Annotated in this window: 399 protein-coding genes, 3 tRNA genes, 2 pseudogenes and 2 riboswitches (1 of these 406 cut by a window edge); of the genes and pseudogenes, 162 read left to right on the top strand and 242 right to left on the bottom strand. The window is 45.1% G+C overall.

The features are described 5' to 3' along the window. On the top strand, positions 1-327 hold the 3' portion of the coding sequence (locus H3S83_RS05845; RefSeq protein ID WP_198239167.1) for a hypothetical protein. 66 nt of this gene lie to the left of the window's left edge; only the last 327 of its 393 coding nucleotides appear in the window; its start codon lies off the left edge, out of view; its stop codon occupies positions 325-327. Positions 328-934: 607 nt separating this feature from the next. On the opposite strand, the gene H3S83_RS05840 is transcribed toward H3S83_RS05845, so the two are convergent. Then, positions 935-1,894, bottom strand: a complete 960-nt coding sequence (locus H3S83_RS05840) for a restriction endonuclease (protein ID WP_198239166.1) — start codon at positions 1,892-1,894, stop codon at positions 935-937. Between the two features lie 1,409 nt (positions 1,895-3,303). Between H3S83_RS05840 and rirA the strand changes: the two genes are divergently transcribed. The 3 genes from rirA to H3S83_RS05825 are packed head-to-tail and all read left to right on the top strand — an operon-like array spanning position 3,304 to position 5,569. After that, positions 3,304-3,771 carry an iron-responsive transcriptional regulator RirA gene (gene rirA, locus H3S83_RS05835; RefSeq protein ID WP_077971124.1) on the top strand — a complete coding sequence of 156 codons (468 nt, stop codon included), beginning with the start codon at positions 3,304-3,306 and terminating at the stop codon, positions 3,769-3,771. Between the two features lie 50 nt (positions 3,772-3,821). After that, a complete protein-coding gene (locus H3S83_RS05830) occupies positions 3,822-5,078 on the top strand; it encodes a bifunctional 2-C-methyl-D-erythritol 4-phosphate cytidylyltransferase/2-C-methyl-D-erythritol 2,4-cyclodiphosphate synthase (RefSeq protein ID WP_370541363.1) in 1,257 nt (418 codons plus the stop codon). Then, a complete protein-coding gene (locus H3S83_RS05825) occupies positions 5,075-5,569 on the top strand; it encodes a CinA family protein (protein WP_198239165.1) in 495 nt (164 codons plus the stop codon). The genes H3S83_RS05830 and H3S83_RS05825 overlap by 4 nt, the downstream gene beginning before the upstream one ends. A 428-nt stretch (positions 5,570-5,997) precedes the next feature. Here H3S83_RS05825 and H3S83_RS05820 read toward each other — a convergent pair whose 3' ends face one another. The 16 genes from H3S83_RS05820 to tpiA all read right to left on the bottom strand — a co-directional run bounded on the left by H3S83_RS05820 (position 5,998) and on the right by tpiA (position 23,560). Continuing rightward, complete coding sequence (locus H3S83_RS05820) at positions 5,998-7,350, bottom strand: ferric reductase-like transmembrane domain-containing protein (RefSeq protein ID WP_198232931.1); 1,353 nt, start codon at positions 7,348-7,350, stop codon at positions 5,998-6,000. Between the two features lie 190 nt (positions 7,351-7,540). Then, positions 7,541-8,002, bottom strand: a complete 462-nt coding sequence (locus tag H3S83_RS05815) for a type II toxin-antitoxin system RatA family toxin (RefSeq protein ID WP_077971118.1) — start codon at positions 8,000-8,002, stop codon at positions 7,541-7,543. Between the two features lie 3 nt (positions 8,003-8,005). Beyond that, positions 8,006-8,974, bottom strand: a complete 969-nt coding sequence (lipA, locus tag H3S83_RS05810; protein ID WP_075869990.1) for a lipoyl synthase — start codon at positions 8,972-8,974, stop codon at positions 8,006-8,008. 73 nt (positions 8,975-9,047) lie between these two features. Then, positions 9,048-10,508 (bottom strand): dihydrolipoyl dehydrogenase, encoded by a 1,461-nt coding sequence (lpdA, locus tag H3S83_RS05805; protein ID WP_198239164.1) that lies wholly within the window; start codon positions 10,506-10,508, stop codon positions 9,048-9,050. Positions 10,509-10,534: 26 nt separating this feature from the next. Then, a complete protein-coding gene (locus H3S83_RS05800) occupies positions 10,535-11,176 on the bottom strand; it encodes an SGNH/GDSL hydrolase family protein (RefSeq protein ID WP_198239163.1) in 642 nt (213 codons plus the stop codon). Positions 11,177-11,178: 2 nt separating this feature from the next. Then, entirely contained in the window at positions 11,179-12,564 is a 1,386-nt protein-coding gene (locus H3S83_RS05795; protein ID WP_198239162.1) for a pyruvate dehydrogenase complex dihydrolipoamide acetyltransferase, read from the bottom strand. 13 nt (positions 12,565-12,577) lie between these two features. Further along, positions 12,578-13,969 (bottom strand): pyruvate dehydrogenase complex E1 component subunit beta, encoded by a 1,392-nt coding sequence (locus H3S83_RS05790; protein WP_198239161.1) that lies wholly within the window; start codon positions 13,967-13,969, stop codon positions 12,578-12,580. Positions 13,970-13,986: 17 nt separating this feature from the next. Next, positions 13,987-15,027: a pyruvate dehydrogenase (acetyl-transferring) E1 component subunit alpha gene (gene pdhA / locus H3S83_RS05785; RefSeq protein ID WP_077971101.1), complete on the bottom strand. Its 1,041-nt coding sequence runs from the start codon at positions 15,025-15,027 to the stop codon at positions 13,987-13,989. A 129-nt stretch (positions 15,028-15,156) separates the two neighbouring features. After that, entirely contained in the window at positions 15,157-15,486 is a 330-nt protein-coding gene (locus H3S83_RS05780; RefSeq protein WP_077991813.1) for a septum formation initiator family protein, read from the bottom strand. Between the two features lie 296 nt (positions 15,487-15,782). Further along, complete coding sequence (locus H3S83_RS05775) at positions 15,783-16,193, bottom strand: TM2 domain-containing protein (RefSeq protein WP_198239160.1); 411 nt, start codon at positions 16,191-16,193, stop codon at positions 15,783-15,785. Positions 16,194-16,415: 222 nt separating this feature from the next. Continuing rightward, positions 16,416-17,690: a phosphopyruvate hydratase gene (eno, locus tag H3S83_RS05770; RefSeq protein ID WP_198239159.1), complete on the bottom strand. Its 1,275-nt coding sequence runs from the start codon at positions 17,688-17,690 to the stop codon at positions 16,416-16,418. Between the two features lie 92 nt (positions 17,691-17,782). Next, positions 17,783-18,616: a 3-deoxy-8-phosphooctulonate synthase gene (gene kdsA, locus H3S83_RS05765; protein ID WP_198239158.1), complete on the bottom strand. Its 834-nt coding sequence runs from the start codon at positions 18,614-18,616 to the stop codon at positions 17,783-17,785. 481 nt (positions 18,617-19,097) lie between these two features. Beyond that, positions 19,098-20,726 (bottom strand): CTP synthase, encoded by a 1,629-nt coding sequence (locus H3S83_RS05760; RefSeq protein WP_077973499.1) that lies wholly within the window; start codon positions 20,724-20,726, stop codon positions 19,098-19,100. Positions 20,727-20,978: 252 nt separating this feature from the next. After that, positions 20,979-21,611: a L,D-transpeptidase gene (locus H3S83_RS05755; RefSeq protein ID WP_198224872.1), complete on the bottom strand. Its 633-nt coding sequence runs from the start codon at positions 21,609-21,611 to the stop codon at positions 20,979-20,981. Positions 21,612-22,204: 593 nt separating this feature from the next. Further along, positions 22,205-22,714, bottom strand: coding sequence for a preprotein translocase subunit SecG (gene secG, locus H3S83_RS05750; protein ID WP_198224874.1), 510 nt, complete (start codon positions 22,712-22,714; stop codon positions 22,205-22,207). A gap of 81 nt (positions 22,715-22,795) precedes the next feature. Continuing rightward, positions 22,796-23,560, bottom strand: coding sequence for a triose-phosphate isomerase (gene tpiA, locus H3S83_RS05745; RefSeq protein WP_077971085.1), 765 nt, complete (start codon positions 23,558-23,560; stop codon positions 22,796-22,798). A 160-nt stretch (positions 23,561-23,720) separates the two neighbouring features. Here tpiA and H3S83_RS05740 point away from each other — a divergent pair, with 160 nt between their 5' ends. From H3S83_RS05740 to glp, 5 genes are read left to right on the top strand one after another with little or no spacing between them, the layout of a single operon-like run. Next, entirely contained in the window at positions 23,721-25,610 is a 1,890-nt protein-coding gene (locus H3S83_RS05740) for a peptidyl-prolyl cis-trans isomerase (RefSeq protein WP_198239157.1), read from the top strand. A gap of 7 nt (positions 25,611-25,617) precedes the next feature. Further along, positions 25,618-26,646 (top strand): anthranilate phosphoribosyltransferase, encoded by a 1,029-nt coding sequence (trpD, locus tag H3S83_RS05735; protein ID WP_198239156.1) that lies wholly within the window; start codon positions 25,618-25,620, stop codon positions 26,644-26,646. After that, entirely contained in the window at positions 26,636-27,430 is a 795-nt protein-coding gene (gene trpC, locus H3S83_RS05730) for an indole-3-glycerol phosphate synthase TrpC (RefSeq protein WP_198239670.1), read from the top strand. Before trpD ends, trpC begins: the two co-directional genes overlap by 11 nt. A gap of 1 nt (position 27,431) precedes the next feature. After that, positions 27,432-27,935 carry a cyclic pyranopterin monophosphate synthase MoaC gene (gene moaC, locus H3S83_RS05725; protein ID WP_198232324.1) on the top strand — a complete coding sequence of 168 codons (504 nt, stop codon included), beginning with the start codon at positions 27,432-27,434 and terminating at the stop codon, positions 27,933-27,935. Beyond that, positions 27,916-29,142, top strand: coding sequence for a gephyrin-like molybdotransferase Glp (glp, locus tag H3S83_RS05720; RefSeq protein ID WP_198239155.1), 1,227 nt, complete (start codon positions 27,916-27,918; stop codon positions 29,140-29,142). Before moaC ends, glp begins: the two co-directional genes overlap by 20 nt. 107 nt (positions 29,143-29,249) lie before the next feature. Here glp and H3S83_RS05715 read toward each other — a convergent pair whose 3' ends face one another. From H3S83_RS05715 to yajC, 4 genes are all read right to left on the bottom strand, one after another. Next, positions 29,250-30,101, bottom strand: a complete 852-nt coding sequence (locus tag H3S83_RS05715) for a phytoene/squalene synthase family protein (protein WP_198239154.1) — start codon at positions 30,099-30,101, stop codon at positions 29,250-29,252. Continuing rightward, the gene (locus tag H3S83_RS05710) at positions 30,098-30,484 is read right to left on the bottom strand and encodes an Mth938-like domain-containing protein (protein WP_078040365.1); all 387 of its coding nucleotides are present in this window, start codon (positions 30,482-30,484) and stop codon (positions 30,098-30,100) included. The genes H3S83_RS05715 and H3S83_RS05710 overlap by 4 nt, the downstream gene beginning before the upstream one ends. Then, positions 30,484-32,730, bottom strand: coding sequence for a protein translocase subunit SecD (secD, locus tag H3S83_RS05705; protein WP_198239153.1), 2,247 nt, complete (start codon positions 32,728-32,730; stop codon positions 30,484-30,486). Before secD ends, H3S83_RS05710 begins: the two co-directional genes overlap by 1 nt. Before the next feature lie 247 nt (positions 32,731-32,977). Continuing rightward, positions 32,978-33,514, bottom strand: a complete 537-nt coding sequence (yajC, locus tag H3S83_RS05700; RefSeq protein ID WP_078039365.1) for a preprotein translocase subunit YajC — start codon at positions 33,512-33,514, stop codon at positions 32,978-32,980. A 244-nt stretch (positions 33,515-33,758) separates the two neighbouring features. Between yajC and H3S83_RS05695 the strand changes: the two genes are divergently transcribed. Next, positions 33,759-34,622: an ATP-binding protein gene (locus tag H3S83_RS05695; RefSeq protein WP_198239152.1), complete on the top strand. Its 864-nt coding sequence runs from the start codon at positions 33,759-33,761 to the stop codon at positions 34,620-34,622. 74 nt (positions 34,623-34,696) lie between these two features. Here H3S83_RS05695 and H3S83_RS05690 read toward each other — a convergent pair whose 3' ends face one another. From H3S83_RS05690 to H3S83_RS05635, 12 genes are all read right to left on the bottom strand, one after another. Then, on the bottom strand, positions 34,697-35,881 hold the full coding sequence (locus H3S83_RS05690) for a peptidoglycan DD-metalloendopeptidase family protein (protein ID WP_198239151.1): 1,185 nt from the start codon (positions 35,879-35,881) through the stop codon (positions 34,697-34,699). A gap of 262 nt (positions 35,882-36,143) precedes the next feature. Further along, positions 36,144-36,803, bottom strand: a complete 660-nt coding sequence (locus H3S83_RS05685; RefSeq protein ID WP_077971062.1) for a protein-L-isoaspartate(D-aspartate) O-methyltransferase — start codon at positions 36,801-36,803, stop codon at positions 36,144-36,146. Between the two features lie 4 nt (positions 36,804-36,807). After that, positions 36,808-37,572 carry a 5'/3'-nucleotidase SurE gene (surE, locus tag H3S83_RS05680; protein WP_198239150.1) on the bottom strand — a complete coding sequence of 255 codons (765 nt, stop codon included), beginning with the start codon at positions 37,570-37,572 and terminating at the stop codon, positions 36,808-36,810. A 20-nt stretch (positions 37,573-37,592) separates the two neighbouring features. After that, on the bottom strand, positions 37,593-38,870 hold the full coding sequence (gene serS, locus H3S83_RS05675) for a serine--tRNA ligase (protein WP_077971057.1): 1,278 nt from the start codon (positions 38,868-38,870) through the stop codon (positions 37,593-37,595). A gap of 61 nt (positions 38,871-38,931) precedes the next feature. Next, positions 38,932-39,729 carry a twin-arginine translocase subunit TatC gene (gene tatC / locus H3S83_RS05670; protein WP_198213045.1) on the bottom strand — a complete coding sequence of 266 codons (798 nt, stop codon included), beginning with the start codon at positions 39,727-39,729 and terminating at the stop codon, positions 38,932-38,934. 21 nt (positions 39,730-39,750) lie between these two features. Then, a complete protein-coding gene (tatB, locus tag H3S83_RS05665; protein WP_198239149.1) occupies positions 39,751-40,521 on the bottom strand; it encodes a Sec-independent protein translocase protein TatB in 771 nt (256 codons plus the stop codon). A gap of 62 nt (positions 40,522-40,583) precedes the next feature. Beyond that, a complete protein-coding gene (tatA, locus tag H3S83_RS05660) occupies positions 40,584-40,913 on the bottom strand; it encodes a twin-arginine translocase TatA/TatE family subunit (RefSeq protein WP_198224898.1) in 330 nt (109 codons plus the stop codon). A 114-nt stretch (positions 40,914-41,027) separates the two neighbouring features. After that, positions 41,028-41,732: an SMC-Scp complex subunit ScpB gene (gene scpB, locus H3S83_RS05655; RefSeq protein WP_198239148.1), complete on the bottom strand. Its 705-nt coding sequence runs from the start codon at positions 41,730-41,732 to the stop codon at positions 41,028-41,030. Next, positions 41,725-42,558 carry a ScpA family protein gene (locus H3S83_RS05650; RefSeq protein ID WP_198239669.1) on the bottom strand — a complete coding sequence of 278 codons (834 nt, stop codon included), beginning with the start codon at positions 42,556-42,558 and terminating at the stop codon, positions 41,725-41,727. The genes scpB and H3S83_RS05650 overlap by 8 nt, the downstream gene beginning before the upstream one ends. A gap of 81 nt (positions 42,559-42,639) precedes the next feature. Further along, positions 42,640-43,656, bottom strand: a complete 1,017-nt coding sequence (nagZ, locus tag H3S83_RS05645) for a beta-N-acetylhexosaminidase (protein ID WP_198239147.1) — start codon at positions 43,654-43,656, stop codon at positions 42,640-42,642. 90 nt (positions 43,657-43,746) lie between these two features. Continuing rightward, a complete protein-coding gene (locus H3S83_RS05640; protein ID WP_198239146.1) occupies positions 43,747-45,867 on the bottom strand; it encodes a molybdopterin oxidoreductase family protein in 2,121 nt (706 codons plus the stop codon). A 53-nt stretch (positions 45,868-45,920) separates the two neighbouring features. Continuing rightward, a complete protein-coding gene (locus H3S83_RS05635) occupies positions 45,921-46,772 on the bottom strand; it encodes a DMT family transporter (RefSeq protein ID WP_198239145.1) in 852 nt (283 codons plus the stop codon). Between the two features lie 286 nt (positions 46,773-47,058). On the opposite strand from H3S83_RS05635, the gene H3S83_RS05630 reads away from it, so the two are divergent. The 9 genes from H3S83_RS05630 to H3S83_RS05590 all read left to right on the top strand — a co-directional run bounded on the left by H3S83_RS05630 (position 47,059) and on the right by H3S83_RS05590 (position 55,330). Further along, positions 47,059-47,823, top strand: coding sequence for a L,D-transpeptidase (locus tag H3S83_RS05630; RefSeq protein ID WP_246741716.1), 765 nt, complete (start codon positions 47,059-47,061; stop codon positions 47,821-47,823). Between the two features lie 25 nt (positions 47,824-47,848). Then, complete coding sequence (locus H3S83_RS05625; RefSeq protein WP_198239144.1) at positions 47,849-48,709, top strand: 23S rRNA (adenine(2030)-N(6))-methyltransferase RlmJ; 861 nt, start codon at positions 47,849-47,851, stop codon at positions 48,707-48,709. A 61-nt stretch (positions 48,710-48,770) separates the two neighbouring features. Beyond that, the gene (locus tag H3S83_RS05620) at positions 48,771-49,256 is read left to right on the top strand and encodes a hypothetical protein (RefSeq protein ID WP_077973497.1); all 486 of its coding nucleotides are present in this window, start codon (positions 48,771-48,773) and stop codon (positions 49,254-49,256) included. A 708-nt stretch (positions 49,257-49,964) separates the two neighbouring features. Then, positions 49,965-50,729 carry an SDR family oxidoreductase gene (locus H3S83_RS05615; RefSeq protein ID WP_198239143.1) on the top strand — a complete coding sequence of 255 codons (765 nt, stop codon included), beginning with the start codon at positions 49,965-49,967 and terminating at the stop codon, positions 50,727-50,729. A gap of 2 nt (positions 50,730-50,731) precedes the next feature. Next, positions 50,732-52,744: an excinuclease ABC subunit UvrC gene (gene uvrC / locus H3S83_RS05610; protein WP_198239142.1), complete on the top strand. Its 2,013-nt coding sequence runs from the start codon at positions 50,732-50,734 to the stop codon at positions 52,742-52,744. 173 nt (positions 52,745-52,917) lie between these two features. Beyond that, positions 52,918-53,499 (top strand): CDP-diacylglycerol--glycerol-3-phosphate 3-phosphatidyltransferase, encoded by a 582-nt coding sequence (gene pgsA / locus H3S83_RS05605; protein WP_077971038.1) that lies wholly within the window; start codon positions 52,918-52,920, stop codon positions 53,497-53,499. A 9-nt stretch (positions 53,500-53,508) separates the two neighbouring features. Next, entirely contained in the window at positions 53,509-53,760 is a 252-nt protein-coding gene (gene moaD, locus H3S83_RS05600) for a molybdopterin converting factor subunit 1 (RefSeq protein WP_198239141.1), read from the top strand. Between the two features lie 3 nt (positions 53,761-53,763). Beyond that, positions 53,764-54,237, top strand: coding sequence for a molybdenum cofactor biosynthesis protein MoaE (locus H3S83_RS05595; RefSeq protein ID WP_198232307.1), 474 nt, complete (start codon positions 53,764-53,766; stop codon positions 54,235-54,237). Positions 54,238-54,478: 241 nt separating this feature from the next. Next, on the top strand, positions 54,479-55,330 hold the full coding sequence (locus H3S83_RS05590; protein WP_198232306.1) for a YbaY family lipoprotein: 852 nt from the start codon (positions 54,479-54,481) through the stop codon (positions 55,328-55,330). 141 nt (positions 55,331-55,471) lie between these two features. Here the strand turns inward: H3S83_RS05590 and ndk are convergent, their stop codons facing one another. Continuing rightward, a complete protein-coding gene (gene ndk / locus H3S83_RS05585) occupies positions 55,472-55,894 on the bottom strand; it encodes a nucleoside-diphosphate kinase (RefSeq protein WP_078039347.1) in 423 nt (140 codons plus the stop codon). A 233-nt stretch (positions 55,895-56,127) separates the two neighbouring features. Between ndk and H3S83_RS05580 the strand changes: the two genes are divergently transcribed. Together H3S83_RS05580 and H3S83_RS05575 are read left to right on the top strand one after the other, a co-directional pair. Then, positions 56,128-58,014, top strand: a complete 1,887-nt coding sequence (locus H3S83_RS05580) for an ABC-F family ATP-binding cassette domain-containing protein (RefSeq protein WP_198239140.1) — start codon at positions 56,128-56,130, stop codon at positions 58,012-58,014. Between the two features lie 647 nt (positions 58,015-58,661). Further along, positions 58,662-59,951, top strand: a complete 1,290-nt coding sequence (locus H3S83_RS05575) for an MFS transporter (RefSeq protein WP_198239139.1) — start codon at positions 58,662-58,664, stop codon at positions 59,949-59,951. 13 nt (positions 59,952-59,964) lie between these two features. On the opposite strand, the gene H3S83_RS05570 is transcribed toward H3S83_RS05575, so the two are convergent. Genes H3S83_RS05570 through H3S83_RS05555 form a run of 4 tightly spaced genes read right to left on the bottom strand, consistent with a single transcriptional unit; the run spans position 59,965 to position 62,327 of the window. Then, complete coding sequence (locus H3S83_RS05570) at positions 59,965-60,225, bottom strand: hypothetical protein (RefSeq protein WP_198224923.1); 261 nt, start codon at positions 60,223-60,225, stop codon at positions 59,965-59,967. Continuing rightward, positions 60,222-60,389: a hypothetical protein gene (locus tag H3S83_RS05565; protein WP_188317772.1), complete on the bottom strand. Its 168-nt coding sequence runs from the start codon at positions 60,387-60,389 to the stop codon at positions 60,222-60,224. Before H3S83_RS05565 ends, H3S83_RS05570 begins: the two co-directional genes overlap by 4 nt. After that, positions 60,389-60,838 carry a DNA polymerase III subunit chi gene (locus H3S83_RS05560; protein WP_198239138.1) on the bottom strand — a complete coding sequence of 150 codons (450 nt, stop codon included), beginning with the start codon at positions 60,836-60,838 and terminating at the stop codon, positions 60,389-60,391. The genes H3S83_RS05565 and H3S83_RS05560 overlap by 1 nt, the downstream gene beginning before the upstream one ends. 1 nt (position 60,839) lies before the next feature. Next, the gene (locus H3S83_RS05555; protein WP_198224927.1) at positions 60,840-62,327 is read right to left on the bottom strand and encodes a leucyl aminopeptidase; all 1,488 of its coding nucleotides are present in this window, start codon (positions 62,325-62,327) and stop codon (positions 60,840-60,842) included. Between the two features lie 339 nt (positions 62,328-62,666). On the opposite strand from H3S83_RS05555, the gene lptF reads away from it, so the two are divergent. The 6 genes from lptF (at position 62,667) to rsmA (ending at position 70,233) form a co-directional block, all read left to right on the top strand. After that, positions 62,667-63,857: an LPS export ABC transporter permease LptF gene (lptF, locus tag H3S83_RS05550; RefSeq protein WP_077971028.1), complete on the top strand. Its 1,191-nt coding sequence runs from the start codon at positions 62,667-62,669 to the stop codon at positions 63,855-63,857. Further along, positions 63,854-64,945, top strand: a complete 1,092-nt coding sequence (lptG, locus tag H3S83_RS05545; RefSeq protein WP_198224929.1) for an LPS export ABC transporter permease LptG — start codon at positions 63,854-63,856, stop codon at positions 64,943-64,945. Before lptF ends, lptG begins: the two co-directional genes overlap by 4 nt. Further along, the gene (locus tag H3S83_RS05540; RefSeq protein WP_370541338.1) at positions 64,946-67,309 is read left to right on the top strand and encodes an LPS-assembly protein LptD; all 2,364 of its coding nucleotides are present in this window, start codon (positions 64,946-64,948) and stop codon (positions 67,307-67,309) included. A gap of 107 nt (positions 67,310-67,416) precedes the next feature. Beyond that, positions 67,417-68,388 carry a peptidylprolyl isomerase gene (locus H3S83_RS05535; RefSeq protein ID WP_077971023.1) on the top strand — a complete coding sequence of 324 codons (972 nt, stop codon included), beginning with the start codon at positions 67,417-67,419 and terminating at the stop codon, positions 68,386-68,388. A gap of 2 nt (positions 68,389-68,390) precedes the next feature. Further along, complete coding sequence (gene pdxA, locus H3S83_RS05530) at positions 68,391-69,413, top strand: 4-hydroxythreonine-4-phosphate dehydrogenase PdxA (protein WP_198239668.1); 1,023 nt, start codon at positions 68,391-68,393, stop codon at positions 69,411-69,413. Next, on the top strand, positions 69,403-70,233 hold the full coding sequence (rsmA, locus tag H3S83_RS05525; protein WP_198239137.1) for a 16S rRNA (adenine(1518)-N(6)/adenine(1519)-N(6))-dimethyltransferase RsmA: 831 nt from the start codon (positions 69,403-69,405) through the stop codon (positions 70,231-70,233). The genes pdxA and rsmA overlap by 11 nt, the downstream gene beginning before the upstream one ends. 1,130 nt (positions 70,234-71,363) lie before the next feature. On the opposite strand, the gene gmk is transcribed toward rsmA, so the two are convergent. The 11 genes from gmk to H3S83_RS05470 form a co-directional block, all read right to left on the bottom strand. Further along, positions 71,364-72,032, bottom strand: a complete 669-nt coding sequence (gene gmk / locus H3S83_RS05520; protein ID WP_198239136.1) for a guanylate kinase — start codon at positions 72,030-72,032, stop codon at positions 71,364-71,366. 57 nt (positions 72,033-72,089) lie between these two features. Beyond that, positions 72,090-72,977 carry a YicC/YloC family endoribonuclease gene (locus H3S83_RS05515; protein WP_198239135.1) on the bottom strand — a complete coding sequence of 296 codons (888 nt, stop codon included), beginning with the start codon at positions 72,975-72,977 and terminating at the stop codon, positions 72,090-72,092. Between the two features lie 10 nt (positions 72,978-72,987). Then, positions 72,988-73,782 carry an IclR family transcriptional regulator gene (locus H3S83_RS05510; protein ID WP_198239134.1) on the bottom strand — a complete coding sequence of 265 codons (795 nt, stop codon included), beginning with the start codon at positions 73,780-73,782 and terminating at the stop codon, positions 72,988-72,990. A gap of 166 nt (positions 73,783-73,948) precedes the next feature. Next, on the bottom strand, positions 73,949-75,241 hold the full coding sequence (locus H3S83_RS05505) for an MFS family transporter (protein WP_078039332.1): 1,293 nt from the start codon (positions 75,239-75,241) through the stop codon (positions 73,949-73,951). Between the two features lie 84 nt (positions 75,242-75,325). Continuing rightward, the gene (locus tag H3S83_RS05500; RefSeq protein ID WP_188317771.1) at positions 75,326-77,071 is read right to left on the bottom strand and encodes a thiamine pyrophosphate-binding protein; all 1,746 of its coding nucleotides are present in this window, start codon (positions 77,069-77,071) and stop codon (positions 75,326-75,328) included. A gap of 1,419 nt (positions 77,072-78,490) precedes the next feature. After that, positions 78,491-79,471: an endolytic transglycosylase MltG gene (gene mltG, locus H3S83_RS05495; RefSeq protein WP_370541362.1), complete on the bottom strand. Its 981-nt coding sequence runs from the start codon at positions 79,469-79,471 to the stop codon at positions 78,491-78,493. Positions 79,472-80,030: 559 nt separating this feature from the next. Beyond that, positions 80,031-81,293 carry a beta-ketoacyl-ACP synthase II gene (gene fabF / locus H3S83_RS05490; RefSeq protein WP_078039331.1) on the bottom strand — a complete coding sequence of 421 codons (1,263 nt, stop codon included), beginning with the start codon at positions 81,291-81,293 and terminating at the stop codon, positions 80,031-80,033. Between the two features lie 105 nt (positions 81,294-81,398). Further along, positions 81,399-81,635, bottom strand: coding sequence for an acyl carrier protein (locus H3S83_RS05485; protein ID WP_075870044.1), 237 nt, complete (start codon positions 81,633-81,635; stop codon positions 81,399-81,401). A 366-nt stretch (positions 81,636-82,001) separates the two neighbouring features. Further along, complete coding sequence (gene fabG / locus H3S83_RS05480; RefSeq protein ID WP_077971010.1) at positions 82,002-82,739, bottom strand: 3-oxoacyl-[acyl-carrier-protein] reductase; 738 nt, start codon at positions 82,737-82,739, stop codon at positions 82,002-82,004. Positions 82,740-82,754: 15 nt separating this feature from the next. Further along, the gene (gene fabD / locus H3S83_RS05475; RefSeq protein ID WP_077971008.1) at positions 82,755-83,699 is read right to left on the bottom strand and encodes an ACP S-malonyltransferase; all 945 of its coding nucleotides are present in this window, start codon (positions 83,697-83,699) and stop codon (positions 82,755-82,757) included. Between the two features lie 86 nt (positions 83,700-83,785). Continuing rightward, complete coding sequence (locus H3S83_RS05470; protein WP_077970991.1) at positions 83,786-84,370, bottom strand: undecaprenyl-diphosphatase; 585 nt, start codon at positions 84,368-84,370, stop codon at positions 83,786-83,788. Between the two features lie 337 nt (positions 84,371-84,707). On the opposite strand from H3S83_RS05470, the gene rpsF reads away from it, so the two are divergent. The 10 genes from rpsF to H3S83_RS05420 all read left to right on the top strand — a co-directional run bounded on the left by rpsF (position 84,708) and on the right by H3S83_RS05420 (position 94,959). Continuing rightward, positions 84,708-85,118 (top strand): 30S ribosomal protein S6, encoded by a 411-nt coding sequence (rpsF, locus tag H3S83_RS05465; protein ID WP_077970990.1) that lies wholly within the window; start codon positions 84,708-84,710, stop codon positions 85,116-85,118. Further along, on the top strand, positions 85,118-85,366 hold the full coding sequence (gene rpsR / locus H3S83_RS05460; RefSeq protein WP_075870048.1) for a 30S ribosomal protein S18: 249 nt from the start codon (positions 85,118-85,120) through the stop codon (positions 85,364-85,366). The genes rpsF and rpsR overlap by 1 nt, the downstream gene beginning before the upstream one ends. Before the next feature lie 119 nt (positions 85,367-85,485). Beyond that, positions 85,486-86,466 carry a hypothetical protein gene (locus tag H3S83_RS05455; protein WP_198239133.1) on the top strand — a complete coding sequence of 327 codons (981 nt, stop codon included), beginning with the start codon at positions 85,486-85,488 and terminating at the stop codon, positions 86,464-86,466. A gap of 22 nt (positions 86,467-86,488) precedes the next feature. After that, on the top strand, positions 86,489-87,085 hold the full coding sequence (gene rplI / locus H3S83_RS05450; protein ID WP_198239132.1) for a 50S ribosomal protein L9: 597 nt from the start codon (positions 86,489-86,491) through the stop codon (positions 87,083-87,085). 245 nt (positions 87,086-87,330) lie between these two features. After that, a complete protein-coding gene (locus H3S83_RS05445) occupies positions 87,331-88,689 on the top strand; it encodes a cyclopropane-fatty-acyl-phospholipid synthase family protein (protein WP_198239131.1) in 1,359 nt (452 codons plus the stop codon). A 308-nt stretch (positions 88,690-88,997) separates the two neighbouring features. Then, a complete protein-coding gene (locus H3S83_RS05440) occupies positions 88,998-90,500 on the top strand; it encodes a replicative DNA helicase (RefSeq protein WP_198239130.1) in 1,503 nt (500 codons plus the stop codon). Positions 90,501-90,505: 5 nt separating this feature from the next. Continuing rightward, positions 90,506-91,906, top strand: coding sequence for a DNA repair protein RadA (gene radA, locus H3S83_RS05435; protein WP_198224943.1), 1,401 nt, complete (start codon positions 90,506-90,508; stop codon positions 91,904-91,906). Positions 91,907-92,045: 139 nt separating this feature from the next. After that, the gene (locus H3S83_RS05430) at positions 92,046-92,624 is read left to right on the top strand and encodes a CvpA family protein (protein ID WP_198232293.1); all 579 of its coding nucleotides are present in this window, start codon (positions 92,046-92,048) and stop codon (positions 92,622-92,624) included. Positions 92,625-92,716: 92 nt separating this feature from the next. Beyond that, positions 92,717-94,207 (top strand): amidophosphoribosyltransferase, encoded by a 1,491-nt coding sequence (gene purF / locus H3S83_RS05425; RefSeq protein ID WP_370541228.1) that lies wholly within the window; start codon positions 92,717-92,719, stop codon positions 94,205-94,207. Then, positions 94,207-94,959: an SDR family NAD(P)-dependent oxidoreductase gene (locus tag H3S83_RS05420; RefSeq protein ID WP_198239129.1), complete on the top strand. Its 753-nt coding sequence runs from the start codon at positions 94,207-94,209 to the stop codon at positions 94,957-94,959. Before purF ends, H3S83_RS05420 begins: the two co-directional genes overlap by 1 nt. Positions 94,960-95,421: 462 nt before the next feature. Here the strand turns inward: H3S83_RS05420 and pssA are convergent, their stop codons facing one another. From pssA to H3S83_RS05400, 4 genes are all read right to left on the bottom strand, one after another. Continuing rightward, on the bottom strand, positions 95,422-96,279 hold the full coding sequence (gene pssA / locus H3S83_RS05415; protein ID WP_198239128.1) for a CDP-diacylglycerol--serine O-phosphatidyltransferase: 858 nt from the start codon (positions 96,277-96,279) through the stop codon (positions 95,422-95,424). A gap of 6 nt (positions 96,280-96,285) precedes the next feature. Beyond that, complete coding sequence (locus H3S83_RS05410) at positions 96,286-96,984, bottom strand: phosphatidylserine decarboxylase (protein ID WP_198225764.1); 699 nt, start codon at positions 96,982-96,984, stop codon at positions 96,286-96,288. 120 nt (positions 96,985-97,104) lie between these two features. Next, entirely contained in the window at positions 97,105-98,985 is a 1,881-nt protein-coding gene (locus tag H3S83_RS05405) for an ABC transporter ATP-binding protein/permease (protein ID WP_198239127.1), read from the bottom strand. Then, a complete protein-coding gene (locus H3S83_RS05400) occupies positions 98,982-99,989 on the bottom strand; it encodes a LysM peptidoglycan-binding domain-containing protein (RefSeq protein WP_198239126.1) in 1,008 nt (335 codons plus the stop codon). The genes H3S83_RS05405 and H3S83_RS05400 overlap by 4 nt, the downstream gene beginning before the upstream one ends. Positions 99,990-100,158: 169 nt before the next feature. Between H3S83_RS05400 and H3S83_RS05395 the strand changes: the two genes are divergently transcribed. Next, on the top strand, positions 100,159-100,734 hold the full coding sequence (locus tag H3S83_RS05395) for a TIGR00730 family Rossman fold protein (protein WP_198239125.1): 576 nt from the start codon (positions 100,159-100,161) through the stop codon (positions 100,732-100,734). A 94-nt stretch (positions 100,735-100,828) separates the two neighbouring features. Here H3S83_RS05395 and rarD read toward each other — a convergent pair whose 3' ends face one another. From rarD to H3S83_RS05375, 4 genes are all read right to left on the bottom strand, one after another. Then, positions 100,829-101,791, bottom strand: coding sequence for an EamA family transporter RarD (rarD, locus tag H3S83_RS05390; RefSeq protein ID WP_370541337.1), 963 nt, complete (start codon positions 101,789-101,791; stop codon positions 100,829-100,831). A gap of 38 nt (positions 101,792-101,829) precedes the next feature. After that, positions 101,830-102,498: a DUF421 domain-containing protein gene (locus H3S83_RS05385; RefSeq protein WP_198232290.1), complete on the bottom strand. Its 669-nt coding sequence runs from the start codon at positions 102,496-102,498 to the stop codon at positions 101,830-101,832. A gap of 45 nt (positions 102,499-102,543) precedes the next feature. After that, complete coding sequence (gene cysS, locus H3S83_RS05380; protein WP_198239124.1) at positions 102,544-104,049, bottom strand: cysteine--tRNA ligase; 1,506 nt, start codon at positions 104,047-104,049, stop codon at positions 102,544-102,546. A gap of 102 nt (positions 104,050-104,151) precedes the next feature. Further along, positions 104,152-104,943: an SOS response-associated peptidase gene (locus H3S83_RS05375; protein WP_198239123.1), complete on the bottom strand. Its 792-nt coding sequence runs from the start codon at positions 104,941-104,943 to the stop codon at positions 104,152-104,154. Between the two features lie 351 nt (positions 104,944-105,294). Between H3S83_RS05375 and H3S83_RS05370 the strand changes: the two genes are divergently transcribed. The 3 genes from H3S83_RS05370 to H3S83_RS05360 all read left to right on the top strand — a co-directional run bounded on the left by H3S83_RS05370 (position 105,295) and on the right by H3S83_RS05360 (position 106,690). Beyond that, positions 105,295-105,666 (top strand): TIGR02301 family protein, encoded by a 372-nt coding sequence (locus tag H3S83_RS05370; protein WP_077970952.1) that lies wholly within the window; start codon positions 105,295-105,297, stop codon positions 105,664-105,666. Between the two features lie 83 nt (positions 105,667-105,749). Continuing rightward, positions 105,750-106,007: a hypothetical protein gene (locus tag H3S83_RS05365; protein WP_077970950.1), complete on the top strand. Its 258-nt coding sequence runs from the start codon at positions 105,750-105,752 to the stop codon at positions 106,005-106,007. Positions 106,008-106,021: 14 nt separating this feature from the next. Continuing rightward, on the top strand, positions 106,022-106,690 hold the full coding sequence (locus H3S83_RS05360; RefSeq protein WP_198239122.1) for a hypothetical protein: 669 nt from the start codon (positions 106,022-106,024) through the stop codon (positions 106,688-106,690). Positions 106,691-106,781: 91 nt separating this feature from the next. Here H3S83_RS05360 and H3S83_RS05355 read toward each other — a convergent pair whose 3' ends face one another. Beyond that, on the bottom strand, positions 106,782-107,486 hold the full coding sequence (locus tag H3S83_RS05355; protein ID WP_198239121.1) for an HAD family hydrolase: 705 nt from the start codon (positions 107,484-107,486) through the stop codon (positions 106,782-106,784). A gap of 9 nt (positions 107,487-107,495) precedes the next feature. Continuing rightward, positions 107,496-108,833 carry a dihydroorotase gene (locus tag H3S83_RS05350; protein WP_198239120.1) on the bottom strand — a complete coding sequence of 446 codons (1,338 nt, stop codon included), beginning with the start codon at positions 108,831-108,833 and terminating at the stop codon, positions 107,496-107,498. Positions 108,834-108,898: 65 nt separating this feature from the next. On the opposite strand from H3S83_RS05350, the gene H3S83_RS05345 reads away from it, so the two are divergent. Genes H3S83_RS05345 through H3S83_RS05335 form a run of 3 tightly spaced genes read left to right on the top strand, consistent with a single transcriptional unit; the run spans position 108,899 to position 110,910 of the window. Continuing rightward, positions 108,899-109,774: a folate-binding protein YgfZ gene (locus tag H3S83_RS05345; RefSeq protein WP_198239119.1), complete on the top strand. Its 876-nt coding sequence runs from the start codon at positions 108,899-108,901 to the stop codon at positions 109,772-109,774. After that, complete coding sequence (locus tag H3S83_RS05340) at positions 109,775-110,395, top strand: YfbR-like 5'-deoxynucleotidase (RefSeq protein WP_198239118.1); 621 nt, start codon at positions 109,775-109,777, stop codon at positions 110,393-110,395. Next, a complete protein-coding gene (locus tag H3S83_RS05335; RefSeq protein WP_198239117.1) occupies positions 110,395-110,910 on the top strand; it encodes a tyrosine phosphatase family protein in 516 nt (171 codons plus the stop codon). Before H3S83_RS05340 ends, H3S83_RS05335 begins: the two co-directional genes overlap by 1 nt. A gap of 72 nt (positions 110,911-110,982) precedes the next feature. Here H3S83_RS05335 and panB read toward each other — a convergent pair whose 3' ends face one another. From panB to H3S83_RS05290, 9 genes are all read right to left on the bottom strand, one after another. After that, complete coding sequence (panB, locus tag H3S83_RS05330) at positions 110,983-111,804, bottom strand: 3-methyl-2-oxobutanoate hydroxymethyltransferase (protein WP_370541336.1); 822 nt, start codon at positions 111,802-111,804, stop codon at positions 110,983-110,985. A 16-nt stretch (positions 111,805-111,820) separates the two neighbouring features. After that, positions 111,821-112,663 carry a pantoate--beta-alanine ligase gene (gene panC / locus H3S83_RS05325; protein ID WP_198239115.1) on the bottom strand — a complete coding sequence of 281 codons (843 nt, stop codon included), beginning with the start codon at positions 112,661-112,663 and terminating at the stop codon, positions 111,821-111,823. Between the two features lie 97 nt (positions 112,664-112,760). After that, entirely contained in the window at positions 112,761-113,249 is a 489-nt protein-coding gene (locus H3S83_RS05320) for a heme-binding protein (RefSeq protein ID WP_077970936.1), read from the bottom strand. Between the two features lie 680 nt (positions 113,250-113,929). After that, positions 113,930-114,661 (bottom strand): DNA repair protein RecO, encoded by a 732-nt coding sequence (gene recO / locus H3S83_RS05315; protein WP_077970934.1) that lies wholly within the window; start codon positions 114,659-114,661, stop codon positions 113,930-113,932. A gap of 2 nt (positions 114,662-114,663) precedes the next feature. Then, positions 114,664-115,569, bottom strand: a complete 906-nt coding sequence (era, locus tag H3S83_RS05310) for a GTPase Era (protein ID WP_198239114.1) — start codon at positions 115,567-115,569, stop codon at positions 114,664-114,666. Then, positions 115,562-116,269 carry a ribonuclease III gene (gene rnc, locus H3S83_RS05305; RefSeq protein ID WP_198232280.1) on the bottom strand — a complete coding sequence of 236 codons (708 nt, stop codon included), beginning with the start codon at positions 116,267-116,269 and terminating at the stop codon, positions 115,562-115,564. The genes era and rnc overlap by 8 nt, the downstream gene beginning before the upstream one ends. Positions 116,270-116,277: 8 nt before the next feature. Further along, positions 116,278-117,057, bottom strand: coding sequence for a signal peptidase I (gene lepB / locus H3S83_RS05300; protein WP_370541275.1), 780 nt, complete (start codon positions 117,055-117,057; stop codon positions 116,278-116,280). 71 nt (positions 117,058-117,128) lie between these two features. Next, complete coding sequence (gene acpS / locus H3S83_RS05295; protein ID WP_077970926.1) at positions 117,129-117,539, bottom strand: holo-ACP synthase; 411 nt, start codon at positions 117,537-117,539, stop codon at positions 117,129-117,131. Continuing rightward, positions 117,536-118,147: a DUF2062 domain-containing protein gene (locus H3S83_RS05290; RefSeq protein WP_198224987.1), complete on the bottom strand. Its 612-nt coding sequence runs from the start codon at positions 118,145-118,147 to the stop codon at positions 117,536-117,538. The genes acpS and H3S83_RS05290 overlap by 4 nt, the downstream gene beginning before the upstream one ends. A 175-nt stretch (positions 118,148-118,322) precedes the next feature. Here H3S83_RS05290 and H3S83_RS05285 point away from each other — a divergent pair, with 175 nt between their 5' ends. Beyond that, on the top strand, positions 118,323-119,519 hold the full coding sequence (locus H3S83_RS05285) for an MFS transporter (protein WP_198239113.1): 1,197 nt from the start codon (positions 118,323-118,325) through the stop codon (positions 119,517-119,519). 101 nt (positions 119,520-119,620) lie between these two features. Here the strand turns inward: H3S83_RS05285 and hemN are convergent, their stop codons facing one another. From hemN to rpoZ, 5 genes are all read right to left on the bottom strand, one after another. Next, positions 119,621-120,955: an oxygen-independent coproporphyrinogen III oxidase gene (gene hemN, locus H3S83_RS05280; protein ID WP_198239112.1), complete on the bottom strand. Its 1,335-nt coding sequence runs from the start codon at positions 120,953-120,955 to the stop codon at positions 119,621-119,623. Positions 120,956-121,028: 73 nt separating this feature from the next. Next, a complete protein-coding gene (locus H3S83_RS05275) occupies positions 121,029-121,781 on the bottom strand; it encodes a helix-turn-helix domain-containing protein (protein WP_188317769.1) in 753 nt (250 codons plus the stop codon). Positions 121,782-121,868: 87 nt separating this feature from the next. After that, entirely contained in the window at positions 121,869-122,447 is a 579-nt protein-coding gene (gene pyrE, locus H3S83_RS05270) for an orotate phosphoribosyltransferase (protein WP_077970919.1), read from the bottom strand. 123 nt (positions 122,448-122,570) lie between these two features. Continuing rightward, positions 122,571-124,799: a bifunctional (p)ppGpp synthetase/guanosine-3',5'-bis(diphosphate) 3'-pyrophosphohydrolase gene (locus H3S83_RS05265; RefSeq protein WP_077970918.1), complete on the bottom strand. Its 2,229-nt coding sequence runs from the start codon at positions 124,797-124,799 to the stop codon at positions 122,571-122,573. Positions 124,800-124,932: 133 nt separating this feature from the next. After that, on the bottom strand, positions 124,933-125,337 hold the full coding sequence (rpoZ, locus tag H3S83_RS05260) for a DNA-directed RNA polymerase subunit omega (RefSeq protein WP_077970917.1): 405 nt from the start codon (positions 125,335-125,337) through the stop codon (positions 124,933-124,935). A gap of 196 nt (positions 125,338-125,533) precedes the next feature. Between rpoZ and H3S83_RS05255 the strand changes: the two genes are divergently transcribed. Both H3S83_RS05255 and H3S83_RS05250 read left to right on the top strand, forming a co-directional pair. Then, positions 125,534-126,127 carry an NYN domain-containing protein gene (locus H3S83_RS05255; protein ID WP_077970916.1) on the top strand — a complete coding sequence of 198 codons (594 nt, stop codon included), beginning with the start codon at positions 125,534-125,536 and terminating at the stop codon, positions 126,125-126,127. Further along, positions 126,127-126,825, top strand: a complete 699-nt coding sequence (locus H3S83_RS05250) for a uracil-DNA glycosylase (protein WP_198239111.1) — start codon at positions 126,127-126,129, stop codon at positions 126,823-126,825. Before H3S83_RS05255 ends, H3S83_RS05250 begins: the two co-directional genes overlap by 1 nt. Positions 126,826-126,982: 157 nt before the next feature. On the opposite strand, the gene H3S83_RS11565 is transcribed toward H3S83_RS05250, so the two are convergent. The 3 genes from H3S83_RS11565 to dapA form a co-directional block, all read right to left on the bottom strand. Further along, complete coding sequence (locus H3S83_RS11565) at positions 126,983-127,111, bottom strand: hypothetical protein (protein ID WP_255520568.1); 129 nt, start codon at positions 127,109-127,111, stop codon at positions 126,983-126,985. 140 nt (positions 127,112-127,251) lie between these two features. Then, on the bottom strand, positions 127,252-127,728 hold the full coding sequence (gene smpB / locus H3S83_RS05245) for an SsrA-binding protein SmpB (RefSeq protein ID WP_198224995.1): 477 nt from the start codon (positions 127,726-127,728) through the stop codon (positions 127,252-127,254). Positions 127,729-127,749: 21 nt separating this feature from the next. Beyond that, positions 127,750-128,634: a 4-hydroxy-tetrahydrodipicolinate synthase gene (gene dapA / locus H3S83_RS05240; protein WP_077970913.1), complete on the bottom strand. Its 885-nt coding sequence runs from the start codon at positions 128,632-128,634 to the stop codon at positions 127,750-127,752. Between the two features lie 320 nt (positions 128,635-128,954). Here dapA and H3S83_RS05235 point away from each other — a divergent pair, with 320 nt between their 5' ends. Then, complete coding sequence (locus H3S83_RS05235) at positions 128,955-131,024, top strand: transglycosylase SLT domain-containing protein (RefSeq protein WP_198224999.1); 2,070 nt, start codon at positions 128,955-128,957, stop codon at positions 131,022-131,024. A gap of 597 nt (positions 131,025-131,621) precedes the next feature. Here the strand turns inward: H3S83_RS05235 and H3S83_RS05230 are convergent. Then, positions 131,622-132,296, bottom strand: coding sequence for a hypothetical protein (locus H3S83_RS05230; protein ID WP_198239110.1), 675 nt, complete (start codon positions 132,294-132,296; stop codon positions 131,622-131,624). Positions 132,297-132,780: 484 nt separating this feature from the next. Here H3S83_RS05230 and H3S83_RS05225 point away from each other — a divergent pair, with 484 nt between their 5' ends. The 6 genes from H3S83_RS05225 to H3S83_RS05200 all read left to right on the top strand — a co-directional run bounded on the left by H3S83_RS05225 (position 132,781) and on the right by H3S83_RS05200 (position 139,382). Further along, entirely contained in the window at positions 132,781-134,976 is a 2,196-nt protein-coding gene (locus H3S83_RS05225; protein ID WP_198239109.1) for a TonB-dependent hemoglobin/transferrin/lactoferrin family receptor, read from the top strand. A gap of 234 nt (positions 134,977-135,210) precedes the next feature. Then, positions 135,211-135,381 carry a hemin uptake protein HemP gene (gene hemP, locus H3S83_RS05220; RefSeq protein ID WP_198237851.1) on the top strand — a complete coding sequence of 57 codons (171 nt, stop codon included), beginning with the start codon at positions 135,211-135,213 and terminating at the stop codon, positions 135,379-135,381. A 14-nt stretch (positions 135,382-135,395) separates the two neighbouring features. Further along, positions 135,396-136,439, top strand: a complete 1,044-nt coding sequence (locus H3S83_RS05215; protein WP_198239108.1) for a hemin-degrading factor — start codon at positions 135,396-135,398, stop codon at positions 136,437-136,439. A gap of 102 nt (positions 136,440-136,541) precedes the next feature. Beyond that, on the top strand, positions 136,542-137,390 hold the full coding sequence (locus tag H3S83_RS05210; protein WP_246741715.1) for a hemin ABC transporter substrate-binding protein: 849 nt from the start codon (positions 136,542-136,544) through the stop codon (positions 137,388-137,390). A gap of 130 nt (positions 137,391-137,520) precedes the next feature. After that, a complete protein-coding gene (locus H3S83_RS05205; RefSeq protein ID WP_198239106.1) occupies positions 137,521-138,600 on the top strand; it encodes an iron ABC transporter permease in 1,080 nt (359 codons plus the stop codon). After that, positions 138,597-139,382: a heme ABC transporter ATP-binding protein gene (locus tag H3S83_RS05200; RefSeq protein WP_198239105.1), complete on the top strand. Its 786-nt coding sequence runs from the start codon at positions 138,597-138,599 to the stop codon at positions 139,380-139,382. Before H3S83_RS05205 ends, H3S83_RS05200 begins: the two co-directional genes overlap by 4 nt. A 47-nt stretch (positions 139,383-139,429) precedes the next feature. Here the strand turns inward: H3S83_RS05200 and H3S83_RS05195 are convergent, their stop codons facing one another. From H3S83_RS05195 to H3S83_RS05185, 3 genes are all read right to left on the bottom strand, one after another. After that, positions 139,430-140,032, bottom strand: a complete 603-nt coding sequence (locus H3S83_RS05195; RefSeq protein ID WP_198239104.1) for an alkylhydroperoxidase domain protein — start codon at positions 140,030-140,032, stop codon at positions 139,430-139,432. A gap of 61 nt (positions 140,033-140,093) precedes the next feature. Further along, positions 140,094-140,678, bottom strand: coding sequence for a CMD domain protein (locus tag H3S83_RS05190; RefSeq protein ID WP_198239103.1), 585 nt, complete (start codon positions 140,676-140,678; stop codon positions 140,094-140,096). Positions 140,679-140,720: 42 nt separating this feature from the next. Next, entirely contained in the window at positions 140,721-141,731 is a 1,011-nt protein-coding gene (locus H3S83_RS05185; protein ID WP_198239102.1) for a putative FMN-dependent luciferase-like monooxygenase, read from the bottom strand. Positions 141,732-142,691: 960 nt separating this feature from the next. On the opposite strand from H3S83_RS05185, the gene H3S83_RS05180 reads away from it, so the two are divergent. Both H3S83_RS05180 and H3S83_RS05175 read left to right on the top strand, forming a co-directional pair. Continuing rightward, the gene (locus tag H3S83_RS05180) at positions 142,692-143,306 is read left to right on the top strand and encodes an MFS transporter (RefSeq protein WP_198239101.1); all 615 of its coding nucleotides are present in this window, start codon (positions 142,692-142,694) and stop codon (positions 143,304-143,306) included. Beyond that, positions 143,228-143,854 (top strand): MFS transporter, encoded by a 627-nt coding sequence (locus H3S83_RS05175; protein ID WP_198239100.1) that lies wholly within the window; start codon positions 143,228-143,230, stop codon positions 143,852-143,854. Before H3S83_RS05180 ends, H3S83_RS05175 begins: the two co-directional genes overlap by 79 nt. Positions 143,855-144,662: 808 nt before the next feature. On the opposite strand, the gene H3S83_RS05170 is transcribed toward H3S83_RS05175, so the two are convergent. From H3S83_RS05170 to H3S83_RS05160, 3 genes are all read right to left on the bottom strand, one after another. Next, positions 144,663-147,407: a DUF262 domain-containing protein gene (locus H3S83_RS05170; RefSeq protein WP_198239099.1), complete on the bottom strand. Its 2,745-nt coding sequence runs from the start codon at positions 147,405-147,407 to the stop codon at positions 144,663-144,665. A gap of 5 nt (positions 147,408-147,412) precedes the next feature. Then, positions 147,413-149,491 carry a DUF262 domain-containing protein gene (locus H3S83_RS05165; protein ID WP_198239098.1) on the bottom strand — a complete coding sequence of 693 codons (2,079 nt, stop codon included), beginning with the start codon at positions 149,489-149,491 and terminating at the stop codon, positions 147,413-147,415. A 1,550-nt stretch (positions 149,492-151,041) separates the two neighbouring features. After that, positions 151,042-151,132, bottom strand: a tRNA-Ser gene (locus tag H3S83_RS05160). Between the two features lie 592 nt (positions 151,133-151,724). Between H3S83_RS05160 and H3S83_RS05155 the strand changes: the two genes are divergently transcribed. The 12 genes from H3S83_RS05155 (at position 151,725) to H3S83_RS05100 (ending at position 163,863) form a co-directional block, all read left to right on the top strand. Further along, positions 151,725-152,996, top strand: coding sequence for a porin (locus tag H3S83_RS05155; protein WP_198239097.1), 1,272 nt, complete (start codon positions 151,725-151,727; stop codon positions 152,994-152,996). Between the two features lie 996 nt (positions 152,997-153,992). After that, positions 153,993-155,114 (top strand): pyridoxal phosphate-dependent aminotransferase, encoded by a 1,122-nt coding sequence (locus H3S83_RS05150; protein WP_198239096.1) that lies wholly within the window; start codon positions 153,993-153,995, stop codon positions 155,112-155,114. Positions 155,115-155,119: 5 nt separating this feature from the next. Then, the gene (locus tag H3S83_RS05145; protein ID WP_198232259.1) at positions 155,120-155,485 is read left to right on the top strand and encodes a DUF423 domain-containing protein; all 366 of its coding nucleotides are present in this window, start codon (positions 155,120-155,122) and stop codon (positions 155,483-155,485) included. 156 nt (positions 155,486-155,641) lie between these two features. Next, positions 155,642-155,768: riboswitch (TPP riboswitch) on the top strand. Between the two features lie 159 nt (positions 155,769-155,927). Next, positions 155,928-156,890: an FAD-dependent oxidoreductase gene (locus H3S83_RS05140; RefSeq protein ID WP_198239095.1), complete on the top strand. Its 963-nt coding sequence runs from the start codon at positions 155,928-155,930 to the stop codon at positions 156,888-156,890. Between the two features lie 5 nt (positions 156,891-156,895). After that, positions 156,896-157,093 carry a sulfur carrier protein ThiS gene (gene thiS / locus H3S83_RS05135; RefSeq protein ID WP_077970890.1) on the top strand — a complete coding sequence of 66 codons (198 nt, stop codon included), beginning with the start codon at positions 156,896-156,898 and terminating at the stop codon, positions 157,091-157,093. 5 nt (positions 157,094-157,098) lie between these two features. After that, positions 157,099-157,869: a thiazole synthase gene (locus H3S83_RS05130; protein WP_078040351.1), complete on the top strand. Its 771-nt coding sequence runs from the start codon at positions 157,099-157,101 to the stop codon at positions 157,867-157,869. Then, positions 157,869-158,474, top strand: a complete 606-nt coding sequence (locus tag H3S83_RS05125; protein WP_198239665.1) for a thiamine phosphate synthase — start codon at positions 157,869-157,871, stop codon at positions 158,472-158,474. The genes H3S83_RS05130 and H3S83_RS05125 overlap by 1 nt, the downstream gene beginning before the upstream one ends. Beyond that, positions 158,465-159,229: a hydroxymethylpyrimidine/phosphomethylpyrimidine kinase gene (locus H3S83_RS05120; RefSeq protein ID WP_198239094.1), complete on the top strand. Its 765-nt coding sequence runs from the start codon at positions 158,465-158,467 to the stop codon at positions 159,227-159,229. The genes H3S83_RS05125 and H3S83_RS05120 overlap by 10 nt, the downstream gene beginning before the upstream one ends. 137 nt (positions 159,230-159,366) lie before the next feature. Then, positions 159,367-159,888, top strand: coding sequence for an O-acetyl-ADP-ribose deacetylase (locus H3S83_RS05115; protein WP_198232255.1), 522 nt, complete (start codon positions 159,367-159,369; stop codon positions 159,886-159,888). A 501-nt stretch (positions 159,889-160,389) separates the two neighbouring features. Further along, on the top strand, positions 160,390-161,406 hold the full coding sequence (locus H3S83_RS05110; RefSeq protein WP_198239093.1) for an endonuclease/exonuclease/phosphatase family protein: 1,017 nt from the start codon (positions 160,390-160,392) through the stop codon (positions 161,404-161,406). Positions 161,407-161,581: 175 nt separating this feature from the next. Next, positions 161,582-162,691 carry an acyl-CoA dehydrogenase gene (locus H3S83_RS05105; RefSeq protein WP_198239092.1) on the top strand — a complete coding sequence of 370 codons (1,110 nt, stop codon included), beginning with the start codon at positions 161,582-161,584 and terminating at the stop codon, positions 162,689-162,691. Positions 162,692-163,029: 338 nt separating this feature from the next. Next, the gene (locus H3S83_RS05100; RefSeq protein WP_198239091.1) at positions 163,030-163,863 is read left to right on the top strand and encodes a uracil-DNA glycosylase family protein; all 834 of its coding nucleotides are present in this window, start codon (positions 163,030-163,032) and stop codon (positions 163,861-163,863) included. Between the two features lie 17 nt (positions 163,864-163,880). On the opposite strand, the gene H3S83_RS05095 is transcribed toward H3S83_RS05100, so the two are convergent. Then, positions 163,881-164,795 (bottom strand): DMT family transporter, encoded by a 915-nt coding sequence (locus H3S83_RS05095; RefSeq protein WP_198239664.1) that lies wholly within the window; start codon positions 164,793-164,795, stop codon positions 163,881-163,883. A 302-nt stretch (positions 164,796-165,097) separates the two neighbouring features. Between H3S83_RS05095 and pepN the strand changes: the two genes are divergently transcribed. Continuing rightward, positions 165,098-167,725 (top strand): aminopeptidase N, encoded by a 2,628-nt coding sequence (pepN, locus tag H3S83_RS05090; RefSeq protein WP_198239090.1) that lies wholly within the window; start codon positions 165,098-165,100, stop codon positions 167,723-167,725. A gap of 288 nt (positions 167,726-168,013) precedes the next feature. Beyond that, positions 168,014-170,338 (top strand): PAS domain-containing sensor histidine kinase, encoded by a 2,325-nt coding sequence (locus H3S83_RS05085; protein WP_198225043.1) that lies wholly within the window; start codon positions 168,014-168,016, stop codon positions 170,336-170,338. 415 nt (positions 170,339-170,753) lie between these two features. On the opposite strand, the gene H3S83_RS05080 is transcribed toward H3S83_RS05085, so the two are convergent. From H3S83_RS05080 to H3S83_RS05040, 9 genes are all read right to left on the bottom strand, one after another. Further along, on the bottom strand, positions 170,754-173,675 hold the full coding sequence (locus H3S83_RS05080) for a bifunctional [glutamine synthetase] adenylyltransferase/[glutamine synthetase]-adenylyl-L-tyrosine phosphorylase (protein ID WP_198239089.1): 2,922 nt from the start codon (positions 173,673-173,675) through the stop codon (positions 170,754-170,756). Between the two features lie 182 nt (positions 173,676-173,857). Next, positions 173,858-175,279, bottom strand: a complete 1,422-nt coding sequence (locus tag H3S83_RS05075; protein WP_198239088.1) for a HAMP domain-containing sensor histidine kinase — start codon at positions 175,277-175,279, stop codon at positions 173,858-173,860. Next, on the bottom strand, positions 175,276-175,962 hold the full coding sequence (locus H3S83_RS05070) for a response regulator transcription factor (RefSeq protein WP_198225048.1): 687 nt from the start codon (positions 175,960-175,962) through the stop codon (positions 175,276-175,278). The genes H3S83_RS05075 and H3S83_RS05070 overlap by 4 nt, the downstream gene beginning before the upstream one ends. A 76-nt stretch (positions 175,963-176,038) precedes the next feature. Further along, complete coding sequence (locus H3S83_RS05065; RefSeq protein WP_198239087.1) at positions 176,039-177,541, bottom strand: Do family serine endopeptidase; 1,503 nt, start codon at positions 177,539-177,541, stop codon at positions 176,039-176,041. A gap of 155 nt (positions 177,542-177,696) precedes the next feature. Continuing rightward, positions 177,697-178,167 (bottom strand): cytochrome c-type biogenesis protein, encoded by a 471-nt coding sequence (locus tag H3S83_RS05060; RefSeq protein WP_198239086.1) that lies wholly within the window; start codon positions 178,165-178,167, stop codon positions 177,697-177,699. Then, positions 178,167-180,149: a heme lyase CcmF/NrfE family subunit gene (locus tag H3S83_RS05055; RefSeq protein WP_198239085.1), complete on the bottom strand. Its 1,983-nt coding sequence runs from the start codon at positions 180,147-180,149 to the stop codon at positions 178,167-178,169. Before H3S83_RS05055 ends, H3S83_RS05060 begins: the two co-directional genes overlap by 1 nt. Continuing rightward, the gene (gene ccmE, locus H3S83_RS05050; RefSeq protein WP_198239084.1) at positions 180,139-180,633 is read right to left on the bottom strand and encodes a cytochrome c maturation protein CcmE; all 495 of its coding nucleotides are present in this window, start codon (positions 180,631-180,633) and stop codon (positions 180,139-180,141) included. Before ccmE ends, H3S83_RS05055 begins: the two co-directional genes overlap by 11 nt. A gap of 19 nt (positions 180,634-180,652) precedes the next feature. Continuing rightward, positions 180,653-181,807 carry a c-type cytochrome biogenesis protein CcmI gene (gene ccmI, locus H3S83_RS05045; RefSeq protein ID WP_198239083.1) on the bottom strand — a complete coding sequence of 385 codons (1,155 nt, stop codon included), beginning with the start codon at positions 181,805-181,807 and terminating at the stop codon, positions 180,653-180,655. A gap of 99 nt (positions 181,808-181,906) precedes the next feature. After that, positions 181,907-182,314 (bottom strand): RT0821/Lpp0805 family surface protein, encoded by a 408-nt coding sequence (locus H3S83_RS05040; RefSeq protein ID WP_077970860.1) that lies wholly within the window; start codon positions 182,312-182,314, stop codon positions 181,907-181,909. 237 nt (positions 182,315-182,551) lie between these two features. Between H3S83_RS05040 and H3S83_RS05035 the strand changes: the two genes are divergently transcribed. Then, the gene (locus tag H3S83_RS05035) at positions 182,552-183,919 is read left to right on the top strand and encodes an LLM class flavin-dependent oxidoreductase (protein ID WP_077970859.1); all 1,368 of its coding nucleotides are present in this window, start codon (positions 182,552-182,554) and stop codon (positions 183,917-183,919) included. 117 nt (positions 183,920-184,036) lie between these two features. On the opposite strand, the gene H3S83_RS05030 is transcribed toward H3S83_RS05035, so the two are convergent. Genes H3S83_RS05030 through H3S83_RS05020 form a run of 3 tightly spaced genes read right to left on the bottom strand, consistent with a single transcriptional unit; the run spans position 184,037 to position 186,422 of the window. Continuing rightward, a complete protein-coding gene (locus tag H3S83_RS05030; protein ID WP_198239082.1) occupies positions 184,037-185,491 on the bottom strand; it encodes an ATP-binding protein in 1,455 nt (484 codons plus the stop codon). A 13-nt stretch (positions 185,492-185,504) separates the two neighbouring features. Next, positions 185,505-186,170: a response regulator transcription factor gene (locus H3S83_RS05025; RefSeq protein ID WP_077970857.1), complete on the bottom strand. Its 666-nt coding sequence runs from the start codon at positions 186,168-186,170 to the stop codon at positions 185,505-185,507. A gap of 21 nt (positions 186,171-186,191) precedes the next feature. Continuing rightward, positions 186,192-186,422 carry a hypothetical protein gene (locus H3S83_RS05020; protein ID WP_198225064.1) on the bottom strand — a complete coding sequence of 77 codons (231 nt, stop codon included), beginning with the start codon at positions 186,420-186,422 and terminating at the stop codon, positions 186,192-186,194. A gap of 337 nt (positions 186,423-186,759) precedes the next feature. Here H3S83_RS05020 and H3S83_RS05015 point away from each other — a divergent pair, with 337 nt between their 5' ends. From H3S83_RS05015 to H3S83_RS05005, 3 genes are read left to right on the top strand one after another with little or no spacing between them, the layout of a single operon-like run. Continuing rightward, positions 186,760-188,925, top strand: coding sequence for a transglycosylase domain-containing protein (locus H3S83_RS05015; protein ID WP_198239081.1), 2,166 nt, complete (start codon positions 186,760-186,762; stop codon positions 188,923-188,925). A 32-nt stretch (positions 188,926-188,957) separates the two neighbouring features. Then, entirely contained in the window at positions 188,958-189,554 is a 597-nt protein-coding gene (locus H3S83_RS05010; RefSeq protein ID WP_198239080.1) for a DUF1214 domain-containing protein, read from the top strand. Continuing rightward, positions 189,547-190,080: a hypothetical protein gene (locus H3S83_RS05005; protein ID WP_198239079.1), complete on the top strand. Its 534-nt coding sequence runs from the start codon at positions 189,547-189,549 to the stop codon at positions 190,078-190,080. Before H3S83_RS05010 ends, H3S83_RS05005 begins: the two co-directional genes overlap by 8 nt. A gap of 5 nt (positions 190,081-190,085) precedes the next feature. Here the strand turns inward: H3S83_RS05005 and H3S83_RS05000 are convergent, their stop codons facing one another. The 3 genes from H3S83_RS05000 to H3S83_RS04990 form a co-directional block, all read right to left on the bottom strand. Continuing rightward, positions 190,086-190,433, bottom strand: a complete 348-nt coding sequence (locus tag H3S83_RS05000; RefSeq protein WP_198225067.1) for a DUF1491 family protein — start codon at positions 190,431-190,433, stop codon at positions 190,086-190,088. A gap of 238 nt (positions 190,434-190,671) precedes the next feature. After that, entirely contained in the window at positions 190,672-191,541 is an 870-nt protein-coding gene (locus H3S83_RS04995; RefSeq protein WP_198239078.1) for a peptidoglycan-binding domain-containing protein, read from the bottom strand. 34 nt (positions 191,542-191,575) lie between these two features. After that, entirely contained in the window at positions 191,576-192,724 is a 1,149-nt protein-coding gene (locus tag H3S83_RS04990; RefSeq protein ID WP_198239077.1) for a HAMP domain-containing sensor histidine kinase, read from the bottom strand. 309 nt (positions 192,725-193,033) lie between these two features. Here H3S83_RS04990 and H3S83_RS04985 point away from each other — a divergent pair, with 309 nt between their 5' ends. Further along, positions 193,034-193,531: a DUF5330 domain-containing protein gene (locus H3S83_RS04985; protein WP_188317766.1), complete on the top strand. Its 498-nt coding sequence runs from the start codon at positions 193,034-193,036 to the stop codon at positions 193,529-193,531. A 149-nt stretch (positions 193,532-193,680) separates the two neighbouring features. Further along, positions 193,681-194,106 carry a SufE family protein gene (locus H3S83_RS04980; protein WP_078039263.1) on the top strand — a complete coding sequence of 142 codons (426 nt, stop codon included), beginning with the start codon at positions 193,681-193,683 and terminating at the stop codon, positions 194,104-194,106. Between the two features lie 134 nt (positions 194,107-194,240). On the opposite strand, the gene H3S83_RS04975 is transcribed toward H3S83_RS04980, so the two are convergent. Beyond that, the gene (locus H3S83_RS04975; RefSeq protein WP_078039262.1) at positions 194,241-194,678 is read right to left on the bottom strand and encodes a MucR family transcriptional regulator; all 438 of its coding nucleotides are present in this window, start codon (positions 194,676-194,678) and stop codon (positions 194,241-194,243) included. Positions 194,679-195,091: 413 nt separating this feature from the next. Between H3S83_RS04975 and msrB the strand changes: the two genes are divergently transcribed. The 4 genes from msrB (at position 195,092) to H3S83_RS04955 (ending at position 198,717) form a co-directional block, all read left to right on the top strand. Then, positions 195,092-195,511, top strand: coding sequence for a peptide-methionine (R)-S-oxide reductase MsrB (gene msrB, locus H3S83_RS04970; RefSeq protein WP_077970834.1), 420 nt, complete (start codon positions 195,092-195,094; stop codon positions 195,509-195,511). Positions 195,512-195,542: 31 nt separating this feature from the next. Next, the gene (locus tag H3S83_RS04965; protein ID WP_198239076.1) at positions 195,543-197,630 is read left to right on the top strand and encodes a S9 family peptidase; all 2,088 of its coding nucleotides are present in this window, start codon (positions 195,543-195,545) and stop codon (positions 197,628-197,630) included. 433 nt (positions 197,631-198,063) lie between these two features. Next, positions 198,064-198,345 (top strand): hypothetical protein, encoded by a 282-nt coding sequence (locus tag H3S83_RS04960; RefSeq protein ID WP_225867992.1) that lies wholly within the window; start codon positions 198,064-198,066, stop codon positions 198,343-198,345. Between the two features lie 33 nt (positions 198,346-198,378). Beyond that, complete coding sequence (locus H3S83_RS04955) at positions 198,379-198,717, top strand: hypothetical protein (RefSeq protein ID WP_198239075.1); 339 nt, start codon at positions 198,379-198,381, stop codon at positions 198,715-198,717. Between the two features lie 119 nt (positions 198,718-198,836). Here H3S83_RS04955 and H3S83_RS04950 read toward each other — a convergent pair whose 3' ends face one another. Beyond that, entirely contained in the window at positions 198,837-199,433 is a 597-nt protein-coding gene (locus H3S83_RS04950) for a superoxide dismutase (RefSeq protein WP_078039260.1), read from the bottom strand. Positions 199,434-199,793: 360 nt separating this feature from the next. Here H3S83_RS04950 and H3S83_RS04945 point away from each other — a divergent pair, with 360 nt between their 5' ends. Continuing rightward, positions 199,794-200,492, top strand: a complete 699-nt coding sequence (locus H3S83_RS04945) for a L,D-transpeptidase (RefSeq protein ID WP_198237812.1) — start codon at positions 199,794-199,796, stop codon at positions 200,490-200,492. A 402-nt stretch (positions 200,493-200,894) separates the two neighbouring features. Here H3S83_RS04945 and H3S83_RS04940 read toward each other — a convergent pair whose 3' ends face one another. Beyond that, a complete protein-coding gene (locus H3S83_RS04940) occupies positions 200,895-202,415 on the bottom strand; it encodes a helicase HerA-like domain-containing protein (RefSeq protein ID WP_198239074.1) in 1,521 nt (506 codons plus the stop codon). 521 nt (positions 202,416-202,936) lie between these two features. Here H3S83_RS04940 and H3S83_RS04935 point away from each other — a divergent pair. The 3 genes from H3S83_RS04935 to H3S83_RS04925 all read left to right on the top strand — a co-directional run bounded on the left by H3S83_RS04935 (position 202,937) and on the right by H3S83_RS04925 (position 205,612). After that, on the top strand, positions 202,937-204,250 hold the full coding sequence (locus H3S83_RS04935) for a methylmalonyl-CoA mutase family protein (RefSeq protein WP_198237810.1): 1,314 nt from the start codon (positions 202,937-202,939) through the stop codon (positions 204,248-204,250). 3 nt (positions 204,251-204,253) lie between these two features. Beyond that, positions 204,254-205,282, top strand: a complete 1,029-nt coding sequence (locus tag H3S83_RS04930; protein ID WP_198239073.1) for a magnesium transporter CorA family protein — start codon at positions 204,254-204,256, stop codon at positions 205,280-205,282. A gap of 96 nt (positions 205,283-205,378) precedes the next feature. Beyond that, entirely contained in the window at positions 205,379-205,612 is a 234-nt protein-coding gene (locus tag H3S83_RS04925) for a hypothetical protein (RefSeq protein ID WP_077970824.1), read from the top strand. A gap of 188 nt (positions 205,613-205,800) precedes the next feature. Here H3S83_RS04925 and H3S83_RS04920 read toward each other — a convergent pair. Then, positions 205,801-205,875, bottom strand: a tRNA-Gln gene (locus H3S83_RS04920). 641 nt (positions 205,876-206,516) lie between these two features. Between H3S83_RS04920 and H3S83_RS04915 the strand changes: the two genes are divergently transcribed. Then, positions 206,517-207,422, top strand: coding sequence for an MBL fold metallo-hydrolase (locus tag H3S83_RS04915; RefSeq protein ID WP_198239072.1), 906 nt, complete (start codon positions 206,517-206,519; stop codon positions 207,420-207,422). Here H3S83_RS04915 and H3S83_RS04910 read toward each other — a convergent pair. The 8 genes from H3S83_RS04910 to H3S83_RS04875 all read right to left on the bottom strand — a co-directional run bounded on the left by H3S83_RS04910 (position 207,407) and on the right by H3S83_RS04875 (position 218,430). After that, entirely contained in the window at positions 207,407-208,192 is a 786-nt protein-coding gene (locus H3S83_RS04910; RefSeq protein WP_198239071.1) for a DUF1499 domain-containing protein, read from the bottom strand. The two genes, H3S83_RS04915 and H3S83_RS04910, sit on opposite strands and share 16 nt — an antisense overlap. Further along, positions 208,189-208,986 (bottom strand): polysaccharide deacetylase family protein, encoded by a 798-nt coding sequence (locus H3S83_RS04905; RefSeq protein ID WP_198234497.1) that lies wholly within the window; start codon positions 208,984-208,986, stop codon positions 208,189-208,191. Before H3S83_RS04905 ends, H3S83_RS04910 begins: the two co-directional genes overlap by 4 nt. Positions 208,987-208,993: 7 nt before the next feature. Next, positions 208,994-211,660, bottom strand: coding sequence for a pyruvate, phosphate dikinase (gene ppdK, locus H3S83_RS04900; RefSeq protein WP_198239070.1), 2,667 nt, complete (start codon positions 211,658-211,660; stop codon positions 208,994-208,996). Positions 211,661-211,850: 190 nt separating this feature from the next. Continuing rightward, positions 211,851-215,309 (bottom strand): chromosome segregation protein SMC, encoded by a 3,459-nt coding sequence (smc, locus tag H3S83_RS04895; RefSeq protein WP_198239069.1) that lies wholly within the window; start codon positions 215,307-215,309, stop codon positions 211,851-211,853. A gap of 68 nt (positions 215,310-215,377) precedes the next feature. Continuing rightward, on the bottom strand, positions 215,378-216,070 hold the full coding sequence (locus H3S83_RS04890) for a DsbA family protein (protein WP_198239068.1): 693 nt from the start codon (positions 216,068-216,070) through the stop codon (positions 215,378-215,380). 100 nt (positions 216,071-216,170) lie between these two features. Continuing rightward, positions 216,171-216,692, bottom strand: a complete 522-nt coding sequence (locus H3S83_RS04885) for a DUF721 domain-containing protein (protein ID WP_198239067.1) — start codon at positions 216,690-216,692, stop codon at positions 216,171-216,173. Continuing rightward, complete coding sequence (locus H3S83_RS04880) at positions 216,692-217,666, bottom strand: SDR family NAD(P)-dependent oxidoreductase (RefSeq protein WP_198239066.1); 975 nt, start codon at positions 217,664-217,666, stop codon at positions 216,692-216,694. Before H3S83_RS04880 ends, H3S83_RS04885 begins: the two co-directional genes overlap by 1 nt. After that, the gene (locus H3S83_RS04875) at positions 217,663-218,430 is read right to left on the bottom strand and encodes a glycosyltransferase family 25 protein (protein ID WP_198239065.1); all 768 of its coding nucleotides are present in this window, start codon (positions 218,428-218,430) and stop codon (positions 217,663-217,665) included. The genes H3S83_RS04880 and H3S83_RS04875 overlap by 4 nt, the downstream gene beginning before the upstream one ends. A 638-nt stretch (positions 218,431-219,068) precedes the next feature. Here H3S83_RS04875 and mutY point away from each other — a divergent pair. Then, positions 219,069-220,175, top strand: a complete 1,107-nt coding sequence (mutY, locus tag H3S83_RS04870; RefSeq protein ID WP_198239064.1) for an A/G-specific adenine glycosylase — start codon at positions 219,069-219,071, stop codon at positions 220,173-220,175. Positions 220,176-220,276: 101 nt separating this feature from the next. Here mutY and H3S83_RS04865 read toward each other — a convergent pair whose 3' ends face one another. After that, the gene (locus H3S83_RS04865; RefSeq protein WP_078040344.1) at positions 220,277-221,410 is read right to left on the bottom strand and encodes a site-specific DNA-methyltransferase; all 1,134 of its coding nucleotides are present in this window, start codon (positions 221,408-221,410) and stop codon (positions 220,277-220,279) included. A gap of 365 nt (positions 221,411-221,775) precedes the next feature. Here H3S83_RS04865 and H3S83_RS04860 point away from each other — a divergent pair, with 365 nt between their 5' ends. Then, positions 221,776-222,468: an HAD family phosphatase gene (locus H3S83_RS04860; protein WP_077970809.1), complete on the top strand. Its 693-nt coding sequence runs from the start codon at positions 221,776-221,778 to the stop codon at positions 222,466-222,468. Between the two features lie 305 nt (positions 222,469-222,773). Here the strand turns inward: H3S83_RS04860 and H3S83_RS04855 are convergent, their stop codons facing one another. Next, a complete protein-coding gene (locus H3S83_RS04855) occupies positions 222,774-223,319 on the bottom strand; it encodes a hypothetical protein (protein ID WP_198239063.1) in 546 nt (181 codons plus the stop codon). A gap of 189 nt (positions 223,320-223,508) precedes the next feature. Between H3S83_RS04855 and thrC the strand changes: the two genes are divergently transcribed. From thrC to H3S83_RS04835, 4 genes are all read left to right on the top strand, one after another. Next, a complete protein-coding gene (thrC, locus tag H3S83_RS04850; RefSeq protein WP_198225093.1) occupies positions 223,509-224,906 on the top strand; it encodes a threonine synthase in 1,398 nt (465 codons plus the stop codon). An 80-nt stretch (positions 224,907-224,986) separates the two neighbouring features. Next, positions 224,987-226,273 (top strand): pitrilysin family protein, encoded by a 1,287-nt coding sequence (locus H3S83_RS04845; RefSeq protein WP_198239062.1) that lies wholly within the window; start codon positions 224,987-224,989, stop codon positions 226,271-226,273. A 23-nt stretch (positions 226,274-226,296) separates the two neighbouring features. Further along, positions 226,297-226,911 carry a GNAT family N-acetyltransferase gene (locus tag H3S83_RS04840; RefSeq protein WP_078039242.1) on the top strand — a complete coding sequence of 205 codons (615 nt, stop codon included), beginning with the start codon at positions 226,297-226,299 and terminating at the stop codon, positions 226,909-226,911. Positions 226,912-226,923: 12 nt separating this feature from the next. Further along, positions 226,924-229,806 (top strand): EAL domain-containing protein, encoded by a 2,883-nt coding sequence (locus H3S83_RS04835; protein WP_370541335.1) that lies wholly within the window; start codon positions 226,924-226,926, stop codon positions 229,804-229,806. A 251-nt stretch (positions 229,807-230,057) separates the two neighbouring features. Here the strand turns inward: H3S83_RS04835 and H3S83_RS04830 are convergent, their stop codons facing one another. Further along, positions 230,058-230,642 carry a YqgE/AlgH family protein gene (locus H3S83_RS04830; RefSeq protein ID WP_077970800.1) on the bottom strand — a complete coding sequence of 195 codons (585 nt, stop codon included), beginning with the start codon at positions 230,640-230,642 and terminating at the stop codon, positions 230,058-230,060. Between the two features lie 117 nt (positions 230,643-230,759). On the opposite strand from H3S83_RS04830, the gene H3S83_RS04825 reads away from it, so the two are divergent. Continuing rightward, positions 230,760-231,569: a protein-disulfide reductase DsbD domain-containing protein gene (locus H3S83_RS04825; RefSeq protein WP_198239061.1), complete on the top strand. Its 810-nt coding sequence runs from the start codon at positions 230,760-230,762 to the stop codon at positions 231,567-231,569. A 7-nt stretch (positions 231,570-231,576) separates the two neighbouring features. Here the strand turns inward: H3S83_RS04825 and rnhA are convergent, their stop codons facing one another. From rnhA to H3S83_RS04795, 6 genes are all read right to left on the bottom strand, one after another. After that, the gene (rnhA, locus tag H3S83_RS04820; protein WP_198237797.1) at positions 231,577-232,011 is read right to left on the bottom strand and encodes a ribonuclease HI; all 435 of its coding nucleotides are present in this window, start codon (positions 232,009-232,011) and stop codon (positions 231,577-231,579) included. Positions 232,012-232,026: 15 nt separating this feature from the next. Next, positions 232,027-232,986, bottom strand: coding sequence for a homoserine kinase (thrB, locus tag H3S83_RS04815; protein WP_198225099.1), 960 nt, complete (start codon positions 232,984-232,986; stop codon positions 232,027-232,029). A gap of 33 nt (positions 232,987-233,019) precedes the next feature. After that, positions 233,020-234,039, bottom strand: coding sequence for a 4-hydroxy-3-methylbut-2-enyl diphosphate reductase (gene ispH, locus H3S83_RS04810; RefSeq protein WP_077970792.1), 1,020 nt, complete (start codon positions 234,037-234,039; stop codon positions 233,020-233,022). Positions 234,040-234,082: 43 nt separating this feature from the next. Next, positions 234,083-234,229, bottom strand: a complete 147-nt coding sequence (locus H3S83_RS04805; RefSeq protein WP_188317764.1) for a hypothetical protein — start codon at positions 234,227-234,229, stop codon at positions 234,083-234,085. Between the two features lie 2 nt (positions 234,230-234,231). Beyond that, the gene (locus H3S83_RS04800; protein ID WP_077970790.1) at positions 234,232-235,176 is read right to left on the bottom strand and encodes a heme o synthase; all 945 of its coding nucleotides are present in this window, start codon (positions 235,174-235,176) and stop codon (positions 234,232-234,234) included. Between the two features lie 543 nt (positions 235,177-235,719). Continuing rightward, positions 235,720-237,198 carry a cbb3-type cytochrome c oxidase subunit I gene (locus tag H3S83_RS04795; protein ID WP_198239060.1) on the bottom strand — a complete coding sequence of 493 codons (1,479 nt, stop codon included), beginning with the start codon at positions 237,196-237,198 and terminating at the stop codon, positions 235,720-235,722. Between the two features lie 336 nt (positions 237,199-237,534). On the opposite strand from H3S83_RS04795, the gene H3S83_RS04790 reads away from it, so the two are divergent. From H3S83_RS04790 to H3S83_RS04780, 3 genes are all read left to right on the top strand, one after another. Next, entirely contained in the window at positions 237,535-238,026 is a 492-nt protein-coding gene (locus H3S83_RS04790; protein ID WP_246741776.1) for an invasion associated locus B family protein, read from the top strand. Between the two features lie 123 nt (positions 238,027-238,149). After that, positions 238,150-239,562 carry a metalloprotease TldD gene (tldD, locus tag H3S83_RS04785; protein WP_198239059.1) on the top strand — a complete coding sequence of 471 codons (1,413 nt, stop codon included), beginning with the start codon at positions 238,150-238,152 and terminating at the stop codon, positions 239,560-239,562. A 519-nt stretch (positions 239,563-240,081) separates the two neighbouring features. Then, positions 240,082-241,305 (top strand): YeeE/YedE family protein, encoded by a 1,224-nt coding sequence (locus H3S83_RS04780; RefSeq protein WP_198239058.1) that lies wholly within the window; start codon positions 240,082-240,084, stop codon positions 241,303-241,305. Positions 241,306-241,327: 22 nt separating this feature from the next. Here the strand turns inward: H3S83_RS04780 and H3S83_RS04775 are convergent, their stop codons facing one another. The 3 genes from H3S83_RS04775 to dxs are packed head-to-tail and all read right to left on the bottom strand — an operon-like array spanning position 241,328 to position 245,247. Continuing rightward, entirely contained in the window at positions 241,328-242,581 is a 1,254-nt protein-coding gene (locus tag H3S83_RS04775) for a class I SAM-dependent RNA methyltransferase (protein ID WP_198225108.1), read from the bottom strand. Further along, positions 242,574-243,323 (bottom strand): TlyA family RNA methyltransferase, encoded by a 750-nt coding sequence (locus H3S83_RS04770; protein ID WP_198225109.1) that lies wholly within the window; start codon positions 243,321-243,323, stop codon positions 242,574-242,576. Before H3S83_RS04770 ends, H3S83_RS04775 begins: the two co-directional genes overlap by 8 nt. Before the next feature lies 1 nt (position 243,324). Further along, positions 243,325-245,247 carry a 1-deoxy-D-xylulose-5-phosphate synthase gene (dxs, locus tag H3S83_RS04765; RefSeq protein WP_198239057.1) on the bottom strand — a complete coding sequence of 641 codons (1,923 nt, stop codon included), beginning with the start codon at positions 245,245-245,247 and terminating at the stop codon, positions 243,325-243,327. Between the two features lie 289 nt (positions 245,248-245,536). On the opposite strand from dxs, the gene H3S83_RS04760 reads away from it, so the two are divergent. Next, positions 245,537-246,028 carry a DedA family protein gene (locus tag H3S83_RS04760; RefSeq protein ID WP_198237788.1) on the top strand — a complete coding sequence of 164 codons (492 nt, stop codon included), beginning with the start codon at positions 245,537-245,539 and terminating at the stop codon, positions 246,026-246,028. A gap of 7 nt (positions 246,029-246,035) precedes the next feature. Here H3S83_RS04760 and H3S83_RS04755 read toward each other — a convergent pair whose 3' ends face one another. From H3S83_RS04755 to aroC, 3 genes are read right to left on the bottom strand one after another with little or no spacing between them, the layout of a single operon-like run. Further along, entirely contained in the window at positions 246,036-246,293 is a 258-nt protein-coding gene (locus H3S83_RS04755; RefSeq protein WP_077970774.1) for an exodeoxyribonuclease VII small subunit, read from the bottom strand. A 7-nt stretch (positions 246,294-246,300) separates the two neighbouring features. Beyond that, positions 246,301-247,413, bottom strand: a complete 1,113-nt coding sequence (gene ribB / locus H3S83_RS04750) for a 3,4-dihydroxy-2-butanone-4-phosphate synthase (protein ID WP_198239056.1) — start codon at positions 247,411-247,413, stop codon at positions 246,301-246,303. 10 nt (positions 247,414-247,423) lie between these two features. Further along, entirely contained in the window at positions 247,424-248,518 is a 1,095-nt protein-coding gene (aroC, locus tag H3S83_RS04745; RefSeq protein WP_198239055.1) for a chorismate synthase, read from the bottom strand. Positions 248,519-248,867: 349 nt separating this feature from the next. Here aroC and H3S83_RS04740 point away from each other — a divergent pair, with 349 nt between their 5' ends. Next, positions 248,868-249,122, top strand: coding sequence for a DUF1344 domain-containing protein (locus tag H3S83_RS04740; protein WP_077970769.1), 255 nt, complete (start codon positions 248,868-248,870; stop codon positions 249,120-249,122). A 162-nt stretch (positions 249,123-249,284) separates the two neighbouring features. Here the strand turns inward: H3S83_RS04740 and H3S83_RS04735 are convergent, their stop codons facing one another. The 5 genes from H3S83_RS04735 to H3S83_RS04715 form a co-directional block, all read right to left on the bottom strand. After that, a complete protein-coding gene (locus tag H3S83_RS04735; RefSeq protein WP_077970767.1) occupies positions 249,285-249,878 on the bottom strand; it encodes a histidine phosphatase family protein in 594 nt (197 codons plus the stop codon). A 4-nt stretch (positions 249,879-249,882) separates the two neighbouring features. Then, a complete protein-coding gene (fabI, locus tag H3S83_RS04730; RefSeq protein WP_077970766.1) occupies positions 249,883-250,701 on the bottom strand; it encodes an enoyl-ACP reductase FabI in 819 nt (272 codons plus the stop codon). 552 nt (positions 250,702-251,253) lie between these two features. Beyond that, positions 251,254-251,718, bottom strand: a complete 465-nt coding sequence (locus H3S83_RS04725; protein WP_077970762.1) for a copper chaperone PCu(A)C — start codon at positions 251,716-251,718, stop codon at positions 251,254-251,256. Between the two features lie 60 nt (positions 251,719-251,778). Then, on the bottom strand, positions 251,779-252,747 hold the full coding sequence (locus tag H3S83_RS04720; RefSeq protein ID WP_198239054.1) for a DnaJ C-terminal domain-containing protein: 969 nt from the start codon (positions 252,745-252,747) through the stop codon (positions 251,779-251,781). A gap of 174 nt (positions 252,748-252,921) precedes the next feature. Beyond that, positions 252,922-253,389 (bottom strand): RT0821/Lpp0805 family surface protein, encoded by a 468-nt coding sequence (locus H3S83_RS04715; RefSeq protein ID WP_078039222.1) that lies wholly within the window; start codon positions 253,387-253,389, stop codon positions 252,922-252,924. 76 nt (positions 253,390-253,465) lie between these two features. Between H3S83_RS04715 and pdxH the strand changes: the two genes are divergently transcribed. Continuing rightward, positions 253,466-254,089 (top strand): pyridoxamine 5'-phosphate oxidase, encoded by a 624-nt coding sequence (gene pdxH, locus H3S83_RS04710; protein ID WP_078039221.1) that lies wholly within the window; start codon positions 253,466-253,468, stop codon positions 254,087-254,089. A 95-nt stretch (positions 254,090-254,184) separates the two neighbouring features. Here pdxH and ubiA read toward each other — a convergent pair whose 3' ends face one another. After that, on the bottom strand, positions 254,185-255,201 hold the full coding sequence (gene ubiA, locus H3S83_RS04705; RefSeq protein ID WP_198239053.1) for a 4-hydroxybenzoate octaprenyltransferase: 1,017 nt from the start codon (positions 255,199-255,201) through the stop codon (positions 254,185-254,187). A gap of 92 nt (positions 255,202-255,293) precedes the next feature. Here ubiA and purD point away from each other — a divergent pair, with 92 nt between their 5' ends. Next, positions 255,294-256,580 carry a phosphoribosylamine--glycine ligase gene (gene purD / locus H3S83_RS04700; RefSeq protein WP_198239052.1) on the top strand — a complete coding sequence of 429 codons (1,287 nt, stop codon included), beginning with the start codon at positions 255,294-255,296 and terminating at the stop codon, positions 256,578-256,580. A gap of 436 nt (positions 256,581-257,016) precedes the next feature. On the opposite strand, the gene H3S83_RS04695 is transcribed toward purD, so the two are convergent. The 6 genes from H3S83_RS04695 to H3S83_RS04670 all read right to left on the bottom strand — a co-directional run bounded on the left by H3S83_RS04695 (position 257,017) and on the right by H3S83_RS04670 (position 262,911). Beyond that, entirely contained in the window at positions 257,017-257,559 is a 543-nt protein-coding gene (locus H3S83_RS04695; RefSeq protein WP_198239051.1) for a YcxB family protein, read from the bottom strand. Positions 257,560-257,906: 347 nt separating this feature from the next. Beyond that, positions 257,907-258,443, bottom strand: a complete 537-nt coding sequence (locus tag H3S83_RS04690) for a DUF6101 family protein (protein WP_198239050.1) — start codon at positions 258,441-258,443, stop codon at positions 257,907-257,909. Between the two features lie 153 nt (positions 258,444-258,596). Beyond that, a complete protein-coding gene (locus H3S83_RS04685; RefSeq protein WP_198239663.1) occupies positions 258,597-260,006 on the bottom strand; it encodes an FAD-binding oxidoreductase in 1,410 nt (469 codons plus the stop codon). Between the two features lie 5 nt (positions 260,007-260,011). Continuing rightward, positions 260,012-260,971, bottom strand: a complete 960-nt coding sequence (locus H3S83_RS04680) for an L-threonylcarbamoyladenylate synthase (protein WP_370541361.1) — start codon at positions 260,969-260,971, stop codon at positions 260,012-260,014. 12 nt (positions 260,972-260,983) lie between these two features. Then, positions 260,984-261,640 carry a ribonuclease HII gene (locus H3S83_RS04675; protein ID WP_198239048.1) on the bottom strand — a complete coding sequence of 219 codons (657 nt, stop codon included), beginning with the start codon at positions 261,638-261,640 and terminating at the stop codon, positions 260,984-260,986. Between the two features lie 71 nt (positions 261,641-261,711). Next, the gene (locus H3S83_RS04670; RefSeq protein ID WP_198239047.1) at positions 261,712-262,911 is read right to left on the bottom strand and encodes a PA0069 family radical SAM protein; all 1,200 of its coding nucleotides are present in this window, start codon (positions 262,909-262,911) and stop codon (positions 261,712-261,714) included. An 85-nt stretch (positions 262,912-262,996) separates the two neighbouring features. Between H3S83_RS04670 and H3S83_RS04665 the strand changes: the two genes are divergently transcribed. Next, entirely contained in the window at positions 262,997-263,506 is a 510-nt protein-coding gene (locus H3S83_RS04665) for a hypothetical protein (protein ID WP_198239046.1), read from the top strand. A 67-nt stretch (positions 263,507-263,573) separates the two neighbouring features. Here H3S83_RS04665 and moaB read toward each other — a convergent pair whose 3' ends face one another. From moaB to H3S83_RS04635, 6 genes are all read right to left on the bottom strand, one after another. Further along, the gene (gene moaB, locus H3S83_RS04660; protein ID WP_198239045.1) at positions 263,574-264,104 is read right to left on the bottom strand and encodes a molybdenum cofactor biosynthesis protein B; all 531 of its coding nucleotides are present in this window, start codon (positions 264,102-264,104) and stop codon (positions 263,574-263,576) included. Positions 264,105-264,119: 15 nt separating this feature from the next. Further along, the gene (locus tag H3S83_RS04655; protein ID WP_198239044.1) at positions 264,120-265,019 is read right to left on the bottom strand and encodes a 4-(cytidine 5'-diphospho)-2-C-methyl-D-erythritol kinase; all 900 of its coding nucleotides are present in this window, start codon (positions 265,017-265,019) and stop codon (positions 264,120-264,122) included. Between the two features lie 2 nt (positions 265,020-265,021). Then, positions 265,022-265,207 (bottom strand): hypothetical protein, encoded by a 186-nt coding sequence (locus H3S83_RS04650; RefSeq protein ID WP_077970738.1) that lies wholly within the window; start codon positions 265,205-265,207, stop codon positions 265,022-265,024. A 98-nt stretch (positions 265,208-265,305) separates the two neighbouring features. Further along, positions 265,306-266,154 carry a S49 family peptidase gene (locus H3S83_RS04645; protein WP_198239043.1) on the bottom strand — a complete coding sequence of 283 codons (849 nt, stop codon included), beginning with the start codon at positions 266,152-266,154 and terminating at the stop codon, positions 265,306-265,308. Positions 266,155-266,256: 102 nt separating this feature from the next. After that, complete coding sequence (locus tag H3S83_RS04640; RefSeq protein ID WP_198239042.1) at positions 266,257-267,063, bottom strand: tRNA1(Val) (adenine(37)-N6)-methyltransferase; 807 nt, start codon at positions 267,061-267,063, stop codon at positions 266,257-266,259. Then, a complete protein-coding gene (locus tag H3S83_RS04635; protein ID WP_198237772.1) occupies positions 267,041-267,268 on the bottom strand; it encodes a DUF2007 domain-containing protein in 228 nt (75 codons plus the stop codon). Before H3S83_RS04635 ends, H3S83_RS04640 begins: the two co-directional genes overlap by 23 nt. Before the next feature lie 173 nt (positions 267,269-267,441). Here H3S83_RS04635 and H3S83_RS04630 point away from each other — a divergent pair, with 173 nt between their 5' ends. The 5 genes from H3S83_RS04630 (at position 267,442) to H3S83_RS04610 (ending at position 274,794) form a co-directional block, all read left to right on the top strand. Beyond that, the gene (locus tag H3S83_RS04630; protein ID WP_246741714.1) at positions 267,442-268,458 is read left to right on the top strand and encodes a polyprenyl synthetase family protein; all 1,017 of its coding nucleotides are present in this window, start codon (positions 267,442-267,444) and stop codon (positions 268,456-268,458) included. A gap of 133 nt (positions 268,459-268,591) precedes the next feature. Beyond that, positions 268,592-270,340 (top strand): tetratricopeptide repeat protein, encoded by a 1,749-nt coding sequence (locus H3S83_RS04625; RefSeq protein ID WP_198239041.1) that lies wholly within the window; start codon positions 268,592-268,594, stop codon positions 270,338-270,340. Positions 270,341-270,476: 136 nt separating this feature from the next. Next, complete coding sequence (locus tag H3S83_RS04620) at positions 270,477-271,421, top strand: glycine--tRNA ligase subunit alpha (RefSeq protein ID WP_198239040.1); 945 nt, start codon at positions 270,477-270,479, stop codon at positions 271,419-271,421. Continuing rightward, positions 271,421-273,715, top strand: a complete 2,295-nt coding sequence (glyS, locus tag H3S83_RS04615) for a glycine--tRNA ligase subunit beta (protein WP_198239039.1) — start codon at positions 271,421-271,423, stop codon at positions 273,713-273,715. The genes H3S83_RS04620 and glyS overlap by 1 nt, the downstream gene beginning before the upstream one ends. 167 nt (positions 273,716-273,882) lie before the next feature. Continuing rightward, positions 273,883-274,794 (top strand): bestrophin family protein, encoded by a 912-nt coding sequence (locus H3S83_RS04610; protein ID WP_198239038.1) that lies wholly within the window; start codon positions 273,883-273,885, stop codon positions 274,792-274,794. Positions 274,795-275,047: 253 nt separating this feature from the next. Here H3S83_RS04610 and H3S83_RS04605 read toward each other — a convergent pair whose 3' ends face one another. The 12 genes from H3S83_RS04605 to H3S83_RS04550 form a co-directional block, all read right to left on the bottom strand. Further along, a complete protein-coding gene (locus tag H3S83_RS04605) occupies positions 275,048-275,314 on the bottom strand; it encodes a YodC family protein (protein WP_078039207.1) in 267 nt (88 codons plus the stop codon). A 992-nt stretch (positions 275,315-276,306) separates the two neighbouring features. Continuing rightward, positions 276,307-276,786, bottom strand: coding sequence for a F0F1 ATP synthase subunit B (locus H3S83_RS04600; protein WP_077973457.1), 480 nt, complete (start codon positions 276,784-276,786; stop codon positions 276,307-276,309). A gap of 9 nt (positions 276,787-276,795) precedes the next feature. Further along, the gene (locus H3S83_RS04595) at positions 276,796-277,368 is read right to left on the bottom strand and encodes a F0F1 ATP synthase subunit B (protein WP_077970720.1); all 573 of its coding nucleotides are present in this window, start codon (positions 277,366-277,368) and stop codon (positions 276,796-276,798) included. A gap of 161 nt (positions 277,369-277,529) precedes the next feature. Further along, a complete protein-coding gene (locus H3S83_RS04590; RefSeq protein ID WP_075870187.1) occupies positions 277,530-277,760 on the bottom strand; it encodes a F0F1 ATP synthase subunit C in 231 nt (76 codons plus the stop codon). A 57-nt stretch (positions 277,761-277,817) separates the two neighbouring features. Then, positions 277,818-278,576 (bottom strand): F0F1 ATP synthase subunit A, encoded by a 759-nt coding sequence (locus tag H3S83_RS04585; protein WP_077970718.1) that lies wholly within the window; start codon positions 278,574-278,576, stop codon positions 277,818-277,820. An 11-nt stretch (positions 278,577-278,587) separates the two neighbouring features. After that, the gene (locus H3S83_RS04580; RefSeq protein ID WP_077970716.1) at positions 278,588-279,007 is read right to left on the bottom strand and encodes an AtpZ/AtpI family protein; all 420 of its coding nucleotides are present in this window, start codon (positions 279,005-279,007) and stop codon (positions 278,588-278,590) included. 235 nt (positions 279,008-279,242) lie between these two features. After that, positions 279,243-280,550, bottom strand: a complete 1,308-nt coding sequence (locus H3S83_RS11680; protein ID WP_370541334.1) for a cell wall hydrolase — start codon at positions 280,548-280,550, stop codon at positions 279,243-279,245. 260 nt (positions 280,551-280,810) lie between these two features. Continuing rightward, entirely contained in the window at positions 280,811-282,238 is a 1,428-nt protein-coding gene (gene der / locus H3S83_RS04570; protein WP_198239037.1) for a ribosome biogenesis GTPase Der, read from the bottom strand. Between the two features lie 3 nt (positions 282,239-282,241). Further along, the gene (locus tag H3S83_RS04565; protein ID WP_198239036.1) at positions 282,242-282,913 is read right to left on the bottom strand and encodes a tetratricopeptide repeat protein; all 672 of its coding nucleotides are present in this window, start codon (positions 282,911-282,913) and stop codon (positions 282,242-282,244) included. Positions 282,914-283,021: 108 nt separating this feature from the next. Further along, positions 283,022-284,164 carry an aromatic acid exporter family protein gene (locus H3S83_RS04560; protein WP_149867411.1) on the bottom strand — a complete coding sequence of 381 codons (1,143 nt, stop codon included), beginning with the start codon at positions 284,162-284,164 and terminating at the stop codon, positions 283,022-283,024. Further along, the gene (locus H3S83_RS04555) at positions 284,161-285,933 is read right to left on the bottom strand and encodes an SLC13 family permease (protein WP_198239035.1); all 1,773 of its coding nucleotides are present in this window, start codon (positions 285,931-285,933) and stop codon (positions 284,161-284,163) included. The genes H3S83_RS04560 and H3S83_RS04555 overlap by 4 nt, the downstream gene beginning before the upstream one ends. A gap of 78 nt (positions 285,934-286,011) precedes the next feature. Further along, positions 286,012-287,406, bottom strand: coding sequence for an MFS transporter (locus H3S83_RS04550; protein ID WP_198239034.1), 1,395 nt, complete (start codon positions 287,404-287,406; stop codon positions 286,012-286,014). A gap of 216 nt (positions 287,407-287,622) precedes the next feature. Here H3S83_RS04550 and H3S83_RS04545 point away from each other — a divergent pair, with 216 nt between their 5' ends. From H3S83_RS04545 to H3S83_RS04510, 8 genes are all read left to right on the top strand, one after another. Continuing rightward, on the top strand, positions 287,623-289,338 hold the full coding sequence (locus H3S83_RS04545; RefSeq protein ID WP_198239033.1) for a SulP family inorganic anion transporter: 1,716 nt from the start codon (positions 287,623-287,625) through the stop codon (positions 289,336-289,338). Positions 289,339-290,585: 1,247 nt separating this feature from the next. Next, complete coding sequence (locus H3S83_RS04540; RefSeq protein WP_198239032.1) at positions 290,586-292,274, top strand: hypothetical protein; 1,689 nt, start codon at positions 290,586-290,588, stop codon at positions 292,272-292,274. Between the two features lie 15 nt (positions 292,275-292,289). Next, the gene (locus tag H3S83_RS04535) at positions 292,290-293,987 is read left to right on the top strand and encodes a hypothetical protein (RefSeq protein ID WP_198239031.1); all 1,698 of its coding nucleotides are present in this window, start codon (positions 292,290-292,292) and stop codon (positions 293,985-293,987) included. Between the two features lie 300 nt (positions 293,988-294,287). Continuing rightward, positions 294,288-295,664 (top strand): Na+/H+ antiporter NhaA, encoded by a 1,377-nt coding sequence (nhaA, locus tag H3S83_RS04530; protein WP_198239030.1) that lies wholly within the window; start codon positions 294,288-294,290, stop codon positions 295,662-295,664. Positions 295,665-295,978: 314 nt separating this feature from the next. After that, the gene (locus H3S83_RS04525; protein ID WP_198239029.1) at positions 295,979-297,214 is read left to right on the top strand and encodes a putative DNA modification/repair radical SAM protein; all 1,236 of its coding nucleotides are present in this window, start codon (positions 295,979-295,981) and stop codon (positions 297,212-297,214) included. Next, positions 297,211-298,686 carry a UdgX family uracil-DNA binding protein gene (locus tag H3S83_RS04520; protein WP_198239028.1) on the top strand — a complete coding sequence of 492 codons (1,476 nt, stop codon included), beginning with the start codon at positions 297,211-297,213 and terminating at the stop codon, positions 298,684-298,686. The genes H3S83_RS04525 and H3S83_RS04520 overlap by 4 nt, the downstream gene beginning before the upstream one ends. Before the next feature lie 285 nt (positions 298,687-298,971). After that, positions 298,972-299,277, top strand: a complete 306-nt coding sequence (locus tag H3S83_RS04515; protein WP_198225141.1) for a hypothetical protein — start codon at positions 298,972-298,974, stop codon at positions 299,275-299,277. A 561-nt stretch (positions 299,278-299,838) separates the two neighbouring features. Continuing rightward, positions 299,839-300,753, top strand: a complete 915-nt coding sequence (locus H3S83_RS04510; RefSeq protein ID WP_077970699.1) for a hypothetical protein — start codon at positions 299,839-299,841, stop codon at positions 300,751-300,753. Positions 300,754-301,151: 398 nt separating this feature from the next. Here the strand turns inward: H3S83_RS04510 and nrdF are convergent, their stop codons facing one another. From nrdF to nrdH, 4 genes are read right to left on the bottom strand one after another with little or no spacing between them, the layout of a single operon-like run. Then, a complete protein-coding gene (nrdF, locus tag H3S83_RS04505) occupies positions 301,152-302,120 on the bottom strand; it encodes a class 1b ribonucleoside-diphosphate reductase subunit beta (protein ID WP_198239027.1) in 969 nt (322 codons plus the stop codon). Positions 302,121-302,133: 13 nt separating this feature from the next. Beyond that, positions 302,134-304,284 carry a class 1b ribonucleoside-diphosphate reductase subunit alpha gene (gene nrdE / locus H3S83_RS04500; protein ID WP_198239026.1) on the bottom strand — a complete coding sequence of 717 codons (2,151 nt, stop codon included), beginning with the start codon at positions 304,282-304,284 and terminating at the stop codon, positions 302,134-302,136. Then, on the bottom strand, positions 304,248-304,664 hold the full coding sequence (nrdI, locus tag H3S83_RS04495) for a class Ib ribonucleoside-diphosphate reductase assembly flavoprotein NrdI (RefSeq protein ID WP_198225145.1): 417 nt from the start codon (positions 304,662-304,664) through the stop codon (positions 304,248-304,250). Before nrdI ends, nrdE begins: the two co-directional genes overlap by 37 nt. Further along, positions 304,664-304,885, bottom strand: a complete 222-nt coding sequence (nrdH, locus tag H3S83_RS04490; RefSeq protein WP_198225146.1) for a glutaredoxin-like protein NrdH — start codon at positions 304,883-304,885, stop codon at positions 304,664-304,666. Before nrdH ends, nrdI begins: the two co-directional genes overlap by 1 nt. Before the next feature lie 229 nt (positions 304,886-305,114). Then, positions 305,115-305,319: riboswitch (cobalamin riboswitch) on the bottom strand. 229 nt (positions 305,320-305,548) lie between these two features. On the opposite strand from nrdH, the gene H3S83_RS04485 reads away from it, so the two are divergent. Continuing rightward, positions 305,549-306,763 (top strand): MFS transporter, encoded by a 1,215-nt coding sequence (locus tag H3S83_RS04485; protein ID WP_198225147.1) that lies wholly within the window; start codon positions 305,549-305,551, stop codon positions 306,761-306,763. Between the two features lie 55 nt (positions 306,764-306,818). Here the strand turns inward: H3S83_RS04485 and prmC are convergent, their stop codons facing one another. From prmC to secA, 4 genes are all read right to left on the bottom strand, one after another. Continuing rightward, on the bottom strand, positions 306,819-307,670 hold the full coding sequence (prmC, locus tag H3S83_RS04480; protein ID WP_370541333.1) for a peptide chain release factor N(5)-glutamine methyltransferase: 852 nt from the start codon (positions 307,668-307,670) through the stop codon (positions 306,819-306,821). Positions 307,671-307,672: 2 nt separating this feature from the next. Then, positions 307,673-308,752 carry a peptide chain release factor 1 gene (gene prfA / locus H3S83_RS04475; protein WP_198225148.1) on the bottom strand — a complete coding sequence of 360 codons (1,080 nt, stop codon included), beginning with the start codon at positions 308,750-308,752 and terminating at the stop codon, positions 307,673-307,675. Positions 308,753-308,945: 193 nt separating this feature from the next. Next, positions 308,946-309,365, bottom strand: a complete 420-nt coding sequence (locus H3S83_RS04470; RefSeq protein ID WP_077970686.1) for a Fur family transcriptional regulator — start codon at positions 309,363-309,365, stop codon at positions 308,946-308,948. A gap of 302 nt (positions 309,366-309,667) precedes the next feature. Next, complete coding sequence (gene secA / locus H3S83_RS04465; protein ID WP_077970685.1) at positions 309,668-312,382, bottom strand: preprotein translocase subunit SecA; 2,715 nt, start codon at positions 312,380-312,382, stop codon at positions 309,668-309,670. Positions 312,383-312,806: 424 nt separating this feature from the next. Here secA and H3S83_RS04460 point away from each other — a divergent pair, with 424 nt between their 5' ends. The 6 genes from H3S83_RS04460 to H3S83_RS04435 all read left to right on the top strand — a co-directional run bounded on the left by H3S83_RS04460 (position 312,807) and on the right by H3S83_RS04435 (position 318,249). Further along, complete coding sequence (locus H3S83_RS04460; protein ID WP_198225149.1) at positions 312,807-313,823, top strand: peptidylprolyl isomerase; 1,017 nt, start codon at positions 312,807-312,809, stop codon at positions 313,821-313,823. Positions 313,824-313,922: 99 nt separating this feature from the next. After that, complete coding sequence (argJ, locus tag H3S83_RS04455; protein WP_198239025.1) at positions 313,923-315,161, top strand: bifunctional glutamate N-acetyltransferase/amino-acid acetyltransferase ArgJ; 1,239 nt, start codon at positions 313,923-313,925, stop codon at positions 315,159-315,161. Continuing rightward, entirely contained in the window at positions 315,130-315,933 is an 804-nt protein-coding gene (locus H3S83_RS04450) for a GNAT family N-acetyltransferase (protein ID WP_198239024.1), read from the top strand. Before argJ ends, H3S83_RS04450 begins: the two co-directional genes overlap by 32 nt. Then, positions 315,930-316,343, top strand: a complete 414-nt coding sequence (mutT, locus tag H3S83_RS04445) for an 8-oxo-dGTP diphosphatase MutT (RefSeq protein WP_077970681.1) — start codon at positions 315,930-315,932, stop codon at positions 316,341-316,343. Before H3S83_RS04450 ends, mutT begins: the two co-directional genes overlap by 4 nt. A 107-nt stretch (positions 316,344-316,450) precedes the next feature. Then, positions 316,451-316,708, top strand: coding sequence for a hypothetical protein (locus H3S83_RS04440; RefSeq protein WP_077970680.1), 258 nt, complete (start codon positions 316,451-316,453; stop codon positions 316,706-316,708). Between the two features lie 149 nt (positions 316,709-316,857). Further along, positions 316,858-318,249 carry an L-cystine transporter gene (locus H3S83_RS04435; protein ID WP_198239023.1) on the top strand — a complete coding sequence of 464 codons (1,392 nt, stop codon included), beginning with the start codon at positions 316,858-316,860 and terminating at the stop codon, positions 318,247-318,249. Positions 318,250-318,367: 118 nt separating this feature from the next. Here H3S83_RS04435 and H3S83_RS04430 read toward each other — a convergent pair whose 3' ends face one another. Continuing rightward, entirely contained in the window at positions 318,368-319,249 is an 882-nt protein-coding gene (locus tag H3S83_RS04430) for a methyltransferase domain-containing protein (protein ID WP_198239022.1), read from the bottom strand. 216 nt (positions 319,250-319,465) lie between these two features. Between H3S83_RS04430 and H3S83_RS04425 the strand changes: the two genes are divergently transcribed. From H3S83_RS04425 to H3S83_RS04415, 3 genes are read left to right on the top strand one after another with little or no spacing between them, the layout of a single operon-like run. Further along, a complete protein-coding gene (locus tag H3S83_RS04425) occupies positions 319,466-320,185 on the top strand; it encodes a ComF family protein (protein ID WP_198239660.1) in 720 nt (239 codons plus the stop codon). A 43-nt stretch (positions 320,186-320,228) separates the two neighbouring features. After that, positions 320,229-320,486 carry a glutaredoxin 3 gene (gene grxC, locus H3S83_RS04420; RefSeq protein WP_198239659.1) on the top strand — a complete coding sequence of 86 codons (258 nt, stop codon included), beginning with the start codon at positions 320,229-320,231 and terminating at the stop codon, positions 320,484-320,486. Continuing rightward, positions 320,486-320,911, top strand: coding sequence for a DUF1178 family protein (locus H3S83_RS04415; RefSeq protein ID WP_198239021.1), 426 nt, complete (start codon positions 320,486-320,488; stop codon positions 320,909-320,911). The genes grxC and H3S83_RS04415 overlap by 1 nt, the downstream gene beginning before the upstream one ends. Positions 320,912-320,949: 38 nt before the next feature. Here H3S83_RS04415 and ubiG read toward each other — a convergent pair whose 3' ends face one another. Beyond that, entirely contained in the window at positions 320,950-321,696 is a 747-nt protein-coding gene (ubiG, locus tag H3S83_RS04410; RefSeq protein ID WP_077970668.1) for a bifunctional 2-polyprenyl-6-hydroxyphenol methylase/3-demethylubiquinol 3-O-methyltransferase UbiG, read from the bottom strand. Positions 321,697-321,879: 183 nt separating this feature from the next. On the opposite strand from ubiG, the gene H3S83_RS04405 reads away from it, so the two are divergent. After that, a complete protein-coding gene (locus tag H3S83_RS04405) occupies positions 321,880-323,133 on the top strand; it encodes an aspartate kinase (RefSeq protein ID WP_077970667.1) in 1,254 nt (417 codons plus the stop codon). Positions 323,134-323,234: 101 nt separating this feature from the next. Next, the gene (gene ptsP / locus H3S83_RS04400) at positions 323,235-325,502 is read left to right on the top strand and encodes a phosphoenolpyruvate--protein phosphotransferase (protein WP_198239020.1); all 2,268 of its coding nucleotides are present in this window, start codon (positions 323,235-323,237) and stop codon (positions 325,500-325,502) included. A gap of 404 nt (positions 325,503-325,906) precedes the next feature. Here ptsP and H3S83_RS04395 read toward each other — a convergent pair whose 3' ends face one another. Beyond that, the gene (locus H3S83_RS04395; RefSeq protein WP_198239019.1) at positions 325,907-327,286 is read right to left on the bottom strand and encodes an amino acid permease; all 1,380 of its coding nucleotides are present in this window, start codon (positions 327,284-327,286) and stop codon (positions 325,907-325,909) included. A gap of 448 nt (positions 327,287-327,734) precedes the next feature. Between H3S83_RS04395 and H3S83_RS04390 the strand changes: the two genes are divergently transcribed. The 7 genes from H3S83_RS04390 (at position 327,735) to yegQ (ending at position 340,766) form a co-directional block, all read left to right on the top strand. After that, a complete protein-coding gene (locus H3S83_RS04390) occupies positions 327,735-328,541 on the top strand; it encodes a phosphatase PAP2 family protein (RefSeq protein ID WP_078039179.1) in 807 nt (268 codons plus the stop codon). A gap of 3 nt (positions 328,542-328,544) precedes the next feature. Beyond that, positions 328,545-330,191 (top strand): phosphoethanolamine transferase, encoded by a 1,647-nt coding sequence (locus H3S83_RS04385; protein ID WP_198225158.1) that lies wholly within the window; start codon positions 328,545-328,547, stop codon positions 330,189-330,191. A 3-nt stretch (positions 330,192-330,194) separates the two neighbouring features. Continuing rightward, positions 330,195-330,848, top strand: a complete 654-nt coding sequence (locus H3S83_RS04380; RefSeq protein WP_077970662.1) for a response regulator transcription factor — start codon at positions 330,195-330,197, stop codon at positions 330,846-330,848. Next, a complete protein-coding gene (locus H3S83_RS04375) occupies positions 330,842-332,173 on the top strand; it encodes an ATP-binding protein (protein WP_078039177.1) in 1,332 nt (443 codons plus the stop codon). The genes H3S83_RS04380 and H3S83_RS04375 overlap by 7 nt, the downstream gene beginning before the upstream one ends. Positions 332,174-332,671: 498 nt before the next feature. Further along, positions 332,672-338,350, top strand: coding sequence for an autotransporter outer membrane beta-barrel domain-containing protein (locus tag H3S83_RS04370; RefSeq protein WP_198239018.1), 5,679 nt, complete (start codon positions 332,672-332,674; stop codon positions 338,348-338,350). 191 nt (positions 338,351-338,541) lie between these two features. Next, entirely contained in the window at positions 338,542-339,042 is a 501-nt protein-coding gene (locus H3S83_RS04365; protein WP_198239017.1) for a hypothetical protein, read from the top strand. Positions 339,043-339,428: 386 nt separating this feature from the next. After that, positions 339,429-340,766, top strand: coding sequence for a tRNA 5-hydroxyuridine modification protein YegQ (gene yegQ, locus H3S83_RS04360; protein ID WP_198239016.1), 1,338 nt, complete (start codon positions 339,429-339,431; stop codon positions 340,764-340,766). Between the two features lie 150 nt (positions 340,767-340,916). On the opposite strand, the gene guaA is transcribed toward yegQ, so the two are convergent. The 7 genes and pseudogenes from guaA to omp10 form a co-directional block, all read right to left on the bottom strand. Further along, entirely contained in the window at positions 340,917-342,476 is a 1,560-nt protein-coding gene (gene guaA, locus H3S83_RS04355) for a glutamine-hydrolyzing GMP synthase (RefSeq protein ID WP_198239015.1), read from the bottom strand. 109 nt (positions 342,477-342,585) lie between these two features. Next, entirely contained in the window at positions 342,586-343,200 is a 615-nt protein-coding gene (locus H3S83_RS04350; RefSeq protein WP_370541332.1) for a 5'-methylthioadenosine/S-adenosylhomocysteine nucleosidase, read from the bottom strand. A gap of 20 nt (positions 343,201-343,220) precedes the next feature. After that, positions 343,221-344,504, bottom strand: coding sequence for an RsmB/NOP family class I SAM-dependent RNA methyltransferase (locus H3S83_RS04345; RefSeq protein WP_198239013.1), 1,284 nt, complete (start codon positions 344,502-344,504; stop codon positions 343,221-343,223). Between the two features lie 256 nt (positions 344,505-344,760). Next, positions 344,761-345,216, bottom strand: coding sequence for an NfeD family protein (locus H3S83_RS04340; RefSeq protein WP_198239012.1), 456 nt, complete (start codon positions 345,214-345,216; stop codon positions 344,761-344,763). 217 nt (positions 345,217-345,433) lie between these two features. After that, positions 345,434-346,354 (bottom strand): annotated as a pseudogene (locus H3S83_RS04335) (SPFH domain-containing protein); the annotation flags it as partial. A gap of 142 nt (positions 346,355-346,496) precedes the next feature. After that, positions 346,497-347,492: a ferrochelatase gene (gene hemH / locus H3S83_RS04330; RefSeq protein ID WP_198239011.1), complete on the bottom strand. Its 996-nt coding sequence runs from the start codon at positions 347,490-347,492 to the stop codon at positions 346,497-346,499. 30 nt (positions 347,493-347,522) lie between these two features. Then, on the bottom strand, positions 347,523-347,897 hold the full coding sequence (gene omp10, locus H3S83_RS04325) for an outer membrane lipoprotein Omp10 (protein ID WP_198234591.1): 375 nt from the start codon (positions 347,895-347,897) through the stop codon (positions 347,523-347,525). A 263-nt stretch (positions 347,898-348,160) separates the two neighbouring features. On the opposite strand from omp10, the gene H3S83_RS04320 reads away from it, so the two are divergent. The 5 genes from H3S83_RS04320 (at position 348,161) to H3S83_RS04300 (ending at position 358,557) form a co-directional block, all read left to right on the top strand. Continuing rightward, positions 348,161-349,564 carry a sigma-54 dependent transcriptional regulator gene (locus H3S83_RS04320; RefSeq protein WP_198225170.1) on the top strand — a complete coding sequence of 468 codons (1,404 nt, stop codon included), beginning with the start codon at positions 348,161-348,163 and terminating at the stop codon, positions 349,562-349,564. A 1,076-nt stretch (positions 349,565-350,640) separates the two neighbouring features. Further along, complete coding sequence (locus tag H3S83_RS04315; RefSeq protein ID WP_246741775.1) at positions 350,641-352,140, top strand: DUF882 domain-containing protein; 1,500 nt, start codon at positions 350,641-350,643, stop codon at positions 352,138-352,140. Between the two features lie 135 nt (positions 352,141-352,275). Further along, complete coding sequence (locus H3S83_RS04310) at positions 352,276-354,762, top strand: heavy metal translocating P-type ATPase (protein WP_198239010.1); 2,487 nt, start codon at positions 352,276-352,278, stop codon at positions 354,760-354,762. A 423-nt stretch (positions 354,763-355,185) separates the two neighbouring features. Beyond that, positions 355,186-356,583, top strand: coding sequence for an FAD-binding oxidoreductase (locus tag H3S83_RS04305; RefSeq protein ID WP_198239009.1), 1,398 nt, complete (start codon positions 355,186-355,188; stop codon positions 356,581-356,583). A gap of 579 nt (positions 356,584-357,162) precedes the next feature. Further along, on the top strand, positions 357,163-358,557 hold the full coding sequence (locus tag H3S83_RS04300; RefSeq protein ID WP_078039164.1) for an FAD-binding oxidoreductase: 1,395 nt from the start codon (positions 357,163-357,165) through the stop codon (positions 358,555-358,557). On the opposite strand, the gene H3S83_RS04295 is transcribed toward H3S83_RS04300, so the two are convergent. After that, positions 358,523-358,885, bottom strand: a complete 363-nt coding sequence (locus H3S83_RS04295) for a DUF488 domain-containing protein (protein ID WP_077970630.1) — start codon at positions 358,883-358,885, stop codon at positions 358,523-358,525. The two genes, H3S83_RS04300 and H3S83_RS04295, sit on opposite strands and share 35 nt — an antisense overlap. Positions 358,886-359,599: 714 nt before the next feature. On the opposite strand from H3S83_RS04295, the gene H3S83_RS04290 reads away from it, so the two are divergent. Both H3S83_RS04290 and H3S83_RS04285 read left to right on the top strand, forming a co-directional pair. Continuing rightward, positions 359,600-359,908, top strand: coding sequence for a DUF485 domain-containing protein (locus tag H3S83_RS04290; RefSeq protein WP_077970629.1), 309 nt, complete (start codon positions 359,600-359,602; stop codon positions 359,906-359,908). Further along, positions 359,905-361,650 carry a cation acetate symporter gene (locus H3S83_RS04285; protein WP_198239008.1) on the top strand — a complete coding sequence of 582 codons (1,746 nt, stop codon included), beginning with the start codon at positions 359,905-359,907 and terminating at the stop codon, positions 361,648-361,650. The genes H3S83_RS04290 and H3S83_RS04285 overlap by 4 nt, the downstream gene beginning before the upstream one ends. A gap of 179 nt (positions 361,651-361,829) precedes the next feature. On the opposite strand, the gene H3S83_RS04280 is transcribed toward H3S83_RS04285, so the two are convergent. After that, a complete protein-coding gene (locus H3S83_RS04280) occupies positions 361,830-363,044 on the bottom strand; it encodes an MFS transporter (protein WP_246741713.1) in 1,215 nt (404 codons plus the stop codon). Positions 363,045-363,565: 521 nt separating this feature from the next. Here H3S83_RS04280 and H3S83_RS04275 point away from each other — a divergent pair. Next, the gene (locus H3S83_RS04275; RefSeq protein WP_198239006.1) at positions 363,566-365,137 is read left to right on the top strand and encodes a phospholipase D family protein; all 1,572 of its coding nucleotides are present in this window, start codon (positions 363,566-363,568) and stop codon (positions 365,135-365,137) included. A gap of 173 nt (positions 365,138-365,310) precedes the next feature. Here the strand turns inward: H3S83_RS04275 and H3S83_RS11440 are convergent, their stop codons facing one another. Next, a complete protein-coding gene (locus H3S83_RS11440; protein WP_210327913.1) occupies positions 365,311-365,487 on the bottom strand; it encodes a hypothetical protein in 177 nt (58 codons plus the stop codon). Between the two features lie 292 nt (positions 365,488-365,779). On the opposite strand from H3S83_RS11440, the gene guaB reads away from it, so the two are divergent. Further along, positions 365,780-367,276, top strand: coding sequence for an IMP dehydrogenase (guaB, locus tag H3S83_RS04270; RefSeq protein WP_077970625.1), 1,497 nt, complete (start codon positions 365,780-365,782; stop codon positions 367,274-367,276). A 571-nt stretch (positions 367,277-367,847) separates the two neighbouring features. On the opposite strand, the gene H3S83_RS04265 is transcribed toward guaB, so the two are convergent. After that, positions 367,848-368,762 carry a hydrogen peroxide-inducible genes activator gene (locus H3S83_RS04265; RefSeq protein ID WP_198239005.1) on the bottom strand — a complete coding sequence of 305 codons (915 nt, stop codon included), beginning with the start codon at positions 368,760-368,762 and terminating at the stop codon, positions 367,848-367,850. Positions 368,763-369,166: 404 nt separating this feature from the next. After that, the gene (locus H3S83_RS04260) at positions 369,167-370,036 is read right to left on the bottom strand and encodes a universal stress protein (protein WP_198239004.1); all 870 of its coding nucleotides are present in this window, start codon (positions 370,034-370,036) and stop codon (positions 369,167-369,169) included. 577 nt (positions 370,037-370,613) lie between these two features. Here H3S83_RS04260 and H3S83_RS04255 point away from each other — a divergent pair. After that, positions 370,614-372,071, top strand: coding sequence for a catalase (locus tag H3S83_RS04255; RefSeq protein WP_078039155.1), 1,458 nt, complete (start codon positions 370,614-370,616; stop codon positions 372,069-372,071). A gap of 61 nt (positions 372,072-372,132) precedes the next feature. Here H3S83_RS04255 and H3S83_RS04250 read toward each other — a convergent pair whose 3' ends face one another. The 11 genes and pseudogenes from H3S83_RS04250 to galU all read right to left on the bottom strand — a co-directional run bounded on the left by H3S83_RS04250 (position 372,133) and on the right by galU (position 385,684). Then, the gene (locus H3S83_RS04250) at positions 372,133-373,212 is read right to left on the bottom strand and encodes an NAD(P)-dependent alcohol dehydrogenase (RefSeq protein WP_198225178.1); all 1,080 of its coding nucleotides are present in this window, start codon (positions 373,210-373,212) and stop codon (positions 372,133-372,135) included. Positions 373,213-373,481: 269 nt separating this feature from the next. Next, positions 373,482-374,332: pseudogene (locus H3S83_RS04245) on the bottom strand (dipeptide ABC transporter ATP-binding protein). Further along, positions 374,329-375,171, bottom strand: coding sequence for an ABC transporter ATP-binding protein (locus H3S83_RS04240; protein ID WP_078039152.1), 843 nt, complete (start codon positions 375,169-375,171; stop codon positions 374,329-374,331). Before H3S83_RS04240 ends, H3S83_RS04245 begins: the two are co-directional and overlap by 4 nt. Positions 375,172-375,173: 2 nt before the next feature. Then, a complete protein-coding gene (locus tag H3S83_RS04235) occupies positions 375,174-376,076 on the bottom strand; it encodes an ABC transporter permease subunit (RefSeq protein WP_198239003.1) in 903 nt (300 codons plus the stop codon). Continuing rightward, on the bottom strand, positions 376,076-377,095 hold the full coding sequence (locus H3S83_RS04230) for an ABC transporter permease subunit (RefSeq protein WP_198237729.1): 1,020 nt from the start codon (positions 377,093-377,095) through the stop codon (positions 376,076-376,078). Before H3S83_RS04230 ends, H3S83_RS04235 begins: the two co-directional genes overlap by 1 nt. 62 nt (positions 377,096-377,157) lie before the next feature. After that, positions 377,158-378,762 (bottom strand): ABC transporter substrate-binding protein, encoded by a 1,605-nt coding sequence (locus tag H3S83_RS04225; protein WP_198239002.1) that lies wholly within the window; start codon positions 378,760-378,762, stop codon positions 377,158-377,160. A 148-nt stretch (positions 378,763-378,910) separates the two neighbouring features. After that, positions 378,911-380,515, bottom strand: a complete 1,605-nt coding sequence (locus H3S83_RS04220; protein WP_198239001.1) for an ABC transporter substrate-binding protein — start codon at positions 380,513-380,515, stop codon at positions 378,911-378,913. A 56-nt stretch (positions 380,516-380,571) separates the two neighbouring features. Beyond that, positions 380,572-381,696, bottom strand: a complete 1,125-nt coding sequence (locus H3S83_RS04215) for a Xaa-Pro peptidase family protein (RefSeq protein ID WP_246741712.1) — start codon at positions 381,694-381,696, stop codon at positions 380,572-380,574. Between the two features lie 372 nt (positions 381,697-382,068). Further along, positions 382,069-383,502 (bottom strand): aldehyde dehydrogenase, encoded by a 1,434-nt coding sequence (gene aldA, locus H3S83_RS04210; RefSeq protein ID WP_198239000.1) that lies wholly within the window; start codon positions 383,500-383,502, stop codon positions 382,069-382,071. A gap of 260 nt (positions 383,503-383,762) precedes the next feature. Next, positions 383,763-384,755 (bottom strand): SIS domain-containing protein, encoded by a 993-nt coding sequence (locus tag H3S83_RS04205; protein ID WP_077970600.1) that lies wholly within the window; start codon positions 384,753-384,755, stop codon positions 383,763-383,765. 47 nt (positions 384,756-384,802) lie between these two features. Then, entirely contained in the window at positions 384,803-385,684 is an 882-nt protein-coding gene (galU, locus tag H3S83_RS04200) for a UTP--glucose-1-phosphate uridylyltransferase GalU (protein WP_198238999.1), read from the bottom strand. Between the two features lie 295 nt (positions 385,685-385,979). Here galU and H3S83_RS04195 point away from each other — a divergent pair, with 295 nt between their 5' ends. Together H3S83_RS04195 and H3S83_RS04190 are read left to right on the top strand one after the other, a co-directional pair. Further along, positions 385,980-387,236, top strand: coding sequence for a lytic murein transglycosylase (locus H3S83_RS04195; protein WP_078039149.1), 1,257 nt, complete (start codon positions 385,980-385,982; stop codon positions 387,234-387,236). A gap of 16 nt (positions 387,237-387,252) precedes the next feature. After that, entirely contained in the window at positions 387,253-388,317 is a 1,065-nt protein-coding gene (locus tag H3S83_RS04190; RefSeq protein WP_198238998.1) for an SGNH family hydrolase, read from the top strand. A gap of 306 nt (positions 388,318-388,623) precedes the next feature. Here the strand turns inward: H3S83_RS04190 and H3S83_RS04185 are convergent, their stop codons facing one another. The 4 genes from H3S83_RS04185 to H3S83_RS04170 form a co-directional block, all read right to left on the bottom strand. Next, entirely contained in the window at positions 388,624-389,046 is a 423-nt protein-coding gene (locus tag H3S83_RS04185) for a metallopeptidase family protein (RefSeq protein ID WP_198238997.1), read from the bottom strand. Positions 389,047-389,148: 102 nt separating this feature from the next. Next, entirely contained in the window at positions 389,149-389,754 is a 606-nt protein-coding gene (gene leuD, locus H3S83_RS04180; RefSeq protein ID WP_078039146.1) for a 3-isopropylmalate dehydratase small subunit, read from the bottom strand. A gap of 290 nt (positions 389,755-390,044) precedes the next feature. Then, complete coding sequence (locus H3S83_RS04175; protein ID WP_198238996.1) at positions 390,045-392,069, bottom strand: M3 family metallopeptidase; 2,025 nt, start codon at positions 392,067-392,069, stop codon at positions 390,045-390,047. A gap of 480 nt (positions 392,070-392,549) precedes the next feature. After that, positions 392,550-394,064 (bottom strand): ABC transporter substrate-binding protein, encoded by a 1,515-nt coding sequence (locus H3S83_RS04170; RefSeq protein WP_246741711.1) that lies wholly within the window; start codon positions 394,062-394,064, stop codon positions 392,550-392,552. Between the two features lie 769 nt (positions 394,065-394,833). Between H3S83_RS04170 and mgtE the strand changes: the two genes are divergently transcribed. The 4 genes from mgtE (at position 394,834) to H3S83_RS04150 (ending at position 400,959) form a co-directional block, all read left to right on the top strand. Beyond that, positions 394,834-396,213: a magnesium transporter gene (mgtE, locus tag H3S83_RS04165; RefSeq protein WP_078039144.1), complete on the top strand. Its 1,380-nt coding sequence runs from the start codon at positions 394,834-394,836 to the stop codon at positions 396,211-396,213. A 472-nt stretch (positions 396,214-396,685) separates the two neighbouring features. Beyond that, positions 396,686-398,515 carry a translational GTPase TypA gene (gene typA / locus H3S83_RS04160; protein WP_077970584.1) on the top strand — a complete coding sequence of 610 codons (1,830 nt, stop codon included), beginning with the start codon at positions 396,686-396,688 and terminating at the stop codon, positions 398,513-398,515. A gap of 68 nt (positions 398,516-398,583) precedes the next feature. Beyond that, positions 398,584-399,111, top strand: a complete 528-nt coding sequence (ppa, locus tag H3S83_RS04155) for an inorganic diphosphatase (RefSeq protein ID WP_077970583.1) — start codon at positions 398,584-398,586, stop codon at positions 399,109-399,111. 564 nt (positions 399,112-399,675) lie between these two features. Beyond that, positions 399,676-400,959, top strand: a complete 1,284-nt coding sequence (locus tag H3S83_RS04150) for an MFS transporter (protein WP_198238995.1) — start codon at positions 399,676-399,678, stop codon at positions 400,957-400,959. Positions 400,960-401,054: 95 nt separating this feature from the next. Here the strand turns inward: H3S83_RS04150 and H3S83_RS04145 are convergent, their stop codons facing one another. Then, entirely contained in the window at positions 401,055-401,348 is a 294-nt protein-coding gene (locus H3S83_RS04145) for a YggT family protein (RefSeq protein WP_198225188.1), read from the bottom strand. Positions 401,349-401,498: 150 nt separating this feature from the next. Further along, positions 401,499-402,836: an MFS transporter gene (locus H3S83_RS04140; RefSeq protein WP_198238994.1), complete on the bottom strand. Its 1,338-nt coding sequence runs from the start codon at positions 402,834-402,836 to the stop codon at positions 401,499-401,501. 115 nt (positions 402,837-402,951) lie between these two features. On the opposite strand from H3S83_RS04140, the gene H3S83_RS04135 reads away from it, so the two are divergent. Next, entirely contained in the window at positions 402,952-403,164 is a 213-nt protein-coding gene (locus H3S83_RS04135) for a heavy-metal-associated domain-containing protein (RefSeq protein WP_075870258.1), read from the top strand. Positions 403,165-403,192: 28 nt separating this feature from the next. Here H3S83_RS04135 and H3S83_RS04130 read toward each other — a convergent pair whose 3' ends face one another. Next, positions 403,193-403,612, bottom strand: a complete 420-nt coding sequence (locus tag H3S83_RS04130) for a helix-turn-helix domain-containing protein (RefSeq protein ID WP_198238993.1) — start codon at positions 403,610-403,612, stop codon at positions 403,193-403,195. A 200-nt stretch (positions 403,613-403,812) separates the two neighbouring features. Here H3S83_RS04130 and H3S83_RS04125 point away from each other — a divergent pair, with 200 nt between their 5' ends. After that, complete coding sequence (locus tag H3S83_RS04125; RefSeq protein WP_198238992.1) at positions 403,813-406,251, top strand: heavy metal translocating P-type ATPase; 2,439 nt, start codon at positions 403,813-403,815, stop codon at positions 406,249-406,251. A gap of 61 nt (positions 406,252-406,312) precedes the next feature. Here H3S83_RS04125 and H3S83_RS04120 read toward each other — a convergent pair whose 3' ends face one another. The 12 genes from H3S83_RS04120 to H3S83_RS04065 all read right to left on the bottom strand — a co-directional run bounded on the left by H3S83_RS04120 (position 406,313) and on the right by H3S83_RS04065 (position 418,187). After that, complete coding sequence (locus tag H3S83_RS04120) at positions 406,313-406,864, bottom strand: invasion associated locus B family protein (RefSeq protein ID WP_198232533.1); 552 nt, start codon at positions 406,862-406,864, stop codon at positions 406,313-406,315. 106 nt (positions 406,865-406,970) lie between these two features. Continuing rightward, a complete protein-coding gene (locus H3S83_RS04115) occupies positions 406,971-407,486 on the bottom strand; it encodes an RNA pyrophosphohydrolase (RefSeq protein ID WP_198239657.1) in 516 nt (171 codons plus the stop codon). A gap of 204 nt (positions 407,487-407,690) precedes the next feature. Continuing rightward, positions 407,691-409,001, bottom strand: coding sequence for a S41 family peptidase (locus H3S83_RS04110; protein WP_077970564.1), 1,311 nt, complete (start codon positions 408,999-409,001; stop codon positions 407,691-407,693). Next, on the bottom strand, positions 408,991-410,256 hold the full coding sequence (locus H3S83_RS04105; protein WP_246741709.1) for a murein hydrolase activator EnvC: 1,266 nt from the start codon (positions 410,254-410,256) through the stop codon (positions 408,991-408,993). Before H3S83_RS04105 ends, H3S83_RS04110 begins: the two co-directional genes overlap by 11 nt. Before the next feature lie 102 nt (positions 410,257-410,358). Continuing rightward, positions 410,359-410,841: a 23S rRNA (pseudouridine(1915)-N(3))-methyltransferase RlmH gene (gene rlmH, locus H3S83_RS04100; RefSeq protein WP_198238991.1), complete on the bottom strand. Its 483-nt coding sequence runs from the start codon at positions 410,839-410,841 to the stop codon at positions 410,359-410,361. A gap of 1 nt (position 410,842) precedes the next feature. Then, positions 410,843-411,301: a ribosome silencing factor gene (rsfS, locus tag H3S83_RS04095; RefSeq protein WP_370541216.1), complete on the bottom strand. Its 459-nt coding sequence runs from the start codon at positions 411,299-411,301 to the stop codon at positions 410,843-410,845. Between the two features lie 127 nt (positions 411,302-411,428). Continuing rightward, a complete protein-coding gene (locus H3S83_RS04090; RefSeq protein WP_198238990.1) occupies positions 411,429-412,016 on the bottom strand; it encodes a nicotinate-nucleotide adenylyltransferase in 588 nt (195 codons plus the stop codon). Between the two features lie 26 nt (positions 412,017-412,042). Further along, a complete protein-coding gene (locus H3S83_RS04085; protein ID WP_198238989.1) occupies positions 412,043-413,302 on the bottom strand; it encodes a glutamate-5-semialdehyde dehydrogenase in 1,260 nt (419 codons plus the stop codon). Between the two features lie 151 nt (positions 413,303-413,453). After that, entirely contained in the window at positions 413,454-414,578 is a 1,125-nt protein-coding gene (proB, locus tag H3S83_RS04080) for a glutamate 5-kinase (RefSeq protein ID WP_198238988.1), read from the bottom strand. 6 nt (positions 414,579-414,584) lie between these two features. Then, on the bottom strand, positions 414,585-415,607 hold the full coding sequence (gene obgE / locus H3S83_RS04075) for a GTPase ObgE (RefSeq protein ID WP_198238987.1): 1,023 nt from the start codon (positions 415,605-415,607) through the stop codon (positions 414,585-414,587). A gap of 448 nt (positions 415,608-416,055) precedes the next feature. Then, positions 416,056-416,772, bottom strand: a complete 717-nt coding sequence (locus H3S83_RS04070; protein ID WP_198239655.1) for an RlmE family RNA methyltransferase — start codon at positions 416,770-416,772, stop codon at positions 416,056-416,058. A gap of 2 nt (positions 416,773-416,774) precedes the next feature. Next, complete coding sequence (locus H3S83_RS04065; protein ID WP_198239654.1) at positions 416,775-418,187, bottom strand: Ppx/GppA phosphatase family protein; 1,413 nt, start codon at positions 418,185-418,187, stop codon at positions 416,775-416,777. Between the two features lie 324 nt (positions 418,188-418,511). Here H3S83_RS04065 and H3S83_RS04060 point away from each other — a divergent pair. Further along, a tRNA-Gln gene (locus H3S83_RS04060) sits at positions 418,512-418,585 on the top strand. A 670-nt stretch (positions 418,586-419,255) separates the two neighbouring features. Then, positions 419,256-419,510, top strand: coding sequence for a hypothetical protein (locus tag H3S83_RS04055; protein WP_149867549.1), 255 nt, complete (start codon positions 419,256-419,258; stop codon positions 419,508-419,510). Positions 419,511-419,923: 413 nt separating this feature from the next. On the opposite strand, the gene H3S83_RS04050 is transcribed toward H3S83_RS04055, so the two are convergent. After that, on the bottom strand, positions 419,924-420,580 hold the full coding sequence (locus tag H3S83_RS04050) for a phosphonate metabolism protein/1,5-bisphosphokinase (PRPP-forming) PhnN (RefSeq protein WP_198238986.1): 657 nt from the start codon (positions 420,578-420,580) through the stop codon (positions 419,924-419,926). Between the two features lie 278 nt (positions 420,581-420,858). Here H3S83_RS04050 and purU point away from each other — a divergent pair, with 278 nt between their 5' ends. Next, positions 420,859-421,743 carry a formyltetrahydrofolate deformylase gene (purU, locus tag H3S83_RS04045; RefSeq protein ID WP_198239653.1) on the top strand — a complete coding sequence of 295 codons (885 nt, stop codon included), beginning with the start codon at positions 420,859-420,861 and terminating at the stop codon, positions 421,741-421,743. 415 nt (positions 421,744-422,158) lie between these two features. After that, on the top strand, positions 422,159-422,884 hold the full coding sequence (locus tag H3S83_RS04040; RefSeq protein WP_198238985.1) for a hypothetical protein: 726 nt from the start codon (positions 422,159-422,161) through the stop codon (positions 422,882-422,884). Between the two features lie 1,218 nt (positions 422,885-424,102). Here H3S83_RS04040 and fliQ read toward each other — a convergent pair. The 14 genes from fliQ to fliF form a co-directional block, all read right to left on the bottom strand. Next, positions 424,103-424,369, bottom strand: a complete 267-nt coding sequence (gene fliQ / locus H3S83_RS04035; RefSeq protein ID WP_077970540.1) for a flagellar biosynthesis protein FliQ — start codon at positions 424,367-424,369, stop codon at positions 424,103-424,105. A gap of 22 nt (positions 424,370-424,391) precedes the next feature. Then, positions 424,392-425,048 (bottom strand): flagellar hook assembly protein FlgD, encoded by a 657-nt coding sequence (gene flgD / locus H3S83_RS04030; RefSeq protein WP_370541331.1) that lies wholly within the window; start codon positions 425,046-425,048, stop codon positions 424,392-424,394. Between the two features lie 14 nt (positions 425,049-425,062). Next, complete coding sequence (flbT, locus tag H3S83_RS04025; RefSeq protein ID WP_370541214.1) at positions 425,063-425,497, bottom strand: flagellar biosynthesis repressor FlbT; 435 nt, start codon at positions 425,495-425,497, stop codon at positions 425,063-425,065. Further along, the gene (flaF, locus tag H3S83_RS04020; RefSeq protein ID WP_077970539.1) at positions 425,484-425,858 is read right to left on the bottom strand and encodes a flagellar biosynthesis regulator FlaF; all 375 of its coding nucleotides are present in this window, start codon (positions 425,856-425,858) and stop codon (positions 425,484-425,486) included. The genes flbT and flaF overlap by 14 nt, the downstream gene beginning before the upstream one ends. A 50-nt stretch (positions 425,859-425,908) precedes the next feature. Beyond that, complete coding sequence (locus tag H3S83_RS04015; RefSeq protein ID WP_198238984.1) at positions 425,909-427,000, bottom strand: flagellar hook-associated family protein; 1,092 nt, start codon at positions 426,998-427,000, stop codon at positions 425,909-425,911. A gap of 7 nt (positions 427,001-427,007) precedes the next feature. Then, the gene (flgK, locus tag H3S83_RS04010; protein ID WP_198238983.1) at positions 427,008-428,363 is read right to left on the bottom strand and encodes a flagellar hook-associated protein FlgK; all 1,356 of its coding nucleotides are present in this window, start codon (positions 428,361-428,363) and stop codon (positions 427,008-427,010) included. Positions 428,364-428,422: 59 nt separating this feature from the next. Then, on the bottom strand, positions 428,423-429,784 hold the full coding sequence (locus H3S83_RS04005; protein WP_198225204.1) for a flagellar hook protein FlgE: 1,362 nt from the start codon (positions 429,782-429,784) through the stop codon (positions 428,423-428,425). A gap of 384 nt (positions 429,785-430,168) precedes the next feature. After that, the gene (locus tag H3S83_RS04000; protein WP_077970533.1) at positions 430,169-430,852 is read right to left on the bottom strand and encodes a response regulator transcription factor; all 684 of its coding nucleotides are present in this window, start codon (positions 430,850-430,852) and stop codon (positions 430,169-430,171) included. 277 nt (positions 430,853-431,129) lie between these two features. Next, positions 431,130-431,699 (bottom strand): transglycosylase SLT domain-containing protein, encoded by a 570-nt coding sequence (locus H3S83_RS03995; RefSeq protein ID WP_370541330.1) that lies wholly within the window; start codon positions 431,697-431,699, stop codon positions 431,130-431,132. After that, a complete protein-coding gene (locus H3S83_RS03990) occupies positions 431,656-433,398 on the bottom strand; it encodes a flagellar hook-length control protein FliK (protein ID WP_198238982.1) in 1,743 nt (580 codons plus the stop codon). Before H3S83_RS03990 ends, H3S83_RS03995 begins: the two co-directional genes overlap by 44 nt. Before the next feature lie 113 nt (positions 433,399-433,511). Further along, the gene (locus tag H3S83_RS03985; protein ID WP_198238981.1) at positions 433,512-434,804 is read right to left on the bottom strand and encodes a chemotaxis protein; all 1,293 of its coding nucleotides are present in this window, start codon (positions 434,802-434,804) and stop codon (positions 433,512-433,514) included. Beyond that, complete coding sequence (locus H3S83_RS03980; protein WP_198238980.1) at positions 434,801-436,234, bottom strand: MotB family protein; 1,434 nt, start codon at positions 436,232-436,234, stop codon at positions 434,801-434,803. Before H3S83_RS03980 ends, H3S83_RS03985 begins: the two co-directional genes overlap by 4 nt. Beyond that, on the bottom strand, positions 436,231-436,986 hold the full coding sequence (locus H3S83_RS03975; RefSeq protein ID WP_198238979.1) for a hypothetical protein: 756 nt from the start codon (positions 436,984-436,986) through the stop codon (positions 436,231-436,233). Before H3S83_RS03975 ends, H3S83_RS03980 begins: the two co-directional genes overlap by 4 nt. A gap of 26 nt (positions 436,987-437,012) precedes the next feature. Continuing rightward, on the bottom strand, positions 437,013-438,689 hold the full coding sequence (fliF, locus tag H3S83_RS03970; RefSeq protein ID WP_077970524.1) for a flagellar basal-body MS-ring/collar protein FliF: 1,677 nt from the start codon (positions 438,687-438,689) through the stop codon (positions 437,013-437,015). 328 nt (positions 438,690-439,017) lie between these two features. Here fliF and H3S83_RS03965 point away from each other — a divergent pair, with 328 nt between their 5' ends. Further along, positions 439,018-439,383: a hypothetical protein gene (locus H3S83_RS03965; RefSeq protein WP_077970523.1), complete on the top strand. Its 366-nt coding sequence runs from the start codon at positions 439,018-439,020 to the stop codon at positions 439,381-439,383. 273 nt (positions 439,384-439,656) lie between these two features. Here the strand turns inward: H3S83_RS03965 and H3S83_RS03960 are convergent, their stop codons facing one another. The 18 genes from H3S83_RS03960 to H3S83_RS03875 form a co-directional block, all read right to left on the bottom strand. Next, the gene (locus tag H3S83_RS03960; RefSeq protein ID WP_198237702.1) at positions 439,657-440,742 is read right to left on the bottom strand and encodes a flagellin; all 1,086 of its coding nucleotides are present in this window, start codon (positions 440,740-440,742) and stop codon (positions 439,657-439,659) included. Between the two features lie 391 nt (positions 440,743-441,133). Beyond that, positions 441,134-442,201 (bottom strand): flagellin, encoded by a 1,068-nt coding sequence (locus H3S83_RS03955; RefSeq protein WP_198237701.1) that lies wholly within the window; start codon positions 442,199-442,201, stop codon positions 441,134-441,136. Positions 442,202-442,590: 389 nt separating this feature from the next. Continuing rightward, complete coding sequence (locus tag H3S83_RS03950; protein WP_198238978.1) at positions 442,591-443,658, bottom strand: flagellin; 1,068 nt, start codon at positions 443,656-443,658, stop codon at positions 442,591-442,593. A gap of 207 nt (positions 443,659-443,865) precedes the next feature. After that, complete coding sequence (gene fliP, locus H3S83_RS03945) at positions 443,866-444,636, bottom strand: flagellar type III secretion system pore protein FliP (protein ID WP_198237699.1); 771 nt, start codon at positions 444,634-444,636, stop codon at positions 443,866-443,868. Next, positions 444,633-445,127 (bottom strand): flagellar basal body-associated protein FliL, encoded by a 495-nt coding sequence (gene fliL / locus H3S83_RS03940; RefSeq protein WP_077970517.1) that lies wholly within the window; start codon positions 445,125-445,127, stop codon positions 444,633-444,635. Before fliL ends, fliP begins: the two co-directional genes overlap by 4 nt. Positions 445,128-445,307: 180 nt before the next feature. Next, positions 445,308-446,030 (bottom strand): flagellar basal body L-ring protein FlgH, encoded by a 723-nt coding sequence (gene flgH, locus H3S83_RS03935; protein WP_198238977.1) that lies wholly within the window; start codon positions 446,028-446,030, stop codon positions 445,308-445,310. A gap of 14 nt (positions 446,031-446,044) precedes the next feature. After that, complete coding sequence (locus tag H3S83_RS03930) at positions 446,045-446,644, bottom strand: MotE family protein (RefSeq protein ID WP_198238976.1); 600 nt, start codon at positions 446,642-446,644, stop codon at positions 446,045-446,047. Then, positions 446,641-447,903 carry a flagellar basal body P-ring protein FlgI gene (locus H3S83_RS03925; RefSeq protein ID WP_198232551.1) on the bottom strand — a complete coding sequence of 421 codons (1,263 nt, stop codon included), beginning with the start codon at positions 447,901-447,903 and terminating at the stop codon, positions 446,641-446,643. Before H3S83_RS03925 ends, H3S83_RS03930 begins: the two co-directional genes overlap by 4 nt. Continuing rightward, positions 447,900-448,361, bottom strand: coding sequence for a flagellar basal body P-ring formation chaperone FlgA (gene flgA / locus H3S83_RS03920; RefSeq protein WP_077970511.1), 462 nt, complete (start codon positions 448,359-448,361; stop codon positions 447,900-447,902). Before flgA ends, H3S83_RS03925 begins: the two co-directional genes overlap by 4 nt. 6 nt (positions 448,362-448,367) lie before the next feature. Then, positions 448,368-449,165, bottom strand: coding sequence for a flagellar basal-body rod protein FlgG (flgG, locus tag H3S83_RS03915; RefSeq protein WP_077973434.1), 798 nt, complete (start codon positions 449,163-449,165; stop codon positions 448,368-448,370). 60 nt (positions 449,166-449,225) lie between these two features. Continuing rightward, positions 449,226-449,576 carry a flagellar hook-basal body complex protein FliE gene (locus H3S83_RS03910; RefSeq protein ID WP_077973433.1) on the bottom strand — a complete coding sequence of 117 codons (351 nt, stop codon included), beginning with the start codon at positions 449,574-449,576 and terminating at the stop codon, positions 449,226-449,228. Between the two features lie 2 nt (positions 449,577-449,578). Continuing rightward, positions 449,579-449,767: a hypothetical protein gene (locus H3S83_RS03905; protein ID WP_077970510.1), complete on the bottom strand. Its 189-nt coding sequence runs from the start codon at positions 449,765-449,767 to the stop codon at positions 449,579-449,581. Between the two features lie 4 nt (positions 449,768-449,771). Next, entirely contained in the window at positions 449,772-450,191 is a 420-nt protein-coding gene (gene flgC, locus H3S83_RS03900; RefSeq protein WP_188317780.1) for a flagellar basal body rod protein FlgC, read from the bottom strand. Beyond that, complete coding sequence (gene flgB, locus H3S83_RS03895; protein WP_077970508.1) at positions 450,191-450,577, bottom strand: flagellar basal body rod protein FlgB; 387 nt, start codon at positions 450,575-450,577, stop codon at positions 450,191-450,193. Before flgB ends, flgC begins: the two co-directional genes overlap by 1 nt. A 443-nt stretch (positions 450,578-451,020) precedes the next feature. After that, positions 451,021-451,935 (bottom strand): hypothetical protein, encoded by a 915-nt coding sequence (locus H3S83_RS03890; RefSeq protein WP_077970507.1) that lies wholly within the window; start codon positions 451,933-451,935, stop codon positions 451,021-451,023. A gap of 24 nt (positions 451,936-451,959) precedes the next feature. Then, positions 451,960-453,339 (bottom strand): flagellar protein export ATPase FliI, encoded by a 1,380-nt coding sequence (gene fliI / locus H3S83_RS03885; protein WP_198225214.1) that lies wholly within the window; start codon positions 453,337-453,339, stop codon positions 451,960-451,962. A gap of 59 nt (positions 453,340-453,398) precedes the next feature. After that, positions 453,399-454,139, bottom strand: coding sequence for a flagellar basal-body rod protein FlgF (gene flgF / locus H3S83_RS03880; RefSeq protein WP_188317760.1), 741 nt, complete (start codon positions 454,137-454,139; stop codon positions 453,399-453,401). Positions 454,140-454,223: 84 nt separating this feature from the next. Beyond that, positions 454,224-455,024 carry a DUF1217 domain-containing protein gene (locus H3S83_RS03875; protein WP_198225215.1) on the bottom strand — a complete coding sequence of 267 codons (801 nt, stop codon included), beginning with the start codon at positions 455,022-455,024 and terminating at the stop codon, positions 454,224-454,226. Positions 455,025-455,312: 288 nt separating this feature from the next. Here H3S83_RS03875 and motA point away from each other — a divergent pair, with 288 nt between their 5' ends. The 7 genes from motA to H3S83_RS03840 all read left to right on the top strand — a co-directional run bounded on the left by motA (position 455,313) and on the right by H3S83_RS03840 (position 460,969). Then, the gene (gene motA / locus H3S83_RS03870; protein ID WP_077970501.1) at positions 455,313-456,188 is read left to right on the top strand and encodes a flagellar motor stator protein MotA; all 876 of its coding nucleotides are present in this window, start codon (positions 455,313-455,315) and stop codon (positions 456,186-456,188) included. Positions 456,189-456,190: 2 nt separating this feature from the next. After that, positions 456,191-457,213 (top strand): FliM/FliN family flagellar motor switch protein, encoded by a 1,023-nt coding sequence (locus H3S83_RS03865; protein WP_198238975.1) that lies wholly within the window; start codon positions 456,191-456,193, stop codon positions 457,211-457,213. Continuing rightward, complete coding sequence (locus tag H3S83_RS03860) at positions 457,191-457,664, top strand: BAB2_0123 family type IV secretion system effector (RefSeq protein ID WP_225867953.1); 474 nt, start codon at positions 457,191-457,193, stop codon at positions 457,662-457,664. Before H3S83_RS03865 ends, H3S83_RS03860 begins: the two co-directional genes overlap by 23 nt. 128 nt (positions 457,665-457,792) lie before the next feature. Further along, positions 457,793-458,233, top strand: a complete 441-nt coding sequence (gene fliN, locus H3S83_RS11675; protein ID WP_370541273.1) for a flagellar motor switch protein FliN — start codon at positions 457,793-457,795, stop codon at positions 458,231-458,233. A gap of 27 nt (positions 458,234-458,260) precedes the next feature. Continuing rightward, the gene (locus tag H3S83_RS03850) at positions 458,261-459,421 is read left to right on the top strand and encodes a flagellar motor switch protein FliG (RefSeq protein ID WP_198238974.1); all 1,161 of its coding nucleotides are present in this window, start codon (positions 458,261-458,263) and stop codon (positions 459,419-459,421) included. A 6-nt stretch (positions 459,422-459,427) separates the two neighbouring features. After that, positions 459,428-460,498 (top strand): flagellar biosynthesis protein FlhB, encoded by a 1,071-nt coding sequence (gene flhB, locus H3S83_RS03845; RefSeq protein WP_077970493.1) that lies wholly within the window; start codon positions 459,428-459,430, stop codon positions 460,496-460,498. Positions 460,499-460,543: 45 nt separating this feature from the next. Next, positions 460,544-460,969, top strand: coding sequence for a hypothetical protein (locus H3S83_RS03840; RefSeq protein WP_077970491.1), 426 nt, complete (start codon positions 460,544-460,546; stop codon positions 460,967-460,969). Positions 460,970-461,373 lie beyond the last annotated feature (404 nt).

The raw sequence follows: 461,373 nt of genomic DNA, 5'->3' as shown, positions 1-461,373 counted from the left end.
ATGGCATCTATAATTCATATTATAGAGAAGGCTGATGAAGACCATTTTGTAAATGTTTTTGCTGATGGCGTTAAAGCAGCGTTTGACTTAGCAAAGACCGGATACCGTTTATTTCAGACCATTCTTCAAGAGTATCAATCCTCAAAGATGACAGGAGGTTACAGCGATATGGTCGCCCTCTTTTTCTTGCGTGATGGCTTGAATGGTGCTCCTGTTGATATGTCTGAAAACTCTTTTCAATCTGACCTAAAAAGAACTCATTGGAAAAGCGTTTTTATATCCCGAAGCTCCAAATCAATATCAGGTAAATCCTGCTCTATTTTTTAAGGGAGATCGAATTGCCTTTACGTGTGAATATCGCAAAACACCTAAAGGACAAACAAATAACACTTAATTACCGCTAAGAGCATGAGGCAAAACACTGCATCCATACAAAATCTGGCGCCAAGTAGATTTATCAAGGATTAAATGGCTGTACCTGTACTGCTCGCTGAGCGCCCATCGGGCGCGCAGTGAACATGCTTTTGGCCTATCGCCCAAGCAACGCTCATCCCTGCGCACCCTATTCATGCGACACACATGTATTTAGCTGTTTTAGAGGCTGAACTTGAAGCTGCTGCCAGCATAATTGATGATTTTAAAAAATCGTTATGCCTGGTGAGAGCAAACACAAAATGTATCACGGCCTCAGTGGGAAAAAATAGCACTATGATGGACTAATTTCTTCGATTTCTATTGAGATATAATACTATATAATATGATATTATATCTTTTAGGCTGTTAACGAACCAAAAACCTCCGATCCTGGTCATTTTCAAAAAGCGCTCATACTAATTAGATATAGAAGCGACAAGCATACCCTTTGTTATTATTTGTTTTATTTGAGATAAATTTAAACAACGTGCTGGTATTTTGTATTCTACATAAATGTCCTTTAGAGCGTTTTAAGATCTTCACTGATTTTATCCGCTGTTGTTAAAACATATGCAGCTATAACTTGTCCTTGAGTTGACCTCGAATCAATTGCTTGTTTCAATTGCTCTGCTACTTCAACACCTATTTCACCAATGTAGTTTTTTACTTGAATAACGATTATCCATGGGGCTAGTTCATCAAACGGATTTGGGATGTTAATTACAATATCAGCTCCACATTCCGATGGTCCACCTGTATGCTCAATCTGAATATTTCTCATTAATGGATCCAAAGCATAGCACAAAACAGGTTCCCACTCTGCTCCTTGTAAAACACTACGTAATTTTTTGACAATCGTCTCTGATAAATTATCTACACTTGTTATAATATCCGCGGCCACGGTCCGCTTAGCGCGGTCCACATGATCAGCCCCTTCACGCAGAACGGATTCCTTTCCTTTTTCTACCAATGAAATAATCTTATCAACACAGTCTTTGTATGGATTAATATTCCACAATCTCCCCCTACATCTTAAAGACTGTCGCAATGCTGCATCAACATTTTCATTAGAATAGGCAACTCCACCTCTGGTGATAACTTCAACAGGAAGCATATGCCTCAAATCGTGAACGTCTGTATCCTTACTATAAGAATAATCACCAGTGACACGGCATAAAGTAAAGAAGCCATCATTAGACATATTAGGAACGAGGATGATATCACCTACTTGAATAGGCTTCCAAGAAGCTGGAAGATATTTTCCAAGCATCTTTGCGTTCCTCCATGCATCTAGTTCATGAGATGAATATTCTTTCCAATCAAAATTAGGAGCTTTTTGTTTAGCATATATTTTTCTTAAATCTTGTTCGTCACAGTAGCCCCACCCCTGCCGAAGTATGCCTTTATTTTCCAATTCATTTCTTACAAAATTAATATGTTTTTCTGAATTTCGCGAAGTACGCATTGCCCAAATATTCATCAAGTTTTTCTTCCCTTAATTTAGAGCCTATACTTGGCTCCAAGTTTGTCTAAACGGTTCAACGTTAAGTTTCAATATGGCAAGTTTACCCAAATATGTAGATTAACTTAAACCAAATCATAGTTCACTATTTTTAAACCTCTAAAAACTTGTAAATCACAAATACGCACAGCGTTTTCACACGTGAAATGCAATGGTACAAGCAACAAAAATGAAGATTGTTAAAGGTCAAAAATTTTCGAACAACAAAGAACCCTTTCACTAAGCCTTTTAGGTCTTTTTTTTTCAAATTTTTTCAAATATTTTTTTGAGCGGGTTTGTTCTCTTACCTGTTCGTGTTGTTTTACGATTGATTTAATTTATTCAATTGCCCGATTTGTACTTGATAATTTTCCAACCGCTGAATTAATGGTTTGAACACTTCGGCTAATGTTTTCTCAATATTCGTTAGCCGCGTTTCAACTGTTTTCAGCCTTCTTCCTCCAGAACCTTGATATTTCAGCCTATTTAACACCAGAGAGTCTTCCACGAGCGTTTCTATTTATTTGCCGATCAATTTTTCCCTATCTCGCGTCCTCAGGGCGTTCTCTGTGACTTTCTTTATGGTTCCGGCATGTTCAGGTGAATACGGGTTAGCCCACTGATTTTCTGAATTCAGCACATTTTGCAGAGGATAGAAAAACTTTTGCCAATTTGGTGGCGTAATATTTTTACGGTTTGCCAGTTGTTAGTTCCGTCCGCGTCGTCACAAAATGCAATTTTATGCGGCCGCCTTCGGTATGTTGATGCCGAACTTATAAATAACGTATTGGTCTGGCTTCAAACCAGCAAAAGCGGCCTTTTCAAACTCGTCCATGACCTGTTCTTGCTGTTCTGGTGTCAGTACACTATCGGATGTCCTGCCTCCCCTCTCCTTTCATTAAGGAACTTTTTCACCCGAATTGGCTTTCTAGTATTATATGGTTTTAATGGAATCAAAAACGTCTATCCGCTTGCACATAATTTCATGGGCAGAGATTTTCATTCCACTTTGTAAAATCGACTTAATGGTGCAGTGAAGTACCACTCGTACCTTTTACATGCACAATGTGCCAAAATCGGCCTTGATCCATTGTTGAATTATTGTCCAGACTGATTTTCGGTTGTTCGCGCTCACTGAACGATCAAGGGGCTATAAAACAAAAATTTGCTTCGCTATATAGACTGAACAATCAGGTGCCGAAAAAGGGCAGAAATTGCGTGCCTTGAACTAAAAAACCGTCTTTATTAAAATCCTCCCTAAGTGGGGTGGAATAGTCATTTCAGCTAAGTTTTAGTAAAACCTTCTAAAAAAAGTAAAGAAAACATCTTCACATTTTTAAGAATCGTTCTAAATTATAGAGAGATGTCTCTAACAGAAAGGAATGGAAATGCGGCTCACAAAACAGACGAATTATGCCATCCGGATGTTGATGTATTGCGCTGCTAACGAAGGAGAGTTGAGCCGCGTACCGGAAATTGCCAAAGCCTATTCGGTTTCCGAACTGTTTTTGTTCAAAATTCTTCATCCACTGGTCGAAGCCGGATTAATGCAAACCGTGCGTGGACGTAATGGCGGCGTTAAGCTTGCCAAGCCGGCTGACGAGATTTTTGTTTCCGACGTTGTGAAAGTTACAGAAGAAAATTTTGCAATGGCGGAGTGCTTTGAAAGTGGTGCCATTGAATGCCCATTGGTGAATTCGTGCGGCCTCAATGCAACATTGAGTAAGGCTTTAAAAGCTTTTTTCGACGTGTTGAAGGCAACTTCCATTGCCGATTTGCAACGGCCAACTTTCAGGGAACGTCTCGGTATCCATGAACATGACGAGCATGATGAAAACGCGAAAGTTTTGAACTAATATCCCAGTCGGAATTCACGTTATAATCTATTGTTTTGTTGTTATAATCAATTTTGAAGGGGCGCATCATATCCAACGCAGCCATCATATTAGCCGCTGGCAGGGGTGAACGCATTGGTTCGCCTGAAAATGGCCCCAAACAATATCGACCGCTCGGCGGTCATGCAGTCATTTTTCACACGCTCAAGCGTTTTCTGGATAGCGGGCTGTTTTCAACCATCATATTGGTCATCCATCGCGATGACGAAATGCTTTGTCAAAAAGCAATTGGTGACTTGGCAGACCATGTCACGATTGTTCACGGTGGAAACACACGACAGATATCGACCCTTTGCGGTCTCCGCGCATTGAATAGTCTGAGTGTAGCCAACAAACCTCAATATGTATTTATTCATGATGGTGCACGGCCTTTTGTTTCCGGTTTACTTCTGGAACGGATTGATAATGCGCTGTCTCAAGATTTCGGAATCTTACCTGCTGTAGCCGTTTCCGATACACTAAAACGTGCCGATGATAACGGCATAGTTGTCGAGACGGTGCCGCGCGATCATCTCTTCGGGGCGCAAACGCCGCAGGCATTTCCTTTTTCTAAAATTTTAAAATTGCATGAAAAAGCCGCTAACCTCGGATTAACCGGTTTTACCGACGATTGTGCCTTGGCGGAATGGGCGGGGTTCGGTATAAAACTTGTGGCCGGCAGCAGTGAAAATATGAAAATTACCTGGCCTGTAGATCTTGCTATTGCCGAATTGCGTATGAAAAAGGAAGCCATGACAAATCAGGAAAACCAGACCCCCGCTTCTTTCCAATTTCCGGATGTTCGCACCGGTAATGGATATGATGTCCATCCATTCGAACCGGGCGACGGAGTGACCCTTTGCGGCGTAAAAATCGCTTATGAAAAGAAATTGAGCGGCCATTCCGATGCCGATGTCGCTCTTCACGCTTTGACGGATGCATTGCTTGCTACACGGGGTGTTGGAGATATCGGTACACATTTTCCCCCTTCCGACCCGCAATGGAAGGATGTCTCGTCCGATATTTTTGTGCGTCATGCGGTCTCCATCATAAAAGAATCCAAAGGGCGCATCGCCAATGTGGATATTACGCTGATTGCAGAAGCGCCGAAGGTTGGTCCTCACCGCAAGGAAATGACCGAAAAACTCATGGATATGCTCGGCATATCTGCCGACCGTATTTCGGTCAAAGCCACAACCAACGAAAAATTGGGATTTGTCGGGCGCAAAGAAGGAATTGCTGCAATTGCAACTGCGACAGTTATCTATCCGGGGAGTGTTCCAGAATGACTCTTATTGCTGAAGCCAAGGCAAAAAAAGTTCTTGAAGCCTGCCGTTTACACAATTTGAAACTGGCAACTGTGGAATCCTGCACAGGTGGCTTGATCATCGGCAGCCTGACCGACATTGCAGGGTCGTCCGACGTTGTGGAATGTGGCTTCATTACCTATTCCAACGAGGCAAAAAATAGGCTCGTCGGTGTGCCTTCCGATATGATCAAAACATTTGGTGCTGTGTCGAAAGAAGTCGCTATTGCAATGGCCGAAGGCGGTATAAAACACTCAGGTGCCGACATTGCTGTTTCGGTTACAGGGGTTGCGGGCCCGGGTGGCGGCAGTGCCGAAAAGCCGGTCGGACTTGTCCACATGGCTGTTGCTTTGACAAATAAGCCGACACTACATTTTGAAGCCCGATTTGGCGATCTTGGTCGCGAAAACGTTCGTCATGCGACTGTTGAACGGGCGTTGAGCCTCGTTTTAGAGGCGATCGACAAAGCTTAGCCTTATGATGATTGCTGCGCGTTACCCCCCACTAAGCGGCCAGTGCGGTTTCAGTCTGGTACGGAAGTCAATACCTTCCTTAGCTTTAATCGCAGTTTGCGATGGAGATTGACTTCAGACCACCGGTTACGGTCAAAGCTCCTCGGGGAATTTAAACCGGACCGGAAGAAATCAAATAACGGTTCTTAATCAAGCTTGGCGAAATCTATATTTGTCGCCAATTTTTTCACCCGCAACATTATGCTATTAGGCACCCTCCCCTCTGACATAAGTTAAAGTTTTTCAGATTTAATACAGGCAATCTTGATAGTGCCTTAAAATCGGTATGAAGAGCGCGGCCTTGAACTATCCGATTTAAAGGCGTTCATGAGCAAGTTTGCTCCCCGTTCCGACGATAAAATCGTACAACCTTTTGGAGCTATGTGAACCTATCGCAGTTGAAATAATTCCCGATGAAAATGCCGACGGGCAAAGCCACTTTTAACCATGTCATCTTCCAGCGTCTCACCGAATTTTATAGGCCCGCAAAACCATATTGACGATTGTTTCCAGTTCACAAATAGGTGCCTTAACAAGGATCCATTGAACCTTCCCTCTTCAGGCGTTAGCCAAATTTTCAATCTGATACCAGCCGATTGCGCCAATTCGACAAGCTTTTGTTTCTCGCTTCCACTAATCGTTTGGGCAACATAAACAAAGTCTATTTGTGCTTTATTGTTTTTCTTTGATGAAGCCAACTCGTCAAGTCTTGCAAGAAATGGCGTAATTCCTATGCCTGCGCCAATCCATATTTGTTCGGGTAATTTGTCGTCGCTAAAACAAAACTTTCCGTAAGGCCCGTCAACGCGCGCTTTCCTGCCGGTTAGATTCTGTTTTACGAGTTTATCGGTATAGTCTCCCAAACCTTTAACAAAAAACGTCAAAAAGGGTTTTTGCGGATTCCAATGGGACGCTATTGTGAAAGGATGTGCGCCTTCTCCTTTATCCAGTGTGACGAATGCGAATTGTCCGCTTTTATGACCGGCCCAATTATTGGAAACTTTTAAAGTCAAGCGTACTGCATCATTGGCTTTATCAATCGCATAGTCCGTCACTATCGCCGCGATATGACGGCCGAAGCCGAACCGTTTGAGCAAAACTGTAATTGCAGCAATGACCCCAAAAATTGATGAAACACCTACCAACAAACCGAATGGCTCGCCCCAATAGGCAAATTTTGTCAACACAACCGCATGAAACACTAAAACAAGATATACCGCTGCAAAAATTGTATGGACATGAGCAAAAAACCGGTAAGGAATAAGCTTTATCAACGCAACAAGACACAAAACAACCGCTATATAAAAAGCCCATTCCCCAAAAAACTCGGCATTCTTTCTGGAAATCGAGAACACATATTCAAGCCCGACTTTTTGAGGCAAATTGGCTATATCAATATGTTGACGAACAGGCTTTACGAGCCATCCCCAGCCGACGGCCCATTTTGTTCCTTTGGCAAGGAGAAAATGGATAACAGCGGTAACAAGTGCGGTAATGCCAAGCCATTTATGAAGCCGATAGGCTTTATCAAGCCCACCCAATGCATCATCTATCACTCTAAGACGACAGGCAATTACCACGTCCATACTCATTGCCACAAAAGCGAGAAGACCTGTGAGCTGGATGGCTTCCCGCCTGAAAGCAAAATAACCATCTTTGATGCCGTAAAATTCGCCGGTTGCCAACCAGACCGCGATACAAATGAAAATGAACACAAAATACGTAATCTTCAAGTTTCTCATCAAGAGCCATAACCTGTCTTCTGTTTTTCATCAGAAAATAGAATGGAATTGATAAAATTAAAACTTAAACTTATTTAATATATTGATTTCATTAAACTTTATAATTTTTATCCAGTTTAAAACCACATTTTGAAAACTGCTTTCAAAATGTTTTTTAAATCAGATAGCAAACTTCGTGATTAAACCGTCTTCAGGCCTCTGCCGCCCCGTAAATCTTGTCTGCCCGCATCTCGAAAGCTTCGGTAAAACGCTTGAATGCTATATCGAACATAGCGCCCATAAGCATGCCAAGCATCCGGCTTTTAAACTCGTAATCAATATAGAATTCGACTTCGCATGATTTGCCATCTTCAAGGGGCTTGAATATCCAGCGGTTTTCAAGGTAGCGGAATGGCCCGTCAATATAACGAACATCAATACGCCGCTCTTCTTTATCCAAAAGAACCTGCGTCGTGAAAGTTTCCCTGATCATTTTATAGCCAACTGTCATATCGGCAGTAAGCAGGGTTTTATTTCCCCTCTCTTCGCTCGAGCGAACGTTGAGGGATTCACACATGGGCAAAAATTCGGGATATCGTTCAACATCCGAAACAAGATTGAACATCTCAAGATCGGTATGCTGAACTTTCCGCTGGGTATTAAATTTTGGCATTCTTTATCCGCGTTGATGAGCCAGCTTTTCTGCGCGAGCTTTTCTCAGTGCTTCAAAATCTTCGCCCGCATGGTGTGACGAACGGGTTAGCGGACTTGAAGACATATGAAGGAACCCCTTGGTTTTGCCAATAATGGCGTAGGATTTGAACTCTTCCGGCGTAACAAAGCGGATAACAGGATGATGTTTACGCGTTGGCTGCAAATATTGGCCAATGGTCATGAAATCAACATCGGCCGAACGCAAATCATCCATCAATTGAAGAACTTCATTCCGTTCTTCACCAAGTCCGACCATAATACCGGACTTTGTAAAGATGGATGGATCAAGCTCCTTGACCCGCTGCAATAGTCTGATCGAGTGGAAATAACGCGCACCCGGACGCACCGTCAGGTATTTTGACGGCACAGTTTCAAGATTATGGTTAAATACATCCGGCTTGGCCGCAACCACAGTTTCGAGAGCACCTTCCTTATGACGAAAATCAGGTGTGAGGATTTCAATGGTGGTACCAGGTGACTTTCTTCTGATTGCATGAATGACATCGGCATAATGCTGGGCACCACCATCGGGAAGATCATCACGATCAACAGAAGTGATTACCACATGTTTAAGCGCCATTTGTTTGACTGCATCGGCAACGCGTTCCGGTTCATCCTTATCGACAGGAAGAGGTATACCGGTTGCAACATTACAAAAGGCACATGCACGGGTGCATATTGCCCCCAAAATCATGAAACTTGCGTGCCTTTGAGTCCAGCATTCACCAACATTCGGGCATCCGGCTTCTTCGCAAACTGTCACCAGATTGTTGTCACGCACAATATGACGGGTTTCCGCATATTGCCCACGCAATGACGGCGCTTTCACCCTGATCCAATCAGGCTTTTTCAAAACCTCTGAATCCGGTCGATTGGCTTTTTCCGGATGCCGGACCCGTTTCTGCGATAAAGTGTCAACAACGGTAACCATTTAGTACCTCACGCTCTTTCTCCCCTCATATGGAGTATAAGCAATAAGAATGCAATTCACTTCTTGATGTTCGTCAGGCGTTCAAAACCTGCCCATAAGCATCAAGGACACTTTCCTTCATCATTTCCGAAAGCGTCGGATGAGGAAAGACTGTATGCATCAGCTCTTCTTCTGTGGTTTCAAGATTCATCGCAACCACAAAGCCTTCAATCAGTTCAGTTACTTCTGCTCCAACCATATGTGCACCAAGCAACTGGCCTGTTTTTCTGTCAAATATGGTTTTGACGATACCCTGATCCTCTCCCATGGCAATTGCCTTGCCGTTTGCAGAAAACGAAAAATGCCCGACCCTTATGTCATAGCCCGCCGCCTTGGCTTTGGCTTCAGTCAATCCGACGGAAGCAACTTGCGGTGTGCAATAGGTGCAACCGGGAATCTTTCTCTTGTCCAAAGGTTCGGCTGTTTCAAGACCGGCAATATGCTCGACACAGATCACGCCCTCTTCTTCGGCCTTGTGGGCCAGCATAGGAGCACCCGCAACATCACCAATGGCATAAATGCCTGGTACATTGGTGCGTCCCCATTCGTCAATTACCACACAACCGCGTTCGGTTTTGACACCTAACGCTTCAAGCCCGATATTTTCTATATTTCCTTGTACGCCTACCGCAGAAATCAGACGCTCTGCAGTAACGGTCTCGGTTTTGCCATTAATATCAATGTGAGCTGTCACAGAATTGGACGTCTTCTCTATTTTCGAGACTTTCGCTTCGGTAAGGATTCGGATACCTTTTTTCTCCAATTGCTTACGTGCGAATGCAGCAATCTCCGCATCTTCAACAGGCATAATTTGCGGCATCATTTCCACAACTGTGACTTCCGCACCCATATCACGATAAAAGGATGCGAATTCAATTCCGATAGCGCCCGACCCCATGACGACAATGGACTTTGGCATAGTTTCAGGAACCATCGCTTCAAAATAGGTCCAAACCAGTTTCCCGTCCGGTTCGATACCCGGCAATGTACGCGGACGCGCGCCGGTTGCCACAATAATATGCTTGGCCTGATATGTCCCCTCGCCCAAAGTACCCTTCGGAATCGGGTTTTGTGGCTGCATAATTTTTTTGGTGATTTTGCCAACGACAATTTCACCAAGACCAGCGCCGGAAGCTGCCTTGGTGAGCTTTGCCTCGCCCCAAATAACGTCGATCTTGTTTTTTTTCATCAAATAGCCGACACCGCCGTTAAGACGGGCAGAAACAGTACGTGAGCGTTGCACGACATCCTTGATGTCTGCTTCAATCGAACCATTGAGTTTCAGGCCGTAATCTTTTGCATGTTCGCTAAAATGTTTGATTTCTGCTGTTCTAAGCAGCGCTTTTGTCGGAATACATCCCCAATTCAAACAAATACCACCAAGGTGTTCGCGTTCGACAATAGCGGTCTTGAAGCCCAATTGAGCAGAACGGATTGCTGTAACATATCCGCCAGGGCCAGAGCCTATAACAATAACATCATATGAATTTGCCAATTTTTCCTCCATGGGGAAAGATAGAACTAAAGGCCGAGAACGACATGCACCAATGGTTGAAGCCCTTTGCCAATTGCTTTTGTGTTGTTTTCGTCAAGATGAACGCCATCTAGCGGTGACGCGACTGCGACAGATGCAGCATCGAAGAAGGCACATTCCATCTCGTCAGCAAGATCCGAATAAAAAATCGACAGCTTTTTGGATTCTTCAATAGCACCACTGAAACACTCGCCACTTAAAGGATGGACGGTCTCCGCCAGATGAGGCGGAGAAACAATAATAATTTCCGGCGGTTCGGTCTGCGACATATAAGGATAGGAACGGACAATATTGATAAGCCGTTTCATACCCAAACTTGCTGCAATAGCAGAACCCGCAACAAATTTTTTCAAGTCATTGGTGCCCAGCATCATGATCACCAGATCAAGAGGCTGTCTCGAGCCCAGTACTGTCGGAAGGATTGCTGCACCATTCCGGTCGTCGATTGAAGTTTTATCATCAAAACAGGTTGTGCGGCCGCACAATGCCTCCTCGACAACTTCAATCGCGCCGTTAAATTGCTGTTCCAGCACAGGCGGCCAACGAATTTCGTTGGTGTAACGCGTTTGGTTTATCGGATTTAATCCCCATGTCAGGGAATCTCCATAAGCCAGAACAGTTTTTTTCATTATTACACCAACATGCTCATCGGGTTTTCAATGAACTTTTTGAAGGCTTGTGCAAGCTCGGCTGCCAATGCTCCGTCTACTGCACGATGGTCGGTCGACAATGTGACCGACATAACCGTTGCGATAGCCAAGGCACCATTTTTAACAACAGCGCGTTGTTCACCTGCACCGATCGCAAAGATCGTTGCATGTGGCGGGTTGATAATGGCGCAGAAATCCTTGACACCATACATCCCCATATTGGAAACCGCAGTTGTTCCGCCCTGATATTCCTCGGGTTTCAACTTGCGTTCCCGCGCCCGTTTTGCCAAATCTTTCATTGCATTGGAAATTGTCGAAAGCGATTTTTCTTCAGCATGTTTGATGATCGGAGTAATCAAGCCATTCGGAATGGAAACAGCGACCCCCACGTCCACAAATTTGTGGCGCATCATGCCGCTATCAAGCCAGGAAACATTGGCATCCGGAACGGCTTTAAGTGCCAATGCAGTCGCTTTGATAACCATATCATTGACTGAAAGCTTATAGGCTGGTTTTTCCCCAACATCGTTTCTAACCATTGGCGCAGCCGCGTTAAGTTCGGCTCGCAATTTCAGCAACGCATCGATCTCGCAATCAATTGTTACATAAAAATGCGGAACTGTATGTTTGGATTCAACGAGACGCTTGGCAATAGTCTTTCTCATACCGTCGTGAGGCACGATTTCATATTCATCGGTATTGAAAAGCTTCATTGTCAATTCGTCTGAAGACGAGCTTTCGAGCGAGACAGAAGACTGTACAGACTGCTCCACATTACGAGTGGCCTTGCCGGTACCGTTGGCAAGAGCACTATCGATATCACGTTTGATGATACGACCATGCGGCCCGGTGCCTGAAATAAGCGACAATTGAAGCCCGTTTTGTTTGGCAAGCCGCCGTGCCAATGGCGAGGCAAATATACGGCCACCTTTTTCTGCAACCGGTGCTCCAAAAGAAGTGGTTGTAGCTTGTTTGGAAGCCGAAGACGGCTCAGCGGGTTGAACGGGAGCAGTGTCTACTTTCGGGGTTGCAGCGGGTGCTGTTGGCTGTGCCGGTGCAGGAGAAGACGGAGCCTGTTTCTTTTCTTCCTCTTCAATCGCTTTTATAGCATCCTCGGCACTTTCGCCGTCTTCTGCGAGAATACCGATCAAGGCATTCACTTTTACGCCTTGTGTTCCAGCCGGAACAACGATTTTTGCAAGTGTCCCTTCATCAGCAGCATCAACTTCCATTGTCGCCTTGTCGGTTTCAATTTCAGCAACAGTATCGCCGGGCGAGACTTTGTCACCTACTTTGATATCCCACTTTGACAAAGTGCCTTCTTCCATTGTCGGGGAAAGCGCCGGCATCGTGATTTTTATAGCCATATTGCGTTCTCCTTCAGGCTTTGTAGGTGACAGATTTTACGGCGTCGACAACCTCGGCAACACTTGGCAAAGCAAGCTTTTCAAGGTTGGCTGCATAAGGCATAGGAACATCTTTGCCCGCAATCGTAGCAATCGGCGCATCAAGATAATCAAACGCCTGCTGCATTACACGTGTTGCAATTTCTGTTCCGACAGATGATTGCGGAAAGCCTTCTTCGATCGTGACCAAACGACCGGTTTTCTTGACCGATTCAATAATTGTCGGCAAGTCCATCGGACGAACAGTTCTCAGATCTATCAACTCGACATCAATTCCGAGTTTCTCGAATTCCGGCAGTGCTTCAACCGCGTAATTCATCCCCATGCCCATGCCGACGATTGTTACATCATTACCGGCTTTATGGATGCGGGCTTTGCCGATTGGCAAAACAAAATCATCAAGCTTTGGCACGTCGAACTGATGGCCGTAAAGCAATTCATTTTCAAGGAAAATGACAGGATTGTCATCGCGGATTGCAGCTTTGAGAAGCCCTTTGGCATCGGCAGCCGTATAGGGCATGATAACCTTCAAGCCAGGCACATGACTGTACCATGATGCATAGCATTGCGAATGCTGGGCACCGACACGAGCAGCCGCACCATTCGGACCGCGGAAAACCATAGGGGCATGCATCTGTCCGCCGGACATATAATGTGTCTTGGCGGCGGAATTCACAATCTGGTCGATTGCCTGCATGGCAAAGTTGAATGTCATGAATTCAACAACCGGACGCAAGCCACCGAACGCTGCCCCGACACCAAGGCCGGCAAACCCCTGTTCGGTAATCGGCGTATCAATGACACGGCGTGCGCCAAATTCATCAAGCAGTCCCTGACTGACCTTATAAGCGCCTTGATATTGTGCAACTTCTTCACCAATCAAGAACACCTTGTCATCGCGACGCATTTCTTCCGCGAGCGCCTGATTCAAGGCTTCGCGCACGGTCATTTTGACCATTTCGGTTCCTGCCGGAATATCGGGGTCGGATTGAACGACCGGCTCTGCAGGCTTTGGTGCTGCCGGGCTTGAGGGAGCCTGAGCGGCAGGTGCAGCTGGTTGCGGTGCTTTTGGTGCTGCCTCTTTTGCCGGATTAACGGCATTTTTAATATCCGCCGCTGTTTCACCATCTTCAAGCAGAACCGCAATAGGCGTGTTGACCTTTACACCTGCTGTTCCTTCAGGAACAAGAATCTTGCCGATTGTTCCTTCATCGGCTGCATCGACTTCCATAGTGGCTTTATCGGTTTCGATTTCTGCAATCACATCACCGGCCTCGACCTTATCGCCTTCCTTTTTAAGCCATTTTGAAATTTTGCCTTCTTCCATTGTGGGCGAAAGCGCCGGCATCAAGATATCAATAGACATAGTCGCTTTCCTCGCTATTAAAGAAGAACATCGGTATAGAGCTCGGATACATCCGGCTCGGGATCATTTTCAGCAAAATCTGCCGCATCTGCAACGATAGCACGAACCTTTTTGTCAATGTCTTTCAATTCGTCTTCTGTTGCCCAACCCTTTTTGATACAGCGGTTCTTCACCTGATTGATCGGATCATGTTCGGTCTTGACCTTTTCCACCTCTTCTTTGGTGCGATATTTGGCCGGATCCGACATAGAGTGACCACGATAACGATAAGTCTGCATGTCGAGAATAATCGGGCCTTTGCCTGAACGTGCCCATGCAACAGCCTCATCGGCTGCCGATTTTACAGCACAAACATCCATACCATCGACAACATAACCGGGAATTTCAAAAGACAAACCACGACGTGAAAAATCAGTCTCGGCAGAAGCACGGGAAACTGCCGTTCCCATGGCATATTGGTTGTTTTCGATAACGTAAACGACAGGAAGTTTCCAAAGCGAAGCCATATTGAAGCTTTCATAGACCTGGCCCTGATTGGCTGCGCCGTCACCGAAATAGACAAGCGTTACATTATCGCGTCCCAAATATTTATTGGAAAAAGCCAATCCTGTTCCGATCGGAACCTGCGCACCGACGATACCATGTCCGCCAAAAAAGTTCTTTTCCTTGGAAAACATATGCATCGAACCGCCCTTCCCCTTGGAAAAGCCATCTTTGCGACCGGCGAGTTCAGCCATAACACCGCGAGGGTTCATACCTGTTGCCAACATATGTCCATGATCACGATAGGAAGTGATCACCTGATCGCCTTGTTTTATTGCTTTGACAGTTCCGGTGACTACCGCTTCTTGTCCGATATAAAGGTGACAAAAGCCGCCAATAACGCCCATGCCATAAAGCTGACCGGCTTTTTCTTCAAACCGTCGGATTAAAAGCATATCGTGATAAAACTGAAGTTCTTCTTCTTTGGTGAATTCCGCCGGCTCAGGTGATCTGGCGGTATTGGTTAATACGGTCTGCGTTTTTTTCGCAGAAGTTTTTTTAGCCCGTGCTGCCATATTAAACTCCCTTAATTGGTGTTTTAAAAAATACGCTTTCCCCGCCAAAGTTACAAGCACTATAAATGTTTGTAAAAATTCGTGTAAGGTATTGATATATTTATTTTTTAGGAAATAAACAGAATTTTGCTATTTTGACAAATCGCCTTGACCCGTCAGAATAACAAATTCATTCGGCTTCGAAAGATTAAGATTTTTGCGAGCATATTCATCAAGCATATCGCGTTCTATATGACCGTCTTTTAAAAGCGAAACCTTTTTTTCTATTCCTTTGCGCTGCTCTTCAAGCGATTTCAACTCGTTGTTGAGGCTGTCGATATGTTGTTCTACTTTAACACGAGAATATAAACCATATTCACCGTGATAAATGTGGTAGCCGAAATAGCTCAGCACACCAATCGTCATAAGCGGCAATATAAAGCGCCCCTTGATTGATCTGCGTTTCTGTTTTGTCCACATCATTTCAGCATTTCTGTCCCTATCGAACTTAAATCATTGATGCATGATTTTTATTAAAGATAGATTACCGGAAGACCAAATTCCTGAAAACAAAATGAAGAAAAGCTATTGCCGGTTGGATTTTTGGCATTTTAAAAAATAAACGTTATAGACATTTCAATCAATGCTATCTCGACCACTTGTCTCGTACAGACACATCAAAAGACAAACTTCACGAAGTTCATTGCCTGACAGATAATCCCAAAAATATTCACTTCTGTTTTCCGGTGTTGACCTTTCCAGTGATTATTTCCAAGTCAAAGATATTCGCTTGTGATCGGATTTCCGTCTTTATCTTTGAATTTCCCCATAAGGATCAGAATAAAATCGATAATTGACCAAATAAACGAAATGACCGAACCGATAACTGTGACCGTGAGCAGAAGCATCAACACGCCAGTACCGATTTTTCCGACCATAAAACGATGAACTCCGAAAATCCCGAAGAACCAGCATACGATTGCCATAACGACTTTCGAATGCTTGCTATCAATGCTTAAGGGAAAGATATTTTTGGCGATCGCCCCTTGTGTTACAAAATCAACCTTGATTCCGGCCGACGGTTCACCTTGTCCGCTCCAGTCAAGCCGCGTAAATTCGTAACGGTTGTTATCGGCTCCAGAGATAAGACCTTTGTTCATTGTGTAGCTTATAATCGAACCGCGCATAAAAACTCCTGATCTTTTTTAAAAAGCAAAGTGCCTCGGTTGAGTGAGCATTCAACTTTGCTTTTTGATAAACATTGCTATTTTGTGGGGTCAGACCACTGGTTTAAATATGTTGCGTGTTTCAAAAAGCTAGTCCGTTATAAAAATTAATGCAAAAATCAACAAAGAGCGGACTCTGAAGTCCGCTCTTCAAAAAAGAGTTTTGATATTGCTAATCTTCAATCAGATACGAAAAGCGGAAATACCGGCATAGCGAGCCTGACCGCCCAGTTCTTCCTCGATTCGCATCAACTGGTTATATTTGGCAAGCCGGTCTGAACGGGCAAGAGACCCGGTCTTGATCTGCCCACAATTGGTGGCAACAGCCAAATCGGCAATGGTCGAATCTTCGGTTTCACCGGAGCGGTGCGACATAATTGCTGTATAACCGGCTTTATGAGCTGTTTCGACAGCATCAAGTGTTTCACTTAAAGTACCAATCTGGTTGACTTTGACCAGCAGCGAATTGGCGACGCCCATTTTGATACCGTCGCGTAAACGTGCAGAATTGGTAACGAAAAGATCATCTCCAACGAGTTGGCATTTTTTACCGATCCGGTCAGTCAGAATTTTCCAACCATCCCAATCGTCTTCTGCCATACCATCTTCGATTGTGATAATCGGGAAATCGCTAATGAGTTTTTCGAGATAATCTGCCTGTTGTTCAGCACTGCGCGTTTTGCCTTCGCCAGTGTAAACATAGGAACCGTTTTTATAAAATTCCGATGATGCACAATCAAGGCCGAGCGCGACCTGTTCGCCCGGCTTGTAACCGGCTGCCTTGATGGATTCGACAATGAATTCGAGCGCGGCTTCGGCACTCTTGAGATTGGGGGCAAAACCGCCCTCGTCACCGACATTGGTGTTAAGACCGGCATCTTTCAAGCGCTTTTTCAATGTATGAAAAATCTCGGCTCCGTAACGAACAGCATCCTTGATTGTAGGCGCACCGACCGGCAAAATCATGAATTCCTGAAAATCGATCGGATTGTCAGCGTGAACACCGCCATTTATAATATTCATCATCGGTGTCGGCATCAAATGGGCTTGTGTGCCGCCAACATAGCGATAAAGAGGAAGACCGGCAGAGTTTGCGGCAGCTTTTGCAGTTGCCAGAGAAACTCCCAAAATTGCATTCGCACCAAGGCGCGACTTGTTTGCTGTACCATCCAGCGCAATCATCGCCTCATCAATCGCTATTTGATCTTCCGCATCAAGACCACCAATTTCCTGAAGAATTTCCCCGTTGACTGCATTCACCGCTTTTTCAACGCCTTTACCCTGATAACGTGTACCGCCATCGCGCAGTTCGACAGCTTCATGAGCACCTGTTGAAGCCCCGGAAGGCACCGCTGCCCGTCCAAATGCACCATCTTCCAAAACTACATCAACTTCGACAGTCGGATTGCCACGACTATCCAGAATTTCACGGCCAACAATATCTACAATTGCAGTCATCTCGCGTTTCCTTCCCGATCAGGGTTCGTTAGTTCTTTAATGATTAGACAAACTCTCTTTGCGAGGGAATACCTAACATCTCATAAAATCGATTAAAGCTTTTTTGCCAACCGGTCAAACGCCATCAATGTTTCCAACAGATTCGGCAAATTTTCGAGCTTGACCATATTCGGCCCATCAGAGGGAGCATGATCTGGATCCTGATGTGTTTCCAGAAAAACACCGGCAACACCGACTGCCACAGCCGCGCGGGCAAGCGTTTCAACAAATTCGCGTTGTCCTCCCGAGGATGTGCCCTGCCCGCCGGGTTGCTGGACAGAATGGGTGGCATCAAAAATGACCGGCGAGCCGAATTGTGCCATAATCGGCAGTGCCCGCATATCCGAAATCAACGTATTATAACCAAACGAAACACCCCGTTCACAAGCCATAACATTCGGATTTCCGCTCTCGGTAATTTTGGCCAGAACATTTTTCATATCCCACGGGGCGAGAAACTGACCTTTTTTTACATTGATAACGCGGCCGGTTTTTGCTGCCGCCACAAGAAGATCGGTTTGACGACACAAAAATGCGGGAATTTGTAAAACATCAACATGAGGAGCAACAAGCGCACATTGTTCTTCTGTATGAATATCCGTCAGTACAGGAATATTGAATTCCCGTTTCAAATCATCGAAAACGTCCATAGCCTTTTCAAGGCCGATGCCACGTTTGCTGTTCAAAGACGTACGATTGGCCTTGTCAAAACTCGACTTATAAACAACACCAATACCCAGTTTTTCTGCAATCTCTTTTATCTTACCCGCCATATCAAATGCATGTTCACGGCTTTCCATTTGACATGGCCCCGCAATAATTGAAAGCGGCGCACTATTGGAAAATACAACATTTCCTACAGAGACAGTGCTATTCGGTTTCGTCATCTAGTCCTCTAATCTAATCATTTTCATATGATTTTTGCTGATTGTCAGACCTTACCTTAAAAAACACAGTCTATTCAATATGATTGTTTTCAAATACCGCTCAAAAGCAACAATCATCTACTGTAAGTAATTTAGTATAAAAGAACGCATCAATCCGGAATGTTTTTAAAACCGTGACCGAGAATGAAATGCTCAATATCAAGATATCCGGTTCCGGTTTTTTGAGCCGAAAAGAAAAAATCCAAAAGCCGGTAATTAATCCAAAATCACGGACCTGATGAAAGCGTTATAGTGGAAAAACAATCACTATATCCCTGCAATCATTATATCCCTGAATAAATTTAACTGATCAAACAACTCGCAAAATTATTCAAACAAGTCGCAAAATCATTTATCTACCAAAAAAATTGCAAAGCCCCTGTTGGAACTTTGCAAAATTCAAATATCAAAAACGAATACGATATTAAACCGATCGCCCTTGTTAAACCAATCTGCCTTGTACCATCGCTGCTTTTATAAAAGAGGCAAAAAGCGGATGAGGCTCGAAAGGACGGGATTTCAGCTCGGGATGATATTGAACCCCGATAAACCATGGATGATCCTTATATTCAATTGTCTCAGGCAAAACACCGTCAGGTGACATGCCGGAGAAAATCAAACCACAATTTTCAAGCCGCTCTTTATAGTCGATATTGACCTCGTAACGATGGCGATGGCGTTCGAAAATATCGGTTTTTCCGTAGATTTTTGCAATGGCACTATCTTCTTTCAGGATTGCTTCATAAGCGCCAAGGCGCATTGTGCCACCGAGATTGCCCTTTTCAGCACGTTTTTCCAAAGCATTCCCTTTAAGCCATTCTGTCATCAAACCAACGACCGGCTCGTCCGTGGGACCAAATTCGGTCGACGAAGCATTTTTGATGCCACCGAGATTACGGGCAGCCTCTATACAGGCCATCTGCATACCAAAGCATATACCGAAAAACGGAACTTTACGCTCGCGAGCAAAACGAATGGCCATGATCTTGCCTTCGGCACCACGTTCACCGAAAGCGCCGGGAACAAGAATGCCATGCACTTTTTCGAGATAAGGCGTTGGGTCTTCTTTTTCGAAAATTTCCGATTCTATCCACTCGAGATTGACTTTGACCTTATTGGCAAGACCGCCATGGGTTAAAGCCTCGTTAAGAGATTTATAGGCATCTTTTAAGCCGGTATATTTACCGACCACAGCAATGGTGACTTCGCCTTCCGGATTGTGAAGACGACGATTAATTTCGATCCAGCGATCCATTTTCGGTTCCGGAGCCGGATCAATTCCGAAAGCAGCCAGAACTTCCGAATCCAGCCCCTCACGATGGTAGGCGATCGGAACGTCATAAATCGTATCGACATCAAGCGCCTGAATCACGGCTGACGGACGGACGTTACAAAAGAGCGAAAGTTTGCGCCGTTCCGATTCCGGAATAGCGCGATCGGCACGCACAAGTAATATGTCCGGAGCAATACCCACAGACTGTAATTCACGGACCGAATGTTGTGTCGGCTTGGTTTTCAATTCTCCGGCAGCGGGAATATAGGGCATCAATGTCAGATGCATATAGACCGTTGTATGAGGTGGTAATTCATTATGAAGCTGCCTTATTGCTTCCAAAAACGGCATTGCTTCGATATCGCCGACCGTGCCACCAATCTCGCATAAAACGAAATCGTAATTCTCATTCCCTTCCATAATGAAATTTTTGATTTCATCGGTAACATGGGGAATGACTTGCACAGTCGCGCCTAGATAATCGCCACGCCGCTCACGCTCGATGATATTTCGATAAATGCGGCCGGTCGTGATATTGTCCTGCTTGTTTGCCGAACGACCGGTAAAACGCTCGTAATGCCCAAGATCAAGATCGGTCTCGGCGCCGTCATCGGTCACGAAGACTTCTCCGTGCTGATAAGGCGACATTGTGCCGGGATCAACGTTAAGATAAGGATCCAGCTTGCGGATCCTTACACGGTACCCGCGAGCCTGTAACAATGCAGCTAAAGCTGCTGCGGCAATGCCTTTTCCAAGGGAAGAAACCACGCCACCAGTAATAAAAACATATCGTGCCATGGGCTTATGGAGATAACCGTTCATTGATGATTCTTCCAGAAAAAAATTAGGTTTTTCGCAATTTTTTCTTTTTAATTACGATTCCCGAAGGGCTATCCAAAAGACCCTATTTTTATGCTCTCTGCCGATTTTCAGCTTAAAAAGCCTGACAAGACTTGAAAAACTGATTCGTTTTTCAGCATTAAGTCGTTGTTTTTATTAACAAAAAGCCCCGTATTAAACGGGGCTATTAAGAATGGATTTTTTACAGTTTCAAAGCACAACAACTTCTGTACCGACATCGACCCGATCATAAAGATCAAGAACGTCATCATTGATCATACGGAAGCAACCATTGGAAGCAGAAGAACCGATTGTCCAAGGCTGGACTGTCCCATGAATACGAATATAGGTGTCTTTGTTACCCTGCCAGAGATAAAGTGCACGTGCTCCGAGCGGATTTCCCGGGCCCCCATCCATACCATTGGCAAATTTTGCATAATGCTCTGGACTACGCTTGACCATATCTTTTGTCGGAATCCAACGTGGCCATTCCCGTTTAAAACGAATATTGGCTGTTCCTTTGAACTGAAGCCCGATTTTACCAACAGCAATTCCGTAACGCCTTGCTGTTGTCGGTGTCTCGATCAGATAAAGGAAATAATTCTTGGGATCGATAACAATCGTCCCCGGTTTATAGCCGGAAAAGGATACGGTCTGAGGACGATATTTTTCCGGTACGTTATAACTTTTGACAGTTGGTATCTGAATATGTCCAACGGGCGCAACCGATGCGACTTGCGCATTATCGGCATCATCGCTATCAGCAATTTCTTCTGAAAAGGCAGCATGACCTGACAAAAAAAACAAGCCGGACAAACCGGCAATCAATAAACGGTGGATCATTTCAACTTCAATTCCGCGATGAAAGTTCGAGAGTTTTTACAACAAATTCGGTTTTAGCAACACAACTGCTGTTCATACGACCAAATTTGTTTGTCCTCAATCTTTTTCAAGTAGCGCCATAAAAGTTGATTGACCGCTATGGCAGTCATGCAACACTTTGTTAAGGTTTGGAATTTTTTTCCATTTGTTTAGGTCGAAGCAAATCTGTCAAAGTAATATTTCGCTCTGCCAACTGCCAAAGCAAACAACATTAAAATCCACATTCAAAATGCCACACAGAAAATTTTGTATAGAAATTCTGTTTGTTTTCCTGCCGTTCTGCCCGCTCTTTTTCAAATAACACTCCCCTTGCTTCGGTTAGCCTGACAGAACAGCTTAAAACCGATTTCCCGATGGGATGAAGAATTTATCCGGCAATAAAAGATATTTAATTGATCGAACGAACTATTTTAAAATTATTCTATAAAATTTTTTGGTCCTGAAAATTCAACAGAAGACAACTGAGCGGTTTTAAAAAACAAAAGGGCGAAAACCGCCCTTTATTTTCTGTAACCAATTGATCGGAATATCAAACTCCTACACCAAACCCTCGTTTAGTTGTTTGGAACCGGATTTTCCTGTTGCTGCGGCACCGGATTTTCCATAACCGGAGCTGATTTATTGCCATCTGTGGAAGATTTCTGGGCATCCGGCGTTGTCGTGCTTTGACCACTCTTCTGATCTTTACCACCAGACTGGTCAGAACCTGCCGGCTGATTTGCATTATTTGCCGGTGCTTGACCTTCACCTGTCGGTATCTGTCCCGATGTTGTCGACGGTGTATTTTGAGTCGGAGCTTTTGTATCCTTTGCAGGAATACGATTGATAATATCGGCAGCAGGATTGGAAACACTATCCAAAACTACAAGAGCAATCGATGTTGCAAAAAAGCAGAGTGCAAGAATTGCCGTCAGCCGTGTCAGCGCGTTTTTTGTGCCGCGTGCTGTCATAAAGCCGGAACCACCGCCAATGCCCAAGCCGCCGCCTTCGGAACGCTGTATCAATACAACGCCGACAAGTGCGATGACAATTAAAAGATGAATGACAATCAATACTGTCTGCATAAGCTCTGCTCTATTATTACCGTTCGCGGCTGTTTACACGTAATTTTTACATAATCCAAGAGGCAAGACAAAAATCTTCAACTATAATTTCCGATAAGCGCCGCAAATTGCCAGAAAATCATTGGCTTTCAAGCTCGCTCCGCCGACCAGCGCACCGTCGACATTATGAACGCCCAATAATTCGACAGCATTATCAGGCTTGACGGAACCACCATAAAGCAAACGGAAGAGTTTTCCCGATTGTCCAAAACGGGCAACCAGCTTGTTGCGCATAAATTCGTGGACTTCACCAACGTCTTTAGCTGTCGGTGTTTTACCGGTACCAATTGCCCAAACCGGTTCGTAGGCAATCACGGTATTTTGCGGTGTTGCATGATCGGGTACAGAACCAGCCAATTGTTTTTCAATGACATCAAGCGTCTTTCCGCTTTCGCGTTCTTCAAGTTTTTCACCAACACAAATTATCGAAACCAGACCGGCTCGCCACGCCGCTTCGGCTTTTTGCCGAACAAGATCGTTGCTTTCATGATGGTCATTCCGTCTTTCCGAATGGCCGACAATGACGTAACTCGCTCCGGCCTCTTTGAGCATGGGAGCGGAAATATCTCCGGTATGGGCACCAAAATCGGCTGTGTGGCAATCCTCCCCGCCGAGAAGAAGTTTTTCGCCATCAAGACTGTCGGCGGCTCTGGAGAGCAAAGTAGCCGGTACACAAATTAATGCTTCGAATAAACGTCCAAGATCCGAATTAACACCAGCGGAAATTGCCCGCAACTCGGCAAGAGATTCGCCAGTGCCATTCATTTTCCAATTTCCTGCGACGAGCGGTCTAACATTCGGTGTCATGATTTTTCCTCAATAACAGTCTTAAAACAGCGCATTAATAGCCTTAACTAACAAATTACACCACTAAAGCAAGTGTTAAACCTTGCATATTGTGCGCCTTTGTTGCACATCCTATCAGAGCTTTTTGCTTAAATGAAGCCAATTAAAACGGAATTTGCCGATGCTTGATACAATACGAAGTGCTGTCAATTCTTGGATTGCCAAGGTTTTCCTCGGTCTGCTTGTTCTATGCTTTGTCCTTTTATGGGGAGTGCCGGAATTAAGAAGAACCAGTGGACATGACTTGTTCACATCGGGAAAATCCACAATCAAAACCAATACTTACAGATTAGCTTTGCAAGATCAGATCAAGCTTTTTGCGAGCACCAATCAGCTACCACGTTTGCTTTCCGAAGCCGAAGCCAAGCAATATGGTCTTCCGCAAATGGCGATTAGCCAGCTTCAGCAGGATGTATTGCTCGACGAGCAAGTTCGGTTGATGAAAATCGGCGTTTCAAAAGATGGAATTGCCCGTGCCATAGGCGCCGACCGGTTTTTTCAACAGCAAGGGCAATTCGATCGCACTATTTTTCTGAGCTACCTCAAACAAGAGGGGCTTCCCGAGGCTGATTTTATTGATTACCTGGCCGGTAAAGAGAAACGTAACCAGCTTGTCTATTCCGCAGTCAACGACATGGCTGCGCCCGACGTATTTTACTCGGCATTGCTGAATTACCGCAACGAAACACGCTCTGTCGATTATCTTCTCGTGACGAAAAAAGAAATTGGCGAAATTAAAGACCCCACTTCCGAACAATTGCAAAAATCGTTTGACGCCCATAAGGCCGAATTTCACGCACCGGAATATCGTCAGGTCACTTTAATGGAAATGACACCGGAAAGCTTGCTTAAACCTGCCGATATTTCCGAGGATGAAATCAAGGATTATTATACCCGCAATGCTTCGCGTTTCATGTCACCCGAGGAACGTACGGTTCAAATATTGCGCTTCAAAACAAGACAAGAAGCAGACAACGCTTCCGCCAAACTCCGTAATGGAACGACTTTCGAGGATCTGGTCAGCAGTGAACATAAAACACTGGAAGACATTACCAAAGGTCCCGCAGCAAAAACCGGTTTCTCGTCGACCATTGCAAGAGACATTTTCGAACTGGAATTAAACAAGGTCAGTGATGTCATCAACGATCTTGAAGGACCGGTCATCATGCGTGTTGTAAAAATTACACCGCAAGGTCCTACTCCATTGGAAAAAGCCGAACCGGATATCCGCAATAGATTAGCCAAGGAAAACGCCGCAAATGCTATGCGCGATAATCATGATGCCATTGAAAATGCCCGTTTCGAAGGGGCGTCGCTTGATGAGCTCGCAAAACAATATAAACTCGATTTGCGGAAGGTTACGATTGATTCAAAGGCCCAAGCGCCTGATGGAAAAGCAGTAGCTGATTTACCACAACAATCTATGCTCGTTGATAATATCTTTCAGGCTACAGAAGGAGCCGATCTTGATCCCATTGCGATCAAGGGCGGCGGTTACTTATGGTATCGCGTTGACAAAATTGTCGATTCCCGTGACCAAACTCTGGATGAGGTTAAAGATAAAGTCGTCGCTTTATGGAAAGCCGGGGAAACACAAAGACTACTCGACGAGAAAGCGTCAAAACTGGAACAGGAATTGAAAGATCACAAAACACTCGATGATTTGGCTCGAGAGCTTGGTGTGACGAAAAAGACAGTTCGCGGTCTTAAACGTGGTGGTTCGGATGAAGTTCTGGGAGCTGATGGTATCAATGCGGCTTTCTCCGGTCCCAAGGGGCATAGCGGTGTGTCCAAGGCCGCTGATAAGGACCAGCGGATTGTTTATCTTGTAACAGAATCGGTTCAACCTTTGAACACCGACCCCAAATCGCTCGAACCTCAGCTAAAGGCCAATATCGATGCTATGGTGGGAGCAGATCTCGGTCTTGCAATTTTGGAACTTGCCAATGCGAAAGCACCTGTCAAATACAATGTCGAGAATCTTAAAGCTATAACCAACAACCTTCAGTGAGGATATCATGAGTGACCTGAAGCCTTTTATCAACAAGGTTGCAACGGGTGCTTCACTCACAAAAGATGAAGCAGAAGCGGCCTTTACAATCATGATGTCCGGTCAGGCGACACCTGCCCAGATTGGTGGTTTTTTAATGTCGCTTAGAGTTCGCGGCGAAACCATTGATGAAATCACCGGTGCAGTTGCATCCATGCGTAAGAAAATGTTGCGGGTAGATGCTGTTGAAGGTGCTGTCGATATTGTGGGCACCGGTGGAGACCAATCCGGTTCTTACAATGTTTCGACCGCAACCGCTTTTGTCGTTGCCGGGGCTGGAATTCCTGTGGGTAAACACGGAAACCGTGCATTATCGTCAAAATCAGGTGCTGCCGACGCCTTGGCAGCACTTGGTGTGAATATTGATGCTACCCCCGAAATGATCGGCCGCTGCATCCGTGAAGTGGGACTAGGCTTTATGTTTGCGCCAACCCATCACTCGGCAATGCGTCATGTGGGGCCTGCGCGTGTCGAGCTTGGTACACGGACAATCTTCAACATACTCGGACCTCTTTCCAATCCCGCCGGTGTTACGAACCAGTTGATCGGTGTCTTTTCGCCCCAATGGGTTGTTCCTATAGCCAAAGTTCTTCAAGGACTTGGCTCGAAATCACTCTGGGTCGTTCATGGCAGCGGCATGGATGAACTGACAACCGCAGGCGAAACAGAAGTTGCTGCGCTTAAAGACGGCGTTCTCACCACTTTTACAGTGACCCCAGAGGATGCCGGTTTGAAACGTGTTACAATGGCAGACCTCAAAGGTGGCGACCCGCAATATAATGCACAGGCATTACGAGCCGTTCTTGAAGGCCAACACGGAGCTTATCGTGATATTGTGCTTTTGAATGCTGCCGCCGCTTTCATCATCGCCGGAAAAGCCGACTCATTGAAACAAGGTGTCGAAATTGCCAAGCAAAGTATCGATCAAGGTAAGGCTAAAGAAAAGCTGGAACAATTGATAAAGGTTTCGAACGACCTTGGTGACAATAATGAGTGATATTTTAAAGAAAATTGAATCCTATAAACGTCAGGAAATAGCCAAAGCTAAAGAAGCTTTGCCTCTCGAAAACTTAAAAAAATTGGCTACAAAGGCTGAAAAACCACGCGGTTTTTATAAAGCACTGAAAACCAAGGAAGATAAAGGTCTTTTCGGTTTGATTGCCGAAATTAAGAAAGCGAGCCCTTCAAAGGGGCTTATCAGAGAAGTTTTCGACCCGCCGGCACTTGCTAAAGCATATGAGGAAGGCGGGGCAGCCTGTCTTTCGGTTCTAACCGATACCCCCTCTTTTCAGGGATCACCGGAATTTTTGCAATTAGCACACAAAGCTTGTAATCTTCCTGCCTTAAGGAAAGATTTTCTCTTCGATACCTATCAGGTTTATGAAGCCCGCGCATGGGGAGCCGATTGCATTCTCATCATTCTTGCGGCGGTTGATGACAATTTGGCCAAAGCACTGGAAGAAACCGCATTCGAACTTGGTATGGATGTTCTCATAGAAACCCATAATGAAGCTGAAGTTGAACGGGCATTAAAACTTAAATCGCCACTTATCGGGGTTAATAACCGCAATTTGCGCAATTTTGAAGTTGATCTTGCGAATTCCGAGAGACTTTCCCATATGGTTCCCGATGATCGCCTGTTGGTGGGTGAAAGTGGCATTTTTACCCATGATGATCTGAAAAGATTGGAAAAAAGCAACATTCGTTCATTTCTTATCGGAGAAAGTCTGATGCGGCAGAACGATGTAGCAAAGGCGACAAGAACCTTATTAGGACTATAAAATGAGCGATAAACTAACCCATGTGAATGCCAAAGGTGAAGCACACATGGTCGATGTCGGGGGAAAACGCGAAACCGACCGGATAGCTATTGCCCATGGTTCTATAAAGATGGCAAGGGAAACACTCGAAGCAATCGAAAATGGCAACGCCCCGAAAGGCGACGTTTTGGCAACAGCCCGAATAGCAGGCATTATGGGGGCAAAAAAAACATCGGAGCTTATTCCGTTATGCCATCCCCTCATGCTCACAAAAATTGCTATCGACATTACCGCCGATCATGATTTGCCCGGTTATCAGATTACTGCAACCGTCAGTCTTAACGGCAAGACCGGTGTCGAAATGGAAGCTTTGACGGCTGTATCCATTACGTGTTTGACGATTTACGATATGGCAAAAGCTCTCGATAAAAACATGATCATCAGCAATATTTGTCTATTGGAAAAGCGGGGAGGAAAATCTGGCACATGGAAGCGAGAAGAAAAAAATGCCTCTCATCAATGTTGAAGAATCTCTAAACCGTTTACTCGCAGCAACTGAAACGCTTGAAAGCGTGCTTACTCCATTGACCAAGGTTGGACAGGCGCAAGTACTGGCTCAGGATGTTATAGCCGAATTGACCGAACCTCCCTTCCGTTCCTCTGCTATGGATGGTTTTGCCATACGCTATCAGGATTACCGGAAAGACGCAAAATTCCAAGTTGTCGGAGAGGCCGCAGCAGGCAAAGGCTATGACGGAAAAATCGGCAAAGCCGAAACTGTCCGGATTTTTACCGGTGCTCCCGTTCCTGACGACGCCGATACCGTTATAATTCAGGAAAACGCCGTGATAGAAGGCAATAGCGTCTCTTTTACAAAAGCGCCCGAACCGAATGCCAATATTCGTCCCAGAGGCGGAAATTTCGAAAAAGGTGACAGTGTTCTTAAAAAAGGGCGTGTCATGACACCTTCTGCCTTGGCACTTTGCGCGTCAACCGGCCATGGAGCGGTAAAAGTTGTCAGGCGTCCGAAAATTGCTGTTTTGGCAACAGGAAATGAGCTTGTAGAAGCTGGCGAGATCCCCGGAAAAGACCAGATCGTATGCTCGAATTCCTATGGTCTTACCTATCTGATACGAGCCCATCATTGCGACGTTGTCGATCTCGGGATAGCCCGCGACAATGAAGAATCAATCCGCGAAAAGATTAACCGGGCAAGAGACGAAAAAGTTGATCTTCTTGTCACCAGCGGTGGCGTTTCTGTCGGTAAATATGACCTTGTGCAAACTGTTTTGAAGTCGGAAGGTATGAAACTCGACTTCTGGAAAGTTGCAATGCGTCCGGGTAAACCCCTCATGTTCGGGGTTTTGCCCCATGACAATAAAATGCTGGTTTTAGGGCTTCCCGGAAACCCTGTATCAAGCATGGTTTGCGGCCATATTTTTCTGGTTCCGATATTGGAAAAACTTTCAGGAAGAACTTATCGCCCTCATATCGAAGACGCACTTCTTGCCGTACCACTTCCGGAAAACGGCCCGAGACGGCATTTTGTCCGTGCCAACCTCTCCGTTAATGCAAAAGGTGAAAGATGGGTCACGCCGGTGCGTAGTCAGGATTCATCCTTGATACGGCTCATGGCCAATGCTGATTGTCTCATCATCCGCGAGGAAAACGGCACCCCGCTTCAAGTGGGCGAGCCATGCCGCATTTTCATTCCCGATGGTGCGGGTCTATAATATTTTCGGCGTGGTCCAGCTAATGCCGCGCTGAAAGACGATAATGACGCGGCCTATCATTTAAAATCGGGAACTATGCATGCATTTTCAAACCCGATGGTGCGGGTCTACAATATTTTTGGCATGCGTCCGGTTATAGCTGCTTTTGTAATAGCAAGATAATGGCGAAGCGGAGAAGGTGTGACACATTCTTTGAACGCCAATGTGCCTTTCTTTTCAATCTTCTTTAACGCCTTCGGTATGATGGCCAGAGGTAGAAAAACCGGACGCACACTGACCGGCAAGTTTTTATAATGTTGATAGAATTTCTGGTAATGTTTTTTATCGAATTCGATTGCGGCGTTTAAAAGTTTTTTCTGCTGTTCTGATTCTTTATGAGGGGCAGAAACAATAAAATCCTCTGCCGTTGCCTCAACAATATTCTTCGGAAAATATTGGCGCCCGTTTGCTTTTAACAAGGGGAGCGAACGTAAGAGCCGACACATAAAATCTGCAACACCGCCGTGTCCTGACGCTTCCGCCGTCAATGACGAAGCATTTTTTTCGAGAATCTGACATGAAAGTTCCAAAAGCGCACTTGTTGTTTCACCGCAATAGCCTTCAAGACTTGTGAGATCAGGCATTTGATCATCATAAAAGTCGAACACACGTGCATCGCAATAGCGTAGCAGCGCGGCTTTCGGTAAATCATATTGCCGGATAGTTGAAAGCAATGCACTTAAGACCGGATTGCCCTCGCCCGTTTTACCGGCTTCGATTGCATCACGCCACCAACGCAAGCGAATTTCACCAATCATCGGCTCATGCACCGTTTCCGAAATTCGATTGATTTCGACATTAAAAGCAAAAAGGCTCGCAAGTCCCTCACGATATTGTAGCGGTGCGAATAAAATCGAGAGATAGCGATCTCTATCGCTCTCTTTTAACAGTTTTAAACAATAGGACGCGTCTTTATTCATTCAACTGCATAAAGGAGTGCGGCGACTGCGCGATCTTCTGCCAAGAGGACATTAAAAGTACGAACCGCAGCGCCGGTACTCATCGTGTCTGTAGAAATATGTTTTTTGCGCAGAACCATTCGCAAGTTTTCAGGCAACCTTAACAAATTTTCTCCTGTACCAACGAGAAAAACCTCGATTTTATCAGCTTCATCAAGAACATGCTTTATGTCCTCCATGGTCGGCACAGGCGTTTTCATTTCCAGACCATATATGCCGGACGGAACGCAAATGATCGAGCCGCGATTCGACATATCGGCAAAACGGAAACCACCATTTCCATAAGCATCAATAGGCGCACGTCCGGGGAAATGTGCCTCCCTCATCTTGATTGCATCAGACATCATGAACCCTTACCGTCGGTCTGGTTCGGCTTGACTCTCAAGAGCACCAGCAATGGACCGGCTATAAATATAGAAGAATATGTGCCTATGATTATACCAATGAGGAGAACCGATGCAAAATCTTTCATATCGGCACCGCCAAAGTAATAAAGAGGGACATGTGCCAGCAAAGTTGCAAGAGAGGTCAAAATTGTGCGCGACAAGGTACGGTTGATGGCAATATCAACGAGACTACGCATATCAATATTGCCGCGTTTTTTAAGGAGCGAACGAACCCGATCGTAAACAACAATCGTATCGTTCAAAGAATAGCCGATAATAGCAAGGAGTGCCGCGATGCTCCAAAGGTTGAACTGCCATTGGAACAGCAGGAAAATGCCGACAAGAATGATAATATCATGAACCGTTGTCAAAACGGCTCCGATTGCAAATTGCCAGCGGAAACGCCATAGAACATAAACAAATATTGCCAGCAATGACACGAAAATAGCAAGTGCGCTGACACGGCTCAATTCTGCCGAAACTGTCGGACCGACAATATCAAGGCGCTGCAAAGTGTAATCACTGCCGAACTCGCCCCGAAGTTTTACAGCAACAGTTTGTTCGGCATCTTCGCCATTTTCCTGACTTGCAATTGTCAATTCGGCTTCCGAAGGCCTTTTGGTTGGCGAAACATTGACACCCCCGATATTGAGATCGTTAACCCGAGAGGCAATGTCGTAAATATCCGCCTTACCGTTTTTAGCTTCGAGAACCGCTAAAGATCCACCGGCAAAATCGATTCCGTAATTTACCCCCGCTGTCACATAGAGGCCGCCAGTCAAAATAATCAGCACCGTCGACAAGGCCAGAGTTATTTTGCCAAGTTTCATAAAGCGGATACTGGTATTGGGCGGAATAATCCGAATGATGCGCTGTGGTATTTCACGAGGATGAAATGTCCGGATCCACCAGCTGATCATCATCCGCGTGAATGTGAAGGTCGTAAAGAGCGAGGTCAAAATGCCGATCGTAACTGTGAGCGCAAAGCCATGAATGGGACCGGTGCCCAACATGAACAAAACCAGTGCGGCAATGAAAGTTGTGACGTTCGCGTCAACAATCGTGCTCATGGCACCGGAAAATCCGGCTTCGACGGCTTGTGTCACCGAATAATTGTTGCGTCTTGCCTCGCGCACGCGCTCGTAGATCAAAATATTGGCATCAACCGATACTCCGATAATCAGAACAAGACCTGCAAATCCGGCAAGCGTTAGCGGCGTGCCGACAAGACTTAACACTGCTACCAACATCATCAAATTGGCAGCCAGTGCCACATCGGCAGTCAGCCCCAAAAGGCCGTATGACAAAACCATGAAAACGGCAACAATAACAAGAGCACCAAAAGCAGCGTGCAAACCGGCCTTTGCATAGGCTGTACCAAGGTCTCCCCCCACTGTTCTCTCTTCAATAAAAGTAAGATCAGTCGGAAGTGGTCCGGTTGTCAGAACAGTTTCGAGATTATGGGCGACATCATCCGGCAATGGCCCTACCCGAATATAGCCGTCATCAATCGGTACCGGAAATCTCATTGCTGCCAGAACTTCATTGTCAAACACAATGATGAGCCGCTTGTCGGAATTTTTTCGGGTAAATTCGGAAAGTTTTTGTTGTCCTTCGCTATCCAATGCGACAGTTAATAACGAGCCGGTTGTATCAGCGTTTTTTTCTGCATAGGCGCTCGCAATATTGTCATTGGTCAAAAACGGACGATCTTTCAGCAAATAGCTTACCGGCGGGTCATCCATTGAATAGGTAACAATTGTACCTTCGGGACGCGCAACTTTGCCCATAATCACATCGTTTACGGGAACGGATGTATCTTCTTCATAAAGTGAAAAACGCGCTGTTACGCTTACGATATCTTTAAGTAACTGGACATCGAAAAGTCCTGGTACTTCAATGCGGATTTTATCGCGGCTTTGCTTGGCAATAGAATAGTCTTTAAACCCCGCAGCTCCGATATCGAGACGTCTTTTCATGACGTCTATTGTCGCATCGCGTTCAGCAATTTCATTTTTTGGCAACTGGACCACAAGGCGCGAACCACCTTGTAAATCAACGCCCATTGGCAAATGAAGCGTCGAATAGAATTGCGGTAAATGGGTAAGCAAAGCCTGAGGTAGAATATTAGGCAAGGCGACTATCACGCCAACAAGAACTACAAACCAGATCAGAAGCCGTTTCCAGCGAGGAAAATAAAGCATGAGAAGGCTCCCGATTTTACCTCAAAATTTTACGTTCCCAAAATTACAATCAATAGAGTGTGCCAATGACATTCGCGCCAAAGCAAGCATTTCAAACAGGAAAGACCCTGTTATTCAGAAACTTTCAATGACAATTCCGATAGGAACTCGTGGAAATTGCCATTTTGCAAGAATCAATGATTCCCGTTTAACGGGAATCATCTTTAACAAAGTTAAAAAAAACGTCAAATATCCGTTTTCTGTTCGTTCAAGCTCCGGTCTTTTCCTGACTTGCTGCACTATCGGACTTGTTTTCGTCTTTCTCGATTTTTGCGGTATCATTTCCGCTATTATTGTCCTCGGCCGAAGCTGCTTGTTCAGTCTGATCAGTGTTTGACTCTTGCCTATTATCCGACTGTTTTTTCTTATTTTTGCCTTTAGCAGCTTTTAGTGCAGGCTTGGACTTTTGTTCACTAACCGGCTCTCCCTTGACCTCGACAGTCAGAATTTTCGCCCGCATCACGCGAACGCGGGTATTTTCTGCAATTTCAATTTCTACTTCACCGTTAGCATCACCAACAACTTTCGTAACGCGACCGATAAGGCCGCCTTCAGTAATCACAGTATCGCCCCGACGAATGGCATTCAGCATTTCCTGACGCTTTTTCATCTGGTTGCGTTGTGGCCGGATAATGAGAAAATACATGATGACGAAAATCAGAATAAAAGGTGCAAACGTCATCAAAGTTGACACTTCCCCCGTCGAACCACCAGCGGCCTGTGCATAAGCGTTGGTAATAAACATTAACTATCTCCTAGCTTTGATAGCGGGCATTACCCGTTTTGGATTGATCCCTGTAATTGACAAGTCAAACGCGACATCAACGAGCTTGAAGCTCATTCAACCGCTTCAAGCGATTTTTATTCAATCCTAGGCATTAAAGCTTTGCCTGCAAGAACGCAACCGGCAATGTTTTCATGAAGAAAAATTTTGGTTTTAATATTACACATGATAAAGATACGCTTCTACTTAATTGGCGGAAATTAAAATGATTGATGAAAATCTAAACCACAAACTGGATCAACTGATTGCTATATTGTCGCGCATGGCCCCTGCTGAAGCCAAGCCCCTCGATATGGACAACTGTGATTGTTTTGTATGGAATCCTGATAAACTTGCCCTGATGCCTGTCAAACACGTAAATAGAATTGATATTGACCTCATCAAGGGGGTCGATCAGGCGCGTGATGCGCTCATTGAAAATACGCGCCAATTTGCTAACGGCTTGCCGGCTAATAACGTGCTCCTTTGGGGAGCGCGAGGCATGGGCAAATCTTCATTGGTAAAATCAGTACAAGCGAAAATTAACGAGGAAAAAGCCGATAAACTTCCATTGAAACTTATTGAAATCCACCGTGAAGACATCGGAACATTACCAATATTGCTAACGGAACTCAGAAAAACGCCATACCGGTCAATTATTTTTTGCGATGATTTGTCTTTCGATCAGGATGACACGTCTTATAAATCATTGAAAGCCGCCCTTGATGGTGGTGTCGAAGGGCGTCCGGAAAATGTGGTTTTTTATGCAACCTCCAACCGCCGTCATTTAATGCCCCGCGAGATGATTGATAATGAATCGTCGACCGCCGTGAACCCCTCCGAAGCAATCGAAGAAAAAGTCTCGTTGTCGGATCGCTTCGGTTTATGGCTCGGTTTTCATAAATGCGCACAAGATGAATATCTCGATATGATTGACGGATATGTTCGCCATTACGGACTTGATGAACCGCTTGATAAAATCCATCATGATGCGCTCGAATGGGCAACAACGCGTGGAAACCGTTCCGGACGCGTGGCATGGCAGTTTATTATGGGACTAGCCGGACGGTTGGGCAAGAAACTCGATTAAGCGACTTCCGATAAAATAACAAAAAGCCGGTCAAAAACCGGCTTTCTCATAAAATTCAAACTTTCAAAGAATTATCAGTTTTCCAGATATTTGATCGGGTTAACAGGGCTCGAATTCTTGCGCACTTCAAAGTGGACACGCGGCGTCGATGCATTTCCCGACATACCGGATTTTGCGATTTCATCACCACGGCGGACTTTCTGTCCGCGTTGGACGAGAATTTTGCTGTTATGTCCGTAGACGGTAACAATATTGTTTTCGTGGCGGATAAGCACGGTGTTTCCGAATTCTTTCAAACCATCACCGGCATAGATAACAACGCCGTTTTCTGCTGCTTTAACGGACGAGCCTTCCGGAGCCATAATATCGATACCGTCATTCGTGCTTGAACCTTCTTTCTGACCGAAGCTTGAAAGAATACGTCCCTGTGCAGGCCAACGCATTTTGGAAATGCCTGTTGCCTGAGGTGCTACAACGGCTACATTTTCAGCCTGATTCATCGTCGTATCGCTGCTTTTTGCAACAGCAGGCTCGGCGGCAGGTTTTGCCGGTTCATTCTGTGCGGTCTTAACCGGTTCGGCGGCTGGTTGAGAAGATGCAGGCTGGCTTGCAGCAGCGGTCTTTGTCGGCGCTACCTGCTTTGTTTCAGGAGAAGCTGCCGGTGTTTGTGTTTTTGTTTGAGCAGCTGTTGAAGCCACTTCCGTATTATGACCGCCCGGAATAATTAATGATTGCCCGACACGGATTGCACCATTGCTCAAACCGTTAGCACTTTTAAGCGATTCGACGCTTACGCCGGTTTTACGCGAAACGCTATAAAGTGTGTCGCCACTTTGGACGATATAGCTGCCATTTTTCTTTGATGCCGATTGTGAGGGCATTGACGAAGACGATGATGACATCTGCCCAAGATTATGAGGTGGTGTCCCCAGAACCTGACCAGCAGATGCTACCTGCGTTGGCTGGGAAGCAGAAGAACCATAAGTCGGTTGGGATTGTGACTGGGCTGCCTGATAGGAAGGTTGACCGGCTACGGGCGGCAACTCGCTGCTCTGGATCGAGCCTGTGGTTTGCGGCATTTGTTGGTAACCGGCTTGTTTGTTGATCGCCTGTTGCTGATTGGCGGTGGCACCGGTATAAAAACTGTCGGTAAACCGTTGAGTACCTGAACTACATCCTGTGGCAAAACCAGCTAGGATGAACAATGCCGCTGTTCGAAGATAGCGGTGCGAAGCTTTACTCATAACTTTCAAACGCATGTTTTTTGTCCATATACCCGATACTCAACTGTAGCCATTAAAACGTGTTAATGTTACTCGACGGTTAAAATTTCGATTAAGGTTAAAAAAAATTATTGCCCGTCGAAATAGACCCCCTGCCTCGTAAACTGATCACATGCACATTTTATTATATATAATTTACGAGGAGTTTAAAAAAAGCCTATCAGAGGGATTAAGCCTTTTATCGTCTGACGATTTTCAATGAGGTTATTGATTTCAGGAAGCGATATTCCTGAGGAAATTACAGAATAGCTGCAACGCCTTCGATGAAGGGTTGGTAGCGCACTCTGAACATATCTGTCCTCTCGAACCTGCTTCCAGTCTTGCGATAGCGTACAACCATCTGTTCGCCTTCGTCCGGTCCGATAGCTTCTATAAGCACACCATTGGCTGCCAATAATTCGAGAAATTCCTGTGGATCACGATTACGTGATGGCCACACCAATATCCGGTCATAAGGGCCTGACCCGGACAAAGCGCGGCTGCCGTCCATTTGTCGCAAAACAATATTATCTATTTCCAATGCGTGAAATCGTTGACGGGCAATGTCGCATAAAGTTTTATATCTTTCGACCGTCGTCACACGGCCCGCAAGTCTTGCAATCAAAGCAGCGGTAAAGCCCGAGCCTGTTCCGATCTCGAGCACACGATGTTTTTTTTCGAGAGACAATGCAGAAATAATATATAACTGTTCTTCAAGCCTCTCGATATATTCGCCGCACTCTATCGGGATAACCTTATTCTCATAAGCACTATCGGTAAAAGGTGCCGAAACAAAGTCCCGACGCGATGTGCGTTCCAATGCAGAAAATAAGGCCATATCATCAAGCCCCCTGCCCCGCATTTTCAGGACAAGGCTTATCAATTCTTCTCGTTCTGACATAGGGGGCATCGCTTCCATCCCTCTATTTTCCCAAGAGCGCTTTTTCTAATACATCCAAAAATCTACGTGCCGTCAGATCAAGCTCTATTGGAGTAACAGAAATAGCCTTCTCCTGAAGCACATCAATATCTGTTTTTTCCTTGTTCTTGCCTTTTCCTCTACTGAAATACATCCAGTAATAAGGTAGGCCACGACCATCAGCGCGTTTATCGATAAGTATCTGGTGTCCGCGGTTACCAAGCGGAGCAACAGACAATCCTGTCACCTCGTCAGCTTCGCAAGCCGGGAAATTTACATTGAGCAAAACACCTTCGGGAAGCGGAATTTTTACGAGCTTTTTCAAAATATCCGGAGCGAGAGATAAAACCGTATTCCAAGGTATATTGTCGCGCTTCGTTTCGTGCAAAAATTCTTGTGAAAGAGCAATCGAGCGGATCCCCTGTAACATCCCCTCTACCGCACCTGAAACCGTTCCCGAATAGCTCACATCGTCAGCCAAATTACCTCCGGCATTAACACCCGAAAGAACAAGATCGGGCGCTTCCGGCATAATATGCTTGACCGCCATAATGACACAATCGGTAGGAGTGCCTTTCAAAGCAAAATGTTTTTCATCAATTTGACGCAAACGTAAAGGCTCTGAAATGGTCAAAGAATGTGAAACACCGCTTTGATCTTCTTCCGGAGCGACAACCCAGACATCATCAGAGAGTTGACGGGCGATCTGTTCAAGAATTTTCAGCCCTTCCGCATGAATGCCGTCATCATTGGTTAGCAAAATACGCATATTGAAGTTCCCTGAAATTTTTACGCTTCAATCCGTTCCAATCCACCCATATAAGGGCGCAGAACGTCCGGAATAACCACGGAACCATCTTTTTGCTGATAATTTTCCATAACTGCAATGAGACAGCGCCCGACAGCAACTCCAGAGCCATTCAGAGTGTGAACGAAGCGCGTCGATTTTTCGCCTTCTTTCCGGTAACGCGCATTCATACGCCGCGCCTGAAAGTCACCGCATACCGAGCAGCTCGAGATTTCGCGATAGGTATTTTGCCCCGGTAACCATACTTCTAAATCATATGTTTTGCGGGAGCTAAATCCCATATCACCGGTACATAACGTAATTGTCCGGAAGGGAAGCCCCAGACGTTTTAAAATATCTTCAGCGCACCCTGTCATGCGTTCCAATTCATCCAGAGAACTGTCTTCATCGGTAATAGATACCATTTCGACTTTCCAGAACTGGTGTTGGCGCAACATACCGCGCGTATCACGACCGGCAGCACCGGCTTCCGAACGGAAGCACGGGGTCAAGGCAGTGACGCGAATCGGGAGCTTTTTGGCATCCAGAATATCGCCTGCAACGAGATTCGTCAGTGGTACTTCTGCCGTTGGAATAAGCCAACGCCCGTCTGTTGTCTCGAACAAGTCTTCGGCAAATTTGGGCAGTTGGGCAGTGCCGAAAAGTGCGCTGTCACGAACGAGAACCGGAACTGAAACTTCACGATAACCGTGTTCCAGAGTGTGGACATCAATCATGAATTGGCCAAGTGCCCTTTCGAGACGGGCAAGCTGTCCCGACAAGACTGTGAAACGTGCGCCGGAAAGTTTCACCGCACGATCAAAATCCATTTGGCCAAGTTTTTCACCAATTTCGAAATGTTGTTTGGGTTCGAACGGGAAAGACGGTGGTGTTCCCACCTTATAACGTTCAACATTGTCATTTTCGTCGCGTCCTACCGGCACGTCGTCAAGCGGAATATTAGGAATACGGGACAGTGCCTCATCAAGAGCGGCGGTCAGCTCTTTTCCTTTTGTCTCTGCTGTTGAAAGGAATGTTTTGAGTTCTGCCACTTCCGACTTCAAGGCTTCGGCCCGTTTAGTATCACCGGATGCCATAGCCTGTGCAATTTCTTTCGAAGCGGCATTGCGTCTTTCCTGCGCAACCTGAACGTGAGAAACGTGGTTACGACGCTCAAGATCAAGCGCTATCAGTTTCTCTGCCTGTGGTTCGGCACTACGTTTTGCCAAAGCTTCGTCGAGTTTCTGCGGATTTTCCCGAATCCATTTGATATCAAGCATCAAGATATTCCTGTACAAATTTTTTTAATTCTATTTCTGTTCTTAAACCACAATGGCCTAATCAGGAAGCCTTGTTATTTTGTTTTGCCTGTTTCTTTTCAATCCAGCGTGAAACAATAATAGAAACTTCATAGAGCAGAATTGTCGGAAGCGCGACGCCGAACATCGTAAAGAAATCGGAAGGTGTCACCATTGCCGCAACAACAACAGCGATTAGAATTGCCCATTTCCGTTTGGAAACCAGCATTTTCGACGTAATAAGACCTGCTTTTGTCAACAGGCTGGTCACAAGAGGAAGCTGGAAAATAAGTCCGAATATGAGAATAAAAGATTGCATGAAGCTCAGATAATCGGAAATACGTGCAATAAATTCAACTTTCAAATGAGAATCAGGCAATAATTGCTGTGACAGTGAAAACCACAACATCATCGGTGCAAGCACACAATAAACAAATGCTCCACCTAAGAGAAACAATACCGGCGCACTGATGAGAAATGGCAAAAAAGCGCGCCTCTCGTTGCGATAGAGGCCCGGCGCGATAAAGCTGTATAACTGGAACGCAAGATAGGGAAATGACAAAATGACGCCGCCAAACGCTGCAAGCTTCATTTTGGTCAGAAATGTTTCCCAAACCTGCGTTGATTGCAAACGGATGCTGTCAGGATTTCCGCCGGAAATTTTCATTGCCCATTGATAGGGCCACAAGAGGAAATTCAGGATGTAATCCTTGACGAAAAAGCAGATAATAAAGGCAATAGCAAATGCAATCAAAGATACGATAATCCGGTGGCGTAACTCGATCAAATGATCCAGTAGCGGCGCCGAGCTTGCTTCGACTTCGTCTTCATCCTCATGCACGATGGTCTTTTCCTATTTTATTCAAACGTCGGCAGTGGTTGCCTTTTTAGGCCGTGAAGCAGCCTGTTTTGCGGTTTTCTGTTTTTGTGCAGGAGCTTTCACAGCTCCGGTACTAGCGGGCTTTTCAGGCGATGACGACTTTGTTGTTGCTGACACCTTACGCTTTGTCGCCGTTTTCAGCTTCAACGCTGCGGTTTGTTTTGCCGTCATCTTGCCTTTGGCCGGTGTTTCAACTGTCGGCTTTGTTCTTGTCACTTCGGAGGATGTTGGTGTTGCCGGATGTTCCTCCGCTGCCACACTGTCACCTCCTGCAGAGGCTGTTGGAACTGTTGCTGACTGGAATTTTTCATCATCAACTATTCTGACAGCACTGGCCGTCGCACCAGCAGATAATGAATGACTTTGCGAATTTTCGTTATCTTTACCACCGGAAGACTTATCAGCCACGTCTTCTAAAGCAGAATCTTGCGACTTCGATTGCTTGTCGTCCTCCTGACTAACCTCAATACTCGCTTTGACATCTTTCGCGACATCCCGAATAGGATCGAATATTTCGGTCAGCTTTTTGCGAGGATCAAGGTCCTTTACATCGGTAAGAGTTTTTTGCAAATCATCAAGCTCGGCTTCATGCATGGCTTCGTCGAATTGGCGACGGAACTCGTTTGCTGTCGTGCGCATACGAGCCGTTGCCTTGCCGATTGCTTTCAACATTTTTGGCAAGTCTTTCGGGCCGACTACAACAATCAGCACGATAAGGATAACAATAAATTCCGGTCCATCAATTCCGAACATTATTCAAAGCCCCTTTCCGACAAGAAAGGCTTTCGCAAGAAAAGCTCTAACGCCAAGAAAACTTATGATTTTGTTGTTTTACGTTGCGTCGTTTTGGCTTTCGGCTTGGATGCACGTGGTGCAGCCTTTTTTGCGGTTGATTTCCGAGTATTTGCAACCCGCTTCACCGGTTCAATTGTTTCTTCCGGCTTAACATCAATGGTTTTGATTTCAGGCCGCTCGGCGGGTTGTTGAGCTTCAACCTCGTCATCGTCCTCTTTCAGACCTTTTTTGAAACTCTTGATACCCTTGGCAAAATCTCCCATGAATTCTGAAATTTTACCACGACCGAATAGGACAAGAATGATGAGTAGGATCACTATGAGGTGAACAGGTGAAAGGAAATTTCCCATTATGTACTCTCTTCAATGCTGGAACTGTCTTAATGTGTACTTTTAGACACTTTTTTCAAGTCTTTTAAACACAACCACGTGTATTTACATTTTTTATTCCCAAACAAGGTGATTTTAAGATTTTTCTTCCCGATCAAGTGGACTTAAAAGTCCTAATTGTTCCAAATTGATATCTTCAAGCGGTTCTTCTTCATCGGTTAGAATATCCGGATCGGCGGTTGGTGATGGCATACGGAAACTTGATGGTAATCTTGACGATAGAAGACCTGCACCTTTCAGCTCTTCCATCCCCGGTAAATCCGAAATTTCCGGCAGGCTGAATTCATCCAGAAAAGCAAGGGTCGTTCCGTAAGTGACTGGTCGTCCCGGAACGCGCCTCCTTCCACGAATTTTCACCCAACCTGCTTCCATCAACACATCCAACGTGCCTTTCGATGTTTCAACGCCTCTGACGTCTTCTAGTTCCGCACGCGTTATCGGTTGATGATAGGCAATAATTGCCAGCACTTCCAAAGCAGCACGGGAAAGTTTCCTTGGCCGCTCTTCTTGCCTGTTCAAAAGAAAGGAAAGATCGGGCGCTGTCCGGAACGCATAAGCATTTCCCACTTTTACGAGATTGACCCCGCGTTTTTGATAATCCTGTTTCAAAACATCCATAATCGCCGAAATATTTGCGCCTTTGGGAAGCCGCTCTTCCAAAGCGCGATCAGTCACAGGTTCGCTCGACGCAAAAACAATTGCTTCGGCCATGCGAACAAGTTCGGGCGTTATGTTGAGCTCGCCATTTTTATTTTTTTCTGCGTTTTTTGGTTCAGTCATCTTGCTTACTTTCGGGCTTTGCCCCGCCCCCGATATTTATGGTTTTCGGCCCTTCAGCCTTTTTGTGCGCACGAAGATAAATCGGAGCAAAAGGTGCAGCCTGACGGATATCAAGCTGCTTTTCTCTCACCATTTCAAGACTTGCCGCGAAAGTGCTGGCCAATGCTGTGCGACGTTCATAAGCTGTCGGAATAAAAGCAAATAGAAACTTGTCCAATGCCTGCCAATCTTTTGCTTCGCCCATCAACCGCACCAATATTGCGCGCGCGGCTTTTAGCGACCAGACCTCTCTCTTTCCTACTTCGACGCGTTTCACAGCCTGTCTTTGCCTTAAACCGGCATAAGCCATCAACAAGTCATAGAGTGATACGTCATAGAGGTGCTTTTTTTCAACCACTACCATTTCCGGATTGGCGCGCTTGAAAACATCACGCCCCAAACGATTGCGGTTCACAAGCTGCCCTGCCGCCTCGCGCATGGCCTCAAGCCTCTGCAAACGGAATTGTAACAATCCCGCCAGTTCTTCGCCACTTTCCCCTTCATCATCCGACCGCTGCGGCACAAGCAAACGGGATTTGAGATAAGCAAGCCAGGCCGCCATCACCAGATAATCGGCTGCAAGATCGAGTCTTAATTCATGTGCGGTTTTAACGAAATCGAGATATTGTTGCACAAGTTCGACAATGGATATATGTGCCAGATCGACTTTCTGGTTACGTGCGAGTTGCAACAGAAGATCAAGCGGGCCTTCGAACCCTTGAACATCAATAACCAATGTCGGTTCACTGACTCCGTGTTCCTCATCCTGTTCCCAAATGGGTTCCATTGCTTTTTGAGCACGGTGTCCGTTCGCGTTTTTTAATTTCGGATTAGATTTATTGTCGTTTTGTGCCAAATCCGATTCCTCTTAGCTTAACGCAAGGAGATTTTGAAATTCCTCCCGCAATGCCTTCTCGTCAGTTTGATCGGGTTTGCCAACCCAATTGGTTGCATTTTGCGCGCGCTCGAGCGATTTACCTTCAAGCCAAGGCGTTGCTGCAGCGATTTTTTGCATTTCTTCTTTTTCGCCATTGCAATGTAAAACGAGATCGCATCCGGCTTCGAAAGCCTCTTTTGCTAAATCGCCCAGATCGCCTGAAAGCGCCTTCATCGATAAATCATCCGTCATCAACAAGCCATCAAAGTCAATCTCTTTGCGAATAATTTGACCCACGACCTTTTTTGACAAGGTTGCCGGTTTTTCGGCATCAACGCTTTCATAAACAACATGCGCCGTCATTGCCACCGGAAGATCGGATAATGCCTCGAATGGAGCAAAATCATTAAGCCGTAAAGTCTCCAATGGTGCATCAACACGGGCAAGGCTTTTATGAGTGTCGCATAATGCACGACCGTGCCCGGGAATATGTTTCATGACCGGCAGGACACCGCCTGCCTTCAAACCTTCTGCGGCTGCTCGCCCCAAGGCTATGACTGTTTCATAGTCATTGCCATAAGCACGCGTACCAATGACATTATCTGCTCCTTCAATCGGCACATCAAGAAGCGGCAGGCAGTCGGCATTTATTCCCAACCGGCGCAGATCAAATGCGTGAAGACGTGACATGATAAAGGTTGCGCGCAATCCTTTTGCTTTATCCTTTTTATAGAGTTCACCCAATGTTGCCGCTGGTGGATAATCAGGCGCTAGCGGCGCACGCAACCTTTGGACACGTCCACCTTCCTGATCAATGAAAATAAAAACATCGTCGCGGCCAGTTGCAGAGACGAGCGATGAGGTTAATTGTTTAACCTCGTCTGCCGAACCGATATTTCTTGCAAAAAGAATGAAAGCCCAGGGGTGGTTTTCTGCTATAAAATCTTTTTCGGCTGCCGTTAGGCTAAGGCCTGATACACCAACAATCATAGCTTTCATATTTTGCATAGTCCTTAACTGTTTCGCCGTCTCAAGGCGCCTTTCCGAAATCAATTATAACGACTCTATAGCATTTTTCGAGTATTCGCCGTGACTTTATTAACGTTGTGCCCTAACGGAATTATCAAGCTTTTTCACCCAGACTTTTATATCATGAACGGCTATGCCGCCATTAGGAGCCGGTGAATCTGCTCCGGTCAAAACATTTATCCCCTCTCCCCGAACAAAACTTGAATTGGCAAACAATCCTTGTGAGACCACAACATGTCTTTTCAAGCCTTTAAACAATTTTGCATGAAGCGCCACACAGCCGCGTTGATTGCCTATCTCGACAAGGTCACCATCCGCGATACCATAATTTGCTGCATCATCGGGATGGATCATGAGCGTTGGGCGCACTTCTTTCAATAAAGATGTCGGCGATTCCGAAAATGTCGAATTCAGAAAATTATGTGCGGGCGATGTTACAAGTTTGAACGGATGTTCTTCATCCGCTTTTTCAATAACATCCCACTGATCTGGAAAATCGGGCATTTCTTGATACGGCCCTTGATATCCCATCGTATCAGGGGGAGTGTCGGGAGCTTTATAACCGGTCCATTGTGCCTTGAAACGGAATTTCCTGTCTGGCCAGGCAAAACCGTTCAGAAAATGGGCGCGTTCAAAAGACGGCTGAACGTCAAGCCAGCGTTTTTCCTTAAGTTCTTCATAAGTCCCGCGGTGTGACGCTCTTAACATATTATCGATAAGTTCAACGGCTGTTTTATCGAACCCCGCCATGTGACCAAATCCGAGCCGTTTTGCCAATTCGTTTATAACATAAAGATTTGGCTTTGGTCCAAGCGGAGGTTCAATCAATTTCGGTCCTAATAGAATATGTTGTTGGCCACCTGCCCGATAAATATCATCATGTTCGAGGAACATTGTTGCAGGTAGCACGACATCGGCCATTTTAGCCGTATCGGTCATAAATTGCTCATGAACCACTGTAAAAAGGTCTTCGCGAGCCAAACCTTTGCGGATTAACCGTTGTTCAGGCGCAACATTTGCCGGATTGGTGTTCTGGATAAACAACACAGTTACAGGCGGGCCACCATAAAGTGTTTCTTTATCGCCAAGCAAAATTCTGCCGATTTTCGATTGATCAAGAGAACGAATTTTCGGATCAGAGAAAGCCGTTCCTTCAACTTCGTTCTTGTTAAGAGCAAATATCGAAGCGTTAGAATAGAATGCGCCGCCACCTTCATATTGCCATGCTCCCGTAACTGCGGGCACAGAAAGCGCTGCATGCATTGCAACTGCGCCGTTACGTTGTCTGGTAAAACCGTATCCTAGCCGGAAGAAAGTGCGTTTGGTTGTTCCCACCCAATGGGCAAAAGTTTCTATTTCTTCAACAGATAGACCGGTAATTCCGGCTGCCCATTGCGGCGTTTTTGTTTTCAAGTGGTGTTCGAGCCCGTGTGGGTCATCGCTATAGCGTTCCAGATAATTCCAATCAGCAAAACCATCCCGAAACAATATATGCATAACGGCACAGGCCAAGGCTGCGTCGGTTCCCGGTCTTAAAATCAAGCCAAGATCGGCCTGACGCACCGTTGCACTCTCGAAAACATCAATAGCGACAATGCGGGCATGGTGGTCTTTGCGTGCTTTGGTGACATGGGTCATAACATTGACCTGCGTACTTGCCGCATTGGTCCCCCAGATCACCACAAGATCGGATTTTTCCATTTCGCGCGGGTCGACACCCGCAATTCTGCCCGTGCCGGCAAAATAACCGGTTGCTGCAGTATTGGTACAAAATGTTGAAAATTGCCGCGAATATTTTCCGGCGTGCCGCAAACGATTGATTGAATCGCGCTGCACCAATCCCATGGTTCCGGCAAAGAAATAAGGCCATATCGTGGTTGAATCGTATTTTTTCTCTGCCTTTTGAAAATTTTCGGCTATGAGGTCGAGTGCATCAGACCATGAGACTTCCTGCCAATTACCCTCGCCTTTTGGACCTTTTCTGACAAGCGGTTTCAACAATCTTGCTGGATTGTGTACGCGCTCGCTGTAACGGGCGACTTTTGCACAGATAACGCCCGCCGTGTAAGTGTTGTCTTTTGCTCCCCTGATCCGGCCTATTTTTGTCGGAGACAATAATTCCACATCAAGGGCACAGGTTGAAGGACAATCATGGGGACAGGCTGTATGACCAATTACTACGTTGTTCATGGTAATTCCGACTCAATCAATGAAAACGGATGTATTTAACAATTTTACTATTTTCAGGCTAGTCTTACAGCAATAACGCCAAGAACAATGATGATCGAGGCAATAAAGCGCGCGAGGCTCACATGTTCACGCAAGACGAAATAGGATAAAATAACGGCAAAGACTATTGCGCTTTCGCGCAAAGCCGCAACCAGCGCCACCGGTAACTTTGTCATTGTCCAAAGGGCAAGGCCGTAAGACCCGAGCGACAAAAATCCGCCAACAAGACCGATAAACCAATAGCGTTGAAAGTGGGTCAAAAATGGTTGGCGCGTTTTATGATTGAAAAGTTCAAAAACAACTTTCACCAAACCAATCAGAAAAAATATCCATAAAATATAAGAAACAGGCGCCCCCGATAGTCTGACACCCACCCCGTCAAGGAGAGTATAAAAGGCTATAAAAGCGGCCGCTAGCAAAGAAAGCGGGATAATAGAGGGGGCTATTCTATTGCTGCGTCTTAATGCTTCAAGTGCCAAGGTCAGCACCCCGAAACATATAAGAATAACACCGCACCATGCCACCAAAGACAGTCGTTCGCCGAGAACCGGTTCGCTCAAGAGCGCAACAAAAAGCGGTGCTACGCCCCGCATCACCGGATAAGACTGGCTTACATCACCTTTTTGATAAACGATTCCGACAAGCATCATATAGACGACCTGCACAAAGACAGAAATGAGCAAAATCGGCAGGCTCGCAAGTGATGGCAAGGATTGAAAAGGAATACCTGCAAGTGCCAGAATAGAAGAACCCGCCATAAAAACCGTTATATTAGCCTTTGCCTCACCGGTTAACTTCAAAGCCACGCTCCATAGCGCGTGCATCAATGCGGCCAAAAGCACAAGTGACACCATCAAGCCCGACATCTGCCATACTTTCCGGTTACCAAGCCGATAAAAGGGAGGTTTATAAGTGGAAGTTCAAGTTAATCCAAAAAAATTAGAAAATCAGATTCAAAGACCTCTATCAAGTCAGGTTAATTTTGTGTTAAAAGCTTCCCACATAAAAATTGATTTGCAGAAAAGAGTCGATGTCCATTTTCTTTTATCTGCTCATCAAACCTTATTGAAGGATATTTGCTTTTTCCAATTATGACGGACCAGAACTTGCTTTATAATTTTATGGTCTGTCCGGGCTATCGAGATCTTTAAAATGAACAGACGCTTTTTCCTTCTCTCGGCACCGCTTTTCCTTGCCGGTTGTACTTTTCGCCACCCTTTACCCAAAATGGTTCCGATTGATACCGGCGAGCCGGTTACGACAACGACCTATGTTATAAGGCGGCACAAGGCGAAGCCGAAGGTTACGCCAAAAAAGAAGAAGGTAAGTTACGGAGAATATCCGTTAAATGAAAAATACGCATCCATGTATGCGGCTACGACCGATAACGGTTTTCCAGTGAGTGCTGTTGATACAAGGCGTATCAATCCGGAATATCTGCGTCAGGAAGTTGCATTCCATATGCCTTATAAGCCTGGAACTATTGTTGTCGATCCAACCAACTTCTTCTGTTATTTTGTGCTTTCGGAAGGACGAGCCATGCGCTACGGCGTCGGTGTTGCGCGGTCGGCCGCTGCAGATTTTCAAGGAGAAGCAACAATCGGTCGTAAAGCGGTATGGCCGACATGGCACCCGACGGCAAGCATGATGCAAAAGCAGCCGCAAAGATACGGCCATCTGTCGGATGGCATGAAAGGTGGTCCCGGTAATCCGCTCGGCGCTCGTGCACTTTATCTTTATCGGGGTGGAACAGACACACTTTTCCGTTTGCATGGAACGGTCGAACCCTGGTCAATCGGCAAGCGTGTATCCTCGGGATGTATCCGTTTCCTCAATCAGGATATTATTGATCTTTATAGCCGTGTGCCGGTGGGAACCCGTGCTGTTGTTCTGCCCCATAAAATCGGCCTCGGCTGATATCAGAAACAGTTAGAACAAAATAATGAATTATCGTCATATCTATCATGCAGGCAATTTTGCCGATGTGTTCAAACACATTATTATCGCCCGCATCATCGAATACTTAAAAAAGAAAGACCATGCTTTCCGTGTGATTGATACACATGCAGGTATCGGCGTTTATGACCTTGCTTCGGAAGAGGCACAAAAAACCGGTGAATGGATTGACGGTATCGGCCGTATCCTTCATCAACCTATCGCACCCGACATCGAATTGCTCATCAAGCCGTGGCTTGATGTTGTAAACGACCTTAATGGCGGAAATAGCAGCAAATTGACCCGTTATCCGGGCTCCCCTTATCTCGAGCGGAAGCTCCTAAGGAAACAGGACCGCTTAACGGCAATAGAGCTTCATGAAGCCGATTATAAAAAATTGGCGAATAATTTTGCCGGTGATTATCAGGCGCGTATCATCCATCTCGACGGATATCTTGCGCTTGGTGCCCACGTGCCGCCAAAAGAAAAGCGTGGACTTATTGTTGTTGATCCCCCATTTGAAAAAACCGATGAATTCGAGCAGCTTATCGAAGGTCTCGAGAAAGCATACAAGCGTTTTTCCGGTGGAATTTATGCCCTTTGGTACCCTGTCAAACATTATAATGAACTCAATTGGTTCATGAACGAGTTGAAAAGCACTTCAATACCGAAAATCTTGCGGCTGGAGCTTAGAATCAAACAACGCTCCGAAATGCCGGGACTTGATGGCTGTGGCATGATTATTGTCAATCCACCTTATGTGTTGCCCCAGGAAATGAGCAAGCTCAAAGCATTTTTACTTGATCGCCTTGGAGCAGACAAACATGCACAATTAATTAATGAATGGATAAATGGTGAAACTGTTTGACCTTGACGGATTTGAGACAATGAAACATATTGAGCCCAGAAATGGTCAACGTGGAATAATCATGCAAAAGTCATCGTTCTTTAACGCAAGTTTTCGCAAAGTTTTGTCTTTCTCGGTTTTCGGGCTTGGCTTCTATGCCTGCGTGAATTCTGCAACAGCAGCCGATTTGGCGGCATCATCAGCCCCTCAAACGCAAGCTTCTGCAGTGAACGATGCAGGCGTGTGTGGTTATAAACGCATCCTCTGGGAAGTCGGCTACAAGTTCCGCCATGAAGTGCATAATGTCCCCGGTTTGCCGGTTGTTCATATCGATCAGGTGAGAGATATTGAAATGACACGGGGCGAAAATCCGGCAACAAAGCTTAATATTCCCCGTCAATTTTGCCGCGCGACAGCCATTATGAATGACGGGTCGAGCTATCCGCTTTATTATATGGTGGAATATGGCCAAGGCTTTACCGGTGTCAGTGGCTATAATGTCGAATTTTGTGTTGAAGGTTTCGACAAATGGCGAATTCAGGACGGTAACTGTCGCGCAGTCAAATAATCAAAAAGCCCGTCGCTGATCTGCCACTCTTCGTCTAAAGCAAAGTCTGCTGAAAAATCTCTTTTCTGCTGCGCTGTCGCAAGACAATGCAACTTCTAAAAAACGTTTTGACGGGCTAACTTTAAGATAATCGATTTTAGAAAATTCGTGGGATTAGCTTTCCCGACCGAATGCCCCTGCTATCAGCGCTCATGCAATAGTTTCCGGTTAGAAGCAGTTTCTAAGTTAACCCGATATGATTGCTACCTACAAGCACAGTAATTTCGCCGAATTCTGTCATAGTACTACACAACATCACTTTTTTCCTCCTCGAAAGGTAAAAGTGGAATGAAGTGCGATAAAGTATAAAAGAAGATGGCCGTGCCTGACTTTCAGGCGCTTGGTTACAAACAACCAACCGCTTCAGGAAAGAGAAGAGCTTTTTTTCGAGCCTTTCGCACCGGTTTTCTGGAGCTCATTTTCCAAGTCTCTTAAACTTTCACAATCATCTTTCGGTTTAAACAGCGATCCATTTATAGCAATGCGCTATGAGCGTGTTACATCTGCATAAACTTGGAAATTCTTTTCTCTCAGCAAATGATTGATTTGTTTTGTGATTTTACAAGCCTTGATTTCAGCGGAAAATATCGCCATTTTGAACTGTAAGGTTTTAAACTTGGCGAGAGTTCGAGCGTTACAAAAAACTGTCAACGGAAACTGTTTGATCAAATGGAAAAGAAGCGTCCTGTCGTTCTGATTACAGGCGGTGCCAAACGTTTAGGTGCCGCAATGGCGCTTGATTTGGCTCAACATGGTTTCGATCTCGCGATTCATTATAATGAAGGGAAACAGGAAGCCGCCGAGCTCGTGCACAAACTGGAAGCTTTCGGAGCCAAAGCATTGTCTTTCCAATCCGATCTTCTGGAAACGCATGGCAAGGGCCTTTTGGAAACGGTAACAGAGAAAATGGGACGGCCTGTTGAAATCCTTGTCAACAACGCCTCTCTGTTTCTTGATGACCACATCGGCGCACTTGATATGGATGTCTGGGATAAACATTTTGCAATCCACCTGAAAACCCCTACCCTTTTGGCTGACCGCATGTTTTTTCTATTGCCGGACAATTTGAAAGGGTTAATCGTCAACATTATCGACCAGCGCGTTTTAAAACTTAATCCCAATTTTCTGTCATATACCCTATCCAAATCATCACTCTGGACATTGACCAAAACACTCGCTCAGGCACTTGCCCCCCGTATCCGCGTTAACGCCATCGGTCCGGGACCAACACTTAAAAGTCCAAGGCAGGACGAAGAAGATTTTTTAAGACAGGCGCGTTCTGTTTTGCTTGAACATGGACCGGAATTGTCCGAATTTGGCGCAACGATACGTTATTTTTGGTGGCAAACGTCAATAACCGGACAAATGATTGCTTTAGATGGCGGCCAGCATCTTATGTGGCAAACGCCCGATATTGCAGGACGAATTGAATAATTATGAAATCCCTGAACGAACCAAACACTGAGGCCGCTAAAAATCAGGAAGCGAAATCGGATGAAGATCGTCATTCGGCTTCTCTGACACCCGATATTATCTGGGATAAAGGTGGCTTCAAAAATGATGATCTGAAGCTCACCGGTGCACCGCTCATTCAGGAGTTTGTTAAAAATTTGCCGAATAAACCGGGCGTTTACCGGATGTTCGACAAGGATGGTAACGTGCTTTATGTCGGCAAAGCGCGGAATTTGAAAAAACGCGTGTCGAATTACGCACGTGGGCATGGACACAATAACCGCATCGCGCGCATGATACGGGCCACCCATTATATGGAATTTGTGGTTACCAGCACAGAAACCGAGGCTCTTCTTTTAGAAGCCAATCTTATCAAGCGGTTGCGCCCGCGTTTTAATGTTCTGCTGCGCGATGATAAAAGCTTTCCATATATTATCATTACGCGCGACACACGCGCTCCTGCTATCTATAAGCATCGGGGTGCACGGTCTCGCAAAGGTGATTATTTCGGCCCCTTTGCATCTGCCGGTGCGGTCACAAGAACAATCAACGCCATGCAAAGGGCGTTTTTACTCAGAACATGCACAGATTCTGTCATGGAATCGCGTACTAGACCCTGCTTGCTCTATCAGATCAAAAGATGTTCAGCGCCTTGCACACATGAAATCAGTGACGCCGATTACATGAAACTTGTCGACGAGGCGAAAGCATTTCTTTCAGGAAAAAGTCAGGCTATTCAAGACAATATGGCAAAAATCATGCGGGAGGCAGCCGATAAACTCGACTTTGAAAGGGCTGCTGTCTATCGCGACCGTTTGTCGGCCTTGTCCCATATTCAGGGTCATCAGGAAATCAACCCGCAAACAGTTGACGAAGCGGACGTTTTTGCGATTGCCCAACAGGGCGGCATGACATGCATTCAGGTGTTCTTCTTCAGAACAGGACAGAATTGGGGAAATCGTTCCTATTTTCCGAAAGCTGACCCTTCGATTTCTGCTCCCGAAGTGCTCGGAGCTTTTCTTGCCCAGTTTTATGATGACAAACCGGTACCGAAACTTATTCTGCTTTCCGACCATGTTGAAGAGGAAGAACTGCTTGCCACAGCCCTTACCGAAAAAGCAGAACGCAAAGTCACAATTTCCGTGCCACAACGGGGTGAAAGAAAGTCACTCGTTGAACATGCCCTGACCAATGCACGCGAGGCACTGGGACGTAGGCTTGCTGAAACGTCGACACAGGAGAAACTGTTGCAAGGGGTTGCCGAGACATTCGGCCTTGAAAAAGTACCCCGCCGTATCGAGGTCTATGATAACTCGCATATCATGGGAACCAATGCGGTAGGCGGTATGATCGTTGCCGGACGCGACGGTTTTATCAAGAACCAATATAGAAAATTCAATATCCGCTCGACCGATATTACACCGGGTGACGACTTCGGTATGATGAAGGAAGTTATCGACCGGCGGTTCAAAAGGCTCATCAAAGAGCATGGCATACCGGTACCTCAAGCCGATGATAATGCTGGCAATGACGACAGTTTTCCGGCCTGGCCCGATATTATTCTGATTGACGGCGGCGAAGGCCAGATGACAGTTGTGCACGAGATGCTGAGAGAACTCGGCATTGACGATGTTGTGACTGCTATCGGCGTTGCAAAAGGTGTCGATCGCGAGGCAGGACGGGAACGGTTTTTTGTCTCCGGTCGTCCACCTTTCATGTTACCACCGCGTGACCCCGTGCTTTATTTTCTCGAGCGGCTACGTGATGAGGCTCACAGATTTGCCATCGGTACCCATCGCATAAAACGTAAAAAAGAAATGATGAAGAACCCGCTCGACGAAGTGGAAGGTATCGGACCGGCCAGGAAACGCGCTTTGCTTGGCCATTTCGGCACTGCAAAAGCCGTTGCCGGCGCAGCCGTAGAAGATTTGATGAAAGTCGAAGGAATATCAGCAGCAACAGCTCAACAAATTCACGATCATTTTAATGAAAGATAATGCTTGTTTCTGTCAATTCTATCGCTAATTTATATATGTATCTCGATTCAATCGATGGCCTTTTTGTTAAAGAGGTATATTCGATTAATTTTTATAAAATGCAATCAATTGGCCGCTTGCTATGTTTCGCCCTAAAGCAGTCATAAGACATTAAAAGGATTGATTACGGCAGAATGAAAAATCATACTTTATCGTTGCCAAACATCCTTACATATGCACGCATTGTTGCTGTACCGCTTGTCGTCTTGTGCTTTTTCGTAGAAGGCCGTCTACAATCGACCGATACGGCACGCTGGTGGGCGGTTGTCATATTTGTGGTTGCCTCTATTACAGATTTTTTCGACGGTTATCTTGCCCGCGTCTGGAAACAGACCTCGAATATCGGTCGTATGCTTGACCCGATTGCTGATAAACTTCTTGTCTCGGCGTGTCTTTTATTGCTTGCCGCCGATGGTACAATTGCAGGATGGGCTCTCTGGGCTGCAATCATCATTCTTTGCCGTGAAATTCTAGTTTCGGGATTGCGTGAATATCTGGCGTCTCTCAAAGTAAGTGTGCCGGTTTCAAGGCTCGCAAAATGGAAGACGACAGTACAAATGTTTTCCATTGTTTTTCTGCTTGCCGGCCCTGCTGGTGACAAAGTTATTCCTTATGCAACCGAATTCGGACTTGTCATGTTGTGGGTCGCCGCTATTCTTACTCTATGGACGGGTTGGGATTATTTCCGTGCCGGTCTTAAACACGTGATTGATTGAAGGATACGCATGAAATTACAATATTTTGCCTGGGTTCGCGAACGTATCGGTCGCGGAGAAGAAATTCTTGAATTGCCTGAAAACGTCAAAACGGTAGACGATCTTCTCTCCTATCTCAAAACTCTCGGGGAAAATTATGCTTATGCGCTGGAGAAGCCCGAACTTATCCGCGTGGCTATTGACGAAGAACATGTCGATCACGATAGTCTGATTGGAAAGCCGCATGAAATCGCGCTTTTCCCGCCGATGACAGGTGGTTGAGCCATGGCATTCAAAATTGTTGTGCAGTCGGAAGATTTCGATATGGGAAGCGAGGTTGAAAAAATCCGCACCCTTTCGCCTTCCATTGGCGGCATTGTGTCCTTTTGTGGTTTGTGCCGAAGCGAAGGCGGGCGTCTTTCTGCTCTTGAAATAGAGCATTATCCCGGAATGGCCGAGAAACGCATCAAACAGATTGTAAATGACGCAGCATCTCGATGGTCATTAAACGGGGTTACCGTCATTCACCGTTACGGAACGATCAAGGTAGGCGAACAGATTGTTCTGGTTGTCACCGCCTCCCCTCACCGCAGAGAAGCTTTTGATGCAGCAAATTTCATTATGGATTTTCTGAAGACCGAAGCTCCGTTCTGGAAAAAAGAACATCTTGTTGATGGTACGCCGCAAAACTGGGTTGAAGCAAAAGACGCAGATCTTCATACACAGGAGAAATGGCAAAAAATCCGACCTCAAAAATAGAAGATAAAAATCGATCCAAATAATATTGGATGCAAACTCTTGTTCGTCACGTTATACGGAATTTTGGAAACTATCGCCTGTTAAATATAATTGTGGTGGAAGAATCACCGTTGTGCCTTATTTTTTCCCGAAAAAAAGGGTTAAATTCTATCGGTCACTGAACGAAGCTCATCAATAGCTCTCCATAAAAAGCATCGTTGGCAGTCAATGGATCGTTCATCAACAAAGGTTATATCACTTTATGAAACGGAATATCTTTGCGGCTCTTACATTTGGTGCAACTGCATTGGCCGGAGTTTCACTCCTTACAATCCCCTCTTTCATTATGAATACAATTGTTCCAGCCTATAGCTCTTCTCTGTCCCCTTCTATTCATGGCGATGTTACTTATCTGCAGCGCATTACCCTGCCCCGGCATGCTTATCTTGTTGTTCAGCTTGTCGATGTGACCAATGAGGGCGGACCTTTCCCTGTTGTGGCAGAAATTTCCCAACAACCCGATGGTTCTGTTCCTATTGAATTCGATTTGCCATTGAACGAGGCCAATATCGTTCCACAGCATAAATATGCACTTCAAGCCCGCATTGCGGTCGGAGATATTTTATGGTTTGTGAGCGACGAAAGAAAACCGATCAATCCGGAAGATAAAGATGCCCGTTATGAACTGGTACTTGGCATGGTCAACCAGTCCACAACCACTCCAAAACCGGTTTCAACAACAATCTCCGGCAGAGAGTGGAAAGTGGAGGATATGTTCAGTGCGGGTATCATCGACAACTCGAATCTGACCGTTTCTGTGAACAACAAAGCGGAAGATAAAACAACTGACAGTTTACCCAAATATCGTGTCAGCGGTAGCGGTGGTTGTAACCGTTATACCAGCTCGGTTTCAATCGATAATGATCGTGGCATCATCGCTTTTGACCCGCCTGCCATGACTTTTATGGCCTGTGCAGAGGCAATTTCGCAGCAGGAAAACCGTTTCATTGAAATGCTTGCCAAAGCAAAAACATTTATGTTCGACGATCTCGGTCGTCTTATTTTGAAAGACGAGAACGGAAATTATGTAGCCCGCCTCGTGCCGGAACTCTAAAACTTCTGCTCTAACCAACCAGTTGGCCCTGCTTACCTATCGCCTCTTCTGACATAATCCGAAGACTTGTAAACAGAATTAAGAAAGCCCGGCGCTCATGCCGGGCTTAATCTGTTTTTATAATTGTTGTTGGTCTAACAATTAGCCAACAATTTCAGTGCCGGAGAACCAGTATGCAATTTCTTCCTTGGCTGTTGTTGGTGAATCCGAGCCGTGAACAGAATTCTCGCCGATCGACAAAGCAAATGTCTTGCGAATTGTCCCCTCAGCAGCATCTTTCGGATTTGTGGCTCCCATGATCTCACGGTTTTTGGCAATGGCATTTTCACCTTCAAGTACCTGAACAACAGTCGGACCTGATGACATAAATTCAGTCAATTCGCCAAAAAACGGGCGGTCTTTATGAACAGCGTAAAAGCCTTCTGCTTCACGCAAACTCATCCATACACGCTTGGATGCGACAACGCGTAGACCCGCTTCTTCAAGCATTTTTGTAATGGCCCCCGTCAGATTACGACGTGTTGCATCCGGTTTAATCATAGAGAAAGTACGTTCTATAGCCATTTTGCCACCTTTAAAAATAAATCTCAGTTGCGTCTCTATAGACGTATAAGCGGTTTTTGCCAAGTAAAACACTTCTCTCTTGTCAAACCCTTTTCCATTAAAGGAACATTTTGACATAGAGCTTCCAATTTTTATGCATAAATAATCCGGCTTTCGGTTGACGCAATTATTAACTCGGGATCCAAACGATTTTTCTTGCGTTCATAACAAAACCCATGCAAAAGCCTGTGATTATGTTGATTTTGAACGATATTACGGTCCGTGTCGCTGGACGTCTTCTGATTGATCACTCCAGTGCAACACTTCCTACGGGGTCGAAAACCGGATTTGTCGGCCATAACGGGGCTGGCAAGTCAACGCTTTTTCGCGTCATAATGGGCGAACTCGCCCCTGAAACCGGCGATGTGACCATCCCTAAAGATACACGCATCGGACAAGTTGCCCAGGAAGCTCCCGGCACCGAGGATTCGCTCATTTCAATAGTTCTCGCAGCAGACAAAGAACGGGCTCAATTGTTAAAGGAAGCGGAAACAGCAACCGACCCGATGAGAATTGCTGCAATTCACACCCGTCTTAGCGATATCGGTGCCCATTCTGCCGAAGCGCGTGCTGGAAGCATTCTGTCAGGATTGGGATTTGACGCAGAAGCACAACAGCGCCCTGCTTCATCCTTTTCCGGCGGGTGGCGCATGCGCGTTGCACTTGCTGCAGTTCTGTTTTCCGAACCTGACCTTCTCTTGCTTGACGAGCCGACAAACTATCTCGATCTCGAGGGTACGTTATGGCTTATTGAATATGTGCGTCGTTACCCTTACTCGGTCATTATCATCAGTCATGATAGGGAACTTCTTAACAGCGCAACGACCTCGATTCTCCATCTTGAAAACAAGAAACTCACACTCTGGCGCGGAAATTATGACCAATTCGAACGCCAACATGAGCAAACAAAAGAACTCCAATTGAAGCAGGCAGCCAAACAGGAAGCCCATCGCAAACATATGGAAGATTTTGTCCGGCGTTTTCGTGCCAAAGCAACCAAGGCAAGACAAGCGCAATCGCGCTTGAAAGCATTGGAAAAATTGAAACCTATCAGCGTTTGGCAGGATGAACATGTGCAACCTTTTTCATTCCCCTCGGCGGAAAAGACCGCTGCATCGCCAATTATCGCGCTGTCAAAAGTCGATGTCGGATATGAACCGGGAAAACCGGTATTGAAAGGTCTTGACCTCAGAATCGACAATGATGACAGAATTGCCTTGCTAGGTTCGAACGGTAACGGAAAATCCACTCTGGCTAAATTGCTCGCAGGTCGCCTTAAAGCCGAGGCTGGCACAATGACAGTGTCGCCCAATCTGAAAGTGGCGTTTTTTGCCCAGCATCAACTTGATGATTTGCGGCCGGAAGAAAATCCTATCGAACATGTGCGCCGTCTCATGCCAAATCAACCAGAGGCAAAAATCCGCGCTGCGGTTGCGCGTATGGGGCTTTCGACCGAAAAGATGATGACCAAAGCCAAAGAGCTTTCGGGTGGTGAAAAAGCCCGCTTGCTCATGGGGCTTGCTACTTTTGAAGGGCCGAATCTTCTTATTCTTGATGAACCGACCAACCACCTTGATATTGATAGTCGCGAAGCTCTTGTCATGGCTCTCAACGATTTCGAAGGTGCCGTTATTCTCATTGCACATGATCGCCATCTGATTGAGGCGACAGCCGACCGGCTTTGGCTGGTACGTAATGGCACAGTCCATCCCTATGAAGGTGATATGGACGATTATCGCAATGAAATATTGGGTCTGCCAAAATCCAGACACGTTGAAAAACAAGAGAAAGCGGCTTTGGCTCCTAAATCGAAGAATGAACAGCGTAAAGCAAATGCTGAAAAGCGTGCCGGATTAGCGCCACTCAAGAAACAAATCACTGATACAGAAGCGCTGATGGAGCGGCTGCAAAAACTGATTGCACGTCTGGACGCAGAACTTGCAGCACCGGATCTTTATGCAAAATCGCCCGAAAAAGGCGCGGAGCTTGCAAAAGAACGCGCAGATGCGGTAAGCAGGCTTGAAGATGCGGAAAATCGCTGGCTTAAAATGAGTGGCGATTACGAGGCCGCCATTCAATAACCAAGATCCAATATCCATTAAATGGAATTAAAGTCGCATAAAATTTTGTGACCGGTCTTACAAAATTAATTGCTTGACGGCGTCGTCTTTCTTTTCTCGCTTAGTGCTGCTCACGACTCTAACAGTTTATGTTGTGCTAATTGGACATAATAGATTTATAGTTATCAAATGTCAGAGCCAAGAAACGGTAGACAATCGTTTATATTCATCGGCTTGTCGGTCATGCAACGAATAATCCATCTTTCTGACGCCAAAACCGACTTGATCAAAGTCCGACACAATCACATTTTTCTATTAGAAATTGAGGCCGCGCGCGCCCCGTGCCGTTTTTTTTACAAGTCGATTAAAATCTCGCCGTTGTGATTTTCAGGCTCAATAAATCAATTTGTTTTTTCTTTCCGAAACTTGAACCGGAAGCTTCCGCTATTTTTCACCTGGCAGGAGAACCGCGCTGCCTGCATGAAAGCCAGTCAATCAAAAAACGTGCCATAGGCTTTTTAATTCTTTCAGTAACAGAAACGGATGAGTTCTTTTGCTCACAACAATTTTTATCCGAACCGGACTCGACAGTTCAACGAAATTTTTATAACTATTGCAGACTGTTTTTATAATTTCATTACGTTTATTTGGGTGGAGACTTTCTAATCATGTCAACAGCTACCATCGAAGAAAATGCACAACCTCATAATTCGGTTGCGCAGATTTTGCTTGCCAGTATGATCGGTACGACGATCGAGTTTTTCGATTTTTATGTCTTTGCAACGGCAGCAGCGCTTCTATTTCCCGTGTTATTTTTTCCGAAAGGTGATCCGACTGTTGCACTTCTAAGTTCTTTCGCCATTTTTTCGGCGGCGTTCTTTGCCCGTCCTTTAGGATCAATCATCTTCGGTCATTATGGTGACAAATTAGGTCGCAAAGTGACACTCGTGGCTGCATTGCTCACAATGGGTATCTCGACTGTTCTTATCGGTTTTCTACCGACATATGCATCCATCGGCTGGTATGCCCCGTTATTGCTGACGCTCTGCCGTTTCGGTCAGGGACTTGGTCTGGGAGGTGAATGGGGCGGCGCTGTCTTGCTGGCAACAGAAAATGCACCGAAGGAAAAACGCGGCTGGTATGCGATGTTCCCGCAACTCGGTGCGCCAATCGGACTTATCCTTTCTGCTGGTACATTCTGGTTCATGTGGAATTTTTTAAGCGAAGGCCAACGTTTTGAATGGGGATGGCGGATACCTTTTATCGCTTCGATTATCCTGATTATAATCGGCCTTTGGGTACGGCTTTCCATCAGTGAAACGCCCGAATTCAAAAAAGCAATAGAGCGTGCCGAACGCGTTAAAGTGCCATTGATCGACGTCTTTGTTAAATATCCGCGAGCGCTTTTCCTCGGTAGTTTCGCCGGTATGACCACCTTTGTCTTGTTCTACCTGTGCAGTGCATATTTGTTATCCTATTCAACCCACCACCTTAGCCTCACTTTCGGCCAAGCGCTTGAAATACAGATGGTTGGTGCCGTATTCTTCGGTCTCCTCATTCCTTTTTCAGGAAAGATATCCGACCGTATCGGACGCCGTACTCTGATGATCTGGGTTACAATTTTTATCGGGCTTTTTTCTTTTTCCATGCCCTATCTTTTGGATGGAGGTGTGTTCGGCAGCTTCATACTTTCAGCCGTTGGCCTCGGCCTGATGGGGCTTACCTATGGTCCGATCGGCGCAGCACTTGCCTCCCCTTTTCCGACATCAATCAGATATACCGGTGCATCAATGACATTCAACCTTGCGGGAATTTTTGGTGCATCATTCGCGCCTTATATTGCCGAGACACTCGTCCAGAATTTCGGCACCGCTTATATCGGTTATTATCTGTTATTTTGCTCGTTTATCTCTCTGACATGTTTTGTCGGATTTACAGACAAAGAGATTTCACACTGATAAATTGAAAATATCAAACTATCAAAAAGAATAAAAATAGCAGTGGCAGAAGAAATGTTACCACTGCTATTTTTTTCGACATAGATTTCGGTATGATTAAATTGAGTACCAAGGCTGATAAAATCGTTGCCGTAATGAATATGACATTTGCCGCAATATCGATACGTTCAATATGAAAAGTGCTGGACAGAAGATGTGTCGAGCCAATCCATGACGTTATGACAAAGCCGAAAAAAACAGCCCAAACGAGAAGTGCCAAGCGCGTAAAATTCATCGGCTGCTATTTCGTCTGGCAGATCGCAAAATCGTCCAAACGCCCAATGCGATAATAATGACAAAAACCCAACGTCCTCCGCCCGAACCATCCTCTAAAAATTTTTCCGGATAGATAAGGCCGGCAAGACCGATAAAAATTAGAATAACGGGAGTAATACGCATCAGGCTTTTTTCTCCCATCGGCGGTCTTCGGTTTGCTGCCAGTAAGTCAATTTATGATTTTTAGCCTTATAACTTTTCCATTGTTGGCGCGTTTGAGCCAATAGATCCTCGTCATGACCGTCAAACATGACGACTAACCGTTCGTAACTGTCGGGATCCGAACAATTTGATCCTTCAAGCATGAAACGAACTTGTGAACCATTCGGATTTTCTTCCCCCACGGTCAAGTAAATCGGTTGGAGATTCGGGTATTTATCCCTTTCAGTGCCGTGACCGATAAAGGAATCATCCGAATAGACCCAAAGGTAGGAATCCATTGCATCGCGCCGTTCATCACTCATAAACTGGATAGTCACTTTCCAGTCGCGAGCCAGTGATCGCTCGAGAAGTCCAGGTAAGGCGTCTTCGAGCGTAGACTGTGTCAGGTGGTAGAACAGTATTTCTGCCACTTCAACCCTCGTAGCTATCCTGAATAAGACGATCAAGCAGACGAACACCAAACCCCGAGGCCCAGGACTGATTATATTCGTTTAAAGGGGATTCAATTGCTGTACCGGCGATATCAAGATGTGCCCAGGCTGTATCTCCGACAAAACGCTTTAAAAATTGGGCGGCAGTAATGGAACCGGCGTGACGCCCACAGCTATTTCTCATATCCGCCACTTTCGAATCGACCAATTTGTCATAAGTTTCATTCAATGGCATCCGCCAGAGTTTTTCGCCGGTTTCAAGCCCTGCCTTGATGAGATTATGAGCCAAATCGTCCTGATTGCTGAATAGTCCGGCATGATCACTACCAAGTGCAACCATAATTGCACCGGTTAGCGTTGCAAGGTCGACCATAATCTTCGGATTGAAACGTTCTTTGGTGTACCACAACGCATCCGACAGAACCAAGCGACCCTCTGCATCGGTATTAATAACCTCGATTGTCTGGCCTGACATCGACGTAACAATATCGCCCGGACGTTGGGCATTGGCATCAGGCATATTTTCTACAAGTCCGATAACACCGACAATATTGGCTTTGGCTTTTCGGGAAGCTGCAGCCTTTAGGAGACCGGTAACGGCGGCGGCTCCCCCCATATCGCCTTTCATTCCTTCCATTCCGCCACTGGATTTCAAAGAAATTCCGCCTGAATCGAAAACTACCCCTTTGCCGACGAAAGCCAATGGACGATCTTTTGTTTTTCCGCCCTGCCACTGCATAACCGCCAGATAAGGTGGACGTTTCGAACCACGAGAGACGCCAAGAAGAGCGCCCATGCCCAGTTTTTTCATATCTTTTTCGTCGAGAATTTCGACATTGACGCCAAGTTTTTCAAGTTTTTCAACTTCTTTTACAAATTCTTTGGTTCCGAGAATATTGGCCGGCTGGTTGATCAGATCACGCGCAAAAAGTACCGCGTCTGCAAGTGAATTTGCCCGTTCCAGAAGTATTTTTCCCGCTTTTTCATCTTCCAGTTGAAGAGTTATCTTGCAGGATTTCGCCTTCTTTTCTTTATTTTTCAAAACAGTTTTATAGTCGTCGAACGCATAGCCACGCAGCCGAATTCCGAGAATAAAATCGAGAATGCTTTGTTCTTTCAATTTTTCTCCCGCTACAGTCAGATATATATCTGCTTCTTCGCTATCTTTCAGAGCGGCAAATGTGGCGCCCCCGAGCTTTACCCAGTCATCTCCCTGAAGCCGAGCTACGTTTCCTACCCCGAGCAGCACCAACCGATCAAAACCCTTTTTCCCATCGCATACTTCGTCGACGAGCTCCAACTTGTCGCCCTTGAAATGACGCACTTTCATAATTCTGTCGACAAGTGCTTTTCCAACCATTTTTTCTACTTCAAAAGCACTTTTACCGTCTTCGTTAACAAGAACGACAACAACGTTTTTTTTCGGTGCAGAAATTGTACTGCTTTCAATGACGATATTTTTTTGCATTCATAACTCCTGCCATCTGGTTACTGCAAAATATGGATTTGAAAAAATCCATAATGATCAAGTTTTCTTTTATACCTTTTAACGGCAAAGTGTGACTAGTTGGCACTGAATGTATTTTTTTATCCCGTTTACCGCAAGATAGCCCTTGCTATCTTGCAACTTATCCGTCACTTGTGGCAAAAGAAATCATTAAGAAACGGTTAACTATTTTTTTTTGCCTCTTGTTAGACTCGTCATGCTATCAAGGGAAAAAAGAAATAGAGCGGTTCAAACATGGAACTCGGTTCCATAGACTCGTGGTTATTATGAACATCAGTGATGAGGATGTATTATCCATCAATGCGCATTATTGAATTATACATCCTACGACGTGTTTTCGTTCTGTTTATGGCAGTTCTCCTTGCTGCTGTAGGAATCAGCTGGACTGTTCAGGTTCTGTCCAGAATCAATTTTTTAACCACCAGTGGTCAGACTCTTTTTACTATTCTGCAATTCTCGTCCCTATTTATCCCCTCGGTCATTCCGCTCGTTATTCCGTTCGCTCTCGTTATCGCCATTGCCCAGACATTATCGACAATGAATCAGGATTCAGAGCTCGTGGTGATAAATGCGTCGGGAGCACCTCGCAGCACTGTCTGGAAACCGATTTTGCTCCTCGCTGTTCTTGCTGCAATATTTTCCTTTGTCATCACAAACTTTATAAGCCCGCAAGCACGTATCACAATGCGGGAAATGATGGCAACAACACATTCGGACCTGATCAATGTGTTCATACAAGAAGGGAATTTTCGTGAGCTGACAGACAATCTCTATATGGAAATCGGGGAACGCCATGACGATGGTACCATCGGGAGGCTTTTTATAGCCGACCAGCGTGATCCGACGACCGACCTCTATTATTACGCCGTCAATGGTTCGGTTATCAGCAATAATACTGGAGATTTTCTTGTTCTCAATAATGGCGAAGTGCAAAGGCGTGACAATAAAGCCGGAACCATGTCGATTATCAAATTCGGCTCCTATACATTCAACCTGAGCGATTTCACAGCAAGTGACGGAACCCCAACGATATTTCCGAAAGATCGTCCGCTGGTTTATCTTTTTCACCCCGATGCCAATGATTCCTATTATCAGAGACGGCCTTTGCAATACACTGCCGAATTGCATCGCCGCTTTACCGACTGGCTTTACCCTATTGTTTTTGCTTTGATTGCCTTGGCAGTTGCCGGTGACGCACGCTCACAACGTCAGGCGCGCATCTCTGCATCATTTTCGGCGATTTCCCTTTCACTTATTGTCTATGCTATCGGTTATTTTTTTGGCGACCGTTCCGATAATGATCTCGCTTACATACCGCTTCTCTACATTTTGCCGATCGGCGTTTGCTGCTTTATTCTATTTCTGTTCCTGACAAATCGTAAAATGACATTGCCCGATCAATTCGGTTACAAAATATGGAATGGCCTAAAACATTTGAAAGATAGAATTTTTCGCCATAAACAATCTGATGTAAATGGGGGCGCATCATGATTGGATGGACATTAGGACGGTATTTCTTCTCGCGATATGTAAAGACAACTGTCTATTTTTTGCTGGGAATTTTTGTTCTTTCTCTTTTGATCGATTTTACGATCAATGCCGGAAGACTTGCAGGTTTACCCGGTTATTCGCCTTTCGGAGCGCTCGCAATATCGGCATTGCGCATTCCGTTCAACATGCAACAATTATTTCCGTTTGTAGCGTTGTTTTCCGCAATGGCAACGCTGATCTCTCTCAATAGAAAAATGGAACTCGTTGTAACCCGTTCTATAGGCGTATCGGCATGGCAATTTCTTACGCCTTTATGTTTTGGTGCTTTTTTATTTGGTCTTTTCGGCGTTGTAGTGGTCAACCCTGTTGCAGCATGGGGAACAGCACAATCGGAAAAAATTCTTTCCCAGTGGAAAGGCAAGAATATAGAAACGCCTGTGGATAAAGAACGTGTGCCATGGTTAACGCAACGTACCGACTTCGGGCTTACAACCATAGGTACAAAATCTGTTGCGGATGGCGGGCTGACACTGATTGATGCGACTTTCGTCGAATATAACGATGATCAAACGATCAAAGATTGGTTGAATACATCACGTGCCCACCTTGTTCAGGGGTATTGGGTGCTTGAAAATGGCGGCCGTTATAGAGCTGGTCATGAGCCTGAATTGTTTACAGAATTAAAGATTCCGAGCAATTTGCGGCCGGAATTTGTCGAAGAAAAATTGGCGGATCCGGCAACGATCCCGTATTATGATTTGCCCCGCAAAATAGAGGTCGCCCGTTCATTCGGATATTCGGCCAATTCTTTCGATATGCAACTACAATCATTGGTTGCACTTCCTGCGCTTCTTATAGCGATGACATTGATCGCGGCAACTGTTACATTGAAATTTGTGAGATTCGGACAATCTCGTACGATGATTTTGGGTGGAATCATTGCCGGGTTCGTGCTTTATGTGGTTACGGTTCTTGTGCAGGCATTCGGTAAGGCGGCTTATGTGCCTCCGGTAATTGCTGCTTGGGTGCCGGTTGTTATTGCGTTATTTTTTGGTATATCCTTTTTGTTGCATAAAGAGGATGGCTAGGTGAGACAATTGACAAGTGGAATGAAAATTTCGAACAGCCTAAGGGCTCTGGCACTCGGCACCGCGTTAGGGTGTTCTCTGGGAGTGGGCGCAATTTATGTTGCCTCTGCACAAGATTTTAGTGCCATGACAGCCACTCATAAAACCGATCCGGATGCACGCATGTTACTTTCGGCGGACGAGCTCGTTTACGATCGTGACGCCAATACAGTCACTGCCCAGGGAAATGTGCAGATTGAATATGACGGAAACCGAATCGTTGCACGCAAGGTCGTTTACAACCAGAAGACAAATCGTGTCCTAGCCGAAGGCGATGTGGAAATTGTCCAACCGGATGGCAGCAAATATTATTCGCAACAAATTGATATGACCGAAGATCTGGGGGAAGGTTTTGTCAATTCGCTGCGAGCTGAAACGCCTGACAATACCCGATTTGCCGCAGTGAGCGCAGAACGTAGTGGCGGCCAAATGACGGTATTCAACCGCGGTGCCTATACGGCCTGCGAGCCCTGTTATTATAAGCCCGATAAGGATGTCCTCTGGCAGATTAAAGCGAAAAAGATCATATGGAATGGTGCCACAAAAACCATGCGTTTTGAAAACAGCCATTTCGAGTTTTTCGGCATGCCTGTTGCCTGGTTCCCGGTTTTCGAGATGCCGGATCCGACGGTAAAGCGTAAAACCGGTCTTTTGACACCTAATTTTGTTTTTACGAATGATCTCGGTTTCGGAGTTCGCAATTCTTATTTCTGGAATTTGGCTCCGAATTATGATTTCACGCTGTCGGCAACCGGATATACAAATCAGGGTCTATTAACCGAAGGCGAATGGCGCCACCGTCTGGAGACAGGCACATATAATATTCGTTTTGCCCATATCTATCAGGTTAATCCGGATGATTTCGACCATGATACGATTGATAGCAATAACGATAATCGTTATATGGTGGCAACAAAAGGTGATTTCCGGATCAATTCAAGCTGGACATATGGATGGGATATTCTTGCACAGTCTGACAGGAATTTTAGTCGCACCTATGATCTTGAAGGTTACAAGAACGATGTTTTCCGTTCGCAAATCTATTTGACCGGGCTTGCTGGCCGCAACTATTTCGATATGCGCTTTTATCATTTTGAAGTGCAAGATTCGATGCTCAAAGATAATCCGAGCGAACGTTACACCCGCCAGCCATGGGTTCTTCCGCGTATAGATTATTCTTTCACTCCGGACGAATCGGTCTATGGCGGTGAATTTACTTTCCATACAAATTTACAATCCATCTATCGTGATAAGGCAGATTTTGCCTTTGCCGATTGGCAAGGTCGTCCTCTTAACACCGCGCGACTTGCAGGCATGTCCGGGACAGACTTCCGATTGACAACAGATGTTGAATGGAAAAGAAGCCTGATCAGTCAGGGTGGTCTGGTCTTCACGCCAATTCTGGCATTGCGCGGCGATGGTATAGGCACCGATGCCCATGGCAACTATGGTGGTTACATGCCGGACGGTAGCTATAGCAAAATGGATATAGAATCAGGCGCGTTCCGCGGCATTGCAACTGCCGGGCTGGACTTGCGTTATCCCCTGCTCTTTACAGCAGGTAATTCCACCCATGTCATCGAGCCTATCGCGCAAATTTTCATTAGAAATAATGAACAATATACCGGCCGCCTTCCCAATGAAGATGCTCAAAGCTTTGTTTTTGATGCCACGACATTGTTTGAACGTGACAAGTTTTCCGGTTATGACCGTGCAGAAGGCGGAACGCGCTCGAATGTCGGTTTGAGATATTCCGGTAACTTTAACAATGGTTGGTCACTTTATGGTTTGGCCGGCCAATCCTTCCAGCTTTTTGGTAAAAATTCTTTCAATGCAAAAGACTTTGTCAGCGTCGGTGCCGATTCAGGACTTGAAACTGCCCGTTCCGACTATGTTGCGATGATCGGTGCAAGCAATGAAAATGGTTTTGCCATTGCTTCGCGCGGCCGTTTTGATGATGAGACCGGTTCAATCCGTCGTGGTGAGGTCGAAGCTTCACAAAACTGGAAGCGGGTATCGCTTTCATCGCAATATGCGTATATCCAAAGCCAGCCGGATTATGGTTATGCACAGGATCGTCAAGAAGTTAGTCTTTACGGCAATTATAAATTTACTGACCATTGGTCGGTTCATGCCAATTCAAGTTACGACCTCGTTTCCGATACATTTGTGAGATTGGGCACAGGTTTGAATTATCTTGATGAATGTTTTGGCTTCAATCTCGGCTATTCCCAGACACGTAACCCTTGGGAAAACGAGCCTAAGCACACATTCGGCTTTCTATTGTCCTTCCGCACTGTGGCAGATATTGGCAAAGCCATGTAACAATATTGCAAGTTACAGGCAGATTTTTTGGTAAAATACTGTTTTTGTGATATTCAAATTTGTAAACTGTTTGGAAAACAATCGGCAAAAAGTGGAAGCTGGAAACAATGAAAAAGATGAAAACACGCTCCTTGGCATTAATCATTGCGTCGATGCTTGGCGCAACTTTCTTGTCGGCTGACGCTTTTTGCGCTCCAAAAGCCTCCCAAACAGAAAGTTCCGGATTAACTGCAGTTGCTGTTATCGTCAACGGTAATGCTATAACCAATTACGACATACAAAGACGAGCGGCATTTCTTAGACTGCAGAGAAAAACCGGCAATCTTGCAGCTCAGGCTAAAGACGAGCTCATTGAAGACATGCTCAAACGCGTCGAGATGAAAAAGCGCAATATGGACGTCAGCGATGATGAAGTCGACAAAGCATTTGCCGGTTTTGCCGAACGAAACCATATGACTGTGGCTCAGTTGACAGACATGTTAGGCAAAGCCGGCGTCACTGCCGAACATTTCAAAAATTATATTCGTGTCCAAATGGGATGGGGACGCCTTGTCAGTGCCCGCTTTCGCGCAGAAGGCGGTATGGTTAGCGAGCAGGAAGCAGTCCAGCGTATGCTGAAAAATGGCGGAGTAAAACCCACCGCCAATGAATATGAGTTGCAGCAAGTGATCTTTGTTGTTCCCAACAACCGGCGTAGTGCTATATTGGGAAAACGCAAACAAGATGCTGAAATGTTCCGTTCGAAATTTTCCGGATGCTCAAATCTTAAGCAGCAAGCGACCGGTATGATTGATGTCACAATCCGCAATCTTGGTCGTGTCCTTGAACCACAATTACCTGAAGAGTGGGAAAAGGCGGTCAAAGCAACACCTGCCGGTCGTATGACACCACCGCAAGAAACACCAAGAGGTGTTGAAGCTCTTGCTGTCTGCAATATTAAAAAAGTTTCCGATGATAAGGTGGCCCAACTGGTCTTCACTGTTCAGGACAATGAAAAATCCGGAGACAAAAAAGCTGAAGATCTCAGTGCAAAATACCTCAAGGAACTGCGGGAAAAAGCCCGCATCGAGAACCCCTGATGATGCCACCACTTGCGGTTAGTAGCGGCGATCCCGCCGGCATTGGACTGGAAATCGCTCTGAAAGCATGGTTGTTGCGCCAATCTCGCGATATACCACCATTTTTCGTCCTTGCTGATCCGGATATGACAAATGAGACCATATCTGCGTTAAAGTTTAATGTTCCTTTGAAAATCGTTGAACCCGACGCCCTGACAGGTGTCGTGTCGCTGTTTCATGATAATTTTCCGGTCCTCAAGCTCGATAACCGCCAATCCGGTAAACCCGGTCATCCGTCTTCAAAAAACGCCGCCGGAATTGTCGAGGCAATCGAACGGGGTGCCCACCTTGTTAATGCCCATAAAGCCTCTGCACTTGTTACCTGCCCGATAGCAAAAAATGTGCTTTATGATGCCGGTTTTCATTTCCCCGGCCATACGGAATTTTTGGCTGATCTCTCGAAACAGATGAATAGGAAGACATATCAACCGGTCATGATGCTTTGGGGGCCAGAGTTAAAAACAATACCTGTAACAGTCCATATTGCACTTCAAAAGGTTCCCGGTTCTCTCTCGGAAGACCTTCTGGTTAGTACCGGTCTCATCGTCGCCCATGATCTGCGTGAACGATTTGGCATAAATAATCCGAGACTTGCTATAGCCGGTCTAAACCCCCATGCAGGTGAACGCGGAGCAATGGGAAAAGAAGAAAGTACTATCATTGAGCCGGCAATAGAAATATTGCGTTCTCATGGCATTGATGTTACCGGCCCTTTCCCCTCAGATACGATGTTCAACGTCAGAGCAAGAAAAAATTATGATGTTGCACTATGTATGTATCATGATCAGGCACTCATACCGGTTAAGACAATCGGCTTTGATGATACGGTGAATGTTACTTTAGGATTACCCTTTATTCGTACTTCACCGGATCATGGAACAGCCTTTGACATAGCTGGTAAAGGAATAGCTTCACCGGACAGTTTTATTGCTGCATTAAAACTTGCTCAAACGCTTGCAACAAATGCCCGCCATCATGACAATTGACTCACTTCCACCGCTGCGGGAAATTATCACGGAATTCGGTTTACAGGCTAAAAAATCGCTTGGCCAAAATTTCCTTTTCGATCTTAATTTGACATCCAAAATTGCCCGGCAAGCCGGTGATCTTTCTGGCAAACCGGTTCTGGAAATCGGTCCGGGCCCAGGTGGTTTAACACGCGCTTTATTGGCTCAAGGGGCGATTGTTACTGTTATAGAGCGCGATACACGATGTGTTGGTGCTCTTAAAGAAATCTCCGAGATTTATCCGGATAAACTTCGCATCATAGAGGGAGATGCTTTAAAACAGGATTTTAATGCCCTTTTCAACACAAACGAAAAGCCTGCAATTGTTGCCAATCTGCCGTATAATATCGGTACCGAACTTCTGACACGCTGGCTATCAGCCGAACCTTGGCCGCCTTTTTATAAATCCATGACATTGATGTTTCAAAAAGAAGTGGCTGAACGTATTGTCGCTCTTCCTGACACACCTCATTATGGGCGGCTCAGCGTTCTTACCGGATGGCGGTCTCTTGCACGAATAGCATTCGACGTTCCAAGACAGGCATTCACACCACCACCCAAAGTTACATCTTCTGTTGTTCACATCGTTCCTTATCAAAATCCGCTCTCCTGTTCATCGCGCAATCTGGAAAAAGTCACCAGAGCGGCATTCGGACAAAGGCGCAAAATGCTTCGCCAAAGTCTGAAATCTCTTGGCGGAGAGTTGTTATTGGAAAAAACCGCAATTGACGGAACAAGGCGTGCTGAAACACTTGAAATAAAAGAATTCGTCGCCCTTGCCAAAGCGCTAGATACTTGAAAATAAATCAATTTTCAAGACCGCGAGCAAAAATCACCCTCTTATGTATCATCGTTCAGAGCTGGTAAATCAGAACTCGACAGAAAATGACGTTGAAAGTTTTCATTTATTTCTATTTTTGCCTGCCAAGACAAGTAGGAAAACGTGAACAAGGTGAATAAGCGTAACCGGAACAATTTTGAAACCAAATTATAATAACAGCAACACAAAGCTTTATTGAATTTCAAGGCCAAAAATATTTTCGTTGCGCAATCTGGATGGTTATCGCCTATATCTTTGCTACCATAGAATATCCGGCCTAAGATTGACCAGAACAGTCACTCGATAGACAGTCCTATCCCACCTTGAACATGAGTGTTGATGCATTTTTGAAGTTATATTGTTACTTCCCTTCACCAGTTCTCTTCTCTTCCTGACCAACAAGGTTTCAAACGGGCAGCCATTTCCGTTGCGGTTTCAATCATTCCTCAGCCATTCGCTGTATCGCCATCCCGTCCTTTAAAGAAGGCTCGGAAAATAGAGGCAAGGCTTGAGACGTTCATGCAAACGCCTCCGAAACCAATAGAGTCCTTCTGATCGACAACATTTTTCATTGCTCTTCCGCACAAATGCAGGAATTAACGCAGCGCCCGCCTCCAATGTCATTTCCGGAAAAGAATATTCATTTCTCTTAATATTACCATGTGCCAAGTGTCGTTTCGCAATTTGTCGGCTGGAAAACACATCATAGCATCGATTGCTTGAGATAGATTTGTCAGGGATATGAACGTCATGAAAAATATACCTATTCGCCGGAGATGGAAGATGCTGAAGCGAGCCTTTGCTCGAACAAACGATTGTTATCATTTGGCAAAACCCTGAATATCGCATGCATATTACTGCAATCAGAAAGACGCCACTGCAATAAAGATTAAGCCGGAAAATTTTCAAATGGACAGACAAAAAAGCTAGAAATCTTTGATTTTTTTCTTCCCCTTTTGAAGAGGAAAATCGCGTTTTTACATCATCGCGTGCGAATGAAATATCTTGATGCCATCGCGAAAACTCGGGACAAAGAAAGTTATAAGCGCCTCACCGAAATTCCGTCTTCGGGGTTAAGATTTCTAAGTAAAGATTATCTCTTCAAGAATTCATTCGATCTTTTCTTCCAGCAAGCTCTTTACGAACGAATCGATATAGAGACAGCGCCGGCGTTTTATAGCCTCGGCAAGATGAATTGCTTTTATCAATGCAAATGATTGTTCCAAATCCTGATTGATAATGACATAATCATAAGATCTGAAGTGCTCGATTTCACCGCGCGCATTATGGAGCCGTAAATTAATTACATCTTGTGAGTCTTCGGCTCGACGATTTAATCGTGATTTCAACTCCTTCATTGAAGGGGGCAGAATAAAAACCGAAACAACATCATCCGGCATTTTTTCCTGTAATTGTCTCGCCCCTTGATAGTCGATATCAAAGAGCATATCCCGCCCGCTTGCGAGAGCGGTTTCAACGGTTTCCCGCAATGTGCCATAATAATGTCCGTGAACTTCCGCCCACTCTATAAGCTCGTCATTATCGCGTTTTTGTTCAAACTCTTTTCGGGTTATGAAGTGATAATGAACGCCATTGACTTCGCTCGGTCGACGTTCGCGCGTGGTAACGCTGACAGACAATCCAAGATGCCCGTCTTCCAGCAATAAACGAGATAAAGTGGACTTTCCGGCTCCCGAAGGCGAAGACAAAACCAATAATACACCGCGCCGTTTGCCGGTATTTTTCAGGTTGAGCGCGCGTTCAGTTGTATTTTCCATTCTATAATGTCCTCATCAATTATCTCGAAACAGTCGCATATCCCTCTTCTGTCCGCCCTATTCAACATTTTGCAGTTGTTCGCGAAACTGGTCAATAACGGTTTTCAAGGACAATCCTGCGGCAGAAAGGGAAGCTGTATGGGCTTTCGAACACAGAGTGTTGGCTTCCCGATTGAATTCTTGCGCCAAAAAATCCAGTCGTCGGCCCACAGGTTCATCCAGAGCCAATAGATATCGCGCTGCCTTTACATGTTCGCCGAGTCGGTCAAGCTCTTCCTGAATGTCGACTTTGGTGGCAATAAGAACAGCTTCCGTCTCCAACCTTTGTGGATCGAGTTTGTCACTTGTAACAATGAGCGATTCAACAAGTGTCTTTAACCGCTCCTTGATAGCTTCTTGCGAGCGACAAGGGTCATTCCTTGCTCTGCTAACGAGATTTTCAATTTTATCTACTTGACCCGATAATATATTTTTGAGGCTATTTCCTTCGTGTTCACGGGCAGACCGGAGCTCTTGAAGGGCATTTTCGTAAGTTTCGATGATCGCTGTCTTTAAAACGTCGTTTTCCAACGTTTCATCCCTCGGCGTTCCATATTCCAGCACACCCTTTAACCCTAATAGACCATCTATCGTCGGCTTCTGGATCCCATGAACTTTTTCAAGCCCGGCAGACAATTTCAGTACCCAATCAAGATAATCCTGATTGATAACCGGATGATTATCACCCGTTTCAAATGTCACATTCAGAGAACAGGTTATATTTCCACGCGAAAAAACTTCGCCAGCTTTTTTTCTCAACTCGTATTCCACTGTATCGATTGCAATGGTCGAGCGGAATCTCAAGTCAAGATTCCGTCCATTAACCGAGCGCGTTTCCCAAACAATGTTGGCATTTCCGGCCGATTTAGTTGTTCTGGCAAATCCCGTCATACTCTGCAATGTCACTAAACTCCTGTTAAATAGAGAATTTTTCGTCGTTTTCGATGTCGTTTATAAGACCAATGATTTTATTAGCTTTGATATTCATATAGCTGACAAGCATTGAGCACCGCTCTACATCCATACGGCTGTCGACAGCAGCGATGCTTAACGAACCCAATAGTTTGCCTGAGTAACTTGATAAGGAAATACCTACTGCGCGCATACCGGAAATATATAAACCCGGATTGTAGGCAAATCTTTTCTCGCGAGCTTCAGCGACAAATCTTTGAATGTCTTGCGATGTTATCTGAGGATAATTGGATAACCGTTTGGTATTACGCTTCATAACGTGCTCACATTCTTGTGGCGGTAATGCAGCAAGAAGTGCAAGACTACCTGCCCCGATGCCTAATGGCCTTCGATCGCCAACCGAGAGTGTCAACGTTTTAATCGGGTAATTTCCTTCACAGCGATTAACACATACAGCATCATCGCCAGACCTTATTTGCAGGTAAACAGTATCACCGGTCTCCTGAGCCAAGTCTTTCATGCTGCTTTCAGCAATTTGCGACAGGCAAAACCGCCGCGACGCTTTTCTTCCGAGGTCATAAAGAACGAAGCTCGGAAAATAACGCAATGTTTCAGGGTCTTGTTCAATTAATCCTTCTTGCACCATACCTGATAATAAACGATGTGTTGTTGAAGGAGATAGTTGGGTTTGATCGGCGACGTCTGCAAGTCGCACACCGTCAGTGGGATGATTGGCTACGGTCTTGAGTAAGGCGACTGTACGCTCTATTCCTTGATATTGATTTGGTGAAACAGCCATAGCATTCAAACGTGGTATTAATGACCTCACGTTTGTATATGATCCAGGCAAAACACGCAATCATCTTAGCCATTACGACATTGAATCTTTAGCATGTTCGCTGGATCTTTTTAGCAATTTTGAATGGGGATAGTAACTCAATAAATGCATTCAAACAGGTTTTATATCAATAGATACCTTTACGCTGTAGGTAACCGTTTTTGCGTGAGTCTGGCATAGCCACGACCGCGATGAAGGTTATCACCATCATAAAAGTAACATACCAAAAAAATCCTCCTTCCATACCCGCAGATTTAAACCATAACGCCACATATTCAGCACTTCCTCCGAACAATGCATTTGCAATTGCATAAGGCAGCCCCACTCCGATTGCCCGCAAATGTGGTGGAAACAATTCAGCCTTAACAATGCCGCTAATGGAACTATACATACTTATCGCCACCAACCCAATCATAATGAGCAGGAACGCCGCAGAAACTGACTGGACGTGACCGATTAACGAGAGTAGTGGAACGGTAATAAATATTGAAATAGCGCTCCAAATCAACAGCGTTGTTTTGCGTCCAATTATATCAGAAATAAAACCAAATACAGGTTGAATTATCATACAACAGAGCAAAGCCCATGTCATAATGGTCGAAGCATCCATCTTGGAAAAATTCGCCGAGTTAACCAAGTATTTTTGCATATACGTCGTGAAAGTATAGAAAAACAGTGATCCGCCTGCCGAAATCCCCATTACACAAAGTATCGCTTTTTTATGCCCGCTCCAAAGCTTTATAATACTCCCTGCTTCATCCATTGTTCTTGTTTCTTGTGTTGATGTTTCATCGAGATTACGTCTCAATATAAGTGCAACAACTGCAAGCAAAGCCCCTATAATAAAAGGTATTCGCCAACCCCATTCATGTAACTGGTGTTCATTCAGCACCGTTTGTAACAAGACGATGGTTAATACAGCCGTGAGTTGTCCGCCAATAAGTGTGGTATGAAGAAAAGAGCTTAACAATCCTCTGCGACCCGAAATCGCTACTTCGCTCATATATGTCGCTGTCGTTCCGTATTCGCCTCCTACGGAAAGCCCTTGCATCAAGCGTGTTAGCAATAACAATATAGGTGCAAAAATACCAATTGATGCGTAAGTTGGCAAAATTGCAATGATGAACGAACCTGCGCACATCATTGTCACTGAAATCAACATCGATGTTTTTCGTCCAAACCGATCAGCTATTTTTCCGAAGAGTAAACCGCCTATCGGTCTCATCAAAAAACCCGCAGCGAAAATTGCTGCTGCGTTCAAGAGTTGAGTAGTTGTATCCCCATCGGGAAAAAATGAAGATGCAAAATATAAAGCAGAAAACGAATAGACGTAAAAGTCATACCATTCCACCAAATTTCCGGATGCACTCGATATTATAGCAACAATACTTTGCCGAGTTTCTTTAACATTCCTCGTCATTTACCCCTCCCCTGAGACGTATGGAAAAGCTTCCTCCTGCTTTTCCAAAACGTTCACTAAATCTATACCTCCAACAAACCCATGTCAGGCAATGCGATCGCCCTTTTTAATTGTGGCTGCACGATTATCGACACCGGGAAGCATTTTTGATGGATCTCTTGTTACAACGACATCAATTACAACAGGCCCTTTTGTGGACATTGCGGTTTTCAGCGCATTATGGATTTCGTTTGGATCTTCAACGCGTATGCCTTTACAGCCAAATGAATTTGCAACTGATGCAAAATCGACTTCATGTAAATCGGATGAATGATAATGTCCTGCTCCGTAAACGAGGTGTTGCAACGCTTTTACATATCCAGATGCAGCGTTATTGACGACAATAATTGTTATATCCAGGTCAAGTCTCTTAGCTGTTTCCAAATCTCCGATGACCATGCAAAAACCACTATCACCGGTTAAAGCCATTACTCTCTTCCCGGGCGCAGCCAATGCCGCACCTATTGCGCCCGGAAGACCATAGCCTATGGAAGCAAAACCGCGATCTGGCAAGAAACCGCGCCCGGCACGTTTTGTATCGTACAAAAGTCCGCTCCAATGTGCGGCGAAGCCGCCATCAGCGACAAGAATCGCGTCTTCCGGCAAAACGTTATTCAACTCGGTCATTAATCGAGCCATATTGATAGGACGTTCATTTGAATGAAGACGTTCTGATACTTCATTGCGCCAATTGGACATCCGTTCTATAACTTCATCACTATAAAGCTGCAATCGTTGATGTAAAGCGGAAGCCCCACTACCGATAGCCTCCAATAAATCTTCTAAACCGCAACGCGCATCCCCCCACAACTTCACATCGACATCTGTGGTGCGTTCAAATTCTTCAGCGACAAGATCAAGATGAATGATAGTTTTATCTTTTGGTAACAATGTGTAGCGTTTCGTCGCTATTTCCCCAAGCTTGCAACCAATTACAAACAGAACATCGGCCTCCTCAATCAGTTTATTTGCTATACGGTCATAACGACCGAATAACCCCGCGTTAAGTCGGTTTGTACAAGCAATCGAGCCTTTACCGGTTAAAGTATGGGCTACCGGAATATTTGTGGCTGATACAAATTTTGTCAGTTGTTCATTCGCACCCGAAAGGTGCACTCCCCCACCAGCGAGAATAAGGGGACGTTTGGCTTGCATAAGCAAAGCTGCGGCCTTTTCGATAGCTTTTTTGTCTGGCCGACAACGTAACGCCGGAATTGATTCATTTGCTATATCTACTTCAAAATCGGAGGGTGAAAACGTATAGTAGTCATGCATTATTTCTTCAGGAATATCGACCACAACGGGTCCTGGTCGTCCGGATGTTGCTATTGAAAATGCCCTACGTATGAGTTCGGGAATGCGCTCAATCATTTCAACACGAATAAGTTCTTTGCAAACTGGACGTAAAATATCGTTTTGCCGCACTTCTTGAGTCATGTTTTTCCATGAATGCAGGCGGTGCGTGTCTCCAATAATACACACCATAGGTGTTCCCGCATTCAATGCTTCACCAAGCCCTGTAACAAGATTCGTCGCGCCAGGTCCCAATGCAGCATCGGCCAATCCAACCCGTCCAGAAACTTTCGCATAAGCATCTGCGGCGAAAGCGGCGACACGTTCGTCATTTATTAAAAAATGTTGCAAATTCATTTTTCGGGCAGCTTCGTACATTGGTAAAAGCTGAAACCCACCCATTCCGAACATCGGTCCGCAATGAAAAGCTCTAAGCATTCTCGCAACAGCTTCCCCGCCCTGAATTTTTAAACCTTGTTTAATATTTTCTGTACTCATTCAAATGCGCCCTCCCAGACATTATTTTCATTTAATGAAAAATTTTTTCCGTTTAATAGAATATTATGAATAGATTTAAAACGTCAAGTTATTTTAATCCGGATAGCTGCATTCAACCGTCACTTGTCTTATGCCGTTTCCAGACGAACGAATTTTTCATGAATTTTCCAAAAATCCCAACCTATTTCAGTATGACAGCAATATTTCCGGGCAATTAATATCATGCATTTATTGCCGGGGAAGGATTGCTTCTAAACCATGTCATACAAGACTTATTTTCGCTTTAAGAAAGAATGAAGATCATAATTCACCCGTTTCCGGTTGCTCTTCGTCATTATATTTCCAGCTCATTTCACTCTATTTTTTGACAATCAGGAAAAAGGAAAATGAATTAGACCTTTCCATGCGACCATTCTGTTCATAAACACCGCATGAAAGCACCATCTCCAAAACCAACTGAGACTCTGGCTTTTAAATAAGACATGTTTGACTGCGTTGTTTGTGGACGCTTAATCCAATGTTTAAGCATTCAATCAAATTCGCCGGAGGGTTAGACGACGAATAAAAGCAGGTAATGAAAATGGATCATGCTAAATTGTCTTGAAATAGGTGTGAAGCAACACCGAACACATCTCGACAAAAAGATCTAACCTATAAAAATATCCAATTTGTCACGACTAACAAACCGAAGAACTCGAGCGAGAACCTCATATGACAGCATGTGCCTTGGCCTATGGTATAAATTGCCGCTACCCGATTCAAGCAAATCAGATCACATCACTCATTGCTGATGTTTCGGAAAATTCTAAAGGTGAACCAGATTTACGGAAATGCTGCCTTCAATCACCAATTTTCTGTATAAGGAAGAACCGGAAATGTTGAAAATATGGGGTATCGACAATCAATTCCAAACATACAAAATGGCAGGAATTCGACCTTATTGATTTGCTAAATTGGGTGCTCCTGGTTACATTTATTACAAGCAACCTTTAGACGGATGCGATCAATGCTTGTCACATAATAATCATATCGTATTTACGCAATAATTAATTAGTTAAGTTCAAAATGTATTTTTAACAAATATTCTAAAATTAAAACAATCGACCGTACCTATACATTAGATACCTTGGACAATACAGTTTCAGGACGTAAATTTAATGTTTCAACGAATTTCAAAATATTATTCGAATTTCATGAAAAAATATTTTTAAAATTAAAAATAATTCTCAAATATTATTTATATTCAAAATGAATAAATTAATATCTATTTTTAACTAAATAAAATTTGTATTATCTTTTTCTACAAAAATATTAAATACATATGATTTTAAAAAAGTTATAATTTTATTGATGTTTTAACAAAATATAATTATAGATAATATATCTCAATATATTATTTGTCTAACTCTTATCTTTATCTTATTCGTTCTTTTGCAATGCACGCCATTTGCGTACATTTGCATTGTGTTCGTCCAGCGTCTTCGAAAACACATGCCCGCCCGTACCGTCTGCAACAAAATAAAGCGCGTCGGTTTTTGGTGGATTCGCGACTGCTTCCAGAGCATCACGCCCGGGATTGGCAATCGGTGTGGGGGGAAGACCGTTAATCTTGTACGTATTATATGGCGTTTCTTTATCGAGATCGGACTGGTAAATCGGTCGATCGGATGGTTTTCCTTTTCCGCCAAACAGCCCATAAATAACCGTCGGATCGGATTGCAATCGCATATTTTTTGCAAGTCTGTTAAAAAACACCGCAGCGACTTGCGGTCGTTCAGATGCAATGCCGGTTTCTTTCTCGACAATCGAGGCAAGTGTCACAAATTCATTGATGTTCTTGAGCGGTAAATCGGGTGCACGTTTTGCCCATATATCGGCGATGAGCTTTTGTTGGCCGTCCCGTAACCGCTTTATTATTTGTTCACGAGTCGTACCACGGGTAAAATTGACGGTATCGGCCATTAGACTACCCTCGGGAGGGAAAGTTTTTGGCAACTCGCCTACCAGAATATCATTGGCTGCGAGGCGGTCAAAAACCTGCGCAACAGTCAACCCTTCAGGAACGGTGAATGAATGCTCGATTGATTTTCCGTTGACCAATATATCCATGATCGTCTTCATAGAAGCATGGGCAGGAATAGCATATTCACCCGCTTTCAGGAGCCGCGCTTTACCTTGATAATTTACTCCGTAAACAAAAATGTCGGCTGACCTTATCAGACCTTGTTTTTCAAGTATCGAAGCAATTTCTCTGATTCCCGCGCCTTGATTAATAAGAACCACATGGTCTTCGGTTAGCGGACCAGCCGCTGTAAACATATTTTTCCCGACATAAACCGGTATCGTGACCGCCAGAATAATGACAATAACCAGCATCAGAAAGAAATTACCAAGGATAATGAGCGGATTACGCGCAACTTTGGAACGGCTTGGTTTGGCCTTTACTTTTTTTTCGTCATTTTGCCTAGAATCATTGTCACCGCTACTTATTCCCTCTCCATTGTTGCCACTTGGCGTAGATAAAGCTGCCCCGTTATTATTTTCGTGGACAGCGTCAAGTGGGCAAGATTGATCTTTTTCAGGAAGAGGTGATTGGCTCCCCGATATTTGCTCGGATGATTGTGGGCTTTCTGTCGCTTCTGTTTTTGATTGCGCGGGCGAGTTTTCGGGTTTCGATTGATCCAGCGGAGATTGGCCCGAATTGGTCTCGTCTTGTGGCGAATCCTCTACGATCAAGGAATGATCTTTCGCCAAAGGTGTTTTTGCCTCTTCAGACTGCGATGGTTGTTGTTCTGACCCGGATGACGAAATTTTACTAGAATCGGATGTCATCTTCTTTTCTTCGTCAGACATAAACGCACATCCTGTTTGCTATAAAAGGCTTGTCATTTCCACTTATCTCAAGATTGCGGCGAAATTTCAAGGCGTGCCAAATCGTGTAGATTTACATCAACATTTATTATTTTGAAAACCGGCGCATGATCAATGACGCATTGGTTCCGCCAAACCCGAACGAATTCGATAGAATAGTATCTATCTTGCGTTCCCGCGGTTTGTGCGGCACGAGATCGATTTTGGTCTCGACAGATGGATGATCGAGATTGATCGTAGCAGGTGCTATGTTATCGCGAATAGCTAGAACACTGAAAATAGCTTCCGCAGCACCAGCTGCACCCAAAAGATGGCCTATTGACGACTTGGTCGAGGACATCGAAACTTCGGATGCATGTGCTCCCATGACACGTTCAACAGCAGCGAGTTCGATTGTGTCGGCCATTGTAGACGTACCATGCGCATTGATATAGTCAATTTCGGAAGGGTCAATGCCGGCACGTTTTATAGCTGCCCGCATACAACGTTCAGCCCCTTCACCGCTTTCGGATGGCGCAGTAATATGATGGGCATCGCCAGACAAACCATAGCCGATTACTTCCGCGTAGATTTTTGCCCCACGTTTTTTCGCGTGTTCGAGTTCTTCCAGAACGACGATGGCAGAACCTTCTCCCATTACAAATCCGTCACGATCAATATCGTAAGGGCGTGACGCATGTTCGGGATCGTTATTGCGGCCTGTCGAAAGCGCCTTACACGCTGCAAAACCCGCGAGCGAAATACGATTGACGGGCGATTCTGTTCCGCCGGCGAGCATAACATCGGCATCATCAAGAGCAATCAGCCGTGAGGCATCACCAATAGCATGAGAACCGGTAGAACAGGCTGTTACCACAGCGTGGTTCGGACCACGCAACTGATGCTTTATCGAAACATAACCGGATGCCAGATTGATAAGACGGCCTGGAATAAAAAATGGCGAGATGCGCCTTGGCCCTTTATCACGCAGCGTATATCCGGCCTCGACAATGCCTTCGACACCGCCAATACCGGAACCGATCATAACGCCGGTACGAATCTGATCTTCATCACTTGTTGGATGCCAACCTGCATCATCAAGTGCCTCGTCGGCTGCACCCATTGCATAGAGGATAAACGGATCAACTTTACGTTGTTCCTTGGGTTCCATGTGAAGATCGGCATTGAACGTGCCATCCGAGCCGTCACCCAACGGGATACGGCCGGCAATTTGACACGGAAGATCATCGACATCAAATTCGGTAACACGGCGAACGCCGCTCTTACCTTCGAGAAGCCGCTTCCAGCTATGCTCGACGTCGCCGGCCAGTGGAGAAACCAATCCCATACCGGTAATGACGACACGTCTCATACTTCCAATTCCCAATCTTCTACAAACAAACCGGATTACCCGTTCTCTACGAGTAAAAAAGCAATGGAGACAAAAACTTTATATCGTTTCTGTCTCCCAAAGAAATCAGGCCGAAGCCTTGTCAATAAACTTGACTGCATCGCCAACGGTCAAAATGGTTTCGGCAGCGTCGTCCGGAATTTCTACACCGAATTCTTCTTCAAAAGCCATGACCAATTCTACGGTGTCAAGACTATCGGCACCAAGATCGTCAATGAAACTTGCGTTTTCGGTTACTTTATTTGCATCAACACCAAGATGTTCGATGACGATTTTCTTGACGCGTTCTGCTGTATCACTCATGTCGGATCCTCGACTTTTGTTGTTTCCCTGCCTTGGTTAGCGGCACGGGCTCATCTAATCAAGCAATAGATGCATTTACACCTATGATTTTTAGGTTTTCAAATGCATCCTGTGGATATCCCTCTCAAGGGATTAACCGGTTTTATGAACCGGCCTTAAAGGCGCCAATTACCATGCTCGGCGCCAAGACGCAAAGATATTTTAACGAATTTCGCGTCTTTATTTTAATTTTATGCCAAAATCCTGTGTTTCTCCTCGAGCAAAATTAAAAAAATCACAGACTTGGTATAAAATAATGCGTTTCCGCTTTGACAATGTTCGCCCGCTTTCTTCGAATATGCATGCGAGTCTCGTTGCAAAGCTCTATTAGATCATAGCCATACCACCGTTTACGTGTAATGTCTGGCCGGTAACAAATGCAGCTTCATCGCTTGCAAGATAAATTGCCGCCGCCGCCACATCTTTACTTGTCCCCATTCTTCTCATCGGAATAGCCGACATAATTGTCTCTTTCTGTTTATCGTTGAGCTTATCGGTCATGGCCGACTCAATGAAGCCTGGAGCAATACAGTTGACAGTTACATTACGACTTGCAATTTCCTGCGCCAAGGATTTCGAGAATCCGATAACTCCGGCTTTTGTTGCACAATAGTTTGTTTGCCCAGGATTGCCGATAACGCCGACAATTGAAGAAATATTAATAATACGACCATAGCGCCGGCGCATCATCGGATGCGTTAGGGCGCGTGTGAGAAGAAATACGGCGGTCAGATTAACCGCCAGTACATCATCCCAATCCTTGTCACTCATTCGCACAAAAAGCCCGTCACGGGTAATCCCGGCATTATTGACCAGAATATCGATCCCTTCCATTTCGCTTTCGGCTTTTTCAGCCAATTTGGCAATCTCTTCACGTTCCGACAGATTGGCGGGAAAAACAAAACAATTGTCACCCAGATCTTCAGCAAGACTTTTAAGCTTTTCTTCACGCGTACCATGAAGTCCCACAATAGCGCCACGTTCATGGAGTTGACGAGCAATTGCTTCTCCAATGCCGCCGGTTGCTCCGGTTACAAGCGCTTTGCGCCCTTTAAAATCAAACATTGTCAAATTCCCTGATTATACCCCTAGCGCTTTCAGCGCATTTTCTATTTCTTCCGCAGTGCCGACCGTCATACCATTCAGATTACGGTCTATTCTTCTTGCAAGCCCGGTCAGCACTTTACCGGAACCAATTTCAAAAAGCGTATCGACATGATGTGCAGCAAACCATTCGATGGTTTCACGCCACCTGACACGGCCTGTTACCTGACGAACCAACAACTCGATTATTTTTTCAGGATCTGTTTCCGGTTCTACAGAAACGTTTGGAATAACAGGAACGACCGGCGCCAATTTATTGACGTCAAGAAGTGCATCATGCATCGCATCTGCAGCCGGTTGCATCAAGCTTGAATGGAACGGCGCAGAAACCGAAAGAAGAATTGCTCTTTTTGCTCCTTTTTCGGTTGCAAGCTTTACCGCTGCATTAACGGCTTTTGTAGCTCCCGAAATAACCAGTTGACCACCACCATTGTCATTGGCAATTTCGCAAATCCCCTCGCCCAGAACCGAACTACAAATTTCCGAAACGACTTCTTCTTCAAGACCGATAATTGCTGCCATTGCGCCCTCGCCTACAGCGACAGCTGCCTGCATAGCATTTCCACGAATTCTCAAGAGACGCGCAGTATCGGCAAGACTGAACGTTCCGGCAGCGCAGAGCGCCGAATATTCCCCTAAAGAATGCCCCGCCACGAACGATACTTTGGATTTCAAATCGAGGCCGTTTTTTTCCAGCACCTTGATAACAGCCATGGAAACCGCCATTAGTGCCGGTTGTGCATTGGCTGTCAAAGTCAGCACATCTTCAGGTCCTTCGAACATGACAGACGACAGCTTCTCGCCCAATGCATCGTCTACCTCTTCAAATACAGCCCGTGCTTCGGCAAACTGCTCCGCTAGCGCTTTCCCCATACCAACGGACTGACTCCCCTGACCGGGGAAAGTAAATGCATAAACCACTAGAGTGCACTCCTTGGTTCAAAAAAAACAAATATTATCCGGTCTTGGCCTATAAAAGCAACAAAAGTCAAGCCGGACATGGTTGACTAGACATCCAAATCCGTTCCTCTTCCTTTTGGTGAATAAGGTAACTGATAAACAAATTTGGGAACAAATGGCATAACAATATGAATGACAAACATTGCGATAACAAGTCCAAGAACTACACCGCCCAGAATATCCGACGGATAATGCACAGCTGTAAAAATGCGTGCCCAACACGTCAATAATCCGATTACAAGCCCAAATCGCGCGACGTGCTTATAGCGATAGAAATAAAGAGAGGTTACGTAAATTGTGAAAATTAGCGCGTGATTACTGGGAAACGAGGCATTTTCTTTATGTTCTATCAGAGCTTTCGCGATTCCGGCCACAAATGGGCGGGGTCGATAGCACAAATGTCCTATAACGAAACTAAAAAATAAACCGATCACGACGGCGAAGAAAATTGCAAGCGCAGTCTGGCGTTCTCCGCGCCCTCCCAGAAACCACAATATTATCAAATGAAAGGGGATGAAATAAATCAGGAATTTTGCGCAAATTATCCCGAAATATGCCATAATTGTCGGGGTTTGAGGCGTTGCAGCGAGAAAGTTGAAAATGAGAATATCGATATTTTCCAGAAATGCCATTTTGGCCTAACTCCGAATTTTGGCAGTTTGCAATTTCGCCACTCATATATCGACATCATCATTCTTCCAAATAAAAAACAGTTTTCAACCGCTTCCTTCTTGCTATTTTTACAAAATGACTGTAGAAACCGCCAGTTCATTGTCGGCATTTGGCCGGGGGTTGAACGGAGGGTCGCGTTTTCAAGCGACAGGAAACATTAATGTTTCAAGCCTCCCGTGTCTCCGCTCTCGAATGTCTCGAAACACGCGTCCTTTCTTCTTCGGGTTTACCGAAAAGGCAAGTCGCAGAGGCTCTGCGCTAGAAGTCGACAAAGATTAACCGAAGAAAGGCAAAACAATGGCTCTTTATGAACATGTGTTCCTTGCCCGACAGGATATTGCACCGCAACAGGTTGACCAGCTTGTAGAACTTTACAAGGGCGTTATCGAGGCCAATGGCGGTAAAGTCGGGCGTATTGAAAATTGGGGATTACGCACCCTCACCTATCGTATTCGCAAGAATCGCAAAGCCTATTACACTTTGATGAATATTGACGCTCCCGCTGCAGCCATTGCAGAAGTTGAACGTCAGATGCGCATCAATGAAGACATTCTCCGTTATATGACCATTCGCGTTCACGAGCTTGAGGAAGGCCAGTCAGCTATGCTATCCCGCCGTGACCGTGATGATCGTTATGGTAAAGATGACGAGCGTCCCCGTCGTTCGCGTCGCTCACGCGATGATGACAATAATGAAGGAGATGAATAATGGTTGATATTAGTCAGATTCCAACCCGTCGTCCTTTCCATCGCCGTCGCAAGACCTGCCCGTTTTCAGGTCCGAACGCACCAAAGATCGACTATAAGGATGTGAAACTTCTTCAGCGCTATATTTCCGAGCGCGGCAAGATCGTTCCTTCACGCATTACTGCAGTGAGCCAGAAAAAACAGCGTGAATTGGCAAAAGCCATCAAGCGCGCCCGTTTCCTTGGCCTTCTGCCTTATGTTGTGAAATAAGTAATTTTGGCAGCCGGCTTGACCGGCTGCTTTTCCCCTGCTTTCGGTGCAGGTTCAAATAAAACCGGAGTTGGAGCAGTCATCTTAGCCCCTAACTGCAAAGGCAGGACAGCGAATCAATGTTGCAAAAAAAATCCTATACATTTCCGGCAGGTATTTTGGGCGGGCTGTTTGCTGCTGTCCTTGCAACGGCTATTATGAGCTTTTTTACGGTTTTCCCGCCACTTGCATTGTTACTCGGTTGCTTTATGTCGCTACCGATTTTCATCGTGGCCTTTGGTTGGGGCACGGCTGCCAGCATCATTTCTCTTGTTACAGCAGCAATCGTTCTGATATTTGCGCAAAATTTCTATATCGGGCTTGGCTTTACATTGCTGTTTTTCCTTCCAGCCGTCTATGCATCCTGGCTATTAGGGCTTGCCGAAATGGACGAGGATGGTCATGCCATCAAATGGTATCCGCTTTCGTCAGTCATATTTTTGTTGACCGGCTTTATCTCTATTATATGTGTTTTCATTGGCACAATATTATACAATAACCCGACCACGCCGATCATTGCCGGTGAAATTGCAAGTTTCGTCACAAATTCCTTGCGTGAAACCAATTCTGCAAGCGAGGCCGACATCGTCACCTTCCACGACTTTCTGGTAAACAATATCGTTCCATTGTTATCGAGTAGTCTGGCCACTTACGGAGTGCTCTTTCTAACCGGAAATTTGTATTTTGCGCTTGTCGGTGCACAACGCATGAAACGGCTCGCCCGCCCGCGCGATGACTGGCCTAAAAAATTTCGTCTGCCATTGCCTGCACTGATCATTTTTATTGTCGCCTTTGGCGCCACGTTTTTCCAATTGGGGACATTTCTCAATCTGTGTGCATTGGTCTTCAACACGACTTTTACATTGGCAATTTCGATGACCGGACTTGCCTATTTACACAATCTGACACGCGGCATTAGTGGACGCATTTTTATATTGGGATTCGTCTATATTGCCCTTTGCACTTTCATATTCGCTGTTCCGGTATCGCTCATTCTTCTTCTGATGGGAATCTGGACAACCATTCAAGTGAGCCGTCAACACGGCCAACCCAAACAATAAATGCAGCTGAAAGGAATTCAAAATGGATGTTATACTACTCGAACGCATTGCCCGTCTCGGCCAAATGGGTGATACTGTCTCTGTGAAAGACGGCTTTGCCCGCAATTTCCTTTTCCCGCAGGGAAAAGCCTTGCGTGCCAACGAGGCCAACAAAAAGAAATTCGAAAGTGAGAGAGCACAGCTCGAAGCCCGCAATCTTGAACGCAAGAGCGAAGCCCAACAGGTTGCCGACAAGCTTGACGGCAAGACATTCGTTGTTATCCGCTCTGCCGGTGAAACCGGACAGCTTTATGGTTCTGTTTCGACCCGTGACATTGCCGATATTATCACTTCGGAAGGTTTCACAATTATTCGCACGCAGGTAGAACTTAATCACCCGATCAAAACAATCGGCCTTCATAATGTTGCGGTTAATCTTCACCCTGAAGTACAGGTTAATGTCACCGTCAATATTGCCCGCTCTGCCGAAGAAGCCGAACGTCAGGCTGCCGGAGAAGATTTGACTTCGATTGAAGCAATCTATGGCATTGAGGAAAAACCGCTCTCGGAAGAAATTTTCGATGAGGAAGGTGCCGAACACGAAGCCGAGAAAAAGGCTGAGGAAAAAGAAGCCGAATAAGCATTTACCAGCTTATCGGGACACAATTGTTATAAGTGCGACGGACTGCCCCAGTAATTTGGAACAGTTGTTCCTTGACATGTCAAAAAAAAATGAACACACCCGATCTTCTGGTCGGGTGTTTTTTTTACAAATTGGCACTATAAACGCCACGTTGGACGGAATAGATTTTCGTGAACTTTGTTAGACGCTTGTTTGTGCATAAAAGTCGGCCAAATTATTGATTGAAAGATGGGACTCGATAGATGTTTGCTTTATTGAAGACGGCTGCCAGCCACATTATTACGAAAGGTAATTTGACAATTACCGATTCACGTGGGGTCACATACCAGTTCGGTGACCAGACGGGCAAGCCAATTCAAATACGCTTTACATCAGCAAAATGGGAACGCGAAGTTGCTCTCGACCCTGCTTTGAAACTGGGCGAAGCCTATATGAATGACGGGTTCGAGTTTATTAAAGGCGATATTTATTCGTTGCTGGAGACAATCTTCGAAAGCACGGGTCCGATCGCAGAAAACCAATTGTGGATGAAAGCATTTTCCTTCATTCGCACGGCGACAAAACGATTCGTACAGATGAATACGTTACGTCGTTCGGCAAAAAACGTCGAACACCATTATGATCTGTCCGGCAAACTTTACGAGATGTTTCTTGATCCCGATCGTCAGTATTCCTGCGGCTACTTTGAAAATCCGAATGTCAGCCTTGGCGAAGCACAACTTGCAAAAAAACGCCATCTGGCAGCAAAGCTTCAGGTAAAAGAAAACGAGAAGCTTCTTGATATCGGTTGCGGCTGGGGCGGATTGGGGCTTTATTTCGCACGGGTTCTTGGTGCAAATGTCACAGGTGTCACGCTTTCTCATGAACAGCATGGCATCGCCAATCAGCGCGCCAAAGATATGGGACTACAAGATAAAGCCAAATTTTTTCTGCTCGACTATCGCAAGCTTGATGATGCTTTTGATAAAATCGTCTCGGTGGGTATGTTCGAACATGTCGGTATCGGCCATTACAAAGAATATTTCGACCACGTCAAAAGATTGTTGAAGCCGGATGGACGTTTTGTTCTCCACTCGATTGGCCGCTCCGGTGAACCGGGTGCTACCAATCCGTGGATTGCCAAATATATTTTCCCCGGTGGCTATATTCCTGCATTATCGGAAGTCATTCCCGTTATTGAAAAAAGCGGTCTGATTATCACCGATATAGAAATATTGCGTTTGCATTATGCCGAGACATTGAAAGCTTGGCGCGAAGCTTTCCTTGCCCACTGGGACGAGGCCAAAGCACTTTATGACGAACGTTTTTGCCGTATGTGGGAATTTTATCTTGCGGCTTCAGAAAGTGCTTTCCGCTGGCAAGGTATGATGGTTTTCCAGATCCAGCTAGCCCACAAGCAGGATGCGGTTCCCTTGACGCGCGATTACATTACCGAGGAAGAAGCTAGGCTCAAGAAGATCGATGCCGACCCCAATCTTGAAAAAACCGAACGCAATGTAAAATCCGCGACAAAAACTGTTGAAAAAAAAGATGCTGGCGCCACTCCCCAAACGTCAAAGTCGCGAAGCAAGGCAGCGACCTCTCAAAAAGAAAAGAAATAACCTGTGCAAAGTCGGTTTCCCCTGTTTTGCTCAATATTGGGCAATCCGATATTGGACAATCCGGTCTGATCTATCGGAAAATGCTATATATCCGGATATATCAAGCGTTTTCGGCGTTCGAAATGCGCTTTCCGGATTACGCTACATAGGATAATCCTAACTACACTAGAGAAAAGCCATCGTAAAAATCAATCCGAGCGGATAAAACAACATTTATCTGGAAAAAAAAGTGGCAGTCCCTACCCTGAATGGGTTAAAGTGGTGGGGTTTTCCAATTCAATAAAATTCAGGCGAGCAGCAATAGACTAATGTCAGAAGCAAAAGTTCTCAATATCGGGCAGACCAATGGTGACGAGGCACTCCCGTTCAGGCAGATTCCGCATAATATCGAGGCGGAACAAGCTCTTCTCGGTGCAATTCTCATCAATAATGATGCGCTTGACCGCGTATCCGATTTTTTGAAGCCTGAACATTTTTTCGAGCCATTGCATCAAACGATTTTTGCTGTTTTGAGCGAGATGATCAAAAATGGCAAGCTTGCCAATCCGGTCACAATCAAACCGTTTATTCCGGCCAATGAAAAAATCGGTGACATGACCGTTTATACCTATGTTGTTCGGATGGCGACGGAAGCTGTCACCATCATCAATGCAGAAGATTATGGCCGTGCCATTTATGACCTTTATACACGACGCTCTTTGATTGATCTTGGTAACGAGATTGTCAATACCGCATATGATGCACCGATTGATCTTACCCCTTCGAAACAAATCGAAAATGTCGAACAAAAACTGTTCACACTTGCCGAAACCGGCAAATATGGCGGTGGCTTTGAAAGTTTCGATGATGCGGTAAAAAAAGCCATCGATATGGCGGGAGCGGCAAAAAAACGTACCTCTCGGCTTTCGGGTATTCCGACACAGCTCAAGAAACTCGACGAGCAAATGGGCGGCTTGCAACGTTCCGACCTTATCATCCTTGCCGGTCGTCCGGGCATGGGTAAAACGTCGCTTGCAACCAATATCGCTTTCAATATTGCCAATGCCTTTATCAAAGCGAAGGAAAACAACCTTCCGGCAGAAGAAAATGAAGGTGGAATCGTCGGTTTCTTCTCGCTTGAAATGTCGTCGGAACAATTGGCAACACGTATTATTTCCGAGCAAGCTGAAGTATCTTCGTCAAAAATCCGTCGTGGTGATATTACCGAAGACCAGTTCGCCAAGCTGCTCCATTCAATGACGAGATTACAAAAAGCGCCGCTTTATATCGACCAGACCGGTGGCATTTCGATTGCGCAGCTTTCAGCCCGTGCACGTCGCCTTAAACGCCAGCATGGCCTTGATGTTCTGGTGATTGACTATGTTCAATTGATGACTGGCGTGTCGAAACGCGCTTCGGAAAACCGTGTGCAGGAAATAACCGAAATTACGACTGGTTTGAAGTCGCTTGCCAAAGAGCTCAATATACCAATCATTGCCTTGTCGCAGCTTTCCCGTCAGGTTGAAGCGCGCGATGACAAACGCCCGCAACTTTCCGATCTTCGTGAATCCGGTTCTATCGAACAGGATGCCGATGTTGTGCTGTTTGTTTATCGCGATGAATATTATATCAAAAACAAAGAGCCGAAGCTTGGCAGTGAAGAACATTTGAAATGGCAAGCGGAGATGGAAGAAGTCTTTGGCAAGGCCGAGGTAATTGTGGCCAAACAACGTCATGGACCGACAGGAACAGTCAGATTGGCGTTCCAGGCTGAATACACCCGCTTCTCAGACCTTGCTGAAAGTGACAAGTTACCGGATCAATTCGGCTGATCGTAATGGCAAAAACACGCACCCAGTTTGTCTGTCAAAATTGTGGCACAGTCTATTCCCAATGGGCTGGAAAATGCGATGCATGCGGCGAATGGAACACCATTGTCGAAGAAGGAACGAGCGGCGGCATTGGCGGGGGGCCAGCAAAAAGCAGCCGTAAAGGGCGCGTTGTTGCACTCACATCGCTTTCGGGCGCTATTGAAGACGCACCAAGGATAAAATCGGGAATTGCCGAGCTTGATCGTGTTACAGGTGGTGGCTTTGTGAGGGGCTCGGCACTTCTTGTAGGCGGTGATCCGGGCATTGGAAAATCGACACTTTTGACACAAGCCGCGGCAGCGCTTGCCCGTCAAGGCTATCACGTTATCTATGTTTCCGGTGAAGAAGCGGTGGCGCAAATCCGCTTGCGTGCACAACGTTTGGGTGCGGCCAACACAACTGTTGAGCTTGCTGCCGAAACCAATGTTGAAGATATTCTCGCAACGCTCACTAATGCCAAAAAGCCTGATTTGGTCATTATCGATTCCATACAAACACTTTGGTCCGAAACGGTTGATTCGTCTCCGGGAACAGTGACACAGGTGAGAACCGGTGCACAGGCGATGATACGCTTTGCCAAGAAAACGGGGTCTGCTGTTGTGCTTGTTGGTCATGTCACAAAAGATGGGCAGATTGCCGGCCCTCGCGTTGTCGAACATATGGTCGACGCGGTGCTTTATTTTGAAGGCGAAGGCGGACACCAATACAGAATTTTGAGAACCGTGAAAAACCGCTTTGGTCCGACAGATGAAATCGGTGTTTTTGAAATGTCGGATCATGGCTTGCGGGAGGTTAACAATCCTTCCGAATTGTTTCTTGGAGAGCGCAACAGCAATGCGCCCGGTGCCGCAGTTTTTGCGGGCATGGAGGGGACAAGGCCTATCCTTGTTGAAATTCAGGCACTCGTTGCGCCAACTTCGCTGGGGACACCAAGACGGGCAGTTGTCGGATGGGATAGCAACCGGCTTTCCATGATTCTTGCAGTCCTCGAAGCCCATTGCGGCGTACGTTTCGGGCAGCACGATGTTTATCTCAATGTTGCCGGCGGATACCGCATTTCAGAGCCCGCAGCAGATCTTGCGGTCGCAGCGGCGCTGGTTTCTTCTCTTGCAGGAATTGTGCTGCCTCAAAATTACGTATTTTTCGGTGAAGTCAGTTTGTCGGGGGCTCTGCGCGCAGTCTCGCATTCAGGTCAAAGACTGAAAGAAGCCGACAAGCTCGGTTTTAAAGGGGCAATTCAACCGTCTGGCACAACCGAGACCATCAAATCGCCGTCTTTCAGGCAAAGGAGTTTCTCTGACCTGCCCGAACTTGTGGCTGCAATTGCTTCCGGAAAAAAGCGCAGCACGCCTCCAACACAGAATTGAGTTTGTGGACAAATGGCTGGCTTGGCACTTTTAAAATACAGGAAATATTGATATTGGTTTTCCAAACTGGCAATGAAGATGTAATTGACGCCACTTTTATTGTCTTTTGCCGATTGAAGCGAACTTAAGGACAAGCCTGATGTTCATGACAGCCCTCGATGGCCTGGTTATTGTAGTGATCCTCTTTTCCGCCTTTTTGGCGATGGTGCGTGGTTTTTCGCGTGAAGTTTTATCCTTGGCATCATGGGTCATTGCTGCTATCGCGGCTGTGCTTCTATACAAAAACCTCCTGCCCTTTGTAGAAGCTTATCTTTCCAATAAAACCATTGCACTCATTGCAAGTCTGGCAATTATTTTCGTTATTGTTTTCATTATTGTGTCAATCATAACAATGAAAATTGCCGATGTTATTATAGATAGCCGAATCGGTGCGCTCGACCGCACGGTAGGATTTATTTTCGGCGTTGTTCGTGGACTTTTCATTATGGTGATCGCCATGTTGCTTGTTAACCAGCTCATCAAGCCGGAAGATCAGGCGCCTTGGCTCAAGGACGCAAAAACCAAACCCATGCTTGATTCTATGAGTAATAAAATTTGGGATTTATTGCCAAAGGATCCTGACTGGATTTTCGACAAAGCTTCCAGTGTTCTGAAAAAAGATGAGCCGTCCAATACTGACAATAGCATCGGTGATAATCCGGCTCAATCGGGTGACTGAATTTAAATGGGTGGCCTTAAATGCCACCCATTTTACCTATATTATATGTTCTAACAAAGAATATTCTTAGATATCTCTACGGGATGGTCAAAATGGCAAAAGAGGTCTTTTGTGAACCGGATTTTTCTCTCGACGACGATAGTTTGCACGAAGAATGCGGCGTTTTCGGAATTCTGGGGCATGATGATGCGGCAACTCTAACGGCACTCGGCCTCCACGCCTTGCAGCATCGTGGACAGGAAGCAGCCGGTATTGTTTCTTATGATGGACATGTATTCCATCAGGAAAAGCATATGGGGCTTGTTGGCGACCATTATACCAACCCGCAAACCTTGGCCAATCTCCCCGGTAACCGGGCGATCGGTCACACACGTTATTCGACCACGGGAGAGACGGCACTGCGCAATGTTCAGCCGCTCTTTGCCGAACTCGAAGTGGGAGGCATTGCTATTGCCCATAATGGCAACCTTACCAACGGGCTCACAATACGCCGCCAGCTCATTGCTTCGGGTGCAATTTGCCAATCAACCTCCGATTCGGAAGTTGTTCTTCATCTCATCGCCCGCTCGCGTCACGCAAAATCTTCCGAACGTTTTGTTGACGCTATCCGCCAGATCGAAGGCGGTTTTGCAATGATCGCGATGACCCGTTCAAAGCTCATTGCCGCTCGCGACCCCACCGGCATCCGGCCACTGGTCATGGGTGAACTTGATGGCAAACCGATTTTTTGTTCCGAAACCTGCGCCCTTGATATTATCGGCGCAAAATATATCCGCGACGTTGAAAATGGTGAAGTCATCATCTGTCAATTACAAAAAGACGGTGACGTCACAATCAAGACGATCAAGCCGAAAGATAAAAAACCGGAAAAACTTTGTCTTTTTGAATATGTCTATTTTGCCCGCCCTGATTCGATTATTGGTGGACGCAGTGTCTATAATGCGCGCAAAAATATGGGTATTTATCTTGCCAAAGAAGCTCCTTGTGATGGTGATGTGGTTGTCCCTGTTCCCGATGGCGGCACACCGGCAGCACTCGGTTACGCACAGCAAAGCGGCATTCCATTCGAACTCGGTATTATCCGTAACCATTATGTAGGCCGGACATTTATTGAGCCGACACAACAAATCCGTGCCTTTGGTGTCAAACTCAAACACTCAGCCAACCGCCCTGTTATTGAAGGAAAACGCGTTGTGCTGGTTGATGATTCAATTGTTCGGGGCACGACGTCCATCAAAATCGTACAAATGCTGCGTGACGCAGGAGCCAAGGAAGTCCATATACGCGTTGCAAGTCCAATGATATTTTATCCCGATTTTTACGGCATCGATACCCCTGAAGCATCGAAACTCCTTGCCAATCAATTTCCTGATTTGAAATCTATGTGTGAATTTATCGGTGCTGACTCGTTACAATTTTTGTCTCTCGACGGGCTTTATATGGCTGTCGGAGGTGAGGTGAGAAACAATGCCGATCCGCAATTTACCGACCATTACTTCACCGGCGATTATCCGACACGTCTGGTCGACGAAGAAAATGCCGATAATGTTCATAAACTCGCTGTTTTGAATTGTGGACGATAATGGAAAAAAATCAAACATTCGACCTTAAGGGGCGTGTTGCTCTTGTAACCGGTGCTTCACGAGGTATCGGCTATCATCTTGCATTGGAACTTGCAAAACGCGGCGCTCATATCATTGCTCTAGCGAGAACTGTAGGCGGCTTGGAGGAGCTTGATGACCAAATCGTCAAAGCAGGTTCCACTGCAACATTGGTACCGCTTGATCTCCACGATATGGAAGCCATTGACCGGTTGGGAAACGAGATTAACGAACGTTGGCATAAACTGGATGTTCTGGCTGCCAATGCCGGTGTTTTGGGGTCCATTTCACCGGTTGCGCATGTCGAAGCAAAAACATTTGAAGATGTATTTGAAATCAATGTCATCAGCCAATGGCGTTTGATCCGCGCTGTCGAACCGCTTTTAAAAAAGTCGGATTGTGCGCGTGCAATTCTTTTTTCTTCCGGTGTTGTGCATAAACCAAGAGCTTTTTGGGGACCTTATGCGGCTTCCAAGGCTGCCTTCGAGGTGTTGGGACGCTGTTGGGCTGACGAATTGAAGAACACCTCTGTAAAGGTGAATATGGCAAGTCCGGGAGCAACGCGCACTGCCATGCGTGCGCAAGCTATGCCGGGAGAAGACCCGAACACGTTGCCATCTGCGGAAGAAATTGCAGCCAAGATTGTTCAGCTTGCTTCCCCCGACCTTGAAGAGACCGGCGGTTTTTTTGACGCTCGTAAAAACCGTTTTCTTACCTATCATGTTCCTGATTAGAAAAACCGGAATGAAAGGCAGGAAAAGCCGAACGGTTTTTCCTGCATGGTTATCTTCTGAAAACTCCATCCGCGTCCAGAAATGGCGCAGATCGCGCAATGCATTTTTCGTCAGCAGAAAGAACCTCACAAAAAAAATGGGGTTTTTATAACCCCCTGCACTTTTTAACGCCCACAACTGCAGCAGTTCTTATCATGCACACATTGCCGGAATATTTTATGACAATCCTATAAATTCCGACCGGTACACGTCGCGTAATGAATATTGACAGCCTGAAGATTCCGCGCAAATTCCGGAAACTGTCTTAAAACAAAAAAGACCTTCGAGCCTGAAAGCCGGTTTTTCAGATTTCGGATTTGTCAGCCCGATGTAGAACACAGCCAGTTCAATCAAAACATCAAGATGCAAGAATTCATCATGTGTGAAATAAATTAGATAAAGACGAGAAATCCGACTGGTAATCTAGTCCTTGTCTTCCTCATCTTCATCTTCGGTTGCAGCGCCGTCTTTTATTTTTTGTGCTTCACGAACCGAGCGTTTTTGATAGGCCATCAAGCTGAATGGAAGGAATGCCATATAGCCGATTGCTGTAACGAGAAGTACCTGCCACGTGTAAGTAGCAAGAAAGCCGACATAGATCACAACAACAAGCATACCGGGTATGACGACATCGCGGCGCAATTGCTGACCAATTGTTTTACCGTTCCAAACCGGCAGACGGCTGATGAGCAGAAAAGCGATAACAACTGTATAGAGGCTGAAAACCAAAGCCCAGCCAGCCCCCGGTTCAAGACCAAGACAGCCAAGATATATCGGTAACAATACCAACAACGCGCCTGCCGGTGCCGGAACACCGACAAAATATTCCCTCTGCCAGCGTGGAATGTGCTTGTTATCAATCATTACATTGAAACGGGCAAGGCGCAAACAGCAGGCAATACAATAAACCAGTGCAGCTATCCAGCCTACCTGATGAGCCTGATTGAGGAGAAAAGAATAGACAATCAATGCCGGTGCAACACCGAAGTTTACCACATCGGCCAAGGAGTCCATTTGCGCACCGAATGAAGAGCCACCGCCCATAAGACGCGCCAACCGCCCGTCCACACCATCGAGCACAGCAGCAAGCAAAACCATTAAAATCGCCGTTTCGAAACGGTGTTCAAAAGCGAGCCTAATACTGCTTACACCGGCGCATATCGCCAGAATCGTGATGACGTTTGGAAGAACAAAGCGTATCGAAATTGATCGACGCGGCTTCACATCATCATTTTTGTGTCCCTCGGGGTCGAATGAAGAAAAAGGCGAAGAACTCTCCATTAAAATCTAATCCAGTCTAAAGTCTGTTATGGTCGCGCTTTTGTCAAAGGAAGCAAAAACAGTTTCACCGGCAATAGCCTTCTGCCCGATTGCCACCCGTAATTTTACATGGGCTGGCAGATAAACATCAAGTCTGGAACCAAAGCGGATAAGACCGAACCGTTTGCCTGCGACCACAGGTTCATTTTCTTTCGACCAGCATACTATGCGACGGGCAACAAGACCAGCCACTTGTACAACACCGATATCGCCATGGGCTGTTTCAATGACAAGGCTGTTTCTTTCATTATGATCGCTCGCCTTGTCGAGTTCGGCATTTCCGAACTTTCCCGGACGGTAGACGATGGATTTCACAATGCCATCCATCGGAATGCGATTGATGTGGCAGGAAAATATGTCCATGAACACTGATACCCGCATCATCTCTTCGTTGCCCAAGCCAAGTTCCTTTGGCGGCATAAACATACCGACGAAGGAAATGCGGCCATCCGCCGGACTCATAACAAGGTTCATGTCAATCGGCGTAACCCGTTCCGGATCGCGAAAAAAATAGATGCACCAGATAGTAAGGACCAAACCGAACCAGAAGAGCGGATCCCACATCCAGCCGAGAACCAGCGATAAAATGAAGAATCCGACGATAAACGGGTACCCTTCCTTGTGGATGGGCGCAAAACCGTTACGAACCGATCTTACAATGCTCATACGCGTATACCCCATTTATCTTACACCGTACCCACCCGTTCAATACGAAGCCGGTTCCTATTTATCCAATCAATGCGAAAAAAGCGATAGTTTGTTTCATCATTCTACGCAAGACCGTTGTCAATGAGGGGAGACAATGCCCAACTCATCTTCCTCGCGAATTTTGCGCAATTGTTCTTCTGCCTTGGAAGCTTCAAGCTGTTTGTGCCACATTGAAGCATAAAGACCACCTTTGGCGAGCAATTCATCATGTTTGCCGCGTTCGATAATGCGTCCGCCTTTCAAAACAAGAATTTCATCCGCCCCGATGATTGTGGAAAGTCTGTGAGCGACAACCAATGTCGTGCGTCCGCGGCTCACAACATCAAGTGCATATTGGATTTCAAGTTCCGTTGCCGTATCAAGCGCGGATGTTGCCTCATCAAGTATCAGGATCGGTGGAGCTTTGAGAATCGTACGGGCAATAGCAACACGCTGTTTTTCGCCGCCTGAAAGCTTCAACCCGCGTTCGCCAACCATTGACTGGTAACCATCAGGCAATTGGGCAATAAAATCCCCTATTTGCGCCATTTCAGCCGCTTTTTTCACTTCTTCGTCAGAAGCATCCGGACGACCGTAACGGATATTATAAGCAATTGTATCATTAAAAAGCACTGTATCCTGTGGCACCATGCCGATTGCATTGCGCAAACTTTTCTGCGTCACTGAACGGATATCCTGCCCGTCAATGATAATCGAGCCTTTTTGAACGTCATAAAAGCGGAATAACAGCCTTGAAATTGTTGATTTTCCCGCCCCTGAAGGCCCGACTATGGCAACAGTTTTTCCGGCCGGTACTGAAAAATCTATATCTTTTAGAATTTGCCGGTTTGTATCGTAAGAAAATTCGACATGATTGAAGCGGATTTCGCCTTCTTTAACAATCAATGGCTTTGCATCGGGTGCATCGGTCACTTCCTGTTTGACATCCAGAAGATCAAACATGGCTTCAATATCTGTCAAACCTTGCCGGACTTCGCGATAAATCGAACCGATAAAATTAAGCGGTATCGAAAGCTGCATGAGCAGCGCATTGATAAATACAAAATCGCCAAGCGTTTGTGTGCCATGCATGACTTCATATGCCGACATCAGCATCATTGTTGCCATGCCGGCGCCGAATATGACCGCCTGACCGAAATTGAGCCATCCCAGTGAAATCCACGTTTTGATGGCTGCCTTCTCATAGCCTGCCATAGAGCTATCGAAACGTTTTGCCTCAAGGTCTTCGTTACCGAAATATTTCACCGTCTCGTAATTCAAAAGCGAGTCGATTGCCCTCGTATTTGCTTCGGTATCCGACTCGTTCATCTGACGGCGAATTGAAATGCGCCAATTGCTTGCCTTGATGGTAAACCACGTATAGAGCCCGACAGTAATTGCGACAACGCTCATATAATGCCAGCCGTAACTGATATAGACCACCAAGGCAGTGAGCGCGAACTCCAGAACGGTTGGTGCTGTATTCAATATTGAAAAGCGGACAATTGCCTCGATGCCTTTCGTGCCGCGTTCTATCACACGTGATAAACCGCCGGTTCGCCTTTCAAGATGGAACCGCAAAGACAGTTCATGCATGTGAACAAAAGTCTGGTAGGCCAATCTCCTGACAGCATGCTGACCGACTGTTGCAAACAAAGCGTCGCGTAGCTGGTTTAAACCGGCCTGTAAAATTCGTGCCACATTATAGGCAAGAACCATCATGAATGGCGCGGCAAAAACAGCCGGAAGCCATGAAGGCGGTGTATAATCGACATTCAGAGCATTTGTGGCATATTTGAAAAAATAAGGAACCGAAATCAGAACCAGTTTTGATAAAACGAGATAAAGAACTGCCCATAAAACGCGCAGCTTCAGATCCGGCCGATCGGATGGCCACATATAAGGCCAAAGATTGAGGATTGTACGAAATGTATTTCCGGAATCGGCCGAAACGGTTTTTGCTCTGTTTGGTTCTGTCATTTTTCTTTCAAATTGGTCCGGGCATTTGCTGCTTTGGATTTTTGCGAGTTGTCTATCTCGGGCAAAATCAATTCCTGCCCTTTCGTGATATGGTCAGGGTTTTTTAAGATAGCAGAATTAGCCGAATATATTGCCTCGCTATAACGGCTTGATCCATAAGCTTTTTCGGCAATAGACGATAAACTGTCTCCCTTTTCGACAATTACGGTTTTTACCGGCTTGCCATCACGATAAAGCTGGTTCACAGGGTGATGACGTTCGTCAATACGAAAAGGTATGGCTAACGAACCGACATTTTCTCCGCCGTCATTAAACAAATCAATGCGAAAAACATGGTCACCGGAAAAAAGTGACACAAAACGGGAGAGCTCGAATTTCCCGTTAATGTCTGTCTTGTCACTGCCAAGGCGCATATTTCCGAGTGTTGCGATGATTTGCATGTTCTTTTCAGCCTGACCGCTGATCGTCAGAATACTGTTTTTATAGGTAATTCTTGTTACATCAAAATTATTATGCGTTTTCTTGCCGATTTCGATTATTCCCGGTGCATTGGAAATAAACCGCGAGGCGCCTGCCGGATCGTTCATAAAAGCAGCCATGCCATCCGGGACTTTATGGGATATAATAACCGTTACAGTTTCAACCGATGTGAATGATTTTCCCGACTGGTCTGTCGCTCTTAAGACAAAATGGTATTGACCTTTCCCGAGTTTTTTTTGCAAAGTCAGGGTGAAGCTGCCTTTGTCGTCAGCGTTTGTCTCGCCGAGTTTTCGGGCTCCGTCGATGAGCTCGACTTTGGCATTTGCAGGAGCCTTTCCGACGATGACGGCAAAGCTTTCATCGTTCAACATGAAACTCTCGAAACTCGGACTTTCAAGTTGATCGGGCTGTCCATTATTTTTCAATTCGTCAGCATGAAGAGTGCCGACAAACAAAATAACCGCCGCGATAAAGTCGAGCGTCAAAGTTACGGCAAATTTTTTCATCGACAAAAAGAATGCCATGAACAATCCTGTTTAAAGCACAATAAAAAACTTTATATGTCCTATTCCATTTGCCACACAAACGGAATACCAAACCCGTTTAATTAATCCTTTTCCTCAATCTTCGGTTTTCCCCTCAATCTTAGGTTTTTCCTTGACGAAAATTTTATTAAACGGCAAAACACCAATCATGAAAAAAATCAATTCTATCTGTGTTTATTGTGGTTCTTCATCAGGCAACAATCCCGATTATGTCCAATCAGCCAACCGGCTTGGCCAATTGCTGGCTCAAGCCGGCATTACGCTTGTTTATGGTGGAGGAACGAGCGGCATTATGGGTACAATCGCCCAATCAGTAAAAAGCAATGGCGGAAAAGTCGTAGGAATCATTCCGGATTTTCTTATCAAAAAAGAAGCCAGGAATAAGAATGATGATCTCTTTGACGAATTCATTGTTACCGAAACAATGCACCAGCGCAAACAATTGATGTTCGATCGCTCCGATGCTTTTCTCGCCCTACCTGGTGGCATCGGAACACTGGAAGAAATTGTCGAGATCATGACATGGGCCCAACTTGGGCGGCATACAAAGCCGATAGCCTTTGCCAACATAGATGGCTTTTATAACCCGATGATTGCACTTCTCGACCATATGGCAAGACAAGGCTTCATCCACTCCGACCACAGGCTGAAACCGCTTGTTATTGACGACATTGAAAAAATTGTCACCGCCATTTCAAGGAATCAGGAATCCCACCCATTATAAGGCATTAAAATTTTTCGATGCCCTTCTATCACAGCTGAAGTTGAACGACGTTCCATTGTCGGAATTTGTCGGTTCTTTTTGGTCGAAATATCTCTTATTTTTGCGGATGTTTTTTAAGTTCGATTATCGTTTCTTTTGGTTGTCTATGTTTCATCGTTGAAAGGCTGGCTGCGGTGTAAACGATAAGACCCAGCCAGATCAATGAAAAGGCAAAAAGTTGCACTGTTGAAAACGGTTCGTGAAAAACGAAAATTGCGATTAAAAATAGGAATGTCGGCGTTAAATATTGCATCAGCCCCAAGGTCGTCAAATTCAGCATCTTGGCACCGACCGCAAACAGGATAAACGGAATTGCGGTAAAGGGACCAGCCAATACGAGCAGACCCACATCTTTCCATGTACCGTGGAAAAAATAATCCTGACCCGTTGCAATAAAATAGCCCCACCCGATGATTGCCGGAATAGTCATAATCAATGTTTCGAGTGAGAACCCTTCTGTCGGTCCAATGGGTAAAGATTTTCTGAAAAAAGCATAAAACCCGAAAGTCAGCGGTAACAAGATCGCAATCCACGGCAGGCCGCCGGCATTGATCGTTAAAATGAGAACAGCAACAATCGCCAACATGATGGAACACCATTGCCAGCGATTAAGTCTCTCGCGTAAGAAAATGAGCCCCAACAGGACATTGACGAGCGGATTTATATAATAACCGAGCGCAGCATCAACAGCATGATTATTGGCGATTGCCCAAATATAGATGCTCCAATTGGCGGTAATTAACGCCGATGTGAGACAGGCCATAGCCAACATTTTCGGCTGCTTTAATGCAGCCCAAAGTGCTCTACCGTGCCCGATCGCAATAATGATACCAAGACCTATAGGAAGCGACCACAAAACGCGGTGAACGACAACTTCCATCACCGGAATATGGGCAACCGCTTTCATATAAAGAGGGAAAATGCCCCAAATGACATAGGCACCCAGTGCCGCCAAAAAACCTGAAATATTGGCAGGAAATATTTTAGTCTCTTTTGAAACAGGTTTTGTCATGAGCATTTGTCAAACGGTCCCGCTCTTTCAGAATCTCGTAAAAATCAGGAAGTAGTCCCTTTTACAATAAAAAGTCCAGTGCGCGTTCTGCCATTACGGCTTTTTTCCTCGTACCACTCGGCGGCATAGATATCATCAATGGAAACTTTTTTCTTCTTTAACTGCTCTTCGAGCCAGGCTTCATCTTTTCCTATTTCGTCGAGACTGCCATCAACAATGCTACCATTCTTGACCACAAGCGTTGCGTTTTTGCCTTCTTCCTTGCGGATAACCGAAAGACTGCCATTTGATTCAAGACGTGCAAAGGCAACTTCGTGAAGTGCGCACCCCTTGATTCTGAGCATGGTTGCAAAGTCGTTCACATCAATATTGAGCCGCTTGATTTCATCCATCTGGAATTTTCCGTCAAGCACCAGTGCAACATCGCCACCTGCGACAAGATTATGAAAAAACACCGAATGTCGACGGAGGTAATTCAGCCCGATAACCAGTAATTGCCAGATAATCAAAACAATCAGTAACTGGATAACAGTGATTTTCGGATTATAGATGACGCCGCCGATAATACCGCCCATAACAAAATTGCTGATCAAGTCAGTCGGTGTCATTTGACTGAGACTTCCCCGACCGCTTGTTCGAAGCACCAGCAAAAAAACTGCAAGTCCTATAAAAAGTTTGAGTGCCACATAGCCATAACCCAAAAGGTAATCCATTCGTTACACCTTCTTTATCATTGCCAGTGGCGAATTCTGGCGGGATTAATGTTTGATTTCCCAATGTGTCACGCGTTCGCCTGTTTGCGGATTTTTCTCGTCCCTCAGCGATATATTTTTGTTTCCAAGCTCGTCTCTGATACGATCTGCTTCAGCCCAATTTTTCTCTTTGATAAACGACAAGCGTTTGGCAATTTGGCTCTCGACATACTCGCTATCAATGCCGCTTTTTTTATTAAAGAGCGGGCAAGTGTCTTCATCCAACCAGTCGTTATGCAACAACCCCATAAGCTCCATACCGGACTTGAGTGCTCTAACATTCTCCGATTTATAATATTGGCGCAGATGGGTGATGGCGCTCCAGCAATTGAGATCCTCTCCCAGAGCATCGACAAGCTCGTCTGCAGGATGTGCCGGAGTTGAAGAACGAACGTTTTTCTGGCGTAGCAGTTCATACCAGCGATAGAGTTCGGTACTTGAGTCCGCAAGGCGCTGGGCTGTCCAGTTTAACGGTTCACGATAATGCGTTTGCAACATCGAAAGACGCGCACTTAACCCCACCCATTGATGACGCATCGTTTCATCAATATCGGAAGATAGTTCCGCAAGTTCGGTCTCCAACACATCATGAATGGTAATAAAATTACCCAGACTTTTGGACATTTTCTGCCCTTCAACCTGTAGAAAACCATTATGCATCCATAAATTTGCCATGCGCTCTGTTCCAAAGGCCGAACAGCTTTGAGCAATCTCGTTTTCATGATGGGGAAAAACCAGATCAATACCGCCACCATGAATATCGAAAACATTATTGGCAGGATTATCGCATGTGAGACCACCCCCAAAGGGTACCAACAATTTCGCCATAGACATTGCGGAACATTCTATGTGCCAGCCCGGACGCCCTTTGGCTTTAATTCCCGCAGGTGAAGGCCAACCCGGTTCCCCCTCTTTCGAGGGTTTCCACAAAACGAAATCCATTTCGTCACGTTTATAGGCAGCAACATCAACACGGGCTCCAGCCATCATTTCATCAAGCGAGCGGCGCGCCAAAGCACCATAACGGGGATGATCTCCCATACTGGAAACAGAAAACAACACATGATCTTCTGCAACATAAGCGTGACCACGTTCGATCAACCGTTCGATCATTGCGCGCATATTATCGAGATTATCTGTCGCACGTGGTTGCGTTGTAGGCGTTAAGCAACCGAGAGCCGCCACATCTTCCTGAAACTGCTTGTTGGTTTTTTCTGTTAGAATGCGGATAGCATCATTTAACGGCAGTTCCGGATAATCGCGGGCAGCACGTGCATTGATTTTGTCATCCACATCCGTAATGTTGCGAGCATAAATAACATGGTCATTTCCATAGACATGACGCAATAACCTGAACAAAACGTCAAAGACCACGACCGGACGCGCATTGCCGATGTGGGCATAGTCATAAACTGTAGGGCCGCAAACATAAAGGCGCACTTTATTGGCGTCTATCGGATGAAAATCCTCTTTTGTTCTCGTCAACGTGTTATAAAAATGCAAATTGGTCATCAATCGTCTTTCGTCTGTCAGGTAAGGCCAAAACTTTGCCAAGCTACTCAAAAACAGTTAAGGCATTTACCCTAATTATCCTTAAATATTCCAGTGACGCATTTAGAAAAGATCAAACTGGTCTTTATTCTTTGGACTTTTCCCCCGTTTTTGATCCTTATTGTTTTGCTGTTGAGCTTTGTCGCCGGAATCTTCGACAGGATTTATCCTTTCTTTCACATCGCTCCTTGAATAAGCAGCATTATTGATTTTATCGGACACAGGATAAACATGAAGGTGCTCGGCTGGTGTATTTTTTAAAATATCCATAACATCGGCAGGGCGAAAATTCCGGCAATCAAGCCATCTACCAATATCTTCCCGCCTGACAATGACGGGCATACGGTGGTGGATTTCTGAAAGCGGCGATTTTGCCTCTGTTGTCAAAATAGCAGCCGTGTCGATTTGCGAGCCTTCACTACCACTCCATGTTTCCATGAGACCGGCAAAACCGATGATAGAGTGATCGTCAAGTGCAGCGTGATAAGGCTGTGATCTGCCGCGAGACTGTTTTTTCCATTCATAAAAACCTGTTGCCGGAATAATGACACGGTGATGACGAAGCGCATTGGTAAAAGACTTTTTCACCGCTACTGTTTCGGAACGTATATTGAATGTTAGCGGCCATTGATCGGGATTTTTTGTCCAGGAAGGAATGAATCCCCAGCGCACAAGTAAGGCATCATGTTTGGGTTTGTTCGATAAAGCATCGCGATAGGCTTCAGGTGCCTTGATAACCAAAATCGGTTGTGTTGGCGCAATATTATAGCGTTTCGGGAAATCTTCTTCTATCCAAGCATCAAATGCATTGGCAACCTCGTCTTTCGAGGCATCAAGCTCATACCGCCCACACATGGCTACCCTTCTTAATTCAACAATCCAAGTTTTTTGCGATCAAAAACCGGCTTTTCCAAACGGAAAATGGCAATTGCTGTCGCCTGAATATTCTTACCGTCTCTGGAAAATATGTATCGTAAAGACAAAAGACCAATCTCTCTTCGCGGAAAAAGTCAGGAAATTTATGGTCACCATAGCCGGTCTAGCCAGCAAAAACAAAATATAAGCTAATGGACTTGATCGACAAAAACTCCGGCATTTCAAAATCTCCGGTTACGTTTTGGCATTGCTTATAAGCTTCAAAAAGACCTATAGAAATATCCTTATCAAGATAGCTTTTTGTCTGAATAACAAAATGAGTCCGAAAACATGAACAAGTATTTGAAAACTCTTGTTATTATGGCTTTTCTTTTTGCTGCTGCGCCGGCCGATGCCGAGCCGGTTCCCCAATATGATGCCAAAATGTTGCGGCTTGCCGAAATACTTGGTTCACTCCATTACTTGCGCAATCTATGCGGAGAGAAGACATCCCTGTGGCGCGACAAGATGGAAGAGCTAATCAAAGCCGAAAACCCGACACCAACGCGTCGTGCACGACTTTACGCAAGCTTCAACGATGCTTATCGCGCTTTCTCGGATAATTATCACACATGCACAAAAGCAGCCGTTGATGCTGATCGCCGTTATATCAAGGAAGGAACAGCCCTTTCACATGAGCTTTTGAACCGGTACGGCAATTAACCCTTTTTGACTATTAAGACTGACAGGCGGCGAAATTGTGCTAATGTATTTCACTAAATAGCACTGATAGAACGAGTTCACTGATGAGCCAAACGAATACTGATCTTTCGGCCATTATCGCTGAAGAGCAAAAACACGCAGCCCATGAATTTCAATCCGAAGCTTGGGTTGGCGGTATTTCCAACGGTATCGAGCCGGAAATTCTGGCCGAAGCGGCCTTTGATACCGCGCTTAAATATTTACTACAGGCGCGTAACGAAAAACAGGTACTCAAATTTCTATCCCATATGCGCGATAAAGTCGTAATGGGTGAACTTAGCGATCATAAAACGATTCAATAAAGGATTTTATTTCATTGAAATCATTCGGTTTTTGTTTGCTCTTGGCGGCTTTGGCACTTGCTTCTCCTGTGGCCAGTTCTGTTAGCATTGCGTCAACAGATATGACCAATGACGATATAAAAGTGCACACCGATGTCCCGAAAGTAGATGACGCCGCAAATCCTATTCCGTTACCGGAAGCGAAGAAAAGTAAAACTTCGAACAACGACGATACGCCACCAAAGGTTGAATACGATATCGAAAAACTGCCCGCACCTGTTAAATTGATGCGGCAAAAAATTATTGATGCGGCAAAAAGTGGTGATGTCAACAATCTGAAACCCTTACTCGGCACAAGTAGCGACCCGACGCAACTTTCCGTTTCCGATAATGTCAAGGATCCGATCGCTTATATCAAGCAGCTTTCCGGTGATGGTGATGGGCTTGAAACCATGGCTATCATGATTGACCTTCTCAATTCCGGTTATGTGCATCTTAACGACGAAGACGACGAGGAAATTTACGTCTGGCCCTATTTCGTTGCCATGCCGATCGATAATCTTTCAAAGCCTCAGCTTGTCGAGCTATTCCAGATTATGACGGCCGGTGATCTTGAACAAATGAAAGAAATCGGCACATATTCCTTTTTCAGAATTGGTATTACACCTGACGGTAAATGGCGGTTTTTTATCACCGGCGATTAATCGTTTTCTTCAGCCAACCGAATAACGATGATGTTAAAGCGGGTCTTCCCACTGTATAAGCTTCACCATTCCATGTGGTGGAAAGAACGGTTTACCCTTTGTGGTCGATCATCTTTAAAAGATCGGGAAGATCGGCAAACTTGTCGACTTTGAAATAGCGGCCATTGTCATCCGGTTCATCGGCAATTTCATGAACCCAAGTAATATCATAGGGTATGTAGACTGCATAAGCACCTGCTTCGAGAGCGGGCAGAATATCCGATTTCAACGAATTACCGACCATTACAAATTCGTTTCTATCCACTCTGTTACGTTTTAACAGTTCTTCATAAGCGGTTTTGTCTTTATGACTGACAATTTCGATGCCATCAAAATAGCTTTTCAATCCCGATTTTTCGACCTTTCGGTTTTGCTCGACGAGATCGCCTTTGCTTATCAGCAACAAACGGTAATTTTTACGGAGTGCTTCAAGCCCTTCGACGACACCGTTGATCAGGTTTACCGGTTTATCCATCAAGGATTGACCAAGCGAAATGATCTCTCTCATCTTTGAAGACGGGATAACCTCGTTATAAAGGTGACTCGCTGTTTCGATCATTGAAAGTGTGAATGATTTGAAACCGTAGCCGTAAAGGCCGAGGTTACGTGCAATTGTCGAAAAAAGTGTACGCTCAATTATTTCGTTATCGGCACAACGTCCAAGAAGCTGAACAAAATATTGTTCAGCCTCCCGAAATGTTTTCTCGTTATGCCAAAGCGTATCATCGGCATCAAGGCCGACAGTTTTGATGCCCATTCTGCATAATCAGTTTGTGTGGTGCAGGCATTCCAGAAATTCGATCGGCTCACCGGTTGATGGTGTAACGATTTCACCCTGCCACATAACAGTTTTCCCGCGAATGATCGTGCCAACCGGCCACCCCTTGACCTTCTTGCCGTCATAAGGAGTCCAACCGGCTTTCGATCCGATTTGGTCGTTACGGATAATTTCTTCACGTTTCAAATCGACAATTGTGAGATCAGCATCATAGCCGGCGGCAATACGCCCCTTGCGGCTGATACCGAAAACACGATTGGGGCCATGGGAGGTAAGATCGACAAAGCGTTCCAGCGAAAGCCTGCCAGCGTTGACATGGTCAAGCATAATGGCAGCTGTGGTCTGGACACCGGTCATGCCGGACGGAGAAGCCGGATAGGTTTTGTGCTTTTCTTCCAATGTATGCGGTGCATGGTCGGAACCGAGAACATCAATAATGCCTTGTCTGACGCCATACCATATGCCGGCACGATGGCGGCTTTCACGGATTGGCGGGTTCATCTGGATGAGTGTACCAAGGCGGGCATAATCATCTGCTGTCAAAGTCAAATGATGTTGCGTTGCTTCCAGAGTGGCAACATCCTTATGGTCTTTGAGAAACTCGATTTCTTCGGCTGTTGAAACATGAAGAACGTGAATGCGTGCACCGGTTTTATGGGCAATTTTTACAAGCCTTTTTGTGCAACGAAGTGCTGCTTCCACGTCGCGCCAAACCGGATGGGACGTCGGGTCTCCTTCAACACGCAAATGTTTGCGTTCGTTAAGCCGTGCTTCATCTTCGGAGTGGAATGCCGCCCGACGGTGGGTGTGTTTCAGGATTTCGGTAACACCTTCATCATCGGCAACCAGCAGATTACCAGTTGATGACCCCATGAATACCTTTATACCGGCAGCACCGGGTAAACGTTCGAGCTCACCGACATCACGGGCATTTTCATGTGTTCCGCCGACCCAGAAAGCAAAGTCGCAATGCATCCGGTGGTAGCCGCGTTTCACTTTGTCGGCAAGGGCAGCCTCACTTGTTGTCAATGGATTGGTATTCGGCATTTCAAAGACTGCTGTCACTCCGCCCAATACGGCAGAACGTGAACCGGTTTCAAGATCTTCTTTATATTCGCCACCGGGTTCGCGAAAATGCACCTGACTATCAATCATTCCGGGCAGAATATGAAGTCCCGTGCAGTCAACCGTTTCACCAGCCGAACAAGCCGACAGATCGCCTATTTCAGCGATGCGTCCATCAACAATGCCAATGTCCCTTTGACCGATACCGTCATGATTGACAACTGTTCCGCCTTTAAAAATTTTATCAAATGTTCTCGACATTACTTTTGCTCCTTGCAGCCCATAACTATACCGATTACGTAAATGTGAGAAGAAAGGCAAGGAAAATGGTCGAAAATCACTGCTCTCTCACCCTCGAAAACCGCCGTATATTGACAATTACAGGCGAAGATAGAACGCATTTTCTCGAACGGTTGATCACCACCGATGTCGAAAAAATAGGTGCCGGAGAGATGTTGCCCGGTGCGCTGCTTTCGCCGCAAGGGAAGGTGATTTTCGATTTTTTGATCGGTCGCATTGACGATGGTTTTATGATTGATATTTCGGCCGACCTTGCTGACAGTTTTAAAAAACGCTTAAACCTTTATCGCTTGCGGTCGAAAGTCGAAATTAGTGAGTCTCCTGAATCGGTTATAGGGATTTCTTGGCAAAATGATTCAACTATCTCAGAAAGTGATTCAAGTTTTGCCGATAAACGTTTTCCAGCACAAGAAAAAGTCACCCGCTTTTACGGGAAAAACATGACCGCCCTCCCCTTTTCGCAAAGCTCCTCCGATCTGTGGGATCTTCTGCGCATAAAATATGGAATTGCCGAGAGTGGGAAAGATTTCAAAATTGGCGATGTATTCCCGCATGATATCAATTTTGATCAAACCGGTGCTATTTCTTATAAAAAAGGTTGTTATATCGGTCAGGAAGTTGTTTCCCGTATGCACCATAGAGGCACTATCCGCCGCAGGATGTTGGTCGTCGAAGGTAAAGACAATCTCCCCGCCACAGGCTCTATCGAATGTGAGGGGAAAACTGTTGGCGATCTCGGTACGGTCATCGGCAAACATGCTTCGGCAATTGTGCGGATTGACAAGGTAAAGGCCGGCATTGACAAAAACGTTCCTTTTTTCGTGGAAAATGTGCCGGTCACTCTGACAATTGCACCGAATATGAATTACGGTTTTCCGGAAGATGTGTCGGAAGGTGAATAAATGGCTGATGCCGAAATAACAAGGACAGGAGAAGCACGTGCCTGGCAACGGATGTTGTCGGGACGTCGGCTTGACCTCATAAATCCCTCTCCTCTCGATGTCGAAATTACCGACATTGCTCACGGTCTTGCGCGTGTTGCCCGCTGGAACGGCCAGACAAAAGGCGAATATGCCTATTCGGTTGCCCAACATTCTTTGCTGGTCGAGAAAATCTACCGTCGCTTGTTTCCTGATGCCACGGCTGATGAAAAACAACTCGCCCTTCTCCATGACGCGCCCGAATATGTCATTGGTGACATGATTTCTCCCTTCAAGGCCGTGATGGGCGGAAGTTATGAAATGATTGAAAAAAGGCTCGAAGATGCAATCCGCATCCGCTTCGGCCTTCCGACCGAACTTCGGGTAAAAATCGTAAAACAATTGAAACAAGCCGACCGTATAGCAGCCTATTTTGAAGCAAGCACTCTTGCCGGTTTCAGCAAAGCTGAAGCAATCCGTTATTTTGGCGAACCGGAAACGATAACCCCGCAAGGACTTGATTTGATTGCGCGACCGACCCCCCAAATTGAAGGCGCGTTTTTGGCTCGTTTCAATGTAATCGAACAAGAAAGAGCACATTGATGGCCTACCTGATCGTTTCCCCTCTTTCAAAACTCACAGAGACTGCAATTCGCCACCAACCGCGGGAACTCATCACTTTGATGAACAAGGGCACGCCTATGGATCGCCCGGCCATGATTGAAGAAAATTGTCATTATTTTCTTGAATTCAATGACATTAACGAGCGGCAGGAAGGGCTTATTGCCCCGAGTGAAACCGAAATTTATAAAATTCTTGAAATCGCACAAAACTGGAACCGTGCCCATCCGCTCCTGATAAACTGCTTTATGGGGATTTCGCGCTCGACGGCTGCGGCTTTTGTCATTGCCTGCGCACTTCAACCGCAAAAAAGTGAAGCGTCGATTGCCCGACTTTTGCGGGAAAACTCGTCAACCGCCACACCGAACAAATTAATGGTTTCGCTTGCCGATAAAATTCTTGATCGTGGCGGGCGTATGCGTTCTGCGATTGCCGATATAGGCCGCGGCGCCGAAGCCTTCGAGGGAACGCCTTTTATTCTGCCTGTCGAGGCTTAATGGTTCGGGATAGATAATCTATCCTCCAAAATTCGGGGGTTCCACTTTTGCCTTTATCAATAGCAAAATCGTCTATTCTTCGGGCTTAGAATAAGTCTCTTTTTCAGCCGGAAATGAGCGTGTTTTCACGTCACTTGCATAATGTTTGATAGCTTCGGCCATTTGCTCTTCGAGATTGCCATAACGGCGAACAAATTTCGGTACAAATGCACCAAAGCCCAGCATATCTTCCATCACAAGAATTTGCCCGTCACATTGGTTGGAAGCACCAATGCCGATTGTCGGGATAAACAGATCGCGTGTAATTTTTGCCGCTAATGGTTCGACAACACCTTCAAGAACAATAGCAAAAGCGCCCGCTTCGGCGATGGCTGATGCATCACCTTCAATACGTGGCCAATCACTTTGGTGAAGACCTTGCGTTTTAAATCCCCCGAAACTGTTGACAGATTGTGGCATCAAGCCGACATGTCCCATAACAGGTATGCCGCGACGCGCAAGAAAGTGGACGGTCTTTGCCATTTCGGCACCGCCCTCGATTTTGACTGCCCCGCAACCAGTTTCGGAAAGAATACGGGAAGCATTGGAAAAAGCTTGCTCGGGACTTTTTTCATAAGAGCCAAAGGGCATATCAACAACCACAAGTGCGTGTTTCGAACCACGCATAACTGCCTGTCCGTGAAGAATCATCATATCGACAGTAACCGGCAGAGTCGTTTCAAAGCCATGAACCACCATACCCACGCTATCTCCGACAAGCAGAAAATCACAATAAGGATCCGCAATTCGTGCAGAATTGGCTGAATAGGCAGTCAACGAAACAATAGGGTCGTTGCCTTTTCTCGCTTTGATTGCCGGTACTGTCACCCGCTTTTGTTCATTCTGCCGGCTCAATCTCTGACACCTTTTTTTAAAAAACATATTGGTCGATCAATCTGACAGAACCAAAACGCACCGTCAATAACAGGACAGTCGGCTTATCAATGCTATCTTTGACTTCTTCCAAAGTTTCTGCATCACGAAAATCTATTGCTTCCGGAACGGCGCGTGGTTCGTTATTCAATATATTTAAAACAGCAGAACGGAGAGCTTCTATTTTTCGTTCTCCGCTTTCAAAGAGATGGGCAGCAGCTTTCCAGCTTTGCGGAACGACAATCGCTGCTTTACGATCTTCCCGTGTAAGAAGTTGGTTGCGCGAGGAGCTTGCAACACCATCTTCATCCCGCAGGATAGGTACACTCACTATCTTTACAGGAAAACCGAGATCTTTGGTCATATGCCTGATGATGACAAGCTGTTGGTAGTCTTTCTCGCCAAAAAAAGCATAATCAGGTTGAGCAATATTGAAAAGCTTGGCGACGACGGTGGTTACGCCACGAAAGTGGCCGGGCCGCAATTTGCCAATCAATATGTCCGATAACCTCTCAACTTCAACGCTCGTCATATTTCCCGAAGGCCACATCTCGTCTACTGACGGGGCAAATACATAATCAACACCCGCTTTATCGAGGAGAGCGCAATCGCTTTCGAGATCGCGAGGATAAGCTTCATAATCCTCATCCGGTCCGAACTGTTTCGGATTGACAAAAATAGACACAATTGTTTTTTGACAGACTGTTTGCGCTTTTTCCACCAGTGACAGATGTCCTTGATGCAGAGCGCCCATGGTTGGAACGAGCCCTATTACCAGACCTTTTCGTCTATCGTCCATCAATTGGCGGCGGATATCATCAATCGTTTCGAATATCTGCATGAGAAAAAGAGTCCATTAAATAAGGATTCCGTTCAGTCGGGGAGCCCATTCGTCCGCGATCGCAATGATATTATTTCAAAGACTTTTCCGAACCGGCTTATTTTGTCGGTATAACACCATATCCGGCGACCATTGCCTCGGCAATCTTGACTTCCATTGCGTTGGTAGCACCGCTTACACCGACCGCACCGACGACAATATCATTATTCGTGACCGGTACACCACCGCCGAGAGGAACCATATGAGGGATACTTGCAATAGCCGGTTCGTCTCCATTCACGCGTTGCATATTAACCGACGTTTTAACACGGAAGAGAGCAGCCGATTTGGCCTTTGCTATAGCCGCATCGACACACCCATAAGGCGCGCGGTCCATGCGGTCAAAAGCAATCAGACTGCCACTCGGATCAACGACAGCCATGCAGACATTCACCTTCAAACTATCTGCAGAGGCATGTCCTTTGGTAATCAATGCACGTGCGTCATCAAGCGATAACATTGATGTCGTATATTCGGCTATGGCTACAGAGGATAAGACCGGCACGACAAGCGCCAAACAGAATAATTTCTTGAGCAGTTTTTTCATTGTTTTTTCCATAACAGTGATGTTTACGAACTTAAAATAATAGGAAAGCGATTTGATGCAACAATAAGCTGGTTTTATGTGGCTGCAATAATCAAAACTCCGAGATTTCATGATTATCCGATTGAATAGAGGGTTGAAAGAAAAACGATCGCGATTTCGATTTTAGATAGATAAACATTATCAAGCCATATAAATCAGTTAAATAGTGCTAGACAGGCAATCGGCCAGATTGCCGTTTTTCTTGAACTCTACCTTAAAACACAGACTTTCGGACAAGACGCACTAAAAATATTTTTAGAAAAATGTCACGGAGCTTTTAAAATTTTTCCATTTCCTCTATCAAACATTTAAAATAAATTTTTCTCTATCCAACAAACGTTTTCAGCTGTTTTTATGTCTTTTTTTCACAAAAACACGAGACAAAAAACATCTATAATCGACTATTTGGGCTTACGTAACAATAAGCATTGCTCATAGCAAATTCCTGTTCCGTTCTGACGCTGCTTTTTCGAATTTTCTTCATGTCGTTCCGGATGAACATTATCAAGAGTTTTCAGTGCTTCGCTTTCTTGTTTTGATGAGTATCTGCAAAAACCAAGGCAAGATTATTACAGTCCCATTCTGCTTAGCGTTTGCTTTAGAAAGTGATCCTCTCAAATGCCGTTGGTCTTTCCAACCATTTATTTATTAAAAAAACGGGAAAGTGATTCAAGAAAACCCTCCCTCACCTTCGGTGGTTCAATACCGCGAGCATTCCAAACATTACGGGTTAAAAAATATCCGGTTAAAAAAAAGCCTTGTTTGATGTCTTCGAAATTTTTCGGGCGCTCCGAACTTTTTAGCAAAAATTCCGGGAGCGGCAATAATTTATCTTTCCATGGTTCCCCTGCCTCTTCACAAATGGCTCGTGCCGTTTTTGGCGAGACATATTTGAGGTTTTCATGCTTTCCTGTCGCCCCGCATTTTGACAAATCAAGGCCGAACCCCGTCGCCTCCAGCAACTTTATTTCGAATCTCACCATCAATTCGCCGGTAATAAGCTCGTCGTCGATATTGTTGATCAGAAGCTCGAATATATCGTAAAGGGCGGGATAAGGGTCCCGTTCGGGAAGGAGTCTGATATGGGCTGCCGCCAATTGCAATGCGTATAATGCATGCGGTTCCACCATCATACGGGAAGCGTTAAAATCAACCGGTTCGAGTTTAAAGATTCCCAGATGTTCGTCGAGCCTTGCCCACCAATCGGCAATGACCCTGTTTCCGGGCTGGAGAACAGCGCTCATCTTGCGGGATCTTCCGCCTTTGACCAATCCCATATGACGACCGTGCGAGCGGGTCATCACTTCAACTATTGCGCTCGTTTCACCATGTTGTCTGGTACCAAGAATAAACGCCGGTTCTTTCCATTCCATTGTTAGTTCGAATAGTCCAATCCCATTTCGCGATAGCGTTCCGGATCATCGCTCCAATGATCGCGCACTTTGACGAATAAAAAGAGATGCACCTTTTGTTCGAGGATTTCCATCAACTCTTTTCTGGCAGCCTGCCCTATTGCTTTGATCGTTTCGCCTTTTGTACCCAGAACAATTTTTTTCTGCCCCTCGCGTTCGACATAGATGATCTGGTTGATTTTTACAGAGCCGTCCGGCCGCTCTTCCCAGCTTTCAGTCTCAACCGTGGAAGCATAGGGTAATTCATTATGCAGCCGCATATAAAGCTTTTCGCGGGTAATTTCGGCTGCCAATTGCCGCATTGGCATATCCGATATCTGGTCCTCGGGATAATACCATGGACCTTCCGGCAGCTTTTTGGCCATATAATCAAGAAGATCATCGCAGCCGGTTCCCTTTAAAGCCGAGATCATAAAGGTTTCGGAAAATGTTTGGCCTTCATTCAACTTCTTCGTAAGTTCAAGAAGCGAAGGACGCGGTACCGAATCCACTTTATTGATGACCAGTATTTTTTCCTGTTTTACCTTGGAAAGAGACGCAAAAACTTCTTCGGTTTCCTCGTCCAGTCCCTTTGCCGCATCCACAAGGACAAGAACAATATCGGCATCTTTCGCGCCACTCCATGCTGTTGTGACCATCGCCCGATCAAGTCGCCGTTTGGGAGTAAAAATACCCGGTGTATCGACGAGCACAATCTGGGTATTGTTGTGAATGATGATACCGCGAATAAGTGCACGTGTGGTTTGCACCTTATGGGTGACAATCGAAACTTTGGTTCCCACGAGCCTGTTGACAAGTGTGGATTTACCGACATTCGGAGCACCGATCAAAGCAACAAAACCGGAATGTGTCTTATTATCATTATTCATTATTCTGGCTTTCGCTTTCTTCCCAGACATTTTCACGCACGAGGAGTTTTCCTGCTGCGTTGCGCTCGGCCTCACGTTTCGAGCGACCCCTCCCCGTTTCGGGGGCAAACCCCGCAACACGGACTTCTATATCGAAAATCGGGTCATGATCGGGCCCATGGCGTTTTACAACACGATATTGCGGCTGCGCACCATTTTGAGTATGTGCCCATTCCTGCAATTCGGTTTTAGCATCTCTGCGAGCAGCACCTGACTGGCGGGCGCGTTCTTCCCAATACCGGCGTATAAATGGACGTACCGCATCAAGGCCACCATCCAGATACATCGCTGCAATCAATGCTTCTACGACATCGGCATGCATATTTGCCAAACGCCGCTCGTCAAGATTTTTCATTTCCGCACCGACATAAACGATATCGGGCAAGCCGATTTCCTGTGCAATTGCTGCACAAGTGACTGCATTGACCAAGCCGTTCAATCTTACCGAAAGCTCTCCTTCGCTGGCACGCGGATAAAAACCGAAAAGCATTTCCGAGACTAAAAGTCCCAGCACCCTATCGCCCAAAAACTCCAAACGTTCATAATTGCCATGTGTCTGATCCTGAACACTCGAATGTGTTAAAGCGCGTCTCAAACGCTCTTCGTTCAGAAATTTATGACCTGTCGCCTGTTCCAGTTTTTCGACTTTTTGATGATTCATCTTGATACCTATTTATCAGGCGGAAAATATTTGATTGTCTTCACAGACGAAAACAATCTGTCCCACCTTATATCTGCTGGCCAACGCCAGATTTGCCATGCACTTGCACCGTTTCCTATCGAAAAGAAAATAATATTGGCGCGGCCGACAAGATTTTCATAAGGCACATAACCGATACTCAACCGGCTATCGTCCGAGCGGTCACGATTATCGCCCATCATAAAATAATAGCCTTCGGGCACCTCGAACACTTTGGTATCGTCCAGTTGGGGATAATACTCCATATCAAGTGTATTATAAGTCACCCCGTTCGGCATGGTTTCGCGGTAAACATCGACCGGTCTTGCGACTTCGGTCACATCCGCATTGGTAATTTGTCCCACGAGTTTACGCGGTACTGCTTCGTCATTAATGTAGAGCGTACCATCGCGAACCTGTATCCTGTCACCGGGCAGGCCTACAAGTCTCTTGATATAATAATCGTTTATTCTGTTCGGCGGGCGGAACACAATAACATCACCGCGTTTTGGCTCACCCCCGAAGATACGTCCGGAAAAAAGATTCGGTGAAAAAGGAATCGAGTAACGTGAATAACCGTAGCTATATTTTGAAACAAAAAGATAGTCGCCCACAAGCAAAGTCGGCCGCATCGAGCCGGAAGGGATTCTAAAGGGCTGGAAAAGAAGTGTTTGAAACAGAACTGCAATAATGAGCGCCTGTATGACGATAGAAACAAGTTCGCCAACTCCTCCACTCTTTTGTGTCTTGGGGGAAAGAGTGTTTTCCATTTCGTTCATTTCTGTTTCGCCCTTATAATAAAGATTGTTCTATTCAATATGAATTCTATTTATATCGTACTTCAAGCAATCTCTTGAAAAGAAACTGCCTCGATAATTACAAAAGCCTGAGCCCAAGGAAAATCGTCCGTAATTGTCAAATGAATAATCGCTTTGTGCCCTTCGGGTGTCATTTTTTCAAGAAATCTTTTTGCATTATTGGTGAGCTCCATTGTGGGTTTTCCGCTTGGCAGGTTGACAACCCCCATATCTTTCCACCACACGCCGCGAGAAATGCCGGTGCCAAGCGCTTTTGCACAAGCTTCTTTTGCTGCAAACCGCTTGGCATATGAGGCAACGCGATTTTTCCTTCCCTCCGATTTTATTCTTTCGACAGAAGTAAAAATCCGTTCGGTAAAACGGCTGCCATGACGCGCAAGAGTTTTTTCAACCCTGCGAATATCAATCATATCATTGCCAATACCAAGAATCACTGCCAAGCACCTTGTTTTTCTTCCTTCTCAAGCCGCACACGCATCTTTTCGGCCATTTTTTCCTGCCTGTGTTTTTGAAAGCGGGCGGTTGCGCGATAAGCACAAATATAGGCCAAACTTCCCAAAAACAATCCGAGGATCAATCCTCCAAAAAGAATGGGCTTCATGACTGTGTCCCACGCTTCAAGCAGAATTCCCCAGGCTTGAGAAACTGAAAGACCTTCAAACATTGCACGTATTTCAGCCAATGGTATTTCGTCAGCATTGCCAAAAAACGAAAAACAGAAATGTCCAAGTTTATAATCGAGCATCACAATCGGCAGAAATGTCAACGGATTGGAAAGCATTGTACCGAGAATGGCTGCCGCTACATTTCCACGCAAAAGCCAGGTTACCAACCCTGCGAGAATGATATGAAGCCCGAACAACGGGGAACTGGCAGCCAAAACACCAATAGCAAATCCCAACGCCACCTGATGCGGCGTTGCAGAGATACGTAACAAGCGTTTTCCGTAATATTTCAATGAACGAGAAAATGACCGCCGTGGCCACAACCACACACGTATCCGTTCCAAGAAACTTACAGGTTTTCTTCGGCGAAAAAGCATTTTGTCTTCATAAACGCCCCGACAGCACGAGACAATCTTTAATATTCAAATTATTGTCCTAACCTGAATTTTTCGCTTCTATTCAACAACACAATCACTTTACCCTACAGATTTTTAGCTTGCTGGCCATTATTTTAAAAGTTAAAAAATCTTCATCCATGGGAGAGAAGAGGACATGACCATACCGAAAAGCGGTACCGCCGGACAAGTGGAAACTACTTTTATTTCCATAATCTTCGCTGTGAGTTGTGGACATTTTTTGAACGATGTCATGCAATCCATGCTTCCCGCCATTTATCCCATTTTGCGTAACAATTATGGCCTGACCTTTCTCCAGATCGGTATTATCACCGCCGTTTACCAAATGACCGGCTCGGTTCTACAACCTCTTATCGGCTTTTATACAGACAAGAAGCCAAGTCCCTATTCTTTACCTTTTGCTTCTGCTTCAACCATGGTCGGGCTGCTTTTGCTCGCCAATGCACATCATTATTACATTCTATTAATCGGCTCGGCCTTTGTCGGACTGGGATCATCCATCTTCCACCCCGAGGCTTCACGTGTTGCCCGTCTGGCGTCCGGCGGGAAATATGGCATCGCACAGTCTATATTTCAAGTTGGCGGCAATTGCGGTTCGGCAATCGGACCGGTGATAGCGGCTGCATTTATCAGCCAGCAACAACGCATCGGCTGGCTTTCCCTTCTTGCCTTTTTCGGTATCATAATTCTGACTTTTGTAAGCCATTGGTATGCCAATAACCTCAAAAGACGTTTGACCCAAAAAACGTCTGCCAATCAACATCACTTGCCCAAAGCCAAAGTTCGTAATGCCATATTCGTTCTTGTCGGCTTAATGTTTGCCAAATATGTCTACATGGCCAGCATGCAGAACTATTATATGTTCTACACAATGGAAAAATTCGGTGTCAGTCTCCATCAGGCCCAGCTTTTGCTGTTCCTCTATCTCGGAGGAATTGCAATCGGCACGATATTCGGTGGACCCATAGGTGATCGTATCGGTGCCAGAACCGTCATCTGGGTGTCTATTCTGGGCGTATTTCCTTTCACCGTCATTCTGCCCTATGTGAGCTTGCCTTTCACGGCAATTCTCACCGTTATTATCGGAATGATTCTGGCGTCGGCATTTCCGGCAATAGTGGTTTTCGCACAGGAACTGATGCCCGGAAAAGTCGGAACGGTGGCGGGGCTGTTTTTCGGTCTTTCATTCGGAATTGGAGCTTTATCTGCTGCCGCACTCGGTCGTGTCATGGATATTGTCGGTTCGCAGACAATGTTTGAAATTTGCTCTTATATGCCGGCACTTGGCCTTATTGCGGTTTTTCTTCCGAAAATACGCACCGGACGAGCCTGACAAACGCAATTCTCGCAATCGGCTATTTCCGCAACGGGCTATATGCCAACCGGCTATTTGTCTTAGAACAAAATTCTTGGCAACAAAATTTTCAGGATAATCTAAACGGCTGCACTGAATTGGGCAATATTCTGCTGGCGATATGCATCAAACAGGCTCGCAACCGCCCGAACGAAAGGCCGACCTTCTTCTGTCATCTCGATAACACCATCATGTTCAACGGCAATCCCGTCGGCAATAATCGGTTTTAGGCGGTCCAGAGCATCCTGAAATTTCGCTTTTCCGCCAAATTTCGAAAGATCCAGCTTAAAATTGCACATGAGTTCGCCAATCATGGCCGCACGGAGCCGGTCATCGTCATTTGTTGCAATGCCTCGCACCGTTGCCATTTCATTTGCATCAATTGTACGGCGATATTGTGCAATTCCAGCAACTGTCTGGGCAAATCCGTCATGAAATTCCGATATTGAAGAACAACCGAACCCGATGAGAACCGGACAGTCATCATCGGTATAACCTTGAAAATTACGATGTAGATTATGTTGTTTTGCCGCAACCGCCAAATGGTCTTCGGGAAGCGCGAAATGATCAATACCGATCGGAATATACCCCATAGCGACAAGATTTTTTTCAACTGCTTCAGCCTGATGAAAACGTTCAAGCGGACCAGGAAGCAATGCCGCATCGATCAGGCGTTGATTGGCACGCCTTTTCGGCAAATGAGCATAACCATAACAAGCGATACGATCAGGACGATAGTCTCCGATTGTCCGGCATGTATCATTCAGCGTCTCGATTGTCTGAAGTGGAAGCCCATAGATCAAATCAAAATTGATATGCTTGATACCTGCCTCGCGGAGATTATCGACGGAACGTTTAACCACTGATGCAGGCTGGATGCGGCCGATTGCTTTTTGAACTTGTGGATTGACATCCTGAACACCAAGGCTTGCACGATTGACACCTATTTCCAGTAATGTCTTGACGAGATCACGGGTAACAGTGCGCGGATCTAGCTCTATGGCGTGTTCTGCTTTTTCATCGAAAGTGAAGAATTCATGCAAGGTTTCCATAATCGCAAGAAACGATTGACGTGGCAGAATGGACGGCGTTCCGCCACCCCAGTGCAAATGCACAATGCGGGGTTTGCCATGTAAATGTTGCGCTTGCAGCTTGATGTCTTTCACGAGACTTTCAGCATAGCCGACGATTGCATCATCTTTCTTCGTGGCTTTGGCATGACAACCACAATAATAGCAAAGTTGCCTGCAATATGGCACATGGATATAGATTGATACAGCCACGTCAGCCTTTATCTTGCCAAGCCAAGCTGCCCTTTGCTGATCGGTAACAGTAACAAAATCTGCTGCTGTAGGATAGGACGTGTAACGGGGGACCGCCAATGTCGCGTAATGCAACAGTGTTTCCGTTTTCATCTTTTATCCTTCCATGTTGGATTTGCAGATTTCTTCGTTTCACATTCTCTAACACATAGTTATAGATCAGACACTATTCAACCTCGCCGGTAATCGCGGCAATCTGCTTCAACAATGTCTGGTCAACGATCTCGACCTGATTGACGGAGAGGAGTTTTATTACCCCTTGCACTTTGAGTTTTGAAAAACAGCGACTGACAGTTTCGATTGTCAAACCGAGATGATCGGCAATGTCTGTTCTATTCATCAACAAAGTAAGAGGTGAAGCGCGTAAGCGATTGTTTTCCATCCGCCTTATCATATCAAAAAGAAACCGCGCGACTTTTTCGACAGGTGACAAACGGCTCAAAATAAGCTGGTTTTCGTAAGAACGCTGCAAAGCATTCTTTGCCATATCAAGAACACGATCACGCACTTCGGAGTGTTGGCGTAAATAGTTTTCAATCATTCTTCGATCAAAAGAACAAACAATAACCGGCGTAATGGCTTCTGCTGTTAAAATATGTGACCCCGCTTCGACAAAGCCTAAAAAATCACCGGCAAAAGCAAATCCGGTAATGCAGCGACGACCATCGTTCAACGTTTTGACAAGCCGCACAGCACCCGAGACGATCGTGTAAATCTTCTCGCGTGCACTCCCTTCCTGAAAAATGGCAGCTCCGGACGAAAAGCTTTCACGATTTTTCAAACTTTCAAGTTCGTTCAAGTCATCGTCGTGCAACGGGGCGCACATTGCCAAATCATGCACCATACATAATTGACAACGCTCACCATTTTTGATTTCGCCCGAACAATTCGGACAATGTGCGTCAGTGCTTGAAATCAAATCTTCTTCCATCAATGATAATTGTTGACCGGCCCGCTTTTTCTCAACCTATGATAAATGAGATAAGGCGACATTTAAAGAAAACAATTATATATTTCTGCTACCGGGTTTTATTGCCGGAATTTTAGCCAACTCGGCCGGAATTTGATCGGCCGGATAAGAAGGAACTGCATATTCGGCAAGTGGAATAAGCGGCACACCTACGTCTACTTTTCCAGCCGACCGGTCAACGATACAGGCCGCAGCCAGAATTTCCGCCCCTGCTTCACGCATAGCCTCAATGGTTTCTCTTATGGAAAGGCCTGTTGTTACAATATCTTCGACAATGACCACACGCGAACCTTTTGGAATGTCGAACCGGCGCAATCTGAATTTTCCGTTTTCACGCTCGACCCAGATAGACGGTACGCCTAAATGACGGGACGTTTCATAAGAAGGGATAAGTCCGCCAATAGCAGGTCCTACAACGTAATCTATTTTGCCTTTTACATTTTCGCGTATTTTATCAGCAAGAGCGCGACACAATTTTTCAGTCATATCGGCATGCATAAAGACCTTTGCCTTCTGCATGTAGATTGCGCTATGTCGGCCGGAGGTCAAAATGAAATGACCTTCCAATATTGCACCCGCTTTTTTAAAAATATCCAGCACATCTTGCGTATTCATAGATTAACCTCAGTCATTCAGGCGAAACAATTCGCCTTGTATTATCAAGTCGATAAAATTCCGACAATTTTTCCATCTATCACGAGCAACCGCTTAGAACCCAATTACTCAGCACCCGATTACTCAGCCATTGACACGCTCAGCCGTACTTACCGATGCAGCCTCTTTAAGTTGAGTAAGAATTCTGTTCAAGTGTTTTAAGTCCCAAACTTCAAGATCGATGATCATTTCGGTAAAATCCGGTGCGGTTCGTACCATTGACAAATTCTGTATATTCGCATCATTGCCCGCTATTGCTTGCGAGACCTCGGCCAATGACCCGGGAGAATTAATTGCCAATACACTGATACGGGCAGGAAAACGTTCTGTCATTGCCGCATCAATGTCCCAGCGCACATCAATCCACCTTTCCGGCTGGTCATCAAAAGCCTTTAAAGCAGGTGACTGTATAGGATAAATGACGATGCCGGCTCCTGGTTGCATAATTCCGACAATTCTGTCACCCGGAACCGCTCCTTCCGGCGCAAAACGCACCGGAACATCACCATGTGTACCACGAATTGGCAAAGCATGGTCTTCCTGATAGGGACCAACCGGCTTGCTCTTATCGCCTTCGGGTACTTTAAACAGCATACCCTGTGCATTCTGGATATTGAACCAACCTTCTTCACGCGGATTGACGTTCGGCTTTTGTTGGGCACGGTTATCCTGATAATCGGGGTAGACTGCTTTGACAACATCGGAAGAAGGCAATTCTCCACGTCCGACAGCCGCTAGAACATCATCGACATCCAGCCGTGCCAAGCGCGGCAAGACCTTTTTTAATTCCTCTTTGGAAAACTGCTTGCCGGCACGTTCGAATGTCCGCTCCAATATACGCGTTCCCAAACCAGAATATTGTTTGCGAACAGCCACACGCGTTGCCCTTCTGATGGCTGCACGTGCCTTACCTGTAACAACAAGTGATTCCCAGGCAGCCGGTGGTACCTGCGCCTTCGAGCGGATAATTTCGACTTCGTCGCCATTTCTAAGCGCTGTCATGAGTGGCATGATGCGCCCGTTGATTTTTACGCCGACACAGGAGTCGCCGACATCTGTATGGACAGCATAAGCAAAATCAATAGGCGTTGCCCCTTTAGGTAACGCAATAAGGCGTCCTTTTGGTGTAAAGCAGAAAACCTGATCCTGAAACAATTCCAGTTTTGTATGCTCAAGAAATTCTTCAGGATTATCTCCTTCGGATAGTGATTGTATCGTTTGGCGTAACCATGCATAGGCATTGGTTTCGTTTTCGAGCTTGCTCGGGGAATTATTGGAACCGCGATCTTTATAAATCGAATGAGCCGCCACACCATATTCGGCTATCTCGTCCATTTCCCGTGTTCTGATTTGTAGTTCAACGCGTTGGCGTGATGGCCCGACAATAGTGGTGTGGATCGAACGATAGTCATTCTGTTTGGGAATTGAAATATAGTCTTTGAATCGTCCGGGGACCATCGGCCAGGTTGTATGGATAATACCCAAAGCACGATAACAATCGGCGACACTGTCAACAATCACACGGAAACCATAAATATCCGACAATTGTTCGAATGAGAGCGCTTTGGTTTCCATTTTTCTAAAAACCGAATAAGGCTTTTTCTGCCTGCTCTTCACATAGGCTTTTATTCCGTGTTCGGCAAAAAGCTTGGTCAAATCTTTTTCAATTGTCGACAACAGGTCACGATTACGCTCCGAAAGATCGGCCAGCCGATCGGTAACCGCACGATAAGCTTCGGGATTAAGATAGAAAAAAGCGCGATCCTCGAGTTCTTCACGCATATCCTGCATACCCATACGACCGGCAAGCGGGGCATAGATATCCATGGTTTCTTCTGCAATACGACGGCGCTTTTCCTCGCGCATTACACCAAGAGTGCGCATATTATGCAAACGGTCGGCAAGCTTGACCAGAAGAACCCGAACGTCTTCGGAAATAGCGATAAGAAGCTTTCTTAAATTTTCTGCCTGTATGGCTTTTTTCGAAACCAGATCAAGTTTTTTAAGTTTCGTCAGCCCTTCAACCAATTTGCCGATCTCGGGGCCGAAAAGCTGGTCGATTTCCGCACGTGTGGCACTCGTATCTTCAATAGTGTCATGGAGCAGCGCCACAGCGATCGTTGCTTCATCAAGATGCATATCTGTGAGGATTGCTGCTACTTCCAGTGGATGGGAGAAATAAGGGTCACCGGACGCACGTTTTTGCGAACCATGCTTCTGCATGGCATAAACATAGGCTTTATTGAGCAATGCTTCGTTGACGTCAGGCTTGTAACGCTGGACACGCTCGACAAGCTCGTACTGACGCATCATTCCGGCATACTCCCCTTCTTAAGCGATATGCATATCATGTAACTAAAAATAACAATACAACAAGCAAAAAGCACAAAAAATATGCGCTGCCAAACCGGAAGCGCATATTCACAGTTAAAATATAGAAAAATGATCAATAGTCGTCATTTTTTTCCGGAGCGACCAAGCCTTCAATACCGGCAAGAAGTTCATCTTCCGACATATGATCGAATGAAACCTTGTCGTCCGACTTTTCGCCATTCGAACCGAATACATCATTGGCTTCTTCGCTATGACCAATCAAAGCCGGTTCCGGCTCTGGCTCGTCCACTTCGACATGTTTTTGCAACGAGTGGATGAGATCTTCCTTGAGATCTGCCGGTGACAATGTCTCGTCAGCGATTTCGCGCAAAGCCACAACAGGATTCTTGTCATTGTCTCGATCTACAGTGATCTGTGCACCTTGCGATATTTGGCGCGCACGATGGGCTGCCAAAAGCACCAGTTCAAAGCGGTTATCAACCTTATCAATACAATCTTCTACCGTAACGCGGGCCATAGATGCCCCTTTCCTAAGAGTTCGCAAATTGATGGAATTGCCTTTGGCATATACAATTTGAAATCAAAAAACAAGAAAAACCGCATTCACTTGATAATTTTTCCAAAAACCTCTCTTGGCAAGTGCCCACAGAGCTGACATATCTAGCGGTAATAATTTGTTAATTAGACCTTTATGGTAAAATGGATATAAAATTATGTTTGACCCAAGAGAAAAAATAGCCCTTTTTATCGACGGAGCGAACCTTTACGCGACCTCGAAAACACTCGGATTCGATATTGATTATCGGAAACTTTTAAAAGCTTTCCAGAAACGCGGCTATTTGCTCAGAGCCTATTATTACACAGCCCTGATCGAAGATCAGGAATACTCGTCAATACGTCCTTTGATCGACTGGCTCGATTATAACGGCTATCGTGTTATCACCAAAAATGCTCGTGAATTTACCGATCCGGCAGGACGGCGCAAAGTAAAAGGCAATATGGACATCGAACTCGCAGTTGATGCCATGGAGCTTTCTGACACTGTCGATCATTTTGTCATTTTTTCCGGCGATGGCGATTTTCGTTCTCTTGTTGAAGCCCTTCAACGGCGTGGACGTAAGGTAAGTGTTGTTTCGACACTCACAACGCAACCGGCAATGATTTCAGATGAACTCAGGAGACAAGCTGACCACTTCATCGATCTTACAACCTTGAAGCCTGAAATTGGTCGTGCTCCTTCAGATAAACCGCAAAAAGAATATCCGGTTGGCAGTGACGACGACACGGACGATGATGAACTCTACTGATGCTTCGGACTTTGATTAAAGAAATAGCGGGGAATAAAGAAATTGTGGGGATTTGTCCGGAGCCTCCGCAAAACTGTGGCCTATGCCCGAGGTTGCGCGATTTTCGTGAAGAATGGCGAAAAAAGGAACCACTTTGGCATAATGGACCGGTTAAGCCGTTCTTGCCTTGTGACGGCGCCGATTCGACCCGACTTCTCATAGTCGGTTTGGCGCCGGGACTAAGAGGTGCGAATCGCACTGGCAGACCTTTCACGGGCGACTATGCCGGTGACCTACTTTATTCAACGTTAAAAAAATATGGCTTTTCCCGCGGTAATTTTGAAGCAAGAGTTGATGATAGTTTGGAGCTTATTGACACAACAATTGTCAATGCTGTGCGGTGTGTTCCACCGGAAAACAAGCCGACAGGAGCGGAAATCAACCAATGTCGGCAATTTTTTGCACCGCTTCTTGAAAATTTGCCAAGATTAAAGGCCGTTGTAACGTTGGGATCAATTGCGCATCAATCAACTGTCCGCGCCCTTGGTGCGAAAATTGCGCAGCACCCCTTCGTACATGGCAAGGTCACAGATATCGGACATTTGCGCATTTTTCCAAGTTACCATTGTTCAAGATATAACACCAATACCGGCCGACTGACCGAGATGATGTTTCATGAAATTTTTTCGGCAGTACGCGATTATCTTGATCACAACTAGTCTGATTTAATGATCGAATGTAATTGATTTGCTTTGTATTAACGTAAACGCTGTTTGTCCGCTACCGATCTTCCTGCTTTGGAACGTCGAAGCGGCAATTTTTTTGAGTAAAAGTCTTGTCTTTAGATAAGACGAAACCGCTTTTTGAATATGAATATTACACGTCATTCGACTGTTTCAGGCTAAAGTGCCCCCTTGCCTGTTGGCGCCGCCCCTTGCCTGTTGGCAATTGCGTGCTCTTATAAAAGTCTTTTGGCTCGTCCAATGGCCGGTTTTCTTCCGGCATCCGTTTCTTGTCAGTTAATTTTCTTTCAAGGCGGATTGATTTCTATCTAAAAAACGAAAAGCCGCGAATGAAACCTTTTTACAGAAGCGCATCAGATAATAAACAAGCGCATCAGAAAAATTTTCGAGTTATAGAGAAAGTTAACCGCGTTCACGCATGAGGCGTGCTTTTTCACGATTCCAGTCACGTTTCTTTTCCGTTTCACGTTTGTCATGGATCTTTTTGCCTCGGGCCAACGCGATCTCCAGTTTGACCCGCCCACGATCATTGAAATAAAGTTTCAAAGGAACAATCGTCATTCCTTCTCGTGCTACGGCATTTGCCCAACGCGACATTTCATGCTTTGAAACAAGGAGTTTTCGCAATCGACGGGGATCGTGATTGAATCTGTTTCCTTGCGTATATTCGGGGATATAGGAATTGATCAACCAGAACTCGCCATTTTCAAAACTTGCATAGCTTTCGGCAATGTTTCCGTGATGCGAGCGTAGAGATTTGACTTCTGTACCCTGCAGAACCACCCCGGCTTCCAATGTGTCCAGAATTTCATAATTGAAACGTGCCTTGCGGTTATCAGCGACAACTTTGTAGGCCGAGGAGGTGTTCTTTTTATTCATGAATTACCAAATAGCCAGCTATTAATCGTTGACAAGACCTGCATGCTTCAATGCAGCATCAATAATATGTTTTGTCGTGTCTTCGATTGGTACAATCGGCGAACGGACAACGCTTGTGCAGATACCAAGTTTTTCAGCGGCATATTTGACGCCGGCAGGACTCGGCTCCAAAAAGAGGGCACGATTAAGCGGCATCAAGCGGTCGTTCAATTCAAGTGCTTTGGCAAAATTGTTTTCGCGGCATGCCTGAAAAAGCTCGGCACATTGTTTAGGCGCAATATTGGAAGTGACAGAAATACAGCCAACACCTCCTTGCGCATTAAATCCCAATGCCGTGCTATCGTCGCCTGAAAGTTGAACAAAATCCTTGCCGCATTTTTGCCGTTGCTCACTAACACGCTCGATCTTGCCCGTTGCGTCCTTGACACCGATAATATTTTTACAATCATGGTGGAGCTTGGCCATTGTATCGGCCGTCATATCAATTACCGAGCGACCGGGAATATTATAAATGACAAGCGGAATAGAAATAGCTTTAGCAACAGTCGAGAAGTGTTGATACATTCCTCGCTGGTTCGGCTTATTATAATAAGGAGTAACCACCAGAACCGCGTCTGCACCGGCCTTTTCTGCAAATTCTGCAAGTTCAACCGCTTCTTTTGTGCTATTGGATCCGGCACCGGCAATAACCGGAACACGTTTTGCGACCTGCCGGACACATAGTTCGATGACGCGTTTGTGTTCCTGATAGCTTAGTGTCGGCGATTCTCCGGTCGTTCCAACAGGGACAATACCGTTAATGCCTTGTTTGACCTGCCATTCGACAAGATCACATAGTGTTTTTTCTGCAACATTACCGTTTTTGTCGAAAGGTGTAATAAGTGCGGTCAGTGCTCCCTTGAGCATGGTAAACTCCCTGATTATATATTCGGTATTAAGGCATTTGCCCCTTCAATAAGCCTTTTAAACCATAGTATCGCCATACGAATGACGCAAGTTGATTTTAACTTACCGACATGTCTTGGTCGAGGGAAATAATTCGCTCTTGCAAAAGAGTTTAACAAGACAAAAATTCGATAACATGTTTTCTTTTTATTGATAGGCGAAAGGAAGAAAATCGTTAACCCGTCTTTCACAGTTGGCACTTATGCTCTTACAAAAATGATGGAAATTGGGTCTTTGGAAGTATGATGCACAATCACACATCAGCTGTTCTAGAAAAAACGATGATTTCATTCTTCGCGGTGAGCACCATGCTTTCCACGATTTTTGACAGTCATGCGACTTCGGCTTTAAGTCAAGCGCCTGTGCCACTTGCCCGCCCGTCCATTGCAACATCGAAAAGCGCTGTCACGATAAAATCCGATGCTATTGTAACAAATGGCATTCCGCGGACAGTCAACAGCATAGCCACGGGAAGTCTTAAATCGGGGCTCGACGCGCTCTACAGCAAACAAGCATCGAATGCCATAGCAATCCGCAACAATATGCCGAAAAACAGTCTGGATCGGCACATTCTGACTTGGGCAATCGGTGTATCCGGTGTTCCCGGTGTGCCGAGCTCCGAAATATTCAACGCAGCGCAAGAATTGCACGACTGGCCCGGCATGACAGCAATGCGCCGCAATTCAGAACGTGCGCTTGCCAGTGAAATGAATTCCCCGCAAGCAATCATCAGCGGCTTTGGAAATTATGTTCCTGTAACTGCACAAGGCATGGCAGCCCTTGGCGGTGCTCTGATTGAAACCGGCCAAACGGCACGCGCACGGCAAATCATTGCACCTTGGTGGTATAAAGCAAAACTCAGTGCACAGGAAGAACAGCTCGTGTTAAAAAAAGCCGGCGCGGCATTGCTTCCGGCAGATCATCTCCAACGCATGCGCGCAATGCTTTATGCCAATCGTATTTCTTCTGCCGAACGGGTAGCAAAATTGGCAAATGCCCAGTCTCTCTATGCCGGTTATGCGGCTGTTGCCAATAATGACTCGAATGCCCGCCAAAAACTTGCAGCCGTTGATAAAAGCTTCCGCAAAGATTCGCTTTATCTTTTTGCCCAAATTCAATATTTGCGCCGCTCGGGTCAATGTGATGATGCGGCAAAGCTCATGTTAAAAGCGCCGAAAGATGCACTTACGCTTGTCGACCCGGATGCGTGGTGGATTGAACGGCGTGTTTTGTCACGCGAAATGCTTGATGAAAACAAGCCGAAAATCGCCTATCAACTGGCCGCCTCCCATTCAGCCGAAAGTCCGACACTGGCAGCCGACGCAGAATTTCATGCCGGCTGGTATGCTCTGCGATTTTTAGGTGATAATAAAACGGCAATGCAACACTTTTCCCGTATTGTGCAAATTTCCTCACGACCGGTTGCGGCCTCCCGTGGGTATTATTGGATGGGCAGAACTGCCGAAGCACAAGGAAATCGTAGCAACGCCATCCAATATTTCCGCCGCGCCGCCCATTATGGCACTACTTTTTATGGCCAACTTTCGGCTGCCCGACTTGGAGAACAGAGGCTTGAAATTCCTTATCCGAAGCCAACCGCAAGTGATCGCCAGCGTTTTGAATCACGCGAACCGGTTATGGCTATAAAGAGACTTGAAGCGATCGGATATTCCGATCGTGCAGGCGTCCTTTATCGTGAACTCGGAGAGGAACTTGATAGCCCGGGTGAGCTTGCTATGCTCGCTGTTATGGCAGAGCGTAAAGGCGACCATTATACGAGCTTGAAGATCGGCAAAAGTGCGGTCATCAGGGGTATGGATGTCGGATCCCTCTCCCACCCTGTCGGAGCAATTCCCGAAACGGCCAATATTTCGGCTTCCGGCAAGGCACTTGCCTATGCCATTGCAAGGCAAGAAAGCGAATTTAAAACCGATGCGGTTTCAGGTGCGGGTGCCAAAGGCATGTTGCAACTTCTTCCGACAACGGCAAAAGCGGTTGCAATCAAAAATTCGATAAAATGGCAACCGGAAAAATTGGCAACCGATGCCGGCTATAATGCGACTTTAGGTGCACATTTCCTCGGCGAACAACTTGACCGCTTCAACGGCTCCTATATCCTGACCTTTATCGGCTATAATGCCGGTCCACGACGCGCCAATGAATGGATCGGTCGCTATGGTGACCCGCGCGGGCAATCGGTCGATTGGGTTGTCGACTGGGTCGAACGTATTCCTTATTCGGAAACCCGCGACTATGTCATGCGTGTCATGGAAAACTATCAGGTTTATAAAGCACGCCTTACAGGCACTGCCGATATTAATGTTGACCTAACCGCCGGTCGTCACAGTTGAAGAATAAATGAATTTCGCTCTTCAATTCCGTCAAATCGGCGCAATAGATCATAAATCCGAGTATTTATGAAATAATATATCTCATAATGTTGGTAAAACTCGTCAAAATTATTTCTTAAATTTTTTTATAAAATAATTATACTAAAATAGTGTATTTAATAAAGACGTGTTCAGATAATCATATTTTTCATTGGGTAGACGCTACTTAAATGTTTATTTTGTATCGCAATTTATCATGATTTTTATATACTATATATACGAACGAGACCGTGTATAGACTATAGCCCTGATTGAATGAGCTCGTCATGAAATGAAAACATATCCAGCACCGACATAATAACATGGATTATATTGGTTATCAGGATTATCAAGGTCATAGGGATTCCGGCTTGTTAACGAATTGGTTCTGACACCTACCATCTTCGAAGTAACGGTTATGACACTGCCAAGTTGAAGCAAATATTTATTAACCTGGAACGATAGATAATTTAACTTCTACTGGATGGCAGTCAAAATGGTTTGGCAAATAATCGTTATGCTTTAGTTTTTTCTATCCGCGCCAAGCAAAGCCGGTTTCGATAATTAGGCTCCGATTTTTCATTCCGAACAAGAATTTTGCCAATAACCGCCTTCGGGTTTATCCCAGATACATCTATCATCCAATTGGTAATTTTCCGGTATTTTAATATTTTTATCCGAAGTTTGACGGTCTCTTAGTTTATAGAGCGTAGCGCGGTCTAGCGTCAATTTATCACCTTTGAGGGCAATGACACCCGTCGTCATATTCGGCAATATATCCAGAAAGAAAGAAAAAGCCTGTTTGAATTTTTCAGGCATAATGGCGCCTACATCCAGTTCGTCATACACCATCATTCCCGGCTTTATGGCAGATATCTGGTTGATCAAACCAAATCGAGCAAGCCCAATCGGGATAGTTCCGCGAATTGTAATGCTATCCTGATCGACAACAAGCATAAGATAATTATTTGTCTGGTCTGAAAGCAAAATAATGTCGGATTCGACAGTTCCGATATTTTTCAAGGCTTTAACCTTGGCAAGCACCTTGTCACGTTCTCCGCTATCGGGAGCATATCCATGCAAAGTGACATCAAATCCGTCAATGTCATAAGATAGCCAGTTTGTTTCACTGCGCAATTGCCCAAGCTCTTCCGACAGATGCTTTTCCTGCCCGCCGACACCAAACCAGACTGCCATCACAACCACAAACACAGCAATAGTTATGAAAGGCCAGAAGAATTTACGAATTACCATGAACATTTCCCGACAGAGGTCTCACCGTTAACCGTTTTAATCAAAGCTTTTTTCCCATACAATGGCTTTTTAACCCAATTTGAATGATTATAAATAAATTCTTAGAAAACCGTTTCCCGTAAAATGATATAGAAAATATTTTATAATACATGGGATAATATTATTTTTTTAATATAAATTATAACAATACTCATTTTATTAATTAATAAAAATTCATTATATATTTTTTTAAAAATAAAAATATTTTATGAATTAATGTATTTTTGAATTTATTTAATTTTGTCATCTAAAAATTGCTTATGCACGCCCTCCCCGACAGGAGGAGCTTAACACAAATTTTTCTTGATTAATATTGTCATGTTTTATATAACCGAAAACATCAACGTTCGGGGCGTTGATATTTTGCTCAGCCAGCCAGCCTATAAGCCTAGCAAGCCAAGCGCTTTTTATTGACTAGATAGCACTCAAAAGCGAGGGATTAGGCATGTTGCTGAAAATTGGGACAAGACTGAAAACATGTGTTGCGTTGGGGGGACTCATAATCGCAATGCCGCTATCGGTTTTTGCCGAAAACGTTGATAATGATACGGCTAAAAATACACCGCTCCTCAATCCTGTCATCGTCAAGTCACCATCAAATTCTTTAAAACTGAACAGCCCGACGATTTTGACAACTCGTAAAACGGCTGAAGATATTATTGAAAAACAGGTGGATGATGTCCATGACATTGATCGTCTCGATCCATCTATCAGTTACAATTCGGATAGCGACAGTTTCAATATTCGCGGACTTGATCAAAATCGCGTTTTGACGACAATCGACGGAATTCGTCTTCCTTGGCTTTATGATGGCTCCCGACAAGTCAAAAGCGGCATCTCTATGTTCGATTTTTCTTCGCTTTCGACATTGGATATTATCCACGGATCGGATTCCAGCCTTTATGGATCAGGCGCTTTGGGCGGAGTTGTGGCACTCCGGACGCTTGACCCGGAGGATCTTCTGACACTCGAGAAAAATTGGGCAAGCCTGACCAAAGGCAGTTACGATTCGACCGATCGTAGCTGGCGCATTAATGAAGCCTTCGCCATGCGTGCCAAACAGACATATGCCCTCTTTCAGGGAGGATACGCACGCGGCAAACAGCGCGAAAATAACGGTAACGGAGGCGGCTACGGTACAAACAGAGTAGAAAACAACCCTGCCAATTTTGATCAGGATAATTTGCTGTTCAAACTTTACCAACATATTGATGGAAGCCAGCGTTTGGGCTTCACCGCAGAACGTTTCAATCTTTCGAAAGATATCGATACATACAACCTTTCGACGACAACCTATCGTCCCGGTTCCGGTACAGAAGAAGACGAAAAACGTCGGGAACGCCTATCCATGTCGTATGACTATAATGGTGGTGGCGTTATCGATGAAGGCCACGCCATTTTATACTGGCAGCGACAGCGAAATGATGAAAAATCGGAATCTGACCGCTTATCTATCCCGAAGGGGTATTATATGCGCGACAATCTTATTCGCGATACCGATTACGGACTTAATCTCGCGGGTTTAAAAAAGTTCGACGCGGGTTCGGCTACCCATACTCTTCGGTTGGCAACCGAAGCTTCGTCTTCAAAATTTCAGCAATATGCTGCCGGTCACGATAACTGCCCCCCGCCCCCTTTCAAAGGGCCTTTTATGGCCTGTAAATTCATGCACACCAACCAATCGGATTCTCCCGATACCGACAGCGTCATATTTGGCTTATCTGTTGAAGATGAGGTCGGTATGCTTGATAACCGTTTGAGACTGACACCGGGACTGAGATATGATTGGTATGACCATCGCCCGCAAGACACTTATACTTATGAGCACTCAGCCGGTTTTAACGGTTACCCATCAAGCAACAGCGATTCTCATCTTTCGCCGAAATTGCGCCTGGAATGGGATGCAGTCCAACAGGTGACATTATATGCACAATGGGCTCAAGCCTTTCGTGCGCCCAGTGTTACAGAACTTTATCTGAACTACACCAATCCCGGCTTCTATTATACGCGCGGCAATCCTGATCTAAAACCGGAAACAAGCAATGGCTACGATATCGGAGCCCATCTCGGCGATGACAATCTCGGCGGCTCAATCAGCCTGTTTTCCAATTACTATCGCAATTTTATCGACGAGATCGATCTCGGTGCCGATCGTGATTTCATGCTGCAACGTTTAAATTATATCAATCGGGCCCATGTCCGGATTTCAGGTGTCGAAGCGAGAGGTCATATCGTTTTTTCGAGCGGCTGGCATAGCAATCTTGCAATTGCATATGCCGAAGGCAAAGACACAGATAATGATGAACACCTGAATTCAATCCCTGCGTTAAAGGGCGTTATCGGAGTTGGCTATTCGCGTGAACAATGGGGTTCCGATCTTTCACTGACAGCCGCAGGAAAACGCAATAAGGTAGAAGAAAACTCCGATTTTGCAAAAACACCCGGATATACCCTTCTTGATCTTACCGGTTGGTGGGAACCCGTTGGTAAAAAAGGTCCGCGATTGCAAGCCGGTATCTACAACTTATTCGATAAACGTTATTGGAATGCCGTTGATCTTCCATCAGCGCCATCGTCACCAAAAGATTCTTATAGCCAGCCGGGACGGACATTCAAAATATCGTTTACACAGAAATTCTAGCAGAGTGAGAAACATCGGGACAATGAATAGGAAAGATGCATCTCTCTATCAATTTTACACGCTAAATGTTCGGAAAATGTCACGAAAAGGTTGTCTGACGTTTGAAGAACAACATGGGTAAAGAGAGAGCTAAAAATAACTCAAGGCATTTTGTAATTCTGAATTCACAAATATGTCGCAGTCGCCTAAAAAACATGATAAATATTATCATGTTTAAAATTCTCGGGTAAAATTATGATGGGAACGAACACCAAAAGGCAATCGGACGGGCGACTGAAAGCGGCACCGTTAACGATTGATAGCAAAGCATTATTCGGCGCGAATAACGAAATACTTATTCTTCATGACGGGGCCACATATCGGCTGAAAATTACCCGTTTTGGTAAACTTATTCTGAATAAATAGAAGGGCGAACATTCATGGCTATGGAGAGCGAAAGAATTCTTTCTTTACGTGAAAAACACAAGGATTTGCGTGATCGGGAATTTGCCAAATCAATCGGTATTTCAGAAGCCGAACTGGTCTCGGCACTCACGACAGTCGGCAAAGCCGAACGATTGAAAGTTGATATTCCGCAATTGTTGAAAAATGCCCATAAGCTCGGAGAAATCATGGCGCTCACCCGCAATGACTATGCCGTGAGCGAGAAAAAGGGGCATTTCCAGAATGTGTTTCCCGGTAATGACGTTTCAATGACACTCGGTCAAATAGACCTTCGTATTTTTCAGAAAAATTGGAAATTTGCGTTTGTCAGAGACATGCAGGTTCATGACCGCGCGGTAAAAAGCCTTCAATTTTTCGATGCCTATGGTTCGGCAGTTTTCAAACTTTATCCGGAAATGGCAACGAATATTGACGAATGGAATAAGTTTACTGATCTTTTTAAAGTCGACGCTCCACAAGCACCTATCGAGGTTTTAGTCCCTAATCCTTCGAGCGATCATCCTCCTCATAATGCCGATATAGAAGAATTTCGCAATCGTTGGCGACAAATGACAGACGGGCACCAACTCCATGACATATTGAAGGAATTAAAAATCGGTCGCCATGAGGCCGTAAAAATCGTTGGTAGTGAATTTGCCAATGAAGTGCGATCGGATTCGGTAGAGCTTTTACTTCATGGCGCGGTAGAGAATAGTGTGCCTATTATGTGTTTTGTTGGCAATAGTGGCTGTATCCAGATATTCACCGGCACAGTCGAGAAATTGAAAAAACTCGACGACTGGTTCAATATTCTTGATGAAAAATTCCATCTTCATCTCCTCACATCCGGTATTTCACGTATCTGGCACGTCAGAAAGCCAACCAGCGACGGCTATGTAAGTTCTCTTGAAGTGTTTGATCATAATGGTGAAATGATCATCCAATTTTTTGGAAAACGAAGTGCAGGAGAACAAGAACGGGAAGATTGGCGCGCTTTGCTCGCGAGCTTGCCACCGGCACCAGAAACGGCGGTCGCATAATAACACGGCACTGACAGAACAATGAATTATTTCTCTCTTCATTCTAACTTTCGTTTTTGCTGTTTACCGCGATCTTCCGGAATACGCCGGCTCGGCGTGGTGATGTGTATATTTCTTGCTGTCACGACAACACCGCAATCTGCGAGCGCAAAAAAAGCCGATGTTTTTCCCGAAAGTGCCAAAATTATTTCTGTTGGCGGTGCCGTAACAGAAATTGTCTACGCTTTGGGTGCAGGAGAACAGCTCATCGCACGCGATACAACAAGCAGTTATCCGGATGAAGTGCAAAAATTGCCGGATGTCGGATATATGCGTAATTTATCGCCGGAGGGCATTTTATCCCTCGCACCGGACGCCATTTTACTTGATCAAGGCAGTGGGCCGGCTTCCACTGTCGAAATTCTGGAAAATGCTTCAATCCCCATGCTGGAAGTACCTGAACATTTCACGCGTGAAGGCGTCAGAGAAAAGATTGAAAAAATCGGTCAGGCATTACATAGGCAAGACAAAGCTGAAGCTTTGATAAAAGAGGTCGAGCAGGAATTTGCGAAAAATGACCAGCTTATCAAAGATCATAGTGACGCAAAGCGCGTTTTGTTTGTTCTTACCGTACAAAATGGCCGATTGATGGCTGCCGGAAAGGATACGGCTGCTGATGGTATAATCAGATTATCCGGCGCCCGGAACGCCATTGACGGCTATAATGGTTACAAGTTGCTAACAGACGAAGCGATTATTAATTCCTCCCCTGATCTGATCTTGATGATGGGGCATTCGGGCATAAGTGCAACTGTTGAAGATCTCTATAAAATACCTGCAGTAGAAACGACGCCCGCCTTTAAACACAAAGCGATAAAACAGATGGATGGCCTCTATCTCCTCGGATTCGGACCCCGTACACCACTGGCGGTTCGTGAAGTTATAGATGCGCTATATAAAAACGGACAATGACCCCGTCCCTACCCCACAATTTCCAATTGAAAATCTATGACTTGGATGAAACTTCGAAACAATAGAACAACTTTTTTTGGCTTTCGGGTGATTGTTTTATCCGTTCCCCGAAACCTTGAAAGAAGCAGCAATGATATCTGCATTTTTTAAAATCCGCCCGGTTAAAGGAGACCGCAGCCATAGAGGAAAAATGGCAATTATCTTGCTTATATTTGTTCTGCTTATAACGATATATTGCGGACTTGTAATCGGTGCCTATGATGTTTCGGTTACGAATTTTTTGACCTCGATCCGGCAATCAGGCTTGAATGAAATTATCAAGACGCGCGACTATCTTGTCCTTGTCAATATCAGACCACCGCGTGTTATTCTGGGTATGTTGATAGGTTCGGCACTGGCCGTTTCCGGTACTTTAATGCAGGGATTGTTTCGCAATCCGCTCGCCGACCCCGGCATTATGGGAGTTTCCTCGGGTGCTGCTTTGGGAGCGGTGTTGATGATCGTGGTTTCGTCTTCTCTCCCTATTCCGGCCATCAAATTTCTTGGCAGTTTTAATGTGGTAGCCGGAGCGTTTGTCGGCGGTCTTTCGTCTACTATCATACTCTATTTCATAGCAACCCGTAACAAGCAGACATCGATTGCGACAATGCTTCTTGCCGGAATAGCGCTCGGGGCATTCTGCGGCGCATTATTGGGTATTCTCATTTTTATGGCGAATGATAACCAGCTCCGTGATATTACATTCTGGAATCTCGGTTCCCTTGCCGGTGCAACATGGCCACGCGTAGCAATCGCATCTCCTTTTATCATTATCGGGTTAATTCTGGCTCCTTTCCTTGCTCGTGCAATGAATGCGCTGGCACTTAATGAAGCGGTTGCCGGACATTTGGGGTTTCCGGTACAACGCATAAAACACATAACAATTTTTGCTGTTGCATTCATGTGCGGGGGTGCCGTTGCAGTGAGTGGAAGTATCGGCTTTATCGGCATCATTGTGCCCCATATATTGCGCCTGACAATTGGCCCTGACCATCGTTACCTTATTCCATGTTCCGCACTTTTTGAGGCTTCATTGCTAATCGCTACCGACACAGTTTCGAGAATAATCGTAGCGCCGGCCGAACTGCCGATCGGCATTATTACCTCGTTAATCGGAGGACCATTTTTCTTGTGGATTCTGTTAAAAAGACGGGGAGCTCTGGAGCAATGATCGAGGTTGAAAATCTTTCACTCACTCTGGGTAAAGTCGAAATACTTCATTCTTTGACATTACAGGCGCATGCCGGACAAATAACCTCAATTATCGGAACCAACGGGTCAGGAAAAACCACGCTTGTCAAAGCGTTGAGCGGAGAACTCCGATATAGCGGCAAAATAAAATTTAATGGCGCCAATATCGCTCTGAAAAGACCCGACGAAATGGCTTTGATACGAGCCGTTCTTCCACAATCCACGGGGTTAAGCTTTCCATTTCTCGTTCGGGAAGTTGTCGAGCTCGGCCTTTCCGCCAGTTTATATTCAAGCGAAGTGAAAAAAAATTTGCCGGAAATGGCTTTGAAAAAAGTAGACCTAAGCGGCTATGAAGGGCGTTTTTATCAGGAACTATCAGGCGGCGAACAAGCACGCGTTCAGCTCGCGCGCGTTCTTTGTCAAATTTGGGAACCGGTCTTTGACGGTAACCCCTGTTGGTTACTGCTTGATGAACCGGTTGCCAGTCTCGATATCCGCCACCAACTCATTGTGATGGATATTGCACGCGACTTTGCAAAAGCTGGTGGCGGCGTTCTCACTATTTTGCACGATCTCAATCTCGCTGCACATTATAGTGACAAAATAATCGTTCTCGACCACGGCCACATCGTCAAAGAGGGAGCCCCTCGCGAAGTCCTGACGACGCAATTATTGCACGACGTATATCATTGCAAATTGACCGTCGGGAAAATTCCGGCAGAAGGAATCCCTTTTGTTCTCCCCCAATCCGCTTTTCTTTGATGAGAAAAGTTACTTTCACGGAAGAATTACCAAGAACAAATCCCGATCTAGCTGATTTTCGGCTCTCCGAGAGACATCATCAGCCGATTAGCCCAATTAAAAAAGCTAACGGCGTGAATAACATCAAAAATTTCGTCATCATCAAGACCTGCAGCGCGGAGAGCTTCGATCTCTGTTTTTCCGAAGACCGGCGGTGTTTGGCTGAGCGTGGTAGCAGCCTTAACAATAGCGTTCCAGCGCTCTCCCAAATCGGCAGATATGCCCTTATCAAGAAGCTCGTCAACATCGGCCGGTTTTTTGGAATAAACAGCCGCATGTCGGGCATGCACAGAAGCACAATAAATGCAGCCGTTAAACCGCGATGTTGCTGCGGCTGCAAGTTCCCGTTCGGCACGGGGCAAACCATCGACAGTATTGTAAAAAATATCCTTATCTGTCCTTGTTCGCGCTTCCAATATGTCGGGATCGCGTGCCAATAACCGGAAATAATTCGATTTTGCACGTGCTGGTTCAACCAAAGAGTCACGCTGGCGTTCGCTCAAACTCTTTTCCGCAACCGGTTCGATCCACGGAACCCAGTCCAGATTGTCGCGCGTAAAGACGTTGGGTCTTTTGATTTCTTTAGTCGAATTATCTGACTTTGTGTTCATTCTCGCTCAATTCCAATTGTAGAGGTGCGGTTATTAAGAAGCTTTTCAACAAAAATTGCCGTTAATCTGCGCTTTTAAAGGCAAACAGAGCTTGTAGCCCCAGAGCAAGTCTTAACTGGAAGCTTAAAAAAGCAACCAGTTGCGAAAGAGTGACGATTTCATCATTGTTCCAACCGGCTTGCTTGAGAGCTTCAAGATGGGTCGGCTCACTATCGCGTGGGTGAAAAACCAGAAGATGACTATGGCTCAATGCGGCTGCCAATTTTTCTCCCAAGGAATTTTTTAGCTCCGCACCTGCACTCCAGCTTTTTCCAACCGTATTCTCTTTTGTGAGAGGGCCATCGGGGTATCTGCCGAATGGCCCTGTGCTTTTTGCAGCGTTCGCCGCCTCTTCTATAATTTTAGCCCAATCGGGTTGTAATTCTTTCAATTCATTTTCATAAAAATTGATTGCATTATCAAAACCATGTAGTCGTGAAACAAAAGTTGCTATCGCAAAGCGATCTTTCAAAGAAAAGCCGCTATTCTTGACGTTTGAAAACAGCGCTTCATAACTCTTTTGCGCCTGATCTTTGGTAATTGGCCGACGCTTGCGTAACTCTGACGGCGAGCCAACAAGCTCGTCAATTATATCATACTGGGACATTTGTTGGTTCCTTATAGCGGACAGTCGGTAGCATATTTCATTTCAATGTGCGGCAAGGCTCAAGCCCAATGCAGGAGCAACTTCTTTTGCCGTCAGTTCTAACGATTTCAAGATCTCTTCATGAGGCGGATCAATGGAGTGGACCTGAAAAACAACATCTGTTGCGCGATTGAGCGAGGTATCTTTTTTGAGCGATGCAATAACATCTTCCGGTGTTCCAACATGTTGGTCAAACGCGACAATAAGATCTTCAAGCGAGCTCCCTTTAACATTCGTTAGTGCTTTCCCCAATCGCTCGGCGGCGCTTCTTAATCCTTTTTCAGCCAATTCGAGGGCATGCTTACGATCGCGCGATACAAATAAGCTTCGAGAAGCCATAATACGCGGTTTTACGCCTGCCGGTAATGCAGAGAGATAAGCGTCAATAATGGGGTTTTGTATTTCATCAAGCGTTGCTTCGGGATTATCCGCAGGGCGCGGTTGTGTCCTTGACAACATTAACCCGTCGCCTTTTTCGCCCGCAAGTTTGCCTCCAAAAGGTGAAAAGGTCGCCATCCAGAAACGCCGCAACAAATGCGGAGCTGCCGGATAAAGCCGGTTACCATCCAACAGATCTTCGCCGGCAAAGGCCTGACGCAACACGTTTAGATGGTGTGCATAAACTTCGCCACGTTTATCCGGATCAACGCTGAAAACTTCAAACGATTCACGTGTTCCACCTGTGCCAAATCCCAATTCCAACCGACCATTCGACAACAGGTCAAATACGGCAGCATCCTCGGCCACTCTTACCGGACTTTCCATTGGCAAAGTGATGACACCGGTACCTAGTCTTATCTTCTTTGTTTTTGCTGCAATATTGGAAAGAAAGACAAAAGGAGAAGGCAAACCACCCTCTTGAGGATGGAAATGATGCTGCGCAACCCATGCGGTTTCAAAGCCCAACTTTTCAGCATAAATTATTTGTTCTTCAGCCAACCTGTAACGCTCGCCCGCAGGTACAGCATCCAGAAGACGCGAAAAGAAGCCAAGCTTTTTTTGATTATCTGCCATTATAAAATCCATTGTCAAAAATGAAATATTTTCCGACAAAAAGCCTAAACATTTGGCACGTGACCGACAAAGAATGGATTTGCCGATTTCAGCTTGGATAAAAATTTAAATGGCATAATTTTTAAGATTGTTAGAAAATTCGTCTCAAACCTGTTCAGATAGTTTTCGTGCCGACCGAACGTCCCTTCCCTCTTTCACTATTTGAATGTTATATTTTTAATAAAAGATAATATAAAAATCATATAAAAATTTCAAAGTTGAAAATTATCTTTTAAAATTATAAATATATATAATGTTTTTATATAAAACATCAAAATAAACAATAAAAATATATTTTAATTATTATTTATTTTTAAAAATTCAGACAGCATAATACGATTTATTGTCATATGATAATGTTATCAAATTCAATTTAGAAAATACTATTTTCGGGGCACATTAAAGACAATATGCAGCATAGGGTCTTAAAATTTCCCGATCCGAATAAGCACCAGCTCCGTCTCTAATTTCAGAGGTCTCCAGCCTCTTTAGACCTCCAGCTGACGATAGAAAAATCATATTTCGCGTTAAACTTTATCGAATAATGATAAACGTGCATATCATTAAATTCATACCATTCTTTCATCAACTCCCTTTGTTGGTTTTTACTTTCTGTGAGGTTTTATGGTGTCATCTGACCATATGTGTGAGTTATCTTTTACAAAAGTTTCCGTTAAAGTTGATAAATAAAGTTAAGTAAAAACTATTTGATTTTACAAATTGATGCACTTGTAATGGTATCACTGCTCTGGAACATATAAGCGAAGTCTCCCTTCGAGAGAGGTCCGATAGCGCGGTATCTTCCTGTGAAAGATTAAAATATCATTCGCTATTTCAAGTAATAACCGTTCCACCCTCATTATTTTTAATACGCCCAACGCTAAAAGCTAAAAATACCGGAATGAGAAGAAGCGTTGTGACATGTCATCTGTCAGAATATCGTCAATCTGTTTATCTTTGTCGGCATTGGCCTTGGGGCTTTCTTCTTATATGACTGCCGGTTTGATACCTCTGATTAGCAACGACTTTGATGTTTCGATTGGCTTGGCTGCACAGTTGGTGACCGCTTTTACGCTACCCTATGGTCTTTTGTCACCGGTTCTGGTGGGAATGACGGGGCATCGTGATCTTAAAAACAACGTCTGTATTTATCTTGGTGTGTTTGTTATTGCCAATGCCGCTTGTGTGATTGTTCCGGAATTTTATTTTTTAATTCTTCTTCGCGCTATAGCGGGAGCCTCTGCCGGTGCGTTTCTTGCTTGCGGAATAACAGCATCGACCCGACTAAGCAGCAACGAGAAAAAGGGCAAATCCATTTCAACAATAATGGCGGGTATGGCCATTGGAACTGTCATTGGTGTACCCGCTTCGCTCGTTATAGCCGATCATTTCGGTTGGCGAAGCGCTATGATAATCGTAAGCATTCTTGGTGGAATCGCTTGCATCGGTTTATATCTATGTTTACCGACTTTGCCATCAACAATGATAAAATCCGAAAAATCCCGTCTGCCCTTTTATCCGAATGGCCCGTTGTGAGAGTTTTATTGATCTCTCTTTTTGCAGCAATATCGAGCTTGGGAATGTATACTTTCCTATCTCCATTCGTGAGCGCCGTAAATAAAGAGGCATATGTGACGGTTTATTTATGGTATTGGGGCTTAGGGGGCGTCTGTGGAAGTATTCTGATCGGATATTTTGTCGATGACTATGATCTGAAAAAAATCCTGTTCGTTATTCTCGGATTGCTTTTACTATCATTTATCGGTTTGGCTTTACTGTCACATATCTATCTGCCGTTGATCGCAGTGCCCCTCGTTATATGGGGTGCGGTTGGCTGGGCGCTGCAAGTCCCCCAGAACAACGAGCTATTAAAAATCAGAGAGGATAAAGGCGATGGTAATCTGGCGGTCGGTTTAAACCAGTCATCCGTGTATCTCGGAGGGTCGATCGGCTCGTTAGTTGGTGGCGTTCTTGTTTCGTACGGGGTTAATCCGGCAGCACTACCCGCTTATTTTATGCTACCTATCATTATTGCTCTTGTTCTTCTATGGACGAGTAAAACTAAGTCTTCTGTCGACGGATAGTACCAAACGTCAGAGCGCGCCCGGGCTTTATTCCCTGTTGCTTTATCATTTTGAATAACCGCGCTTTTAACTGATACTTTATCAGAACGGCGCGGTTTCAAAAATTCTCACAAATAAACACGTTATCTAAGTCCATTCTTTTTCAATCCGTAAAATCACCGCACACCGCGCCATGGTTTTCTCTCAAGGAAAAGATGCAACGGGCAAAAACTTATTGTTAGCAACATTCATTTAAAAATAAGCCGGATCGATTTTGGCAAAGCCGGTCACTGTTTTTTATCAATCAAGGGCTCATTGGCTTCGCCAGATATAACGCGTGGAATTAACGGTGTGGAGTGGCATTAACACGCGCTCCGTAAACTGTTGTTGGTTGATATGACAAAGGGCTCCGCGGCAAGCAGGTAATCAACGAAAGAATGAGTATTCTTTCCGCCATCCTGTCACGTAAGCACTGTTGAACCGAAAATTCGGGAGATAAGCTTAATCACAACAGACTATATACGGGTTAGATGAATTTTCTCGACTTGAAGTCCGTTGAAAACAGGCAGAATGGGAAAAGTGAGAGCGACAACTGAAAATTAATTCAAGATCATAAATCAGCAGTTACTCGCAGCAAAAATCACGATATAAAAATCCCGACATATAAGTAAATATTCTGCTAATTTCTTAGTTTTCAATAGTACGGCGGCCGTCTAAGACCCTCTGCTTCCGAAATCTGTCAAAAATTCAGATTGGATTACCAGAAATCACATCCGGAATATTTTTTGAGAATAAAAACAATTTATGCCATGATCTCTATCATTATTGTTTAACTTACGCGATTTTTGAAAAAGTTGACAATGTAATCAATACGATCGACTTTGTCATAAAATCGACATGTCTCGTCCCATCCGTCAATCTTAAAATCCACATCCTTATCCTCCCCCCTCAACACTATAATGCCTTTTTCGTGGTCTGACGACGCAACATTATCATTATTGAATAAGGGAGCGAGATCATTTGCGTCTTTGAAGCGTGTTATTAGATCTTTGTTACAATCAGCGCTATCAGTCGGTGAAGATGATATCCGCCAACCGTTTTCAACCCCATGGAGATAGACTCCTTTTTCTATTTCCAGACCTCCATCCTCAAAATCGTTTTTCGGTCTTTGATCAAGAAGGTTACATGGTAAAAATTCTATTTTTTTACCCGCTCCTATTAATTTCTTTGCAACACAAAACAGAAAAGGGTTCCAATATACTTTTACCTTATGTTTAAAATATACATTGCTAGTAAATATATGTCCATATATTTCCTCTTTCAACAATTTATACTTCGATTCCTTCGGTATAAAAAAATTTGAATATTTTACTAAATAATATCTCCAGAAAAATTTTCTATATTTTTCGCAATATTCAAGCCAGTTGTCTCTTTTAACTTCAAGTATATTTTTTAACGTTTCTTCTATTTTTTGTTTATCAAGATCTTCTTGATAAAGAAAATCCTGTTCTGCAATATAGTTGCATAATTTTGTGACTGCTCGCCGACATTTTATCCGCTGATTGTATAAGCTTCTATTAAAAATTGAATTCCAGGTAGACTGCTTATGAGGGATGTCCTGTAAAGCTCCATAGGTAAAATATGATCCCGTTGGCAATGCATAATCATCCTCACACAATAACGAATTCTTTAGTAGCTCACTTTCGGAATTTTCTGCAAATTGGCTGAAAAGTTTATCTCCTGCCTCGATAATTTTGGGATCAAAGCAAATGAACTTTTCCGGTTCCTTCCTTACACTCTTTTCCGCCTGTTCATGCCCTTCTGTTTCCTGCTGTTCACACAGAGAAAATGCGCCTAAATTACCACGAAAAAATTCATGATTTTCAAGCCGGTTCAGTGCGTTCAGAAATTTTTTATCGCCCTTATGTTGTCGGCGAAGTTTCTGTTTTACCGCTTCTTCATTTATTTGATAAACATTGAAATTGGTGTCCTTGATCCATTCGTTTTCATTGTCAACTTGGTTCCTTGGAACAAGGCTCAACAGATCGGGTGAAACACTATCATCTCTTTCACTTGAACGATCAGTTAAAATAATTTTCACCAGTTCACGTAATTGATCCGCATAGTTTTCATATCGAAGTTCAGAGGCTGAATTCTCAAGAAGATTGCGAATGGGACGCAGCGCCTCCCGCATCGTTATTATATCATTCTCATTAATCGCCAACTTCGCATCCTTATCATGAGAAATTTTTCTCCATATTAATAATAGAAATGCAAATAAAAGAAGTTGGTAATAAATTGTTTCATCATTTTTATTTCTTATTAAATTACTAAATATATTTACATTTTTTTCTTCATCTATGTTATATAGAGCAATTTTTAAAGACGATCCGCCGTTTTCGTCTTCATCTTTAATATTCATCTTTTTTTTATAAAAAATTTCTTTTAATATCTTGTCTATTTCATCGTTACCAAGGTCATTTATTCCGTCGAGTAAACGTTTTAACCCGTCAATATTATTACCGTCTATATCCGACAAAAAAGATTTTGTTTCTACCACATGTCTAAATATCTCGAACAATTTCATGGTTCGGAAATCGTCTGGCGAATCTATTGCTTTATTATCTTCAGAAGGTAATTCCTGTTCAGCCAAGAGATATAAAATGGTGCCGATATAACGCAAAAAACGCGCAAATGCTTTGTCGCATAAAATCGCTTCATCATTTTCGTCGACGTTACCGTCTGAACGAGTTTTGCCGGCGTTACCGCGTTGACGAACATTATCCCAAAAAACTTGTATCCATGTCGTATCAAAACATCTTTCGATCTCGTCCAATGGCGTTTTGGTTGCCAGTTCTCCTTTGGAGGATTTTTCTCTCAGCAGTTCCGCAAATTTTGCTTTGAAATTTTCAAATTCGGTCAGCTGTTTGCCGCGCGCGTTCATCTTTATGTATAGCTCATCGCTTGACAAAGACAGGTCTTGCAATGGCTTATAAAAAAATGTGATAAGCGGTGGCTCGTCAGTTAATATTTTCCAAAGATCCGGAATATCGCTAAATCTCTTATGGATCGCATCCAGCATGACCAGCATACCGGATATTGATTGATCCAATTCCCATCTGGAAACATACCAGCGAGCATTTTTAATAATTGACGAAATATCGTTGCCGTCGGAAAGCTGTTCCGATGAAAAAACGACTTCATTATTAAGCTTTTTAATAAATACCCTCGTGCTTTCACGAATTTCATAACCAAAGCGGTTAAAAAATTCCTTTTCCTCGGCTAATTTTTCCGCTTTTACTGCCGCATACCAGTGCAACAAATACAATGTAGTCAGCCGTTGTTGCCCATCAAATGGCTTGAAAAATCCTTCATCTTCCTCCCCATAGATAAAATCGAGATGTAGCGGTTTTTTATCTTTACACGCCTTATAAAGTGCATCCAGAAAGTCGTGGCGAATAGACTTCACTTTTTCGGTAAGACGTCCTTGCGCATAATCACGTTGTATCATCGGGATAACAACTTCAGTTTCTTGCAAAAGTTGATAAAAGCTTTGAACCTTGCCACTCCCCATTATTTTCATCCCAATAAGTACGTTAGTTTTTCTTTGATGTCACCGAGGTATGCTTTGCGATCGTTCGCTGTCCAATATAGATGATCTTGTTCTTCCATGCTAAACAGGCGCAAGAATACAGCTTGTGTAGCGGGTGGAATGAAATTGCCTTGTTTCATTTCTTCAATAATTTTGTTCTGTTTGACACGAAAAATCGAATTGTTCAGAACACTGTTTGCCGAACCGTCAAGAAGCGCGAGGTTCGACAGCTCGTGTAAGTCCTTGATGCCATAGACATCATTGATTTTTTCCACTATCTCATTCGACAGCCTCAAAAACTCATTTCCCAGGTCTGACGATTTTGACTGCTCGGGACGTTCGAGCTTATCGATCAATTCATTCACGCGCCCGATCAGTTCGTTTTTCTTGTTTTCCTCAATCTGAACACGACTGTCCAACACTCCCCGATGGCTTTTTAACCAAATCAACCATTGTTCTTTTGTGTTGAGTCCCTCAACATTTTGCGCGTTGATGTGCTCTATTGTCCATTTCTTTTGATGATGGGCCGAGAAGTCATATCGGTGCTTTGTGCCGGTTGTTTTCATACTTCTCACATATTCTACATTGTATAAAAACAGGAGCCTTTCGCATCCCGGTTCATTGGTATCGTAAGTATATTCCAGAGCTGTATCCAAATCCCGATAAAAACTTGCGATATAACCTTTAACTTCTTCCTTTAACTCGTCTTTTTTCAGATCTTTAAATTTCGAAAACAGGCCAGGATTCATTCGTTTTTCAGCAAATAAATAACCAATCCAATGATAAAGGTCATTATCGTCATACCAGGTTTGTAACTTCCATAGATCAAGCTGGATTGATTCCCATATCTGCTTTACATTATTAGTAGAAAAATTATTCTTTTTAGCTTCTTTCAATTCGTTTTCGAGTTTTATAAAAGGAGGAAGATTTCTATCTCGATCGCTATTTTCGGTATTATCTTCATCTTTATTTTCAGTATTATCTTTTTTGTTTTTTTGGGAAAAATGAAAATCCAGAAGAAAATCTATGCGCGTTTGGTAACGTTCGTCTTCAAAGCTCTTGTTTCGTTGATCTTTAACATTCGACGAACAGTCATTTTCCGAAAAACCGAGAAAGCCCCAGAATTCCGGTTTTCGCAACTCATATTCGAGGTTATCCCACCCAATGCTAATCAAGCCACGTTCCGTTTCGATATCCGGCAAGTTTTGATTATCGTCTTTGTTATCCTTCGATTTGTAATAAGCAGGATTGAGGAGTGCTGCGCGGCTTAGCTCGGCATTTGTCAAGGGAATTTTTCCGCTATTCAAACGTGTAAATGCAGCTATTTCACCACCAGAGTCGCTATTATCAATTACGTACCAAAGTACTTTTACCTGATTAGCAAATATCCTGTAGAATTCTATCCAATTGATGCCTTTCTTATTCATCTTATAAAGATATTGTTTTATTTTATCGTAAGCCTTATAGAGAAAATATAAATCGATACTATCGCATTCCTTTTCGGTCGGTTTTATACCTTCGGTCGGTTTTATACCCTTTGCTATACGTTTTAAAAATTCATCACTTTCTTCACGTGTATTAATGGTTAATGTATAGTTAATAAATTTGTTTTTATTAATATTGCGACGTGATTCGTCGTTTTTTATCGTGATATCATTGGAAAAAAGGTAATCAATATTTTTTGTAACATAGTTGTTCGACGGATTTAACAGAACTGCGTTTAGTAAAAGCACTGTTGTTAAACGTTGTTGCCCGTCAACAATGTTTATTTCGGGTTCGTTTTCTTTTTCATCATTACCTGTTCCCTCGTTATAGTTCTCCATAACTACAACAGGTTGAAGAAAATAGATTTTATTTTCTTTTCCATTCTTGAATTTTTCGTAAAACTCGAAAATATCATTTAAAAAATCATAAATTTGCTGGTCATTCCATCGATAGCCACGTTGATAACCCGGAATAATAAAATTTCCCTCCAGTTCAATGAGAGCGCGTAATTCACCGCTGTTTCCAGATGATCGTTTGGAATGTTTGTGGTCTATAATTCCAGTGTTTTGCTCTGTATGCATATTGAATTTCTGACAATTTTTAACAGATTAAAAATATGATCGAGATTTATATTGTTTTGTCTCGCTACGCAATTACTCCAAAAAAAATTACGCAAAAATTTTCGAATTATAATTCTATATATTATCCGTAAGCGATTTTTATCATTTATTTTTAATTTACATTAAATTTTATTTTTTATGTTTAAAATTAAAATATAATATTAATATTTATAAATTTTCGTATATATGTTCTATATTCAACAAATTAAAAAAACTAATTAAGTTTTTACCAGAATAATTATCTATATTTTTAATATCTGATAAAATCGAATGGAGTTTCCATTAAAAAATTAAATTAAAACGCATTTTTCGAATAAATTTAATTCTTGTGTCCTACTCGCGGGGTAATATCCTGCTTATTGATTTTTCATACTTTTAATTAAAATTAAACAAGCTCACTTTTGGAAGTGAGTTGACATTGATGAAAATTCCCCTGCTAATCTTGGAATTCAATCAGGAGAAAGAATGATTAATAATTTAATTTCCTAACATGCAGTGAAGAGTTTTTAAAAAAAGTATGGCTGATTATTATTTACAGCACCGAAAAAAGCCATTAGCAGAAAACAAGCTGTGTTCCGTTCTCTTCACCAAAACTGGTTGATTTCGTAACAATAGATCAATAGCTGCAAATCACGGCAAACAACAGCATTCGAAAAATGTTCTATTTTCGTTACGCACCTCTTCTGGTTTCTATTCCGTATGAAATCCTCTAATGGTAGGAGGTTCGAGTTCCCCTATTTATCTGTTCTTCCAGACTGTCCGTCGATATCGGCAATTGTTGCAAAAGAAAATCCGGAGAAATTCCGGCTCTTAAATGCGGATAACAATCGATAATAAAAACAGCATGGGGAGCCAAGAGACAAAGAGATGATTTTGCGGGTAATAAATGCAATGTAGTACTCATATGATAAATTTGATCTTTGTCCCAATTTTTATGTCTGGCGGATAAATGTTTTCCGGCTTGACGGATTTAAATAGAGTCCCCGACGTAAAGCACCGCTTGATTGCATCACCGCTTTTATCCTTATGTGATGAAAATTCGAACCGGTTACCGCCAAAAATAAGAAAATAAGTGCCGATTAAATTCCATTTCAAGATGAACAAAGCGATGCCATTTTATAAATTCATTATAAATTTTATTGCGGGTCGATGCCTGTGGAACGTTCTTAAGCCAACTGCACGGACCGAATAAGAAATGGCCTCAACGTGTAATGGAATGGGTTGGCGGTTCTCTGTTCGCTATTTATGGAGCGGGTGCTAACACTCTTTACCATAGTCTTGATAAATTCGATCTGATTGATAGCTCGTAGGTTGTCCCCGAAAAAAACTTGTCCTTGCCGGTTTTTTGTACGGCGCCTTGGGCGTGTCGGCGATTAATTGGTGCATTACGTTTATACGACGGCAGCAAAGCCCCAAATGATTATTGTCTTTTTTTTGGGCGATGAAATGGGGTATATATAAGCTATCAAATAGCTTAACTTATTGATTTAATTGTCGTTTTTATCGAATTATGGCGGAGAAGAAGGGATTCGAACCCTCGAGAGCCTTTTGAGCTCTACTCCCTTAGCAGGGGAGCGCCTTCGACCACTCGGCCACCTCTCCGAGAGCAGCCAATAAACATTCTTTCACGGAAGTTCAAGCGATTTTCTCAAAAAATCCTTTTTTATACATAATATATAATAATGAAGGTTCCGCTGCCTCCTCCAAGTTCGTTCGAACAGAGGAGATCATTTGAACAAAAGACAGTGAGAAAATCCCGTTTTCACGACAAGCCTCCGTTGCAGGAAGTTAGATTTATAAAACTTTTTGGCTACCGATAAATCGCATAGTGTTGCTCAGGCATAACCAAACTGGCCTCTTTTTGATTAAGAGCGACAGCGACTCAAAAAATGGTTTATCACCGGTCAAAGTTTTGGGTTAAAGTTAATTTAACACAAAAAATATGGTTAATAATCCACAAACAAATCATCTGAACCCCTATTTTTTTGTGTCATTTTTGCAACAAGGTGCAACGATACTCGCTTCAAAACCCCGCTTTTCCCTTTTTCACGGTTGAATCAAAAATATCGTCGGGTATGTTCGATTCATGAAGAAGGAGCGCTCGCGTGCGACTTTTTCGGTTAAGGGGATCGGGATTCAAACTTTCTGAACTTCGTGAACCCGACCCAATTTTAACTTTGACTGGAGGTCAGATATGAACATTAAGAGCCTTCTTCTCGGCTCCGCTGCAGCTCTCATTGCAGTTTCTGGCGCTCGTGCAGCCGACGTAGTCGTTGCAGAGCCGGAACCCGTTGAATATGTACGCGTCTGTGACGCTTATGGTGAGGGATATTTCTATATTCCTGGTACTGAAACTTGCATGCGCATTTCCGGTTATGTCCGTGCCGACATTGCGGGCGGTGACAATGTCTATGCCCGTAAGCGTGGTGACATCGATCGTGATACTTACGCTTGGCGTACACGTGCAACACTTCGTTTCCACACAGCATCTGAAACAGAACTTGGCACATTGCGCACATTCGTTGAATTGCGTTCACAATGGGACGAAGGTGCAGAATATGACCACAAAGGCGATTCCGCTAGTGGACAGCTCCGCTTTGCATTCATCGAACTCGGTGGCATCCGCGTAGGTCTTGATGAATCCATTTTCAGCCATTGGACAGGTTATTATGGTAATGTCATTAATGATGACATCCTGACCCCGATGGCTTACACACGTACCAATGTTATCAGCTACACATTCAATGCAGGAAATGGTTTCTCCGCTATCTTGGGTGTTGAACAGGGTAACGACGACATTGATAACAATAACGAAGATGGTGGGTTCGGTTACACCTATTATCGTGATATAAATGATACTATTAAAGGTAAAGAGCACAAACTCAGTGGTAAAATTGACGACTACACACCGAATGTTGTTGGTGGTTTGAAATACGTCCAAGGCTGGGGTGGCGTTTCTGTCGTTGGTGCATATGATGCCTATTATGAAGAATGGGCTGCCAAAGCTCGTTTGGATTTGAACGTTACCGATCAGTGGAGCGTTTGGGTCATGGGTGGATACAAATCTGCTGATGATACTTATCGTGAAGATGATACATATGGCGTTCGTCGTTACACCAATTCCGCCGGTGCTCTGGGCTTCAAGAATGGTGTTTATCGCCAAGTCAACTCAATCTATGGCGATTGGGGTGGTGATTGGGCTGTTTGGGGTGGTACAACCTTCAAGTTCAATAAGAAGACAAGCTTCAATGCCCAGGTTGCCTATGACGATACAGATACTTTCGCTGCATCTGTTAACGTGAAGTATGAATTGGTACCGGGTCTCGTCATTACTCCTGAATTAACCTATATCTCTTGGGAAAATGACTACAGCATCCGTAACGCGGCCAACACTGAAAAGCTCGTTGACTCTATGAAAGGTCAGGATGCTTTCCAGGGTATGCTTCGTATCCAACGTTCGTTCTAATTCCTGAATGAATTAAATATAAGAACCGGTGGTTTTACCACCGGTTTTTTTATGACACAAAATAATTTTAGTTTTGTATCAAAAAACCAATTAAATCGGGTCAATAATCGGATTGGCGTATTAAATCGCATTCGATGATTCTGACAGTGAGTAGGACAAGCCTGTTATGGAAAAACACAGTTTGAATGCCCTTCCTTCAACCAAGTTGTTTTTCAAGAATTTTTGCAATGGGTTTTAAGATATTTTGCGTGGTTTTGTTCCTCATTTCCGATCTTCTACCGATGAGATTCAATGCTGAGTTTGAATTTTCTCATTTATCGACACCCCCAACCATTTACGCCTGATCATATTCAAATTGTGATAGAAATAACCACCGTGATGTCGATGACCACCTTTCGATGTTAAAGAAAACCGAGAGTATCATCGCGCCTCAATAATGAATTGCCAGATCGTTCATTTCACATTTGAAGAAGCGGAAAATTTTTCTTAATGTCTGGCATGTATAGCGCAAATAAATTCACTCCGATAATCTAACCGATAAGCTCATTATGAAAATAACTAACGCACAAGGTTTTCATTCATAATCATTATTTTTTATATAAAATTTATTTTATATTTTTTTATTTTAATTTTTAAATCTATATTATTTTTAATTTTTAAATGCAATAAAATTAACGAATAAAAATTCATTTTTTAATTATAAATAAACGTTTTATATATATTTCATAAAATATATTATTTCATTATAATGTTTTAATAATGAATATTTGATATTTCATTATATATTTTATATAAATTGATATTTAAAAAATGAATATCATTCGTTGCAATATGCCATTGCCGAAAAACAACTTCAATTTTCAAAATTCCGGATTAAAATCATAGGCATAACGATTTATTGATATCTACGGTAGAACCTTTTTATGCTAGTCGTTTTTTATGCTAGTCGTTTTAGAACGCTTTGGTGCATGTCGCCCGCTGTAACTGGATTGGATTATGTCAGACAAATATGTTTTTCCGGCTGTCACGCCTCTTGTCGCTTCATTACCTTCGACTGTTCCTTTTACAGGTCCCGAGGCTATCGAGCGAAAAACGGGGCATTTATTTCGTGCAAGATTAGGTGCCAATGAAAATGGTTTTGGGCCTGCACCTTCCGTCATTGAGACTCTTAAAAACTCTCCTAATGAAGTTTGGAAATATGGTGATCCGGAAAATTACGATCTCACTAATGCGCTCGCAGAGCTGTACAACTTAAAGCCGAACCAGTTAACCATCGGTCCTGGAGTGGACACGCTCTTAGGATTGATTGTACGCCAATATATCCAGCCTGGTGATGTTGTTATCAACTCGCTTGGTGGATATCCGACATTCAACTATCACGTAGCCGGTTTTGGTGGAAGACTCGTGGAAGTGCCCTATCTGAATGACAAGGCTGATCTCCAGGCTCTATCGGATGCGGCGCATAAATATAAAGCAAAAATTGTTTATCTCGCAAATCCGGATAACCCGTTGGGGACATGGCATAACGAAAACGCGATTGAAGCTTTTATCAAGAGTTTGCCTGAAACTACACTATTGGTTCTTGATGAAGCTTATGGCGAACTTGCGCCGAAAAACGAATTGCCTGCCATGTCAAAATTATGGCCCAATGTTTTGAGAATGCGTACCTTCTCCAAAGCTTATGGTCTTGCCGGATTGCGCTGTGGCTATGCAATCGGTTTTTCCGAGCTGATCAACATGTTCGATAAAATTCGTGACCATTTTTCTGTCAATAAAATGGCACAAATTGCAGCCTTGCAAGCTCTGTCAGATCGCAAATATCTCGAGGATGTCATCAAGAAAATCGAAACGGCAAAGCAGCAAATTGTAACAATCGCTGGAAAAAACGGATTAAAAACTTTGCCGTCTGCAACCAATTTTGTTGCCATTGATTGTGGTCGTGACGGGAAATTTGCGACAGCTGTTTTAAATGAACTTATAAAACGGCAAATATTCGTACGAAAACCTTTTGTGCCTGTTCTTGATCGGCTCATTAGGGTGAGTGTTGGTCCTCGCAAAGAACTGGACCTCTTTGCAGAGGCTTTCTCATACGCGCTGATTGCGGCAGATAAGGGGTGAAAAATATGTCTGATTTGAATAAACGTATATTATGCGGCTTTTCCGGCCTTTATGGTGCCGGTGGTATTGCTGCTTACGCGGCTGCCTCGCATATCGGCGGCTATTACGAAGCAGTGGCACCCGTCCTTCTTGGCAATGCAGCAGCGCTGCTAGGCCTCTCGGTTGCCACAAAAACAAATATCGTCATGCGCCTTTCAGGTGTTCTTATCATTATTGGCGTTGCGCTTTTTGCACTGGATATCATGTGTCGCGAATTTGCCGAAACACGGCTCTTTCCTTATGCTGCCCCGCTCGGAGGCACAATCAACATTCTCGGCTGGCTTTTGCTGATCATTGCCGCATTTTTGCCTTTCGAAAAAGAAGACGTTTAACATCTCTATTGCTTATCAAAACTTCTCTTGCATTTTAAACACCTTGAATGCCGTATTTTGGGACTTCTATGTTCAACGATAAGCTGCATTCTTTTTAGAGAGTCATCAATCACGTTTTATAGATGTTGACAAAATAACCATTTAAGCCAAACATGCGCACCAACCTTGGGGAGCCTTTTGGGGCTGAGAGTCTGTATTGAGATTGATTTAAGTCAGATCATTACAGTGACCCATTGAACCTGAACCAGTTAGGACTGGCGGAGGGATGGTGGTTATATTTGACCTGCTCGACGAAGAGCAGTCATTTGATTTTCAATCATTCCGATCCGGTTTTATGTTGTGTTCCAAGAATTTACATTCTGGATATCACACAGCTGGTTCATTCCGGCTTAACGGGATTGCAAATTTTCCTTGCAACCTCATTTGATTGTGGATGATGCGAATGCAAAAAACGAACAAGAAAATACTTGTCAGAGGATGTGGCGTTGCCGGCTTGACCAGCGCTTATATGTTAGCAAAAGCGGGAGCTGAAATAACGATCTCTGCTCCGGATGATTCTCCCCGTGGAGCTGCAAGCTGGTATGCCGGCGGGATGCTTGCCCCCTATTGCGAACGCGAAAGTGCCGAAGCACGCGTCGAAGAACTGGGGTTACAGACAATGAAATGGTGGGCCGAGACTCTCCCCGATCTCGTAAAACATAATGGTACCCTCGTTGTTGCTCCTCAAAGAGATGCCGCAGAATTGAACCGTTTTTCAGACCGCACCGGTGGGCATCGCATAATCGACGGAGATGAAATTGCAAAATTGGAGCCCGATCTTGCCGGGCGTTTCAACCGCGGTTTATTTTACGAAACCGAAGGCCATATTGATCCTCGCAAAGCGCTGTTAGCTTTGAAACAAAAATTGGCAGATATGAAAGCGCATTTTGTTGACGTTGGAGCAAGTGAAGACGGTTTTGATTTCATCGTCGATGCAACAGGTATCGCCCGTCTTGGACAGGATAAAGACATGCGTGGCGTTCGTGGCGAGATGCTGCTTGTGCACAATAGCGAAATTTCCTTTTCAAGACCGATCAGGCTCGTCCACCCGAGAATTCCGTTATATATTGTACCCAGAGACAACGGAATTTTTATGATTGGCGCGACTATGATCGAAAGCAATGATGATAGGCCGATTACGGCGCATTCGATGATGGATTTTCTGAATGCCGCCTACACTATTCATCCGTCCTTTGGCGAAGCCGATATTGTGGAAATCGGCGTTGGCGTTCGCCCTGCTTATGAGGATAATTTTCCGCGAGTAAAACAGGACGGCAACCACATTTATGTCAACGGAATGCACCGCCACGGATACCTCATCTCTCCGGAGATGGCCCGTCAGGTGACTGAAATTGTGATGGGCTGATTAAAATGCAGTTATTCGTTAATGGCGAAGAAAAAAATGTAGGCGCTGAAACGCTTTCGGCTCTTTTGAACGAGCTCGATTATCAAGGCGATTGGCTGGCAACAGCCGTCAATGCCGAACTTGTGAGTGAAAGCGAGCGCGAAGATTTCAAATTGAATAACGGCGATAGAATAGAAATTCTAAGCCCTATGCAGGGAGGTTGAGCAAGTTGCTTGAACTTTATGATAAAAAATTTTCATCCCATCTTCTGTTAGGAACGGCGCAATATCCATCGCCAAAAATTCTTGAAGATGCAATTCGTGCTTCCCATACAGAGATTGTAACATTATCTCTGCGTCGTGAAACGGCGGGTGGAAAACAAGGAGGGCAATTTTTTTCCCTTATAAAATCTCTCGGGGTATCCATTCTTCCGAACACAGCCGGATGCTTTACAGTAAAAGAAGCTGTCACAACGGCCCATATGGCGCGCGACATTTTCAAAACGCCCTGGATTAAACTGGAAGTGATCGGCAATGCCGACACACTGCAACCGGATGTGTTTGCTTTGGTCGAAGCTGCCCGCATCCTTAACGAAGATGGATTTCAAGTCTTTCCTTATACTACAGATGACCTCATTGTCGCGGAAAAGCTGGCTGATGCAGGATGTCGTGTGATTATGCCTTGGTGTGCCCCTATCGGTTCGGCAAAAGGACCAAGGGACGTTGATGGCTTACGCACAATCCGCGCCAATTTTCCAGAGCTTTCTTTGATTGTGGATGCCGGAATTGGTCGCCCGTCTCATGCGGCAATAGCTATGGAACTCGGCTATGATGGTGTATTGCTCAACACAGCCGTCGCCAAGGCTGGTGATCCGGTATTGATGGCGGAGGCGTTTGCAAATGCTATAAAAGCCGGACAAAGTGCATATAAAGCCGGAATGTTGGAGCCCAGAGATGTTGCAGTTCCTTCAACACCGGTGTTTGGAAAGGCAATATTTTGATCAAATTAGACCCCTTTTATCTTATCGTTGACAGTGCAGACTGGATCGAGAAACTGATACCGCTTGGTGTCAAGTTGGTGCAATTGCGCATGAAAAATGTGCCTTTAGAGGTTCTTCACCAGCATATCCAGAGAGCAAAACTTGTTTGCAAACAATTTCATTGTCAGTTGATCATCAATGATTATTGGAAAGCGGCAATTGAGGAAAAATGTGATTTTATTCACCTCGGGCAGGAAGATCTTGTCGATGCCAATGTCGAGAAAATAAAGAAAGCAGGATTGAAACTCGGCGTCAGTACCCATGATGCAAGCGAGCTCAATAAAGCGCTTGCCGTGAAGCCGGATTATGTCGCTTTAGGGCCCGTTTATCAAACCATATTGAAAAAGATGAAGTGGCAACCTCAAGGTTTGGAAAAAGTGACCCGCTGGAAAAAGCTTGTTGGTGATCTTCCTCTGGTTGCAATCGGCGGATTGAATCCGGAACGTGCCAAGGCTGTATTGGAAGCCGGTGCCGATAGTGCTGCTGTGGTAACCGATATTGCCATGAACGAAAATCCCGAAGACCGTGTTAAACAATGGTTGGAAGCAACACAAAAATGGCGCTGATGCCCAAAATACTCATCGTTGCCGGAACCGATCCGACGGGTGGCGCAGGGATTGTCCGTGATATCGAAACAGCAAGCCATTTTTCTGTCAAAACAGGGCTTGCTGTCACCTCCGTCAATGTGCAGGATGACCACCATGTCGAAACAAAGCTGCCGATGAATGGTGAAATTATCCGCGGTCAAATGTTGGCTGCACTCCGGTCGGATAAAATTTCGGCTATTAAAGTGGGAATGACGGGATCACCTGAAATCGTCGAGGCAATCTGCAGCGTTCTTGACAATTTTTCCGACATTCCGGTTATACTCGATCCGGTTATCCGTGCTTCATCGGGGGGTGTCCTTGCAGACGACAAAACAGTAAAAGCCATCAAAGAAAAGTTGTTAAAATATTGCTATCTTGTCACGCCCAACCTTCCCGAGCTTGCCGCTTTAACCGGTAAAAACCTTTCCGAAAATCATTCCCAAACGATCGAGCAGGCAAAAAAACTGTTAGCCTCCGGCTCCAAATATGTTCTTGCAAAAGGCGGGCATGAAACGGGAGAGATTGCAATCGATAGCCTTGTTTCCTCTTCCCGTACCACCAATTTTTCGAATGCACGTCTCAACGCAACGATGCGAGGAACAGGATGCACCTTATCAACGGCCATTGCCTGCGAGATAGCCAAAGGTAAATCATTGGAAGATGCTGTCAAAACTGCCAAAAACTATGTCTATCAATTATTGCGGGAACGTGCCGCTTCTTTTTCAAAAAGTTGACCAGGTCTTCTCAATCACTGCACGATTTTCAGGCTCGTTTTTACTGATTTTTCTAATAATTTTTGGCTATTTCCACTTCGCTTGAAAAGGATCACAATCGAAGCAATCGATATTTCGAAATGAAGGGGAAATCATTGATGATAGACAAAAATCGTATTTCCGTCATTTGTGGTGACATTACCAAGCTTGATGTCGATGCCATTGTTAATGCGGCCAACACAACTCTTCTTGGCGGCGGTGGAGTGGATGGCGCAATCCACAAGGCTGCAGGCCCCGAACTACTTACCGAATGCAAGGCGCTTAATGGTTGTAAAACAGGTGAAGCAAAGCTCACAAACGGTTATCGCCTGCCCGCCCGCTACATTATCCACACAGTCGGACCGATCTGGTATGGCGGCGTTGACCATGAAGCGGAAAAACTGCAATCATGTTACGAGAATTCACTTGCGATTGCGGAAAATAAGCAATTCCAATCGATCGCATTTCCGGCAATTTCTGCCGGTGTCTATGGTTATCCTCATAAGGAAGCTGCAAAAATTGCTGTTTTCACCACTTGTCAATTTTTAAAAAAGAATGACTTTCCTCAAAGGGTCATCTTTTGTTGTTTTTCCAAAGATATGATGGATATCTATCGCGATCAGCTTCACATTTTATCATGACACATAGTCAATTTTATCAACTATGTGTGCCAGATCACATGTGTATTTGTTAGACGTTTTTTTCGGGAAAGTTCACATGAAAGCTAACCCGACTTTACTTGTTTAGAGTCCAAATTTTTGGGGTTTGGCGATATAAAGCGATAAAAAGGGATAGTTCCTTTTGGAAAAGACGCCACCTATTTTATGATCAATACGACATCAGTAAACGGTGTTGCTTGAGACAACAGAACAGTTGATATGATAATAAATCTCGCTTCCTCATGAAAGATAACTAGTTTCAAATGAAATAATTTATGCAATATGGTTAACGAAGGGAGCCAAATTATGCTGATTCGTCGCTTTTCTATATTGTTTTTGACTTTGGTTTTTGTGGCGGTTTTAGGCGCGTTTGCTTTGTTCCATGCCAAGACTCCGGCCTATGCAAAGCCGATTTTTGCTCCCCTGACAAGTCAACCAACGAATTAATGGTTGGCTTGTGCCGCATTTATGGCGGCAATCAAAATGGGTAAACATTCCGGAAAATCCGTTTGTCAGACTCTTGTCCTTATTTGGTTTATTGTCGTCGTTTTGTCGACTTTGCCATTATTTGCGAGTTTATTCACAGCTTTTCATCCGCTTTTAGATTCACTTGCCGATATCCGCATTCCACTCGCATTATTTACTATTTTACTTACCTTTCCTCTTGTTTTCACAAAACTTCGGCAACAAGCAGTTTTTCCGATAATATTTGCGGCTGCCCTTGTCGGTTTAAGCTTGAATGATAGCGGCGTTTCACCAAATTCCGGAATGCTTAAAAGCTCAACCTTCAAATTGCTGCAAGCCAATTTGCGTTTTGACAATCAGACACCGGAAAAATTCCTGGCTCTTATAGAAAAAGAAAAGCCTGATATTATCACGGTGCAAGAAGCTTCTGCAAAATGGCGCGATTTTTTTCAAAACAACAATTTGACGATTATCGGTTGCGTTGCCGACAATGACCGCGCAGGTGCGACAGGCGTTATCCTGTCAGATAGGTTTTTATCCCGCTACGGTTTTACCAATTCTCCCGTTGTTACCTGTTACGATGCGACAACCACCCATGGTTATATAGCAAAAATAGAATTCCTGTCGGACAAACCAAATCACCCTCCCCTTGATATCATCTCTGTCCATCTTGCCTGGCCGTGGCCATTCGGGCAGAATTTACAATTAGACGAATTGGAAAACGGTGCATTCAGAACCGACCTCAAGCACAAATTTTCGCAAATGATTGTTGCAGGCGATTTAAATAGTGTAACGTGGAGCAATACCGTTTCCAGAATGGAAAGACTGACCGGTACACGGCACATTTCAGGCATCGGTCCAACATGGCTTTCATATAGCTTTCCGGCTCTTTTACGGCCTTATTTGGGACTTCCTATTGACCAGATTCTCTTTTCCGAGGACATCGAACCTATAAGCGTTAAACGTCTTTCTTTTTTCGGTTCCGATCACCTGCCGGTACTTGCAGAATTCAGCTTCAATTCTGACCGGTTTTGATACAGCCAATCTGCCAAATTCCGGCATTTCCATGAACCACCCAGAAAAACAAAGCCAAATTTAGACTGAATGACCCTTTTTCATTTTTGTTTTTGAATTTCTTTGATCCTTGCGCATTTTAGCTTCCGAGCATTTTCTCCTACCGAAATTTTCTGAAATGTTTATGGAAACGCCTATGTCCACGAATAATGAAGCCCTATTCGACCTCATTTCGGAGAGTGCCGATCATGTAGAAGAATACGGGCTGACGGTCGACTTGCAACGGTTGAATGAAAGTGGCGCACTTCGTGCTTGTCTCCCCAAAAAACTTGGCGGCAGCAATTGGGCTTTGACAAAAAATGAAGATGAAACCAAAGCCGCATTCGATTTTTTACGCAGGCTTGGCAAAGCCAATCTGTCGCTCGCACGCCTTTTCGAAGGGCATCTTCATGCTGTGCGTCTTATCGAACTTTATGCCGAAAACCGCTTAAGAAAAACCATTTTTTCCAAGGTCAAGGAAGGTGCTCTTCTGGGGGTTTGGGGTGCCAGTCTCAATCAACCTTTGAGATTTACCACTTTGCCGAACGGAAAAATCAGGCTCCATGGAGTAAAACGTCTGGTAACCGGATTGGGAATGGTTGAATTGGCAATTATACGTCTTCGAAAAAATGAAAGAGAAGCCGATCAACTCGCTGTGGTAGATGTCACCGACACCTTACGACAAAATATCGAATATTGGGATGCTTCCGGCATGCGTCCGACGCTGACCGGTTCGTTCGATTTTTCCGATATGGAAATTAAAGAAGGTGATCTTCTTGGAAAACCTGGGGATTTTCATCAGGAACCACATTATATAGGTGGTGTCTGGCGCCATAGTGTCGCTCATCTTGGCGGTGCAGAAGCGATTATTGACACGTGGCGCGAAATGCTTATTCGCAAAAACCGGCTTGATGATCCGTTCCAGCTAACACGCCTTGCAAAAGCACGTTCCGAAACATTGGCGGCTTCTGCCATGCTTTTTAAAACTGCTTGTCTTGTTGAAGAAGCAACGCGCAAACCGATGAAGGAGAATATTGACGATGCAGTTTTGGCCTGCCTTCTCGCACATGATCAGATGGAGGATGTCTGCGTTAGAATTCTTAACCTTTGCGAGAAATCGCTTGGTATGGAAGCCTTTATCGAACGTTGCCCGATCGAACGAATGCGCCGTGATCTATCGATGTTTATCCGTCACATTGCTCCCGATGGCCGTCTTTTGCAGGCTGCGGAGTTTTTAATGGCAAGACACGGCGAACCGCTCTGGTAACTCAATTTGCGACGCGATTTATCAGCGCTTCATATTGCATTTTTATTTTCTAGAGCATTACAATGTTGAAAAAACTCCACCTGCTTTGTTGAAAAACAAAATTCTTAAGAACGATTCAAGTTCCCGCTCTGACTTGGCCAGGCTTTCTCCCGATAATTTGCAACAGGAGAAATTTTAAATAGGGCTTCTCCTCTTAAAGTAGTTTTTGCCTAAACTTTAAACTCGGGGGTAACCCTTTCCTGTCGCCTGATCTCACCGCCAGTCAGGCAACTGATATCCGGTCTTGAAGAGCTCTATTGCTTGGTCTATTCATTGGCTATGAAAGACTAAAGGTTACAATGTCAGAGCGTTCAAACGGCACGATTTCATATGAAGAATTGCTTGGCTTCTATTCAGAAGCCGGCGTTGACACGCCACTTGATGACAAACCTATCGACCGTTTCAAACAATCGGCGAAAATTATAAAACAAGTAACCGCCGCCGCGCGTGAAACAGCTGTTCCTCAGGAAAGAACAAATGTTCGGCCTACTCCCCGCCATGCTCCTCCTCAGCGCATTTCTGTTGAAGGACAAGTTGCAACAGCAAATGAACTTGCCCGCAACGCCAAAAATCTTGATGAACTCTTCGAAGCGCTCAAATCTTTCAACGGATGCACACTGAAACTTACAGCAAAAAACACCTGTTTTGCCGATGGCACACCACATTCGAAGCTTATGCTCGTTGGCGAAGCTCCGGGCCGGGAAGAAGATTTGCAAGGCATTCCTTTCGTCGGCCGTTCCGGCATGTTGCTCAACCGCATCCTCGCGGCAATTGGCTTGAAACGGGAAGACGTTTATATTGCCAACACTATACCTTGGCGGCCACCTGGTAACCGTACTCCGACACCGATGGAAACCGAACTTTGCCGCCCGTTTATCGAACGGCAGATAGAATTGTCTGCGCCGGAAATTCTTGTCGCTCTGGGTGGACCGGCCATGCAAGTTCTGACCGGTGTCAAAAACGGTATTATCCGCACCAGAGGACAATGGCTCTCGCATCACTTGGAAAACGGGAAAACTATTCCGGTGATGCCGACATTCCATCCGGCCTATTTATTGCGAACGCCAAGCCAGAAGAAACTAGCCTGGGCAGATTTTCTGGAAATCCGCAATGCACTTGACCAGCCGGTTTAAGCATTCCGGATTTGCGCTCAACGGTGTTTATGAGACAGTGCACGGTGGCGTGTATGGTTTCTCCCGATGAGATGGGATTCTCTAAGGATAATGAAAATACCCGAGCCGATGACGAGGCACGCACCGAACAACATTGCAAGCGTCGGAATTTCGTTAAAAATAAAATAACCACTCAAAAGGCTTAACAACATTGACGTATATTCAAAAGGTGCAACCGTTGAAGGTTCGGCATGTCTGTAAGCCTGCGTCATAAAAATTTGAGCAATACCACCGAAAAGCCCGGCCAGAATAAGCATGGAAGCTTGATAAAAATTCGGAACGACCCATCCGAACGGAACTGTAATCAACGATATAATGCTTGATGTTATCATGAAATAGAGGGTGATTGTTGTTGTCTTTTCGGTAAACACAAGTTTCCTGACAAGCAACATCGCAATCGCCGCCATTATTGCCGCTCCAAGTGCAGAAAGCGCACCAATTGAAGCTCCGACATCGGCATTTGCTGACCCGAGAACAGTAAGACGTGGCCAAACAATGATCAACACACCGATAAGGCCAACAATAACCGCACTCCAACGATAAAAATAAACTTTTTCATGAAGAAAGATTGCACATAGAACCACAAGTATAAGCGGTTCTCCATAACCGATGGCAACTGTTTCAGGAAGCGGTAGAAGGGTCAAAGCATAAAAGCTGAATAGCATTGAAAAAGTACCGAACATTCCCCGAAAAACATGTCCGGTCAGGTTTTTGGTATAAAGCACCGTTTTAAGCTCTTTTAATGACATGACCCAAAGAATGATCGGGACAATGCCGAAAAACGACCGGAAGAAGCTTAATTCACCTGCAGGAACGCCTTTTGCCGATTTCAAAAAGCTGTACATAATGACAAAACAGACCACCGACAAAATTTTCATCCAGATTCCGAGCATGACATTCCCCGATGGGGCATGCGGAATAGCCGGTGACTGTTTTTCCACGAGTTCTCTCCTGTCGGTAAAGCATTTATCCGGCAGTCAATAAGACTAAACGAATAAAATTGCCGTTTGCTTTGCACGAGACATTTTCTTCATTCATATACAAGCTGGTTACCAAAATAAACGTTTTGAAGGTTAGACCAATGCTATTTCCCATTCACATTGGTGTGCATGAACAGAGATTTCTTTTCGAGCCGGTTGTCGTTTCGACAAAATATGCTTACCTTCATGATAAACTTCTATAAAAGGCACGATTTATGACCAAATCTGACACTCCAGTATATCGTCTTGAAGATTACAAGCCCACCGATTACGCAATTTCCAACACCGAGCTCGATTTTTCGCTTCATCCTACCGAAACAATCGTAAAATCGAAGCTTTCCCTTTCACCACGCAAAAACACCAAAGCGGGAACACCATTGGTTCTTGTCGGGGATGAATTGAAATTGTTGTCAGTGGCAATCAACGGTCAGAAGCTCGAGCCTAAAGACTATTCGGCAACACCTGATAAACTTGAAATTCACAATCCCCCTTCAGGCAAATTTACTCTTCAGGTTACCACGCAAATCAATCCCAAGAAAAATCGCCAATTAATGGGGCTTTATCTTTCTAACGGCGTCTATTGCACACAGAACGAACCACAAGGCTTCCGCCGGATCACCTATTTTTATGATCGTCCTGATATTCTTTCGGTTTTCAGAACCCGCATCGAGGCTGATGAAAAGAATGAACCGGTTCTTCTTTCCAATGGCAATCTCGTCGAAACCGGCAAACTTGAAGGCGGACGCCATTATGCAATCTGGGAAGATCCGCATCCCAAACCATGCTATCTTTTCGCTCTCGTTGGCGGTGCTCTTGACCATTATGATGACAGCTTCACCACGATGTCGGGGCGGAAAGTAAAGCTTGGAATTTATGTCGAAAAGGGTAAAAGAGAACGCGCAGCCTATGCGATGGATTCACTCAAACGCGCAATGCGTTGGGATGAAGAAAAGTTCGGGCGCGAATATGACCTTGATATTTTCAATATTGTTGCTGTTTCCGACTTCAATATGGGCGCAATGGAAAACAAGGGGCTGAACGTTTTCAATGATAAATATGTCCTTGCCGACCCGAACACAGCAACCGATTTCGATTATGCCGGCATAGAACGCGTTATTGCACACGAATATTTTCACAATTGGACAGGCGATCGTATTACCTGCCGTGACTGGTTCCAACTTTGTTTGAAAGAAGGGCTCACGGTCTATCGCGATCAGGAATTTTCGTCTGACCAGCGCTCCCGCCCTGTTCACAGAATTTCCGATGTTCGTGTATTGAAAATTGCACAGTTTCCTGAAGATGCAGGGCCGCTCGCCCACCCTGTCCGCCCACGGCAATATCGTGAAATCAACAATTTTTATACGACAACCGTCTATGAAAAAGGCGCAGAGGTTGTACGCATGGTTCATACCATGCTTGGCGACGAGCTTTTCCGGAAAGGCATGGATCTTTATTTCCAACGCCATGATGGTGAAGCTTGCACAATTGAAGATTTCATCGCGTGTTTTGCCGATGTTTCAGGACGCGATTTATCACAATTCATGCTGTGGTACGAACAGGCGGGAACACCGACGGTAACCGTTGATAGCCATTATAAAGATGGTGTTTTGACACTTGATTTGACACAAACTGTTCCCGACACTCCCGGTCAATCGAATAAAAAACCGATGGTTATTCCGCTTTCTTTCGGTCTTTTGGGCAAAAACGGCAAAGATATGCCTTATCAGGCCGATAACCACATTGAAAATAATGTTATTGTTTTGTCTGAAGCAAAGCAGACCGTTCATATCCGTGATCTGAAAGAAAAGCCGGTTTTGTCACTGCTGCGCGGATTTTCTGCACCAATCAATTTAAAAATGGAAGAAAGCGATGATGACCTTGCTTTCCGTGCACGCTTTGATGCCGACGAGGTCAATCGCTGGGAGTCACTCAACCAGTTAATGGGGAAGGCTCTGGTTAATGCAATTGCCGATCAATCAGCTGAAAAACCGGCTATGCCTGAAAAACTTCAAACACTGATTGAAGCGCTTCTTGACGATGACACATTGGAACCTGCTTTCCGCTCGCTATGCCTGCAATTGCCTTCGGAAATCGAGCTTGCACGTATGATAGGCAAAAATGTCGATCCCGACCGCATTTATAATGTTCGCCAATCGTTCATGAAATCTTTGGCCGATCATCTGAAACAGAAAATGTTGCACGTTTTCGACAAGATGAAGACCGAAGGTCATTATTCGCCAAAAGCCGAACCGGCTGGTAAACGCGCTTTGAAAAACACTGTCCTCAATTATCTCACACTTGCCGAAAATACTCCCATACGTGCTTTCGAGGCCTATAAGAAGGCTGACAATATGACAGACCGGATGGGGGGACTGTCCATTCTTGTTCATCTCTTCAATGAAACAAAAGAAGCTAAAGAAGCACTATCCGATTTTGAAAAGCGTTATGGCAAAGACCCGCTTGTTATGGATAAGTGGTTCTCCGTTCAGGCGACAGTTCCGGGCGAGAAAACCCTGGCACATGTCAAAGAGCTTATGAAACATCCGCTCTTTTCGCTTGATAATCCGAACCGGACGCGTGCACTGATAGCTTCATTTGCAGCTTCGAACCAGACCGGCTTCAATCGGGTTGACGGTGAGGGTTACAAGTTACTCGCCGATATTATCCTGACTGTGGACAAAGAAAATCCACAACTTGCTGCTCGCCTTGCAACGCTCACGCGGTCATGGAAACAACTGGAACCGAAGCGCCAAAGCAAGCTCAAGGAACAATTGGAACGCATATTGAAAGAGCCAAAACTTTCAGTCGACGTTTCCGACATCGTAAGCCGTACACTCGGCTAACAATTAAAATTCGGGCGGGGAGAAGATATTTCTCCCCGCTTTTTTCTCGAAAATTTTCTGGAATATTCCTTGTTACTACCCGTTAAAACGGTCTTTTTCTTTGAGTACGCTATGACAGCGTTAAAAAATTATTAAAGCTTTTATTCTAAGCTTGATTAATGAAAAAAGGTCCCACGCAAAGAAAATACTGGACAGGACGAATCAGTTTTGATTCATTGGGCTTGTTCGGGTGTTTTGCGTACCGAATCAGTTCGCCAGTTTATCCGTTAATGTTAGAGGGGGCCAGAAATGGCGCATTTGGACGCGTTTAACGCGCCCACAGGGACGTTTGTTGATTCAAAACCTTCGCTGAAAAAGCGCAAGGCCGGGTCAGCGCATGTCGATTTGCTCTCAGGTCCAGCCTATAAAAGGCTGCTCGCCATCGAGCCATGGCTGCGTCGTGCCATTCCTCTGATTATCCTTGTTTTTCTTGTCATCCTCGCTGCAACACGTCTCGTTCTTCTCTATGAGTGGCGGCAAAGTATTGATACAAATACACGATCTGCGATGATGCTTTCTACCGGACATCTTGCAAGTTCAATTGATCGTGCAATTTACGGCAAAGCAAATGACGGCAAGGACACGCCCGACTTGTCGAACAATGATCTCGAAAACATCCTTGTCGATTTCCGCACACAAGGGTTGATTACAAATGCCGCACGTATCGCCATTGTGGATGATCAGGGTGTTGTTGTTGCAGCTTCCGGACTGGAAACACACATCAATCACCCGCTCACAGATTCTGTCGCTGATAGTCAGGCTTTATTCGTTCTCGGCCGCAGTGCCGGAGTGATGCAAGTCAAGATCGACGGAAAAGCTTCTTTGGCTGCATTTGATCAGGCAGCGCAAGGAAAATACGGCGTTTTCGTCGGTGAGGAAACAGACGAAATTTACCTTGAATGGCGCAAATCCGTATCGGTCAATATTACTATTTTTGCCGGAACAGTCGGGGTCATATTAGCCATTCTCTATGCCTATTATGCACAGGCCGCCCGTGTACGTGATACCGATCTCATTTCCGAAAAAATCCAGAACCGCATTGACATGGCGATGATGCGCGGACGTTGCGGCCTATGGGACTGGAATATGGCAAGCGGACGTGTTTATTGGTCGCGTTCCATGTATGAAATGCTCGGTTTCAAACCGAAAGACGCACTTCTGTCCATCTCTGAAATCACGTCCATCATCAATCCGGCGGATGCCGATCTTTACGAATTGGCACGCGATTTGATGAGTGGAGAGAAAGATCACATTGATATCAATCTTCCTATGCGCCATGCCGATGGCCACTATGTCTGGATGCGTATTCGTGCCGAAGTTGCCCAAGAGGAAGAAGCCCACCTCGTCGGCATTTCATTTGACATAAGCGAGCAACATCAATTTGCCGAACAGACAGCACAAGCTGATCTGCGCATTCGCGATGCAATAGAAAACATCTCCGAATCCTTTGTTTTGTGGGATTCGGACGGGCGTCTCGTTATGTCGAACAGCAAATTCCGCGAATATGCTTCGCTGCCCGATCATATGCTACAGCCCGGTGTTCAAAGGGCAACAGTCGAAGCAATGGCAAAACCTGCCATCAATGAAATGTCGGTTGAACATGATGACACCGGCAATTTTACCAGTATCCGCCAAATGTCTGACGGAAGCTGGCTCAAAATTAACGAACGTCGTACGCAGGACGGTGGTCTGGTTTCGGTTGGTACCGATATTTCCGAACTCAAACAACAACAAAAAAGTTTGGAAGATAGCGAGCGGCGGCTTTATTCCTTTATTCAGGAATTGAAACTTGCGCGTCAAAGCGCCCAACAACGCGCCACCGAAGTTGAAAAACTGAACGAAAGTCTGCAATCGGAAAAAGAACGTGCCGAAAGCGCCAATAAGGCAAAATCCGAATTTTTGGCAAATATGTCGCATGAATTGAGAACCCCGCTCAATGCCATTATCGGTTTTTCGGAAATGATGATACAGGGCACCTTTGGCCCATTGGGTTCGGAACGCTATGCCGAATATATGAATGACATCCACAATTCGGGCACGCATTTGCTGACACTGATCAATGATATTCTTGATATGTCGAAGATCGAAGCCGGACGTTTTACCCTTTCAAGCGAGAATGCCGATCTTGAACCAATTATCAGCGAGACATTGCGTACTTTGACGCCGCAGGCACAAGAAAAAAATATCACTGTAACAGCTGATATTACCCCCAAACTTCATGGCGATATTGATCGCCGCGCCATTCACCAGGTATTCCTGAATATTCTTTCCAATGCAGTCAAATTCACGCCGTCCGGTGGACATATCGACGTTAAGGGCTATCAGAAAGACGACAAACTTGTTTTTGTCTTCTCCGATACCGGTGTAGGCATTCCTGAAGCTGCCATTGCAAAACTTTGTCAGCCTTTCGAGCAGGTCGAAAACCAGTTCACCAAGACCCATGCCGGTTCGGGGCTTGGACTTGCCATTTCCCGCTCGCTTGTAGAACTCCACGGTGGCGACCTCAATATCACCTCGAAAGAAGGCAAGGGAACAACAGTTACCATCACCTTGCCAGTCACGCAGAAGCATTAACTGTTTGTGTAAACCGGAAGACTATTTTCAAGATATAGTCCGGTCATTTTGAGATGATCGGGGTTGTTAAAATTCAAAAAAATATTGCTCGTTATGCCATCCGGCATTTGTCCGTCTAACAGCCATAATGACTTTTTGTTATTACACTATTGATTTGAAGACCGCTTTTCCTTTTGTTTTCTCATTCAGCCAATTTAAAGTTCGAAAAATCACAAAAATAACAAGAAGCTTTCCGTTGAATTCTTGCAATTTTCAAGCACAATAGTTTATCCGGCCTGCCCGTTTATCCGGCATGCAAGTTTATTCTGCCCGTGAGTTTACCAAAAGTAACGCCTGATAACTCGGAAAGATAGCAGCCAGACATTCTGATTGTTCTATCGATTATAAAACCGGCCCACAAACGAAGTGCGCCCGATTAGACCACCACCTCGTCAAATATTTGACCAACGGTGTTTGCCATTTCGGCAATCAGGCTTTCAACGTGGCTCAAATCGGGTTCGCCGACAGTTCTTTGTAAGAGATCTGCAAGACCGGGCGGCATGTCATCCGGATCAAGCTTTTCGTTAAGACATAACCGCATCATCTGGCTCAAATTCGTATATACACGATAAGCATGATGAAGTTCGCCAACCGAGGAGACCGACAGAAATGCTTGAGGCAATCTTTCCAGAACTTCACCTGTTGTACGGCCTACAACAAATTCGCTTTGGTGTGTAATCAGCGCGAATTGGGCAATGAATTCGAGATCGACTTGCCCGCCGCGCATCGTTTTGAAATCCCATATATTGATGGACGGTTTTTCTTGCTCGATCAATTCGCGCATTTCGCGCACATCATGGGAAACCTTTTTCTTATCGCGCTTTAAAGCAATAATAGCGGCCACTTCATCTTCGAGTTGTTGTAAAAACATTGGGTCGCCGGCCACAGCGCGAGCACGTGTGAGTGCCAGATGCTCCCATACCCATGCTTCATTTCGCTGGTATTTGCCAAAAGCTTCAAACGGTACAGCAACCGGCCCCTTGTTTCCCGATGGACGAAGTCTCAAATCAACCTCGTAAAGAACACCTTCGCCGGTCGGTGCCGACAATGCCGAGACCAGACGTTGCGTCAGACGCATATAATATTGCGAAATATAAAGCGGCTTTTCGCCATCCGACATTTCTGTCTGCTTATCATAATCATAGAGCAAAATAAGATCGAGATCGGAACCGGCGGTAAGCTCATGGCTACCGAGTTTCCCCATTCCCAATATTCCGACCCGACCGCCTTTGACAAAACCATGCACACGAGAAAATTCCTGTTCGACTGCTGCAAGCGTATTGGCAATCATCAAATCGGCAAGATCGGTGAAAGCACGTGCTGCGCGTTCACCCTCAATGGCACCGTTAAGAAGCCTGATACCGATGAGAAAGCGTTGTTCACTTGCAAAAAGGCGCAACTGGTCGAGTATGTCTTCATAATTGGTAACGCCACTCAAGAAAAATTCGAGACGATTTTGCAAATAGGTTTTTGTCGGCAATTCGGCAAAAATTGCGGGATCAAGCATACCGTCAAAAATATGCGGCTTTCTGGTAATAATATCTGCAAGACGCGGTGCCGAGCTCATGATGAGAACCAGCATATCAAGCAATGATGGATTGGACTGTAAAAGACTGAAAAGCTGGATACCGGACGGAAGACCCTGTAAAAAAGCATCAAACCGCGACAAGGCCTCGTCTGCTCTTTTGGTAGCACCGAACGCTTTGAGAAGCGCAGGCGTCAGTTCGGTCAATCGTTCTCTCGCCTCGGCAGATTGGGTGGCGTGATAACGTCCGAAATGCCAGGTTCTGATAATGCGACAAATATCGCTAGGACGCGAAAAGCCCAATTTCGACAATGTTGCAAGCGTTCCCGGATCATCATCTTCACCGGTAAAAACCAGATTTCCGGCGTCCGAACCCAGCTCTTTCTCCTGTTCGAACAGTGCAGCATAATGGTGTTCGACAGTTTTCAGCGTTTCAAGAAAATCGCGTGTAAAGTCATTGGTGTTCGTATAACCCATCATGTAAGCAACGCTTGTAAAGCCATCGTCATCTTCCGGCAGAATATGCGTCTGTTCGTCTTCCAGCATCTGTATCCGATGTTCGACATTGCGTAAGTAAGCATATTTCTCTGTCAAAACATCGCGCGTATCCGCACTAATCCAACCGAGCGAACAAAGTTCGGCAAGCATATCCACTGTGCGTCTCCCACGAAGTTCAGGAAAACGCCCGCCAGCAATCAATTGTTGGGTCTGAACAAAAAATTCTATTTCACGAATTCCTCCACGCCCGAGTTTGACATTGTGGCCACGGACAGCAATTTCCCCATGGCCTTTATAAGCATGGATTTGACGTTTGATTGAATGGATATCCGCAATAGCTGCATAATCGAGGTATTTACGCCATATATAAGGAGAGAGTTCACGCAGCACCGCGTCCCCTGCCTTGGTATCTCCGGCGACTGGCCGCGCTTTGATCATTGCCGCGCGTTCCCAATTCTGGCCTCTGCTCTCGTAATAATGAAGCGCCGCACTGATTGGAAGTGCAAGTGGGGTAGAGCCTGGATCAGGACGCAACCTTAAATCAATGCGAAAAACATAACCGTCGGCAGTGCGTTCCTGCATGATACGGATAAGCCGACGCATCATTTTGGAAAAAACATCGATACTCTCATAGGGATCACCGATATGGGACGAAGTTTCATCGATAAAGACAATAAGATCTATATCTGATGAATAATTGAGTTCACGTGCACCGAGTTTTCCCATCCCCAGAACAACAAGTCCGCAATCTTTTTCAGGATTGTTATAATCGGCGAGACTTATTTTTCCTTGATTGTGGGTATCCCGTAATAAAAACCGCAATGCCGCCCCTAATGTCGTTTCGGCAAGTTTTGTCAACCATTCCGAAGTCATTGCAGAAGTAAAAATTCCGCCAAGATCGGCAAGAGCAATCAAGAGATGCATTTCAAGCTTCTTTTGCCGTAATGCCGCCATTAAAAGCGCTTCGGTAATATTCTCACTTGTATCGATCTTGCTGATATCAACGAGAATTTCATTCAAACGCTGCGAAATATCTTTATGAACAAGCGGAGCGATAAAGGACGGATTGCGTATGATCGTTTCACGCAAAAAAGGTGAAAGCGTCATGACTGTACTCAAAAATTCCGACTGACCTTTTCCGTTTTCGATTTCACCAACGAGCTCTTCAAGATGATCTGCACGAGCTTTCTCTGTCATATCGGCCAACCATTGGGGGCCGGTTTCATTGAGCGGGGTTAAATGTTTTAACGTTTGTTTCCAGAAAGCCTGTTGCATCTGTTTTCAACTTCCCTGCTTTATTTCCAGCTTTTTCAGCGGACTATCCAATATTGATCACATTGATAGAAAACCATTTGCTTCAAACTGGCAATGACTAACGCAGATTTTGATGTAATGATCGACCGTTTTTAGAAATCCGGAAGTTATCCGCTTTTAAAATCCTTCGAAAACAATGTTTTTTAGGAGAGTTTTTTCAGATCTGTTTTTTCTTCCGCCAATTTTGGAAAAGACAAAACCGCTTTCAGTCCGGGATTAGCATCCTCGAGCATAAGTTCTCCACCATGAAGTTTCATGACCGCTTTTGCCAAACTCAGACCGATTCCGAACCCCGGCTTGGTCCGGCTGTCTTCCAGTCTCACAAACCGTTTGGTGACTCTTTCCCTATCTTCGGGATTAATACCGGGGCCATTATCACTGACAATAATTTCGATATGACCGTCATTATCATTCATGGACAGTGATATTGTCGGTGTTCGTTTACTGGTCGCACCATATTTTACCGCATTGTCGATCAGGTTGATCAAAGCCTGAGCCAGAAGTTCCCGATTTAACAACAACTCTACGTCGAATATTTTTCCCATCTCGAATTTGACACCGGCATCCTCGACAACCGGACCATAAAGCTCGGCGACATCTTCAACAATCGGGCGAGCGTCGAGTTTCTCCAAATGCTCGACAGCGGTGCTTGCTTCAATGCGAGAGATCATAAGAATAGCGTTGAATGTACGGATGAGCTGGTCGGACTCAGCAATAATTGCCTCAAGAGTCTGACGATAATCAACATCTTTATCACGTCGTGAAAGCGCTTCGTCCGCGCGGTTCCTCAATCTTGTCAAAGGTGTTTTTAAATCATGGGCGATATTGTCAGACACCTGACGCAAGCCGCTATTGAGCTCTTCTATGCGTTCCAACATAATATTCAGATTGTGAGAAAGCCTGTCAAACTCGTCACCGGCACCAGTAACAGGAAGTCGCCCGCTCAAGTCACCCGACATAAGGCGTTGTGACGCAGCGGTTACCTGATCAATACGTTTCAATGCCCGCCTGCCAACAAAAAACCAGATGAGCAACGCACCGACGGCCATTGCCGCAAAGGCAATCATCAGGGCTTTTCTTATAATGGTGATGAATTTTTCCGGCTCGCTTATATCACGTCCCACCAGTAATTTCATACCGTTCGGCAAATCGATAACGGCTGCAATAGCACGGTGTTCGGTCTTATCTCCGTTGTCGCCAAAACGCGAATAAAATACCGAATTCTTGAGGAAGCCGCTCCCGTTCAAAAGTCCCGGTTCAATATTTTGCACGTTACCTGCCAGAAATCTTCCCTGAGGATCGGCCACAAGATAAAGAAAAGCGCCCGGTTGACGCGACCTGCGGTCAATCGTGCGCACAAGAAGAGGTAATCCGCCATGTTGATAGGCGTGCTCGATATTCGCAATTTCTTCATTCAAAGTCTTTTGGGTCTGATCGGTCAACATAGAAATGGCAAGCGATGTCATATAGATCGAAAGCCCTACAGCAACCAGCCCGAAAAGAATGATATAAAGGGCTGACAAGCGCACTGCTGTTGTGCGCAACAAGCTTTTGATCCTGTTCATGATGGCTTATCGACCGCTTTCAACATGTAGCCGGCACCACGCACTGTTTGAAGGAGTGGTGTATCAAAACCTTTTTCGATCTTAGAACGAAGTCTCGAAATGTGAACGTCAATTACATTTGTTTGAGGATCAAAATGATAATCCCAGACATTTTCAAGCAACATGGTACGCGTGACGACCTGACCGGCATGGCGCATCAAATATTCAAGGAGACGGAATTCGCGAGGTTGCAGGATAATATCCTGTCCGGCACGCTTTGCCGTGTGCGCCAACCGATCAAGTTCGAGATCGCCTACCCGATAAATCGTTTCCGCTTCTTTGGGATTTTTGCGTCTCTGCAAAACTTCAATACGGGCGAGAAGCTCCGAAAAAGCATAGGGCTTTGTAAGATAATCATCACCACCAGCGCGTAAACCGGTTACCCGATCATCAACCTGTCCCAATGCTGAAAGAATAAGAACCGGCGTTTCGATACCTTTGGCACGCAATGCCATAATAACGGAAAGCCCGTCCTTTTTCGGCAACATTCGATCGATGATCATAACATCATAATTGCCGTTTTCTGCCAGTGTCTCTCCTGTTTCACCATCACCGGCAACATCGGCAGAATGACCGGCTTCACTCAAGGCCTTTTCAAGATAGCGTGCTGCTTCACGATCATCTTCAATAACAAGAACTTTCATAAAGGGCACCTCTCTTTGCTCAAACCACGTTTTGCTATGGCAAAAATTTGCCATAGCCTTTCTTGTTGGTTAAAGCCTATTTATTGGCAATTGGCAAAGCAACAAAGCGATTTTGGCCATTGCTTTCGACTTGTAATAGAACTGCGGTACGTCCTGATTTCTTTGCTTCTTTTATAGCGTCAACAAATTCGGAAACCTTTTTGACCTGACGGTTATTGACCGACATAATAACATCGCCGGGGCGTATTCCCTTCTCGGCCGCGTCGGAATCGGGATCTATATTGGTAACCACCAGACCCGGACCATCTTCCGATGGTGTGACTGTCAGACCATAATCATCAAGAGTTTCTGACGAACCGCTCTCGCCGTTTGGAACGACCTTTCCATCGCTTCTGTTCTCGTCTTTCGGCATAGCAGCAATTTTGACCTTTATATCGGTTTGTTTGCCATCTCTCCAAATACCAAGCGTTGCTGTTTCACCCGGTGTAATATTGGCAATATGGCGAGCAAGATCACGAGCATCAGCAACCTCATCACCATTGACAGAAATAATTGCATCACCGGCTTTAACACCTGCTTTTGCTGCCGGCCCATCAAGCGGATCGGCAACCATTGCACCTTTGGCTTCTTTCAAACCGATCGAATCGGCGATTTCTTTAGTAACGGGTTGAATTTGAACACCAATCCATCCGCGTTCGACCGAACCTTTTTTAATGAGCTGGTCAACAACCTGTTTTGCGGTCGAAGAAGGAATAGCAAAAGCAATACCGACATTGCCACCGGAAGGGGAGAAAATCGCTGTATTAATACCGACAACCTGACCATTAAGATTAAAGGTCGGCCCGCCGGAGTTACCACGGTTAACGGCCGCATCAATCTGGATAAAGTCATCATAGACACCGGCGCCAATATCACGTCCACGTGCCGAGACGATACCGGCTGTCACCGTTCCGCCAAGTCCGAACGGATTACCGACAGCCACAACCCAATCGCCAACACGCACTTTTGAATCGTCGGCAAAATCGACATAAACGAATTTGCGCTTATCATTGACTTTCAATACAGCAAGATCGGTACGTGGATCTGTTCCTACCAACTTGGCATCAAGATCGGTTCCATCGTCAAGGACAACAGAATAGGTTGTGCCATCGGAAACAACGTGGTTATTGGTGACGATATAACCATCTTCCGAAATAAAGAAGCCCGACCCCTGCGCTATCGGCCGCGGTTTTCCACGCTGCCCCCGACGATTTTGGGGACGTTGGTGTTCATTAAAATCTTTGAAAAAGCGTTTCAACGGATGATCGTCAGGAAGCTGGTCTATTCCCGGACCACCGAAAAAGCCGCTAAAAGCCTGTTCTTCATTTTTTTTGTCGCTTTTAACCTGAACGGAGACAACTGCGGGTTTCACCTGTTCGACAACATTGGCAAAGCTTTGTTGCTGCACACCTTCAACAAATACCGGCTTGGCTTGTGCACTATTGAAAGAAAAACCGGGACCCGCAAAAAACATTGTTCCCGCCAAAGCCGTTGACACGGTAATTGCTGCCAACGTTTTGCGAATAGGGGAAATTTGCATTCTTATAAACTCCTTTGAGACTGCGCTTTAACGCATATGTTGACGGAAAGATAAGATGTCAAACCTTACCATCGCCTGTCCATTTTATTAAAATTCTGTAAGGTTGCGAAAAATTCGCAAGTTTTAAAAATTAAAAACAAAAAAAGCCTTGATAATTATCGCTTATTCGATCGCAAGATGTCGTCAAGACGTTTCTTTTCGGTTTCGCTCAATGGCATCAATTTATTGTTTTCACGGTGTTTAAAGCGCCAGAAGATCAGGCTTGATGCAATTACGATGATTAATAAAGGAGCAAGCCATAAAAGGAGCGTTTCCGCATTGAGACGCGGTTTGAGTAAAACGAATTCTCCGTAACGGGCCACCAAATAGTCGATAACCTCACTATCGCTGTCACCAGCCTTCAGCCGTTCCCTCACAATCAGCCGCAAATCCCGCGCGAGCGGTGCGTTGGAATCGTCAATCGATTCATTCTGGCAGACAAGACAGCGCAAATGTGAGGAAATATCGCGTGCGCGCTGTTCAAGTGCTTGATCTTGCAACACTTCATCAGGTAATACGGCCAACACGGCACTGTTCATAAAACATATGAAACAGAAAGCAGCCAATAGTCGTGGAAAAAACCGCATCAAGCCCTCTTTTCCGGTCGTTTGCTCCGTGTTGCTGCGCGTTTCGGGGCTCCGACACGAAGCCTGCGATCCGACAACGAAAAAATTCCGCCTATCATCATAAACACTGCGCCAAGCCAGATACAGACCACCTCCGGTTTCCACCAGATATGGACCACCAGACCTTTGTTATTAACATCACCCGGAGCAATATAAAGTTGCGATAATCCATAATTTTTTATGCCGGATTCGGTTGTTGGCATATTTTGCGATGGATAAAATCGCTTGGCTGCTGTGACACCTCCCAAATCCTTGCCCTCTTTCGAAATCGAAAACTGGAATTGGGTTTCCGAATAATTGGGGCCATTCAGATTACGCGCACCTTCAAGCAGGACCTTTTTGTCTGCTATCATTGCGCTTTGACCTGCTTCAATCCGCAAAATGTTTTCTTGTCCGAAAGTTGCAACGGCAACAATGCCGAATAATGTGATGCCCAACCCGATATGAGCCAAAGCAGTGCCATAATTCGACCTAGGCAATTTTCCAAGGCGCCTCAACCGAACGAAAAAGTCTGTATTTTTGGTACCGCTTTTGAACCAGAGGTCATAAAGTCCCCCAAAGAATACAAAGGCAGAAAGCCCGATTCCTAACGAGGCAAGGATTGACCGAAAAGATGTCTGGTAAAATACAATCAATGTGGCAATAATTGCCAATGCGAAAACACCTAAGAGCCGCTCGGCAACAGCAAGCATATCTCCGCGTTTCCACGCCATGAGAGGCCCAAAGGGTACCATCAATAAAAGCGGCACCATGAGGGGCCCGAAGGTCAAATTGAAAAATGGAGCTCCAACCGAGATCTTTTGTCCTGTCAATGTTTCGAGAAGCAGCGGATAGAGTGTGCCAATCAGAACAGTCGCTGTTGCCGTGGTGAGAAACAGATTGTTAAAAACCAATAGACCTTCGCGCGAAATCGGGCGAAACAAACCACCGGTTTTGAGTGACGAAGCCCGTAATGCAAAAAGAACAAGTGCCGCACCGATAAAGAAAAACAGAATGGCAAGAATGGCGCGCCCGCGTGCCGGATCAACAGCAAAACTGTGTACCGAGGTGAGAATGCCGGAGCGGACAAGGAAAGTCCCCATTAATGACAACGAGAACGTTAAAATAGCAAGAAATAGCGTCCAGATTTTCAAGGCGCCACGTTTTTCGAGAACAATTGCAGAATGGAGAAGCGCTGTACCGGCAAGCCACGGCATCAGCGAAGCGTTTTCAACCGGATCCCAAAACCAATAGCCACCCCAACCCATTTCATAATAGGCCCAATAGGAGCCGACCATAATACCGCCGGTTAAAAATATCCACGAAACCAATGTCCATGGCCTCACCCAACGCGCCCATGCTGCATCAACACGGCCGTCAAGCAATGCCGCAATAGCGAAAGAAAAACACACTGAAAAACCGACATAGCCGAGATAAAGAAGCGGTGGATGAATAGCCAGACCAATATCCTGCAAAATCGGATTAAGATCATGCCCCTGCAAAGCCGGCGGATTAATTCTTATGAACGGGTTTGAGGTAAAAAGAATAAAGAGTAGGAAAGCCGAGGTTATAGAAGCCTGCGTCGATAAAATCAGCGCTTTCAACCGCTCGGGTAAATTACCGCCAAAAAACGCAATAAGGGCAGAAAAAAAGGTGATGATGAAAACCCAAAGCAACATAGAGCCTTCATGGTTTCCCCATACACCGGTTATTTTATAAAGAAGAGGTTTTTCTGAATGCGAATTTTGCACAACATTCAAGACTGAAAAATCGGATACCAAATAAGCGTGAATTAGTGTTGCAAATGCTATGAGCACCAACAAGAAAACGAGATAGGCAAGTGGTGTAGACGCATTTATCAAACGACGGTCGGAGCGATAAACCCCGATAGCCGGAATTATGGTTTGAAATAGAGCTACAGCGAGTGCTGCACAGAGTGCAAGAGAACCGATCTCAACGCTCATGTTTCTGATAGGCCTCCCACAATCCTTGGGCTTTCAGCCTGTCAACAATATCTTTTGGCACATAAGTTTCATCATGTTTTGCCAGCACACGATCAGCGACAAAATTGCCATCGGGGGTAAAATGTCCTTCAGCAATAATCCCCTGCCCTTCACGAAAAAGATCAGGTAGAACGCCTTCGAATTTCACGTTTTCCTTGTTTGAAAAATCGGTAATTGCAAAGCTGATCCGGGTTCCGTTTTCTTTAATGACCGAACCTTTTTCGACAAAACCACCGAGGCGTAATGGCCTGCCGGATGCAATATCCTCACTCGTTATTTCCGATGGCATACGAAAAAAACTTGCCGTGCCTCGCATAGCATAAAGGACAAGCGCTGCAGCAACCGCGAGCACAATGAGCCCACCCAATATCATCATCAGACGTTTGGTCTTACGACGCCGCAACCCTTTCTGGATTGTCAAACGTACGGCTGTTTCATTGCTCATAATCTTGTATTCCTGACTTTCACTCTAACGCCAACCCTTGTTCTTTGGCATAAGTTTCAAGCTCTAACGCTTTTTCTTTTGTAAGTTTGGATTGTCCCTCTTTTAACGCATTTCTTGCCTTTTCGGTTTCCTTCAAAACGAGCCAAGAATGAATCAATTGTTTCCACCCTTCAAGATTGTCGGGATTTTGTTCAAGTCTCTGGGCAAGTTTTCCAACCATAGCGTAAATGCCATTGTTTATTTTATCTTGCTCGCCAACAGAACCGTTTTCTGTGGGCGCGGTGGCTTTTCCATTTTCTGTCAAATTGGCTTGCGAAGCTGATTGGGCTTTTGCTTTTTCCAATTCTTTGATTGTGTCTTCAACGCGCTTGCGAGCGACATTGTCTTTAACCGGACCGGAAAGATAATTTTTCAATTCTGCAATAGCTTCATCGAATTTACCGTCTTGACGGAGCGCTTCTGCAATGAAAAGGCGCGGATAAAAATCGTCAGGCGCCAATTTTGCTGCTTTTTGAAAACTTTCTTTGGCATCTTCGTTGATTGTTCCACCATTATAACCGGCAAGCGCCATACCATAGCCAACAAGCCGTGGGGCAGATTCTCCATTCAATCGCAAGGCACTGACATATGTATTGACAGCATCCTGAAAACGTCCTTCTACAAGATAGCCGGTTGCCAGTTCGTCTGCCAATTTCCCGTCATCGGGATTGCGCGCAAAAAGCGCTTCGGTACGAACAAGCCTCTCTTCGGCAGTCAAATTTGACGGATCTTTCATCATGAGATCATTGAAAGGGTGGCTTTCAAGACCGGGGCTTCCCAAAAATAAATAACAACCAATTGTAATCAGCGGGACACAAAAAATCGCCACTGTGATGACCGTTTTTAATCCACGACTGCGTTTATTGATAAAATCTGCCTGTTTTTTTTGTTTTTCCGCAGCCAATATATTGCGGGCAAGTTCAAGCCGGGCTTCTTCTGCACTTTCATTATCGATGAGATCTCTTTGCAAATCCGCATCAACTTCAGACAACTGGTTCTTATAGATTTCAATGTCGGAAGAAATGGAATCGACAACCGACCGCTCCTGCCCTTTTTTTCTCGGGCTACTTACGGCATAGAGCACAACCAGAGTAACGATGGTTACAAAAATAGATACAAAAACCCAGAATGTCATGATGAGTTCAATATAGAAACGTTCCAGAAAAAACCAGAACCCTTGGTATTTTCTCTCGCCAAATTGATTGAATATGTCACTTTTAATTGATCAAATGTGTCAAATGAGCGGCGACCATGTTCCGTTTACATTACGACATGCACTACCATGAACCGTTTGCGGAACACCATTAATGACAAAAGAGTGGCTGTATTGGCGACAATTTTGCGATCCGACCTGATAGGGTTGACCGGGGGTGACACTTCCCGATGTTCCTTCCTTTGTCGATGTCCAGCTCACTGTTTTTCCTGCATCGGTATATTCCAGTGCTTTATATTCGGCTTCGAGTGCTTGTTTACGATCAGCCGAAGAGAGCGATTGTATGGATGCTCCCAATAATCCGTTACCCATTGTTTGTAAGATAACACGTGTATTTGCTGGAACAACAGTGCCAGCGGGTGCACGACCATGGCTGCAAGCTGATAAAACTCCTAACGAAACCAACAGGACTAGACTGCGTATATTCATGCTGACACCATCAAATTTCGCCCACCGGAGTTTCTCATATCGGGTTAAAGGCGAGATTACAAAACTTTTTTTCGTCACAAAGCGGGATATAATGTGCAGAAAAAGCAATTAAAAAACAACGGGATATTGATATTCACGGAATGTTTTATGGAATTTTGGCAACAAAATAACGTATATTCCGCATTAAAAGAAACAATTATTCTATTTTTCCCGCTAAAAATATAAGAGGACTGATCAATGCGGCGGATGTATTTGAACGCCATGGTGTTCGGTTTGGGAAGTCACATAGCTTCCTGGCGTTTGCCGGATGTCGATCCATTGGCAATTACCCGCTTGTCTTACTGGACCGATATTGCAAAACGTGTCGAAAAAGGCCAGTTCGATTCCTTATTTTTAGGAGATATTCTCGCTCTTCAGCACGAACCGAAAAACAGTGTCAGTGGTGCACTTGATACAGTTGTTGTGCTTTCGGCATTGGCTGCAACCACCGAAAAAATAGGTCTTATCGGTACTGCATCAACAACATTCGATCATCCCTATCACATAGCACGGAGATTCGCTTCACTTGACCATATTTCAAACGGTCGCGTGGGATGGAATATTGTGACATCAACCACATTGTCGGAAGCAAAAAATTTCGGGCGGGATGTCATTGCTCCGTGTCAGGAACGTTATGCACGGGCGGAAGATGTTTTGAATGCGGTTATGGCTCTTTGGGAAAGCTGGCAACCGGGAGCCCGTATAGCCGACAAGAAATCCGGCCTTTACCTTGACCCTTCGGCTGTTCATGGTGCCAATTATACAGGTTCGTATACGCGCTCTATCGGCCCGCTTACTGTCCCGCGCTCTCCTCAGGTAAAGCCATTATTGGCGCAAGGCGGAGCATCCGAAATCGGACGTTCCTTTGCCGCCTGCTACGCCGATCTCGCATTTACCGTTCAATCCAATATCACCGGAGCGCGGCAATATTATCGGGATATCAAAGAACGGGCGAAAAAAAGTGGCCGTCATGATGATGATATACTGGTGTTTCCGGGAATTGTTCCGGTTATAGGAAAGACCCATGAAGAAGCGGAAGCAAAATTTAAATATCTGAACAGTTTTGCCGTTCCGAAATCGGGTATTCGCCGTCTCTCTTATATTTTTGGTAAAGATTTGTCAGAATTTCCGCTTGATAAAGCTTTACCGGATAGTTTCCTGAAATTGGCCGATGAGGAAAAGACACCAAGCAGGACGCGACTGATACTTGCCGACGCACGTTTACGCAAGCTTACGCTAAAAGAGATGATCGAGCGTTTCATGTGTTCACGCGGACATCTTCTTGTCGTGGGCACACCGGAAGAGGTAGCCGATACAATGCAAGAGTGGTTTGAAAACGAAGCTGCAGACGGTTTTAACGTGCTCTTTCCTGCATTACCGTTTGATATAGATGTTTTTGCCGAAACTGTAATTCCGCTTCTGGAAAAACGTGGCCTCTATAAATATCCGCAACAGGGTGAATTATTGCGAGAGCGCTACAAGTTGCCATTCCATGAAACAAAAGTCGCCCACGCAATAGCACATGGTCAGTATATAGCTATGAGCAGCACGAGCACACATCACTGAAATTATTCGGAGTGCAATGATTTCCCTATCCGGAAAATTGGCATCTCATGAGGATATTTGCGTTTATCACGTTCTCTGAGTTTTTCGAGATTAGGGAACCTTAGAGATTGAAGGGCTTCAAGAATTTGCGTAAGGCAGCCTCAAGGTTACGCAAAGCCCTCCAAGTTTAGAAACCGACAATTCGACATTCCCGTCATATTCGCCCACAAGTTCGGCAACGATTGAAAGGCCAAGTCCGGTTCCGGGCTTGCTTTCATCCAGTCTTTTTCCCCGTTCAAGGGCTTCATGCCGTCGGTTTGTCGGAAGCCCTGGTCCATCATCTTCAACAGAAAGTGCAAACGTCGGGTGTACAGAGCCCGCTTCCCTCATTTTGTCGTTTGCCGTTTCACACCGTAAAACGACATGTTTTCGAGCCCATTTACACGCGTTTTCCAGTATATTTCCCACCATCTCCTCGATATCTTCTTTTTCTCCGATAAAAATAATATCGGCCTCGTTCATGGAAAACGTTATTTCTTTGGAAGGATAGAGTTTACCCATAACTCTCACTAGTCGTTCCAATAATGGTCGCAATGCTGTGCGATAAATGACGCTATCGCGTTGGGCGGCAATGCGCGCACGTTGCAAATAGCGTTCAATCTGGGCGCGCATAATACCAGTCTGTTCTTTCAACAGTTTTATGCCGGAAGAAGAAAGGGCTGAATTCTTCTCGTTCAACTGATCAATTTCATTGCCCATGACCGACAATGGTGTTTTCAAAGAATGGGCAAGGTTTCCCACTTGAACACGAAAACGTTCGACAATACGTTGATTATTGTCAATGAGAGCGTTCATTTCTCCGACAAGCGGCATAACTTCAAGTGGCAAGTCGGTATCGAGATGATTGGCTTTACCAGCGCGGATATCAGCCAATGAATGTTGTATCCGTTGCAAAGGGCGAAGACTGATATAGATTATCACCAGATTTATTAGAATACTCGCAACGCCAAACAAAGACAGATATAGAAGTAACGTTGTTTTGAATTTATCAAGACCAGCGCGTGTCTCATCAATGTTGCCCATAACCCGAAAGCGCGCAACACGGTTTTTATTATCCAGAATAATGTCGCTTTCCACAACCCGCAAATGCTGGTTATCCGGCCCGTTGGTCCGATAGGAGCGGAAAAATTTCGGGTCGAAAGGTTCGGTTTTTTCACTTGGAGAAGAGATCTTGCGTGCCCCTAAAGATGAAGACGTCAATCTGCCCTTCAAATTTCCCGATAGGGCAACAACTTCCCAATACCAGCCAGAGGATGGGTCAGAATACCGGATATCTCCCAATTCCGGATTTCCCTGTAATTTTCCCTCAGACGAGACACTGACTGCCGAAATCAGACTATAGAGATGGGCGGTTAAAATCCGTTCCATATAATCATTGTTGGATTGGCGATAAAATACGAGACTGACAACGGAGATAAATGCCAATGCCGCGATAATCCACAAGGTCAGAAATACATTGACGCGGAGCCCCAGCGATTTACCAACAGTTTTAAAAAGAAGCTTAAATCCGGTCTCGCCCTTGACTGTTTTCATCAGAAAACCACCGCTATTTTTCCGGAGACTTCAAGCGGTATCCCATACCGCGGATGGTTTCTATGACATCAACCCCGAGTTTCTTACGGAGTCGCCCGATGAACACCTCTATCGTATTGGAATCTCTATCAAAATCCTGATCATAAAGATGCTCGGTCAAATCGGTTCGTGAAATAATCTCCCCCTGATGATGCATGAGATAGGATAGAAGGGCAAATTCGAGCGAAGTCAACTTGATCTGGTTGTCATCGACTGTAACACGCGATGTCTTGGTATCAAGCACCACAGGGCCACAAACAAGTTCACTCGAAGCATGACCTGAAGCGCGTCTGATCAGTGCACGCAGACGTGCCAGAACTTCTTCCATGTGAAAAGGTTTTGTCACGTAATCATCGGCACCCGCATCGATACCGGCAACTTTGTCCGACCAACGGTCACGGGCTGTCAAAATCAATACCGGCATTGACCGTGAATTTTCGCGCCAATGTTCGACGATACTGATACCATCCATTTTCGGCAAACCGATATCAAGAACAACCGCATCATAAGCTTCTGTATCGCCGAGAAAATAGCCCTCTTCCCCGTCATAAGCATGATCCACGACATAGCCTGCACTGTTGAGTGCTGCAACGAGCTGGCGGTTGAGTTCCCGATCATCCTCTACCACGAGAATTCGCATGGATTATTTTCCGGCTCAATTCTAATTAGCGGGAACAGCAACTTCAACGCGACGCGGCTTTTCACCATCACGAGCAGGTATCAGCACAATGACAACGCATGTATTGCCATTTTGTGTATCAAGTGTAGCGCGCGCCAAAGTTCCGCCCTGCTCTGTTGCAACACGCTTTCCCACTTCCGTACAATCGGCTGCATGGGCTGTTGTTATGCCGGCAAGAGATGTCATAATTAAAAAAAACAGATATTTTTTCATGATAGTGCACTCATACCCTATTGAACCTGAATATAAAATGAACAAACCCGTTATTTACTGTCCGATCCATCCAACATTCTATAATTCCTTAAAAAACCGCTTTTTGCAAATTACGGTTGTTGTTTCTCTATAATATTAGGAGAAATGCCCATTTTTCAATGTGATCACAATGCGTCGGGTTCAATTGAAAAATTGTTCGATTGCGATCTTAACCTTTCACCGTATTTTAATCCTAAAGAGAGAAAAAACTGTTTCGTTCCCTGGTTCGGATACGATAATATAAAAGCTCGATTTATCGTTGGTTTAACAACGTATTCATTTACACGGATTGCGTTTCATGTTCGGCTTCAAAAAAAATCATAACAAAAATAAAAGGAAGCGCTTCCGTAGCCCACGTCTCATCGAACTCGACTCGCTAATCGATACGGGTTTTTACCGTCTTCGCAGCGGCCTTGCCACCTTCTGGGAAAATGCGACAATCATTTCACGTCGCTTTCGTGTACGTGGCTTTAAAAGATTGCTTGTCGAAATTCTCGACGAAGGATTAACTCTTGGTCTCATCGGTTTTGCCATTTTCACGTTCATCGGCGTTTCTGTTTTTACATTGACAAAAAAGGACTGGCATTCACCGGAAGATTTTGCCGTCAATTTTCTTGACAGGCACGGTAATTACATCGGAAGTCGCGGTTCTTTACATGGTGAACCGGTACCGATTGAAGAAATGCCCGATTTTGTTATCAAAGCCGTTCTTGCAACGGAAGACCGCCGTTTTTTCGAGCATTGGGGAATCGATTTTTACGGCCTTTCACGGGCATTTAGCCAGAATTTACGTGCTCACGGGGTGGTTCAGGGTGGTTCCACGCTTACTCAACAATTAGCCAAGAACCTTTTTCTGAGCAACGAAAGAACGTTCGAGCGCAAGATCAAGGAAGCATATCTGGCTATATGGCTCGAAGCCAATCTTTCCAAGAAGCAGATATTGCAGCTTTATCTTGACCGCGCTTATATGGGCGGTGGCGCTTTCGGCATTGCCGCCGCATCGCGGTTTTATTTCGGAAAAGATATTCGCGACGTTTCGCTTGCAGAAGCTGCAATGCTTGCCGGCCTTTTCAAAGCACCCGGCAAATATGCCCCCCACGTCAATTTGCCAGCTGCGCGCGCACGCGCCAATGTGGTATTGTCCAATCTTGTTGACGACGGTCTGATGACGGAAGGTCAAGTTATCGGTGCCAGACGTCACCCTGCAAGTGTTGTAACAGAACTGGATAATAACGAGCCAAACTATTTTCTTGATTGGGCTTTTGACGAGGTACGCAAACTCGGCAATAAATTGCCCAATCATAATGTCATTGTGCGCACCACGCTTGATCAAGGCATCCAGAAAGCAACCGAAGAATCAATTGAATATCATCTTCAGCAATATGGCCCACAATATAAGGCTACCCAGGCAGCAGCCGTTATTTTGGACAATGACGGTTCGGTACGGGCAATTGTCGGCGGGCGTGACTATCAACAAAGTCAATTCAACCGTGCGACCCAAGGCGGAAGACAACCGGGTTCGTCTTTCAAACCTTATGTCTATGCTGTAGCCATGGAACGTGGATTGACCCCGAAGACAATCATTTCGGATGCGCCGATCAATTGGGGCGGCTGGTCTCCTAAAAACAATTCCGGACGTTATAGCGGCAATGTCGATCTTGCAACCGCTTTGGCTTTCTCGATCAATACGGTACCAGTTCGTATTACATATCAATATCTTAACCGCGACACCCAGCCGATCCGCGACCTCATTAAAAATATGGGTATTGATGCCAATATTTTTTCCCATAAAACCATGGTACTCGGCACATCCAACATGACACCAATGGATCAGGCAACCGGTTTTAATGTTTTTGCAAATGGCGGCATGGCAGGCAATCGTCACGGTTTTACACAGGTCATGACGACCGACGGCAAGGTCATATGGGACTGGTCGCGTGATGGTGAAAAACCTCACCGTGTCATGAGTGCCCAATCTGCAGCCTATATGAACCAGATGATGGTTGGCGTGACCACACGTGGCTCGGGAAAACGTGCCCAATTGCCAATGACGCTCGTTGCCGGCAAGACAGGAACATCGCAAGCTTATCGTGACGCATGGTTTGTGGGTTTTACCGGAAATTATACGGGCGCTGTGTGGATGGGAAACGATGATTTTTCCTCAATGAACCGTGCTTTTGGCGGTGTCGTTCCGGCGATGATGTGGGATCGCATTATGCTTTACGCCCATCAGAATATTACAATCAAACCGCTATTCGGTGTTGAAAATTCAATTCTTTCCAATGCAAAAAAATCTAAAGACGATAATGCAAACGAAAATATCGCTCCTGATCTTCCGCAAGTGCTCTCGCCCGGTTCATCAAAAGTCATTCAATCGCTTATCGACGAGTTTCAAAAGGCTCCACTTCTAACTCCGGCAAGTTCGGCGCATGTTGTTTCATCTTCAACAAGTCAGATACGCTAAGACAGATAAATCGGGAACAGGACAGACAATTTATGTTTTATCGTATATTTCTCGTCATTTTGAGCCTTGTTATAGCCATTGGCGGAGGAGCTTGGAGCGTCAGCTATATTCTTGACACATTTGACGGCTTCGGACGGTTAAAAATTGGCCAATGGGAAGCCTATCCGCTGGCTGGAACCGCAGAAGCAGACGCTTATGCCCGCGCCAGAGCAGCCAGACGTGGCGACATCTCTTTAGGGCGAACCGAAGGACTGGTTTTCCAGCTTTGGCGGGATAACCGCAATCATCCTCTAAAAAGTCAATGCACCTACCAACTGAAAGGCTTTTTACCCGAAACCAGATTATTTACTCTCTATGCGGCCGATCATGAGCTGCGCGCGCAATGGATTGACGACAAACTTCCTACCGAATTGTCGAGCAGCAATGTCATCTGGAATCCTGATGGCACATTAAGTGTTCTTATTTCCCCGAATGCCCAGCCAAGAAACTGGCTGGCGACCCGGGGCAGAAGCGAATATGGATTGATATTGACACTTTATGATACGCCAATTGTTACCTCGACTGCCCTTCAGAAACTGGATATGCCTTCACTGAAGCTTGTTCCGACAGGAGAGCGCGATTGTGACTAGACTGATCTATGCATTGTTGGTCGGAATTGTCGGCGCCATTATCGTGCACATTTGTGTGGTATTGATGGTGCCCCATTATAGCGAACTCAATATTTGGAAGCGGCTCGACGTTGCCGGCAATAAATATAATTTTGCTCCCCTTTCCAAAGATAATCCGATTGTTGTTGCGAGCGATCCTTTGTTTCGTTTGCGGGCATGTCGTTTCAATCTGGATGATGGCCCCGTCCATATTATGGCTGAAGGAACAGCGCCTTTCTGGTCAATGTCGGTTTATGATCGCAACGGAATGAATTTCTACAGTTTGAACAATCATACCATGCCGAACGGAAAACTTGATCTTGTGATTGGCAATCCGGGACAAATCATGGAATTGAAACAGTCGACACCCGTTGATGCCGAAAATTCCGTTCTTGTTGGTGAAGATCTAAGCGAGGGATTTGTTATCCTGCGCAGTTTAAAAATGAAAATGACCAATGTTGACGACGACTTTATCAATCATGTCCATTGTCAGACACTAGACTATTAGGTGTTTTATGCATCCACCGTATTAAAAGGCAATGTCAAAGGATTATAATTTTCGAATTCGACCAACCACAAATCGGCATCAAATTCCAATTCTTTTTCGAGTTTCTCGACAGCAACTGTTTCTTCAACGTCGGCCATAATTTTAATAAAACACCTCTCGTCGCGATCGGATTCTTCTGTATAAAAGCTTTGCGGCGCCGGTCCATAAAGATCGACGTGCCCATTTGACCGGCGATCAAGAATAAAAATTGTACCCGCTTCATTGGATCCCCGACGTGTAAGATAGGCAAAACCGCCTTCTGCGCGAACCCTTCGCATCAAAGCTGCGGTCCAGAAATCCGATGTCAAACGCATTCACTACTCCGCAAAATTATACAAAATGATTATAATGATAAAGTCCGGCAGAGAAGAAACAATTAAGCTCGCTCACCGATATCGTTCTACCTTGTAATCATTCTTCTAAGAAAAAGCGACAATCCTTTGATAAACAATATCGAATATCGAACAAAAATTTCGAGTGGTTAATAAAGCTTTCGGCGTCGAAAAACATGTTTCAGACCGCAATTATTCTCACCACTCAAGGTTGTTTCTGCTAGCCTATGAGGCCGATATCCTTCATCTTGTCAATCACTTCCTGATTGATCTTACCGGTAACTGTCAGACTAAACATTTTTTGAAAATTTCTTAATGCCTCCGCAGTGTTCTCGTCTTCGGTACCGGTGACCACAACGTGATCGTCGCCAAAAGCTCTCAAACCAGCCTGAACGCGCATAACATCCGCCGTGTTCGGTTTGAAATTATTAGCTATGCTATCGTGTTTTGCTTCGCCATTCGGGGCGTTTGTTTGCGGTATCGTCATTCCGGTAACCACATCATTTGCCTTGGGGGCAGACGGAACAGACGTCTTCGGGTCAGAGAGAGACTGGGTCGTGACGTGATCAACATTATCATTCTTTGATAATGCTCCGCTAATGAGCGAGGCAATATCGTCATGTTGTTTTTGACTTTCCCCTTGACCGCTAACCGGTTTTGAACTTTGCCGCCATAAAGCTATAGCGTTTCGCGTTTTCGGGCCATCCAGCCCGTCAAGCGGACCATCATAAAGGCCCATGGCTGCAAGTTTTTTCTGAATATCCAGCAAATTTTCGGGGTTATTATCGGGTAAAGTTTTAATCTCATTCGGGGCAACATTTGACTGTGGTGATGAAGATGTTGCTACCGTATCAGAAGTTGTATTCGACGATTGCGCTGCTTTTTCAGGTGCATTCTGAATTGTCGCATTTGTATTCTGGTTTACAAGAGGCCGTGTCTGGATAAAAACTGTTCGTTGGCTCGCACTTTGGTAAAACAGCGCGTTGAAAGTAACAAAACAAAATCCGACCACAAATAGAAAAAAACCGCAGGCCATAAGCGGATTCTTGCGAGCGTGACGGAAAATCCACCCGGCAAATAGACGCAGCAAATGACCCAATCCGGCAAGAATCGATAAAAGAAGGCTATGCCGTTTTGCGGTTTGGTTTCGTGGTGTTTTTCGTAGTCTTACCATTGTTCCCAAGTTGTGTTTCTGGAGTTAAAATATATGCGTTGTTGGCGGCCGCATCGCTGCCAACAATATCGATTTTCGAGGTTTGAATTGAACCGGCGGAATTTTCCTGCATAATAGGCAAAAGCAACCTTACCCTTGTGCCCTTGCCTTTTTCGCTTTCGAAAGTGATCTGACCTTTGGCTCGTTTGACAAGATCGAACACCATTGCCAGCCCTAGTCCGACACCTTCGATTTTACAGGCAACAGCATCAGACGCACGCAAAAATGGCAACCCCAGACGAGCAATATGTTGCTCATCCATTCCGATGCCGTCGTCTTCAACTGTAATTTCACAATATTCATTATCAAGAATGGCGATCGTAACGCCGATATGTCCATCGTCACGGCTATATTTGATGGCGTTGGATATCAAATTGAAACATATCTGGCGGAACGATAATGCATCAATACAGCAAGCAACCGGTGTTGCAGCCCTCTTGACCGCTATTTTCCTGTGACCATGGAGCGGTAAAGTCAGTTCCAATGTTTCGGTCAATATACTCCCGACAGAGCATATTTCGGAAACAATATCATCCGTCGATCGGTCGCGGTCCTTCAATGTCTTATTAACAATATCAAGCAGGTGATTACCGGCTTTTTTTATCATTGCGATATATTCATGCCGCTTGGTATTTCCCTTGTTTTGTTGATCAAGATAATCAAGCAAATCGGCAAAACCCAATATTGCATTCAACGGTGTGCGCATTTCATGGGCGGCCTGCGTAAAAGGTGAAACCGCATTCATACCCAAACTGCCGATTTCCTTGCTATTGGCTTCTATAGCAAGTGCAATCGAATTCTCGTGAACCGACAGACAATGAATCAAAACCGAAATAAATCGGGTGCGGTCACGGCCATTCATACGAATTGTTATAGGCGAGGCCAGACGGTTTTCCCGGACATCTGCCAAAAATGACAGAAATATAATGCGATCATTGATATGGACATGGTCAGACAAAGCTTCGCTTTGCTTGAGACATCCCAAAAAACAGTCTGGCAAGGCATTTTCCAGCACCGTGCCCTGACTATTTACCTTTAGAATAGCATTCAATGTTTCCATTGTTCCGATTTACACCTTGTTGTTTTCAGCACTATCAAACCCTTTCGGGTGTGGCATTGCCGATCAAAAACAATTTTTCGCTTGTTTGATGCTAATCTGACGACAACTTTTTAATGAAAAGATAATAAATAGATCATGGTGCAATGTTGCGTTATCTGTTTGCCATTATGGTTAACAACCTCACAGGTAAAGCTCGAAAAATTAGAAATTTAACAGGCGAAATCCTGTTTCTGTAAATATTTCGTCAATCATAAACGGTTAGTCTAGGCTTCATCCTGCTTATTTGTAACTGCGTTATGTCGGGGCATCATGATACGTTTTCTTATCAAGTCATTCTGTTTTCTTACCCTTTTTCTGGTCGTCATATCTTTCTTTGGAACTTCCGGAAAAAATAACGGATCCCAGCCTGATCAATATATGAACACTGTTGAAGCATTGTTGGCGGTAAAAGATACAGTCAATGACCTCGGTAATTTTTGTGAACGTAATTCAGACACCTGCGAGACCGGAAAAACATTTTTTGGTTCTCTTGGCGAGCGCGCACGTGACGGCGCACGCATTGCTTACGAATATCTCGACAGAACATTCGGAAGCGACAAAGGTGAAAACAAGCTGCCACCTGAAAATATCAATACCGGTTCGATAACGCCGGAAAATGACCACGAGGATCACTTGAATAAAGTCGATAATAAAAAGGTCGACAACAAAAACGGGTCAACCAAATCTCTGACATCTTCCAATACCGGTCATAAACAACCGGCGGAGCCGGAGGAGAAAAAAATGCACCCGTCGCAGAAGCCCCAATAAACGGGTTGTTTTTTTCAGAAGCGGTTGTTCCCGACGTTTTGATGTGATGCCGGAAATGATTATGCCGTTAGAAAATTTACTTTTTTTCTAAAACGGAGTAAATGTTCCAGCGTAAATTCAGACATCAAAGACAAAGCAGACAAATAATAATGACCGATTCAATTGACGATATTCTGGAAAGTTTTTCTCTCCTTGATGATTGGGAAGATAGATACCGCTATGTCATTGAACTGGGAAGAGAGCTTCCGCCCTATCCGGAAGAATCACGTGATGAAGCCCATAAAGTTCCCGGCTGTGTGAGCCAGGTCTGGCTCGTTACCGAACATGGTTCGGGGCATGATCCCGTTATGACCTTTAAAGGTGATTCAGACGCTCATATTGTGCGCGGTCTGGTCTATATCCTCATTACTTACTATTCAGGAAAACGGGCATCGGAAATTCGTGATGCCGATATTGAAAAGGTCTTGAAAACATTGGGTCTTGACGAGAATTTAACGCCCCAACGTTCAAATGGTTTACGCTCCATGGTCGAGCGTATTCGTCTTGAAGCTGAAAATACATTAAAGAACCAATAAGTTAATCCGGCATCCCCATTTGTAAATGCGTTCCATTCAATCTCTGATTGAGTAAGCAACCACTTTCTAATCGATTTAAAAAAACGGGCGCATTAATCAATGCACCCGTTTTGTTTTTCACGCTGAAAACAATATTATTTCGATTTTCTTTTGCCGGGTTTACGGCCTAATCCCATTTGTTTGGCAAGGGAAGAACGGGCTTCCGCATAATTGGGCGCAACCATTGGATAATTAGGATCCAGGTCCCACTTCTCGCGATACTGTTCCGGAGTAAGCTCATAATGTGTCATCAAGTGGCGCTTGAGTGACTTGAACTTTTTACCATCTTCCAAACAGATAATGTAGTCGGGGAAAACCGAACGCTTCGGGTTGACTGCCGGCTTCTGTTTTTCAACTTCCGCTTCGCCAGCTGTTTCGCCACCCGCTTTAACAAATGCAGCGTGAACGTCTGCGATTAAACTCGGCAATTCGCCTGGTCTGATTGAGTTATTGCCGACATAAGCAGCTACAACATCAGCAACCAGTGTAACAATGAAATCGCTCTCATTCTCGCTGACGGCTTGATCATCCATCTTCTTATCCTTTTTATATTTTACTTATGTTATTCCAGCCTGCTTTTTGCAAAGTAGCAAGCAAATGTTGACTTTCATATAGCTAGGTAAGAAACCTTGTCAATTACAAATGGGAAACAATTCTATAAAATAAAGGTTCCATACTGATATAACATTTATTTTTGCGTTTTTTGTCCGACCACTGCAAGTTGTCTTGAACAAATATATTTAAATTAAGGCACTTTGTCTCATTTTTACCATTATATCGGTAAAAACTGACACATCATTTCAGTATAAATTGTATTTCTTACACATAGATACCATATAATGAAAGTGACCGCTAATTTGATTGACTTTTAGCAGCAATTGTTTCGACTGTCAAAGCTCTTAGCCCACTTAATCTGTAATATGTTTTGGTTCAACAAGGATAAATTATGGCGAAGCCTCATCATTTCAAAGTAAACAAGTCTGACGAAGAATGGCGTAAAGAACTAACGCCGACACAATATGAAATTACTCGTAATCACGGTACCGAGCGGGCTTTTTCAGGCCCGGAATTCGACACGTCGAGGCCTGGAACATTTTATTGTGTATGCTGCGGAAAACCTCTTTATCGCTCTGAAACGAAATATGAATCGGGTAGCGGTTGGCCGAGCTTCTTTCGCCCCATCAATGCCGATGCCGTCGTCTTGCAGCAAGATTACTCCCACGGCATGGAACGAACGGAAGTTTTATGTGCAGATTGTGGTTCCCATCTCGGGCATGTTTTTCCTGATGGTCCAGAACCTACAGGATTGCGTTATTGCATGAACGGTTATTCTCTGAAATATCAGCAAGACAAAACAGAAAAGTGATCAAACCAAGAACTATATTTCAGGATCGATAATGACCGAATCAATAATTTTTCCACCCGAAACAAAAAAAATTGACCATTCAGAAGAGCATCACGGCATTATACGTCACGACTTCTACAATTGGTTGCGAGCAAAAAACTGGCAAGATGTTTTTAAAACCCCTACTTTGCTTGATAAAGAAATCCGTGCCCATCTGGAAGCGGAAAATGCTTATCAAAAAGCTCAGATGGCCGATACAATAGGCTTACAAAAACAGCTCTTTGCGGAAATGAAGGGGCGCATCAAGGAAGATGACAGCTCGGTACCGGTAAAAGATGGCTCCTATGCTTATGGCGTTTCGTTCACGACCGGAGGTGAACAACCGCATTATTTCAGAACACCACGTGGCGGCGGAAAAGCGAGCGTCTATGTCGATGGTGATGCATTGGCCAAGGGGAAAGATTATTTCCGGCTCGGAGCTGTGCAACACTCTCCGGACCATAGTAAGTGCGCATGGACTTATGACGACAAGGGATCCGAATTTTATACAATAAAGTTACGCGACATGAATTCGCTCCTGGACACTACAGAAAATATTATCAATACATCAGGAGATGTTGTGTGGGACGCCAATTCTGAAGGTTTTTTCTATACCAATGTTGATGAAAATCATCGTCCATCAAAACTCTACTACCATAAAATCGGAACAGACCAGAGCGTTGACAAGTTAATATTTGAAGAAAAAGACCCCGGCTTTTTTCTGGGCGTCGGCGGATCCTCTCTTAACGATGTCATTTATATCGATATTCACGACCATGAAACTTCGGAGGTTTGGCTTATTCCCGCAAAAGAGCCGATGGCCACACCGAAATGCGTCAGAAAACGTCAAAAAGGCGTTGAATATAGTCTTACCGAAGGCGGCGATATTTTTTATATTCTGACCAATATAGATGGTGCCAAAGATTTCAAAATCATGTCGGCTCCTTTTGACAAACCGACCGAAGAAAATTGGGTCGAGGTTGTTCCTCATCAACCATCAAGGCTTATTCTTGCCCATGATACTTACAAGAATTTTCTTGTCTGGCTTGAACGACGCGACGGTCTTCCCAGAATTGAGTTGCTTGATCGTCGTGACGGATCGATACATGCGATTGCGTTCGAGGAAGAAACATATTCTTTAACGCTTCACGGTGCAGCAGAATATGACAGCGAGACAATCCGTTTTGCTTATTCGTCTATGACCACTCCGTCCGAGCTTTATGATTATGATATGACGACGAGACAGCGCGTCATGTTAAAACGGCAAGAAGTGCCCTCGGGTCACGAACCGAAAAATTATATAACACGCCGTTTAATGGCCAAGGCCGAAGATGGTGCCGAAATTCCCATCTCACTTTTTTATCATAAAGATACAAAACTGGATGGCAGCGCTCCTTGTCTTCTTTATGGCTATGGAGCCTATGGAATTTCTATTCCGGACAGTTTCAATAGCAATGCATTATCTTTGGTCGATCGCGGCTTTGTATACGCCATTGCACATATCAGGGGTGGAAAAGAAAAAGGCTTCGACTGGTATGAAAAAGGAAAACACCTTTTTAAACAGAATACTTTCACCGACTTCATTGCCTGCGGACGTTTTTTAGTCGCCAATCATTTCACTTCTCACGACCGATTAATTGCAGAAGGCGGATCGGCCGGTGGCATGTTGATGGGCGCCGTTGCCAATATGGCTCCCGACGATTATGCCGGAATCGTCGCTATTGTTCCGTTTGTCGACGTATTATCGACAATGCTTGACGCCACCCTTCCACTCACACCTCCCGAATGGCCCGAATGGGGAAATCCCCTTGCATCAAAGGAAGATTACGAGCTGATAGCTTCCTATTCTCCCTATGATAATGTTCGTGCACAAAATTACCCGGCCATTCTTGCCATGGCAGGTCTCACAGATCCGCGGGTAACCTATTGGGAACCGGCGAAGTGGGTTGCCAAATTGAGGGAATTTGCAACAGGCGACAATCCGATTTTGCTCAGAACAAATATGGATTCCGGTCACGCCGGTGCATCAGGACGCTTTTCACGACTTGAAGAAAGTGCCTATATTTATGCGTTCATTCTTAAAGTAGCAGGAAAGATTTAAGGCTTCTGTTACCGTTTTGAAAATTACCGGATTAAAGGCGGCTTACCTGATCTTTCATATTTCTTGAGAGCGGGAGCTGCCTTTCCACGGGACAATTTTTCCTCAATTCTTCGTTGCCCCACAATTTTTTTGAAGAATTGGTTGTTCTCACAACTTTACCTGAATGTTTTGTTATCCTTTGTCACCAATGGTGGAGGAGGCAAAAAAGTGCCTGCAACTCCAACCAGAATATTCATGCTTTAACTATTATCCGTAACCATATATTTTTTTAAGCAGAATGAACAATGCACTTGTCTATTGCTCATAAAAATACCAAATGCTTTCCTATAGCTTTTTTGAAAGGGTGCTGTTTTGAAAGGCAACATGAAACCTCTCCGCATTTTTATGGAATAGCGACCGAATGATGAAAACTTCATGCCTATTGCTGTTGCTCATGATCGGCTTTTCCTTGTCACCGGCATATGCTGCCGGTATCAGGAAAGATGTTGATGAATATGCCGGCAGCCGTTGCAATACACCGGCCAAAGGAAGTGGCATTGTGGCGGGGTATTTTAGCGGCGTTACGGATAACCCGATTGTAAGCTCTGATGGTTTCGTTCCTGTCGACCGGTTCAGATGTTTCAAATCCATGGATGAATGCCGTGGCTGGCTTTATACTATGGAGTCACTCTATGGCTCACCACCGCCAAGGGCTACAAAATGTACAAGATTCTGATAAATTGAAATGGCACAAGGAGGCCTTTTCTTCATGAAAAACGGATTGATTGTTTTTGCCGCAATTGGCCTCGGGCTTTTCACAATGTCCCAAAGCGTCTATGCAAGTGGTCGAGACCCTGCAAAAGTTGCAAATATGACCAGTGAATATGCCGGGAAACGTTGTTCAACACCGCCCAAGGGAAGTGGCATTGTTGCCGGTTTTTTCCGTGGATGGGAACAAACTCCATTTCAAAACCGTGGTTCCGGCCTTATGCCGGTCGAGCGCTATCATTGTTTTAAAACGATGAACGAATGCAAATCCTGGCTAAAAACAATGAATTATCTTTATAATGAAAAATCGGTTGATGCGAGCATGTGCACCAGATTTTAAAGGATGATTTTAGTGTCACCATATAACCGGTAAACACGTAGAATACTCTTAAAACAGGTAGATATAAAAAAGCCACCATTGCGAAATGGTGGCTTTCTCATTGGTTCTGAAATCCGATATCAGGCTTTTTCAAAAAGCTCCAACACGTAATCCCAATTAATCAGATGATCGACAAATGCCTCAAGATATTTCGGACGGGCATTACGATAATCAATGTAATAAGAGTGTTCCCAAACGTCGACGCCGAGAATAGGCGTTGCTCCATGAACCAGCGGATTTTCTCCATTTGGTGTTTTCGAGATTTCCAACTTCCCGTTTTTTACAGCAAGCCAAGCCCATCCCGAACCGAATTGGGCAGCACCGGCAGCAAGAAAGTCTGAACGGAATTTATCATAACCACCCAAATCGCTATCAATCGCTTTTTGCAATTTTGCCGGTAGTTTCTTACCACCGCCGTCTTTCTTCATCCATTTCCAGAAATGGGTATGGTTGTAGTGTTGTGCCGCATTGTTGAAGAGCCCCTGATTTTTGCCAAAGCTTGCTTTGACAATTTCTTCAAGGCTTTTACCTTCAAGGCCTGAATCCTTCAGCAATTTATTGCCATTGGTAACATAGGCCTGATGGTGCTTGTCATGGTGATATTCAAGTGTCTCGCGTGACATATAAGGCTGAAGTGCTTCATAAGCATAGGGTAGTTCAGGCAATTCGAAAGCCATTTTCAATACTCCTTAAAATATATTCTCTCCCGGAGAAGGTGCGGTTATTTATTTGGTGCGCTCATGCACCAAAAGCAAGGGAAATTGCCGCTTTCACAAGAGTTTGACCGGATAAACCGGATTTCCGTCTCCTTAACCTTCCGAATAAGGAACCAGACAATCAGGATACTCCTTTACGACTTCGAGCGTCAGCCTATAAATTGAATAATGGCATTTTTCCCGTATATTTGGGGGCAATGGTTACTTGCGAAAAACACCCGGCATCATATGTCAATTGTTTGATATTCAAACATAATTGTTTGTCTGTTCTTAACTTTTATGCGGCAAACATGAACAATCGCAAACAAATTGGATTGACTAATGCCCTCTACCCTTTCGCGCCGCTTTTTTTTAAGATCAATATCGATCGGTGCAACAATGGCCGGTCTTTCCGCCTGTATGCCATCAGGCTTCAAGCAGATTGAACTCGCACCTGTAAAACCAAAACCAACTGTTGATAACAATGCGCTCGTCCCTTTTGCATCAATGTATGCAGAAAGTCGCGATGGTGATTTTGTGCTCCCCTCCATTCCTTACCAACAAATTGATCCTCAATTTTTGCGGCAGATTGTTGATGATCCGACTGGCGAACAACCCGGAACGATTGTTGTAGATACCAAACGCCGTTATCTTTATCTGGTTCGTCTTAACGGCAAAGCTATCCGTTACGGTGTCAGCGTCGGAAAGGAAGGTTTTGCGTGGTCCGGTCGTGGTATTATTGAATATAAACGCAAATGGCCGACATGGACACCTCCCGCCGATATGATTGCACGCCAACCGCAGTTAAAAAAATATAGTGCCGAAAATGGCGGAATGAAACCCGGACTGAAAAATCCGCTTGGTGCGCGCGCCCTTTATATTTACCAGAATGGAAAAGACACGCTCTACCGGCTCCATGGTTCACCCGACTGGTCCTCTATAGGCAAGCGTGCTTCTTCAGGATGTGTCCGGTTAATTAATCAGGATATTGTGGATCTTTATGAAAGGGTTCCGGAAAAAGCACCTGTGCTTGTTGTATAGGCTTGAGAAGATACGCGCAATTTTCCAACAGATTGATTTGCAAGCTTTGCGTTCTGTTTTCTACTTCGACAATTCCATTCCAGTCTTATTTCGAAATTTTGTGCGCATTATAATTTTGCACATTACGAAAAAATGTCACAAACGAGATCAGGCATTTTTAGGCCTCTATCATATTTTTTGATAAATTCGCGACATCGGTCATGGATAACATATCAACCCGATTAACTGCGTTTTGCAGAATATGCGTAAATGCGGTCTGAAAGAACTGCGCTTGCTTTTGAATGGCAAATCACACACACAATACGCGTTTTTGAAATGAAAATATCATTTCCAAACGCGTACAAGTACCGTTTCTAAACGAATATAACGCGTGCAATTATTTTGCCGCGCGATTATTCCGGTTTATTTCCGTTTGCCACCAAGGAGATTGCCTAATAGGCCGCGCACATATTGTTCACCGGCCCTCGCAAGTGATCGACCAATCGAATTTGCGGCTGTGCGTGTAATCGACTTGACTGCGGTTTCAGCAACCGATTGACCGCGACCATTCTTTTTATCCTCACCGAAAATCGTATCCCAGAAACTTCCCCCTTCCTGCTGATTATTATTCGATTGCTTTTCTTCTGTACTTTTCTGCAACATTTCGTAAGCTGACTGACGATCAACGGTCTCGTCATATCTTCCGCTAACAGGACTTGTTTTTATCAAATTTTGCCGCTCTTCAGGGGTAATCGGGCCAATTTGGGATGAAGGTGGGCGAATGGTTGTTCTCTCGACGATGGATGGAACACCTTTGTCTTCCAAAGTAGACACCAGCGCTTCACCCGTACCGAGATCAGAGATCGCTTTCATCGTTTCAAAATCGGGATTGGCACGAAAAGTAGATGCTGCGGCTTTGACCGCCGCAATCTCGCGCGGCGTATAGACACGCAAGGCATGCTGAATACGGTTTCCAAGTTGCGACAGAACCGATTCCGGCACGTCCAAAGGATTTTGCGAAATAAAATAGATGCCGACACCCTTTGACCGGATCAAGCGGACAACCTGTTCAATACGTTCGATCAGAGCTTTTGGCGCATTATCGAACAGGAGATGAGCTTCATCAAAAAAGAAGACAAGACGCGGTTTTTCAGGATCGCCAACTTCAGGCAATTGTTCGAATAGTTCCGACATCAACCACAAAAGAAAGGTCGAATAAAGACGTGGATTGGACATAAGTTTATCGGCAGCAAGCACACTGACAAAGCCCCGTCCATCACTCGTTGTACGCATAATATCTTCAAGCTTCAGGGATGGTTCACCGAAGAAATGTTCGCCGCCTTGCTCCTCGAAGACCAATAATTGTCGTTGGATGGAACCAACAGACGATTTCGAAATATTGCCATAGCGCGTGGAAAGCTCGGCCGCTTTTTCTCCAACATGGTTGAGCATTGCCTGCAAATCTTTCAGATCAAGCAACAACAGTCCTTCGTCATCGGCGACACGGAATGCAATATTCAACACGCCTTCTTGTGCTTGCGTCAAATCCATGAGCCGCGAGAGCAGCAATGGTCCCATTTCAGACACAGTCGCTCTGATCGGGTGCCCGTCAACGCCGAAAAGGTCCCAAAAAATGACCGGCGGGGCTTTCATGTCGATTGACGAGAGCCCGACACTTTGAGCGCGCGAACGAACCTTGTCGTTCAGAATACCGGGTTTTGCTATACCTGACAGATCGCCTTTCACGTCTGCGCAAAAGGCCGGAACGCCAGCAGCCGCAAAAGATTCGGCAATAACTTGTAGCGTTACAGTTTTTCCTGTTCCTGTAGCGCCTGTTATCAAGCCATGACGGTTTGCATATTTGAGCCATATATATTCGGGTTTTAACGCATTATTCTGCTTCTGGCGACTGGCGCCCAAAAAAATTCCGCTCTTGTCGATCATACCCAATTAATCCCTCGGCATGTTTCTCAATTTTTTAAATGTACCAGCATTAGACAAATTCAATAAGTCTTTTATGTGAGGCAACACACATTAAAAAAATTTCTATCCCATAAAAAGTATTCCTATTTTATATATAATCTATTTCATATTATTAAATTATATTACATTGATTTTAAAAAATAATTTATCATAAACATAATAATATATTTTAAATAAATATAATATAATAATTTTTAAAAATTAAATAACATAAGTATTAAATCAAATAATATTTATATACAACTATTTTTTATTAATTTTTGAATTTATTTTTCTGATTTTGAGACGTCTATAAAAATCAATATTCATTTTTTGTCTTTTTTGTGGAAAGCATTTTTTTGCATGGCGATTATTTTTTGTTAAATGAATTCTCAAGGAAATTGCAATAGGTTTGTCTTGCACCATTTAGGGCTTTGTGATTGTGTTATATTAACCTCTTAAAAGATGGTGTGAAATTGATTTAGTAGGATTTTGATTTGCTTATGAGCTCGAAACAGTCCCATCCATCCGACAATGTAACATCCCGTCAGGCAGGCTGGTCTGTCATGCAACGTGCCGACGATCCGGATATCGAACGCGCCCGCTTCCAACTTAAAGAAGATATAGCCAATGGTGCAACCGGCATCTCGCTCGTTTTCGAGGGCGCTAATAGTGCCTACGGATTCGGTTTGCCAGCCAAAGCTGAAACAATACCGACCCTTTTTGATGGTGTAAGTCTTGATGGCTTGCATATCCGTTTGGATAATCACCCTCATGGTCGCGTTATTGCGGACAGCTTTATCGATTATCTCCAGCATCGGCGCATAAATCCGACACGAACGAAACTTACTTTCAGTACCGATCCGACCGCTGTTTTAGCGACAACAGGCAAGCTCAAAATGTCTATTGAAGCTTTGAAAGCGTCTCTGCCGCAATCAATGTCGGTGTTCTTTTCTTCCGGTATTCCGGGGGTTGTACTTGAGGCAGACGGGCGCCCCTATCATAATGCGGGTGCTACTCCGGCACAGGAAATCGGCGCTATGTTGTCGGTTGCTCTCGCCCATTTGAAAATGGTTGAAGAAGCACGTCACCATATCATCTATGCTTTGCCGCATATCGGTTTTGCTACAGCGCTTGATGAAGATCCCGTTATGGGGCTGGCAAAAATGCGGGCCATAAGGTTGCTTTGGCGACGCCTTCAGGGCGAACGTGGTGTTTCGTCTCCATTTCCTGCGATCATTCATGTGGAGACCTCCATGCGGATGATGACAAGACAGGATGCCTTTAACAATATTTCCCGTTCTTCTATTGCGGCCTATGCTGCAATTTTAGGGGGTGCTTCTTCATTATCCGTATTGCCATACAGTTTTGTTTTCGGCCTGCCTGATCAAACGGCACGACGCATTGCTCGCAATAGCCAGCTCATCTTTATCAAGGAGCTTGCTAATCCGCTTGCGAAAAGCACGAGTCGCCGCGATAGTGATGCGGATGCTCTCGCCGAAGCTGCGTGGGTTGAATTTACCCGTCTTGAAGATGAAGGCGGCGTCATGCAAAGCCTGATCGACGGCAATTTGGCCAAGCGTATTGAAGAGGCGCGCGATCTCAGACTGGCGAGTTATCACAAAAATGAACGCGCCATTATCGGCACATCCGAATATCGGCAAGCCGATGATGGAGTGACTGGCATTGTTGATACTAAACCTGTGCATTTTGAGGCAGAAGGTATCTCCCACTGTCACCCGTTGGTATCAGGACGTTGGGATCAGGACTTTCTGGAAGTACAAAAAATCGCTCCGGTAGAAATTACAAAGGATTAATATATGATCCGCAGTTTCCGTTCCGCAACTGACCGTCTTGTTGAAGTCCCCTTGGAAGAAGACGGAACGCCTGAAAATGACGTGCTGTGGATTGATCTTTCCGATCCGACTGCGGGAGAAGAAAAAGAGCTGGAAAAGTGGCTCGGTATTCCTATACCGACTCATGATGATATGACGGAGATTGAAGAATCGAGCCGCTTTTATATGGAAAATGGAGCGCAATATATGACCGCTCCATTGATTTATACCGTTGATGGAGACAAGCGCGATATTGCACCGGTCACCTTCATTCTGACGGGTTCTCGGCTCGTTACAGTGCGTTATAGTCACCCGCAAGCTGTCGAACTTTTCATTTTACGCGTTACAAAAGCAGGTAATGGCGTTATCACCCAGCAATGTACAGGCTTGACCATTTTGACAGCTGTTATGGAAGCGGCAACAGACCGGCTTGCCGATCTTCTTGAAGCGGTCTCGGGGCGCATCGAGAAGGCCTCGCGCAATATCTTTCATCGGGATGAAGGTGCCATGCCGATGTCGACAGTGGATTTTCGTAAAATTCTCAACCAGATCGGCAATCAGGGGACGTTGCTTTCAATGGTGAGAGAAAGCATTGCCGGTGTTAGCCGCCTTCTTGTTTATGTCGAAGCATATGGAAAAACCGTTACACCGAAATATATTGAAGCCGATGGCAAAACGGTAACGCCGAAAAAAGATATGAAGACCACTGTCAAGTCGCTTGAACAGGATACCCAGTCACTCGAACATTATGCCGATTTTCTTTCGGCAAAAATGACATTCCTTCTTGATACTGTCGTCGGAATGATTTCGACAGAACAAAATGCCATTATCAAATTTTTCTCGGTCGCTGCTGTCGGTTTCATGCCGCCGACGCTGGTTGCCTCCATCTATGGTATGAATTTCCAATTTATGCCGGAACTCAATGAAAAATGGGGCTATCCTTTTGCCCTTTTTCTCATGATTATTTCTGCCGTTATACCGATTTTATATTTCAGAAAAAAAGGCTGGCTTTAATTTTTAGTTGTTTACGCGCTCTGGAAATCAACCGACGGATGTATTATATTTAATTTGTTGAAGTATTTCTTATCCTCAACAGAAGGAGTGGATTCAATGTCTATTGATTCAGCAATGCGCATTTCGGTCGGTGGTATGAACAGGCAAGTGGATACACTCAATCAAGTTGCCCAAAATGTCGCCGTTGGAACGACTGTCGGTCGTGAGACATATGATGCAGGCGACGATATGGTCAATATGGACTTCGCTGAACATAATTTTAAAGCCAATTTCCGCGTTTTCCAGATTGCCGATGAAACCATGGCACAAATCATTAATATGAAACGGTGATGATTTGGCCTTTGGCCGGTTGTCGAAAGTCTCTATTTCAGAATAGATTATAAACCTTTTTGAAATCGGGAAAATACTCCGAGCGTCGCTTGGAAGATGAGTAAATTTCGGGCGAAGGGTTGCTTTTCAAACCTATTTTACGGTTTAACGCTTCAATTTTTCAACGATAAGCGGCTTTTGGAGATAAATGGCTGGGGTACCTGGATTCGAACCAGGGAATGCCGGTACCAAAAACCGGTGCCTTACCGCTTGGCTATACCCCAAAAAGTATGCACGGCATACTTCCTGCGCGCCTTATAACGAGTTCGAAAAGAATGTGCAATATGTCTGAGAGCACGTGCAACCTTTTTTTTGCTAAAAAACTTGCAAACATTGTTTCAAAACATTGATTGCAATGCACTATCAAGGCGCCTTTGTTAATGAGGTTATTTTTACGAAACCGAATTTTTCAGGAAATGAAAGTTCTAGCTTATAAAACCCGTTCACTATCGATCTTTCCAGTCGGGTCATTGACAGCAATTCGAAAAAACAACGAAGCAGAAAACCGCCCCGGCTTCCGATTTTTACTTTGGCCTTTTCCATTCTATTCCGGATGTTCTGGAAATAAATTCAAGACTATATTGCTATTTTCGGATTTAAAAAATTTTCTGATAAAATAAATGTCTATTCCAATTTTTTTGATTGGCATATTTTCAAATTTACTAGACAAATTATTCTATTCCGTTTTCCATAAAGATTTAGTGCCATAAAGATTTAATGATTGTATTTTTTCGAATTTGTGAACTTGATTGCAACTGCGCTAGTGATTTAACGAGAGAATGTTCACACTGAAGTTTGCTGTCAAGTTTGACCGGATGTTCATAAGCCGGATATTTATAAGGCCATATGTTCATAAAGGAAGCCGATGTCGATAAGTTTTAATGAAGAGTTCTCTCCAAATTATGGGCACGCGGTGTTGCTTCAAAATAATGTCAGGCGATTGACAGCCCATAATCCGTCTCCGTTTACCTTTACCGGCACGAATAGTTATATCCTTGGAAATGAAGAACTGGCGATTATCGACCCCGGTCCCGATGATGAAAAACAATTGGCAACCTTGCTTCGGGTCATTGATGGTCGGCCTCTCAATTACATTTTTATTACCCATAGCCATAGTGATCATAGCGGGATAGCAAAACGATTGAGCGAGCTGACAGGCGGCCTGATTGTTGCAGAAGGTGGTTATCGTCCGGCATCCACTCAAGTTTCAGACCCTGCAATGACTGTTGATGCGAGTTGCGACAAAAACTTCACTCCCGATATCTTTCTTGGAGATGGTGAATCAATCAAAGGAGATGGGTGGGAACTCACGTCTATTACAACACCTGGCCACATGGCCAATCATACAGCCTATGCACTGGGTGAAACCGGTATAGTTTTTACCGGCGATCACGTTATGGCGTGGTCGACGACACTCGTTGCACCGCCTGATGGTTCAATGAGAGATTATATGGAATCACTTGATAAGCTTGCCCGACGTGAAGACAAAATTTACTTGCCCGGTCATGGAGGAGCCGTTACCAACCCGAAGACTTATGTTCGTGCCATTATTGCGCACAGGAAAATGCGTGAACGCGCAATCATAGAACGACTGACCATTGGTGACCGCACGATCGAGCAGATTGTCAGCGCGATTTACCGCAAGCTCGACCAGCGTCTTCTCAAAGCAGCAACGCTTTCGGTACTTGCCCATTTGGAGTTTTTAGTCACAAGGGGGATTGTCAAAGTTGAAGGGAGAATAGCGCTTCAAAGCTGTTATTCCTTGTCCTGATCAACCGGCGTCGAGAGCATCTCTGTGTCCAGTGCATCCATAAATGTAAGAATGAAAGCAGCATTTACCCCGAGATCACGCGATAAATATCGGGAAGCGGAACGCATATCCACGAAAGTTGTATCTCCTTCATCGGTCAATCTGATAACGATGTCCGATGCAAACCCCAGATAAAAAGTTTTTGCTTCCGTTTCTATAAAAAGTTGTTCATCTTCGCCATCGACACCCCGTTGAGCCTTGATCGGCCACCCCTCAGTATCAAGAACATTGCGTACAGATTTCAAAATACGATCGGGAGAGCCGTCATAACGACGGCCGGAAAGTTCAGGCCATTCTTTCAATTGCAAATGAGCCTGATCGGACAAGTCAACAGCAACAGGTAAAGCATCAACCGGTCTTGCCCCTGTAATGAAACGTGGTGGTGTATCGGTATCAGTCGAAATATCGGCAAGCGGCGGCATGACAGACCACATTAACAGAAAAGCCGCAATTGGTGTCAGCGTTATGAACGAATAGACAATTCCTTTTAAGGATTTTAGCCCGCCACGATCACCGTTTTTCCAGAGGTCAAAAAGACCTTTTAACGCCAAAGCCAATGCTGTCAGGGCAAACACTCCGGCCAGTGCTGAAAGAATAAGGAATACATTCGTCCGGATAAATGAAAACCGGTGCAGAAGACTCGAAATGACAAGCAGCAAAAGACTTAAGCCACCAAAACGAGGCGACCATGAAGCAGCATATGATGTCAAGCGAACGTATTTTTTTCTCATTGTCCAACAACTGTTTTCTGCAATGCGTCGGTTTGTTTCAACACATTGCAATCCTCAAGGCTCGCCTGTCTATTCACCGGTTTTATTGCATCTGACAATCTTACAAATTTGAAGCCCCTTTTCTGAAGCTCCAGAATACCAGTTGCAACACCCTGCCCCGATGCGCGTTTGGGTTGGTTCATATGGGCGATAATGACATCCCCATTCTTAGCAGATGAAATACGTGCGGCAACAGTTTTTGCCGGTAGTGATGCGCCCATATCGGCATTCAAAGAAAAACCGCCTATCTCATAGCCCATGTCATGAACAAGTTTGATTGCATCTTTTGAATAACGTGCAGATGCATCACGATACCAGTTAGGCTTCGGAAAACCAGCCGCTACCAAGCTTTCTTCGCCGCCTTTGACCTCTTCACACACCGCCTTGAGATTGCCAGCCGTCTTCAAGCCGTAAATATCGGGCTGGTTATCAATAGCGGGAATATGATTTTTGCCATGATTTTCCAGTTCGAACAGTTCAGGATGCGCCTTGATGACTTCGACCGTTTGCTTGTTGCGTTGCAGCCAACGGGCCGTAACAAATAAAGTGGCTTTAATCTGATGGGAAACAAGAGTGTCAAAAATGCGATGATCAATATCACCCATACATAAATCAAGTGTCAAAGCAACTTGTGGACTCGATGCTTCACCTTTTTCTATATGCAATGATGGTTCGCTCGTACCGGCCAGACTTATAGCCGGTACGCACAGACTTATGATACCGGCAAAAATGCACCGGTGAATATATTGCAACATCCAATACCTACTTCTGGTGTCTGATTGCCGCTTGTGCTGCGGCAAGCCTTGCTATTGGCACACGGAATGGCGAGCAGGAAACGTAGTTCAATCCGTTTTCTTCACACAAGTCGATTGACGCTGGATCTCCGCCATGTTCACCACAAATGCCAAGTTTGATATCATGCCGTTGGCTTCTTCCCCGCGTTGCGCCTATCTTGACAAGTTCACCGACGCCATCACGATCGATCGAAACAAACGGGTCCTGTTCCAACAAGCCTTTTTTAATATAGGTTGAAAGGAACGGGCCAGCATCATCACGTGAAATACCGAACGTCGTCTGTGTCAGATCATTGGTACCGAAAGAGAAAAATTCGGCCGATTTGGCGATCTCGGCAGCACAGATCGCAGCTCTTGGCAATTCAATCATGGTTCCAACCAGATATTTTATGTTTACGCCATGTTCTTTCATAACCGCTTTGGCTGTTTCATCAATGCGTTCCTTGACGTAATCAAGTTCCGCCTTGAGTGCTACCAATGGCACCATGATTTCAGGTATAACTGTTTCTTTTGTTGCTTTTGCTGCTTCTATCGCAGCTTCAAAAATCGCCCGAGCCTGCATTTCGGCAATTTCAGGATAAGTAATTGCCAGACGGCAACCGCGTAGCCCAAGCATCGGATTGAATTCGTGAAGCTCGGCGGCTCTCTCTTTGATTACCTCGGCCGGAATTGACATTGCTTCGGCGACTTCGGCAACCTCGACATCCGTTTTTGGCAAGAATTCATGAAGCGGGGGATCCAACAGTCTTATTGTCACAGGAAGACCATGCATGATTTCGAACAATTCGACAAAGTCCGAACGCTGCATAGGCAAAAGTTTTGCCAATGCTTTACGACGCCCTTCTTCGTCATTGGCCAAAATCATTTCACGCATTGAAATGATACGGTCTCCGGCAAAAAACATGTGCTCGGTACGGCAAAGCCCGATACCTTCTGCCCCGAATGAACGGGCCATTCGCGCGTCTTGCGGTGTTTCGGCATTTGCGCAAACATGCATACGCCGTTTTTCATCGGCCCAAGACATGAGTTTGGCAAAATCACCCGACATTTTCGGTTGCAACATAGCAACTTTGCCTTTGTAAATTTCGCCATTACCACCGTCGATTGTTATAATATCTCCTCTTTGGAAGGTTTCACCACCCGCTTTCAGTGTGCCTGCGCGGTAATCGATATGGATAGTTCCTGCACCCGAAACACAAGGTTTTCCCATTCCACGAGCAACAACAGCAGCATGGCTCGTCATACCGCCACGTGTCGTCAAAACACCTTCTGCCACATGCATACCGTTAATGTCTTCCGGGCTTGTTTCCACCCTGACCAGAACGACCTTATGTCCTTCTTTGGTCGCATTTTCTGCTTCCTCGGATGAAAAAACAATTTCACCGGTAGCCGCCCCCGGAGAAGCTGGAAGACCTGTTCCCAAGACTATTTTTTTAGCTTTGGGGTCAAGAGTCGGATGGAGAAGCTGGTCAAGTGACTTCGGATCAATACGCGCGATCGCTTCGGTGCGGTCAATCAGCCCTTCCTCGACCATATCGACAGCCATTTTGAGTGCGGCGCGCGCTGTACGTTTACCGATACGGGTTTGCAACATCCACAATTTACCCTTTTCAATGGTAAATTCCATGTCTTGCATGTCGCGATAATGTTTTTCGAGTTTATGGGCAATATCGTTGAAAGCAGCAAAGGCTTGTGGCAAAGTCTTTTCAAGCGACGGTTTATCGGAACCGGCAGCAATGCGTGCAGCTTCGGTTATATTCTGTGGTGTTCTGATACCGGCGACAACATCTTCTCCTTGTGCATTGACAAGAAATTCTCCGAAAAGTGCATTTTCACCTGTTGACGGGTTGCGGGTAAAAGCAACACCTGTCGCCGAGTCGTCCCCCATATTGCCGAATACCATTGCCTGAACATTCACGGCTGTGCCCCAGCTTTCAGGAATATCATGAAGTTCACGATAGGTAACAGCTCGTGGTGTCATCCAGCTCAGGAAAACGGCGCTAATTGCTCCCCAGAGCTGTTTCTCGGGGTCTTGAGGAAATGGCTCTCCCATTTCTTTTTCGACACATTCCTTATAGGAAACGATGACATCCTGCCAATCTTTGGCTGTCATCTCTGTGTCGACCTCATAACCGTGACGAGCTTTGGCATCATCAATAATTTCTTCAAATAATGCGCCATCAAGCCCTAGCACAACATTTGAATACATCTGGATAAAACGACGATAGCTATCATAAGCGAAACGTTCATCTCCCGTTTCTCTGGCGATTGCTTTGACCGTTTCATCATTGAGACCGAGGTTTAACACTGTATCCATCATGCCGGGCATGGAAGCCCGAGCACCCGAACGCACCGAAACCAGTAAAGGCTTGTCTTTGTCGCCGAAACGGCGCCCTGTCAGTTTACCAACCTCTGCAAGGCACTTTTGAACAGTTTCATCGAGTTTGTCCGGATAGGTTTTATTATTATTATAAAAATAGGTGCAGACTTCTGTGGTAATTGTAAAACCGGGAGGAACAGGCAATCCCAGATTGCTCATTTCTGCCAAATTTGCTCCTTTACCGCCCAAAAGGTTACGTTCCGATGCCGCCCCGTCAGCCTTTCCATTACCAAAGCTGTAAACCCATTTTGTCATTTTAAACAAATATCCTCCGATTGATTTGAATGTCTAATATTCAAATATGAAATTCGTGCTTCCCCACAAAGAAGAAATACAGTTTTCAACTTTCGTCCCTAGCTTAAATGACATTTAGTCTAATACCAACATCAATTTTTTTTACAATTCAACCAAATCGATTGAATAACAAAAGCTTGACTGTAGAATATTAACTGACATCACGCATTTTTTCTGCAGTTTGCAAATCAACCGATACGAGCTGAGAAACCCCCTGCTCGCCCATTGTCACGCCGAACAGACGATTCATCCGCGCCATCGTAATCGGGTTATGGGTGATAACGACAAAACGCGTTTCGGTTGATTTCGCCATTTCCTCCATCAAATTGCAATAACGTTCGACATTGTGATCGTCGAGCGGTGCGTCAACCTCGTCAAGGACACAAATCGGTGCGGGACTGGTCAAAAATACTGCAAAAATCAAAGCCATAGCCGTCAAGGCTTGTTCACCCCCGGACAATAATGTCATGGTTTGCGGTTTTTTCCCCGGAGGTCGTGCCAAAATCTCCACACCGGCATCCAGAGGGTCATCCGACTCGATCAGTTGCAGCTCGGCAGTACCACCGCCAAAAAGATGGTGATAGAGACGCTGGAACTCTTCATTCACTCTGGTAAAGGCCGAAAGCAGACGTTCCCGTCCTTCGCGATTGAGATTGACAATTGCAAGGCGTAACTTTTTGATTGCCTCAACCACATCGTCGCGTTCATCGGTAATTGAATCAAATCGCGAACGCAGCTCTTTTTCTTCCTCGTCGGCACGCAGATTGACTGCTCCCAACCGTTCGCGTTCGATACGCAATCGCTCGAGTTTATGGTCAAGCGTTTCAATGTCGGGCATTTCTCCTTCCAGAGAAAACCCAGCGAGACGCAGCGTTTCATGTGGTGGGCAGTTCAAAGCTTCGCTAATTCTTGCTTCAATATCTTTGCGGCGATCGACCGCCGCATTAAGCCGCTCTTCGGCGCGTGCACGTTCCTCGCGGCTTGTAGACAATTTGGCAAAGGCTTCCGAAGTTTGTTTATCAAGCGTTGTCTGGATCGCCTCCGCCTCCGCCAAGCGATCCATGATCTCATGTCCGTCCTGTTCTGTTTTAGCAATCACATCAAGCAATTTTTGGCGCTTTTCCTCTATTCCTTCCGGCGTCTCGGCCAATTGTTCAGCTTCAACAATTGCTTCTTCGCGACGGGCTTTTAAAGACTTTATCTGATTTTTTGCGTTTTCGATGCGGTTCTGCCAATTTTTCCGTTCAGAACCGATAACTTCAAGCCTGCGTATACGAGCACTAGCGTTCTGCTTCCAATTTTGAAGTTTAGCCAATGCTTCCGAAACCATTTTCCGCTCGGAAGAAATTTTTTCTGAAAAAATTTTCAGTTTTTCTTCAATAGAGGAGATATCGGGCAATTTCTCTTGTTCGCTCGAAACAGCTTCAAGTTTTCTGGCGTTCTCGGCTTTCTCCTGTCCAAGATTTAAAGCATTGTCTTCCAGCGCAGAAAGACGCAAACGATGTTCGGAATGTTCGCGTTCAATTCTCGTATAGAGCTGTCGGGCTTCCTCACATTTGTCGCGAAAGAAGCGTAATTTCGCCCGTATTTCACGTTCATAGAGCTGTGCATCTCCTGCTTTCTTTGACAATTCAGCTAGTTTTTCTTCCGCTTTACCCAACGCAGTTTTTGCCTCATTGACGAGATGTGACAAAACTTGGAGCCGATTTTTTTGAGCCAGACGTTGCGCACTTGCTGTCGGCGCATCGGCTCGTGCTCTTAAGCCGTCCCAACGCCAGACGGCTCCATGGCGGCTTACCAGTTTTTGTCCGACTTTTAATTCCGGCTGTAGCCGTTCGCCTTCTTCCTCGTCTACAACACCGATCTGGGCAAGTGCTTCAGTCAGTTCCTCCGGAGCTTTTACAAAATCGGCCAATGGCTTGACACCATTTGGAAGAGCGGGACGATCATATTTGCCTTTATAACCGCTCCAGAAAAGCGGGGCGCCCTCGTCGAGTGATCCTTCAAGGTCATCGCCCAAAGCTGCCCCCAGTGCAACTTCCAAACCGTCGTCTACAGTAATTTCATCAACCACTGGCGGAAATTCTCCGCTGATCGAGCTATTCAGGAGCTGTTCGAGAGTACGTGCTTCTGTGGTGAGGGCATTTAATTGATCGCGACAATCCGAAACCGCAGGACGGGCAGCATTTTCTTCTTCCCGCGCTTTTTCAGTATCAAGTTCGCATGTCTGTAGCAGTTCTTCATTTTCTGCAAGTTGCGCTTCTGCTTCAGTTAATGCAGCTTGAGCCGCACCGATCTTATCTGCAGAATCAAGATCTGCCTTCAAAATTTCGATCTGCTGTTTGACCTCGGCAATCGTTTCGTCAAGCCGCTCGCCGCGTTTCGTAAAGTCGGCGATCTGGTCAAGAATTCTTGCTTTTTCAGCCCTCGCCTCTGCCAGAATTTTGGTGAGTTCGCCTGCCTCGGCTTCACTATTATTCAACCGGCTTTGTTGCTCTTCATAAAAAACATTAAGCTCTATTTCGGTTTCCTGCTGGTTTTCAGCCTCAAGCTTCAACGTCTCTTCCTCGTCAACCAGCCTTTCCAGACTTTGTTCATTATCTTTTGCAAGCTGTTCTTCGCGAGCAATGTCGGAGTCAAGCTGTTCAAGCCGGCGCATCAGATCCAATTGCCGTTGACGATTACGATTTTTCTCCTCATCAAGTTGTTTCAGTTCAAGACTCAATCTTTGATGAGCAGCAGAGGCTCTGGCTGCTTCCTCTCGCAAGGGAGGAAGTTTATTTTTGCTTTCTTCCTGTGCTTTTTCGGCACGCATATGTGCCTGAGCTTTTTCTGCGACAAGCATCGTCGCACGATTGAGTATGGTCGTTGCTTCGACTTCTTGTGTTTTGTTTTCAGACCAGCGCAAATAGAAAAGCCCCGCTTCGGCCTGCCTGATTTCTGCCGAAAGAGCTTTGAAGCGATTTGCCTGCCGTGACTGGCGCTTCAAACTTTCAATCCGCGATGAAAGATCTCCTACAACATCTTCAAGTCTATCAAGATTGCCTTCTGCCGCTTTCAGACGTAATTCTGCTTCATGACGGCGCGAATGAAGCCCCGAAATGCCTGCCGCTTCTTCCAATAAAGCACGGCGTGCCTGAGGTTTTGCCTGTATAAGCTCGCCAATACGCCCCTGACCGACCATGGAAGGAGAACGCGCTCCCGTTGACTGGTCAGCAAACAATAACTGAACATCTTTCGCCCGCACTTCTTTCCCATTGATCCGATATACCGAACCTGAATCTCTCTCGATGCGGCGAGAAACCTGTAATTCATCTGCATCATTAAAAGCCGCAGGAGCGCTGCGATCGGAGTTATCAAGAAACAGTGTGACTTCAGCAAAATTACGGGGTGGGCGTGTTGCAGAACCGGAAAAAATCACGTCATCCATGCCGGAAGCACGCATGTTTTTGTATGAATTCTCTCCCATGACCCAGCGAAGAGATTCAACAAGGTTCGATTTTCCACATCCGTTAGGGCCGACGACACCTGTTAGCCCACGTTCTATCACGAATTCCTGGGCTTCAACAAAGGATTTAAAACCGACCAGTCGCAGTTTCGTAAACTGCATAAACCTACCTACGAATTAGAAAAAAGGATGCAGCTCATCTTCTGCACCCTTTTTATGACATATTTTTCTTATTTTAGAAAACTATCTATCACAGAAGACATCTCGTCCACAGACAATGCGCCTTCATACTTCTTGCCATTGATAAAAAATGTCGGTGTCGAAGTAACGCCGAATTCTTTTCCACGTTCGAAAGAGCTTTTCACTTCATCCAGAACCGACTGGTTTTTCAAACAGGCTTCCACGCCATTTTCGTCAAGTCCTGCCATGGCTGCAATCTTTTTCAAAGGAGGCAATGCATCATCGGCGGCAGCCCATTCCATTTGCCGTTCAAAAAGAACCTGTAACATCGGAAAATAACGGTCTTCCGGAACACAGCGCGCGAGCATATAGCCTGCTTGTGCCCTTGCATCATAAGCAAATTCCCGGAATACCAGACGTGCCTTGCCGGTTTTTATGTATTTATCACGGATGGATGGCAGCGTTTCATTAAAGAAAGCAGCACAATGGCCGCAAGTAACAGAAGCATATTCCACAATTGTTACCGGCGCATCAGCATTACCTTCTACCATTTCTTTGCCTTTGCCCGGTTCCAGCAGTTTTGCCATATCAACTGTACCGTTAGACTTGACCTCGACTGTTTTGGTTTCGGCAGGTTTATTATCCGCGCCAAAAGAAGGCAAAACAGCAAAACAGGTCGTTGCGGCTAAACCGAAAGCGGCGGCAAAACAACGGAGACGTCGACTGTTTTTGGTATTAAGCATAATATTACCTTTTCTTTTTATTTCGTTCAAACTTGAAACTCGCTATTTAGAAGGCAAGCTTTATTATTTTTATAAGTCATAGACCAATAATTGTCTTGAGCTAATTATTAAATTTTTTGTCACGAACAGAATGTTTCTGTGCGAAAATAGATAGCCCCAAATCTTTCAAAGAATTGCGCAGAGCATCACTTTCTATCCGGCAGGTAAGTTCGTCAATCCGCTTGCGATCATTGTCGTCAACCAACAGAGGCTGCGAGCGGACGACTTCCTCTTTTTTTATACTATGTTGTTCTATTTTTATACGATTGATTGCTACAAAACCAAAAAATGCATTTATCCGCTGAAGAACCTCATGCGTTTCATGGGTTAAAATCATCGCCGCGTAAGCTTCGCAACCGACAACAAGCGTTGCCGGTTTAAATGGATCATCGACGCTGGCACGCCGTGCCCATATGATTTTCAAAGGCATTGTGCTATCAGCAATATCCTCACCGACAAGAAGTGGCCAATTTGTCATAAGTTCAAGGCTGAGACCCGTTTTTTTACGTAAAATTGGATCAAGCAATTTTGAACTTGTTTCAGCAAGTGAAGAAAAATGTCGTTTTTTCGGTTTCCACCCCATTATTTGCCCTGATAATGTTTAAACCATTGAACGAATCTTGCCATGCCTTCCGTGATCGACATTGTGGGATGAAAATCCAGGTCCCTTTCAGCCCTTGAAATATCGGCATAGGTTTTTTCAACATCCGCTGGCGGCATAGGACAAAGTTCTGTCAGCGCTTTTTTTCCTGTTGCCTGTTCGATAGCTGCAACAAATTCCAGTAGTTGAACCGGTCGGTTATTGCCAAGATTATAGATATCGGCCACTTTTCCCGGTTCATTTATAATTTTTTGTACCACAGACATAACGCCGCGCACAATATCGTCAATAAAGGTAAAATCACGTTGCATTTTACCGTAGTTAAAAAGTTTTATCGGACGGCCAGCCAGAATAGCGTCTGTAAAAAGCCAGGGGGCCATATCGGGTCTCCCCCAAGGGCCATAGACGGTAAAAAATCTTAATCCGCTTGTTTTGAGCTTGTGAACATGGGCATAGGAGCGGGCAAGCAACTCGCCAGCCCTTTTTGTTGCAGCATAAACCGAAACCGGATCATCCACTCTGTCTTCTTCAGAAAAGGGTATCTTTCTGTTAGCACCATATACAGATGACGAGCTTGCATAGACAACCGGTGGACAGGACTCAAACTTCAACGCCTGTTCGAAGATTCTGACTTCACCTTCGACATTCGCACTTACATATGCAGAAGGATTTTCTATGGAGTAACGCACCCCTGCCTGTGCCGCCAAATGAACAATAACATCTACATTTTTTTCATTTCCGATAGCCCGCTCGACTTGTTCTTTATTGGCTATGTCGGCCAGAACAAAACGGAATGAAGAATTTTTATTTATCTCCTCAAGACGTGCTTTTTTGAGCGACACAGAATAATAATTGTTCAGGTTATCGACCCCGATAACCTCGAAACCTTGCCTTAGCAATTCTTTTGTCGTTGCAAAACCGATGAAACCGGCTGCACCTGTGACAATTGCTTTCATTTTTTCACCCTATCTCGAAGTTTCAAACCGGAAGGCTGAAGCGCGTAAATGATACGACGGATATAATCCGACGTCCGGAAAAACAAGGTGCCTATCCGTCTCCATTTCGGTAATCGCATATTATGATAGGTTTTTCTTCCCTCCAGAATTGTCGAATAATCAACATCAAAAAATTTTATTATATTCTTGTTTGTGGAGAAAACTTTGAACCCGCTCCAACCTCGTTCAAGCGCAACATCATAAGGAAGACGCATCGGAGTCAATTTATCAAGAAGTTTCTTTGCTCCCTCGCGGGTTACCATATAGGCTGCGGCGCTTCCCAACGGGCCATGTAAATATCGGCCGATAGACACTTCATCGGTAATATCCATCATTTTATGAAAAATCCGGTTACGATGATTGGCTAATTTTATGACATCCCACCCGTCGACTTCAGAGAGCTTTCCGATGAGTTTGTTAAAGTCCTGATGAAATCCGACATCGTCCTCTACGATGACAGCATAAGGAGACTGGCCATTTGCAATAACCGACAACGCTTGAAGATGACTTAAATAGCACCCGGCTTCTCCGGGAAGAATATTCTTCCCGTGGCAACGTTGGAACCGTTTAACATCAATTTCCGGCATATTCTGAAAATTGATCTTGCTGCCATCAACCGCCGGTATACGATGATAATCGAGCCCCGCCGCTTCGGCAGATTGTGCAACTTTATTGAAGCGTTCTTTCGAACGATCAAGATTGATAATATAAACGGGAATATTCACGGTGCCCTCGACAATGAATTTACGAAAACGGGGTCAAACGGACACAGCGCCATTCTCGACCTTGGCTTTAAAAAGCGGCTTCCAAATTAACCGTTAGCAGCTCCGATGTAAACAATTTTGATTGCCTGACATTGGTTCGGAAATATCTTATAGGCATTCATATATTAATCGTGGAACCAATATAAAAAATCTCTTTTTATCAAGAATTATCTATTTCAAACGATATCCTAGCAAAGAGAACGCATTTATCAGATAGGAGTTGCTTATCGTTTTATCGTGGTTTTAAGAAACTTTTTCGGGCGTTTTAACAGTTTATCAGTCACCGAAGGGTCCTAGCCTCATACTCCTTAACAATCTAAAAGGTTGCTTTGGAATATCCACCTAACACTCCTGCGACCACCGCTCCATTTGTCGGGTAATTATGAATTTCTAAGGATATATTTTTTAAAAGATTCCCGCTAACGTCAAAGTCGATATGTTTGATTGTTTTATTGGGCTGTTTCGTCAGACGTCTGCCACAACCTGATGTCACCAAAATGCTTTATTTTTCTCACATAGGAAGGATCAAAACGGAGATAGCGGCATTAGCCGCTACCTTTTCTTTTGATTTTTTAGATAAATTATGGTTGGAGAAATTCATGACCGATTTTTCCGACAAGCTACTTTTCTGGTATGATCACTATCATAGAACATTACCATGGCGAATTGCTCCGGCTGATCTTTTGAACGGTGAAAAACCTGATCCTTATCGGGTTTGGCTCTCGGAAGTGATGTTGCAACAAACCACGGTTGAGGCTGTAAAACCGTATTTCAAAAAGTTTGTCACCAAATGGCCTGATATTTTTAGTCTTGCGAAAGCCGATCTTGAAGATGTGCTAAAAACATGGGCCGGCCTTGGTTACTATTCACGCGCAAGAAACCTTAAACAATGTGCTGAACAAGTTGCAACCGACTATGATGGCATATTCCCGCGTTCGCTCGAAAAATTGAAAAAGCTTCCCGGAATTGGCGATTATACAGCGGCAGCTATTCTTTCTATTGCCTATAATCAGCCGGCTGCTGTCGTTGACGGAAATGTCGAACGGATCGTTGCCCGCCTGTTCGCCATTGAGGAGCCATTGCCGCAGGCAAAAGCAATTATAAAAAGCAAGACACAAGATCTGACACCATCTACACGTTGCGGAGATTTTGCACAGAGTATGATGGATCTTGGTGCATCAATCTGTACTCCGCGTGAACCAAAATGCATGATTTGCCCTGTCGAAAGCCTTTGCATAGCGAAGAAAATAGCAAGGCCAGAAGCATTTCCTGTCAAACCACCGAAAGTAAAGAGACCACAACGTCACGGCATTGCTTTTATAGCATTAAGCAGAAATGATGAAATCTATCTGGAGAAACGGCATAGTTCGGGGCTGCTTGGTGGAATGACGCAAATCCCCAATCAGTTCGGCGATCAACAAACTTATTCAGTTGTTGACGCGCCGTTCTGCGGAAACTGGTCGTTCCAAGGACAGGCTCATCATATTTTTACCCATTTTTCTCTCACGCTTGATGTTTATTTGGCAGAAAATGTCGAAAAAACACGAGCCGGAAACGGTTGGTGGTGCCGGTTGGATCATCTTAACAATGAAGCCCTGCCAACGGTCATGAAGAAAGCAATTGCCGTTGCCTTTCCGGAAATTTTTAAATCCAAAACAAGAAAAAATCGGACACCACAAAAACACGCATTGCAATTTTCAAAATAAATAAAATTCAAAAATACGCGCAAAAATAAAAAGGCGGCGCAATTCATGCGCACGCCTTTTGTATAAGACCGGAGACTGGAGGTTATCCGGCCATTTGAAGTTTAAACGCCATGCTTGGCCATTTGTTCCCGAATAGTTAAACGTAGTTCGTCAATCAAAACGAGCTGACCATTTTTTTCAAAATACCAGAACGTCCACCCATTGCAGCTCGCGCTGTTTTGTACCTTTCGTCCCATCATATGGATCGAACCGGCTTCACCATCAACCACGACAGTTCCATCTGCACGGACAATGGCAGTATGCTCACGTTTTTTGTCATAAAGAACGCTGCCCGGTTTCAATAATCCTGCTTCAAGAAGGCTCACAAAGGCGACACGGGGTTCCGACCGTTTCCCCGAGATCATTGCAAGTTCAGGCTTTTCTAACGGTTCGACCGCAGCAATTCTTTCCAAAGCCGCATCAATATAGGATTGTTCACGCTCGATACCCACAAAATCGCGGCCAAGGCGCCTTGCAACCGCGCCGGTCGTGCCCGACCCGAAAAACGGATCCAGAATAACGTCGCCCGGTTTTGTCGACGACATGATGATACGGGAAAGCAAAGCTTCCGGTTTCTGTGTAGGATGAATTTTATGGCCGTTTTCGTCCTTCAAGCGTTCAGCTCCGGTGCAGATCGGGAAGAGCCAATCAGAACGCATCTGCACGTCATCATTGGCTGCTTTCATCGCTTCGTAATTGAAGGTGTATTTTTTTGCATTCTGGTCGCGCGATGCCCAGATCAATGTTTCATGCGCATTCTGAAACCGGCGTCCTCTGAAGTTCGGCATCGGGTTGGTCTTACGCCAGATAATATCGTTGAGCATCCAGAAACCGAGATCTTGCAAGGCTGTACCAACGCGAAAAATATTATGATAGGAGCCAATCACCCAGATTGTGCCATTCGGCTTCAATACTCTGCGGCAGGCAAGAAGCCACGCACGGGTGAAAGCATCATAGGCTGCAAAGCTCTCGAACTGGTCCCAATCATCATCCACAGCATCCACCAATGATTGATCGGGACGATGAAGTGTATTTGCAAGTTGTAGATTATAGGGAGGATCGGCAAAAATTACATCAACCGATTGACTGGGCAATTTATTGAGCGCTGCGACGCAGTCACCCTTTAAAATCTGGTTACGCCATACTTCTTCAGGAGAAGACTGAACGAGATCTTTTACAAGACGGACAACACTCATAGGATACTCGGCTACAAATACTCGAAACACATAAACTTCCGTGACCAAACGAATCACGGTTTCAACAAGCATAAATTGGCGAAATAGGGTAAATATCGGGTTAAAGACCTCAGGTTTTAAAAACGGTTATTGTCACAATATAAAATTTTACAAAGAGCGGACCGGAATTCGAGCCACACATCCGGAAAGACAACTGGTAAACTCAAAACTTTTATCAATCGAATTACCAAAACCAGAATCTTTCAAAGCTGATAAGCCGGAAAAACAAAATAGAAATCGACGCTAATTTTTCAGCTATTGCCAATGCCCGACCGAAACGTCTAAAAGATCGGAACTTGTTATGACACATTACGGGATAAAAGCTGATGCCGCAGATAGATCTTGTTATTTTTGATTGTGATGGAGTCCTTGTTGATTCGGAATATCTGGCGGCCCAGATTGAATCGCAATTATTGGCAGAAGCAGGCGTTGAAATAACACCCGAAGAAATATCGGAACGTTATGCAGGGCTTATTTTTCTCGATATCCTCAAAGAAATTGAAAAACATTCGGATGTTCCCCTGTCCGTCGGTCTGATTGAACAGGTTCCCGAACTTTTCAAAAAGCGCATGCAAGATGAATTACTCGGCATTGATGGTGCACGAGAGGCTGTCGAAGCTGTTGCCAAACTCTATCCTTATTGTATCTGCTCGAATTCGCGATCAGAAGACATTAAGCGCATGCTTACTATTACCGGTCTCTACGATCTTTTTGAAAACAAGATTTTTTCTGCACCCGAAGTTGGAACGAAAAAGGTAAAGCCGGCTCCCGATGTCTATCTTTATGCGGCAAAAAAAATGCACGCAAAGCCCGAAAATACAATTGTTATCGAAGATTCGGTTCATGGCGTTCGTGGTGCCGTCAAAGCCGGAATGCGTGTTGTGGGCTTTACCGGCGGCTCCCACGCCTATCACGGCCTTGCCGATGTTTTAACCGAAGCGGGAGCCGAAACAGTCATTGCACATCACGTGGATCTACCGGCCGTACTCAAAGCTTTGTCCGAGTGGAAAGATATATGAGCTACCGCCTTTGACGGCCACAATGGCTAAGCGCGAATGGTTCTTTTACAATATCCGAAATCAGCATTTTGAACTTGCCAATATGACGATTTCTGAAAGTACCATTTCATCTATCAGAAAATCTTCAGGCGCTTAAAAGATAATCCGGCCAAAAAAGTTTAAACGCGAAAAAGCTCAAAAAAACACCGGAAGCGTTATAGTCTTCCGGCGTTTTGTAACTTCAGGTGCTTTGTAACTTAGGGCGTTTTATAAGGTGCAAGGAAGTTCCGTTTTGCCGGAAGCTCCCCCGCATTTCTTGCAAGCAATTATTTTTTCTGATCTCTGTCATATCCGACAAAAATCCGGATATTTTTCGCTGTCGGTTTTGGAAATGAAATTTGATCATCCGAAAAGATGAATTGTGTCGCATCAACCCCGTTGCTGATTTCAACAGGATAGTTACGCAATTTCGAATAGATTACAGAATCGCCTTGCATTACTGTGACCCGGATCGGGAGTGACACGGTGCCTTTTTTAAACATCGGGCCAGGCACCACCCGCCCCGAGGCTGCAACTGTCATAGATAAGGTTGTGTCCGAGGTGTTACATGTTCTGGTCACGTCTCTTATAGCAGCCTGATACATGACTTTATTGGCGTCCCCCTCCCCGCCACGTTCATAAACATCATAAAACGCCGTATTGTCGCGCATGAGAACGATGGGGCAATAGGCGCGCAATTGTGCTTCGGTAATTTTTGGCTCGGGCGGCACATTGTCAACTTTCTTATGGATAAAGCATCCCGAAAAAAGTGACGAAGCAGCAATAATAAGGCCAAAGCCGAATGAAAAACGATAAATCGAATTTTTATCCATGAAGTGGACTTTCCTCAACTAGTAAACCTGGTCTATATCAGCGTTTGAAAAGAGTGATTTGTTGTTGTCTCGCTTTTTATATATTTTGGCAAGTCTGGTAAAATAGAGGACGTTTTCCGTCCCGTAAAGGTTGTAAAATAATGCGAAGGCAAACATTTTACGTTTGTTGATAAGCCGAGGAGTATGTGAATGAAATATATCAGCACGAGAGCCAATGCGCCGGTACTCGGCTTTTCCGATACAGTTATGACCGGTCTCGCGCGTGACGGCGGGCTTTATTTGCCTGAAACTTATCCGCATTTTTCACCGTCTTCGTTAAAAGCTTTGCGAGGGAAATCCTATGCAACAATTGCCAAAACCCTTCTTTGGCCATTTGTAGAAGGAGATATCGAGCGCGGCGATTTCGATGCTATGGTTGACGAAGCCTATCAGACATTCCGTCATCCCGCAGTTTGCCCTCTTGTCCAGACCAATACAAATGAATTCATACTGGAACTCTTTCATGGCCGCACCTTGGCATTCAAAGATGTTGCAATGCAATTGCTTGGCCGATTGATGGATCATATACTAAACCGGCAGAACAAGCGGGCAACAATTATCGGTGCAACATCGGGTGATACCGGCGGAGCTGCAATTGAAGCGTTTGCCGGACGTGAGCGCTGCGATATTTTTATTCTTTTTCCGAAAGGTCATGTATCGCCGGTGCAACAACGCCAGATGACAACCAATAAAAATGCCAATGTCCATGCACTGGCTATTGAAGGGAACTTCGATGATTGTCAGGCATTGGTAAAAGCAATGTTCAACGACCATGCCTTCCGCGATAAAACGGCTCTTTCCGGCGTCAATTCGATCAATTGGGCGCGCATCATGGCGCAAATTGTCTATTACTTTACTTCGGCAATTTCACTCGGTGCTCCTGACAGAGCAATTTCGTTTACTGTTCCTACCGGTAATTTCGGTGACATTTTTGCAGCCTTTGTTGCTTCCCGTATGGGGCTTCCCATTGCCCATCTCGTCATTGCAACAAACGACAATGATATTCTGGTGCGTACCCTTGCAACAGGTGTCTACAAAATCCACTCGTTGAAACATACCACCTCTCCATCCATGGATATTCAGGTTTCCTCCAATTTCGAACGGTTGTTATTCGAAGCTTCAGGGCGCGATGCTGTATCAATCCGCAATGCTATGGAAAGTTTGAAACAATCCGGCGAATTCCGGATCGAGCAAAGTGCACTTGAAAAAATACGCACCCTCTTTTCGGCCGGTCGCTCCACTGAAACAGAAACCGCCCATATGATCGACCGACTTTACAAGGAAAGCCATTATCTTGCCGACCCGCATACAGCTATAGCTATCAAAGTTGCGCGTGAACATTTGGAAGAGACCATTCCTATGGTGGTTCTCTCTACCGCTCATCCGGCAAAATTTCCCGATGCGGTGAAGGCATCGTGCGGCATAACGCCGAAACTTCCTCATTGGCTCGACGGACTGATGGAAAGACCCGAGCACTATGAAACACTCAAGAATGATGAAAAAATAGTGAAAGATTATATTGGCAGCAAGTCACGCGCCTGCCATTAACCCTGTTCATTTTTTCTAAAAGACAGACAACGCATAATGTGGTTTTTTATTGAAGTTTTGAATGAAGGAGTTTCACACGTATGTGTGTAGAAATCAGCCGACTTGGCAATGGTTTGACAATCGTCACGCATACCATGCCCCAGATCGAGAGTGTTGCACTCGGCATCTGGGTAAAATCCGGCTCTCGTAATGAAACATATGACGAGCATGGCGTTGCCCATATGCTTGAGCATATGGCTTTCAAAGGCACTTCAAATCGCTCTGCCTATGAAATTGCTGCCGAGATCGAGGATGTAGGCGGAGAAATCAATGCGGCAACAAGCGTTGAAACCACAGCATATTATGCACGTGTACTGAAAAATGACGTACCCCTTGCTGTTGATATTCTTGCCGACATTATCACTTCACCGAAATTCGACGAAGGTGAGCTTGAACGCGAAAAACAGGTTGTTTTGCAAGAAATCGGTGCTGCAAATGACATGCCCGAAGATATTGTGTTCGACCATTTTACCGAAACAGCATTCCGCCATCAAACAATAGGCAGACCTATTCTCGGCACGGCCCAGTCCGTTCGTGCATTGACCTCCGATAATTTGCGGAATTTTATGAACGAGCATTATAGCGCCGACAGAATGATTTTTGTGGCAACAGGCGCCGTTGACCATCAGGCATTTGTCAAAGAAGTTGAAAAACGACTTGGCAATTATCGTGCCCATTCACCTGCTCCCCTTGCCGATCTTGCCAATTATGTTGGCGGTGATTTCCGTGAATATCGCAATCTCAAAGATGCGCAGGTGCTTTTGGGATTTGAAGGGCGTGCCTATCATATTCGTGATTATTACGCTTCCCAAATTCTATCCATCATTCTTGGTGGCGGGATGTCTTCACGTTTATTTCAGGAAGTGCGTGAAAAACGTGGGCTTTGTTATTCAATTTACGCTTTTCATTGGGGATTTTCGGATATAGGCCTATTCGGCGTTCATGCCGCTTCAAGTGAAGACGGCCTTAGCGACCTTATCCCCGTTATTCTGGACCAGCTTTATAAGGTCAGCGAAAAGATAGACCAGAAAGAACTTGATCGTGCACGAGAACAATATCGTGCCGGTCTCATTATGTCGCAAGAAAGTCCATCAAGCCGGGCCGAAACGATTGCAAGGCAAATGCTGCTTTATGGTCGTCCTATTCCGGCATCCGAGACATTGGAGCGTCTGTCACTTTTGACTGTTGACAGATTGACCGATTTGGCTGAACGCTTATTTATTGATTCAAAACCGACATTGGCAGCAGTGGGGGCAATCGGGCCAATTATGAGTTATGGTGATCTTGTCGCGGCTCTATCCTCGGGAGCCGGACGGCGTCCTTATTAAGGTTCGGCCAGAAAGGCAATGGCATGTTCAAAATGCCCTTCCGGCGACAGCCGCATAGACAACAGGAAAAAATCCACCTTCCGAATTTGAAGGCGGAACATATCTATCTGCGTTTTCCTATGCTCGATGATTATCAGGAATGGGCAACTTTGAGAACCGAAAGCCGTGCGTTTCTGGAACCGTGGGAACCACTTTGGCCGGCTGATGCCCATACGCTTATCCGTTATAAATCTCATCTCGACCGTTATATTGAAGGTCGCAAAAATGGCCAATTTTTTGTATTTTTCGTGTTTTTAAACGAAACAAACCATCTTATCGGCGGAATAAGCCTCGGAAACATTCGACGTGGGGTCGTACAATCAGGCGAAATCGGTTACTGGTGCGGAGAGAAATATTCGGGCCACGGTTTTATGCATGAAAGTTTGGAACTGATGATTGATTTTTCTTTTCAACAGCTCAAATTACATCGTCTGCAAGCTGCCTCTGTTCCGACAAATATACGTTCCATTGCTTTATTGGAGAAATGTGGTTTCGTCAGAGAGGGGCTGATGCGGGCTTATGTTAAAATTCACGGTGAATGGCAGGATCATTACCTCTATTCTTTGCTGGAAACCGAAAGACCAATAAAATCAATTTGAAAGTGAGGCGTTGTGAAGATTATAGGCAAGACCGTATCTATTTTTATATTCTGGACACTGGGAATGATCGCCCTGTTGTGCCAGTCGGCATTGTCTGTTGAGCCCGTCAAAATATCTTCGCAAGATACGGCACTTGATTTATCCCGCGCTGTCGAAATCCACCACATCAAGGGAAACACTTTTCAAACATCAACGGCGGCCGGACCGGATGGTATTGTTCGGCGTATCGAAATGCAGGGTAATGGCGACCACGCAGAAAGTGACTGGGCGGTTTTTGCCATAGCCAACCCAACCGACGACCAGATTGACCGCCTCATTGTTACACCGCATTACCGGATGGCAGGATCCGGCCTGTTATGGCCCGATCTTGGGTCGGTGCGCATACAATCCATCACCCCGTCTGAAGGTTTTGCTCTTGATAGGCAATCCAGTCCTGATTCGGATGTTTTTAGAATTACCATCAATCCGGGGGCGGTTGTCACACTTGTTGCCGAACTCGGTTCATCAAAACTGCCACAAGTCTATTTGTGGGAACCGGAAGCGTATAAGGATACAATTAACTCTTATACGCTCTACCATGGTATATTGCTTGGCATCTCCGGACTTCTCGCCCTCCTCTTGAGTGTTCTTTTTGTGGTACGAGGAACCGGCCTTTTTCCGGCAACAGCAGCAGTTGCCTGGGCAGTGCTTGCCTATATCGGCATCGATTTCAATTTTCTGAACAAATTATTCGTTATCTCGGCGCAAACCGAACCGATGTGGCGAGCGGCAACGGAAGTGGCACTGGCTGCATCTCTTTTTATCTTTCTCTTTACCTATCTCCACTTAAACCGCTGGCATTACCATTTCAGCTATGGTGCGGCGGCCTGGATAATCGCTTTATGCGCACTCGGAGCTTTCGCGGTCTATGACCCGACAAGAGCAGCAGGTATTGCCCGACTTTCCTTCGGACTGACCGCCCTACTCGGTATCGTTCTCATTGGCTATCTTTCTATCCGCGGCTACGACCGTGCCATTATGTTGATACCGACATGGCTTCTCATTATCTTTTGGCTTTGCGGAGCTTATGTGTGTGTAACCGGCAAGCTTGATAATGATATTGTTCAACCTGCACTTGCCGGCGGACTGGTTCTCATCGTTCTTCTTATTGCCTTTACGGTTATGCAACATGCGTTTTCTGGCGGCGCGTTCCATCAAGGCATATTTTCCGATCTTGAAAGGCAGGCTCTTGCGGTTATGGGAGCTGGCGACATTGTCTGGGATTGGGATGTGAGACGTGACCGTGTGGTCATCAATCCCGATCTTTCGATTTATCTCGGTTCCACTGCGGGTGAATTGAATGGAACAATCCGCAACTGGGTTGAAGCTTTGCACAGCGACGATCGGGATCGCTTTCGTGCGATACTCGATATGATTCTCGATACCCGCAAAGGCCGGATTGACCAAACATTGCGTTTGCGTTCCGGCGACGGACACTATTATTGGTTTGCATTAAGAGCCAGACCAGTCATCGGTTCTGACGGAGAAATTGTGCGGGTGGTGGGAACACTTGTCAATGTTACCGATCACAAGAAAGCGGAAGAAAGATTATTGCAAGACTCGGTCCATGACAATCTGACGGGTTTGCCCAATCAGCAGCTTTTCCTTGATCACCTGCAAACTTTTGTCAATCTCGCTGTTGCAGGTCGGCCGATCAGACCGACTGTATTTGTTATCGATTTTGACGGTTTTCGTAATATAAATTATCAGTTCGGCATGTCGGTCGGTGACACATTCCTGCTGACAATTGCGCGCCGTCTGGGGCGCCTGATTACACCCGAAGATACACTTTCGCGCCTCTCGACAGATCGTTTTGCAATCGTACTGACAAGCCAGACCGATCCTGCCAAAATTGCAGCATTCGCCGACCAATTGCAAAGAACAGTTGCTGCTCCCATTATTTTTTCGGAACGCGAAGTCAAATTATCCGCATCTATCGGCCTCATCACATGGACCGAAGGCAATTCGAATGCCGAAGACATGTTGAGTGATGCAGAACTCGCGATGATTCACGCCAAAAAAGCCGGTGGCAATAAAATAGAACCCTTCCGTCCCAATTTCCGCACTTTGGGGCTTGAGCGTAACAGCATGGGCAATGATATTCGTTATGCGCTTCAACGCAACGAAATCAAAGTGCTTTACCATCCGGTTCTTGACCTCAACGACGGACAAATTGTCGGTTTTGAAGCGTTGATGGAATGGCACCACCCCCGCCATGGCAACTTGTCGGCTGTCGATTTCATTCACACGGCAGAAAGTGAGCAAGTCGTCATGCCGCTTGCGAAATTTGCTATGTCAACTGTTGTTGAAGATCTCGCTCATATTCAGGATCGTTTTCCGAAACAATCCTTCTTTATTTCAGTCAATATTCCGAGCGCAGAGATGGTTCATCAGGAATTGATCAATGAATTGAAAGCAATTTTGATGCGCAATCCTGTCAACAAGGGACGCTTGATGATGGAAATGTCGGAATCCATTCTGATAGAAAATCCTGAGCAATCATCCAATCTTCTTGAAAAGATCAAGGCTCTCGGCATCGGACTTGCACTCGACAATTTCGGTACCGGTTATTCTTCTCTCGCTTTTCTCTTACGTTACCCCTTCGATATGATAAAACTCGATCGTTCACTTCTTGAAGTCGATAGTTCGAAGAAACGTCTGGTGTTGAAATCCATCATTACAATGGCCCATGATCTCGAGCTGAAAGTGATCGCCGAGGGGGTCGAAAAGGAAAACGAAGCCGTTATGTTGCGTGAAGAAGGCTGCGAATTTGTTCAAAGCAATGTATTTACCGAACCTGTGGGCGTTGAAGAGCTTATCACGCTGGTCACGAAACATCCAAAAGCCGGAATTTAAAGCTTGAATTATTGAAATACATGTTCACCATCATCTGGCCGGTTTGCCACAGCAAAAGGATAAAAAGCCGGTCAGCTTATCAGGATAGAGTGAGGTTATCGGGAGAGTATAATCGGCACAAAAAAATCAAATCCTATGGAGTGCCTCTCCGATTTCCTTAAAAATAAAGTGTTTTTCAATTTTTTTTAAAAACTCGCTAAAACGGGCTTCTTCGCAATAAAAAGATTTTCGCGTCAGCGACCCGTCTTTTTTCAAGCATGTCCTGCTTGTCCGACGAGAAATGTCGGGTCAATACCCATCTTCTTCAGGCTTTTTTCATATTGATGATCGAAATCCTGAGCAAACAGGAAATCGGCATCGACCGGGCTTGTCAGCCAGCCATTGGCAGCAATTTCCGCTTCGAGTTGACCACCTGCCCAGCCGGCATATCCGAGTGCAATAATTGCGCGTTCCGGCCCTTTGCCCAAACTCATTGCCTTCAAAACATCCGTTGTCGATGTCAGACAGATATCACGGGTCACAGGAATAGTTGTCCGGCATGCATAATCATCTGTATGAAGGACAAACCCACGTTGACGATCGACAGGTCCGCCATTTCTCACCGGAAATAGTTTTATCGGTTCCGGCAGATGGATAGCCTGAGCAGCATTAATAATGCCAAGTTGTAAAAGAAGATCAGGAAATTTTACGTCCTTACGCCGATTTAACATAATCCCCATAGCGCCCTCGTCAGAGTGCGCACAAATATAGATAACCGCATGGGCAAAACGTTCATCTCCCATACCCGGCATTGCAATAAGCAGATGGCCATTTAAAAAGCCGTCGCGTTTTTTCATTGTGCTAATTTTATCCATAATTTAAAAGTAATCGTACATTGACGAGTTGCAAGAAAAAAGTGAAGTTTTTTGACAAAACTCTTGTATAAATTGTTAGTTGATGACGAGGACGGAGAATTGCGTTTTTTTTTAAAGCTGGTTTGCTTTTTCGTCTTCACCTCGTTTGTATCTTTACCGACATTTGCACAAACAAATTCACCTGTTCAATTGTTAGCCACTCCCTGGCATGAAATTGAAGGCGGGCGGGTGCGTGTTGCGCTGAACAACGGTAAAGAAGGCAAGCATTTTGAAGGAATAATAGAAGTCGATCTCAAACCGGGTTGGAAAACATATTGGCAAAATCCGGGGAGTTCAGGCATGGCGCCAGAATTCGACTTTCAACCATCGCTCAATCACCAGATTTTATTTCCTGTTCCTCAGCTATTCATAGACGGTAATGATTGGTCTATCGGTTATAAAGGCGAGGTAATGCTCCCATTTTATGTTGAAAAAGACACGAAGAATGCAGCATTCAAAGGACAGTTCACGCTGGGCTTATGCAAAGAAATTTGTATTCCGGTCAATATTCCATTCGACTTTTCAGATGCAAGTGACAAAACGCCGCTTCCAGCGTCACTTCTCGCTTGGGCGACAGATAAATTACCGAAAAGCAAGCCTCGAAATCTTGAAATTTCTGCGCGCGAAGACGGACAGTCTATGACCATAACTTTGAAACATTTAGATGGCGAGACGATAACAGCAATTTTTCTTGATGGAAACAGGGAAGAAATCGGACCTGCCAAAATTGTTAAAAAAAGTGCTCATGAAATGATATTTTCCGCGCATATTATTTCAAGAAATAGCAATGCCCCAATGCCTATCACCTATATCGTTGATGCAGAACCTATAGCCTTTACCGGTACATTGGTTGTTGATAAAAAAAATTGAACAGTATCTAGCGGTTTTCATCAACACCCTTACGGGCAAGTTCGTCACAACGTTCGTTTTCAGGGTGGCCTGCATGGCCTTTGACCCAATGCCAGCTTACTTTATGACGCGAACGCGCCTCATCTAATTGCTGCCAAAGCTCGGCATTTTTGACCGGTTTTTTTGCAGATGTTTTCCAATTATTCGCCTTCCAGCTATCTATCCAGCTTGAAATGCCATTCCGCACATAGACAGAATCGGTATAAAGATCCACTTCACAAGGCTCTTTCAATGCATTGAGTGCCTTTATTGCAGCCGTCAATTCCATACGATTGTTCGTGGTATCGGCTTCGCCGCCGTAAAGTTCTTTTGTGACCCCGTTCCAACGCAAGAGCGCTCCCCAACCGCCGGGGCCCGGATTACCGGAACAAGCACCATCAGTGAATATTTCAACCTGTTTCAAAGAAAGATCCGCGATTTAGAGTCCGATTTCAGACGGTTTGATGACATCTCTGAAAAAATTCAATTTCCGCCAATATTCGAGTGGATCCTTTTTTACAACCAGACTATTTGCCGGTGTGTTGAACCAGTCATAAAGGCGGGTGAGGAAAAATCTGATCGCTGCCCCACGGGCGAGAACCAGTATATTGTCAATCTCGTTTTGCTGAAGCGGGCGAACAGCACAATATGCTTTGAGCATCGCCTCGCTTTTTGTGACATTATACGAATAATCGCGTTCGAAGCACCAGGCGTTAAGGGCAATGACAAGATCATAGACAAGCATATCTGTACATGCAAAATAGAAATCTATAATGCCGGACATATGATCGTTCAGAAAGAAAACATTGTCGTTGAAGAGGTCGGCATGGATGACGCCTTGAGGTAGATCATGCGGCCAGTTGCTTTCGAGATAGTCGAGTTCCTTGTCAATTTCCTTGACAATACCCGATGCCAGTTCTTCCGCACGTCCGCGGCTCAAATTCCATAATGGGCGCCAGGCTTCAATCGAAAGGCTATTTTTTCGTTTAAGCGGAAAATCAAGCCCTGCCAGATGCATTTTTGCCATGCCTTTTCCGACTTCCCGACAATGCTCGACATTCGGTTTTCTGAGCCAGACACCTTCGAGAAAGGAAACAATGGTGGCCGGTCTTCCCACGAGTTCGCCAATCATTTTTCCGTCTTTACGTTTGACGGGTTTCGGGCAGGAAATTCCTTTTCCGGCAAGATGATTCATCAGTTCGAGGTAGAATGGCAGTTCCTCTTTCTTGACACGTTTTTCAAAGAGTGTGAGGATAAAACGTCCAGCTTCCGTATGGAGCATAAAATTCGAATTTTCGACACCTTCGGCAATACCTCTATAGGATTGCAGCGCACCAATCGAATAATCATTTAAAAATTCTGTTAATTCGTCTTCATTGATATCTGTATAAACAGCCATTATCCGCCCCTTGCGAGCAAGTTCATGCTTTCGTCACTTGTCTTTATCGGGAATTCCTTTGCCATTGACAAATTCCATATCTTCCGGCGTCAACACGACTTCCCGCAATTCCCTGTTGACCAAAAAGGTTTCATTTTCAACCGCAGTCTCTGCAATTTCTATAGTGACATCAAAACGTTTTCTGAATGCAGCAATGATTTCATCAACAATTATTTCCGGTGCCGATGCGCCGGCAGAAAGACTTACAGTATGGACATTATCCAAATGATCAAAATCTATTTCGGCTGCGCGTTGCACGAGCAGGGAACGTTTGGCGCCGAAGCGTTCGGCAACCTCTACCAGACGGCGGGAATTTGACGAATTCGGAGCACCGACAATCAAAAACAGGTCACTGCCGGGAGCGGCCGCCCTCACAGCCTCCTGACGATTGGTCGTTGCATAGCAAATCGATTCAGCAGCCGGTGGTTCAATATCGGGAAACCGCCGTTTTAATACAGCGATAATTTCAGCCGTATCTTCCACAGACAAAGTCGTCTGGCTAACAAAACCCAATTTTTGACCGGGCAATGGCTGATAATTTTCGGCATCTTCAACATTTTCAATCAAAGTCACAGTTCCCGGATCAACCTGTCCCATAGTTCCGATGACTTCGGGATGACCGGAATGGCCAATCAGAATGACATGACGCCCGTTGCGCTGGTGACGCATAGCCTGTTTATGCACTTTTGAAACCAGCGGACAGGTTGCATCAAGATAAAAAAGATTTTGCAACCGTGCGGTTTCAGGTACCGATTTCGGTACACCATGGGCTGAAAAAATAACCGGTTGGTTATGATGTTCGGCTGGTATTTCATCAAGCTCTTCGACAAAAATTGCACCTCGCGCCTGTAATCCTTCTACAACATAACGATTATGCACAATTTCATGACGCACATAGACCGGCGCACCATATTTTTTCAAAGCGAGAATGACGATCTGTATTGCTCTGTCGACACCGGCACAAAAGCCGCGCGGTCCGCAGAGGCGTATTGTTAATGGTGGTTTCGATATCATAACCTGTCCTTGAGAAGCGCCCTTAACCTAAGGCTTGAAACTTTCAGGCACTCACATGCGCCATTGTGGCTGCATATACAAGAAGAACGAATAGGAAAAGTGCTATAGCCAAACCTTTTGCCCTATGGTGCTGAGCTTTTTTTTGAATTTCTGTAAGTGCAATCTGGTCAAGATGCTTTTGCTCGTCCATTGTCACGCTCCCAAATAGGATATTAGGCGAGTAGCCAGCGATTCTACGAGTAATATAGCAAAGAGAGCCGCGAGATAGATTAGCGAAAAGAAAAACAATTTCTTTGCCTTTGCTACTGTTTGCTCACGTTGTCCGGTTTTCCAAAGCTCGTAAGAATAATAGATAAAAATAACACCTAAAATCGTTGACAAAATTCCATAAGTGATGCCCGCAAAACCTATAAAATAAGGCGCAATACCGCAAAGAGCCATGAGAATTGCGTAAACCAATATCTGATTTTTGGTCGACCGTTCACCCTTCACATTAGGCATCATAGGGATATGCGCTTCCCCGTAATCGGTCGTGACAAAAAGCGAAAGTGCCCAGAAATGCGGCGGGGTCCACATAAATATGATGAGGAATAATATAACGCTCTCGATACTGATTGTGCCTGTTGCTGCTGCCCATCCGATCATAGGAGGAAAAGCACCGGCGGCACCGCCAATAACAATGTTTTGCGGTGTCGAACGTTTAAGCCACATTGTATAAATCACAACATAAAAGAATATTGTAAAGGCAAGGAATGCGGCCGAAAACCAGTTGATGAAAATGCCCATTGTGAATACTGACAAGGCAGAAAGCACAAGCCCGAAAACCAGCACTTCTCCGCCAGTTACCTTGCCAGCAGGTATCGGACGTTTTCTGGTGCGTTTCATGATGGCATCAATGTCGGCATCATACCACATATTCAAAGCACCGGATGCTCCGCCGCCAACAGCAATACATAAAATCGCAACAAAGCCTAAAACCGGATTGATAGGTTCGGGGGCAACCATCATGCCGACAAGAGCTGTAAAGACCACAAGTGACATCACCCGCGGTTTTAACAGAATTATATAGTCATTCGCATCCGCCGGAGAAGCAATCGGCATATGCGGTTGAGGCGATTCTTGCTTTGATATAGACATATATAAACCGTTCTTCTACGCACCTTTTCAGGCTACACTTTGTAAATCAAGTTGCAGACCGTCTGTTTTTTAACAGGCAAAACAAACCCATTCTATAGAAACTATATTAGCAAAAAAACCAACCGTAAATTTGTTTATTGATATATGGGCATAATTTTCTTCACGCCGTTATTCGCTCGCACTTTTGTGAACTAATCTGATAAATAACGAAAATACGAAAAATTTTCGAGAATTCTTATTTGGAAATCATCATTTCAATAAAATAATTCATTGGTTGACAGAGAGGTACTGAACGCGAAAATACCTTAGGAATATAGTATTAACGAGCGGCTTCTACCGTAATTTGCTAATTTCTGGATGAACAGCACGATCAACCAGAATTGCGAGGGCATCACAACTTTCGTGGAGTAGTGACATCTCATGGGGTGGTGATAGTGTTCACTCTTTACCAAAAGCTACCCTTATATCAGAATGGCAGCAATTGTCGGGATAGTAGACCGTACAAAAAAATTTCGCTAATGATCTCGCTATATTATGATCTCGTTATTTTGTAATAACCGGCACTTTTTCCCAGACATCTTTGTTTGGCGGTGACGGCAATTGCCATTCCAATGTCAAAGCCCCCTCGCCCCATGGATTATCTTGTGCTTTCCGTTTCATAATGAAGGTTTCAGCCAAACCAAAAAGAAAAACAGCAACCGAGACGGCAGCGAGAAGTGCACCGAGAGACGATGAAACGCCTAGCGCATTCTGGTTGAAAATAATTCCACCGCTCAGTTGGTTGAGATGTTGAGGCAGGAAAATAGCATTAACGCCGATAAACAATGACCAGAAGTGCACTTGTATTGTGGATTTGCGGCAAATATAGCCCGTCATTTTTGGTAACCAGTAATACCAGCCGGCAAAAATAGCAAAGACTGCACTTAAAGAGAGAATGTAATGGAAATGGGCGACAAAAATGGACTGGTTCCATTGGTTCGCAGCATTTGCAGTGGCTACAAGTTGCAGCACTGAAATTTGCCCCATCACGACGATGAAGACAAAGCCCATTGCCCAGAGCATCGGCGTTTCGAATTTAAACCGGCTTTTTAACAATGTGACCAGCCAGCTCAAGATGATAAACGCTGTTGGCAAAACGACAAAAGGCAGTGCAACCTTGAAATAATGCCCCATGATCTCGGGTTTTTCGAATTGAAAGAGATCGTTCATCCAGAGAACCAGACTGATCGCACCTATAAATATCATCGCCGCAATTACAACATTTTCCATCCACAGACGACGCTTGCAGAAAGTAACCAGTATTTCACTGACAATTCCGAACGCTGGCAATAAAAGAACATAGATTTGCGGATGGCTGAAAAACCACACCATCATCGATAGTTGTCCGACAGTGGTAGAGCCGCTCATTATCAATTCGGTCAAAGCAGCAAGCATTGCCGGCACCGAAACCAGCCCCAGAAAAGAGGATACAAGCACCGACCATACAAATACCGGCAAACGTGAAAGTGTAAGGCCGGGGGCACGCATTGTAATAATTGTCGTAATAAAATTGACAAAACTGATTATGAATGAAATCGAACCGACAAAAACGCTTGCCAACATTAAAAATTTGAAGCGGCTTTCGTCGCCGATAGATAAAAGCGCCATAAAGCCCAAAACAATTGTGAGAGGCAAAAGTAAAAAAGCCAACAAATTTGCGCGGGGAAATGCGACATTATGAGTACCGATCATTAACGGGATAAACCAGTTGGCAAAACCGCCAACCAGAGCAGGCATAACCATAAAGAACACGAGAATCAGCGCGTGGGCGGTGTTCATGAACGACAACAGGACAGGGTCACTGGAAAAAGAAACCGGAAGGAAAGCCAAACCCGTACCGTTTAAAGCCAGACGCAAAACAAACGAAAATATCGCCCCGATAACACCGGCAACAATAGCAAGCACCAGATAGAGAGTGCCAATAGTTCTGCTATCCGGATTTAATATCGACGAAAAAAAACTTCTTTTTACGTGTTCAGACATCAATTTTGCCAAATAATATCAAGCAATCTGTTGATTGCGGAACCTCTTTTTCATTGCTTTAACAACATTTTCTTATCAAAACAATGCGACAAACAGCCCCAAATAGAAACAGCTTTACGACAATTTTGTCAAATTTTCGCGTTTTTGCCATGTTCTCGCCCAAGAATTGAACACTATGTTATTTCAGTTGTGTATGGTTTATAGTCTAGAGCTCTTGGGCACTTTTCACAAAGGCTGAAGCGCGATAACGTCATGATGATTCGAGCAGGAGTTTCCATGTCACTTCGTCAATTCTTCAAACGAGCTTGTGGCGTTGCCGCGTATTCGGTTTCCATAATGGGGCTTTGTCTTGCTTTAGCACAAGCACAAAACCAGCAGGCACCAAACCAGCAGGATGTACCTGCTCCGAAAACTTTTGGAGCATGGACAAAAGTCTGTTCTTTGCCGCCCGGGACACCGAATGTTCAATGTGAAGTTGTACAAAATGTGCGGGCGCAAAACCGGCCGGATATTGCTTTTCGTGTAACGCTTTATAAGCTGCCGAAGAATCAGGGGACACTGATGCGTGTCTTTGTTCCGATCCGAGTTGAACTGCGTCTGGGTGTCGGCATCAAGATTGATAATAAAGACATGGGCAAGATGGAATATCGGCGCTGCCTTGGTGACAATTGTGTGGCAGAAGCATTCCTGAAAGATGACGATCTCAAATCGTTTCTTGAAGGGAAAATGGCAACCTATTTCATATTCACAACACCTGAAGAGGGCGTTGGCGGTATGATTGATCTCAATGGTTTGAAAGACGCCTATAATTCATTACCCAAAGAATAATGAAGCCGATATCATTCAACCGGAACTTTTCCCGGTCAACAAAGCTTGAAGCAGCCTTTATAAACGCGTTTGTTGTTTTTATATAAACAATGCAAATGACAGCTTGATAGACAGGAAAATTATATGAAACCGCTGATCGAACAATTCGACGTTGGAGCCAATGATGTCCAATCAATTGTAAAGGACACGTTGAAAAATGCTGATGACGGAGAACTGTTTCTTGAATATCGGGAAAGTGAATCACTCCTTTTCGATAATGGCAGATTGAAAAATGGTTCTTTCGATCAGGATAAAGGCTTCGGTTTACGCGCTGTCACGGGCGAGGCAACAGGTTACGCCCATTCCGGAGAGCTTACAAAAGCGGCATTAAAAAGAGCGTCTGATGCGGCAAAAGCTGTCACCAACGGTTACCAAGGAAATTACAGTGCAGCGCCACGCGGCACCAATAAAAAGCTTTATGACGAATTAAACCCGCTCTCTAAACCTTCGTTTCAAACTAAAGTTGCCCTCCTCCAAAAGATCGATTCCTATATTCGCAATAAAAATGATGCCGTTCGGCAAGTCTCTGTATCTCTTGCCGGTTCTCTGCAACAGGTCGAGATTTTACGTGCCGATGGAGAGCTTGTGCGCGACGTTCGCCCGCTTGTGCGCCTTGCCGTATCTGTGGTTGCAGCTAAAGGTGACAGACTTGAAAACGGCTTTTATGGCTGTGGCGGTCGTGAAGCTTTCGACCGCTTTATCACCGAAGACAATTGGCAAATGGCAGCCGATGAAGCGCTCCGTATGGCTCTCATAAACCTTGAGGCCGAGCCTGCTCCGGCTGGCACATTCGACGTTGTTCTTGCAAGCGGGTGGCCGGGTGTCATGTTGCATGAAGCTGTTGGGCACGGGCTTGAAGGCGATTTTAACCGCAAAAAAACTTCCGCTTTTTCAGGTCTCATGGGGCAACAGGTTGCTGCAAAAGGTGTAACCGTTATTGATGACGGCTCGATTGCAGGGCGTCGTGGGTCGCTTACTGTTGATGACGAAGGGACACCTTCCGCACGCAACGTTCTCATCGAAGACGGAAAGCTTGTCGGCTATATGCAAGACCGGCTTAATGCACGTTTGATGGGGATGCGTCCCACCGGCAACGGACGGCGTGAATCCTATGCCTGTGCACCGATGCCCAGAATGACCAATACAATGATGTTAGGCGGCCAATACACACCTGAAGAAGTGCTCGGCTCCTTGAAGGATGGCATTTATGCCGTTTCCTTCGGTGGCGGTCAGGTTGACATCACTTCGGGAAAATTTGTGTTTGAATGTACAGAAGCTTACCGCGTTAAAAACGGTAAAATTGTTGCTCCGATCAAAGGCGCTACGCTTATCGGCAATGGTCCGGAAGCCATGAAACGCATCACAATGATCGGTAATGACCCCAAGCTGGATAATGGTATCGGTACCTGTGGCAAGAATGGTCAAAGTGTTCCTGTCGGCGTTGGACTTCCGCATTTGCGTATCAATGGAATGACGATTGGTGGCACTGCCGTTTGAACGGCTTGGTGCAAGCTTGTTTCATAACCTATCGCATTTCTGAAATGCTGAACATTTACCCTGCATTCCGGTCGAATGACCAATGCGGGGCATTCAATGATGATGAAATCGGTTAAACCTTTTTAACCGGTCGTGATCGTTATGCTTGAAATCCGGATAGTGCAGAGCAGTTTTTACCGGCAACCTCTTCCGGCGCCGGTCAATAAGAGGAGACACTTATTTTCCACGTCCCCCGAATAAGCTCCCGCATCTATAACTTACAGCTCTATTTGCTCTTCAGATTTCAATTCAAAATAATTTCCTTTTCATATCTAGTGATTGCGATAACATTGCAGATGCCGCCGTACCGATGAAAGAGGCCGGTCTTTTATCTCACAAACAAATTAAGACAGAAAAATTTGATTCCATGACGGAATTATCTTGTTTTTTCTGTAGTTTGCGTTGAAAATGGAGAACAAATTTTGTAGGCAAAATAATGAAATTGCCCCGTGAGGGTTTTCATCATTGAAAGGAATTTCCATGTACACGGTCGTGTCTGGTCAGCCTCAAAAGCTGTCTCATCATTTTACACTTCCAAAAATTATCAGCGCTTTATTCATTGTGCTTGCCGCGATTTGGCTCTCGGCTGCCTATCGTGTTGAGCAAGGGCTTTTGCTTCTCGTCGGTGCAGCCCTTGGAATAACGCTTTACCATGCGTCATTCGGCTTTACGTCGGCCTGGCGCAATTTCATCCTAGAAGGTCGCGGCCGCGGTTTGCGCGTGCAAATGCTGATGCTGGCAATTGCTGTCCTGCTTTTTTTCCCGACTTTAAGCCTTGGCGAAGTTTTCGGACATCCCGTCAATGGCTCGCTCGCCCCTTTGAGCCTTTCCGTTATCATCGGAGCATTTATGTTCGGAATGGGAATGCAACTTGCCGGTGGCTGCGCTTCCGGCGTACTATTTACTCTCGGTGGCGGTAATGCCCGTATGCTTCTCGTTCTCGCATTTTTTGTTCTTGGCGGTTTTGTTTCAACGGCACATGCATCATTCTGGGCAAATATGCCGGCATTACAACCCGTTTCGCTGGTTAAAACCCTCGGCGCACCATTAGGCATTGTTATTTCACTCGTGCTCTTTGCAATTATTGCCGCACTAACAGTCGTCATCGAAAAACGTCGCCACGGCGCACTTGAACAGGAAAAGCCGACAACTCATAAAGGTCTACAACGTTTTTTCCGTGGTCCTTGGCCAATGGTTTGGGGCGGCGTTGCTCTGGCACTCCTTAATTACCTGACACTGGTTATCTCCGGTAAGCCGTGGAGCATTGCCGGCGCCTTTCCGATTTGGGGAGCGAAGATCAGCACCGCTCTTGGCGTCGATGTCGCAAGTTGGCAGTTCTGGCAAAACCCCGGCAACGCCAAAAACTTGAGCTCAAGCATATTTTCCAATGTCACTTCGGTGATGGATTTCGGCATTATTGCCGGTGCAATGTTGGCCGCTGGTCTCGCTGGCCGTTTTGCATTCAAATTCCGTATGCCGATCGGCTCCGCATGTGCTGCCGTTATTGGTGGTCTGCTTCTCGGCTATGGTGCCCGCGTTGGCTTTGGCTGCAATATCGGCGCATATTTTTCAGGTATCGCATCTGGCAGCTTGCATGGCTGGCTTTGGGTTGTGGCCGCGTTCTTCGGAAATACGGCCGGGGTTTACCTAAGACCAGTTTTTTATAAAAATCCGCAAACTGCACCACAGATCAAATCGTGCTAGTGATTATAGCTGTTTTACTTCTTTAAAGGCGCCAGCCCGGTTTGGGCTTGCGCTTTTTAAGCAAAGCAACTGCCTCGACATGGGGGGACCATAAAAACTGGTCTATTGGCACGAGCTTTTCAATTGTGTAGCCACCCTCAATCAAAATAGACAAATCACGCGCCATTGTGACCGGATTACAGGAAACCGCAACCACATGCGGAATATTTGTTTTGGCAATTTCGCGCGCTTGTTCTTCGGCACCTGCCCGCGGCGGGTCAAAAACAAGCCCATCAAAAGCTTCCAATTCACGCGGCAAAAGTGGACGACGGAATAAATCCCGCTTTTCATAGGTTACAGTCTTCAGCCCGACCGATTGTCGATAGGCACGATCAAGGCTTTTCAAAGCGTCATCATCATTTTCAACGGCATGAACTTTCATTTTTTCGGCCATTCGGAACGTAAATGTGCCTGCACCGGAAAAAAGATCAGCCGCGTTTTTGGTTTTTTTCAAGCCTTGCATGACGAGGTTAGCCATAAACTCTTCCGCTTCTCTGGTTGCTTGCAAAAAACCGCCTGCCGCAAGTTCCACCACGGCCGCACCAAAATGAAGCTCAGGTCTTTCTTTCTCTATGATGATCTCGCCATCCGCCGTCAAACGAATAAAAGATTGCTTCAAGCCCTCTTCTACAAGCCGTTGGCGCAATCTTTCGTCATTGATTTTACAGCCTTCCAAGGCGACATCAATTCCGTTTTCAGCCAGTGTCACATTAATCCGTATTTCCTTCGCGTAATTTGCCAATAATGCGGCAACCGATCTGATTGCCCCAAGTGCATCAACAAGCTCCGGACGCGAGACGGGACATTCCTCAATGGCCACAACTTCATGGGATTGGTAGCGATTGAACCCGACAATTTGTCCTTTTGGCGTGACACGGGCAGTTAATATCATACGCCGACGCGTATGGGGCTCACATGGAATAACGGGATCCACATCGGTTGTTATGTTTCTCCCCTCCAATGCGTCGACGACCAGAGATCTTTTCCACATTTGGTAGGGTTCGTCAGCCCAATGCTGCAAGGCACAACCACCGCAGGCCTCGAAATGTTTGCATTTTGCTTCAACTCTTTCGGGCGAGCGTTTTTTCAAAGCAATAATAGTCCCGTGACCATTTTCGGCGGCGATATTGGCAACTTCTTGAGGAAGCGCGAACGGGACATAGACTGCGCCATGTTTCGTCTTTGCAACACCATCACCGGCGACACCGACATGGTCGATTACGACCTCTTCAATCATTGCTTTTTTCTCCAAAAAGTAAATATTCGCGATTTCCGTCTCCACCTTCAATCGGTGAAGCGATCAGCCCCTTTGCCCGCCAATTATCAAGCCCGTCAAGCCAACTAAAAAGCTCGCGAGCCACACTTTCTGCACGGGATGGATCTTTGACAATGCCGCCCCGTCCTAAACCTTCGCGCCCGATTTCAAATTGTGGTTTGACAAGAAGCACAGCCTGCGCGCCGCTTTCAGCCAAACTTAATGCCGGTGGCAGAGCCAATTTTAACGAAATGAAACTTACATCCGAGACGACGAGTTGAACTTGACGATTTTTCAAGTGTGCTTTCTCAAGGTCACGGGCATTCAACCCCTCGTAAAGGGTGATTGCCGGATGACCGATAAGTGAAGGATGGAGTTGCCCGTGCCCGACATCAACGGCTATAACGTGACTTGCCCCTTTTTTGAGTAAAACTTCGGTAAACCCGCCCGTTGAAGCGCCAATATCAAGCGCGGTTACACCCTCGGTTTTAACCGGAAAATATGAAAGCGCCGCAATAAGTTTCAAAGCGGCACGGGATACATAATGTTGCGCAGGGTCAAAAACGCCGATATCGGCGCTTTCCAAAACAGCTTGCCCTGCTTTTTTCACAACAACGCCGTTGATTGTCACAGTGCCTCGAGCAATTGCATCCCTTGCACGTGAACGTGTTGAAAAGAAATTCTTTTCAACAAGAAGTGTGTCCAATCTCAGCCGTTCCGGCATTTCAGGCCCGAATTTGTGGTGTCACCAATGCTTCGCGTCCGAGAGCGGCAAAGACTGTATTGACAATACCGGTTTTATCAAGCCCAATCTCGGAAAGAATTTTTGATTGCGGGCCATGATAGAGATATTTATCCGGCAATGTCAGAGTGCGGATTTTTAACCCTTTGTCGAGCAATCCATCCCTTGCAAGGAATTGCAAAACTTGCGCACCGAAACCTCCGGCTGCCCCTTCTTCGATCGTCACAAGAACCTCATGTTCCTGAGCAAGACGGCGAACGAGATCTTCGTCGAGCGGTTTTGCAAAACGGGCATCTGCAACCGTTGTCGAAAGTCCGGCGGCTCCCAGTTCATCCGCAGCAGCAAGCGCATCCTGCAAACGGGTACCAAAACCCAATAATGCCACTTTATTCCCCTCGCGAAGAATGCGTCCCTTTCCGATTTCGATCAATTCGCCGCGTTCCGGTAGTTTAAGACCAACGCCTTCACCGCGTGGATAGCGGAAAGAAATTGGCCCCTGATCATAGGCAGCAGCCGTGCGCACCATATTCATCAATTCCAGTTCGTCGGACGGTGCCATGACAACAAAACCCGGAAGTGCCGACAAAAAGACCGTATCATAACTTCCTGCATGGGTTGAGCCATCGGCACCAACAAAACCCGCGCGGTCAATTGCAAATTTCACCGGCAATTGTTGTATGGAAACATCATGCACAATCTGGTCATAAGCACGCTGGAGAAATGTGGAATAAATCGCCACGAAAGGTTTGAGACCTTCACAAGACATACCGGCTGCAAAAGTGACTGCATGTTGCTCGGCAATGCCGACATCGAACATACGGTCAGGAAACTTTTCGGCAAATTTGTCGAGCCCTGTTCCGGAAGGCATTGCAGCAGTAACCGCAACAATCTTGTCGTCTAGCGTTGCTTCTTTAATCAAAGAATCGGCAAATACTTTGGTGTAGGAGGGAGCTTTGCTCTGAACTTTTATTTGTTCGCCGGTTACGACATTGAAACGGCTAACTCCATGATATTTGTCACTTGCTGCTTCAGCCGGTGCATAGCCCTTGCCCTTGCGCGTAACAACATGAACAAGAACCGGACCATTCGGATGTTCGCGGACATTTTTCAAAACCGGCAGGAGATGCTCGATATTGTGACCGTCGATCGGCCCGACATAATAAAAACCAAGTTCCTCAAAAAGCGTGCCACCGGTCAAAAAGCCACGCGCAAATTCTTCCCCGCGACGGGCTTTATCCCAGAAAAATTTGGGAAGCTTTTTACTCAAAGCTTTGGCGCGTTCACGCAGATTACGGTATGAAGGGCTTGAAACCAGCCGTGCAAGATAGGCACTCATCGCTCCGGTTGGCGGAGCAATCGACATATCGTTATCGTTGAGTATAACAATGAGACGTGCGTCAAGCGAACCGGCATTGTTCATCGCTTCATAAGCCATGCCAGCAGACATTGCGCCATCACCGATAACGGCAACAACATTACGCTTTTTTTCGTGCTTAAGTTCACTGGCAACAGCCATACCGAGGCCTGCAGAAATGGACGTTGAAGAATGCCCTGCCCCGAACGGATCATAAATGCTTTCGCTGCGTTTGGTAAAACCTGATAGCCCCCCTTCCTGACGAAGGGTACGAATACGATCCCGCCTGCCAGTCAGTATTTTATGAGGGTAAGCCTGATGACCGACATCCCAGATGATGCGGTCCTCGGGTGTATTAAACACATAATGCAAAGCGACAGTAAGTTCTACCACGCCGAGCCCCGCGCCCAAATGTCCCCCTGTTACCGATACGGCATCAATTGTTTCAGCCCGCAATTCATTAGCGACTTCTGTCAAGGCGCTTTCCGGCAAGCGGCGCAGATCCTCCGGCAGATGTATCTTGTCCAACAATGGTGTTGATGGTCGCGACAAATTATTTTCCTTAGTTGTTTTCAACTGTTAACACATTTTCCTGTTTGCCAAAGCTTTACAGCTTTTGACGCAAATTTGCACCTTAAAACTCAAAAATTTTGGTTATTTAACGCTTGGCTTTTATCAAATTGCGATGATTGTCTCCTCTTATCCGCTCAAAACTATCGACAAGACATATTTTTCAAGCTTTATGATGCGCTTGATAACAAATAAAGATGCGCCATATGACCAAACCACAGGCAGTTTTTTCACTGTGGTTATAAGATTAGCGTAAGTTAGATGATAGACAATGGTTGAAGAATATTTACAACATTGGATTTCGCAATATGGCCCGTTTGCCTATTTCTTCATCCTCTATTTCGAATCATTTGGCGCTCCTGTCCCGGGAGAAAGCGGCCTTATCGCCGGCTCTCTGCTTGCCGCTGCCGGAAAGCTCGATTTGTTGCCCATGTTGCTTTGTGCTTTTACAGGAAGTGTACTTGGCGATTGCACCGGTTATGCTATAGGCCATTTCGGCGGCGAAAAACTTTTATTGCGCTACGGACATTACGTAAAACTCACACCGGAACGGCTCGAAAAGTTTCAAAATATGCTTGATAAACGTGGCTTTTTCTTCGTTGCCACGGCCCGTTTCATTGTAATTTTGCGCCAATTGAACGGTCTTATTGCCGGTTCCGGAGGAATGGCTTTTCCAAAATTTCTGGTCGCCAATATTATCGGGGCAGCCGCTTGGACGCTTGTTTGGGGCGGCGGCCCCTATCTTGTAAAATTTTTATTCTAAATTCCGCTTATTGTTCGGCATCAAGCGGTTCCAGTCCTTCCGGCTCTCCCTCGCGCGACAACCGAATTTTATCAACCTTGTTTTCAGCTTCTTTCAAAAGCTTGTCACAATGTTTTTTCAAAGCTTCTCCACGCTCATATATACGAATTGTCTCATCAAGCGCGACATCGCCGCGCTCGAGTTTTTCAACAATTTCTTCCAACGCGCCAAGTGCTTTCTCGAAACTCATTTGAGAAACATCGGCATTATCTTTCTGTTCTGCCATTCGAGCCTCACAAAATATCTGTTTTTTCTATATGGATACCAAAACCTTCAAGGCCAACATAATGGCGCTCGCGCGAGGCATAAAGAATAACCGAGGTAATGCCAAGGCTTTTGAGAATCTGCGCTCCAAGACCGATCTGGCGCCATTCTTCCTCACGCTCGACAGCCTGTTCATGTGTCTCGAGCCCTTCCATAGCCATTTCGCGATCACGGTTCTCGTCGGTGCTCCCGACGCCAACAGACCCGGCTCTGAGATAGACAAAAACACCGCGTTTTTCTTTTTCAGCCATAAGTCGCAGCACAGATTCAATTTCGTGTTTTTTACCAAAAACATCGGAGACAACATTTTCACGTTGCAAACGGACAGGAATGTTTTCACCGTCACGGATATCACCAAAAACAACGGCAACATGTTGCATCGGCTCCCAAGGCAATTGATAGCTGTGGGCAACAGCGGGCCCGACAAGTGTATCAACTTTCATCTCGTCAACATGTTCGATGAGCGTTTCTTTACGTTGGCGATAGGCTATAAGATCAGCCACTGTCACGACATGAAGATTATGTTCTTCAGCAAATTTTCTTACCTCGGGACCGTGTTTGACAGTTCCGTCATCATTCATCAGTTCGCCAATCACGCCAACCGGAGGAAGATTTGCAAGTTTGCACAAATCGACAGCCGCTTCTGTGTGGCCGGAGCGCATCAACACACCGCCTTCACGGGCAATAAGCGGAAATACGTGTCCCGGACGACTGAAATCGGACGCGCTGGCGTTCGGATTTGCGAGATTCCTCACTGTCAATGTCCGATCCTCGGCAGAAATACCTGTTGTCGTACCATGCAGAAAATCAACCGTTACAGTAAAGGCTGTGTGATGAGCCGAATCATTATTTGAAACCATAGGGGCAAGATTGAGCCGTTTTGCTTCCTCGCCGGTCATCGGCGCGCAAATAATTCCGGACGTATTCCGCACAATAAAGGCCATCTTTTCTGGTGTGCAATGAACGGCTGCAACAATAAGGTCACCTTCATTTTCACGGCCATTATCATCTGTAACCGCAACAATTTCACCGCGCTCGAACGCTCTTATAGCGTCCACGACCGATTTCTGGTTGAATGTCATAATAGTCCTTTCAGATCCGGCCTGTTTGGCCGCGATGTCTAAGATAATGGTCGGCAATGGCACAAGCCACCATCGCTTCCCCAACTGGTACAGCCCTTATTCCAACACAAGGATCGTGCCGCCCTTTTGTCACTACATCAACATTATTGCCATCAACATCCACTGAACGGCGCGGTGTCAATATCGATGATGTAGGTTTGACTGCAAAACGCGCAATGACCGGTTCGCCGTTGGAAATACCTCCCAGAATACCGCCAGCATGATTGCTTAAAAAAACCGGTCTTCCATTTTCCCCATGCCGCATTTCGTCGGCATTTTCTTCGCCTGTCAAGCGGGCAGCGTTAAATCCTTCACCGATTTCAACGGCCTTGACTGCATTGATCGACATAAGGAAGGATGCAATATCCTGATCAAGTTTCCCGTAAATCGGTGCGCCAAGCCCGGCAGGTACATTGTCTGCAACAATTTCTACTATAGCACCGATTGACGAACCTTCTTTACGAATTTCATCAAGATAAGTTGCGAATTTTTCAGCGGCTATCTTATCGGGGGTAAAAAACGGATTATTATCAACCTCATTCCAATCCCAACGGGAGCGGTCAATATCGATTGCGCCAATGGCAATCACTGCCCCACGCACACGAAGATTCGGAACAACTTTTCGGGCTATTGCGCCGGCAGCAACACGCGCTGCAGTCTCACGTGCCGAAGAACGCCCGCCACCACGATAATCGCGAATGCCATATTTGACATCATAAGTATAATCGGCATGTCCGGGACGATATTCGCGGGCAAGATTGCCATAATCTTTCGACCGCTGATCGGTGTTCTCGATCATCATCGAAATCGGCGTTCCGGTTGTGATCAATTTTTCCCCGTCATCACAAGGTAACACTCCCGACAATATTTTGACCTCATCAGCTTCACGGCGCTGGGTCGTATAACGGGATTGTCCGGGTTTGCGTTTATCAAGATAAGCTTGCACCTCCGCCACCGAGAACTTTATCCCCGGAGGGCAACCGTCAATAACGCAGCCCAATGCAGGCCCATGGCTTTCGCCCCATGTTGTAACGCGGAAGAGTTTACCGAATGTATTATATGACATAAAACGCCAACCCAACTTTTCACCATTGTTTGTTCTATTGAGCTTTTGGTTCGTGGTCAAACAGTGAAAACCAAGATTGAAGCAATTTTGATCAATAACCGGATTTTTTCCACATTTCCGGCCGTTTACATTCAAAGAACCACATATCGGGACAAAAATGCACACGTTTTACAGGAAAACCATTATGTGATTTTGTATATTCTATTTTTGATTGACCAATGGCTATGGTTTCGACACAATCACCTGACATTGATTTGCAATGATTTGGTTTTGCCAAGACTTGAGCTTGCAACGACTTGAATTTGCAATAACTGGCAGTTTTACAATTGACGATTTTGAAAGGGCTAATATGAGAAAACTGGTTTTTGCGGGGATACTAGCAACATTTCTTTTCCCAGCCTTAGCTTTTGCCGATGACGTCAAAGGAACAATAACAGCTATCAATCAGGATAATAATACAATCGAACTCGACAATGGGAAAACTTACAGTTTACCGGGTGAATTCGATTATTCTGTTTTGAGTGAAGGCATGAAAGTCATCGTATTTTATGACACCGAGGGAAATGATCGTTACATTACCGATATCGAACCACAAGAAAGTTGATGATCGTTCCCGACCGGCAGTTATTTTATTAAATAAAACGCGCAAAACCCCGCAATTGCACACAAAATCCCGCAGTTACGCATAAATCCCACGGTTGCACACCAATTCCTTTTGACGAATTTGGTGTGCATATATTGTTTTGTTATAAGGTCGGACAATAATTTAAAGCCATTCCAGCCCGTTTTCATCAAAACGTAAAATACGATCCTGATCGACCATAAAATTGGCGGCCTCCGGTTCGCTCAACCCGCCGTAAATATGCATGATTGAACGCAGGCACCCACCATGGGTGACACAGACCGTATTGCCTTCAACCTTTTCGACCCAGTCTTTGACACGTTTGGCGAGCATGGCATAGCTTTCCGCCTTTTCACCGGGAGGCAAAAAATTCCACTTGTCTGCAACACGGGCAGCAATGAGTTCAGGGTGGACTTTGGCAATATCATCCTCGGTTGTTCCCTGCCAGTCGCCGAAATGCATCTCCATTAACTGTGGATCGGTGCGATAGCCGCGAATATCGAGCCCCATTTCACCACGGATAATTTCCATCGTTTCGCGCGTTCTACGCAAAGGGCTTGCAACAAAATCAAAGCCTTTGGCATCGCCCAACAGCTCTTTTAATAAACGGCCATTACGGGCAGCCTGTTGACGCCCATATTCGGTAATATCGCGATCTATCTGGCCTTGTATGCGTTTGGTAATATTCCAATCCGTCTGACCGTGACGGGAAAAATAAATAAGCGGACGCTTGGACACTTTATCAATCCTTTACAACAGAAATATCCGGTGCATCGACTGCTTTCATGCCGATAACATGATATCCGGCATCAACATGATGAACTTCGCCGGTTACCGAACGGGACAAATCTGAAAGAAGATAAAGCGCAGAATCGCCAACTTCATCAATCGTAACCGTCCGACGAAGGGGCGCATTGTATTCATTCCATTTGAGAATGTACCGGAAATCACCGATACCCGAAGCAGCCAATGTTTTGATCGGGCCAGCCGAAACAGCATTGACACGAATTTTTTTAGGTCCGAGATCAACTGCAAGATATTTGACACTTGCTTCAAGAGCGGCTTTGGCAACGCCCATAACGTTATAGTTCGGCATGACTTTTTCCGAACCATAATAGGTCAATGTCAAAATCGAACCGCCATCGGGCATCAATTTTTCTGCCCGCTGGGTCACTGCGGTGAGAGAATAAACAGAAATATTCATCGTCATGTTGAAATTTCTTTCCGATGTATCAACATAACGGCCTGTCAGTTCGTCCTTGTCGGAAAAGCCGATTGCATGAACGAGAAAATCAATTTTTCCCCACTTCTGTTTTACCGCATCGAATGCTGCATCAATTGACGCTGCATCTGTGACATCACAATGGCCACAAACAAATCCCCCGACCTCTTCTGCAAGCGGTACAACACGTTTTTTCAGTGCTTCCCCCTGGTAGGTAAAAGCAAGCTCGGCACCCGCTTTGTGTGCAGCTTTTGCGATACCCCATGCAATTGAATGATTATTTGCAAGCCCGAGAATTAAACCGCGCTTGCCACGCAACAAACCGTTACTGTCACCCATTGGTATTGCCTCATAATTGCTTGATATCAGTTTTCGCTTTTTGCCCTATGACATAGCTCGCACTTTTCTTCAAGTAATTGGTGCAATTTGTTCGTGAAAACCGACAATTATGCAACGCAAACGCAGAAAAACGTTCAAATTCGCTTTGTTTTTCGTTTTTGAAGAACGAAATCCGTTCATTCCTTCATCCATTTCGGTTGAAGAAAAAGCGATCTTGAAAAATGTGAATGGGCACCTTGCAAAAACCGGTATGAACCGTTCAATTCAAGTGTTCCGGTTAAACACAGAAACAGGAAGGCCGGTTCATCAAACTGGGAAAGTGGCCGTTCTTTAAAGATTCCCTGACGTTGGTCTTATCATTTCTGTTCATTTTAGCAGAACAGCAGAAATGAATTGGTCAACCGGCTCCGGCTCATAAATAAGATAATTGTAGCGGGAAAGAACTACGGTAAAACGGCATTATCAAACATCGGGATTGGGCTATTCATCAATATGGCCTGACCGATCGCCAAAAATTATAATGGCTTAAAAAAAATTGCAGAACTGCGACAATCAGGGATTATCCGGTTTATCGTCTTTAATTTCGATTGCGAAATTGATTTTGACGTCGCCATTTTTTTCAAAGTGCAAAACAGCCGGAACGAACTCGCCATCGCGCAATTCATCCTGACAGTTGAAAAACATGAAATGATAATCACCGGGCTTCAATTCAAGATAGCCGTTCGGTTCAATGGTAAGAGGTTCCTTGAGCTTTTGCATCTTGACCTTACCATATTGTTTGATTGTTTCGTGAATAACCACATGATCGGAAATGTCGGAGGTTATTGACAGCAAGCGATCTGCATTAAATCCGCCGTTATGAATGAGAGCGAAACCTTCTGCACGTTTTTCACCCGTATCGGATTTCTGCACCCACGGGCTTTCGACAGTAATATCGCCTTTCGTGAAATTTTCGGCCAAAGCTGATGAACAAAAAACCGTCAGCAGAAAAAAAGCGAGACAAAAATTGAACCTCATGACAATCCTCGTTCCCGCTTTTATTCCTATAGCTTACCCAATCAACCCGTTTTATGATCTTCAAGATTGCATTTTGATAAATTGTTCAAGTCCGGCATCTCCACCTTCCGGCAGCATAATACGGACATGAACATAAAGATCATCCCGACCACCTGTTTTGAGAGGTAGTCCTCTTCCTTTCAAGCGCAAAACCTTGTCGGAGCTCGACCAGGCCGGTATCGTCAACATAACGCGGCCGTCAAGCGTATCAACCGGTTTTTTGGCACCCAGAACCGCATCTTTAAGAGAGACCGGCAAATCGAGATGCAGTGCTCTTCCTTCAATGTGGATGTGGGGATGGGGCTTGATGTGAATTGTCACCAATGCATCTCCGGCCTGACCATAAGGTACAGTTTCACCTTGCCCTTTCAGCCGGATTGTCTGGCCATCCTCGACATAATCGGGAAGTTTGATTTTAAGCTTTTTACCATTCGGGAAAATAGCTTCGACTTTCTCGGCTCCGACGAGCTGCTCTAAAGTTACATCCAGTCTTGCATGGATATCAGCGCCCTGTTGGCGCGCTTGCGCACGGCTGCGGCTGCCAAAACCGGAAAAACCTCCGCCTCTATTGGCGCCATTTCCTGCACCGAAAAGATCTCTGAAAATATCGCCGGCATCAAAGCCCGCCTTTCCGCCACCAGACCTGAATTCGAAATGGCTGGTGCCATTACCGAACGGATTGCCGCGGCCGCCAAACCCCTGTCCGCCGCCAAAGCCCTGTCCATTGCCAAACCCTTGACCTCCACCGGCAAAGCCTTGAAAAACGGGCTTGCCTTCGGCATCAATCTCGCCACGATCAAATTTTTCTTTTTTGTCTTTATCGCCAAGAATTTCATAGGCTTGATTGACTTCGGCAAATTTATCCTGAGCAGTCTTGTCGCCTTTGTGAAGATCAGGGTGATATTGTTTTGCCAGTTTTCTGAATGCAGATTTAATCTCTTGCGGTTTGGCAGTGCGCGCCACACCCAGAACCGTATAGGGATCACGCATATTTATCCTCTTTCCAGCCGAAAAAAGGGCCTTCCCTCAAGACGGCTTTATAAAAATCTGTTCCACCTCGAAGGGCAGAAAAATACCTCATTCTCTATATGCCTATGAAAGAGCGAAAATACCAGATCATTTCATGTTTTTTTAAGTGGTTTTTGAACAAGCCGGACGAGGACATTAATGAGCCATATCGAAGCTGGTCATTGTCCAGACATCTGGAGCCATTTCACAGATTTCACCGTGATAGAGATTTTCTCCGTCATAAGCCGAACGGGTTGCCTTGAACTTGCGGCATTTACGGCCCTTATCTTTACTTTCGACAATCGAACTGATTGTTCCTTCGCTCCCCGTTATGGTATTATCCCACTTTACTTCTTTAGGAGAAGCGTTCACGTTTTCAATTGCCTTGATCTCGTCGCGAATAACAAGTTGGTCGGAGAGAATGATCGGGTCGCTCGTCAATGTTGTTTGCGAGGCCACCGAACCGGTCATCATCGAATAATCGACGGAATTTTCCGGCGTTGCAGTGGCGCCCATTTTATCAAGTTTGTCACCTGATATGATACAGCCTTGCAATAACCAAGTGATCGTGACAAAAATGACAAAACGACCAAGCCGGCTTATCAAATTAAAAAAAGCTTCCATAGTCCACTTTTTTCCGCGTCGGCCAGGTAGTTTGACAACACGCTATTATACAGAAAACACATAACTCGGGTGCATTATGACAGATGAAACGTTAACAAGTGGTGACTTTGTCGAGGCAAATGAACCTTTTGCACTTTTTAAAATTTGGATGGAAGATGCAACAAAAAGCGAAATTAACGACCCGAATGCTATGGCAGTTGCTACAGTGGACCCGACAGGCCTTCCAGATGTCCGTATGGTCCTTTTGAAAGCTTTCGGTTCGGATGGATTTGTTTTCTATACAAATTATGAAAGCAATAAGGGACGGGAAATTCTTTCATCTATGAAGGCAGCGTTATGTTTCCACTGGAAATCGTTGCGCAGGCAAGTGAGAGTACGCGGACTGGTTGAAAAGGTAAGCGACGAAGAAGCTGATGCCTATTATCAATCACGTGCACGTGGCAGCCGCATCGGTGCTTGGGCATCAAAACAATCACGGCCACTCGAAAGCCGCTTTGCTTTGGAAAAGGCTGTTGCCGAATACACGGCAAAATACGCCATCGGCAATATACCCCGTCCACCCTACTGGTCCGGCTTCAGAATCAAACCGCTTTCAATCGAATTCTGGCACGACAGACCGTTCAGGCTTCATGACCGTGTAGTTTTTTCCCGTCCTTCGCCTGATGCAAAATCGTGGGAAAAACACCGCCTATACCCTTAAGCATTCTCTTTAATCGGCAAAATTTTTCCGTTAAGCCGGACGGTTTAAATCCGGCTTTTAAAAAGCTCTGCTTCGCTTATCGGCGATAGTTATTCTTAGAAATAACGTACCGCTGCTCCAAGAACGAGGCCGAGGAAGATTAAACAGCCGACTGTCGAATTCGATTTGAACAGTCTCAGGCACTCGCTATTATTATTGATATCGATTGTGATAATTTGATAAAACATGTGGATAGCCGCAAGTAACAGGCCAAGATAGGCCAAAGTCGGCACACCGGCCAAAAGAAATGCAGCAAGGCTCAATAAAATAAATCCGCCATAAAGAACGATGAGTGCGGCTTTGGTTTTTTCACCAAAAAGTCTTGCAGTCGAGCGCACACCGACAATTGCATCATCTTCTTTATCCTGATGGGCATAGATTGTGTCATAGCCTATCGTCCATAAAACCGAGCCGAAATAAAGGAACACAGGGGCATAATCAAGACGGCCGTAAATCGTGGCCCACCCCATCAGAGCCCCCCAATTGAAGGCAAGGCCTAAAAAAAACTGCGGCCAGTATGTCACGCGTTTCATAAAGGGGTAGATTGCGACAATAACAAGCGATGAAACACCTAAAATAATGCTGAACAGATTGAATTGCACAAGCACGAGAAGCCCGACAAGACATTGCAGCCCCATAAAGATTTTCGCCTGTAGACGGCTGACCTGCCCCGATGGCAAAGGCCTTGAGCGCGTGCGTTCCACTTTATTATCGATTTTCTGGTCAACAAGATCATTCCATGTGCACCCCGCGCCGCGCATGGCTACAGCACCAATAAAGAAAAGGAAAAGGTACCATATTGCCAAGGCAACCGGATAGGGATGCGGGTGAGAATCAAAATCTTTTGCATCCATTGCCAGAATTAACGACCAGAAACACGGCCACATAAGAAGTTTCCAACCGATTGGTCTGTCCCACCGTGATAACTGGGCATATGGCCATAGAGACCGCGGCAACAAACGATAGACCCAATGCCCTGATGGCGCGTCAAAGACACGTCCTCTCACGCCCTGTTGCTGAAGTGCTTCATGAGTGCTCAAGCTTTCGGAAGCAATATTTTTGTTGTTTACCATTTATGACAGCACACCTTTTACCTTGAAGCTAAAGCATTTCGTTTCTATGACAAGAATAAGGGTTTTAACATCTTCTTCAACAGGAGCAAGTAATGAACGTTCTTCTCATCGGTTCAGGCGGACGCGAACATGCATTGGCGTATAAAATTTCGTCCTCTCCCCTCCTTGGCAAGCTCTTTTGTGCTCCTGGAAATCCCGGAACTCTCCCCTTGGGAAATAATATCGAGCTTGATGTAAAAAACCATAAAGCTGTCGTCGAATTTTGCAAGAAAAATACTGTGGAGCTCGTTATCGTCGGACCGGAAGCACCGCTCGTCGACGGCCTTGCAGATGCCCTTCGCGATGTCGGGCTTCTTGTTGTCGGGCCAAACAAACTCGCCGCACGGCTTGAAGGCTCCAAAGGTTTTACCAAAGACCTATGCGCCAAATACAATATTCCGACCGGCGACTATCAGCGCTTTGATAATGCCGAAAAAGCCAAAAACTACATTGAAAAGAAAGGCGCGCCGATTGTCATTAAAGCCGATGGTTTGGCTGCCGGTAAAGGTGTGACAGTCGCCGCAACAATAGAGGAAGCGCTTGATGCGGTCGATGCCTGTTTCGATGGTGCCTTCGGAAAAGCCGGAATTGAAATTGTTGTAGAAGAATTTCTTGAAGGTGAAGAGGCGAGTTTCTTTTGCCTTTGTGACGGAAAAACAGCCATTCCTTTTGGCTCTGCACAAGATCATAAACGTGTTGGTGATGGCGATAAGGGAGCCAATACCGGAGGCATGGGAGCCTATTCACCGGCGCCTGTCATGACCGACGATATGACAAAGCGCGTTATGAATGAAATCGTAAAGCCCACCATTCGTGGCATGGCCGATCTTGGTTGCCCATTCAGCGGTGTTTTGTTTGTGGGGTTGATGATTACAAAAAAAGGCCCCGAACTTATCGAATTCAATGTCCGCTTTGGTGACCCTGAATGTCAGGTTCTGCTGATGCGGCTAAAAAGCGATCTGCTCTCAGTACTCTATTCCGTTGCAAAAGGTCGTCTCGAAGGTATCAAACTTGACTGGACAACCGATAAAGCTTTGACTGTGGTTATGGCAGCGAAAGGTTATCCTGAAGCACCGGAACGAGGAAGCATTATTTCCGGCATAGAAAAAGCGGATAAACTGCCTGACGTCAAAGTTTTCCACGCCGGTACCGCTTTAAAAGACGGAAAAGTCATCGCCAATGGCGGTAGGGTTTTGAATGTTACAGCAACAGGAAAAACGGTAAAAGAGGCGCAACAGAAAGCCTATCAGGCAATAAAATTGATTGATTGGCCGGAAGGCTTTTATCGCCATGATATCGGCTGGCGTGCCATTGAACCGGAAGAATCTAAAGCAAACTGAAATTTCAATGCGTGAAGCGCGATAAATCGAATAGCGCTCCTTGTAGTTAGCGATTTGTTTTGTCGCCCCTAAACCGCATTCGAAAAATCGAATGCATCGCATCAAAACCGATAGTCAAGTTTTGTGCCGAATAGCTTTGTGGGATAATCAGAATCCGTTCAAAATTCAAAACGAACCGGACGTTCATTTTATAATCAGCGAGAGGAGCGTTTTCCAAAAAACATCCAGAAAATTCGAGGGGGGAGGATTTGTCCGAGACCGGCGAGATCTTAAAACGAATTTTTCGGACTTTTATACTTTTTCAGATTTTATAATTTGTTTTTGACAGGCACGTTTTTGCCGATAATCGGCAGAACATGCTCTTAATACGCCGGTTCCTGTCATTTTATACTATCTGTCAGTTGGCCCTTGAAAATTTTTATCAAAAAACAAAAATCTATTTTTCTTCGGCCGCTATTTCGCGTTTAAAAATGTTGCGCAAATCTTCCAATTGCTCGTCATTTATGGGAGCTTTCGGCAATACGTTAAATTTCTTGGGCGATATATAAAGGGCAATAAAAGTCGGATATTCTCGCCAGCCGGAAAATAAACGGAACGGGTATGTCCCTCTGATATACGAGCTCTTTATTGCTACTGCATGGTCATCCCATACCCAAGTTTGTTCAAGCCCGATCTGCTTGTCATTTTTCACCAATTGTTGGACATGGTGGGGGATCAGAACAAAATAGTTCAATGCCCAGATAGCAATGATAATCGCAGCATAAATGGCTGAAATACGATAAAGTGAATGACCCCAATTCTGATACCAGTCGGCTCCGTCAATCATCACAAGAACAGCCGACATCAGAGCAACAGCGACAATCCACAGCAGGAGGAGCCGGATCAATGTCAGTCTTGATAGCGCATGATCGCGATAATAGGCTTTGAGTGCTTCGATCGCATCCTGCTTATCAAGTATAAAAACAATCTGCCGCGTCATTCAATCCTCCGGACATATCTTGCTGGTAAGCTTAACACCGGTTCATTGTCAAATGGCAAAAAAAATTTGTTAGAGAAAATTTCGTTGGGGAAATTTATTCAGGAAAATTTCCATGTATTTTTTATTGAAATAGCCAACCGAATATTCTGAGCTATAACCGGTTTCTGTGAACAGGCTTGCAGGCAAAGAGCTTTTTTCCCAAACGTGATTTTCGATTACGAATTCGGCGTTTTCCGCAAATGGTTTAATCAAAGCAAAAAGGCGATTGCTTCCCGCTCTTGCTCGAACAGTTACCGTTAACCGCAAGAAGCGCCCACCCTTCCGGAAAAAATTCCGCAAAAATGGCCTTATCCGAGCATAACCTGATTATTGATAACCAGTCTTATTCCCAAAGAGTAACCGCGGCATCTCAATAGAAAGTTTTTCCGCTTGTTCTCATGCGGCTTTTTGCCGAAAAAATGCTCGAACGGCGACCGATCCTTGACAGGGATAACCGTTCCATCATCATTAACGAGCAACATTGGAAGATCATAAATATCTGCCCAAAGGCGCCAATCGAGGAGCACATCATCAAGATCACGCGAAACCAGAAGTGGTACGCAGGTTTCATGATTTCGATGCAAGAGTTCAAGTGAAACTGCTTTTTGCCCTGAAGAGGTCATGACAGCGCGCGCTGCAACCCCTCTGAATTGATGGGCGAGTACCAGACGTGACACACGTGAAGTACTACTTCCATTTTCTATTTTTAATGCCGCACCACGCTCATTCAATGAACAAACAACAGTTTTGCCTTGCACATCGAAAGAAACATATTGTGGCAGATGGCAGGGATCCAGCCTGAGTTCAAGTCCTGCTTTTGCCCGATTAGCCCATTGAGTGGCCATAGAATTCGTCCCCAATATCCTCGTCAATTCAATCGGGAATCACCATAGCGGGGTTTGTTAATCGGTTTGTTAAAAGGTTAGGTTAAAAAATTATTGGTTTGTTTTTTGGTTATCGAATTACAAACAGCACTTTAAGTTATTATTCACCAAAACTTATAGCATTTTTCCCGGATTCATAATGTTTTTCGGGTCGAATAGCTGTTTGATCGACCGCATCAGAGAAAGCGCTACCGGAGATTTGAAGGCAACGAGTTCCTTGCGCTTTAATTGCCCGATGCCATGTTCGGCCGAGAATGAACCATTATAACTCATAACTAATGTATGAACGCGGTGATTCATTTCGCCCCAAAGGGAAAGATAGGCTTGTTTGTCGGCGCCAACCGGTTGCGACACGTTATAATGCAGGTTTCCATCGCCCATATGACCAAAGCAGACAATGCGGGCGCCGGGCGAAATCGTTTCAATAATTTTTGCCGCCTCGCTGATAAAATCCGGAATAGAGGCAATCGGAACCGAAATATCGTGTTTGATCGAACCGCCTTCCAATTTCTGCGCGGGTGACATATCTTCGCGAAGCCGCCAAAATTCTTTCTGCTGGCCCACCGATCGGGCAATGGATGCATCTTCGATAATGCCCTGTTGAAGTGCATCTGAAAGAATATCTTCCATCGTATTATTCGCTTCACCGTCACTATGTGAAGACGAAAGGTCTAGAAGCACATACCATTCACTTTCATGTTCGAGTGGTGCACGAGCTCCTTTGACATAGTTTAGAGACATTTCCATGCCGACCTTGGCCATAAGTTCAAAACCGGTCAACATGGAACCGGCTTTTTTCTGGGCAAGAAGCAAAAGCTCTAACGCTTTTTCCGGACTTTTCATGCCCGCATAGGCAACCGCTTTTCCTTGTGGTTTTGGAAAAAGCTTCATAACGGCAGCGGTGATAATACCAAGCGTTCCTTCTGCACCGATAAACAAATCTTTCAAATCATAGCCGCTATTATCTTTTTTGACATAGCGTAAATCGTCGAGAATGCGACCATCCGGCAAGACAACTTCAAGCCCGAGGCAGAGTTCGCGCGTGTTGCCATAGGCAAGAACATCCGTGCCTCCGGCATTGGAGGAAAGATTTCCACCAATCTGGCAAGAGCCTTCCGAACCAAGTGACAAAGGAAAAAAGCGCCCCTTCTCGTCAACTTTTTCCTGTAATGTATGGAGAACCACTCCGGCTTCGACCAATGCAAGATTACCTTCGACATCAATCGAGCGGATCCTGTTCAACCGCTCCATAGAAACAATAATCTCGTTAGCAGTTTCGTCCGGTTGTTGTGCCCCGACAAGACCGGTATTTCCCCCTTGTGGAACAATGGGCGTTCCAGTCTCGCTTGCAAGTTTCATAATTTCCGAAACTTCTTTTGGAGAGGAAGGGCGCAATACAAGAGGGGTACGCCCGTGATAAAGACCGCGTTGTTCGACAAGATAGGACGAAATCACATCCTGATCCACCAAAGCGTGATTGACACCGACAATTTCTATAAAACGTTCAATCAGCTTTTTATCTATCATTTCTATTTCCTTGGTGCCGCCGCGCGTTGAAGTCGGTCATTGATAGCCTCGCCCAAGCCGGTAAAAGGTATCGGCTCGACAGCTATACATTTAACATCTTTTCTATCAAGTTCCTTCAAATAATGGAACAGATTGCTGGCCGCCTCCTCAAGATTGCCCTCTTCGCTCAAATTGAGCGTTGCCACAGCACTTCTGGCATTCAAGGTTTGTTGTTTTCCAAAGGCTAAAAGTGCTTCCCCGTTTTTCACGTCTTTGGCGTCAAGTCTCACAAATGCATTGGGTGCATAATGGGATTTCAACATGCCCGGCGCTTCAATCGCCGCTCGCTGGTCTACCCTTTCAAGCTTGAGCCCTGTTTGTTTTTCAATTTTCTCGGGCGCGAGCCCACCCGGACGAAGCAGATAAATATGGTCGCCCACGACCTTGATAATTGTGGATTCAACACCGACACGTGTCGGGCCACCATCAATGATAAGCGGCACTTTTTCGCCAAACATATCGGCAACATCTTTGGCAGATGTGCTACTCAAACGGCCGGAAATATTTGCGCTTGGTGCTGCAACCGGCCGGCCGAGTTCTTTTACTATTGTTGCGAATATACCGACAGGATTGCGAACAGCCAAAGTCTTCAAACCTGCACTGGTAAGTGGGTCTATCGAAGTTTTATTTTTAAGCGGCAAAACAAATGTTAAAGGTCCCGGCCAGAAAGCGTCCATCAGCTTTTTAGAAATATCATCAATCTCGACAATATCTTCCGCCATATCCATACCGCTGACATGCGCGATCAGCGGGTTGAACTGCGGGCGTCCTTTGGTTTTGAATATATTGGCAACCGCTTTTCCATTTGTAGCATCGGCCGCAAGCCCGTAGACAGTCTCGGTCGGTAGAGCCACGAGCTCCCCTTGTTCAAGATAGGAAACAGCCTTTGAAACAGCGTCTTTTGACGAGGCAAGAATAATCATCATATCAACCCTCTAGAATGCGCCTTTAATCGGGGCAAAACTGAAGCGATGCAATCTTTTGACCGGCCCTTCATGTTCTATTGCCGCGCGGTGGAACGCTGTTGCATATCCGGCATGTTTTTCAAAACCGTAAGCCGGGTAAACTTCTCCCACTTTTTCCATTAGCCGGTCGCGGGTGACTTTTGCTATAATGGATGCCGCCGCAATAGATTGGGAGCGCCCGTCACCTTTTATCAGTGCCTGAGCGGGATAAACAAGTTTTGGGGGAATATCGCGCCCGTCCACCAGAACATAATCTACCTTGACAGACAGGCTGCACACTGCTCGTCTCATGGCTTCAAGAGCAGCTTTTCTGATATCTGTGCGATCAATTTCAATTGCCGACAGGCTGCAAATGGATACGGCCAATGCCGAACGCAAAATCCTGTCATAAAGTGCTTCACGTTTCTTTGCCGAAAGCTTTTTGGAATCATTTAAGCCCTCGGGTATATTGTTCCGGTCAAGAATGACCGCAGCCGTCACCACAGGACCAGCCAGAGGTCCCCGTCCGACCTCGTCCACTCCGGCTATATTCTGATAGCCTTTGGCAATAAGATGTTCCTCGATCGAATAATCGGGCATTGAAGGAATATCGTGAAATAGCGGCAAATCATTGTTTTTGTGAGACATGGACAATCTAATTGCATTACACGAGTTTTTGCGCAAGTCCGGCAATTCGTAAACGTTCAGAAAAACGTTCATCAAATTTTGTCGTCAAAAAGAAACGACAACTGTTTTGCTACTTTCAACGGCGGTCTAAAAAGCCCCGTCTCGAGCTTTTGGTGGCGTTCATGCAACCCCAGTCTTTGTCGTGCCAGACGAAAACGGTCGGCAACGAGTTTGGCAAACGGCCCCTCGCCGGACATACGCGTTTTCCAATCCGCATCATAATCCTTGCCACCACGCATATCACGCAGAAGCTGCATAACCCGCCTGTAACGGTCGGGATATTCGCGCAATAACCAGTCTTTAAAGAGCGGAGCAACTTCATAAGGTAGTCTGAGCATAACGTAACCGGCGTCAATCGCACCGGCCTCTTTTGCTCTCGTCAAAACATTTTCTATTTCGTGGTCATTCAATCCGGGAATAACCGGCGCCATCATGACGCTTACGGGCACGCCCTTTTTTGTCAATTCCTTGATTGCCCATAAACGTCGCTCGGGTGTCGCAGCACGCGGTTCCATGAGGCGAGCAAGCTTTCTGTCCAATGTAGTGATGGATAAAGCCACACGGACAAGCTTTCGCTCAGTCATTCTTTCAAGAATATCGCAATCCCTTACAATAAGTGCCGATTTCGTTGTGATACAAACCGGATGGTTGCATTTATCCAATACATCAAGAATTTGCCGCATAATCTGCCATTTTTTCTCGATTGGCTGGTAAGGGTCTGTATTGGTTCCGATAGCAATTGCCCGAACTTTATAATCAGGTTTTGATAATTCCCGTTCCAGAAGTTTTGCCGCGTCGGGTTTGGCAAATAATTTTGTTTCAAAATCAACACCTGCCGATAGCCCCATGTAAGAATGGGTCGGGCGTGCAAAACAATAAATACAACCATGTTCGCACCCGCGATAAGGATTGATCGAACGATCGAAGAAAATATCGGGCGAATCATTGTGCGTAATAATCGTACGGGCTTTTTCGGTTTCTACAGTTGTTTGAAGCGGAGAAAGCTGTTCATCCAAATCCCAACCGTCATAAAACCGTTCACCTGACTGCTTTTCGAACCTTCCGGCAGGATTGAGCGCTGCTCCCCTTCCCCTTGTTTGTTGAGCCTCTGTACGAAGCAATGATTGATCAAGCAACAGTCTGCCACCATCAGCCGAGATCGCGTTAAAAGCCAATTGGTCGGCCTTTGCCATGACATTTACCAGATGGTGATTGATCACTGTTTTTCCCATCCTTCCGATCTATCATGCCGACATGAACAAAACAAGAACATAAATTTGCGTGCTTTTGCAAGAATAATGCTTTAATTGAAACAATATGGTTAGTGTAATTATTCACGCGAATGAAGATATCGATCCTCTTGCCGATACACTAGCAATGCTTGTATCGGGGAGCGTATTCGGTCTTGTCAGCGAGGTTATTCTTTGGTCTGAAAATCACAGCAATGTCTTGCAGACTGTTGCGAATGATACCGGCTGTCGCTATCTCCCCAAAAGCACACTAGGCGAAGCGATCATGGCGGCCAAAAGCAAATGGTTGCTTTTTCTCACACCAGGTGCACGATTACTCGACCAATGGCGGGAAATTTTAAGCCGTTATGTCGAGAAGGAGACAAATCCTGCACGTTTCCGCTCTGTCGATTTATCAAAAACATCACTCCTGCCCAAATTTTTCAAAAAGACCCGTTTGATGGAATGCGGTTTTCTCGTGTTGAAAGAAAAGCTTATTGACAATGCCGACAATGAAACAGCATTAAAAAAAGCGATAAACAGTCTTAGACCATCGGTTTTACCGATACAGATTTCTGTCCCCACGAAACAAAAATAAACGGCTCTTCTGTTTTTTAAAAGAGCCGTTTTTCATCAATAGTTTACAAACAAAATCGTTCGTTTTCTTATCGTTCTGTCAAGCGTGGCATAAGCATCACCAGATTATGCGGGCGTTGGCGGCTATCAAGCTCACCTTTCAATATATTATCCCACGCATCCTTGCAGGCACCTGTTGAACCGGGTAGGCAGAAGACGAATGTTCCATTGATAAGTCCTGCTGTTGCGCGTGATTGTATCGTCACCATGCCGATTGTCTCATAGGAAACTTTATGAAACATAGCCGAAAATCCGTCCATCCGCTTGTCAAACAACGGTTCTATTGCTTCCGGTGTCACATCGCGTCCGGTAAAACCTGTACCACCGGTGGTGATGATAATTTCAACATCGGGATCGGCTGCCCAATCAACAATTTTCTTGCGGATTTCAGGAATTTCATCGCGAACAATAGCGCGTTTAGCCAAATTATGGCCTGCCGTTTTGATACGTTCTTCCAGAACATCTCCCGACCGGTCATCGCTAGAATTACGTGTATCCGACACTGACAAAACCGCAATGTTGAGCGATTCCATCTTAGCTTTTTCATCAATATGACTCATGATTTTCATTCCTGATTATTCGTTTATTTTGCCCGTTGTCTCGACTGCTTTTACAAACCAGTCCGGTTTTTGTGATTTTATCTTTCTTGCCGCCTCTTCCGCTCTCTTGATATTTTCGTAAATGCCGAAACACGTTGCACCCGACCCCGACATACGTGAGAGAAGTGCGCCGTTTTCGTCAAGTATTCCCAGCACATTATCAAGCTCCGGTGCAAGTAAGCGCGCGCATTCATAAAGATCGTTATGTGTTTTGTTGAGCTCATTCACAAGTGAGTGAAGATTGGACAAGTTTGAAACATCAATATCGAGCGCTGCGCTTTTCCTGTTACCCAAAAGTTTAAAAATTTCCGGTGTCGAAATGGACTGCCCGTGATTGACAAGCACCATTGGAATTTTACAACAATCAACCGGCTGAAGTTTTTCGCCGATACCTGAAACACGAAGCGACCTGCAATTTAAAAAGGCCGAAAGGCACATCGGTACATCGGCACCCAATGTCAAACCGAGTTCAAAAAGCTCTTGATCGGATGCTTCGATTTGCCATTGCTGTTTTAAAAGCGCAAAGACACCGGCAGCATCGCCGGAACCACCGCCGATACCGGAAGCAACAGGCAGATTTTTTTCAAGAATGAGCTGACAAGGTTCGGACTTCGACGGGAACTTTTTAACAAAAACATCGCGCGCTCTTGAAACCAGATTGTCCGCATCTACCGTGAGCGCGACAGATTGAGGCCCGATAATGGAAAAACTATTTGTTTTGGCAGGTTTATAAGAGAGAACATCACCTTCAAAGCTGAAACAGACCAGACTATCAAGAAGGTGATAACCATCGTTGCGCTCCCCCACCACATGGAGCGCCAGATTGATTTTAATCGGTGTTACAATTGTTGCGGATTTTGCAACCTTGAAAGGCACGTTTAATCCCGTTCAACGTAATATTCACCCGTTTCGGGATCTTTCACCAATGTACCATTTGCACCTGTGCGGCGTTCATCTTCGGCATGTTTTACACGCAAAGCGACGCGTTCAGATTCGCGCTTGAAAGCACGATAGGCATAAAGTGCTGCTGCACAAATCAGACCATAAATAACTAATCTCAACATTTTCACCTTTAGCTCCCATGTCATTATTTGATAATTAATGAGCGCAAATCAAGTCTTGAAACGACTATTGTTATATCTTCCTTTAAGAATTTGTCTTTTTAAAGTCCATAGCGCTGCCACAAAGCCCTCTCTTCTGCCGACTGGATAAGACCATCGACCGTTGAAGAGACCAAACCCGCCGAAATTGCCGGAGTTTTGCGCCCTAACAAGCTTCTCGAAGCTGAAACAAGACGCATTTTGGCATCGTGTCCATAGCGTTGTTTGATCAAAGAACGCAAATCGGAAAGTTCATCAACAAGACCGAGCTCCTTACCCTTTTTGCCCGTCCAGAACATGCCGGTAAACAAATTGGGGTCATCGACGAGTTTGGAACCCCGACTTTCCTTTACGAGATTGATGAATGTTTCATGAATTTCGAGTTGCAGAGCTTTCAAGTGATCAATGTCTGCCTTTTTTTCAGGCTGGAACGGGTCAAGCGAAACTTTGTTTTTGCCGGCTGTATAAACGCGGCGCTCAACGCCGATTTTTTTGAGCAATTCAGGAAAACCGAATGATGCGGAAACTACACCAATTGAGCCCACAACCGAAGACGGATCTGCAAAAATTTCGTCGCCGGCACAAGCAATCATATAGCCACCGGATGCAGCAACATCTTCAACAAAAACCAGAACGCGTTTATGCTTTTCTTCCGCAAGGTCACGAATGCGACGATAAATCAGGCGCGATTGAACAGGAGAGCCGCCCGGAGAATTGATCGAAATAGCGACAGCCGGAGCTTCTTTGTCTGAGAATGCTTTTTCAAGAGCGTTTGCACAAGAACTCAGTGATAAAGTTTGACGCAAAGGGGAAGAAGCTTCCATAATCATCCCTTGCAGCCGCACAACCGGAATCTCGACAGCATTGGAACGAAAGCGGCGTGGAATAAAACGTTTGAAAAAGCCTGACAAAGTTTAAACTCCTGACAAAAATCTGCTTTAATGGCTTAAAAAAATGCACCATTGTCATTTAAGATGTAAATGGCAAAAGGCAATATTTTGTTAAAATTTCGCTCAAATACTCTGCCAAATACTCATTTTACCATTATTGATTGCATCGACGAGCGGCGAAAAAGCATGAAGATCATCATCATGAATGTAAAGTGCAGGCATCAGAGAAAGCGGTGCTTTGCTTGCTCTCTTGGCGTGAACGAGAATGCGAATTGCCGCGCCGTTTTTGCGCGAATGAACCGGAAATACCAGAACATCACCGAAGCGCCCCTCAAATGCTTTGAGAATTTCTGCCAAAGATTGTGGCCGCGCAATCAACCCCAAATAACCCGAAGGTCTTATGATTGCCGCAGCAGTACGAATCCAGTCTTCAAACATATGATCAGACATAACATGCGCTTCGGCTTTCAAATTGTCGGGTGTTTTACGGTCAAAAGGTGAATTAAAAGGCGGATTCATGATTGCAAAATCGAAAGCATTGTCTGAAAGTCCCGCCTCTTGTCTTTGCTTGCCCCTTAAAGTTACATCGGCCAAGATAACATTGATCCGTGGCGCAATTGCCGCGTTTTCCGGAAGTGCAATGCTTTTTCGCGCAAAATCGACCATTTCCGCAGCGCGTTCAACGAGAGTGACCTCGACATTTTTACACCGGGAGGCAACAGCAAAGCCTGCTGCACCGGCACCGGCGCCAAGATCGACAATTTTTCCCTTGAAATCGGTTGGCACGAGCCCGCCCAGCAACATTGCATCCATGCCTGAACGGTGCCCGCCACTTTTGGGCTGAACCAGATAAAATCCACCACGATGGAAGACATCGATCGTTTCATTCAAGGAGGAAGTATCCAATTTATTGTCTTTGTGATAGTTCATGGGCCAAGCCTGCATCTACCATAATTTGCCTTGCTTCTTCAGCACTTTCTTGATCCACCAGAAATCGACGACGGATTGCGCCGAGCGAACCTTCTGCGACACTGGTATTCTGATCGGTCACAAAATAAAGTATGCCTGCCGATTTCATAAGACTTTCGACAAATGAAATGAGCACAATATCATTGGTGGCAAATAGTTCGATCATAAAGTCAAGTCACCTATTTTTTATCGGCATGACATGCAATTACACGAGAAAATGGTATTTTTCCTTAAATAATTTTTGAAACGCGCTATCTCAAGCAATATCACGCTTGAGTTGATGAGCTTGGTTTATTAAGGTGCAGGCAAAAATCAAAAGATTTTTCAGGAGAATGGGCATTGGTTGCTGAGAACAAAACAGGTCAAAAAGTCAAATATCAGGCGTCTATAAAGCCGCTTATCGATATTACAAAAGATGATATGCAAAAAGTAAATGAACTTATCATTGCTATGGCCGGTTCCGATGTGGAAATGATTCCTGAAGTTTCGAACCATCTTATTTCTTCCGGCGGCAAGAGATTGAGACCGATGTTGACCCTCGCTTCTGCACGCTTGTTCGGTTATCAGGGGTCGGGGCATATCAAGCTGGCAACAGCGGTTGAATTTATGCACACAGCAACTCTTCTTCATGACGATGTTGTCGATGATAGCGATATGCGTCGGGGAAAATCCACCGCCAGAATGATCTGGGGCAATGAGGCGAGTGTTCTCGTCGGCGACTTTTTGCTTGGACAAGCATTCAAAATGATGGTTGAAGTCAATTCAATGGACGCTTTGTCGGTGCTTGCCAATGCTGCGGCAATTATTGCAGAAGGTGAAGTTATGCAGCTTGCGGCTGCAAAGCATCTGACGACAACAGAAGACGAGTATCTCAAAGTTATCAATGCCAAAACTGCCGCGCTTTTTTCTGCAGCAGCAGAAGTCGGCCCTATCATTGCGGGATGTGGGGAAAAAGAACGTCAGGCTTTGAGACATTACGGGACTTCGCTCGGACTTGCTTTTCAGCTTGTCGATGACGCACTTGACTATGGCGGCAATTCCAAAAATCTGGGTAAAAATACCGGAGATGATTTCCGCGAAGGCAAAATTACCATGCCGGTTATTCTTTCCTATATTCGTGGAGACGATGAAGAAAAAAACTTCTGGAAACAATCTCTCGAAGAGGGAAAAAATGACGATGATGCGCTAGCCCACGCGCTGAAACTCATGAAACAACATCATAGTCTTGAAGATACAATCAAAGCAGCGCGCCATCATGGCAATGAGGCATTGAAGGCTCTTGACGGGCTTAAACCCGGCAAGGAAAAAGCAGCATTATGCGAAGTGATCGAGTTTTGTATTTCCCGGGTGAATTAACTTCGCACAAAAACAGCGTTCTTATAAATTCTTATAAAAATGACGGGGAATTGATGGAATTTTTAAACAAATTGGCTGGATATATCCTATAAAGGTTGCCAACCTGTTTTATGTTGGAAAAAGGATCTTTTCTATGCAAGCCGCGAAAATGACTCGCCTGATTGCACTTTTGACTGCCGGCACAATTTTGATGACAGCCTCCGCTTTTGCAAAAAAAGAAGAACCTGTCAAAGCGGGGTCGTTTGCCGGAGCTTATTTGGCAGGTCGCATCGCAGCGAGCGACAACAATGTCGATCTTGCTATTTCCTATTTCAAACAGGCCCTCGGTTTTGAACCGGATAACGTATCCATGCAGCAGGATATGCTTTTAACCCTTTTATCTGCAGGCGAGTTCAAAGACGCTGTCAAACAGGCAAAACGGCTCAAAGGCAATGCTGATGTGGAACGCTATGTCAGGCTTACACTTGCAAGTGATGCCTTTATCAGAAAAAATTACATTGGCGCAAAAAGTGAGCTCGAATTTTCCGATCCCTCCGACATGGATAAACTTTCGTCCGGATTGATGGGAGCATGGGCAACATTCGGACGAGGAAATACAAAAGGCGCCATTCAAGAAGTCAAAGATCTTCTCGGACCGGTTTGGTATGATTTGTTCTTGAGTTATCATATGGCGCTGATGAACGATCTTGCCGGACATAAAGATGAGGCAGAGCGCTATTACAAGCAGGCGTTAAACGACCGCCAAGGTGGTGCAGCCGCACCTGACACCTATGAGCGCATCATTATTTCTTATGCATCGTTTCAATTGCGCAACGATAAACGCGATGAAGCACTCGCCACCTTACGTGAAGGCGAGAAAATGCTTACCGGACGCGATGCATTGAAAAACATCCGTCAGCGGATTGAAGACGGAAGTTCTCTGGATATGGTGGTCAAAACGCCGCAAGAAGGTGCGAGCGAAGTGCTTTATGATCTCGGCACAGCCATTAACCGTGGGGGTGCCGAGGCGTTTGCACGTATTTTTCTTCAATTGTCTGAAGCGCTCCGTCCCCACAATGACGCAACACTTTTCCAGCTTGCCGATATTTCCTCCAAACTGGAAGAAAACAACCGCGCGATCGACATTTATCAGGAGATACCGGTTAAATCACCTTATTATCGGGATGCGGAGTTGAGACTTGCGCTTATTCTGGCTGATACGGGAAAGAGCGAAGAATCCATTCGTCACCTTTCGGCACTTGAAAAAGATTTTCCGGAAGACCAACGCATTTCAATGGCAATGACCGGCGTCTATATGCAAGACAAAGCTTATGACAAGGCCGCTGCTGTGATGGATCGTGCAATTTCCCGCATTCCCCATCTTGAACAAGAAAACTGGTTGATGCTCTATCAACGCGGCATGGCGGAAGAGCGGTTGAAAGAGTGGGATAAGGCCGAACCGGACTTTCGAAAAGCGCTGGAACTCTATCCTAACCAGCCGCAGGTATTGAACTATCTTGGCTATTCATTAATCGATCGCAATGAAAAGCTTGATGAAGCTTTGAATATGGTCAAGAAAGCAGCCGAACTGCGGGCACAAGATGGTTATATCGTCGACTCTCTCGGATGGGCCTATTATAAACTTGGTCGCTATGACGAGGCCGTCAAAACATTGGAAAACGCGGTCAAATTACGCCCCGAAGACGCAACCATCAATGATCACCTTGGTGACGCTTATTGGATGGTCGGACGCAAACTTGAAGCCACATTCCAGTGGAATCATGCAATTGCCGGAAAACCCGAACCGGAAGAATTGACAAAAATTCAGGAAAAGCTGAAATCCGGTCTAAAAACACCTGCATTGGAAAAATCTGCTGAAAAAACCGATAGCAAACAAAATTAAACGGGCAAAGCTGTCGCTATATAACTGTTTTGATTTGTCTCGTCTCTTGACCATAGGGGCGTGAAAGCATAGACATTTTTCATGCCGGAATTTCCCTTTCCGGATATGTTTTTATCAATCTCAAAAGGGTAATATCGTGAGCCTACCCGAATATCTTGATCCGAAATGCTCTTTTCAGGGTCTTATCCTGACGTTGCAGAATTATTGGGCGCAATATGGTTGCGCTGTTTTGCAGCCATATGACATGGAAGTGGGAGCTGGTACTTTTCATCCGGCGACAACCTTGCGGTCACTGGGACCTCGTCCATGGAAAGCTGCCTATGTACAACCTTCGCGCCGTCCGACCGACGGTCGCTATGGTGAAAATCCGAACCGTTTACAACATTATTATCAATTCCAGGTTTTGCTCAAACCTTCACCGGATGATTTACAGGATCTTTATCTCGGATCTTTGCGGGCTATCGGACTTAATACACATCTCCATGATGTGCGATTTGTTGAAGATGACTGGGAAAGCCCGACCTTGGGGGCATGGGGGCTTGGCTGGGAATGCTGGTGCGACGGTATGGAAGTATCGCAATTCACTTACTTTCAGCAGATTTGCGGCATTGAATGTTCTCCCGTTTCGGGAGAGCTCACCTATGGTCTGGAACGGCTCGCAATGTACATCCAAGGCGTTGACAATGTTTATGATTTGAATTTCAACGGACGCCAAGGTGAAGACAAAATAAGCTACGGAGATATATTTCTTCAAGCCGAGCAGGAATATTCGCGTTTCAATTTCGAATTTGCCGATACCGAACTTTTGCACCGCCATTTCATTGATGCAGAACGCGAATGCGCGGCTATTCTGGAAGCAGGAAAACCTCAAGAAAAAGGCGGACTTCACCTTTGTGTCATGCCGGCTTATGACCAATGTATCAAAGCCAGTCACGTCTTCAATCTTTTACAAGCGCGCGGTGTCATATCTGTTACCGAAAGACAAAGCTATATTTTGCGGGTGCGTGATCTTGCGCGCCGTTGTGGTGAAGCTTTTCTGTTAACCGACGCCGGTGGCGCAAATTACAAAGGAGAAGCCTGATGCCCGACCTTCTTCTGGAACTTTTTAGTGAAGAAATCCCCGCCCGTATGCAGCGTAAAGCGGCAGGCGACCTGAAAAAACTGGTCACCAACGGACTTGTTGACAATGGTCTTGTTTACGAAGCAGCGCGCGAATATTGGACACCACGGCGCTTGACACTTGATATAAGAGGTTTGAGTGCCCGTTCGAAGGATGTTCATGAAGAGCGCAAAGGCCCGAGCGTGAAAGCTCCCGAGCAAGCCATAAACGGCTTTTTACGCTCGGCCGGTCTTTCCGATATTAGCGAAGCCGAAATCAAAACCGATCCCAAGAAAGGGGATTTCTATATCGCCCGAATTACCAAAAAAGGGCGCAGTGCCGAAGAAATTATTGCCGATATAATGCCTGATATTATTCGCAGTTTTCCTTGGCCGAAATCCATGCGCTGGGGCAAGCAATCGACAAAACAGGATGCCTTGCGCTGGGTCCGTCCTTTGAAAAATATTTTGTGCGTTTTCGGACCTGAAAATGATGCAACGGAAGTCGTTCCTTTCGAGGTGGCAGGACTTAAGAGCAACAACATAACTTATGGCCACCGTTTCTTGAGCGATGGCAAGCCGATCGAAGTTCGTCGTTTTGAAGATTATGTGACGAAGCTCGAAAACGAGAAAGTCATTCTGGATGGCGATCGCCGCAAGGAAATCATCCTTGCCGATGCACGCAATCTGTGTTTTGCCAAGGGACTTGATCTGGTCGAGGATGAGGGACTGGCCGAAGAAGTTTCAAACCTTGTTGAATGGCCGGTCGTTCTTATGGGTGAATTCGAGGAAAACTTTTTGCAAATTCCTGCCGAAATCATCCGGCTCACCATCCGCATCAATCAAAAATGCTTTGTCACCCGCAAACAGGGGGAAGAGCAAAAACTATCCAATCACTTCATATTGGTATCCAATATTGCTGCACCTGATGGTGGCAAAGAAATAGCACGAGGCAATGCCAAAGTTGTGCGGGCGCGTTTGTCGGATGCCTTGTATTTCTGGCATACCGACCAGCACAACCTACCCGATCTTTCCGAGATCTCTCTGTCGGCGGAAAAACTTGGCCTTGATTTGAAGAAGCCGCTTGACCAACGTATGGCGCGCCTTGACCATTTGAATGTAACCTTTCACGCAAAACTCGGCACACAAGGAGCAAGAGTCGAGCGCATTACCGCTCTTTCTTCAATCATCGCTCCGCTGGTTGGCGCCGATGTTAAACTCGCAAAACGCGCCGCACTTCTTGCAAAAGCCGATTTGCAAACAGAAGCCGTTGGCGAATTTCCCGAACTCCAAGGCGTCATGGGGCATAAATATGCTCTTCTTCAAGGCGAAGACGAAAGCGTTGCTGCAGCTATCGAAGAACATTATAAGCCTCAAGGACCAACGGACAGCGTTCCGCGTGCCCCTGTTTCAATTGCCGTTGCCCTTGCCGACAAGATTGACACTCTTGTAGGCTTCTGGCTTATCGACGAAAAGCCGACCGGTTCGAAAGATCCTTTTGCGCTGCGGCGTGCATGTCTCGGTGTCATCCGCCTACTCCTTGTGCGCGATTGGACAATCCATCTTATGCCGATTTTCGAACAGGCAATCGGTCTTATTTCACGCCACACGATAGAACGCGCATTGAGCCTCTATGAAGATGGTTTGCGTCATGAAAACGCAAAAGAAACCGATGCCGCAGAAGATGTCGATAATGCACTTTCAATGGAGGAAAAGAGGCTCGAGAAGGAAGTGGCTGCAAAAACCGAGCCGGTACTCGCCGATCTTTTATCCTTCTTCCATGAGCGCCTCAAAGTTTATCTCAAAGACGAAGGTGCCCGCTACGATGCTATCGATGCAGTCATGCAAGATGATGACGATGATCTCTTGCAGGTTGCCCGTCGCGTCGAGGCCTTGATTTCCTTCATTAATACCGATGACGGAAATAATCTGATTGCCGGCTTCAAACGTGCTTTCAATATTCTGGAAGCCGAGATCAAGAAAAAAACCCGGATTGCTGAAAATGTTGATCCCGAGCTTTTCATTGAAGAAGAGGAAAAATCACTTTTCAAGGCTATCGTTGATGCCGAAAACAAGGTGAAATCCCATATTGCTTCCAATGATTTTTCGGGAGCTTTGCTTGTGCTTGCCGGATTGCGTCAACCCGTTGATGCATTTTTTGAAAAAGTACTCGTCAATGACAATAATGACGCAGTAAGGGCAAACCGGTTGTCACTCTTGCAACGCATCACAACAGTGACTGGAAAGGTGGCCGATTTTTCCAAACTTGCCGGTTGAAAGTTACAAGGGAATCCGCCTGATCAAGCCCCGATTTGAATTGTTTTCAAAATCGGGTTTGTCGGGCGGTGACCGCACTTTATTGCCCTCAAACGGCCACAAAGAATATTATAAAATTTAAGAGTTGCCGGTGGTTGGATATTGTTTTACTGGCAGCGGAGAATGAAATGATTATCCGTAAACGGCCGGGTTTTTTGCGGCTTTTTTTCGTATTACATGGCTCTATTCTTCCGGCCATTGCACCACAACTTGTCGCAATTCTCATTCTTTCAACCGCCTTGGTATTAGCCCACCATTTTTATCCCCGCGTCATACCGACCTATAATAACGGGACCGCGTTCATGATGCTTGGCATTGCGCTGTCGACCTTTCTGGGCTTCCGCAACAATGCCTGTTATGACCGGTGGTGGGAAGGGCGAAAGGTTTGGGGAAAAATTATTTCCGGCTCCCGCGATCTCATTCGCCAAACCGCTGTATTGGCGAAACATGAAACTGAACGGAAAACTCTACTGGAGCTCACGTCCGCATTTTCCCACAGCCTTGTTGACCATTTAAAGGGTACATCATCCCTCCCCTCATTGATTTCAAACTATCCGGAAGACTTCATAAGAGCCTATCAGGAAAGTCATAATAAGCCTTCATTCATCTTAAACGAGATTTCGAAGCGCCTTGCAACATTGCATCGACAAAAAGCTCTGAGCGATATCCAATATCAAATGTTTGATAAAAGCTTGACCGAGCTTAATGAAAACCAGACTTCATGCGAGAGATTGAATAATACGCGCGTACCCTTCGCTTATACGCTTCTCCTCCATCGCACGGCTTATATATATTGTTTTCTCATTCCGTTCGGTTTTACCGATATACTCGGTTGGTGGACACCGGTTGCAAGCCTCCTTGTTGCTTATACGCTATTTGGCCTTGACGCGCTGAGCGACGAGTTGGAAAGACCATTCAGCAATATCGATAATGTCCTTCCGATTTATGCCATGGCAACAATCATCGAGCGCGACGTTTGCGCAGCTTTAGGCCTTCCTCTTCCAAAACCTGTTGAACCGGTCGATTTCATATTAAGATAGGAACACTATTCGAGGTCGGAACGCTATTGATTGGTAATCGGGCTAGTCCGGCCAAAAGTAATACGCGGGCTACAGGGATTTGATTTGCGACCGGCAAAACGATGTAAAATGATGTAAACCGACACAAGAAACGGGCGTATAAAAATACCGCTTTAAAACGTAACGATTGCTTCAATCAAAAGAAGTTTCAAAGCGGTTTTGCAAAAATTCAAAACGGTTCTTTAACAAACCGGATACTTTTATCGGCATAAATCTAGACAGACTTCTTATCGGCTTTTTTTGCGGCCTTGAATGTGGCCATAGCCCTGCCATTTTCTTCAATTTTGATCTTGCTTTTATTCTTTGAAGATTTGCGCTTCTCTCCCTCGTCCACAAGCTCAAGCGTGTCTTTGCGGAAAATTGCCGTCTTCAAATGTTCATCTTTGAACCATACGCAAGAAATTTTGCTATTATTGACTTTATCGACAGTCATTTTAGGACCGCCGGATTTTAACCGAACAATATTGCCAGCTTTAAACATTTTATATCCCTCTAAACGCTCCAATTTTGACAACCAACGTCACAAAAGCTTCAACCTTTTAAAAAGGTTTTACTATATATAAGCTCTAACCAGAAGATATTTTAGCTTTGCTTTCCATAATTTGTCCATGAGGCAAAGAAAAATATTTAATTGTTCGAAAACGCCATGCAAATTTCCGGAAGCTTGGGGAAAAATAGAGATATAGCAATCGGGAGAGATGTCGTTCTACAAACTATCAACCACAATTGCGAAATTGCTTACCCCCGACTTGAAAATGATAGGAACGTGAAAAATAGAGTTCCTTGTACCTATTTTCACTTCCACTCGGGCATTTTCTCTTTCCGTTTCATTTCTAAAGCAATCTCAGCTTGAAGTTTCCAAACCGGAGCTTTCAAATGCAATTGAAAGAGATTTGATAACGGGCAGTCAATTACCGAAAATTGGATAGCCCCCCTTCAAGGCTCGAAACAAAAATTTCAATCATTTTCCGGCTCCTCGGTCTGGCATTATAGCGCAAACTATATTGCCGTTCCCGTTTCCGTTTTTCACAGCTATCGGCTGCATTAAACGTAATGCTTCTGCAACGGTATTAAACTTCGTGCTTTATCGGCATCATTAAGCGTCACACTTTATCGCTGGCATTTAGCTTGCTCTCTGTCGCTTGCATTAAACTTGACGCTTTACCGCCAGCATTAAACTTTGGGCTTCATCGCCACCAGCATTAGGCTTGGCGCTTTACTGTCTGCATTAACCGTCACGCGTTATCATCGGCATCAAGTAGCCGTTCGGGTGTGCGTGTCGAAAACGCGAAAGGGCTCAACAAGAAAATGGATTACTGCGGAAAATGCGCTTCGCACGACTGCCGTCTTAAAACGAATAACGATGGAGCTATTTTTCCAAGCCTGAAAAACTTTGTTGTCAAAAGGCACAAAAAAACCACGCTTTAAGCGTGGTTTTCAGTGATCTTTTCGCCCTGTATTCAAGACGGAATTTTAATTAAGGTGGGCTTTGACATCAGCAAGCGAATCCTTAATAAGACTTGCCGATTTTTTATCGTCAATTTCCTTGACCAACATTTCTTTTGCCGCAGCGACAGCAATATCAACGACTGATGCTTTAACGGCGTCGATTGCTTCCGATTCCGCATGGGCAATTTTTTGTTCTGCCATTTTGTTACGGCGGGCGACATAATCAGCCATTTTCTGGTGAGCATCTTTTGCAAGCAGTTCTGCTTCACGTTTTGCGGCTGCAATAATCTCTTTTGCTTCCTTTTCCGCCTGTTCGCGTTTGGCCTGATAAACAGCCAGAAGTTCCTGAGCTTCTTCACGCGTGCGACGTGCTTCATCAAGTTCACTGCGAATGAGTTCGGCACGTTTATCCAGAAAACTATTAAGAAGTGCAGGCACTTTGTAATAGACAAGAACGGCGATAAAAAGCAGCAATCCTATCAGCGCCCAGAACGTATCTGTCATCATGACTTTTTACTCCAAACCGCTTACTGCCTTGACCGCTGCCGTTGCAGCCGAAGCACTGACCTTCTTTCCGATCAGTTCTTCAACAATCTCTGCTGCTGTCGTCTCGGCAATCTTGTTAACATTACCCATAGCGTTGTTTCGGATTTTTTTAATTCTCTCTTCGGATTCTGCCAGCTTTTTATCAAGCTCGGCTTCCGACTTTTTACGTTCTTCATCAACCTTGTTGCGAATTTCATCGGCGGAGCTTTGTGCAATTGCAATAGCACGAGAGCGCGCTTCAGAAAGCTCACGTTCATAGGAAGCAATGGCGCTTTCACGCTCCATATTCATACGTTCCGCTTTATCATGGTCGGAAGCAATTCTATCCCGTCGGATTTCAATTGTACCACCAATACGCGGAACAATGACCCTGGATATGAATATATAAAACAGGCCAAAACAAATAATGAGCCAGAATATATGCGATTCGTAGTATGAAAAATCAAAAGGCGGAAAAACACGCCCTGCATGTTGTGCAGCTTCGCCCGCATGTTCTACTGGCGTTTCGACAGTTTGCGCAAGTGCGCTAGATAGAAACATCCCGTTTTACCCTCTCACAAGCTCCAATGCTTTTGAAAAACAAATGGTAACAGCCTTGCGGCAGCTTAAGGTTTTTCTTTTTGCTTTTGGCTCTAGCTAAAGAGCGTGTGGCAGGCTTTACGCCTGCCTCGCCAAATGCAATAGCCAAAGGCATTTACTTATCAGACAGCGAAGAGAAGCAGAATAGCAACGAGCAACGAGAAAATGCCCAGAGCTTCTGTAACAGCAAAGCCGAAAACCAAACGTGCAAACTGACCATCGGCAGCAGACGGATTGCGAAGAGCACCCGAAAGATAGCTACCAAAAATGTTACCTAGGCCGAGAGCTGTACCTGCCATACCAAAGCAGGCGAGACCAGCGCCTATATATTTTGCTGCGAGTGCTAATTCCATATCATTCTCCTTTGAAGCAAAATCGCATTTAAAAGCGGTGGAAGCCCACCAGTTTCATCAATGTCCGGGATGCACCGCATCAGCAAGGTACATACAGGTTAGAATAGTAAAAACATAGGCTTGAAGAAACGCCACAAGAACCTCGAGTGCAGTGACTGCAACAGTCATTATAAGAGGCAGGATCGAGCCACCGATGCCGGCTGCTCCCAAGCCTATCATAGAGACAACAAAACCGGCAAACACTTTCAGTGTAATGTGTCCTGCCAACATGTTAGCAAAAAGACGAACGGATAGGCTAATCGGACGAGACAAAAACGAAATAACTTCGATTATTGTCACCAGTGGCAAGATGATAACCGGCACACCGGACGGAACAAACAATCTCAAAAATCCGAACCCGTTCTTGATAAAACCGTAAATAACCACGGTAAAAATGACCAGCATCGCAAGAGCAAATGTAATGGCGATCTGCGATGTGACGGTATAGAAATAAGGGAAAAGACCTAAAAAGTTGGCTACAAGCACAAATATGAATATCGAAAACACAAGCGGGAAAAACCGCATTCCTTGTGCCCCCGCCGAACCGCGCAACATATTGGCAACAAATTCATAGGTAATTTCCGAAATTGATTGCATTCGGGTCGGGACAATTCCACGACTTGAAGAAGATGCAAACAGGAACATTGAGGAAAAAACCACTGTTATTGCCATGAAGAGCGAAACATTGGTGAATGATAAATCCATATTTCCGAAAGAAATATTGATCAGCTTAGACATCTGAAACTGATGAATAGGATCTGGACCGCTCGCTGACACCTTAACCTCTTTTACTCGGGCTTATTAGGCCCCTCATCTTGGCGCGATGCGCCGTTTTTGCCAATTTGACTGGGAGCCACAGCCCCCACCGACCGTAATATATTCAATACTCCGGCAGAAAATCCAAGGAAAAGAAAAATAATCAATCCCCACGGCGATGTTCCTGCCAATTGATCAATACCTAACCCTAGTATAACACCAACCACAACACCAGCCAAAAATTCACTGGATAATCTGATTGCTTGTGCCATCCCCTTTGGCGGTCCAGATTCCCCCTCTTCATGATCCGGTTTTTTGGCCGAATTATAACGCGCCAATTTTTCTTGCAGATTTCGCCTGCGTATTTCCAGATCCGAAGGTTCAGGACTACCCCCCTGCTCCGGTATTCGAGCACCTCTCTCAGGCTTATCAGGTTTATCACCTTTCGCCATATTTGGCCCCTTAATCCCAAATGCAAAGTAAAGGTCTGACCTCTAGAGTTTGGGCGCAACATATTGTTACGAGAGGCATTCGTCAAGCCGCCATTCCCCAAGATCAAAAGGAATTTTCTTTAAACGGGAAAGTAAAGGCTTGCGTTAACTTCATTTTGTTCGCAACGAAATCGGAAGAATATTCACAACTTATTGTTTTTTAATGTTTTTTCATGATAAAAGAATAAGTTTAATATCAAATCCAGCCGCCATAGCGGGTGCGATAAAAAATATGCAAGCCGATTTTGTCCACTTTTATCATTGTGCGTGCCCAGCGGGGGCGAACATAGACGGCATGATAGTGAGTAGCCGAACCGACTTCGGGAAACCATATCTGACCAGCCGAAACAGCACGCGCAACTTGCTGGGCAACAGTCCATTGCGCTATTTCGGTTACTCTGTGCTTGCGACCATCACAAGCAAATGAAAACTGGCAATGATTGATCCAGTTGGTGTTCTGGTAAACGACTCCACAAATCGTATTCGGGTAGGCCGGATTTCTTACTCTGTTCAAAACAACCTGAGCCACAGCCGCTTGTCCCTTTATTGATTCTCCGCGGGACTCGAAATAAACCGCTTCTGCCAGACATTTCTGCTCTTTTGCCGAAAAAGCCTCGGGCGGCAAAGGTGTGGCAGCCCAGGCATGATCATTACGCCCGATCGGCGGAATAAAGCGACCATTACGGTCGATCTGGGAATGTTTTTCCGTTAGCACACTATCGAATGCGCTGGTATCGACCTTTGCGTTGGCAGGAGCATAGGCAAGAGCCATCACGTCAGGATTGTCGTTGGTAACAAGGTTCTTGAGAATCTTCGGAACCGGAAGTTTCGCGACCGGTTTTTTTTGAGGAATAACGAGAGCTATTTTTGCACCGGATTTTTGATCGGCGTTATCTTTCTTCTCGACATCATTTTGTGACGCGTCATTTTCAGGGGCTGTTCTTTGAGCCATCTCGAATGAACCGACCTGTTGGAAACTTTCTGAAAACGGCGTAATTCTGCCGCTGTTCAAGAGCCATTCCGGTTCGTCACTATAGGATATATTGTAACTTTCGTCCTCTGCATGTTCTAAAGCTTTACTCTTTTCCCGTTTGACATCAGAATTGGAAGCATCATTGTCGGAAGCGAGGTCAATTTTTTTCTGGCTCAACGAATCTGGCCGGACATTTCCGGATAATTCGATACCGGAAGCCTTCATCGGCTCAACAAGCGAAGAGGCATTGATCGATTTATTTCTCGAATCATGAGCCAAAACCGATTTTTGAGATGAAAAGCCCCCATCCATATCAAGCTTGTGAATGGATGATGCTGCTAAAACCGAAAGGCTTGCTCCAAGAAAAAGCGGCAAAACACGGAATTTCCGTTTTTCTTGCTTCAGAATGACAGGCGCTTCGTAGAAACGCCCCTCTGGCATGTAATAAGAGGATGCGGTGCGAAGCACATCACTCCGCTTTCCTTTGTTACCATGACGGCGCAAAGACGGTATGAAAGATACTTCAAACACCACATCACTCCAACGCAAATACGCTTACGCAAAACAAAAAGAAAAACTTGTTTTCTGTGGGTGTGAAGATAGCCTGACCAACCTTTATTTATGGTTAACAAAAACCACCTTATTCGTTGATTTTATTGATTAATTTTTCATTAATTTGGAAAAATGGTTAACGCCAAAATTGTGCGTTTATCGGCGTTTTTGAAAGTCACAAAGCCGATTTGTTAATATTCCTGAATAATGTGCAAACGAAATTTTTTTAAAAAAACGACTCAGCGTTTTTTAGCCCGTCCGGCAAACGGATTGTCAGAAGTGGTCATTGTCAGCCTTATCGGAACACCAGGCATGTCAAAAGAATCACGCAAACCGTTTACAAGATAGCGCAGATAGGATTGAGGCATAGCCTCCGGTCGCGAACACGAAACCACGAAGACAGGTGGGCGGGTCTTGATCTGTGTAATATATTTCACCTTTAAACGCCGTCCGGAAACAGCCGGTGCCGGATGATAGGCTGTTATTTCCGCAAGCCACCTGTTGAGCTTACCGGTTGATATACGGCGATTCCAGATACGGTGAACCAGCTCTACGTTTTCCATGAGGCGGGCTATTCCCTCGCCTCTTTCGCCGGATACAGGGACAGCCCTCAAGCCCCGCACTTGAGGTAAAAGCCGCGCACATTCCTCGTGCAATCGTGCTAGCGTTTCCTGCCTGTTTTCAATCAAATCCCATTTATTAAAAGCAATGACCGGCGCACGACCTTCGCGAATTACAAGATCGGCTATTTGCAAATCCTGTTTTTCGAAGGGAATTGTCGCATCAAGGACAATGATAACAACCTCGGCAAAACGGATAGCACGCAATGTTTCGGCTACCGAGAGCTTTTCGAGTTTCCCCTCGACTTTCGACTTCCTTCGCAAGCCGGCAGTATCATAAAGTTTGATCTCGCGATCTTTCCAACGCCAATCGACCGAAATCGAATCACGGGTAATTCCTGCTTCGGGACCGGTCAACAAACGGTCTTGACCAAGCATTGTATTGATGAGCGTTGATTTTCCGGCATTCGGTCGGCCGACAATTGCAATACGCAAAGGTTTTGTCGAATCGTAAGCCGGTTCATCCGCTTCAGGGTCGTCAATATCTTCGCCAAAGGTCGTTTTGTCCTGACGAAGCTTTTCGTCTTCGAGAGTTCGAGCGAAGACCTTTTCTTTCCCCACAGCTTCAACTATAGCGTCGCGCAAATCCTGAAGGCCGAGCCCATGTTCGGCAGAAATCGGACATGGCTCGCCAAGGCCGAGAGACCATGCTTCATAAAATCCTGCTGTTGCCTGTTTCGACTCCGCTTTATTGGCAACCAATACAATCGGCTTACCCGACTTGCGAACGAGTGAGGCAAAATTCAAATCGCTTGATGTCATGCCACTTTTTGCATCAAGCACAAAAAGGATAAGATCCGCTTCATCAATGGCCGCTTTGGTCTGGGCACGCATACGCCCTTCCAGTGTATCGCTTTTGGCTTCTTCGAGGCCTGCGGTATCAATGACATCAAATCGTAAATCCATCAGGCGAGCAGCATGGCGCCGCCGATCTCTCGTCACACCTGGTGTGTCGTCAACAAGAGCCAATTTTTGTCCGACAAGACGATTAAACAGTGTCGATTTGCCTACATTGGGACGACCGACAATTGCAATGGTCAAACCCATTTTCTATTCCTTGGCTATAGCACCGGAGCTTTGCATAAGTTCAAGCATAAGACGCGAACGTTCTGTGGCTTTGAAGCCGTCCATGCCTTCATCGACGATCTTCTGGAAATAATAACGGGCATCGTCCATTTTTCCGGCTTTGTAAGCTGAAAGCCCGAGAGCTTCACGAGCCATAATGCGTGTTGAGTCAACATCGGTTGCGAGATCTTTCACGCGTTTTTCGACATCTTCGAACGAGCCATTGTCGACAAGAATATAGGCTGCCCGAATTTTGGCAACTTTTTGTAAAATTTCGGGAGCGTTTTTATTACCGGCAACCTTGTCAAATTCGGCAACTGCTTTGGTAGCGTCGCCCTGTTTCATGAATATTGCCGCTTTTCTTAAAGCCGCCAAAAAAGGATAATCGCCAAAATCGGTTTTTTCGACATCATCGAGTTTTGTCAATGCTTCATCAAAATTACGCTCGTCAGAAAGGTCGAAGCTTATAAGCAGTGTATCCCCGATACGTCCGGCTTTCGACGATTGCCAGTGGTCATAAATTTGATAAATGCCGGTACCGAGCACAAGAATAACAGCTGCCAGAATAAGATAAGGGCCATAATTCCCCCACAAGGCTTTCGCCTTCTCCTGACGGATCTCTTCATTCACCTCACGAATAAAACTTTCATTCGACATTATCTTTTCCTGTCAAAAACGGCGTTCTAGGGCTTTTAAGCATAATTTAACAAAGATGGTAGTCCTTACCATGAAAAAAGGTCACAATAAGATCATCCCCTTCTTTTTTTACAACTTTTTATCTTTTTCTTCATCGGCAAGAAGAGCTTCGGCGCGTTTACGTTCGGCAATTTGTTCTCTCACGGCGTCAAGAATTTGCTTTTTCCGGTAAGCGGCAAGACGATTTCTCCTTGTCCTGCTTTTATAGAAACGTGCAAGTGTCGTTTCTACCATTTCAATGTCAATCACGCATTCGCGCCATGTCAATGAGGCTTCGGCTCTGCCTGAGCGATCCGGAAATACAAATTCTTGCCCCAATTTTGCTTCGCCAGCAATAAAATGACAATTTTCGACAATGAGTTTTAGCGCCTCTATCAGCCATTCGGGTGGCGCTTCCCGCCCTTTGCGTATCGCGTTTACCATGGCCTCACAAAAAAGAAGCGACGAAGCGTAAAGTCTGATGCCTGACTGATCGTAGCGGGCAGAAAGTGAAACGACTTCGCGTGACGATAATCGTCCGCGCAATGTCCAACGGGCATTCGAGCGCGCTACGTCAATTGCTCCGATTAGCCCGATCAGAGCCGAATGGGTACGGCTGCAACTCTTCATTGCTTTGATAGCATCCGAAACATCGTTTCTCTCAAGCGCATCGGCTGCGAGTGTGAAATTCAAAGCCACTTCTTTAAAAAACCGTTCCACTGCCAAATGCAGGGTTTTCAGTGGATCGGGCGTAAACAGGATTTGGCTGAAAATGAGACCTATCGACGTTCCGACAGCGACATCAATCGCGCGGGTCCAGCCGGCAACATCTGCTCCTAACGCAAAAACCATAACTGCCGAAATGCCTGCCTGAATAATAATGGCCGGAACAATGGAATAAGCCGATGCAATCGTCATCCCCGCAAATCCCACAATAGCAATACGCACTTCGGTCGGCATGGGAGGAAGGAGCAATGTCAACTCTCCGACTGCCACACCTGTCAACACGCCGATCAATACATAGATTGCCTGACGCCCATGGCTGGGGACCCCCGGAGCCAAGCAGATAAGCGCCGTCATTGCCGCATAGATCGGGTGTTCATGGTCAAGAAAATGGACCGAGATAAACCATGCAAGGCCGGCAGCAAGGCCAGCACATAGAGCATCCTTCCAGCTCAACCTGACCTGATTGAGTGCTTGCTTAAACTTGAGTTTGAATCCGATGGTCATCATGTAAGCGGCCACACCCACATCAACATCGGAACCGAAACCACCGCTATGAGAAAACTTAAAGGCGCACCAAGCCGTGGATAATCGCTGAAATGATAACCACCCGGCCCCATAACGAGCATATTACACTGATGACCAATGGGGGTCAGAAAATCACATCCCGCACCGATTGCGACAGCCATCAGAAATGCTTCCGGTTTGAATTGGAGCGATTCGGCAAAGCTCGTTGCAATCGGTGCCATGACCATGACTGTTGCCGCATTATTGAGAAATGGAGTAACGAGCATTGCGGCAACGAGAATAACCGCCAGCGCACCGGAAGGCGGCAGCGATGATGCAAACATACTGAGCCAATGACCGATAATTTTTGTGCAGCCGGTTTTTTCCAATGTCTCGCTCACCGGTATCAGCGCTGCAAGCATGACCAATATCTGACCATCAAGTGCCTGATAAGCCTCTCTTGCAGGTATGACCCGAAAAACGATCATGGCAACGGCTGCCGCAAAAAAAGCAAGTGCCACAGGAACAATTTGCAATGCTGTGGCCACAATTGCAATAAACAGGATAGTCAAGGGCACCAGACCATGCCGCAAACTGCCGAACATGATGTTACGCTTGGCGAGCGGAAGGCATTTCAATTCCTGCAACAGATCCGGAATAATATCATCACGTCCCTGCAAAACAATCACATCACCAAGCCTGAAAACAATATCTCCCAGTCTTTGTCTTACACGTTCCTGAGGGCGACTCAAGGCTAACAAATTGACATCGTAACGATCAAAGAGATTAAGTCTTTTTGCATTGATCCCTATAAGGGGGGAATTGTCGGTGACAACTGCTTCGACAACGTCTATCTGGCGCAATTTGTCACCTGTCTGGACATCACGACCTTTGGCAATATCAAGTTTTGCAGCATTGATGACCGAATCGAGACCGCTATGCGTGCCTTCAAGAACAACTGTGTCTCCCTCGGCAAGCGCAAAATCCGGCAATGGAGAGATCAGTGTCTTGTTTCTGATGATTTGTAAAACCATGGCATCTCCTGCCGCCGGTTTGACGAGATCGGAGATTTGTTTACCGATCACTGTCGAGCCGCTAACGACACGGGCTTCCGAGATATAATCACGGCTTGTCAAGCCATTGGCAGGCGACGCAGATTTACGCGCGCGTGCCGGCACCAACCATGAGAAAAAAACGAGATAAAGCACACCGACAGCGGCAACAGTTGCACCGACCGGTGTAAAATCGAACATAGTAAAACTTTTGCCGACAAGATGCTCTCGCATGGCAGAAACGACAACATTGGGCGAAGTGCCTATCTGCGTCATCAAGCCCCCGAGCAACGCACCAAATGACATAGGCATAAGAAAAATCGAAGGCGAGACATTGGAGCGGCGGGCGAACTGGAATGCAATCGGCAGCATAATGGCCAAAGCACCGATATTTTTGACAAAAGCCGAAAGTACCGTGACCACAATAACCAGAAAACAAAGTTGCAGCCGAACAGATTTAACATCCGGCCATACGCGTTGGATGATAAGTTCCATTATTCCGGAACGAGCGACCCCTGCACTGACAAGTAAGGCACTTGCAACGATAATCACGATGTCGTCGCTAAATCCCTTAAAGGCCTCTTTCGGACTAACAATACCGACCGCACAGGCAAGCAATAACGTCAAGACTGCTACAACATCGTAGCGAAAGCGATCCCATATGAAGACTGCCATCATGAGACCAATGATGGAAAAAGCCATAATCTGATCTGCTGTCATAATAAGATGCCACCCACCTCTTTTATTCATCTCCTCGGCCGACCTGTTCCAGAAAGTGGCCTATGGCTTTTTTAAAATCTAGCTCTTCACATGTCCGGCGACAAGATCTCCTGCATTGTGTTTCAAGCGTAACAATCCCCATAATGGCAGGAGGCTTATAAAAGCAACGATATAAAATGCTAGTTTGAATGGTAGGAGGGACATTTCAAGTTCGGCACCGGTTATCTGAGAGGCGGCTCGCAAACATATTGCGCCTAATGCAATTCCAAGACCTATGTTCAATTGGAAAATTGTTGAAAACAATGTGTTGGCACCGTTCATTTCTTCGTCCGGAACATCGGCAAATGCAATTGTATTCAAAGCCGTGAACTGGATAGAACGGAACACGCCACTCAACGTCAGCACGACCACCATCAATGAAACCGGCATTTCGCGTGAAAAGGTTCCACATAGGGCTATAAATAACGCATTGAAAAGACAATTGACAACGAGTGTGCGCTTGAAACCGAAATAACGCATAAGCGGAGTTGTAAATGGTTTGATTGCAAGAGTACCGGCAAAAATCGGCATTAATAGAAACCCAGCCTCGGTCGATGTAAAACCCATCGCCAATTGGGCCATCAACGGCAGGATAAAGATCACGGCATTGGATGTCATCCTGAAACCTGTCCCGCCATATATCGAGACGGCAAATGTTTGATAAGACAGAGCTTTTAACGAAACAAGCGGTGCCTTGGCATGTTCAAGATGAAAAATACTCCATGAAAGCAGTGTCACACCAATAACAAAACAAGTGATAACAAGTGGTGTGAGACCATGGCTATCACCGACTTTTTCTGTAGCAAAAAGAAGGGTCGCAAGTCCTATGCCTGTAAGCAGGAAGCCCATAAGGTCGAAAGATCGCGGTGTTTTCAATTTTTCATCAGGAAAGATTTTCAAACTGAAAAGAAGGATAATAAAACCTAGCGGAATATTGAGATAAAAAATCAGGCTCCAGTGAAAATATTGGGCGATAAAACCACCGAGCGGCGGCCCCAAAATCGGTGCGACCAATCCCGGCCAGGTAAGAAGAGCAATTGCTTCGACAAGCTTGTTCTTCGGGGTTTGACGCAAAACAACGAGGCGACCGACCGGAACCATGAGTGCACCACCCATGCCTTGCAAGATGCGGGCACAAATGAAAAAAGTCAAATTGGGCGATAGTCCGCATAATAAAGACGCAAAGGTAAAAGTGAGAACGGCTAATGAAAACATAGAACGCGAACCGAACCTGTCTGTCAGCCAACCGCTTGCAGGAATAAAGACACCGAGTGTGAGCATATAGGCACTCATGCCGGTGTTTATATTTACAGGATCTGTTGCAAATGTTTTGCCCATTGCAGGCAATGCCGTTGCAATAACGGTTGCATCAAGATTTTCCATGAAAAACGCAGCCGCAACGAGAACAGCGACCCAACGGGCTTGATGTGTCATTCCGGTTTCATGAGCTTGTTTTTCGGATATCCGCATGCATCACACTTTCATTGCGCACATTTTTCGAAAATAATGAATATCAAATCATTTTTATATCGTGACGTGACATAAACTTTATGTGAGTGAAGATATTTTTGTTTGAATAAAGTAGATCGATAAAAACAACCGTGCTATGCATCATGAAATACTTTTTCCCAAATCATTTTGTGTTAGATCATGGCGCGATCCAAAAAGGCTGTTGATACCTTATCCTTTAGCGAGCTTTTCCAGCCAAAGCTTGTAACAGTCTTCCGCGAAGGCTATCATCTTGCCGATTTCCGCGCCGATGTCATCGCCGGTCTTACCGTTGCGATCGTTGCTTTGCCTCTTTCAATTGCTATCGCCATTGCCTCCGGGGCTTCACCTGTACAGGGGTTATATACTTCCATTGTAGGTGGTTTTTTTATAGCTCTTCTTGGCGGAAGCCGTTTTCAAATCGGTGGCCCCGCCGGCGCCTTTATCATTGTCGTTTCGACAACCGTCGCCGAGCACGGGATGGACGGGCTATTTCTTGCGACAGTGATGTCTGGAATTATGCTGATGGCTGTCGGTTATCTGCGGCTTGGCACTTATATCAAGTTCATCCCCTATCCTGTTACTGTGGGGTTTACCGCGGGTATTGCTGTCATTATTTTTTCAAGCCAACTGATCAACATGCTAGGACTCAGTCTCACTGAAAAAGAGCCGGGGCCAATTTTAGAAAAACTCCCTTTCATCTGGCAAAATATCGAAACATGCAGCTTCCTTTCTATCGTTTTCTGCGCGGGGACAATCATTTTTATTACGGTTTTAAAAAAACTATTGCCGAATTGGCCCGGCATGGTGCTTTCAATCATTTTCGGCGGCGCTATAACAGCTTTTTTCAATCTCGACATTGTTACCATAGGCTCGAAATTCGGCACTATGCCATCCGCTTTACCTTATCCGCATCTGCCCGATTTTACTTTTGAAAAAATCAAAGCCGTTTTCCCCGACGCAATGACATTCACATTGCTAGGAGCAATTGAATCGCTTTTGTCGGCCGTTGTTGCCGATGGCATGACGGGGCGCCGCCATCGGTCGAATTGCGAGCTTGTCGCACAAGGGGTTGGAAATATAGCCTCTGCCCTATTTGCCGGTATTTGTGTAACGGGTGCTATTGCACGTACCGCCACCAATATTCGCGCAGGAGCAAGAAGCCCTATTTCCGGTATTTGTCATTCAATCTTTTTGCTGTTGTTCCTCGTCGCATTGGCGCCTCTTGCCAATTTTATTCCGCTGGCATGTCTTGCGGGAATACTTGCCATTATTTCCTGGAATATGATTGACAAACGCGCAATTTCACTTCTTCTCAAGGCGTCTGCGGGCGATGCTGTTGTCCTTCTTGTATCGCTGTCATTAACGATTTTCCGTAACGTAACCGAAGCTATTATTATCGGTTTTGCTTTGGGTGCTTTATTATTTATCCACCGTATGTCGAAAGCCGCAAGTGTCACAGCTGATCGCCCGCTGGTTGCAGAAGACAGAGCCGATGGTACCAATACGTCAAATGCCCAGTTCGACAATGACTTGCAAAAAGACAGCCGAACCGTTATCTACCATATTTCAGGCGCCTTTTTCTTTGGTGCGGCTGCCTCTATCGGCTCGGTTCTTGACCGGATTGGCGACAATTACCGGACCATGATTCTCGATTTCGCTCAGGTACCATTTCTTGATGCAACAGGTGCAAATACGATCGAAAGTCTTGCCGGAAAAGCAAAAAAACAAGGCATCACCCTCGTCATTTGCGGTGCCTCCGAACAGGTTCTGAAAGACCTTATGTCACATGGTATCAGACCACCTGCTGTCCATCTGGAAAAAAATCTGGGAAAAGCTGTTCATAAATATATAAAACGCGAAGCTGTTACCGCCTGACCGCAACTTTCAAAGCTAAATTTCAAATTGATCGAATGCTGTATCAAAACAGAATGAGCTTTGTCGGCTTTAGTGTTTAGATTACGATGTTTTAATACCCCAAGAATTTTAAAAAGAGCGGATTGATTAATCGGAAGTTTTTCGCAACAAAAGCAATCATATCGACGGAATTTAAGATTTTGGTACATCAACAGAATTCAAGAAGTTTGGTCACCGGCAAAGCTCGGATATGTTCCGCTTTAATGCAATAATAATAATCCTTAAAGAGCAGGCCATTTCTATCAGAAAGAAGCTCGATGACACGACAATGACAGACCGCGTGACAAGCTTGCTCAAATATTGTCTGCATCGCTGCAAATAATGATATTTCCCCGCCCCTTTTCCCTGCCAATTTCTTATTTTTTACGTCAAAATCGGGAGAGAATAACCGTTGTAATTTCCTTTCAGAAATACCGCCAATAAGGGTTTTATAATGTAAAGTTCCCGATATTTTCGAATATCACATGGTGCGGCCATGGAATTGTAGCCTCAAATTGGCCTATCATTGTCTCTGTCATCAGCCCGCTAACCACCATTTCCTAAATTCGAGGCCGACTTATATATTAGCAGATCAGATATACCCGCCTATGGCGTTGGCCCTTCTAAAAGACAAGCGGCCTTTCATAAGTCGAAACTGATATTATCAACAAGGATTTTATAGGGAATGCCCGAAAATTGCTATCTACCGAAGCCGGTGACAGGCGGATTGACTGTTAGCAATAAAAAAAGAACAAGACTCTGTGGCTTCGTTATATTATGCATTGTTTTTCAGAATAAAGCCGCAATTTATTTCCATTATGGAAGACAGAACAACGGGTGTTGTGTTTTAACCTTTTCAATCGAGGGGAAACGGGATGAGTGAACAAATCATTGACAAGGGAACCCGAAAGTCGCCTTGGACAAAAATTATCATAAGCATCATTGTTCTTGCTATTATAGCGGGTGGTTTTGTTTTCTATCTCGCTCGTTCCGCACAAAAACACGTTGAAAATTTTCTCAGAGAAAACGGTGTCAGCTTCAGTTCGCTTGATGTCAATTGGCGGCGTCATTTTACTATTCATGACGCCAAGATCAATTTTTCCAAAGATAGAAGTCTACAAGTCGAGACAATCAAGGGTGAAGTCAATTTTTCCGGCAAAACCAGTAAAAAACTCGAACTTGAAAAAATCAGCTATTCGTTAGGTCAAAGCGAACTGTCTATTCCGAATATGACTTTGGAAAACTTCGCGCTCAATGATGCAAAAACATCTGACAATCAATATTTTTTCGATATTCGAAATATTACTGCGAAAAAAATTGTTGCTCCGACTGTGATCTGGACCGATGGAAAAGAAACAAATGGAGCAACCTATTCTTATAACAACGTTATTTTTGATGACATTGCGAAGGGTCTCGTCAAAAAGGTGACAGCCGATAGTATGTCCGGTGAATATCCATTAAGCAAAAAAAGTGCCTCCTCGGTAAATACAAAATTTGCCAAGACAGAATTCGGTAAGAGTGAAATAAACAACCTCGATCTCGGTTATCTGATTAGCTATTTTAACGAACCGTCATCTGCCTCCAACGCGGAAAATCCGTTCAAGGATGTCGCAAATGGCTGGTCAATTCATGACATTATAATCAACCAACCAGACGAAGACGGAAACAACTCCCTGTCTACCGCCCAAACTATTTGGGGAACAAAACTGTCGTTGCGTCATCTACCTTTTTCATTGAGCAGTTTCATGGAAGAACTTGGCCAATCTGCTTCCATTGATAACGTCAAGGAAATAAAAGAGAACGAAATTTTTCTCAAGCGTCTCGCCATACTTTCGTCGGTCGGATTTATGGATATGGATGTTGAAGGAGTGTCTCAAAAATTTTCCGACCTAACTTCGAAGCAGAAAAATTTTTCTGTTACTTACCGGAATGGACGTGTGGATATTAGCCTGAATGGTTATGAAGCCAGCGGAGAAGACCTACGTGCTTTAGTAGTAGATAGTTTTTCAATAACAGACCTGCGTTCGGAGCAGTTGAATGACTTTATTGATGTTTTGAATCACGCCATTAGCTCGGGTAATGCCGATTATAATGCTCTTTATAAATCATTTTCGGAACCTCATTCTACGATATTCATGCCACAATTCAAAAATATCCATACATCCGGTGTTAAATTTTCCGACCCCTCATCCAAAAACAGTGAAGAGAATCTCTTTACATTGGGGGCATTTGACGCCACTGCCGATTTCGGCAAAGGAATTATACCGACATCTTTGAAAGCGGTAGTAAAAGATTTCGAGTACCCTGTTGAAAGTGATCGTGTAAAGGCAATGAATTTTATTTTATCCCCGTCTTACGATCCGCTAAAAGAGTCCAGTGTTTTGAAAGACCTCGGCTATAAAACCATCAAATTCAATGGGGCCTTTGATGCCAACTGGGATCGTGACAGCCAAAAAATTAATTTTAACAACACTCTAGGTTATCAGGACATGGCAACTGCGTCCTTCAACGGCACACTTTCAAATGTCAGCCCGGAATTATTTTCAAACAATTTAGCGATGATAATAGCATCTGCTATGGTTATACACATAAATGATCTGCACCTGACGGCAAACGCTGATAGCTTTCTTGAGCGTTATGCAAAATTTTATGATGCGAATACAGGCGAAAATTTTGCCAACAAACGCAGAGAGGCAGCTATCAAAGCCAGATTGGCAATTGCACTTTTCCTTGGTGCGGAAAATTCCCAAAAATCTGGCGAAGCAGTGCAAAACTTTATAGAAAACGGTGGAACTATCAATGTCCATGCTGTAGCTAAATCAAAAGATGGTATCGGCATAGCCGATTTTGCGGCAATAAAGCAATTTCCTGCAACTTTAGTCGATAAAATAGACGTGAGTGCAGATACAACACATTAAGACTGGAAGAATGTAATGGCCAATTTCAGTGGCTGGTTAATAGCAACACTTAAACGCTGGTTAATTTATATCATTGGAGGCGTGGTCATTCTGGCCATATTGGGTGTCGGAGCCTTTTATATGGCCGCTCCATATCTGAACAGTTTTGTCAAAGACGAGATGACAAAACATGGTGTCAAAGCCGAACAATCAGAAGTGACCGTCGCTGGTAATGTCAACCTCAAAAATGTCACCTTACCCGTACCCGACGGTGTCTCTCTCAAAATAGGTGCCGTTTCCGGTCGCCCTCCTGTTGGCTTTGTCCCCGGTTCATTTACAATTTATGATATTGATTTGAAACGGGATAATATCCATGTCGTTGTACCTGAAATGACATTGAATGGTATCACCCTCAAAGATAAGGATACATCTATTGCATCCAACGTTTTACAAGCTTTGTTGCGCGTTGGTATATCGTCGGTCAATGCGCCGGATATAGAGGTATCCCTGTCCAATCCTCAAGGCGAGACAGAAAAACTTGATATCAAGGGCTTCTGGCTTTCGAGTTTGAAGGCCGGCAATATCGGTTCTGTCGGCATTGCAGGCATGAGTACAAATGTCGGTCTGCCAAATTCCAATGTGAGCGAACACAATAACCTTCGGCTGATTGGCAAAAGCAATGCCTTGCAAGCGAGTGATATTGATCTTGCTTACACCTATGCAATTTTGGCCGGTAAAGTAAAACCGGACAAAATTGGCCGGACTATCTTCGGACCTGTAGAACTCGGCGATATTGCAATCGATGTCTTCGAGGGCACCAACCGCAATGCCCATTTTTCGCTCAACAAGTTTAAAACCGCCGGGCTAAAAATGCGTCCGATGGAAGCCGTGCCTGAAGATCTTGCACGTGCCTATCTCGAAGCTAAAAAAAGTGGTGATGAAAAGGGTGAAAAAGCGGCAAGGAATGAGTTGCTCGCAACGATAGTATCGGCAATTACGGCTATTGATGCCGAAGTTGAAAAAGCTGATATCGATTTACCAGCAGTCAAAGCAAGCCTGAATTCGTTCGAACTCCAACCAAGAGAATGGAAACAAGCTGTTCCTGAAAGTTTGTTAGTGAAACTGGATGGTTTTTCATTAAACACCAGCGAAATGCCTCAGAAAAGTTTCGAAATGTTCAGGAATATGGGATTCAAAACACTGGATATCTCGGGCAAACTTGATTTCTCTTATAATTCCGGTCGTCAAACTCTTTCCCTTAATGATCTGTCATTTAACGCAGATGGCATTGGTTCAGGCGAAATGTCCGCAACAATTATCAATGCCGGTTCAGAACTCTTTTCGGGCGACAAACAAGCAATGCTTGATGCTGCAAACCAAATTGGCATCACTAAAGCGGATATGCGTTATTCCGATTTCGGCTTCATCGACAAATTGTTTACCTATCTTGCCCGGAACTTGAACGACAATAAACACGATCTCAAGAAAGAACTTTATGACGACTTTTATGTGGTTATGACGAAGAGTCCGGCAATGCTTTTGAAAGATCACGAAGAAGCACAAAAGATATCAGCTGCTTTCGGTGCTTTTGCAAAAAAACCGGGAACACTCAAAATATCAATCAAAGCCAAAGACGATAAAGGACTCACAGCAACTGATCTTGAAACAGCATTGCAAAATGATCTTGCAGGTGCTCTCAATAAAGTCGATCTTGTCGTAAAAAATGAAAATTAAATGGTGAAATATAATTATATAGAGAATTATCTAACAGATAATTCTCTATATATCGTGTCGTATTATTTCATATAATCAATCACACTCTTGTAAGAATCAAAATATATTTGAATTTCTCTCTTTAAGTTGGGCAATTTATAAATTTTATCTACATATTAAAGCTTCAAATTTCGAACACCATAAATAATATTGTTGGCTTGTATATTCTCCCTTGTTTGGATATAAAAATGTCGGGTGTCCGGTAAATTGTTTACGGGCAGGTTTCAAGCTGGTCGGGCCGCCAGCACAGAGGAACTTGCCATGAAAAATATAAACCACCGCTTGCCTAACCGTGCATCTGTTTTTGCCGAAAAGATATTTACAATCTGTCGCACCATAGTTCATATTGAAGCTATGGCGGGCGTTGCTCTCGTTATTGCAACAATGGTCGCTCTCTTACTTGCCAATTCAACTTATGCGACCGTTTACCAAAAATTCTGGCAGCAAAAAATTTCAATAGAAGCTTTCGGATATTCCTTTTCCAAAGACCTGCACTTTCTGGTCAATGACGGCTTGATGACGCTCTTTTTCCTTGTCGCAGGCATGGAAATAAGACGGGAAATCCATGATGGCGCATTGTCAAAATTCCGTCAGGCTTTGTTGCCTCTGGTTGCAGCTATCGGCGGCGTTATTGCGCCGGCGATTATTTATTTTTCCATCAATCCCATGCCGCCAACCAGTCATGGCTGGGCTGTGCCCACTGCAACCGATATAGCCTTTGCAATCGGTATTCTGGCGCTTCTCGGAAAATCGGTTCCAAACAACTTAAGAATCGTTTTGCTTGCGCTCGCCACTATAGACGACATTATCGCCATTTTGATTATCGCGATTTTTTATTCTAACGGCTTTGACGTGACAGGCCTGCCCATTGCATGTCTTGCAATTATCATTCTCGTTTTTTTGCAATGGATAGGAATTAATTCGGCTCTGATTTACGTTCTTCCTGCTGCTCTCCTCTGGCTCGGACTTATGATATGCGGTGTCCACCCCTCGCTTTCGGGCGTAATATTGGGATTATTGACACCGGCACTTGCACCCCGCTCATTGATTGCGCCTGTTGACCGACTGACTTACGCTTTGGAAATATTGAAAAATGAAAAGCCTGAAGACAGCGCTTCAACGCACCATTTTGCTCTTCTTGAAATACGAAAGAGTGAAGCTGCAATTGACGCTCCCGTATCCCGACTTGTTGCCGCCTTTAGTCCTTGGGTATTATTTGTCATTATGCCACTCTTTGCACTAGCCAATGCGGGTATCAATATTTCCAATGTCGACTTTAAAGATCATTTCTCCCTCATTATCATGGTTGGAACAGGACTTGGCCTTGCTATTGGTAAACCTTTGGGCATTGTCCTCATAAGTTTCCTTGCTGTCCGTTTCGGGCTTTGCACTCTCCCTTCGGGAGTAAACTGGCGCGGAATGGTTCTCGTCGGATTATTAGGGGGTATCGGTTTTACCATGGCGATTTTTACAGCCACTTTAGCCTTCAACGCTCCTCGACAATTGGAAGCGGCAAAATTCGCGATTCTATGTGGATCCCTGATGTCCGCTATCTTCGGATTGAGCTATGGTTTATGGCTGAAATTTCGTAAACACCATAGGACGCGTAAACCGGATAAAGAACATTTCTTGCATTAAAACCTTCTTTGTGAGAACGATTTCTGCATAAAAAACCCGTCATGCTGCACTTTAAATTTTTTACTCTCGAAAAATTGCCTTGTTATCGGTGTAAACGGGCCGGTCTCTCCAAAGTCTCTTTTGTTCAATATTTCGCAATGTCGTTACAAAGTGAAACACACTACAGAATGATCTGACCAATTGAAGCAAAATTAACTAGCTTGAATTTGCTTTTTGGCAGAATTGCTACTTTTAGCGCGTCGTGATTTGCTGTTTTTCCTTTACTTCCTCCACTTCATGTCTATATTGGTGCACAGAACAAATAGTGAACAAAAATGGTCAAAACGCTCAAACAAAAATTGGCAATTCTGGCAGATGCTGCCAAATATGATGCCTCCTGCGCATCAAGCGGTTCCACGCGTCAGTCGCCAACAAAAAGCGGCTTGGGGTCAACGGCAAATATGGGAATTTGCCATTCCTTCACACCTGACGGGCGCTGTGTTTCCCTGTTAAAAATTCTGCTCACCAATTTTTGTATTTTTGATTGTGCCTATTGTGTCAACCGGTCTTCAAGCAATGTCGAGCGGGCGCGTTTCACTACGGACGAGGTGGTGTTTTTGACGCTCGAATTTTACCGCAGAAATTACATAGAAGGCTTGTTTCTTTCGTCCGGCATTATCCGTTCTCCGGACCAAACAATGGAGGAATTGGTTAAAGTTGCCCGCGATTTGCGAACCATCCACCATTTCGGCGGCTATATCCATTTAAAAACCATTCCGGATGCTTCGGACGCGCTGATCAAAGAAGCCGGACGTTACGCAGATCGCTTGTCGATCAATGTCGAACTGCCAACAGAAAAAAGCATTAACCGCTTTGCTCCGCAAAAAAAGATCCTGACAATCAAGCAGGCTATGGCGAATGTCCGGATTGATATAGAAGCATCCAAAGACGCGACATTACAGACGAAAAAAACGCAACGTTTCGCGCCCGCAGGGCAATCTACCCAAATGATCATCGGTGCCGACGATGCCAATGATGCGACAATACTGCAATCAAGCGCCGAGCTTTATTCGGGTTATCGGCTGAAACGCGTTTATTATTCGGCATTCAGTCCGATTCCGGATGCTTCAAACCTGCTTCCCGTCAAGCGCCCGCCGCTTTTAAGGGAACATCGGCTTTATCAAGCCGATTGGCTTTATCGGTTTTACGGCTTTGCAATGGAAGAGCTGACCGCGAAAACAAATGGTGGCATGCTTGATCTTGAATTCGACCCGAAACTCGCCTGGGCATTACAAAACCGGCACCTCTTTCCGGTTGACATCAATAAAGCCGACAGGGAAATGTTGTTACGTGTTCCCGGCCTTGGTGTGCGCAATGTTAAACGGATATTGGTAGCACGCCGGTTCAAGCGGCTCGATTTTTCAGATTTGAAAACCTTTCATATCAGCCTTGAAAAAATAAAACCGTTTGTGACTGCCGAACGCTGGACGCCTAAAAACCTTCTCGACAGTTCGCACCTTGCCGAGCGTTTTCGTGCCCGCCCCACTCAACTTGATCTTTTTTCATCATGAAAACGATTGTTTTGAAAAAGCAGGGGGATTTTGACGAGTGGCGAACGATAGCGCGTTTGCTATTGCAGGAAGCAATGCGTCCGGAAGATGTTTTTTGGCATTACCATTCGGCCCCGACATTATTTGACAGAGAGCCCGCCTCTCCGCCTTCAGAAAAATATCAGCCTTCACAACGAAGCCAAGAATTTCTGGTGCCAAAGCAGTTCATCAATCTTGCGAAAAATGTCATCTGCCACGAAAGCGAAGATTCGGCCGCCCTTTTATATCGCCTTCTTTATCGCTTGCAGCATGATAAAACGGTTCTTGAAAGAATTTATGACATTGACACTGCAACAGCTTTATCGCGGCAAAAAGCTGTTTGCCATGACATCCACCATATGCATGCATTTTTACGTTTCAAGGAAATTGCCAGCCTTGGCGACGACACATTCAGGCGTTGTTTTACCGCCTGGTATGAACCTCAACATTTCATTATTGCGGAAGCGATACCGTTTTTCTGTCGGCGTTTCAGCGACATGGATTGGCAAATTCTCACGCCGAAAGGCAGTGCATTCTATTTTAACAAAAGACTGTTTTTTGGCGAACCGATATTTAAAAAGCCACAAAATAAAGATGAAACCGAAGAGCTATGGAAAACCTACTTTTCCAGCATTTTCAATCCGGCAAGACTGAAAGTCAAAACCATGCAAAGTCATATGCCGAAAAAATACTGGAGCAACCTTCCGGAAGCGGAAATCATCGATAGTCTCGTTGATAATGCGGAAACGCGCATTGAAACGATGGAAAGACAACCGGTTCTGCCACCTCCGCTCTTTCATTCCCGTTTAACGGAAAGAAATGCCGAGAATGTCATTCGAACGAGTTTGAAGTCGCAAGCAACGCTTAAAACTTTGGATGATCTCAATAAAGGTATCAAATCATGCAAAAGTTGCCCATTGCATTGTTCATCAACGCAGGCTGTCTGTGGCGAAGGGCCTGAAAATGCTTCTCTAATGATTGTCGGAGAACAACCGGGCGATCGTGAAGATCTCGTTGGTCGGCCATTTATCGGTCCTGCAGGGCAAGTGTTTGACAAAGCTGCCCATAGGGTAGGACTAAAACGGGATGAGGTTTACATCACCAACGCTGTCAAACATTTCAAATATGAACTCAAAGGTCGCAAGCGCCTTCATAAAAGAGCAGACAGGAGCGAGGTCGAGCATTGTCGCTGGTGGCTTTTGAAAGAAATCGACATCGTCAAACCGAAGCTTATCGTTGCCATGGGGAAAACCGCCCTGTTCTCACTCACAGATTTGAACGAGCCGTTAAGCGGTTTGGTGGGTAAAATAATCGAGACAGAAGAAAAAATTCCGGTGCTTGTCACTTTTCACCCGTCATATCTTCTCCGGATCAAATCGGAAGAATTGAAGAAACAAGAAACTACAAGGTTTGAACAAAGCTTGCAACTTGCGAAGGCAAAAATCAACTTTTGATAGGCCAGAAAAACGCCATCTAGCCCTTCTTGAAGCCACTTCACTAAAATCGTGATACTGACTTGATAACCCCCTGTTGAATAGGACTTAACAAATATTAACTTGTTGTTTTTGCTATATTTTAAATTATCACTTTTCCGTGATTGATACATTTTAAAGTGATTTGAGATTGATTGCCGTGATGAAGATATAAGCGTTAGAGAGTTTGGAAAATATATCCAGATTGATCCAATTGCAATTAAAGCCGTTAGCCAAAGCTAAGGGCTCATAAAAACGGTGAATGAAATGAAAAAATTAATGTTTATTGCGCTTGCAAGTTTATGTGGTGTAAGCAGCGCCTATGCCAGTGGTTATGCTTTTGACGATGGTTCACCGGTCAACACCTATGTCATCGGTTCTACTGCCCAATCCGGCATGAACAAAGGTTATACCGGCAATTCACGTGCTTATACACGTGCAAATGGATTTGGCGATGGTTCGGTCGAAGATAGCTATGTCATCGGTCACGCGCAAAAATCCGGTGAAGCAACGCATGGTGGATCTATCAACGAAGCCCATTTCGGCGATGGATCACCGGTAAATCACCATTAAAAGCATCGCGAAGTTATGTTTTACGAAAACCGGCTTTTGAGCCGGTTTTTTTGTGTTCTCCCACAAGTTTTCCTGTTTCTGTATTCTAAAGCCACTGTTATCTCTACAGAGCCACTCACCAACTATTTTATCGACCATTTCCATTTAAAAACTGTGCTTTCCGGAATGGCAATACAATATTTTTCTACTTACCGGTTGCTAATATTAAATTTTCGTTTATGTTTTTAATCGGATTTTTCATTAACCGACTAACTAATGATTGTATCAACAACACCGAAACAGATAAAGCAAATTAGGAGTATTTTTAACCGAATATAAGAATTATTAAAAAGACTTTTTTATTTTTTTGAACGGGTATGAATTAGTATTTTTTATTTATAATTCAATTGAATTTTTTCTCGAATTTAGACTTGGCTGATCGGATTGCTGCGCTATATGGGCATGAAGATCAACTCTTTCCCTTGGTATCCCCGAGGGATTTCATCCAAAACGAAATATTAGTTCGGATATGAAAACCGATTTATATTTTCGCATTCAATAAACTATAGATAAAAATCGAAAATGACGATCTTGACTACCCCATCAGCGCTTTCAAAAATCGAACTTATTGCCGTTATTACCGCAGTTACGAACGGTCAACCAAAAGTTATTACTGTAGGACCAGAACAAAAACTTCCATCCGGACCGTTAGAATTCGGGCAACAAAGCCTGGAGTCTTCTTTACGTGACTGGATAAATACAAAAACCGGTCATCCCGTCGGATTTCTCGAACAACTTTACACATTTTCCAATCGTTTGCCTATCTCTGCCGAGAACGGTACGCGAACAATATCCGTCAGCTATCTGGGCTTGGTGCGTGAGCAAGACGAGTTTTCTCCAAATGCCGAATGGCATGATTGGTACGAGCATTTTCCATGGGACGATTGCCGAAGTGGAAAACATCCATGTGTCGACGAAATTATAAAAGCGCTCAATGTTTGGGCCGAAAAAGATAAAGTCCATTGTGACTTCAAGAAACGCAGAATTTCTTTTCTTTTCGGATGTAACGGCTTTTCGTGGCACGAAGATTTCATTCTCCAACGATATGAAATTCTATATGAAGCGGGTCTCATTGCCGAAGCTGGAGGCAATCTTTTTGCGGGAACGCCAATGTTTGCCGATGACCGTCGAATTTTAGCAACCGCTATTGGACGGCTCCGAAGGAAAATAAAATATAGAGCTGTGATCTTTGAACTGTTGCCGGAAAAGTTCACATTATTACAGCTACAAAAAACGGTAGAAGCGATTATAGGAAGGCGCCTTCATAAACCGAATTTTCGTCGTTTGACCGAACAACAGGGAATTATCGAAGAAGTAGGCGAACGCGAAACACAAACAGGTGGTAGGCCGGCTAAACTCTATCGTTATCGTCAGGAAATTATTGAATCCTGTGTGGTCAACCTCTCGCGGTTTCCGATTGCCCGCTCCGGGAATTAAACTCACCATTATCCCGACCGATAACTATCCCGTTTTGATTTTGAACAAGCTCAGATGGGTATCCTTTAAACATGACCGGCGGAAGTTAATGGCTTTAGTGTCATCTTATCGCGGATGGTCCTTGCGTTTAACAAACGCCTATCTGTTCATGAATTGTTGAAGCACATCTGACGTTTCATGAGCAAAAACTCGTTGAAGATGACGCGGGGTTCTTTTTTTTCACCTGTTTTTCTGGCGAATAGTCTTCCATTACCGAGAAACCTCGTGCCTTTCAACGAAGCTTGAATTGAAAATGGTTTGCGTTTTTTACCCCCTCACCTTATGACAAAAAAAGGGGAGCCTTCCCCCCTCTCTTCTTTCGTTTTAACCGTCGATTTAAAAATGTATTAACAGTCAATTCAAAAATCCCAGTCTGAATCTTCCGTTGCAACGGCTTTACCGATCACATAGGACGAACCGGAGCCTGAAAAGAAATCATGGTTTTCGTCTGCATTCGGTGAAAGAGCTGAAAGAATAGCAGGATTAACTTTGCAAATATCGGGAGGAAACAGAGGCTCGAATCCCAGATTCATTAGTGCCTTATTCGCGTTATAGTGTAAAAACACTTTCACTTCTTCGCTCAAATTTACCCCGTCATAAAGCTGTTCGGTGTATTTTGTTTCAATATCGTAAAGATCCATCAAAAGCCCATAGGTAAAATCCTTGATTTCATTCTGCTCGCTTTGAGAAAGCTTGTTGAAGCCGATTTGAAACTTGTAACCGATATAGTAGCCGTGCACCGCTTCATCACGAATGATGAGCCTGATAAGATCGGCGGTATTGGTGAGTTTTGCCCGACTTGACCAATACATCGGTAAATAAAAGCCAGAATAGAACAAAAAACTTTCCAGAAAAACCGAGGCAATTTTTCGTTTCAAAGCGTCACTGCCATTATAATGATCAAGAACGAGCGCCGCTTTTTTTTGAAGAAAAGCATTCTCTTCAGACCAGCGATAGGCTTCGTCGACATCCTTTGTCAGGCATAACGTCGAAAATATCGACGAATAGGAGCGGGCGTGAACTGCTTCCATAAAAGCAATATTGGTAAGCACCGCTTCCTCGTGCGGCGTAATTGCATCCGGCAAAAGCGAAATGGCGCCTACAAAATTCTGCATTGTGTCAAGAAGAGTAAGTCCGGTAAAGACGCGAATGGTCAATTGCTGTTCTTCTGGTGTCAAACTCGCCCATGACGAGACATCATTGGAAAGCGGTACTTTTTCAGGAAGCCAGAAATTTCCTGTCAATCTGTTCCAGACTTCAAGGTCTTTTTCATCTTCAATTTTGTTCCAGTTGATCGCCGGAATAGTTTTTAAATGGTTTGTTAGCATCGGAAATTTATCCTTAAAGGCTACAGGAAACACAGGTTTCGACTTCGGTTCCGCTCAAGGCTTTTTGGCGTAGCCGCACATAATAGATGGTTTTGAGTTTTTTCTTCCACGCGTAGATTTGCGCTTTATTAATGTCGCGCGTCGTGGCGGTATCCGGAAAGAACAGCGTTAATGACAAGCCCTGATCGACATGTTGTCCGGCTGCGGCATAAGTATCAATGATTTTTTCCGGACCTATTTCATAGGCGTCCTGATAATATTCAAGATTATCATTGGTCATATAAGGTGCCGGATAATAGACACGACCGATCTTGCCTTCTTTGCGTATTTCTATTTTTGCAACAATCGGGTGAATGGATGCTGTGGCATTATTGATATAGGAAATCGAGCCGGTGGGCGGAACCGCCTGTAAATAACGATTATAAAGCCCCCATTTTTTGACCGATTGCTCAAGCTCCTGCCAGTCTTTCACAGTTGGAATTCTGAAATGCCGATCTGCAAAAAGCTGTTTGATGCGTTGTGTTTGCGGCTCGAACTTTTGAGTGAGATATTTTTTAAACGCACGCCCATCAGCATAGGCTGATTGTTCAAAGCCTTGAAATGTTTTACCCTTTTCTTTGGCAATAAGGTTCGAGCTTCTCAACGCATGAAAGGCAACTGTATAAAAATAGAGATTGGTGAAATCGAGTGCTTCCGGAGAGCCATAATAAATGTGCTCCTTGGCAAGAAAGCCATGCAAATTCATTTGACCGAGGCCGATAGCGTGCGCCTCGCGATTGCCTTTTTCAATGGATGGCACACAAACAATATCGCTCATTTCGGAAACCGCTGTTAAAGCCCGGACCGCTGTTTCAACTGTTTTGCCGAAATCGTTGGACTGGAAGGCTTTAGCGACATTGAGCGAGCCGAGATTGCACGAAATATCATTACCGATGTGACGATAGCTCAAATCGGCATTCAATGTGCTCGGCTCATTGACCTGAAGAATTTCAGAGCAAAGATTGCTCATATTGATGCGTCCGGCAATTGGATTGGCACGATTGACCGCATCTTCAAACACGATATAGGGATAACCCGATTCAAACTGAATTTCGGCCAGAGTTTGGAAAAAATCACGAGCATTGATTTTTTTCTTGGTTATGCGCGGGTCGTCAACGAATTTGCGATAATGTTCGCTCAAAGATATGTCGGATAAGGCTTTACCCGTGACTTTCTCTACATCATAAGGTGAAAAAAGGTACATATCCTCGTTATTGCGTGCAAGCTCGAAAGTAATATCGGGGATGACCACCCCAAGGGAAAGTGTTTTGATGCGGATTTTTTCGTCGGCATTTTCCCGTTTCGTATCGAGAAAACGCATAATATCGGGGTGATGGGCACTTAAATAAACCGCCCCTGCCCCCTGCCTTGCGCCCAATTGATTGGCGTAAGAAAATGCATCTTCAAGAAGTTTCATGACCGGCACAATTCCGGACGACTGGTTTTGTATTTTTTTGATCGGTGCGCCTTGTTCTCTGATATTGGTGAGGCACAAAGCGACCCCACCACCACGCTTGGACAATTGCAAAGAAGAATTAATTGCGCGACCGATCGATTCCATATTGTCTTCAACCCGCAGAAGAAAACAGGAAACAAGTTCTCCACGTTGTTTTTTACCAGAATTGAGAAATGTTGGCGTTGCCGGTTGAAAGCGACCGCTCATCATTTCATCGACAAGCCTTTCGCAAAATTTTTTGTCGCCTGTAGCAAGTGTCAATGCCACCATAACGACACGATCTTCGTAACGTTCGAGATATCTTTTCCCGTCGAAAGTCTTCAGCGTGTAACTCGTATAATATTTGAAGGCACCCAAAAATGTGGGAAAGCGGAATTTGAACGCATAAGCACGTTTGAAAGCTTTTTTGATAAAAGCAAAATCATAACAATCAAAAACGGTTTTCTCGTAATATCCTTCACGCACGAGGTAATCGATCTTTTCTTCAAGATCATGAAAAAATACCGTATTCTGATTGACATGCTGCAAAAAATATTGCCGCACGGCTTCACGATCTTTATCGAACTGGATGCGCCCATCTTCGTCAAAGAGATTGAGCATTGCATTTAATGAATGATAATTTTTATCACTATCTAAAGTGTCTGTTTTTTCTGGGCTATCTGTTTCCATAATTTTCCTAATCCTTGTCTGACAAGGTTCACATCTTCTGTTGTCCCCCTGAGCTCGAAACTATAAAGCCAGGGCACACGACACTTTTGAGAAATGACTTTTCCGGCAAGTGCATAAGCCCAGCCGAAATTACGATTGCCACCGGCAATAACGCCTTTAAGAAATTGCCTGTTCTCTTCATCATTGAGAAAATTGATGGCGGTTTTGGGCACTGCCCCGTCGCCTTTGGCACCGGCGTAAGTCGGTACCACCAGAACATAAGGTTCAACCACTTTCGGAATCGCTGTTTTTTTGAAAAGTCTTAAAGACGGTTCACCGATTTGTTGCACAAAATAATCGGTATTGCCGGTCGCACTCGAATAATAAACAAGGAGTGCCATTATTCTAGCCCGTTTATTTTATCAGGTTGGAAACCTGCCCAGTGATTGTTTCCGGCAACAACTACCGGCAACATTTTATATCCCAAACTTTCGATATAGGATAAGGCTTCCGCATCTTTGGAAATATCCACAATATCGTAGGAAATATGTTTATTATCCAATGCCTTGTATGTTGCTTTGCATTGTACGCAAGATGGTCTGCTGTAAATTGTGATTGTCATGATTTTTTCCTGATTTCTGGTTGCAAAATCCCGCCTGCTTTCTTCCTTGAGAAAGCAGCATGAGAGACGTTTTTTAAAGTTGCGTCGATAAGGCGAACTTTAGCCGGTCAGGAAAAATGACTGAGAATCTTAGACATAAAACTTCCTTCCCGAAGCAATGTGGGGGATATGGCAAAGCCCACATCCGCACAAAACACGTCCGGAAAGGCCATAACCAGAACACCCCGTCTGTTGACATTCAATTCAAGGCAGGTCTCCTGGCTCATGGCTTGAAGCGCCAAAACCACCTTCCCGGGTAACCCCAGTGGCATAAGGTTTTGACTTACCATTTACAGTTGCGGGGGCAGCTTCGGCTTTTTAATAAATTACCGAATTCCCTCTTAGCTCTTTCACCCGATTTCGAATCAAAAAGAACCTTGAACACAATATCTAGTATCACTCACAAGATTTGCGTCAATATATTTTAAAAAATCAAATCGGATTATGTACAATTTTTGCGCGTTTTGCGAAAAAGGGATCACGCAATTTTCCCTTTTACAATGTCACTTTTTGTTGACGGTCCAATTATATAAATTGAATTTAGATTTTTATGAAATTAAATTAAAGCCACCCGCCGTTATAGCGGAGAATTAATCGGGGGGAGGTAGATATTCGGAGTATAAAATGACTACCTCAACAGCCACAAAGGCTGAACCTGGTGTACAAAGCGGAACGACTTTATATAGACGCATAAGTGTGGCAATGTTTTTTGCCGGCTTTGCAACTTTTTCTCTTCTTTATTGCGTTCAGCCACTACTACCATCTTTTGCAAACCATTATCACATAACGCCAGCGAACAGTTCGTTGGCGCTTTCTATATCAACCGGCTTTCTGGCCTTTTCCATTCTTCTTTCAAGTGCCTTTTCCGAAGCGCTCGGCCGCCGCGGTTTGATGACCGCGTCGATGATCGGAGCTTCTGTTCTGAACATTGTCGCGGCGCTTGCAACAAGCTGGCATTGGCTGCTTGTCGCGCGTGCACTGGAGGGTATTCTCTTAGGGGGCGTTCCGGCGGTTGCGATGGCCTACCTTGCCGAAGAAATCGCTCCACGAGGGTTCGGAAAAATCATGGGGCTTTATGTCGGCGGTACGGCATTCGGCGGCATGATGGGGCGGGTTGGTATGGGCAGCCTCATCGAATGGTTCAATTGGCAATGGGCGTTGGCTATTATCGGCATTATTGACCTCATTGCAGCCATCGCTTTCTATTTTCTGTTACCACCATCAAAAAACTTTGTTGCCGTTCACGGCATCAATATCCATCATCATATCAGAGCATGGGTAGGCCATATCGGTTCGATACGGTTGCTTTATATCTATCTCTTCATCGCTCTTGTGTTCGGTGATTTCGTTGCGATTTTGAACTATACGGGCTTTCGCATGAGCGGAGCACCGTTCTTCCTTAGCCCGACGCAAATCGGCTTTATCTTCTTAAGCTATGTTTCGGGTATCATCGTTTCACCGATTGCCGGAAATTTGACCAACAAATATCACCGCAGCTCCCTATTGTTCGTTGCTGTTGCAATTCTGGCTTTAGGCTTAATTTTGACGCTGACCAACAGCCTGTTCTGGTTTATTGTCGGCATAATTTGCGTAACGATAGGTTTTTTCGCCGCCCATGCGGTGGCAAGCAGTTGGGTTGGCCGCATTGCCGTCGGAGCAAAGGGACATGCAACAGCACTTTACCTTCTGTTCTACTATATGGGATCGAGCTTCATCGGTGCATTTGGCGGCTGGTTCTGGTTCCATGGCGGCTGGGACATGGTCATTGCATTCACCGGTACGCTCGTCATCATCGCGTTCGGATTCTGCTATTTGTTACGGCGTCGTGAATTGGCCTGAATTTTTCATTGCTGTGGAGCATATGAAGTAAATGCAGAGAGCGTGAGTTTCACGTTCAGGAAAATAACAAGGCGCGCCAAATACCATTCAGGTCTTTGCGCGTCTCTTTCAATTTAAAACCACCCTCGGAAAAAAGAGCAATCACGTCTTCTTCCTGACCTTTGCCAATTTCAACCGCAATCAGTCCATGCGGTTTCAAAAATGGTCGGCCTTCTGTTGCGAGCTTCCGATAAAATTGAAGCCCGTCTTCCCCACCCGACAATGCCCTCAAGGGATCGTATTTTTTTACCTCGGTTGCAAGTGAACAAATTTGACTTTCCCGAATATAAGGCGGGTTCGATATAATCATATCGAACTTTCCTGAGAGACTAAAAAACCAGTCACTGTTTAAAGGCGTAAAACGGTCTGCTACACCGGCATTTTTTGCGTTCAATGAAGCTGTTTCTAAGGCATTGTCACTGATGTCGACAGCCGTGGCCTTGAGCCCGTCAACATTTGCCAGAAGAGCAATGGCTATGGCGCCGGTTCCGGTTCCCATATCGACAATTCGGGCTTTCCCACATTGCCCGATTATGGCTTGAATTTCAGGTAACGCCAAATCGACAAGCGCTTCTGTATCGTCTCTTGGTTCGAGCGTATCAGCAGAAAGCTGAAACTCTATCCCGTAAAATTCCCGTTTTCCGATAATGCGGTAGACCGGTTTACCATTCAGCCGTTCAAAAATTGCCTTATCAAGCCGTTGCAAGGCTTCATCACTCACTTGAAGATCGGGATTGAGAATTTCATCTGTGCGGGTCGTCGATGTGACAAACTCGACCAGAAGACGTGCATCAAGATCGGCATTTTCCAGTTTTTTGTCGCGGAACAGTTTTCTTGTTTTTTTCAAAACATCGGAAAGACTTGCCATAATCAGCCGCTATTGCCCAGTTCTGCAAGCAAGGTCGCTTGATGATCGGCAATCAGCGCATCAATCAGCTCGTCAAGTTCGCCTTCCATGACCCTGTCAAGCTTATAGAGCGTAAGATTTATCCGGTGGTCTGTCACACGACCTTGCGGAAAGTTATAGGTTCTTATGCGCTCGGATCGGTCACCGGAGCCAACCTGACTTTTACGGGAAGCAGAGCGTTCGGTATCTGCTTTTTGACGTTCCATATCATAAAGTCGGGCACGCAAAATCTGCATGGCACGCGCACGGTTCTGGTGTTGGGATTTTTCCGCCTGCACGACCATAATACCGGTCGGCAGGTGGGTGATACGCACGGCAGAATCGGTTGTATTGACGTGCTGGCCACCGGCGCCTGACGCCCGCATGGTATCAATCCTTATGTCTTCCGGCTTGATTTCGACATCGATTTCTTCTGCTTCAGGTAAAACCGCGACGGTTGCTGCCGACGTATGAATGCGCCCGCCCGCTTCCGTTTCCGGAACACGTTGCACACGGTGCACACCGGACTCGAATTTCAGCCGCGAAAACACGCCCTTGCCCGTGACAGAAGCGATTATTTCCTTATATCCGCCAACATCACCTTCGCTTGCGGAAACCACTTCAACTTTCCAGCCATGCAAACTCGCATAACGTTCATACATACGAAAAAGATCGCCCGCAAAGAGGGCAGCTTCCGACCCGCCGGTACCTGCACGTATTTCCAGAATGGCGCTTTTTTCATCGGCTGCATCTTTGGGCAGAAGTTCGATTTGAACATCATGTTCCAGTTTGGCAATTTTGGCTTTGATTTCGGGTAATTCTTCTTCTGCAAGGTTACGCATTTCGGAATCGATCGAATGATCTTTCAACATTGCCTCAAGATCGTCCTCTTCGTGATGAGCCTTATTGAGTTCACGTATCAGACCAACAATATGTTGCAATTCCGAATATTCCGAGGCGAGCTTAACATAGGTCTCGGCATCGGGATTATTTGCCATTTCGCTTTCGATCATCTCGAAATGCTTTTCGAGCTGATTCATACGTTCTTGCGGTAATGCAACCATATTTTTAAAAGCCTGTATGTTGATATGGACCAGTTTTCCCCGATCACCGATCAGAACCGGGCAAATGTGTGATAATGCACCCCAAGCCGCTTGCCAATCTAAAAAGTGCTTATGTTAAATGGATAAAAAAATTACAAGCGCCTTTTTTGCGTTACCTATGGCTGATGGCTAGGACCGAAACCCGCGCGGGTCGTTATTTGTGCTTGCGTTTTTTACCATAAAGTTCGAACCGATGGTGGATAATGTCATAACCCAATGAATGGGCAATTTCTTCTTGTAATTTTTCAATGAGGTCGGAGCGGAATTCGATGACGTCACCGGTGTCGATATCAATGAGATGGTCGTGATGCTCGCGGTTTTTCTGTTCGAAGCGTGACGGACCGCCTTCAAACTCGTGCCGTTCAATTGCACCAACTTCCTCAAGAGCCTTCATCGTACGATAGACAGTCGACAATGAAATTGTCGGGTCTTGTTCACTTGCACGTTTAAAAAGCTCGAAAGCATTGGGGTGATCGAGATTATTATTGAGAAGATCAAGAATAATACGACGTTGCCTTGTTATTCTAAGGCCACTTTTACGTAATTCTTTTTCATAATCGGGTTTATCTTCCATCATATCTTTAGAACCGATAATTCAATCTTGTGCAAGGAAAAAGTAGAATTTTATATTCAAGATTATACCCCACACCTCAGTTTCAAGAAAGTAGATTACTTGTTAAAACTCTACATCAATAAAAACCTTGAGCACTGCTCAAATCGTTTTGCCAAAAACTCTATGGCAAAGCAAAATGACCGCGCGAAAACACATTGTTTATTTCGAAACCAACCATCTTTTGAATGACGCCATGCTGATTATCAACAATCGTGATTTTCACGAATTGTCATAAGACACAAACACCAGATCAATCAGGCGTGTCAAACAAAAGATCCGTGACAATGCTTGTATTTTTTGCCCGACCCGCACGGACAAAGTTCATTGCGGCCCACCTTGCCCCATGTGGTCGGATCTTTCGGATCACGTTTAGACGGCGCAACAACGGTATCATTTTCAGTACCTACCGAAATCATGCCTTCCGCATCGTCCTGACCGTTAAATTCCGGATGATCGGCATGCATTTCGGGAAGCGGAGCGGGCTCGGCCGGTTGTTCAACTATTTCAAACCGCATGAGTTTGGAAACAACGTCACGCCGCAAATTGGCAAGCATTGCCTGAAAAAGTTCGAAGGATTCAGTCTTATATTCGTTGAGCGGGTCGCGCTGGCCATAACCGCGGAATCCGACGACCGAACGCAAATGGTCAAGATTGACCAAATGTTCGCGCCATAATGTGTCAATGCTCTCAAGCAACATGGCTTTGCGGAAATAGGCCATAACTTCCGGGCCAAAGCGTTCTGCACGTTCCTTCGCACGCTCTTCCATGGCGTTCTTGACGCGTTCCAGTATCTGCTCTTCGGCAATACCTTCTTCCTTCGCCCAATCCTCGACGGGTAAATCAAGATTGAACAATTCACGCAATTTGTCACGTAGTCCGATCGCATCCCATTGTTCGGAATAGGTACCGTGCGGCACATATTTTTCGACGAGATCCTCTATGACTTCATCGCGCATTTCGGCGATCATATCGGTAAGATCTTTGGAATCCATAACCTCCATGCGTTGTTCAAAAATAACCTTACGCTGGTCATTCATGACATCGTCATATTTCAGAAGGTTTTTACGAATTTCGTAGTTGCGAGCCTCAACCTTTTTCTGCGCTTTTTCGAGTGCCTTGTTAATCCACGGGTGGGTGATGGCCTCGCCTTCTTTCAGGCCGAGTTTCTGCAACATTCCATCCATGCGGTTGGAACCGAAAATGCGCATAAGATCGTCTTGCAATGACAGATAGAATTTTGACCGCCCGGGGTCACCCTGACGGCCGGAACGACCGCGCAACTGGTTATCAATACGTCGGCTTTCATGGCGTTCTGTCGCCAGAACGTAAAGGCCACCGGCGGCAAGCGCCTTTTCTTTCAATTTCGCAACATCTTCTTTGATTGCTGCAATCTTGGCATCGCGTTCGGGACCTTCAGGAACATCTTTCAATTCCTGTTCAACGCGCATATCGACATTGCCACCAAGCTGGATATCGGTACCGCGGCCGGCCATATTGGTGGCAATGGTAATTGCCCCCGGCACACCTGCTTGGGCAACAATATAAGCTTCCTGCTCGTGATAACGGGCATTCAATACATTAAAACCGGTAATACCATCTTTCCGCAGGCGATCAGCCAGATGTTCGGATTTTTCGATTGACGTAGTGCCAACCAGAATAGGCTGCCCGCGTTCGTGGGAGGCACGGATATCACGAACAATTGCCTGATATTTTTCTTCGACAGTGCGATAGACCTCGTCATTCTCGTCGATACGTTTGACCGGCAGATTGGTCGGAATTTCGATAACCTCAAGGCCATAAATATTGCCGAATTCTTCCGCTTCGGTTGCCGCAGTACCGGTCATACCGGCCAATTTGTCATACATGCGGAAATAGTTCTGGAAAGTGATTGAAGCAAGTGTCTGGTTTTCCGGCTGGATAGCGACATGTTCCTTGGCTTCCAAAGCCTGATGAAGCCCTTCCGAATAGCGGCGCCCCGGCATCATACGACCGGTAAATTCGTCAATGATCATGACTTCGCCGTTACGCACAATATAATCTTTGTCGCGCGTAAACAATTTATGGGCTTTCAACGCATTGTTGATGTGATGCACAATCTTGACATTTTCGATGTCATAAAGGCCATGGCCTTTTAACAGCCCTGCCTCGGCAAGCATTTTTTCAACTTTTTCTGTACCGACTTCGGTAAAAGTTGCCGTCTTCTGCTTTTCGTCGATTTCATAATCTTCGGGCTTCAGCGGCGGAATAAAAGTATCAATCTGTTTATAGAAATCGGTACGATCTTCAAGCGGTCCGGAAATGATAAGCGGCGTTCTTGCTTCGTCAATCAGAATAGAATCAACTTCGTCGACAATCGCGTAGTGATGTCCTCGCTGAACCATCTGGCTACGATCAAATGTCATATTGTCACGCAGATAATCGAAGCCGAGTTCATTGTTGGTGCCATAGGTGATATCGCAGGCATAAGCAGCGCGACGCTGGTCGTTATCAAGGTCATGAACAATAACGCCGGTTGTAAGACCAAGAAAACCGTAAAGCTTCCCCATTGTTTCGGCATCACGTTTTGCCAGATAGTCGTTAACCGTGACGACGTGTACCCCTTTGCCTTCAAGAGCATTGAGATAGACCGGCAATGTCGCCATCAGGGTTTTACCTTCACCGGTACGCATTTCCGCAATACCGCGATTATTCAAAACGATACCGCCAATAAGCTGGACATCGAAGGGGCGCAACCCGAAAACCCGTTTAGAGGCTTCTCTTGCAGTTGCAAAGGCTTCCGGCAAGAGAGAATCAAGTGTTTCTCCCTCTTGTAATCTTTTACGGAATTCATCGGTTTTCTGCCGTAATTCACTGTCACTCAATGCCTGCATTTGCTCTTCAAGAGCATTGATCTCGGCAACTTTTGGCCGAAGAGACTTGATGCGACGTTCGAATGCCGAACCGAATATTTTGCGCGCAATGCCGCCTAAACTGACCATTTCTGGTCCTTTCCGATGTTAGTTGTTGGCGTTTATCAACGCCCGTTGAGTGACGTACACCCTTTAATCTTCAATGGCCGTCCATGCAACCGGAACCGGCTGACAAGTGCCGATGAAGTCTTGCAAAATTTAAACCCAATGTTCACGACAGAGATAGGTGTCGAGACATTTCCTGTCAACAGTAAGAGCACAGTTTGTCTGCCAATCAGGCATAATAGAACAAAAGTAAAGGGGCTTTTTAACTTCGGTTGCAGTTCAAGCGCCAATAATGACGTAAAGAACAAATTTTCAACAGAAAAGATGTGAATTGCTGTGCCAAATTGCTAACATTTTTCCCAATTGTGAAAACTAAATGATATGACAGATCCCAGTTTAACCCTTTATTCCAGTCCAGAACGTAGTTGCGTTCTTAAGGAGACAGTTAATGAAATTCATTCCCGCCACATTTTTGCTGTCGTCGGCTCTGCTATTGAGCACCAGCCTAACATCAATAGCACAAAATGCTCCCCAATCCACGGCCGACAAGCCGGCTGCCACAGACTCTGCCCCCCAACCCAAGGTCCCTGATCCGGCAAGTGCACAACAAGCTGCCCCTGAAAAACCGGTCGATCCATCACATGTTATGGCTATTGTCGACGGGAAAAATATTACCGCTGGCGAACTCGATGCAATAGCAAATGATATTGATCCCGGACTTGCCCGCTTGAAAGACCAACAACGCCGGATCACAGTGTTGAAAATTTACATTGATATGAAAACACTGTCCGATGCAGCCGTTAAAGACGGTTTGGATAAGACACCTGAATACGAGAAACGTATGGATGTCATGCGAGACAATGTTCTCCAGCAACTTTATTTCAAGAGCTCGATTGTTGACAAAATAACCGATGACGATGTCAAAGCGCGTTATGAAAAAGAAATTGCCAGCCTGCCGAAAGAAGAAGAGGTTCATGCCCGCCATATTCTGGTAAAGTCCAAGAAAGAAGCTGAAGACATTATCAAGAGCTTGGAAAAGGGCGGTAAATTCGACGAAATTGCCAAGTCAAAATCCACCGACGGTTCAGCTGCTACAGGTGGCGATCTTGGCTACTTCACACGCGGACAGATGGTCAAGCCATTTGAGGATGCCGCCTTTAATTTGAAAGTTGGCGAATATACAAAAACACCGGTTGAAAGCCCGTTCGGTTGGCACGTCATCAAGGTGGAAGATCGCCGCACCAAACAGCCACCGGCATTGGCAGACGTCAAAGACGCTATTCGCAATATGATTGCGCGTGAACGTTATACCAAGTTGATCGCCGATCTGCGCACTAAAATGGATGTCAAATATCCTGACGAAGACGTTGCCAAGCTCATGACGAGTACAAAAAGCGGTAGCGCCGGTTTGCCTGAAGACCAGTCTCAGGAAGATGACCAGCCTCAGGAGGAAGAAGACCAATAAGTTTCACTTTGAAGACAATAATGCCGGACAAATGCCTTTTCAAACAGCTTGTCCGGCATTATTATTTTTATTCTCTTCATTGTCATTCGGGGCATTTCTATGACCGTTAAAATTTCGCCGCTTGCACCAAAAACTTTTGCTAAATTGCCTCCGATAAAAGGTGTGCGTCTTCAAACGACTGAAGCCGGCATCAAATATAAAGGGCGCACCGATCTCCTTTTTATCATATTCGACGAAGCAGCCAATGTCGCCGGTGTGTTTACCCGTTCGAAATGTCCCTCGGCACCTGTTGATCATTGCAGGAAAATTCTTTCTCATGGGGTGGCGCGTGGTGTCGTCATAAATTCCGGTAATGCCAATGCCTTTACCGGCAAAAAAGGTATTGCAACAACAGAGGCCACGGCGAAAGCGGCAGCCGATTGTCTTGGATCAAAACCGCAGGAAATCTATCTTGCCTCCACCGGTGTTATCGGTGAACCGATGGATGCTTCGCGTTTTACCGGTTTGCTACCCGAGATGGCAAAAAATGCCAAAGAAGACAAATGGCTTGATGCCGTTAAAGCAATCATGACAACGGATACCTTTCCGAAGCTTGCAACGCGGACGATCGATTTTGACGGGCATCCCGTCATTATCAATGGCATTGCCAAAGGTGCCGGCATGATCGCTCCGAATATGGGAACTATGCTGTCCTTTATCGTAACCGATGCACCTGTGGATGCTGCCATATTACAAGAAATATTGTCAGACAAAGTTCGCGACACATTCAATGCCATTACGGTTGATAGCGATACATCGACATCGGACACACTTCTGTTATTTGCAACAGGTACCGCGAATAAAGAAATCAAATCTCTCACGCAAAAAAATGACCCTCGTTATCAAGTGCTTGCCGAGGGCATTTATGAAATTTTGCACGAACTTTCTTTGCAAGTCGTCACCGATGGTGAAGGTGCGCACCACCTGATCGAAGTCAGAGTTGAAGGCGCAACAACGAATGAAGCAGCCAAAACCATTGCCCGCTCCATCGCCAATTCGCCGTTGGTAAAAACAGCGGTGGCAGGGGAAGACGCCAATTGGGGACGAGTGGTCATGGCTGTCGGTAAAGCCGGTGTCGAGGCTGATCGTGACCGATTGGCAATATGGTTCGGCCCCCATCGCTTGGCCGTTGATGGAGAACGTGATCCCCATTATAGTGAAGAAGAAGCCTCGAACTATATGAAAGGCACGCATATAGTCATTAAAGCCGATATCGGTTTGGGAAATGGCTGTGCAACAATATGGTCGTGTGATTTGACGAAAGAATATGTCGAGATTAATGGTGACTACAGAAGCTGATAATAGAGAACGCCGGAGCACAACTCTGGCCGAGATACGCAGACTTGAAGCACTCTCTGCCCGAGCCTGGCCTACAGAAAAAGAATTTTATGATGGTGTTTGGGCCTGCCGTTCGACAGAAAATATTCCCTCGGCTCGCATTAATTCGGTAACCCCGCTTGATCCTGACGATAACAAAAATCTCGAAAAAAGGGTTAAACATCTATGTTTTGATAACGGCGTCTATAAAAGGCCGTTGCGATTGACGCCGCTCGCGCCACTCGAACTTTTCGACGAACTCAAGCAAAATGGCTGGGCAAACTTTAAAGATGTGGCCGTGATGGTTCTTGAGCCAATCCCGCATATTTCAGGGTCGGATGTCAAACTTAAAGACATCAATATCGAAGACTATAGCAAGTTGACTGTCAGCAACCACACACATGAAAACCGCTATGCTGAAATTTTTCTCAAGCTTCTGAAACGCATCAAAGGCAAACCCACATTTTACCAGCTTGAACGGGATAATCAGGTGATCGGCAATATCATTACTGTAAATGATTTCGGTCAAGTCGGTCTTATCGATTTTGCAATCGTGCCGAATTTGCGCGGCCGCGGGCTTGGTTGTTTGGCACTACAAAGTCTGATCAGTACAATCAGGCGTAAAACTGCCGACGTTCCCATTGAAAGACTTTGGCTACAGGTCGAGACTTTGAATAGTGCCGCCTGGCGCCTTTACACCGGTGCCGGTTTTAAAACAATCTACCATTATCAATATTGGAGACCAGGCGTTTGACCAATCTGAAAACGCTCCTCATCGTGGTTGCCTGTGCCTTGATCGATGAAGATAATCGGGTTTTGCTGGCCGAACGGCCGAAGGGTAAGTCACTCGCCGGACTATGGGAATTTCCCGGAGGCAAATTGGAACCCGGAGAAACGCCTGAACAGGCACTTATCCGCGAACTTGACGAAGAATTGGCAATTAAAGTGAAAGAGGATTGCCTTTCGCCCTTTACTTTTGCAAGCTATTCTTACGAAAAATTCCATTTACTGATGCCGCTTTATATTTGTCGGCGTTATCAGGGAATAGCAAGGGGAGCTGAGGGGCAAAATCTCAAATGGGTTCGGGCTGACGATCTTGATCATTATGAAATGCCTCCTGCTGACAAGCCGCTTATACCACTTTTAAAAGATTTGTTGCTTTAACCGGTTATTAACTTTGTTTAAGCCGGATTGTACCGGATTGAACCAGTGTTAAGTGGTTATTAACAGGTGACTTTTAGCATGTATCTCAGTTACTCTGGAGAAATATCATGCATCACCAAGAGTTTTCAAAATTAGATCATAATGACCTTACTCAATCAGCAGGGACGGGTGTTTTGCGTATCGTATTACTTTTCGGTTCTGTCGCTGTCGCACTTGGTCTCATCCTTGTACCAATGCTTGCAGATCGTAAGGATGCGGAATTCACCCAATCAATTTTTCAAAATAAAGTTGATTATTCTACAATGACAGGTTCAGTCAACCAATCGCCTATTCCTCAAATAGATGACGTAAAAAATCCTAATTAAAAGTCTGAAAGTAGGATAAAATAGCTTAAAAAGTTATTTTATTAAAACATTTTTCTTTGAGATAAGCGCCTTTGCCCCCTATATCGTCACTAAAGGGATAGTCCCTGCACTGTTGTGTTTTATACCGTATCAAGGGGCAGTTTTTTTACATGCTTATCGGATTTATTGCCAATCTCGTCATATTCATTCTGTTACTCATTGCACTTGCCAGAACGGCAAGAACAGGCTGGAGTCTTTCACGTCGGGTTTTGATCGGACTTGTTATTGGCGTAATCTTCGGAATCATATTGCAGTCCATTTACGGTCTTAACAATGCGCAATTAAAAAAATCCATCGAATGGTTTAATATCGTTGGCAACGGTTATGTCCTGCTTTTGCAAATGATCGTTATGCCGCTGGTTTTTGCGTCCATTCTTTCTGCGGTCGCCCGTCTTCATTCGGCTTCGTCACTTGGCAAAATCAGTACGATCACCATAGGCATTCTTTTGTTTACCACATTGATTGCGGCTTTTGTCGGTGTGATGATAGTCAATCTCTTTGGCCTTTCGGCTGAAGGCCTTGTTCAGGGAAGTGCCGAAAGTGCCAGATTGAGTGCTATAGAGACCAATTACATGTCCAAAGTTGCCGATATGAGTGTTCCCCAACTCGTCCTTTCTTTCATACCCAAAAACCCGTTTGCCGATCTCACAGGTGCCAATCCTACTTCGATTATCAGTGTCGTTATTTTCGCAGCATTTCTTGGTGCGGCAGCTATTCGCCTGATGAAAGACAATCCCGAAAAAGGAAAAGGCGTCATTTCGGCAATCGACACGTTGCAGGCCTGGGTCATGAAACTGGTTCGCCTTGTCATTCTGCTTACCCCCTATGGCGTTCTCGCTCTTATGACAAAGGTTGCAGCCACCTCCAATGCCGAGGATATTTTGAAATTACTGGCATTTATCGTCGCTTCCTATCTGGGGCTTGCGATTATGTTTTGCGTACACGGATTGCTGCTCGGACTTTCGGGCATTAATCCTCTGCGTTTCTTTTCTAAAGTTATGCCGGTATTAACATTCGCCTTTACCAGCAGGTCAAGTGCCGCCAGTATCCCCTTGAACATTGAAGCTTTGACCGAACGCATAGGCGTTCCGCAATCGATTGCCGGTTTTGCAGCATCTTTCGGTGCCACAATAGGTCAAAATGGTTGTGCCGGCCTCTATCCGGCAATGCTTGCCACCATGGTAGCACCGACTGTCGGCATCAATCCGCTTGATCCTGTCTGGATTGCGACACTCGTCGGTATCGTCACATTAAGCTCGATCGGCGTTGCGGGTGTTGGTGGTGGTGCAACCTTTGCAGCCCTTATTGTTTTGCCGACAATGGGCTTGCCGGTTACACTTGTTGCATTGCTCATCTCTATCGAGCCATTGATCGACATGGGACGCACGGCTTTGAATGTAAATGGTGCAATGACGGCCGCAACAATTACCAGCCAGATTTTACACGAAACCGATAAATCGGTTTTTGAATCCGACAATGATAAGGAACTGACCAATAGTTGAGGAAGCAAACTACCCGTCATAAAAACGGTTGCGCGCGAATTCCTCTTTATTGCCTGAGAAAAGCTGTACACGCTTGATCCAGTTTTTAAAGATAAATGAAAGTTTATCGAATGCGCTATCAATGGGCCGATTTATCTCCCAGAACATCAACAAGAGATATTGTTGCTGTTCCCGGACGAGCCGGTTTTTGCTGGCTTTTATCCGGAGCCCACCCCGAAAGCCAGATAAATGAAAAACTTGCACGGATACGGCCATCATTATCGCTAAAACGGTCCGCATAAATTTCGGCAACACGCTGAAAAAATCCCCTGCTTACCGGACGATGGGAACGACCGATCAGCGCATTCTGCATCCCCATAGCACGCAAATCATCAATAAGATGAAAAACCGTATCATAACGGACAGTCAAATTTTCCACGTCGCTCACCGGCATTGCAAAACCGGCTCTTTGAAGCAAGGCTCCGGCATCCCTAATATCAACGAACGGGTAAATCCTCGGACTGGCTCCGCCGTAAAGTTCATTTTCAGCTTCAAGCATAGATTCCCGTAATTCGCCTAATGTCCCCGCTCCGGCCATAACCCCCAGAAAAAGGCCATCCGGTTTCAAACTGTTGCGAATCTGGGTCAGTACTCCTGGAACGTCATTCGTTATGCTAAGTGACAAAAGCGAAATAGCAAGATCATAAGCCCCGGCCGGCAAATCTATAATTTCCCGATCACGCCGCAAAAAAGCGTGTTTGCCATTCGTATAACGGTCGTCACTTTCAACACTATCGACACTAGAAACTTTTCCCGAATTGACGAGTGCTTCGGCTCCTGCTCCGGTATGGCCGAAAAGGTCTACAGCATGACTGAACTTCCGGTCAACCGTCTGCAACCTTTCCTGTAATTCCTCGGTAATACGTCTGAGTAAAAAATCGCCTTTATTACCGTAACGATTAAAAGCGCGGCTTCGGAACTGTTCAATTCTATTCTGGTCAAAAATAAGAAAATCTGTCATTATCTGCTATAGCGTGTTTTAGCCGTCATCAATTATTCTGGAAAGATTGACGGACCCGTCCGTAATCATTGATCAGAATAAACCCAAACAGGTCGTTTTAACAATATCCCGGGAATTTTCATTGCAAATGCAGTCATTTATCTAAAAAGGTCAAAAAGATTGTTAAAGGCACAATATCTTGATCGGAAAACTTTGGTAAAATTCGGGGAACATGTCATGAATGTGCTGTTTCCTCCAACATGTCCGGGATGTGGTGCTTTTGTCGAAAAAAGCGGTACTATATGCGCAGAATGCTGGCAGAAATTACACTTTATAACCAAGCCTTATTGCCCCGTTATGGGAACGCCATTCACTTACGATCCCGGAGAAGGTTTTTTAAGTGGGGAAGCTTTGCAGTCACCTCCCCCGTTTCAACGTGCGCGCTCGGCCGTTGCCCATTTCGGACTTGCTCGCAACCTTGTTGCACGGCTTAAATATGGAGACCGGACAGATCTTGCACCGTCCATGGCCGAATGGATGATCATTGCGGGCAAGGAACTTCTTGATGACGCCGATGTCATTGTGCCTATTCCTTTGCATTACCGCCGTTTTTTAAAACGTACATATAATCAGGCTACAGAGCTTTCCCGCCATATTGCCAAAAGAAGCGGAAAACCGTTGCAACCATTTCTTCTCAGACGGAGAAAGAACACCCGCCAGCAAGTGGGACTTCTCAGGAAAGCCCGTCAACGGAATATGATCGGCGCATTCCTTGTTCCGGAAAAGGAAAAAGCGAAAATCAAAGACAAACACGTTCTGCTTGTGGATGATGTCTTTACAACCGGTTCGACTGTCCGCTCGGCAACAAAGGCACTTCTGCGAGGAGAAGCCAAAAGTGTTGATGTCCTTACCTTTTCACGCGTATTGCCGGAATTATATGAAGATCCGACCTCTTGAGGAAAAATCGAAAGGCACTTATATAGCGACAATGGAGAAGAAAATGCCGCATGTAACGATTTACACCCGTCCTCACTGTCCTTATTGCGAGAGTGCTATGGAATTGTTGCAATCAAAAAACGTTCAGTATGAAGAAATTGACGGTTCCGGTGAAAGACGCGCAGAAATGGTGAAACGTGCACATGGCCGCAATACTTTCCCGCAAATTTTTATTGGTGAAAGACATATTGGCGGTTGCGATGATCTTTATGAGCTTGAAAGAAGCGGCAAGCTCGACACACTTCTTTCCGGCGAAAAATAATGATCCGTTTTTCGCTTCATTGTGATCACGCTCATGAATTCGACGGTTGGTTCCGGAATAATGATGATTTTTTATATCAGAAAAAAACCGGCCTCATTCACTGTCCTGTTTGCGACTCAAACGTCATAGATAAAACATTGATGGCTCCTGCAGTTTCTACTTCCAGAAAACATGGACAGGTCGGAATGGGGCTCAATCAAGAGCAAAAAAGAATAATTGAAGAAATGCGCAAACTTACCCGCCAAGTGCGCAAAAATGCCGAATATGTCGGTGACCATTTTGCCGAGGAAGCAAGGCGCATTCATTTCAAGGAAGTTAAAGAACGCCCCATCTATGGCGAGGCAAGTTCGGAAGAGGTCTCTTCACTCGTCGATGACGGCATTCCGGTCATGCCGCTTGCACCATTGCCGGAAGATGAAAACTGATCTTCCGGCAAATATCCGGTTATTTCCAAATTTTATGCTTATTTCAGCCGGCGGGCCAACAACATATAGTTGACATCCGTATCTTTCGACCGGTTCCAGCTATCCTTGAAGGGATTATAGGTAATGCCCAATTTGTCTATCACTGTAAGGCCGGCAGTATTCAGCTTTTCTGTAATTTCGTCGGGCGTCAGAAACTTGTTATAATCGTGTGTTCCTTTCGGTAACCACCGTAAAATATATTCAGCTCCGATAATAGCCAGTCCCCACGATTTTAGTGTTCGGTTCAGTGTTGCAACAAACATAAGGCCTTGGGGTTTGACCATTCTGGCACTTTCTGACATGAAGAGATCAACATCGGAAACATGTTCGACCACTTCCATATTGAGAACAACGTCGAATTGTTCTCCGGCTTTTGCCAAATCTTCGGCTGTTGTAGCACGGTAATCTATAGTCAAGCCTGATTGAGTCGCGTGAAGTTTTGCCACTTCTATATTGGTGGTTGAAGCATCGGCACCCACGACATCGGCACCAAGACGCGCCATCGGTTCACAAAGAAGTCCACCACCACAACCAATATCAAGAAAACGTATTCCTTTTAAAGGTTCGGCATCCTTGGGATCGCGGTCGAAAGCCTCACAAACCTTTTCCTTGATATAGGAAAGGCGTGCCGGATTGAATTTATGGAGAGGGCGGAATTTTCCTTGCGGATTCCACCATTCTGCGGCAATGCGCGAAAAATGATCTACTTCTGCCTGATCTATCGTGGTACGTTGGGCTTCTGCCATAGGGGGCTCTCCTATAAGATTACATATATGAGTTCTGTCTTAAATGGGGCAAAGTCAAGAGACAAACAAGTAAATATGTCAGTCTTGCGTAAATTCTCAATATTGGCTATGTCAGCATAGCCAAAAGGCCTACAAGGCTCGGCGTTGGAACAGTTTAAAAAATTAGAGGCAAGAGTTGTTTAAATGGCGCGCATAGTCATGAAATTCGGTGGAACTTCAGTCGCCAATATCGAGCGCATCAAAAATGTTGCGCGCCACGTCAAACGTGAAGTTGATGCTGGCAATGAAGTTGCTGTCGTTGTCTCGGCAATGGCTGGTAAAACAAACGAGCTCGTCGGCTGGACACGTGAAGCCTCCCCGATGCATGACGCCCGCGAATATGATGTCGTTGTCGCCTCGGGTGAACAGGTAACCGCCGGACTTCTGGCTATTACCCTGCAGTCCATGGGAATCAATGCGCGCTCATGGCTCGGTTGGCAAATTCCGATAGAGACAGATAATGCTCACGGTGCTGCACGCATTACAAAAATCGACGGTTCGCAATTAATCCAGCGTTTCAAAGAAGGACAAGTTGCTGTCATTGCGGGTTTTCAAGGCATCGGACCTGATAAACGCATTACCACACTCGGCCGTGGCGGGTCGGATACCAGCGCGGTTGCGATAGCTGCCGCCGTCAAAGCGGATAGATGCGATATCTATACCGATGTTGACGGGGTCTATACGACAGACCCGCGAATTGACCCCAAAGCGCGTCGTCTGCCGAAAGTAGCATTCGAGGAAATGCTGGAAATGGCTTCTCTTGGTGCCAAAGTTTTGCAGGTGCGCTCGGTCGAACTTGCAATGGTTCATAAAGTACGCACATTTGTGCGTTCGAGTTTCGAGGATCCCGATGCTCCGGGCATGGGGGACCCTATCAATCCACCCGGAACACTCATTTGCGACGAGGATGAAATCGTGGAACAACAGGTTGTCACAGGCATTGCTTTTGCCAAAGAAGAGGCACAAATTTCTTTACGCCGTTTGGCAGATCGACCGGGTATTTCGGCAGCAATATTCGGACCATTGGCCGAGGAACATGTTAATGTCGATATGATCGTACAGAATATTTCGGAAGACGGTTCCAAGACCGACATGACATTTACTGTACCGGCAACCGACATTGACAAAGCTGTTGCAACCCTCGAAGCCAACAAAAAAGAAATCGGCTTTGATGTTATCCAGTCGGAAACAGATCTCGCAAAGGTTTCAATCATCGGCATAGGTATGCGTAGTCATGCTGGTGTTGCTGCAACAGCGTTCAAAGCATTGGCTGAAAAAGGTATCAATATCCGGGCGATCACGACATCTGAAATCAAGATTTCAATTTTGATCGACAATGCCTATACCGAATTGGCTGTACGAACCTTACATACGGTATATGGCTTGGATAAAGGCTAAGGGATGAACCTACCGGTTTGTCTTGGGAATAATAAAGCGGGTTGACCTTTAACTATCATGAGCATGAGACTTAACTATCATAACGGGAGATATGATAAATTATGCGGGAGACCCATGTAGGCCCCAAAGTTATTCTGAAGCGGCTACGCGAGTTTATGGCACGCGCCATGGACTCACAAGAACGACTTGACCTTATTGTTCGTGAAATCGCGCGCAATATGGACGCAGAGGTTTGCTCGTTCTATGTTTTGCGTTCCGACAATATGTTGGAACTTTATGCGACAGAAGGCCTTAATCCCGGTGCTGTCCACCTTTCGGAATTACGTTTGGGGCAAGGTCTGGTGGGAACCATTGCAGCCACTGCCCGTCCGCTCAATCTGACAGACGCAAGAAAACATCCGGCATTCGCCTATCTTCCCGAAACGGGTGAAGAAATCTATTCGTCATTTCTCGGTGTTCCAATCTTACGCGCCGGTCGCACCTTGGGTGTTCTTGTTGTCCAGAACCGCAATAAGCGTGGTTATAGTGACGAGGAAGTCGAAGCCCTCGAAACAGTTGCCATGGTTCTTGCAGAAATGGTTGCAGCAGGTGATCTACCGAGGCTTACCCGTCCCAATGTCGATGTTGACATGCGCCGCCCGTTCACGCTTGTTGGCCAGTCACTCAACGAGGGCATCGGCCTTGGTCATATTGTTCTTCATGAACCGCGACTTGTCGTGACCAACCTCTTCAATGAAAATAGCAATGCGGAAATCGAGAAGCTCACAAAAGCAATCAACTCGTTACGTCTATCAATCGATGACATGCTTTCAAGAAGTGATGTAGCAAGTGAAGGCGAACACCGCGAAATTCTTGAAACCTATCGTATGTTTGCCAATGACCGCGGCTGGATAAGGCGGCTTGAAGAAGCAATCAAAAACGGTTTGACTGCGGAAGCGGCAGTTGAAAAAGTTCAAAGTGATACACGTGCACGCATGGTTCACCTGACGGATCCCTATTTGCGTGAACGATTGTCAGACTTTGACGATCTCGCCAATCGCCTGCTTTATCAATTGATGGGGCGCACGCGCGAAACAATCAATGCCGATTTACCGACAGATTCAATTATTGTCGCCCGCTCGATGGGGGCGGCCGAATTATTGGATTATCCGCGGGAACGTATTCGTGGCCTTGTATTGGAAGATGGGGCCTCTACAAGCCACGTAGCTATTGTTGCGCGTGCCATGTCAATACCGGTTGTGGGGCAAGTCAAAGGGGTCGTGTCTCTATCGGAAAATGGCGACCCTGTGATAATTGACGGTGATGATGGCAAAGTTTACCTGCGCCCTATAGCGGATGTTGAAAGTGCTTTTGTTGAAAAAGCGCGGTTTCGTGCCCGTAAACAAAAACTCTATCGTGATTTGCGGGATGTGCCGGCCAATACCAAGGATGGCCGCCACATTACCTTGCTCATCAATGCCGGTCTCCTCGTCGATCTACCACAACTTGATGAATCGGGAGCGGAAGGCATTGGCCTTTTCCGCACTGAATTACAGTTCATGATTGCCTCGACATTTCCTCGCGCCCACGAACAGGAAAAACTCTATCGCAATGTCTATAAGGAAATTGGCGACAAGCCGGTTACTTTCCGGACGCTCGATATCGGTGGAGACAAGGTGTTGCCCTATTTCCGCAGCAAAGGGAAAGAAGAAAACCCTGCCCTCGGCTGGCGCGCTATCCGCCTGACACTTGACAAACCGGCATTGATGAGAACGCAATTGCGCGCTTTGCTGAAAGCCTCCGGCGGACGGGAATTACGTGTCATGCTGCCAATGGTGACCGAGGTCGGCGAAATATACCACACGCGCAAACTTATCGATCGGGAGGTTGCTTATCTTACGCGTTTTGGTCATGCAATGCCAACGCGGCTGAAATTGGGGGCTATGGTAGAAGTACCGGCGCTCTTGTTCCAGCTTGATGAACTCATGCGTGTTGTTGACTTTGTTTCCGTCGGCTCCAATGATCTTTTTCAATTTATGATGGCAATTGATCGGGGAAATTCTGAGATAGCCCATCGTTTTGATCAACTTTCTGCCCCGTTCTTACGTGCTTTACGCAAAATTATCGAAGCAGGTGAGCGCAATAACACGCCGGTGACCCTCTGCGGTGAAATGGCCGGTAAACCATTGCTTGCTTTGGCACTTTTGGGACTTGGCTTTACCCGCATTTCCATGACCCCGTCAGCCATCGGTCCAATCAAGGCCATGTTGCTCAGGCTTGATATCGGAGATTTACAAAAAGCATTGCTCGCCGAACTGGAAAAAACAACAACGGCAACATTGCGATCCTGGCTGATGAATTATGCCGAAGCAAATAATATCGCGTTATAAATCCGAGATTTACCGGTCTATTTGATCTAAAGCCGTTTGCTATAGTCTGTTTAACTTTTCTGCTCTGTTTTGATGATCGCCAATCGTTCGAATGATCGGTTCCCGCTATTTCAAAGCCGGTCCTTTTGTTACCCTATAGGCTTTCAAATCGAGGGACTTTCAACAAGGGGCCGACCATACAAGCATCTTCAAGACGTTTTGAAGCAATGGAACGGCACAATTTCGACTTTTTGCGACTCTCGCTCACTTTCGCGCACAAAAGCCCCATTCCCCTTTCCGAAAGGGAATATGCCAAAAACCGTTTTCTACCCGATAAATCTTTTGGCCATCGAATTTTCCTCTTTGCCCTTACACCTTACAAAAAGACTTCTTGGTAGTTTGGAAACTGCTTCAAGTTTTGAAGGTTATTTCAAATTGGCATGTTTTGCTTCATTCCCTGTCCGCTTCATAACAAAATAGCAGACAAACATTACCACAATCCATATGATACCGACGACGAGTGCAGGTGCTGTATCTTCAAAAAATCCGAGAAGCACAATGATAAAAATCATGAAAAGAATAGCAATGATTGGACCAACCGGCCAGAACGGAATTTGATAACGCAAGTTTTTCTGTTCGGCTTTTGACATTTTAAGTCGCATACAAACTTGTGAAAGCAAAATCATCAGCCAGACAAAGACTGTCGCAAATGTTGCCATAGCAGCGATCAGGAAAAACAGTTTGTCATGGACAAAATAATTGAGCACCACGCCAATAACCAACACACAGAACATTGCTAAAACCGACAACACCGGAATTCCGTTTTTTGAAACAAAATTGAGTTTTTTGGGGGCATGACCATCTTCGGCAAGGCCATGCAACATGCGGCCCGCACCGTATAAGTCGCTGTTGATGGCAGAAATTGCAGCAGTTATCACAACAATATTGAGGATATTGGCCGCATATTTGATGCCAAGACTTTCAAAAATCGTAACAAACGGGCTGCCTTCAAGGCCAATCTTGTTCCAGGGATAAAGCGACATCAAAATAGCAAGCGTTGCTACATAGAAAAACAGGATACGGAATGGAATAGCATTGATTGCCTTTGGAATATTCCGGTCGGCATCTTTCACTTCGACAGCCATAAGGCCGATAATTTCAATTCCACCGAAAGCGAACACAACCACACTGAAAGAAGCAATAAAACCTTCCCAGCCATTTGGCATAAAGCCGCCATTGCTCCAAAGATTATGAATACCGGTTGCTTCATGTGTTGCTGTACCGAAGCCGAATAACATAATTCCGAAACCGGCAATGATCATGGCTATAATGGCTCCGATTTTGACGACGGATAGCCAAAATTCCATTTCACCATAAATTTTGACAGCGGTGAGGTTCAAACCGGTTATGACAAGAGTGATACCGAGCGTCCATAACCAAGGCGAAACCTCGGGAAACCAGAACCCCATATAAGTTGCAAAAGCGGTAATGTCAGCAAGACAAACGAGTACCATTTCAAAAACATAGGTCCAGCCAGTAAGAAAACCGGAAAACGGGTTCATATAATTGGAGGCATAACGGCCAAATGAACCGGGAAGTGGATTGTGAAGAACCATTTCACCCAGCGCCCGCATGACCATGAAAGCCATAACACCTGAAATGCAATAAGCCAGAAGGACACTGGGACCTGCTACTTTAATGGCTCCGGCCGAGCCATAAAATAATCCCGTGCCGATAGCAGAACCAAGAGCTATAAAAAACACATGCCGCTTGCTCAGGCCTTTTTTCAGTGAACTGTTCTGCATTTCCCGTCTCTCCATGGCGTTATATTGAATGTGTTAGGCAAAAGATGATGAATATTCAAGAAAGAAAGGAAACGATTATTCGATTGTAACAAGATAATGAAAATACCGGTCCGAATAATATTGCCTCTATGACAGCTTGGAAAACCGCTACGGCGTTTTCTGGAACTTTCGTTAATCTCATAAAATGCGCCGTTTTCTTGTCCTTATGAAATTCGCTAACAATTTGTCTTTTTTCTAAAATCGACAAAAGCTCGCAAATAAATGAAATTCTTTAAGAGATAAAATCGGATAAAATGACCGAATTTCGCTCATTTTTTTGAAAAATATCCGGAATTACGGCCATCTCGGGGGATCGAGCCTTTCCATTTTTTCAATCCAAAGTTTTTTTGCCATTCAGGATACTGTCAGTTTTAGCGCTTAGATAGCAGATCAAACAAGGATTCTGCGAATGCGCAAAACTCGAAAACTGACAATTGCCGTTCTTGGCTGTGCAACATTGTTTTGCAGTGGTTATTATTTGAGCGGGAACGGCTATCTGAACCGTTATGGCGAGCAACGGATGATGCTTGACGTCACCCCTCCTCCCTTTGGAAGTGCCGAGCAACAACGCGATGAAAAAATTTTTTTGAAAACCCGTAACTATACAGGCAGTGCACGTTGGAAACAGGCAATAAACGACGCTAAAGCAACTCAAGCAGAGCTTATTCAAAGCTTTAGCTGCGCGACGGGCCACCAATTAGACCCGAAAAATATGCCGAATTTTGTCAAGCTTTTTACCAAAATCGATGAAGACGCAGAAAGACTGACACGACAATCCAAGAAAGAATTCAAGATTCCTCGTCCTTATATCGCTTATGGAGGCGCTTCTTGCGCGAGACCTTCAGGTTACGATTATCCGTCCGGTCACGCCATGGAAGGATGGACAGTTGCACGCTTACTGGTTGAATTTTTCCCTGAAAGACGCGCAGCCATTTTCACCCGTGCGCGCAGTTTTGCTGAAAGCCGCGTCATTTGCGGTGTCCATAGTGTTAGTGCCGTGGAAGTTGACGAACATTATTCGGAAAGACTTTTCGAACGCTTGAAAAAACTTAAGACCTTCCAAAATGATCTGTCCATTACACAAAGTGAAATGGAAAAACTGAAAGAATGGTCTGACAAAAACGGCAAATGCGAAAAATTTCCGGCCGAATATGTCAAACCGTTTTCTATCAGAACGTCTTTTTCCTATTCCTATCCCGCTCATGTTGTGAGGTGACACATGTTTCGCACCATTTTGAAATATCGCCCTGCAATCAGTAGCGTGGCTCTATCAATTATCGTTGCATTTTACATGCTTCTGATTTTTAACCGCACGTTCTGGCAACATGTTTTACAGGCCTTCAATTATGATTTTGCGCCGATTATGGCAATTGCTGTCGGTGTTGCCTGTTTGTTTATTGCACTCACGGTAACTTTTTCGGTTAAATATCTTATCAAGCCGGTTTTTATAATTTTCATTATGGTAGGAAGTATCGCAAGCTGGTTTACGGATGAATTCGGAACAATTATCGACCGCGATATGATTGCCAATGCTGTAGAGACCACTTCGGCAGAAGCGTCCAACCTGCTTACACCTGCATTTTTCCTCCATCTTGTATTAACCGGCATTGTTCCTTGCTTGCTTATATTGTGGATAAAAATCAAACATTTTCCACTCGTAAAGAAGGTACTTGTCAATCTCTCGATTATTGTCCCCTGCTTGTTGATCGCCGTTTTTTGCACGTTGATTACATCACGTCAGTTGATTTCAACATTACGCGAGCACAATGAAATAGTGCGTATTGTCAACCCTATTCTTCCTATCGGTCATGCTGTAAAATATGTGACCCGCAGGGAACATGCGAAAATACGTGTTTTCAAACAAGTAGGGCTTGATGCCAAAGTAGTGCCATTCGAACCGCAAAACAATCGTCCGCGCGTTACCATTGTGGTTGCCGGCGAAACAGCACGGGCAGAGGATTTTTCGCTGCAAGGCTATGATAAAGAAACCAATCCGGAATTAAAAAAGCGGGATATAATCTATTTCCCGAACACCACTTCATGTGGTACCGCGACAGCACAATCGCTTCCATGCATGTTTTCACCCTTTCCTCGCAAGGAATTCTCGATAGCTCGCGCTATATCAACCAATAGTCTTCCGGATATTTTGAAAAACGCCGGAATTAACGTCGAATGGTGGGAAAATAACACCGGTAGCAAAGGTGTTGCAGACCGCGTCAACAACGTATCTTTCTATGGGCTTAAAGATCCCGAATTCTGCATTGAAGGCGAATGTCAGGACGGCATAATGCTCGAAAAACTCGGGCAATGGCTTGATAATATTGACCATGACAGCGTGTTGTTTATCCACCAATTAGGTAGCCACGGTCCTGCCTATTTCGAACGTTATCCGGAAAAATTCAGACATTTTCGGCCAGACTGCAGAAAGACTGTCTTCAGCGAGTGCAAGCCGGAAGAAATCCGCAATGCTTATGACAACACTATTCTCTATACCGATTATTTTTTAAGCCAGATTATCGATGCGTTAAACCAGCGCGCGGGCAAATTCGATTCTGCTATGATCTATATGTCCGACCATGGCGAATCTCTGGGCGAAAACGGTTTATATTTACACGGTATGCCTTATTCGATTGCACCGAAAGAGCAGACACATATTCCATTTATTTTGTGGATGTCCTCGCCCTTTGCAAAGACGATGAACCTCGATTTGGGATGTATACGCAAAGATGCCGAATCTAAACAAATGTCACATGACAATCTTTTCCCTTCCGTCTTGACCATGATGAATGTTAAAACAACATTAAAGGATGACCGGCTTGATCTCTTCAGATCATGCCAATCCAGTCAGATAGCCTTGGAAAAATAAAACATGCGCGTATTGCTGATTGAAGATGACAAATCGCTCGGACGCGCGGTGCGTGACCACCTCGTTAACCAGAACAACGCGATCGACTGGGCGGAAAATCTTGAAGATGCCTATGCAGCCGTTTCGACCACGCGTTATGATTTTATATTGCTTGATTTACGTCTACCGGATGGAAGCGGACTGGATTTTCTGAAAAATATCCGAACGAAAAATTTAACGTCGCCTGTGGTAATATTGACCGCGCACGACCAGATTAGCGAACGGATAGAAGGTCTGAATAGCGGTGCTGATGATTATATTGTCAAACCGTTCGACCTTTATGAACTCACCGCCCGAATTGGTGCTGTCGCCCGCAGAACAAATGGTCTTTCAAAATCGGAAATAAAAATCGGCTCTATGACCCTCGATATGGAAAATAAACGGATTTTTATTGACGATAAAGAAGTCGAGTTAAGTTCCCGTGAATGGGCCATTATCGAACATATGGCGAGCCACCCGAATATGCTTGTCACCAAAGCACAGATTGAAGATACAATCTATGCATTCGGTTCGGAAGTCGAAAGCAATACAGTTGAAGTCTATATAAGTCGTTTACGCAAGAAAATCGGTAAAGACCGCATCAAGACACATCATGGTCGCGGGTATAGTCTATGTTGAATTTCAAGCAGAAGGAGAAAAGTCTCACACGGCGGGTTATCGTTTCAGCGACCTGTGCCAATCTGGTTTTCTGGGTTATTGCTTGTCTCATGGCAGCTTTTGTCATGTATGAGGAATATGGGGAATCTTTCGATGGCACACTGCAGGTAACCGCCGAGCGTCTTCTTCCTCTCGCTTTGGAAGATGTGCGCGACAATGACAAAGATTCCGACCTTCTCGTTAGAACAGACAATCACTCGACACCGGCGGAATACACAACATATCAGGTCCTTGACCGCGATGGAAAAATGGTCATGCGTTCGGAAGATGCGCCTGCTAATCCCTATGGAGTACCTCTCAAAACCGGTTTTTTTAAAACAAAAAAATGGCGGGTCTATTCCCTCGTCAGTCAGGATGGCGATTATCTCATTCAGGTTGCCGACCGACTTTCCGAAAGGCGGGAAGCCGCCCGCGAGGCTATGACGGCAATGCTCATACCTGCTTTACTTCTCATCCCGCTCAGTATGCTTGCAATCGGTTTTATTGTTCGCAACCAATTGCGTCCGATAAAGAAATTGAGTGAAACGATTGCCAAAAAAGACACGGGCAATATGCAGGCCATACGCTCGCAATCCATGCCGGAAGAATTTCAGCCCATTATCGGTTCGGTCAATAGTCTTTTGGAGAAATTGAAATCGGCGCTTGAGGCAGAACGATCTTTCACATCTAATAGTGCGCATGAAATACGAACACCTATAGCGGCGGCTTTGGCGCATACACAGGTTCTTATCGAAGAAACCCCCAAACGTTATCATAGAAGAGCAAAAGAAGTGGAAAATGCTCTACAACGTTTACGTCGTTTGAGTGAAAAACTGCTTCAGCTTGCTCGTGCAGACACCCAACTCGGAACGAGTGAAAAACTTGTCGATCTCATCCCCTTTATTGATGCCGTGGTTGAGGATTTCAACCGTGCCAATCTGACAAAGGGAAGACTTGTCACACACTATAATACCGATGTTCTCGACAAACATCTTAATGGAGATGCTTTCGGCGTTATTGTGCGCAATTTACTTGAAAACGCATTGAATTATAGTTCGGAAGGTTCATCTGTCGATATAACAATCAATCGGGACAATATTATCATATCCAATGATTGCCCTGTTGTTCCCCTTTCCAAACTGAAATTGTTGAGCCAACGTTTCTACCGTGGAGACAATCATAAAGAAGGCTCCGGCCTTGGCTTGTCTATTGTTGAAGCTTTGGAGAAAACTATGCCGATCAAAATTACCTATCGGTCTCCAAGAACCGGAAGCTCACAAGGTTTCGAAGTAACAATCGATCTCTGAGAAAAATAGCGGAGCATCGCTATCAATCTATTGGAAAACTACTGCCAATATGGATATAGGCGACAAGTTGCCGAAGTTTTTTCATTGACGATGAGTATATCATCAATGACGGGCATTTTGCTTCTATCTTTTGCACTGTGGAACGGGCATTTTTTACGTCAAACACTCTATGTTTTTGAATTTTGAGGCTTGCTCTTTCGTTATTTCTTAAAATAATTCTCTTACCTTATCCCTTTTAATCTTGTTTAAAACTTTGATATTTTGGTTCATTTTATTGAATATTGAATTCGTAAAATATATAAAAATTACGGTTTTTTAGGAAAAGCCGAATTTGTGATACGTCTATTTCAAGTTTCACAATCCGTAATGAACATTCAATATCTATCCATCCGGGACGCATTTCCAATACCCACTTTAGTATGAGCGTCTAAGTATCTGGAAATAAAAAATTCAATCAAAACACTGTTCCAGTCAGACTGTATAATGAAGGAACTGTTGATGATAAAGTTTCGTAGCCGTAAAAAGAAATATACCTCCTTTTCTTTTAAAGCCATCATCATTTGCGGCACCGCTGGGTTTTCATTCTATTCTGGCACTTTTCCTCTTTATGCGAATTCGGTTTGCAATGTTGGTTCCAACTGGTCGGGCGGAGAGGCAGCTATTGATAATACATGCACTGTTACAAGTGAAACATTCAATCCGCAAAAAAGTGATAACTATGTAGGCGCAGCGCTGGTTTCCGGAGCCGGAAACAAACTTGACATCAAAGGCGATCTTTCCTCGCTTGCACAGGGAAAACGCGGTGTAAGTGAAGAACTGAACCGGCTTGGAGATCTTGATAGCAGTACAAATGGCAAAACCCGTCTTTCAATGGGAGCCAAGAATGAAATCACGACGATAACTGATAGTGGCGGACAAGTTTCCACCGTAAATGTTTATCCGGATCAGTCTTTCGAAGTTTCCGACTGGGGGGATGCGAAATATCTGACGCCTGAACAAGTTGATGATAATCAATATATTAGCGCCGGTTTCGGCAAAGCTGAAAGTGGCGGAGAGTTAACCGTTGATCTGGAAAATTTTAAAGGAAACGGTTTTTTAAACCCCAAAAAAACTGTTTATCTCGCTCTTAAGAATTCGAATTTGACATGGGCAGATGGAGAAGGCAGTGTTGTAAACTGGGCATCGAAAAATTCATTTGAATCCCGCGCTTATACTTTAAACAAAGATGCCATTGTCCGTGAAATTTCAGTTCCTGTTTTTCCTTATTCATTCACCGGGTATGATGGAACAACCCGTGTAATTAGAAATGTCGAGGAGCTAAAAGCCTACAATCGGGAACTCGTCAACGCTTTGCAAGATAAGAGGTTTCCCGACCTAAAAACCCAACAGGCTTACGATAATGCATTCGCTGCTGCACAACCGACATTCATATCAGTGCCTATAACAAGTCTTGGATCCACAATACCTGACAATGATAAAATTTTCGAAGATCAAGGCAATACCCGTGCTATGTATGCGAGTAACGGGGGAAAAATTGTTGTTACTTCGACAGGTCAAATTGATGTCGGCTTTGACCCGGCAACAATGTCGGGAGCACTCGTTGCAGAAGGGGGGAGTGAAGTTTTAATCGAAAAAGGCGGAATTGTTTCGGCACGCGGAAATTCTGCTGTTATTCTGGGTTCAAACCGCGACCCTAACGACGAGAACAGCACTCATACGACTGGCAACAATTACGGTGTCATCAATTCCGGATTTCGCGAATCGGTTGTACATGAGACAAACGTCAATAATAGTCAAAATGACAAAGAATTTTATTCAGGTTCGGCTGTAGAGGCATTTTACGGTGGCACATTTCATAATGCAGGAATAATAAATGTTGCTGTCAGCCGTTCGAATGAACAATCAACTGCATATAGCAACGGAATTTATCTTCATAACTCCGGTATTGCAACGAATGACGGCATTATCAATGTTGGCGTTAACAATGACGGCCTGCCGGGAAAAGTTGCCGGAGTTGCCATAGACTCGCTTTATTCAAGTTTCACCAACAATTCTTCGGGAACTATTTATATCGGCAGGGCCGCTCAATATAGCAATACCGATATTGTGAGTGATACAACGAACGCCAATAATACCCAATTTTACGGCATTATGGCTTCAAGTAATGCAACAGCGACAAATAATGGCTCCATCATTATCGGTAAAAACATGCAAAACGCGGCCGCTATGGCTGCCGATATCCCGATTGAAGCTGAAGACTATCACGCTCTCAAACTGGTCAATAATGGTACGATAGAGATAAATGGTGCAGCAGTCCCGACGAATGGCAGCGCTACGGCACGCAACTACGGGATGAAGGTTGTAAACAACGGTACAATCGTAAAAAACGGCAACAATATTATCAATAATGTCATCAATAATGGAACGATCAAACTGAACGGGATTAATGGTGTTGGTGTTTACGTTCTTTCAACAAAAGTGCAACAAACAGGTATTAATGATGCAACCGCAACATTGACCAGCACCAGTCATGTGGTTGTTTCGAGCTCCGCACAAACTGACAAATTGATACGCAATTACGGCGTATGGGTCGAAGGACATCCTGATGACACGCACCGTGCAAGGGCTTTTATTGATGGTTCCATCGACCTTACCGGTGATGGTGCTGTAGGGGTTTACGTTCGTGACGGCGGTTATGCAAGCGTAACAGAAAATGCAAATCCGACTTTTGTAACGGGTAAGCGACAAATCGCGTTTTATGTCTATGGCGCAGGAAGCCAGATTGAAAATAGCGCCAGGAACATGGAAGTGAATGCGGATCAATCCAATCTATTCCGGATGGATGGAGGTGCCAGCTTTTATGGACATGGCGAGAATTTGACGGCATCCGGAGAAGATAGCGTCATTATTGAAGGTTCCGGCGCAGATATCAATGGGCGCCAAACAACGATCGAAACCAGAGATGCTCATCTTACCGTTAATAAGAAGGGAGCTACTGCTGTTTTTATTAATGGTGGTGCCATAGGCCAAATCAGTGCTGAAGATCAACTTGAACGTAAAATTTATCTTACCGGAGAGGGAGCAATTGGCGGCATCGTGGACGGCCGTTACCATTTGATCGATTCAAGCTATACAAATGAAGAATATAGTTCAACAAAACTCACCAATTATGCGGATATCACAACCAACGCCAAAAACGTGACCGGTTTCATCACGCGCAACAGTGCCCTTCTGGTCAATCGCGGCACCATTGACATGACAAACGGCACTAATGCTACCGGAATCCATGTGATTGAAGGTGGGCGTCTGGAAAATTATGAAAATATTAGCGTCGCCAATGGAATCGGACTCCATATTGAAGGATTGGCCGGCAGAGACACGCAGGCAAACATTGTTAACACCGGCAAGATAACTGTTAATGATGGAATAGCCGGTATTTACCTCGAGAAAAACGCTTTTGTAAATGCTTCCGGAAATCAGGGGGAAATCAATGTCTTCGGAAGCGCCCACGGTGTTTTGTTAAATTCGGATGCCAAAGGGATAATATTGGGCGGTGACAAGATAACGGTCGGAGCCGGTACAGGGAACGGAGTTGAGAATAATATTAGTTCGACAGAGCCTGATTTTGCGGCAGCTATAGCTTTCAACGGCTCTGTTATCAATGTGGGAGGGAGCGGCTCCGGTATACGCACAGCAGTCGGTCTTGTAACAGGTTACGTTGATGAAAGTGAAACATTACGTGCTTCCACGGTGACAATCAATGTCGCAGCCAACGGTATTGGCTATGATTTCCGCAATGCACAATTGAATGGCCCTATTTTAAATTCCAATGCCATTATAGGGTCTGGTTACACAATCAATGTCACCAGGAACGCAACCGGTATACGCACCAATACAACAGGAATTGTAAAAAACTATGCAACTGTGACGATGGATAATAATGCCACCGGCTCCGGCTGGTTGGCAGGAACCTCTTCATTATCTGAAAATGCCGGAACAATCCAATCCGATACTGAAAATGCCCTGTTGGTCAATTTAACGAATAGGTCATCAAATTCGCCTGACGGAACCAAATTTATCAATAGCGGGCGTTTACTTGCAAAAGCCGATGATGTGCTGGCCGTCAAAGGCAGTCAGAATGGCGATACACTTGTTTTTACAAATCCTTTGTCCGAGGTGCGGGGGCTTGTACATGCTGGCGACGGAAAAGATAATCTCATATGGTCGGGCGGCACTTGGTCTGGCGGATTTGATATGGGCGGAGGAGACGGTGATCAGGCGACCATTGCCAATATAGCTGATACCGGTAACTTCAAACATGCATTGGCCGGCAATGGAAACGACAAAGAACTTACCCTTTCTCGTAGTATTATTAAAGGTGGTTCATTTACTGCCGATGATCTCGCACGGGGTGTCAACTTCGGCGATAATTGGAGGAAAATAAAACTTGCCGACGGCGCAAAACTCACATTAACCGACGATATAAAAAGTAAAGATAATCTTGATTTCATCATTGAAAACAATAGCGTATTGGCTATCAACCACAATGATTATCAAGGAAATAACTCTGCTCCCACCATCTTTAGCGAAAGCGCGTTAAGAGCTTCCTCGAAGGTTAGTCTTACCAATGGCGGTATAATCGATATGGGAAGCAGGAGTAATGACAATATTATAGACAAACTGATTGTCAAAGGTGATTATATCGGAAACAATGGTGGAATTCGCCTTAACAGCGATCTTAATGGCGACGGCGCCGCTTCTGACCGGCTTGTCATTGACGGCGGAACCGCTTCGGGAAAAACGAAAGTTTATATCGATGATTTAATTGTCGGCAGGTTAAGTAAAAAAACCGCATATGAGGGCATAAAAGTCGTTGACGCAATCAATGGCGCAACAACCGGAGAAGACAGCTTTGTTATCGGTAGCGGCTGGGGACGTGGATATCAACGTGATGACGGTATCATGGCCGTTGCCGGTTCCGACACTGCTTATGCCTATTTGCTCAAGCGTGGAGCGGCAAAAAAATCCGGTAACCGCGATGTTTATGGGGACGATGAATTCACCTATGACTGGTATCTTCGTTCGCCGGAAGACACCGACGACGCGGGTGAAGGAAATAGTGGCACTGGCGGCGGTGATACAGGTGGAGGAACCTTGCCCTCAAAACCTTATTACGGCCCGTCAGTCCCGCTTTATGAAGCTTATCCTCAGGTGCTCACAAGTCTCAATCGTTTGTCGACCTTGCAGCAACGAGTTGGTAACCGCTTTTGGACGGATGGAACCGATAATATGGTAAATGAAGTTCATCTTTCCGATCAAGCCTCAACGCTTATTGAACATAGCGGTTTTTGGGGCCGCATGGAGGGAAGCACAGGCAAAGTAACCCCCTCACATTCGCCGACAGATGAACATTATGATCTTGATCTATGGCGCATGCAAAGCGGGATTGATGGTGCACTCGTCGAAAATGCCAACGGAATCCTGATTGGATCTTTGAGTGGTCATTTCGGTCGTGCAGAAGCGTCTGTGCGGTCCGATGACGGGCATGGCAAAGTCGAGGCGGAAGGGTATGGTATAGGGGCTGCAGCCACATGGTATGGCTTCAATGGCAGCTATGTCGATTTACAATCGCAAGCCACCTGGTATGAAACCGATTTCAATTCCAAGAATTTTACCCGTTCGGATACGAAAAACGAAAACGGTTTCGGCTACGCTCTTTCGGCAGAGGCCGGTCATCGATTAAAATTGACGGAAACATGGGATATAACACCGCAAATCCAACTTTCTTATTCGTCAATAGATTTTGACAGTTTTCGCGATGGCTTAAGCACAAAAGTGTCTCTGAAAGATGGTGACAGTCTGGAAGGCCGTGCCGGTGTCGCTTTCAGCAGAGATAAAACGTGGATATCCGATAGCGGAGACCGGCGTCGCACACTCCTATATGGCATAGGCAACCTTTACTACGAGTTTCTTGATGGAACGAAAGTGGATGTTTCCGGCACTTCGTTTCGGAATGAAAATGAAGATTTTCAGGCCGGACTTGGGTTGGGTGGCAGTTATAATTGGAATAATGATAATTGGTCACTCTATGGCGAAACAAATATACGCGGTGCTTTCAAAAATATCAGCGATAATTATAGCTTTGGCGGCACAGTAGGTTTAAGAATTAAATTCTGAGTTTGAGGAGGGATTGTTCTTCATCCATGCGATGGGGAATAATCCTTGAAGCCCGTTCCGGTTGAAAAACCGAAAACCTCAATTGTCGTGAATGCAACGACCCCGTTCATTCTTTTCTTATCCAAACACTGGACTTTTTATCTTCCGACATAACTATTCGTTTATTTGTTCAAACAATGGGGCAATATTCCATGTCTTTATGGGTAGAGGTTAACGACAAAATGCAACATGGCTATCGCTATGAACGCGTGTGTGAAGAGGGAAAAAACTTTTCAGCAGATTTTGAACCGCAGTTACCCCCTAAGAAAATGTTGGAAATGGGGGTTTTCGGCGGAAAATATATGACCGATTGCAAAAATGAATTTCCGTCAAACTGGTTTCAGAACGCGAAATTATCGCCTGAAGGCAAACAGGCGGACATGAATTATTATGGTGTATTGGCCGGAAAACCGCTTTGCTATTGGAAGGCTAAAGGCTGGATTTATGACAATGACCCGCGCGGCTGGTTCCAGTGGTATTGCCGTTATTATTCGGGTCGTCGTATCGAAGGCGAAGACGAGCGGCAGATCAAACGTTGGAAACAGATGCGCCGCCATGTCGCCCAGCTTAGGAAAAACTGTGACCCCGGTGATTTTTTCTGTCGTCCGCGCCAGCGTCAGGCACTTCTGCAATGGGCCTATTTTTGTGATTAAGGTTGACTTCAATCCTGCTTCGTCCAACTTGACCACCTAAGCCATGACCCCTAACTTGGCCTCCTAAGCCGTGGCCGTCTATGGGATGGAATGATAATTTCTGCATGGATAAAAAGTTTGATCGTGATAGCGCATATTTTCTTAACCCGCACACTTTTACCCATGCATTTTTACCCTCGCAGTTTAACAGCTGCATTTTTACCCACATGTTTTAAATTATATTCTTCAAAATTCTGCATGCTGTTTATTCCCACTTCAACCTTCAATTCCGGTAAAACCGGATGTTGTAATGAAGATTAATCTTCTGAAATTATGTTTTCTGAAAGGTTGAACGGATAGGCCAGTTCTGCTAAACAACAGCTCAATTTTCAAGGCTCTTTCAATCAATGTCAAAACTTCATAAAACCGAATTGTTAAGTCCTGCGGGCACATTGAAATCTATGCGTTACGCTTTTGCCTATGGCGCGGATGCGGTTTATGCAGGCCAACCCCGCTACAGCTTGCGGGTGCGCAATAATGAATTCAATCATGAAGAAAATTTGAAGATAGGCATTGACGAAGCCCATTCTAAGGGCAAAAAATTCTATGTTGTCGTCAACATTGCCCCCCACAACAGCAAGCTTAAAAGCTTTGTGAGCGAATTAAAACCGGTTATCGACATGAATCCCGATGCTCTCATCATGTCCGATCCCGGATTGATTATGATGGTGCGGGAAAATTTTCCCGATGTGGATATTCACCTTTCGGTACAATCGAATGCTGTGAATTGGGCAACGGTTAAGTTCTGGAAAAGCATGGGATTGACGCGCGTCATTCTCTCAAGGGAATTGTCGCTGAAGGAAATTGAAGAAATCCGTGAAAATGTTCCCGACATCGAGTTGGAAGTCTTTGTTCATGGTGCATTATGCATGGCCTATTCGGGGCGTTGCCTTCTTTCTGGCTACATCAACCACCGCGATGCCAATCAGGGAACTTGTACGAATGCTTGCCGCTGGAAATATGGTGTCGAGGAAGGCGTCGAAAATGAACTGGGCGAGATTGTCAAAGTTGAAGAGACAGTAAGCGGGGAAATTCAGCCCGACCTTGGCGAAGGGCCAACCACCGACAAGGTATTTGTGCTTCATGAAGCAAATCGGCCGGAAGCTGAAATGACCGCGTTTGAAGATGAACATGGTACATATATCATGAATTCGAAAGACCTTCGCGCTGTCCAATATGTCGAAAAACTGATCAACATCGGTGTCAATTCGTTAAAAATAGAGGGGCGCACCAAATCGCATTATTATGTTGCCCGTACTGCACAAGTTTACCGCAAGGCGATTGATGATGCTCTGGCCGGACGCCCCTTTGACGACAATTTGATGGTGGTTCTGGAATCCCTTGCCCACCGCGGTTATACCGAAGGCTTTTTACAACGCCATAAACATAAAGAATACCAGAATTATGCAACCGGCTCATCACTTCCCGGTCGCCAGCAATTTGTTGGCGAATTTACAGGAAAACGCGTGAACGGACTTGCGGAAGTCGCTGTCAAAAACCGCTTTGAATTGAATGACAAAGTGGAAATGATGACGCCGGATGGCAATATCAATTTTACGATAAAATTACTGAAAAATAAAAAGAACGAAGACATTACTGTAGCACCCGGTGACGGACATATCGTCTACATTCCTATACCTGAAGATGTTCAATTGAATTATGCTTTATTGATGCGGTATGTTTGAAATATCCCGATAAAACAACCTTCCTGAATTTATCATTCAAACCTGAAACCGCTCAATAAAGTCACTTTAACAATATAACTTAAGAAAATGCCATTGATGAAACCTGTTCCTCAATGGCATATTCAATATCTCTCATATCCGCGTTTTATTTTATTCCCACTCGATGGTTCCCGGTGGTTTGGACGTAATATCATAGACGACGCGATTGATGCCGCGCACCTCGTTAATAATGCGATTTGCAGCTTGTGCCAGAAAATCCATATCGTAACGATAAAAGTCGGCTGTCATTCCGTCGACCGAGGTCACAGCTCTTAGTGCGCAAACATATTCATATGTTCGCCCGTCACCCATGACACCTACCGTTTGTACAGGAAGGAGAACAGCAAAAGCTTGCCAGATTTTATCATAAAGGCCGGCTTTGCGAATTTCATCAAGATAAACCGCATCCGCCTCACGCAAAATATCGAGTTTCTCTCTCGTCACCCCTCCGGGGCAACGAATAGCAAGGCCGGGACCAGGGAAAGGATGACGTCCGATAAATTTTTCAGGTAAACCAAGCTCACGCCCCAGAGCGCGAACTTCATCTTTGAAAAGTTCGCGTAACGGTTCGACCAGTTTCATATTCATGCGTTCCGGCAAGCCGCCAACATTGTGATGGCTTTTGATGGTAACCGAGGGACCACCCGAGAATGACACACTCTCAATCACATCCGGATAAAGTGTACCTTGTGCTAAAAATTCCGCTCCACCAAGCTTTTTGGCTTCTTTTTCAAAAACCTCGATAAACAGGCGGCCGATAATCTTGCGTTTCTTTTCGGGGTCGCTCACCCCTTCAAGGGCATTGATAAAAAGATCGGATGCATCAACATGAACAAGCGGAATATTATAGGTCTCGCGAAACATCGAGACTACCTCTTCCGCTTCATTTTTGCGCATCAAACCATGATCGACAAAAATGCATGTTAACTGATTGCCAATGGCTTCATGAATAAGCACCGCCGCAACGGACGAATCAACCCCGCCTGAAAGGCCGCAGATAACGCGCCCCTTCCCCACCTGCCGGCGAATGGCAGAAATGGCCTGTTCGCGATAGGTTTTCATAGACCAGTCGCCTTTGATACCGGCGATATTGTGGACGAAATTCTGCAAAAGACGTGCGCCATCCAAGGTATGAACAACTTCCGGATGGAATTGCACGGCATAAAAATGGCGTTTTTCATCAGAAATCGCAGCAAAAGGCGCACCTTTAGAGGTGCCGATAACTTTGAAGCCTTCCGGCAAAGCAGTGACCCTGTCACCATGGCTCATCCAGACCTGATGATGGGTTCCTTTTTTCCATACGCCTTGAAAGAGAGCACTATCTGCTTCAACTGTAAGATCTGCGCGCCCGAACTCGCGTTCATGCCCTGCTTCGACTTTGCCGCCAAGTTGTGCGCACATTGTCTGTTCGCCATAACAGATACCAAGAACAGGAATCCCTGCATCGAATATTTCTTGGGGTGCTCTCGGAGACCCTATATCAACGGTTGAATGGGGAGAACCGGAGAGAATAACCGCTTTCGGCTTGATACGCTTGAAAGCGTCTGCGGCAGACTGGAACGGTACGATTTCGGAATAGACACCGGCTTCACGCACACGGCGTGCAATAAGCTGGGTTACTTGCGAACCGAAATCTATAATCAGAATTGTGTCAGGATGTATCGTGCTCATAGAAAGCCTTTAAAGAGTCTTTTGGAGAAATGCAATCGGGTGATAGATGAGAAAATAGTTTTTAAACCGCAAAGCTTGCAAAATAACGGCTCGTTATTCCTATCGTCCGTTATTTTTCCGGCTGTTCCAGCACCTTATCAAGCAGCATCAAAGCATTTGCCAGTTTTTCATCAACAATATGCAAATATTGGCGCCAATCCATTGCATGTTCCAGCTCCTTTTGACCATCGGAGATACCCCGCAATCCGAACACAGGAACAGTGAATGTCTGGCAGCTTCGCAATACGGCATAGGTTTCCATATCAACCATATCGGTTTTTATATTTTTATAGCCATCACCGGAAACAACATTGCCGCCGGTCGATAGGCTTGCAGACGGGAAATCGGGTATCAATGTCGGCATTTTCACAGTTGCGGGCAGATCAACAAAAGGCGTTACCCCCTTTTCAACACCCAGTACCGTCGCATCCATATCGCGCCAGCTCACAGATGACACCTGATAAACTTCTGTTTGTTTGAGCTTTTGCGAGCCACTCGAACCGAGCGAGACAACAAGGTCGGGCAAGCGGTTCTCGTTTTTCATAGCACTTAAAATTTTTGTCGTATTGATCGCGGCCTCGATCGGCCCCACGCCAATAATGTGCGGTTTAATGAGCTTTTTGAGGTGCTCGCCATATTCCAGTTCGGTTGCCATCAGAAAAAGAACCGATTTTCCACCCCACATGCTTGACCTCATAACTATGTTTAATGTTTTTCAAGGACCGATATAAAAAAGCCGTCCGTATCTGTACTTGCCGGAGATAAAACCAGTCCGTGTTCAGGGAATACCGGCCTTGGTGCATCTTTCCCGAAATGTTGCTGCCACAAATTTTTCATGTCGATTTCTTTGAATTGCGAATTCTCGGCAAGAAAAGCCGCTATTTGTTTGTCATTTTCGGAAGAAAGCAGCGAACATGTAATATAGACGAGATGACCGCCAACTTTAAGATAAGGTAAGGTCGCGTTCAAAACGGTTTTCTGTTCTGCAATACGGCGTTCAAGCTGGCCGTCTGTCAAGCGCCATTTGGCATCCGGACGGCGGCGCCATGTTCCCGTACCTGTGCAAGGTGCATCAAGCAGAACAATATCCATTTGACCTTTTAATGCGTCGAGTTCACTTATATTGACGTGCGGTTGAACATTGCGAACACCGGAGCGACGCAGCCGTTCAAAAATCGGAGCAAGACGGGCTTTTTCGGCGTCATAGCAGTGGATTTGACCACGGTTTTCCATATCCGCCGCCATAGCCAATGTTTTTCCACCAGCGCCGGCACAATAGTCAAGCACTTGCATACCGGCTTTTGCTCCGGCAAGTCTTGCTACGATTTGCGATCCGAGATCCTGCACTTCAAAATAGCCTTTTTGGAAGGCCGGCTCTGCCTGCACATTAGGGTGCCGTTTCAATTTCTCGATCGGTGGAATGCGTAAAGCGTTATCGAACCATGAGACCGGTTTGGCACCTGTTCCCGCAAGTTCACGCATAACCTTTTCGGGGTTTGCCTTCAAGCGGTTCACACGTAAATCAAGCGGTGGGCGTTTTGCCAATGGGACAGCTTCATCAAGCCAATGGGAGCCGAAAATATCCTGAAATAGAGGAACACACCATTGCGGCAGGTTTCCCCGAATATAATCGGGCGCTTCGTCAATATTTTTGGTGAGCCACATATTGCGGCTATGTTCACTCAATGGTTCCGGTGCAAAACGGTCTCCATCAAGACTATGCGCAAGTTCATCAAGCGAAAGCCCGCCATCTTCCAACAATGCACCAAAGGCTGTGTCATGAGGATCATCGCTATCCATGCGCCATTCAAGTAAATAACGTTCCCGCAAGGCGTCATAAACAATATTGCCGATTGCAGCCCTGTCACCGGCGCCAGCAAATCTATGCGAAAGCCCCCAATCTTTAAGTGCTTCCGCAGCCGGTCGCCGGCGCGATTTGATATCCTGCAATACTTCAATTGCCGCCTGAAGGCGCCCACCCAGTCGCATAGTTTTTTCAATTCCTGCTTGATGTTCCAGCACAGGGAATAAACGAATTTATTAAAAAGGAAAACCGTTCACGAAAAAAAAGATCACGTTGATAGCTTTATTTATCACAGTTTGAAAAATGAAATCCGGAAGCTTTGTCGGAAAAGAGGGGAGCCTGACCGGTCGAAAATGAAGCACATCAAAAAATGTTCGGCATTGACAAGGTTTTATCAGAAAAACACATCAAAGACAGGCGGATCACAACGTGGCCTTGAATTCAGGCCTTTTCAATTGTGAAAACACCATTATCGAAGGCAACCACTTTGACTTCCGTGCCTTCAGGAAGATCAGGCCCTTTGATGCGCCATATTGTATCGTCAACGCGAATGCGCCCTTTGCCATCCCGAACGGGTTCCTCAAGAACAACTTTTTTGCCAATAATCTGGTCGGTTCTCCTGTTTAATAATGGCTCGTCGGTTTCGCGGTCGCGGCGAAACAAATTACGACCTATCAACACCATGATGATAGAAAATATCAGGAAAAAGATGACTTCCACTTTCCAGTGTGCAATCCAAGGCAGGTTGTAAAAAAGCAAAGAAACAAGTGCCGTCAACAGAGCCCCGAGACCGAACCAGACAAAAAATACGCCTGGGAAAATGAGTTCAAGAAGGAGCAGGATAAATCCTAAAACCACCCAGTTCCATGCTCCCAAGGTCATCAATAAATCAAACATGCTTGTTCCTTCTGAAGGCCAGCTTTTAACGCTCGTTCTATGAAGTAATGCTCACTCTATGAAGCTTGGCAGCTTGTCTAAAAATTCAACCTTTTACAAGCGGTGAAGCTCCTTAGGGATTTACCTATTCCAACTGGTCAAAACCGCTTGCTTAAGCCTCATATAACAACCACGAGAGAAAACATCGTCTCCTGTCCTGCTTTCAACTTTATTTTTTCTCTTGTGAGGAACCGAAAACTTCTTTTGCAATGGCACCGATGCCACCAAGAGAGCCGATAAGCGATGAAGCTTCCATTGGCATCAACACAACCTTCTGGTTATTGGCTGTACCAATAGAGGCAAGGGCATCGGTATATTTTTGCGCAACAAAATAATTGATTGCCTGAACATTTCCCTTCGCAATGGCTTCGGACAAAACCAATGTTGCTTTTGCCTCTGCTTCTGCCAGACGTTCACGTGCTTCTGCCTGCCGATAGGCGGCTTCCCGCTTTCCCTCTGCTTCCAGAATCTGTGCCTGTTTGAAACCTTCCGCCCGCAAAATATTGGCATTGCGGTCCCCTTCGGCTTCAAGAACTTGTGCGCGCTTGTCGCGTTCGGCTTTCATCTGCCGGCCCATAGCGTCGACCAGATCACGCGGCGGCTGGATATCTTTTATTTCAATTCGGGTCATCTTCAAGCCCCATGGATGGGCTGCTTCATCAACCACATGCAAAAGCTTTTCATTGATCGTATTGCGGTTGGATAAAAGCTCGTCAAGATCCATTGAACCGACAACAGTACGAATATTCGTCATATTGAGGTTTAAGACCGCATAATTCAAATCCGATACCTGATAGGCGGATTGGGCAGCATTCAGCACTTGGAAAAACGCCACTGCGTCAACCGAAACAGTTGCGTTATCGCGGGTAATGACTTCCTGAGTGGGAATATCAAGCACCTGCTCCTTCATATTGACGCGCGCGCCTATACGGTCAAAAAACGGAACAATCAAATTAAGTCCCGGCATCAAGGTTTTGGTATAGCGGCCGAAACGTTCAACTGTATATTGATAGCCTTGGGGAACCTGCTTGATTCCTGCAAACAATGTTGCAACAACTAGCACGACCAACAACAATAAGGCGATATTAAAACCGAACACATTCTTCTCCCTTAAAAAATATCGAGATCAGTATTCGTATCGTTACAGTTTTATTTGCCTGCGGAAAGCTGCAAACAGCGATGGTAGGCAGCTTTCCCCCGTTTAATGATCAATGCAAGTGTTTCAAAATGTCAGCAATAGTTCAAATCCAGCCCTGAAGCTCTCTTTTTACAAGATGGGCGATGACTTTCATTCCGTCTTCACTGTCATTCAGGCAGGGAATATGGACAAAATTCACTCCACCATTTTCTTTGAAGGTTTTTTGCGCTTCATGGCCCATTTCGTCGACGGTTTCCAAACAATCAACGACAAAACCCGGATTGAAGACTGCGATAGATTTGACGCCTTCTTTCGCAAGTTTTTCAACGGTCGCGGCTGTATAAGGCTGCAACCATTCCTCGGGCCCAAAGCGTGATTGGAAGGACATAACGAGCTTGTTCTCGTCCATTCCAAGGCGTTTACGCAAAGCTTCGGTTGTGCGCACGCACTCTTCCGGATAAGGGTCACCCCTTTTTGCGTAGGATTGAGGAATACCGTGATAGGACGCAATGATCTTTTCCGGAACAAATTCGAGTGTCTTCAAATGTCTCTCGACCGAATGGGCGAGCGCGTCAATATAAACCGGATCATCACTATAAGGAGGAACAGAGCGTATGGCCGGTTGATAACGACGTTTTTCAAGGCTTGCGAATACTGCGTCGAGTACCGTTGCCGTTGTTGTCGCAGAATATTGAGGGTAAAGAGGGAAAAACAGAACTTTTTCGCACCCCTTTTCGATCATAGTGCCGAGTACCTCGTCAATTGAAGGCTTGCCATAGCGCATGGCCCAATAGACCTCGACATTCGTCTCATCAAGGAGCGGACCGAGCTTTTCAGCCTGAGCACGTGTATAAGTGCGCAAAGGCGACTCGTTCAATTCATAATTCCAGATACGCTTATAAAGTGCACCGGACTTTTTCGGGCGTACGTTGAGAACTATTCCATAAAGAATCGGGTACCATAAAATGCGTGGCCATTCTATTACCCGTCGATCTGACAAAAATTCACGCAAATATTTGCGAACATTTTTTGAATCGGTACCTTCCGGCGTTCCCAGATTGATCAGGAGAACGCCAACCTTACTTTTTTGATCTGCCATAAAATTCCAGTCTGATCTTTCCGTTTTTTATTAGATTTTTCTGTTTAAAGAAAATTGCGAACCGCTGCTCGAGGTGCACAAGAGCTGCATCGAGTTATTCGATATTGCGCAATTGACGCGTGAAACAGTTCCGCGAACAATCGAGCGCATCTCGATTTCGACAAGTTGCGGATTACTGAAACGATAATTTCCTTCTGAAAGCTTTTCTTTTGTATCGGACGAACGCGTCTCGAAGATACCGTTTCTGAACGACGATACGATACCATTTTTATCGACCCACTGGCCATCAATTCCTGTCGGAATATTCTGCACCGAAGGACGCTGGCCATAATTTTGTGAAAGATTACAAGCTGCAAGGGCAAAAGCCATTGCAGTAAGACAAAGAGTGGACGCAATAGGTTTCATCAGGTTTGCTCCAAAAAACCGACATCAAGCGGCAAAAAACAACTGATAACAGCTGTATCAACATGTTATAGCTCAATCAATATGTCGCTTTTGATGGAAATCAACGGAAAAGCTTTTTTTTGGAAAAAATTCTCTTTTCTGTTGCATGTAATCATCAGATTGATAGTAGTCTGACGCTTGCGGGGCAAACGAGGTACACCTATGTTTTGCAACCAAACGCCTATCTATGCGTTTTCGTCCTCACAAAGGAGATGATGAAAGCAATGATGGGTCCTATACTAGTAGCAGCCGAAGACTATGGTAAACGAGCCAACACTTCTTCCATTCTTCGTGCTCTCGGATATCGTGTAATTGAAGCAGAAAATGGATTACGCACACTCGATTTGTTGCGTAAACGCCGTAATATTTCATTTGCATTGGTCGATTTGATGATGAGTGACCTTGGCGGAACCGATCTCATTTCAACAATCCGTGTTACCGGATTTGCCGCCCCGCTCGTTGTCATGTCCGATGTAGAAAATGAGGAACTCCTCCAGAAAAGTCTGAAGGCGGGTGCCGTTGATTACCTCGTCTATCCGATTACATCACTAAGATTGAGTGTGACACTGGGCAATCTCTCGATCAACAATACCTATGAGCGTGAAGTGCATTACATTCGTCGCCAGCAGGAAAACCACTTGCGGTTCTCCGACCTTTACGCAAATAGTGAAGCAATGAAAGAGCCTTTCGAACGGGCAAAACAAGCTGCTTTGTCAACCAAAAATCTTCTCATCGAAGGAGAAAAAGGAACCGGTAGAGAGACACTTGCCCGCGTTATCCACCACGAAAGTCCTTACGCAACAGGTAAATTTGTCCGTATCCAATGTGTGCCGATTTCTGATCCCCTGCAGGACGCAAAAAAGTGGGAAACCAAGATTCTGCCGCATATCAACGCGATTGACCATGGAACAATTTGTCTTTGCGAGATCGACCGGCTTGAAATTAATCAGCAGAGACGCTGGGTTGATTTTCTCAAGAAACGCAAAGAATCTGAAAAAGGTGAAGAGCCCAAGTTCCGTTTGACAACTATTTCAACGTCACGGCTTCAGGGGCTTGTCGAAGACGGTCTGTTTTTGAAGGAATTCTATGATCTGTTGAGAGAATGTCACGTAATTATTCCCCCGCTTCGCGAACGGCGTGACGATTTTGCCGATATTGCGCAGCGTGCCATTGAACATATTGTCGTTGAAAGTGGGCAGCCGCATGTTCACGGGGTGGCAGGTTCTGCACTTTCGCTTTTATTGCAGCATGATTGGCCAGGGAATGTTGGTGAACTGGAAAATGTGCTTTTTCGCGCTGTATTGCTGAGCCAAGGGCCACTTTTGACAATTCGTGACTTCCCGCAACTAACCGGAAATCAGCTTGCCGATTTCAGAAGCAATGCACCGGTAGAAATAGCCGAAAAAAATGATCGTTATTCCGTTCATCTAATTGATGATAACGGTCAGGTGCGTGCTTATAATGAACTTGAACGGGAAATCATTGAACGCACAGTGAACCACTATCGTGGACGCATGAGCGAAGCGGCCCGTCGTCTCGGGATCGGTCGTTCAACACTTTACCGCAAGCTTGATGAATATCATGCTGAAAGTCGGAAAGAGACCGAGACATTGCGCCGAGCAAGTTGAAAACGGGCAAGCTGAAAATAAGACTAAATAAGACTGGCCGAAAAAGGTCGGCACCGCATAATTTTAATGCGGCATGATGATTTGGTGGTGACAAATATCTTTGTCACCACTTTTTATTTGTTTTTCTTGAGGAAAAACTGCAATAGCCTAAATTGCAATCGTAATTAATGAACTTCTATAACTTCATTCTGTTTTCTTTATAGAAGGCAAGAACCGCCCTTCCCTTCGTTCTCCCGCTTATATAGCAAAACGAAACTGCCTTTTTAATCAAAACGAAACTACGTTTTCGATTTCCATTTCGAAAGCACCCGAATTCGGCACTTTTCCCTCATGCTGTGTTTAAATGCAAAATAAAATCCGCTTTTCACACAGCCGATTGTTAAAACTGGCCGACTGTTGAATGTGCCGATTGATGGATATGGATTGACGATTTTTCTATTGGACGAATTCTCTATTATTTGTGCTCCAGAAAACAACCAAAAGAGATAAATTTAAAATTTCATTTGCCAGTTCTGGCTGGACTTTCCGTTAGGGCGCATTTGCAATAATCGTCTATTTTGTATTGGCTGCTTTCCGGGATATTATTTGCACGATATTGTCAGGACATATCGCGATTACCATTGCTTTTCCAACCCCGTCATGACCTCTCATTGTCTTCACATAGATCAAAAAACAGCCATTTTGACTTGTTTTAAGTAGTGTCAAACCCAATATTAAAAATGAACCGGCAGAGATGCTGCGCAGGAATATGTCAATAAAAAGAAAAAATTAACCATCGTAACAAAATGTTACTGAGTTTTTGATATTTGTTCTCTTCTGTGGCATTTTTGCCATGGTATAGTCGTATTTGATCAGCATCATTGTTTTGCTGGCTCACATATAAAGCTGCTGTTAACCATTCTGGGTTAGGCTTTACTAACTATAAAGCCGATTTCAGATGGTCGGGGAGCGAGTTAATTGAACACCACGTTTTGATTATCGCGTCTCATCCGCGGGTAACAGGGCAGGTTTTACGAATGGTGGTTGACGGTTTGAAAAAATCATTTTGGACATTTCGTCGTTTGTCATTGGCCTTCATGGCAATGGGTACAGCTTTGTCCTTTATGTTGACACCGGTAGCAGCAAAGGCTGAAACAAGGTCTTTGAAGCTCTATTACGTCCATACCGGTGAAAAAGCCGAAATTGTTTTCAAACGCGATGGCAAATATGATCAGGCCGGTTTGAAGCGGCTGAATGTGTTCTTGCGTGATTGGCGGCGCAATGAACCAACGAATATGGATCCGCGTCTGTTTGATCTCATCTGGTCTGTTTATCGCACCAGCGGGTCGCGCGAATATATCAATGTTGTTTCAGCCTATCGTTCACCGGCAACCAACAATATGTTGCGTTCACGTTCGCCCAATAGTGGCGTTGCCAAAAACAGTCAGCATACGCTTGGCCACGCCATGGACTTCTATCTACCTGATGTCAATCTCGCCAAATTGCGTGCTATCGGATTAAAGCAGCAGGTTGGCGGTGTCGGCTATTATCCGCGTTCGGGGTCGCCTTTCGTCCACATGGATGTGGGCAATGTACGCCATTGGCCGCGTATGAGCCGCAGCGAGTTGATGGCATTATTTCCTGATGGCAAGACTATGTATATACCAAGTGACGGCAAACCGCTTTCTGGATATAATGAGGCGAAAGCCGAGTGGCTCGCCCGTCGCGGGGCACCGGTTGTCTATGCCAGTGCATCACCTGCCCCTCAAAAACGCGGGTTTCTCAGCAGTCTTTTCGGGCGTAAAAATTCGCAAGAACAGTCAACCGAACAACCTGTGCGTGTTCAACCGAGTGCTCCGGTCGTAGCCGAAGAGCCAAAGACAACCACAGTGGTTTCATTACCCAAAAAGGACGCACCGCTTCCCGAAACTTCGCCTTTGCGCGGCAAGGGCATGAAACCGACAGACGAAGACGAGGAAGAGACCAACGAAGCACCGGTTATGGCTTATGCTAATGTACCGGTACCGACCTTCAAACCGGATGAAGGTGAAGATAATGAGACGACAGTCAAATTGGCATCGGTTCCTTTGCCGGAATCAAGACCTTTGCGGCAGGATGAGGCTGATAAAGTTGCCCTTGCTATTGCCAATAATGGGGGCGAGACCGGAAAGTTGTCTGACAAAGTTCCGGGTGACGATTTGACGGCATTGATCGAAGCAAATGAAATCATCGCTGTACCGGATGACGATTATGAAGAAGACGATGATTATGCCGATGCAGATGATGCCCAATCTCCGGACGAGTCAACTGTTGCAGCGCTTGAAACAAATAAATCTGCAGAAGCACCCAAAACTGCTCCGAAAGTCGACCGCCCTGATGAAGAAGACGTGAAAAACATTATTTCGGAAAACGAAAATAGAGCACCGGCTTCTTTAACAAATTCGGATATGCTCGCTCCCGACGAGGAATTGCGCAAAGTGCCGAATGTAGTCTTTGTTTCCGGTCTGGAGAAAAAGCAGGAAGTTTCGCGGGTTGCAGAACTCAGAGGTCGTGCAATCGACTTCCACGCTGTAGCACGTATCAACGACACATATTGATTTTAGTCGTCGTAAATATTTGATCTTTTATCAAGGCCTTATCCGGTTCGCTCCGGATAAGGTTTTTTCATCTATTTTTTCTCTTGACCTTCCCATAAGGGGAACCATTATCTCTTGATGTGAAAGGTGCGTTTCATGACAACAACTTCACAAACGGAAAAAACCGGTCAATCTCCGGCAAATGATAATTTTCATATCAAGCTTGATATTGAAGGGATGACTTGTGCATCTTGTGTTCGCCACGTCGAAAAAGCGCTCAAAAAAGTTGAAGGCGTAGACAATGTTGTCGTCAATCTGGCAACAGAAAAAGCGGACGTTACGAGCAAAAATAAACTCGGTATCGACGAGCTTGTGCAAGCGGTCGAGAAAGCCGGTTATGAAGTAGGTTACCAGCCGGTTGACCTTGATATTGAAGGTATGAGTTGCGCTTCTTGTGTGCGGCGCGTTGAAAAGGCACTACTTTCGGTAGACGGGGTAAAGACTGCTGTTGTTAATCTCGCAACAAACCGTGCCCATGTCGAGATGCTTAAAAATGTTGCGACAATTGATGCGCTGGAGAAAGCTGTTGCAAAAGCCGGTTATGGTGCAAAGCCCGTAAATAATCATAAGCAAGTCGACAGACAAGCCATTGAAGCGCATAAACTTGGCCGCTCTCTGGTTATAGCTCTTATCCTCACCATTCCGGTTTTTGTCCTTGAAATGGGCGGCCATATCATACCGCCGTTCCATCATTTTGTCATGACGACGATTGGTATGTTCCCCTCCCGCCTCGTCGAATTTATTTTGACAACACTTGTGCTTTTCGGCCCCGGTTGGAGGTTTTTCAAATCCGGCATCCCCAATCTCTTTCGTGCGACACCGGATATGAATTCGCTTGTTGCTGTCGGCTCCTTTGCTGCATGGTCCTATTCTACCGTTGCGACCTTCGCCGGCGCTTATATGCCGGAAGGAACCAATAATGTTTATTTCGAGGCGGCAGCCGTTATTGTTACTTTAATTCTGCTCGGCCGTTATCTTGAAGCAGGTGCACGTGGACGCACCAGTGAAGCCATCCGTATGCTTGCCGGTTTGAAACCGAAAACAGCCCGCGTTTTAAGAAACAATGAAGAAAAAGATGTTGCACTTGATGATGTTGCCGTCGGCGACATTATTGTGATGCGGCCGGGAGAAAAATTCCCTGTTGACGGTTCTGTCACAAGTGGCAACTCGAATGTTGATGAATCCATGATGACGGGCGAACCTCTGCCTGTTGCCAAGAAAGAAGGCGACAATGTTTATGGCGGAACTGTCAATGGCAATGGCTCCTTGACATTTCGTGCTGAAAAGATCGGTGGCGATACACTTATTGCACAAATCCAGAAAATGGTCGAAGACGCCCAAAGTGCAAAACTACCCATTCAGGCTTTGGTCGATAAGGTAACAGGCTGGTTTGTCCCTGCGGTTTTTGCAGCCGCAATTGTTACGTTTTTTATCTGGCTTTTTGTCGGCCCTGCTCCGCAATTTCCACATGCTCTTATTGCCGGTGTGTCGGTCCTCATCATCGCTTGCCCTTGTGCAATGGGTCTTGCAACGCCGACATCTATTATGGTGGGCACAGGTCGGGCAGCCACTCTCGGTATTCTGTTCCGTCGCGGTGATGCGTTACAAACATTACGTGATACCGATATTGTTGCTTTTGACAAAACCGGCACACTGACGGTCGGTAAACCGGTTTTGCATAAAATAATCACAGCCAAGGGATTTGATGAAAAACAAACATTGGCAGATGTTGCAGCGGTAGAACTTCGCTCCGAACACCCGATTGGCGAGGCTTTGAATGAAGCTGCAAAAAAAGCCGGAATATCCCTTTCGACTGTTGAAGGATTCAATTCCAAACCCGGATTTGGTATTTCCGGCAAAGTTAATGGACGAGACGTCATTATCGGAGCCGACCGTTATATGAACGAGATAAATGTTGATATTTCGGGCTTTGCCAAAGATGCCGAGATTTTCGGCAATGAAGGCATGACGCCATTTTATGCGGCAATAGACAATAAGGCGGTTGCAATTTTTGCCGTTGAAGATCCCGTCAAACAAAATTCGGGGAAAACGATTGCCGAACTTCAAAACATGGGCATCGCAACAGCGCTTGTCACAGGCGATAACCGTAACACAGCAAAGACAATCGGCTCAAAACTCGGTATTTCAGAAATCGTCGCAGAAGTGCTTCCGGCAGGAAAAGTGGATGCTGTGAAAAAAATACGTGGGGGCGAACGGCGGGTCGCCTTTGTTGGTGATGGCATCAATGATGCGCCGGCACTTGCGGCTGCCGATACCGGTATTGCCATTGGAACCGGTGCCGATGTCGCTATTGAAAGTGCGGATGTTGTATTGATGTCGGGGGATCCGACAGGCGTTGTCAATGCAATTGCCATTTCAAAAGCAACAATCCGCAACATCAAGCAGAATTTGTTCTGGGCATTCGGTTATAATGTTTTGCTCATTCCTGTTGCTGCCGGAATTTTCTATCCGGTCTGGGGCGTACAATTGTCGCCAATGCTATCTGCCGCAGCAATGGCAATTTCAAGTGTCTTTGTGCTTTCCAATGCATTGCGTTTGAAACGTTTCAAACCCCGTTTGTAGGCTAACGGTGTTTTCGGCAACCTTATTAGATCAGGTCAATCTTCGCCGCTCATCATATTGAATGAAGAGTTTTAAAGTGGATTGATCAGAGGTGGGAGCATTCACAAAAAGCATGGAGATAGATGTGAATTAAGTCTGTCACCCACATTCTGTTCAAATAGCCAAAATAATCATGCCGGAAAGACGGGTGAAGTTGACATTCACCAAAACATTTTGTCATCGAACCGGTGTTCATTACCGGAAACGATTTCACAATGGATAAACAAATGCGCTCATTGAATTTGAATAAATTTTCAATCCTTTGAAAAAATTTTCGCAGAAGACCGAAATCAATCATAATATTTTGAAATAACATTGCAATTTCTTGCGCTTGGCGCGAAAGTGGCAAAAGAAAATTGCCCACCCAAAGAGAAAGTAAAAAGAATGGCAAAACACTGCGATGAAGCGACAATAGATCGTGTTTGTGAAGAATTGAAAGCGGCTTTCGGAGACCGGTTCAGCCGCAATCTTTCTGTCCGTCAGGCTCATTCCCATAATGTGACCGCACTTTATCAACAAACTCCTGATGGCGTTGTCTATGCGACCAACAAAGACGATGTTGTAAAAATCGTAAAGATTTGCGCCAAGCACAAAATGCCGATTATTCCCTTCGGTGCCGGAAGTTCCATTGAGGGGCAGCTTAATGCGCCTAAAGGTGGCATCAGCATCGATTTTTCAAAAATGGATCAGGTTGTTTCTTTTTCACCTGAAGATATGACGATAACTGTCCAGCCCGGAATTACCCGCGAAACTTTAAATAGCTGGTTGCGCGACAGTGGTCTGTTCTTCCCGATCGACCCCGGTGCCGATGCATCTATTGGTGGCATGGCCTCGACACGTGCATCCGGAACCAATGCCGTGCGCTATGGCACGATGAGAGAAGCTGTTTTAAGTGCCGAAGCGGTTATGGCAGACGGGAGAATTATCCGTACGGCAAGCCGCGCAAAAAAATCGGCCGCCGGCTATGACATGACCCGTCTTCTTGTCGGTTCTGAAGGAACACTCGGCATTTTTACCGAAATTACTTTGCGTCTGCATCCGGTTCCGGAAGTGGTTTCGTGCGGCGCTTGCACTTTCCCGACTGTAACCGATGCCTGCAATGCGGTTATAGAATCAATTCAATGTGCCATTCCCTTCGCACGTGTCGAACTTCTTGATGAATTCATGACAAAAGCCTGCAATGCCTATTCGGGATTGAAACTTGATCCCCTTCCAACGCTTTGTGTCGAATTTCATGGCGATAAAACCAGCGTTGCCGCACAAGTTTCACTGTTTGGTGAAATAGCAGCAAGCCATGGATCAAAAGATTTCAAACATTCGACCGATCCGGATAAACGCGCCGAACTCTGGAAAGCACGCCACGAAGCCTTTTGGGCAGCGCAGGCAAGCCTGCCGGATTGCGATGTATTTTCCACTGACGCCTGTGTGCCTATTTCAAGGCTTGCCGATTGTGTGGGTGAGACACAAAAAGATCTTCAGGAGCACCACCTTATCGGGCCAATGGTCGGTCATGTCGGTGATGGAAACTTCCATGTTCTTCTCGGCTATCACAAAGGCAATAAAGAAGAAGAAAAGAAGGTCTATGAATTTTCCGAAAGATTGTCCGAACGGGCAATTTCGATGGATGGAACATGCACAGGTGAACATGGCATCGGGCAAAGAAAAGCAAAATATTTGCGTCTCGAACTTGGCGATGCTGTCGATTACATGCGGGCTATCAAAAAAGCTCTCGACCCTGACAATATTCTCAACCCCGGAAAATATGGATTTGAAGACTATTGAAAATAAATGGTGAAGCGGCTGTCCAACCAATAACTTTGAAACGATCGTTATAGCGTCACTTCACTCCGATATATCTGTTACAAATTGATCTGTCATCGGCTGCCTGTTTTAATCAAATGGGCAGCTTTTTTATTTCCTGAGGTTATTTTTGTTTTTCGGATTTTATTCCGGTTTGTTTATTTTCTTGAAACTTACAATCCGCATAACGCAATATCTAAACCGCTTTTAAAACGCGTTCCTGCGTTTAATTGCTCAAGTAATCTCTGCTTTTAATTTCTTGAATGATAACAAAACGATTTTTTTCAGATGAACATGTTTCGACCCGCCATTGGTGAAAATGCGATAATCGAGACCCGTTGATGTCCGTTTCCCTTAACATGTGTATTTTTCTGGAATATTGGTATTCCACATTTTTCGTTTTTTTATAAAATCATTCTAATATAAAAATTAAAAACAACAAATATATTATAATGAATTGACATAATACATTTATTTTACGAATATTTTTATTGAAAAATAACTCTCAATCGTGCCAACATTTTAAATCAGCTATCCAATACAGGGAGAGGAGTGTAGAGAATGGCTAGATTAGATCAGAAGACCGTAGATCAAGTGTGTAAAGAATTGGAAACGGCCTTTGGCAATCGTTTCAGCAACAATCTTTCAGTTCGTGATACCCACTCGCACAATGAAACAAAATTACGACACGAAGTGCCTGATGGCGTTGTTTATGCTTTGTCAAAAGATGATGTTGTCAAGACGGTCAAAATTTGCGCCCGTCATAAAATGCCGATTATCGGTTTTGGTGTGGGAAGCTCGCTTGAAGGGCAATTGAATGCTCCCGTAGGTGGTATCAGTATCGATTTTTCAAAAATGGATCAGGTCGTATCTTTTTCACCGGAAGATATGACAATTACAGTACAACCGGGTATTACGCGAGAAAAATTGAACAGTTGGTTGCGTGATAGCGGTTTGTTTTTTCCGATAGACCCCGGTGCAAACGCATCGATCGGGGGGATGGCGGCTACACGCGCATCAGGTACCAGCGCTGTTCGTTACGGAACAATGAGAGAGGCGGTTTTATGTGCAGAGGCTGTCATGGCCGACGGCCGCCTCATCCGCACAGCAAGTAGAGCCAAAAAATCTGCCGCCGGTTATGATCTGACACGGCTCCTCGTTGGCTCGGAAGGCACACTCGGGCTTTTTACCGAACTCACAATAAGGCTGCATCCGATACCTGAAGTCGTTTCGAGCGGCATTTGCACTTTTGCAACAATTGGAGACGCATGTAATACAGTCATCGAGTCCATCCAGTGTGCTATACCCTTTGCACGTGTCGAATTGATGGATGAATTTATGGTCAAGGCATGTAACGCCTATTCCGGTTTGAGCTTGGAGCCACGCCCGACGCTTTGCGTCGAGTTCCATGGCGATGAGGCAGGCGTTGCAAGCCAGGCCGCCACTTTCAGCGAGATCGCTGCGGCCCATGGTTCGAACAATTTCCAGCAATCGACCGATCCGGAAAAACGTGCTCAACTTTGGAAAGCCCGTCATAGCGCGTTATGGGCTGCCGAGGCAAGCTTGCCTGACTGCGACGTGTTTTCTACAGATGCCTGTGTGCCTATTTCACGTCTTGCCGATTGCGTTACGGAAACGCAAAAAGACTTGAAGGAACACAATCTGATCGGTCCAATCATCGGCCATGTCGGTGACGGTAATTTCCATGTTTTTGTCGGTTACCCGAAAGATAACGAGAGGGAAGAAAAACGCATCTATGAATTTACCGAAAGGCTGTCGGAACGGGCCATATCAATGGGCGGCACTTGCACAGGTGAACATGGTATAGGACAACGCAAGATAAAATATTTGCGTATGGAACTTGGAGATGCTGTCGATTTCATGTGGACAATCAAACAGGCTCTCGACCCTGACAATATTCTTAATCCTGGGAAATACGGTTTTCCAGATAATTGAGAAGTACAACCGCATTGTTATGTTCTTCGTCATGCGCTGCATATAATAAAGTTACATGCGCGTGTTTCTTCAGGGAAGAAAGAAAAAGTTCTATTGCATCCGATTGTGTATTGAGTTCTGCAATATAGCGGCTTTTGAATTCTTCCCATTTTCTGACATCATGGTTGAACCAATGACGTAAATCATTGCTCGGAGCCAATTCCTTTTGCCAATCATCAATATGGGCTTTCTCTTTAGAAAGCCCTCTTGGCCAAAGACGATCGCTTAGAACCCGCCACCCGTCATCTCCCGAATATGGTTCATAAACCCGTTTGATTGCTATCTTCATTCTGTGTCATCCCAGTCGTTTTATAAATCCGGAAGTTCAAACCAGTACATTTCCAATGGCAAATGTCATTTTCTATAAATGTCATTTTTTCTATAGAACATTTTACATCGTTTCACGCTATGCATATTTCTTAAAAATAGATCAATTGATAATGACAATTCTTTTAGGTTTGGGATGGTCTTTGAAACTGCGGTATTTTCCTCTTTTTATAGAACGACGGATGACTTTGACCGCTTTTTTAAAAGATCATTTTCACTAATAAAAACAATGTGTTAAAACAGTTATACGAAAAGTTGAATAATGAATACTAATAAAAAACTGAAATACGTTACCGCCTATATTGACATAAGAGCATATTTGAATAATTCTTTTTAATAGAACGAAAGGGATTAAGAGGAGGCCTTAAGTTCGTTTCACTTATATACGTAAAAAACAGGTATACGTGAAAAAATGGGAGATTTTGTTACCTGATCTTAAAATATTTTTGTAAAAATTATAATGGTTCACTGTCTCTATTAAAAATAGAGATAGTATTTATTTATCTAGAACGTGGACGGTTGCGGATAAAGCATTCAGTTTTCGTTTTGAATATTCATTAATAGCCATAGCGAGTAAGTGCTATGGCGAGTAACAGTTATAGCAAGTAACAGCTATGACGAGTAACAATGTCTACCTGACCTTGAAAAACTTTCCTGTCACGGAGGAGGAGCCGTTATGGATAAAGAAACTATTGCCCGAATTGAGGCGAACCCCGCTTATATAACGTTGAGAAAAAAGCGTAATAGACTTGGCGGCGTTCTTACTGTTATTGCGCTGATTGTTTATTATGGCTGGATTGCACTCATCGCCTTTGACAAGCAATTTCTGAGTTTACGCATTGGTACCGGCGTTACAACGATTGCCATTCCGATTGGCATCGGTGTGATTGTGGTCATGGTTCTGTTGACCGCGATATACATTCTGATCGCCAATAGCAGTTATGACCATTATACCGACGAGATTAAAAAGGAGGTCAAGAAATGAACCTCTTTTATTTTTTTAAAAAACAGCGTGTCTTCGGGATAGGTGCCTGTCTCGTTTTTCTCTCCAACAGCATTAGTGCCAAAGCCGATGCCATTGGTGGACAACTTCCCAAACAAGCCACCAACTGGTCGGCAATCATCATGTTTTTTGTGTTTGTTGCCCTGACCCTCTGGATTACCAAATGGGCTGCAAACAGAACCCGGTCACGAGCCGATTTTTATACAGCGGGCGGAGGTATAACCGGCTTCCAGAACGGTTTAGCCATTGCCGGTGACTTTATGTCTGCCGCTTCCTTTCTCGGGATTTCGGCTATGGTCATGAGCGTCGGTTATGACGGTTTGATCTATGCTGTCGGCTTTCTTGTTGGTTGGCCTATCGTCATGTTTCTTATCGCAGAAAGGCTACGTAACCTTGGTCGCTTCAATTTTGCCGATGTTGCGGGGTTCCGTTTTGCCACTGTTCCTATACGTATCTTTGCGGCCTGCGGGACACTCGCTGTTGTTGCTTTTTATCTGATTGCACAAATGGTTGGTGCCGGCCAGCTTATCAAACTCCTGTTCGGGCTGGATTATCTTTACGCCGTTGTTCTCGTCGGTGTTTTGATGATGATCTATGTGCTTTTTGGTGGCATGACGGCGACAACATGGGTGCAGATTATCAAAGCCGTATTGCTTCTTATCGGTGTCACCTTCATGGCGTTTATGATCTTGTTGAAATTCAATTTCAGCTTTGAAAATTTCTTTCAGGCGGCCGTCAATGTCAAAGCGACATTGTTTGCCCAAAAAAACGCTGTTGACGCCACTTCGCCTGAAGCGATTGCTGCCGGACAATCCATTATGGCTCCTGGTGGTTTTATAAAGGACCCGATTTCGGCTATTTCCTTCGGTATGGCATTAATGTTCGGTACCGCCGGCCTTCCCCATATTCTGATGCGTTTTTTCACTGTTCCGAATGCAAAAGAGGCAAGAAAGTCGGTTTTGTGGGCAACGATCTGGAACGGATATTTCTATATCGTTATCTTTATCATCGGTTTTGGTGCTATTGCACTTGTCCTCTCCGATCCGATACTTTCAGCGCCCCTTTCAAGTGGTGCAGGAGCCGCAAATATGGCCGCAGTCATGGTCGGAAAGGCGGTCGGCGGAAATATGTTCTACGGTTTTATCTCGGCAGTTGCTTTTGCGACTATTCTGGCTGTCGTTGCCGGTCTCACCCTTTCCGGTGCAACAGCAATATCCCATGACATTTTCAATATGGTTTTGAAAAAAGGAGCTGCAACGAGTGACGTGGAACTACGTATCTCCCGTATTGCTACGGTCATCATCGGCATCGTCGCTATCCTGCTTGGCATTGTGTTTGAACAACAGAACGTGGCATTTATGGTGGCTCTTGCTTTTGCTATTGCCGCCTCGGCAAATTTCCCTGTTCTTTTGCTTTCCATTATGTGGAAAAAATGCACAACACGAGGTGCGGTCATCGGGGGTTTTCTTGGTTTGATATCTTCCGTGGGATTGACAATTGTCTCGCCGGCCGTGTGGGTTTCAACATTCGGTTTCTCGCCGGAGTCAGTACTCTTCCCTTACACCTCGCCAGCGCTCTTTTCCATGATCTTAGGCTTTGGCGGCGTTTGGTTATTTTCAATAACCGACAACTCCAATCGGGCACAGGTAGATCGCGCCGGTTTTCCTGCCCAGCAAATCCGTTCTGAAACCGGCATCGGAGCGTCAGTTGCCTCCGACCATTAAAACGGTTTCTGTTTAACCGGATTGTATAAATAGAATCCGGTTTAGAAGAATATCCTGTACTCAAGAAAAAGGCGGTCCCGAACCGCCTTTTTCATATAACTCCCATTTGAATTTGCGGCGGGTCTTGGCGAAGTGTCAAACTTGAACATGAGTATGATGCCGGTTTTATGTTCCAGTTCTCAATTTCCTTCGTAATGTCGATAAAGTTTCAGGTCTATGACAACAGCAACAAAAATAACCAGGGCGGTCACAAAAAAGACCGGTCGAACGCCGAACCACCCGCCAATAAAACCACCGCAAACAGGCCCCAGAACCTGCCCCACATATTGCGACGAAACTGAAAGCCCTAGAACTGTCCCCACAGCATAATCCGGTACGATATGACGCAAAATAGCAGTGACACAGGGAATTAGACCACCAAGTGCCAGACCGAGCAGAAACCGCAGCACAACCAACATCCATGCGGATTCAACAAATGCTTGCGGCAAGACGAGAATTGTGGACAAAATCATCGCCCCGACCAATATTTTCCAATGACCGACACGATCTGCAAGCCGCCCGACCAAACTTGCCGATAATGCGCTTCCTAATGCTGTCATTGACATAACAAGACCTGCCCAGAAAGTTAAACTCGCTCCTCCTCTCGACAGAGTATTAACGTAAATTGTTATAATCGGCTCGATTGACAGATTGGCAAATGTTAGAAGCGCTCCGGTTAGCAACATTGCACAAACACTGTGATTAAAGAGACTTCGCGTGAGCATGCCCTTGTCTTTTTTACGACGCCGGTCAACAAAAACCTTATGATTTTCACTGATCGCAAATGTCGTAACGATAAAAGTTATAAAAATCAGAACACCGATAGCGACAAAACATGTTCTTATGCCAATATAATTCGGCAAAATACCACCAATCAAAGGACCAATAAAATTGCCCGCCATAACGCCAGACGAAATAACGCCCAATGCCCATCCGGTTTTATCTTTCGGCGTTTGTGTGGCCGCAAGAATAGCCGCTCCCGAAGCGTAACCTCCAGCGAGCCCCGTCAACAATCGCAATAAAACCAATTGTGAAATGCTTGTAACAAAGCCCATCAATCCGATCGAGATTGCCATTCCGAAACTTGCACGAACCAACATGAGCTTACGTCCGTAACGGTCGCCCAAACGCCCCCACAAAGGCGCAACAAGAGCCGCGGAAAAAAACGTCGCTGCATAAGCAATGCCTGACCATTCCGAAACGGCCTCAGGATCGCTCACCCCGATTTCTTCAACAAAAAGTGGCAAAAAGGGCAAAAGGACAGTCATTCCGACAATAGTCGTAAAAGCGCCAAAAGCCGATATAACGAGATTTCGCCGCCAATAAGGCGACAATTCTTCCGTTTGTTCAACCATTTGACCACCCATAGAATATTTTTATACCGATATGTTTTGCAACTTTTATAAGGTAAGAACAATTGGCAATATCGGGGAATTCATTTCCGTTTTGTCATCCATTCCTGTCGTTCATCCACCGTTTGCCGGCTCCTTTATTTTTATCCATTATTTTATGGAAAAAGGAAGAACGATTTATTTCTTCAGATCAATAGCTGTTTTTGCTTTCAGATTGCACAACATGTTTTGAAGACCATGATGTCGAAATGGACATATCATTCCGATTTTTCATTTATTGACAAAAAGGGTTTTACTCACTTGGTCAAACTTCTTTAAACAACGAACAAATGAAAAATCGGAAGGTCACCACCCACATTTCTCCTCCAAGAAGATTGCGAGATTGTTATGCGTTTCTGTTTGTCTTTTACAACGCTTCGAAGCACTTCACCATTTTTTTAAAATTGCCAATTCAGGAAATGAATAGACGACTTTGAGCGATTATATTAGATTACCTTGTTTTCTGACATAAGAGAGCCTTTTCTTTGAGTATTCTACATTTCGCAATCGTCATTGTTATCGTCTTTGCGTTAGCCTCTATGCTGGCTGTCTATGCTTATGGGCGCTTTGCCCAAAGTGCGCGCGGCGAAAATTCCTTTGCGTTGAAGATAGGTGAAGATCGCACAAAAATAGATTTGAAAATTGAAGATTTGGCTAAACGGGAAAATGGATTAGGCGTTGAAAAAGACGGTTTGTCGCTTTTCATCAGTAATCTTGATGCTTTTGCCGGTCGCGCTGTCGGAACCGAACTTGCTGGTCGCAGTCTCGATCTCATGTATTATATCTGGGATGATGACCTGACAGGCCGCCTTCTTTTGAAAGAAGTGATGGATGCTGCCGATAGAGGTGTGCGCGTTCGTATGCTGCTTGACGATATTAATGCACAGGGGCGTGATCCTGCCTATGTGGCGCTTGATAAACATCCTAATATAGAAATACGCATGTTCAATCCCGGACGGGCGAGAAACGGTGGTTTGAGACGCGGTCTTGAAATGATGTTACGTGCATTGACCGTCACCCGCAGAATGCACAACAAAGCTTTTATCATTGATGGCCGCATCGCTTTTGTAGGCGGGCGTAATATTGCCGATGCCTATTTTGGTGCAGGCAAGGCCTCCAATTTTCGCGACCTTGATTTGATGCTTGTCGGCCCTTCGGTCAAAAAAGTTGAAACGATTTTCGATTCTTTCTGGAACAGTGCCGTGGCATTGCCCATCCATGCTTTGGCTGTGCCCAAAAAAGCCCGCGATATCAATTATTGGAAAAACAAACTCACGCAATTTCATGACTCGGAAAACGCAAAACCTTATCTTGACTATGTCCGCGCCCATATGAATTTCGAGCATTTTATCAAACCGCAGCATAAGCTTTTTCCGGTTGTCGCGGTTGATGTTGTTTCCGATCCTCCTGAAAAAGCTCTGGGGCATAGACCGGAAAACTGGCTGATGACGGTATTTTCGCCATTAATTGATAGTGCAAAAACCGAGTTGCAGATAACATCGCCCTATTTTGTTCCCGGAAAAGCCGGAACCGAACGGCTTTGCACGCTCGTAAAAAATGGTGCCGATGTTCGGATACTTACCAATTCATTGGCAGCAACCGATGTCGCAGCGGTCCATGGCGGATATGCACCTTATCGCAAGCCACTTCTTAAAGGCGGCGCAAAACTCTACGAGCTGAAACCCAATGGTGGCCCGCATCGCTTGCGTCTGTTCGGTTCACGTCGCGCAAGCCTTCACACCAAAGCGTTTCTGATCGACGGTAAAACAGCTTTTATCGGTTCTTTCAATTTTGACCCGCGTTCGGCTTCGCTGAACACTGAGATGGGAATATTGTTTGAATGCCCTCCTATTTCCGAAAGGTTGAACAAACTTTTTGCCGAAGAAACAACAGAGGAAATGAGCTATCATCTTCATCTTGATAGCAAAAACCGGATTTACTGGAATTATGTTGAAGATGAAAAGCCATGTACTGCGAAGCGTGAACCGGAAAGCCCCATATGGCGGCGCGCTTTTGCAAAATTGATTAGTTGGTTGCCTATCCAGTCCCAATTGTAAGAAAAATAATCTGCGCGAAAAATTTCTGATTTATTAAACAAGGCTTGAAAACGACAAGCTCGTCTTGCTTGAACGTTGACACTTCGATAATTGCCACAAAAAGCATCACAAACGGATAACAGTCTTCCAATAATTTTCGGGAAATCTTGCGCTTTAATGAGGTGCGCATCACGCTATTCATGTGCAAAATATTTTGCCAGTCCTTCCATTATATGGGGAGCGTTTGATCTTGACCTTTTTCCCAAAAACCAGCCTTCACGTCTCTTGGCGCCCACCGCATAAACAACCTTATGGTGACGGGAGTTAAGCGCCTCAATATGGTCTTCCACCCTCAACTTTGTCGAGTTCACGCGTGCTTCATCAATAAACTGCTTTTGTTCAACAACGTCGATAAGCTCGCTATGATAACCTTAAAAATGAAAAGAGAAGCCCGATAGATCACAACTTTTTTTCGTGAGGTAATATGCCGGTCTGACTGATAAAATTCGGGAAATTTATAAATAAACGTTAAAAAAAATATGATTACTCTTTTCAATTTTAATCCCGCGTGGTACAAACCAGCGCCAATCCATAAGAAGCAATACGAATATGCCGCGGTACTTTTGTTCCAGCGGCGCGTTCGTTTTTAAAGGAATATTGGACATGGCAAAAATCATCGAAACAGCTACAGGTAGAGAAGCACTGACATTTGACGATGTGCTTTTACAGCCTGCCCATTCTGAAGTTATGCCGGGACAGGTCGATCTTAAAACGACCGTTGCAACCGACATAGTCTTGAACATGCCGCTTTTATCGGCGGCAATGGATACGGTAACCGAGTCGAGATTGGCGATCGCCATGGCACAATCTGGCGGGATGGGCGTTATCCACCGCAATATGACACCGTCAGAACAGGCTGAAGAGGTCCGTCAGGTCAAGAAATTCGAATCCGGTATGGTTGTCAACCCCGTCACCATCGGGCCCGAAGCCACCTTGGAAGAAGCCAAAGCGCTTATGGCAGCACACGGCATTTCCGGCATTCCTGTTGTTGAAAATGGCGAGAAAGGCCCCGGCCGCCTTGTCGGTATTCTGACCAATCGTGATGTTCGTTTTGCTTCCGATCCAAAACAGAAAATTTACGAATTGATGACACGGGAAAATCTCGTGACTGTGCGTGAAAATGTTCAACATGATGAAGCTAAAAGACTCCTTCATCAAAACCGCATTGAAAAGCTTCTGGTTGTTGATAATGAAGGGCGTTGCGTTGGTTTGATCACCGTAAAAGACATTGAAAAGTCACGCCTTAACCCGAATGCAGCGAAAGATGCGCACGGGCGTTTGCGTGTCGGGGCAGCAAGTACCGTTGGTCACGATGGTATGGAACGCGCAGAGCGGCTTATCGATGCCGGTGTCGATATTCTGGTGATTGATACTGCTCATGGTCATTCACAGCGTGTACTTGATGCTGTTAAAGAAATCAAAAAGATTGCCGGTTCAACAGCTATTATGGCCGGTAATGTCGCAACACCGGAAGCAACGCAAGCGCTTATCGATTGCGGAGCTGATGCAGTGAAAGTCGGCATTGGGCCAGGTTCCATTTGCACAACCCGTATTGTAGCCGGTGTCGGCGTTCCGCAACTTTCCGCTATTATGGGAGCTGTCGAAGTTGCCGATAAAGCCGGCATTCCGATCATTGCCGATGGCGGTATCAAATATTCGGGCGACCTTGCCAAAGCTTTGGCAGCAGGTGCCCGCGCTGTCATGATTGGTTCGCTCCTTGCCGGCACGGAAGAAAGCCCCGGTGAAGTTTATCTTTATAAAGGTCGTTCGTTCAAAGCATATCGTGGCATGGGATCCGTTGGCGCAATGGCTCGCGGTTCGGCCGACCGTTATTTTCAGGCAGATGTGAAAGACGAATTAAAACTTGTACCCGAAGGTATTGAAGGTCAGGTTGCTTATAAAGGTCCGGCCGCCTCTGTTCTTCACCAATTGGCTGGCGGCCTGCGCGCATCAATGGGATATCTCGGTGCGCCTAACCTCGAAGAATTCCGCAAAAAAGCGACATTTGTTCGCATTACCAATGCGGGTCTTAACGAAAGCCACACCCATAATGTGTCGATTACTCGTGAAAGCCCGAATTATCCAAGTGCGATTTTGTAATTGACGTTTTTTAAAATGTAATCCCCCTTGTCTGTCTGAAATGCCGACAAGGGGGATTTCAACTTCGGTTCGGCCGAGCAATCTGTCTGACCACTTCCTCTGATTTCTTCTCATCTTCTTAAAAATCGGCTGATGGTTGAAGGCTACGAGCTTGATCGTTCATGAGACACAGAACGGAATTACGGGAGATTGATTTTGAGCGATCATCCCGCACAGACAGCTATTTCGAATTCAATCGACAAAACATGAGCTAAGCTTTCGGCATGTTCAGCTTGACCGGAATATATTCGAACCTTGAAACGGATAGTCTTTGTCTTCGAGGTGTTCCGGACAAAGCCGTTTGACCGTTTTAGCCTGATCTGATGGCAGAAGTCCGTTGCACCAGACGCCGTTCAAAAAAAGCGGATTTATTTTGCTAATCGGGCTCGCTCCCTTTTAACAGGAAAATTCCCGTTTCAATTTAATTTGTGATTACTTTCTAACAGACAAAAGCGGTTATGCTGCAACGCCCTCAAGTTTTCACTTTGAAAAGGAGAGGTTTTTCATAATCAAACAACTTTTCCCGTGAGCATCACAAGATAAAATTTCTTGCCTGATCAAGAATCGGGATAGCCATTGACTTTAGAATATCAGCCAACAACTTGAAGTCCTTGCTCCGGCGCGAACGTCTTCTCCAGAAGAGGCAAATGTGGCGCTGCGGCGTCTCGCCTTCGAAAGCGACAACGCTGATATTATCCAACCGTGCTTCCGTCGAAACAGCAATTTGGGGAATAATCGTTATACCAATACCATTGGCAACAAGTTGCATCAAAGTCGTCAAGGATGAGGCTGTGATATCATGTCGATATTTTTTGGTCTGGCACGCTTCGAGCGTCTGATCGCGCAGACAGTGCCCTTCTTCAAGTAACAACAATTTCCCGGTATCGACATCACCTTCCCGAACATTTTTATAGACAGATTGCGGGTCGTCCCGCGGCAAAGCATAATAAAAATTATCGTCGAAAATCGGTTCGGAGATAAATTCTCCATCTTCAACTGGCGTTGCCGCCACGATCGCGTCTATATGACCATTGCGCAGCAATTCAACAAGCCTCTCGGTCTTTGCTTCCTGAATTTGAAGTGCCAAAGAAGGATATAAATGACGCACTTTCGGCAGAACCGACGGCAATATATAAGGTGCGACCGTCGGAATAATACCAAGTTTGATCGGATAGCTTAGCGGCGATTCATGCGCCGCAACAATATCCCCCAAGACAGATAATCTTGCCAGAATATCATTGATGATCGGGAGAAAATTGCAACCAAGTGGCGTTAATATAATGCGCTTGGATGTCCGTTCAAAAAGCGGCGATCCCGCTAATTTTTCCATTTCAGCAATTTGCACGGAGAGTGCGGGTTGTGAAATGCCCAATTTTTCGGATGCCTCTCCGAAATGACCCGTATTGGCTAAAATCTGAAAATAACGAAGCTGTCTTATGGTAAACATGATAATTTTTTCTTATACAATTTAAAACAAAAAGCAATTGGATTTTATTCTATTCATTGCATAATAATACTAATGTTCTGAAAAAGAACCGGGCAGTGCCTTGCCGGAGGGTTGACTGCCAATTACAGAGATTGAGAGCTTGCTGTCTAATTTTCGTACCGAATTTTTTCGGTTAGGGAATATAGCGAGCGCTCAATCTGTAACTGTGTCATTTTTTCTTTGATCGTCTTGTAAGAGAGATGATCTTTGGAGGCCGAAACATTTCCCCCTATGTTTCGGCTTCCTGTCTTTTTATGAACTGCTGCTCCAAATACCATGTGGTCACTGGTTCATGTGCTCCCTACCTAAGGCAAAACAGCGTTCGTTAGGAGTATTTTTCAAGCTAATGTTATTCTTGGATTCATTTATCTAACAATAAGTATTGGAACTTTTATTTTCTGTATAAGTATTTTATGCACCGAACCGAATAACATATTTTTAATTTTTGATTCCGTAAACGCATTAATGATAAGTAGATCTATGTTATTTTCATAAGCAATATTATTTAGAATTTCTTCATTGAAGTCTTCATTAACCGCCAATAATGACAAGGCAATATTTTCTTGTTTTGATACTTTTTCGATATAATCGATATCTTTCTCTACCAATTGGAAATTGTTTTGTGAAACCGCGATCATAACCGGTTTATCAAAAATACTATGATAACGTTTAAGATAATCAACAACCAAATTGAGACCGAAATTTTCATCATAAAGCAACAGCGCTTTTTTGATCGGCCTTACCTCTATTGACGCCGCCAAAACCGGCTTTCGAGCAGCGCGTACGATTGTTTCGAAATTATTGCCTACTTTGCTATATCCGTCATTGATAGACGTTTGCTGACCTTGCTTGCCGATGATAATCAATGAAGACGTTTTGCCGTAAAAGCCGATTGCATCAGCAAGGCTGTCATAGCGCAATCTGGTATCAACAATAACTTTCTCACGTCTTTCAATGTAGGATTTCGCATTATCAAGTACGGTTTGCCCCAATTCCTGCATCAATCGAGCATAGCTCGCCGTCTCGTCCCGAACTTTATCGGCAAAATCGGATAGAAAACGATTATCAATATCCTTGGCAATCTCGTCCGGAACTAAAACATCATCAGACATTTTATCAAGAACATTCAGCAATCGGACAGGCACATTGAATGTCCGGGAAGCCCAGATTGCGAGGTCGCAAACCGATTTCCAATAAATTGAAGAGTCAACCAGGGCAAGTATCGGCTGTTCCATAAAGTTTCCCGTTTTCTTGTCAATCGAATATAGAATAAATTTTATGAAAATAAATCATGTAGATAGCTATCAAATTACCGTTTTTCCAACTATCTATTGTTATCAGCAATGATATTATTCGTACAATAAAATTAAAATTTTATTGTAAAAACAAATCAAAAATATATATTTTATTATGATATATTAATTTTAAATTATTGTAAAATCATATTTTTTTGAAAAAATTATTATTAATCGTTTTATCAATTCCAATTGATAGTTGAACGTACTGTCTATACTTGTAAAAACTGTTATCGAGAAAGCGCGATCTTTCGAAACACGCGTCGTGAAACACTGCTATCTCCTGTAAATATATGAACTAACCGCTTTTTTCCCTCGTAAAAAAGCGTCCCCCCTCGTCTTTTGCAAGTACATGAAATTGAACGTTGTCAACGCATCCATAAATTACGCCAATAACGATGCGTCCTGTCATAATTTTTTCTAATAGGAATTTAAACAAATTAAAATTAGAATTAATTTAAATTTGCCCTATCTTCTTTGGTGAGACGATTTGAACATTCACAGACTGGAGGCTTTCATGAGTGAGCGGATTACATTAACGACAACAGCAGGTGCCGCTGTACCTGATAATCAGAATTCTATTACGGCTGGTCCTCGTGGCCCGGTATTGATTCAGGATTATCAATTATTGGAAAAATTGGCGCATCAAAATCGCGAACGTATCCCGGAGCGCACTGTCCATGCCAAGGGTGTCGGTGCACATGGTGTATTGAAGATTACCGGCGACATTACCCGCTATACAAAAGCCGCCGTTTTCAAACCTGGAACGGAAACGCCGATGCTCGGCCGTTTTTCTACTGTTGCCGGAGAGCGCGGCGCAGCAGATGCGGAACGCGACGTTCGCGGTTTTGCATTGAAATTCTATACGTCCGAAGGAAACTGGGATCTCGTTGGCAATAACACTCCGGTGTTTTTCGTTCGAGATGCCTATAAGTTTCCCGATTTCATTCATACGCAAAAGCGCCATCCGCGGACAAACTTGCGTTCGAACACTGCCCAATGGGATTTCTGGTCGCTTTCGCCGGAAAGTCTGCATCAGGTCACTATTCTGATGTCCGACCGCGGATTACCGATTGATACCATGCATATGAACGGCTATGGCTCGCATACTTATTCATTGTGGAACGACAAAGGCGAACGCTTCTGGGTCAAGTTCCACTTCAAGACGATGCAGGGGCATAAGTTCTATACCAATGCCGAAGCCACGGAACTCGTAGGAAAGACGCGTGAAAGCTCACAAGAGGCACTCTACAATGCTATCGAAAGTGGCAACTTCCCGCGCTGGAAAGTTCAGGTTCAGATTATGCCTGAAGCAGATGCAGACAAAACACCTTATAACCCGTTCGATCTGACAAAAGTCTGGCCTCATAAAGATTATCCGCCAATGGATATCGGTATTATGGAATTAAACCGTAATCCTGACGATTATTTTGCAGAAATCGAAGAGGCCGCTTTCTCGCCTTCCAACATCGTTCCCGGCATCGGTTATTCTCCCGATAAAATGTTGCAGGCCCGTATCTTTTCTTACGCAGATGCGCATCGTTATCGTTTAGGCACGCATTATGAACAAATTCCGGTAAACAAACCCGTTTGCCCTGTTCATAACTACCATCGTGACGGGCAAATGAACACTTATGGCGGCCATTCAACCAATAATGTCGACGCTTATTACGAACCGAATTCCTTTAATGGACCGGTTGAAGATAAATCGGCACAAGAGCCGCCGTTAAAAATTACCGGTGACGCTTATCGTTACGATCATCGGGCTGGTAATGACGATTACAGTCAGGTAACGGCACTGTTCAATCTGTTCGATCAGGACCAGAAAAACCGGCTTTTCTCCAACATTGCCGATGCAATGGAAGGCGTTCCCGATTTCATCATCGAGCGTCAACTTGGACACTTTGAAAAAGTCCATCCTGACTATGCAGCAGGCGTACGTGCTGCCATAAAGCGTAAAAAAGAAAGCAAATAATTTCCATGCATTGAAAAAGCGGGCTTTTCAGCCCGCTTTTTATAACTTATCCCGAACTTGTTCAGGCGCCTGTTTTGATAGCGATTTTCATGACCCCGTCGCGCTGATGGGCAAACAGATCATAAGCCTTTTCTATATCATCCAGTTTAAAAGTATGTGTCACGAGCGAACGCAAATCAACGCTGCCATTTTCAACAACATTCATTAAACGGCGCATACGTTCTTTACCACCGGGGCAAAGACCACTCACAATATCAATATCTCCGAGACCTGCGCGATAACCTGCGAGCGGTATTTTCAGGTCATTGGAATAAACTCCGAGACTGGACAATGTGCCACCGGGGCGAAGAACATTAAGGCAAGACTCGAAAGTCGGTTGTGTCCCCAAAGCTTCGATAGCGACATCAACGCCACGCCCATCTGTCAGGCGCATGATTTCTTCAACTGCATTGCACGCTTTGAAATCAACAACATGGGTTGCGCCGAGTTTTTTAGCCATTTCCATACGTGTCGACACAGTATCTACGCCAATAATTGTTGTTGCACCGCATAATTTTGCACCGGCAACAGCACACAAGCCGATCGGTCCCAATGCCCAGACAACAACAATATCACCGATTTTAACTCCCCCACGTTCGGCACCGGAAAAACCGGTCGACATAATGTCAGGGCACATCAATACCTGTTCATCTGTAAGATTGTCGGGAATGGCGCACAGATTTGCTGCCGCATCATTGACGCGTAAAAATTCGGCTTGTGCACCGTCAATAGTGTTACCGAATTTCCAACCGCCCATCGCTTCAAAGCCATGTTTCGTATGCGGGCCATCTTGCGAACCGCATCCGCACATACATGCATTCGAAATGCCGCTCGGTGTAATGGCACCGGCAATAACACGTTGCCCCTCACGAAAACCTTTGACTTCCGAACCGAGCTTTTCAATAATACCAACCGGTTCATGACCAATCGTCAGGCCTTTTTCGACCGGATATTCGCCTTTCAAAATGTGGATATCGGTTCCACAAATCGTCGTTGTTGTAATACGGATCAATGCGTCCAACGGACCAATATCGGGAACGGGTTTATCTTCCAGAACAATCCGGTTTTTTTCTACAAATACTGCTGCTTTCATTTTTGCCATAACGCACCACCTTTCAGCTTCAATTACAGAACCTTCTAACGTGGAGATTATACTAAATTTTTTAGAAAATTTAAATTATATTTTTAAATTATTTAACGATTTTAGATTTTTTATAATTATTATAATTATAAAATTGAAAAATTATTTTCAAATATATTATTTGTGAATTGATCTCACCGTTTTCATATTACAAGTACAATTATTTTTAACTAAATAATATTCTAAATTATATAAATATAATATATTTTTAAAATAGTATAAATGAATTATCAAAATGAATTAATAGCGTTTTTAGCATTATTTTTCTTTTCAATACGTGCACGAATAGCCTCTACACTGGCTACTGGTGTCGCGGAAAAAAGTTTTTTAGTATAATCATGCTCGGGATGGGAAAAAATTCTGTCTCTTGTTCCATATTCGACAATTTCCCCAAAATACATGACCATGACAGTGTTGGCGATATAGCGCACGACCGACAGATCGTGACTGATAAAAACATATGTAAGGCCGAATTCCTCCTGTAAATCGGCAAGCAAATTGAGCACCTGAGCCTGAACCGACAAATCAAGCGCTGAAACCGGCTCGTCAAGAACAACTATTTTCGGGCGAAGCATTAAAGAACGTGCAATTGCAATACGCTGCCTCTGACCGCCTGAAAACATATGAGGATATCGATAGTAATGTATTTCCGAAAGCCCCACTCTCTCGAGCATTTGTTTTGCTTGCTGCTCCCGTTCTTTGGCCGATAATGTGGTGTTCAGCAATAAAGGTTCGGTGAGGGCATCGCCTATTTTTTGTCTGGGATTGAGTGATCCATAAGGATTTTGAAATACAATCTGCACCTTCCGGCGCATTGCTGTTGTTACTTTTTTTGCGCAATATCAATATTTTCTCCGTCAATGACCAGCTCGCCGCTCGTTTGCGGATCAATCAGGCTGAGAATCCGGGCCAAAGTCGATTTTCCGCATCCGGATTCGCCGACGACAGCCAAGGTTTTGCCACGTTCGACACCGAAAGAAACATGGTTGACGGCATGTAAAATTTTTCTTTTTCCGAACAAACCGCCGGAAATGGAATAATCACGTACGATATCTTTAGCCTCTATTATGAAATCGCTCATAAAGCATCTCCGTGCGTGTGCATAAAATCTGCAACCGTTACAAGTCGATTGCCATGGGCATTTTCCGGAAGGGCTGCCAGAAGAGCTTTGGTATAGGCATTTTTTGGCGTTTCGAACAAGGAAAGCACGTCGGCCTCTTCCATTTTTTCTCCCTTATACTGCACCACAACGCGATCTGCCGTTTCAGCAACAACACCCATATCATGGGTGATAAGAATAACGCCCATATTCTGGCTTTTTTGGAGATCCAAAATAAGATCAAGAATCTGCTTCTGTATAGTAACGTCAAGTGCAGTTGTCGGCTCGTCGGCAATCAGTAATTTCGGGTTACATGCAATTGCCATGGCAATCATAATTCGTTGGCATTGACCGCCGGATAATTGATGAGGAAAACTCTTCAATCTGCGTTCGGGCTCGGTTAAACCGACAAGGTGGAACAGTTCGATAATTTTCTCAATCCGTTGTTTACGACCGAGCTTAAGATGGGCTTTCAGTACTTCTTCAAGCTGATAACCTACTGTAAAACAGGGATTGAGGCTTGCTATCGGTTCCTGAAAAATCATTGAAATTTCATTGCCGATGATCCGGCGTCTTTCATGATCGGTAAGCTTCATAAGATCGATATTTCCAAACATCATCTTGTCGGCACTAATCTTGGCACTTTTTGGCAATAGCCCCATGACAGCCAGCATACTTACCGATTTACCGGAGCCGGATTCACCAACAATTGCGAGTATTTCGCCATCATTTACGGTGATGTCTATGCCTTTGACTGCATAAAAAGGCCCGCTTGCGGTTTCGAAATATACACTAAGATTGCGGATTTCGAGTAACGCCATCTTCAGCTCCTTTTCAATTTCGGATCGAGTGCGTCACGTAAGCCATCCCCCATGAGGTTGATTGCCAAAACAAGTACCAATATTGCAAGGCCGGGAAATGTAACAATCCACCATGCGCTTGAAATAAATTCACGCGCATCGGCCAACATTGTTCCCCATTCCGGTGTGGGCGCTTGCGCCCCCATACCAAGGAACCCCAAGGCAGCCACATCAAGAATGGCATTGGAAAAAGAAAACGTCCCCTGTACGATAATGGGAGCCATACAATTCGGGAGAATGGTCTTGAACATCAAACGACCGCGGCCAGCACCTGCAAGTTTTGCGGCAATGACATATTCACGATTTTTTTCCGAAAGGACTGCGGCGCGTGCAAGGCGGACAAAATGCGGCTGGAGCGCAACCGCCGTTGCAATGATTGCACCTTGCAAACCATAACCAACGATACTCACGAGCACCAAAGCCAGAAGGAGCGAAGGAAATGCAAGGATAATATCCATAATACGCATGATGATGACTTCAATCATGCCTCCTATATAACCGGCAATAACGCCGACGACGATACCGACGATCATAGCCGCAAGGGAAACAACTACTCCCACAAGCAGTGAATAGCGCGCACCATGGAGAAGGCGAGATAAAATATCACGTCCAACCGCATCAGTTCCCAGAACGAAATTCCATGTTCCGCCTGTTTGCCAAGCCGGTGGTCTTTGCATTGCATCACGAAACTGCTCGTCATATCCATAAGGAGCAATCAACGGCGCAAGGACTGCAAGAAGGACAATAGCACAAAAGACGACAAGACCGATCACAGCGCCACGATTCATACTGAAAGAGAACCAGAATTCGCGCCAAGCCTGACGTCGGATATCGGCCGATATATTTCTGTCAGCTTTACTATTCATTACGATACACCCTGGCTATGTCTGACCCTCGGATTGATAAATCCATAAAGCAAATCGACGACGAGATTGACCACCATCACGAGCATAGCAACTATGAGTAATCCACCCTGTACAGCTTCGTAATCTCTTCTCGAAATTGAATCGATCATCCACTTTCCAATTCCCGGCCAGGAGAAAATTGTCTCGGTAAGAATTGCCCCGCCCATCAACATTCCGATCTGCAAACCGATTGTTGTTACAATTGGAATAAAGGCGTTACGCAATGCATGAATTGCAACGACACGAAAAGTGCTCAAGCCTTTTGCTTTTGCTGTGCGAACATAGTCTTCATTCAAAACTTCGAGCATGGCCGAACGCGTTTGGCGAGCGATCACTGCGAGAGGAACCGTTGCCAAAACCAATGTCGGTAAAATCAGGTGGGAAACGGCAGAGGCAAAAGCCCCCTCCTCGCCCGATAGCCAGCTATCAATCAGCATAAAACCGGTGGGTTGATCGAAATAATAGAGTAGAGAAATCCGCCCTGAAACCGGCGTCCAACCCAATTTTCCACTAAAGAGCATGATCAGCAAAAGGCCCCACCAGAAAATTGGCATGGAATAGCCTGTAAGAGCCAATCCCATTGAAGTCTGGTCAAACCACGAGCCACGTTTGACGGAAGCAATAACGCCAACAACAATTCCAAGAAATATAGCAATGATGATGGCACAAAATGTCAATTCCAGCGTCGCCGGAAAAAGTGTAAAGAACTCTTCGGCTACGCTTTGTTTGGAAACGAAAGAAGTGCCCAGATTGCCATGAAGAACACCCCACAAATAATCGAGATATTGTTGCCAATAAGGACGATCGAAGCCGAATTCGGTCATCAGTTCGGCATGGCGTTCTTCTGAGATGCCACGGTCACCTGCCAACAAAAGCACAGGATCACCCGGCAAGGTATGTACAAAAATGAAAGAAACAAGCGTAATTCCTAGAAAAGTAGGAATGATATAACCTATTTTTTTCAACAAATATTGAAGCATATTGCCTCCGCACCCATACTGCCGGGTCTAATGGCTGCCATCATTCACGCATCAACCGAAAGTTATTTTTCGATATCGACATGTTCGAAACGATAGCCCGCTACCGAATAGAGTTTGAAGCCGGTTACGTTCTTTCTCATTGGCATAAATACGGTTGAATGATCGAGCGTCAGCCAGGGAGCCTGTTCTTTGAATATCAGTTGGGCTTGTTCGTAAAGTTTCGTCCGCTCTTGCTGGTCGGTGACAGTCCTACCCTTTTCAATGAGATCATCGAACGGCTTACTGCACCAATTCGCATAATTCGTAGTCCCTATTCCAATGCATGAAAGCAGAACACCAAGGAAGTTATCAGGATCACCATTATCGCCTGTCCAGCCGATAATAATGGCACCGTCTCGATCCCTTGCTTTACCCGCTTTCATATATTCACCCCATTCCATAGAGACAATTTCGGCCTCTACACCAACTTTTTTGAAATCGGATTGAATAAGCTCGGCAGCGCGTCGTGCGTTAGGCATATAAGGCCGACTTATCGGCATTGCCCAAATCTTCATTTTGAAGTTCTTGATACCGGCAGCTTCCAACATCTGTTTGGCTTTCTCCGGATCATATGCATCATCCTTGACATTGTCATTGTAACCCCACATTGTCGGTGGCATCGGATTTTTTGCGACTGTTGCCGAACCATCAAAAACAGCATCAATAATGGCCTTTTTATTGACCGCCATATTGAGTGCGCGTCTTACATTAACATTGTCAAAGGGAGGCACTGTCGTATTGTAAGCCATATAGCCGATATTCAATCCCGGTCGCTCGACAACTTTCAAATCCGGATTCGATTTCAATTCACCAATATCGGCAGGAGCCGGATAAGACATGATATCACATTCGCCGGCCTTCAGCTTTTGTGCGCGAACGGCCGGATCTGTCGTGATCGAAAAAACAAGATTGTCTATCTTCGGCTTTCCCGCATAATAATCACTATTTGCCTTATAGCGTATCAGTGCATCTTTTTGATATGTGACAAAAGTAAATGGGCCAGTTCCAACCGGTTGAAGATTGAACTGTTCCTGTTTTCCCTGCTTTTCCAATTGTTGCGCATATTCTAGCGAATTAATCGACAAAAATGGCATAGCGAGATCGGCAAGAAAGGGAGCATCCGGTCGGTCAAGAATGAATTTGACTGTTTGGTCATCGACTTTCACGATATCCTTGATGAGCGTTCTAAACCCCATACTTTCAAAAAACTGATAGCGAATGCCGGACGTATAGGCATGCCAAGGACTGTCCGGATTTTTAGCGCGCTCGAAAGTAAAAATCACATCATCCGCATTCAATGGTCGCGTGGGAGTGAAAAAAGCAGTCTTTTGGAATTTTACATTTTTCCGCAAGTGGAAAGTGTATTCTTTCCCGTCATCGGATATTTGCCAGCTTTCAGCAAGCCCCGGGAAAACGCCCGGTTTATCCGGATCAAATTCTACCAGCCGGTTATAGACAGCCCATGCAGATGCATCAAATGCTGTTCCGTTTGAATAAAGCGCGGGGTCGAACCCCTCCGGAGATGCTTCCGAACAATAAACCAGATTTTTTGCGGATGCTTCATTGGAAATTGCAAAAAATGCTGTTGCTACTCCAACAGAGAATACGAACTCTTTCAGTAATTTCATGGTTTCCCCTATATCATTCTATAAAAACGTTTATTTGAGTCTGATTGTTACACATGTTTAAAATATTGGAACAAAAAGACAAACCTTTGTTATATTCAAGTTTATATTGACCATAGTTTTTATGTCTATGGCCAATATAAAGCTTCTATTACTCATCTATATCTACATTAACGAAGCGATGGGCACCAACCGGATCAATAACATAGTTTTTTACTTTTTTTGACATTGGCATAGCCACCGTTGAGTTGGCGATGACAAACCAAGGAGCCTGCTGTTTGAAAATAGCCTGAGCCTGTTCATAAAGTTCTATGCGTTTTTCATGATCTGCCGATTTTTTTGCTTCCGAAATTATTTTGTCAAATGGCTCGTAACACCAATTTGCATAATTATTGCTCCCAATAGAAGCGCACGAAGCTAGAACACTCAGGAAGTTATCCGGATCACCATTATCGCCTGTCCACCCCATTATAACAGCCCCGTCGCGCTTTTTTTCACGCAACTGTTTGACATATTCACCCCATTCCATTGTGGCAATCTCGACTTTGACACCAATTTTTCCCAAATCGGCCTGCATCAACTCTGCGGCGCGTCGGGCATTTGGCATATAGGGACGGCTGACCGGCATTGCCCAAATTTTCATTTTCAGGTCTTTTACACCTGCTTTGTCGAGCAGTGCTTTGGCCGCTTCAGGATTATAATTATCTTCTTCAATGGATTTGTTATAGGACCACATTGTGGGTGGTATCGGTGTCTTGGCAGGAGTGCCTGCCCCTTCGTAAACGGCTTCGAGAATAGTCTTCTTATTGATGGCCATATTCAAAGCCTGACGCACTTCAACCTTATCAAAAGGTGGTTGAAGAGTATTATAAGCAAGATAAGCAACATTAAGACCCGGTTGCTCTTTTACAACCAAATCCGGATTTGCCTTCAATCCTGCGACATCAGCCGGTGCCGGATTTGATATCACCTGACATTCGCCGGCTTTCAGCTTTTGTGCACGCACTGACGGGTCTGTTGTGATGGCAAAAACCAAATTATCAAGCGGTTGTTTGCCTTCAAAATAATCAGGATTTGCCTTATAACGGATCACCGCATCCTTTTGATAGGAAACAAAGATAAATGGTCCCGTTCCCACAGGTTTTGCATTGAGCTCGACCATTTTTCCGTCTGCCTGCAGCTTGTCCGCATATTCCTTTGACATGATCGAAATAAAGTTCATTGCCAAATCGGCCAAAAACGGTGCTTCCGGCTGGTTCAATGTGATTTTGACTGTGTGATCGTCAACCTTTTTGACATCTTTGAGAAGTTTGCCAAATCCCATGCTATTAAAATATTGCCATGATAGCCCCGGAGCATAGCTGTACCAAGGATGATCTTTCTTCCACTGTCGTTCAATCGAAAAGACGACATCGTCAGCATTGAAGTCGCGCGATGGCGAAAAATAGGAGGTTTTGTGGAAATGCACCCCCTTTCTCAAATGAAATGTATATTCCAAACCATCCGGTGAAATATCCCAGCTCTCGGCCAGAGCCGGTATAACTTCGGTTGTTCCTTTTTTGAAATCGACGAGGCCGTTATAAACTGTATGCGCACTGGCATCGAATGTTGTTCCGGTTGTATATGCAGCCGGATCAAATCCCTCAGGCGAAGCCTCGGAACAGTAGACGAGCGTTTTTGCATTTGCCGACAAAGAAAGTGTGGCAAGGCTTGCCACTGATACGCTTGCCAGCGCAATTGTCCGTAATATTTTCATAATGGTTCCTCTCTCTTTTCGCGTGTTCGTTCTACTATCGAAATCCAATACCGGCATTAAACAGCGACAGGGCTAAGTGCCGGTTGCGTAAACCACTTCGGCCCGTCTTTTGTCATATAGATCGCGTCTTCCAGACGGATACCGAGCTTACCCGGGAAGATAAGGGTCGGCTCGTCGGAAAAGCACATACCCGGCTTCAAAATGGTGTTGTCATGACGGGAAACATAAGGCTCTTCATGAATATCAAGGCCAAGACCATGTCCAATGCGATGAGGTATCCCCGGCAGTCGATAATTCGGCCCCAGATCGAACATTTCCAACGCTTTTCGTCCGGCATTGTCCACATCTGCCGCACGACCACCAATTTTGCAGGCATTGAAAACAATATTTTGCAATTGCTTTTCTATATCCCACTTTTTAGCGAAATCTTCCGTCACATCACCAATCATATAGGTTCGTGTAATATCGGAATTATATCCTTCTACCGTTGTGCCTATATCAATCAGCACCGGATCCTGTTTTTGCAATATTTGTTCACTTTCAACGCCATGAGGTATCGAAGTGGCCTTTCCAAATGAGACAATTGAAAAGCTCGAACCGTTTCCGCAAAGCTTGCGATGGGCTTCATCAATAAACTTTATAACCTCGTATGAAGAAATTCCCGGACGCAAAAAATCACGCACATGTTTTTGCACTTCCAAAGTAACATCCATCGCATATTGGATAAGCGCAATTTCGTTTTCGGATTTTTCCATCCGCAAACTTGTCGTGAATTGACTGGCACCGGTTAAACGGGATTGACCGATCAACGATACCAGCGCAAGAAAGAAATTCGTAGGAATTGCTTCATCGACAGCCAATATGCCTTTCGGATTCAAAAGTCTGGTTATTTTGTCAAACGGGCTTTCGTCTTCCTGCCAGACGACAATATCTCCCGACAAATGCGGCAGTTCTTCCAATCTCGAATGTTCGAATGCCGGAACGATATAGGTCAGTTTTTCATGAGAGATCAGTACACCGCACAGGCGCTCGCTCATACCCCACTCAAGACCGGTAAAATATCGTAGATTGGATGTTGCTCCCAAAAATATCGCATCGACATTTTCAGCCGCCATTTTTCCACGCAAACGACGGATACGCGTTAGCCGTTCTTTATCGGCAATTGGTTGCGGCCTGAGCAATATGAACTGTCCTTTTTATATGGTCGCTTTATTTACCCCTTTTCTTTAAAAGAAATACAGGGATAATTATTACTTCTAGCAACAAATGTATAAAATATATATATCTATTTTTCATTTTAATTAGAAAAAAATCCTAATCAATTTGAAAAACATCATTAAATTCAATTATATAAATATAAAATAAATATCGTTTTATATCTATTCGGTTTTATAATAATAAACGTCCATTAAAAATTTATTCGAAAAATTATTTTCAATACGATAAATATTTATAATAAATAAATTTTATATTTTTTTAAATATATTATTTTTTATTGGAAGCAACTCTCTGGGTTGCTTCCAATGATGTTAAAACTTGAATTTATCCGTTATTTAGTTCTGAATATAAACAACATGGGTATGGGTATATTCAAGTATGCCATGCTTGCCGTCGGCTCCACCAATACCTGATTTTTTAGTTCCTGCATGGAAACCTTGCATAGCTTCGAAATTTTCGCGATTGATATAGGTCTCTCCAAAACGGAGTTCGTTTGATGCACGCATGGCCGTTGAAAGATCTTTGGTATAGATCGACGATGTGAGGCCATAAATCGTGTCATTGGCCATTTCAATAGCGTCATCAATTGTATCAAATGCAACGACTGGCAAAACTGGCCCGAAAACCTCGTTTTGGACAATTTCCATTTTCTGTTTGCAGTGGGCAAGCAATGTCGGCTCATAGAAGTTACCTTGCTTTATGTCAGCAGGTTCACCACCAACAAGACATTCGGCACCTTCTTTAAGTGCTCTGTCAACAAAACCGGAAACCGAAGACAAGGCCGCTTTATTAATCAACGGCCCCATATCGGCATCGGCCATTTTTTCCGGATTGCCATAGCGTACCGCTTTCATAGCTTTGCTCATTTGCTCAAGAAATTCGGCCTCGACAGCTCTATCGACATAAACCCGTTCTGCACAGTTACAAACCTGTCCCGTATTGATAACACGTGAAGCAAGAATAGCACGGACAGCAAGGTCAAGATCCGCATCTTTCGCAACAATTGCCGGTGCTTTACCACCGAGTTCCAGATTGACTTTGGTAATGTTCTTTGCTGCAGCAGACATAATGCGAACGCCGGTATCGACAGAACCGGTAAAGCTTACAAGCCCGACATCCGGATTTTCGCAAATATTCTGGCCGGTGGTCGAGCCACGCCCGAAGACCATATTGAATACGCCTTTCGGCAAATCTGTATCGGCAACGATTTTAGCAAAAATAGAAGCATTGAGCGGTGTTTCGACACTTGGCTTGATGACAATCGTATTGCCGACAAGAAGTGCTGGCGCCATTTTTCTGGCAATCAGGAAGAACGGAAAATTCCACGGCAAAATACCACCAACGACACCAATCGCCTGTCGCATCAATAAAATGGTTTCACCCGGACGGTCCGAGGGGATAATTTCCCCTTCAATGCGACGCGCCCAACCTGCCATATAATCCATATAGTCGGCGGTAAAATTTGCTTCCACCTTGGCAAGTGCCTGGGTTTTTCCCTGTTCTCTCACCAGAATATTTGCGACCTCGTCCGCATGCTCGCGCACTTTTTGAGCAATCTGCTTCAAGAATTTTGCGCGTTCGATTGCCGGTAATTTCTCCCATGCCGGTTGCGCTTTTTTGGCTGCTGCAACTGCCCTATCAACTTCCCCCTTCGGCGTTTCATAAATTTCTCCAATAACTTCGTCAGTTGAAGGATTGGTAACAGGAATCGTGTTGCATCCTTTGCAATCAACAAGCTTCCCGTCGATAAAATTAAGTTCAGGTGTCATCAAAAATCCTCCACATAATAGTTTTTATGCTTAGCCCCATACCGGACTTCGACATGGGGATTGAAGGATAATCTCAATTTGCAAATAAAGCAATTTTCTGAAATAAAAATTTATAAAAATAAGTCATTAAAAGACAAAATAGATAAAAATATTTCAGACTAAGTAAAGTTATAAATAAAATTTAAATTTATTAATTATATAAAATCAATTAATGCTTTTCATTAGTCGACAAAATTATAGTTGAAGTAGTGACAATATTTTTAAATCGCGCCAATTCGTAACAAATCATGGAAATGAACAAGACCAACCGGTTTTTTGTTTTCAACCACCAGAAGTGCGCCAATTTTATGATCGTTGATCAAAGCAGTTGCTGCACCGACCATCATATCGGGAGTGACTGTTTTGGGGTCTTTTGTCATAACATCATTGACCGTAAGTTTTGAAAGGTCCCGATTGATATTTCGAGCAAGATCACCGTCTGTGACAATGCCTTCCAAATTGCCGTCGCTATCGACAACCGCGACACAACCAAAGTGTTTTTCTATAAGCACTTGCATGGCATCTTTCATCGGTGTTCCGCTTTTGACAATGGGAATACGGTCGCCACGATGCATAATATCACGGATAAACTTCAAATTTGCTCCGAGAGAACCGCCAGGGTGGAAAATTTTAAAATCGCTGGCGGTAAAGCCACGCATTTCGAGAAGTGCAACGGCTAATGCATCCCCCATTGCAAGTTGCATTGTGGTAGACGTTGTCGGAGCAAGGCCATGCGGGCAAGCTTCTTCCACTTTTGGCAAGAGTAATAAAATATCTGCTGCTTGCCCCAAAGCCGAATTTGCGCCGGAAGTGAGCGCAATGAGGGGGATACGGAAGCGGGCAGCATGATTCAATATTCCGCCAAGTTCAACAGTCTCGCCCGACCATGATATTGCAAGGATGACATCCCCCACTTCAATCATTCCCAGATCGCCATGGTTTGCTTCCGCAGCATGGACAAAAAATGCCGGTGTTCCGGTAGAGGCAAGAGTTGCGGCGATTTTCGTACCAATATGGCCACTCTTCCCGAGTCCGGTAACAATGACCCTACCTTTGGATTGAAGAATGCTTTTAACCGCTTCGGCAAAAGGCTTGGAAAGGCCATCTTCCAAAGCTTTTTTTATGGCTTCAAGCCCTGCACTCTCGATAGAAATGGTATGTTTTGCAGATTTGACTGCGTCATCAGCAGAAAAATGAGGGGTTTTATTTGTCATCATGACCCGATTTGATAAAGCAAATCGGGTCTAACGTCTACTCTCTTTTATTTTTTTATATTCGCCAACAATGTCGTTAAGGGTCCAAGAACCTTATCACGCATATCGTCTCGCGAAAGAGCAAATGCTACATTTGCTTCGATAAATCCGGTTTTGGAACCGCAATCATATGTCGCACCTTCAAAACGGTACCCATAAAACTTCTGATCTTGTGCAAGTGAACGCATACCATCCGTCAACTGGATTTCGTTGCCTGCGCCTTTTTCCTGCCGTGACAGAATATCGAAAATTTCCGGCTGCAAAATATATCGCCCGTTAATATAGAGGTTGGAAGGAGCCGTACCTTTTGCGGGTTTTTCCACCATCTGGGTTATTTCAAAGCCGTGAGCGACCGCTTTGCCTTTGCCAACAATACCGTATTTATGCGCTTCTTCCGGATCGCATTCCTGAACAGCAACGATATTGCCGCCGGTTGCCTCATAAAGGCGAACCATTTCCGAAAGGCACCCTTTTTCTGCCTGCATGACCATATCCGGCAAGAGAAGAGCGAAGGGTTCATTTCCAACAAGTTCGCGTGCACACCAGACTGCGTGCCCGAGCCCTAAAGGTTGCTGTTGACGGGTAAAGGATGTTGTGCCCGGTTGTGGCTGTAAATCCTTGAGATGAGCCAACTCTTCCTTTTTTCCACGTTCGGCAAGCGTTGTATAAAGCTCGACCTGCGCGTCGAAATAATCCTCGATAACCGCTTTATTGCGCCCCGTTACGAAAATCAGGTGTTCAATTCCGGCTTCGCGGGCTTCGTCGACTACATATTGAATAACAGGCTTGTCAACAACGGTGAGCATTTCCTTCGGAACTGTTTTGGTTGCCGGTAAGAAACGTGTTCCAAGTCCCGCCACGGGGAAGACTGCTTTACGGATTTTTTTCAAACTGCTCTCCCGAATTTATTCCGTTTAATTCAACGTTTTTCATTGTATAATGCGAAAGGTGACAAAATTAGGTTTTCTCTCATCATCTTTTTTCGCAAGCTGCAATCTTAAGTGATGACATTTTACTGTCTAAAGGCTAAATAAATTGTCAATTTCACAGCAAGAATGCTATTTTCCGGATTTTATCAACTTCATTAAAAATTACGATAAAATATTCAAAAAATTCGGAAAATCGGTTTAATATGGGGATGAGGCATTTTTAATCGAATTGTTGCTTTTATCAGGCGGAGCACAGATGAAAATAAAAACAAATAGTTTCCCTCAAATAACCGATAGCCGGATAACCAGACGGTTTGCAGTTTTCGGCGGCGCCTGTTTCATCGGTGCATTTTGTTCTTTGCCTGTTTTGGCAAACGGTTCGGATATTGCCTTCAGACGCTGGATTGCTGCCTTCAAAACAACTGCTTTGAACGCCGGCATTACGCCTGCAACTTTCAATCTGGCTTTCAAGGGGGTTGATTCTCCGGATCCGGAAGTCTTGAAAAAAGCAGCTTATCAACCCGAATTTACCGATCCCACATGGAATTATTTTGACAATCGGGTGCAGGACAATGCGATTGCAACCGGTCGTGCTCATGGGAAAAAATGGGCAAAGTGGCTTGGTGCAATTGAAAAACGTTTCGGCGTCGATCGCAATATACTTTTGGCAATATGGTCAATTGAATCCGATTTCGGTGAAGCAATGGATCGAGACACTGCTATGCGCGATGCCATTCGATCGCTTGCTACCCTCGGATATGGTGACAAACGCAGAGCAAAATATGCGCAAACGCAGCTTATTGCTGCTATGAAAATTCTTCAGTCCGGCGATATTGATCGCGCCCATTTACAAGGTTCATGGGCGGGAGCACTCGGGCACACACAATTCATTCCGACAAGTTACCTGATCTACGCTGTTGATATGGATGGGGATGGAAAGCGCGATATCTGGACGTCGGTTCCTGATGCTCTGGCAACGGCGGCCAATCTTTTGAAGAAAAATGGTTGGCAAGAGGGGCGTCCTTGGGGCTATGAAGTTCTCCTTCCTGAAAATGGTAAATTCCCCCCGGGCTCGTTGCCGCTTTCCGAATGGACGAAAATGGGTGTAAAGCGGGCGAATGGCAAACCCTTCCCCTACCCTTCCGATAAAGCAAATCTGAAATTACCTGATGGCCGGAAGGGACCTGTATTTCTGGTTACAAAAAATTTCTTTGTCATAAAGCGGTACAATAGTGCCGACCGTTATGCTTTGGCTGTTGGTCTACTTTCCGACCGCATTGCCGGCCGTCCGGGATTGGTCAAAGATTGGAACAGACCGTTTTCGCCACTCAATATCCAGGAACGTCAGGAACTACAAACGAGACTGAATAAAATGGGGTACTATCACGGCAATATCGACGGTAAAAACGGAGAGGTAACCAAAAAAGCGATCGAGACTTATCAAAGTCGCAATGGTTTGCCCGTTGATGGAAATCCGAGCCGTGAATTATTGACAATTCTTCGTAGCCGTTAATTCCGGAAAATTGTTGATGAAAAGACTTGTACGTTTTGGCCTCTTTCTGTTTCCAGTCATTGTATTGGCATTTGCACCGGCAGTCGCAGATGCAAGAAATATTTTTGATATTATCTTCGGGCGCAAACAGGAAGTGCAGCCGGTCTATCCACCGCCACCACCGCCGGTGAAGAAAAAACGCGTTACCAAAACGCCTGCACAGCAAAAAGCCAATCAGAAGGCACAGAACGCGAAACGCATTCTGGTAATGGGGGATTTCGTCGCCAATGCTGCCGGTGACGGATTAAGCCAGCTTTACGCAGAAAACACCGATATTGTTGTTTTGATTTCAACAAATCTGTCATCCGGTCTCGTTCGCGACAACCACTATAATTGGATAGATAATATTCCGAAGCTCATAGCAAAAGAAAAGCCGGATGTCATTGTCATGGCACTTGGTGCCAATGATGATCAACCTATCAAAATGAATGGCGAAACCATTGATGTCAACGCCAGCGAATGGAAAGACAATTATCGTCAACGGATTACCGCACTTACAAATACTCTCAAACAAACCGGCAAACCGTTCTTATGGTTGGGCAACCCGTCTTTCAAAGATCGCGACTTGAGTATTGCAATAGCTTCTTTCAACAGACTTTATAAGCAACAGGTGGAAGCAGCTGGCGGACATTTTATCGATGTATGGGAAGGTTTTGTTGATGAACAGGGAAATTTCGCGCTTTCCGGTTATGATGTAAACGGACAGACAGCCCGATTGCGCGCCAATGACGGGATAAATTTTACCACTGCGGGAAAAAAGAAACTCGCTTTCTACCTTGAAAAACCGTTGGACGGCATTTTCAATTTGAATTCCAAGGATGACAAGGACAATATCAAAGTCGATCCGAACGGACCTGTTATTTCTGTTTTACCACGCGATGTCGACCGGATTGCGCCTGTCGGCTTTTATGACATGGCGGGACAGAATAATGGTCTTCTTGGTGATCCTGACAACCCGAAACCTCTGAAAGATGAAGATTCCTGGGTTCCACGAAACGGTAAACATGCAGGGCGTGCCGACAATTTTTCGACTGTTCAATAGACCGATGTAAAATTGTTCATAAAAGCGATCGGCTTCCCTTCACCTAATTTTATAATCATATATTTCAAAGGGTTGATTATAAGCGACCTTGGTGATCACAAAGGTTTCCCCGACTTTCTGGCGATTGGCGGGAAAATTTTTGAATAAAACAGTTCTCGAAACTATTCTGCCCGATTTTTACTCTTGGTAATGATATGGAAATGAGTGAGCGTTAAAGAAAATAACAATCGGGAAATACCGGAAAAACCTGTTGCAGCAAATGCGAATAAGCCGGACAAACGGTGATCTTAACTTTGCAATTCGATCTTATTCGACAGCTTCTTCTATTTCATCCAATGTGTCATCCGATAAACCGAAGTTACGTCCGATTTCCTGAATAAGAACATGGGTTACAATATCGCCTAGTGCTTCATCATTTTCAGACCAATAATCAAGAATTGGTCGCCTGAACAATGTAATCCGGTTCGTTTCATTGCCAGTATTCAGAGAAAACCGCTCGCTAATGCCTTGTCCTTCAAACAAGCCCAAAAGCTCGAACGGAGATTCAAGTCCCATATCATCCATCATCTGGTCATCAGGAAAATCCGTGACTCTTATAACAAGGTCCTTACAAAGAACCCGAAATTTTGACGGCAAATTGGCAAAAGAATTTCGGGCAATAGAATCTATTTCATTCAAACTTGGAGAGAGGCGAGAGGCCCAGTTATGACTATGGTCTGGTCTAGCCATATTAAATTACATGCTCCATTGCAGCTATCAAAAACGTGTTTTATTAGCTCGCTCTCAAGCGGCCAATTCAAAATCCGGTTTATTTTTTTAAAGCCCGTTAATTCAGGCCCATGGATGTTCCTTTGCATTCTTTTTTTCAAAAGAATCAATTTCGGACACCTTGCGCATAGTCAATCCAATATCGTCAAGTCCGTTCAACAGGCAGTGCCGGCGAAATTCGTCAAGATCGAACTTCAATGTTCCACCGTCAGGTCCATGGATTTCCTTTTTCTCAAGGTCGATGGTCATGGTTGCATTAGCACCGCGTTCTGCATCCTCCATCAGTTTTTGCAAATCTTCCGGACTGACAATAATTGGCAAAATACCGTTTTTGAAGCAATTGTTATAAAAAATATCGGCAAATGAAGTCGAAATAACACAACGTATCCCGAAATCGGCCAATGCCCAAGGCGCATGTTCACGCGATGAACCACAACCGAAATTATCTCCCGCAACAATGATTTTGGCGTGACGGTAAGCGGGTTTGTTCAAAACGAAATCAGGATTTTCGGACCCGTCATCACGATAACGCATATCTGCAAAAAGCCCTTTGCCCAGCCCCGTCCGTTTGATCGTTTTCAAATAGTTTTTTGGAATAATCATATCGGTATCAATATTGACAACCGGCATTGGGGCTGCAACACCCGTCAGTGTTGTGAACTTTTCCATTTTTCAAAATCCGAATTTTAGAGTTTTTCCAATAATTCTTACTCCTGCATGAGTAAGCTGTCAAAGCGATGGAGATAGCCTCATCCTATGCGCCATTTCCCCCCGCTTTTTATATCAAATTCAGGTCGGCTTCTTTCGTTTATAACTGCAATTTGAATGACGAATTTTCAAAAGAAGCATCTTCCGGCGGGATTTTTAACCCAAAAACGCCACAAGATAAAACCCTTAAAACCGAAAGGAGTGAATTTTCCTCCTTTCGGTTAATCACACCTCTAACAAGGCCGTACTACTCAAATACCGCGTTTCCTCATTAATGCATCCGGGCTCGGCAAGCGGCCACGGAAAGCTTTATAAAGTTCTTCCGGATCACGGCTGCCACCGGCCGAATAAATATATTTTTTCAATTTTTCTGCTGTTTTCGGATCAAAGGCATTGCCGGTTTCTTCAAAGGCCTCGAAAGCATCTGAATCAAGAACTTCCGCCCACATATAGGAGTAATAGCCTGCCGAATAACCGTCACCGGTAAATACATGTGTAAAATGAGGCGGACGGTGGCGCATAATGATTGCCTTCGGCATACCCAATTTTTGCAATTCTTTTCTCTCGAATTCGGTCGGGTCATCAACTTTTCCGCCTTCATGGAAGGCCATGTCAACAAGCGCGGAAGCAGTAAATTCGACGGCGTCAAAGCCACCATTGAACGTGCGTGCAGCGAGAACCTTGTCGAGCAAGTCCTGCGGCATGGGTTCACCGGTTTTGACGTTCCTTGCGTAAGTTTTCAATGTTTCCGGAACAGTGACCCAATGCTCGAACAATTGCGAAGGGAGTTCGACAAAATCTCTTGCCACAGAGGTTCCCGAAACAGATGGCCATTTAACCTCCGATAACAGACCATGGAGGGCATGTCCGAATTCGTGAAACAGGGTTCGCGCATCATCCAATGACAAAAGTGCCGGTTTTCCCTTGGGCGGCTTGGCGAAGTTACAAATATTATAGATGATCGGTTTGCGCCCTTTTTTAAGATGATGTTCGGTTTGTAATTCGCTCATCCATGCACCGGAGCGTTTGCTCGGGCGGGCAAAATAATCTCCAATGAAAAGACCGCGTAAGCTGCCATCAGGATTTTTGACCTCGAAAAGCCGTGCATCTTCATGCCAAAGCGGTACGCCATGCTTTTCTTCAAAAGTGACACCGAAAAGCTTCTTTGCGGTCGCAAAAGCGGCTTCAATCATTTTATTCAGTTCAAAATAGACTTTGACCGATGCTTCATCAAACGAGAATAATTTGGTGCGCAGTTTCTCCGCATAATAGCGCCAATCCCAAGCAGCCAATTCGTCATTGCTTCCTGTCTCAGCTGCTAGTTTTTGCAGCTCTTCTGCTTCTTTTTCAGCCTTGGCAACAGCCCGCTTCCAGACAGGCATTAAAAGCTTCATAACATTGTCGGGCGTTTTGGCCATTGTGTTGTCAAGTTTGAAATCGGCAAAGGATTTAAAGCCGAGAAGCTTTGCCTTTTCATCGCGCAATGCCACAATCTCGCTGATAATCTTCCGATTGTCATTTTTATTGCCATTTTCGCCACGCTTTGCCCAGGCCTCAAAGGCAATCTGGCGCAAGTCCCGCCGGTCGGAAAAAGTCAGAAACGGCTCCACAACCGAACGCGCAAGCGTCAGTGCATAGGAATCCGGTTTTCCCCTTTCCTTTGCCGTCTCTTTCATTGTCGCAATAAGATCGTCCGGAAGTCCAGCCAGATCTTTCTTTTCGAGATAAAGAACCCACTCTGCTTCATCATTCAATACATGTTGGCCGAACTGTGCGCCAAGCAAAGCCAATCGCTCGTTTATCTCTGCCAGTCTTTTTTTATCCTTTTCATCAAGAAGTGCACCGTTCCGGACAAACCCTTTCCATGTGAGTTCGATCACACGCGTGGTCTCGGCATCGAATTTTGCTTTTTTTGCTTCCTCATGGAGGGCATCAATTTTTGCAAAAAGTCGCGGATCCATCATCAATTTTGAAGAATAACGCGATAGCTTCGGTACAAAATCCTGTTCCAATTGCTGGATCAGATCATTGCTATAGGCACCCGAACGGAGAAAAAAAACCGAACATACATGGTCAAGAGACTTGCCTGCAAGCTCGAACGACTGCAAAAAACCGTCAATCGTGGCAGGTTCCGGAGAGGCCGAAATTTGTTCAATTTCGGCTTCGGCATCTTTTAATGCTTCTTCAAAAGCTGGCTTGAAATCTTCATCATGAATTTTTGAAAAATCAGGCAGACCTTCAAAACCGGTCCACTCCAGCAACGCCGTTTTTGACATATTTTTTATCTCCAATCTTTTTGCTGCAAATTGTTTGCAATGATCAATGTGTACCACATGTAATAATTAAAACTATGAATGCCAGCGTCTCTCAAACTCTTTTTACCCTTAAATGCGTATCCATTCTTCTGTCTTTCGGATGAAGAAAGACAGAAACGGCGTTTATGAAGCGGCGTTTTCGTTAGGTCATTTTCGAAATTACTTTTTTAACCGCAAAAATTTTGGTCCTGCCGCTAAAGAAAAAATTCTTTGTTTAAAAAATTCAATGCCTCAGGCAATTCGCTATTTTGGAAGATTCCCTATCCTAGAAGATTCATTGGCTTAACAAATTCATCGGCTTGGCAAATTCATTGTCTTGGCAAATTCTTTAACTTCTCCAAGATGTTTTTCCGACTTATGAAAACGGTTTCTAATCATGCCGGTTTCAACCGTGGAACAAAACTTTTCTTTCTGCCCACACTTCAAAACAGGGGGCAAACGTCAATTTTTATACATATTGGAAAAACGGATCAATCCATCCGGATAAGGCTCAAAACCGTGAAGTTTTTTGGTATAGGCATAGATATAATCGGGATGGCCGAGATAGATTACCGGCATATCATCTTGAAGAATAGCGATAGCATGATGATAGAGATCGGCACGTTCGGCAGGATCGGGAGTCTTCCTTGCCAAAGAGAGTTTGTCGTCGAGATCGCGATTACAATATCTACCTATGTTGCCTGCCCCCTCACAGGTAACAAACCAGGAGATATTTCCATCCGGATCAATCCGGCCGCTCCACCTTTGCGCAGAAACTTCAAATTTGCCGCCTTTATTATCTAAAGCAAGTTTGGTTTCTTCTTTAGGATGAAGACTGACATTGAAGCCCGCTTCATTGGCCATCGTCCGGATTGCCTGCATCACCTGTACAATTGTCGGGTCGTTACTATGGGAAATCTGGACATCGATTTTCTGATTGGCAAAACCGGCTTGTTCTATTAACTGACGGGCCTTTTCCAGATTGCGCGGGGAAACCGGAAAACCTGAATTGTACCAGATTGTATCAGGTGCCCAAGGCTGGTTGCCGACAACCATCGCACCGTCATAAACGGTGTCACGAATAGACGCACGATCAGTAGCAAACGAAAATGCCTGACGCAGCAATTTCTGTTGTCCGAGCGGAGTCTTTGCTTTGTCACCATTTGCGATATTGATTGTCAAAGCAATATAAGCTTCGCTCGCTATCCTGTTCGTTTCTAATCTGGATGCCGCTTTTGCTTTGGCAAAATCGCTTGAAGAAAGCCGGTCAACCATATCGACAATTCCGGCACGCAAATTCGAAAAACGCACCGACGGATCTTCGATCGACAAAAAAGTGAGACGGTCAAGTTTGATTTGTTGGCTGTTCCAATAGCGATCGAATTTTTCCAAAACAATTCTGTCATGTGGAACGCGCTCGACAAAGCGGAACGGCCCCGCACAAATAGGCTTCAACCCGAAATCTGTGCCCATTTCACGCGCTGCTTTGGGCGACACCATGACCCCTGCCCGATCTGCGAGTTGCGATAAAAGTGCAGCATCGGGATATTTTAATTTGATCGTCAATTCGAAGGGGCCTGTTGCATCGACAGAAGCAACAGAATCAAGTTCGTTTTCCCGAACGGATTGTGAAAAACCGATTGTACGTTTTAAAGAATAGACTGCTGCATCGGCATTAAACGGAGTGCCATCGTGAAAGACGACATCCTTTCGTAAACTCATTTTCAAAATCTTGCCGTCTTCAGAAAAAGACCAACTTTGAGCAAGTTCGGGAACAAAACTGGCATCAGGGGAAATATCAACAAGTTTATCGCATATCGCCGTATAAACTAGCCGTCCTGAAAACGTTTTCGATAAGGCCGGATCCAAACTATCAGGATCGTCTTGAAGTGCAATTTTGAGTTCGGAAGCTGATGATGCGAAGACAGGTGAAACAAATAAACAGAAGAAAAACAAGCACATCAATATCCCCCTCATTGCTGTGCTCATTGTTGGGCTTGTCAATGAGGCGGGTTCTCCGGATATTTCAGCAAAATCTTTAGAGTGACTCACTTTGATCTCTATCCAAGTTTATGTTTCAAAAATCCCCGAGCTCTGAACCTTGTTCAAAACAAGTCATTAATTTTCATCTATCATGGCGTAATCAATGTAACATAACGCATTTGTTATTGAATGCTATAATTGCAGCGGAAGGCCAAAAACGGAAAATTATTATCAAATTGGGCTAAATCAACTCGTTGTTGATTATTATTTGTTATGTGGTATCAAAAACTAAATTCATTATACGTTGTCGACTAAAATATTTTTCATTAATTAAATAAAAATCATCGATTATCTTATTTATGCAATTTATCATATTGCATAAAAATATGAATTTGTTTTTATATTAAAATTATAAATGTTTTATATTATACTTTTATTATTAAACCTTATTTTTAAATAATTATATTATAATTTTATATAAAAACAAGCAGCATATCTCAGCTACAATAGCTCAATACAGCTTGTTCCTTTAATGGGACAGATCCAGCCTTAAAAAAAGAAATTATCCATCAAGTTTCCACTGTTTTTTGAAGTTATAAGAATAAAAGTGACAGTTCACCAAACAGTGCTTGACTTTCGTTCAAAACATAACAATTGAAACATCTGCGTAGGGAAACGCTCCCCCCACAAATGATCTGCCGGGATGTCAAACCTGCCCGACAGGTTCAATGCCCATCAAGAACTGTTCTTAAGGAGCTCCATCATGACTGAAAACCAGACTTCAGCATTTGATGTCAAAACGCTGTCTGCTGAAGCGCTTGCCGAGCGCTTGAGCCGTCTGCATTTTGCCGACGCTGTCGATGTCATTAATGATCTCGACATTGTCGAACGGGTGAATGTGTTCAAATTTTTGCCGATAGAATATGCTATCGAGCTGTTCGACAAGCCGGAACTTGACGAGCCGGGGCAGATTCTTGAAATGCTGCCGACCGAGCGTTCTGTCACAATTCTTGACGGAATGTCTGCCGACCAGGCAGCCGATGTATTTCAGGAAATGGAAGAGGCGACCCGTGCCAAACTCTACCCGCTCCTGAAGCCGTTGACCCGTGCCGAGATGAAAAAGCTGTCAAGTTATCCTGACGGCAGCGCCGGCGCGTTGATGACAACGGAATTTATCGCTGTTCCTTCCACTTGGTCGGTTCGTCAAACGCTTGATCATATCCGCGATGTCGAGCGTACACGCGAGACAGTTTACGCAAGTTATGTCATTGATCCGGAAACCAGCGTTCTGATCAAAGCGGTATCACTCAGGAATCTTATTCTGGCAAATCCCGATGACACGATTCTTAATGCCGCCACCAATGGTGAACCGATCAAGATTGGTCCTTTGACCGATCAGGAAGAAGTTGCACGCCTGTTCCGGCGTCACGATTTGCTCTCGGTTCCGGTTGTAGACGAGACCGACCACGTCATCGGTATTGTGACAGTCGATGACGTGCTCGATGCCATGACCGAAGAAATGAGTGAAGATGCTTATAAATTCGGTGGTATGGAAGCGCTCGACAAGCCCTATATGGATATCGGTTTTTTCGATATGATGAAAAAACGCGGCGGCTGGCTTGCCGTCTTGTTTTTAGGCGAAATGTTGACCGCCAGCGCCATGCAGCATTTTGAGGTGGAGCTTGAAAAAGCGATTGTTCTCACCCTCTTCATTCCGCTTATTATGAGTTCCGGCGGTAATTCCGGTTCTCAGGCAACATCTCTTATCATTCGTGCACTTGCCTTAAGAGAGCTTGAACTCAGAGATTGGTGGAAAGTCGCTTTAAGGGAAATACCGGCAGGCGTGTCTTTGGGAGCCATGCTCGGACTGATTGGCGTTATACGCATTATCGTGTGGCAAAAAACCGGTATCTATGATTATGGCGAACATTGGGTGCTGGTGGCAATAACGGTGGGGGCCGCCCTTATCGGCATTGTTATGTTCGGCTGTCTCACAGGTTCGATGCTTCCGTTTCTCTTGAACCGTCTGGGGTTTGACCCTGCAAGTGCTTCGGCACCTTTTGTCGCAACACTGGTCGACGTAACCGGTATTGTTATCTATTTTTCTGTCGCAGCGCTTATTTTAAGTGGTACACTTTTGTGAGTCCTTTTTTAAGTGTAAAGCCCCAGTTTAAGGCCGTTGTTCTATTTTTCACCATTGAACGACGGCCTCTACCATTCAAAAGCACTTGCCGGATTAAAAAACACAAGCCGGATTAAAGCGCACAATCTGCTTGTGCCGATATAGACGGCCTCGTCATTGAGAAACTATGGCTGAATAGAATAATGCCATTACGCTTCTTCTCTTTTGCAATTATTTTCTTGATTTTTTTAATAAATATTTTCATTGGGAGAAGGCATTTTATGGCGAGATATTGATTAGCCAACCGACTATTCTCATATAATTGGAAGAATGCCTTCGAAGGTTCAAAGTTATGATAATGCGTTTATCTTAGCTAAAAAAGGTTTCCCCCTCTTCCAAAAACCGTAAAAAACTTGTAAGAGGCATGCAACACCATGCGGCAGCTTGTTGTTGCCGTATTTTCGAAATTTCAGTGAACGAAAAGAAGATTTACATGCAATTGCGCAATATTGCAATCATTGCCCACGTTGACCACGGTAAAACAACCCTTGTCGACGGGCTACTAAAGCAATCAGGAAATTTCCGCCAAAACCAACGCACTGGCGAGCGTATGATGGATTCCAACGATATTGAAAAAGAACGTGGAATTACCATTCTTGCCAAAGTTACCTCTGTCGTTTGGAAAGATACGCGTATCAATATTGTTGATACACCCGGACACGCCGATTTCGGCGGTGAAGTGGAACGTATCCTTAATATGGTGGATGGAGCCATTGTTCTCGTGGATGCCGCCGAAGGCCCGATGCCGCAAACAAAATTTGTTGTTGGCAAAGCCTTGAAAGTTGGCCTGCGCCCGATTGTTGCCATTAACAAGATCGACCGCCCCGACGCACGTCCTGAAGAAGTTATCAATGAAGTTTTTGATCTGTTTGCCGCACTTGACGCAACAGATGAACAACTCGATTTCCCGATCCTTTATGGCTCCGGTCGTGATGGCTGGATGGCTGAAAGCCCCGATGGCCCGAAAGATCAGGGGTTGGCGCCTTTGTTCGACATGGTCGTACGTCATGTACCGGCTCCGACTGTTGCTCCAGGTCCGTTTACGATGATCGGTACCATTCTGGAAGCCGATCCGTTTTTGGGTCGTATCATCACCGGCAGAATCCACTCCGGTAAAATCAAACCGAACCAGGCAGTGAAAGTCCTCGACCAGCAGGGTAATCTTGTCGAAAGTGGCAGAATTTCAAAAATTCTTGCTTTCCGCGGGCTTGAGCGTCAACCGATCGAAGAAGGTGATGCCGGTGATATTGTTGCAATTGCCGGTCTACAAAAAGGTACGGTTGCCGATACTTTCTGTGACCCGTCAGTAACCGAGCCTTTGAAGGCCCAGCCGATTGACCCGCCGACGGTCACAATGAGTTTCCTTGTCAATGACAGCCCGCTCGCAGGGACAGAAGGTGACAAAGTTACAAGTCGTGTCATTCGTGACCGTTTGCTCAAAGAGGCCGAAGGGAACGTTGCTCTGAAAATCGAGGAATCAAAAGACAAGGATTCCTTCTATGTTTCCGGCCGTGGCGAATTGCAGCTTGCTGTTTTGATCGAAAATATGCGCCGTGAAGGTTTCGAACTTTCGGTTTCGCGTCCGCGTGTTGTTATGCATACCGACGAGAACGGCAACAAGCTTGAACCGGTCGAAGAAGTTGTCATTGACGTTGACGAGGAATATTCCGGCATTGTCGTCCAGAAAATGTCGGAACGTAAAGGCGAGATGATCGAGCTTAAGCCGTCAGGTGGAAATCGTGTCCGCATGGTCTTTTATGCGCCCACACGTGGCCTTATCGGCTACCAGTCGGAATTGTTAACCGATACGCGTGGCACTGCCGTCATGAACCGCTTGTTCCATGACTATGAACCATATAAAGGCGATATTGCCGGACGTACCAATGGCGTCATGATTTCCAATGATAATGGTGAATCGGTAGCCTATGCCCTGTTCAATCTTGAAGACCGCGGCCCGATGATCATTGATGCGGGTGTCAAAGTCTATCAGGGAATGATTATCGGCATCCATTCACGTGATAATGATTTGGATGTAAACGTCTTGAAGGGTAAAAAGCTTACCAATGTTCGTGCTGCCGGAAAGGATGAGGCTGTGAAACTCACTCCTCCTATCAAAATGACATTGGAACGTGCGTTATCGTGGATTCAGGATGACGAGCTCGTCGAGGTTACGCCAAAGAACATTCGTCTGCGCAAGCTTTACCTTGACCCGATTGATCGTAAGAGAAACGGAAAGCCACGTCCGTCGGACAGTGCTGCCTGATTTTTGACCATTTATGCCGGATACTTTAGAAGGTGTCCGGCTCTTTTTATTCTGGAAAGGATGTCTCTATGAATATTGATTTGATCCCCATCGGCAAAAACCCGCCGGAAGATGTTAATGTTATCATCGAAGTGCCGGTCGGCGGTCAACCAATCAAATATGAAATGGATAAAAAGTCGGGTGCGCTGTTTGTTGATCGTTTTCTCTACACCCCGATGACCTATCCGGGCAATTACGGTTTTGTTCCGCACACTTTGTCCGAAGATGGCGACCCGATTGATGTTCTCGTTCTTAACACCCGTCCGCTTGTTCCAGGATGCGTTATCAATTGCCGTCCGATTGGCGCTTTGATTATGGAAGATGACGGCGGCAAAGATGAAAAAATCATTGCTGTTCCGACACCCAAAATGACACAACGTTATGTCGATGTTCACGACTATGCCGATATGCCGGAAATAACCTTGAAACAGGTCGAACATTTCTTCCAGCATTACAAAGATCTCGAACCCGGCAAATGGGTCAAGATTGGCGGATGGGAAGATGAAGATTTTGCCCGCGAGCTCATCAACAAAGCAATCAAGCGCGCAAAAAAATAATCCTTGGAAATAATTGATAGTCTTCTATCAATCAGCTTTAAAAATATTTGATTAAAGCGCCCGTCAAACTTTGTCGGGCGTTGTTTTTTTAGCATCATGGCAAGTGGTTTTAACAGCAACACTTCCGTTGTCCTCTTGTCCACTTTGAAGCCTGTCCCGCTTGGTTTTTCCGGGACAATGTCCTGCCTGGTTTTCTTGTACAAGTTTTATTTATACGGGGTGTGATTGTCATTGACTGCTTATGGGAGAGCGGCATTCCGATGATCGACTGTTTATGCGTTGTCCCGAAAAAAGAAATTGCCGACAAAAACTTGTTATTGACAAGCTGCTGATTTGGCAACCCGTATAAATGTCCTATAAGCTTGGAATGATAATCACACAAATTGCTGAACAAATCATATTTTTTGCTTATTAAAGCGAGGCTTAATCAAAATGCCGTTACGCACCAAAAAACTTGTTTTGTTATCTGTCCGTAACCGGTCTTTTTGATTAAAAGGTTGATAATAATTGGTGCAAAACGGGCGCCCAATTCCGATAAAGAGAGTGCAACGGGATTTTTGACGTATGGATGCTGCAGTGAAAGCCCCTGAAAAAAGCCATAACATCACCAAAGGTGATGTTGCCGCTGTTGCTATCGGTAATGCTGTCGAATTTTACGATTTTATCGTCTACACAACATTCGCTGTCATGATCGGGAAAACTTTTTTTCCTTCTGACAACGAGTTTGTCAGCCTGATGTCGTCGGTTTCAACATTCGGCATAGGTTTTATAGCCCGCCCCTTGGGGGCAATCCTCATCGGCACCTATGCCGACAAGGTCGGACGCAAACCCGCAATGATCCTGACAATGTTGTTAATGGCAATCGGCACTGCAGGCCTTATTCTTCTGCCCGGCTACGAGCAAATCGGAATTGCAGCACCCATATTGCTGGTGATTGCCAGATTGGCACAAGGGCTTGCCTGGGGCGGCGAAGCAGGGCCTGCGACAACGTTCATCATGGAGGCTGCTCCGGAAGGAAAACGCGCTTTCTATGCGAGTTGGCAGATTGTGGCACAGGGCGCCGCGGCAATAACTGCCGGTTTGGTCGGCTATATCTTAAGCCTTTATCTGACACACCAACAACAAACCGATTGGGGATGGCGCATTGCTTTTGGTCTGGGACTTTGCATTTTACCGATTGCAATTTTGATGCGTCGCCATCTTGGTGAAACATTAAAACTTGAAGACAAAGCCGAAAACAACTCGACAAAGGGACTGCTAAAAGAAATATTCGAGCATCACAGTGCTCTGATTTTTATCGGGATATTCGTCCTTTCAGGAAGTACCGTTACGCAATATTTTTTAAATTACACAACGACTTATGCCCTGACCGAACTGCACTATGGCGAGAACTTTGCGATGCTTGCCACTTTTGTTGTCGGATTGGGAGTTGTTATTTTTGCATTGATTGGCGGTTATTGTGCCGACCGGTTCGGACGACGGATAACAATCGTTGCTCCCCGCATCATATTGCTCGTTATCCTGTGGCCGGGACTTTACCTCGTCAACCAATTCAACAGCATTTGGGTGTTCTTCGGCGTCATCACCATTTTCACAGCCTTGCAGAACATCAGCGGCGCCGGAATTGTTATATTCTTATGTGAATGTTTCCCGAAAAGATTGCGAGCCACCGGATTTTCTATCTCTTATGCTTTGGGAATTTCGCTCTTCGGCGGAACAGCGCAAATCGTTGTTACATGGATATTGGAGCTCACCGGCAATCCCGCCTCGCCGGCCTTCTACCTCATCTTCACCAACATTTTGTGTTTAGGTGCAGTATTTTTAAGCCGGAACAAAAAAGTTCACTAATGGCCGCAGAAACGATCACATCAATGAGGGATGCCAACCACATCCCTTACCATCTTCTTTGGATACTTTTTTAATCCCGCATATGCCGTTCGGATTTAGAAAAAGAGTCCGGCATAGGCGCGCCACATAAAGATGCGGATAAAATAGATAATCAGCAATACGACAATTGGCGAAATATCGATTGATCCCAAGTTCGGCAGAATACGCCGGATTGGCGCGAGTACAGGTTCGGTTATCTGATAAAGAAAATTGCCTATTGCAGCTATCAGCGGGTTGTGTGGATTGACGATATTAAACGCATAAAGCCATGAAAATACAGCGCCCGCAATGAGAATGAAAATATAAACATCAAAAACACGATCTATCACATACAGCAAAGCATAAATCATTCTCTATTCCTTCGAAAGTCGATGAACAGCAAAATTGCCATTCAAATATTTGATGGGCAAGACTTTTTTTAACGAGCATTCAAGCTTTTCGTGAAAACTGCCGAGAACACCGGAAAGTTTTGAATTTGATGCACATTTCGGTCGGAGCAATCATAAATCCTTTGTTTCAAGCTCTTCTATCCCTATCGGCATTTGTTTCTTTTCCCCGTAAAAAATCAGGTAAAGCCCGACAAGGCTGGCAAGAAGGGAAATGATAATCAGATACCACATATGGAACATGGGAAAAACCGGTTGCATCAAATTAATCGCCCAGGGCGTCAAGCCACCGAAAACTGCATAGGCAATATTATAAGAAAAAGACAAACCGGAAAACCTTACCGTTGCCGGAAAACTACGAACAATCACATAAGCGACCGAGCCGACATAGCCGGCGAAAAAACCGAGAAAGGCCGAAAGCACAAAGAACAATGCCGTTGAATAGCCGGCACAATGATAAAAAATGTAGGAGACGGCCGCGAAAACAATTCCGGAAAACGTAAAAAACTTGCCGCTACCGAAGCGGTCACACAAAAATCCTGCAACCGGCGTTCCAAGAATGAGGAAAAAACTTGTTATCGAATTGGCCGCAAGGGTGATGTCACCCGAATAATTATAAGGCGCAGCCTTCATATAATTCGGCGTGAGCAAGGTACTGATCATAACCGTTGCGGATAAAGTCCAAGTCAAAAGAACAGCAACAACAACGCTTCCCCGATATTTTGTCAAAACCACTTTCAAAGGAATTTCTTTGGATAGGGCTTTTTTCCTTTTCAATTCTTTGAATATTGGTGTTTCTTCCAGAAAGCGCCTGAGCCAGACAGCAATCAGCCCGAAAATCCCGCCAATGACGAAGGCAACTCTCCACCCCCAAAAATCGGTTACATTTTCAGGCCACGGCAAAACATTGTTATGAACAATATGATTGATCGCAAAAGCAATAAAAGAACCGATCAGAATGCCGAGAGAAAGACCTGAGGTGAGAACGCCCGTTGAAAGCCCGACATGACGTTCCGGAACATGCTCGGCTACAAATGTCCATGCACCGGGAACCTCGCCGCCGACGGCCAACCCTTGCATCATCCGGCAGGCCAAAAGAATAAGCGGAGAAAGAATACCGAAATGGTTATAGGTCGGCACAAAAGCCATGCCCAAGGTTGCAAGCGACATCAAAAGGACCGAGAAAGTAAAAATACGCTTGCGACCGAGTTTATCGCCAAGATGCGCCATGACGACTCCCCCGATGGGCCGCATCAGATAACCGGCGGCGAATATGCCATAGGTCCACGTTGTGGCAAGCCAAGGCGACATTTCCGACGGGAGAACCGTATGGGAAATTTCGGCTGTAAAAAACACAAATATAATGAAGTCATAGAACTCGAGCGCTCCCCCCAAAGAGGCAAGCGCCAGCGTGCGTATGTCATCACTATTCAAATTACGTGCAGACTTCATCTTTTTCCTGTTGTTTTACGGGCTTTATAAAAATAAACAACTCCCCGCCCTTGACCTTACCCTATAGGAACCCCTCATATTATAGTAAATAGTCAATAGGCAAAGGAATATAAAAATGTCTGATCAAAACACAAGCTTGTTCAAGGTAGAAGATATGACATGCGGGCATTGTGTAAAAACAATCACCAACGCAATCAAAGAAAAATATCCGTCTGCCGATGTCAATATTGAGCTCGACAAACATCTCGTCAAAGTCAAAGGTGTGGCCGACAAGGCAAGTTTGGCCGACATTATGAAGGAAGAAGGCTATACGCCTCAAGCCTTGTAAAAATCAATAAAATTCTCTCTTCAAGCGATCATGCTTGAAGAGAGCTTGTATCCGCAAGGCTTTCAATAACCTTGCATTCATGTATTTTGTGGCCGACGCACGGCTTTGTAATCCTCTCCAGCTCTTTTTCCAGAATTTTCAATCGTGCAATTTTCACACGTGTTTCTGCAAGTTGCTTGTGCGCTATTGTATCCGCTTCCCCGCATGGATCATCCGGATGTTTGGATAATGCTATAAGTTGGCGGATGGCTTCAATAGAAAAGCCGAGATTTCTGGCTCTTAAAATAAACAATAGGCGCTTGTAATCAGCTTCGACATAACGGCGCTGATTGCCTTCTGTACGCTCAGGCTCGTCTAGGAGGCCAATTTTTCCATAATAACGGATGGTTTCGATATTGCAGCCGGTATGTTTTGAAAGTTCGCCAATTGAAAAATAAATTTTCTGCATTTTTCCTCTTGAAGCTGTAGTTACTACAGGAATTATATAATTATTCGACAATGAATTCCACCATCGGAAATGTCCTTTTTTGAAATTTCAGTTGGCGGATTTCGAGAGCCAAATTTTAACGACGAAATTCAACGCTCATCAATTTTCGAGTGTCGAGATTTTCGCTGCATGACGGAGAAGCCGAAAGAGGAGACAGACCCATGGCTGAAGTAGAAAAAGAAACTATTCCACATGGTCATGATCATCAAAAGAATAGCGCCAATGAGGCGGGATATGATGACAAACATCATGAAATTATCTCTTCGTCAACAGAAGCCGCACACTGTAGAACCGAGGCAAAACCGGCGTCCGAAAATAAAAAAGAACATGATCACGAACATCACTTAAATGCCGGACATCATCATGACGACCACCATGAACACACGCATGATCATTGCTCTGATGACCATTGTCACGATCATTCGCACGACCACCATAATCACTCCCATGAGCATGATGACGAAGATGAAGAAATCATTGATGATGACCCGCGCTTAGAGGCAGGAAATGATTCTTTATGGCGCGTTGAAGGTATGGATTGCGCAGCCTGTGCAAGAACCATTACCACCGCTTTGGAGCGCATGTCGGGCGTGGAAAATGTCCATGTCTCGCTCACCAGAGAAAGACTGTCTTTAAAAGCGGATAAAAGCCGTGTGAGCCCGGAAGAGATAGAAAAGACAGTCGCATCGCTTGGTTATCGCCTGCATAAAATCGACAACAATCAACCGCGTGAACAACAGGAAGAAAAATACTGGTATCAAACACAAAAAGGCCAAGCGGCGATCTTGTCCGGTGTTCTCCTTGCTCTTGCATATATTGCATCGACGTTTTTACCACATTGGTCATTCTGGTTTTTTACAATTGCCGCTCTCGCTGCACTTCTTCCGGTTGCAAAACGGGCGTTTGCAGCATTGAAAAATGGCAGTCCTTTTACCATTGAAATGCTGATGACAATTGCGGCTATCGGCGCCATTTTCATTAATGCAACCCAGGAAGCAGCCGTGGTTGTCTTTCTCTTTTGTGTTGGCGAAGTGCTAGAGGGTGTTGCAACAGGTCATGCACGTGCAGGCATCAAGTCATTAAGCAAGCTTGCCCCTAAAACCGCTTGGAAAGAAGTCAATGGCAAGCTTGAAGAAGTCCCTGCCGAAAGCCTTCGGATTTCAGATATTGTTCTTGCAAGACCAGGTGATCGTTTGCCGGCAGACGGCGTTGTTATTGAGGGAACCTCGGGTGTAGATGAATCGCCGATTACGGGTGAATCGATCCCCGTAACAAAGACAATCAACAGCAAGGTTTTCGCCGGCTCCATCAACAATGAATCAACATTGCGTATTCGTGTGGAAACAAAACCCTCCGATAATACCATTGCACGCATCATCTCGCTTGTCGAAGAAGCACAGGATGCGAAAGCCCCGACAGAACGGTTTATCGATTCTTTTTCTAAAGTCTATATGCCAATTATCGTCGGTATCGCTATCCTCGTCGCCATCATCCCTCCACTCTTTGACGGGCAATGGAGAGAATGGACCTATCGCGGCTTGGCTCTATTATTGATCGGTTGCCCTTGTGCGCTTGTTATTTCTGTACCGGCAGCTATTGCATCCGGACTTTCGACCGGCACCCGTCATGGTCTTCTTGTCAAGGGCGGGAACGTGGTCGAGACTTTATCGAAGGTCGATTGTATAACATTCGATAAAACCGGTACTTTGACCAAAGGCACACCTGTTGTCACAGATGTTGTTGCAACCGAATATTCGGAAAACGAGGTATTGCAACTTGCCGTTGCTTTGGAACGGGAATCGAGCCACCCGCTTGCTGTTGCCATTATCACCGAAAGCGGAAAACGGAAAATCGAAGCCGTTTCGGTGAAAGATGTCAAGGCCGTTGCCGGTAAAGGTATTATTGCCGAATGGAAAGGCAAGCCGGTTTTCATCGGAGCACCGAGATTTTCGCACGATTACGGTGTTATCGGCCAAACATTGCAAAAAAGTGCTGACAAATTCGAAAGCGAAGGAAAAACCGTCGTCGTTGTTCATCATGATGGTAAGGCAATCGGCGTTATTGCAATGCGCGACGAGCCAAGGGACGATGCGCTCGCGGCTTTGGAAGAACTCCGCCGGTTGAACATTGAAGCTGTTATGCTGACCGGTGACAATAAACAGACCGGAGAAGCCATTGCAAGAAAACTCGGGCTTGCAGTTAAAGCGGAATTGATGCCGGGCATGAAAGTGGAAGCCATCAAGGAACTAGGCAAAAATCATATTGTTGCTATGGTTGGCGATGGTATCAATGATGCACCGGCACTGGCAGCGGCAAATGTCGGTATTGCCATGGGCTCGGGAACCGATGTGGCATTGGAAACAGCCGATGCAGCCATATTGCGCAACCGCGTGAGCGATATACCGACACTGATTTCGCTTGCCCGAGCTACCATGTTGAATATCAAGGAAAATGTTGCCATAGCGCTCGGTTTGAAGTTGATCTTTCTTCTGACAACAATCTTCGGCATTACAGGCCTTTGGCTTGCTGTTATGGCCGATACCGGAGCGACTGTTCTCGTCACACTCAATGCTTTGCGGCTTTTATTATTCAAAAAATAAAATGGCTCGTTCGAGCCATTTTTCCAAATCATAGTGAGCGAATGATTATAGAGTTGCCGAATTATTTTTTTAGTGCATTCAAGCGATCAAGAGCCGGGCCGAAACCATCAAGCTGCACAAAGAGATTATCGAGCGGCTGTTCATTATTTCCGGCCGAAGTTGCTTTGACATTGAGTTGTTTACCAGCGCGCAAAGCCTGAGTTGACGTTTTGTCAAAGGCAACAGGAACAATGCAACCGACAGGCATACAGGTACGAACGCCGGTTTCGACAACCGCCTTGGTATCATCAACCTGAAGCTTTACAGGTTTGGAAACCAGAATGCCGAAAGGTACAACAATAACACCGGAAACATCGCCGTTATTGTTTGTCGAAACATTCATGCTGATGACCGGCTGGTTCTGGTTGTTAACTTCCTGACGGAGCAGAGCGCAAGCTTTTTCGCCATTTTGTATGGCACAATTGACGGTCCACAGCCCATAGGTTTCAGTCAATGACGATGCACCATTCGGCAACGTCGCGGCATTGGGCCTGCCACCCTTATCATTAGCGGCGGCTGATAAAGTAGAACAAAGTAAACCGGCCACAAAAAAGGAACAGAGTAAACGTTTCATATTAAAATTCTTTCTGGAAGTATTTTCCCCGATATTCGAAATTCAGCCAAAATGTATAAAGAAAGTTACGTGTTAAAACCAGAAAAATTTCATTCACTTGACAATATCAAGCAATGATATGCCGGAACTCGGCAACAACTTTTTCGTAAACGGCTTGTTTAAACGGCACAACCATCATCGGAAGTGCTTCCAGATCCACCCACTTCCACTGATCGAACTCTGCTGTATTGTTTGCGGGAGGCGGATTGATCGCAATTTCTTTGTCATCACCGGTGAAGCGGAATGCAAACCATTTTTGTGTTTGCCCGCGATATTTCCCCTTCAACGCAATGCCGACGAGCTCCTTAGGCAAATCATATGTCAGCCACCCTTCAGTCTCCGCAATCAATTCTATCGAACGGACACCGGTTTCTTCATAAAGTTCACGTTTTGCCGCTTCAATCGGGAGTTCACCCTTGTCAATTCCCCCTTGCGGCATTTGCCATATTTTGGAAGCACCTTCGAGCTCGCTTAAACGGTTGGTAATTCGCCGTCCGACCCATACCTGATTGTCTTTGTTAAACAAGGCGATTCCAACGCACTTACGGTAAGGCAAATCTGTCTTGTTTTTTTGTTTATCCATATCGTTTTTTGTCATCTTTTATTACCAAATGTGTTGCAATCCGAAATCATATCAAGATTCTATAACGCTTTGATCAAGCCTGCCACCCCTAAGTTATATTTTAAAAATCGGGACCTTCCGTTTCAGATATTTCCTTTAGAGGGCAAGCTTCCAAAGCACGATTTTGACAAATAAAAAGCGCGTTGAACGCGCTTTTTATTGTATTCAATTCGGAACGCCTTTTTGCGGATTTGGCGGAAAAGCAGCATTGGCCATTTCACCACGAAGCAATTTATAGGCTTCATTCAGTTGGATATCATCTTTCTGGTCTTTCGGGACAAAGGCGGCAGAACCCGAACCCTTATCATCTTCCTGATTACCCTTGATATGCCCCTTCAATTCGGATTCGCCCAAATTGACGTCATAGCCTTTATATTCATCAGGCAATGGCTGATCGACCTTGATATCCGGCGTTATCCCTTTACCCTGAATTGAAGCGCCCGAAGGTGTGTAATAAAGCGCCGTTGTCAGACGCAAAGCACCATTATCACCAAGCGGAATAATTGTTTGTACCGAACCTTTTCCGAATGACTGTGTACCAAGAACTGTCGCACGGCGGTGATCCTGCAAAGCACCAGCGACAATTTCGGAAGCACTGGCCGAGCCACCATTAATGAGAACAATTAACGGCTTGCCATTAGAAATATCGCCCGGCTTTGCATCAAAACGCATGACTTCTGCCTGATCACGCCCACGCGTTGAAACAATTTCGCCTTTATCAAGGAATGCGTCGGATACACTGACAGCCTGATCCAGCAATCCGCCCGGATTCAAACGCAGATCAAGGACATATCCTTTGAGCTTGTCTGACGGAATTTTCGACTGGATGTCTTTAATAGCTGCCTGAAGGTCATCATAGGTTTGTTCGGTAAACTGGATGAGACGTAAATAACCGACATCACCTTCGACCCGATATTTGACCGCCTTGACTTTGATAATATCGCGAATGACAGTAATTTCGAGCGGTTTATCAACACCATTACGGATAATTGTCAGTTTGATCGGTTTGCCGACTTCGCCACGCATTTTGCTGACAGCATCATTCAGAGTTTGCCCGCGAACCTGCTCGCCATCAATTTTGGATATAAGATCACCAGCAAGAACGCCGGCCTTGGAGGCAGGTGTATCCTCCATTGGCGAAACAACCTTGATAAGGTCATTTTCCATTGTCACTTCAATGCCCAAGCCGCCAAACTCGCCTTTGGTGGAAACCCGCATATCTTTTGCTTCTTCGGCATTCATATAGGAAGAATGCGGATCAAGCGAGGTCAACATACCATTGATCGCATTTTCAATGAGCTTTTTGTCATCCGGCACTGTCACATATTGTGCCCGCACGCGCTCGAAGACGTCACCAAAAATGGCTAGCTGTTTATAGGTGTCACCGTCATTATTAGCTGCAAAGGATTGCATCATAATCATCGAACTTGCGCCCAGCAATGCACCGGCAGCTAAAACAGTCAATTTACGAATCATTCTGGTTCCTTCCCGACTTACCAGCCATCCACCATGGTGCCGGATTTACAGGTTTACCTAGTTTTCTGAACTCAATGTAAAGCATCGGAGTAGTTTTGCCTATATCCAAAGACGCCGCGCTAGCAATTTGTCGATTCCCCATCGTGCCAAGCGGTTCACCTGAAAGCAAAAATTGTCCTTGCACAACATTAACCTTGTTCATGCCCGCAAGCAATATATGATAATTTTGTCCCGTATCAAGAATAACCAATTCTCCATAGGAACGAAAAGGTCCGGCATAAGCAACCACACCATCGGCAGGTGCCGTTATAATAGCACCCGGTTGCGTTTCAACAGTATCCCCAAGGACTGCCCCGTTGTTTTCCCCGAATTTCTGCACAATTTTTCCGGCTGCAGGCAGAACAAGACTTCCCTTTTTCCCTTCGAAATCGAGGTTGCGTGTCAATTCGGTATCTTCAAGTTTGAAATTATTGTCCGTTTTGTCCTGACGTGACTGGCGCTCGAGTTCGGTTAACAGATCTTCAAGCGATTTGGCTTTTTCGGAAAGCTCAAGAACATTTTTACGCTGTGTTGCCAATTCGTTTTCCGAAGTTTTTTGCAATTTTGCTTTTTCTTCAACGAGCAAACTTAAACGTTTTTGTTGTTCTGCCTGTAATTGAACCTGATTTTTCAACTCGTCATGTTGTGCTTTGATAGAGTTTTCAACTGCTGTCATATCCTTGAGACTAGCCGACAAGGACAATGTTTTTTCGCGCATTTCCGGAACAAGCGTTCCCAAAAGTGCAGCACTACGCACAGATTTCAGGGCATCACCCGGTTCAACCAGAATAGCCGGCGGAGGATTTAGACCCATGCGTTCAAGAGCAGCCAGAACTTCAGAAAATTCTCCTCTGCGACTTTCAAGATCCTGTTTGACTTTCGACTTTTCATCATAAAGTCTTGTTAATTTTTCTTCACTCTGAGCTATTTTTTCGGAAGTTTCACGCTCGCTTCTGGCTGCTTTGACAATCTCGGAAGTCAAGGTTCGCTGATCTTTTTTAAGACTATCAACCTGACTGGCCAATTGCGCCATTTTCTGGCGTGACAGCGTCATGGTCGCGCGAATGTCATTTAATGCTTTATTAGCAGCTTCCTTATTCGCATTTTCATCTGCAAAAGACCAATATGGCCAAAACAATATCAAGCATGCAACGACACCTCCCCGACTTAAAGAGGATAAAATCTTACCAACACGCATGATAATGCATTTTATCATTCTACCAATTCGAACTGCTCTAAACGAAAACGTTATAAATGCATCAGACTAAGATCGTGTTAACAAACAGGTAATTTAACAGTTTTTCGCTAAAGCCCGATTTTACACGCGATGATAGGGGTGTCCACTTAAAATAGTTGCGGCGCGATAGATCTGTTCGCTAAGCAAAATGCGAGCGATCTGGTGAGGCCATGTCATTGCCCCGAATGATAACAATAAATCGGCCCGCTTTCGTACTTTTTCACAATGCCCGTCGGGACCACCCAAAGCTATCGTCAGATGTTTGCAGCCGGCATCACGCCAATCTTGCAATTTACGGGCAAACTGAACCGATGTCATTGACTTGCCGCGTTCGTCAAGAACAATAAGACGACTCCCCTCTTGCAAAGTGCCAAGAAGGTTCTCTCCTTCTTCTTCCATCCTTTGATTGGCGTTTTGTGACCGGCTTTCTACAATTTCATGGACATTGAGAAAATTTAACCCCAATGAGGGAGCCAATTTTGAAAAACGATCGAAATAACGGCTGACAAGTTCCTGCTCGGGCCCTTTTTTCATACGGCCGACGGCAAATACCGAAATCTGCACGTCAATTTTCTCCGACTCGCAAATGAATCCGGTCACCCTCGTCGGACGTGTTCCACATCTTTTCGAGATTATAGAATTCCCGTGTTTCCGGCCGGAAAAGGTGCACGATAATATCACCGAGGTCAATCAGCACCCAATCGCACTCACTCAAGCCTTCCACTCTGGTTTGACCTTTATTACAATCTTTCATGGCATAGAGAAGATGGTCCGCCAATGCCGAAACATGGCGCTGCGAACCGCCCGAAGCAATCACCATATAATCGGCTAACGGGGAACGACCACGAAGATCAATAGTAACAACATCCTCCGCCTTTGAATCATCAAGGCTCGAAAGAACGCGTTGCAAATTATTTTCAACGATCAAACCGGTATTGTCGGCTTGTAAATTTTCTTGGGCCGCCGCGTCTTTGCCAATTCTATTTTTCTTTTGTGTCACAATAGTTTTTTTCAGATTATTCACCTTTCAACCCGATATAAATTCTCGTTTTTACCACCAGTTTCTTGATTAATAAAAGTTACAGACTTGCCGCTTTTTTTCAAGGAAAATCGGTATTTTTCTTATTTTGCCCTTGCTCGCCGCTTCCTCTCTACTTCGCGTTTTTCTGCCGCAAGCCCGTAGAAGATGCGTAAGAGCGTCGGCCATGGATATATCCCCATGCGGGAGGTTTTTTATAGGGCAGAGCGCCGACATCATATTCTTTAACACGGAATTTCCGGAATGTTTCCGCCATGGGAGAAGAAAGTGCCGACATTGAGGCCGATGGCCGGTCAATAATAACAATCGGGATCATGGCCACAATCTTTTTCCATTCCTGCCATTGATGAAATGTCGCAAGACTATCGGCACCCATCACCCAGACGAAACGAATATTGCGATGGCAAGCGAGTATATAGGAGAGCGTTGTGATCGACGTATAGGATTTGATTTTCTTTTCAAAGCCGGTAATTTTTATGCGTGGGTCGTCAACAAGTTCGGCACTTAAACGCATTCTCTCATGAAGTGGCAAAAGCCCGCTTCTGTCTTTCAGAAGGTTTCCGGGGGTCACCATCCACCACAACTCATCAAGTTTCAATCGACGAAGCGCAATTTTTGCAACGAGGAGATGTCCTTCATGCGGCGGGTTGAACGACCCGCCAAAAAGGCCTATCCGGTTGCCGCTTTCGCAATGCGGCATTTTGTTTTCATATCGGAAAAAGTCATTCAAGGACGTATCTGCCCGTTACCGTTGACATGATATTGAAATGTCGTCAATTGTTCGACACCGATCGGACCACGCGCATGCATTTTGCCCGTTGCGATACCGATTTCACCTCCGAAACCGAATTCTCCACCATCAGCAAATTGTGTCGACGCATTGTGCATCAGAATAGCGGAATCGAGACTTCTGAAAAACAGGTCAACTGCCTTTTTATCTTCGGCAATAATCGACTCTGTGTGGTGGGATGAATAACGGTTGATGTGATCGATTGCCCCCTCTACACCATTGACTGTCTTTATTGATACAATGGCATCAAGATATTCGGTCGACCAGTCAGCTTCTGTGGCAAGCTTGGCACCCGGAATTTTATCGACGAGATCTTCACTCGCACGTATTTCACAGCCAGCCTGTTGAAGTGCAATAATAACCGGAACGATCTTATCGGCAATCGCTTTGTCAACAAGGATAGTTTCCACCGCACCGCATATCCCTGTGCGCCGCAATTTGGCATTGATAATTATCTTTTTTGCCATGTCGAGATTGGCAGATTTATCAACATAGATATGGCACAAACCTTCAAGGTGGGAGAACACCGGAACACGTGCTTCCTTTTGTACACGCGCAACAAGGCTTTTCCCTCCTCTCGGAACAAGAACATCGATATTTCCATCAAGACCGGTGAGCAATTCTCCCACCGCGTCACGATCGACTGTGTCGACAAACTGGATAGACTGTTCCGGTAAACCGGCAGACTTCAAGCCTTCAACCATTGCTTCATGAATGGCTTTGGACGACAGGAAACTATCGGAGCCACCGCGAAGAATAACAGCGTTACCCGCTTTCAGGCATAAGGCGCCTGCATCGGCAGTCACATTAGGCCGGCTTTCGTAAATGACACCTATAACGCCAAGGGGTGTGCGAACGCGCTGGATTTCTAACCCGTTCGGGCGTTTCCATTCACTCATAATTTCGCCGACAGGGTCGGGAAGACCGGCAATTGTATGAACGGCATCGGCTATCGAAGAAATCCGTTTTTCATCAAGCAAAAGCCGGTCGACAAGAGCTGCACTCATGCCATTTTTTTTGGCTTTCTCTATATCTTTGGCATTGGCCGCCAATATATCAGCTTGATGGTCGCGAATATTTTTGGCGATCGCTTCAAGTGCTTGCGTCTTCTGTTTTGAGGGGCTAAGTGCCAATGTCCGGGAAGCCGAGCGGGCATCTTTTCCCATTTTCAAAAGATTGTCGTGCAAACCAGCCATGAAAAACTTCCCTTGTTAACCACCGTTTTCCGGCAGTTAGCCACATCACATCCGATAACTCAATATATATTATGACCGGCAAAGTCCGTTAAGCTCAAGGAACGATATTTATAATATAAGCCCGATAAATATTATTGATAACGAATGTTGACTAACTCCGCAAAACCATGTCATTGCGATGAACCATTGCAGATCTTGGTTCATAACCTAAAACAGCTTCGATCTCGGAATTTTTCAATCCGATAATACGATCAGCCTCTTCGCGATCATAACTGACCAATCCTCTTGCAATTTCGAGTTTGTCTTTGTCGACAATCGCCACTGTATCGCCATGATGGAAATCCCCTTCGATGGCGACAACACCGGCGGCAAGAAGCGACTTGCCTCTTTTCAAAGCACGAACCGCCCCCTCGTCAATCGTCAATGTGCCGGACGGGTCAAGCTGGCCGGAAATCCATGTTTTCCACGCACTGACAGGCTTTTCGCTCGCTGCAAAAAAGCTTGCTCTTTCACCTTGATCAATAGCGGCCAACGGATGGAGACGCTTACCCGATGTAATAATCATTGCTGTTCCGGATTGATTGGCAATTTTGCCTGCTTCAAGTTTTGTCTTCATTCCGCCCCTCGATAATTCGGAAGCGGCAACACCCGCCATTTTTTCAATAGCCGGATTAATCGAACGGATATAGGGGATGAATTGCGAATGATCGTCAAGATGCGGCGGCGCAGAATAAAGACCATCAATATCGGATAAAAGAATGAGGAGATCCGCCCCCATCATTGTTGCAACGCGTGCTGCCAGACGATCATTATCGCCATAACGGATTTCACCGGTTGCAACCGTATCGTTCTCGTTAACGACAGGAACTGCGCCAAAATGAAGTAACGTGTTGATTGTTGCCCTTGCATTGAGATAATGGCGGCGCTCTTCCGTATCAACGAGTGTTAGAAGAATCTGACCCGTCATCAAGCCATGTTTTAACAATTGAGCCCCATAGGCTTTGGCAAGTTCGATCTGGCCGATTGCCGCACATGCCTGACTTTGCTCAAGTTTGAGTGAACCCGACGGAAGTTTCAAGAGTGTCCGTCCCAAGGCAATAGCACCGGAAGAAACCAGAAGAATCTCTACGCCCTTTTTCTCCAATGCAGCGACGTCATTAATCAGGCTTTCAAGCCACTCGGCTTTAAGACCGTGCTTGCGATCAACAAGAAGAGCTGACCCGATTTTGACAACAATACGTTTATATTGATCGAGTTTTTTTAATTCCTGCACCATGAATGCCTATTCTCCGGCTTCGTTCACCACCTGCTCTTTGCGACTTTCTTCAATAATACGGGCAATGGAACGCAAAGTTTCCTCTATTCCTGCGTGCGTCACTGCTGACAATAGATGGATTTTTTTCCCTGAAATTTGTTCGAGCTGTTTTTGTTTTATCTGTTTTGTTTCTTCATCAAGAATATCAATCTGGCTCAAAGCAACAACTTCCGGCTTTTCGGAAAGCCCGTGACCATAGGCTTCCAATTCGTCACGGATAATCTGATAAGCTTTTGCGACATCTTCTTCCTGTGCGGAAACAAGATGAAGCAGAACCTGACAGCGCTCGACATGGCCTAAAAACCTGTCGCCAATACCAACGCCCTCATGGGCACCTTCTATAAGACCGGGGATATCCGCAAGGACGAATTCACGCCCGTCAATACGCACCACGCCGAGATGGGGATGCAATGTGGTAAATGGATAATCGGCAATTTTGGGTTTTGCAGCTGTAACAGAGGCAAGAAAAGTGGATTTTCCAGCATTGGGAAGGCCGACAAGTCCACAATCGGCAATCAATTTCAAACGCAACCAGATTGTGCGCTCGAGCCCCTCAAGTCCGGGATTGGCTCGACGGGGCGCGCGATTGGTCGACGTGGTAAAATGCAAATTACCAAAACCGCCATTTCCGCCCTTCGCCAGACAAAATTTTTGTCCGACCTCTGTCAAGTCACAGATAAGCGTTTCGTTATCTTCTTCAAAAATTTGGGTACCGACCGGTACTTTCAAGATAACATCTGTGCCTTTGGCACCTGTCATATTGCGCCCCATACCATGCATACCGGTTTTTGCTTTGAAATGCTGCTGATAGCGATAATCGATCAAGGTGTTGAGACCATCGACCGCAACGGCCCAGACATCGCCCCCCCGACCGCCGTCACCGCCATCAGGCCCGCCGAATTCGAGAAACTTCTCATGCCGGAAGGAAACTGCACCTGCTCCGCCATCACCGGAGCGGATATAGACTTTCGCCTGATCGAGAAATTTCATTTTTTATACTCTTCGTTGATCTTCGCCTCTCTCATAGCGCAAAGTTCCAGACAAGGCTATAGAGTTGGAAAGCGAAAAAGCCCTCCCGATTTTAGCCTGATCTGCAAACGCTCTCAGTATGATCACATCGACTCTTTTGGCAAAAAACTGCTCTGTCGCGAAATCATCCAGCCAGACAACGAAACGCATTTTAACTTCAAACATATCCGAACCGAGAGATAGTCACTGTCTCTTCAACAGGTTTTCGAAATCGGTCCGGTCACAAAAATATTTTAGGTAACACGGCGAAATTGCGACTATCCTTTTGATCTCGCGGGCGATTTTTGTCTAGCGCCCGTTTTAGAACATGTTCAATTTTATATTTTTCTGCCCGAAACATAAAATCATATGAAATGCATGGCTTTGGAGCCTTATAAAGTGGCTCCACAAGCAGCCATTTATCGCCCGTTCAAGCAGTTTTACCTTTAAAATCATAGGCCAGCAAATAAAGCTCGACCGATTCTGCCCGACTTGCCGGCGGCTTGACGTGGTAAATCTTTTTGAAATTCTGCTTCAATATTGTCAGCAATTCATTTTCTGCGCCGCCCTGAAAGGTTTTGGCAAGAAAATGCCCACCCGGTTTCAAGACCGACACGGCAAAATCGGCAGCCACCTCACAAAGATGAATGGTTCTGATATGATCGGTTTGCTTATGACCGATTGTCGGTGCAGCCATGTCTGAAATTACGAGATCAGGCTTGGCGCCAAGAGCATCCATCAGTTTTTGAGGTGCATCATCATCAAGAAAATCCATTTCCAGCATTGTAACACCTGGCAACGGGTCTACGTGGAGATAATCAATACCGACGACAGAAGGATGATCATTTGTAGAGCAGACAATTTTGGCTGCTACCTGACACCAGCCACCGGGGGCAGCACCAAGATCAATAATCTTTTGTCCTTTTTTCAAGAGATGATAGCGTTCATTGATTTCGATAAGTTTATATGCCGCACGGGAACGGTAGCCGTCTATTTTTGACTGATGCACATAAGGGTCGTTCAGATGTCGCTCAAGCCACCGGCGTGATGAAGCCTTGATTGTTCCGGCTTTCTTTTTTACCCTTGTGTGGAGTTCATGTGTACCGGCACCGCCTCTTCCACCTGCATGTGTTCCAGTTTTTTTCATTGTCATAGGCGCTCACTTTCACGATTTTTCCGCAAGTGAAAACGATCATTGATATGACGGCGTTTTCTCCATGCTCCATCACGTGACATCAATTCTGTCAATATTCCTTCTCGCAAGCCACGGTCGGCAACGCGTAATCGTTCGGATGGCCATTCTTCTCTGATCACATCAAGAATGGCACAACCGGCGAGCACCAGATCGGCCCTATCGTGCCCGATACAGGGATTGGCAATCCGTTCTGCCAAATTCCATGAAAGCAAACGTTTGGTCATACGTTCAACATCGTCATTATTGAGCCAAATACCGTCGATGAGGCGGCGGTCATATTTCGCTAGTTCCAGATGTATGCCTGCGAGAGTGGTTACCGTACCCGACGTACCCAATAAATGAAAATGCGGACTTTTTGCCAAGGCACCCAATTTGTCACGGCCTTTAAATCCCATGAGCAAATGGCGGACATAATTCTTCATATTTTCGAAATCGTTTTTTGTAACGTTTTCACCGCCAAAACGCTCGGCCAAAGTAATGACACCAACAGGCAACGATGTCCAGGCAATGATATGTTCTGCCAGACGCGGAGACCGTTTCTTTGAGCGGTCAATCAATACAATTTCTGATGAACCGCCGCCAATATCAAAAACCACAATGGCATCGGTATCCGCTTCGACCAATGTACCACATCCGGCAACAGCAAGACGCGCTTCGGTTTCCCGGTCGATGATTTCAAGATTGATACCGGTTTCTCTAGCCGCCCGTTCAATGAACCATTGGCCATTTTCCGCCGCGCGACATGCTTCTGTTGCAATGAGCCGACACCGTTTGATTGTTCTTTGATCAAGTTTCGAACGGCAAACTTTAAGCGCTTCTATGGCGCGTTCCATTGCATTCTCGTTAAGACGACCGGTACGAGAAAGCCCCTCCCCCAAACGTACAATCCGTGAAAATGCATCAACAACATGAAAATGGCCGGGTTTCGTAGGGGCAGCTATCAATAAACGGCAATTATTCGTTCCTAGATCAAGTGCTGCGTAAAGCGGCACCCTTTGCGCTGGTGGACGAGCCGAATTGTGATGTCTTTTCGTCTCTTCCTTGGAAGCACCCGAATGTGCACTCTTTAGAACAGTGTCGTTATCATGAGGTTTGGTAAGTGTCGGCGTTTTGCGTGAACGTTTTTTCGTGCGATTGTTTTTTTCCGCTCCACTCTCCGATGTGCCTTCATGCAAAACGCGCAGCTTTCCCTTCTGGCGCCGTTTTGCGCGCTTTTTCTTAGACGGGGGAACAGCAAAAGACTCTGTTAAAGGCGGTTCGTTACCACCATTTTCGTGCCTTTCCGGGCGTTCGTGCAAACCTTTTGCATCATTTACGCCAAGCTTTCCCCGCTCCGACCCTTTGGAGTTGTCGATCAACGGAGTCATCATCTTCTTTCCTTAAAAGAGCCATGGGGACATTTCCTCGCAATGGACACTTCATTATCTTTCGTTGTTTCTAATGTAACAGCCTTGCCCGTTTTTACCAATAGCTTGAACCACGGTTCTTCATTTTTTTGGGTAGTTAGCCTAGAAAATCGGCGAATCTTTCGCGAGAGCTCATAAAAAGTTCGTCACATTCCGAAGCTCTTTCTGTTTGAATTCCGATCACTAACCGAAATGGAGAGGCAAAAATTATTTTCTGAAGTTTAGGCTTGTATCTTGAAATGGATATGCTAAAAGCCATCCTGTTCTCGCTTGAAGCAGAAATGCTGGGGAATAGTTTAACGGTAGAACTGCGGACTCTGACTCCGTCAGTCCTGGTTCGAATCCAGGTTCCCCAGCCAATATTTCTTCTTGAAAATGATTATATAATTTACTTTCTGATTTTTTTGTGGTGAAAAGGGTAGACACTTTTTTTCAGCAGCGGGTAGACAATTTCTTATTTTGCTCATTTACCTCTTGTTCGAATTGTCGAACTACTTTGCCAAGCTTTTATGACCGCTTTCACCGATTGATTTAATAGCGAGCCATAATGCTATCTTTTTAAAAGACTCAATGTTTTTTCGAAAGGCTTTCCGCTATCAGCCGGTTTTTTGCATTCATATCCGGATAAGCGGCAAATATTCCCATTTCGTCCGCATAATCATTTGCGATTATATAAAATTGAAATTTTTACAGAGAATATTGTCAGGGCCATTCGTGATAACAGAGTTCCCGTCTAAAACTTTACAGAGCTTCCATTCTAGGCTTTTTCACCATGCCCCGTAGCTTGAGACCGGCCATTAAATTGTTGTTATTCTTCTACCAAACAGGCCATTCCAGACTCTCATGTTCGAAATACCAAAAAACTGACAAAACGGGCAGAAAGCACGAGACTGTTACTCGTGCAATAATGGACGAGTTGTCGTATTTTATAATTGCCCCATTTTACTCGAATGATAAAAAAATGATCTAATCTTGCAGTCTGTCCAATTTGACCACACATTTAATCAGGCTAACGAATACAGGAAATTTATGATGACCCAAGATGATAAAAGCAAACACGTAAAAGTCGTCGACGTCGAAAAAATCGATGAGCAGGATGACGAAAAAAACGGTCCTGTCGATACTGTCGATATTTTTGATGATGTTACAGGCGACGATAATGGTGTGTTTCGTCCCCGGAACAAGAAAGCTGAAGACATTGAAAACCCGTTAAGTGACGAGGATAGAGATGTCGTCGGGGAAAATCTCTTCACCAGCGAACCAGATAAAGGTGAACCCGACTGATCGGTTGGTTTTCATTAAGAACTTAGATGGACCAAAGGAATGGAGGTTTATTGCTGACCTCCCGTTCCTCATTTATGGCCGCATTCGTTATGCAAGGCGCGATGATTTATTCGCCAATCGTCCGTTATTCCGCCAATTATGTTCTATGTCATTTGTTTTCTCTAATGACGATAGCCACGTTTTATTTAAAAATATAAAGACTTGAAACAATCTGTTCCTGACAGTGCAATCCCGACAGGCATGTTCGGTTGGTTTTTGCCTGTCATACAAGAATATTATTTAACCGATGTTTCTTGAAGTCGGCATTTCTATCAAGCGCTGAATGCCCCACTGCTTTTTTAACTTTTCAACCGCTTTGGTTTTAATAAACTTCCTGTTTTATTTTATAGATTTTTTTAGAAAGAGTTTTGAAGTTATTTCATCTCTCGGGATATTTGATGATCGGTTAAAGGCTGATTTTCTGATGATAATGATTGAAGAATAGATAACATTTTATCGACAGCAGAATTTACATTTCCCGAGTTATCAATATAACAATATTTTGCTCCTTCAGGCAAATGGATAGGAATATTTGCTCTTTTAAGACGTTCCTCAATATCGGTTATTTTTTCTCTTTTGCGACCTAAGAGACGTTCTTTCAAAATTCCAATTGGTGCATTGATTTCAATTACATAAACCTTTCCAAACAGTTCTTTTGCGTGTCCGAGCTTTGCGCGTGAAACATTGGCAATGACGATTTTCCCTTTATGAACCTCGTCAACAATCCCGATCGGTAAAGCATAATGGATACCATGAGCAAACCATTGCAAGGAAAATAAAGCTTTTTCAGAAAGTTCTAAAAACTTCTCGAGCGAAACGCCTATATTATCTTCATTTCCAATATTTCGCGATGTCTCAGCATGATCGTTAAAGCTGTTTACGCCAGCCTTTCGCGTAATCGTACGGCGAACAAAGAGAAATTCCGGATTATTTTTGAGAGCATGATGAACAGCGTTTATAATTGTGTCTTTTCCGGCACCACTCGGCCCGACAATAGCTACAAACCACCCCGGTTTTTTATTCGATAACAATTTAAATCATGCCAAATAGAGTTAATGAACCCGATTTTGTTTCTTCACAAAATCCATTTCATTTTATAACTGGATGCGGAAAATTGCCATGTTTATAAAATGGAATATGTGTAAATCATAAATTATCAAAAAAGAATTTCAAACCTCAGTTTCAAGAAGAGAAAATAACTTTATATTCATAATATTTGCTTAATCAGTCCTTTAAGCGGACTTTATATCAATAGGCAAGCGCAATGAATAACCGCAATTTGACCGATAGGACAGTTTTCTGAATGACCATGTCTAGTTTCGTTTTGACCGTCATATGCCCCGCAAAAAGAGGAATTATTGCTGCAATTTCCACGTTTTTGGCAAAAAATACGTGCAATATTGTGAATAGTTCACAATTCGACGACCCCATTTCTAAAAAATTTTTCTGTCGTATCGGCTTTGACAGTGAAGGCGGTAAAGCTATTCATGATCTTGAAGATGCATTTCGGCCAATTGCCCAAGAATTTTCTATGAAAGCCAATTTTTTTGATACACGAGATCGCATGAAGGTTCTCGTCATGGTATCGAAATTCGGTCATTGTCTCAACGATTTACTCTATCGCTGGCGGATAGGTGCTCTGCCAATCAATATCGTCGGGATCGTCTCCAACCATTTGGATTATCAAAAATTGGTCGTTAATAACGATCTGCCGTTTTACCATATCCCTGTCCACAAAGACCGCAAGCAAGAATCCGAAGATAGATTATTCGAAATTATTTCGGAGACAGGAACCGAACTTGTTGTCTTGGCGCGCTATATGCAAATCCTGTCGGATCGGCTTTGTAAAGAAATGCCGGGACAAATTATCAATATTCATCATTCCTTTTTGCCCAGCTTCAAAGGCGCAAATCCTTACAAGCAGGCTTTCCAGCGTGGGGTAAAGATTATCGGAGCAACAGCCCATTACGTAACTGCCGATCTTGATGAAGGACCAATTATAGAGCAGGATATTGTGCGCGTGACACATGCTCAAAATGTTGACGATTATGTTGCTCTGGGGCGGGACGTTGAAGCTCAGGTTCTCGCACGTGCTATCCATGCCCACATTCATCATCGTGTTTTTATCAACGACAACCGGACCGTCGTCTTTCCGGCGACACCGGGAAGTTATGCTTCTGAACGAATGGGGTGATCAATTTTTTCAATAAAATTGCTTGATTAAACTATTTACTTATACAATTTTAAAAAATACTTTTTAAGCGTAATTTCCAATTCTACGTTGAATTTTAAAAATAATATATTTTCATAATTATCTGATTAAAAAGATGTTTTATATTTCCATATCCGGTTTTAAAATAAAATTTTTAAGCTCCAGAATGAAAAGAACATTGTTAACAGCAAATCTGTTCTAACAAAAAAAGCGTAACAAAACTTTTTTAAAGGTTTATCTCTTTCTTTATATTTTGTTTAACAAATCAAAAAATAACGAGAATTGTTGCATTTTTCGGATAAATAGAATACTATGCCATTAAGGCTTATGAGGAGCTCGAAACATAACAAGGAAAATCATGAAGATTGGGGCTTGTTAAGAGTTTTGGAGAGTAATTATGCAACCGGTTGATGCTACATCTGGCGCCCGTTCGTTGACGACAGTGCGAGTAGCGACGCCTTCTAATGAGACGGCTCGGACCGACTCGGTTGTCGAACAAATACCTATCGTAGAACCGAGGCCACATTATCCGATATCTGCAAGCGTCGCAGAAATAATGGCTCACATTACCGAGCTCATAAAAGAACAACAAACTGCTTCCGAAGAAGCTTTTCATCAAAAAAATCTTGATGAAGCGCGCGCTGAAATGGAAAAGCTCTTTGAAGCAGTCCAAGGACGGTCTGATAATAATGTTGATGGAAAAGCGGATAATAATAATGGCTTGGATCCGCATGAGAAAGTCAACGGAATTAACAATGAAACATTGAAAGTTTCAGACAATATTACTGATAAAAGTACTTTGTCGGATAGTTCTTCTGATGCTGAAAATGCTGATGGGGTCGATGGTCGCAGTTCAGATTCTGTCAATAGCGACAATATGACCAAGACCAGTCTGAAAACGGCAACAAAGACAAATTCCGATTTGCCGCCCTTGCCTTCTGACGGTAAGCACACTGATAAAAAAGTTGATGCCGCTAAAGCTGACAATACACACAATGAAACTTCACCCATCAAGACGGGGAAGGCTACAACTATGCCGGCAGGGGATGTAGATATTGGCTCGCGGGAAAATATACAACGCGACACAAATGTCTCGACACCCAACGAGAAGGAAGATATCTGATCTTCCTGATTGAAGTGTTGTTAAATTAATCGAATAAGTGTGGAAATAGCTCTATAGCTATTTCCATTTTTTATTATGTAATTGTGTTGAGGAGAACATGGATAAGGGATGAAAGATAACCATTTTGCCCCTGCTGACAATGGTTTTATGAGTTTGTCAATTGCCCCGTCATTGAAGCGCCATTCACAGGCTTTGGGATAGAGATAAAATGCTCTGCAGGATTGCCGTTAAAGCGGCACATATGCCGTTTTACTGGTTACCTGAATTTTCGGCTTCCATTGATATAATTTCGTTCTTGAGCAAAAACATCCGATTGATCAATAGCCCCATGAAAGAATCCGTAAACAACCAATTTATCATAAGTGGCAAAAGTTTTTTCTATAAAACAGAATGAAATCTGATTGAAGAACGGCTTTTGATTGACCGGACAATCATCGCAAAAACGTTTCAGTCCAGTCATTCGGGACAGAAAAGGCTGAAGGCTATTCCACTGCGTTTCAACGACACGAAGAGAGGGTTTGTTTAACCTCCTCCTCCACGTTCCTTTTGCCTTTAGCCACGCCAGCAAAAATAGCTTTTACAAATTTCGATTTCACCGTTTATCAATTCGCGCTTTTCTTGTTCAGGCCAAGCAATGGCTTTTAGCAATACAAAAAATAACTTATGAAAGAAAAGTAAAGCGTCTCAATAGTCCTAAGAGAGGAGTTATTCTACCTCTTCCACGTTCCTTTTGCCCCAATGCACACAACCGACAATAGTTTTCAGCAAGTTCGATTTTACGGCGCTTCAATTCGCGCTTTTCTTGTTCAAGCCAAGCAATGGCCTTTGGCAGCACATAAAAATAACTAATGAACGGAAAGCAGCGTATTTTAATAGCCCGAAGAGAGGATTTGTTCCACCTCCCCCACGTTCTCCTCTTCCCCTATGCACACCACCGAATACAACTTTTACCAAGTTTGAATTTACGGCTCATCAATTCGCGCTTTTCTTGTTCAAGTTAAACAGTAGCCTTTGGCAGCGCGTGAATATAATTTATGAAAGGAAAGCGTTATCGCATTCCGATTTAAGCATGCATAAATACCAGCCAAAAGCGCTGATGAGCGGAAAACACAATAAGTGATGCGTTTATTTAATTTTACTTTTCTATGTGGTTTTTGACGAGGCTAATGACAGGGCACCAAAAGCTATTTCTCGCTATCAATGCCGGGCCATTTCTATTTAAAAGCTCGATTCAATTCGCCCGTAAACCAATTGCGTGAAAGAATAGATTTGCCCGCCAACAAAAGAAGCAGTTAATGCGAGGACAACGAAAATGACAACTATTTTAGGTATAAATGTTAATGTCATTTCCTGTATCTGGGTAAGAGCTTGAAAAAGAGCGATGATAATGCCTATTGCCATAGCAGCGCCAACGGCCGGACCGCTTGCTACCAAAACGGTCCAAATCGCAGCAGTTACCATATCGACGGCATCGGCTTCATTCATTCTCAAGCTCCCGCAACAAAACTCAAGCTTGTTTCGGTTGACTATTCATGACTGTAACGCCGGGCCCGATAAGCAAGTCTTTTCCATTATCAAGTTTTGCGATCAAACCGTCGCTATAAATTGTAACCGACTGGACAGTACCGGCAGTTACAGCACCTTTTTCGTCAGTAAACGAGAGATATTTGCCGACATAACCTTCAGCACGGGAAATTGGCCCATCAACCATAATGTTCTTGAGCGACTGCGCCATTGAATCAAGTTTGGTATTTGTCTGCTGTTGCTGCTCGACAGCCGAAAAGCTTGCCAATTGTGAAACAAATTCGGTCGAATCCATTGGTTTGGTCGGATCCTGATTTTTCATCTGGGCAATAAGCAACTTGATGAAAGTATTATAATCTGCATTCGCCGTCTTGGAATCTGAGCTGGTGCTTCCAGTGGTATTATTGGAAGAGGGTGTACTACTCGTACCAGAAGTTGAAGGCGTTGTTGACGGTGTCGAACTATTTGTATTTGCCGAAGCATTTGTATTTGTCTTCGACGTATTATCCTTGTCGGATGCAGCTTGCGTTTCCGAAGCGAAGTTGGATGTTGCTGCAGCGGACTTTCCGGCAGCCGCATTGGTTGCCGGAGTATATTTCATAAGGCTTGATGTATTGTTGTCTACAGCACTTATGGTCATGAACTTTCTCCTAATCAGGCGGTTTTTTGTTCCTTTTCAACCGCAGGCTTTTTGCCCATTATGGTTGCTTCTCTATCGAACAATCCGCGGATGACTTTTAAAACGTCAAAAATCTTATCTTGTTCGGTCAAATCAATGCATTTGCGTAGACCTTCCAGAATAATCGGGTCATTGTAAGTGCGGAGCATTTTGCCAAGCATTTCAATGAAAATCATTACTGTCTTGTCGGCTGTATCGGGATCGATCAGCATCACTTGTGCAGTGAAATAAAGCTGCTTTAGCGGTGTGTTTGTGTCTTCCGCTTGCATTACATGAGCTTCAAGAAGAAAGGTCGCATCATTCAAGAGCTCTAAAGTTACCTTACGATCGGGGCGTAACACAGCGCCGTTCAGGTAAAACTTTTCATTTGGCCGTAATGTTATATGCATCGTCTTATCAGTCATTTTCACTTTTCTCCGGATTTGTAGCAAGACCGTCTCTGATGGATTCAGAGATTTCCACCAAAGCATCAAAGTCTGCTGTTTCCCCATTCTCCAATCTCTGGATTTCTTTCAAAATAAAGAAACCGATAGAAATCAGAGATGCCTTCAGTTCTGTCGGCAGTGCATTTTCCGCCAGCCCCAAGTCTTCAATTAAAATAATCCATAATTTACGTGTAAATGCTACCGCTTCATATGTCTCGCGAGTGCTTGGCCCGGCCTTCTGGGCAGCACGCAGCATTTTTATACAACGATCGAACAAAATACTCTCGCGTTCGCGAGCGCCCATCTGATCGTCTTCCATTACATCTTCGTACCGCATCTGATACATCAAAATTCCCCAGATATCATATCCGTATTATTTAACCCAAAAGGATTAATTTAAATATAATTGGCCAATGTCATCTTACTGATACGAGCTGTCATAGTGTATGAAATTTGTAATACGTTCTGAAGCTGGATCATCTTTGCACTTGCTTCGGTTGGATCAGCACCAATCATGTCATTGCGTGTCTGGTTCAAAATACCGAGCTGTGCATTAATATGATTAGTGGCATTGGTGACGCGACTTTGCGAATTACCAAGATTGGACGCCGACGTAATAATCTCGTTAATAGCACTACCCGTCGATTTGTTGTCCGAAGAAGCCCGTGCGCGATCAGCAATTGCCCCCTGAGCGTTCGAAGATAACCCGATATTACCGAATTCGGCCACAAGGATCATATTTTTCATGGCCTGACGGAAGCCCGCATCATTGGCGCTTGCGGAAATATCAGCATTTTCACCGCTGGGCGAAATGCGTCTTGCGACTTCACCGTCTTTGGCACGTGAAAAATTTGTACCCCAACTCGGATCATCAAAAAGTTTACTGAATGGTCCATCGATGAAAGATTTCATGTCATCGGCAGAAATATTGGCCACCTGAGGGTCATCCACATTAAAGCCGAAATAATCTCTGAACGTATCCTGCACAATTTTACTCGTGCCGGTATTACTCCCCGCCCTATAATAATCGAACGGTGGCTGACTGGTATTGGTGCCGCCAAAGACATATTCACCATTATAGCTCGTATTCATTGCCGAGACAAAGGAGTCGAGTGCTGTTTGTGCAGCAGATTGCATAGTCGCCGGAGTTGCAGCAACATTGTCGCCCATCAGCGCTTTATTAAACTGTATAAGACTACCACCGGGTTTATCCTTGCTGCTTGCTTCCACCAGACTTTGCAGTGCCGTTTGTGCCGAAGCCATACGTTGCGCTGCCAAATTGTTGCTATCTCTCAATCCTTGCAATGTCGAAATCTGATTTTCATTTTCAACAAAACGACCCGTCTGACGACCAAGTTTCAAGCCGGGATCCCTGATCCGTTGTGTTGCGGCCTCATAGCTTGCTTCATCAAGTTCTGACTGCGCTTGCGAGACAATCGAGCGTTGTGAATTATTCAATACATAAGTAGAAATCGGGTTAATTTTCATTTCACACCTATCTTACCGCACTCATCAAGTCATCCAACATTTTGCCGACTGTCGTTATTATACGCGCAGTTGCTGAATAAGTCTGCTCTAATTGAAGCATAAGAGCCATTTCATCATCAGTATTTACACCGGTTTCATTAGACAAAGCTTCGCCCGCGCGGCTGAACATTGTGCTTTTATATTCGTTATCCGAAGTTGCGGACTTGCGTACGCCTTCCATCCATGACAAAGATTGCTTGGTGTAAGACGCGATGCTTTGAGTATTATCAAGCCCTGTATCATTAGCGAAATTACGAGGCTTATCGAGATTGTCGACCAGTTTCTGAAGATCTTTACCGAGCTTTTCCGGACCACCGTCAACCGTATTGCTATCAAATTCCGGATTAACACTAATTCTACCTGCCGTTCCGGTAACGTTCGTTTCGTCACCTCCCTCGAACAAAGCGGGAGGCCCTTTAAAAATATCGGTCAGTGCATTTGCTATTTCATCAAGTTGTTTTTGATATTGCGGCGCTATATCATCACGAACCTTCAACAAACCACCAAGCTTGCCAGAGCCATTAGGAGAATTGAAAGCATCATGCGAAAGAGGAACGCCATCAACAAGGACAGGGTTACCCGCTTTTCCTGCCACTAATGGTGCGCTTGGAGAATATGAAACCTGACGCGGTACCTTGTCATAAAGCGTGCTGTCATCCATCCCGTAGATCGACATTGTCCCGTCGGGATGAGTAACAGTGGTTATACCAATTTCCTGAGACAATTCCTTAAGAATTGCATCGCGTTGATCCATATAGGCATAGCCATCGCGCCCCGACCCTTTTTCATTGACAATTTCTTTCTCGACTTGCTGAAATTGCTTTAAAAGATCATTGATGTGATCGACAGAATCCTTGATTTCACTATCGGTATCGGTACGTAATTTATCAATTGCCTTGGAACCGGCATTCAAACTGTTGGCAAGATCTTTTGCCTTGTCAATAGCAGCGTCACCGGCTGTTCTTTGGCTTGGATTATTGGCATAGAACTGCAAAGCTTTTTTGAAATCATCAAGCAAACGCGACGGCGAATTTTGAAAGTCGTTTGTACCATAAATGTTCGAGAGCTGTGTTGCTCCGTCATTTATAGCCGCAGCCGCAGCCGATTGACTTGACTTGAGAAGGTAGTTTCCAAGAAGTTCCGGATTGTCATCGCGGATGACCTTGGAGCCCACCATTCCGTAGGCACCCGATTGGACATGGGTGGTGCGATGGGTATAGTTTGTGTCACGCGCACCACCAATATTCTGGGATACAACACTCATCTGACCAGACGATGTCTTGAGTGAATTTCTTGCTGTAGAGAGTGCTGTACCTAGTGTCATTTTAGCCTTCTTTTATCTCATGTAATCGGCAGTTGAGCCGGTTTCAAGTAAGGTTAGTCCTATCGTTTCAAATTGACAATAACATCCATTACTTCCGAACCCGTCTGGAACACTTTCGAGTTCGCAGTATAATTGCGCTGTGCTTCGATCATGTCTGTCAATTCATCACCGATATCGGCGTTTGACTCTTCCAACATACCGCTTCTTAAAACGCCGAATGTACCTTCACCCGGATGTCCGAATGTCTGACCACCGGCTTCCGGTACGGCCTGGAACACTGTTCCGGTAAGAGGAATAAGCGAATCAGGCGCTGTCACTGTGGAAAGACCAACGGTACCGATTGTTCTTACCTGACTGTTACTATAGCTGACCTGTATTTCGCCGTTAGTACCAAAACTGAACCCTTTATAGGTCCCTGGTGCATAACCGTCAGCTTCCGCATCGAATGTGAAGTTGGCACCAATCTGTGTCAGACTTGTTTTCCCATCTTTATCCGGATTATAAAGATTAACCATTGTAGAAAAAGTTGTTACCTTATTAGTACCTGCCTCTTTGTTAACATTAGGAACGTCAAGACCAATTTTTGTGTTGAGATCGGCGCCAAGAAGGGTATGACCTTCGGAGTCAACAAGGCCTGCCAGATTTCCTTCTTTATCAAATTTAAGGCCAGTTATCACAGTGTTCGGAATTTTATCATCCGGGTTAGTGCCTGGTTTTAATATTGTTTTCCCGTCTTGATCTTTAGTTGCCAAGGCTATATTTTGATCTCCAACATAGGTTTTTATTTCCCATGTGTTATCATCTGTTTTGGTAAAATAAAAATCAACATCAACAGCTGTACCTTGTTCATCGTAAATTGTTTTAGATTTTTTAAAATGATAAGATTTTTCGTTTTTAATATCAAAATCTACCTTATCATCACCTGTTCTTTTGATAGCTTTTTTATCAGCCTGTAGGTTGGCGGTAAGGTTGATATTCTCGGTCACTTTACCTTGCATCAATTCACCCGCGCCACCTTTAATTATGACGCGTTTGCCGGTTTCATCCAGCAGATAAAATCCTGCTGCATTTTGTAGATAACCTTGACCGTTTCTCTGGAAAGAACCGGCACGGGTCAGATATTCGGTTCCGGCTTCATCTTGCACACGGAAAAAGCCGTTGCCTTCAAGCATAATGTCGCCCGGCTTTCCCGTTCCGCGCCCTGCACCCTGCATTGAAATATCATGGCGAACAGTTGTCGTGACACCACCGGACTGATAAGCGTTACGCGTTGATGGCATAACCAGATCGGAAAACTGGGTATCCGTCCGTTTGTAACCTGCCGTACTAACGTTAGCGACGTTATCTGCAACGCCTGTAAGTCTGTTTGCCTGTGCGTTCATTCCTGCAACGCCGGTACGCATCATACCGTAAATACCCATTGTTATCTCCTTGAGTTGAGAACCATAGTTGCACCATAGAGGCGCTTCCTTGTGCGAAGCTGGCGTTGTCACAGTTCAGAAAGGAAAAATGCTCGCATAAGGAGACAATTGGCCGCATTCGAAACTGTTTTTTCCAAAACATATTTACGGACTTAGCTTTCAAGGCCAAACTAAAAATAACGAATATATGTCCGTTTAATTGGCTGCGAAACTTTCCCTATTGAGCTTTGATCAAGGTAACATACCCCAAGAAAAACTATGATCAGAGCCCTTTCTATAATGAAGATAAATCCGGTATTTTTCAAAAAAAGCTGTTTTCAAAAGATAAAAAAAAGCCTGCAAAAAATGCAGGCTTCAAAAAATCGTATGGAGTTACGAAAATGTTTAATCAATATTCAAGCTATAGCCCAGAAACCGTTTTGAATCAATAACATCGGTTCCAAGTTTGGCTTTCAGTTTTTTACGCAATTTGCTGATGTGACTTTCAACGACATTTTCTTCTACTTCAGCATCAAACACGCCATATATCGCATTAAAAATCTGTGTTTTGTTAACACGACGGCCATGATTGGCTACGAGATATTCAAGAATGCGACGTTCGCGACGGGGAAGAACAAAATCGACACCATTGATTTTCGGGTCACGACCGTCATTAAACACGCTGATCGGCCCAAGAACAACGGCAGCATCCGATTGGCGGATTTCGCCACCCATGCGACGGCGTATTGCTGCAACACGAGCCAGTATTTCACGAACATGAATAGGTTTGCGCAATACATCGTCAATTCCGGCCTGAAACAGTGCCAGTGTCTGTTCAAGCGAATTGGTTTCTGTGACGGCCAATACAGGAGCATCACAATGAGCGCGAATTTTCTTTGGCAGCTCGATACGGTCTTTGCAATCACCAAGAAGAATCGCTTCGACTGCTGACATTTCCGATTTCGGGGCGGTTTCTACCCAATCATCAAAATCGGCAGATGATAAACCTGTTGCCGAGATCCCTTCCCGTGCGAACAAGGCAGAATAACCATCAGTCACCAGCTTGCGTTCGTCTACAACTATTATCATGTTCCTATTCCTATGAACTTCCTCACTAAGTCCTAAAACTCAAGAACTTATCCTTAATGAGGACTTTTCTTTAAGATATCTTTCGCGGCAGAAATTACAAGTTGTTTTTAACTTTTTCTGCCAAGAATCCGCCATACTTTCCCAAAAATAGACGATTTTTTTAATAAATTCTTATTTCAAACCGTCATTTTTCGTATGAAAATCATTGATTTTCAAACAGTTAGTCAGATACCAGCATGTTAACTATAAAATTTAACCATGCTTATTAAAACGTCACCTACAGTTCTCCACGACAAAACTGGCGCGAAGCTTGCGTCCATTTACCGAACCCGGAAGCGATCATATTGGCGATGACCTGACAGACATATCGTTTTTGTGCCGGATTATTATTCGGGCCGGCATGGTAACGTGCCACTGCCATGGTCCAGCTACCTTCCCGTTCCTTCAGTTCTTTAAGGAAACGCGCGGCATAATCTACGTTGAGATGTGGCTGGAACATTGCTGCCACAGATGGAAAACGCTCTCCGTGATAATAGTGGTTAATTTGCATGCAACCAACGTCAATGAGTTTCGCTCCGCGACGTTTTGCCTCGTAAAAAATCTTCAGAGCCTGCGACTCACTTTGTGCAAATACTGCCTTTCCATCAATATTGAGCGCATAAGGCTGGAGTGAGTCTTTGTTGCCTGTTTCAGTCAATCCAACGGCATACAATATACCGAGCGGAATATCGTAACGTTTGGATGCTTCAATCATTTCTCCTTCACAGGCATTGCCTGCAGAAGCCTCGAAAACAACTGTCAGACTAGACCACCAGACGGCGAGGATCGCGACGAGTATTTTCGACACGTAAATCTTCTTCCTGCAAAGGCGTGTCAGTGAAAGGAAACTCGCTGAATGTTTGCCTTGAAGCATTATGTCCACCTTGACCTTGCTGACCTGCAGACTGCCGCTGACCATTAAAATTCTGACCACTATTATCCTGAGAGTTGGATTGGCCGGAATTGGCTGATTGTCCTTGCTGGACAGTTTGTGAACTTTTATCAACAATCATGATTGACAGCTGGCCATTATCACTGACCCCCGACTTTTCCAGAGCTTTATGCAGAGCATGATTATCGGCTGCAAGGAGGCGTGCCGTTTCCTGACGTTCGGCATGAATTTCAATCTGGAGACCATCATTTGTTTTGCGCAACCTTGCTTCGACCATACCAAGATTTTCAGGATTCAACTGTATGCGCAATACACGCATATCCCCGACCTGTTTGTTTTCGGTGACTTCAACGCCGGCAATACGGCCGAGTACATTCTGGTTTTCGGCCCTCGCAGTGTTGGTTGCAATTTTATCTCCGATATTCAATGTTTGACCGGCCTGCATTTTATCTGCCGCGTCGTCGAAATTTAATTGTTGCGAATTATTGGATAGCTGGCTTGCAATGTCTTGCGTGCGTTTGGCGTTACTTTGTTTGCGGCCCGATATAGTATTACCGGACTTGTCATCAGTGGTTTTGAAGTCGTTGGCATTCTTGTCGCCAAGTGGTGCGGTTTCATCTTCCAACGTAAGACCGGATTTGTCCACAAAATCATCATCTGCCACCGAAACGTTATTGTTATCAGAAGGTTCGGCATTTCCATTATGTGCGCCAGCTACTTTACCGGTTCCCGCAGTTGCAAGGACACCGGTCTCTATTGCGGCATTGGCTTTAACAGTTTCGTTCGTCTCTAAAGCCGGAGCCGAAGCGTCGCGAGTATTTTTCAAAGCAGCATCGCCAGCCTTATCAGAAGAACCTGCAATCCCGATATTGACATCTATCTGATGCTTGCCGTCATTGTTTTTATCACCATTCAAAGAGTCACCGTTTTTGACACTATTATCCGGATTGACGGTAGAATGGTTCAATGTCGGCAACGGGCCGAATGCCACTTTGACATTATTTTCGTTACCATCTTCCTCACCGTCGGCATCGACTGTTTTTCCATCCTTCGGCTTGAGCGAATGCGGTTTATTCGGGGAGTCTGTCCCGACTGTCAAAGCCAGATTGTCGTCTGCCCCTTCAGTTGAACCGGATTTGGCACCATTTTTTTCGTTCGATGCCAAATTTTTATGTGTATCCAGTTGTTCGAGAATGTCATGAACAGATGAAGCCGACTGATCATTCAACTCGTCATGACCATCAGGAACGGAGGGCTTGGCATTTTCCTTTTTCTTGCCACCTTCATCAACGACTTTATTTTGGTCAGAATGCGTTTTGTTGTTTAGAGCTTTGTCAACAGCAGCCTTGTCGCTTGCAATCTTGTCATTTACAATCTTGTCGTTTGCAGCTTTATCCGCAAAGGCTTTATCCGAATTTGACTTTGCCGATTGACGGTCTGCTTCTCTCGAAGAGCCGAGCTTGTCGTTTGCAATCTTATCGTTTGCAGCCTTGTCGTTTAAAATCTTGTCATTTGCAGACTTATCAGCAAAGGCTTTGTCCGAATTTGACTTTGCCGATTGGCGGTCTGCTTCTCTTGAAGAGCCGGACTTGTTATTGTCTCCAGCCTTATTCAAGACGTCACCGAAGCTTTCGTGTGACGACTGTGGGATTTGCTGGGACTTTTTATTATCAGTCCTGATTTGATTGAAGTTTGTATTAATGCTCGTAAATTCCCCCGATATTACCATCATTTTTTCTCCAATAATTTGTCTACATCATCTATTTTCTTTTGTGTCTGCTGCATAAATTGATCAATTTCGCCTGAAATCTTTTGTTCGTCTTTTTTCCCCGAAGTGGTATTTGTTGGCGTCGGTAAAGGCTCATTTGTTTTCGTACCGACCTGATCAACAGGCACGCCCACCGCTTCTTTCAGTGCCGATTGATCGTCATCTTCTTCATCATTATCAGTTTGCTTTGGCAAAATGCTTGTATCAAGAACAACACCTTTTGCTACAGCCTGTGCAGCCATCAGCAATGGCCGGTCTTTTTCCGGCAATTCGTTTACGGAAATTGTTTTCAACATTGCTCCGGCATCTTCTGCCGCTGTCGAACCTACCGAACTTGCTGCATAATAAAGGCGCGCCGACGCGTCCGAGACATTCAGGCTGTGGGCAATATCAATTGCCTTTTCAGCTCCGAAATGGGCGCGTGCCATACGCGCATCTATCAAAGCGGTACGGCTAATCTTCAAATAGATAACCAACTGGATTGTTTTAGGAGCAAAATTGACAAACTCGGTTAATTGTTGATCATTAAGATGATTATCCAGCGAAGGTAAAGTTGTCGCAAAATCACGCCAGAATTCATTTGCATAGGGAGATCTTGAGAAACGTGTAACATAATTTCTGGTAAGAAGCCGTAAAAGCTTGATATCTCCGGTCATGGAAGCAACTTTGATCTGGCGCCTTATCGCTGCTTCTTCAAACAATGAACCGGGTGCTGCCAATCTTACCCAGTTGAGACGTTCGGATGCTTTTTCCGGACTCGCCTCGGCCATATCGGCAACAGTGCTTAAAGTAATGGAAAGTAACAATGCCGCAGGAATTTCTGAATCATCTTCCGGCAAATCGTCAAAAGCTTTTAGAAATCTATTTTTTTTGTGGTGGGCATAGGCACGGGCACCATCAATATAATTCTTCGGAATAATCCCGTCCGGTGCATTCTTGAGAATAGTTTCTACGACATCGGGGTTTCCACCATTAAATAGATAGGTCAATGCTGCAAAAATATTTTGCGCATTTTCCCAGGTCGATGGATCCTCTTTTAAAAATTTTTGTCCGATATCGGCAAGAACACGCGGCTGCATTTGCAACGCACCGGGCTGTCCGCTGGCAATGTCATCCTGCAGGCTTTCCAGAGAGCGGATAAGTTGAACCGGTCCCAAAGAAGATTCGGCAAGCTGGGCTTGTAGCGGAGTCGATGTCAGGAGTGGCAATGCCACACCGGCAAGACATATCATTTTAAAGAAACGATTTGTCATTGTTTCTTCTCCACTTTAGTTGCGTCATCTGCCTTATCCGTATTGGCTTCGCCGCCTTTCCCTTCCGTTCCACTTTGTGGCAAGCGCATGAATATTTCTATGCGACGGTTTTCTGCCGCATAAGGATCAGCTTTGTTTTTCAATTGACGATCTGCGTAGCCCTCAACGCGGAGAATACGTTTTTCATCAAGCCCGCCACGCACCAGCATGTAATAAGCCATTTGGGCACGCGAACTTGATAACTGCCAGTTGTCATAAGTGGCATTTCTATAAGGGCGGGAATCTGTATGGCCTGCAATAATAACATCGCCTTTTTTATCTTGCAGAATTTTTGCAACGCCGGCCAAAAGATCGACCACTTTCTTATCCGGTTTCGCAGAACCGACAGAAAACATTCCGTAATGCGCCTGATCCATCAATTCAATAGCGACGCCATCCTTGACCGAGACAACCCGAACCATCGGTTGTTGCGTACTTTTCGTATCCTTGATCAGTTTGCTCAACTCGCCCGAAATTTCACGAACAACCTGCGGCAATGATTTATCCTTGGCAGCGTCTTGCGGTGTTTCGGCCTTGCTGAAATTGACTTGCGGTTCGGCTACCTGCGCCGAATCGCCGCTTGTTTCCCCTGTCTGCTCATTTTTATTTGTCTCCGTCTGTTGCTCACCGTTCTTTTGAGCTTCGGCATTTTCAGCATTTTCAGGCTTGTTCTCATTGGAAGACTGATCTTTCGGTGTTTGCTGGGTTTCCTGAGCAGCCTGTACCGGCTTACCTTCATTTCCGGGAACAGTGGGTTCGCTAGCCGCTTGTTGCGGTATTGCAACTCCAGGCTGGCTCGGCTGATTTGGATCACGCCCACCCGAGTTCTGACTTGGACCTCCATCGGTCTCGGCTATTTCATGCGAAGCATTTTTGGTCCAGTAATCCGGTGAAAATGGATCGCGATAAGCTGTTCCTTCGCTTGCTCCTTTTTGTGAGCCGCCTTCGGCATTTCCACCTGCCCCATCCCCTTGAGAGCCTTCTGCTGCCGATTTTTGTGCTATCTTGTCGAGCTCTTCATAAGGCTCGCTCATCATTTTTTGCTGGTCGGCACTGGATTGGTCGTCACTGCTTTCCTTGGCACCGGGTTCGCCGTGGGCTTCATTGCCCGATTTCTTGTCATTGTCGCCCACCGCATCATTGTCCTGAATGCCTTTCGGATTGGTACGACGGTCAACCAGTTTGATAGGATTGAAATAGCTCGCGACGGCTGCTTTGGTTTCTTCATTTGCAGCATTGATCAGCCACATAACCAGAAAGAATGCCATCATCGATGTCATAAAATCGGCATAGGCAACTTCCCAGGCGCCGCCATGGTGCTCGCCCTCGCCCTGTCCACCGCGACGGACTATAATAATTTCATTGTGTTCTTCGGGCTCGTCGGAGTTCATTGTACCAGCCCCTTCAATTCTTTCATGACCGGTTCAAGACGCGTCGCAATAACCTGATCTCCAAGCTCGAGCCGGATATCGGAAGAGTCTGTCGGCTTTAAAACAAATTTCATCTTATTGAAATCAGGACGCTTTTCCAAAGCCTTCAACAGGTCGCTGTTACCTTCAATGACAAGTGGTTGTTTCGCCGACAAAGCTTCCCGGGCAATGCGTTTGGCAAAATCGGCAAGAGCATCGTCATGCATTTTTTCGCCAATAAAGACTGCCAGAATTTTTGCGACATCTTTACTGATATCTTCAACTATTTTATCAAGGCCGTTCTTTAAATTCTCGTCAAGATTGGCGGCAACTTCCGCTATTGTCTTGTCTTTAAGTTCACTCATAGCCTTTTCATGTTCTTGTATGAGTGCGTCTTTTTCCCGAGCAAATCGGGTTTCAAGCTCGGTCTTGGTTTTCTCTACAGCTTCGTCAATTGCTTGTTGCCTGAGTTCTTCCGCATTGACTTTGGTTTGAGCTACCAGAGATGCTTCGTCAAATGTATCTTCCGGATTGTTTTCAGCCTGATGGAAATCGACCATCGGATCGGCTTCTTCAACCGTTGCTTCCTCGTGAAACGGAACCTCCGCATCCATTGGTAAAACTTCAACTTCGGTGTCGGGAATTTGGCGTGGTGCAAAGTCGCTCAAAAAATGGGAAAGCGTAGTCGCTTTCTTATTTTCCATTTTTGTATCGCTGTTATCCATTACACTCATCGTCTTTCACCAGAGTATCTTTTTTATCAAGCTGCTTGTGCAGGCGTTCCTTTATTATTATCTTCCTGTACCCATTCACGTAAGACATTTGCAAAACGGTCTTCATCCATAGAAATCATCTGATCAAGCCGATTTTGCGGCGGAACACGCATACGGTTGCGTAAATCTTGTAGGCCATCTTCATCCGGTATCATATTACCATCAAACCCTTCATTTTTGCTAGCCTCATTCGGCAAAGCAGGCATATTCTCGGGGCCTGCCAATGCACTTTCGTTACTGCCGGCAAGAGCAAGCTGATTGCCATGCATTTCCCGCATAAGCGGACGTACACCTAAGAACATGATAAGCAAAACCGCAATGACAAGGGCTGCTCCATTGACCAGACCCGATGTATATTTCGAAATAGATTGCCAGATCGGTGTTGCAACAGGTTGCATATTTTCATCATCATTTGCGACAAAATCGACAGCCGTTACATTGATTATATCACCACGGTCAGGATCGAGCCCCGAAGCTGTTGCCACCATTTGACGAATGCGGTTGACCTGATCATCAACATAGTTGGCCGGTGCGGGAGCTTCTTTGTCGCTTGGTTTCAAGCGTGACCGGTCGATAACAACAGCAACAGCAAGCTTTTTGACGTTGAAACCGTCGCTGACTGTAGAAATTGTTTTCGAGTTGATTTCGTAATTGGTTGTTTCTTCACGGCGGTCCTTTTTATCGGAAGAGTTTTCACCCGAGCCGCCTCCGATTTCTTCTTGCGGAATATTCTGTTCAACACCGACAGCGCCGTTATTACGATTGTTCTGGGAGTCGCCCTGATCGCGAACACTGCGGACCGAACGAGCAACCTGCGAATCCGGATTATAAATCGTTTCATTCGTCTGGCGGCGGTCGGTATCCAATGCAACCTGAACGCTGGTCTGGAAGTGATCCATGCCGAGGTAAGGAGCCAATTGTTTGCGAATATTTTCGTCAATCTGGGCAGCAACCTGACGTTCAAGAGATGCCATCATGACAGGAGCGCCATTCATGGCATCTGTCCCTGAAGCCAACAATTTGCCACTGGTATCGAGCACTGTAACCGAACTTGCTTCCAAGGACGGAATGGCTGCCGCTACCAACTGACGAATAGATTGTGCCGACTCGGTAGCAAAATTGCCATCAGTGCGGATAACAACAGAAGCAGAAGGTTTCTGATTGGCACGACGGAAAGAGCCTTTATCGGGTAAAACAATGTGGACACGTGCAGCCTTTACGCCTTGAACAGCCTGAATTGTGCGAGCAATTTCGCCTTCCAGAGCACGTTGACGGGTGATTTCCTGCATGAAGGAAGTAAGGCCAAGCGAACCCATATTATCAAAAAGTTCGTAGCCGGCATTGTTGGATGTCGGCAGACCTTTTTCAGCCAAAAACATACGTGCTTTTTCAGCCTGTCCAACCGGCACCTGAACGGATGTTCCATCAGAAGAAACGTCGAAAGCAATGCCTGCTTCACCCAAAGCCATGCCCATACGGTTCACATCATCCCGTGTTAGTCCGACATAGAGTGTTTCATAAGTCGGGCGGGTGAGATAAAAGCTTGAAAACAGAATCGTTCCGAATAATGCAACTCCGACGAGACCAAGCGCAATCAGGCGTTTGGCGCCCAATTTGCCAAGAGCCGAGCCAATCGAAGAAAACAGAGCCAGTATTCTATCCATCTATCTTTACCGTATTTATTGGGCAAAAACCCGTTGGTTTTCGTTAAAGATATAGCCTTCAAAAGCTGATATATCCCTAACTTTACTTTGCACAATAAAAGCTGAAGCTTGCGCGAGGGTGATCAATCCGGCAAGGTTCAAGCGACAATTTTTCGAAAGCGACTTTATGGTTAATATTATTGTCTCTGTCCGATTGACGTGATACCCACAACGTGTCAACCTTGTTGACCTGTGTAAAACAGCTATCAATAAAAGTGTAAACAATGCCGCAACTGTAATGTTGTTTCATCGGGGGATGGTTAATTGTTGCAAATAAAAAGGATAATCGATGTACCGTTTATTTTTCACAGCAATTTTGTGTTTGCCGCTTGTTGCCTGTGGCGGCTCAAAAAAGACCTGTAGTTCAACAGCCGTGTTGGACGCTCTTCACGACAAATTGGTCATTGGGATGAACTATGAAATCGGAGTTGACGACTATTATAATGGGCAGAAGGCAAAAATTACTTTGACCGACCCGCGTACTATTGGCCCGAGTGGTGACGTTATTCGTTGTTCTGTAGCAATGAAATTGACCCACTATGTCGACCCTAAAACGAATGTACGCTATCCACAACCCGTGGAAAAAACTGTTTCTATGCCTTACAGTTTTAAAAGTGTCGATGCGATGATTACTCAAATCAATGTTGCACAATAATTCAGGCCTGTCATTCTGACTGCGTTTTCCGATCTACCTGTTCTTTTTGAAGCTTAACGATGAATAGATCGCAAAACAGGCTCGATATTACATTCCGGAATAGATGAGAAATTTTTAATCAATCAGTGCTTATGCCACCGGCAAAGAATAGCCGGGAAGAAAAAATAGAATGCAAGAATTGTATTCAAGAAAAAGGCCGCGTTAGAAACGCGGCCTTTTTTAATTGATAGAGCAACTCCGGTTGAATTTGCAACCGGAAGAGCATGATTGCTATTATTGACGGAACAGCGACAAGATGTTCTGGCTGTTCTGGTTGGCAATCGACAAAGCCTGAATGCCCAATTGCTGTTGAACCTGCAAAGAAGCAAGGCGGGCAGATTCTGCATTCATATCGGCATCAACCAGCGAACCGACACCTTTATCAACGGCATCCATCAACTTGCTGACATAGTCGATCTGGCCTGTAACCTGTGCTTTCGCAGCACCAAGTGTTGCACCGGCAGTAACAACAGCAGACGTTGCACCTGTGACTTTGCTCTGAATAGCTTTGATAATTGTCTCCATACCTGACGCAGAAACATTGCTAAAATCAGCGTTAGCAAAATCCTTCACTGTCAATTTGTCTGCTACGTTAGTTAAGGCTGTTACGGCGTTGTTATAAGCATCTTTTTTACTACCATAATCGGTATCAGACGGTTTAGCAGCGTCTAACTCCGCTTTCTTGTCCTTGATAGTGCCTAATAAATCCGAAATCTTGGAACCATCCGCTGCGCCGGTGTCATACGAGCCAAAAACATCTTTCAAAACACCGCCGGACAAATCGAATGTGCCGTTAGCGCCCTTGGTTGCAAAGTTGAGTTCATTGCCACCAACATCAATCATATCAACATAAACAGCCGAACCTTCACGACGATAGGAACCGGCAATACGTACCGACTGACCGCCATTACCAAGAATGTTCTTTTCAGCCAAAGAGGCCGAATAAACAGCGGATTCAATATCATTCATATTGGCTTTGATATCAGCCTGAATCTTTGCAACATCGCCTGAACCTTTTTGATAGGCAGTGGTCAAAGATTTCTGAATGTTATCAAGATATTCTTTCGATTTATCAATGGTTGCGTTAGCAACATCAATCTGGCTTTTACCCAAAGCCATCGCATCGGAAACAGAACTTAATGCATTACGGTCGGATTTCATCATAGATGAAATTGACCAATAAGCGGTGTTGTCGGATGCTTCGTTAATGCGCAAGCCAGTTGAAACACGGCGCTGCGTTTGATCCATACTATCGCCAATTGAACGCAGAGTTTGCAAAGCATTCATGGCGGATTGGTTGGTAAGTAGACTTGTACCCATAATAGTTGTCCCTTGGGGTTAGAATTTAACGGGGACATGCTGGCCATCCAGCGGGTGACAGAGCGGCATCATGCCTATTAGAATTTCAGGTTTTCTTCACCCCCTAACCTGTCACGTCTTATATATACTATATATATGTCTGGTTGTAAATAATATTTTCCAATTAAAAACAATACCGTTCTCACGATCAACTGCTGAACCTTTACGTTATTGTTTTTATTCATATTTTTACACTAAATTTTGTTATATTCTTTTCAAGAATATCTGATTATTCGACAATAAACATAAAAACATATGAGGCAAATATAAAAATGGCCGCGTTTCTAACGCGGCCTGTTTATTTAATAGAGCAACTCCGGTTGCATTTGCAACCGGAAGAGCATGATTACTATTATTGGCGGAACAGCGACAAGATGTTCTGGCTGTTCTGGTTTGCAATTGACAAAGCCTGAATGCCCAATTGCTGTTGAACCTGCAAAGAAGCAAGGCGGGCAGATTCTGCATTCATATCGGCATCAACCAGTGAACCGACACCTTTATCAACGGCATCCATCAACTTGCTGACATAGTCGATCTGGCCTGTAACCTGTGCTTTCGCAGCACCAAGTGTTGCACCGGCAGTAACAACATTAGATGTTGCATTCGTGACTTTGCTCTGAACAGATTTCAAAATCTGTTCCATCGTTGCCGAGGAAACTTTACTGAAATCGGCATCAACAAAATCCTTTACTGTCATATTCTTGACAGCACCATCCAAGTTTTTTTGAGCCTCAGTTATTTTGTCCTTCTGCTCCTGAGTGGCACTCTCACCTGCAGTTGTAACAGCATCCTGAGCCGCTTTAAGTTTACTTTCCAAATCTGCAAAATCCGGTTTGGTTGCTGCTTGCCCAAAAATGTCCTTCAGTTGGCCTTGGCTCAAATCGAATGTGCCGTCAGTGCCCTTGGTTGCAAAGTTGAGTTCATTGCCACCAACATCAATCATATCGACATAGACAGCCGAGCCTTCACGACGATAGGAACCGGCAATACGGACTGACTCACCATTATTACCAAGAATGTTCTTTTCAGCCAAAGAGGCCGAATAAACAGCGGACTGAATATCATTCATATTGGCTTTGATATCAGCCTGAATCTTCTTGATATCGCCTGAACCTTTTTCGTAGGCGGTGGTCAAAGATTTCTGGATGTTATCAAGATATTCTTTCGATTTATCAATGGTTGCGTTAGCAACATCAATCTGGCTTTTACCCAAAGCCATTGCATCGGATACAGAACTTAATGCATTACGGTCGGATTTCATCATGGATGAAATTGACCAATAAGCAGTGTTGTCTGATGCTTCGTTAATGCGCAAGCCAGTTGAAACACGGCGCTGCGTTATGTCCATACTATCGCCAATAGAACGCAGAGTTTGCAATGCATTCATAGCGGATTGGTTGGTAAGTAGACTTGTACCCATAATAGTTGTCCCTTCGGGTTAGAATTTAACAGGGACATGCTGGCCAACCAGCGGGTGACAGAGCGGCATCATGCCTATTAGAATTTCAGGTTTTCTTCACCCCCCTAACCTGTCACAACTCATCTATACTATATTTATGCTTTTTTGTAAATAATATTTTATTAATAAAAAAAATACCGTTCTCACGATCAACTGCTGAACCTTTACATTATTGTTTTTATTCATGTTTTTACAATAAATCTTGTTATATTCTTTTCAAGAATATCCAATTATTCGACAAAAGGGCACAAAAATATAAGGCAAAAGAAAAGGCCGCGTCGGAAACGCGGCCTTTTTAAATTGATAGAGCAACTCCAGTTGCATTTGCAACCGGAAGAGCATGATTACTATTATTGACGGAACAGCGACAAGATGTTCTGGCTGTTCTGGTTTGCAATTGACAAAGCCTGAATGCCCAATTGCTGTTGAACCTGCAAAGAAGCAAGGCGGGCAGATTCTGCATTCATATCGGCATCAACCAGTGAACCGACACCTTTATCAACGGCATCCATCAACTTGCTGACATAGTCGATCTGGCCTGTAACCTGAGCTTTCGCAGCACCAAGAGCTGCACCGGCAGTAACAACATTAGATGTTGCATTCGTAACTTTGCCCTGAACAGTTTTCAGAACCTGTTCCATCGTTGCCGAGGAAACTTTACTGAAATCGGTATCAACAAAATCCTGAACGGTCATATCCTTGACAGCATTAGTAATGGCGTCTTGAGCATCTGTTACGCCTTTCTTATCTTCGTCAGTGGCAGTATCACCTTTTGCTGCAAGAGCAGCCTGAGCTTTTTGAAGATCATCGTCCAATTTCGCAAAATCCGGTGCAGTTTCTGCTTTCCCAAAAACGTCTTTCAAGACGCCTTTGGTCAAATCGAATGTGCCATCAGCTTGTTTTGTTGCAAAGTTAAGGTCGGCACCACCAACGTCGATCATATCGACATAAACATTCGAGCCTTCACGACGATAGGAACCGGCAATACGGACTGACTCGCCGCCATTACCGAGAATGTTCTTTTCAGCCAAAGATGCCGAATAAACAGCGGACTGAATATCATTCATATTGGCTTTGATATCAGCCTGAATCTTTGCAACATCGCCTGAACCTTTTTCATAGGCAGTGGTTAAAGATTTCTGGATGTTATCAAGATAATCTTTCGATTTATCAATGGTTGCGTTAGCAACATCAATCTGGCTTTTACCCAAAGCCATCGCATCGGAAACAGAACTTAATGCATTACGGTCGGATTTCATCATGGATGAAATTGACCAATAAGCGGTGTTGTCGGATGCTTCGTTAATACGCAGGCCCGTTGAAACACGGCGCTGCGTTGTGTCCATACTATCACCAATTGAACGCAATGTTTGCAAAGCATTCATAGCGGATTGGTTGGTAAGTAGACTTGTACCCATAATAATTGTCCCTTCGGATTAGAATTTAACAGGGACATGCTGGCCAACCAGCGGGTGAAAGAACGGCATCATGCCTATTAGCTACAAGCGGTTTTCTTGTGAATCCCTCGCTAACCTTTCACGACTCTTATTTAGTCGGCTTACTAACGTATGTAAAGGTTTTTTAGAAAAAAATTTTTTCAAAAATATGTTAATTAGTTTTTTCGTCTAATTAAATGAGCGTATCAAACTTCCTACCAGCAAATTCCACCCGTCGATCAAAACAAAGAACAAAATTTTGAAAGGCAGGGATATAACGGTTGGCGGCAGCATCATCATGCCCATAGACATTGTCAAAGTTGCAACGACAAGGTCGATAACCAGAAAGGGCAAAACAATGAGAAAACCGATTTCGAAACCGCGCCGCAATTCGGAAATCATAAAGGCAGGCACAAGAACACGGTAATCGACCTGTTCACCGGAGCCAACCTGAAACGAGGGGTCTGCCAGATCGACAAAAAGATCAAGATCCTTTTCCCGCACCTGACTGAGCATGAATTCACGAAATGGCTGGCCAATGCGTTCTGCCGCTTGTTGTTCGCTAATCTCGTTATTCATAAGCGGTTGAACGCCGCCGGTCCACGCCTGATTGAAGGTCGGAGCCATAACATAGAATGTCATGAACAATGCGAGCGAAATCATGACCAGATTGGAGGGAGCTGTTTGCAAACCGAGGCCGGAACGCAAGAGGGAAAACGCAATGGCAAAGCGGGTGAAGCTTGTTACCATTATGAGCAACCCCGGAGCCACGGAAAGTACCGTCAACAAACCGAAAAGTTGGACAATCCGCCCGCTTATCGAACCCCCCGCCTGCGGCAGCAGATTTGACAGCGCCCCGCCGCCTGATGCTTGTGCTGCTGCGGCATTGGTTTCCTGCGCAAAGGCACTGTCAACGCCAAAAAGCAATATAAAAAATGCCAGCAGGAAAAGGCGTTTCATTGCTCGACCACCAGACTAGAAATCAGAACATTGGTCACTTTGCCCTGTGAACGGGTACGCGCCCGATCAACTAGATCTTCCCGCAGATTCATAAGTCCGGAAGCTCCTTTGATTTGCGCAATCGTGCTATTTCGCAAATAAGCCAAAAAATCATTTGAAATTTCAGCAGCAACAGAAGGAGAAAGCACTTCACCCGGTTGTGATACGAGAGAACATTCAATACGGATCCAGGCGTTATTGGGCGCAGCCATATTGGTAAGAATAGGATTTAAAATGGTAACACTGCTATTTGACGCGATCGTGTCGGCATTTTTCTGGGCCTCGGTTTTTACCGGCTCCGGAGGAGGAGCAATTTCCTTACCGATTTGTGTTCCCAAAAACCAGCCGCCGCCAGCAGCAACCAAAGTTAAAATAACACCGGCAAGAAGCAGTGCTTTGAAACCGCCAGCCTTTTTTCCTTTTCCGTCACCTTTTTCAGGCTCTCCTGCCATAAAAACCTCTTAAGTTAAAGTTCAAGGCATTTATGCCCTTTTTTCCGTTTTATCAGTATTCTATCAGAGAATAGATGAATAAACCTTAAAGTGGCAAGCTTTCAAGTCCTTATACAGAACTTGAACAAAGGGAGCCTGTTGAAGATGAAGCTCCCTTTATTATCATATCTATAAATTCTATCAGAATGGCGATATCTGGTTCATAATCTGCTGGCCATAAGGCGGTTGCTGGATCTCGCTCATGCGACCACGCCCACCATAGGAAATGCGGGCTTCAGCGATTTTATTGTATTCGATCGTGTTGTTACCGGTAATATCACGCGGGCGTACAACGCCAGCAACATTCAGAACACGCAATTCGTAGTTGACGCGAACTTCCTGCGAACCGTTGATAACCAGATTGCCATTCGGCAATACATCTGTAACAACTGCTGCAACCGACAATTTGATGTCTTCCTTACGCTCAACCTTCGCATCACCCTTCGAGTGGGCGGTTGAATCACCATTCACGCTACCACTGTTTTTACCTATCAGCGGGTAAGTTGCGCCTAACGTATATTTGCCATTGGCATCACGTTTCAGATCACTCTTGTTATTCAAATTGGCGCGGTCATTGATCGAAATCTGGACAGTTAATACGTCCCCCGGTTTCATCGCACGCGGGTCGCGGTAAAAGCTGTTTGACGATGAACGGTAAAGCGAATATTTGCTTTCTTTCGGTTTTGTCGGATAAATATCGGGGTTCATCGAGGGAGCATAGCCGAGATCTGCCCGAACCGGCGAAAAATCCGGCACCGAGTTAAAATCTTTTGTGTTGTAAGAACAGCCAGAAAGCGCAACCGTTGCCAGAACGACACTGATAAGCGCGACTCTTGATTTACGGGCGTCTAAAACGTTTTTCATTTGTTTAACTTTCATCATTGGCCTGCTTTTACAGACTTGGGTGCCTGCTTGTTTTCCGGCGGAAGTTTTTGTGCACTCACCAGAACTTTGGTGAGGTTAGCCGATTTTTCCGGTGGCAATTCATTCATAATGGCACTTGAGATACGCGGCGTCAGTTTCAACATAATGGCGGCTGCGGCAAAATCATCAACCAGCGCCAATTGGGCAGCAGCAGCATCAGGGCGCATTTTGGAAATGATATTGACCAATGAATCCTGAGCTTTTGCCAAAAATTCGTTACGTTTGTTCAGCCAGTTCTCGTATTCCTGACGTTTTTCTTCCAGAACCTTGATGCGATCATCGATCTGCATGCGTAATTGCTGCAATTGCTGACTCTGTAGTTCGAAGCGGGCATCTGCCGCCTGACTGTCAATATTGCCGCAGAATTTTTCAATTTCATCCTGCGAGGCATTGGCAGAGGGAAGTGTACGCTGCGGCGACGGAGCCGAAGGAATGGTAGATGATTTGTTCGGGCTTGAAGTCGCAGCACCTTTTTGTGCCAAAGCGTTATTCATGAGCCCGCACAGCGGAACCAATCCCAGAATTGCCAGAACTTTACGCCGAGATCCGATCATTGAACCACAAGCTCCGCATGAAGTGCACCGGACGTTTTAATCGCCTGCAAAATGGCGATGATGCCGGTGGGCTTGACACCGATCTGGTTCAAACCTTTAACCAGATTATCGAGATTGGTACCGCCAAGAATACCAATATTGGACGTTTGTTCATTAGCATCGACGGCTGTTTGCGGCAAAACGACCGTGTCACCCGTTTCACTGAACGGCTCGGGTTGTGACGCATAAGGCGTTTCGGTAACGCGAACAGTCAAACTGCCATGCGAAATAGCAACACGCGAGACACGGACCTTTTCACCGATAACAACCGTACCTGTACGTTCGTCGACAACAACACGGGCAACTTCATCTGTCGGAATGGGAAGCCCCTCGATTTCGGCAATGAAACGGGCCGCCGAAATACTTGCCGGTTTTTTCAAAACAACCGTTTTGGCATCGCGTTCTTTTGCAACACTTTGATGATAGCGTTTATTGGCAAAAACATTGACCAGGTCAGCAACGCGGATAGCTGTCGAAAAATCCGGATTATGCAATTCCAGAACAATATCGGCATCGCGGTTGAAATTGCCTTCAACTTTACGTTCAACCAACGCACCATTCGGAATACGACCGGAGGTCGGAACCCCTTGTGTTACAGTTTCTGCGGCACCTTGTGCTGCAAAACCGGAAATGATCATATTACCTTGTGCAACAGCATAGGTTTCGCCATCTGCACCGAGAAGCGGTGTCATAACCAGCGTACCACCCTGTAAGGACTTTGCGTCACCCAGTGATGAAACACTGACATCAATTCTTGAACCCGGCGTTGCAAAAGGTGGAATATCGGCGGTAACAATAACCGCGGCAATGTTATTTGCACGCGAAGCACCAGCCGGCGGGCTAATTCCGAGATTATCCAACATGGCACGTAAAGATTGTTCTGTAAAAGGTGAATTACGTAACGAATCGCCTGTGCCGTTAAGACCGATAACCAAACCGTAGCCGACGAGCTGGTTTTCACGGACGCCCTGAATTTCAGCAATGTCTTTCAATCTTGCAACAACTCCGGGGCGTGAAAGGTCGGAATAGCGCATCTTTGCCGGATCACCGCCCGAGCCGAGCCATGAAGCATCGGATGCTGCTTCGGAATTGAAATGGCGTACATTGCGGCCACCTTCATCGGCAAATGCGGGCATAACACCCATCAATAAAGCCGCAACAATTCCTAACGAACGACCAATCCTTAACGAACGACCAATCCCAAACGAACAACCAATCATTGCCCACCTACCCTGACGCTGCCGTCAGACAAGACCGTACCGCTTACAATACGACCGGAATCGACATTGCGAACCTTGATAAAATCACCTGCACTGCCGGGTTCCATCGAAACGCCCGAAGCGGTTATTACCAAATCACCGGCATTGAAAACCAGTTTTGTAGATTGACCACGTTCAATCAGAACCGGATCTCCCAAAGAAGATAACGAGATCGGCCGGCCGGCTGGCAATGTACGTTTAGCAACCTTGTTTAAAGCCTGCTTGACATCGGTTACATATAAAGGAGCCGCATCAACCTTGATGTAAAACATCCTTTCGCTAAGACCGACATTGCTTACAGGCTGTCCGGCATAGACTGTCGTGGTCGGAACGAGAAAGCCTATCCTATCCGCATAGGCTTGCGTTATCGACGCTGTCGACAACAATAAACCTGCAATAAGGAGAGAAAGCTTTTTCATTTTAAATTACCTTAAGTTCTTCGAAACAACTGCCGACATTTCATCTGCGGCCTGAATAACTTTCGAATTCATTTCATAAGCACGTTGAGCCGCGATCAATTCGGTAATTTCTTTCACCGGATCAACGTTCGAAGCTTCAAGATAGCCCTGCATGATCGTTCCATAGTTTTCTTCACCCGGATTACCCGCAATAGGTGCACCCGAAGCCTGTGTCTCACGAAAAAGATTGTCACCAACCGGCTCGAGGCCTGCTTCATTGGTAAAATTGATCATGTTGAGACGACCGGCTTCAACCGGAGCAGCATCGGCATCCGGCTGATAGGTTACGCGACCATCTGCACTCACTGTAATAATGCCGTTTTTGCCGAGTTCGTTCGGAACAGTAATAACCGGCTGGACGAGATTGCCATCAAGGGTAACAACCTGTCCGTTTTCGTTCAGGTTGAATGCACCCGAACGGGTATAAAACGTGTTGCCATTCGGATCCTGAATTTCAAAATAACCTCGTCCACGGATTGCCAAATCAAGCGAGTTGGTTGTCTGGACGAATGAACCCTGCATATTGTTTTTGCGAACGGCAGCAGTACGAACACCAAGACCGACAATGGCACCTTCCGGAATAGTTGCTTCATTCATCATATTCGGGACGCCAACAGCGCGATCGGTCGTGTACATAAGATCGCTGAATTCGGCGCGGGAGCGTTTATAACCAGTGGTGTTGATGTTTGCGATGTTGTTTGCAATCACATCAAGATTGGTCTGCTGGGCGTTCATACCGGTGGCCGCAATTGATAAAGATCTCATAACCATTGGACTTTTCCCTTTATTTCTTTCATTTGCTCAAGTGTTACCCGAACCAACCGGTTAAATTTGCATACGACTAACTTCGAGATAGGCCTGAACGATCTTGTCTCTGATGGCAATTGCTGTGTTCAATGAACGTTCGGCATCCATTACCGAATTGACAACTTCACGAACCGACACGTCGCCACCTTCCATTTTTTGCATTGAAAGGCTTTCGGCCTTTTCAAGATTGTTTCCGACGGCGCCGCTAACTTCAGCGAGTACCTGATCGAAACTAGGACTTTTTACACCCTGAGCCTGACCTGTAGCTTGCGTGTCTAATGAAGTTGTCTGGCTGGCATTAGAGCCGTATGATTGCCCCAACCTTTCAAGAGCGGCACGTGTTGTTGCTGATGTTAACGACTGTATCATCATCAAATCCCCGTCATTTTCAGTGCACTTGCAAGCAAATGTGCAGAGCGGCAGATAACTTCGAGATTGGCTTTATAGCTACTTTCATCGCTAATCTTTATAGTCTGGCCTTTGATATTGATCTCATTATTACTCAATTGTTCTTCAAGCTTCGAAAGATTTTCATCTTTATTTATAATTATGGTTTTCAACTTATTAACCTCTCAGCAGGTCAATTGTCTGGGATACGAGATCCCGGGCCTGACGAATAACTTGTAGATTTGCTTCATAAGACCGGTTTGCTTCACGCATATCTGCCATTTCAACGATTGCATTCACATTCGGATATTTCACATAACCATTGGCATCGGCGGCCGGATGACCCGGTTCATATTTGACAATGTAAGGTGATTTATCCGTGGAAATACGGGCAATTTCTACGCCTTGAGCTTCGGCATAAGGATTAAGAGCGGCCTCGAAACTGACTGTCTTGCGTTGATAGGGATTTGCTGCGGCAGTATCTCCTGTCGAATTCGCATTGGCCATATTTTCAGCAATAATACGAAGGCGGGTTGATTGGGCTGCAAGCCCTGTTGTTGCGACCCGGCCGGCTGCAACGAGTGGATCAGACATGATCACGATCCTCCTTTAACGGTAGCCATCATCATTCGATGAAAGGCTTTTACGATAACGGTATTGAGTGACATTTGCTGGCCGATTTCACCACCTTTACGCATTTCTTCTTCCAGATTGACATTATTTCCGGAATGGGTGGTTTCAATCGTATCTTCAGGCCGCATTGCATGGGATTCCATGCCATTATCCGTGACATCCATGTGCTTACTGTTTGTTACAGCCATTGCCATGGTATCATTGTTGAGAATTGCAGCGAAGTCTTTTACGTCACGCGCTTTGTATCCGGGAGTATTAACGTTAGCAACGTTACTCGCGACAGTCTTTTGGCGCGTTGCCAACCAGTCTGCTTGTTTATTTGCTATATCGAAAAGATTTACCGGACCCATTGTCGTATACTCTATTGAACAGAATAAACAATAGGCCCTTAAACTTGCGCGAGACTTGCGTTTGAAATGTTTTTTAAAAAATATAAATATATAAAATATTTCAATGAGTTATCATAAAAACAAAACCTGTTTTTAAGAATCCGGTGGCGCTAAAGCAATGAATTTTGTCAATCTTCACCCAAAAACTTCATCTAACACATTTCATTTACCGGATCGCTCTCTTCATATATCGGATAGCGCCCTCAAGCGCATTTTAAATTCTGAAAGGAAACCCAAGAATAGAACAAAACGGAAGAACCAGCGCCATCTTACCGAAAAGGTCTTCCCTTCAAATGACTTACCTAACAGTTTCGGCAAAATATGGCTTTTGTGATAATTTGTGCTTCTCAAGGCTTCACATTCAATTTATTGATTGACCGGCAATTTATTGATTGACCGGCAACTTATTGATTGACCGGAATTATTCCTTTCGAGGTCTTGAGAGCAACTTTACCGGTTTCGCTATCTTTCATAACACGGACATAATAACTTCCATCAGGAAGTTTGCTGCCGGGTCTTGCGAACCAATACCCCTGATCATATTCTATCATTGCCATTCCATTGACAACGTCTTTGACAACATAGGGTTTCGACTTTGGAGCTGTCGGTTTCAAGCTTCCGTCTGTCTTGTCAGGATTTTCGCTTTTTGGAAGCCCCCGTCCGTTTGACATAATCGCTTTCTTTGAATCATAGTCACGCGTGGCATAAGGATCGACGCGATCGACAAGTTCGAAATGCGAGCGCTTGTACCAGCCATCATGAGGTTTGAATGTACCTACCGCTGCCGGCTTATTGTCGGATGCACCTGCCCCGCCCTGTCCACCAATCTGGAACGCATAGACAACAAAAGGCAAACTGCCGCAGCCGATTGCCATAGCAACCCCCATGGCGCGCAACATGGAATCAACAGAACTGAAAATTCCAAAAAACACACCTGTCGATGAACTTGCTGCCGAATTTGCAAATGTGAATGCCTGCAGCCCTGCTACACCGGCAGATATTGCCGCAATCACTCTCTTGAAAACACCAATATGCTTTTTGTCTTCAGCAACTCCATTTGTGCTGGCGCCGATTGGCGAAAGCTCGTCGGGATTACGCCAGGATAAAAACCACTGGCCTTTATTTTTTTCCCTATTATTCTGGTTTACTCGATCAGTTTCAATATTTTCGAGATCAGACAACAGTTTTGCCAATTCTTGTTCCGTGGCATCGCTGCGTTTTTTATTGGCCAGATTTTTCATCCTGAAACCACTGAACTTTTGATAGGTTTCGCTACCAAAGCCCGGAAAGGATGAACCAAAATTTGTAATATCAGTCATGATTGAAATTCTCCTGCGCCGTTTTTAGGCCGACTGATTTTTCAGGGCTTTGGCAAGATCATCATAAGGATCGCGGGGAACCGGCGTATCCGGTGACTGGTTCATAGCATCGTAAATTCTCGGCACCATAACCACCGCCTGATCAAGAACCGGATCCGATCCGGGACGGTAGGCACCCATAGCACGTAGATCGCGCGTTTCTTCATAGCGTGAAATCATCTCTTTCAAACTTCTTACGAGCTTTTTTTGTTCGGGAGTCCAGCTATGCGGTGCCAAACGGGAAATTGAAGCCGGAATATCAATTGCCGGATAGCGGCCCTGTGCTGCTATTGCTCTGTCGAGCACAATGTGTCCGTCAAGAATACCGCGAATAGCATCAGCGATCGGATCATTATGGTCGTCACCATCAACAAGAACCGCGTAAACGCCGGTAATTGACCCTTTTCCTTCCGGCCCCGGACCGGCACGTTCCAACAAACGCGGCAGATCGCTGAACACACTTGGCGGGAAACCGCGGGAAACCGGTGGTTCACCAGCCGCAATTGCCACCTCGCGGGCAGCGAGCGCATAACGGGTAATGGAATCGACCATCAATAATACATTGTCACCCAAGGAACAAAAATATTCGGCAATTGTCGTAGCCATTGCCGGCGCTAACCGGCGCATCATCGGACTCTCGTCTCCTGTCGCAACGACTGTGACAACTTTGGATAGCTTTCCCTTCATCGTATCGTCAAGCATATCGCGAACTTCACGACCACGTTCTCCGGTCAATGCCAAGACCACTGTGTCGAAATCATCGGTTGAGGTCATCATTGCCAATAATGTTGATTTACCAACACCGGAACCGGCAAAAATACCGATACGCTGGCCGAAACAGAGCGGCGTAAATATATCAATAACTTTAACGCCTGTGCGCAATCCTTTACCGACCCGTGCCCTTTTAAGGGCTGGTACAGCCTGTGTTTCAACCGGCATCTTTCTTGGCCCTGTGGCAATGGGACCCAAATCATCAATGGCCTCTCCCAATGCATTGACCACCCGACCTTTCCATGATTTGTCGGGAGAAACGAGCAAAGGCCCGTTTGCAAATACAGATGCATTAAGCGCCGGAACAAGAGTTTCATCGTAAGGCTTGATCAACACATGATCTTCATTCACACGAATGATTTCTCCGCGCGCCATGTTGTGTCCGCAATCGATCAGGACACTATCACCAAGCGCAACATCATCGGAAAGCCCGCGTGCTTCGACAGCAACGCGCGAAACATCACTCACCAAACCGCCTTTGCTGACCAAAGGCGACTGTTGACGTTTTTCATGTTCGGCAAAAGCAACGAGCAAAGACAAGGCATTCGTACGAGATATACCAAGATCACTATTTTCTTCCGGGCTCTGTTCCATAAAATTTTTCCACAAAAATGATAATCTCAAGCGGCTAAAATTTCAGTTCTGATGAACTGTTATTGGTTTTTACCACCCAAAGTCTGAATTGCCTGCGAACTTCTTTCTTCCTGCTGACGCATCATAGCTTCAACACGTTCGAAAGCTCTTGAAACTTCGATAAGACGGGTCATCTCGACAACACCATTGACATTGGAGTTTTCCAGAAAGCCCTGTACAACGCCGTTTGCCGCATCACCTTGAACCGGAATAGGTGCCTTGTCGGGAATTACGGAAGCATTGGGGCCATAATGCAATTTGCTGTCGGGCTGGAATTGATAAAGACCGATAGCTGCTACCTGCAAATTATTCTGATAAATTGCACCGTCGGCAGCAATGCGCGGGGTGCCGTTTGCCGGATCAATCTGTATGGGTGCACCACCATTATCCAGAAACGGATATCCCTGAACCGATACGAGCCCACCTTCCTGGGTCATAACCATACGCCCGTCACGGGTATAGACCTGACCATTCGGCGTTTGTAGTGAAAAATAGGAATCGCCATTAACGGCGACATCAAGAGGATTGCCGGTTTGCGTAACCGGCCCACGATTGGTCGAGATATAAGTTTTTCCGGCGCTACTAAAATTAACGTTCTGGTTATTGTCGCGGGCAACAGGGGAAACAAGAGATTCAAACTTCATCTCTTCCGACCGGAAACCTGTTGTGTTTACATTGGCCATATTACGCGCAATGGTTTCCATGCGCCTTTCTAAACTGATTTGCCCCGAAACACCAACATAGATCGGATTTTGCATCAATCTTTGTCCTTTCTTGCCCAGACAGTGTCACGACGTCTGGCTTCCAATGAGGCGGACAAAAGATCAACGCAAAAAGCGCTATGATCAATTGCCACCCGGTTTAAGCGACTGCATTGCAATCATCGAGGCATTCGAAAAACCGAATGTGCTCCCCGTATTTGTGCTCTGCAGAAGAGTTAATGCAGGACTTACCTGCGGTTGGTTTTTGGCGTCATACATCGCCGAAAACCGACCAATGAATTTTTCCAATTTTGTCGCGTCAGCCAGATCATCAAAGCTCATTTTCTGTTCGAGAAGTCGTTTTTGCGCGTCGACATCGGAACCGCGCACGCTGTCGGGAATACCAAGAGCCGTATAGACAACCTCTGCAAGTGCTTTATCCGCAATGATCTGGTAAGCCCACTCATCTTTTGACAAGCTGCCATTTTTAGCCATGCCACCAACAGTACGCGTAAAATAAAGTGCAAGACGCGTACCTTCATTCTGGTCACCCACTTCTGTTTCCAGTGTCTGCTGCATGTATTTATTGACTGCAGCTTTTGTTGCACTGTCCTGAGAAGTGGCCTTATCTCCATATGCGTTGAAGTTGAAAGCAGCGGCGAATTGTTGATAACGTTTATCCGTCAGATCTGCGGCATACTTGGGATCGGTTAGAACCTTGCGCATCATGCCTTTGGCATAGATCATATCTTCAAGGCCATAAGCCTTCATCGCATAATTGAAAAGGCGCGTATCACCAAGAAAATCGTCAACTGTTTTTACACTTTTTATGTTCTGAGTGTAATAGTCTGTTTCGCGCTTGACATTGGGTTCACTCATAACCCTGTCAAGCGTCTTTGACATATTATCAATTGTACTTCTATAGCTGACATAAGTGCCAATCATAGGATTACCTTTCCTCAGTAATTGTTATGTAGCGGATGAAACTTGCCCGAAACTGAATTCACCGTTACAACAGCTCATGACTGTTTTGTTGTCGTCATCATATTTATTATGGATAATAGCATAACAGTCATTATAAATATAATATAATATCAAGAATGTCTGTTTTTTAGCGTTCTGGCAAGAAACTTGCGATAATGTCATGACTGAATTATAGATTTTGATCTGGCAAGTTTCACGCAAGGCCATCATTCTATAGATTAGTTGACTTAAGACATAGGAGCGTTTGCGTTGGGTGTTATTCTCGGATTAGCGATTGCACTTGGCTGTATCCTCGGAAGCTTTATGGCAATGGGGGGGCATGTATCTGTTCTTATGCAGCCTTGGGAATTTGTGATTATTCTAGGTGCTGCATTCGGCACATTTATTATTGCCAACCCTTTTTCTGTTATAAAAGACACGATGAAAGCCACCTTGGAGGCAATGAAAGAAGCTGTTCCCAAACAAAAGGACTATCTTTCATTACTCGGCCTTCTCTATGCCTTGATGCGCGAAATGCGTTCAAAATCACGTTCGGAAGTTGAAGGCCATTTCGATAATCCGAAAGAATCTGCCATTTTTCAACAATATCCGACAATATTGAAAGATGACTCAATCACCAATTTTATTTGTGATTACTGCCGTCTTATACTTGTCGGAAATGCCCGTCCTTTCGAAATCGAGGCTTTGATGGATGAGGAAATCCATACCATTTCACAGGATGCGCTCAAATCCGCTTCGGCTTTACAAACAGTAGCCGATGCTTTGCCTGCTCTTGGTATTGTTGCGGCCGTTCTCGGTGTTGTTAAAGCGATGGGCCATCTTAATGAATCACCGGAGGTTTTGGGGCACTATATCGGTGCAGCTTTGGTCGGTACTTTTGGCGGTATTTTCTTTGCTTATGCCGTGTTTGCTCCGATTGCGTCGAAAATCAAACTTGTTCGTGGCAAAAAAACCCGTATTTATACCGTGATAAAACAGACACTTCTGGCTTACATGAATGGTGCAATGCCACAAATTGCTCTTGAATATGGACGCAAAACGATTTCTGCAAAAGACCGTCCGACAATTGACGTGGTCGAGCAGGAAGCCATTTCCGGTCAACCTTCAAGTAAAGAGGCTGCATAACAATGTCGGAAGCAACCCCTGGCAACACGACTGAAAATGCCGGAACAAGTGACCAAAAACCCGCTGCTTCTGCCGCAAGCAACGCTGCCGGCGAAACAGTGGAAGAAAAGAAAAAAGATGTTTTGGCCGAGCATATTTTGCGTGCTGCCGGGCTGTCGAGCGACGACCTTATGTCGTTTCAACATGTATTTGGCGATGCAGCAACAAATTTAAGCGCAAGGTTGGCGCAATATACGTCTGCTACATTCACCATAGAAGTTAAATCGCTCGACACTTTGAAAGCCGACGCATTACCCCAAATTATCTCGGGGGATACGCTGGTTGTCAGGTTCGAAGCAGACCAGTGGGGTGGTGACGTATTGTTTGTTCTGGATGCAAATCTTGTAAGCGTTGTAACAGACGCCTTTTTCGGAGCACCCGAACCGGCGATTCTCAACCGCAATGGTCGGCCGTTCAGTGCCGTTGAAACGCGAACAGGACAGACATTGGCCAAAGTTTTATCTCTGGCAATGGATGATGTTTTCGGGAAGGGTGACGGGACGCTTTTTAACTATAAAGAAACGACGGATGCGCAACAATTCGACATGGAAGAGTTCCAGCAATTAAGGATGTTTTCCTGTGTCCTTTCGTTCAAATCCGGAGAGGTCGAAACAACCCTTACTCTGCTTATGCCGAGAAGTTGTCACCGGCCGATCCAGGAGGCCGTTACCAGAGTTTTGCGGGCACCTTCAACGCGAACCGATCCATTATGGGCCAAGCGTTTGCGTCAGGAAGTCAGCCGGGCTCATGTAGCGATTGAAGCTTATATCATTGAAGGCTCGATGACCTTGAATGATTTGATGCATATCGAAGTAGGACAAGTCCTGCCATTACCGGCAAATGCCGTTAAGCAGGTAAGATTGCGCAGCGGCGACAAACCGCTTTACAAATGCTCTTTGGGCAAAGTGGGATCGAATTTTTCTGTACGGGTTACCGACCCGATTGATGAAGAAGAGGAAATGTATGATGAACTGGTTCATAATTAATATTATAGGTGCCGTCCTTGCGATGACATCTGTCGGTGTATTTGTCATTACATCACGCAAATTGGCCAGTACCATTCGTCTCGGGCGTCAATTGGCCGAACAGGTTCATGCTGCAACATCAAGCCTTGATCGCGCTGTCAGGGCGCTCAGAGAAGAACATCAGGATTTTCGGGACGAGAACAAGAAACTCGATGCACGCATCACCGAGTCATCACGGATCCGCCGCGAAGTTGACCGTTCGGTTGCCCATATGGAAACAATCCGCAATCAGTTGCAAGGAGATTTTAACCGTCTTCGTGGTATATTGACTGCCCAGTCGCATGGACCCACAACAAATTCTGCCCCGACAACCCATTCGGTTAATCAGCAAACAATGCAGAATAACGGTCTGCCGGTTTTTGTCCAACGCAGAGTTCATAAATCGGATCTTGGCAACAGAGTACAATTTTAATCGCAAACGGCCTTGGGCCGTAATGAAACGGTGAAATAATGGCAGACGATACGAAACCGACAACGACCCCGCCTCCGATGGGAGCCAAGCCGACTATGCCACCACGTCCGGGAACAACGGGCACTGCAATGCCAGGCGGTTTCAAACCGAACGCTCCGGCAGGCGGCGCAGCACCATTTGGTGGTGCCAATCCGGGCAATACAGGTCAATTCGGAGCCAATCCACAAAAGCCGGCAGGAGCCGGTTTTGGTGGAGGCGCCGCCTTTGGCGCAAACGCCGCCAAACACAATACCCAGGCACAGCCAAGCGAATCTGCAAGTTCCGCAAGTAATGCCGATCTTATCATGAGTATTCCCGTCGAGGTTCAGGTTGTTCTGGGCGGTACCACAATGCCGGTTGCAACATTGATGGATCTCGGACGTGGAGCGGTTATCACACTTGACAAACAAATCGGCGACCCAGTCGACATTGTCGTCAATGGACGGGTCATCGCGCGCGGTGAAGTCATCGTCATGGAAGATGATTCATCCCGTTTTGGGGTAAGCTTGACGGAAATCATCGGCAAATAACTTTTTAAATATATTTGAAAGACAGTTATGGCGTCATCGGAACAGGAAAATCCATCAGCAAAAGAGGGACCTGCCGCCCCAACGGTGGCAGCAAGGAAAACTTCGTCCTCGATTATCGACGGCCTGACCGGACAACAGAAAGTTGCTGCCCTTCTCGTCGCTATGGGTAAACCTGCAGCGGCAAAAATACTCAAGCATTTTTCGCCTGATGATCTTCGCCGTTTGAGTGGGCAAGCCCATACGCTTCCCAATATCAGTCTTGCCGATTTCGATGTTCTGGTGCACCAGTTCGAAGATGCCTTTGCCGAAGGTGTATCTTTTTCGCAAGCCGGCGAGCGTTTTGACAATCTCGTTCAGGAAACACTTCCCGAAGACGAAGCTGCGGCTGTGCTTGATCCGAATGCAACTCCCGCTATTCCCGAGGAAAGCCTATGGGAGATCATGGGCAAAATGTCTGCAGAAGAATTGCAGGACCACATCTCGCAGGAACATCCGCAAGTCATCGCCTATATTGTTTCGAAACTTCCTTCCGATCTTTCTGCAAAATTGCTGCTTCTCCAGACCATGGCCGAACGCGGAGATATTATTTACCGCACGCTACATTTACGTGCCGTTCTACCGGTTGTCGACGAACTTCTCGATAAAGCTTTACGACCCGTTCTGATGAAGAAAAACGAAGCTGCCGAACAGTCACATTATGGCGAGGTAGCCAACATTCTCAATCAGCTCGACAAGAGCGAAATCGACGAGATGTTGGCAAGTCTTGACGGTCTTGATCCGGAAGATCTCGAAAAAATCAAATCGAAACTTTTTGTCTTCGAAGATATTCCTCGTCTTTCGTCGCGCGCACGTTTGTTGCTTTTCGATGACATTCCGTCGGATGTTATCATCACTGCTTTGCGAAACGCCGATAATGCAACGGTCGAAACTATTCTCAGTTCGTTATCGCAGCGTAGCCGCCGCATGGTGGAAGCCGAACTGAAATCACCGAACGACATGATAACACAAGCCGACATTACAAATGCCCGTCGCACGATTGCGCAACAGGCAATCAAACTTGCAGGGGAAGGCAAAATCAGCCTGGCAGCCGATGAGTCGGCAGATCAGGCTGGTGGTGATGCAAAATCGGAAAATAATGCCACTCCTCCGGCTGATGAAGCCAAGGGGGAGGAAAAGCCGAAAGAATGATAATAAATGGCTGAGGACAAACCCGACAAGGAAAGTCAGACCGAAGAACCGACCGAGCACAAAATAAGCAAGGCCGAAGAAAAAGGTAATCTTCCTTTTTCCCGGGAATTGCCCACTTTTGCCGGCCTTGTCGGCTATAGCATGATTGCCATTTTTATCGCTTTTCCTGCAATGTCCAAGCTTTCGAATTTCCTCGTACAATGGATTGAGCGGCCCGAAAGCTGGCGTCTCAATGGTGCCGAAGACGTTAAACATTTACTGCTTTTGGTGGGAGGCCATGTCGGACTTGCTCTCGTCCCGATACTTGTGATCATTCCCGTTATCGGCATTGCAGCCTCGATGGTGCAGAATACACCGCGCATTGTTGGCGAAAGAATTCGACCACAATTTTCCCGCATTTCTCCGGCTGCCGGATTCAGCCGTATTTTTGGTAAATCCGGTTTTGTCGAATTTTTAAAATCGTTGGCAAAGCTGATAGGTGTGAGCCTCATAGTCTATCTGTCATTTTTCAAAGGCAATACGGTCTTTACGGACGCTTTAGGAACCGTTGCCTCGGCTTTGCCGGAATATATACGTTCGGAAGTTGCCCGACTTTTAATCTCTTTTTCTGTAGCTGTTGTCGCAATTGCCGCGTTTGACTTTGCGTGGTCGCGGTTTAACTGGCGGCGTCAATTGCGTATGACAAAACAGGAACTGAAAGATGAACAAAAAGAAATCGAAGGTAACCCGATGGTCAAAGCGCGTATGCGTTCACTCGCACGCGATCGCATTCGTCGACAAATGATGGCGAATGTTCCAAAAGCCACAGTTATCGTTGCCAACCCGACCCATTTTTCCGTTGCGCTACGCTATAAGCCACCGGTCGATTTTGCTCCTGTGGTCATCGCCAAGGGACAGGATATTCTGGCTTTGCGCATCAGGGAGATTGCTGTCGAACACGACATACCCGTTATTGAAAACATACCGCTTGCCCGCGCCCTTTATAAACAGGTTGAAGTCAATCAGGTTATACCGCAAGAGTTTTATCAAGCCGTAGCGGAATTGATCCGCTATATTAACAGTCAGAAAATACATTAAACAAACTAATGCAGCCCTTATCTTTTATAGTTGTTGTGAAATAAAATGAATCAAGATGACGTACACGAAATGCGCGAAATGATGATCGCAAAACAAGTCGCGCGAATTATTCCCGAACTGAAACTGGTCGATCCGGCCGATTTTATCGTTTTTATCCATGACGAACATTTTGCCAATATCAGCGACATCATCGACGCTGCAACAGAACTTCATTTCTATCCACATACAGTGCGCTTTGCCAATGGTGGCAATTATCAACTTGATTGGAATACTCCGCCGACGATTACGCTGGACATGGAATTTTCAAATGATGGTGTAACAGCATATTTCCACATTATTATGTCGCCCGAAGGCTTCGGCATAGAGCTTGACAATGTTGTCTTCGAAAACCCGCAGGATGATGAAGCCGATACAAGACAGTTGATCGATGCTTTGAACAATGCACGGCTGAGAAAATCTGCAAACAAATAAGTCTAATTTTTTTACGTGACTAAAAGGCGCCGTTCATGCCCTTTTAGTCTCCCTCTATCAAAAATGACTTATGCTAACATAGCAAATAACATCACGTTCACATTTCCGCCGTCCGCAATTGCCAATTGCGGGCTTGCTTTTTCGTTCCAGATTTTTCGGATTCCCATTCCATTTTTAATGTCATTCATTGTCGAATATTGATGCTGTCTACAAACTTCTATGATAAACTGAGTACCTTCTTTGCGATTGCTTTTGTCAGCCGGCTAACAGAATAAAAAATATTAACAAGAGAAAAGAACGTAAAAGAGATCAGAGATTGGTTGTCGCATTGATGAGAAACCAATCAAAGTGCCAAAAGAATATTGATGAGATTGAATACCGATGCATTGCAATCGGATTTCAGT

This window comes from Bartonella sp. W8122, from assembly GCF_016102485.1.
GTDB classification, from domain to species: Bacteria; Pseudomonadota; Alphaproteobacteria; order Rhizobiales; family Rhizobiaceae; genus Bartonella; species Bartonella apihabitans.
The sequence above is the reverse complement of the archived record's forward strand: the minus strand, read 5'-3'. Positions and strand labels throughout refer to the sequence as shown.

Bases quoted from the DNA above. Each gene is read 5' to 3' on its own strand.
- H3S83_RS03955 (WP_198237701.1), bottom strand. From the start codon at position 442,201: ATGGGTACAAGTCTACTTACCAACCAATCCGCTATGAATGCATTGCAA.
- H3S83_RS04195 (WP_078039149.1), top strand. From the start codon at position 385,980: ATGAAAATAAAAACAAATAGTTTCCCTCAAATAACCGATAGCCGGATA.
- tatB (WP_198239149.1), bottom strand. From the start codon at position 40,521: ATGTTCGGAATTGATGGACCGGAATTTATTGTTATCCTTATCGTGCTG.
- H3S83_RS04225 (WP_198239002.1), bottom strand. From the start codon at position 378,762: ATGAAATTACTGAAAGAGTTCGTATTCTCTGTTGGAGTAGCAACAGCA.
- H3S83_RS04755 (WP_077970774.1), bottom strand. From the start codon at position 246,293: ATGGCAGAACAGAAAGATAATGCCGATGTTTCTCAAATGAGTTTCGAG.
- H3S83_RS05175 (WP_198239100.1), top strand. From the start codon at position 143,228: ATGTTTACCGACTTTGCCATCAACAATGATAAAATCCGAAAAATCCCG.
- secD (WP_198239153.1), bottom strand. From the start codon at position 32,730: ATGCTTTATTTTCCTCGCTGGAAACGGCTTCTGATCTGGTTTGTAGTT.
- H3S83_RS05795 (WP_198239162.1), bottom strand. From the start codon at position 12,564: ATGGCTATAAAAATCACGATGCCGGCGCTTTCCCCGACAATGGAAGAA.
- H3S83_RS04715 (WP_078039222.1), bottom strand. From the start codon at position 253,389: ATGGAAGCTTTTTTTAATTTGATAAGCCGGCTTGGTCGTTTTGTCATT.
- H3S83_RS05265 (WP_077970918.1), bottom strand. From the start codon at position 124,799: ATGATGCGTCAGTACGAGCTTGTCGAGCGTGTCCAGCGTTACAAGCCT.
- H3S83_RS05630 (WP_246741716.1), top strand. From the start codon at position 47,059: ATGAACAGACGCTTTTTCCTTCTCTCGGCACCGCTTTTCCTTGCCGGT.
- H3S83_RS05285 (WP_198239113.1), top strand. From the start codon at position 118,323: ATGACCATACCGAAAAGCGGTACCGCCGGACAAGTGGAAACTACTTTT.
- yegQ (WP_198239016.1), top strand. From the start codon at position 339,429: ATGTCAAAACTTCATAAAACCGAATTGTTAAGTCCTGCGGGCACATTG.
- H3S83_RS04460 (WP_198225149.1), top strand. From the start codon at position 312,807: ATGAAATTCATTCCCGCCACATTTTTGCTGTCGTCGGCTCTGCTATTG.
- H3S83_RS05575 (WP_198239139.1), top strand. From the start codon at position 58,662: ATGTCAACAGCTACCATCGAAGAAAATGCACAACCTCATAATTCGGTT.
- H3S83_RS05840 (WP_198239166.1), bottom strand. From the start codon at position 1,894: ATGAATATTTGGGCAATGCGTACTTCGCGAAATTCAGAAAAACATATT.
- H3S83_RS04590 (WP_075870187.1), bottom strand. From the start codon at position 277,760: ATGGAATTAGCACTCGCAGCAAAATATATAGGCGCTGGTCTCGCCTGC.
- H3S83_RS05430 (WP_198232293.1), top strand. From the start codon at position 92,046: ATGTTCATGACAGCCCTCGATGGCCTGGTTATTGTAGTGATCCTCTTT.
- fabF (WP_078039331.1), bottom strand. From the start codon at position 81,293: ATGAGACGTGTCGTCATTACCGGTATGGGATTGGTTTCTCCACTGGCC.
- H3S83_RS04340 (WP_198239012.1), bottom strand. From the start codon at position 345,216: ATGTTTGATTTATTGATGACCTTGGGAGCATGGAACTGGGTGGTTTTA.
- leuD (WP_078039146.1), bottom strand. From the start codon at position 389,754: ATGGAAAAGTTCACAACACTGACGGGTGTTGCAGCCCCAATGCCGGTT.
- H3S83_RS04595 (WP_077970720.1), bottom strand. From the start codon at position 277,368: ATGTTTCTATCTAGCGCACTTGCGCAAACTGTCGAAACGCCAGTAGAA.
- H3S83_RS05640 (WP_198239146.1), bottom strand. From the start codon at position 45,867: ATGAACAACGTAGTAATTGGTCATACAGCCTGTCCCCATGATTGTCCT.
- gmk (WP_198239136.1), bottom strand. From the start codon at position 72,032: ATGGAAAATACAACTGAACGCGCGCTCAACCTGAAAAATACCGGCAAA.
- H3S83_RS04350 (WP_370541332.1), bottom strand. From the start codon at position 343,200: ATGTGGGGTGGAAAATCGGTTCTTTTTCTGATGGCAACCGAACTGGAA.
- H3S83_RS04805 (WP_188317764.1), bottom strand. From the start codon at position 234,229: ATGGACGAGCAAAAGCATCTTGACCAGATTGCACTTACAGAAATTCAA.
- H3S83_RS04635 (WP_198237772.1), bottom strand. From the start codon at position 267,268: ATGATCGAACTATTTGCCACCAATGATATTGTGCTCATTTCATTTGTC.
- rpoZ (WP_077970917.1), bottom strand. From the start codon at position 125,337: ATGGCCCGCGTTACGGTAGAAGATTGTATTGATAAGGTTGATAACCGC.
- H3S83_RS04890 (WP_198239068.1), bottom strand. From the start codon at position 216,070: ATGCTTAATACCAAAAACAGTCGACGTCTCCGTTGTTTTGCCGCCGCT.
- fabG (WP_077971010.1), bottom strand. From the start codon at position 82,739: ATGTTTGATTTTAAAGGGCGCAAAGCGCTTGTAACCGGAGCAACCGGC.
- H3S83_RS05105 (WP_198239092.1), top strand. From the start codon at position 161,582: ATGTCCACGAATAATGAAGCCCTATTCGACCTCATTTCGGAGAGTGCC.
- mgtE (WP_078039144.1), top strand. From the start codon at position 394,834: ATGACTGAAAACCAGACTTCAGCATTTGATGTCAAAACGCTGTCTGCT.
- rnc (WP_198232280.1), bottom strand. From the start codon at position 116,269: ATGAATCATCAAAAAGTCGAAAAACTGGAACAGGCGACAGGTCATAAA.
- H3S83_RS04130 (WP_198238993.1), bottom strand. From the start codon at position 403,612: ATGCAGAAAATTTATTTTTCAATTGGCGAACTTTCAAAACATACCGGC.
- H3S83_RS05180 (WP_198239101.1), top strand. From the start codon at position 142,692: ATGTCATCTGTCAGAATATCGTCAATCTGTTTATCTTTGTCGGCATTG.
- H3S83_RS05690 (WP_198239151.1), bottom strand. From the start codon at position 35,881: ATGCGTTTGAAAGTTATGAGTAAAGCTTCGCACCGCTATCTTCGAACA.
- H3S83_RS04540 (WP_198239032.1), top strand. From the start codon at position 290,586: ATGACTTTGGAAAACTTCGCGCTCAATGATGCAAAAACATCTGACAAT.
- H3S83_RS03975 (WP_198238979.1), bottom strand. From the start codon at position 436,986: ATGAGTGTAATGGATAACAGCGATACAAAAATGGAAAATAAGAAAGCG.
- smpB (WP_198224995.1), bottom strand. From the start codon at position 127,728: ATGAATAAAAAGAACACCTCCTCGGCCTACAAAGTTGTCGCTGATAAC.
- H3S83_RS05740 (WP_198239157.1), top strand. From the start codon at position 23,721: ATGCTTGATACAATACGAAGTGCTGTCAATTCTTGGATTGCCAAGGTT.
- H3S83_RS04610 (WP_198239038.1), top strand. From the start codon at position 273,883: ATGATTATCCGTAAACGGCCGGGTTTTTTGCGGCTTTTTTTCGTATTA.
- dapA (WP_077970913.1), bottom strand. From the start codon at position 128,634: ATGCTCAAGGGAGCACTGACCGCACTTATTACACCTTTCGACAAAAAC.
- H3S83_RS05065 (WP_198239087.1), bottom strand. From the start codon at position 177,541: ATGCAAATTTCCCCTATTCGCAAAACGTTGGCAGCAATTACCGTGTCA.
- H3S83_RS05250 (WP_198239111.1), top strand. From the start codon at position 126,127: ATGCTTCGGACTTTGATTAAAGAAATAGCGGGGAATAAAGAAATTGTG.
- H3S83_RS05155 (WP_198239097.1), top strand. From the start codon at position 151,725: ATGAACATTAAGAGCCTTCTTCTCGGCTCCGCTGCAGCTCTCATTGCA.
- H3S83_RS04930 (WP_198239073.1), top strand. From the start codon at position 204,254: ATGATCCGCAGTTTCCGTTCCGCAACTGACCGTCTTGTTGAAGTCCCC.
- thrC (WP_198225093.1), top strand. From the start codon at position 223,509: ATGAAATATATCAGCACGAGAGCCAATGCGCCGGTACTCGGCTTTTCC.
- eno (WP_198239159.1), bottom strand. From the start codon at position 17,690: ATGACTGCAATTGTAGATATTGTTGGCCGTGAAATTCTGGATAGTCGT.
- H3S83_RS03865 (WP_198238975.1), top strand. From the start codon at position 456,191: ATGTCGGAAGCAACCCCTGGCAACACGACTGAAAATGCCGGAACAAGT.
- era (WP_198239114.1), bottom strand. From the start codon at position 115,569: ATGAATAATGATAATAAGACACATTCCGGTTTTGTTGCTTTGATCGGT.
- H3S83_RS04440 (WP_077970680.1), top strand. From the start codon at position 316,451: ATGCATCACCAAGAGTTTTCAAAATTAGATCATAATGACCTTACTCAA.
- secG (WP_198224874.1), bottom strand. From the start codon at position 22,714: ATGCAGACAGTATTGATTGTCATTCATCTTTTAATTGTCATCGCACTT.
- flgD (WP_370541331.1), bottom strand. From the start codon at position 425,048: ATGACCATAAGTGCTGTAGACAACAATACATCAAGCCTTATGAAATAT.
- H3S83_RS04965 (WP_198239076.1), top strand. From the start codon at position 195,543: ATGACCGAATCAATAATTTTTCCACCCGAAACAAAAAAAATTGACCAT.
- H3S83_RS04125 (WP_198238992.1), top strand. From the start codon at position 403,813: ATGGCTGAAGTAGAAAAAGAAACTATTCCACATGGTCATGATCATCAA.
- H3S83_RS05410 (WP_198225764.1), bottom strand. From the start codon at position 96,984: ATGAGCATTGTAAGATCGGTTCGTAACGGTTTTGCGCCCATCCACAAG.
- H3S83_RS03965 (WP_077970523.1), top strand. From the start codon at position 439,018: ATGTACCGTTTATTTTTCACAGCAATTTTGTGTTTGCCGCTTGTTGCC.
- H3S83_RS04430 (WP_198239022.1), bottom strand. From the start codon at position 319,249: ATGACAGATTTTCTTATTTTTGACCAGAATAGAATTGAACAGTTCCGA.
- H3S83_RS05595 (WP_198232307.1), top strand. From the start codon at position 53,764: ATGGCATTCAAAATTGTTGTGCAGTCGGAAGATTTCGATATGGGAAGC.
- lepB (WP_370541275.1), bottom strand. From the start codon at position 117,057: ATGGAAAACACTCTTTCCCCCAAGACACAAAAGAGTGGAGGAGTTGGC.
- H3S83_RS04565 (WP_198239036.1), bottom strand. From the start codon at position 282,913: ATGTCGAATGAAAGTTTTATTCGTGAGGTGAATGAAGAGATCCGTCAG.
- H3S83_RS05340 (WP_198239118.1), top strand. From the start codon at position 109,775: ATGGCTGATGCCGAAATAACAAGGACAGGAGAAGCACGTGCCTGGCAA.
- rirA (WP_077971124.1), top strand. From the start codon at position 3,304: ATGCGGCTCACAAAACAGACGAATTATGCCATCCGGATGTTGATGTAT.
- H3S83_RS03960 (WP_198237702.1), bottom strand. From the start codon at position 440,742: ATGGGTACAAGTCTACTTACCAACCAATCCGCCATGAATGCTTTGCAA.
- glp (WP_198239155.1), top strand. From the start codon at position 27,916: ATGCCTCTCATCAATGTTGAAGAATCTCTAAACCGTTTACTCGCAGCA.
- H3S83_RS04385 (WP_198225158.1), top strand. From the start codon at position 328,545: ATGTTTCGCACCATTTTGAAATATCGCCCTGCAATCAGTAGCGTGGCT.
- H3S83_RS04230 (WP_198237729.1), bottom strand. From the start codon at position 377,095: ATGCTTCAATATTTGTTGAAAAAAATAGGTTATATCATTCCTACTTTT.
- ppdK (WP_198239070.1), bottom strand. From the start codon at position 211,660: ATGACAAAATGGGTTTACAGCTTTGGTAATGGAAAGGCTGACGGGGCG.
- H3S83_RS04905 (WP_198234497.1), bottom strand. From the start codon at position 208,986: ATGTTGCAATATATTCACCGGTGCATTTTTGCCGGTATCATAAGTCTG.
- H3S83_RS04090 (WP_198238990.1), bottom strand. From the start codon at position 412,016: ATGCCGCATTGCGAAAGCGGCAACCGGATAGGCCTTTTTGGCGGGTCG.
- serS (WP_077971057.1), bottom strand. From the start codon at position 38,870: ATGCTTGATATCAAATGGATTCGGGAAAATCCGCAGAAACTCGACGAA.
- H3S83_RS05470 (WP_077970991.1), bottom strand. From the start codon at position 84,370: ATGGCATTTCTGGAAAATATCGATATTCTCATTTTCAACTTTCTCGCT.
- H3S83_RS05200 (WP_198239105.1), top strand. From the start codon at position 138,597: ATGATCGAGGTTGAAAATCTTTCACTCACTCTGGGTAAAGTCGAAATA.
- panC (WP_198239115.1), bottom strand. From the start codon at position 112,663: ATGCAGATATTCGAAACGATTGATGATATCCGCCGCCAATTGATGGAC.
- H3S83_RS05035 (WP_077970859.1), top strand. From the start codon at position 182,552: ATGCGGCGGATGTATTTGAACGCCATGGTGTTCGGTTTGGGAAGTCAC.
- H3S83_RS04300 (WP_078039164.1), top strand. From the start codon at position 357,163: ATGGCTAGATTAGATCAGAAGACCGTAGATCAAGTGTGTAAAGAATTG.
- H3S83_RS05755 (WP_198224872.1), bottom strand. From the start codon at position 21,611: ATGATCCACCGTTTATTGATTGCCGGTTTGTCCGGCTTGTTTTTTTTG.
- H3S83_RS04105 (WP_246741709.1), bottom strand. From the start codon at position 410,256: ATGATAAAATGCATTATCATGCGTGTTGGTAAGATTTTATCCTCTTTA.
- nrdF (WP_198239027.1), bottom strand. From the start codon at position 302,120: ATGCTAACAAACCATTTAAAAACTATTCCGGCGATCAACTGGAACAAA.
- H3S83_RS04015 (WP_198238984.1), bottom strand. From the start codon at position 427,000: ATGAAAATTAACCCGATTTCTACTTATGTATTGAATAATTCACAACGC.
- glyS (WP_198239039.1), top strand. From the start codon at position 271,421: ATGCCCGACCTTCTTCTGGAACTTTTTAGTGAAGAAATCCCCGCCCGT.
- argJ (WP_198239025.1), top strand. From the start codon at position 313,923: ATGACCGTTAAAATTTCGCCGCTTGCACCAAAAACTTTTGCTAAATTG.
- H3S83_RS04740 (WP_077970769.1), top strand. From the start codon at position 248,868: ATGAGAAAACTGGTTTTTGCGGGGATACTAGCAACATTTCTTTTCCCA.
- lipA (WP_075869990.1), bottom strand. From the start codon at position 8,974: ATGGTTACCGTTGTTGACACTTTATCGCAGAAACGGGTCCGGCATCCG.
- moaD (WP_198239141.1), top strand. From the start codon at position 53,509: ATGAAATTACAATATTTTGCCTGGGTTCGCGAACGTATCGGTCGCGGA.
- flgA (WP_077970511.1), bottom strand. From the start codon at position 448,361: ATGAAAAAGCTTTCTCTCCTTATTGCAGGTTTATTGTTGTCGACAGCG.
- H3S83_RS04260 (WP_198239004.1), bottom strand. From the start codon at position 370,036: ATGGAACAGCCGATACTTGCCCTGGTTGACTCTTCAATTTATTGGAAA.
- hemN (WP_198239112.1), bottom strand. From the start codon at position 120,955: ATGAAAACGGAAACACTGTTGCATTACGCGACATTGGCGGTCCCCCGT.
- H3S83_RS03910 (WP_077973433.1), bottom strand. From the start codon at position 449,576: ATGATACAGTCGTTAACATCAGCAACAACACGTGCCGCTCTTGAAAGG.
- H3S83_RS05055 (WP_198239085.1), bottom strand. From the start codon at position 180,149: ATGAGCGTTGAGATCGGTTCTCTTGCACTCTGTGCAGCACTCGCTGTA.
- H3S83_RS04580 (WP_077970716.1), bottom strand. From the start codon at position 279,007: ATGGCGAAAGGTGATAAACCTGATAAGCCTGAGAGAGGTGCTCGAATA.
- H3S83_RS04915 (WP_198239072.1), top strand. From the start codon at position 206,517: ATGTCGATAAGTTTTAATGAAGAGTTCTCTCCAAATTATGGGCACGCG.
- H3S83_RS04960 (WP_225867992.1), top strand. From the start codon at position 198,064: ATGATCGGCTTTTCCTTGTCACCGGCATATGCTGCCGGTATCAGGAAA.
- ubiA (WP_198239053.1), bottom strand. From the start codon at position 255,201: ATGGTAAACAACAAAAATATTGCTTCCGAAAGCTTGAGCACTCATGAA.
- H3S83_RS04370 (WP_198239018.1), top strand. From the start codon at position 332,672: ATGATAAAGTTTCGTAGCCGTAAAAAGAAATATACCTCCTTTTCTTTT.
- tatA (WP_198224898.1), bottom strand. From the start codon at position 40,913: ATGGGAAATTTCCTTTCACCTGTTCACCTCATAGTGATCCTACTCATC.
- H3S83_RS04845 (WP_198239062.1), top strand. From the start codon at position 224,987: ATGTGTGTAGAAATCAGCCGACTTGGCAATGGTTTGACAATCGTCACG.
- H3S83_RS05565 (WP_188317772.1), bottom strand. From the start codon at position 60,389: ATGCGTATTACTCCCGTTATTCTAATTTTTATCGGTCTTGCCGGCCTT.
- flgB (WP_077970508.1), bottom strand. From the start codon at position 450,577: ATGGGTCCGGTAAATCTTTTCGATATAGCAAATAAACAAGCAGACTGG.
- pdxA (WP_198239668.1), top strand. From the start codon at position 68,391: ATGCCACCACTTGCGGTTAGTAGCGGCGATCCCGCCGGCATTGGACTG.
- H3S83_RS04560 (WP_149867411.1), bottom strand. From the start codon at position 284,164: ATGATGACCATCGGATTCAAACTCAAGTTTAAGCAAGCACTCAATCAG.
- H3S83_RS04840 (WP_078039242.1), top strand. From the start codon at position 226,297: ATGTTCAAAATGCCCTTCCGGCGACAGCCGCATAGACAACAGGAAAAA.
- H3S83_RS05350 (WP_198239120.1), bottom strand. From the start codon at position 108,833: ATGTCGAGAACATTTGATAAAATTTTTAAAGGCGGAACAGTTGTCAAT.
- H3S83_RS04375 (WP_078039177.1), top strand. From the start codon at position 330,842: ATGTTGAATTTCAAGCAGAAGGAGAAAAGTCTCACACGGCGGGTTATC.
- H3S83_RS05115 (WP_198232255.1), top strand. From the start codon at position 159,367: ATGATAGACAAAAATCGTATTTCCGTCATTTGTGGTGACATTACCAAG.
- tldD (WP_198239059.1), top strand. From the start codon at position 238,150: ATGAAACCGCTGATCGAACAATTCGACGTTGGAGCCAATGATGTCCAA.
- H3S83_RS05615 (WP_198239143.1), top strand. From the start codon at position 49,965: ATGGAAAAGAAGCGTCCTGTCGTTCTGATTACAGGCGGTGCCAAACGT.
- H3S83_RS05040 (WP_077970860.1), bottom strand. From the start codon at position 182,314: ATGAATATACGCAGTCTAGTCCTGTTGGTTTCGTTAGGAGTTTTATCA.
- ccmI (WP_198239083.1), bottom strand. From the start codon at position 181,807: ATGACATTCTGGGTTTTTGTATCTATTTTTGTAACCATCGTTACTCTG.
- ubiG (WP_077970668.1), bottom strand. From the start codon at position 321,696: ATGGCAGAAGCCCAACGTACCACGATAGATCAGGCAGAAGTAGATCAT.
- H3S83_RS04315 (WP_246741775.1), top strand. From the start codon at position 350,641: ATGGCAATGGGTACAGCTTTGTCCTTTATGTTGACACCGGTAGCAGCA.
- H3S83_RS04150 (WP_198238995.1), top strand. From the start codon at position 399,676: ATGGATGCTGCAGTGAAAGCCCCTGAAAAAAGCCATAACATCACCAAA.
- H3S83_RS05075 (WP_198239088.1), bottom strand. From the start codon at position 175,279: ATGAACAGGATCAAAAGCTTGTTGCGCACAACAGCAGTGCGCTTGTCA.
- H3S83_RS05225 (WP_198239109.1), top strand. From the start codon at position 132,781: ATGTTGCTGAAAATTGGGACAAGACTGAAAACATGTGTTGCGTTGGGG.
- H3S83_RS04005 (WP_198225204.1), bottom strand. From the start codon at position 429,784: ATGGGTATTTACGGTATGATGCGTACCGGCGTTGCAGGAATGAACGCA.
- pyrE (WP_077970919.1), bottom strand. From the start codon at position 122,447: ATGAATACGCAAGATGTGCTGGATATTTTTAAAAAAGCGGGTGCAATA.
- prfA (WP_198225148.1), bottom strand. From the start codon at position 308,752: ATGGTTGCATTACCGCAAGAACGTATGAATCAGCTCGAAAAGCATTTC.
- H3S83_RS05010 (WP_198239080.1), top strand. From the start codon at position 188,958: ATGTTTTATCGTATATTTCTCGTCATTTTGAGCCTTGTTATAGCCATT.
- proB (WP_198238988.1), bottom strand. From the start codon at position 414,578: ATGGTGCAGGAATTAAAAAAACTCGATCAATATAAACGTATTGTTGTC.
- H3S83_RS05590 (WP_198232306.1), top strand. From the start codon at position 54,479: ATGAAACGGAATATCTTTGCGGCTCTTACATTTGGTGCAACTGCATTG.
- H3S83_RS04170 (WP_246741711.1), bottom strand. From the start codon at position 394,064: ATGAGGGGGATATTGATGTGCTTGTTTTTCTTCTGTTTATTTGTTTCA.
- H3S83_RS05100 (WP_198239091.1), top strand. From the start codon at position 163,030: ATGTCAGAGCGTTCAAACGGCACGATTTCATATGAAGAATTGCTTGGC.
- H3S83_RS04305 (WP_198239009.1), top strand. From the start codon at position 355,186: ATGGCAAAACACTGCGATGAAGCGACAATAGATCGTGTTTGTGAAGAA.
- H3S83_RS05015 (WP_198239081.1), top strand. From the start codon at position 186,760: ATGTTCGGCTTCAAAAAAAATCATAACAAAAATAAAAGGAAGCGCTTC.
- H3S83_RS05505 (WP_078039332.1), bottom strand. From the start codon at position 75,241: ATGACGAGGAATGTTAAAGAAACTCGGCAAAGTATTGTTGCTATAATA.
- H3S83_RS04380 (WP_077970662.1), top strand. From the start codon at position 330,195: ATGCGCGTATTGCTGATTGAAGATGACAAATCGCTCGGACGCGCGGTG.
- H3S83_RS04675 (WP_198239048.1), bottom strand. From the start codon at position 261,640: ATGTCTCACAAAAACAATGATTTGCCGCTATTTCACGATATTCCTTCA.
- H3S83_RS04240 (WP_078039152.1), bottom strand. From the start codon at position 375,171: ATGGCGTTACTCGAAATCCGCAATCTTAGTGTATATTTCGAAACCGCA.
- H3S83_RS04345 (WP_198239013.1), bottom strand. From the start codon at position 344,504: ATGCGACTGGGTGGGCGCCTTCAGGCGGCAATTGAAGTATTGCAGGAT.
- H3S83_RS04185 (WP_198238997.1), bottom strand. From the start codon at position 389,046: ATGGCTAGACCAGACCATAGTCATAACTGGGCCTCTCGCCTCTCTCCA.
- H3S83_RS04040 (WP_198238985.1), top strand. From the start codon at position 422,159: ATGCAACCGGTTGATGCTACATCTGGCGCCCGTTCGTTGACGACAGTG.
- rsmA (WP_198239137.1), top strand. From the start codon at position 69,403: ATGACAATTGACTCACTTCCACCGCTGCGGGAAATTATCACGGAATTC.
- H3S83_RS04760 (WP_198237788.1), top strand. From the start codon at position 245,537: ATGGTTGAAGAATATTTACAACATTGGATTTCGCAATATGGCCCGTTT.
- H3S83_RS04670 (WP_198239047.1), bottom strand. From the start codon at position 262,911: ATGGGAAAAACAGTGATCAATCACCATCTGGTAAATGTCATGGCAAAG.
- rpsF (WP_077970990.1), top strand. From the start codon at position 84,708: ATGGCTCTTTATGAACATGTGTTCCTTGCCCGACAGGATATTGCACCG.
- moaB (WP_198239045.1), bottom strand. From the start codon at position 264,104: ATGAGTCATATTGATGAAAAAGCTAAGATGGAATCGCTCAACATTGCG.
- pssA (WP_198239128.1), bottom strand. From the start codon at position 96,279: ATGGAGAGTTCTTCGCCTTTTTCTTCATTCGACCCCGAGGGACACAAA.
- H3S83_RS11565 (WP_255520568.1), bottom strand. From the start codon at position 127,111: ATGCCGGAAGAAAACCGGCCATTGGACGAGCCAAAAGACTTTTATAAG.
- msrB (WP_077970834.1), top strand. From the start codon at position 195,092: ATGGCGAAGCCTCATCATTTCAAAGTAAACAAGTCTGACGAAGAATGG.
- H3S83_RS05800 (WP_198239163.1), bottom strand. From the start codon at position 11,176: ATGAAAAAAACTGTTCTGGCTTATGGAGATTCCCTGACATGGGGATTA.
- H3S83_RS04695 (WP_198239051.1), bottom strand. From the start codon at position 257,559: ATGACGCGGCAGATTGTTTTTATACTTGATAAGCAGGATGCGATCGAA.
- H3S83_RS04985 (WP_188317766.1), top strand. From the start codon at position 193,034: ATGATACGTTTTCTTATCAAGTCATTCTGTTTTCTTACCCTTTTTCTG.
- guaA (WP_198239015.1), bottom strand. From the start codon at position 342,476: ATGAGCACGATACATCCTGACACAATTCTGATTATAGATTTCGGTTCG.
- smc (WP_198239069.1), bottom strand. From the start codon at position 215,309: ATGCAGTTTACGAAACTGCGACTGGTCGGTTTTAAATCCTTTGTTGAA.
- H3S83_RS04415 (WP_198239021.1), top strand. From the start codon at position 320,486: ATGATCCGTTTTTCGCTTCATTGTGATCACGCTCATGAATTCGACGGT.
- H3S83_RS04910 (WP_198239071.1), bottom strand. From the start codon at position 208,192: ATGAGAAAAAAATACGTTCGCTTGACATCATATGCTGCTTCATGGTCG.
- H3S83_RS05395 (WP_198239125.1), top strand. From the start codon at position 100,159: ATGAAAAAAATCAATTCTATCTGTGTTTATTGTGGTTCTTCATCAGGC.
- H3S83_RS04795 (WP_198239060.1), bottom strand. From the start codon at position 237,198: ATGTCTGAACACGTAAAAAGAAGTTTTTTTTCGTCGATATTAAATCCG.
- H3S83_RS04320 (WP_198225170.1), top strand. From the start codon at position 348,161: ATGATGGGTCCTATACTAGTAGCAGCCGAAGACTATGGTAAACGAGCC.
- H3S83_RS04115 (WP_198239657.1), bottom strand. From the start codon at position 407,486: ATGGATAAACAAAAAAACAAGACAGATTTGCCTTACCGTAAGTGCGTT.
- ccmE (WP_198239084.1), bottom strand. From the start codon at position 180,633: ATGAGCAATGAAACAGCCGTACGTTTGACAATCCAGAAAGGGTTGCGG.
- H3S83_RS04990 (WP_198239077.1), bottom strand. From the start codon at position 192,724: ATGGAAACATTGAATGCTATTCTAAAGGTAAATAGTCAGGGCACGGTG.
- recO (WP_077970934.1), bottom strand. From the start codon at position 114,661: ATGGAATGGAAAGAACCGGCGTTTATTCTTGGTACCAGACAACATGGT.
- H3S83_RS04975 (WP_078039262.1), bottom strand. From the start codon at position 194,678: ATGGATGATCAAGCCGTCAGCGAGAATGAGAGCGATTTCATTGTTACA.
- H3S83_RS04885 (WP_198239067.1), bottom strand. From the start codon at position 216,692: ATGGGGTGGAAACCGAAAAAACGACATTTTTCTTCACTTGCTGAAACA.
- H3S83_RS05370 (WP_077970952.1), top strand. From the start codon at position 105,295: ATGAACAAGTATTTGAAAACTCTTGTTATTATGGCTTTTCTTTTTGCT.
- H3S83_RS04855 (WP_198239063.1), bottom strand. From the start codon at position 223,319: ATGGATAAAAATTCGATTTATCGTTTTTCATTCGGCTTTGGCCTTATT.
- H3S83_RS04775 (WP_198225108.1), bottom strand. From the start codon at position 242,581: ATGATTGAAGAGGTCGTAATCGACCATGTCGGTGTCGCCGGTGATGGT.
- H3S83_RS04065 (WP_198239654.1), bottom strand. From the start codon at position 418,187: ATGACTCCGTTGATCGACAACTCCAAAGGGTCGGAGCGGGGAAAGCTT.
- H3S83_RS03980 (WP_198238980.1), bottom strand. From the start codon at position 436,234: ATGAACTCCGACGAGCCCGAAGAACACAATGAAATTATTATAGTCCGT.
- H3S83_RS04665 (WP_198239046.1), top strand. From the start codon at position 262,997: ATGGTTAGTGTAATTATTCACGCGAATGAAGATATCGATCCTCTTGCC.
- H3S83_RS04770 (WP_198225109.1), bottom strand. From the start codon at position 243,323: ATGCCGGAACGGCTGAGATTGGACACACTTCTTGTTGAAAAGAATTTC.
- H3S83_RS05570 (WP_198224923.1), bottom strand. From the start codon at position 60,225: ATGAATTTTACGCGCTTGGCACTTCTCGTTTGGGCTGTTTTTTTCGGC.
- H3S83_RS03875 (WP_198225215.1), bottom strand. From the start codon at position 455,024: ATGATTGGCACTTATGTCAGCTATAGAAGTACAATTGATAATATGTCA.
- H3S83_RS05210 (WP_246741715.1), top strand. From the start codon at position 136,542: ATGTGTATATTTCTTGCTGTCACGACAACACCGCAATCTGCGAGCGCA.
- fabI (WP_077970766.1), bottom strand. From the start codon at position 250,701: ATGGGTGACAGTAACGGTTTGTTGCGTGGCAAGCGCGGTTTAATTCTC.
- grxC (WP_198239659.1), top strand. From the start codon at position 320,229: ATGCCGCATGTAACGATTTACACCCGTCCTCACTGTCCTTATTGCGAG.
- guaB (WP_077970625.1), top strand. From the start codon at position 365,780: ATGGCAAAAATCATCGAAACAGCTACAGGTAGAGAAGCACTGACATTT.
- H3S83_RS05635 (WP_198239145.1), bottom strand. From the start codon at position 46,772: ATGTCGGGCTTGATGGTGTCACTTGTGCTTTTGGCCGCATTGATGCAC.
- H3S83_RS03930 (WP_198238976.1), bottom strand. From the start codon at position 446,644: ATGATCGGATCTCGGCGTAAAGTTCTGGCAATTCTGGGATTGGTTCCG.
- mutY (WP_198239064.1), top strand. From the start codon at position 219,069: ATGACCGATTTTTCCGACAAGCTACTTTTCTGGTATGATCACTATCAT.
- aldA (WP_198239000.1), bottom strand. From the start codon at position 383,502: ATGACACCTGAACTTAATTTTATCGACGGGAAGCTTGTTGATTGCAAA.
- H3S83_RS04485 (WP_198225147.1), top strand. From the start codon at position 305,549: ATGACTACCTCAACAGCCACAAAGGCTGAACCTGGTGTACAAAGCGGA.
- scpB (WP_198239148.1), bottom strand. From the start codon at position 41,732: ATGACTGAACCAAAAAACGCAGAAAAAAATAAAAATGGCGAGCTCAAC.
- H3S83_RS04175 (WP_198238996.1), bottom strand. From the start codon at position 392,069: ATGTCAAAAACGGCGTTGCTGGAGTGGACCGGTTTTGAAGGTCTGCCT.
- H3S83_RS04605 (WP_078039207.1), bottom strand. From the start codon at position 275,314: ATGTTTAAAGCTGGCAATATTGTTCGGTTAAAATCCGGCGGTCCTAAA.
- H3S83_RS04880 (WP_198239066.1), bottom strand. From the start codon at position 217,666: ATGAAAGCAATTGTCACAGGTGCAGCCGGTTTCATCGGTTTTGCAACG.
- secA (WP_077970685.1), bottom strand. From the start codon at position 312,382: ATGGTCAGTTTAGGCGGCATTGCGCGCAAAATATTCGGTTCGGCATTC.
- flgG (WP_077973434.1), bottom strand. From the start codon at position 449,165: ATGAGATCTTTATCAATTGCGGCCACCGGTATGAACGCCCAGCAGACC.
- H3S83_RS04690 (WP_198239050.1), bottom strand. From the start codon at position 258,443: ATGGCCACTCAATGGGCTAATCGGGCAAAAGCAGGACTTGAACTCAGG.
- H3S83_RS04555 (WP_198239035.1), bottom strand. From the start codon at position 285,933: ATGACAGCAGATCAGATTATGGCTTTTTCCATCATTGGTCTCATGATG.
- H3S83_RS04780 (WP_198239058.1), top strand. From the start codon at position 240,082: ATGTACACGGTCGTGTCTGGTCAGCCTCAAAAGCTGTCTCATCATTTT.
- H3S83_RS04250 (WP_198225178.1), bottom strand. From the start codon at position 373,212: ATGGCAAAAATGAAAGCAGCAGTATTTGTAGAAAAAAACCGGATTGTT.
- H3S83_RS05080 (WP_198239089.1), bottom strand. From the start codon at position 173,675: ATGCAACAGGCTTTCTGGAAACAAACGTTAAAACATTTAACCCCGCTC.
- H3S83_RS05405 (WP_198239127.1), bottom strand. From the start codon at position 98,985: ATGACAGAACCAAACAGAGCAAAAACCGTTTCGGCCGATTCCGGAAAT.
- fliI (WP_198225214.1), bottom strand. From the start codon at position 453,339: ATGGAACAGAGCCCGGAAGAAAATAGTGATCTTGGTATATCTCGTACG.
- H3S83_RS05685 (WP_077971062.1), bottom strand. From the start codon at position 36,803: ATGGAAGCGATGCCCCCTATGTCAGAACGAGAAGAATTGATAAGCCTT.
- H3S83_RS05485 (WP_075870044.1), bottom strand. From the start codon at position 81,635: ATGAGTGATACAGCAGAACGCGTCAAGAAAATCGTCATCGAACATCTT.
- H3S83_RS05440 (WP_198239130.1), top strand. From the start codon at position 88,998: ATGTCAGAAGCAAAAGTTCTCAATATCGGGCAGACCAATGGTGACGAG.
- H3S83_RS05195 (WP_198239104.1), bottom strand. From the start codon at position 140,032: ATGAACACAAAGTCAGATAATTCGACTAAAGAAATCAAAAGACCCAAC.
- H3S83_RS05625 (WP_198239144.1), top strand. From the start codon at position 47,849: ATGAATTATCGTCATATCTATCATGCAGGCAATTTTGCCGATGTGTTC.
- H3S83_RS05190 (WP_198239103.1), bottom strand. From the start codon at position 140,678: ATGTCCCAGTATGATATAATTGACGAGCTTGTTGGCTCGCCGTCAGAG.
- omp10 (WP_198234591.1), bottom strand. From the start codon at position 347,897: ATGAAACCTATTGCGTCCACTCTTTGTCTTACTGCAATGGCTTTTGCC.
- ppa (WP_077970583.1), top strand. From the start codon at position 398,584: ATGAATATTGATTTGATCCCCATCGGCAAAAACCCGCCGGAAGATGTT.
- H3S83_RS03925 (WP_198232551.1), bottom strand. From the start codon at position 447,903: ATGATTGGTTGTTCGTTTGGGATTGGTCGTTCGTTAAGGATTGGTCGT.
- nrdI (WP_198225145.1), bottom strand. From the start codon at position 304,664: ATGGCACTCCTTGTTTATTATTCGAGTGCGACCGGCAATACCGATTAT.
- H3S83_RS05235 (WP_198224999.1), top strand. From the start codon at position 128,955: ATGATTTCATTCTTCGCGGTGAGCACCATGCTTTCCACGATTTTTGAC.
- H3S83_RS05000 (WP_198225067.1), bottom strand. From the start codon at position 190,433: ATGCGTTTGACATCGGATTTCTGGACCGCAGCTTTGATGCGAAGGGTT.
- H3S83_RS04145 (WP_198225188.1), bottom strand. From the start codon at position 401,348: ATGATTTATGCTTTGCTGTATGTGATAGATCGTGTTTTTGATGTTTAT.
- lptG (WP_198224929.1), top strand. From the start codon at position 63,854: ATGATTGGATGGACATTAGGACGGTATTTCTTCTCGCGATATGTAAAG.
- H3S83_RS04205 (WP_077970600.1), bottom strand. From the start codon at position 384,755: ATGACAAATAAAACCCCTCATTTTTCTGCTGATGACGCAGTCAAATCT.
- H3S83_RS05060 (WP_198239086.1), bottom strand. From the start codon at position 178,167: ATGCGGTTTTTTCCACGACTATTGGCTGCTTTCTGTTTCATATGTTTT.
- H3S83_RS05825 (WP_198239165.1), top strand. From the start codon at position 5,075: ATGACTCTTATTGCTGAAGCCAAGGCAAAAAAAGTTCTTGAAGCCTGC.
- H3S83_RS04520 (WP_198239028.1), top strand. From the start codon at position 297,211: ATGAAAACGATTGTTTTGAAAAAGCAGGGGGATTTTGACGAGTGGCGA.
- fliF (WP_077970524.1), bottom strand. From the start codon at position 438,689: ATGGATAGAATACTGGCTCTGTTTTCTTCGATTGGCTCGGCTCTTGGC.
- H3S83_RS04085 (WP_198238989.1), bottom strand. From the start codon at position 413,302: ATGGCTGGTTTGCACGACAATCTTTTGAAAATGGGAAAAGATGCCCGC.
- H3S83_RS05215 (WP_198239108.1), top strand. From the start codon at position 135,396: ATGGCTATGGAGAGCGAAAGAATTCTTTCTTTACGTGAAAAACACAAG.
- H3S83_RS05025 (WP_077970857.1), bottom strand. From the start codon at position 186,170: ATGCGAATTCTCGTGGTAGAGGATGATCGGGAACTCAACCGCCAGCTC.
- nagZ (WP_198239147.1), bottom strand. From the start codon at position 43,656: ATGCAAAATATGAAAGCTATGATTGTTGGTGTATCAGGCCTTAGCCTA.
- H3S83_RS05095 (WP_198239664.1), bottom strand. From the start codon at position 164,795: ATGCTCGGAATCTGGATGAAAATTTTGTCGGTGGTCTGTTTTGTCATT.
- H3S83_RS04790 (WP_246741776.1), top strand. From the start codon at position 237,535: ATGGGGCTTTGTCTTGCTTTAGCACAAGCACAAAACCAGCAGGCACCA.
- prmC (WP_370541333.1), bottom strand. From the start codon at position 307,670: ATGGCAAGTCTTTCCGATGTTTTGAAAAAAACAAGAAAACTGTTCCGC.
- kdsA (WP_198239158.1), bottom strand. From the start codon at position 18,616: ATGACGAAACCGAATAGCACTGTCTCTGTAGGAAATGTTGTATTTTCC.
- H3S83_RS04600 (WP_077973457.1), bottom strand. From the start codon at position 276,786: ATGACAGATACGTTCTGGGCGCTGATAGGATTGCTGCTTTTTATCGCC.
- H3S83_RS04535 (WP_198239031.1), top strand. From the start codon at position 292,290: ATGGCCAATTTCAGTGGCTGGTTAATAGCAACACTTAAACGCTGGTTA.
- H3S83_RS05145 (WP_198232259.1), top strand. From the start codon at position 155,120: ATGTCTGATTTGAATAAACGTATATTATGCGGCTTTTCCGGCCTTTAT.
- H3S83_RS04120 (WP_198232533.1), bottom strand. From the start codon at position 406,864: ATGAAACGTTTACTCTGTTCCTTTTTTGTGGCCGGTTTACTTTGTTCT.
- H3S83_RS04470 (WP_077970686.1), bottom strand. From the start codon at position 309,365: ATGGAAGATAAACCCGATTATGAAAAAGAATTACGTAAAAGTGGCCTT.
- H3S83_RS05650 (WP_198239669.1), bottom strand. From the start codon at position 42,558: ATGGAACCCATTTGGGAACAGGATGAGGAACACGGAGTCAGTGAACCG.
- H3S83_RS05500 (WP_188317771.1), bottom strand. From the start codon at position 77,071: ATGAGTACAGAAAATATTAAACAAGGTTTAAAAATTCAGGGCGGGGAA.
- ribB (WP_198239056.1), bottom strand. From the start codon at position 247,413: ATGACATTCAACCAGAAATCGGTCGTGGACGCTATAAGAGCGTTCGAG.
- uvrC (WP_198239142.1), top strand. From the start codon at position 50,732: ATGAAATCCCTGAACGAACCAAACACTGAGGCCGCTAAAAATCAGGAA.
- H3S83_RS05760 (WP_077973499.1), bottom strand. From the start codon at position 20,726: ATGGCACGATATGTTTTTATTACTGGTGGCGTGGTTTCTTCCCTTGGA.
- flgK (WP_198238983.1), bottom strand. From the start codon at position 428,363: ATGACACTAGGTACAGCACTCTCTACAGCAAGAAATTCACTCAAGACA.
- H3S83_RS05510 (WP_198239134.1), bottom strand. From the start codon at position 73,782: ATGGCTGTTTCACCAAATCAATATCAAGGAATAGAGCGTACAGTCGCC.
- H3S83_RS04140 (WP_198238994.1), bottom strand. From the start codon at position 402,836: ATGAAGTCTGCACGTAATTTGAATAGTGATGACATACGCACGCTGGCG.
- H3S83_RS04435 (WP_198239023.1), top strand. From the start codon at position 316,858: ATGCTTATCGGATTTATTGCCAATCTCGTCATATTCATTCTGTTACTC.
- H3S83_RS05140 (WP_198239095.1), top strand. From the start codon at position 155,928: ATGCAAAAAACGAACAAGAAAATACTTGTCAGAGGATGTGGCGTTGCC.
- yajC (WP_078039365.1), bottom strand. From the start codon at position 33,514: ATGTTTATTACCAACGCTTATGCACAGGCCGCTGGTGGTTCGACGGGG.
- H3S83_RS04550 (WP_198239034.1), bottom strand. From the start codon at position 287,406: ATGACACATCAAGCCCGTTGGGTCGCTGTTCTCGTTGCGGCTGCGTTT.
- H3S83_RS05710 (WP_078040365.1), bottom strand. From the start codon at position 30,484: ATGTCTGATGCAATCAAGATGAGGGAGGCACATTTCCCCGGACGTGCG.
- H3S83_RS05120 (WP_198239094.1), top strand. From the start codon at position 158,465: ATGGCGCTGATGCCCAAAATACTCATCGTTGCCGGAACCGATCCGACG.
- H3S83_RS05780 (WP_077991813.1), bottom strand. From the start codon at position 15,486: ATGTGGACAAAACAGAAACGCAGATCAATCAAGGGGCGCTTTATATTG.
- H3S83_RS05775 (WP_198239160.1), bottom strand. From the start codon at position 16,193: ATGCGCGGTTCGATTATAAGCTACACAATGAACAAAGGTCTTATCTCT.
- H3S83_RS04365 (WP_198239017.1), top strand. From the start codon at position 338,542: ATGTCTTTATGGGTAGAGGTTAACGACAAAATGCAACATGGCTATCGC.
- H3S83_RS04865 (WP_078040344.1), bottom strand. From the start codon at position 221,410: ATGAGTGTTGTCCGTCTTGTAAAAGATCTCGTTCAGTCTTCTCCTGAA.
- H3S83_RS05230 (WP_198239110.1), bottom strand. From the start codon at position 132,296: ATGGTAATTCGTAAATTCTTCTGGCCTTTCATAACTATTGCTGTGTTT.
- purU (WP_198239653.1), top strand. From the start codon at position 420,859: ATGTCTAGTTTCGTTTTGACCGTCATATGCCCCGCAAAAAGAGGAATT.
- H3S83_RS04510 (WP_077970699.1), top strand. From the start codon at position 299,839: ATGACGATCTTGACTACCCCATCAGCGCTTTCAAAAATCGAACTTATT.
- H3S83_RS03950 (WP_198238978.1), bottom strand. From the start codon at position 443,658: ATGGGTACAAGTCTACTTACCAACCAATCCGCTATGAATGCTTTGCAA.
- H3S83_RS03890 (WP_077970507.1), bottom strand. From the start codon at position 451,935: ATGACTGATATTACAAATTTTGGTTCATCCTTTCCGGGCTTTGGTAGC.
- H3S83_RS04425 (WP_198239660.1), top strand. From the start codon at position 319,466: ATGAATGTGCTGTTTCCTCCAACATGTCCGGGATGTGGTGCTTTTGTC.
- H3S83_RS05355 (WP_198239121.1), bottom strand. From the start codon at position 107,486: ATGGGCATCAAAACTGTCGGCCTTGATGCCGATGATACGCTTTGGCAT.
- rplI (WP_198239132.1), top strand. From the start codon at position 86,489: ATGGATGTTATACTACTCGAACGCATTGCCCGTCTCGGCCAAATGGGT.
- H3S83_RS05170 (WP_198239099.1), bottom strand. From the start codon at position 147,407: ATGGGGAGTGGCAAGGTTCAAAGCTTTTATCAACTTTTGCAAGAAACT.
- H3S83_RS05580 (WP_198239140.1), top strand. From the start codon at position 56,128: ATGTTGATTTTGAACGATATTACGGTCCGTGTCGCTGGACGTCTTCTG.
- H3S83_RS04545 (WP_198239033.1), top strand. From the start codon at position 287,623: ATGGCGCGATCCAAAAAGGCTGTTGATACCTTATCCTTTAGCGAGCTT.
- pgsA (WP_077971038.1), top strand. From the start codon at position 52,918: ATGAAAAATCATACTTTATCGTTGCCAAACATCCTTACATATGCACGC.
- H3S83_RS04925 (WP_077970824.1), top strand. From the start codon at position 205,379: ATGTCTATTGATTCAGCAATGCGCATTTCGGTCGGTGGTATGAACAGG.
- H3S83_RS05820 (WP_198232931.1), bottom strand. From the start codon at position 7,350: ATGAGAAACTTGAAGATTACGTATTTTGTGTTCATTTTCATTTGTATC.
- H3S83_RS05445 (WP_198239131.1), top strand. From the start codon at position 87,331: ATGTTTGCTTTATTGAAGACGGCTGCCAGCCACATTATTACGAAAGGT.
- H3S83_RS05555 (WP_198224927.1), bottom strand. From the start codon at position 62,327: ATGCAAAAAAATATCGTCATTGAAAGCAGTACAATTTCTGCACCGAAA.
- H3S83_RS04280 (WP_246741713.1), bottom strand. From the start codon at position 363,044: ATGGTTGAACAAACGGAAGAATTGTCGCCTTATTGGCGGCGAAATCTC.
- H3S83_RS04945 (WP_198237812.1), top strand. From the start codon at position 199,794: ATGCCCTCTACCCTTTCGCGCCGCTTTTTTTTAAGATCAATATCGATC.
- H3S83_RS04940 (WP_198239074.1), bottom strand. From the start codon at position 202,415: ATGATCGACAAGAGCGGAATTTTTTTGGGCGCCAGTCGCCAGAAGCAG.
- H3S83_RS04525 (WP_198239029.1), top strand. From the start codon at position 295,979: ATGGTCAAAACGCTCAAACAAAAATTGGCAATTCTGGCAGATGCTGCC.
- H3S83_RS04070 (WP_198239655.1), bottom strand. From the start codon at position 416,772: ATGAAAAAAACTGGAACACATGCAGGTGGAAGAGGCGGTGCCGGTACA.
- hemH (WP_198239011.1), bottom strand. From the start codon at position 347,492: ATGGCAGATCAAAAAAGTAAGGTTGGCGTTCTCCTGATCAATCTGGGA.
- H3S83_RS04290 (WP_077970629.1), top strand. From the start codon at position 359,600: ATGGATAAAGAAACTATTGCCCGAATTGAGGCGAACCCCGCTTATATA.
- H3S83_RS04625 (WP_198239041.1), top strand. From the start codon at position 268,592: ATGCAAGCCGCGAAAATGACTCGCCTGATTGCACTTTTGACTGCCGGC.
- H3S83_RS05030 (WP_198239082.1), bottom strand. From the start codon at position 185,491: ATGAAAACAGTCAAGGGCGAGACCGGATTTAAGCTTCTTTTTAAAACT.
- ndk (WP_078039347.1), bottom strand. From the start codon at position 55,894: ATGGCTATAGAACGTACTTTCTCTATGATTAAACCGGATGCAACACGT.
- H3S83_RS05255 (WP_077970916.1), top strand. From the start codon at position 125,534: ATGTTTGACCCAAGAGAAAAAATAGCCCTTTTTATCGACGGAGCGAAC.
- H3S83_RS04950 (WP_078039260.1), bottom strand. From the start codon at position 199,433: ATGGCTTTCGAATTGCCTGAACTACCCTATGCTTATGAAGCACTTCAG.
- rarD (WP_370541337.1), bottom strand. From the start codon at position 101,791: ATGCTCATGACAAAACCTGTTTCAAAAGAGACTAAAATATTTCCTGCC.
- H3S83_RS05815 (WP_077971118.1), bottom strand. From the start codon at position 8,002: ATGCCAAAATTTAATACCCAGCGGAAAGTTCAGCATACCGATCTTGAG.
- H3S83_RS04935 (WP_198237810.1), top strand. From the start codon at position 202,937: ATGAGCTCGAAACAGTCCCATCCATCCGACAATGTAACATCCCGTCAG.
- rpsR (WP_075870048.1), top strand. From the start codon at position 85,118: ATGGTTGATATTAGTCAGATTCCAACCCGTCGTCCTTTCCATCGCCGT.
- H3S83_RS05420 (WP_198239129.1), top strand. From the start codon at position 94,207: ATGGAAAAAAATCAAACATTCGACCTTAAGGGGCGTGTTGCTCTTGTA.
- purF (WP_370541228.1), top strand. From the start codon at position 92,717: ATGGCAAAAGAGGTCTTTTGTGAACCGGATTTTTCTCTCGACGACGAT.
- hemP (WP_198237851.1), top strand. From the start codon at position 135,211: ATGATGGGAACGAACACCAAAAGGCAATCGGACGGGCGACTGAAAGCG.
- moaC (WP_198232324.1), top strand. From the start codon at position 27,432: ATGAGCGATAAACTAACCCATGTGAATGCCAAAGGTGAAGCACACATG.
- H3S83_RS04680 (WP_370541361.1), bottom strand. From the start codon at position 260,971: ATGATTATTCTTGCCTCGTCAAAAGACGCTGTTTCAAAGGCTGTTTCC.
- nrdH (WP_198225146.1), bottom strand. From the start codon at position 304,885: ATGACAATCACAATTTACAGCAGACCATCTTGCGTACAATGCAAAGCA.
- fliQ (WP_077970540.1), bottom strand. From the start codon at position 424,369: ATGAATGAAGCCGATGCCGTCGATATGGTAACTGCTGCGATTTGGACC.
- H3S83_RS04055 (WP_149867549.1), top strand. From the start codon at position 419,256: ATGATGACCCAAGATGATAAAAGCAAACACGTAAAAGTCGTCGACGTC.
- ispH (WP_077970792.1), bottom strand. From the start codon at position 234,039: ATGATATCGAAACCACCATTAACAATACGCCTCTGCGGACCGCGCGGC.
- H3S83_RS05185 (WP_198239102.1), bottom strand. From the start codon at position 141,731: ATGGCAGATAATCAAAAAAAGCTTGGCTTCTTTTCGCGTCTTCTGGAT.
- H3S83_RS05335 (WP_198239117.1), top strand. From the start codon at position 110,395: ATGGCCTACCTGATCGTTTCCCCTCTTTCAAAACTCACAGAGACTGCA.
- lptF (WP_077971028.1), top strand. From the start codon at position 62,667: ATGCGCATTATTGAATTATACATCCTACGACGTGTTTTCGTTCTGTTT.
- thrB (WP_198225099.1), bottom strand. From the start codon at position 232,986: ATGGCTGTTTATACAGATATCAATGAAGACGAATTAACAGAATTTTTA.
- H3S83_RS05070 (WP_198225048.1), bottom strand. From the start codon at position 175,962: ATGAAAGTTCTTGTTATTGAAGATGATCGTGAAGCAGCACGCTATCTT.
- H3S83_RS05345 (WP_198239119.1), top strand. From the start codon at position 108,899: ATGGTCGAAAATCACTGCTCTCTCACCCTCGAAAACCGCCGTATATTG.
- H3S83_RS05020 (WP_198225064.1), bottom strand. From the start codon at position 186,422: ATGAAAAAATATCTGTTTTTTTTAATTATGACATCTCTTGCCGGCATA.
- H3S83_RS04190 (WP_198238998.1), top strand. From the start codon at position 387,253: ATGAAAAGACTTGTACGTTTTGGCCTCTTTCTGTTTCCAGTCATTGTA.
- H3S83_RS05535 (WP_077971023.1), top strand. From the start codon at position 67,417: ATGAAAAAGATGAAAACACGCTCCTTGGCATTAATCATTGCGTCGATG.
- flhB (WP_077970493.1), top strand. From the start codon at position 459,428: ATGGCTGAGGACAAACCCGACAAGGAAAGTCAGACCGAAGAACCGACC.
- H3S83_RS04110 (WP_077970564.1), bottom strand. From the start codon at position 409,001: ATGATTCGTAAATTGACTGTTTTAGCTGCCGGTGCATTGCTGGGCGCA.
- H3S83_RS05365 (WP_077970950.1), top strand. From the start codon at position 105,750: ATGAGCCAAACGAATACTGATCTTTCGGCCATTATCGCTGAAGAGCAA.
- H3S83_RS04000 (WP_077970533.1), bottom strand. From the start codon at position 430,852: ATGATAATAGTTGTAGACGAACGCAAGCTGGTGACTGATGGTTATTCT.
- pepN (WP_198239090.1), top strand. From the start codon at position 165,098: ATGACCAAATCTGACACTCCAGTATATCGTCTTGAAGATTACAAGCCC.
- H3S83_RS04295 (WP_077970630.1), bottom strand. From the start codon at position 358,885: ATGAAGATAGCAATCAAACGGGTTTATGAACCATATTCGGGAGATGAC.
- H3S83_RS03850 (WP_198238974.1), top strand. From the start codon at position 458,261: ATGGCGTCATCGGAACAGGAAAATCCATCAGCAAAAGAGGGACCTGCC.
- surE (WP_198239150.1), bottom strand. From the start codon at position 37,572: ATGCGTATTTTGCTAACCAATGATGACGGCATTCATGCGGAAGGGCTG.
- H3S83_RS04515 (WP_198225141.1), top strand. From the start codon at position 298,972: ATGAAAAAATTAATGTTTATTGCGCTTGCAAGTTTATGTGGTGTAAGC.
- cysS (WP_198239124.1), bottom strand. From the start codon at position 104,049: ATGACCAATTTGCATTTTTATAACACGTTGACGAGAACAAAAGAGGAT.
- H3S83_RS05790 (WP_198239161.1), bottom strand. From the start codon at position 13,969: ATGTCTATTGATATCTTGATGCCGGCGCTTTCGCCCACAATGGAAGAA.
- H3S83_RS04405 (WP_077970667.1), top strand. From the start codon at position 321,880: ATGGCGCGCATAGTCATGAAATTCGGTGGAACTTCAGTCGCCAATATC.
- H3S83_RS04860 (WP_077970809.1), top strand. From the start codon at position 221,776: ATGCCGCAGATAGATCTTGTTATTTTTGATTGTGATGGAGTCCTTGTT.
- fliN (WP_370541273.1), top strand. From the start codon at position 457,793: ATGCCAGGCGGTTTCAAACCGAACGCTCCGGCAGGCGGCGCAGCACCA.
- H3S83_RS04265 (WP_198239005.1), bottom strand. From the start codon at position 368,762: ATGTTTACCATAAGACAGCTTCGTTATTTTCAGATTTTAGCCAATACG.
- H3S83_RS04395 (WP_198239019.1), bottom strand. From the start codon at position 327,286: ATGCAGAACAGTTCACTGAAAAAAGGCCTGAGCAAGCGGCATGTGTTT.
- der (WP_198239037.1), bottom strand. From the start codon at position 282,238: ATGGGTTTGACCATTGCAATTGTCGGTCGTCCCAATGTAGGCAAATCG.
- H3S83_RS05165 (WP_198239098.1), bottom strand. From the start codon at position 149,491: ATGCATACAGAGCAAAACACTGGAATTATAGACCACAAACATTCCAAA.
- H3S83_RS05085 (WP_198225043.1), top strand. From the start codon at position 168,014: ATGGCGCATTTGGACGCGTTTAACGCGCCCACAGGGACGTTTGTTGAT.
- H3S83_RS05375 (WP_198239123.1), bottom strand. From the start codon at position 104,943: ATGTGTGGGCGGTATGAGCTTGATGCCTCGAAAGACGAGGTTGCCAAT.
- pdhA (WP_077971101.1), bottom strand. From the start codon at position 15,027: ATGGCAGCACGGGCTAAAAAAACTTCTGCGAAAAAAACGCAGACCGTA.
- radA (WP_198224943.1), top strand. From the start codon at position 90,506: ATGGCAAAAACACGCACCCAGTTTGTCTGTCAAAATTGTGGCACAGTC.
- obgE (WP_198238987.1), bottom strand. From the start codon at position 415,607: ATGAAATTTCTCGATCAGGCGAAAGTCTATATCCGCTCCGGTGATGGC.
- H3S83_RS05205 (WP_198239106.1), top strand. From the start codon at position 137,521: ATGATATCTGCATTTTTTAAAATCCGCCCGGTTAAAGGAGACCGCAGC.
- H3S83_RS05110 (WP_198239093.1), top strand. From the start codon at position 160,390: ATGGGTAAACATTCCGGAAAATCCGTTTGTCAGACTCTTGTCCTTATT.
- tpiA (WP_077971085.1), bottom strand. From the start codon at position 23,560: ATGACACCGAATGTTAGACCGCTCGTCGCAGGAAATTGGAAAATGAAT.
- H3S83_RS04640 (WP_198239042.1), bottom strand. From the start codon at position 267,063: ATGAACTATCACAAAGACAATAAATTGGATACTTCCTCCTTGAATGAA.
- H3S83_RS05400 (WP_198239126.1), bottom strand. From the start codon at position 99,989: ATGGCATTCTTTTTGTCGATGAAAAAATTTGCCGTAACTTTGACGCTC.
- H3S83_RS05320 (WP_077970936.1), bottom strand. From the start codon at position 113,249: ATGAAAAAACTGCTCAAGAAATTATTCTGTTTGGCGCTTGTCGTGCCG.
- H3S83_RS05620 (WP_077973497.1), top strand. From the start codon at position 48,771: ATGCAAAAGTCATCGTTCTTTAACGCAAGTTTTCGCAAAGTTTTGTCT.
- H3S83_RS04800 (WP_077970790.1), bottom strand. From the start codon at position 235,176: ATGTCTATATCAAAGCAAGAATCGCCTCAACCGCATATGCCGATTGCT.
- H3S83_RS04285 (WP_198239008.1), top strand. From the start codon at position 359,905: ATGAACCTCTTTTATTTTTTTAAAAAACAGCGTGTCTTCGGGATAGGT.
- H3S83_RS04220 (WP_198239001.1), bottom strand. From the start codon at position 380,515: ATGAAAATATTACGGACAATTGCGCTGGCAAGCGTATCAGTGGCAAGC.
- pdxH (WP_078039221.1), top strand. From the start codon at position 253,466: ATGACAGATGAAACGTTAACAAGTGGTGACTTTGTCGAGGCAAATGAA.
- H3S83_RS04725 (WP_077970762.1), bottom strand. From the start codon at position 251,718: ATGAGGTTCAATTTTTGTCTCGCTTTTTTTCTGCTGACGGTTTTTTGT.
- H3S83_RS05455 (WP_198239133.1), top strand. From the start codon at position 85,486: ATGTTGCAAAAAAAATCCTATACATTTCCGGCAGGTATTTTGGGCGGG.
- H3S83_RS05715 (WP_198239154.1), bottom strand. From the start codon at position 30,101: ATGAATAAAGACGCGTCCTATTGTTTAAAACTGTTAAAAGAGAGCGAT.
- H3S83_RS04830 (WP_077970800.1), bottom strand. From the start codon at position 230,642: ATGAAAAAACGCGACGGCTTTTTAAATGGCCATCTGCTTATTGCAATG.
- thiS (WP_077970890.1), top strand. From the start codon at position 156,896: ATGCAGTTATTCGTTAATGGCGAAGAAAAAAATGTAGGCGCTGAAACG.
- fliP (WP_198237699.1), bottom strand. From the start codon at position 444,636: ATGAAACGCCTTTTCCTGCTGGCATTTTTTATATTGCTTTTTGGCGTT.
- H3S83_RS03860 (WP_225867953.1), top strand. From the start codon at position 457,191: ATGATGAACTGGTTCATAATTAATATTATAGGTGCCGTCCTTGCGATG.
- flgH (WP_198238977.1), bottom strand. From the start codon at position 446,030: ATGAAAAACGTTTTAGACGCCCGTAAATCAAGAGTCGCGCTTATCAGT.
- H3S83_RS05695 (WP_198239152.1), top strand. From the start codon at position 33,759: ATGATTGATGAAAATCTAAACCACAAACTGGATCAACTGATTGCTATA.
- typA (WP_077970584.1), top strand. From the start codon at position 396,686: ATGCAATTGCGCAATATTGCAATCATTGCCCACGTTGACCACGGTAAA.
- fliL (WP_077970517.1), bottom strand. From the start codon at position 445,127: ATGGCAGGAGAGCCTGAAAAAGGTGACGGAAAAGGAAAAAAGGCTGGC.
- purD (WP_198239052.1), top strand. From the start codon at position 255,294: ATGAACGTTCTTCTCATCGGTTCAGGCGGACGCGAACATGCATTGGCG.
- H3S83_RS04310 (WP_198239010.1), top strand. From the start codon at position 352,276: ATGACAACAACTTCACAAACGGAAAAAACCGGTCAATCTCCGGCAAAT.
- H3S83_RS04450 (WP_198239024.1), top strand. From the start codon at position 315,130: ATGTCGAGATTAATGGTGACTACAGAAGCTGATAATAGAGAACGCCGG.
- H3S83_RS04650 (WP_077970738.1), bottom strand. From the start codon at position 265,207: ATGTTGAGATTAGTTATTTATGGTCTGATTTGTGCAGCAGCACTTTAT.
- H3S83_RS05150 (WP_198239096.1), top strand. From the start codon at position 153,993: ATGTCAGACAAATATGTTTTTCCGGCTGTCACGCCTCTTGTCGCTTCA.
- H3S83_RS04135 (WP_075870258.1), top strand. From the start codon at position 402,952: ATGTCTGATCAAAACACAAGCTTGTTCAAGGTAGAAGATATGACATGC.
- ptsP (WP_198239020.1), top strand. From the start codon at position 323,235: ATGCGGGAGACCCATGTAGGCCCCAAAGTTATTCTGAAGCGGCTACGC.
- H3S83_RS04955 (WP_198239075.1), top strand. From the start codon at position 198,379: ATGAAAAACGGATTGATTGTTTTTGCCGCAATTGGCCTCGGGCTTTTC.
- H3S83_RS04390 (WP_078039179.1), top strand. From the start codon at position 327,735: ATGCGCAAAACTCGAAAACTGACAATTGCCGTTCTTGGCTGTGCAACA.
- flaF (WP_077970539.1), bottom strand. From the start codon at position 425,858: ATGTATCAGATGCGGTACGAAGATGTAATGGAAGACGATCAGATGGGC.
- H3S83_RS03840 (WP_077970491.1), top strand. From the start codon at position 460,544: ATGAATCAAGATGACGTACACGAAATGCGCGAAATGATGATCGCAAAA.
- H3S83_RS05385 (WP_198232290.1), bottom strand. From the start codon at position 102,498: ATGGATTACCTTTTGGGTTATGGCTATGTGGCACTCAAACTTTTTATA.
- H3S83_RS04235 (WP_198239003.1), bottom strand. From the start codon at position 376,076: ATGAATAGTAAAGCTGACAGAAATATATCGGCCGATATCCGACGTCAG.
- H3S83_RS04720 (WP_198239054.1), bottom strand. From the start codon at position 252,747: ATGCGTGATCCCTATACGGTTCTGGGTGTGGCGCGCACTGCCAAACCG.
- aroC (WP_198239055.1), bottom strand. From the start codon at position 248,518: ATGTCATATAATACATTCGGTAAACTCTTCCGCGTTACAACATGGGGC.
- H3S83_RS04255 (WP_078039155.1), top strand. From the start codon at position 370,614: ATGAGTGAGCGGATTACATTAACGACAACAGCAGGTGCCGCTGTACCT.
- H3S83_RS04980 (WP_078039263.1), top strand. From the start codon at position 193,681: ATGACCGATTCAATTGACGATATTCTGGAAAGTTTTTCTCTCCTTGAT.
- nrdE (WP_198239026.1), bottom strand. From the start codon at position 304,284: ATGGAAACAGATAGCCCAGAAAAAACAGACACTTTAGATAGTGATAAA.
- nhaA (WP_198239030.1), top strand. From the start codon at position 294,288: ATGAAAAATATAAACCACCGCTTGCCTAACCGTGCATCTGTTTTTGCC.
- trpD (WP_198239156.1), top strand. From the start codon at position 25,618: ATGAGTGACCTGAAGCCTTTTATCAACAAGGTTGCAACGGGTGCTTCA.
- H3S83_RS05290 (WP_198224987.1), bottom strand. From the start codon at position 118,147: ATGCTTTTTCGCCGAAGAAAACCTGTAAGTTTCTTGGAACGGATACGT.
- H3S83_RS03985 (WP_198238981.1), bottom strand. From the start codon at position 434,804: ATGACAAATCGTTTCTTTAAAATGATATGTCTTGCCGGTGTGGCATTG.